A 428,726-nucleotide genomic window follows, 5' to 3' on the forward strand; every position below is an offset into this window, starting at 1 on the left:
GCTTGGCGTCGGCGCTATCGGTCATGGCGTGCACGGTGATGGCACCGGCTTCGACAGAAATCTTCGAACGTGGCAGCTTCCGCAGTGCCTTGATCGCATAATCGACGCTGTCGACCCAACTTTCAGGGGTGTCGTAATCGGCGGTCTGCAACAGGTCCGAAACCGGGGCGCTTCCGGCAATCGACTTGACATTGGCAACCAGCTTTTCGCGGTCCATTTCCGTCGGGACCAGGCCGATCAGGGAAATGCCGCTGTCATTGCGCAGGATTTCGATGGAAAACCGTGGCGGTTTGATCGAGGCGCTGTCGACCACTTTCATTGCGTCGATCACACGCGCTGCGTCGACTACACCGCCGGCGGTGGAAAGCGCTTTGAACCGCTGCGCTTCGGACGGGGCCATACCGGAAAGGAACACTTGCAGCCCATTGGCGTGAACTTCGGCCCAAACCAGCCCGTGATCATCCAAACTATTGCGTATGGAAAGCTCGGAACTGTCTTCGATCACGTCGGCCACGCTTTGGGCGACCACCAGTCCTAGAACTGCGGCAATTGCAAACGGCGCGGTGGTAAGAAAAAGCGAAGACAGTCGCATAGGGCCCCGGCAGGTATGTTAAGCTTGTCCAGTTGTTTAGGCGTGCTGGATACATTGTGCAATCACACGAAGGCGGCACCGGCGAAAAACAGCAAGGGGATCAATCCGGCATCACGGTTGGCCCGAAAAAGTTTCAGACAAATCGCGTGATCTTCGGTGTTCAGTTGACGCAATTGCCATACCATATGCGCCCCAAACGCCCAAGGCCCCAGCAGCGCCAACAGCACCGCAAAAGGCGACCCGCTCCGCCCCGCCATCGCCAGCAGAACGGCCACCGTCATAAGGACGACGGCTAGCACCAGAAAGCGTTTCAACCATTGCGGCGTTTGGTCTGCAAATAGCCGCGCGGTCGATTTCACCCCGATCAGCGCATCGTCTTCCTTGTCCTGATGGGCATAGATGGTGTCGTAAAACAACGTCCAGGCGATTCCGCAAAGATACAGCACCACGGCGGCCGGGTGCAGTGATCCGGTATGCGCCACCCAAGCCAGCAAAGCCCCCCAGTTGAACGCAAGGCCCAGAAATACCTGCGGCCACCAAGTGAACCGTTTGGCGAAAGGATAAATCGCCACCGGAATCAGCGCGATGATGCCCATCACGATGGCGGCGCGGTTGAAGGTCAGCAGAATCGCAAAGGCGATCAGGGCTTGCAGCGCCATATAGGCGGCAGCCTGTTTCACGCTGACCTGACCGGACGGGATCGGGCGCGACCGTGTGCGTTCGACGCTGCCGTCGATGTTGCGGTCGGTGATATCGTTCCAAGTGCAGCCCGCGCCGCGCATCAACCAAGCGCCGAAACCGCAGCCGACGAAGATCCACAGATCCACCAGCCGGGGTTGACCGTCATGCAAGATTGCCAGCCCCAGCCCCCACCAGCAGGGTAGCAGCAACAGCCATGTTCCGATCGGCCGGTCGGCCCGCGACAGCCGCAGATAGGGACGCGACCAGGCCGGGGCAAGGTGATCCACCCAATTCCCGCGTACAGCGTCGGAAACCTGGCCTGCGGGCTCTGGCATCTGGGGATTCTGCGGCATATGAATAGGTCCATGACAATGAAGATCCGCCTCTATGTAGATCATCCGCTGGGGCAGGGGCAAACCATTCCCCTGGACCGCGATCAGGCGCACTACCTGTTCGGGGTAATGCGGCAGCAGATCGGCGCACAAATTGCTCTGTTCAACGGGCGCGACGGCGAATGGCGCGCCGAGGTGACGGAGGCGGGCAAGCGCGGCGGGGCGCTGGCATGTCTTGAGCAGACCAAGCCGTTGCAGATGCCGCCCGACCTGTGGCTGATCTTTGCGCCGATCAAGAAGGCACGCACCGATTTCATCGTTGAAAAAGCTGCCGAAATGGGCGCCGCCAGGATCATTCCGGTACAGACCGATTTCACCAATTCCGAACGCATCCGGCAGGACCGGTTACAGGCCCATGCGGTCGAAGCGGCGGAACAATGCGGCGGCACTTTCGTGCCCGAAGTGACCGACTTGCAGAAGCTCGACCGGCTGCTGACCGACTGGCCGCAAGACCGCCAGTTGATGTTCTGCGACGAGGCCGAGGTTGGTGCGGGCAAGGTGTTGGGTGAAGCTGACAGCGGTCCCTGGGCCATTCTGATCGGTCCCGAAGGCGGGTTTTCCGAAGCTGAACGCAAGCGGCTGCACGATCTGCCCTTCGCCCATGTGGTCAGCCTCGGCCCGCGCATCCTGCGCGCCGACACCGCCGCGGTGGCAGCGATGACCGTGTGGCAACAGGCCTTGGGGGATTGGTGATGGCACAAGAAGCGCAGGTTCGGTTGCATATCTATGATGCCGCCGAGGCGCCGGTTTCGGTCATCCTTCGCCAAGGACCCTCAAAGCACACCCGTATGATCTTTTGGGATCGGCGTGACGACAGTTTCATTGATGGCCAGTGGACCAAACACAAGGTCTACTTGGATCGATGTGACCTATCACCAGATGGGCGGTATTTCATTTATTTTCAGCTCAACAACCGGTGGAAGGACGCCTCTGCGGGTAGCTATACCGCAATTAGCCGACCGCCGTATTTTACCGCGCTCGCGCTCTATCCGCAGGGCGACACTTGGGGCGGCGGGGGGTATTTCGTTTCGAACACGGATTATGTGATCAGGACGAGCGATGATAACCGGGACATTATCGGGCGCGCGCCGGAGCTTCGCCGGATTGCCTCGGACACGGTCGACCCTCGTTCGTTGTGCGCCAGTTTCTATTCACCCCGGCGCTTCGCTGCGAAAGGCGGGCGGCTCTACGAACTGACTGAAGATGCCAATGAGGGACGATTGATCCGCGACTTCACCAACATGCAGTTCGAAAGAATTCGCGCGCCCTACGATTGGCGCAACAATGAAAAAAAAGGTCTCGCATGAGCTTCCTGCGCCCCGAAGCCGCAACCCAGTTGAACCGCTGGCGCGAGGCGCTGGTCGCGTTGGCGCTGAGTCTGCTGGGGCTTTACTGGGCGCTGACCTCTTTCGGGCTTCTGCAATGGCTGGGATATTTCATCGCGGCTCTTGGTGCGTTCTGGGTGTTTTTGGCAGTTCGGCGGGCGCGGTTCCGCGTCGGTATGGGGGGGGCCGGCATCGTCGAGGTGGACGAAGGTCGGATCAGCTATTTCGGACCGATGGTCGGCGGCTCGCTGGCGGTACCGGGGTTGGTTGCGGTGCGGTTGATCCGGCGCGATGATGGCGGGTTGGCGTGGTTTTTGCTGGCGCAGGATACCACGCCGCTTAACATTCCCGTGAACGCCGAGGGGGCAGAGGCGCTTTACGATGTCTTTGCCACCCTGCCGGGCCTGAATATGCAGGCGCTGCTGAAAGCGCTGAAGCATCCGCCTTCGGAAGATGTGCTGGTCTGGCATTCCGAGATGCGCCGGTTGCATTGACTTTGCCAGGAATTGCCCTCAATTCTGCCGGACCTAAGGCAAGAAAGAGCGGAGCCAGACATGTCTATTCCCCAATCCGGCGGCGGGCCGATCGAACATCGCGACCAGCTGGCTGAATATCTTGCCGCAGGTTGCAAACCCGATACCGAAGATTGGCGTATCGGGACCGAGCACGAAAAATTTGGATATTGCAAAGACTCGCTGCAACCGATCCCCTACGAAGGCAAACGATCGGTTCTGGCCGTGCTTGAAGGGTTGCGTGACAGCCACGGCTGGGCTCCGGTGGAAGAAGCTGGCAAATTGATCGGGCTGGAAAAGGACGGCGCGAATGTGTCGCTGGAACCGGGCGGACAGCTTGAACTGTCGGGCGCACCGCTTTGCACCATCCACCAGACCTGCGACGAGGTGAATACCCACCTGCGCGAAGTCAAGGATATCGCCGACAAGATCGGCGTCGGCTTCATCGGGCTGGGGGCCGCGCCGGTCTGGAACCATGAAGACATGCCGGTGATGCCCAAGGGGCGCTACAAGTTGATGACTTCTTATATGGACAAGGTCGGGACCATGGGTAAATCCATGATGTACCGGACCTGCACCGTGCAGGTGAACCTCGATTTCGGCTCCGAGGCCGACATGGTCCAGAAATTCCGGGTGGCTCTGGCGCTGCAGCCGGTGGCGACCGCCCTGTTTGCCAATTCGCCTTTCTTTGAGGGCAAAGAAAACGGTCATAAAAGCTGGCGTTCGCGAGTCTGGCGCGATCTTGACGCAGCACGCACCGGCATGCTGCCCTTTGTGTTCGAAGACGGGTTCGGGTTCGAACGTTACGTCGATTACGCTTTGGACGTGCCGATGTATTTCGTTTACCGCGACGGCAAGTATATCGATGCTCTCGGCCAGTCGTTCCGCGATTTCCTGAAGGGGGAATTGCCCGCGATGCCGGGGGAAACCCCGACATTCAGCGACTGGGCTGATCACCTGACCACGATTTTCCCCGAAGCGCGGATCAAGCAGTATATGGAAATGCGTGGCGCCGATGGCGGTCCGTGGCGCCGGATCTGCGCCTTGCCGGCGTTTTGGGTCGGGTTGATGTATGATCAGGCTTCGCTCGATGCGGCTTGGGATATGGTGAAACATTGGGATGCGGAAACCCGCGAAGCCTGGCGGGTTGAGGCCAGCGTGCGCGGCTTGCAGGCGATTGTTGGCGGCCGCCGGATGATCGATCTGGCCGCCGAGGTTCTGGATATTTCACGCGCCGGGCTGAAAGCGCGGGCGCGCCCCGGTTTGGGGGGCATGGTACAGGATGAACGACACTTCCTGCACGCGCTGGAAGACAGTATCGAAACCGGCAAAACCCCGGCCGACGAATTGCTGGAACACTATCATGGCGATTGGAACGGCGATCTAAGCCGGATCTACAAAGACTACAGCTACTGAACAGGGGGGGGCGTCCAGCACGCATGGCGATCCCTTCTGGGGGCTGTCCTGCTGGTGCACGAAACGGGTTTGTCGGCAAAAAAAGGGGGGCCATTGGCCCCCCTTCATTTATTCTAGGATGATCGATTAACGCTTATAAATCCAGATCGCGTTGTTTTCGTGGTTGCCGGTATCTTCTCCGATCACCACCGACCCGTCGGCGCGCACCAGAACGTTGTCAGGGTTCGAGATCGAATCGATCGGGCAGGCGTTCGGCTTGTTTTCTTTGTTGTAACCGTGCCCTGAAACCGCCGGAATCATCTTGCTGATGTTGAAATTCGCGTCCAGCTTCATTTCGTAGACGACGCCACACTTGTTCTCGGCCAGATCGATATCCCCTTTGCCATCCGACATGGTTTTGTCGATCGACGACATTGCCATGTACATATAGGGCACCGACCCATCGGCTGCGCCGGCATAGTTGATGTTCACGCCTTCCATCTTGCGGAATTCGCCGGTTGCACCTTTGATCACGGCTGCCCGGCGCGATTCAAAAAAAGCCACTCGGTTGTCAGCCGCGTCACCGGCCGCCCAAGCAGCCACGTTCGCGTCGGAGATGTAGTTGGTTTCACCAGCCTTGTAATCGTCCAATCCGATGCCGTCATAGTTACGGACCCAGCCAGCGATTTCAGAGTCCGATCCGTGCGCCAGTTCGATCCAGGAAATTTGTAGCGAAGTGTCGGCGCTTGGTGCGCCGGCTTTGTCCATCTGGGTGGCCTTGGCGGCGTAAAGCGTGCCCGCGCTCAGGTCGCCCGCAGTGTCTGCCACGAACTTGTAGAAGACGGTGCCGGTGCCGTCGTCGGACATGTAGACGGTCTTGTTGTCAGGCATGACAACGGCGTTTTCGTGGCTGAAGCGGCCCATTGCGAAATGCTTGACCGGCTTGGCTTTGCCCGTGGGGTCGGTGATTTCGACGTTGTAGCCGTAGTCATAGGGGTTCGGATAAGTCCCTTCCAGATACGCGGCCAGGACTTTGATATCGTCGATATACTTGTATTCAGGATTGTTCCAATCGGCGGTATCATCGAAATACAGCTCTTCCGAGCTCAGCGGGGTGTTCCAGGGCGACATGGTGCCGAAGCAATTTACCCAAGTGCCGTTGACGGCCGAGAAGTCCAGCATGGTGACCCGGTTCTTATCGGCCGACCAGTTGCCGTCGTTGCCGCGGGTCAGCAGCGCGCGCGACATGCCGCCGGGACGATTTTCCCAGTTGGTGAACAAATAGCCCTGATTGGCGCCGGTGGGCAGGAAGCCGTTGAAGTCGGGATCATTGGACGCCAGCAGGTGCTTGCCGCCCTTCGACTTGATCACGCCCACATCGCCTTCCTGCAGCAGGGCCTGATAGTCGCCCAAGGTAGACAGAACAGTCGATTTGCCGGCTTCATCTGTCGGAACGGCCTGTTCCGTGGCCGCCCAGTTGACGTTCGAGATCACGCCAACAGTTGCGCGGGAGAACTTGTTGCCAAGGTCCTTCTTGGGGTGCTGAACGTTGAAAAACAGGTCGGGGCCGTGTTCGAACAGGCCAGTGATCTCCGCTTCCAGCGGCACGGTGGCGACGCGGGTCAGGTTGTTTGCGGCGGCGGTCGAAGCGATGGCGGTGGTGCCGAGAAGGATGATCGCGGCGGCTACGCTACGGGTATTCATGGAGCATCTCCCAAGTGAAGGAATAAGTCTCGGCTGAATGCCAGGACGAAACGCGCCTTGATAAACGTCAGATCGTAACGGTGTTGTGACAGATATGAAAAAAAGAATACGATTTTTCGATTGAAAATAGAGCATGGTAGAGGGAGGGGCGAGCACCGTTAGGTGCGAGGACACAATAATCACCGTATGTCCGACGACGCTTGATCTGCTACGCCCGATGTAGACAGTCCCGGAAAATTTTCAGCAAGAGGATGTTATTTTTGGCCGATTTTTGGCTCCGTTCCGGCGCGCAGCCGGGTGATATTGGTGCGGTGTGTCCAGAAGATAAGTATCGTCAGCACAGCCCCCAAAAGCATCGCGGTGCCTGCTCCCAGTACCAACATCCAGATCGTGCAGAGTGCGGCAGCCACCAGCGCCGCGAAGGACGAAATTCGAGTGACCCGCGCGGTGACGGCCCATGTGGCACAGGAGGCAAGACCGACCGGCCAAGCCAGAGCCAGCAGCAGGCCAAGGAACGTGGCGACCCCCTTGCCACCTTTGAATTTGAGCCAGACCGGGAAACAATGGCCGATAAAGGCGGCGAGCCCGGCAAGTTGCGCCGCGTCTTCGGTGGCAAAAATGCGTGCCAGCCCCACGGCGGCGGCACCTTTGCCACCATCGAGCAGAAGCGTCAGCGCGGCGGCGGGTTTATTACCGGTGCGCAGCACATTGGTGGCCCCGATATTGCCAGACCCGATCTGGCGCAGATTGCCCAGACCCATCCCCTTGGCCAACAGCAGGCCAAACGGGATCGAACCGAGCCCGTAGCCGATCAGCGCCCAGAGCAGCAGCAGCGATGCGGAGGAGGTCAGATCAGGCATCAGTTTCCCCCAAACACCGCAACGCCGCCAACATAGGTCGCCAACACCTTGCCCTGCATTCGCTGGCCGTCAAACGGTGTGTTCTTGGATTTCGAGTGCAGCGTGAACCGGTCCAGAATGAACGGCGCGTCTGGGTCGAACAACACCAGATCGGCCGGGGCGCCATTGCCGAGCCGACCACCAGGCAGACCAAACCGTTTTGCCGGATTGAGCGCCATGGCGCGGAACAGTTGCGGCAGGGTCAGATCGCCGGAATGATACAGCCGCAACGCAGCGGGTAGCAGGGTTTCCAACCCGACCGCACCGCTGGCGGCTTCCTCATAGGGCAGCCGTTTGCTTTCTTCGTCTTGCGGGGTGTGAAAGGAACTGATGGTATCGATCAACCCGTGGCGCAGCGCCTCGACGATGGCGATCCGATCATCCTCGGAGCGCAGCGGTGGCTTGACCTTGAAGAAGGTGCGGTAATCGGCGACGTCGAATTCATTCAGCGTCAGGTGATGGATCGAGGTTCCGGCGGTGACATCCAGTCCGTTCTTCTTGGCCCGCTCCAGTGCGGGCAGGGCGCGGGCGGTGGTGATCTGGTCGAAATGATATTTCGCCCCGGTCATTTCCAGTAGCGCGATATCGCGGTCGATCCCCATCCGTTCGGCCATCGGCGACACCGCCGGAAGCCCGCGTAGCGAGGCGAATTTGCCGCTGGTGACCGCCGCGCCTTCGGACAGGCCCGGATCCTGCGGATGGCCCATGACCAGGGCATTCAGGCTGCGGGCATAGCTGAGCGCACGCGACAGAACCTTGTTGTCGCTGATGACATGATCGCAATCGGTAAAGGCGACCGCCCCGGCATCGAGCAGGAAGCCGATTTCGGTCATTTCGCGGCCCTGGCGGCCCTTGGTCAGCGCCGCCATCGGCACCACGTTGACCGGTGCGACTTCGTTGGCGCGGCGGGTGACGAATTCCAATGTTTCGGGGCTGTCGATGGCCGGTGCGGTATCGGGGCGGGTGACCATCGTGGTGACGCCGCCAGCCGCCGCCGCCTGACCGGCGGATTTGAAGCTTTCCTTATGGCGTTCGCCCGGTTCGCAGACCTTGACCCCGATATCGACAATGCCGGGGGCAAGATATTTGCCGTGGCCGTCGATCACCTGAGCATCTTCGGGCACCGACAGTTCGGCACCATGACCGGCAATCACGCCATCTTTGACCAAAAGTGCTCCATGGGTCACGGCACCAGCTTCGGGGTCGATCAGGTGGACATCGGTGAAAAGCAACGTCGTCATAGCAGGCTTCCTTGGGCAACAATGCGGCGGGTATAGCCGGAGTTGGGTAGAGAAGGGAGGGGGAGTGTGGTGTTGGCTTCGACCGAGGGACGCATGGGATGCCGCGCATCAAACCTTGGACGCCCCAGCCAGATCACCTCTTTTTCGGGGCCGGAGGGAATCTCCCAGCCGGTCAACTCCAGCCTCCGATCTGGGCGCGTTCAATCCGCGCGATAGTGTCGTCGCGGTTGGCCTGAAATTTCAACATATGCTTGTCGCCTGAATGGGTGATCAATTGTACCGCGCTGCCCAGCGTGCGGATATGTTTGATGTCGGTCAGCCGCAGATTGCGTCCCTGCGGCCCCAGCAGCCGGGTTTCGGTCATGTCCCAGCGGGCGTTCAATTCGTCCGAGGCCAGATAGAAGGCCCGCACCGCGATTGCGGCCAAACCGCCCACCGCGCCAGTCCATTCATGCGGATTGCCGACGGCCCACAGGATGGTCATGCCCAGCGTCATTGCGCCTGCCGCCATCCAGGCGTGATCGCGCCAATAGGCCCCGCGGTCGGGAAGGAAGCTGTGAACGACGGTTTCGGCGGAATTCAGCGGTGTTGTCGGTGTCATCGTTGGGATCATCCGAACGTTCCTTTCAGGCCTGCGATTATGGCAGCAATGGCCAGAGCGACGAACAATATTGCCCCCCAGAACCAGCGCGGCAGCGTCGGGGTCGCGGCCGGATCAACCGTCATTTGGGCGCCCGTGCCAACGGCGGCCCGGCTGCGCAGCGGGGTGAATTCCAATTCGGGTGGTTCCTCGTCCCAAGCCCCGATCAGGCTGACATGCGCGGCTGGGGCCAGCGTGACATGCTGATCGTGAAAGGCGCGTGAAAAGAGAATCATCACTGTGCCCTGAAATGCGTCGATCCGGGCGCGGTCATGGTCCAGTGCGGCTTCGGGCAATCCGTTGGCCTTGACCAGATAGTTGAACAGACCGAACCCCGACAGATCCTCGGTATGAAAGATTTCGATCCGGGTGGCATCCACCGCCTTGACCCCCAACAGGTCGGCCAACCGTCCCGCCGCCAAACCCGGTTCGGCAGCTTGCAGGATCTTCTGCAATCGTTCCCGTTCCGCCCGGTCCACGTCCAAGGAAAAAAGCCGCAACCCCTTGCCTTCATCGGGCCGGACCTGCAGCGGGTCGATCACGCCATCACCTCTTTCCCGGCCCGCGCGTCGCGCAGGTTACGCGCCAGCAGATCCATCGCCGCCATCCGCACCGCCACGCCCATTTCAACCTGTTCCTGGATCACCGACCGGTTGATATCGTCGGCGATGGTGCCATCGATTTCCACGCCACGATTCATCGGCCCGGGGTGCATCACGATCGCGTCGGGCTTCGCCACCGCCAGCTTTTCGGCATCCAGCCCGTAGCGATGGTAATATTCGCGTTCGGACGGGATGAAACCGCCATCCATCCGTTCCTTCTGAAGCCGCAGCATCATCACTACGTCCACGTCTTTCAGCCCTTCTTCCATGTCGTGGTAAACCTCGACCCCGAACTGGTCGATCTGGGCAGGCATCAAGGTGGGCGGGCCGACCAGCCGCACCCGGTTTTCCATCTTGCCCAGCAGGATCAGGTTCGACCGCGCCACGCGCGAATGGGCGATGTCACCGCAGATTGCGATGTTCAACCGGTGCAACCGCCCCTTGGCCCGGCGGATCGTCAGCGCGTCCAGCAACGCCTGGGTGGGGTGTTCGTGCCGCCCGTCGCCCGCGTTCAGCACGGCGCAGTTGACCTTCTGCGCCAGCAGGTCCACCGCGCCAGAATGCGGGTGCCGCACCACCAGCAGATCGGGGTGCATCGCGTTCAGCGTCAGCGCGGTATCGATCAGCGTTTCACCTTTCTTGATCGAACTGGCCTGCATTGCCATGTTCATCACATCCGCGCCCAACCGCATACCGGCCAGTTCGAAACTGGCTTGGGTACGGGTTGAATTTTCGAAAAACATGTTGATCTGGGTCAGTCCGGCCAATGCGTCGGATCGCTTCACCTCGCGTCGGTTCAAAGCGACATATTGATCGGCCAGATCCATCACTGCGGTGATTTCCGACGGGTGCAAGGGTTCGATCCCCAGAAGATGCTTCTGCGTGAATGTCATCGATCCCTCCATGGCGGCATTGCCCCGCTTATAAAAAACCGCCTCTTTCCCCGCAAGCCTTTGCGTTTCATCTTGGTGCAAATACTCTGGGGGTGAATGGGGGGATGAATGCGTACGGCGCACGCAGGGGGGCAGCGCCCCCTTTCCCCCGCCCGCCGCAGGCGATAGCTTGGCGGCCATGGAATCGGCATTGGATTTTTACACCGCCAAAGCGCTGCTGGAATGGCAGGTCGAGCTGGGCGCGGACGAAGCGCTGGGCGAAGCGCCGGTGAATCGCTATGCGCTCGATGCCGAACGGTCAAAACCCAAGGCGCAGGCCAAGTCAGCTTCTGCGGCTGCGCCTAAGCCGGCGGAAATCGATCCGGTTCAATCCGCCCAGACGGCTGCGAACGCGGCGCAGGATCTGGCCGAGCTGCGCGCCGCATTGCAGGATTTCGATCAATGTGACCTCAAGCGAGGGGCGAAACGGTTGGTGTTCAGCGATGGCAATCCGGCGGCGCGGGTGATGATCATCGGTGAAGCACCGGGGCGCGACGAAGATCGCATCGGACAACCCTTTGTCGGTGCTGCGGGGCAGTTGCTGGACCGGATGCTGACCGCGATCGGGCTGGATCGCAAATCGGATCAACCCGAAAGCGCCGTCTACATTACCAATGTGCTACCTTGGCGACCGCCGCAGAATCGCGATCCGAAACCGGATGAAATCGCCATGCTGTTGCCGTTTCTGGCCCGTCATGTGGCGTTGGCTGATCCCGATATCTTGATCCTGATGGGCAATATCAGTTGTCAGGCCGGTTTGGGAAAACGTGGCATCACCCGGCTGCGCGGGGGCTGGGCCGAAGCCTTTGGCAAGCCCGCCTTGCCGATGTTTCATCCCGCCTATCTATTGCGCACCCCGCAGGCCAAGCGCGAAGCCTGGGCCGATCTGCTACAGCTGCGGTCCCGGCTGGACGGTGCCGAGTGATTGTCGACCCGCTGACCCTGCTGGCCTTCGTTCCCGCCGCGTTGGCTTTGAACCTGACGCCGGGGGCGGATATGCTGTTCTGTCTGGGGCAGGGATTGCGGTCTGGACCCAAATCAGCCGTTGCCGCCAGCGCGGGCATTTCCGCCGGGGCGTTCGTTCATACCGGTGCTGCCGGTCTGGGGCTGGGCGCGCTGATCGCGGCGCTGCCTTGGGCGTTCGATGCAATCCGCTGGCTTGGTGTGGCTTATTTGCTTTGGCTGGCGCTGCAGGCACTGCGCGGCGGGGCGCATAGCGAAAATTTGGTTTCCATCCAGCCGGCGCAGGCGTTTCGCGACGGTCTGATGGTGAACCTGACCAACCCCAAGGTGATCCTGTTCGTGCTGGCCTTCGTGCCGCAATTCGTTAGCCCCGAAAAGGGAGACGTTCTGGCGCAGTTTCTGATCTTTGGTGCGGTGCTATCCTTGGGTGGGTTCCTCATCAACGCGGTGGTGGGGGTGTTTGCTGGCGGCGTTGGGCGTCAATTGACCGGCAGCCCGGTCTTTGCCCGTTGGCTGGGACGGGTCAGCGCCGGGATTTTTACCGCTCTGGCGCTGCGTCTAGCGCTGCTGCAAAAAGGATAAGCGCATGTCTCGCATTGATGAAAACAAAGACTTCATCCCGGTTCGGATCGCGGTCTTGACCGTGTCGGACAGCCGCGGCCTGGCCGAGGACCGCTCCGGCGACACACTGGTTGGGCGGATCGAGGGGGCGGGCCATATCGTCGCCGACCGCAAGATCATCCGCGATGAGCGGGTAGAGATCGCCGACCAACTGCGCACATGGATTGCCGACAGGGACGTCGATGTGATCATTTCGACTGGCGGCACCGGCTTGACCGGGCGCGATGTGACGGTCGAGGCGCATCGCGACGTCTATGAAAAGGAAATCGAAGCCTTCAGCACCGTTTTCACCATCGTCTCGATGAAAAAGATCGGCACCAGCGCGGTGCAAAGTCGCGCCACTGGCGGTGTGGCTGGGGGCACCTATTTGTTCGCCCTGCCGGGCAGCACCGGGGCCTGCAAGGATGCTTGGGATGAAATTTTAAGCTATCAGCTGGATTACCGCCATCTGCCCTGCAATTTCGTCGAAATTTTTCCGCGACTGGAAGAACATAAGCGACGGAAATAACAATTCGCGGCGTAAGATGCTTAATGTCTTGGTTTTGCTGCCCGACCGGCTAGGTTGTGCGGCGATAGGTCGATTGGGCCTTTGTGCAAGGAACTGAAGATGCGATTTTTGCGTCAAAGCATGACCGGGTTGTTCTTGTTTGCCATCACGCTGGGCCTGGTGCTTTTTGCCGGATCGATGGTCCGCGATGCGATTGATGAACGGTTGACGCGTGACGCGCGCAAACCGCAGGTGCGCGAACGCGTATTCAGTGTCGCGGTGGTTATTGCAAACCCGCAAACCGTGGCCCCGGTGTTACAGGCGTTCGGCCAGATCGAAAGCCGCCGGTCGCTGCAAATCCGGTCCGCAGTGCCGGGCACCGTGATCGAACTGGCTGAAAATTTCGAAGAAGGCGGCGCAGTGACCGATGGTCAGATCCTTCTCAGGATTGATCCCGCAGATGCCGATGCGGCGCTGCAACGGGCCGGCGCCGATCTGCTGGATGCCGAGGCCGAAATCCGCGATGCCGAACGCGGTCTGCAATTGGCCCAAGACGAATTGACGGCGGCGCGCGAACAGGCCGATCTGCGGCAGCGCGCCTTTGAACGGCAAAAGGGGCTGGCCGAACGTGGTGTTGTCACCGAAACGGCGGTGGAAACTGCCGAACTGGCGGCGTCTTCGGCGCGGCAGGCCGTGGTCACCAGACGGCAGGCGCTGGCGCAGGCCGAAGCCCGGATCGACAAGGCGAAAACGTCGCTGGAACGGGCACGGATTGCCCGGGACGAAGCCCAGCGGCTGCGCAATGATACCGAAGTACGGGCGGAATTTTCCGGTACTCTCAGCGATGTGTCGGCGGTGGCTGGCGGGTTGGTCGGCAGTAACGAAAAACTGGCTGACCTGATCGATGGCAATGCGCTTGAGGTGGTTTTTCGCGTCTCAACCAGCCAATATGCCCGATTGCTGGACCCTCAGGGCGCTTTGCTGCCTGCCCCGGTACGAGTGACGCTGGATGTCAGCGGCATCGATCTGAGCAGCAGTGGCACCCTGAGCCGTGCCAGTGCGGCAGTGGGTGAAGGTCAGACCGGACGTTTGGTCTTTGCCTCGCTGGACACGCCGCGCGGCATGAAACCGGGCGATTTCGTCACCGTCGCGGTCGAAGAACCCCAATTGCAAAATGTGGTGCGGTTGCCGTCCAAGGCATTGGCCGCCGACAGCACCGTTCTGGTTCTGGGCGAAGGCGACCGGTTGGAAACGTTGCCAGTCACGTTGTTGCGGCGACAGGGCGACGATATTCTGATCCGCGCTCAGGGGGTGGCTGGTCGGTCCGTGGTCGCTGAACGCACACCGCTTCTGGGGGCCGGCATCAAGGTGCGGCCGCTGCAACCCGAAGCGACCAACCAAATTGCCGAACCCGAAATGGTCGACTTGAACCCCGAAAAACGTGCCCGGCTGGTGGCCTTTGTCGAAGCCAATAAGTTCATGCCCGACGATGTGAAGACCCGCATCCTGACCGCGCTGCAGGAACCGCAGGTTCCGGCGCAGATGGTGCAGCGGCTCGAATCCCGGATGGGGGGCTAACCGGTGGCGCGCGCAATCCCGCAGGCGGCGGGCGGCATCCTGTCTTATTTCACCCGTCACCGTACCGCGGCCAACCTGTTGCTGGTGGTCTTGTTGGTTTTGGGCATGGCGGCGGTGCCCCGGATGCGGGCGCAGTTCTTTCCTGATGTGGTGGTCGACAATGTCTCGATTTCGGTGGTATGGGACGGCGCCGGGGCGGAAGATGTCGATACCGCCATCGTGCAATTGCTGGAACCGGCGCTGCTGACCATCGAAGGGATCGAAAGCAGCGAAAGTTCCAGCCGCGAAGGCCGCGCCAACATATCGTTGAGTTTCGAACCGGGCTGGGACATGGGCCGGGCAGCCGATGATGTACAAGCGGCGGTGGACGCGATCACCACGCTGCCCGAAGACGCAGAGGACCCCAAGGTTACCCGCGGTGTCTGGCGCGACCGGGTCACAGATGTGGTGATCACCGGCCCGGTGGAGCCGCGCCAATTGGGGCTTTTTGCCGATGAATTCGTTGCCCGGCTGTTCAGCGTCGGGGTGACACGAACCACAGTTCGCGGCGTTGCTGCCTCTGAAACATTGGTGGAAATCCCGTCGGTCAACCTGATCGCACATGACATCACCATTCAACAAATTGCCGCGGCCATCGCCGAAGAAGTGGCTGCCGATCCGGCGGGCGACGTGACCGGGGCCAATGCCCGCGTCCGCACCGGCGTCGAAAAACGCAGCCCGGCTCAGATCGCGGCGATCGTGCTGCGTTCGAACGTAGACGGGTCGACATTGACCGTAGGCGATGTCGCACGGGTCGAAATACTGGGCTCGGATCGCAGTCGCAGCTATTTTGTCGGCGAAAATCCCGGCGTTTCGGTGCGGGTTGACCGCTCCGCCGTTGGCGACGCGATCAAGATCCAGCATCAGGTGGAAAACATCGCCGAAGAAATGCAGGCGACCCTGCCCGAAGGCGTCAGCATCGACCTGATCCGCACCCGCGCCGAAGCGATCAGTGGACGGCTGAATATCCTGCTCGAAAACGGGTTGATGGGGCTCGGTCTGGTGGTGGCGCTGCTGTTCTTGTTCCTCAATGCCAGAACCGCCTTCTGGGTCGCGGCGGGGATTCCGGTGTCGATGCTGACGGCGATTTCGTTGATGTATATGTTCGGCCTGACCTTGAACATGATCAGCCTGTTTGCCCTGATCATCACGCTGGGCATCGTGGTGGATGATGCCATCGTGGTGGGGGAACATGCCGATGCGCGGCTGCGCAAATATGGCGAAGGCCCGTTGGGGGCCGCTGAAAACGCTGCCCGTAAAATGGCGATGCCGGTGTTTTCTGCCACTTTGACCACGATCATCGCGTTTTTCGGGCTGGTTGCGATTGGCGGCCGGTTCGGTGATCTGATCGGGGATATCCCGTTTACCGTGATCGCGGTGCTGCTGGCGTCACTGGTCGAATGTTTCCTGATCCTGCCGAACCACATGTCCCATGCCTTGGCACATCAACACAAGGACCACTGGTATGATTGGCCGTCGCGGATGGTCAATCGTGGGTTTCGCTGGCTGCGCGATCACCTGTTCCGGCGTCTGACCGCGCTGATCGTTCGGGCCCGGTACCCGGTTCTGGCCGGGACATTTTTGATCCTGTCCAGTCAGATTGCGCTGTTTGTCAGCGGCGATGTCACGTGGCGGTTTTTCAACGCTCCTGAACGAAGTTCGGTCACGGGAAATTTTGCCATGTTGCCGGGTGCGTCCCGCGACGACACGCTGGTGATGATGCGAGAAATGCAGCGCGCAGTGAGCGATGTTGGCGCCCAATACGAAGAAAAATACGGCCGCAACCCGGTCGATTATGTCGTCGCCGAAGTCGGCGGTAATTCCGGCCGGCCGCTGCCGGGGGCGGATACCAAGGATGCCGATCTGCTGGGCGGGATCGCGATCGAACTGATCGACGCGGATTTGCGCCCCGAATATTCCAGCTTTGCCTTCGTGGCCGATTTGCAAGACGCGGTGCGCCAGCATCCGCTGGCCGAAGTTGTCAGCTTCCGCGGCTGGCGTTCGGGCCCCGGCGGCGATGCATTGGATGTGCAATTCTACGGGGCCGATGCGGCGGTGCTCAAGCGCGCCAGCGAAGCCTTGCAAACTGCGCTGGTGCGCTACCCGGAAGTGTCGGCGGTCGAAGACAACCTGTCCTACGACAAGGAAGAACTGATCCTCGACTTGACCCCGCAAGGTCAGGCGCTGGGCTTTACCATCGACGCGTTGGGTCGGGTGTTGCGCCACCGTTTGAACGGGCTGGAGGCCGCGACCTATCCCGATGGGCCGCGCAGTGCCACCATTCAGGTCGAATTGCCCGCTGATGAATTGACCGCAGATTTCCTTGACCGGATGCAATTGCGCAGCAGCAGCGGCGTTTATGTGCCATTGTCCGACATCGTGACGGTGGTTTCGCGCAGTGGCTTTTCCACAGTGCGGCGGGAAAACGGTATCCGGTTGATTTCCGTCACAGGTGACATTTCCGAAGACGATCCGGTCCGCGCGGCCGAAATCACAACGTCTCTGGAAAATGATATCCTGCCAGAGATCGCCAGCAACTTGCAGGTGGAATGGCGGCTGTCGGGCCTGTCTGAACAAGAAGACACGTTTTTGCAAGAGGCACAGTCCGGTCTGGTCCTGTGCCTGACCGGAATCTATCTGGTGCTGGCTTGGGTGTTTGCCAGCTGGACCCGGCCCTTGGTGGTGATGGCGATCATCCCCTTCGGGTTGGTCGGGGCGATTTGGGGCCATTACATTTGGGATGTACCGCTGTCGATGTTCTCTGTCGTCGGGCTGTTGGGGATGATCGGCATCATCATCAACGATTCCATCGTTCTGGTCACGACGATCGACGAATACGCCGAAGATCGCGGCCTGATCCCGTCGATCATAGACGGCACTGCAGATCGTCTGCGCCCGGTGATCCTAACCACTATGACAACGGTTTTGGGGCTGGCTCCGCTGCTCTACGAAACGTCGCAGCAGGCACAGTTCCTGCGTCCGACTGTGATCACGCTGGTCTATGGTCTGGGCTTTGGCATGGTGCTGGTGCTGTTGGTGGTACCGGCATTGATGGCGGCGCAAAGCGATGTGCGCCGACAAGTCACCGCGCTGCGTCATGCGGTGCGGGTTGCCGGGCTGCGGCTGCCGGTCATCGCGGCGGCGGCGGGGGTGCTGGCTTGGCTCGGGCTGAGCCTGGCCTGGCCGATCTGGCAGGGCGCTCTGCATCCGGTTCTGATGCGGATAGTTCCGGCGCTAGAAGGCGTGTCCCCGGTCACGGCCGGTCTGGGGCTGTTCCTGGCTGGTGCGGTGCTGCTGGTGCTGATGGTCTACACGGTTTCCGCCTTGGTGCTGGCCCTGCGGCTGCGCCGCGCCCGAAGCTGATCAAGGCGATGGGATCAGGGTGCCGGGCAGCCCTGAATGTCCACCGCTTTATCGCTGCCCAGCACGGTGATGCGAATCCCCGACCGGTCCAGCGCAAAGCCACCGCCTTCGACATGCATCATTTCGGTCTGAACATGCAGCGTATCGCCTCGGCGTTCGGTTTCGGCCTCGGCCACCCAGACTTCGGGATTGGCGGTTTCCACCACTGCATATTCTGTACTACCGGTTGAGGGCAGCACGAAATCGGCGCTCAGCGACAGCCCATCAGGGGTCACCGAGACTGAGCAGGTGATCCGCCCTAGCCCGGCGTCGTGACCGGCAATCGGGCGATCGGCCAGCGCGGCGCTGATCTGCGGATCGCGCTGGCCCGATCCGGGGGGTAGGGCGGCATCAAAGGCCAATTCGGCCGGCACACAGATATCCTTGCAGATTCCGATCTGAATCCGCCCGTGCAGATCGATCGGTGCACCCGGGCTTTCGGGGGTCAGGATCACCGGCAGAATGACACCATCGTGATAGCCAACCGACCGCATTCCATCTTGCGAAAATACATCAGGCGTCGGCCATTGCGGTGCCATCGCTGTCAAATTGCGCGATCCGTCCAGTGCGATCAGGGGTGGGATGCCGGTATCGCCTGGTGCCCGCCAATAGGTTTTCCAGCCCGGCGGCAGCGTGATATGCAACCCGACAACCCGGGTGCCGTCGGCACGGTCCCATCCGGGCAATACCTCCAGCTGCGCCATCGTGGTCAATGAGTCCTCGGCAAGCGCCGGCCGGGCAACCGGCAGGGACAACGCCGCCAGCGCGGCAAGACTGTGTAGAAAATGTCTGATCATTCTTCACACATGGGTCAAAATGCCGGTTTTGCCAACTCACTTTCCGGCGAGTATGGGGTGATCCGTTCTAAGATGCGTTTTTTATCAACGAACTGCTGGACCGCGCCCTGGGCAGTACCTATCTTTAGAGAATAAGCATTCCGGAACATGACATGGATTTGACGGGACAATTATTGATCGCAATGCCCGGCATGGGCGATCCGCGCTTCGACCGTGCCGTGGTCTTGATCTGCGCCTATTCCGAAGAAGGGGCGATGGGGTTGATCGTCAACAAGCCGACCGAGGAAGTCGCATTGAAGGACATGCTGGAGCAGTTGTCGATCGACAGCGGCAGCAGCACCCCGGACATCGGTGTCCATTTCGGCGGGCCGGTCGAAACCGGCCGTGGCTTCGTGCTGCACAGTCTCGACTATGTTTCTTCGCTCAACACACTGCGGGTGGATAACACCTATGGACTGACCGCGACGCTGGATGTGCTGGAGGAACTGGCACAGGGGCGCGGACCGGAAAACGTTCTGCTGGCTCTGGGCTATGCGGGTTGGGGGCCGGGGCAGCTGGAAAGCGAAATCGCGCAGAATGGCTGGCTCACTTGCGCGGCCACCAGCGACTTGATCTTTGGCACTGCGGATCAGGCGAAATGGGACGCGGCCTTGCACAGTCTTGGCGTCGACGCGCTATTGCTTTCGGCCGACGCAGGCCGGGCCTGATTTGATTGCGTGCAAAGGGGCAGGCACAGGTTTGTCCCGTCTTTGACCTCCGTCTCGGATTGCCTGTGACGGGCGTATAGTTTATTGAAGTAATTGTTATATTTCAGCCTGTTACTCGTGTATATCTAGAGTAATCATCCTGATTTTGGTGCATTCTCCATTTCGAGATCTGCGAAGTTTTCATGGTCCATTGGAACGCGCGACCGCGCGGCAAGCGCAGCGCAACGGCTACCCGCCTACGCTAAGCGAAGTGTCCTTTGCCAGTTGCAGGGCTTCAAGCCTATCCAACTCGCTCAGGGCGCTTGAGGGCTCACCGGTGAGGGCCAAGGCACGGTCGTATGCGCGGCGGACAGATCGTGGCCTCCAAGGCAAGGCTGCATGGGCCAGCCAAGCGCGTAGAACGGGCGGCAACTGGTCAAACTCGTGCATGGGATTTTCCTGCCGTCGCCGTTTTGAGAGCCTTGTCCTGCCAAGATTTCTTCCGGTCACGCGGTATCCTCCGCGTCAAAAACCGGGTCGAGAACCAAGACCAAGCGGGTTTCTCCCGTGCCGGCAATAGGCGGTGAACGGTGCAGAAGTCCTGCGGCGGGGGCCTCTGGCCAGAGTGTTCCACGCAGGATCATGGGCGCGCCCGTGGCAACGCGGAACACCCGTTTCGGAGGCGCCCCATCAATCGAGGTGCCATATTGCGTTCCGGCACCGCGGTAGGTGCAGATCAACCGCGCCATTACGGCGTCGATATGGAACTTCGAGCAGGCATTCGTGCTCACCCGGTCCAGGCGCAGGCGCAAATAGGGCGCATGCATCAGGGTTGCAAATCGCGTAGCAAGCCCGGCGATATCGGCCTCAAGCCAAAGGCGTTCTTCGCCCTCCGCCATTCCAGCGATATCACACAGGTGGCGAACGGCCTCTGGAACCGCGTCCGGGCGCAGGACCACGCGCGCGGAGGGCAGATGCGCCGGGTCGAGCGCATCGATCCAAGCCTGAAAGCCGGGCATCGGCTGGCGGTGCCAGATGGCCGCAGCACAAGCCGGTTTGCGGATGATAGTAAAACCGTCGGAGGTGTCCACGATGTCAACGCCGACAGCTGCATTTTTGATCTCGGTTTGCAGTGCGCTCATGCCGCATCCTCTGCGCGTCGCCAGCCCGGGAACGGGTCAGGAAGATCTACCGGCAGTGCGTTCGGACCATCGCCGGCGGCCTCGGGCAGCAAACAAGCATCCAGCCGCGCCTTTAGCTCGGGCCAATCTATGCCTGACCCGATAAACACGATTTCTTGTCGGCGATCCCCCCAAGGTTCCATCCAATGTTGCGAGAGATAGGTGCGAACGCCGTCATGGTCCGGCCAGCGTTCTTCCGGAACCGAGGCCCACCACGTGCCCATCGGTGCCACCGACGACAACGCGCCCGCCAAGGAATACTCCGCAACCCAACTGGGTCGCGTGGCGATCCAGAAATGCCCTTTTGCGCGGATCACACCCGGAAGGTCACCGTTCAAGAGAGTGTGGATGCGTTCTGGCACAAAGGGCCGCCGGGCACGGTAGACATAGCTTGTGACTCCATATTCCTCGGTCTCTGGCACATGGTCTGCGAAGCCATAGAGTTCCTTGGCCCACATTGGATGTTCATGCGCCTTGTCGAAATCGAACATCCCGGTATTCAGGATCGCTTCGGCGGGAACATCGGAGTGATTTGTTTCTATGATCTTGGCATCGGCATTCAGGCTCCGGATGATCTTGCGGGCGGCATCGGTGCGCTCGGGCCCCGCATCTGCGACCTTGTTCAGGATCACCACATCGGCGAACTCGATCTGATCGGTCAGAAGATGCACCAGCGTGCGTTCATCTTCCTCGCCCATGGTTTCGCCGCGGTCGTGCAGGAAGTCATGGCTGGCATAGTCGTGCAGAAGGTTTACCGCATCGACGACTGTCACCATCGTATCGATCCGCGCGACGTCAGACAGGCTTTCGCCAGATTCGTCACGGAAATCGAATGTGGCGGCGACCGGAAGCGGCTCGGAGATGCCCGTGGACTCGATCAGTAGATAATCGAAGCGGCCCTCTTTCGCGAGACGACGCACTTCGATCAAAAGATCGTCACGCAAGGTGCAGCAAATGCAGCCGTTCGACATCTCCACCAGCGTTTCATCGGTTCGGCTGAGCTCGGTTTCGGCGCGCACCAGATCCGCGTCGATATTCACCTCGGACATATCGTTGACGATGACGGCCACACGTCGCCCTTCACGGTTGTTGAGTACCCGGTTCAGAAGCGTCGTTTTGCCAGCGCCGAGAAAGCCTGACAGAACAGTGACGGGAAGTCGGATATCATTCATTATTTTGGTCCTCAAAGTCGTAGGTCTGGGGTGTGGGTTGCCCTGCGCGCAGCACGTCGAAACTGCGCTGTAGCTCGGGTCGGGTCAGATCGCGGCCGATCACCACGATGCGGGAACTGCGATCTTCGCTGCTCCAGGTTCTGATTGGCACGGGCGGGTCGAAAATGTGCTGGACGCCGTGGAACACGAAGGGCGTGTCAAACCCTTCAAGGAAAACGATGCCTTTGACACGTAGGATGTCCGGCCCTTTCAGCGCGATCAATGTATCGAGCCAGAGATCGAACGCGGCGTCCTGCAGTGGGTGATCAAGCACGATGGAAACCGACGAGATCCGCGAATCGTGTGACGTGAAGCCCGGTGTTTCCAAGGGCTTGGGAACGATGCCTGAAAGATTGGCGAATGGATCCGGCGTTGTCCATGCGATGACGTCCTGCGGTGTTGCAGACCTGCGGAGTCCACTCAAACCCCAAAGCCGATCTGCGGCGTCGTTTGCAACGCTCTGCCGAAGAATCGGGGCAGTTTGGTTCAAGCCGCGGAGACGATGGGTGAGGTCTTCGACTGCCGTGCCGTCCACCAGGTCGGTTTTGCTGAGCAGGATGAGATCAGCCATCGCCACTTGTGATACCGATTCGAACTGGGCATCCAGCGTCGTGGGGCCGTTGACGGCATCGACGACTGTCACCACGCCGTCCATCCGGGTGTTTCGGGCCAATAGGCGATCGACCAGGAGCGTTTGCAGGATCGGTCCGGGGTCAGCCATGCCGGTGGTTTCGATGACCACACGGTCGAAGTGCAGCGTTCCGGCTTGACGCTGTGCAAGCAGGTCGGCGAAGGTCTGCGACAAGTCCCCGCGGACCGAGCAGCACAGACAGCCTGACTGCATCAGTACAACCTCATCCTCCACCGTTTCGATCAGGTCATGATCAAGCCCGGCTTCGCCAAATTCGTTCACGATCACAGCGATCCGTCCCGCAGAAAAATCCGCGAGAATCCGGTTCAATAAAGTGGTCTTGCCAGCCCCTAGGAACCCGGTGAGCAGGGTCACAGGGGTGCGCGGGTCCGGGTCATGTGCTGTGGTGAAAGGCGTCGTGGGAACCATGAATAGTTATGTTTTGCAATGTGATATCATATTATATTGGGCAAATGATATGCCAAGCTGTCCAGATATGGCATAGCTCGGACAGAAGACGGCCAGCACACGCGACACAGGCGACGCATACTGACCGGTTCGGATCGGTCAGGCCGTCCCGTCGAGGTGATCGGCCAGCGCCCGGATCGCGTCGAGCAAACCCTTGTGGCGCTCTGATCCCGCTACATGCGCCTCTGCGAACCGGCCGGCACCGTCTTGGCGCCAGCCGGTTCATCGGGGTCGATTACAGGCAATCGGCCAGAGTTGCCGCGATATTGCGGATGAGTTGCGGATAGAGCGCCGATCCGGGTTCAAGATCGATCCCAAGCGGATCGATCACACCGGTTTTCGCCTCGGTACCGTCCAGCACCGTGGCCACCAAGTCAGGGTTGAACTGCGGCTCTGCCAGCACACAATCGATGCCTTCGTCGCGGACCCGCTTCTGGATCTCGGCGATCCGCGCCGGGCTTGGATCCTGCGCATCGCTGAGCGAGATGGCACCCGACGCCGGGAAATCGAAATCCGCCTCGAAATACTGGAAAGCATCATGGAAGACGATAAAGCTTCCACCTCGCACCGGATCCAAGGTCGCGTTCACTTCGGATTTCAGTCCTTTCAACTCTTCGCGCCCGGCTGCTGCGTTGGCGAAATAGGTGCCGGCATTGTCTGGATCGGCGGAGGACAGTTCCGCCGCGATCAGGTTGAGCCAAGTCGCCGCGTTTTCAGAAGATAGCCAAGCATGGGCGTCGTATTTTCCATTGGCGTGATCATGCTCGTCTTCGTGCGCATGTTCGCCCTCGGCATGATCTTCGTGGTCGTGTTCCTCCTCGCCGGGCTCTTCATCGTGCCCATGGGAGTGCTTTTCGAACAGAGCGTTCTGGCGGGAATCGAGCAGTTTGGTTTCGTCCGCCTCCAAAAGCGTGAGGACACCACTATCCTCGGCCAGCGTTTCCACGGCGCCTTCCATCCAAGGGGCGAGACGCGCCCCCGTCCAGACCACAACATCCGCGTCCTGCAACGCCCCTGCCTCGGATGGGCGCAAGCTGTATTCATGGGGGGACGCGCCGGGAGGCAGGATCAAATCAGGCGTGCCGACCCCCTCCATGACGCGGGCCACCAGGGAATGCACCGGCGCGATATCGGCGACCACATTCGGTACTTCGGCCATCGCCGTCCCCCCCATCAGCGCGGCGACGGCAGAGAGTGAAGCGAGTATTCTGGACATTGCACGTTCCTTGTGATTTTATTACATAATGAACCGTATATGGGATATGAAATAACATGCCAAGAGGGGTTATGAAATAACATGCCAAGAGAGTTGCAAGGCATGTCAGCCGGACATGCCCCCCTGATCGGATTCGAAAAGCACGACCATAAGGCCTGCGTCACTCAGGCTCTGGTTGCGGCGGAAGCTCGCTGTGCTGCCGAAGGGCTGCGCTTGACGCCTGTCCGACGAAAGGTCTTGGAACTGTTATTGCAAAAACACCGTGCGCTTGGTGCCTATGCCATTCTCGACCTGTTGCGGGACGCCGGCTTCGGCTCGCAACCGCCAGTTGCCTATCGCGCCCTCGATTTCCTCGCGGAACACCGATTCGTCCACAAGATCGAGCGTTTGAACGCCTTTGTTGCCTGTACCCACCCCGATGAAACCCATTCTCCTGCCTTCATGATTTGTCGCCTTTGCGATGCGGTGGCCGAAACAAAATCATCGCCTGCCAAAGGTGCGCTTGGGGCTGCGGCACGAGCCGCAGGATTTCAAATTGAAAAGACGGTCGTGGAAGCCGAAGGGATCTGTCCATCCTGTGCGGATAAGGCCAACACATGAATCTGATCACAGTCAAGAATTTGAGCATCGCTTATGGCGGTAACACCGTCCTGCGCGACGTGTCTCTGGCTTTGGAGCCAGGAGAGATCGTGACTATTGTCGGACCCAACGGGTCCGGCAAGTCGAGCCTTTTGCGGGCCATCATCGGCGCAATCAAACCTGTCAGCGGAGAGATTTTCCTCAAGCCCGGCCTGAAGATCGGGTATGTGCCGCAGCGGTTGCATGTTGACCCGACGCTTCCGATCACCGTGGAACGGTTCATGCGGTTGACGGATCGCGTCTCGCAGGCGGATTGCCAGTCGGCGCTGGAGGCGGCAGCTGTGCCAGACCTGCTGAAACGACAGATGTCGCAGCTTTCCGGAGGGCAGTTTCAGCGTGTCATGTTGGCCCGGGCCTTGATAAACCAACCCGATGTTCTGCTTCTGGATGAGGCGACACAAGGGCTCGATCAGCCTGGTTCGGCCTCGTTTTATCAGCAAATCGAAGCGGTGCGCCGCGACACCGGCTGTGCCGTCTTGATGATCAGCCACGAACTGCACGTCGTGATGAGCGCGTCCGACCGGGTGATTTGCCTGAATGGTCACGTCTGTTGCGAAGGGGTACCTGCCGTGGTCGCCTCTGCGCCGGAATACCGCGCACTTTTCGGGACGGGCACGGGGGGGGCCTTGGCGCTCTATCGCCATGACCATAATCACGATCACGATCTTGACCATTCGCAAAGCCACAAGGTGGAAGACTAATGCTTGACGATTTTATGACCCGGGCCACGCTTGCCGGGGTCGGTGTGGCCTTTGCTGCGGCCCCGCTAGGATGCTTCGTGGTTTGGCGGCGGATGGCTTTTTTCGGGGACGCCACGGCACATGCGGCCATTCTCGGCGTTGCTCTGTCTCTTGCGCTGAACATTTCGGTGTTTGCGGGTGCGATGGCCGTTGCGCTGATCATGGCGCTGGTGGTGACGTTTCTTGCCGGACGCGGATATGCGATGGATACGCTCTTGGGTGTACTTTCCCATTCCGCCCTTGCCTTCGGGCTGGTTGCGGTCTCGTTCCTATCGGGGATTCGGATCGATCTGATGGCGTATCTTTTCGGCGACATCCTTGCCGTTTCGCGGTCCGATCTGATCGTGATCTGGGGGGGCGCGGCTCTGGTGGTGGCGCTGGTCGTCTGGCGGTGGGCGGCGCTCTTGACCTCGACGTTGAGCGAGGAACTGGCTTATGCGAGCGGCCTTGATCCGAAGCGTGAACAACTGATCCTGACGGTGTCATTGGCCATCACGGTCGCTGTCGCGATCAAGGTGGTTGGCGTGCTTTTGATCGCGGCCATGTTGATCATACCCGCTGCCGCCGCGCGCGGTTTTGCTCGTACACCAGAGGCGATGGCGGTCATCGCTACGGCAATCGGAACCATCTCTGCTGTTGCCGGGTTGCAAGGGGCCTATCTGCTTGACACCCCGGCGGGGCCTTCGATCGTTTGTGTCGCGGCAATACTCTTTGCCGGTCTGAATCTTATCGGCTGGCGGAACCGGAAAGGCACCTAAATTCGCGACGAAGGGATGCCGCTTCAAGCGCTTGGCGGATGTCAGCGGGAACCTGTGGAACATCCGCCTTGTTCGCGCATTAATCCCTCAGTCCCCTTGCGCTGCAACAGGGTGCCGAGCTTTCTGAAAAGTTCTGCGCGGGCGGAACCTGGACGCCAGGCAAGAACCACGCGACGGGGACAGGCGTCTGGCAACGGGGTCAGTTGCACCTGCGCGGTTCCCACCACGCCCGCCGCCACCGCAAGGTTCGGCAACAGGGTGATCCCCAGCCCTTCGGACACCATGGCGATCAAGGTGGTCAGGCTGGTCGCAGCAAAGCTGTCTTCGGCGGTAAAGATGCGTCCCGGATAGGCGTTCAGCGCGTGGCGTTGGAGGCAATGCCCCTTCTCAAGCAGCATGAGCTGCCCGCTTTGCGTCAGAGATTCTGCCCCATGCGGGGTGGGCCAGTCAGAAGGAGAGGCCAGTTGGTAGCCGTCTTCGAACAGCGGCAGGATCTCCAACGGGCCGGTCTCAAATGGCAGTGCGATCAGGATAAGATCAAGACGACCTGCCGTGAGTCCCTCGATCAGGCTCTCGGTCATCTCTTCGCGCAAGTAGACGCGCAACTCTGGAAAGGCGTTTCTGATCGCGGGCAGGGCAGGGGGTAGCAGATAAGGTCCGATCGTCGGGATCGAGCCAAGTTTCAGATCGCCTTCGGCCGGGTTTCGGTGCGCCTGTGCAAGAGTTTCGATCTCGCCCGCGTCCAGCAACAGACGCCGGGCGCGGGTGGTGATCTCTTCGCCCAAGGGGGTCAGCAGGACGCTGCGCCGGGTCCGCTCGATCAACTGGACGCCCAAACGGTCCTCCAGTTCCTTGATCCCGGCGCTGAGCGTTGGTTGCGTGACAAAGCAGGTTTCCGCCGCGCGCGAGAAGTTTAGCGTCTCGGCGACGGCGGTCAGGAAGCGCAATTGGCGAAGGGTTATCATTGATAGATTTTCTCTATAATTTTGAAAGTTATATTCAATTTCACCTATAACTGTCCAGCCGCTATCTCTGTGTCATCGAAACGCTGACAAGAAGGACAGCACACCATGACCGACCAAGTACAAACCCCCGGCGCCCGCTTGAACGAGCCCGCTCCTGCCTTTGATGCCCCCACCACTCACGGCCGCAAAACGCTGGAAGACTACCGCGGCAAGTGGTTGGTCCTGTTCTCGCACCCGGCGGATTTCACCCCGGTTTGCACCACGGAATTCATCGCCTTCGCCAAGAAACAGGATGACTTTGCCGCCCGCAACACCGCGCTGTTGGGCCTGTCCATCGACAGCCATTACAGTCACATCGCGTGGATGCTGAACATCAAGGAAAAGTTCGGCGTTGAGATCGGTTTTCCAATCATCGCGGATCTGAACATGGCGGTGGCCCAGGCCTATGGCATGATCCAGCCGGGCGCCTCGGACACGGCGGCGGTGCGCGCCACCTTCCTCATCGACCCCGAGGGTGTGCTGCGGGCGATGGTCTATTACCCGATGAATGCGGGCCGGTCCGTCGATGAGATATACCGCTTGGTGGTCGCGCTGCAGACCGCTGACGAGAACCAATGTGCGATGCCCGAGAACTGGACCCCCGGCGATCCCGTCATCGTGCCGACACCGGCAACACCCGAAGCCGCGATGGCGCGGGCCGGCGAAGGATACGACACCGTCGATTGGTATTTCTCGACGCGGATGCTGTGACGCTGTTTGGCGGGCCCTGCGCGGCCCGCCGTCTTTCCCATTTATTTCAGGAGATAGATCAATGAAATCCACCCCCCAAGCCAACATCGACGCCCTCAATACTGTGTTGAGCCAGACCTTTCGCCTCTATGTGCAAACCCACGGCTATCACTGGAATGTTGAAGGCCATAATTTCCGCCAACTGCACGAAGTGTTCGAGGCGCAGTACCAGAACCTCTGGGGTGCATTGGACGAGATCGCCGAGCGTCTCCGCATTCAGGGTACTTATGCTCCGGGCACGGTGGCCGACTTGATGAGCAAGGCAGGCCCCGAAGATGCGCCTGCGCAATCCGCCGAAGAGATGGTCGCGAAACTCATCGCCGGGCACGACGCGCTCGCCGATACCTTGCGCGGTGCCATCACAACTGCCGGTGAAGCAGGTGACGAAGTGTCTGTCGGCCTTTTGACCGATCGGCTGGAATGGCACGAAAAGGAACTGTGGATGATGAAGGCTGGCACCCGCTGAGCCATCTTGGCCAAGCGCAGAGGCTTGGCCAACGCAGAGATCAAACGAAACGGAGAAACCGCAATGACCAATCCCATCGTCAAAGGCTTCTGGGATGAACCGACCGGAAGCTGGCAATATGTTTTTCACGACCCGGACACAATGAAAGGGGCGATCGTCGATCCGGTGCTTGATTTCGATCCTCTGGCTGGCGCGACCTCGACCGCGAATGCCGAGCGCCTTTTGGAATATGTGCGCGAAACAGGGGTCGAACTGGTCAGGATTCTCGATACCCATCCCCATGCTGATCACTTCTCTGCCGCGCAGTGGCTCAAGGCGCAGACTGGTGCGCCAACCGCCATCGGGGAAAAAGTGACCGGTGTTCAAAAGCTGTGGCAGGGCATCTACAACCTGCCACACGATTTCCCGACTGACGGGCGCCAATGGGACAATCTATTTGCGGATGGCGACAGTTTTCTGGTGGGTAACGTGCCGGTGGTGGTGATGTTTTCGCCGGGGCATACGCTGGCCTCGATCACCTATGTTGCGGGTGATGCGGCCTTTGTGCATGACACCTTGATGATGCCAGACAGCGGCAGCTCGCGGGCCGATTTCCCCGGGGGCGATTCTGCGGCTCTTTACGACAGCATTTCGTCAATCCTCAGCCTGCCGGAGGAGACGCGGATCTTTGTGGGGCACGATTATGCCCCGAACCGCGCGGCGCAATGCGAGGCCACGGTGGCCGAACACCGCGCGGCGAACATCCATTGGAAGAATGCTCCGTCTTCGGCCGAGTACCGTGCCCTGCGCGATGCCCGCGATGCGACCCTTCCGCTGCCCAAGCTGATGCTGGCCGCCTTGCAGGTCAACATCCGTGGCGGCCGTCTGCCGGACGTGGAAAATAACGGCCGGTCCTATTTGAAGCTGCCGCTAAACTATTTCGACAGCCGATGATCCTTGGCGGTGAAAATGCTAGCGCTGGTGCCGCCATTCAGTGGGTGTCATCCCGCTTTGGCGGCGAAAGGCCGCGACAAAAGCCGAGGTGCTCGAATACCCCAGAAACGCGGCTAGGTCCGTGCTCTTACGGCCCATCTGAAGCCCTTCCAGTGCCAACACGAAACGCATCCGGTCGCGCCAACTGCGCCAGTTCATCCCTGTTTCGTTCTGAAAAAGACGGCTGAGAGTCCGTTCACTGGAACCCGCACGCACGGCCAGCTGGGGGAGGCTGTTTGCGTCTCGGGGGTGCGCAAGAAGGTGGGACATGACATTGGCGAGTCGAGGATCACCGCTGCCGGGCAGATGCAGGTCGGGTCGATCAAGACGAGCGATTTCATCCAGCGCCACCCAACCTAGGCGGCGTCGCTCTGCGGTTGAGATCGACTCGGAGGGCCTCAGGCGGCGCGCGATGCCGCGCATCAATGGTGTTGCCCGCAGCACGGTAGGCTGGTCGGGCAAGGCAAGTCGGGCAGAGAAACGTGGGTGCAGCAGGAAGGTCTGGAATTCAATCCCATGGGCCACCTCGACTTGAGGGGCCGTCCCTGAGGGGATCCAGATGCCGAAACGATCCGGTATAAACCAACGGTCTTCGCCGACTTCCACCCGCATCAGACCTTCATAGCAGAACATCACTTGGGCCCGATCCCCGCCTTGGGCGGCCAGCTTGGCTCCTTTTTCAAGAGCGCCGGACCAAGTCGCCACGGGCAACCCCCCGTTTGGCGGAAAATCGATATGATCTGTCATATAGTTGTTATTTCACATTTCGGTCCAGCAGGATAGGTCGCAGGGAACAGAAGCGGAAGGATTGTCATGCGTCGTCTTAAAGAAATCATTGTTGTCGGAGCATTGATGCTCGCCGCATGGAGCGCCTTCAGTCTGCCCGCAGGAATGACATCCGATCAGGCGCTGACCTTTGGCATCATGCTGATCACCCTGTCACTTTGGGGAACAGGGCTGGTGCCGGGCTACGTGGCATCAACCTTTTTGTTCACGGCGCTGATCCTTGCCGGGCTGGCGGCACCACAAGAGGTCTTTTCCAGTTTCTCGTCCTCCGCGATCTGGTTGGTGGTCACGGGCTTTGTTATCGGTGCAGCGATCACTCATTCGGGGCTGGGGGGCAGGCTGGGCGCGATGGCTCGGCCACACTTGTCGAAAAGCTACGCGACGCTGATCGCCGGATTGATGCTGATTGGAATGGTGCTTGGTTTTGTGATGCCCTCGTCTCTTGGCCGGGCGGCGGTGCTGGTGCCGGTGGGTATGGCGCTGGCCGATGTGCTGGGGCTGGGAAAGGGATCGACGGGGCGGACCGGCGTGGCGGTGATCATCGCGATCGGGACCAACATGCCCAGTTTCGCAATTCTGCCGTCAAACATTCCCAATGTCATCCTGTCGGGCGTGGCAGAGCAATCCTTTGATGCGCATTTCAGCTACGCTGAATACCTGCTGCTGCATTACCCGGTTCTCGGGCTGTTGAAATCTGCGATCATCGTCGCCCTTGTACTGGGATTCTTTCCCGCACGCGTTGCGACGGGAAACGCGATACCGACGCAGACGACCGGCTCAGGCCGCCGTCAAATGGCTCTGCTGGCAATTCTTCTGGTCACGCTGGGTTTCTGGTCCACGGACCAGATCCACGGGATCAATGCTGCCTGGATCGGTTTGGGGACCTCTTTGGTGCTTATGGTGCCGCAACTTGGTTTCGTGCCGCCGCCGATGTTCAAGTCCTCGGTGGATTTCTCGATGTTGCTTTTCGTGGCCGGGGCGCTGACCCTTGGAACTGTGGTCAATACCAGCGGGCTGGGCGAAATCATCGCGGGGAAGGTCTTGTCCGCGCTCCCGTTCCAGCCGGGGAATGACTTCTTGAACTTCATCTCGCTGTCGCTTTTGGGAACAGGCACTTCGATCTTTACCACGATGGCGGGGGTGCCCGCTGTGCTGACACCGCTTGCGCCGAACCTCGCCGAGACGACTGGCTTTTCCCTGAACGCCGTGCTGATGATGCAGGTCATCGGGTTTTCAACCGTTATCTTTCCCTATCAGGTAGGACCACTGATTGTGGCAATGGGACTCGCCGGGGAAAGCACGCGACCGTTGCTGAAGGTCACGCTTGCGCTTTTCGTGATCACCTTTCTCGTTCTTCTGCCTCTGGATTTTCTATGGTGGAAGCTACTGGGTGTAATTTGAACTTCCGCAGTGAAATGGCATTCAATATTCCCTTGCGATGTGATCCCCGAAAACGGAACAGCAATAGCCTAAAGTTTTCCGCAACGAACCCCGGCAGGAACGGGTTTGGAATTGCGCTGGGCTTGGTGATACGACGAACTTAGCCTCTGGCCGGAGTATTTTGGGAACAATGAAATCCCGTCCACTGTTCCTGAAATACTCCTAGGGGTTGGGGCTGGCCCTCAATCGCGCGTCAGTGCCAGGTATCCTTGCAGATCAGCGCGGCGCGGCGGCGCGGCGCAATCGGTCATTGATGGCCCGACCCAGCCCGGTATCGGGGATCGGCGATATCGCGATGCCGTCGGGATCAAGCGCATCGAGCGCATGCAGGTGGCCGAACAGATTTGCCGCCGCTTCGGTCAGATCACCGGTTGCCGAAAGATTCAGGGCACAATCAACCGCGCCGAAGCCAAGTAGGATCTCGCCATCTCTTGGCGCGGTCACGTTCAGACGGACCTTTGCACCCGGCGCGTAATGCGAATTCAGCTGACCTGGGGCGCTGATCGGTGCGCCTTGTGCCGGGGACGCCAGTGGCTGACCCAGCACTGCTTCAATCTGTTCGCCCGCGACTCCGCCGGGGCGCAGCAATGTCGGCTCCGCGGTAAGCCCGACGATGGTCGATTCCACCCCGACCGGACAGGCCCCGCCATTGAGCACCGCTTCGATCTTGCCCGACAGCCCGTCCAGCACATGACGCGCTTTTGTCGGGCTGATCCGGCCCGAAGGATTGGCCGAAGGGGCTGCGACCGGGCCGCCGAATCGTTGCAACAGGCTTCGCGCCAGCGGATGGGCGGGCACCCGCACTGCCAGGCTTGGCAGGCCGGCGGTCACCAGCGGCGAAAGCCCGGCGTCTGGTTTCAGTGGCAGCACCAGGGTCAGCGGGCCGGGCCAGAATGCATCTGCCAGTTTTTGGGCCATGTCCGACCAGACAACGTAACGTTGCGCAGTTTCGGCATCTGCTAGATGTACGATCAGCGGGTTGAAGCGCGGTCGCCCCTTGGCGGCGAAGATTCGCGCCACGGCCATGTCATTGCGCGCATCCGCCGCCAAGCCGTAAACCGTTTCGGTGGGCATCGCGACAAGCCCTCCTGCGGAAAGGATTTCTGCTGCGCGGGACAATCCGGCAAGGTCATCGCCAAGCAGTTCGGTTCGGACAGTATTCATGGCCAATGACGCGGCGTTCCAATTGAGGTGAGCGTGCGGTTCACTACTTTGCACGGGCAAGATTAATTGAATACAGGCACCGCGACCGGAAGCCAAGCCGCATGCCAGGAGGAGACAATAATGACCTATCGTGCCCAAGTTGAGGATATCCGTTTCATCTTTGACAATGTTGCCGCCCTGGATCAGCTGCGCGGCACTGAAAAATTTGCCGAAGCCAGCGCGGATCTGACCGATGCGGTTCTCGAAGGGATGGGCAAGCTTTGCGAAGAAGTGATCTATCCGACGCTGCGCAATGGCGACCTGACCCCGGCGGTTCTGGAGAATGGCGTGGTACGAACCTCGCCCGGATTCAAGGCGGCCTTCGAGGCGATCGCCGAGGGTGGTTGGGTCGCGGTGTCGGGACCCGAGGCTTATGGTGGAATGGGGCTGCCGCTGTCACTGACCACGGCCTTCAACGAAATGATGTCATCAGCGAACATGGCGCTGGGCCTGTGCCCGTTGCTGACGCAAGGCCAGTGCGAAGCGCTGGAACATCACGGCAGCGAAGAGATCAAAGCACTGTATCTGCCCAAGCTGATCAGTGGTGAATGGACCGGCACGATGAACCTGACCGAGCCGGGGGCCGGGTCGGATGTGGGCGCATTGAAATCCAAGGCCGAACCGAATGGCGACGGTACCTATGCGATCAGCGGACAGAAGATATTCATCACCTGGGGCGACCATGATTTCGGTGGCAACGTCTGCCATCTGGTGCTGGCGCGTCTGCCCGATGGTGTCGCGGGCACCAAGGGGATCAGCCTGTTCATGGTGCCGAAATACATCCCCGACGCCGACGGCAACCCCGGCGTGGCAAATGATCTCAAAGTGGTCAGCCTGGAACACAAGATGGGCATCCATGGCAGCCCGACCGCTGTGATGCAGTTCGATGGCGCCAAGGGCTGGCTGGTCGGAGAACCGCATAACGGCATGGCAGCGATGTTCACCATGATGAACAACGCCCGTCTGGGCGTCGGTTCACAAGGCGTCGGCATCGCCGAGGCCGCCTACCAGCAGGCGCTCGACTACGCCAAGGAACGTCAGCAATTCGGGCCCATCGTCAATCATGCCGATGTGCGGCGGATGCTGTTATCGATGAAGGCAGACACATTCGCGGCGCGCTCCATCGTGATGTCTTGCGCGATTGCCCTGGACATGGCTGCGGCCACCGGGACAGCCGAGTGGCGGGCGCGGGCGGCATTCCTGACCCCGATTGCCAAGGCCTTTGCCACCGATACCGGCATCGATGTCGCCGAACAGGGCGTTCAGGTGCATGGCGGCATGGGATTCATCGAAGAAACCGGTGCGGCACAATTCAGCCGCGATGTGCGGATCACCGCTATCTATGAGGGCACCAACGGCATTCAGGCGATGGACTTGGTCGGTCGCAAGATGATGGACGGGGGCGAGGCAGCCAATGTTCTGATCGACGAAATCGAAGCCCATGCGGAAACAGCCCGCTGCACCATGCCGGAACTGGCCGAACCGGTCTGGCAGGCTTGCGAAAGCCTGCGTGAAGCGGTCGAATGGCTGGTGACACAGTCCGACATGAACACCCGGTTCGCCGGGTCGGTGCCCTTCACTCGCGCCTTTGCCCGGGTTCTGGGCGGTCATTATCATCTGAAAGCGGCGATGGCCGAAGGCGGCGAAGGGGCGCGGTCAAAATTGGCGCGCTACTATATCCGCCGGTTGCTGCCAGAGCATGAATCGCTGCTGACATATGCGATGGCCGGGGCGGATGATCTTTACGCCTTTAGTCTGGACGAGTTGGAGGCATGAGCCGCGATACCGTCGGTATACGGTATCCTTGGGCAGAGGCCCCCGAAAATGGCACGGCGATAGAAGTGGCAGAGGGCATCCTGTGGATCAGGATGCCTTTGCCGATGACGCTGAACCATGTGAATATCTATGCGCTGGACGAGGGCGATAGCTGGACCCTGATCGATTGCGGTGTGTATTCGAAAACATCATTGGCGCTTTGGGAACCCTTGCTGGCCGGGGCAATGGGCGGCAAACCGGTCGGGCGGGTTATCCTGACCCATCATCATCCCGACCATGTCGGTATGGCGGGGTGGTTCAAGGCCCGCTATGGCGCGGAAATCGCCGCTACCCGAACGGCGTTCTTGATGACCCGGATGCTGATCCTTGACGAACAGACCGAAGCCACGCCGGAATCCGTCGCATTCTGGAAAAGTGCCGGGATGGATCCTGACGTACTGGAAAAGCGGCGGCAGGAACGGCCGTTCAATTTTTCTGACATCTGTCATCCGCTGCCGGTCGGCTATAGCCGGATTCAGCAAGGTGATGTGGTCCGCGCCGGTGGCCGCGATTGGGATATTCATATCGGCCATGGCCACGCGCCAGAACATCTGACGATGTGGAGTCGCGATGACGACCTGGTGCTGTCGGGCGATCAGATTCTGCCATCGATCAGCCCTAATATCGGGGTACATCCGACCGAACCCGACGCCGATCCTTTGGGCGAATGGATGGAAAGCTGCGAACGATTGCAGCTTCTGGTGAATCAAGATCAATTGGTGCTTGGCGGTCACAAGCTGCCCTTTACCGGCGCACCGACGCGGATGCGTCAATTGCTGGACAATCATCATGGTGCCTTGCGGCGGTTGCGCGATCATTTGCAGGACCCGCGCACTGCGGCCGAATGTTTCCCGCCGCTGTTCAAGCGGCGAATTGACGGTGGCACCTATGGCCTGGCACTGGTCGAAGCGGTTGCGCATCTCAATCATCTGCATCAGACAGGAGAAGTCGCGCGTGAACGGCGCGAAGACGATGCTTGGCTGTGGCGGATGAAAGATTGAGCAATGGAAACTAAGATTTCGACGACGGCAGAGGCCCAGGAAATGTCCGCTTTGCCGCGACGACATGAAGTCCACGCCGATCCCGAAGCGCCTTGCAACACCGCCGTGCCTGTCGAAGTCACCGACACCCCGCTGGAAGAAAAAAGCCCAGCACAATGGGCCTATGAGCGGTTGATCCTCTATATCCAGAATTTCGAAGAAACATTGGATAACGAACATGAAATAGCCATGGGGTTCGCTGGTGGCGACGCCGGGGTGCTGCGGATCGAAGGTTTAGGCTTTTTCGACCCCGATATCGTCACGTTTTATGGTAGCGATGAATACGGTCTGAAAACTCAGCTGATTCAGCATGTCAGTCAGCTTAGCGTGATTCTGCAGGCGCTGCCGAAAGAACCCGAACAGGTCGAGCCAAAGCGGATCGGCTTCCGCTTGGCTGCCGATCTGGCAAAAAAGGGATAATCCGGCCCCTCCGATTGTTTTGCCGTGGTGACAGGGATGGAAAAATCCGTTAATCAAGCCGAAAACAGATACTGTGAAGGAATGTGAAAATGGCTGAACACAAGCATGGTGAAATGGACGCTCACGTTCAGGAAGAAACCTTTGCGGGTTTCGTGACTTTCGTCAAATGGTCGGTCGTTGCCATCATTGCCATTCTGATCTTCATGGCGCTGGTCAACAGCTAATACCCGGTTCCTGGAACCGGGTGCGATGATCAGGGGGTCATAATGCGTGGATTTATCCTGGCGCTTTGCGCCGTGACCGCTACGGCGGGTTGTGTCGTAAAGAAAGATCCTCCGATTGCCGACGACGTGTTGGCCAAATCGATCTATCGCCACGACGGCCCACCGGCATTGACCCTTTATACGATGGTCAACAACAGCAATGGTTCGGGTGCGCATTCATCGCTGATGATCAACGGTAGCCAGCGGGTGATCTTCGATCCCGCCGGTTCGTTTCGCAAGCACGGCATCGTGGCTCGCAATGACGTGGTTTATAATGTCACGCCCCAATTGCAGGATGTCTATGCACGGTTCCATGCCCGCAAGACATTTCATGTTGTTGTGCAGCGGATGGAGGTTTCGCCCGAAACTGCGGAGAAGGCGTTGCAGTTGGCGATGAGCTATGGCGAAGTTCCCGATGCGATGTGTTCACAAAGCACCTCGACGATCCTGTCGCAGTTGCCAGAACTGAACATCAAGCCGACATATTATCCCAATAACCTGTCCGAACAATTCAGTCAGGTTCCCACGGTCAGCACGCAGCAGCTTTACGAATATGACGACGAAGACCGGTTCAAGGCGTTTGAAACCTATGATCCCGAACGCGTTAAACAGCAGAACAATTCGTAACCGCTATCCCAGCAGATAGAGCAGGGTATAAAGACTGGCCGCGCCGGAACCGATGGCGGCCAGCACATTTTTAGTGACATATCCGACACCCAGCGTCACCAGCGCGGCAACCAGCCGGGGCAGGTCGAAATCGCCACCCGTGCCGGTCGGCCAGATCACCAAAGGCGCGACCAGCCCGGGCAACACCGCCACAGCCGTGTATCGCAAGTGCCGCAGCAGCCATTCCGGCATTACCCGGTCGCCGATCAGGCCGGTGAAGACAAAACGCAATCCAAAACTGCCAAGCCCGAGAAGGATGATCACCGTCCAAAGCGTGGTCCTGTCGATCCCTTCCATCATGCGTCTCCGTTCCGACGATCCTGCCACAGTTCGACCTGTGCCCCGATCATCATCGCGCCAAGACCGGCAACCAGAACCCCAAGGTTATAAGGAAAGAAGCTGAACGCCAGTGACAGCACGACCGAAGCCAGCGCGGCCGCCCGGTGGGCCGGGGTCCGCAACGCTGGGGCGATGATGGCAAGGAAGGTGATCGGGATGGCGAAATCCAGCGCCAGTCCCGATGGCATCGACGAACCGATCAGCGATCCCAACAGGGTGAACCCATACCACATCGGGCAAATTGGCGTGACGGTCCCCATGAAATAGGCGGTCTTATCGGCCACGCTCCAGCTTGGGTTTTCTTCATAGGCCACGATCGAACAGGCATAGCTTTGATCGACGGTAAAATAGGCGATCACCGCCCGTTTCCATAGCGGGGCCGCCCCGATATGTGGCGTTAACGAAGCCGAATACATCGCCATGCGCAGATTGACCGCAAGCGCCGAAGCCAGAACGATCGCTGTCGGTGCGTGTTCCGACATCAGTTGCAGGGCGGTGAACTGGGCCGCCCCAGCGATCACCACAACGGAAAAGGTCAGCGTTTCGAACACGCTCAACCCGGCTTCGGTGGCGACAACACCAAACAGCAGACCGAAGGGAGCGATGACAAGCAAGAAGGGCAGGCCATCGCGGAAACCTTGCCAATACGGCGAACGGGACTGAGAAGACGTCATGGATATAACACTTAATATGTAAAGAACGTCAGTCCTATCGGCGACTGGTCTAGGATGCAAACGGCAGAGCGCATTTTTTGACGCTCAGTCTAAAATCAGTCAAAAATTCCGGCAACCCGGCCCAGCAACATAAAAGCACGGGCGGTGCGGGTTTCGGACATTTCGGATATTTCAGTATCCGATGCGGCCTGTTCGAAATCTTGGAACATCTTGTCAAAGCGGCGCAGAAAATGATGCGCTGCGTCGCGGAAGATCGGATCTTGTTTCATCCGTCCCGCCGTCAGGGCCAGTGAACTGCGGTCGTGGATGCCGCCGATCTTGGCAATGGTGCGGCCGCGTTCTCCCGCCGCGAACCGGCGCCAGATTTCGGGCCGGGCCAGATCGGCGCGCATATCGTCCATATAGATGCCGTCTTGGCTGAGCAGGGTCAGAACATCCTGGCTGGCTTGGATCAACTGCGCCGCCTGACGATCCTTCAAGGCCTTGCGCAGCGCGGCGAAGCCTTCTTCATCCTCGGCGGTTTCAGGGAAATTCATCGCCCGTAGGAAATCCGCCCGCGACAGCGGCGGGCCGATTTCTTCGGCGGGGGTGCCCAATGGCAGCGGGGCCTGGTTGTCGGTGCCTTCGGGTACCGTCGGCTGCACCGTCGGGCGGATCGTCCCCGAGGCACGATCGCGGCTGCTGGTGAAGGTCGCCAAGGCGGTTTCGGTTTTCCGCTGTGCATCGGCAATTTCGTCCAGTTTGCGGGTGACGGCGGGTTCGTTGGCCAGATCGCGGCCCTGCGACTGTGCCACATATGCCTGTCGAATGGCATCAATCGCGGCTTGCAGCCGGGCGCTTTCTTCGCGCATCACTCGGCTGGACCTTGCCGCCGTCGCGCCGACCCAGATCATCGCCACCGGTAAAAAGATCACCAGAAGCGTCATCAGGAACCGTAAGCCGTCAGGCCCTTCGACTTCCACCGGGGTTTCGAGCGTCATGAAGAACCAGCCCGATACAACCATCCAGACACCGCTGAGCAGGATCGCGACAAGTTCGATTGTCGTGACCTTTGCCCGGCTGGGCTTGTCATATAGACCCAACGGCGTGATCGGGCGGCCGTTTTGCTTGTCAGCCATGTCTGGCACTCGCTACCCCTGAAATCAGGATCAAATGAATTCTATCTTCAAAACTTCGTAGGAACGTTCCCCACCGGGGGTGCGCACTTCGACGCTGTCGCCTTCTTCCTTGCCTATCAGGGCGCGCGCAATGGGCGATTTGATGTTCAGCAGACCTTTTTCGATATTGGCTTCGTATTCGCCAACGATCTGCCAGACCTTTTCTTCGTCGGTGTCTTCATCAACCAAGGTGACGGTCGCGCCGAATTTGATCGCACCTTTAAGCGATTTGGGGTCGATCACCTCGGCCAGCGAAATCACGCCCTCCAATTCCTTGATCCGACCTTCGATAAAGCTCTGCTTTTCGCGGGCGGAATGATATTCGGCATTTTCCGACAGATCGCCCAGTTCTCGCGCTTCGGCGATTGCCTGAATGATGGCCGGTCGTTCGACCGATTTCAGGTGCTTCAATTCCACCTCGAGCGCAGCAAAACCCGCGCGGGTCATCGGTAACTTTTCCATGGGGCCCTTTCCATGACGGAGCGGCGGGCGCGGAACGCCCACCGTTGATGTTTTTTAGTTCGTGTCGAATTACCTGAACCAATGCATGGGCATAATGCAAGGGGGTGGCGAAGGTAGCGGTGCGAAATATCGCCAAATATTCCGGTGGGGCAGATCGTTACGCATAGCTGACCACCTCGAATTCGATCCCGTCGCCATCGACAAAATAGAACCGTCGCCCCGGTTCGTAATCGGCATGGTTGATCGGGGTGAACCCGGCCGCCTTTACCCGCGCCTCGGTCGCGTCGAGGTCATCGACCACCACGCCGAGGTGATTCATCCCGCCGATCGTGCGGTACCGCGACCTGGTCGCCTTTTGCGGTGCGACCGGTGGGGCATAGACCGCGACATAGCTGTCATCCGATCCGACATGGATGGCATAGCCATCATCTATTGCGCCACCCTGCCATCGGATGTGCCAGCCGAAGACATCGCACAGCCATTTTGCCGTGGCTTCGGGATTGGTGACGGTGAAATTGGCATGTTCAAGATGCGTAGTCATTGGGAAACCTTAGCTGTTGATTTTCAAGATGGATTCAAGCTAATGTCTAAACCTAACTTTAGGTCAAGGAGTTAGAATTGACTAAAAACAACAGCTTGCGTCCAAAGATCGGATTGCCCATCGGGGCATTGGCGGAGCGAACTGGGTTGGCAGTGTCGGCAATTCGCTACTACGAATCGCAGGGGTTGATTTCCGCCTGGCGCAATGCGGGCGGTCAGCGCCGGTTCGAGCGTGCCGATATTCGGCGGCTGTCTTTTGTCATGATTGCGCAGAAATTTGATTTCTCCATCGCCGAAATCCGCGATGTGCTGAAGGGGCTGCCCGACGGGCGCGCCCCCACGCCTGCCGATTGGAGGCGCATTTCAAAACAGTTCCGGCAGGCGCTGGATCAGCGCATCGCGACGCTGGAAAAACTGCGCGACAATCTTGATGGCTGCATCGGGTGTGGCTGCCTGTCTTTACCCAAATGCGCTTTGTACAACGATCATGATCGCGCCCGAAGCAAAGGGCAGGGGCCGCGTTATTTGCTGGGCGACAGCCCTGAAGTCGTCGATAATGACCGTGATCGCGCGGATTTAACGCCTCGTCGCGATTGACGGACAATGCTGCAGCGCGGTAATCACGTCTGAAATTTAATTACGCGCCGGATCCAGAGGAGGGCCACCCATGTCGGAAACCGAACGGGAAGCGATGGAATATGACGTAGTGATCGTCGGCGCAGGCCCGGCGGGCCTGTCAGCAGCGATCCGGTTGAAGCAGTTGGATGCCGATTTGAACGTCGTCGTTCTGGAAAAAGGCTCTGAAGTCGGGGCGCATATCCTGTCCGGTGCGGTTCTGGACCCTTGCGGTCTTGATGCGCTGATCCCCGACTGGAAAGAAAAGGGCGCACCGCTGAACGTGCCGGTGAAAGAAGACAACTTTTACATGCTGGGCGAAGCTGGCGGGGTGCGAGTACCGAATTTCCCGATGCCACCGTTGATGAACAATCACGGGAATTACATCGTGTCGATGGCGAATGTTTGCCGCTGGATGGCTGAACAAGCCGAAGAACTGGGCGTGGAAATCTTCCCGGGCATGGCCTGTTCAGAACTGGTTTATGGCGACAAGGGGACGATCAAGGGCGTCGTTGCCGGAGAATTCGGTAAAAACCCCGATGGCACCCAAGGACCGGGATACGAACCGGGGATGGAACTGCATGGTAAATACGTGTTCCTGTCCGAAGGTGTGCGCGGCAGTTTGGCCAAGGAAGTGATCGAGCGCTACGGGCTGTCCGATGGCAAGGAACCACAGAAATTCGGCCTCGGGATGAAGGAAATCTGGGAAATCGACCCGGCCAAGCACCGGGAAGGCACCGTGACCCACACCATGGGCTGGCCGCTGGGCAGCAATGCCGGGGGCGGATCGTTCATCTATCATCTAGAAAACAATCAGGTCTATGTCGGTTTCGTGGTGCATCTGAATTACAAAAACCCGCACCTGTACCCCTACATGGAATTCCAGCGCTTCAAGCATCACCCGATGGTGGCCGAACTGCTGAAGGGCGGCAAGCGCGTCGCCTATGGTGCGCGGGCGCTTTCTGAAGGCGGATACCAGTCGATGCCGCAGATGGTGGCCCCCGGCGTGGCGCTGCTGGGCTGTTCGGTCGGCATGGTCAACGTGCCGCGGATTAAGGGCAACCACAACGCCATGCTGTCGGGCAAGGTCGCTGCCGAAGCCGCCTATAGGGCGATCCAGACCGGCCGATCGGGCGACGAGCTGCATGATTATGAAGAAGAGGTCCGCAAGGGCGCGATCGGCAAGGATCTGAAAAAGGTCCGTAACGTCAAACCTCTGTGGTCGAAATTCGGCCTGACGGCTTCCTTGGCGCTTGGCGGGTTCGACATGTGGACCAACACGCTGGGATTCTCGCTGCTTGGCACGCTTAAACACGGCAAAACCGATGCGGCGGCGACCGAACCGGCTTCGGTGCACAAACCGATCGATTATCCCAAACCGGATGGCACGCTGAGCTTCGATCGGCTGACCAATGTCAGTTTTTCCTTCACCAACCACGAGGAAAGCCAGCCCTGCCATTTGCAGCTAAAAGACCCGATGGTGCCGATTTCCAACAATCTGCCGATGTATGACGAACCGGCGCAGCGCTATTGCCCGGCAGGGGTTTATGAAGTGGTCGAAAAGGACGGCAAGCAGGAATTCGTGATCAATTTCCAAAACTGCGTCCACTGCAAGACCTGCGATATCAAGGATCCGGCCCAGAACATCAACTGGACCACGCCGCAGGGCGGTGACGGGCCGAATTACCCGAATATGTGATCCTTATCGAAAAGACCGAAAAAGGGCGCCGCTGGGCGCCCTTTTTGTTTGATGGCAGTTCTGCCCATGCAGAGAGATAAGTGCCGTTGACTGATGTCGGGCCGAATTGCCAAACGTGTGCGCGACCCGGGTGAAGAAACGTACACGCGGCCGGTCGGCACAACTTACGACCTTCTGGCCTGACATTTCGGTGATTCCCCGCCGGGGCGCGGGGTTTCCTGCCCATCTTGATTGCCTTTGCCGCTCGGCGCGTTAGTCTGTTTTTGAACGGATCAATAATCGCGGACCAAGGGTATGATGAAAAACTGGGTGACAAGTGCTGTTCTGACGATTGCCATCGGGGTCAGCGGGGTGTCACCGGTGCAGGCGCAGGGGCTTGCCGGGTCCTATCTGGCGGCTCGACAGGCCGGGATGACTGCCGATTACAAAACTGCGGCGGAATATTACGCCCGCGCTTTGGCCCGCGATCCGTCGAATCCGGCGCTTCTGGAATCGGCGGCGCAGGCGCAATTGTCGCTGGGGCGGCTGGACCGCGCCATCCCGATGGCCCGTCAGTTGGAAGAATTCGGACCAGACAGTCAGATCGCGCAGATGATCCTGATGGCCGACGATGCAGAACATGAACGGTTCGACAAGCTGGATGCCCGCAGCAATCAGGAACGCAGCGTTGGTCCCTTGGTCGACGGCTTGGTTCAGGCTTGGGCGAAGATGGGCCAAGGCCAGGTTTCGGCGGCGCTGAAAATCTATGATGACGTTGCAGAAAAACGCGGCTTGCAGGGATTTGCCCTTTATCATAAAGCGCTGGCGTTGGCCTCGGTTGGTGATTTCGAATCCGCCGAAGCGATTTTTTCAGAAAATGTCGGCACGACAATGCAAGTGACCCGGCGCGGTGCCATCGCGCATGTAGAAATGCTTAGCCAACTGGATCGCGGCGCAGATGCGGCGCAGATGATTGTCGGTCTGTTCGGCCCTGATCTGGACCCGGTGCTACGCGACATGCATGCCGTGTTGGACAAGGGCGAAAGCCTGCCCTTTACCATGGTCAGATCGCCCAAAGAAGGTGTGGCCGAAGTGTTCTATTCGGTCGCCGCAGCGCTGAGTACTGAAGCCGGGCAGGATTATACGCTGCTTTATTCCCGTGTTGCGGAATATCTGCGTCCCGATCATACCGATGCGATCCTGCTGAGCGCGGGGCTGCTGGAAGATCTGCAACGCTATGATCTGGCTGTGGACGCCTATAAGAAAGTCAGCCGTGACAACCCCGCCTTTCATGCCGCCGAACTGGGCCGCGCCGAGGCGCTGCGCAAATCCGGCCGTGTCGACGCCGCGGTCGAAGTTTTGGAACAACTGGCCAAAAGTCACGGCGATCAGGCCATCGTGAATGTCACGCTGGGCGATCTGATGCGGCAGCTTGATCGTTTCGAAGACGCGGTTGCGGCCTATGATGCCGCACTTGCGCTGCATGAAGGCACCGATCCAAGCCAGTGGTTTATCTATTATGCCCGCGCGATCTGCTATGAGCGGCTGAACGAATGGGATCGTGCGGAAAAGGATTTTCGCACCGCGCTGGACCTGAACCCCGAACATCCGCAGGTGCTGAATTACCTCGGCTATTCGATGGTCGAACAGCAGGTCAAACTGGACGAGGCGCTCGACATGATCGAACGCGCCGTCGCGGCGCGGCCCGACAGCGGCTATATCGTTGATTCGCTGGGCTGGGTGCTGTTCCGGCTGGGTCGCTATGACGAAGCAGTGCCGCATATGGAACGTGCCGCCGAACTGATGCCGGTCGATCCGGTGGTGAACGATCATCTGGGCGATGTTCTTTGGGCGGTCGGGCGCAAGCGCGAGGCGGAATTTCAATGGCGCCGGGCGCTGTCTTTCGTCGATTATGAAGATGCCGCGGGTGAAGTCGATCCCGACCGTATCCGCCAGAAGCTCGAAATCGGTCTGGACGCGGTGTTGATCGCTGAAGGGGCGCCGCCGCTGAAGGTGGCCAATGGCGAGCACTGAGACCTTTGCCTCGGCAAAGGTAAACCTGACCTTGCATGTCACCGGCCAACGGGCAGATGGCTATCATTTGCTCGATTCGCTGGTGATGTTCGCCGATTGTGGTGACCGGATTACCCTGCGCCTGTCGGAAACTGCGACGCTGACCGTGTCTGGCCCCAAAGCGTCGGGGGTGCCAACCGGCCCGGAAAACCTTGTCTTGCGGGCGGCAGGGTTGATGCGCGTCGGTGCGGAAATCGGGTTGGAAAAACACTTGCCCGCAGCGGCGGGGATCGGTGGCGGGTCATCAGATGCGGCTGCCGTTTTGTTGGCAATCCGTGATCTGACCGGGCGCATCATACCCGAACAGGGGCTGTCGTTGGGGGCTGATATTCCGGTTTGCCTGATTGGTCAGGCGGCGATTATGCGCGGGATCGGTGAAGACGTGACGGTCTTGGAAAACATGCCTACTCTGCATGCCGTGTTGATCAATCCCGGCGTGCCAGTGCCAACCGGGGCGGTTTTCCAAGGATTGTCGCGTAAGGACAATCCACCGATGGAACCGCTGCCACCAGCGCTGAATTTCGAAACGCTGATCGGTTGGCTGGGGCAACAGCGCAATGATCTGCAAGGCCCGGCCATCGTGGCGCAGCCCGCCATTGGCGATGTGCTGCGGTCGATTGCCGCCACCGCAGGGTGCAGATTGGCGCGGATGTCGGGGTCAGGGGCGACCTGTTTTGGTCTCTACGAAACCGCTGACGCCGCGACAAAAGCAGCGACCGTATTGCAACGCCCCGATTGGTGGGTGCAGCCTGTGCGGCTCAATTGATCCGCGCGACCACGTAATCGGCCAGATCGATCAGCAATTGACGTAAACTGTGATCGGGCAATTGTGACATTGATTGCTTAGCCTTGTCGGCCCAGAACAGCGCGTCCTGACGGGTGTCTTGCAACGCGTCATGCTTATTCAGCAGCACCAGGGCATGTTCCAGATCGCCGTCTTCCTGACGACCCTTTTCAATGGTTCGGGTCCAGAACGCGCGTTCCTCGGTATCTGCCTTGGCCACCGCCTTGATTACCGGCAGGGTCAGTTTCCGTTCGCGGAAATCATCGCCGACATTCTTGCCGGTGGCTTTGCTGTCGCCCTGATAATCCAGCAGGTCATCAACGATCTGGAACGCAATGCCCAAGGCATCGCCATAATCGTACAGCGCGCTGATCTCGGATTCGTGCGCTTCGGCAATCACACCACCAACCTGCGTGGCGGCCGAAAACAGCGCCGCCGTCTTGCCGCGCACGACCTGAAGGTAAATCGCTTCGTCCGTGCGCAGATCCTGCGCCGCCGTCAGTTGCAGAACCTCACCTTCGGCAATCGTAGCCGAAGCATTTGACAGAATGTCGAGAACCCGCAGATTGCCCGGTTCCACCATCAACTGAAATGCGCGGGCAAATAAATAATCGCCGACCAGAACGCTGGATTTATTGTCCCACAGCAGATTGGCGGTGGGACGGCCACGGCGTTGCCCGCTTTCGTCCACCACATCGTCATGCAGCAGGGTGGCGGTATGGATGAATTCCACCGTCGCGGCCAGATGCACGTCGAACGGTCCTTGATACCCGCATAGCTCAGCCGCAGCCAAGGTCAGCATCGGGCGCAGACGTTTGCCACCGGCATCGACCAGATGCGCCGTCACTTCTGGAATGCGCGGGGCGTGTTTAGATGCCATCCGGTCATGTATCAGGGTGTTCACAGCCTGCATTTTGGCTTCAAGATGCGTGGCCAGAAGCTCATGCGGTTTGCTGGATGCTTGATGTAAGTTCATCACAACCTCATACATGGCTCGACAAATCTGCCGCTATGCCCATATTCCCCATTATGAAACAGCTTCTGCGCACCACCGATCCGACGTCGATCGCTTTCGCCAAGGCTCTGCTTCAGGGCGAGGGTATAGACTGGTTTGAAATGGACGTAAACATGAGCGTTCTCGAAGGTAGTATTGGCATTTTGCCGCGCCGGTTGATGGTGCGGGACGAAGATCTGACAACCGGTCAGCGTATTTTACGCGACAATGGGATCGCTTTGGATGGATGATCTGACCCAGTCCCAATTTTTGGGGGGACGGGTCACGGCGTGGCAGCCCGCACGGGGATACCGCGCCGGGGTCGATCCGGTGCTGTTGGCCGCAGCGGTTCCGGGCACACCGGGGCAAACTGCGCTGGAACTGGGCTGTGGGGTTGGGGTGGCGTCGTTGTGCCTGTTGGCGCGAGTGCCGGACATGCGGATCACAGGGCTGGAAATCCAACCTTCATATGCTGCGCTCGCACGTCGCAATGCGGCCGAGTCTGGGGCCGCGTTGGAGGTGGTCGAGGCCGATCTGGCCCAATTGCCCGCCCATTTGCGCGACCGACAATTTGACCATGTGTTTGCCAACCCGCCCTATTTTTTGCGCGACGCCTCGGTGTCGGCGGCGGACCCTGGGCGCGACATCGCTTTGGGCGGTGAAACGCCGCTGGCCGATTGGGTCGAAACCGCCGCCAGACGGGTCAGGCCCAAGGGCTATGTCAGCTTTATTCAGCGGGTCGAACGGTTGCCGGAACTTCTGAGGGCGATGCAGGCGCGGCTGGGCAGTTTGCAAGTTTTACCATTGATGCCGCGCCGGGGCCGCGAATCGCAATTGTTCCTGATCCGGGGTCGAAAGGGGGGGCGGGCCGCCTTTCGTTTGCATGCGGGCATCCGAATGCATGAAGGGGATACCCATACCCGCGATCAGGAAAGCTATACTTCTGATATTCGCGCTGTGCTGCGAGATGGGGCAGCTTTGCCATTTCCCAAGTGATTTGGCCGCGTCGGGTGGCATATTTCCGCTTCTCGCTGCGCTGCGGCGTGACAGGGCGAAAAAGTTGTGGTGGACTTGTCATATTACTTTCACAGAGAGGAGACTGCCCATGCCCTTGAGTTCGCATATCGAAGAGCTGAAGAAGAAACACCTCACCCTCTCGCAACAGGTCGAAGACGCGCAGCGTGCGCCGGGAATGCCTGATGCGGAAATCTCTGCGATGAAGAAACAGAAACTGCGACTTAAGGAAGAAATCGAACGGCTGACCTCGGAATTGGTCTGATCAATTCGACAGGCTGGCGCGCGCAGCCAAGGCTGCGCCGCCGGTGATAAGCAAAGCCGCCAGTCCCAGAGACCAACTCGGGACGGCGACGCCAAAGGCCACTAGCACTAGGGTCGACAACAAAGGTGCCGCATAAGACGAAACGCCCAGCAACTGAATGTCGCCGCGTTTCACCCCGATATCCCAGACATAAAACGCCAAACCGACCGGCCCCAGTCCCAAGGCCAGCGCCGCCCCCCAGCCGATTGCACCGCTGGGCCAGACGGTGGTTTCCAGTGCCAAGTGCAATCCCGCCGACAGGATTGCGGTTGCGATGCAGAACACCGCAACGGATTCGGTGGGGGCAGTACCGACGCGGCGCGACAAGACCGAATAGCCCGACCAGGTCAATGCGCAGCCCAAAGCCAGCAGATAGCCGGGCAGCGCGGCAGAATCGAAACCTGCCTCTCCGCCGCCGATGATCAGCGCTGCCCCCAGAAATCCTAATACCCCACCCAGAAAATGTCCCGTCTTCAGCTTTTCGCCGGGCAGAAGCCCGGAAAACAGCACGATCAGCAGTGGCCAAAGATAGGCAATCAGCCCAGCCTGTGCCGGTGGGGCCAGACGCAACGCGCTGAAATACAGCGCGTGATAGCCAAACAGCCCCAGCGTGCCAAAAACGTAAACTTTGAGCGGAACCGTTTTCAGCCGGTGCAGGCTGCCGTTGGCAATCGTCCAGATCAGCCCCAGCGTCCCCCCGACGGTAAAACAGATTGCATTCAGCAATAGCGGCGGGGTCGGCGCGGTGCCGACGGTAAACAGTGCCAGCAATGCCCAAAGCAGCACGGCAATGAACCCGATGGCGGTGGCTCGTTTGCTTGTCATGCTTGGGGGATATCCTCGACCGGAATGATTTCGAACTGGTCGGATATATGTGCGGTTTTTTCGATCTCGGCAAGAAACCAGTCACGGAAGGCGGCGATCTGCGGCCGGGTTTCAGCCCCGGGTAGGCAAACAAAACGAAACCGAGCACGGGTTTCGATCGCCACCTTGAACGGAGCGACCAGACGGCCCTCCAACAGGTCCTTGATGATCATCGGGCGGCGCCCCAGTGCAACACCGGCCCCCGTCGCCGCCGCGTCGACGGCGTGATCGGCATTGGAAAAATGGGCGCCGCGGCTGGGGCTGTGATCGATGCCAACCGCCCGGAACCAGGTCGGCCAATCGCAGGGCGGGGACAGGAACGCGATCGAATCGTCGAAAATGAGAGGCGCCTGTTTCAGGCTTTCCGGTGTGGGATATTTTTGCGCCAGTTCCGGCGTCATCACCGGGGTCATCCATTCCTTGCGCACCGGCACCGAATAGAGCCCGTCATCCGCGCCATAGCCAAAGCGGATGGCGACATCGACCGCGTCCCGTTCCAGATCGACCATGCGCAGCGACGCGGCCAACCGCAATTCGATGTCCGGATGGGCACGGGCGAAATCATAAAGCCGCGGCGCCAGCCATTTCGCCGTCATTGCCGGGCCAGCAGTGACCGTCAGGGCCGTATGATCCTGTAACCGCTTGGTGGCGCGCCAGGCGGCGGTCAGGGCCTGAAATCCGTCAGATGCACCGGGGGCAAGCGTCTTTCCCGCTTCGGTCAGCGCCACCGCCCGGTTCAAGCGGAGGAACAGCGGCGCACCAAGATGCTGTTCCAGCGATTTGATCTGAAATGACAGTGCCGCAGGAGTCACATGCAATTCCTCGGCCGCCTTGGCAAAGGACATGTGCCGCGCGGCAGAATCAAACGCACGCAAAGCGGTCAAAGGGGGGAGGCGATCCGGCATATCAGTTAAGTACAGCTTAACTGTAGGTGTGAAAAGTCTCGTTTGTCAGCTTTGTTCATAAGGTGCAGGTTAAAGGCACATCAAAAACTCTTATCCAAAGAGGCCGCCATGATTGAAATCGCTCAAAACACCCGTATCGAAACCGCTTTTGCCGCTGCCCATGCCGAACGCGCCAAGGCGTTTGGCGCTGTGTTCGGCTGGCTGTTCGCCCGTCCTCCGGTTCCGCTGGCCGCAAATGGCCTTACGGAACCGTGCCGCTGATCCCTGTCGATCTTACGGCACGAAAAGGGCCGGTCCTTTGACCGGCCCTTGGTTTTTATAAGTTTGGCGCGTGTCAGACGAAGAACTGTCCGCCATTGGCCGAAATGGTCGATCCGTTGATGAAGCCAGCATCATCCGAGGCCAGGAAAACCACGCAACGTGCGATTTCTTCGGGTTCGCCAAGACGGCCGGTCGGGATCTGAGCGATGATCGAATCGCGCACTTTTTCCGGTACTGCCATCACCATTTCTGTGGCGATATAGCCGGGGCAGATCGCGTTGGCGGTGATGCCCGCGCGGGCACCTTCCTGCGCCAGCGATTTCACGATGCCCAGATCGCCGGCCTTGGTGGCGGCATAGTTGGCCTGTGCGAATTGACCCTTCTGGCCGTTAATCGAGGAAATCACGATCACGCGGCCGAATTTGCGTTCCCGCATGCCGGGCCAGATCGGGTGTACGGTGTTGAATACGCCGGTCAGGTTGGTGTCGATCACCTCGGACCACTGTTGCGGGGTCATCTTGTGGAACGGCGCGTCGCGGGTAATCCCAGCATTGGCGACGACCACGTCGATCGGGCCCAGATCGGCTTCAACCTTGGCAATGCCCGCCGTCGATTCGTCGTAATCGGCCACGTTCCACTTATAGGTCTTGATGCCGGTTTCTGCGGTAAATGCGGCGGCGGCCTCATCGTTGCCGGCGTAAGTTGCGGCAACGTCATATCCTTCGGCTTTCAGCGCTTTGGAAATAGCTGCGCCGATGCCGCGTGATCCGCCGGTGACGAGTGCGATTCTAGCCATGGGTGTCCTCCAGTCTGGCAATGCGTGTTGGTAACACTGTTACTTTGAAGTTGATGTTTTCGCAATAATATTACGTCATGAAATCTGATCTTTCGGAAGTTTTTTTGCAGTTGCGGCATTGTGCTCACGAAAAAGGGGCACCGGATGGTGCCCCTTGATATGTCGTTCTGTCTGGCATCGTCCTCTTATGGACGTTCCAAGCACATGGCCACGCCCATGCCGCCGCCGATACAAAGCGTCGCCAAGCCCTTTTTCGCCTCGCGCCGCTTCATTTCGAACAGCAGCGTGTTGAGGATCCGACAGCCCGAAGCGCCGATCGGGTGGCCGATGGCGATGGCGCCACCGTTCACGTTGACGATCGACGGATCCCATCCCATGTCCTTATTCACGGCCAATGCCTGTGCGGCGAAGGCTTCGTTGGCTTCGACCAGATCCAGATCGCCCGCGGACCAACCGGCCTTGTCCAGCGCTTTGCGCGAGGCAAAGATCGGACCGACGCCCATGATCGACGGGTCGACCCCGGCGGTGGCATAGGATGCAATCCGCGCCAGCGGTTCCAGACCGCGCTTTTCGGCTTCGTCTGCGCTCATCAACAGAACGGCGGCGGCACCGTCATTCAGGCCAGATGCGTTCGCGGCGGTGACCGACCCGTCCTTGGTGAAGGCGGGGCGCAGTTTTTGCATCGCTTCGATGGTGGCACCGTGGCGGATGTATTCATCCTTATTGACCACGATCTCGCCCTTGCGAGTCTTGATGGTGAAGGTGATCACTTCGTCGTCGAACTTGCCCGCATTCTGGGCCGCTTCGGCCTTGTTTTGCGATGCAACGGCGAATTCGTCCTGCATGTCGCGGCTGATCTGCCATTGTTCGGCGACGTTTTCCGCCGTCTGGCCCATGTGATACCCGTTGAAAGCATCCCACAATCCGTCGCGGATCATCGAATCGATGTATTTCATATCGCCCATTTTCACCCCGGCGCGCAGATGCGCGACATGCGGGCTCAGCGACATGCTTTCCTGGCCACCTGCGGCGACGATGCTGGCATCACCCAACTGGACGTGCTGTGCGCCCAAGGCGACGGCGCGCAGGCCCGAACCGCAGACCTGATTGATGCCCCAAGCTGCGCTTTCAATCGGCAGACCGGCATTGATATGGGCTTGGCGGGCGGGGTTCTGACCCTGACCCGCGGTCAGGACCTGACCAAGGATCGTTTCGGACACGTCCGATTTGTCGATGCCCGCACGGGCGACAATGGCTTCCAAAACAGCAGAGCCCAGATCATGGGCGGGTGTATTTGCAAAAGAGCCTGTGAACGAACCGACAGCCGTCCGAGCTGCGGAAACGATTACAACATTGGTCATAGTATCCTCCACCAATTTCAGGATCGAGGAGCCTCGGGGCCGAGCGGTTGTCGCGGGCCCATGACTCCTCGCCTTCTGCATCGTCATAGTTTATTCGCCGCGTTGCGGCAACCGCGCGAAAGCACCCATGGTAGGAATTGGCGCTCATCCCGCCTTTATTTGATCCTGACGCCAGTTCATATTGATCCGCGGGACGCCGAACAGATGACCCTGTAGGCAATCGATTCCGTGATCAGACAGCCACGCCGCTTCGTCGCGGGTTTCGATGCCGCAGGCCACGGTCAGCATGTCGAAATGCTGCGCGATCATTTGCAGCGCCGCGATTAGAACCTGATTGTCGGGGTCGCGATGGATCGCGCGGCAGAAATCGCCGTTGATTTTCAGGATGTCGAATCCGAATTCGCGCAGATAGCTGAGCGAGGTGATCCCGGCCCCGAAATCATCCAGCGCAAAGGCGACATTCTTGCGCCGGACATGATCCATGAACGGGGTTACCAATTCCGGAACCATCATTGCCGAGGCTTCGCTGATTTCCAGGATCAACCGTTCCCCGACCGTTGGGTCACGGGTCAGCCCGCGGTCCAGAGTTTCCATCCAGCGCGGATATCCGGCCGAACGGAGCGACATGTTGACCGACAGGCGGATATGCGGGTGATCGGCCAGAATATGCAGACCCTGTTCCAGCGCGACGCAATCGATCATCCGACCGACTTCGGTGTCTTCGACATGATCCATGAAATCGCGGGCCGGAATGACCCTTTCGGTGTCGTCGAATATCCGCATCAACCCTTCGTAGAAGGCGACCCGACTGGGATCGCCCGCTTCGACCACCGGCTGAAACGCCAGCGCCGCTTCGTTATGGTGCAAAGCATTCCTGACCATTTCCAAAACGTTCCGATCCCGCTGAAACACGGCATAGGACAGGGCGCTGTCCTGTCCGTCAGGAATATCAGCCATTTTCCCGAATTTTCTGTCCGCCATAGTCACCCCCTTTGATGTTCGGCAGGGGCAGGGTGTGGCAAAGGTTCTAATGGTGCCTTAAAATTAAAATTTGAACGTTTTTCAGGTTTAAGTTTCGTTTGATTGTGCCCGGCGTTGCCATCCGGTACGGATCGCAACGCCGGGATGGTCACCTATCGCTCGCGATCAGCGCTTCGATCAGCGCTCGTGCCTCGGCACCGTTCCAATCCGCATCCCCCATCAAGCGACCGATTTCGCGCCCCTCAGGATCAAGCAACACCGAAACCGGCAGCCCCATTACGGCCATGCTGCGCGCCAGCATCTGTTTGGGGTCGCGGTGCAATGGCAGGTTTTCAACCCCGGCATCGGCAAAGAATTTTTTCATGGCTGGCGGCGGATTGTGACCGGTGGCGATGGTGACGACGTCGAAACGATCGCCGCCATAGCTGGCCTGCAGCGCGTCCAGCATCGGCATTTCGGCCCGGCAGGGTGCGCACCATGTCGCCCAGAAATTCACCAGCACATATTTGCCACCAAAGTCCTGCAACCGCGCCTCTTCGCCGGTTTCAGACAAAAAAACTACATCCGGCAATGGTTTTGGCGCGCTGTGGAAATTCATCTTCTTCATATCGCCCTGACGCAGTGCGGCCAGCGCGGCAGCATCCGCCGCCAGTGCGCCATTTGCACCAAGCAGAAAGGCCGTATAAAGGATCAGTGAAACAAATTTGCGCATATAACCTCCCAAGGGGCAGACATGAGTGACACTTCCTCGAACCAGATGTGGGGCGGCCGCTTTGCCGCCGGTCCAGACGCGATCATGGAGGCGATCAACGCCTCCATCGGGTACGACCAGCGCATGGCAGCGCAGGATATCGCGGGTTCAAGGGCCCATGCCGCCATGCTGGCTGCGACGGGCATCATAACTGATAGCGATGCCGACACCATTCGGGAAGGGCTGCTCACGGTCTTGTCAGAGATCGAGACCGGCAGATTCGAATTTTCCACCGCGCTGGAAGACATTCACATGAATGTCGAAGCCCGGCTGAAACAGATCATTGGCGAACCGGCCGGCCGGTTGCACACCGCGCGGTCGCGCAACGATCAGGTCGCGACCGATTTCAAACTTTGGGTGCGCGATCAGATCGACGCCGCCATTGACGGGATCAAGGCGCTGATCACCGCGCTGATCGGTCAGGCCGAAATTGGCAGCGACTGGGTGATGCCTGGTTTCACCCATTTGCAGACCGCGCAGCCGGTGACCTGGGGCCATCACATGATGGCCTATGTGGAAATGCTGGGCCGTGACCTGTCGCGGTTTCAGGACGCCCGCAAACGAATGAACGAATGCCCGCTGGGCGCAGCAGCGCTGGCCGGAACGTCGTTTCCAATCGACCGCCATATGACCGCCGCCGCCTTGGGGTTCGACCGGCCCAGTGCCAATTCGCTGGACGCGGTGGCGGATCGCGATTTCGCGTTGGATTTCCTGTCCTGCGCCTCGATCTGCGCCATGCACCTGTCGCGCTTCGCCGAAGAATTGGTGATCTGGTCCTCGGCTCAGTTCCGCTTCGTCACCATGTCGGACAAATGGTCGACCGGGTCCTCGATCATGCCGCAGAAACGAAACCCCGACGCGGCCGAGCTGCTGCGCGCCAAGATCGGCCGGATCTTTGGCGCCAACGTGGCGCTGATGACGGTGATGAAAGGGCTGCCCTTGGCTTATTCCAAGGACATGCAGGAAGACAAGGAACAGGTGTTTGACGCCGCCGACAGCCTGATGCTGGCGCTGGCCGCGATGACCGGCATGGTTAGTGACATGACCGGCAACCGCGACGCGCTGGCCGCCGCCGCCGGATCGGGTTTTTCCACCGCCACCGACCTTGCCGATTGGCTGGTCCGCGAATTGAATATGCCGTTCCGCGATGCCCATCACGTCACCGGGTCTCTTGTGGCTTTGGCCGAATCCAAAGGATGTGATTTGCCGGACCTGACGCTTGCCGATATGAAATCGGTACATGGCCCGATCACCGAGGCCGTTTTCGATGTGCTGGGGGTGGATAAATCCGTCGCGTCGCGCATGTCCTATGGCGGCACCGCGCCGGCTCAGGTTGTGACGCAGATCGAACGCTGGAAAAAGGTGCTGGAATGAAACCTGTCCTGATCGTGCTTGCGCTTTTGGCGCTGACCGGTTGCGGGGCCGATGGTGAACCCACCGCGCCCGCGCCGAAATCGTCCCAATCTGGTATCACGATCAGCGGCGAAGCCACGATTGGCGTCGTGTTCTGATGTCGCTGCTACGGGTGGCCTATCTGGCTCTGGCGGTCTGGGGGGCGGTACATCCGCTGGCGCTGCGGCTGCCTTGGTTGCAGCAAAACGGATTTGATTTGACCGCAATGATCGCCGCCTGGCAGGCCAATGGTGCGGTGGCGGGGTTGTTTTGGGATCTGACCATCACGGCCATCGCCTTGACCCTGTGGATCCTGGCCGAGGTCGCGATGCGCCGCAACTGGTTGGCGCTGCTGGCGATCCCCGCGACCTTTCTGATCGGGGTCGGCTGCGGTTTGCCGCTTTACCTGTTCCTACGCACCCGCCCGGTGTGAAAAGCCGGTTGGGGGCCAGCCCCCAAACCCCCGGAGTATTGCAGGAACAGTGATAGGGCTTTCATCGTTCTTCAAATACTCCCGTGCGGAGCGCAAATCCCGAGCCGGAGGCCCTTGGCGGGAGAGGAGATAGGCATGTGCGCGCCGCAGGCGTGCCCGTTTTGATCAATTGAAATGCCGCGCGGCTCTGGCTATGAGGCATGGAACGCAAGCGAAGGGCGCAAGACATGGATCATTTCCTGTATAAAGACGGGGCGCTCTGCGCCGAAAATGTGCCGGTGGCCGAGATTGCCGCCCAGGTCGGCACGCCGTTTTATTGTTATTCCACCGCCACGCTGCTGCGTCATTTCCGGCTGTTCGACGAAGCGCTGGCAGGGATCGACCATGTGGTTTGCTATGCGATGAAGGCGGCCAGCAATCAGGCGATTCTGACCACTTTGGCGCAGGCGGGCGCGGGGATGGACGTGGTTTCGGGCGGCGAATATGCCCGCGCAATCGCCGCCGGCGTGCCGGGTGAAAAAATCGTGTTTTCCGGCGTTGGCAAGACCCGCGAGGAAATGCGTGCCGCACTGGCGGGGGGGATTCGCCAGTTCAATCTGGAATCCGAACCCGAAATGGAAGTTCTTAACGAGGTCGCCACCGCGATGGGTGTGGTTGCGCCGGTGACGGTGCGGGTCAATCCGGATGTCGATGCCAAGACTCATGCCAAGATCGCTACCGGCAAGAGCGAAAACAAATTCGGCATTCCTATCGCGCGGGCGCGCGCGGTCTATGCCCATGCCGCACGTCTGCCGGGGCTGAAAGTGGTCGGTATCGATGTTCATATTGGCAGCCAATTGACCGATCTTGAACCGTTTCGGCAAGCCTATCGCAAAGTGGCCGACCTGACCCGGGCCTTGCGCACCGATGGCCATGTCATTGACCGGCTTGATCTGGGCGGCGGTTTGGGCATTCCTTACACCCGTTCGAACGAAGCACCGCCGCTGCCCGCCGAATACGGCGCGATGATCCGCGAAGAACTGGGCGATCTGGGCTGCGAGATCGAGATCGAACCGGGGCGGTTGATCGCGGGTAATGCCGGGATCATGGTGTCAAAGGTGATCTACATGAAATCCGGCGAAGGCCGCGATTTCCTGATCTTGGATGGGGCGATGAACGATCTGGTGCGCCCAGCGATGTACGAAGCACATCACGATATCATTCCAGTGATTGAACCGGATGCCGGGGTCGAACAACGCCCCTATGACATCGTCGGCCCGGTCTGCGAATCCGGTGATACTTTCGCCAAACAGCGAATGATGCCGCCGCTGGTGGCGGGCGATCTGGTCGCTTTCCGGTCGGCCGGGGCCTATGGCGCGGTGATGGCCAGCGAATACAATACCCGGCCATTGGTCCCCGAAGTTCTGGTGCATGAAGATCAATTTGCGGTTATTCGTGCACGTCCGACCTTTGACGAAATGATAAATCGGGATACCATTCCGGCATGGCTGTAGCGCGATCCCCGTGCATGGCCGTTGGGATAAGGTATGACGACACCCGAACGCGCGTTTGAAACCACGATCCGCTGGCCGCTGCGACTGACCTGGGCAGGGTTGATCGCCGAACGTGCGACCCATGCCTTCTGGCCATTGTGGAGCGTCGCGATGGTCTGTCTGGCCCTGCCGATGCTGGGGCTGCATCAGTCGATGGCGGTGGAACTGGTCTGGACGGCAGTGATCGTGACTGCGGTGGCACTGATCCTGACCGGCGGATACGGGCTGCGGGCCTTCCACTGGCCACGGCGCGCCGAGGCGATGGCGCGGCTGGATGCCACCCTGGCCGGCCGACCGTTGCAAGCGGTTCACGATGCGCAGGCCATCGGCAACGATGACCCCGCGTCTCGGGCGCTGTGGCAGGCCCACCAAGCGCGGATGGCGGCGCGGTTGAGCGAAGCTCGCGCGGTGCCGCCCGATCTCAAAGTGTCACGGAGAGATCCTTTTGCCCTGCGCTATGTCGCCCTGATGGGGATTGCGGTCGGGATATTCTTCGGATCGCTGGACCGGATGGGGGGCGTGCCTGTGCTTGGCCCAGACGGTGCGGCGCTGGCGGCGGGACCGTCCTGGGAAGGCTGGATAGAACCACCGGGCTATACCGGGTTGCCGGTGCTTTATCTGCCGGATCAAACCGATGATGAGCTGGGCATTCCGCAGGGTAGCCGCATCATCTTGCGGTTTTACGGCGAAATTGGTCGTTTGACCCTTGCCGAAACCGTATCCGGACGCAGCAGCGAAGTGCCGCCTGCATCGGACCCGGAACAGCAATTCACCGTCGCTCAGGAGGGGCGGCTGGAAATCAACGGTGCTGGCGGTCGATCTTGGGATGTCGCGCTGGTGCCAGATGCCGCGCCCAGCGTCGCCCTGACCGGTCCGTCCGAGACATCATTCGACGGGCGGATGAGCCTGCCCTACCGGGCCGAGGACGATTATGGGGTGGTTTCCGGTCAAGCGCATATCGATCTGGACATTGCCGCGCTCGACCGTCGTTTTGGGTTGGCTCTCGACCCCGAACCGCGCGCTTTGATCGAACGGGATCTGACGCTGCCGATCACCGGCAGCCGGGCGGATTTCACCGAAAACCTGATCGACGATTTTTCCCAACATCCATGGGCCAACCTGCCGGTAAGCATCCGTCTGCAAGTGACCGATGCCGCCGGGCAGACCGGTTTGGCACCGCCGGTCACGATGGCTTTGCCGGGGCGGCGGTTTTTCGATCCGCTGGCTGCGGCCGTCATCGAACAGCGCCGCGATCTCATGTGGAACCGTGACAATGCCACACGGGTGGCGCAGGTGCTGCGCGCGGTGTCGTGGAAACCCGAAGACCGGTTGTTCCGCTCCGAAGCGACCTATCTGCAATTCCGGGTGATCCTGCGGCGGCTGGAAGGTTTTGCTAATGCCGGGATCAGCGCCCAGCAGCGCGATGAGATCGCGCAGGCGTTGTGGGATTTGGCGGTGCAACTGGAAGACGGTGATATCGACGATGCGCGCGAACGCATGCAGCAGGCTCAGGAACGGTTGAACGAAGCGATGAAACGCGGCGCTAGCGAAAGCGAAATCGCCGAACTGATGCAGGAATTGCGCGACGCGACACAAGATTACATGCGGCAATTGTCGCGTCAGGCACAGCAGCAACAGAGCGAAGACTTTGACAGCGCCGAGAACCAACAATCGATGCAGATGGATATGAATGATCTGCAACGGATGATGGACCGGATTCAAGAATTGATGGAACAGGGCCGGATGGCCGAAGCTCAGCAGGCGCTGGAAGAACTGCAGCAACTGATGGAAAACATGCGGGTGACCCAGGGTGGCGAAGGGCAACCTTCCCCCGGGCAGCAGGCGATGGACAATCTGGCTGAAACCCTGCGCGATCAGCAGGGCCTGTCGGATCAGGCTTTCCGTGATCTGCAAGAACAGTTCAATCCCGGTGTCAATCAGGGCCAGTCGCAGAATAATCAGGGCCGCAGCGGCGGCGAAGGTCAGGGGCAATCCCATGACGGTCAGGGTGGAGAAGGCAATGGTCAGCAAGGCGAAACCGGTCAGCCTGGCGAACAGAGTCTGGCCGAGCGGCAGAATAATTTGCGCAACGAACTGAATCGCCAGCGCGGCAATCTGCCAGGCGAAGACACGCAGGCGGGGCAAGCCGCGCGTGATGCTTTGGAACAGGCCGACCGCGCCATGCGCGGGGCCGAAGAGGCGCTGCGTCAGGACGATCTGGCCGGCGCGATCGACCAACAGGCCGAAGCGATGAACGCCCTGCGCGAAGGGATCCGCAATCTGGGCGAAGCTATGGCCGAAGCCGAACAGGAACGTCAGGGCGGACAAGGCCAGGCACAGGGCAATGCCCGGTCGGCAGAACGCGATCCACTGGGGCGCAGCCCGGGATCGGGCGGGGCGCTGGGCGGCGATCAGAACCTGCTTCAGGGTGAAGATGTTTATCGCCGGGCCCGCGAATTGCTGGATGAAATCCGCCGCCGGTCGGGCGAAGGGGTCAGATCGCGCGAAGAACTGGACTATCTCAAGCGGCTGCTGGAGAGATTCTGAGCTGTTCGGCGATCGGCAGATCAATCCAAAGCTCGCAACCGGGGATGTGTGGCCTGCCAATGCCGATTCGGCCCCCCATCGCCTTTACATAGGCACCTGCAATTGCCATCCCCATCCGACTGTCCGACCCAGTGTTGAAGTTAAGATCAAGCGGTTCGTCGAAAAGGAACAAGCTTTCGCGTTGGCCAAGCGGTACGGTCGGACCGTCATCGGTGACAGAAATGCGCATGATTTTGTTGCCCGGTGCCAGTTCAATCTTGATCTGGCCACCTTTTGTCGTGTTGCCAATGGCGCGGTCGACCAGATGGAACAGGGTTTCGGTCAACATGGCGGGATCAGCATGGATGCGGAAGCCCTCGGCTTCGATGATCTTCAGCTTGAGATCTTTCAGCGCAATGTCGTCTTGTAATCTTTCAATGGCCTGCCCGACATGGTGGATCGGATTGACGACCTGCGGCACGGCGTGCACCGATCCGGACAACAAGCGGGTAAAGGCCGTGGTGCGTTCGGTTTGTGACAGGATGTCCAATCCGGCGCTGCAGATTGCTTCGGCGATGCGCCGGATTTCGGGGGGCGCATCGGGGTGGCTCTGCAACAGGTCCGAAGCCCCGATAACCGCATTCAGCGGTGTGCGGATTTCGTGACTCATCGAAGATAAAAAGGCGGTTTTTGCACGGCCCGCTTTCTTCTCGGCGCGCAAGGCCTTGCGTAGCGCCAGATCGTAACTTTGTGCGATCCAGTTGTAGAGGGCGAAATCCACAACCACGAAAATCACCGTGTAGGCGGCATAAACATAGCGATACGCGACCGCCTGATCCTGATCGATCTCGATATAGGCCAGATTTCCAAAATTGGTTAACTGCAAAACCATCCAGCAGATCATTGGCAGTGTGGTAAAGATCAGCACTAAAATCCGGTTGTCGCGCCAGGACAAGATCAGGAAAGGTAAGCCGACATACAAATAGAGATGATACCAGTAATTGCTGTCGGGATGGATGGTGAAACTGCCCAGAAAGGTGCCGATATTAAGCATGCTGAGCACGATCACCCGCGCGCTCAGGTGCCGTGCGCGGCGATGTAGAAAAACTCCGGTCACAGCACCGGCGAAAACAAGGAGGCTGCCAATCGCCGTCGTATAGGCACCGGAAATGAGTAGAATCAGCGCTTCTATAAAGGAAATGACTGCAACAGTGACTGCAATGTTGAACGCCGCCCGAATTTGGCGCCGGTTCTTGGATGGCTGCGGATAGAACCGACCCATCCCGCTGTCCCAACGCTTGAACATTTCTTGTCTTCTGTCTGTCTTCGTCAGCATCGCGTTACATCGAACTCTGGCATCGTGGGGTGTGGTTGGTTGACTTTGTACAGCCAACGAACGTCACATTGGTGTTCTTTTTCAAGAAACTGTCGGTATCAGGCGCAACCAAAGCGGTGGCTGCTTCATTCCCTTGCGAAACAAGCATCACCTGTCGGCCAGCGGCAGTTCCACCCACACATGGGTGCCGCCATCGGTGCAACTGCTGATGCCGATATCGCCCGACATCGCAGTGATATAGGCTTTGGCGATGGTCAGGCCGACCCCGCTCCCCGATTCCGTTCCCAGCGACTGTTCCAGACGTTCGAAGGGTAAAAACACCTGTTGGCGCTTGTTCTTGGGGATGCCAGAGCCGTTATCCTTGATCGAAATGCGCAGCATGTGATCAAGGCCTTGGGTCACAACGATCCGAATCTTACCCTTTTCCGGCGAATATTTCGCCGCGTTGTCAATCAGATGTGTCAGAGCTTCTGACAACATCCGCACATCAGTCAAAACCAGATCGGAACATGTCCGCGTGATTTCAACGTCAATATTTTTCGACTGTATCAAGGGGTTGATCTGGTCGAGAATCGAAGTGATCAGTTCCATAGGATCTTCGGGTCGAAGCGTGGCATTGACCGGCCCACTGGTGACGCGTGTATAGGACATGCTTTTTTCCATCAGGGACAGAATGTCCTGTCCTGCATGGCCTACATAATCCGCTAGCCTGAGGATGTCCGCAGAGGCTTGGGGATGTTTGCGTAACAGTTCGGCACCACCAACAATGGCGTTCAACGGGGTTTGCAATTCGTGATTCATGGACGACAGAAATGCGGTCTTGGCACGACCAGATTTCTTCTCTGCACTAAGAGATTGGCGCAATGCTGTGGAATAGCTGTGCGTCACGAAATCGAAATACCAGAATTCCAATGCAATGAAGAAAAACACCAGAAAGGAATGCCAATAAGAAAAGCTCTTGGATATTTCTACATCGATTTCAACATAGGCACCGTTGCCAAAATTCGTAAAGATCAGGATGTTCCAAAGGATCAGCGGCAGGATCGACAGGGCCATCACGATTATCGGGTTTTCGCGCCAGGAAAAGACGATGAAAGGAAGTCCGACGAAAGCCAGCATTATCAGTGAAGCATTGCCGACGGGATCTTCGAAATAGCACGACACAAACAGCAACAGGTTGGAATTCAGCAGCATCAGTATCCGTGCGCTGTTATGGTGACCGATACGGTGCAACAGCGCCGATACGGCAAGCCCTGTAAAGCCACCCGCCGATAGTGCGGTCGAAACCGGTGCGTTCAAAATCGCGTTGCTGACAACCGAATAAATGGAGAGGAAGATCAGGATCACCAGGACAGAATAAGACATCCTGACCTGCCGCTCGAATCGAGTCGGAGCAGGAAAGAAGCCGTATCCGCCGAAGTTGAATCGCTGGAACACCGCTTTTCACCCCTGGTCACAAGTACCCAAAAGCCTGTCACACTATCCCCGGAGCCTGGTGAAGGGGCCGGAAAGGCGTCCAAGCCTACACAAATTCATGGCCGTGATATCATGGCCCGACGCAAGGAAATGCTAATACATACCAAAGGGTTATAAAACAAGCCCCGGGAGAACCCGGGGCCGCCTTATGGATACGTCGTTATTGGATCAATGGACGTCTTTGTAGTTGATTTCCTTGCGGTCACCACCAGGGGATGTCTTTTCACGGCGGACAATCAATCTGTTCAAAGCATGTATATAGGCCTTCACGCTTGCGACAACCGTGTCCGTATCGGCTGATTGGCCGGTCGCGATTCGACCATCTTCTTCGATTCGAACCGAAACAGTGGCTTGCGCATCAGTGCCCTCGGTGACCGCATGGACTTGATACAGCTGCAGTTTCGCCTTGTGGGGATACAGCATCTTGACCGCGTTGAAGGCGGCATCGACCGGGCCATCGCCGGTGGCGTCGATAGTCTTTTCTTCGCCGTTGACGGTCATCGTCAGTTCGGCTTCCTGCGGGCCTTCGGTGCCGCAAACGACGCGCAGCCGTTTCAGTTGCAACGCGTCCGCGCCACCTTGCACGACTTCGTCCTGCACCAATGCGATCAGGTCATCGTCAAAGACTTCTTTCTTTCGATCAGCCAGTTCCTTGAAGCGCACGAAGATGTCGTTCAACTGATTGGCGGCCAGATCGAAGCCAAGCTCGTTCATCTTGGCGCGCAGCGCCGCGCGGCCGGAATGTTTGCCCAGCGGCAGCGACGTGCCCGCGATGCCGACATCTTCGGGACGCATGATTTCGAACGTTTCCGAATTCTTCAGCATACCGTCCTGATGGATGCCGGATTCGTGGGCAAAGGCGTTTTTGCCGACGATCGCCTTGTTGAACTGTACCGGGAACCCCGACACGGTCGCGACCCGGCGCGAAATGTGCATGATCTTGGTGGTATCGATCCGAGTCTGGTAGGGCATGATGTCGTTGCGCACCTTCAGTGCCATCACCACTTCTTCCAAGGCGGTATTACCGGCCCGTTCGCCAAGCCCATTGACAGTGCATTCGATCTGCCGCGCACCCGCTTCGACTGCGGCCAGCGCGTTGGCCGTCGCCATGCCAAGGTCATTATGGCAATGGGTGGCGAAAATCACGTCTTCGGCACCGGGCACTTTTTCGATCAGCATCCGGATCAAGTCGGCGCTTTCGCGCGGGGCAGTATAGCCCACCGTGTCAGGAATGTTGATCGTGGTGGCCCCGGCCTTGATCGCGATTTCGATCACCCGGCACAGGTAATCGTGTTCGGTGCGTGTTGCGTCCATCGGGGACCATTGCACGTCGCCGCACAGGTTGCGCGCATGGGTGACCGTGTCGTGGATTTTCTCGGCCATTTCATCCATCGACAGATCGGGAATGGCCCGGTGCAGTGGCGAGGTACCGATGAAGGTGTGAATGCGTGGCTTGGCGGCGTGTTTCACGGCTTCCCAGCAGCGGTCGATATCCTTGAAATTGGCACGTGCCAGCCCGCAGATCGTGGAATTCTTTGACCGCTCGGAAATCTGTTTTACCGCTTCGAAATCGCCTTCGGACGCGATCGGGAAACCGGCTTCGATAATATCGACGCCCATTTCATCCAGCAGTTCGGCGATTTCCAGCTTTTCATCATGGGTCATGGTCGCGCCGGGGCTTTGTTCGCCATCGCGCAGGGTCGTGTCAAAGATCAAGACGTGGTCTTGCTTGGTCATATCGGTCATGTCGGGTCTCTTTATCTAATCTTGCTAAAGCCTGGGCGCGAATGGGCACATCCTCTGAGCGGTCGCGCCGGGATCGGCACGCTCAGAGGCGGCTTAGCAATAGCAGGGCAGCAATCGACAACGCGCCGTCAATGCGGCGTGGTGTGGTCGAATTATGGCCCTTGATCATCATGGGTTTGATTTATACCCGCTGGGTGGTGAAAGAAAACCCTCAATCGATAGATTTTGTATTCCGCCATAATCAAACGGATCGATCAGGGGCTTAGGTGTCTTTCCGTTGGCTTGATTAAAAACCGCCCCGTTAGGGGCGGTTCATCGTCCGAACCGCTGCGGCAGAGGGTTCAAAGCAGGCTCAGGTCCACCGCGCTTTCGCGACCGTCGCGGCCCGATTGCAGGTCGTAGCTGACTTTCTGATCGTCGGCCAAGCCGGTCAGGCCGGACCGTTCGACGGCGGAAATATGGACAAAAATGTCTTTGCCGCCATCATCGGGGGCGATGAAGCCATAGCCTTTGGTGGTGTTGAACCATTTAACGGTGCCAGTGGGCATGCGGTGTCTCCTTTGATATTGCTGCCCGCGGAAGTGCGGCAGCCCGGCTCGTCAGTCCAAGATCGATAAACTGAGCCGTCAAAGGGCCGTGGTCGATAGAGAGTAACGTCGCACAGAAAATATGGGCGCAGGATTGAGTCATGGCAAGAGTGATCTTGAGGCGTGGTCTTGTCGTTTCACTTGCGGCTCATTACATTCAATAATTAATATATGATTAAAGGAGGCCGTGATGGCACCGAAGAAAATCACCTGTCTCGATTGCGGTCAGGTCAACCGCGTTCCCGAAGACAAGCTGACCGCAGCGCCGAAATGCGGCACCTGCGGTGCCAAGCTGATGTCCAACAAGGCGGTCGAGATCGATTTTGACACCCTACAAAAGGCTGCGCGCAACGATGATCTGCCCTTGGTGGTCGATTTCTGGGCCCCTTGGTGCGGTCCTTGCCGGATGATGGCGCCGGAATTTTCCAAAGCGGCCGGGGAATTGAACGGTCAGGCGCGGCTGGTCAAGCTGAACACCGAAGATCACCCCAAGGCCGGAGCAGTCTATAATATTCGCGGTATCCCGACCATGGCGGCCTTTGCCAACGGTCGTGAAAAGGCGCGACAATCCGGGGCAATCCCGGCCCCGGCCATCGTCGATTGGGTCAAAGCGGCGGTTTGATTTGAACGGTTTGCCTTTCGGCTTCGTCAATTGAAACTGTAGGCAACCTCATACATGACCGGCTCGAAGCTTTTACACAGTTCGGCAATCTTGCGATTTCGGCTGCGCATCTCCTTGGTGCGCAGCATCGCCTGAAAATCCTCGCGCTTGCGCCATTGCGAATAGCTGGCGATCCGGGTCTGTGCATCATTCACATGCAGACCCGCAGCGATGAACCCCGGTTGCTTCGAGATGAAGCTGTCATAGGCATCGGTCAAGGCTTCAAGCAAATCCTGACAGGTGCCCGGCGTCATTTCAAAGGTGGTGAGAACCGTCTGAAAATCATTGTTTTGCGAAATCTTGGGCATGTTTCTTCCTCCCGCTGATGGTTCAGCCTAGCACCGGGGCGGGAAAATCCAAAAGCGTGAAATCGTTAATTCGCTCTTTACCAAAATCCGTCAGGATTTTGCGGGGAGAAGAACGATGCGTAAAATCCTCTTGGCAATCTGTATTTGGCTTGTCCCGGCCACCGCTCCGGCGGGAGCATGGCTGCGCGACAAGGGGACGGGGTTCTTTTCAACCAGCGCTTATCTGATCGATCCCAATTCAGGCGGCAATCATTATGCCGGGATCTATATGGAATATGGGGTGGCGGCGCGCCTGACTTTGGGGCTTGATCTGGGACGGGGGGTGTCGGGCAACGGCAAAACCATTGGTTTTCTGAAATTACCCATCGGATCATTGATGGGACCGCATCATATCGTATTGGATCTGGGGTTCGGGGAAATTGCCGGAAATCCGACCTTCCGCCCCGGATTATCCTATGGCCGCGGCTTTTCCGGCCGCTTGGGCGACGGGTGGGTTTCGCTTGAAACCGCGATCGAATTGAACCTGCGCGATAAAACCTCCGATTACAAAGCGGACCTGACCATCGGATTGAACCGGGATGACCGCCATAAATTGATGCTGCAATTCCAAAGCGGCAAAGCGGTGGGAGATCCCCCATTTTTGCGAATGGTCCCCTCGGTGACACGCTCCATCGGCAAGGACTGGCTGTTGGAGCTGGGCGTCACCCAAGAAGTGATCGGTGGCAATGCAAGTGGGCTGAAAATTAGTTTATGGCGGTATTTCTAGGTTTTGGCAGGGCAGGGACGCTGCGGCCAAAGCGTGCGGGGCCGTCCCTTGCGGCCCTTGCCCTTCAATCGTCATCGCCCTAGCGTTCCACCATGCCTGATCTGATCCGCCCAACCGATAACGAAGCCCGCCAACTGGCACGCGGCCTGCTGGATAGAGCCCGATATGGTGCGCTCGGCGTGATAGATCCCGGAAGCGATCACCCACTGGTCAGTCGCGTCGCGGTGGGGACTTCGCCGCAGGGACGACCGATTAGTCTGATTTCGGATTTGGCGCATCACACCCGTGCGCTGCAACACAATCCCGCCTGTTCGCTTTTGGTGGGCGAACCGGGGGATAAAGGCGACCCGCTGACCCATCCGCGTCTGACAATACAGGCACAGGCGCGTTTCTTGCGCCACGGTGCCCCCGGACATGCGGAAATGGCCACGCATTATTTGCGCGACCATCCCAAGGCAAAGCTCTATATTGGCTTTGCCGATTTTTCATTTGTCTTGTTCGATGTGTCCGGGGCATTTCTCAATGGCGGATTCGGAAGGGCCTTTACCCTGACGCCCGACGATTTGCGCCTTTAAGCTCAATCATTGTCCATGCGAACGGTGACTGCGACACTGCCTTGAACTGGTTGCGACCAAAACAGTTGTATCTGGTCCCGATCAGCCCCCTGTTCCACAGCAATATAAGGCATGTCAAAGATGGCGACATTCGCGGTGTTCTTGATCTTGGACCGCGCCACCAGACTTTCAACATTCTGGGCGTAACCGCCAAAAGGGAGCGGGCCACCGCAATCTACGGTCCAGATGCTGGCCCCGGTATTCTGTTCGAATTGCAAAACCACGGGATTGGAGCTGCCTTGACTGATGGCGTTGAACATATTGCCCTGCATGGTGATGTTGCGCATGCGGCTGTAATCCAGATCGGAATAGGTGGTATCGACATATTCAACCCGGTCCAACGTGCCATGGATTGCGCGGAAAATATTGCCGGTGATGTTCAATCCGCTGATGAAATGGCCGTTCCCATGCGGTTTGACCACGATGAAGCGGAACCACGGTGCTGATCCGATGGATTGGAAGATATTGTTCGTGATGTTCAGCGCGCTGAAGGAAAATTCATTGCTGAATTCCGGTTCATGGTCATGTTCATTGGTCCATTCGATCGAACAATTGTCGACATAATTGCCGTTGATCGTGGCGCGGTTATGCGGGCTGGTCAGGACCAGCCCAGCCGTGCGTACGCCTTCGTCCTCATCGTCCCCCTGAAACCAGTGATTGCCGGTGATGATCGAACTGGTCCCGCCAAGAACCGCGAAATGGCGGAACTGGGTGATCCGGTTGTTGCGCAGCTTGACGTCATTGGCATTGGCATTCAACGCGATCGACACCCGGTCCTGAACCCGCATCCCGGTTTCGTTCGACAGGAACTGACAGCGGTCGATCAGCATCCCCTGACAGCCTTCACCGATCGAGCTGATGCCCCGGTTCCTGGGCGCGGTAAAGAAGCAGTCCCTGACTTGGAAAATCAATCCGACAGGGGCCAACAAGATGCCGCTGGCCCGCCCGTTGCACAGGAATTCGATATCCGACATCGAAAACTTGGAAAGCTTCTGAAAACCACTGAAATCCAGCAGGTATTTGTAGCGGGTGAAGGTATAGGTCTGGGTCCCCACCGCATCGAAGATCGGCATCGACAGGATGATTTGCTGCGTCGCGACGTTCTTGTCGCGGACATAAACTTCGCGCCCGACCCCATTGCCGGTAATCAGCGCACCGATGGGAATATTGGCGACATTGGCGACATTGCTCAACCGCAAGGGGTCGGAGGTTGAATAACTGGCGGTCGAGGTGAAGACCTCGGTGTCCCAATCGCTGGCGTCCTCGCAATAGAACTGTCCGTTGCGGATGTGGCGCCGCTGGGCGAATTCGGTGCGGTTGGGCACCGCTGCCTGCATGTCGATCGGCCCGGTGACGCTGATCCTGAGCCCGCCCATATCCAGCGATTCATGATCGGAATTGTTCAGCAGCGATTGAAACGCCTTGCGGAAGGCCTGCATTTCGTCGCCGAACGCATCCACATAGGTGGGCAGGTCGAATGCTTTGGTCAGCGACAGGATCGCTGTGTCGGGCATCAGCAACCTGCCTTCGAACTGTACCGGGGCGGACAGCGTCACGCTGGATCCCAGATAATAGGTGCCCGACGACACCAGAATCCGACGACCGTTGGCGGCCTCATTGGCAGCCTCAAAGGCGGCACTGTCATCGGTGGCACCATCACCCACCGCGCCGTAATCGCGGACATCGACCCAGTTCATCAGGTCACGGTGAAACACATCGGTGATATCTTCGATCTCGATATCATCGATCCTGACCACGCCGCCATTTGCCCCGGTCAAGTCCAACCCGAAATGACCAAAGATCGGCACGTTGCCCCAAACCATATCGACCCCACCGCGATTGCCAGATCCGACAATCGCGCTGACCTCGACGACCTGACCGTAATCGGTCAGCGTCACGCTGGGTCCGACCTCGGTCAATCCGGCGACATGGGTTTCGCTGCCATCCCCGGCCCAACCGGCAATCCGCACCGAAGGCAGGCTGCCGCTGATCGCCTTTACCTTTGCGCGTATCCGCAAATAGCACCCCGGATAAAGCGGCGTTTGCCCCATATAGCGAAGCTTCTGTACCGAAACGGTTTTCTGCACTTCCAGGCAACCGGCGAAATCGGCATCGGAGGGCACATATGCAGCATTTACCGCGCCATCATATGTATCCGACCCCGGTGTGCCGTCGCCGCTGGACCAGACATCCAGCCCGAATTCAAAGGCGGTGGGCATGAACACCACCCCGTCGGTAATCGCCTTGTTCATCCTCTATCCTTTCCTCAGGCCCTCACGCGGTCGGGCGTTTTGCTGGGCATCCTTGCGTAATCCGGGTCAATCCCGGTCTGGAAAGGGGATAGCAAATGAAGCGTTAACGACTGCTGAGACCACCGTGACACCTATGTGATCTTGAATCGCAGGCCGGAACCAATAGATGATGAAAAATGCCCGGAAAATCGATGCAAATACGATGACTTATCGTCTGACCCGCAAAGACAAGACGTTGCAATCCTCGCTTCGCCGGATCGCGCTGGAACAGATTGATGCGGGATTGCTGGACATGGGCGACCCGGCATTAGATCGCAAACAACTGGTTCACAACCTGCGCAAACGCTGCAAGAAACTGCGCGGATTGATCTGGCTTGTGCATCATGGGTTCGCAGCCGCCCGCGACGAAGATTGCGCGATCCGTGATCTGGCGCGCCTGTTGGCCGATAGCCGTGATCGCTCGGTCCTGTTGGACACCCATAGCAGCCTCGGTGGTGATGCGGTGTCATCGCAAGAATTACCACTGCCCGAAGGCGTGGAGGACGGTTTCCGGGCGCTGCGCGACCGGGCTGCCGGTTGGACGCTCAAGGGCAAGGACGCCGCTATTCTGACCATTGGCCTGACCGAAGTGGCGGAGCGGATGAATGCCGCTTTTGAACAGGCGATGAACAAAAACAGCGCGGAAAATCTGCATCACTGGCGCACATGGGCGAAATACCACTGGTATCATGCCCGGCTGATGCAATCGGCTTGGCCCGGTCCGATCCGGGCCCGCCGCTTTGAGGCGCAGGTGCTGGCCGAAGCGCTGGGTGATCATCATGATCTGGCTGTTTACCGCGATAGGCTGGCGCAGGGCCCGAATGGTGCGCCTGACAAACTTGAAGCCAAAGCGCGCAAAAGACAGCGTGCGCTGGAACGGCAAGCCTACGATTTGGGCCGCCGTTTCAAGGCCGACAAACCCGGTGATCTGGCCAAGCGTTGGGTCAAATGGTGGAAGATCAGTCGCGCAGGCTAGGGCGAAGCGCGGTTGTTCCGTTCGAATGCCGGACCGACGTGACGGTCCGGCACTTTGGTCAGCCCTGCGCGCCTGCCAGCGCCCTGTCGATCAGCGCGATGGTTTCGTCGATGCCATAAAGCGCGATGAACCCGCCGAAACGCGGGCCTTGGCTGGCCCCCAGCAGGACTTCATACAACGCCTTGAACCAATCGCGCATCGGGTCGAACCGTTCGCGACCCACGCTGAAGACCAGCCCCTGTAATTCCTCGGCATCCAGCCCGCCGTCCCAGACGGCCAGCTTGTCGCGCAGTTCTGTCAGCGCTTCGCGTTCAAGATCGGTCGGTGCGCGGAACACCTTGGTCGGTTTGACAAAGTCGTTGTAATAGCGCACCGCGAAACCGGCCGCCTGATCCATGTCGGCATTGGTTTCGGGCGACGCTTCGGGCGCGTAGCGGCGAATGAACCCCCACATGGTTTCGGTGTCCTCGGCCCCGGACACCGATGCAAGGTTCAGCAGCATCGAGAACGGCACCACCATGGTCGAAACGGGCGGAGTACCGCCATGAATGTGCCAAACTGGGTTATTCACCTTCTGCGCGGCATCCTGATCGGGATAGGCGCGCAATTGCTGGTGATATTCGTCTACTGCCTTGGGGATAACGTCAAAATGCATCCGCTTGGCCGTTTTCGGCTTCTGGTACATGAAATAGGACAGGCTCTCGGTCGAGGCATAGGTCAGCCATTCGTCGATGGTCAACCCGTTGCCTTTCGACTTGGAAATCTTTTCGCCATTCTCGTCCAGGAACAGTTCATAGGTGAAATGTTCCGGCTTTTTGCCGCCAAGAATTTCACAAATCCGGTCATAGATCGGGGTGTTGGTCGAATGGTCCTTGCCATACATTTCGAAATCCACGTCCAGCGCCGCCCAGCGGGCACCGAAATCGGGCTTCCATTGCAGCTTTACCTGGCCGCCGGTCACCGGCAGGGTCCATTCCTTACCATCTTCGTCGTCAAACGTGATGGTGTAGTCGGTGGCGTTCACCTCTTTCATCGGCACGTAAAGCACCCGACCGGTTTCGGGGTGGATCGGCAGGAAGATCGAATAGGTTTGCTTGCGTTCTTCGCGCAAGCTTTTCAGCATCACCTTCATCACGTCGTCATAGCGATCCACGGCGCGTTTCAGCACCTCGTCGAATTGGCCGGACTTGTAAAAATCGGTGGCCGAAAAGAATTCGTATTCAAACCCGAACGTATCCAGAAACCGGCGCAGCATCGCATTGTTATGATCGCCGAAGCTATCATATTCACCGAACGGGTCGGGCACCGCGGTCAGCGGTTTTTGGATGTTGGCGTGCAGCATGTCCTGTTCCGGCACATTGTCGGGAACCTTGCGCATCCCATCCATGTCGTCGGAAAAACAGATCAGCCGGGTCGGGATGTCGCTGATCAGCTCAAACGCGCGTCGGATCATCGTGGTGCGTGCGACTTCGCCAAAGGTGCCGATATGCGGCAAACCGCTGGGTCCGTAACCGGTTTCAAACAGGACATGGCCCTTTTCCGGTGCCTGTTTTTCGTAACGCTTCACCAGCTTGCGGGCTTCTTCGAACGGCCAGGCTTTCGATTTCAGGGCGGCGTCACGCAATTCGGACATCGGGTCTCTCCAACAGGTCAAGGTCCGCCCGCGCCCCATGCGCGGCAGACCGCCGTTTCCTATGTCGCAACGGAACGCCAGTCAACATGGCCGCAGCGCAACAGATGAACGGGGGGGTAATGAACGCGCAACAAACAGCTGTACCGGAAAGATAAAACCCACGCCTTAACGTCGTGATGCCTTGTCGGCAGAGGGCCTAAGGCTTATCTACTGAATCGACCCGCGCGGAACGATGGCCGGGCGAAAACGGAAGGAAAGCCGGTGTCCGAACAGATTTCTCATCCCCTGAGCCCGCAAGATTGCCTTGTCGCGGTGATGATTGCCGTGTCGGCGTCGGATGAAAATATGCGCACCGCCGAATTGCTCAAGATTCAAAACGCGGTGAATCACCTGCCGGTTTTCGCCTCCTACGACATTGACCGGATGACCGAGATGTCGCAGACGGTGTTCGATCTGTTTTCCGAAGAAGATGGGTTGGATGCGCTGTTCGGACTGATCCGCGACAACCTGCCGGAACATCTGTTCGAAACTGCCTATGCGCTGGCCTGCGATGTGGCCGCTGCGGATGGTCATATTCTGGAACCGGAATTGCGCCTGCTGGAAGAAATCCGCTACGAGTTGAACATTGACCGGTTGCACGCTGCAGCGATCGAACGCGGTGCTCGGGCTAGGCATATGAGCGGCTGATTTAGCCTTCTGTCAGTATGCGTTATCGGCAGAGTTGCACCCGTCACGCACTGTAAAGCGTCCCCCAGCGTTCCAGCAGAGTCTGCTGCAGTCCCTTTGATTTCCTGATCCAGCTGCGGCTGCCCTTGGGCCGTTCCCTGTCGTCCTTACCCAACTTGCTGCGTTTCGACTGATCGGCGGTGAAGATCGCAAAGGCCAGTTCCGACCCGTCCGTCGCTGTCACATACCCGGCTAGGGTACTGGCGAAGTTCAGCGTGCCGGTCTTTGCCACGACTTTCAGCGGATGGTTGGTATTGGGTTTGCCATTGGCATGGCGCAGGATGACAGGTTTCAGCAGCGGTTTCAGTTGCTGTCTGGCTACCACTGTATCAAGCGCCCCGACCATGTCGGCAGCGGTTACCCGCGACGCATCTCCCAACCCGGAATGATCGACGAAACGCGCCTGTCCCATGTCCAGCTTGTCGCGGGCCCATCGTGTCATCGCCTGACCCGAAGCTAACAAAGACGTTGCTTTGCTGCCGTCCGCCTGAGTCGCGGCCAATCCGATCATTTCGGCGCTCAGGTTGGTCGAATATTTCAGTGTCAGCCGCAGAATGTCGCGCAGGACCGCGCTTTGCTGCGTCACCACCGTGCTGCCCGCTGGCAGCGTGTTTGCGATGGTTTCTTTGGGCAAGGAGATCCCGTGGGCGCGGGCCAGGGTGCGGAACACATCACCGGCATATTTGTCCGGTCTGCGCACCGGCAACCAACGTGACCCCCCATTGCCCAATGCACCACTGGCCACCGTCCAGTGATCGGTGCCGCCCCGGCTTTCATAGGTATAGACCGGCAACTGCCGGGTCTGGACCGCCATTTTCGCGATCGCCACTTCCGGGCGATATTTAGCACTGCGCGCATCCATGCTGACACCCCAGCCCTGACCACTGCGACGCCATTCGAAATGGACCCGGTTGAAATTCAGTGCCAGTCCGGAAATGGACGGGTTATAACCGACATGATCAGGCTGGTTGTTATCGATCTTTCCGATATAAGGTAGCGCCCCGGCCCAGACTTGGAACTGGCCGCGAACCTCTCTTACGCCCGCAGCCTTGAGCTTGCGGGCCATGTCGGCCAAAGCATCGGTGTCCAGAGTCGGATCGCCGCCACCGGCCAACACCAAATCCCCCTTCAGGATACCGTTTTCCACCGGTCCGGTGGTGATCAGCCGGGTGCGAAACCGATGCGATGGTCCCAGCTTTTCCAGCGCGTAAAGCGCGGTGATCGATTTTGTCACGCTGGCGGGAGGCAATCCCTGTGCCCCACCATGGCTTTCCAAAACGCGTCCCGTTGCGGTGTCGGCCACGGCAAATCCGATTTGCCCGCTCAGCCCGGCTTTGTGGATCAGCGCCTCGGCTGCTGGAATCGCCTGCTTGTGCAAACCTGACGGGCGCGTATGGGGGCGCAGGGAAATTTCCGGCGGTGCGGCCCAGGCCGGCACTGCCGAGGCGGCAGCAAGAACGGTCAGAAAACCGCGTCGGGAATAGTCTTGAACCATAGCGGAATGTTAACCTCAGCCGCCCGTACAGAACAAGCGCTGCAAGCGCCATGCCGTGACGAATTTATCCCCAATCGCCCCGTTCACGGATCATTGTTGAAGATACCGCAACCATCGGCACGTTTACGAAGCACCAACACGGGGCCGGGCAGTGGCCCAGCAGGTGGCTGGCCTGCGCCGGTAGCCGCGCGGCACGGAATACCCGCGCGGTTTTCGACGCCCGCGCTGAGATTCGCTGCCGTGGCCGTGCCAGCACCCCGATCGGCACCCGCGCCACGATGTCCCGCCAATCTTGCCATTGGTCGAACTGCACCAGATTATCCGCCCCCATCAGCCAGACGAAATTTACATCCGGGCGCTGTTGCTGCAAAGCGGCGATGGTTTCAGCGGTAAACCGGGTTCCGATCCGGGCTTCGAAATCGCTGATCTTGACGCGGGGATGGTCGATCATTCGGCGCGCCATTTCCATCCGCCGTTGCAGGTCTGCGGGACCCTTTTCCTTCAACGGGTTGCCGGGGCTGACCAGCCACCAAACCTGATCCAAACCGAACCGTTTCAGCGCTTCGCGGGTGATATGGGCATGGCCGTCATGGGCCGGATCAAAGGACCCGCCCAGCAACCCGATCACCTGACCGGCACGCGCATATGGCAATTGGTAACGCATTGCATTTTCTTGGCCTTTCGCGGCTCACACTGTCAACCGCAAAGCCCGGCTTGACGGTTGTAAAAGCTTGTCCTAGGTAAATAAAAATAGTTTACAAAGGTAAACGACCATGCCGCATGACCCCGTCGCTCGTATCCGCCGCTTCAACCGCGCCGTCACCCGTGAAACCGGTGCGTTGGATCAATCCTTCCTTGGTCGTGGTCGGCCGCTTGGTCCGGCCCGCGTTCTGCATGCGATCGGGCCGGACGGCACCGATTTGGAAACCATCCGCGCCTATCTTGATCTGGAAAAGGCGCTGCTCAGCCGGTTCCTCAAAACTCTTCAGGATGACGGGCTGATCACGTTGGACAAAGACCCCGAAGATGGCCGCCGCCGCGTCGCGCGGCTGAGCCAACAGGGCAGGGCGGAACGTGATGCCTATAACGAATTGTCCAATAGCCGCGCTCGCGCCCTGCTGGACCGCCACCCGAAACCCGAAGCATTGCTGGCGGCGATGGACCTTGTCGCCTCGGCGCTGGGCCGCGACCGGGTGGATCTGACCGAGGCCGACCCGCGCAGCACCGACGCCGTCTATTGCCTCTCCGAATATTACGCCGAGCTTGGCCGCCGTTTTGACACCGGCTTCGACGTCAATCTCAGTCGCGATCCCGAAGCCACCGACATGATGCCCCCGCGCGGCAGCTTCCTGATCGCCCGCTCCGACGGTCTACCGCTGGGCTGCGTCGGGCTGAAGGGCACCGACAAGGGCTACGGCGAAATCAAGAGGCTCTGGGTTTCCCCCGCCGCCCGTGGCCTTGGCCTTGCTCGTCGCCTGATGGACGCCGCCGAGGATGCGGCCCGCGCCCTCGGCATCCCGCTTCTGCGGCTCGACACCAATTCGGCGCTGCCCGAGGCGGTGGCGCTTTACCGCAATTCCGGCTGGACCGAGATCGACCGCTTCAACGATGATCCCTACCCGGATCATTTCTTCGAAAAAGTTCTAGGATAAGGTGCCGGGCGCGGCATTGCCTTCAACGATTGCCCCCACCCGCTCCCTCCGCTATCACACCGTCCAACGTGAAATTCCTGTAACGGAGCGACCCCGATGGCCTCTTACCAGTATGTCTACCACATGTCCGGCGTCTCCAAGACCTATCCGGGCGGCAAGAAATGCTTTGAAAACATTCACCTGAACTTCCTGCCCGGGGTCAAGATCGGCGTCGTCGGCGTGAACGGTTCCGGTAAATCGACCCTGATGCGGATCATGGCCGGGATGGACAAGGAATATTCAGGAGAAGCCTGGGCCGCCGAAGGCGCCAAGGTCGGTTATCTGCCGCAGGAACCCGATCTCGACCCGACCCTTGATGTGCGCGGCAATGTGATGCTGGGTGTGGCCGAAAAACAGGCCATTCTGGATCGCTACAACGAATTGGCGATGAATTATTCGGATGAAACCGCTGATGAAATGGCCCGGTTGCAGGATGAAATCGACAGCCAGAACCTGTGGGATCTCGACAGTCAGGTCGATATTTCGATGGAGGCACTGCGCTGCCCCCCCGACGATGCCGATGTGACGTCGCTTTCGGGCGGTGAAAAGCGCCGGGTCGCGCTGTGCAAACTGCTGCTCGAAGCACCCGACATGCTGCTTTTGGATGAGCCGACCAACCACCTTGATGCCGAAACCATCGCCTGGCTGCAACAGCACCTGATCGGCTACAAGGGCACCATCCTGATCGTCACCCACGACCGCTATTTCCTCGACGATATCACCAGCTGGATTCTGGAACTCGATCGCGGTCGCGGTATTCCCTACGAAGGCAACTATTCCAACTGGTTGGAACAGAAAGCCAAGCGGCTGTCACACGAAGCCAAGGAAGACAAGGCGCGGCAGAAAACGCTGGAACGCGAACTCGACTGGATGCGGCAGGGCGCCAAGGCGCGGCAGGCCAAATCCAAGGCCCGGATTCAGTCCTATAACGATCTGGCCAACCAGTCGGAGCGTGAAAAGATCACCCGCGCCCAGATCGTCATCCCCAACGGCCCGCGGCTCGGCTCCAAGGTGATCGAGGTCGCCGGGCTGAAAAAACACATGGGCGATAAGCTGTTGATCGAAAATCTGTCGTTCGATCTGCCGCCGGGCGGTATCGTCGGTGTGATCGGTCCCAACGGTGCCGGTAAAACCACCCTGTTCCGCATGCTGACCGGGCAGGAACAGCCTGACGAAGGTACGGTGGAATATGGCGACACGGTGAAACTGTCCTATGTCGATCAGTCGCGCGACGATCTAAACGACGACGATACCGTGTGGGAAGCGATTTCCGGAGGTGCTGAACTGATCGAACTGGGCGACGCGCAGGTCAATTCGCGCGCCTATTGTTCTAGCTTCAACTTCAAGGGCGGCGACCAGCAGAAGAAACTGAACCTGCTGTCGGGCGGGGAACGCAACCGGGTTCACATGGCGCGGCTGCTGAAAGAAGGTGGCAACGTGCTGCTGCTCGATGAACCGACCAACGATCTGGACGTCGAAACCCTGCGCGCTTTGGAAGACGCGCTGGTTGATTTCGCCGGTTGCGCCGTGGTCATTTCGCACGACCGTTTCTTCCTTGACCGGATCTGTACCCATATCCTCGCCTTCGAAGGCGACGCCCATGTCGAATGGTTCGAAGGCAATTTCGGCGATTACGAAGAAGACAAGAAACGCCGGCTGGGGCCGGATGCGTTGGAACCGAAACGGCTGAAGTACAAGAAGTTCACGCGGTGATCAGAAGGCGGCCTTCGGGCCGCCTTTCTTTTGGTGTCAAGCCTTGCCACCCGTCGCATCCACACCGTAGGCCGGGCTTCAGCCCGGCACCCCCCGGCGCAGCAGAACACACCTCAGGTTCGGAGAGGTGGGTTCGAAACCGGTTCAGAATCGACTGAACAACCCCTTTAGCCAATCGTCTCCGTTGGAGCAGCGCGCGACCAATGTCATCTTCGCAGCGGCCGGATAAGAGGGCATCGATAATTTCGTTTGGGCATATTGCGGTGCAAATTCTACCCGGACCCGGTTGCGTTGCTCCGTATGCAGAACCGCGACACCGGTGCGGAACGCCGCATAATCACCGGTTTCAAGATCCCGCACCACGAACCTTTGGTCCTGTATTTCGCAACGGTTATCAAGCCGGATTTCAGCCCGAATACGATGCGGAGTCGGGACCAACAAATCCCCGATATCGTGACGCAGGACTATGACGGCAATTAAAACGGATAGGCCAACACCCCAACCGATCCATGTTCGGGACGAAATCATCAGAACCCTTTCTGGGAAAACGGATTCAATCGTTTAAGTTGAAGAATCCCATGCTGTTAAAAACCAAGACGACCCGAAGGCGTTGTTGTTTAGGAGATTTTCCAAAACGCGGACAACCTGACCTGCATCAAAGTTTACCGAAACAACCTGTGGCACCGTGCCTGCGGATAAAAGGAGGAACCGCGATGTATGAAAATGTTCTCGTCCCTGTGTCGTTCGAAGAAAACCGTGACTCAATCGGGGCGTTGGAAATTGCCGGGGCGATCCGTTCTGACACTGGAAAAATCACGCTTTTGCACGTGATGGAAGAAGTACCGGGCTATGCGCTGACCTATATACCGGCCGATTTCCACGATAGCGCACAGTTATCGATTGCCGAGGAACTGACGAAAATTGCTGGGGATATCGAAAACATCAACGTCCGCGTCGTCGACGGCCATTCCGGGCGTACGATTGTTGATTATGCCGAAGAAAACGGCATCGATTGCATCGTGATCGCGTCACACCGTCCGGGAATGCAAAACCTGCTGCTGGGCAGCACGGCCACTCAGGTTGTGCGTCACGCCAAATGCGCGGTTCACGTTCTGCGCTGAACGCCGCCTTTGCAAGATATGACAAGACCCGCCCTTTGTGGCGGGTCTTGTCGTGTTCAGGGCAAGGGGGTGTCCCAATCTTGACGTTGCGCTTTGGGTATTGGCGGGCCGCTTGCGTCGCATCGCGAAACAAACGGCCAACCGAAAAAGCGTCACAAGATCTTACATCTTCGCCACGCGATAAATCGCCGGGATCACCAGCACGGTCAGAGCGGTCGAGGTCAGCAGGCCGAACAGAAGCGAAATCGCCAGACCCTGAAAGATCGGGTCCATCAAGATCACCGCCGCGCCGATCATCGCTGCCAGCGCGGTCAGCAGGATCGGTTTGAACCGCGTGGCCCCCGCAGCGATCAGGATGTCGATACTGACATTGCCATCGTCGTCGGCGTTGCGGATGAAATCCACCAACAAGATCGAATTGCGCACGATGATCCCGGCCAGCGCGATGAAACCGATCATCGACGGGGCCGAAAACGGCGCGTTGAACAGCCAGTGACCGAACATGATCCCAAGGAAGGTCAGCGGCACCGGCGTCAGGATCACCAATGGCAGACGGAAGCTGCCGAACTGCGCCACCACCAGGATGTAGATCCCCAGCAATGCCACCCCAAAAGCCGCCCCCATGTCGCGGAAGGTAACCCAGGTGACTTCCCATTCCCCATCCCACAGTAGCGTCGGATGGGTGGTTTCGGATGGCTGGCCGTTCATCGAAATTTCCGGCTTTACCCCTTCGGGCCATTCCATTGCGTCCAGAATATCCCCGACGGCAAGCATCCCGTAAAGCGGTGCTTCGAACTGGCCGGCCATTTCACCCATCACCATGATGGTGTCGATACCGTTGTGGCGGAAGATCGGGAAGGATGTCTTTTCCTCGGTCACTCGCACAACGTCGCCCAATTCGACCACCCCGCGTCCCCCTGGCAGCGCATCGGCCGGAACCGGCGTTGACAAGGCCGTCGCGTCCAACACCCGTTCGGACCGGTCGCGCGACAGCACGATCGGAATCGGTCGCCGTCCGTCGTCCCGGTGCGAATAGCCCACCTTTCCGGAGCCATAAAGAAGCGACAAAGTGGTCAGCGCATCGGCTTCCTGTACCCGGTAGAAGTCCAGATCCGACGGGTCCAGCACGACCCGCACCCGGCGTGCCTGTTCGCCATAATTGTCATCGACGTCGACCACGTAAGGGATCTCCTCGAAGGCTGACCGCACCCGTTCGGCAACCATGCGGCGGGTTTCGGCATCGGGGCCGTATATTTCCGCCATCAGGGTTGAAATTACCGGTGGTCCGGGCGGCGGTTCGACGGTTTTCAGAACGGTGCCCTTGGGCACTTTCAGTTCATTCAGGCGGGACCGCAAATCCAGCGCGATATCGTGGCTGCTGCGTTCCCGTTCGCCCTTCGGTGCCAGGTTGATCTGCACATCGCCCATTTCGGGGTTCGCCCGCAGGTAATAATGCCGAACCAACCCATTGAAATTGAACGGCGATGCGGTGCCCGCATGGGTTTGAGCCGATATCACCTCGGGCAGCGCCAGCGCGACCCGCGCCACTTCCTGCGCGACAGCGTCGGTTGCCTCGACGGAACTACCCTCTTGCAGGTCGATCATCACCGACAATTCGGACTTGTTGTCGAATGGCAGCAACTTAACCGTCACATCGCGGGTATAAAGCGCGGCAAGCGACCCGAAGGACAGAACTGCCACGATAACCAAGAACAGCACAGAGGTCGATTTGCGCTTTAACAACGGTCGCGCGATTGCGGCATAGACACGGCCCAGTCCGCCTCCGGGCACTCCATCCTTGTCTTCTGTATGATGCAAGGGTGCGCGGCCGGCGATTTTCATCATCAGCCAAGGGGTGATGATCACGGCCACGAAGAAGGAAAAAATCATCGCCGCCGAGGCATTGGCCGGGATCGGGCTCATGTAGGGCCCCATCAGCCCGGACACGAACAGCATCGGCAGCAGCGCCACCACCACGGTCAGCGTTGCCACGATAGTGGGGTTGCCGACTTCGGCCACCGCAGCCACCGTTGCCCCGAACCGTCCTTGATCGGCCCCTTTTTTCGACCAGTGCCGGGCGATGTTTTCGATCACCACGATCGCATCATCCACCAGGATGCCGATTGAAAAGATCAGCGCGAACAACGACACCCGGTTCAGCGTGTAGCCCATGATCCAGGCCGCAAAAAGGGTCAACAAAATCGTGACCGGGATCACGATCGCCACCACCATCGCTTCGCGCCAACCGATCGCCAACAGCACCAGCACCACGATAGAAAGCGTGGCAAGCCCAAGATGGAACAGCAGCTCATTGGCCTTCTCGTCGGCGGTTTCGCCATAATCGCGGGTCACTTCGACCTCGACCGAGGACGGAATGACGTCTCCCTCCATGGCGTGAACCCGGTGCAGGATTTCCTCGGCCACTACGACTGCATTGGCCCCGGCACGCTTGGCGACGGCCAGCGTCACCGCCGGTCGGCGCTCAACCGTGTCGTCGTGACGGCTTAGGGTCGACACGTAATGGCCTCCCACATCCGTTTTCAACGATATTTCTGCCACGTCGCGCACGTAAATGGTGCGTCCGTCGCGTGCTGTCAGTTCCAGATTGCCGATATCCGTAGGTGTCGTCAGCGTTTCGCCGACCACCAGCCCGACCTGTTCGCCCTGTTCGCGCAGCATTCCCACCGGAATCGAGGTATTGGCGCCTTCGATCTTGCCCCATAGTTGTTGCAGCGTGACCCCGTACAGTGCCAACTTCGACGGGTCCGGGTTTACGCGCAATTGCGTTTCGGTGCCGCCAATGATGTAGGTCAGGCCGACATCATCGATGGCGGCAAGTCGCGTCTCAACCTCTTTCACGGTTTGTGTCAGATCGGCGGATGTCACCGCGTCCTGCCCTGCCACCGGGGCAAAGGTCAGTGCGACGATCGCCACGTCATTAATGCCACGCCCGACGACTAAGGGTTCGGGAATGCCGACCGGAATCCGGTCAAGATTGGCAAGGATCTTGTCGCGCACCCGCAAGATCGCGGTGTCTGCCGACACCCCGACCATGAACCGCGCTGTCACCATCGCACTGTCGTCTCGAGTATCGGAATAGACATGTTCGACGTCGTCGATGCCCTTGACGATGGTTTCCAACGGTTCGGTCACAAGCTTGACCGCGTCTTCAGCCTTCAGCCCCACCGCCTGAATGTGAATATCGACCAGAGGCACCGAAATCTGCGGTTCCTCTTCGCGTGGCAGCGCGGCAAGTGCAATCAACCCAACTGCCAGCGACGCCAGCAGGAACAGCGGTGTCAGCGGCGAAATAAGGAACGCGCGGGTCAGGTGACCGGCCAGTCCAAGGGCCCCGCTGGGGCCGGAACCTTGGTTACTCATTGCTGATCACCACGCGGTCGCCTGCTTCCAGACCGGTCAGGACTTCGCGCCAAACGGTACCGTCCCGCGTGATCCCGATGCCCGGGATGACCACGCGACCAACCTGGCCTTCCGGCGTATCGACTGTCACAAAATCAAGCCCGCCACTGCGGCTCAAAGCGTGTTCCGGAACAAGGATCACTTGCCGTTCCCCGACTGGCAACCGCACCGGCAACCGCAGGCCGAGGTAACGATCATCGAGGTCTGTAACCTCGACATCCGCCTGTACCCGACCGCCTTGGATTTGCGGATAGAGCTTGGCGATTGTTCCGGTGCCTTGTCCCGCGCCGCCCTCAATTGCGATCTCGTCGCCTTCTTGAAATGCCCCGGCAAAGCGTTCCGGGATCGACAGCCGCAGGAAGACGCCACCGCTGCCGATCTGCGCCACCGCTTCGCCCATCCCAAGAACCGATCCCTGCGAAACCGGAACTGCAAGTACGATCCCGGCTTCGGGGGCCAGAACGTCGCCTTCTTCGACTTGACGGCGGATCACCTGCCGCTGCGCTTCGGTTGCGGTGATCTGACCGACCAGCACATCCACCGCCGTTTGCAGCGCGTCCAGTCGCTGCTCGGTTATCGTGCCACGCTCCAGCAATTGCTTGCCGCGCGTCAGTTCAGCTTCGGCGTTTGCCTGCTGGGCTTTCAGCGAATCCAGATTGGCGCTCATGGCGTCGATCTGCACGCCCAGTTTGTCGTCTTCAATCGTTGCAATGACCTGACCGGTTTCGACTCGATCCCCTTCGGTTACTGCCAGCGTCACCAAGGTGCCGGAAATACGGGTCCGCGCCGGAAGCAAATTGCGCGCCTCGATTTCGCCGTAGACGGGTTTCCATTCGGTGACAGGTTCAAGTTTAACTTCGAGGGTTTCAGCCGACAGGGCCGACCCAAGGAAGAGCAATAGCATAGAAACAAAGGTAAATTTCATAGGAACCCCAGCGACGAATCAAGTTATATTCATTATTTAGCATGTTTGGGCGGGCTTTAAATGCCAGTTCTGAAAAAATGCCAATAACGACGGCCTTGTAGCGGCCGCATCTTCTGTCGTTTCACGAGATTTCGCGATTCCCGACAATCAATGCATGCGACACCCAGAGAGGCGGTAGCATCGCGCTCCTCTGACTGTGCCCATCCTGTACATTGGGATGGGTGCCGTCAACATCTGGAATGCGCTGCAAATTCACCTGATCGGCGGGTTCCGATTCCACGCTCGCCATTAACTTCGGGTTGCAAGACCCGCCGCGCAAAAACGGATCAGGTGCTGAATCTGACGGTCTTCGGTCGTTGCCACGCCACCCAATGCACCGATCCGTCCCTGCGACGTCAGCAGCGCCAGCATCGCCGAGACACAGAAAACAAACCCTTCGGCGGCTTCGTGACGGGAAATACCGGGAACAAGCTTGATGATTTCCGACAGGAAAACCTCGGCCGTGGGGTCGAAGCATTCCTGCGAAATCGTCTGCCAACGGTCGTCTGCAGAGGCAAAGGCGACAAGCCGGGCATAGTCGCGCCAACTTGAATCTTCGCCGGACAGATCGAAAAAAGGCCGTATGAAAGCAGATAGCAGCGTTTCAACCGTCAAGGTGCGGTCATCGCGCAACCGTTGCAGCGCCTTAAGACGTGTCCGTGAAAGCGGTGCGGCCCGGCGTGCCACAGTGCGGTGAAACAGCGCCTCCTTGCCGCCGCCATGATGATGGACCGATCCGACCGGTTCGCCGGCTTCGGTCGCGATGTCGCGAATGGTTGCGCCGTCGAATCCCCGGTCTGCGAACACCTTCTCGGCAGCATCAAAAACCCGTTTCCGGGTCGCCAAGGATCGCTTAGATGGTGCCCTTTTTCGTTTGCTGTCAGTGGGTTCTGCTATGGTCATGAAAACATCTTGCCTTATTTTGAACAACTGTTCAAGTTAAGAGTATCCAAGGGAGGATACCATGATTGAAACGCGCGACCGGCTCGCCCTGATAGGGGCGGGGCCGATGGGTTTGGCTGCTGCGCAGCTGTTGGCCGCACTGAAGATCGATTTTCAGGGATTCGAATTGCATTCCGATGTGGGGGGGCTGTGGGATATCGATGCGCCACGCTCTACGATGTATGATTCCGCACATCTGATTTCGTCCAAGAAGATGACGGAGTTTGCCAATTTTCCAATGCGAGACGAGGTCGCGGAATACCCGTCGCATCGCGAATTGAAGCAGTATTTTCAGGATTACGCCCGCCATTTCGACTTGTACCGGCATTACATGTTCGGGGCTGAGGTGCTGTCGTGCAAACCTCTGGGCGGGTCTGGCAACGGCTGGGAAGTCACCTGGCGCGACGCCGAAGGTGAACATACTCAGATATTCGCAGGTGTGCTGATCGCCAACGGCACGCTTAGCACACCGAACATGCCCGATTTCAAGGGCAGTTTCAGCGGCGAATTGATCCATTCTTCTGCCTATCGCAGCGCTAGCCAGTTCGATGGCAAGCGCGTTCTGGTGGTCGGGGCGGGCAATTCTGGCTGTGATATCGCCGTCGACGCGATCCATCATGGTACGGTCTGCGACCTGTCGATGCGGCGCGGCTATTACTTCGTGCCCAAATACGTGTTCGGCAAACCGGCCGATACGCTGGGTGGCGCGGTCAAACTGCCAATGGCGCTGAAACGGGTCGTCGATGGGTTGATCCTGAAATGGTTCGTCGGCAATCCGCAGAAATACGGCTTTCCCAAGCCCAATTACAAACTCTACGAAAGCCACCCGGTGGTGAATTCGCTGGTGCTTTATCATGCGGGCCATGGCGATATCAAAATCCAACCGGATATCGACCGGTTCGATGGCAACACGGTGCATTTCAAGGATGGAACCCAGGCGGATTACGACATGGTCCTTGCCGCTACTGGCTACAAGCTCGACTATCCGTTCATCGATAACGCGCTGCTCAACTGGCAGGGCGATGCGCCGCATCTTTACCTCAACTGCATGCATCCTGACCGTGACGACCTTTTCGTGCTCGGAATGGTCGAAGCATCAGGCCTTGGCTGGCAGGGGCGGTATGAACAGGCCGAAATGGTTGTTCGCTATATCAAGGGACTGCGCGATGACAACGCGGCGGCCCGGACATTGCAAAAGACCAAACATGACGGTTTCACCCGTGCCACGGGAGGAATGAGCTATATCGACCTGCCGCGCATGGCCTATTACGTCGACAAGGCAACCTACCGCAAATCGGTCTGTCAGTGGATCAGCAAGCTGCAAGGGGCCTCGGCATGATAGATGAAGCCGTTTTGAATTTCGCACCTGGCTCGCTGATGCTGCTGAACGCGATCCTCGCCGTGGTGATGTTTTCCATCGCCATCGATCTGCGGACAAGCGATTTCAGGCTGCTGGTGCAGGTGCCCAAGCCGCTGCTTGTCGGGTTGTTGTCACAATTTGTGGTGCTGCCGTTGCTGACCTTCCTGATGATCCTCGCGGTGCAGCCGCAGGCATCGGTGGCGCTGGGCTTGACGTTGGTAGCGGCTTGTCCGGGGGGCAATATTTCCAACTTCATCACCCACCGCGCCGGTGGCAACACCGCACTTTCGGTGTCGATGACGGCGCTGGCGACCGTGGGGGCCATCCTGCTGACCCCGTTCAACATCGCGTTCTGGGGCGGTCTTTACGAACCTTCGGCGGCAATCCTGCGCGCGACTGAAATCGATCCGGTGCAGATCGCGATCACGGTTGGGTTGATGCTAATCCTGCCGCTTGTGCTGGGCGTGACGCTGAATGCCAAACGGCCTGGACTGACGGCGCGACTGCGACGCCCGCTGCAATGGCTGTCGATGGGGATTTTTCTGGCCTTCATCGTGCTTGCTCTGGCCGCCAACTGGGCACAGTTCCTGGCCTATGCGGGCGCAATTGCGGGGCTTGTGGTGTTGCATAATGCGCTGGCCTTTGGCGGCGGCTATGTCACCGCCACGCTGGCACGGTTGTCACCCTTCAACCGCCGGGCCGTCACAATCGAAACCGGCATCCAGAATTCGGGCCTTGGTCTGGTGCTGATTTTCAGCTTCTTCGGGGGCTTGGGCGGTATGGCCGTGGTGGCCGCGTTCTGGGGCATCTGGCACGCCATTTCGGGCATCGCGCTGGCCGCCATCATGAACCGGACGGAGGCGCGCCGATGACCAAGATCCTGATCACCGGTGGGGCCGGAATGGTGGGCCGGGCCTTGGCCGACGAATTGCCATATGCCGATATCGTCGCCACCGATCTGGCGCGGGGCAGCTTGCCGGACGCGGTGCGGTTTCGCACGATGGATGTCACCGGCACCGACCCCGCGAGGATCATCGCGGAAGAAAAACCTGATGTCGTGGTGCATCTGGCGTCGATCGTCACCCCGCCGCCGGGAATGACCCGGCGAGACGCCTATGCCGTCGACGTGACCGGAACGCGCAACGTGCTCGACGCTTGCGTGAAACAGGGGGTGAAACGGTTGGTGGTGACCAGTTCGGGCGCCGCCTATGGCTATTACGCTGACAACCCGGTGCCGCTGCGCGAAACCGATCCCTGCCGGGGCAACACCGAATTCGCCTATTCCGACCACAAACGGCAGGTCGAGGAAATGCTGGCCGAGGCGCGCAAGATGCATCCCGAACTGGAACAGGTGGTGCTGCGGGTCGGCACCGTGCTGGGGGCAGGGGTCGAAAACCAGATCACCGCGCTGTTCCATCGTCCGCGAATTCTGGCGATCCGGGGTAGTGACAGCCCCTTCGTCTTCATCTGGACCCGCGATCTGGCCCGGATCGTCAAACGGGCGGCGACGGACGGCCCGCCGGGCATCTTCAACGTGGCCGGTGACGGTTGGCTCGGCGTTGACGATCTGGCCCGTGCTCTGGGAAAACCGGTGCTGCGGTTGCCCGCCTGGGCATTGAAAGCGGCGCTTGGTGTCGCGCATCCGCTGCGGCTTTCGCGCTATGGGCCTGAACAGGTGCGGTTCCTGCAATACCGCCCGGTGCTGGCCAATGACCGGCTCAAGCAAGTGTTCGGCTATGAACCGGAACTAAGCTCTGCCGCAGTGTTCCGAATGTGGAAACAGGGGGTAGGGTTATGAAAACAGCGGTGATTTCGGGCGGCAATGGCGGGCTGGGGCGTGCATTGGCGGCCGGGCTGGAAGCCAAAGGATGGCATTGTGTCTTGCTTGATCTGAATATCGATGGGCTGGAACCGGGTGAAACCCGGACGCCGATACAGGTGGATCTGACCGACGCGGCGGCCTTGCGGCGGGCAGCGGTGAAATTGATCGCGGCGCGTCCGTCGATCGATATGGTGATTTATAATGCCGGCGTGTCGCAGATCGGTTCGTTCGCCGAGGCCGATGAAACCAGCCACCGGCGGGTGTTCGAGATCAACTATTTCGCCGCAGTGGGCATGGCCCGCGCCTTCCTGTCTGCCTTGCGTCAAAGCGGCGGCATCCATCTGGCGATTTCATCGGTCGCTGGCTTCGCGCCGTTGCACAACCGCACCGCCTATGCCGCGTCAAAACATGCGCTGGAAGGCTTCTTTGGGTCGTTGCGATCCGAAGAAACCCCTTACGGCGTGCGCACGCTGATTGCGGCTCCCAGCTTCGTGGCGACCAATATCGGCAATGCGGACCGTTCCGAAGATGGGATCATGCGGCCCGGCGCAGCGTCCGACGGGGTTGATTACATGTCGCCTGAAGACGCGGCGGCGGTGATCCTGCGCGGTGTTGAAAAAGGCCGGGAATTCATTCCGGTGGGTCGGGTGGCGACGCTGGCCTCCTTGATGATGCGCGCCTCGCCACGGCTGTATCAATGGGCAATGCGGCGCAACATCAGCGGTCAGAATTAAGCGCGCATGCGGGGTCGAGCGGTCTTGCACGGTCCCGCTTCGGGTGTCGGGGCTTGACACTGCGCGGTACTCCCGGTCCTCTCGCGACGAAAGGCAGGTGACCACATGAACAACACATTCGACCAGGAACTCGAAGACCGTCTCGTCCGCTACGCTGCAATCGACAGTCAGAGCGATGAAGATTCGCCCGCGTCCCCCAGCACGGATATTCAGTTCGATCTGCTGCGTTTGCTGCAAACCGAACTGACCGAGATCGGGGCGCAGGATGTCCAGTTGACCGATTACGGCGTCGTTTTGGCAACCATCCCCGGCTCCGTTGCAGGGCCGACCATCGGTCTGTTGGCCCATGTCGATACCGCGCCGCAATTCAATGCTACCGGCGTCAAACCCCGGGTCATCCGGGGCTATAATGGCGGCGATATCAGCTTCCCCGATGATGCCTCTCTCGTGCTGTCGCCCGACGCGTCACCGTATCTGGCCGGAAAACAGGGGCATGACATCATCACTGCGTCGGGCACCACGCTGCTGGGCGCCGATGACAAGGCGGGCGTGTCCATCATCATGACCGCCGCCCGGCACCTGCTGGCCCATCCCGAAATCGCGCATGGGCCGGTGCGCATCGCCTTCACCCCAGACGAAGAAATCGGTCGCGGAGTGTCCCAAGCGCTGCCCAAGGATCTGGCTGCTGATTTTGCCTATACCTTCGATGGAGGCAAAGTCGGTGAAATCGAATTTGAAACTTTTTCCGCCGACGGGGCGGAAATTACCATTACCGGGGTGTCGATCCATCCGGGGTTCGCCAAGGACAAGATGGTGAATGCCATCCACCTTGCGTCGAAGATCATCCAGACCCTGCCACAGGCGACCATGACGCCCGAAGTCACCGACGGCGCCGAGGGCTTTATCCATGCGACCGAAATGACCGGCGGGTCGTCGGAGATGAAAATCAAGCTGATCCTGCGCGATTTCGAACGCGAAGGATTGGCCGAAAAGGGCGATCTTCTGCGTCAGGTCTGCGCCGCAGTGCAGGCCACCGAACCGCGCGCCAAGATCACCTGCAACATCCGCCCGCAATACCGCAACATGCGCTATTGGCTGGAAAACGACATGACACCGGTCGACCTTGCCCGCGATGCCTGCCGAAAACTGGGGATGGACCCGGTATCGGTTCCGATCCGAGGCGGCACCGATGGGTCGCGGCTGACCGAAATGGGCGTGCCGACACCGAACTTGTTTACCGGGATGCAGAATATCCACGGGCCGCTTGAATGGATTTCGGTGCAGGATATGGCCGTCGCAACCACGTTTTGCCTGACGCTTCTGGGTCTGGCCGCGACAGGCAACGATCAATAACAGCCGGGCAAGTCTGGTCGAAAATGGGCACCCGATATTCGGGTGCCCTTGGTGTTTAGATCCACGCCGGATCAGGTCTTGTGCGCGGGTAACAGGAAGCCGTCGAAGAATTCCGACACTTCGCCATAGGCATCCAAAGGCAACACATGGGCGATGTATTGATCGGGGCGGACCACGATCATGCAGCCTTGTTCACGGTCAATGCCGCGCATGTCGAAAATGTCACCCGCTCCTTTGTGATCAACACAGAATATTTTCGAATGATCCTGCAAACCCAACTTGCCCGTTCTGGGTTTGAGCAGGGACGGCATGGTTTCATGAGTAAGTTGATCGAAGGTCTGCTGGAACACCGCGCGCAGATCGATGACGGCGTCGATATCTTCATCCGGGCGGGTGACTTTCACCACCGGGGAGGCCGGATCGTTTTCAAGCCAGCCGGCAAGTTTATGAATCTTCGACCCGGCATCCGAACTGTCGTTTTTACCGGCAAAGGCGTAGATTCGCCAACGGCCGTCGGCTTCGGCGGCATGGCCAAGCTGCATCTGCTTGGCATCCGACAGCCGCACCACCGGGGCCGAATGGAACCGGCGGCCGATCTCTTCGCCGGTGGCCAGCGACTGATGGGCAGGTGCCCCGATCAGCGTTGATTGGTGATATTGCACCGCCAACCCGCCGGTGAATTCCAAATTTTCGATGAACTGTTTCTGAAATCGCGGCATTTCGGAGCCGTCCAATTCGGATTCACCGGGCGGGGCCGACATGATCCGGGCCCATTCGTGATCGGTATCAACCAGCCGCTTGGCTTCGGCCCAGCGTTCCGTAGAATAGCTGTGCAGAAGGCTCAGGTCGGACCGGCCTTGAAACACATGCGCCAGCTTCCAGCCCAGATTGAACGTGTCCTGCATCGAAACATTCATTCCCTGCCCCGCCTTGGGGCTGTGGGTGTGACAGGCATCCCCGGCAGTAAAGACGCGGGGGAAACGGGTGTCGGCTTGCCCGTCGGGCACGTCGTCGAACTTGTCGGTCATCCGGTGCCCGATTTCGTAAATCGACCACCAGACCACTTCTTTCACATCGATCGTATAGGGCTGCATGATCCGGTTGGCCGCTGCGATCATGTGGTCGGCAGTGAATTTGCGGCTGCTGACGCGTTCGTTTTCACTCAGCTTGTCCAATTCCACATACATCCGAAACAGATACCCGCCTTCGCGCGGCAGGATCAGAATGTTGCCTTCCTGCGCCGAGGCGATCAGGCATTTCTGCCGCACGTCGGGGAAATCGGTATTGGCAAGGATATCCATCACGCCCCAGGCCTGATGCGCCGCATCGCCATGCAGGGTGCCGCCGATCGCCTTGCGCACATTCGACCGTGCCCCATCGCAGCCGACCACATAATTGGCCCGCAGGGTTTTCGTCGCGCCCGCGTTTACCCCGGTGTTTTCCAAAATCACTGTCACCGGGTGGTCGTCGGTCATGGTGTCGATGCTTAAATCCCGAACCGCCCAACCATAATCGGGTTCCAGCCGCGATGCCGAATTTTTCATCACCCCCAGAAACAGCTCATGCACCCGCGCCTGGTTGATCAGGGTATGCGGCATTTCGGATGAATCGTCGGCCACATCCTGCACCCGGCCGATCCGCTTGATTTGTGTAGGGGTCTCCGGGTCAGGAGCCCAGAAAGCCGTCTGGTTCACCCAGTAGCTTTCGCGCTTGACCGTCTCGGCAAAGCCGAACGCCTGAAACATTTCCATCGTGCGCGTGTTGATGCCATCAGCCTGACCCTTTTCGATCTGACCGGGTTTGCTTTCGACGATCATCGTGTCGATTTCAGGAAATTTCGACAGCTGCGCTGCAAGGCACAGACCCGCCGGGCCGCAGCCCGCAATCAACACGTCGACCTTTTCAGGCAGCGGTGCAAAAGGTCCGCGATCACGGCGGCATGGCGCGGCGGTCTTGATGTCGGGGTCGCCCCCTCGAAATCCGTCCAAATAGAATTGCATTTCGGTTCCTCCTCGGCCCGCGGGCGGCGCAATGGGTCTGAATACGACAATTAGTAACTGTACTACCTATTATAAGTCAACCATTAATAAGCATACGAATTACTTTGGTGGGGTGTTAACCTCCGGAGGGGGCAATGTGTCAATTTGCGACTTTGTACCGTCGACACCGAAATAACGACGATGTTGTTGCCCGTCGTCGGGGATTGGCGGCAATCCCTACCGACGATGGTCGCTTCGAACTGATACAGCACAGGCCGAACGCGGCAGGTGTCTGGAAAATACAGTCAATTCAACGTGGTGCAGATCAATAGATCGGAGATATTCAAAACCTTGAAGAAAGCCCAATTCCCTTGAAATCCAGTCTTTCCAAAAACGCGTTTTCATTGTAACCAATGGCCACTTTGGTGCGGGCGGTTTGCCGTCCGATTAAAAGGGAACGTGGTTCGGCCATATAGCCAAGTCCACGACTGCCCCCGCAACTGTAGGCGGAGAGCGAAGCCGGTATAACCACTGTCACGAAACGTGTGATGGGAAGGTCCGGCCAAGCATTGACCCGCAAGTCAGGAAACCTGCCGAAGTGTTCACCCTGTCCGGGCGCGAGGGGCGTCGGGGCTGCGGAACTTCCGCTTGTGGTGTTTTCACCGTCTGCGGGGGGCAATCCCTCGAATGACATATCAAACCTATCGACCTCTGCTGGTCGATTTCGAGGGAATAACATGCTCCGCTCTTCTCTTCTGGCTTCTGTTGCCATCGCGCCGTTTTTCGTTGCTTCTGCGATGGCGCAAGACGCTTTCGCGCTTGATGAAATCATTGTCACCGGGGGGCTGTCGCCGATCGAGGCCCAAGCGCTGGGCCGCGCGTCGAGCGTGGTTACGGCCCGCCAGATCGAAGAGCGCGGCATCACTACCGTTCAAGATGCCTTGCGCGCATTGCCGGGCGTGTCCGTCAACGGAGCAAGCAACACTTTCACGCAGGTTCGCATTCGCGGCGGCGAGGTGAACCACACGCTGATCTTGATCGACGGGATCGAAGCCGCAGGCGGCGATGGCGAATACATCCTTAGCGGGCTGGAAACGGCAAATATCGAACGCATCGAAGTGCTACGCGGGCCGCAATCTGTCTATTACGGATCGAACGCTTCGGCTGGGGTGATCAACATCATCACCCGCAAGGGCGAGACTGGCGGCACGTATTCGACCACGTTGGAGGTCGGCGCAGCGACCACTGCAACCGCTTTTGTGGCGCGCCGGGGCGAACGGGGCGGGCTGTCCTTGTCGTTTTCCCACACCGATGACCAAGGTTATGACCAATCCGGCGATGGTGGCGAAAAGGACGGTTCGGAACGCACGACGATGATCCTGTCCGGCGATTATCTGATCACTGATGATCTCAAGCTTGGGTTTACCTTGCGCCGGGCCGAAGAGGACTATGAGTTCGACGCGACCAGTTTCTTCGCTACGGATGCGGACAGCTATATTGTGGATGATCCGACCCAATCCAGCACCCGAGACGAAACGACAGCGGGTGTTTTTGCCGAATACGAAATGATGGGCGGGCGTTTGACCCATCGCCTGGCTTTCGAAAAGACCGAAGACGAATCCACGTTTAACGGCGGCGCACCGACCACGACGCAAACGCAGGCGCTGAAATACAGGTTGAGCTTCGGTCTGGACGGGGCTGCCGTGGCGCAGGCCGATCATCTGCTGAACTTGCTTGTCGAAAATAAAAAGGACAGCAGCAGCTCGAACGCGCTTTACGAGCGGGAATCGAATTCGATCGCGTTGGAATATCGCGGCAGCTTTGCAGGCGGTCTGGACGTTCAGGCCGGTGCAAGGTTCGACAATAACGACGTGTTCGAGGACGCAACCACATGGAATGTCGGGCTATCCTACCAAATGCCCGGGGGCAACGTCCGGCTGCACGCGTCGGCAGGCACCGGAATCGTCAATCCGTCGTATTTCGAACTATACGCTAGCGCTTTCGGTTATGCCGGCAATTCCAGCCTGACCCCGGAACGCAACAAAAGCTTCGATATCGGGGCAGAGTTCGCGCTGATGGGCGGGCGTAGCAGTCTCGATGTGACCTATTTTAACGAAACGTTGACGGATGAAATCACGGCGGTCAGCATCGGTCCCGGCACTTATAGTTTTATCAATCAGACAGGCGACAGTGATCGCCATGGGGTCGAAGTCTCTGGCTCCATGCAAGCGACCGATGCTGTCACATTGCGGTTGGCCTATACCTATATCGACGCGCAAAACCCGGATGGCAGCGTGGAAATCCGCCGTCCCAAGCACGAACTGACCCTTGGGGCCACTGTGGAAACCTTCGGTGGCCGCGGGACGGTTTCGGCGGACATCCGGCATGTGTCGGGCAATTACGACACCCAGTTCTGGGGCGCGTACAGTACCGTTGAATTGCCTGCTTACACGACGGTCGATATTTCGGCGCGATATGAGTTGACGAAAACACTCACGCTCAATGGTCGGATAACCAACCTGTTCGATGACGATGCCGTTGATGTGTGGGGCTATGCGTCGCGCGGTCGCGCGGCCTATGTGGGTGTCAGTGCAAGTTTCTGAGCTGATAAAGGCCTTGGGCCTGGTGGGCGCGCTGATCAGCGCGCCCATGTCTGCGTTTGCTGATACGGCACCCCAACCGGGCGCACCCGCCAGGATCGTGTCAATGAATCTGTGTACCGATCAATTGGCGATGATGGTGGCCGGGGAAGGGCAGCTTTTATCAGTGTCAAATATGGCCTCTGACCCGCGCAGTTCGGCCATGGTCAGTAGGGCTGCGGCCTATCTGACCAATCACGGGTTGGCGGAAGAAATATATCTGATGCAGCCCGATCTGGTCCTCGCTGGAAACTTCAGCGCCCAAGCGACCGTGGATATGCTTCGCCGGCTTGGTATTCCGGTGGCGGTTTTCAATCAGGCCTATACGCTGGAAGACGTGCGCGACCGGCTGACACAGATGGGGGATGTCCTTAAACAACAAGACCAAGCTGCGATGCTGGTGGCGCAATACGACGCACAACTGGCGACCTATCGGGAAGACGTTACCCTTCGCCCACGCGCGGCGCTTTATTACGCGAACGGATACACAGCGGGGGATAAGACGCTGGCGGGGCAGATTTTGACCACCGCCGGTCTGTTCAACATCGCGACAGAGGCAGGGTTCAATGCTGACGGCATCATCCCAATGGAGATTCTGGTGATGGCGCAACCCGATACAGTCATTACCAGCCGCCCATACCCTGGGGCCTCCAGGTCCGAAGAGGTCAATGCTCATCCGGCGATTGAGGCGTTACGCCGGACCCGCCCGGATGCGGCGCTGACCAGCAGCGACTGGGTCTGTGGCACGCCTTTCGTGCTGCAAGCGATCAGCGATATGGTGGACCTGCGTCGCGCCTTGCAGGCAAATACACCATGACACGGTTGGGTCTTTTCTTGTCCGCTTTCGTGGCGGTTCTGTTCATGACTGCTTTGGTGATTGGTCCCGCCAATATTGGCGTCGCGCAAAGCCTGAAGGCGCTTGTGGCGGGCGGGGAAGGGCCGATGACGCTGGTCATGCGTGAAATCCGTCTACCACGTGCGCTGCTGGCGATGATGATTGGGGCGGCATTGGGGCTGGCCGGGGCGGCGATGCAGGGCTATCTGCGCAACCCGCTGGCCGATCCCGGTCTGATCGGCGTGTCTGGGTCCGCCGCTTTAGGGGCTGTTCTGGCAATCCAGACCGGGTTGGCAGCGGCCTTCGCCTTCGGGTTACCACTCGCGGCACTTGCCGGAGCGGTGATCGGCGTGTTCTTGGTGATGGCGCTGGCGGGGCCGCGCGGATCGTCGCTGACCCTGATCTTGGCTGGGATCGCCATATCTGCGCTCGCGGCGGCGTTTACTTCGCTGGTTCTGAACCTGTCCCCCAATCCATTTGCCGCGAACGAGATCGTGTTCTGGATGATGGGATCGCTTGCCGATCGGTCGATGACGCATGTCTGGATCGCGCTGCCGTTGATCGTGTTGGGGTCGATCATGCTGCTGAGCCTGTCGCGCGGTCTGGATGCGCTGACATTGGGCGAAGACGCGGCGGCTGCGATGGGCATCGGTCTTGGCCGCATGCGCCTGACGCTGATATTCGGAACCGCAGCGGTGATTGGTGCCTCCACTGCCGTTGCCGGTGCAATCGGTTTTGTCGGGCTGGTAGTGCCGCATTTGCTGCGCCCGTTGGTCGGCGCGCGACCTGGGCGGCTGTTGTGGGCCTCTGCCTTTGGCGGGGCCGCGATGGTGCTGGCCGCAGATATCGCCGTGCGGGTGATCCTGCCTACACGCGATCTGAAACTGGGCGTCGTGACCGCGCTGGTCGGCGCACCGCTGTTTCTGCACTTGATTTACCGAACCCGAAGGGATGCGGTATGAGCCTGCTGAGCCTCCAGGACTTCGGTGTTACCCGTCGCAAGCGCGACATCCTGCGCGGTATCACGCTGGCCGTGGGGCAGGGAGAACTTGTTGGTATCATCGGCCCCAACGGCGCCGGCAAAACAACCCTGATGCGGGCCGCGTTGGGGCTGATTGATGCGACCGGACACAGTTCTCTGGCCACCCTTTCTGCCCATGAACGCGGCCGCGCCGTCGCTTGGTTGCCGCAATCGCGCGAAATCGCCTGGCCGGTGGACGTGCAATCGCTTGTCATGCTGGGACGCATACCGCACTTGGATTCGGGACAAATCCCGTCGGACCGGGACCGCGCCGCAGTGGACCGCGCCCTGCAGCGCATGGACTTGAGTGCGTTTCGCGACCGCACGGTCACCCGGTTGTCAGGCGGCGAACAGGCGCGCGTCCTGATCGCGCGTGCACTGGCGCAGGAAACACCGTTATTGATGGCGGATGAACCGATTGCCGGTCTTGACCCGGCGCACCAGATTGCCACGATGCGCAGCTTTACAGAACTCGCTTCAGACGGTCATTCGGTCGTCGTCTCGCTGCACGATCTGGGGCTTGCCGCGCGCCATTGCACGCGGTTGATCGTGATCGACAAGGGGGGTGTCGTGGCCGATGGGGCCCCCAAAGAAGTGCTGACGCCGGATCTGGTGCGCGACACTTTTGCGATCAGCGCTTTTCTTCAGGATACACCGGATGGGATCGTGTTCCAGCCGCTTGAGGTGAAAAGATGAGCGCAGTGAATCTTATCAGCCCGTGGCTTTCATTCGATCTAGGGCGCGACATGCAGGTGCTCAGCTGGGCGATCAATCGTCCGGGGTTTGTCACCGCGCGGCGCATTGTCTGGCGTGAAGTCCGCAATGCCGACCTGCCGCGTGACATGGATGTGGCGGATTGGTTCGGTCGGGAACTGGCAACGTATGGATTTGAAGACAGCGTTGCGTTCCTGACGTCGCGTGATGTGACGTCTTATGCCGACATCACCACCAGGGTTGGTGACACGACCGTGCAGTGCATCGCGACCGTGGGCCTGTCCAACGCCGAACGGGTAGGGGCCCGGGTTGATCGCCGGGCGCAGGATTGGGGCACGATCAATCTTGCCGTGCGTGTCGATTGCGGGCTTACCCAAACCGGCCTGATCGAGACGCTGAGCATCGCCACGCAGGCACGCACGGCGGCGGTCATGGACGCGGACGTGCCGCTACCATCAGGCAGGGCCACGGGAACGGGCACGGATTGCATTGCTATTGCGGCGCCTTCGGGATCGTTGGATTACGCCGGGCTGCATACCGAATTGGGCGAAGCCGTCGGGGCCGCAGTCTATGGCGCGACGCTATCCGGTGCGTTGCAATGGAAAACGGATATCGCGGCGGTTCAAAAAAGGATAAATGGAAATGTTTGAACCTGCCATTTACACAGGCCGCACGGGATCGAGGTTCTGGCGACGTCGGCATGGGGATATTGCTTTGCTGAAACAGCGGAAGGCGGTTTCTGCTGTACGCAGCGCTTCGGAAAAGACCGACGACGATCATCGGGGGCATTGAGAATGGCATTCGACACCCAAGACGCGCAACAGTTCCTTGAAACCGGCGGTCCCGCGCTTGTCGCGATTGCGGTCCTGTCGGTTTTGACGCTGGCGATCATCCTGTGGAAACTCTGGCGGTTAGGCTTGTCCGGTGCGTGGTCTTCGGGGCAGGCAACCACCATGGTCGAGACTGCGATTGCAGGGCATGTTGCGCCCAAAACAGTCCCCACGCGCAACATACGGGCACGATTTGTGGCAGGGGCGCTCAAGGCACGCGGGCTACCCGATGCGCTGGCCCGCGAAGAAGTCGCACGGCTTGCCGGACTTGAACTCGCCGCGCTGCGTGGGGGGCTTCGCCCGCTTGAACTGATCGTCACCATTGCCCCTCTCATCGGTCTGCTGGGGACGGTCTTGGGTATGATCGAAGCCTTTCAGGCACTTGAAACAAGTGCCGGGCAGGCCGACCCGGCCGTGCTGGCGGGCGGAATTTGGGAGGCCCTCTTGACGACCGCTGCAGGCATGGCGGTGGCGATCCCTGCCGCTGTGGCCCTCAGCTGGTTCGAAGGGATATGCGACAGGGTGCAGGCAGATATGGAAGACATGGCGACGCGGCTCTTTACGCAGATGCCGGGGTCACAGGCGCGGACAGGCTGATGTTCAGTTTCGCATCCCCCCGGCGCACCCGCAGGCCCAGCCTGACGCCGATGATCGACGTGGTGTTCCTGCTGTTGGTTTTTTTCATGCTTGCGTCGCAATTCGGGCGAGATTCTGCGCTGCCGATGGCCGCCGCAGGCCGGGGGCAGGCTTATTCTGGTCCGCCAAGGATGGTCGATGTCGGGGCGGATAATCTGCGTCTGAATGGCGTCGTCATGTCGGCAGAGGCGTTGGTGGACCTGCTTCGATCTATGGCGGGCGACGACGACATGATCATTCTGCGTGGAGATGAAGACACCACAGTGCAACGCTTGGTCGATGTGTCTGTTGTCTTGCAACAGTCCGGTTTTATGCGGCTGGCGCTGGTGGAGTAGCGCCGATGCAGTTCAAACGCCCGTCCCGCCGCCGCACAACGGAATCCGTGGTCCCGATGATCAATGTCGTTTTCCTGCTGTTGATCTTCTTCATGATGTCGGCCCGGATCGCACCCGCCCCGCCGTTCGATCTGACGTTGCCGACAGCGGTACAAAACGCGGCGCTGGAAGAAGATAGGGCACTCTATCTGTCTGCCGACGGGGCGGTCGGTTTTCAGGGGCTGTTGGGGGCAAAGGCATGGGCGGCTCTTGGCGTGCTCGATAAAACGCAGGAACTGACCGTTCGGGCCGATGCGGACCTGCCTGCGCCAATGCTGGCCGCCGTGTTGGCGAAGCTGGCGGCGATGGGGATTTCATCGGCAAGCCTCGCATTGCGTGCGCCATGAAACAGGTCGTCGAATTTGGAGTCTTTGTTATGCTTGCCGGCGCGCTGCATATGGCGGTGTTTCAGGGTATGCCGGGGGGCGGGGTGCCTGCTGCGGGGGATGGGGGTGGTGACACTGTAACTCTGGTCGCCAGCTCTGCCAGCCTATCGGCCATGGTCGCCGAATGGGATCGGCCGGTTGAGGTGCTCCAACAAATCACAAGTCCCGAACTGTCCGTGACTACCGCGTCACAGGATCAACCCCCGGTTTCGGCGCTGCACTCCGAACCGATGCAGCGTCCCGCCTTGTCCACCATCACCACCCCTGCTTTGGACGGTGGTGACCTACCGGCTATCGATGAAACCGTTCCTCCACCGTCAAATGTCGCCGTCACTGCGTCGCTCCGCCCGCAAGAACGTCCCAACCCGCCTAGAACCACCCGGTCCCGGCCTGCCAATCTCGCGCAACCGTCCTCCCGGCAAACCGCAGCAGGGTCTGGCCAGAACCATGCCGCTGGTACGGACGGTGCTGCCACCACCCCAACAACCCGACAAGCGCTCAGGACAGACCTTATGGCCCAATGGGGCAACAGCATTCGGGCGGCTGTGGAGCGGCGCAAAAGATATCCGTCCGGTACGCGGGCCCGTGGTACCGTGATCTTGTCGATTGCAGTGTCCTCAACCGGTGCGCTCGCGTCAGTGAAAGTGCGGAAATCTTCTGGCGATGCGGCGCTTGATCAAGCGGCCTTGATGGCCGTCAGACGCGCACGTTTCGCGACTGCTCCTAAAGGTTTGGCCGTCGGCGTTCATCATTTTTCCTTGCCAATATCGTTCGCTTTGTAATCGCCCTGTCCAGGGCCGCATTGGCTGTCCCCATGATCCTGCGCGCGTCCGACGCGTTGGCTTCGTCAGGTTCGGTCAAAGTGCTTGCCTGGCAGGATTATATCCAGCCCAACATTGCCGAAGCATTCGAAGCCGAGACCGGAATCGCATTGGAACTGACTACTTTTGGCTCGAACGACGAAGCCGAAAGCACGATCCGGGCCAATTCGTCCGGGATGAGACAAGGCGAAGCCGCGATCTTGTTTGTACGGCCCGAACGCGTGGCTTTTGACGCGGATCTTGGCAACAGCTTTAACGCCCAGATCACCCGCCGCGACATGGAAGGTTCGTTCCTGAATTACGAATTCACCACCGAAAACGGGGCCAAACTGACGATGCACACCCCAAATATCGGCCTGCTAATGTCTGTTGGCAATATCATCCTCTTCATCGCCGGCTAAGGCGTTCCAGCCGGCTTTGGCCGCAGAATAATTGCCGCACCGTATCGCAACCCGGCCCAGATTACGGCACGCGTCCAGATCATTCGGGGACAACAACCACGCGTTGATGCGACGCAGTTCCAATAGAACCTTGCCATAATTGTAAAGCAACGAAGGATGCGCGTTCTTTTCTGCCGCCACCGGGGCCAGAATGCTTTCCGCCAACGCCCAATCGCCCGTCGCCAAGGCGTTCTGCAATGCCGTTACATCCATGATTTTTCCCTTCTGGGGATGCAATATCATGCGAATGCAACGGTTCTGTCACAGAAGTATTAGCAACGGTGGCTAACCCGAAATAACAACAACCAAAGGCGCTGCACCGATGTCTCTTTCTGCGTTTTCTGCACCCGGCAAATTTTGGCGTGGCAATCTGCACACGCATTCCAACCTTTCTGATGGCTGTCTAAGCCCTGAAGAGGTTTGCCGTCGCTACATGGCCGAAGGTTATGATTTCATCTCGCTGACGGATCACCTGATTGGGCAATACAATTACCCAATTGCGGATACGGTACCGTTCAGGGATACAGACTTTACTACCATCCTTGGTGCCGAATGTCATTCTGGGGCCATGGAAAACGGTGAATTGTGGCATATTCTTGCGGTTGGTTTGCCGGCGGATTTTACCCCGCCCAACGCACCGGGTTTTCACCCGATTGCAGATCAGGAAAGCGGTCCGCAACTTGCTGCGCGCGCGCGCGAGGCCGGGGCCTTTGTTGCCGTCGCGCACCCGCAATGGTCGGGCATGACGCTGCACGATGCCCGGTCGATCGAAGCCGCCCACGCGATTGAAATCTATAACCACGGCTGCGCTATGGGATGCGACCGCCCGGATGGTTCATTTTATGCGGATCTTTTGCTGTCCGAAGGGCGCGACCTGACGCTTGTCGCAACAGATGACGCCCATTTCACTGAACCTGATCACTTTGGTGGTTGGGTTATGGTGAAGGCGACGGAAAACGATCCGAAGCTCTTGCTTGACGCACTTAAGCGCGGCGATTTCTATTCCAGCCAAGGACCGGAAATTCGGAGCATTGATCTGTCTGACGAAGCAATCAAGGTCACATGTTCGTCCGCGACTGCCGTGATCGTTCAAGGACACGGGTCTGCGGCCCAAGCGGTACACGGTCAATCCATGACCCAAGCTGTTATCCCAATCTCGCGTTTCAAAATGTCACCCTGGATACGTATTACCATCGTTGATCGCGCCGGAAAGCGCGCTTGGTCAAACCCAATCTCTCTGTAATGCTGTGATCGTCACTCGAACGGTTCAAGGCTTTGAATGCTGTTGATATCTGCGGTTTATGCGGCATTCATTCCTGTCATCGAGCGGGTTTTGTCTTTGCCAGAAACAAGAGAATGAACGCGGGTCGCTTCTGTACCTCTTGATCAGGCGGTAATATTCATCTGAAACCGCTATCGGGCACCGCTTTATCAAGCGGTGCCCGACGTCGTTCATCCTCAATTGCTTGGGGAGGGCACTGCCTTACTTCCACCATATGGAAAATATTCGTGAAATTGGCGAAATTACTTTACCAATTAGCGCCCGGTAGTAACATAAAATGACTGTCGTGCGCCTGGACCCCTGAGGTTTCGGACGCATTTCAGCAAATGGGAGGAGAACCATATGACCAGCAAACCAATTTCCCGCCGGGCCGCGCTGAGCGGTTTGGCGACTGCGGGTGCTGCCAGCTTGGCGGCCCCGTCGCTTGCGACCGCTGCGGGCGAAACGACGACCTGGAAAGTCCAGACGTCTTGGCCGGGTGGCATCGGGCTGCAGATATTCAAGGACTGGGCGGATTCGATCGCCGAGAAAACTGGCGGCGAACTGGCCTTCAAGCCCTTCGGTGCCAATGATGTCGTTGGCGATTTTCAGCTTTACGATGCTGTCAAGAACGGTGTTCTGGACGCGGTGAACCCGTTCACCATCTACGCCCAGGGCATTATCCCTGCGGCCATGTTCCTGACCAGCTACCCGCTGGGTCTGCGTAACCCGCATGAATTCGACGTCTACTACTACGGTCTGGGCGGTCTGGAACATGCGCGCGAACTGTATGCCAAGCAGAACATGTACTTTGTTGGGCCGATCCATCACGGCCCGAACATCATCCACTCCAAAGTGCCGATCCGTTCGGTCGATGACTTCGCTGGCCGCAAGATGCGCGCGCCCGGTGGCATGGTGGCCGAACTGTTCTCGGCGCTCGGTGCCAAGACCACGCTGCTGCCGGGCTCGGATATCTTCCCGGCGCTGGAAAAGGGCACCATTGACGTGGCCGATTATGTCGGTCCGGCGGTGAACTACGCGCTCGGCTTCAGCCAGGTGACCGACTATATCTCGATGGGCCCTCCGGGCTTCATGTCGGTGTACCAACCGGTCGACATCATGGACCTGACCGTGGGCATGGATTCTTGGAACGCGCTGAGCCCGCAGATGCAGCAATTCGTCGAAATGGAAACTCACAGCTATTCCGACGTGCATCACGCGGCGATTCAAAAAGCCGACCAGGAAGCTTGGAAGAAGTTCGAAGCCGACGGCACCGAAGTCACCCGCCTCAGCCAGACCGACGTCGAAATCATGACCGAAGTGGCCGTGCCGATCTGGTTCAAATACGCAAACCGCGACAAGGATGCCGCGCGGGTCTTCAAGACTCAGCTCGACTACATGATGTCCGGTTCTCTGGGTTACGTGACGCCCGAAATGGTCGCGGGGCAAACTCTGGACCTGTAATCCAGATCACAACCTGAAACCCGTGCGCCCCCGGACCAATTTCGGGGGTGCATTTCATCCGACAGACCGAACGGAACCACCCATGCCTAGCATAAGCTTCATCCTGCCCCACTGGGTCTATTGGGGTACGCTGATTGTTTTTCCGATCGTCGCCATGATCATGGCCCGGCGGACACAGACCAGCGGATATTCAAACCCAATCGCCTATATGATTTTGATTTCCGGGGGAATTCTCGGACTTCATCGTCTTTACCTTCGCAACCTTTGGGGGCTTCTTTACTTACCGATCTTCTTTGCCATCCTGTTCGCGAACGCGCAGGGGAAAGTCGCACGAGAAGCCGAATCCCAAGCTGCGAACGAAGTGAACAGCGCTCAGCGTGTCATTGAACGTCTGGAACCGAAACTCGCCGCTGCCGATGGCAAGATCGCTAAGCTGCGCGCCAATCTGGGCGAAGCCGAAAAAGGCAGTTTCGCCGAAAAACGCGCAACACTGACGTTGGAAAAAGCCGAACAGTCGGTGATCGACGACACCGCGCGGATCGAAAAGGCCCGCGTCGGCAAGAAAGCCGCCGAGCCAGCATTGGCAGAGGCCAAGGACGCGCGCGCCAACTGGGCGGACCGGTCTTTCTATGCCTTCTTGATTATTTGCGCCTTCATGCTGGTCGATGCGATCCTGCTGCCGGGCTTGGTCAAGCGGGCTGAGGCGCGCAGCGTCAAAGAAGACGAGGCCGCGTCGGGCAGTCTGGCTGCGATCGAACACGAAGCCGAGGCACGGCTGGAACAGATCGAAGCCGAAGAGACCAAGCAGGACGAAGATCACATCAGCACCGGCTGGACCGGTGTGATTGACCGGTTTTCCTACTATTCGGGGGAATTCGTCAGCTACTGGATGGTGATCGCGGTGATCGCATATTACTACGAAGTGGTGGCGCGCTATGTCTTCAACTCGCCCACGATCTGGGTCCATGAAGGCATGTACCTGATGTTCGGCATGCAATATTTGATCGCAGGGTCCTATGCCGCGCTGACCGAGGCGCATGTCAAGGTTGATGTATTCTATGCGGAATGGTCGCCCCTGCGTAAAGCGGTGGTGGACCTTCTTACCTCGATCTTCTTCTTCATCTTCGCGGGCACGCTGCTTGCCACCGGATGGATCTTCGCGATGGATGCCACGGTCGTTGATGAGGTTTCGTTCTCGGAATGGCAAATCGCATACTGGCCGTTCAAATGGGCCATCGTCGTCGGGGCGGTGCTTCTGATCCTTCAGGGGATTTCCAAGCTTGCTTCCGATCTTAATTCCGTCCGCAACAGCCTTCAGGGAGCGTAATCCATGGGAATTGAAATGGAAATTGGCTGGCTGACGGCCCTTATGTTCGGCAGCCTCATGGCCCTCCTTATGGCGGGCCTGCCTTTGGCCTTTGTCACCGGTGGTCTGGCTTGCGTGTTCCTGTTCATTCTGGGCGATGCGCAGACCCTGAACATCGTGCCGTCGCGGATCTTCCCGTTGATGACGAACTATCAGCTTTCGGCAATCCCGCTATTCATCTTTTTGGCCGCGATGCTGGAAAGGGCGGGGATCATCAACGAAATGTTCGATGTGATCTACAAGCTGATGGGCGGGGTCAAAGGCGGCCTTGCGGCGGCGACGATCATCGCCTCGACCATTCTGGCCGCCATGGTCGGGGTGATCGGTGCGGCAGTGGTGACGATGGGGATCATCGCGCTGCCGGCAATGTTGCAGCGCAATTATGATCCGAAGATCGCGATGGGATCGATCATGGCCGGCGGTACGCTGGGTATCTTGATCCCGCCCTCGATCTTGGCGATCATCTATGCCGTTGTGGCCGAACAATCGGTGGGTGAATTGTTCATCGGCGCGGTCCTGCCCGGGCTGATGCTGTCCGGTATGTATATCCTTTACGTCATCCTGATGTGCTATGTTGATCCGAAGAAAGGCCCGCCGATCCCGGTCGAAGAACGGATCGATACCGCCGAAAAACTGCGTCTGCTGGGGAACATGGCCGCCCCGATTACGCTGATCGTCGTGGTGCTTGGCGTGATCTTCACCGGCGTTGCCACCCCAGTAGAAGCTGCGGGCATCGGCACCTTCGGCGCGTTCATCGTCGCGGCGATCCACCGCAAGCTGAGCTGGCAAACCATCCGCGAAGCCTGCATGACCACGCTGAAAGCCAGCGCCATGGTGATCTGGATCATGTTTGGCGCGACCATCTTCGTTGGACTCTACGTTCTCGAAGGCGGGCAGGAATTCGTCGAACAGACGATGACCGGTCTGGGTCTTGGGCCCTGGGGCATCCTGATTCTGATGCAGATCGTCCTAATCATTCTGGGTATGTTCCTTGATTGGGTCGGTATTTTGCTGTTGGCGGTCCCGATCTTCGTGCCGATCATCCGGGCGCTTGGCCCGGCTGCCTTCGGGCTGGGAAGCGAAGGGGATTTGGTGCTGTGGTTCGGGGTTCTATATCTGGTGAACATGCAGATGAGCTTCTTGTCGCCGCCCTTCGGCTATGCGTTGTTTTACCTGCGCGGTGTCGCACCGGCGGAAATCCCGATGAGCGACATCTTCAAATCGGCGCTGCCTTTCCTTGCGTTGCAAATCGTCGGGCTGGTGCTGTGTATGGTGTTCCCACAAATTATCACGTGGCTGCCGCAGCTCGTTTATGGCGGGTAAACGCAGTAACCACTGATCACAATGCTATTTGAAAGGAGCCCGGGTGTATTCCGGGCTCCTTTTTCGTATCTGAGCCTGTTTCGCCCAAGCAATTGGCCGGGTTTGTCCTGTTGTTGGCTGGACCATTACCACAACGGTGCAAATAGATCGGGAAATGCCCCGCCGGGAAACGTCACCCCAGTGTCGGGGAAATGGCAGGAAACACCTTAAGACTCAGATCACGGATACGCGCGGCACAGGTTTTGACGCGCTGCGTGTTTGCGTGGCCCTCAAACAGATCTTCGGGGTGATCTAAAGGAGGATTATTCCGTGGTGTTTTTCAGGCTTGCCATCAGATCGTGGAATCTATCGCCTTGAACCGCCACATGGCCACGCAGGGTATTGGCAGCTTTTTCCGTGTCATCCAGGATCAGGGCTTCGACGATCGCTTCGTGTTCGGCCATCGATTGTTCCATCCGCCCGCGCAAACGCAGCTGTTGTCGCCTGAACGGTTTCAAGCGTTTATGGAGCTTGGATGCCTCTTGCTCCAGAAAACTATTCCCAGATTGTTTATAGATGATTTTGTGGAATTTTTCGTTTTCGGCGTAATAGGTATCAACGTCATTTGTATCGACGGCGATCCGGCATTTGGTGTTTGCCTCGCGCAGGTTTTCCAGCGCCTGTGCCGAAATCCGTCTTGCCGCCAAGCGTCCGCAGACCGCTTCGAGTTCGGCCATCACTTCAAACATTTCCACAAGCTCGACCGGTCCTGGTTGGCGGACAAAGGCGCCGCGGCGGGGGATCAATTCCAACAGACCCGACAGGGCGAGCCTGTGGAAGGCTTCTCGAATTGGGGTTCGTGATACGCCGAACTGTTCCGAAAGGCTGATTTCATCCAGCCGGTCACCATTCGAATAGGTGCCGTTGAAAATCAGCTCTTCCAGTTCTTCGGCGATGTTTTCAGCGCGGGGTCGTGTCATGATTTCGGTTCTACCCTCTGTCACGTATAATTCAATATCACAATTCTTGTATACAGAAAGCTTGACTTAAAAAACAACCATCGCCTACGCTCCGCAAGTCGCCGGTCATCCCGGAATGACATAGGGAGGAAATTATGAAATTTACGCTGAAAACAGCAGCAACTGCGCTGGCGCTCGTCTGTGCCGCAAGCTTGGCTAATGCGACCGAATTGCGCTTGTCGCATCAGTGGTCGAACAAGGATGTCCGTCATATGGTCGCGCAGATCATGGCCGACGAAGTCGCAGCGGCGGATGTCGACCTGACGATTAAAATCTTTGGATCTAAATCGCTGTTCAAACCCCGCGAACAATACAAGCCACTCAGCCGCGGCCAGTTGGACATGACGGTCCTGCCGTTGAGCTATGCAGGCGGTCAACAGCCCGCCTATAACCTCACCCTCATGCCCGGTCTGGTGAAAAACCACGATCACGCCACCCGCTTGAGCGCTTCGCCCTTCATGAAGGCGCTGGAAGAAAAGATGGCGCAGGACGACGTGATGGTTCTGGTTCACGGTTATCTGGCTGGTGGTTTCGCCGGCAAGGACAAGTGCATCACCAAACCCGAGGATGCAGCGGGTCTGCAAACCCGAGCCGCGGGCAAGGCTTTCGAACAGATGCTGGCCGGCGCGGGTGCATCGATTGCTTCGATGGCATCGTCTGAAATCTACAACGCGATGCAGACCGATGTTCTTCAGGCCGCGAACACCTCGTCGTCTTCCTTCGTGTCCTATCGGATTTACGAACAGGTCAAGTGCTACACCCCCGCAGGTGACTATGCGCTTTGGTTCATGTATCAGCCCCTGCTGATGAACAAGAGCACCTTTGACGGCTTGACTGAAGCTCAGCAGAATGCCCTGCGCACCGCCGCCGCCAAGGCGCAGGCCTACTATCTGGAAGAAGCCAAGAAAGAGGATGCCGCGTCTGAACAGGTCTTCCGCGATGCAGGTGTTGAAATTGCCCAGATGAGCGAAGCCGATTTCGAGGCATGGCGCGCACTGGCCAAAGAAACCTCTTACAAGGCATTCGTCGCAGAGGTGTCCGATGGGCAGGCTCTGCTTGATATGGCGCTTGCCGTAGAATGACCTTGCAGTGCGGGCGGCGATAGCCGCCCGCCTTATCCAGAATTCCCACATTTACAGGAGGCGACCTTGGCGGGACACAGCAACGCCGCGATAGCGCATTCCAGCAGCAACCCTTTCCTGAAATCCGTTTCCGCATTGTCCACCTTGGCGGGCTGGTGTTCGGCTGCGATGATCGTCGCTGCCGTTGCGATCACGGTGCAGATGATCATCATTCGTTTCGTTCTGAACGGATCGACCGTCTGGCAGACCGAAGCGGTCATCTATCTTGTCGTTTCGGCCACTCTTGTCGGGTTGCCCTATGTCCAGCGGTTGCGCGGGCATGTGAACGTCGATCTGATCCCACTGATGCTACCGCGCCGCGCCCGTTTCATTCTGGCGTTGATCACTTCCGTCGTGTCGGTCGGAATCGCCGGGTTGATGCTGTGGTATGCCTACGAATTCTGGCATTTCGCATTCCAACGCGGATGGCGATCCGACACGGTCTGGAGCGTCCGACTGTGGATTCCCTATCTGTCGCTGCCGGTCGGATTTGCCCTGCTGACGTTGCAACTGGCGGCCGATCTCTTCGCGCTCGTTCTGGGCATCGAAAAACCTTTCGGATTGGAAAGCTGATAATGGACCCGCTCGTTCTTGGAGGGCTGGTTGCCCTCGTCACCATTCTGGTACTGTTTTCGGGCGTGTCGGTGGCCATGGGGCTTCTGATCGTTTCCGCAGGCTTTCTGCTCACTTTCGACGGAATGCGGTCGCTGGAATTGATGCCCGAGATCCTGTTTGGCAAACTCGACAATTTTGCCCTTCTGTCGATCCCGATGTTCATCATCATGGGATCGGCCATTTCATCGACACGCGCGGGGGCCGATCTGTACGAGGCGCTTGAACGCTGGCTGACCCGCATTCCCGGAGGTCTTGTCGTTTCGAACCTTGGCGCCTGCGCCCTGTTCGCCGCGATGTCGGGATCGTCGCCCGCCACCTGCGCGGCAATCGGAAAGATGGGCATCCCGGAAATGCGCAAGCGCGGCTATCCCGACGGCGTTGCCGCCGGGTCCATCGCTGCCGGCGGCACCTTGGGTATCCTGATTCCGCCGTCGGTGACGATGATCGTCTACGGCATCGCGACAGAAACATCGATTGGCCGACTGTTCCTGGCCGGGGTCATCCCAGGGCTGATGCTGGTGGCACTGTTCATGGCGTGGTCGCTTTATTCCACTTGGCGCTCTGGCGACGCAGAAAGGCTTGGGGCAGGTCGCTATAGCTGGGCCGAACGGTTCGAAATCCTGCCCCGCGTCCTGCCCTTCCTTTTGATCATTCTGGGGGTACTTTATGCCATGTATGGCGGCGTTGCCACGCCGTCCGAAACTGCCGCTGTCGGCGCTCTGCTGTGCCTCGTGATAGCAATGGTCATCTACAAGATGTGGTCGCCCCGTGCGATCTGGGTCATCTTGCGTGACAGCACCAAGGAAAGCGTGATGATCTTGTTCATCATCGCCGCTGCAGGCGTGTTTTCCTACATGCTAAGTTCGCTGTTCATCACCCAGTCGATCGCGGAATGGATCGGCACGCTGGAGGTGAACCGTTGGGTGCTGATGCTGGTCGTCAATGCCTTCCTGCTGGTCGCGGGCTTCTTCCTGCCGCCGGTCGCCGTTATCCTGATGGCCGCCCCAATTCTACTGCCCATCATCACTTCGGTAGGGTTTGATCCGATCTGGTTCGCGGTGGTGCTGACGATCAACATGGAAATCGGCCTGATTTCACCGCCCGTCGGCCTGAACCTTTACGTGATCAACGGCATCGCGCCCGATATATCGCTGAAGACCATTCTGGTCGGTTCGTTGCCTTACGTTGCTTGCATGATCATCGCGATCATCCTGCTGTGCCTGTTTCCCGGATTGGCAACATGGTTGCCGGAAATGGTGATGGGGGCGTCGTTATGACTTTGCTTGCCGATCTGTTGTCCACGGTCTTCGAGCGGCGATATCGGCGCCCACCGGGCAAACCGGATACGCGCCCGATTACGGAACTGGCGGATGCTCTGATCGTATCAGAGGATGAAACCACCGGCCTGAAACTGGCAGGGAACATTCTTGCCGCTTTCGAAGATCTCGATGACGAAGGGAAACTGGGGTTCTTTCGCCATGTCGCGCAGGCGATGAACATCGATCCCGAGACGCTGCGCACGACACTCGATGCTTATGAACGCGCGCCTTCCAAGGCCAGCTACCGCATGTTCATGGCGGCAGCAGAACCACCCCGGCAGGAACTGATCCGCCGTCTGAACCGCGTCCCCGGCGCGACCCGCATGTTGGTGGGGATGCGGGCCGATCTGCTTCGATTGGGGGGCACGGAACCGGAACTGGCCGCGCTGGATCTGGATTTTCGCCATCTCTTTGTATCTTGGTTCAATCTCGGCTTCCTGGTGCTGCGCCCGATCACTTGGGAAAGCCCTGCGAATATCCTTGACAGGATCATCGCTTACGAGGCCGTTCACGCGATCGACAGCTGGGACGACTTGCGCCGCCGCTTAAAACCGGCGGACCGCCGCTGCTTTGCCTTCTTTCACCCCGCGATGCCGGACGAACCCCTGATTTTCGTCGAGGTTGCGTTGACACAAGGACTCCCGTCGTCGATCCAGTCGCTTCTGGCCGAAGATCGCGCGCCCTTTTTGGCGGAAGATGCGGACACGGCGGTTTTCTACTCGATTTCCAACTGTCAGGCGGGGTTGGCCAGCATTTCTTTCGGCAATTCACTGATCAAGCAAGTGGTTTCGGAACTGTCGAAAGAGCTGGATGGGTTGAAAACATTTGTCACCCTTTCTCCAATACCGGGATTGGTGAAATGGCTGGGCGAAACCGGACAGGACTGGGACGCATCGGATACCGCCCAGATGCGGGAACTGGCCGCTAATTACCTTGTCCACGCCAAGGCAGGCAGCGATCTACCCTATGACCCGGTGGCCCGGTTTCATTTGGGCAATGGCGCGATCATCCACGCGGTCCATGCGCAGGCCGACATCTCGGACAAGGGCCTCTCCCAATCCGGCGGCACAATGGTCAACTACCTTTATGATCTGTCGAACATCGCCCAGAACCACGCAGAATTTACCAATACCAAGAAAGTTCCGGCATCGAGCGAGGTTCTCGCACTGGCTGGTACAGAAGCGCTGGCGCTGCCCAAGGAAAGATAACTCCATGACAAACCCTTTGTATGATGGCCTGTTTGGAATTCATGCCGCAAAGCAGACACCCTTTCTCAGACTGGCCGACGGATCGGTCCTGACTCATCAGGCCTTTTTGGAACAAGCTGCGCAGTTCGCTCATGTCGCTGGGCAATTGGGTCTGAAACCCGGCGACCGGATGGCGGTTCAGGTGGAAAAATCGCCTCAGTCGTTGGCGCTTTATGCGGCCTGTGCGCAGGCGGGGCTGATCTTCCTGCCGCTGAATACCGCCTACACGGTCGATGAGCTGACCTATTTCATCGAAAACAGCGGTGCCTCCCTGATCGTTTGCGACAGCGCCAAACAGGCCGCGCTTGCCCCGATTGCCACGGGTCTTGGGGCCAAGCTGGAAACGCTGGACGCCGACGGTAGCGGGTCGCTGACGCAAAAGGCCGAAGGCCTGCTGAAAACCTACGAAACGGTCGCCCGGTCCGGCGATGATCTAGCCGCGTTCCTTTATACTTCGGGCACCACGGGGCGTTCGAAAGGGGCGATGCTGACGCAAGACAACCTGTTGTCGAACGCCCGCACGCTTGTGGATTTCTGGCGTTTCTCTGAACAAGACGTGTTGCTTCACGCGCTGCCGATCTTCCACACCCACGGCCTGTTTGTGGCGACCAACGTGACACTGGCTGCTGGTGGCAGCTTGATTTTCCTGCCCAAATTTGATCTGGACAAGGTGATTGAGGAATTGCCCAATGCGACCACGATGATGGGTGTTCCCACCTTCTATACCCGTATTCTGGGGGATGGACGGTTCAGCCGTGACCGGGTTCAACACATGCGGTTGTTCATTTCGGGATCGGCCCCGCTGCTGTCTGAAACGCATGTCCAGTTCGAAGACCGCACCGGCCACCGCATCCTTGAACGATACGGCATGACCGAAACCAACATGAACACTTCAAACCCCTACGAGGGGGAACGTCGCGCGGGTACCGTCGGCTTTCCTTTGCCCGGGATTGACCTGAAGATTACCGATCCGGACACGGGCAATACCCTGCCCGACGGGGAAATCGGCCAGATCGAGGTGCGAGGCCCCAACGTGTTCAAAGGCTACTGGCAGATGCCGGATAAAACCGCTGCCGAATTGAGGCAGGACGGGTTCTTCATCACCGGTGACTTGGGTAAGATCGATGAAGACGGCTATGTTCACATCGTTGGCCGCAACAAGGATCTGATCATTTCCGGTGGATACAACATCTATCCCAAGGAAATCGAACTTGTGTTGGATGAACAGCTTGGCGTTCTGGAAAGTGCGGTCATCGGCGTGCCCCATCCCGATTTCGGTGAAACCGTCTTGGGTGTCATCGTCCCCGAACCCGGACAGAAACCGGACCTTGAAGCCATAATGGGGGCGATCAAGCCGTCGCTTGCCCGGTTCAAGCATCCCCGCAAGCTGGTCATCCTGGATGATCTGCCGCGCAACACCATGGGCAAAGTTCAGAAAAACCAGTTGCGGGACCGCTTCAAGGACATGTTTGCAGCGACCTGAAAGGGCTGCCCCTAGGTGATCTGACTTTTGGACAAGTGTCGTAGGTGACGCCCGCGCGGGGAGCTAGAGACGGCAGGGGACGAATGCCCCTTGTCACCCCAGAGGTCTCATCCTACTGCTAGGCTTTGAAAACTTTTCTTTGATGTCCAAGGTTTGGCTCCGCGTAAATGACCACCAGTTCCCCTTCTCAAGTCACCGGCTATGCCGCTGCTTGGAGTATCGTTTTCGTCTGGTCCTTCTGGCTGATCGTGAGTCGGGTCGCCAATGAAAGCGGACTCACGATCTATGATCTGACCGCGATGCGCTATGGTCTGGCCTCGCTGGTCGCAGTGCCGCTCTGTCTTTACTACAAGCCTTGGCGGGGGCTGAAATTGATTCAGATTGCAGTGATCTCATTCATATTGGGTCCGGTCTATATTCTCTGTGTCTTTTCCGGCTTTCGTTATGCGCCTGCCGCCCATGGGGGAATTTTCATGAACGGGGTGCTGCCGATCATCAGCATTCTTTTCGGTATTGTTCTCTTTCGCGTGCTTCCCGGCGTTCGGCAGGTTCTGGGCGCGGCGCTGATCCTTGTTTCGGCTATTGTGCTGGCATGGGATGGGGCTGCCACCAGCGGGCATAATGCATGGATTGGCGATCTGCTCTTCGTGATTGGCGCGTTCTTTTTCGCGTCTTACGTTCTTCTGTCCGAGCGTTGGAAACTTGGCGCGATGCAGGTGATCTTCTGCGGGACGGTGGTCAATGCGGTGCTCTATCTACCCATCTGGGTGCTTTGGCTGCCTTCGGGGCTCGCACAGGCTCCATTGCAGCCGTTATTGTTACAGGCCGTTTATCAAGGTTTCGTGCCGAACCTGATCGGGTTGATCTTCATTGCCCATGCGGCGCGCCGGATTGGGAATTCCAACACGTCTTCCATCCTTGCTGCGGTCCCAGGGGTTGGGGGGCTTTTGGGGGCGTTGATCCTCGGCGAAAACCTGAGCCTGCTCAGCACTTTGGCGATTGGGCTTTTGACGATTGGGTTGTTGACAAGCGTGCGCAGGAAAAAGCCGTCGTCGGCCTGACTTGAAGCGGCGCGAACCGCTTACGATCTGGTCCGATCCTGCGATGAACCGTGGCCCATTTCCATTCGGCAAATGAGGGCGCGATAGCGCGGTTTCATCGCCAGCAGTCGCCGCTCTCCGAAAAACTTGTCCTGATTGTCAAGGTGGCAGGCAAGCGTGTCTTCGACCACCTGCGGACCGGATAATATGTTGCCGGTGACGGAAACACCCTCGGCGCTGCAATGACCGATCCACAACCTGTTGGCCGATGCGAGGCGTTTCCATCGCGCCGACCCGTTCCGTAGCACGTGCAAACAGGTGAACCTGATTATAGGCGAGTTTGGACCAGATGCTGGTTACCGCCGCAGCCTCTAACCGCGCCTTGTAGGCATCGACGAAAGCGCGATTTATGCGGTCTCAGGAGTTTGAAAGTAGCTTGCCGCATGTCATCTTGGCCGGGGCCTGACAAGGCGTATTTCGCGCGATGCCGCTCATCATGTCATCGTTTTGGGCAGCGGGACGATTTCATGACCGGCGTCCCGCAGCGCAGTTGCAACGGCGCGGGCGACATCGACCGAAGTCGGTTCGTCACCATGCACGCAAATGCTATGAAACGGGGTTGGGATGAAAGCGCCCTCGCGGGTGACAATCCCGCCGCGATCGATCATCTGCAGCACGTGATCCTGCGCTGCTTTGGCATCGCGCAGCACCGAACCGGGTTCGGACCGTTTGGTCAGTTGCCCGTCCGTCTGATAGGTGCGGTCGGCGAAGACTTCCAGTGCAACCGGTAACCCCGCAGAGGTTCCGGCCATCGCCAGTTCAGACAGCACCGGCGCAAGCAGGATCAGCGTCGGGTCGAAAGCGCGCACCGCCTCGGCGACGATTGCCGCGACTGCCGGGTCGGAGCAGGCTTGATTGTTCAACGCGCCATGCGGTTTGACATGGGTGATCGGATGGCCACCGGCGCTGGCAATTCCGGTGATCGCCCCCAGTTGATAGAGTATCAGCGCCTTGAGTTCTTCGCGCGGCAACACGACCGGACGGCGGCCAAATCCATGCAGGTCGGCATAACCGGGATGGGCGCCGATGCTGACCCCGGTCTTACGCGCCTTTGCCACCGTCTGCATCATCACCAGCGGATCGCCACCATGCAGGCCACAGGCGACATTGGCGCTGCCAACGATTTCCAGCAAAGCGTCATCGTTGCCTATGGTGTAGGGGCCATAACTTTCGCCGAGATCGGCGTTCAGGTTGATTTTCACGACGGGATCCTCAGTCTCTGTCGGCCAAGTGGCCGGGAAAATGATCGGCGCTGCGCATGTCCACGACGCCGCTGATCAGGTTGACACTGTGTAGGGCGGTTTGGTCGATACCGCCGGGATTGGCCGCTCCGATACTGCCGGCGATCTGTTTCAGCAAAGCATGGCGGCTACGAGCTGCGGCTTCGGCCTGCGCGACGCTAACCACGGTGAACCGAAGGGTATCGCCGGGGATACGGGCCGCCAACCGGGGCAAATCGGCACCAATCACGGTGGCGATCTTGGTATACCCGCCGGTGGTTTGGGCATCGGCCAGCAGGATGATCGGCTGCCCGTTGCCCGGCACCTGAATCGCCCCAGGCGCGGCACCGTCCGATATTATGTCGGGGCCCTGCGTGGGATCATGTTCCAGAACTGGCCCCTGCAAGCGCATCCCCATCCGGTCACTTTGGGGGGTTATTTCGAACTGGGCCGTCGTGAAAGTCTGCCAAGCTGCTGCGGTAAAACGGTCATCCTGCGGGCCGGGCACGACCCGCAGCGGTCCAGCATCGGCAGGCGGTGCCATGTGGAAGGTGAGGTCGGGTACGTCGGTCACGCAGGGGCGGCGCGGGTATAACCGATCCCCTTCGGCTAGCCCCCGGCCGCCAACCCCGCCAAGGGCCGCGCGGGTGAGGGTCGCACGGCTTCCCATGATCTCGGCCAAGTCCAGCCCTCCGCCGATCCCCAGAAGGGCCGAAGCACCGCGTTCGGGTGCATCAAGACGCAGTCTTTCACCGGGGTTCAGGGTCGTCGCGGTCCAGGCCGGCACCACGCGTTCCGCCCCGTCGGGGGACAGAATGCTTCCGCGCAACCCGCCACTTGTGGCAATCCTCACCGACCCGTACTCGGCCTGCAATATCGGTGAAGTCATCGCCAATTCCAGCGCCTCGGTTCCCGCCGGGTTGCCCAGCAAAGCATTGACCAGAAACAGGCTATCCCGATCCAGCACGCCTGCAGCGGGTACACCTTGGGCACGGGCCTGCCGGAAGCCCAGATCCTGAACCAAGCTGCGGGCGCCCGGAGATATCACGCGCAGATGACAGGTCATGCGGTGGGTTCCTGTTCCAGCAGGATTTCCGCGCTCAGAGAACCGTCTTCATAACCGGTGCGCAGGCGGGCATATTCGTCGGTGGAAACGTCTGCAAAGCGCACCCGGTCTCCGGCCTGCAACAGCGCCGGATGCGGGCGGGCCGGATCGAACAACGGCACCGGACAGCGGCCTAGGATGTGCCAGCCACCGGGGCTGTCCCAAGGATATATCACGCACAGACCACCTGCGATGGCCACCGAACCGGCCGGCACTGTCGGGCGAGGTGAACTGCGACGGGGCAAGGACAGTCCGGGTGGGAGATCACCCATGAATGGCAGACCGGGCAGGAAGCCGATGGCATAGACGCCAAATTCCGTGGCGGCGTGCTGTGCGATGATCTCGGCCCCGGACAAGTTCAGGTGTTGCGACAGCGTGTCGAGGTCGAGGGCGAATTCGGCGGCGTAGCAGCAGGGAAAGCGCCATAGTCGACCCGGTGACACCGCGTCCGCCTCGATCCCCGACAATAAGGTTTCGGCCTGATGTAAGAGGTCGGCCTGACTGGCTTCGAGCGGATCGTAATGCACCGTCACCGTGGTGAAGGACCGGGTGATTTCCTGAACGCCGGGCAGCGCAGCATCCGCCAACGCCACGCCAAGGGCATCGCCCGCAGCACGTACGCGCGCCGCCGCGCGCTGCCCGATCGCGGTATCGAGTTCCAGAGTAAAGGCCCTGTCGGCCAAAGGGTCCGCAGAGAGAATTCGCATCGTGTTCTCCAATCGCGGCGGTTCGGGTGGTTTCGTTTATGGGAAAGTCTATGATTTACTGGCATATAACCGGTGATTGTTGCAACTTTTTCGTTATAATTCACGCTAAGTTCCGGCAGCGCTCATAAAATTACTGGACGCATCCAGCCCGTCTGTGTGATTAAAGTGCGGAAAATCTGGCCCTGACTGGGGACACTTTCGGTAGCACATCACAAACTCAAGGACTCTCATTATGAACGAGGGACCAATGGGGGGCAGGTCACAGGCCTGCGATCTGCGGCGTGGCATCAGCAAAAAAGATACCCCAATGATACCCAAGAGTTTTCCAAGCCCTGCGGTGCAGTTGGATTTCCGATCTAAATCATTGTTTTTACTTTATTTAAATGGTGCCCGGGGGCGGAATCGAACCACCGACACGAGGATTTTCAATCCACTGCTCTACCCCTGAGCTACCCGGGCACGGGTTGAACGTCTTGCGTTCGGGTGGACGCGTTCTAGGCGAGGCATGAAGGGGTGTCCAGAGGGATTTTGCAAAAAATCCATTGCTGCGGACAGTTTTCAGCCTCCCGTGCCGGAACCGGGCCTGTCAGTGGAAATCGCGGCTGGGGAATAACCGTTTGGCCTGTTCACGCGGGTGCCGTGCGGTATTGCGGCTTTGGAGGGGGCGTGAGGTGGGACGGGGGGCATCGTCGGCCTGCGGATGGGTTGTGCCGATTTCAGCGGCCAACGGATGACCCAATGCAGTCAGCCGGTGGGATTCGTCGCTGATATGGCGGGCGATCAGGTGGGTGACGATGCCTTCGCGCTGCAGCTGGCCGGTGACTTTCAGCAGCCGCCCGCCCATCACGATGCTGCGGTAGCATTCATAGACCTTGGGCCAGACGATCACATTGCTGACCCCGGTTTCATCTTCCAGCGTCAGGAAAATCACCCCCGAGGCAGTGCCGGGTCGCTGCCGCGTGATCACCAGCCCGCAGACGCTGCACCCTTGCAACGGTGCGCTGGTCAGGTCGCAATGCAGCACCAGACCGGGCAGGTCGGGGCGGATCAGCTCCATCGGGTGGGCCTTCAGGCTCAGCCTTGTGGCGACGTAATCTTCGACCACCTCTTCGCCCAGATGCATCTGCGGCAGATCTACCTGTGGTTCCCGAACGCTTTCACCGTCGATCGGATCGCTGAACAGCGGCAGCGGCGCGGGGGCGCGGATGGTCTTGACCTGCCACAACGCGTCGCGCCGGGTCAGCCCCATCGCGGCAAAGGCGTCGGCCTCGGCCAACCGTTCCAGCACCGCAGGACGGAGACCGGCCCGCAGCCACAGGCTTTCGGGATCGGGATAGCCATTGCCGCGCGCCGCCACGATCCAACCCGCATCTTCTTCACGGAACCCCTTGATCTGCCGGAACCCCAGCCGCAGCGCCAACTGCCCGTCCGGGCACCGTTCCAGGCTGTTGTCCCAGCCGCTGCTATTGACGCAGATCGGGCGGATATCGACCTGATGTTCTCGCGCATCGCGCACAATCTGGGCCGGGGCATAGAACCCCATTGGCTGCGAATTCAGCAGCGCGCAGGCAAAAATCGCCGGGTGGTGGCATTTCAGCCAGGCCGAGACATAGGCCAGCATGGCAAAGGCCGCTGCGTGGCTTTCGGGAAAGCCGTATTCGCCGAAGCCTTCGATCTGGCCGAAACATTTTGCGGCGAATTCCGGAGTATAGCCGCGCGCCAGCATGCCGTTGACGAACCGGTCGCGGAAGCTGCTGATCGTGCCCATGCGGCGGAAGGTGGCCAGCGACCGGCGCAGCTGGTCGGCTTCTTCGGGGGAAAACCCGGCGGCCACCACGGCGATCTGCATCGCCTGTTCCTGAAACAGCGGCACACCGAGCGTCTTGCCCAGCACATTTTTCAGTTCGGGCGAAGGGAAGCTGACCTGTTCCCGGCCCTGGCGTCGGTTGATATAGGGATGCACCATATCACCCTGGATCGGGCCGGGGCGGATGATGGCGACCTCGATCACCAGATCATAGAAGGTCCGTGGCCGCATCCGTGGCAGGAAATTCATCTGCGCCCGGCTTTCCACCTGAAACACGCCCACCGCGTCCGCTCTGCCAAGCATGTCATAGGTGGCGGCATCCTCTTGCGGGACGGCGTCGATCGACAGGCTCTGACCCTCATGGTGTCGCAGCAGGTCGAAACAGCGGCGCAGGCAACTGAGCATGCCCAGACTCAGCACATCGACCTTGAGAATGCCTAAAGCGTCGATATCGTCCTTGTCCCATTCGATGACGGTACGGTCCTCCATCGCGGCGTTTTCGATCGGGCACAGTTCGTCCAGTCGCCCTTCGGTGATGATGAAGCCACCAACATGCTGCGACAGGTGGCGCGGGAAACCGATGATGTCCCGGATCAACTGCACGGTCTGGGTCAGTCGGCGGTCGCCCAGATCCAGCCCCAATTCACGCATCCGCCCCGAATCGGGGGGCTTGCCGGATTGGCCCCAGATTTGCCCCGATAGGCCCGCTGTCACGTCTTGGGACAGCCCCATAACCTTGCCGACTTCGCGGATCGCGGCGCGGGATCGGAAATGGATCACCGTGGCACAAAGCCCGGCGCGGTGGCGACCGTATTTTTCATAGATATGCTGGATCACTTCTTCGCGCCGTTCGTGTTCGAAATCGACGTCGATATCGGGCGGTTCGCCACGGTATTTCGACACGAAGCGTTCGAAAACCATGGCGATCTGTTCGGGGCTGACATCGGTGATGCCAAGCGCCCAGCACAGGATCGAATTGGCGGCCGATCCGCGGCCCTGGCACAGGATGCCAATGCTGCGGGCATAGGTCATGATGTCATGCACGGTCAGGAAATAGGCGGCAAAGCCCAGGTCCTCGATCATCGCCAGTTCCTTGCGCGCCATGGCGTCATAGCGGTCGGGTACGCCGTCCGGGCAGCGCTGTTTCAATCCATCAAAGGCCAGCCGGGTCAAGCGCACCTGCGGGGCTTCTGTTCCGGCGGTTTCATCGGGGTAGTCATAGCTCAGTTCGCTGAGGCAGAAGCTGCATTTGCCAGCGATTTCCACCGTGCGGCGCAAAGCGGCCGGGTGATTGCGGTAAAGCCGGGCCATGTCGGCGGGGGGTTTCAACCGACGTTCGGCATTGGGCAGCGCGCGGGTGCCGATCCGATCGATGGTGATGTTGTGGCGCATGCAGGTCAGCACATCGGCCAGCCGGCGGCGGTTGCCGTGATGCATCAACACATCGCCCACCGCCACCATGGGGGTCGACAGCCGCAGCGCCGCCCGGGCGCAAGCGGTGAACCAGTCCTGATCGCTGCCATCATAGCGCGGCGCCGCCCCCAGGAACACCTGACCGGGATACCGTCGCCGCAGGCTGGCGATATGGTGCGGCGCCGGGCCGGTCAGCCCCTGCTGGGGTAGGGCGATCAGGATCAGGCCCTCACCGCCTTGTTGCAGGTCGCGCAGATCGATATGGCACCCGCCCTTTTCGGCGCGGCGCTTGCCCCGCGTCAGCAGTCGTGACAGCCGCTGATAGGCGGCGCGGTCGCGGGGCAGGGCGATCCAGTCCACCGGACTGTCACGCAGCACCAGCCGGCAGCCGACGATCAGCCGTGGCAGGACGGAAAGCGGTGGGCAGGGGCCGCGATCGGTGGTGTCGACGTTGCGGCCCAGCTCTTTCAGGGCCGAATAGGCCCGCACCACCCCGGCCAGACTGTTGCGGTCGGTGATCGCAACCGCGCTCAGTCCCAGTTCGGCGGCGCGGGTGATCAGTTCTTCGGGATGCGAAGCCCCGGTGAGAAAGGTGAAATTCGACGTGACGCAGAGTTCGGCATAGCGGGACGCGGGGGAGGAGAGCCGATGCGGATACCGCCCCGGCAAATGTGCATTGTCCGGACCCGTCATGCGAATTCCCCCTGCACATACCAGCCGGGCTGCTGTGGGGTGTGGAACATCCACAGCCGCCGGCCCTGCGCGGTTTCCACCCGCCAGTAATCGCGCAGCCCGCGGCGCCAGTTTTCGTCCTCCAGCCACCATTCCGGGGCCAACCGTTCCGGGCCGCTTTGCGCCGCGACCCGCAGGGCCATGCGCCGCCAGCGGAACCGGACGGGCGGCACCGGCCCGGCCCCGGCCACGGGTTCGGGCGGGAATAACCGTAGCGGTCGTGCCCGCCGCGGTGGCCAATTCGGCGCGGCTTCGCTGAACGCCGCCGCTGCCAGAATGAAACTACGTTCGGGGATATGACTGTCGGCGGGCAACATGCGCTGTACGTTTTCCAACCCGATCCTTGTGCCAATTCTGGTGATCAGGGCGGCCACGTCCTCGGTCTGGCTTTGTCGGATCGCGCTTGCGATCTGGGTCGGGGCCAGGTCTTCGACCCGGGTCGCGCTCAGGCGCAGTTGATCAATGCCGTATCCGGCTTCGACCCCGCTCAACCCACGTTCGAACAAGGGCAGGATCGAAACCGGGTCGTTCATCGGGCGGGCCAGGCGCAATTCGACCTGCTGGCTGCCCTGATCGACGCGGCGCAGGGTCAGTTGCAACACCCGCGCGCCTTGATTGCGTGTCTTCAACTTGTCACATAGCTGCGCCAGCAGCCGCGCCGTGCCTGCCGTGACATCCTCCAGCAATCCGATCGGGTCGGGCAGGGTCAGCCGCACGCCATACTGTGGCGGATCGGCCAGCGGGACCACCGGTTCGGGTTGTGTGCCCAAGGCCTGATCCAGTCGCAGCAACAGCCCGTTGCCGAAGCGCCGCGCCAGCGGTGCGCGCGGTGTGGCGGTCAGATCGGCGATGCTGCGCAGCCCCAGCCGTTCCAGCCCGATCCCCAGTTTCGGGTCGAGCCGCAACGCTGCCACCGGCAGTTCGGCCAGAGCCTGCAAGGGCTGCTGCGGTGGTGCAACACCTTCGCCGAAATGCGCCAGTGCCCAGGCTGCACCGCGGCTGTCGCCCAGCCCGATCCGGGTTTCCAACCCGGCCCGCATCAAGCGCACCCGCATATCCGCGATCAGACCGGTTTCGCCGCCAAACAGATGGGTCGATCCGGTCACGTCCAGCACCAGCCCGTCCGCATCTTCCAGCCCGACCCAAGGGCAATACCGCCCGGCCCAGCGGGCCAGCACCCGCAGGAAACCGGCATCGCCGGGGGTATCGGCGGGGCGGGTGATCAGATCGGGCCGCAACGCACGCGCATCTGACAGCGTCATGCCGCGGCTCAGCCCGGCCCGTTCGGCCCGCGTGTTCAGGCACTGTATCCGGTCGGTATTGCTTTCCTTTGCGGTCAGCGCAAAAGGCGCGTCAACCGGCCGTGCGCGCAACGCGCGGTCGCTCGCCAGTCTTGGAAACCACAATGATACGACGCGCCGCTGCATCCCAACGAGTCACCCAATCCGTAAATGTTCCTGATTTGTTCTTTATAAGTTCCCAGCATTGCAGAGTCGAGTCCCCCCCGGCAGCAAGCGGCGTACAGCGCCAGCGGGTTTCGGTCGCATTGCTGCCCATGCCTTCGGGCATCAGGATCAACCCAGTCGTCCGTCCGGCTTCGGCGGCCAGTTGCAACCGTCGACCGTGGGTCAGGCTGAGCGGTTCGAAAATTTCTGTCACCACCAGCCCCACCGTACCGGATCGCAGCGCCTCTTCGCTGACCGCCAGAAGGTCGATTTGCGACGCTGCCCGGGCCAACAGCAGCCGCGCCGGATCGCAATAAGCGGCGAACCCTTCGGGATTCAACATCTCCTGTTGCCAAGACGGACAGACCCAGAGCACCGGTTTGTCGCTGAAATTGCAGCAGGTGGCGGCGAAATAGGTGGCCCCCGGGCCGCAGACCTCATGGGCGCGACCACGTTTCAACGGATAGCAGGTGGCGAAATCGGCAGACATTTGTACCCTCTTTGTTCCTTTTTAGAATGGCAAGGTTCACGGGGATTTCAAGATGGTTTCAGGCAATGTGCCGGGTGGAGTGGTCGTGCTGAGGGCCGTCGTGGGATCAACTGTCGTCAACGGAATGGCGAAATGGTGGAAGGGCGGAAAACGACATTCCCAGCCCCTCAGTAATCCTTTTCGAAAAAGATTCCGATGCCGCTATCGCCATCGGAACTGAGCGTTCCGCGTGCGGTCAACGCCGGGTTGATCTGAAGGTTCAGATTGATCTCGCTGTTGCCTGCGCTGTCGGCGGTGACTTCGGAATAGATGTTTTCGCTGATATACTTGCCCGCCCGCGCTTCGGTGGTGCCGTCATCGCTGGTGGTCAAATCCAGATCGTCCAGCGCCAGCCCGCGGCGCAGATTGCCGGTCAACCCGTCGCCGCCACGGCCGCTGAGCGTGTTGATGGCGGCGGCCAAACGCACCGCCTGGAGCGGTGAAATCGACGTCACGCCATGGCCGAACAACAGGTATGCCAGAACTTCGTCCTGCGGCAACTCCGGGCTGGAACTGAAACTCAGGTCGGGGCTGCTGGCGGGGCCATCAATGGTGATCGCGACATCGGTGCCGCTGGCGTCGGTATCGGCGACAAAGCGGATATAGGGATCGAAAGCGCCCTGTAGCTGGATCAACCCTTCGCTCAGCGACAACCGCTTGCCCAAGATGTCCAGCCGCCCGCGGATCAGCTCGAAGCGGCCCTGCGGGATGACATTGGCGGTGGTGCCGATCAGACGCAATCTGCCCCCCAGTTCGGCATCCAACCCGCGACCGCGAACAAATATCCGCGCCGGGGCGAGGATCGACAGGTCCAGACCATAGGCCGGTCCGGTGCTGCCGCCGTTGCCGGTTTCGATCAATCCGGCCCAACTGCGCACCCTGCGCACCTCTGCGGGTTCATTACGATGGACCAGACCGGGTAAATTGGCATAGCGCGGACCGGATGTGCTGGGCACCCGCAATTCGGTTTCCCCCAGCGTCACCGTGCCGGTGACCTGCGCGCCGCCGCTCAACGGGCCCTTCAGCACGACAGTGCCATCCACGCTGGTTTCATACAAGGTTGGGTCGGTGATCCGCAGATCGGTCAGCCGGGCGCTCAGATCGGCGGAATATCCGGGGGTTAGGGACACCGGGCCGGTCAGGGTCAGCGATCCGCCCGATGACAGGTTGGCCGCGAAATCGATCGACGCGTTCGCCCCGCTAAGCCGGATCGCGCCCTGTATCGCTTCCAGCGCCAGCCGCTGATCGGGCAGCGCGAGCCGCGCGTCGTTGATGGTGATCGCCCCCGAAAGCGCGGCCAGAGACGGTGCGCCGTCAACGCGCAGATCAATCCCGGCCTGTCCGGACAATTGCCGCGGGCGGATTTGCCGATTGGCCAACGCCAGCGGCGCGTTGCCGGTCACATCCAATGTCATGCGGGCCGCATCCTGTGCCACGCTGCCCTGGGCCGAAAGTTGGGTTCCCCCCGGTCCATTGGCGTCGGCCTCGATCTGCCAGTCGCCGCTTTGCCGAGTCGCCCGAAGGGTCGCACTGCCCGTGCCGCTGATGCCGTCGACAACCCGCGCAAGATCGGTGATCCGGGCGGTCATATCCACTGCCCCGGCATCGCTTTTCAGTGTTGCCGATCCGGTGATTTCGGCATGATCCGTGACAATCTTCAGCGCCTCAACCGCGCTGCCGTTTTCGTCGCGCCGGGCGCGGAGCGACAGTTTGCCATCACCGCTCAAGAGCGGATCAATCCGGTCTTCCGCTACGGCAAGATCTTGGGTTTCGCCAAAGATCTCAACATCGACACTGCCCGCCAGTGGCTGGATGTCCCCTTTGAGCGCAAGCATGGCGCTGCCACCCAATTTGCGACCCGCCAAACCGGTGAATCGCGACAGGTTCGCGGCTTCAATCTGCAGGTCCGGGGTCAACACGATATTCAGCCCCTGCGTCAGGCCCGACAGCCGCAGATCGCCTTTGGCGCGATAGTCCGCGCCGCTCAGGTCGATCCCGCTCAGTTGCAGCGGCGCGTCTTCCGACCAATCAAAGCCCAAACCGCCCCGCAAATCCGATCCGACAGCCTGAGCCAATGCCGGATCGCTCAATTCGATCCCTTCGGCGCTGATATCGAACCGACCGGTCACTTGCCCGATGCTGGTGCCATCGCCGCGCAGCAATCGGCCATTCCCTGTTAACCGGGCGCTGTTCAGTTGCATGTCGTCGCTGTTCAGCCCGGCAACCCGGCTGGTCAGGCGCCAGCTGTCATCGCGCTCGGCATCGAAATTCAGCGTGAAACGCGCGTCATCTATGTAGGTTTCCGGCCCAGAGAGTGGCAGCAAAACAGGCCCGCCCTGAGGCGCTGCGATCTGACCGTCAAACTGCAACAGGTCCGGCCAGCCTTCGGGCGACAGCCGCGCCTGACCCTGAAACGCGATTGCATTTGCCTGTAGCGACAGCTGATCCAATTGCACTGCGCCATCTGCCCGTCGCAAACCGTTGGCGTTCAAGCGAATGTCAGAGCCGAAAAAGCTGCGATATTCAGGGGCGAAAATCGGGGCCAGATCGCCGCCGATTTCAGCCCGAAAGGCCAGGTCGGTCGGGGCGTCAGCGCCATCGGTGGTCTCGGCCGTCGTTTCTTGTGCCACGGCCTTCACGCTTGCCGTACCGGTCAGCCGCGGCTGGCCATCGGTGGCCAGCGTCAGATCAGCGGCGAAATCTTCGATCGGTCCGGCACCGGCGACTTTCATATCGACCGCGGGGGCACCGGGCAGGGTCAGCAGATTGGCGACGATCCCATCCTTGGGCTCGCTTAGCGTCAGATCAATCGACAGGAACCGGCTGGCATTCGCAAAGCTCGCCTGCAATTCCAGCGCACTGTCCGCAACGTCCAGCCGTTCAACCGACAGTTCCGCCGATCCTTCGCCCGCTGCCAGTTGTGCCGATCCGTTCAGCGAAAGCGTCAATTCCTGCCCGATGATTGCTTGGCCCAGCACCGCTTTTTCGATCGCCAGCTTGCCCAGATTGATTGAAACCGGCAATTCCGGCAGCGCAAATCCCGGTGCTTCGGCGCTGGGGATCTGGGTTTCTGCCGGTAACGGCAGGCGGTCAAAGCGGATTTCACCTGCGGTCAGCTCGTCCACCTCAAGCGCCCCGCGCAGCAGCGCGGTGCGGCTCCAGATCAGCGACACATCCTCAAGCGTGATCCAGATGCCATCCACATCGGCGATGCTGATCCGGTCGATGGTGGCATTCGAACTCAGCGCCCCGCGAAAGCCGGTGATATCGACTTCGGCCTCCGGGCTTGACAGGTTGTCTTCCAGCAAGGCTTCGAGATAACCGCGATCGTCTGCTGCGTCCTGCGCAAGAGCGGGCAGCGGTGCAAGCAACAGCAAGGAAAAGATATATCCGCGCATCAGAAAGCCTGCCCAATCCCAATATAGATCTGCACCCCATCGCCGGTGTCGCCGCTTACAGGGGCCGCCACATCAAGCCGCAGCGGCCCGACCGTGGTGTCATAACGCAGCCCGATCCCGGCCCCGGAATGCCAGTTGCCTGATCCGTCGTAAAAGCTTTCTGCGCCGACATAACCGGTATCGCCAAAACCAACCACACTGATTTTTTCGGTCAGCTTCGCCCGTATTTCTGCTGACAGCCCGACAAAGCTGCGCCCGCCGATGCTGCCGCCGCCGACATCGACACCCAGCGATTGATAAGGCTGACCGCGCACGGTGCCGCCGCCGCCGGAATAGAACAGATAGTTTGGCGATGCTTCGGACAGGGCAGGGCCAACGACCGATCCCAGTTGCAGCCGCCCGGCCACAACCAGACGCCCCGCCGGGTCCAGACGGCGATAGATCCGGCCGTCGAATGTCGCCTGTGCCCCCGAGGCTTCACCATTCAGTCCGACAAAGGGCGTCACCCCGGCATCAAGGTAATGACCCGTTTTGGGGTTGAGCGTATCGTCGCGCCGGTCCCATTCCAACGACATCGGCAGCGCCGCAAGGGTAAAATCGCGCTGTCCGTACACATCGTCGGTTTCGCTATAGGACAGCTCGATTTCGATGCTGCCTTGCAGATGGTCGGAAAAAATCCGGGTTGCGCCAATGGCCGCACTGACCTCATCGGATTGGTAATCTGGTTCATCAAGACTTTCCAGATCGAAGCGGATATAACCCTTGGTATCCGCGCCATAGACCGCCGGTCGTTCGATCCGCGCCCCCAGCGTATAGTCGATACCGCTGTTTTGCCCTTCTATCCCGGCGATTTCCGCATCAATCCGAAGGCGTTCTGCCCCGCCCAACAGGTTGCGGTGCATCCAGAACCCCGACAGCGTCAGCCCCTCGTAAGTCGACAACTCGACCCCGGCCCCGAAACGGCGCGGCTTGTCATCGACAACAGCCACCCCGATATCCATCCGGTTGCCCGGTTTCAGCCGTTCGTCTTCGGTTACAGCCACCGATCGGAATGCGCCGGAGCGGCGCAGACGGGTGGCGACCTTCTTGAGTTCCGCTGGGGAATAGATGGTGTCGGACGGCAACCCGGCAATGCGCCGTATCCGTTCGGCCCGCACCTTGCTGTCGCCGGACAGAACCAGATCACCGAACCGGACCTGCGGCCCCGGCGCGATGGCGATCTCGGCGGCAAGTGTCTGGGCCGCGTGATCCGCCACCAAACGCTGCGCGGCGATTTTTGCCTTGGCATGCCCGATATCGCGCCAGCCATCCACCGCGTTGCGGGCTGCATCGATCACCACCTCTGCGCGGGCGCGTTCGCCACGTCGGAACCCTTCGGGCAATTGCGTGCCCGCGGCCAGAGGTGCGATTTCGGTGGTTTCGAACCGGAACGGCTTGCCCGGATCGATAAGGATTTCGATGTCGTTGATTTGTTTCGGTGGGTTCAAGGCCGGGATCAGCGCCGCTTCGCGCCCGTCGATGCGGATGCTGACGGTGCCGGAATAATATCCCAGCGCATACAGCGTTTCGACCATCCGTTGGTAATCGGCCAAAGCGGTGGAAAACAGATCCTGCGGATCGCTGACCTCTTCGCGCTGGGCTGTGCGCAACAAGGACGCCCCGCGCAACCGTTTAAGCAGCGTGTCGTTTTCCACCTCGCCGCCAAGGGTGAACGTGACATCATTCAGCGCCAACGCCGGGGCGGGGGCGGCCAAAACGGCGCAAAACAGAAGGGGGGAAATATGTCGCAACAGATTCGCAATCGCTTGGGGCAGCCAGTTGCGAACCAGAATAGGCGTTCAGCGTTGAAACCGCCATCCGTTGCCGGTGCGAAAAGTTGCGGACCGGAGAAAAAAGCGGAAAATTGCTACCCAGACTGTGAATATTGGCCCCACCGGTCGAAGGGCCCGCCCATTTGCTCGCTTTTGCCTGTTACGCATTCAGGCGGTCCATCATTGCACCTACCAGGGCCTTCAGCAACGCCCCCGTCCAACAGTCGCTTTGCCGGATTGCGGGGCTGAAATCATCAGACTCTAATAAGCGGCGCGCTGGGCCACCCTTTGGCCATCTTCCAACCCAGAAGGCGGATAAAGCACGATCGTGTCGCCGGCAGAAACCCCATTTGAAATCGCAGCCTGCAACCCGTTATTGGCCTCTATTTGTACTGTTTGAGCCTGAGCCGTGCCGCCGTCGACGGTGAACACCGCCCAATCCGTGCCCTGTCGGAATAATGCGCCCGCAGGCACGATCACGGCGTGATCCGAAGCCCAGGTGACGACTTGCGCTTCGACCCGGAAACCGTGCCCCAAGCCGGTACGCGTTTCTGGTGGGTCGGTGAAGCGGATGGTCACGCGGACCCGCTGTTCCTCGACCCCAAGCGCGGACACCTTGGTGAAGCCACGCGGCTCAATCCGCGCCACCACGCCATTCAGCGGTGCTTCGCCGCCCCATTGGTCGATGATCACCTCGTCGCCGGGTGCAATCTGTACCGCATCGGTGGACAACATTTCCGACACGACTTCGAGATCGTTTCTGATATCGCCGATTTCCACAATCGGGGTGCCAGCGGGCAGGGTGGTTTCGGATCGTTGCAGCACCTGAAGGATGCGTCCGGAAATCGGCGCGAGCAGCGAAAAGAGTTCATCTTGCTGCGTGTTGGATGCACCATTCTGGCTCAGACCATCGAAATTTTGCAGCGCGGCTTCGGCGTTATTCAGTTCCGCCACCCGCATGGATATTGCTGCCCGCGCGGTGTCCAAAGCGGCATTGGCCGCCCGTGCCGTGCGGGCGTCATTTTCCAATGCGGCTTGGCTGGCGATATCGCTGTCGAACAATTTCTGTGTCCGTGCCAGATTGGCCTCGGCCAGATCGCGGTCAGCGCGGGCCTTGTTGACTTCTGCCTGGGCCACCCGCAGCGCGGCCTCGGCGGCGGTGACGCTGCCACGGGCCTGTTCGCGTGATCGGGCATCCAACGCAGTCGGCGTGGTCGGCAACATCCGCGCCACCACGGTTTTCTGGGCTGTCACCTCGTCACCCGGTTCGACAGCCAGCCGCAACAACCGCCCGGTGATCGGGGTCGACACCGTATAGGGGTCGTGGACCTGGGTTCGGGCTTCTTCCGCGATGGTGACCCGCATCGGGCCGGTGACAACGCTGCCCAGATCGACCAGGGTCGGGCGCGGCCAGAACGCATAGGCCAGCGCCCCGACCACCAAGACCATGGCGGTCAGGCTGATAAATCGGCGCGCATATGTCTTGCCTGCCATCGGTTCACTCCCGCGTTTTCAAAGCTGCGACCAGATCGATCCGGTCCAGATCACGTTTCACCAGCCATCCCGACACCGCCGCCGACATCAGCACCGCGATCATCCCCCAGCCATAGCTTTGCGGGCTGTAAATCGCCGGTATCTGGTAAATATCGGTGCTGAACCCTTTGACCATGAGATAGGTCAAACCATATCCGGCCAAGGCCCCCAGAGGGATGGCAGCCAACGTCACCACCGCCAATTCGCCCAACAGCACAAAGCTGGTTTCGCTGCGGGTGAACCCCATTACCCGCAGGCTGGCCAGATCGCGGGCGCGTTCGGCAAAGGCGATCCTTGCCGAATTGTAAACGATGCCGAAGGTGATCACCGCCGCCACCGCCAGCATGACGAAACGCACCGATCCGGGGCCGGTATTCATGATTTCGACCAGCGCATTGCGCACATCCTGTTTCAACGATGCCCCGGCGATCCAGGGCATGCCCTTGATCTGCTCGAAAATCTGCTCGGTATAGTCTTCGTCGATGGTCAGATAGGCGCCTGACACCTGCTGCGGTTCGTTCAGCGCCCGGGTCAGGGCACCGATTTCCATGAAGGCCGGCGCCCCGGTCAGGGTCTGCGCGGTTCCGATCACCGGCAGCCGCAGAACCGGTCGGTGGCCCTGTCGGATATCGGCTTCGATCCAATCTCCGGGACCGACATGCAACACATCGGCCAGAGACTGCGAGATGATCAAGCCTTCGCGGCGCATCGCGATCTGTTCAAAATCTTTCCCAATGACCCGGTTCAGGATCGGTATTTCGGGGCGCCCTTCCAACGCGCCGCGATAGCTGTAGGTTCCGTTGCGCAACACCGCCGGGGCGACGTGGATCGGTTCGACATGATCCACCCCGGGCATCCGGCCCAGTTCCAGCAGTGCTTTGGGCGGCTGATTGGAAACGAAAAACACCGTCATGTCCGATTGGTCCATCACGGTAAAACTCAGGTCTATGGTTTCGCCGAACCCTGCCATCACGGTCAGCGTTGCAACCGACAGCGCCAACCCGGCGGCGATGCCAATCACCCCGCCCAGCATTCGCCCGGGATACCGGCTCAACCGTCGCAGTACCATGCGGCTGGGTTGATCCAGCCAGCGCTTCATCGCCCCGGCGGGATCAAAAGCGCGGGAATAATCTGGCGGGGCAGGCGGGCGCATCGCCACAGCCGGTGTCAGCCTGAAAACCCCGCGCAACACGAACAAGCTGCCAATCGAAGCGGTAAGGATAGACGTGGCAAAGCCGGTCACGAAGCTGCGCGGATCGACGGCAAAGACCAAAAAGGGAAATTTGTAATAAGCTTGATACAGCACAGCCAGGGAATTGCCCGCCGCGACGCCGGCGACAGAACCGACAATCGCCCCCAGAACCGCGATCACCAGCACCAGTTTGAGATAATGAAAGCTGACCTCCCAAGACGAATAACCGAACGCCTTGAGCAGCCCGATCTGTTCTCGTTCGGCCTGCACCATCCTTGAAATCACGATATAAAGCAGGAACGCCGCCACCCCGAGAAAAATCGGCGGAATGCTTCGCGCGGTCACCTGAAGCCCGCGGATTTCTTCGCTGACGAAACGATTTGATTGCAGGTCGATCAGCCCATAGGCCCCGGCAGCGCCGTAAGGGGCCAACAGTTGATCGGCGGCGTTGATCACCGATTGCGGATTGGTGCCACGGGTCAGCGCGATCAGCGTTTCGGAAAAGGCGCCTTGCATGTCATAGGCCGCACCCAGCGCGGCGCGGCGCATCCAGAACACCGCAAACCGCGAATCGTCGGGCACGATTTCCCCCGGCGCGGTGCTATAAAGGAATTCGGGCGATTGCGCGAAGCCGGTGATGCGGAATTGCCGTTTGGCCCCGTTCATCGTGGCGGTGATTTTGTAACCTGGTACCAGCCCCCGCGCTTTGGCGAAGCCCTCCAACAGTACGATTTCGTCGCTGTGGCCTGATTCCGGCAGACGCCCGGCTGTCAAATAGATGTCGTTCAGCCGTGGCGTGCCGAAATCAGGCAGCGACAGCGCGCGCGCGCGCACCGGCAATTCGCCCTTGGCCATGTCGATCAGCGCCGCCCCGGCAACCCGGCTTTCCACTGCGGCGACGCCGGGCAGGGCGGCCAGCCGATCCACCATCCGTTCCGGCGCCCGGGTCACCGGCGTGAACACGTCGGCCAACCGATAGCGGTCGTAATAGGTGCGGCGGGTTTCATCCAGCGTATTGACCAGCCCGGTCATCATCACCAACATCATCACGCCAAGCGCGATGACCAGCCCGATCGCCGCCGCCTGGCCTTTGATCCGCGCCAGATCGCGGATCAGCTTGCGGTTCAGCGGGCTTACCATTCGATGTCTTCCGCCCTGAGCTTGGTGTCGTTCAGCACCACCTCGCGAATGGCTCCATCGGCGAAATGGATCACCCGGTCGGCCAGTTGCGCGGTGGCAGCGGCGTGGGTGACGATGATGACGGTGGTGCCCAGCTGTTCATTCACATCTGTCAGCACTTTCAACACGGCACGCCCGGTGGTGCTGTCCAGCGCCCCGGTCGGTTCGTCGCAAAACAGCACCGTCGGCCGTTTCGCCACCGCCCGGGCAATCGCAACCCGTTGCTGCTCGCCCCCCGACATTTCCGACGGAAAATGCGTTTCGCGCCGATCCAGCCCGACCAGCGCCAGCGCGTCGGAAGCCTTCATCGGGTCGCGGGCAATTTCGGTGACCAGTTCCACGTTTTCCCGCGCATTCAGGCTTGGCATCAGATTGTAGAACTGGAACACGAACCCGACATGGTCGCGCCGGTACCGGGTCAGATCGGCATCGTTCATTGCAGACAGATCGCGGTCGCGGAAATGCGCGCTGCCCGCGCTGGGCCGGTCAAGCCCGCCAAGGATATTGAGAAGGGTGGATTTGCCACTGCCAGAGGGGCCCAGCAACACCACGAATTCGCCGGTCGGAATGGTCAGATCCACCCCGCGCAGCGCATGTACCGCAGCGGTTCCTTCGCCATAGACCTTGGTCAGGCCTTTGGCAGTGAAGGCTGGGGGTATTTTCAGAGCTTGCTCGGTCAAGGCACTACTTGGGTTAAGGTTGCCTCAGGTTAGCCGAAAAGATGCGCGGTGCCAGCTAAAATCCTGAAACGGCTGAAACGCGTGAAGCCGCTTCACGGCAGGATTTGCAGCCAGATCCAGACGGTCAGGATGCAAAGCCCGGTCGCAAGCAATACCGAAGACGCCGCAACCCTGCGCCCGACGCCGTAGGTGTTGGCGAACAGATAGGAATTGACCCCGGGTGCCATCGCCGCAGTCAGCACCGCGGAACGCAGGTCGCTGACCGACAGATCGAACGCCCGCCCCAGCACATAGACGATGCCGGGATGCAACAGCAGGCTGACCGCGATGATATAGGCGATCACCTTGCCATCACCTTCGGGTTTGTAGCGCACCAGCAGCCCGCCCAATCCGAACAAGGCGGTGGGCAGCGCGGTGCGCTTTATCAAGTCCACCGCTGCGATGACCGGTTCGGGCAGGGCGATACCACCCAGATTGACGATGAACCCCAAAACGATTCCCACCACTAGCGCATTGCGGAACATTGCAATGCCCACGGTATGCGCCACCCGCAGGGGCGACTGGCCACGGGATCGGACGATTTCCATCACCGTGATCCCGACCATATAACAGAACGGCGCGTGGATCGACACGATGGCGAAATTGCCATTCAGCGCCTCGGGCCCATAGGCGCGTTCGGTGATCGCCAGCCCCAGCAGAAGCGAATTGGAAAACAGCCCGACGAAGCCGATGGCGACGCTGTCCTCCCATGGTCGTCGGAACAGGAACCGCGCGCCCAGCATCCCCGCAGCGAAGCCAGACCCCGCGCCGATATAGAAAGACAGCATCAGCGCCGGATGGAAGTCGCGTTGCAGATCAAGCGTGGAAATGGCGGAAAAAAGCAGGAAAGGAAGGCCGAAATTCTGAGTGAATTTCATCAGCCCGTCGATATGGGAATGGGACAGAAATCCACGCCATGTGGCGAAATAACCAACCCCGATCACCAGAAAAACCGGAAGGACGATGTTGAAAAGGTCTTGCATCAATCGGGTCTTTCGCACGGACGGATGGGGCAGGACGCTCCGGCGGGAGTATCGTCAACCGGGAAAGTCCTTTTTCTTCAATTTGATAGAGAATTCTTCGGAGGGGCGATCCACTAAATGATCAACATTTGGGATGTTCCTTCTGTGTTTCTGATTTAAAGCACCGCTTCGGTGTATCGATAGGTTTACGAAAGATAAAGCATCCCGCCAAGAACTTGAATCGCAGGACTTCCCTTGTGTCTGATTTCGTGATTCATCCTGATTGGGAGGATGTATCATGTCAGCACCTTTTCCATCAGCGCTTCGGACGCGGTTTCACCGATATCTTGCGCAATGCAGGATTCTGGTTCCTATTCTAGCCGCCCTACAGTCCCGACCTCAATCCCGTAGAAATGGCATTCTCCTAGCTCAAAGCACACCTGCGCCGGATCGGCGCGGGAACCTTCACAGGCATGTTCAACGCAATCGCCGAAATCTGCTGCCTCTATTCACCCGACGAGTGCTGGAACTACTGCAATGCTGCCGGATATGTCTCAGGTTAAAGATGGGGTGCTTTAGGTTGACCGAACCGGCCCCGATACTGAAGTCCAGACCCCAATTTAAAACTTTAGATAATTTGACTGCAAGAAAATTGCAGCTTAGGGTTTGTAATTAGTTCGGAAAATCGAGCAATTTGTATGGTGTTTTGATGATTTATGCCCATTCCGTTCTTGGGGTCACCGACACCCAACATTGGGAACCGCTCTTCGATCACCTGAAGGCCGTCGCAATAACAACCCGAGAAAACGCGCGTTGCTTCGGAGCTGGATCTGTGGCCGAAACAGTCGGATGGCTGCACGATCTAGGCAAAGTGAAACTGGGATTTCAGGACAAACTTCGCGGTCATCCGAACGATATCCCTCATAGTGGCGAGGGGGCAGTCTACGCCGAGGACAATCTTGGCGGTATCGGCAAACTAATGTCCTTTTGCATTGCAGGCCATCATTCCGGTCTTCCGAATGGGTTGAATCGGTCACATGGTCGCCCGTCAAGGTCGCTACGCGAGCGGCTATTGCAAAGCGAAACAGTTCCTTTGCCTGATGGCGTTTCCTTGCCAAAATTAGAGGTGCCATCCTGTCTTGACGGGCTTTCACCCAAGTCCCGTTTCGAAATGCAATTTTTCACTCGCATGTTGTTCTCGGCGCTTGTTGACGCGGATTTTATCGAGACCGAGCGGTTTTATTCACCCAGCGTTACACGCAAGTCGGCAGCTGACCTATGATCCCGGCTCACCATTTTTTGCCTCGCGTCCCGAGCAACTGATGCGAGGCTTCGGCCAAAAAATCCCGCTCCACCACCAACTGGCCGATCTTGGAATGCAGCTTGTCGACGTCGGCGGCACTCACCTGCTCAGGGGCGGAGCCACGGCGCGTAAAGGCTGTCGACATGTTCTCTATCGCGGCGCGCTTCCACGTGCCGATCTGGGTCGGGTGCACGCCATACTTCTTGGACAATTCCGCCAGCGTCAGCTCCTCGCGGATCGCCTCAAGCGCAACCTTGGCCTTAAACTCCGGCGAATGGTTCTTTCGTTTCTTCATTACGGATCACTTCTTTCATCATGTGATCCACCTTAACGACTGGCCTGAATTCCCGCGACCACCTCTGTCTGATCAGGAAGATTCGTTGAAGCTAATGGACGATTTGTGGCTTCAGATTTGCAGGGGGGTCCTAATAGATACTGCGCTCTTGCAAGCAGCACGAGACAGTCAGGATGCGCTCTACATACGCCGGGCCAGCGGGACATTGATTTTTCCCGGAATTTACAAACTAAAGAGATCCGCGCTTGAAGGCAGGGCCGCCCGAAAAGCTTCAACTTTCCGCGCGGAATTTGAAAATCACCGTCCAATGACCTCACACTGACGGCTTGGCTTTTCCCAAATGTTGCGGTTGCAGCGAACGGCCGGTTCGACGGGCCGCAATGCAGCATCGACGACCAAGATAGACGGCGGCTTTGGGGCTGATTTTGTTGAAAAACTCTTCCTTGATTGAGACCTGAACTGCTGATTCAATTCGTCCCGTGATTCGTCCCGTGAGCGGGAGGAGTGGCGGATGTTGGGACCGAGACAGGAAGCGCAAGCGGCGCTGTTTTACGAGTTTTCTCTGGAAGACCACGTTCCTCAAGATCATCTTCTGCGTTCGATTGATCGGTTCGTCGATCTGAGCAGCATTCGGACACATTTGGCGGATTCCTACAGCCATACGGGGCGGCCATCCGTCGATCCTGAACTGCTGATCCGGATGCTATTGGTGGGCTATTGCTTTGGCATCCGGTCCGAGCGGCGGCTCTGTGAAGAGGTTCATCTGAACCTCGCGTATCGTTGGTTCTGCCGCCTCGACCTTAGCGATCGCGTTCCCGATCATTCAACGTTTTCCAAGAACCGGCATGGGCGTTTTCGCGACAGCGAACTTCTGCGACACCTGTTCGAGACGACCGTCGCCCGCTGTATCGAGGAAGGTCTCGCCAGCGGTCAGCGCATGGCAGTCGATGCCAGTCTGATCGAAGCGGATACGAACAAGCAAAACTCAACACCGAAGGAAGAATGGGATGCGTCGACCATCGATGCCGTAGATGCACCCCGCGCAGTCCGAGAGTATCTCGACACGCTCGACGAGGCAGCCTTCGGCGCGGCGAGCGATGTCCAACCCAAGTTCACCTCGCATTCCGATCCCGCCAGTCAGTGGACAGCAGCCCGCAAAGGCCCTGCATTCTTTAGCTATTCCGACAATTACCTGATCGACACGGATCACGGTGTCATCTTGGATGTGGAACCCACACGCTCCATCCGGCAAGCCGAGGTTGGATCGACAAAAAACCATGCTGACGCGGGTAAAAGACAAGTTCGGCTTGGTCCCTGACTGGATGATCGCCGACACTGCCTATGGCTCAGGCCCAATGCTTGGCTGGCTCGTAGATCGCAAGATCGATCCTTACATCCCGGTGATCGACAAGTCCGGACGCCCTGATGGCACCTGGACACGCACAGATTTCGACTGGGATGCAGAGAATAATCAATACATCTGCCCTGAGGGTCACGCGCTCAAGCAGTTCCGCCGGAATTATTCCGATCCGAACCGGGGCCCGACCGGCAAGGGCCGCGCGAAGTACCGTGCTCTGAAACTGACCTGCCAGGTTTGCCCATCCAAGCCGAAATGCTGCCCCAACGCTGACGCCAGGTCTATCACCCGTGAAGAACACGAAGATGCCCGCCAAGTTGCCAGGGATTTGGCCAAAACTGATGAATACGTTATTGCGATGAAGCTCCGAAAGAAGGTCGAAATGCTCTTCGCCCATTTGAAACGCATTCTCGGCCTCGGTCGGCTGCGATTACGTGGCCCGTGCGGTGCAAATGACGAATTTCTCCTCGCAGCAACTGCCCAAAACCTCCGCAAACTGGCCAAGATCATTCCCGCACCGCAGCAAATTCGCAAAGCCTGACAAGAAAGGCGCTTACGCCGAATTCAGAACGGATATTTCTGCGCGCGCAAACATTAGTTTTTCAACAGAATCGGCCCATGTTACCCGATGCCGCGGCGCGTCTAAATGACCGCTTTGCGTCTATGCCTATTGCGGATATTTGATCCCAGTCGCTTTTTCGGCCCAATCCCATAAGCGTTCCGCGACACCATCTTTGAGAGCGGCGGCGTCAACAATCGCAAGCCCGGGTGTTCCTGAGCGTTCTTCTGGCCCGTCAGGCCCCCAGTATTGCCCGCCCTCGACGTGCGTGTCTGTTGCCGCGACAAGTGCTGGCGCGGCTCCGTCGGCGGGCGACATCATTTTGATGCCTGCTGGAATGTCACCAAGGTTTCGGGTCAGGTCGGTCTGGCTCACGCCCGGGTGGGCGGCAAGGGAGCGAACAGAGCTGTCTTTAGCGCGCAATCTACGATCAAGCTCTAACGCGAAGACAAGATCGGCGAGTTTGCTTTGGCCATATTCGCGCCAAGGATCGTAAGGTTTTTCCAGTTGGAAATTGTCAAAGTCCAAAACTGCGCCTCGGTGTCCGATGCTGGACAGGGTCACGACGCGTGCAGCAGGCGCCGCGTTCAGCAGTTGGATAAGGTGGCCGGTGAGTGCAAAATGCGCGACAAAATTGACACCAAACTGGGTTTCAAAGCCGTCCTGCGTTGTTCCGGCGGGCGGCACCATGACGCCCGCATTGTTGATCAGGATATCCAAACGGGTGTGTGTATTGGCAATCCTGGTGGCAAAATCTTTTACAGAAGCTAGAGCGTTCAGATCGACAAGCCCGACTTCAAGCCGCGCGTCCGGTGCCTCGTCCTTTATGCGGTCTATCGCGGTCTGCACTTTAGCCTCGTTCCGGCCTGCAACGATCACTTGCGCCCCGCGCGTTGCCAATGCGCGCGCTATCTCGAAGCCAAGGCCCGTGTTGGCCCCGGTGATCAATGCCGTCTTGCCGTTCATATCCATTTTGCTTTCCGTCATCACAGGCCGAACGTCACTTTTGCATGATGTGTGTCCATATACTCCTTCATCCGTTTGATCCGTCCATCCGCAATCTCAAAGAGGAAATGATACATGTTGTTGTATTCCGAACCCGTTGCGGTCGTCGCAGTCATATGAGCCTCTGCCGCGACCTTATTCCCCTCTGCCACCATACCGGTCACAGCGAAATCGGCACCATTCGGGAACATCTCGCCGCCGCTGCCAAAAAAGCCCAGAAAAAACGCTCGGTCATGTTCACCAGCTGTTTGCAGATAAGCCTGCTTGCCTGCTATCCACCAACTGAAATCCTCTGTGATCATAGAGCTAAGCGTTTCAACATCGGACCGACGCATGGCTTCCACGAAGGCGGTAACAGTATCCTTGTTCGACATTTGGGTTCTCCTGATATTTCCTTTAGAGAAGGTGTCGATGATGGTAACAATATGCAAGAAGAGACACTTTTGGTTCCTAGGAACACAAAGGTAACTATTGCGGAAAGTAAGGGTGATCGATGGCTCAAAAATCTTTCGAAGACTACATGGAATGCCCGTTTCACCTCGCAATGAGTGTGTTGGAAGGGCGGTGGAAGTTTGCCATTCTCTACGTGTTGTCCGCGCGTGGGACGCTCCGTTTCAAGGAACTGGAACGGTCCGTGCCAGGGATTTCGACACGAATGCTTACCAAGGAACTCAAGCATCTCGAAAGCCACGGCATCGTGCGCCGCGTCCCTTACGCGACAGTCCCGCCAAAAGTCGAATATTCGCTGACAGACATCGGCATAAGCGTCTCGCCCGTGATTGACGAAATCAGTAAGTGGGGAGAGCAGTACCTAGCTTCGGTTGACCCCAGCACGTCTTGAGAAGGTGCGAGAGCAGCCTTTCGATGTATTCAGGCTAATGGCAGAAAAGTCCCGCAGTCCCGCCCTCTGTCCAACTAAATGCTGCACAACGTGTCGAATGGCTGGTTTGGTGAAGCTGCAACGCAGAATCTGGCCAGTCGCCCAAAGGCAGGTCAGGGCCGTTCGCGCCTTCGACACGAGGGGCGGGAAGCATGCGTAATTGGGGAGATGGATAAAGTGCTCGCGCACGCGGTTCTTCCTTTACTTGATGCCCGTACGGTCCTCTTTCAAAACTATCTGGAACTGGATCGACGCGTGAAGCGCGCGGCATCGCAAGACGCGGTGTGCATACGGATGATGACAGTGCCAGGTGTGGCGCCTATTGCAGCTTTGACATTCAAAGCCGCAATCGATGACCCCAATCGATTCAAAAAATCCCGCACTGTTGTCGCGCATTTTGGTCTCACGCCGCGAAGATATCAGTCAGGTGAACACGACAACCCCGGTCGAATATCGAAGGCAGGAGACCGAGACGTTCGTGCAACGCTGTATGCCGCGGCCAACGCAATGTTGATGCGAACCATGGCAGGGTCACATAGAAGAAGGAAAACGAGCTTGACCCAGACACCCAATTAGGCTCAGGACCCATTGATTTTAGCCGCGCAGCATGATTCATCGTTCGAAAAATGAGCGGTGACATGTCTGATCTCTTCTGGCTGAGCGACGCACAGATGGCGCGTCTGGAGCCCTATTTCCCGAAGTCCCACGGCAAGCCGCGTGTCCGCTGCCCGGCAGGCGATTGCGAAGCAATCTGCCGAGAGGGACGACCGGCGCGTTCTGAGTGGGATTATCTTCATAAACCGCAACGGCTTACGCTGGCGTGATGCGCCGAAAGAGTATGGTCCACATAAGACGCTATACAACCGTTGGAAGCGGTGGAGCGATAAGGGCATCTTTGCGCAGATGATGACTGGCCTGGCGGCTCAGCACGGCGAGAAGAAGACAGTGATGATCCCCTCTCATTGATTGCGACGCAATCAACTGCCGGGCAGTGGATGCGACCTGTCTGAAAGCCCATCGCACCGCGTCCAGCCTGGGCGCGAAAAAGGGGGGGGCGTGGCCGCCTGATCGGTCGCACCAAGGGCGGCATGAATACGAAGCTGCATGCCATCTGTGACAGTCAGGGGCGCCCGATCAACGTCTTCGTCTCTGCCGGACAAGTCAGCGATTACATCGGGGCGAAGGCGCTGCTCAGCAGCCTGCCGAACGTCGATTGGTTGCTCGGAGATCGCGGCTATGACGCCGATTGGTTCAGGGAAGCGTTGCAAGACAAAGGGATACGCCCCTGCATCCCCGGTCGAAAACAACGCAAGATCCCCGTCAAATATGACAAGCGCCGCTACAAACGCCGCAACCGCCCCTCTCGTGACATTACTGCGCAATGCACTGCCGGGCAGTGATCGAGATCATGTTCGGCAGGCTCAAGGACTGGCGCCGTGTCGCAACCAGATATGATAGGTGCCCCAGGGTCTTCTGCTCAGCCATAGCTCTCGCCGCAATCGTCATGTTCTGGCTATGAAACGAGAACGTGTCCTGACCCTAGGCCTGAAGAAGCAGACCAACTGCGGAGGCTGCAACAGGCGTTCGATTTGCCATATGCTTGGGTCTTCACCAGTGGCGGCGGGCCCAACAGCACCGCGCGCACCGCGATGGGGGTCGGAAACCGCAATGGCGTGGTGTCTATCATGGCGGAACTGGGCGGCGGCGGCGCGGTGTCACCCGACATTCTGGCGATGACCGAACGTGGCTTGCAGCGGATTTTGCATACGCTCGGGATGTTGCCCGACTACAAACCTGACGCAGTCCGGGGCACGCGGGAATTTCATGCGCAGGGGTCGGTCTATGCTTATCAATCAGGGCTGTTCGAACCGCTGAAAGACATCGGCGATACGGTTGTATCGGGCGAAACCGTCGGGTTGATCCACCATCCTGATACGCCCCTACAGGCTGCCGACCAAATCGTTTCCCCCTACGAAGGGTTTGTGCTGTGCAAACGGGCGCTGGCGCAAATCGAACGCGGCGATGCGGCATTCCAAATCGCCCGTGACGCGGAGCAGCGGTGATGGCGTATCCGATAGACGTGGCAGATGTGCGTGCTGCGGCCAAAGGGTTGGACGGTATCGTCATCCGCACGCCGGTTCTGGAAAAACCCGATGTCAACGGAATGCTGGGCGGGCGGCTTCTGCTCAAGGCCGAGACCCTGCAACGGACCGGCGCCTTCAAGATCCGTGGTGCCTATTGGCGGATGCTTCACATGAGCGCCGCGGAACGCGCGCGGGGCGTCGTGACCTATTCCTCGGGTAATCACGCCCTTGGGGTCGCGCGCGCCGCGCAGATCCTCGGATCGACGGCGGTTATCGTCATGCCTGCCGATGCGCCAGAGGCCAAGAAGGCCGCGACCCGTGCGCTTGGTGCCGAGATCGTGACTTTCGACCGCGACTCCGAAAGCAGCGATGCGGTGGTCGAACATATCGAGAGCGAAACCGGCCGACTGGTCGTCGGACCCAGCACGCACCCTTTGGTGCTGGCAGGGGCGGGGACGGCTGCGCTGGAACTGCTGGAGCAGGCACAAGAATTGCGAGCCGATCTCGATACCGTTCTGGTGCCCTGCGGCGGGGGTGGGCTGACTGCGGCGACGGCCGTGGTGATGGCGGATACCTCGCCCGGGACGCAGGTGTTCGCGGCCGAACCTGATCTGTTCGACGACACCCGCCGGTCGCTGATCGCAGACAAGCGCGTCGGCAATCCTGCGGGGCGCGGCACGATCTGTGACGCGATCATGACCCCGATCCCCAATGCCGTGACCTTTCCGATCAACCATGCATTACTGGCGGGTGGGGTGACAGCCACCGATGCCGAGGTCCGCGCCGCAATGCGTTTCGCCTTTGAGCATTTCAAGCTGGTAACAGAACCGGGCGCAGTGGTCGGTCTGGCCGCAATCCTGAGCGGCCGGGTGCCGATCAAGGGCCGTGCGGTGGCCACTGTTATTACCGGGGGCAACATCGACCCGGCCCGCTTTTCCGATCTCCTTGGCGCAGCCGCCTTGACCCACGAAGGGACCATTCAGAAATGACCGAAACCACCAAGACAAACAGCGGCGTCATGGGCGCTTTTGAACGCTACCTGACCCTCTGGGTCGCGCTTGCCATGATCGCCGGGATCGGGATCGGCACTGTCGCGCCGGGGCTGGTCGGCGCCATCGCCAGCGCCGAGGTCGCCTCGATCAACCTCGTCGTCGCGGTTCTGATCTGGGCGATGGTCTACCCAATGATGGTCAGCGTCGATTTCGGCGCCGTCAAGGGCGTGGCGCGGCAACCTAAGGGCCTGCTTGTCACGCTAGCGGTGAACTGGCTGATCAAGCCGTTCACCATGGCGTTTCTCGCGGTGCTGTTTTTCGAACATGTCTTTGCCCGCTTCATCGACCCCCAGGATGCCGGCCAGTACATCGCTGGGCTGATCCTTTTGGGGGCTGCGCCCTGCACCGCGATGGTGTTCGTCTGGTCGCAGCTGACGCGGGGCGACGCGACCTACACGCTGGTTCAAGTGTCGGTGAACGATCTGATCATGGTGGTTGCCTTTGCACCCATCGTGGCATTTCTTCTGGGCGTCACCGACATTGTAGTACCGTGGGAAACGCTGGTGCTGGCGACTGTTCTTTACGTTGTGCTGCCGCTTGCGGCTGGGCTGGCGACGCGTCGCGCATTGCGCAGCCCGGAACGGATCGCAGCGTTCACCGCGCGGATCAAGCCGTGGTCGGTTGTCGGGTTGATCGTGACGGTGGCGATCCTGTTCGGCCTTCAGGGCGAGGTGATCTTGCAAAGACCCTTCCTGATCGCGCTGATCGCGGTGCCCATCGTGATCCAGTCTTACGGCATTTTCGCGCTGGCCTATGGTGCGGCCTATGTCCTGCGGGTGCCGCACCGCATTGCCGCTCCCTGCGCCATGATCGGTACATCGAATTTCTTCGAACTGGCCGTGGCCGTCGCCATCAGCCTGTTCGGTCTGAACTCCGGCGCGGCATTGGCAACCGTCGTCGGCGTTCTGGTCGAGGTGCCCGTCATGTTGTCTCTGGTCGCGTTTGCAAACCGGACCCGCGCAAGCTTCCCGAAGCCTTCGGCATGACAGTGTTCGACTTCGATACCGGGATCGCCCGGCGCCCGCACTCAAGGTGCATCCAATGGTTTTGGGGCAGGACGGTGCAGAGATTTTTGCCGCTGGCGTGGCCGACATGGATTTCTGTCCGCCGCCGGCCGTGTTGCAAGCGATGGCAGACAGGGTGGCGCACGGCGTTTTCGGATACGAGGCTGTGCCCGATGGCTTGCTGCCTGCACTGACGGATTGGCTGAAGGGCCGACAGGGTTGGCACGTCAACCCGACCCACATCCTGCGCGCGCCCAACGTGCTCAATATCCTCGCCATGGCCGCGTGCCTCTTCACTCAAAAGGGTGACGGTATCATCGTTCAGCCGCCTGATGATCGAAGAAGCCGCCCGGGTGTTGACCGGTTTGGCGCGGAAACCCGCAGCTTAAACCCTTCGCGCCTGCCGCTGCCGGATGATACCGAGGCAAGCCATCCCAAGGTGCAAGAATTGCGCGACCTCGTCACCTGGTGTGATGGCATGGTCTGGTGTTCGCCCGAACGGCACGGCACCATGACCGCTATCATGAAGGCGCAGATCGACTGGATTCCGCTGTCGCTGGACGCGAAAAAGAATCATTTAAATAACCGGAAATATGGTTATATTAATCCCCATGACAACGACCAGCCCCCATGCCCGCGCCCTTGCCGCCCTCGGCCACGATGCCCGCCTGTCGATCTTTCGCCTTCTGGTGAAGGCCGGTGACGGCGGGTTGCGGGTGGGCGAAATCGGTCAGCATTTGGGGCTGGCGCCTTCGACGCTGGCGCATCATCTTTCGACGCTGGTCGATGCCGGCCTCGTGCTGCAGGCAAAACAGGGGCGCGAGGTGTTCAACAAGGTCGACTTCCCGGCCATGCATCGCCTTCAGACTTTCCTGTCCGAAGAGTGCTGCATAGGTGTGACGACCCAATCCGAGGAGGATGCGGCATGACTCGCAAGCCTCCTTTTTTAGGGCCTGAAATAACTAATATACCGGAGATACGGTGATGAGAGATACGGCATTTTCAACCAACGGGCCGCGGGCCGTATTAAGGCATCTTTGGCAGGATCAGCGTGTCTGGCTGGCCTCGGCGCTGATCATCGGCGTTCTGATGGTGGTCGATCCGCGCCAAGCGGTGGACAGCACCGGCTTCGCGGCCGCGGCCTTGCTGCACACCGCGCCCTACCTGATCCTGTCCATCGCCATCGCTGCCTGGGCGGGGGCGACTGGCGCCGATAACCTGATCGCCAAGGCATTTACCGGCGCGCCGCTGCTGATGATCGGCCTTGGGGCGCTGGCGGGGGGGCTTTCGCCGTTCTGCTCTTGCGGGGTGATCCCGCTGATCGCGGCCCTGTTGGCGATGGGGGTACCGTTGTCGGCGGTGATGGCCTTCTGGCTGGCTTCGCCGATCATGGATCCGTCGATGTTCGTGCTGACCGCTGGTGTCCTTGGGGCGGAATTTGCGGTGGCGAAAACCTTCGCTGCCATTGGTCTTGGTCTGTTCGGCGGTCTTGTCGTTTACCTGCTGATGCGGGGCGGAGCCTTTGCCGATCCACTACGCGAAGGCATTGGCAATGGCGGCTGCGGCGGTTCGAAAGTCCGCGCCCCCCAACCTGTGGTCTGGCGCTTCTGGACCGAACCCGACCGCCGCGCGAAATTCGGCAAGACGGCGCTGACCACGACGCTGTTCCTGGCCAAATGGCTGACGCTGGCTTTTCTGCTCGAGAGCCTGATGCTGGCATGGATCCCGGCTGAAACCGTGACTGCGGCTCTTGGTGGCACCGGTCTGATGCCCATCGTCTCGGCGACCCTGGTGGGTGTCCCGGCCTACCTCAACGGCTATGCCGCGCTGCCGCTGGTTGGCGGGCTGATCGAACAGGGAATGGCGCCGGGGGCCGGCATGGCCTTTCTCGTCGCGGGTGGGGTCACGTCAATTCCCGCAGCAATGGCGGTCTGGGCACTGGCCCGACCGCAGGTGTTCGCGCTCTATATCGGGCTGTCGCTGACGGGTGCTTTTGCATCGGGACTGCTGTTTCAACTCTGGGTGTCGATGGCCTGAACACATGCGGCGAGGCACGTGGCCTCGCCGCCCCCACTTCAGGCAGAACAGAGCCATGATTCCAAGACTCATTTCGCGACAGCGCAACGTGATCGTCGCCGCCCTCGGCACATCTCTCACTGTCAGCTGGGCGTCCAGCTACTATATTCCTGCTGTTCTGGCGGTTCCAATGGCCGCAGAGTTCGGCCTTTCGCCGGTCTGGGTCTTCGGTGCCTTTTCCATGGCGATGGTCGTTTCCGCAATTGTTGGTCCTTGGGCCGGTGCGAGGATCGACAGTGTCGGTGGGCGTGGCGTCCTGATGCTGTCGATCCTGGTCTTCGCAAGCGGTCTCGGCATTCTGGCTGTTGCCCCTTCTCCGGTCATCCTGTTCGCGGGGTGGGGGGTGATCGGTCTCGGCATGGGGATCGGTCTCTACGAGGCGGGTTTCGCCACGCTGGCAGGGATCTATGGCAAGGACGCGCGCGGGCCGATTACGGGCATCACACTGATTGCAGGATTTGCCAGCACGGTCGGTTGGCCCTTATCGGGGGTGATGCTCGCGACCTGGGGTTGGCGCGAAGCCTGTCTCGGCTGGGTGTTGATCCACCTATTCCTGGCTCTGCCGCTCAACGCCTGGCTACCGAAAGGAACGAATTCAATCGTCAAGGCGAACGCCCCGGAAGAAATCGGAGAGCAACCATCGCGGATGGCGCTCGCGCTCCTTGCCTTTGTCTTTGCGGCAACCTGGTTCAACGCAACCGCCATGGCGGCGCATCTGCCTGGGCTGCTACAGACCGCAGGGGCCAGCACCGCTGTCGCCATCGCTGCTGGTGCCCTTATCGGCCCGGCGCAAGTCGCGGCGCGCGTACTGGAATTCAGTCTGTTGCGCCGCTACCATCCGCTTGTGTCAACCCGGCTTGCAGCAGCAGCCCATCCGCTCGCCGCTGCGGCGCTGGTGACATTCGGTGGGCCTGCAGCCTTCATCTTCGCGATCTTACACGGAGCGGGCAATGGCATCCTGACCATCGCGAAGGGTACGCTGCCGCTCGCCTTGTTCGGAGCGATAGGCTACGGGCAGCGCATCGGCTGGCTGAGCGCCCCGGCGCGCATCCTACAAGCGGCAGCACCGCTGCTCTTCGGGGCCGCCCTCTCGACATGGGGCTTGTCGGCCATCTATCTGACAGCTGGAATTGGAATGGCGTCGATGGCTGCGCTGATCATACTGAGACGAACTTGAGCGTCACAACCGGCACAACGCGATCCTCACCGTAAGAGGATCGTCTGGTTGCAGGCATGGCAGGGTTTCCGCATGTGCCCGCATGGCGGGTCGGGCCGAAATTTTGCCGCGATTGTGCGCCGCCGTTTTCTATGCAGGTTTCAGTTTGCGGTAGAAGCGCATCAGTTGCACACCGATGCGCACGGCCCAACCGGGAACTTTGGGCATCCAGACGCCGACTGCGGCCTGATAGGACGGGCGCTCTTGCTGGTGTTTCGCCCAGACAAGAATGCCCGGATAGGGGCGGAAATCAAAGCCGAGCATGTTGAGCAACACATATTGCGGCAACCACGCGACATCCGCGAGGCTTTGCGCATCGCCCACAAGGTACGCGTGATCTTGCAGGCGGTTTTCCATTCGGGCGAATACATCGGCAAGCATCTTGCGCGCGACCTCGATTTCCGCGTCGCTGAACCCGTCCAGCGAATGCTGATGAAATGCGATCAGCGATTTATCCGGCTGGATATCGGCGTAATGCGCCATGTCAGACCGGTTTTTCGATGCGCCGCCGGTGCTGCCATAGACCCAGGTCTTGATCGCTTTCATATGCAGGGACGCGGCCAGATCGACCCACTCTTTGGCTTCTGCGGCGAGGGTGGGATCGGCCGACAAAAGGGACGGTTCGGGAAACTTGTCTTCGAGATAGTACAGGATGTCGGCGGATTCCGTCACCACAACGCCATCATCTACGATCGCGGGCACCAAGCCCTTGGGGTTGATCGCCAGATACCAGTCTTTCAGGTTTTCCTGATGGCCAAGGTCGATTTCATGCGAGATCCATTTCAACCGCTTTTCTTCCAGCGCGATGCGCACCCGCATAGAGCAGTTGGACAGACCCGCGTGATACATATGGATGCCTTTGAGCGCGGTGATGTCGGGATTGTCAGTGGGAAGAATCGGCGTGGGGGGACCTTATCGAAGGGCCTGTTCTGCCGATGATGAACCAGCGGAACAGGCGGAAGGGCTGCTGACGGGCGGTTGCCCGCTAGCGCATGTTGAATAGCTCCTGATGGAAATCACTCGCAGCCAAGCCATTGGCCGCCAAGTCGGCGCGCAGCGCCTGCCCGAAACCGGCGGGGCCGCAGAACCACACGCTGGCAGCTTTCCAATCCGGCACCATTGCGCGAATCCGCTCGCCACTCAGGAACCCATCGCGGTCATCGACCAGAACGTGCAGCGTGATACCAGCGGCGTCCGCGTCGGCCTGCAGCCGCTTGAGCGCATCAGCGGAATGCTCCTTGGTGGTGTGGATCAGGTCGATGGTCTTGGTGCCCGGCGTCGTCGCTAACTGCTTCATCTTGGCGATGAAGGGCGTGATGCCGATACCGCCGCCGATCCAGATTTGGCGCGTGTTCGCATCTTCGAACGTGAAGCGCCCATAAGGTCCCTCAACGGTGGCCATCCCGCCGACTTTCAGGGTGTCGGGCAAGAGGTCGGTGTAATCGCCAAGGCTCTTGCTGATGAAGGTGATCTGGCCCGTTGCGACGTCCCACGCCGAGGCGATGGTGAACGGATGCTTACCTTCCTTGGGATCAAACGTGACGAACGCGAATTGCCCCGCATCGTGTCCTTTCCAACCGCCTTCCAGCGCGATGTTTACCTCGGTCGCGCGCAACTCGGGGTAGGTTTGAATACTTCCGACCTTGCCGGAAACCTTGTGTCCCCGGCCAATCTGGCGGGTCAATGTTAGGATCGCAGAATACGTACCGCCAAGCATCAACAGGGCCATAACGATGCCGAGGGGCGTGGCCCAGTGGTCAAAGGTGAGCATCGTCACCGCGTGAGCCGCTCCCGCCAGATAGGCAATCGCGATGAACTTGTGGGTGGAGAAGAAGGTTTTGTAGCGAATGCGTTTGATCAGGGCGACCGCAATCAGAATGACGGCAAGATAGAAGGCTTTTTCGCCCACAAATTCCATGACGCCGCGATATTCCCGGAAAAAGCCCTCGATGCCGGTCAATTCCGGCGCACCGGCCCCCGGGGTGCCGCGCTGAGGCGCTTCCATCATCCCCCAATCGACCAGCCATTTCGGCAGGCCCGACGCGATCCAGTGGGCAAACACCGTCACAAGCACACCGATCCCAAGCCACTTGTGCAGCCGATAGGATTTGTCGAGCCCGTTCAACCAAGGCTCGATCCAATTGGCCCGCGTGGCAAGGATCATGATGACGCTCATCGCGCCAATCGTCAGAACGCCCGTATATTGCACCAGCAAGTTGCGGATGGCGATAAAGCTTAAAGTGTCAGGAAAAGGTAAAGTCGCCGCGAGCCAAAACACGGTCAGCAAGGCGGGGATGCCCCACAGGGCGATTTTGATATTCTTCATGATCCGGGTCTTTCAATGCGATGGGGCGCTATCGGGGGTTGGCCAAGCGCTAAAATTAACGATCCGGTCGTAATACGTGGTCTGTCCGGTATTCCGTCGCGGGTTTGGTGGTTTTGCGACATTCATGGGGTTCGGGTGCAGAGATCGTTTTGCAGCATTTTCGCTATCCTTGCAGGGCGGTGAAATAGTCATCCCAATCTTGGTGTGGGCGACCTGCTGCGGTTTTGAAATCGCTCGGATTGTCGAGGGCGCCATCGCGGATGCCCTGATAAATCCCGGATATGACGGTGCCAATGAAATCGCCCAATTCTGCGATGCGGTCGGCCTTGTAGTCCTCTACAGAAACTGCGCGATAGACCAGCTTGGTCGCAAAAGCGCTGTTCAGGTAAGCGGCCAATTCCGCTTGGGTCAAACAGTCACCATGAAGGTTGTAGGTCTGGCCGTTATGTTCGGTCCCGGTCAGCATGCGGGCATAGGCATAAGCCAGCTCGGGACGGGTGGTGTAGCCACACCGGCCATCGCCTGCGCAGTTGGTGATCTCACCCGCCTTGCGGTAGCTTTCGATGTATTCCACATCCGGTTCGATATAAATTCCGTTGCGCCCGATGACCCAGTCAAGGCCACTGTCCTTCACGTCTGACTCGGTCTGGCGGTTGCTCTGGATCACGGGGGAAAAGCTCGTGCCTTCATCGGCGCCCTGAACGCTTGTGTAAACGATCTTGCTGACGCCCGCGGCCTTGGCCGCGTTGATCACGTTGCGGTGCTGCACGATACGCGTATCCGGGGCATCCATGCCGGACACCAGAAGCAGCGTATCGACCCCTTCGAGCGAAGGTTCAAGCTGTGCGGGGGCGTTATAATCGCCGGGGCGCACCTCGATGCCCAACCCCTTGGCCTTTTCGGGTGTACGGGCAAGCCCGATAATGGTTTCGCCGGTGTTCATGGCGATGAGCGCCCTGGCGATTGAGGCGCCAAGCTGGCCTGTGACGGCAGTAACTGCGATTGTCATTGGGTCTTCTCCTGAGTTGGCCGCTTTGATGGCGAACAGATAGGGGGGCCACGCGAATTGGCTCAACTTGCGCAGCGACGGTGACGCTGGTCAGTACGGGCAAGTCGCCTGCCGCAAAGGCTGGTGGGGTATTCCGCGTTGGTGAAATCAACCTGTTATGACAGTGGGCGCGCGGATGTCCTTGGTGCCCGGAATCGTGCCGCCAAATCCGTCACGTAGTCGGCGGGCCAGATCGAAAAAAGTCGCCGCGTCGCTGCCAAGTACAGACTGGATCGCAGCGTCGACATCCGACCAGGCGTCGACGATCCCGGCCAGCAGGGCATGCCCTTTTCCCGTCAATTCAAGGACGTGTCGGCGACGCGATGCAGGGTCGATCGCGCGCGTGATGTATCCAGCCGCCAGCAGGCGGTCTGTCATTGTGCTCATGCTGGCAGAGGTGACGCCGAACTGAGACGCAAGATCTGACTGGGAAACCGCGCCCATCCGGCCCATCGCATCAAGGACGCGGGCCTGACGTGGCTGGATGTTGAGCGGCGCAAGCTTTCGGCGCAATTCCGCCTCGATAAGGTCCGCACTGTGAAGAAGGCCGTGGAAATCATGTTGGTCAGTTTGCATATTAATAGTTAATATGCTAATATTAATTCAGATGCAAGATGCGACCTGTCATGCAAATCGATTATTGGAGCCAAGATGATTAAACTATCCCGCATATGTTCGCATTTCCCTTTGCTCGCTGCGGCCCACTTTCTGGGCGGCTCCGCCGCTGCGCATTCGAGCGAGAAAGATATCGCCAGCTTTTTCGCAACAGCAGATATCGTGGCAGGCCCCGAACGGGTGGACTGCACGCTTTCGGGCGGTACCGAAACGACCTGCTTTTCCATCACTGTTCGGCCGAGTCCGCGCAGCTACGCGCCGGGTCCTTGGTGTCCTACAAACATTTCTGATGGGGCCGAAGCTGGTGGGATCTGGTTTCTCAACGGTGAAACGGTCGATGTCGATGGTGCCTTCATCGCCAACCTCGCGGAGGTCTACGAGGATACCAACTGGCAGCTCTTTGATCCCGACACTGGCGCGGTGCGGTTCACCGGCACGCTGGAAGCCTGTGAGGCCGCAGCAAGGCCCGATGTCGATCCCGCTTATCAGAATTATTGCGTCCAGTGCCTGCCGGAATACCTGCCCGAAGACGCGACGCTTACCTATGTAATCCCGTTGGAAACGGTTCCCACCGATCAGCCGACACTCACGAACCGGACCGGGGCAGGGGTGGCCTTGAACGGCGTGCGTCTGGATGGGCCAGCCCCGGTCGATGCGATCCTCGGGGCTTATACCATCGCCCCCTTTGACGATTGCGGCGGCCATGTGAACCCGCATGTGGGATATCACTATCATGCTGTGACGGAATGCCTGTCCGATGCGTCGACACTGTCGGGGACCGCCGAAGACGCGGTGGCGGCGCATGGCGGCCAGATTGGCATCGCGATGGACGGGTATGCGATCTTTGCGCATCTGCTTGCCGATGGTCAGGCTCCCGAAGGGCTGGACAGCTGCTATGGGCATGAAGCCGAGGGGCTATCTTACCACTATCACGCCGGTTCGGCGGGTTCGAACAAAATCCTTGGCTGCCTTGCGGCGGAAACTGGTTGCACGCTCGTTGAAGGGCAGACGGTCTGCGATGCCAGCCGTCCTCCTCCCCGGCCCTGATCGGTCGGGTCAATAAATCCAGATCGGAGACGATACGAATGAACCTGAACCTGTTTCGCCTGGCCCCGATGGCCATGGTTGCACTGATCACCCTGCCTGTACCCGTGATGGCAGAAAATGCCGCCGTGTTTGCCCCGATCGAATTGGCCCAATCCAATGCCCCGCAAGGTGACCGTCAGGGCGGACGCCCCCCGCGTGAGGCGTTTGTGGCCTGCGAATCGAAGTCCAAAAACGACCGTTGCGAAATTGTCCTGAAGGACGGTGCGACGCTGAACGGCACCTGTCGGCAACCGCCTGCAGGACGGGATGATGCAATGCTCTGTGTCCCTGCCGGGGCCGCCCCCAAAGGCTGAAACCCAGAGCGGTCCTGAGGCCGTAACGGAGCGAATTTGCATGTTATTTTCACCTGTCCAGACCGAAGCGCCGGAAACCGGCGACCAAGATACCACGGCGCCTGGACAGGTGATCCGTGCGGTCTTGATCGTCGCCGTGCTTTGGTTGGTTTCAAGTCAGACCTATTACGCGCTGGTCGCGGCGCTCGACCTGGAACGAGGGTATGATGGTGCGCCGGTGCTGTTCACGGCCTACTACCTTGCTTGGGCCGCCATTTCCCTTTGGCTGTTTCGTTCCCTGATCGTCGGGAAACTGAACCGCAGCACGGTTGCGCGTGAAGGGCTGGTGATGCTTCCCATCCTGGTCTGCTTCGCGTTGTTCGTCGTTTATGTCTTGCCGCTGTTGCCGAAGGTTTCGGAATTGCGCGCGCCGTCCGAACCGCCTGAATTCATGTTCGCATCCGCATGGTACTATTTGCCAAAATCGGCCGATATCCTGTTTCAGCAAGTCCTGGCAGCGGCGCTCATTCTGACTGCGGCGCGAGCGGGATATGGCATCATTCCTATCGCGATCGGAATGGCGGCGGCTTTCGGCGGCTTCCATCTGCTTTTGGTGTTCGACGGCTTCACCCCGGTCTATGTTACCCGATTTACCCTGTCCGCAACGGTGTTTGGTGCGTTGCTTCCCTATCTCTACCTGCGTGTGCGCAGCGGGTTTCGCTGGGCCTATAGCTTGCACTGGGGGTTCTACGCTTTCGACGCGACCGTGACGCATTTCATTCTTGCAGCCCCCCCTTGGGTATGACCCACCCACCTGTCCCTTTTCTGAAAGGCCCGAAATCATGATCGGAATATCCCCATGACCATCAAAAGTATCAATGGCTGCATCGGGTGCGAAGAATGCGTCAAATCCTGCCCCTGCGATGTCATCCGAATGGAACGCGGCAAAGCGGTGATCACTTATCCCGCTGATTGCCAGATTTGCCATCTGTGCCGAATGTATTGCCCCGTCGACGCCATCGAGATGGCACCGGAAAAATCCATTCCCGTCATTACGCCTTGGGGATAGCCATGAATTTCTCTGGAAAAACCTATACATTCATTGCCGCTTTGGCCGTTTTCATCGGTCTGCCACTGCTGTTTTACGCGCTTGGGGAAGCCCCGCGCCGGTCGATCCTGAAAGAGTCGTTTTCGCTTATCACGCTGCTTGCGGTGTCGTTGATGGTCGGCCAGTTCTTCTTGGCGCGCAGCAACGCCACGTTGCTGAACCTGTTCAAACCGCCGCAAATCCAGAAGGTTCACAAATACATCGCCTATTCCGCAGTTGGCGTGATTTTCCTGCATCCGGTCCTGATCGTGCTGCCGCGCTATTTCGAAGGCGGGGTGAAGCCTTGGGATGCCTTCCTCACCATGATCACCACCTTTGATAGCCTCGGGATTCTGCTTGGCCTATTCGCTTGGGGTGCGATGCTGGTGCTGGGTGTGACCGCGTATTTTCGCAAAAAACTGATCCCGCATTTCAGCGCGCGCTATCGCGGTTGGCGGTATTTTCATGGCGGGCTGGCGGTCGCCTTTATCATCGCTGCACTTTGGCACGCGATCGAATTGGGCCGCCATACCGATATCGCGATGTCCGCTTTTTTCGTCATACTGACGCTGATCGGCTTCGCGTTGCTGGCCAAGCTTTACTGGGGCGCGATGCCGAAAAAGCCCCATACCCCGCCGATTTCCGAAGGAGCCACGACATGACCGGGCCGATTGATACAAATGCGCATGAAGCCACCGCGACGACGCGTCGTGAATTCCTTACGCTTTCAGGGGCTACCGCTGGAATGGCTTCTTTCGGGATGACCGCTTGGGCCGACAACCCTGTCGAAATCGAAGTGAGCGCCATTACAAATACCGACTATGACACCGACGTTCTGGTGATTGGTGGTGGTATGGCCGGGCTTTTCGCTGCCGTGAAGGCGCATGACGCCGGGGCGGCCACCATGATCGTTTCCAAGGGGCGGCTGGGGTCTTCGGGCCTGACGCCTTTCGGCAAGGGATTCTTCGTTTTTGACCCGGAAACGGAAACCGGCACCATCGATGATTTCGTCGACACCGTGTCGCGTTCGGCGCTTGGCACAAACAACCCGGTTTACACCCGCCAGTTGGCGGAACATTCACTCGATCGCGCACGCGAATTGGCCGACTGGGGCTTTTTTGATCAGACGCTGGCCAATCGGCCTTTCATGAAGCCCATCGAAGAACGTGATATTCCATTGCTGGAACGGGTGGTCATCACCCATCTCTTCAAAGAAGACGGGTGGATCGCGGGGGCTGCGGGATTCCGTCTTGATGCCGAAGAAACCGTCACCATCCGCGCCAAATCGGTGATCCTGTGTACCGGGGCCGGGGGGTTCAAACCGAACGGTTTTCCACTTGGTGATCTGACCCATGACGGGACGGTGATGGCGTACCGGATCGGTGCCAAGGTGACGGGCAAGGAATGGAATGACGGTCACACGACACGCAGCGACAACCCGGCGGCCACCTTCGATGGCTGGGGCGATATGTTCGAACGCGTTCCATCGACCAACGGGGTTGAAGTGCATCACGACCTGGGCATGGATATCAATTACCGCGCCTATGTGACCGGAAATCCCGTCGCAGGTGGGCCAGGTGCTGCACAACCGACGGACGAGGTCGCGGGCGGGCCCTATGTCCCTGAAGAGTTCCAGCGCGACTTTGATGCCCCCGGTAGCGGCGAAGGGGGCGCGCCTTCTGGTCCGCCTCCGGGTGATGGCAAGGGCGGTGCCCCCGGTGGCCCGCCACCCGGATTTGCCCCCAGTGCGAATGTCGGCGGTGCTTCTGCGGGCATGGCGATCCACAAATCCGAAGGGCTGGTTCCGTATAACGACAGGTGTGTTTCGAATATCACCGGGCTCTATGCGGCCGGCGATGCCCTCGGCAGTCATATGGCGGGCGGCATCTATACCCAGATCGGTTCGTCTCTGGCTGGCTCCGCCGTTCAGGGGGCCATCGCGGGCGAAGCGGCCGCAGACTACGCGGCATCGGTCAAAGCCCCGATCATTGCCGACGCGCGGATAGCCGAGGTCGTGAACGAAATTCTAGCTCCGCTGCGACGCGAGGCGGGCTATGGCCCGGCTTGGGTCACACAGACGTTGCAAGGGATCATGATCCCCAACTTCGTGCTCTACATCAAGAAGGCTTCTATGATGCAGGCGGCGCTGGCCTATATCGAAGAATTGCGCGATCACCATGCACCGATGTTGCGGGCCGCCAATATGCACGAACTGCGGCTCGCCCATGAAACCCGCAATATGATCCTGAGCGCCGAAATGAAACTGCGCGCTTCGCTGATGCGCACCGAAAGCCGGGGGAGCCATTACCGATTGGACTATCCGGATGTCGACGATGTGAACTGGCGCGCTTGGATCAACATCTATCAGGGATCGGACGGGTCGATGCAGCTTGAAAAACAACCCTTCGATACTTGGCCAACTTAGATTTGCGGCGGCTGTACCAAGGAAAAACCTTATGCACATCTATAAGATAGCAGCCGTGGCCCTTGCGCTTTGCCTACCATGCGCCGGGCATGCCGCACCGAACATCTTGCTGATCATCGCCGATGATATGGGGCTCGACACTTCGCGCTGCTACGCCGTGGGGGATCAGCAGGCGAACATGCCGATCCTCGAACAGCTTTGTGCCGAAGGTCTTGTCTTTGATCAGGCCTATTCGGCACCTGTTTGTTCGCCCACCCGAGCGACCATCATGACCGGTAAGTATGGATTTCGAACCGGCGTCGGGGGGGCAATTCCCCCGCGCGGGGGCAGTGGGCTATCCCCGGATGAATTCAGTCTTTTCGACGCCTTGAACGAGACGGAGTATGCCAGTGCTGTGGTCGGTAAATGGCATCTGGCCAGCTCACCTGATGATCTTGATCATCCCGCTGAAATGGGCGTAACCGACTATTTCGGCATGATCTCCGGCGGCGTCAGAAGTTACTACAATTGGCAGGGTGTGGAAAACGGAACGCGGAATGATGTCGATGGCTACACCACAACCGTGTTAACCGACCGGGCCATCAATTGGATCGGCGAACGGCAAACCCCTTGGTTTCTATGGTTGGCCTATAACGCACCGCACACCCCGTTCCACGTGCCACCGCGCACGCTTTACACCGGCGAAAATCTTAAGGACGACGAAACCGCTATCCGTGAAAATCCGCTGCCATATTATAACGCGATGCTTGAAGCACTGGATACCGAAGTCGGTCGGTTGTTCGACAGCATGTCAGATGAAACGCGCGAAAACACCATTGTCATCTTTATCGGTGACAATGGCACGCCGGGACAAGTGTCCCGACAGCTATATGGCGCAAGACGATCCAAAGGCAGCATCTACCAAGGCGGCACCGCAGTGCCGATGATTGTTTCAGGTCCCGGCGTCGAAGGTGGACGAACAGAGGCCTTGGTCAACACAACCGATTTGAACGCCACGATCTTGGCATTGGCGGGCGCAGACCCTGACGGTGCCGTATCTGATGGCATTGATCTTAATACGATTCTGAAAGGGGAAACCGGATCGCGTGAATTCGCCTATGTCGAACATTTCGGAGACGGAGGGATGCCTGTCGATGTCATGGGCTGGGCGATCCGGGATGCGCAGTACATGTTGGTCGCGCCGGATGGTGACGCGGAACAAATGTTCGATATCGCCAATGATCCGCTCTCGCAGTTCGATCTGTTGTCCGCGACGCTTACACCTGAATTGAACCAGCGGGTCTTGGCGTTGCGCGCAGCCTATCAGGATCTGCGCGGCGACTAGATCGCACCACACCGGCAATCGCCACACCACGCCCAATTGGACAGTGCGGTCCCGAGCCGTACAGCGAAACACAAAGGGCAATCGAAATCACGATGACCCGCACTTGCCGAGAACCAAAGGAGATTTGAGATGATACGCATTATTTCTATGACCGCTCTACTGTTGAGCACCGCAGCGGCTGTGGCCCAGACGCCCTTTCCCGTCGTCGATACGGCTCAAAACATCTGCTATGATAACAGCGAAGCGATCACATGCCCGGCTGAAGGCGCGGCGTTCTACGGGCAGGACGCCCAGTATCGCGGCACACCCGCCAATTATACCGACAACGGCGATGGCACCGTCACCGACAACGTGACTGGCCTGATGTGGGCGAAGACGCCCGACCTGAACGGCGACGGCGAAATTCTGGCGAATGACAAACTAAGCTATGACGCCGCGTTGGCGGGGGCAGAAAACTTCGATCTGGCGGGCTATAACGATTGGCGTCTTCCGACGATCAAGGAAATGTATTCGCTGATGGATTTTCGCGGCGTCGATCCTTCGGGCTATGAAGGGGAAGATGTTTCCGGTCTGGTCCCCTTCATTGATCGCAGCTATTTCGACTTCGCCTATGGCGATACCGACGCGGGCGAGCGGATCATCGACAGTCAGATGGCATCGTCCAATCTCTATGTCTCCGGCACCAACGCGACGAATGACGCCACGCTTTTCGGCGTGAACTTTGCCGATGGACGGATCAAGGGCTATGGCCTTAAATTGCGGGGCCGCGACAAGACCTTCTTCGTCATGTATGTGCGCGGCGACGCTGGCTATGGCGTGAATGATTTTGCCGATCACGGCGATGGCACCGTGATCGACGCCTCGACGGGTCTGATGTGGAGCAAGACCGACAGCGGCATCGCAATGAGCTGGCAAGACGCGCTGGCATTTGCGCAAACCGCAAACACCGACGCCTATCTGGGCCATGATGACTGGCGGTTGCCGAACATCAAGGAATTGCAGGGCATCGTCGATTATACTCGTTCTCCTGACACGACCGACAGCCCGGCCATCGACCCGGTTTTCGACAGCACCGAGATCACCAACGAAGCGGATCAACTCGACTACGGGGCTGTCTGGTCTTCGACCACCCATTCCAACTGGACCAAGCGGCCCGGCAACGCCGGAGCCTATGTGAACTTCGGTCGCGCCATGGGGTACATGAACGGGTGGACCGATGTACACGGCGCCGGGGCACAACGTTCCGACCCCAAGACCGGCGACCCGGCGGATTACCCCGAAGGCCACGGTCCGCAAGGTGACGCGATCCGCATCGACAATTTCGTGCGGCTGGTGCGCGACGCGGGTTAAGACTTACCGCGAGTGTCACGCGATCCGAAACGCGTCTCGCCAATCTGATCGGCCGCCCAAACGGTCGATCAGAAAATCCATGAATAGCCGTGTCTTCGGCGTCAGCACGTTCGATCGTGGATAGACAAGCCAAAGCACCGCATGGTCGTTCGACCGCCAACCGGGAAGGACGCGGACCAATCGGCCAGAGTCGAGGTCGTGCGCGACGCTCCAAAGCGAATTGATCGACAGCCCCGCCCCCGCAATGGTGGCTTCGCGTAGCGCATCGCCGTCATCCACAACGGCCCGGCAGACCATGGCGGTTGGGTCGAGAATGGCGGTTTCTCCAGCCGGGTTGATCAGTTCACGCGGCGCAAGGTTGCGCCATGCGATATAACCATGGCCGTTCAGGTCCGACGGTGCCTGCGGTGTTCCGTGCGCCTCCAGATATCCGGGCGCGGCGCACAGGATGCGGGAATCGTCGGACAGTTTGCGACCCTTAAGGCTGCTATCGGCCAATGGGGCGCTGCGCAGCGCCAGGTCGAAACTGCCTTCGATCGCGTCAAAGCGGGTGTCCGACAGCCGCAAATCCAGTGTCATGTCGGGATACTGCCCGTGAAAATCGGGCAAAAGCGGCATGATATGCAACTGGGCAAAGCTGCTGGGGGCGGCAAAGCGGAGGGTGCCTGAGACACCTATTTTTCCATGTCCCAATGCCGCCTGCGCAGCTTCGGCCTGTGCCAGAATTTCGCGGGCATAGGGCAAGAAATCCGCCCCTTCGAGCGAAAGCGACACTTTCCGCGTCGTGCGATGCAAAAGCTCCGCACCCAGTTCCTGTTCCAGCTTGGCAAGCCGTGCACTGCCGACGGCGGGCGCCAGTCCCAGTTCGCGCCCCGCAGCGCTGATGTTCAGACGTTCGGCGGCCATGACGAAAAGGCGTAGGGCGTCTGTGTCCATGCGATTATATCCAAAAACCGAAAACTGAACTCCTGAATGCGCTGTTTTATCAGTTTCAACAATAGATATGTTGCGATCAACGCGAAATACCGAGGATGGAGACTGAACATGAAAGCAATTGGATACGATGCGATTGGCCCGGTGGATGCACCCGATGCCCTCAGGGTTTTTGATGCGGCGATACCTCATATCGGGCCGCGCGATCTGCTGATCGCGGTCAAAGGCATCTCGCTCAACCCGGTGGATGTGAAGCTGCGCCAAAATCGCGCGCCCGAAAATGGCCCGGATATTCTTGGCTTCGACGCTGCGGGTGTCGTTGTCGAAACCGGCGCTGCGGTGACGGGCTACAAGGTTGGCGATGAAGTGTTCTATGCCGGCGACGTGACGCGCCCCGGCTCGAACGCCGAATTTCAGGCGGTGGACGAACGGATCGTGGGCCGCAAGCCGGCCTCGCTTGATTTCGTGCAAGCTGCCGGAATGCCGCTGACCGCGATTACCGCGTGGGAGATGCTGTTTGATGCCTTCCGCCTGACTGAAGGCGACGGCACCGGAAAATCCCTTCTGGTCATCGGCGGGGCAGGCGGCGTTGGTTCGATCCTGATCCAGCTTGCCAAAAAGCTGACCGGACTGTCCGTCATCGCCACCGCCTCGCGCTCTGAAACCCAAGACTGGGTGCGCAAGATGGGAGCCGATCATGTGGTGGATCACCGGGGCGACGTGGCCCAGCAGGTCAAGGATCTGGGGCTGGCTCCCGAATACGTGGCGGCGCTGACCGCGACGGATCAGCACTATCCGGCGATCATCGAACTGATCGCGCCGCGCGGCCATATCGCGCTGATCGACGATCCGCAGGGACTCGATATCGGCCCGGCCAAACCCAAGGCCCTGACGATCAGTTGGGAATTCATGTTTACCCGGTCGATGTTCGGCACTGCCGATATCGAGGTGCAGCGCGATCTGCTGAACCGGGTATCGGATATGCTGGACGCGGGCACGCTGCAATCGACCGTGACTGAAAATGCCGGCCAGATGAGCGTCGAAACGCTGCTTGCCGCCCATGCCCGCCAGGAAAGCGGGCGCGTGATCGGCAAACAGGTGCTGAGCGGCTTTTGACCCATGCCGCCATCCGGGTGTTCCGGGCGGCGCCCCTTACCGGAGCCATACCATGCGCGACATAGCCGATACCGCGTTTGCGTCGCTGAACCGCGGCTATAACGCAACCTTCCGCCCAAACCGGCTGAGCCTTGGTTTGGTCGTGCCGATCGCGCAGTATCCAAACGGCCCGGTGCCGGATATGGCGGGGCATCTGGAGCGGGCGCAACTGGCAGAACGGCTTGGCTTTGCGGCGGTCTGGCTGCGCGACGTGCCTTTCAATGTGCCATCCTTTGGCGATGCGGGGCAGCTTTTTGACCCGTTCACCTATCTTGGCTTCCTCGCGGGTCAGACTTCGCACATCGCCCTTGGCGTCGCCAGCATCGTGCTGCCATTGCGCCACCCGGCCCATGTCGCCAAAGCCGCCGCCAGCGCCGACGTCTTGTCCGCGGGGAGGCTGATCCTTGGCGTCGCTTCTGGGGATCGGCCCGAAGAATACCCCGCGATGAACCTGACATCCGAAGATCGCGGAGTGCGGTTCAGGGAAAGCTTCGACTATATCCGGGCGATGTCACAGGACTGGCCCAGTCTCACCAATGGTGCCGGGCAGCTTGCGGGGGATATGGACATGTTGCCAAAGCCTCTGTCGGGGCGGCTGCCCATGCTGATTACCGGGTCCAGTCGGCAGGATTCAGACTGGATCGCCCGCAATGGCGATGGCTGGATGACATATCCGCGCCCGGTGGACGCGCAGGCCAGCGTGATCGCACAATGGCAGGCCCGCGCCTTAGCCGAAAGCGGCGCACCCAAACCCGTGCTGCAACCGCTCTATATCGACCTTTCAGAAGACCCGGACGAAGCACCAAGGCCGATCCATCTGGGGTTCAGGTCCGGTGTGCGCCCGCTTGCGACCTATCTGCGTCAGATCGAAAAGATCGGCGTGAACCATGTCGCCTTGAACCTTCGGTTCAATCAGGCCGGGATTGAAGCGACGCTTGAAAAACTGGCGGCGGACCTGTTGCCGCACTTTACCGAATAAGGATTTTGCAATGCCCAAGACCATTCTGATCACTGGCGCGACCGACGGCATCGGGCTGGAAACCGCGCAGCGCCTGTCGGCGCTGGGCCATCACCTTTTGATCCATGGCCGCAATGCGGACAAGCTGTCCGCGACTGCCGGCAAGCTGCGCGCCTTGCCCGGTTCGGGGGTGGTCGAGACATTTCTGGCCGACCTGTCCGATCTGACCGAAGTTGCCCGTCTTGGCCGCACCCTACGCGATGGCCATGACCGGATTGACGTGCTGATCAATAACGCAGGTGTCTTCAAGGTGGATAATCCCACGATGGCTGACGGGCAGGATGTCCGGTTTGTGGTGAACACGCTGGCCCCGGCCTTGCTGACGCGGTTGGTGCTGCCGGTGATGCCCACAGATGGGCGCATCGTGCATTTGTCTTCGGCTGCGCAAGCCCCGGTTGATCTTGCCGCGCTGGACGGACAACGAAAGTTGGACGCGATGGACGCCTATGCCCAAAGCAAACTGGCGCTGACAATGTGGAGCAAAGCACTGTCTGCGGACCTCGGACAAGACGGTCCCGTCACGGTCGCGGTCAATCCGGGCTCGCTGTTGGCGACCAAGATGGTGCGCAAAGGCTTTGGCGTGGCAGGAAACGATATCGGCATCGGCGCGGACATCCTGATCCGCGCGGCGCTGTCGGATGAATTTTCCGACGCTTCGGGTCTGTATTTCGATAATGATTCCGGTCGGTTCGCCACCCCGCATGCCGACGGTGCTAACCCGGCCAAGATCGCCCCTGTGGCAAAAGCCATCGAGGCCAGGATCACCCCGAGCTATCGATAGATCATCTATGGCTGCATCAAGAGCGGTATCTATCCCTTCCGGGCGCCGCTCAACCGTGGCAGCCTACGCTACGTAGCGTGTCCGGTGCGCTTGCCCAAAACGATCCGAATGATTATCACGATCAGACGGCAGCCTCTCGTTATGAACGAGGGACCAATAAGGGGCAGGTCAACAAGGGTGCGCCAAGGGTCATCCTGCGTCCCCACGACAACCCTTCATCAAAATTATTGAAATCTGGAGATCGACATGGCGACCACAGGCAAGCAACTTTTCACGACGCTGGAAGCGGACGGGACGCTCACCGTAGCGATCGAGGACGTGGCCTTTCCCGATCCGACCGGCAACCAGGTCCTTGTGAAGATGGAGGCTGCGCCGATAAACCCGTCGGACCTCGCCATCTTGGTTGGTGCGGCGGATATGGAAACCGCCAGCTATTCGGCGGGCAAGTTCATCGCGAAGATGCCCGAACCTTTTAATTCAGGCTCGAAGGCGCGTCACGGCCTTAAGCTTCCTGCTGGGAACGAAGGTGCGGGCACGGTGGTCGCAACTGGCGACAATGACGCCGCCAAGGCGCTGATGGGACAGCGCGTTTCCTGTGTGCCGGGCAATGCCTTCAGCCAATATTGTATCGCCGACGCCACCATGTGTCTGCCGCTGGGCGATCATACGGCCGAGGATGGCGCCAGCGCCTTTGTCAACCCGATGACGGCTCTGGGATTCGCCGAGAATGCAAAGATGGACGGGCAGGATGCGATCCTTCACACGGTCGGGGCGTCCAACCTTGGCCAGATGCTGACCCGCATCTGCCAAGAGGATGGTATCGGTCTGGTAAATATCGTTCGCAAGGACAGCCAGGTTGATCTGCTCAATAAACTGGGGTCCACGCATGTCGTCAACTCATCGCAAGACGACTTCTCGGATCAGCTCCGCGCCGCGATCGACGACACCGGCGCCTTTTACGGCTTCGACCCGATCGGTGGTGGCCGGTCGGTCGACAAAGTCTTCAAGGCGATGGAGCAGGTCGCGGTAAGCCAGATGACCGAATATTCGCGCTATGGGTCGAACCAGCCGAAGCGCATGTTCATCTACGGACGGTTGGACACCGGCGCGACGATCCTATCGCCGAGTTACGGCTTTGGCTGGACGCTTTCGGGATGGCTGCTGTTTCCCTTCCTGCAATCGGCCGGAAACGATACCGTCAGCCGCATGCGCCAACGTGTGCGCGAAAATCTCACGACTACCTTCGCCAGCCACTATAAGAAGCGCGTCAATCTCGACGAGATGCTGACCAAGGAAGCCGTGACCGATTACCGTGCGATGAAGACGGGGGAGAAATACCTCGTGACCCCCTGGTCGTAATAGCACGTCGCCGGAGCAGCCTCGCTCGGATCAGGGTTGCTTCTGCTTCGGATAAACCGGCAGATGCGGCCGCAGCACGTGGTCCGGTTGACCGCACGGGGCGGGGCTGTTTGCGTACCAAGTCTGAAAACGACGACCGTTGGATCGGGGGATTCGTAAACTGAACTGGCGCTTTGGCGGGTTCGAGAGGTAGATATTCTACCCGGCCTGGCTGGCCGGGTGGGCGAAAAAACATCCTAACAAAGGACAAATGAATGATCGGTTACATGACTGTCGGCGTCTCCAACATGGAGCGCGCGAAGAAATTCTACACGGAGCTTTTCGCGGATCAGGGCGCGAAAGTTGTCATCGATTCCGGGCGCATCGCCTTCATCGGGACCGAGCGCGGGAAACCGATGCTGGCGGTTTGCGAACCCTATGACAAGGAAGCCCCAACCCCCGGTAATGGTGTGATGGTGGCTTTCCCGACCAGCACCAAGGACGAAGCAGAAGCGCTCTATCATAGGGCGATATCGCTGGGTGCGACCGACGAGGGGCAGCCGGGTCAACGTATTCCGGACCGGTTCTATGGCGCCTATGTACGTGACCCCGATGGCAACAAGCTTTGCTTTTTCGTCTTCGGCTGAGGTGAACGCCGCGCGCGTTCCGGGCCGATCCCGGCATGCGCGCGGCTTCATGCGCCATTGCCGCAGGAAAGCAAATGCAGCAGCACCTTGAAAAGCGGTGCTGCGCGCATTGGACACCAGTCTTTTGAAGACCGAGCTCGTCCACCACCGTAGCTTCGACGCCGTGGATAGGCCAGACGGAACGCAAGCGCGGCAGGTCGCTATGCAAAACAAATCCAAAAGTGATAGATGTTGACATCAGGTTTGCTTATGGATCGTCATGGATATCTCACTCATCAAGACCTTCATCGAAGTTGCCAGAACAGGGTCGTTCGTCGCGGCCAGCAGCCGGTTGTTCGTCACTCAATCCGCTGTCAGCTTGCGCATCCAGCGATTGGAGGACAGTCTGGGCCATCCCCTGTTCATCCGGTCCAAGGCAGGAGCAGTGTTGACCCCGGAGGGAACGCAGTTCGAGCGCTATGCGCTGAGCCTGCTGAAGATCTGGGAAGAGGCGCGGCAGCAGATTTCGATTCCCGAAGGCTATACCCGCGCCTTCTATGTCGGGGCCGAATATTCGCTGTGGCCGCTTTTGGGTTTCGCTGGCTGGACGCCGTACAGGGGGCCATGCCCGAACTGAGCATTCACGCCGAAGTCGGCATGACGGATCGGATCACACGGTTCCTGATCGAAGGGGTTGTGCATGCAGCCCTGCTTTATACGCCTCAACTTCGCCCCGGCCTGACCGTAGAGCCTGCGCTCGATGACGAATTGGTTCTGGTGGCATCCTACCCCGGAGCTTCGGTCGCAGATAAAAAGGAATACGTGTCCGTGGATTGGGGGCCGGAATTCACCCATGCGCTTGCGGTTGCGGTTCCGCATCTGACCGATTCCGGGCGTTCGATGGCACTTGGATCTCTTGTTGTGCAGTATATCGCGACCCGCAGGGCCACCGCCTATGTGCCGGCCCGCTCTGTTCAGCACTACCTGGGTCGTGGAAAGCTTGAAATCGTGTCCGATGCGCCACGGTTTCCCTATCCGTCCTGGGTGGTCTGGCGCGACGACCTTGATAACGACTTGGCGACGCTGGCCCGCAATTGCCTGAAGAACATTGTGCAAACGGCTGAGTCAGAGCAGAAAAATATCGTCAAAAACCTTCTGCATATCGACGACTATGCCCCTTTCCTTTTCAATACCATGAGGCGTAAATAATACTCACGTCAAGCACGAATATATAAAATTTAGCTCATGTCATTCTGATCTTTATGGTCTCCCTCAGCAGAGATGCTTTCGCTCCATCTGCCGGAGCGGATCACTTGTTAAGGGAAGGAATGACCCATGACTGCATTCTTCAAATTTGCCGGCGCTTCCGCCTTGGCGCTGATGGTCGCTGCACCCGTTCACGCTCAGAGCACCGTGACCGGAATCACCGATCTGAACGACCGGATTGATGACATCGCGACCGAAGCCGACCGCGACCAGCGTCGGGGCCGTGATGCCGACCGCTTTGGCCCCAATGGCGTGCCGCAGGGCTGGCGCGGGTCCGTGGCACTGACCGCGTCGGGATCTTCGGGCAACACGGATACCGGCGAATTGTCCGGCGCAGGTCGCTTGACCTATGGTGTCGGCAACTGGAGCCACCTGATCGGCCTTGCGGTCGAATATGGTAAATCCAATGGCGTGACCAACGAAGAAAAATTCTTTGGCACCTACGAAGCCAGCCGCTATTTCACGCCGGAATTTTATATGTTCGGATTGGGTCGCTACCAATATGATGGCCTGCTGACCGACAGCACCGGCGCGACCTTGCCCGGCTCGGAAACCGATGCCTTCCTCGGCTTTGGTCCCGGCTACCGGTTTGTGAACCAACCGAACCAGACCTGGCGCGTGCAAGCGGGCCCAGGCGCACGGTATTTCAAGGATATCACGGGCACCTCTGACACCGAAGTCGGGTTCATTGTTTCGTCGCGCTATTACTACGCGTTTACCGACACTGTGTCCTTCACCATGGATACCGACGTTCTTGGCTCTAAGCAGAATACGGTACTGTCAAACGATGCTGGTGTGAACTTCAAGATGACCGATGCATTGTCGACACGTCTCAGCTACCGGACCGACTTCAACACCGACCCGGCGGCAGGTCTCAAGAAGACGGACAACACCATCGGCCTGTCCCTCGTCATGGGATTTTGAGGCCAAGCGTGACCGGTTCACTCTGGTCATACAGTTTGAACGAAACCGACGGGGGATGGGGCAACCCATCCTCCTTTTTCGATTGGGCGCACTTGCTTTGGTCGAGGGAAATAAGCGCCACATACGCGTTGTCTCTGACGCGGTGGCGCAATCTGGTGAATCAAGGGTCCAGATCTGATACGCTTCCGAAACGCTTCGATGGCGTCGAATTTTCCACCGGAATGGAAACCGTCGCTTCGAACCCTGAAGTGGAGCCCGGACGAGGCGATTTCAAGACCAGAGGGTGTCCGATCCGATTGGCAATCGCCGCGACGATCGCAAGCCCGAGGCCGCTGCCATCTGCAACCGCCCCAGCGCGTTCAAAGCGGTCCGTCAGAAGCGCGAGTTTATCGGCGGCCACAACGGCCCCTTCGTTTGATACCGTCAACGTGCCATCCGCGGTCAGCAAAACCTTGACGCCGTCGGTGTCTGAACCGTAGCGCAGTGCATTGTCGACAAGGTTCCGACACAAAATCCCGAATGCGTCAGGATCGAGGTCTGACATTACCGGATCATCGGAAAGCGTCAGCGCAATCCGGTCCGCCGGCACCGTGCGCGCAATATCTTCTATTACAATGCGTGCAACATTTCGCAGATCCATCGCCTTGTCCAGCCTCAGGCGTCCACCTTCGGCGCGGGCCAGCTGCATCAGGCGTTCGGACAGGCGGGTCAGCCGCTTCAGCGTTGCCTCGATCTCGACCGCGCGCGCCTTAGCCGCCGGGTCTTGGGTTTCTGACTGTAGGCGCTGCGCCTGTGCGATGGCCCCGGCCAAAGGCGTTCGCAGTTCATGGGCGGCGTTGGCGGCAAAGCTGCGTTCCGCATCAAACGCCCCCTTAAGCCGGTCCAGCAGGCCGTTCAGCGTGGTCGCGATGGGGACGATTTCCGAAGGAATATCGTCGGCTGGAATGGGCGTCAGGTCTTGAGCATTGCGCGCCGCAAGCCTGCCCTGAAAACGGCGCACGGGACCAAGGCTTGCCTGTACCGCAACAACGATTGCCAGCAACGCTATCGGGATCACGATCAGCAGCGGAAGGCCAAGACCCATCTGGATTTCACGCGCCACCTGCGTACGATGTTCCAGCGGTTCGGCCATCGTCATCCGTACGCTGCCGCGCAAAGCATCCTCGTTATAAATCCTGTGGGTCGCGGTCTGGCGAAAGCCCGGCCCGTCATAGGCCGGAAAAATTGCCGGATCGGCCGCATGGGATTGCAGCAAGATACGTCCCTGCTTGTCGCGGACGACATAGGTGAAAAGCTCGGCGTGATCGCGGATTGCGCCCAGGCGCTGAGTGATGCCATCATCTTCCCGGCCGATGATGTCCACAACAGCAAGCGGCAGCAATCGCTGCGCAGTTTCCTGCAAAGCAGAATCGAACACCTCGTCCATCTCTTGCCGGAGGGTCACGGCTGTCAGCGACGCGGTGGCCACCCAAAGAAGTGTCAGTACCCCCCCGAGCGATAGGCCCAACCGGCCCCTAAGGCTGCGCGGCGGCTTCATGGCGCACCCAGACGGTAGCCCATGCCGCGCTCTGTTTCGATGATGCCGGTCCCCAGTTTCTTGCGCAACCGGCTGACATGGACTTCGATCGTGTTGCTTTCGATTTCGGCCCCGAAAGCATAAAGCTTGTCTTCAAGCTGGGCCTTGGACAGAAGCTGACCTGGGCGGGCGAGAAAGGCTTCGAACAACGCCCATTCACGTGCGGTCAGCGACACCGGCTTGCCATCGCGGGTAATCCTGCGGGCGGCAAGGTCGATGTCCAGCGTCCCATGGGTGATGATCGGGTTGGGGTTGCCGGTATAGCGCCGCGCGACCGACCCGATCCGCGCCGACAGCTCTGCCAGATCGAAAGGTTTCACAAGATAATCGTCGGCACCGGCATTCAGCCCTTCAATCCGATCCGAAATCTGATCCAGCGCGGTCAGGATGATCACCGGCGTTACATCGCCGCGCGTGCGCAGGGCCTTCAGGAAGGCGATGCCACGACCATCCGGCAGCATCAGATCAAGCAACACCAGATCGTAAGCGGCCCCAGCCATGGCGTCATGCGCACTGTCCAACCGCTGCACCCAATCCACGGACTGGCCATCCCCGGCGATCTGGTCGCGCACTGCGGCCCCCAGAACGGCATCATCTTCGATCAGCAGGATACGCATGGTGGTCGGGTTTCCTTTTCCAGTCGAGAGACGTCTTGCCAGCTGGGGCTGACGGCAAGCTGACGGTTGTATGGTCCGGTCTTCAGGGTCCCGTCAGGTTAAAGGGTGAAAGTCGGGTCAAGACGACCACAAGTTGGAGTTTGCCCGATGAAGAAGACATTGACAATTCTCGCCTTTCTTTCGGTGCTTCCCGCCGGGGTCGCGTTGGCCGACGACGATTGTTTCGTGCCGATGGTCGATTGGCAGCCGCGCGAGGCTGTTGCGCAGTTGGCCGTTGAAAACGGCTGGACCGTCCGGCGCATCAAGATCGATGACGGTTGCTACGAAATCAATGGTCGCGACGCGGACGGGCGTCAGATCGAAGTGACGGTACACCCCTCCACCCTGCAAATTATCGAAATCGAATATGAGGATAAAGACGATGACTGATCCGGTCACGCAGGATGCCGGACCCGCTGCGCAAGGATCGCTTGCGAAGGTGCGGGTCTGGGATCCCTTGATCCGCGTTTTTCACTGGGGTCTGGTAGCCGCTTTCGCAGTTGCCTATCTGAGCGCAGAAGAGCTTTCCACGCTGCATGAGCTGGCGGGCTATGTCGTGGCCGGGCTGGTGGCCTTCCGCCTGATCTGGGGCCTTGTCGGCAGCCGGTATGCGCGCTTTGCGCAGTTCCTCAAGGGACCGGCGGCCAGCTTTGCATATCTCGGTGACATGGCAAGGGGCCGTGAACGCCGCTACCTTGGCCATAACCCGGCGGGGGCGGCGATGACGCTTGCGCTGCTGATCACTCTGTCGGGCACGGCCTTCACCGGGTGGTTGCTGGAAGAACCGACCCGTATCGCGTTGCTGCCCGACCTGCCGCAGATCGTGGCCCCGGCCTTTGCCGACGATGACGGCGAAGAGCGTGAACATGGGCTCGGCCGCGAAGCCGGTGAAAGCGCCGTCGAAGAAGCCCATGAAGTGCTTGCCAATCTGATGCTTTTCCTGATCGCGGTTCATGTGGGTGGTGTCGTGCTTGCTTCCTTCCGCCACCGCGAAAATCTGGCGCGTGCCATGGTCACTGGTGACAAACGCGCCCCCGGACCGGGGGATATCGCCTAGGCCTTTCCCGTGGGGTGTCCCGTCCCTTCGCCCCACACTGGCCCCGTCGTAATTGGCGGGGCCTTTTTCACTTCCTGACGGCAAGCTGAAGCAAGAATCGCAGCGCCGTCAGGAACACATCAGGCAGCGGCCCCAAATTGATCTCAGCAGATAAAAGGAGACCCTGCGATGAAAAAGACCTTTGCCCTTCTGATCGCGTCAACAGCTCTGACCGCAGCCATTGGCGTTCCGGCCTGGAGCGCCATCCACAAGCCAGGCGATACCTTTGGCCAGACTATCGCGGCGGTGTTCGATGATGCCCAAGACGCGCTTCCGCTCGTTTTTGTCAGCGATGACGACGATGATGAACGCAAATACCGGAGTGGCTCGCGCTACGACGACGATGAAGACGACGATGAAGACGACGATGATGACTGCGATGACGACGATAATTGCAAAGGCAACGCCCGAAACCCGGCCCCTGCTGGCACCGTGGCTCCGCCGCAAAACGGGCTGTTCGGCACCGGCGCAGCGCCACAGGTTCAGGTGAACTGAAGCCTCCGACCCATTCCTAAGACAGAAGGATCCACCGAATGAAATCGCTTCTCGCAACGCTCGCGCTTACGACGGCGCTCACGCTTCCCGGATATGCCATGGCGCGTCCGGTCACTCTGACCACGCAACTGAACAATTACAGGGGGGATGGGGCCTATCTTGCGCTCTACGTCAGCGACAGCTCGGGTGCCTATGTGGGCAGCCTCTGGATGGCTGGCGGCAAGTCGAAATACTATGAACATCTGACAGACTGGTACCGCGCCACTGGCGGCGATCCGGCCCAGGTCAACGGCATCACCGGTGCCAGCGTCGGCGCTGGCCGGTCGCTCGAGATCACGCTCGATCTTGCCGATGCGTTGTTCGATGCGGGCTACACGCTGCATATCGACGCTGCGGTCGAAGACATGCGCGACAGCCCCAATGAAGTCGCGGTGCCGTTGACGACGGACGGCGCGGGCACGCCAGTAAGCGGGCGTCGCTACATCGCCAGTTTCACCTACGACATGTAAGGAGACAAGGCCATGATCCGCGTTCTTCATCGCTGGCCGGGTCTGTTGGCCCTCGTTCTCGTCACGGTGCTCGCGCTCAGCGGCGCGGCGCTGTCGATATTCCCCGCCGCCGAGCGCCTGTCGGCACCACAGGCCGAGGCGGGTTTGCGCGTGGCCGAACTCGCCACGCGCATTCAGGTCGCCTATCCGGGGGTCGAACAGATAAGGCGCGCGCCATCGGGGCGGATCACCGCCTATTGGTTCGATCAGGGCACACCGGGCGCTGCCGTGATCGATCCCGCCACCGGGCAGGGCGTGGCATCTGCCGACCCCAATCAAACGGTTCGTTGGCTCACCAACCTGCACCGGTCGCTTTTCCTCGGTGACGGGGGGCGTATCGCCATGGCGCTGGGGGCTGCTGCGATGCTGGTGCTTTCGGTGTCCGGCGTGGCGCTGGTTGCGCGACGGGTCGGGGGCTGGCGCCACTGGTTTGCGCCTTTGCGCGGGCCGCTCGCCGGTCGGCTGCATGTCGAAATCGCCCGCATTGCGGTGCTTGGCCTGATGCTTTCGTCCACCACAGCCTTGTGGATGACGGCCTCCACTTTCGATCTCTTGCCCGATGGCGGCGCGGTGCCGACTTTCCCGAACGAAGTCAGCGGAGAAATGGGCGCGACGATTTCAGACTTGGCGACGCTCGCCACGACACCGGTCGCGGATTTGCGCGAACTCAGCTTTCCCTATCCCGACGATCCGACCGACGTGTTCACCCTGAAAACCGATCACGGCACTGGGTATCTCGATCAGGGCAACGGCGCGCTGCTGGTCTGGGCTGACCTGACCGGGTGGGACCGTGTGTCGGAAACGATCTACATGCTGCATACCGGCCAAGGCGCTGCAATGCTGGGGCTGGTGCTTGGGCTGATGGCGCTTGGCTTGCCCGCAATGGGGGCCACGGGTGTTCTGATCTGGCTGACCGGGCGGCGCGGGCGACCGCGTATTCGCGGCAATCAGTCGGCGGCGCGGGCTGAAACGATCCTGCTTGTCGGCAGCGAAGGTGGCAGTACCTGGGGCTTTGCGGCAACGCTGCACGCTGCCTTGACCGATGCCGGGCAGAGCGTTCACACTGCCCCGATGTCGACCTTTGCGCCAGACCGCTATGCCCGCGCAGACCGGATCATCGTGCTGGCGTCGACCTATGGCGACGGCGCTTCTCCGGCTTCGGCCAACGGGTTCCTTGATCGTTTGGCGGCGCTGGATCACGCGCCTAAGGCGCCTCTCGCGGTGCTTGGGTTTGGGGATCGTAACTTCCCGGCCTATTGCGCCTTTGCCAAGGCCGTGTCGGCGGCGGCAGAAGCGAAGGGCTGGTCAGAACTCATACCGTTCGACACCGTGGACCGCCAGTCGCCGCAGGATTTCGTACGCTGGGGCCGTGCGCTGGGGCAGGCGATGGGACTGGACCTTGAATTGGTCCACCAACCGGCGGTGCCCGCGACCGAGACGCTCACCCTGATTTCGCGCCGTGACTACGGCGCCGAGGTGCAGGTTCCGACGGCGATCCTGCGCTTTGCCCTGCCGCGCGCGACCTTGTGGAAGCGGCTGTCCGGGGCCGGATTCGCGCGCTTCAACGCCGGCGACCTGATCGGTATTCTGCCAGAAGGATCGCCGGTGCCGCGGCTCTATTCGCTAGCTTCCGCGCGCCGCGACGGGTTTGTCGAAATCGTGGTCAGGAAACATCCCGGCGGGCTTGGTTCCAGTCAGCTTACCGCGTTGGAGCCTGGCGAAAGGGTCGCCGCTTTCCTGCGCCGCAATCCCGGATTTCAGCCGGGGCGGGGCAGCGCACCGCTGATCCTGATCGGTGCGGGCACCGGTATCGGCCCATTGGCGGGGTTCGTGCGCGGCAACGCGCGGCGGCGGCCGATCCATCTGTTCTTTGGGATGCGCCACCCCGACAGCGACTTTTTCTATGGTGAAGAAATGCGCGCCTGGCAGCAAGAGGGGCGACTGTCCCGGTTGGTCACTGCGGTGTCGCGCGGGGGGCGTCCGCGCTATGTTCAAGACGCAGTGCGGGACGATGCCGCCGAAGTCGCGCGGCTTGTCCGAAACGGGGCCCGCGTGTTGGTCTGCGGTGGGCGCGATATGGCGGCAGGCGTTTCCGATGCACTGGTCGAAATCCTTGCGCCTGTCGGGTTGACGCCTGCCGTGTTGAAAGCGGAGGGACGGTATGTCGAAGATGTCTACTGAAATTTTGCGCCACGCGCTGAACGGCGCCACCATGGGAACACGCTGGCAGGCTACGTTCTTTGCGCCGCAAGACTTCGACCCGGCACCGGTCCGCGCGGCGCTGCAATCTGCCGTCGATGAGGTCGACGCGCAGATGTCCACTTGGACCCCCGACAGCGACTTGATGCGCCTGAACGCGGCCCCCGTGGGGGCATGGGGGCCGGTGCCCGACCGGCTGAGGCAGGTTTTGCAGCTTGGACTGGAAATCGGGCGCGCCTCGGACGGGGCCTTTGATATCGGTATGGGCGATGCGGTGACGGCTTGGGGCTTTGGACCGGACGCTGCAGCACCTGATCGCATCCGCCGCGCGATGGGAACCGACCGGGGGCCCGCCCAATATGCAATCGAGATCGACAATGCGACGGGTCGTGTCCGCAAGACCGCGCCCATCACGCTTGATCTGAACGGCATCGCCAAGGGTTATGGCGTGGATCGGTTGGCTGAAACTCTAAGCCGTCAGGGCATCGAAGCCGGTCTCGTCGGTATCGACGGCGAAATGCGGGCACTTGGCCTGCGACCAGACGGGAAACCATGGACCATCGCGGTGGAAACACCCGATCCGGCGCGCCGCACGCCGCATTCCATCCTGACGCTTGAAGATGCTGCGGTGGCGACTTCTGGCGATTACCGCCACTGGGTCGAGGTGCAGGGCCGCCGGCTGTCGCACACCATGGACCCCGGTCGTGGGGCGCCGATGCTGTCTTCACCGGCATCGGTCACGGTCGTGGCGCGAAGCTGCGCCGAAGCCGATGCCTGGGCGACCGCGCTGATGGTGCTTGGACCCGATCGAGGGGCCACGCTTGCGCGTAAAAGTGGACTCGACGCCCTGTTTCTGCTGCGCGAAGATGACGGCAGCATAAGAGGCGCAGGAGTCGGTCGACTTTTTACCGAATAACCAGCGACGTCCGTCTTGGCCGTAGGAAGTTGAAGCGTATGGACCATTCAAAAAACGACCGCCTGAAGACGGCTATTCTGCTCGTCGCCATGGCGGGGTTGGTATCGGGACTTGCCTTCTACGTCATCGGCAGGGCCGACTTGGCCGGTGCCGCTTGGTTGATTGGTGTCCTGCCCGCCCTTGCTGCGCTTCTGATCGAAATCCTGCGCAGCATCGGACGGGGCGAAGTCGGTCTCGACATCGTGGCTGCCCTGTCGATGACGGCGGCGCTGGTGTTCGGCGAAACACTGGCGGCAGCCGTCGTTGCGGTGATGTATTCCGGTGGAACCTTTCTCGAAAGTTTTGCTGAAGGTCGGGCGCGGCGCGAAATGCATGACCTGTTGTCCCGCGTGCCCCGGACAGCCACGCGCTATCTGAACGGCGGGCTTGAAGATGTTCCGCTCGACCGGATCGAAGCTGGCGACCGTTTGCTGATCCGGCAGGGCGATGTGGTGCCCGTGGATGGCAAGGTGACCTCCGACGCAGCCTTCGTGGATACCTCCGCACTGACCGGTGAATCGCTGCCTTTGCGGTTGTCCCGCGGGGCCGAAGCGATGAGCGGTTCGACCAACGCGGGCGACGCGTTCGACCTGACGGCGACGCGGCGCGCGGCGGAAAGCACCTATGCCGGGATCGTGCGGTTGGTCGAGGAAGCCCAGCAATCCAAGGCACCGATGTCGCGGCTGGCGGACCGCTGGTCGCTGGGGTTCCTGGTGGTCACGGTTGTCATCGCCTTTGCCGCATGGAGGTTTACAGGCGACCCGATCCGCGCCGTAGCGGTGCTGGTCGTGGCCACGCCCTGTCCGCTGATCCTTGCCGTGCCGGTGGCGCTGGTCGCCGGGCTTTCGCGGGCCGCGCATTTTGGCGTGCTGATCAAGGGGGCCGGGCCGTTGGAAACGATGGCACGTATCCGCACGCTGATTCTCGACAAGACCGGCACCCTGACCGACGGGCGACCGCAGATTGTCTCGATCGACAGTCATGACGGCATGTCCGCGGACGATATCCTGCGCCTTGCGGCAGCGCTCGATCAGGCATCGAAACATCCCGTCGCGCAGGCCATCGTTGCCGCCGCGAAGGCGCGGGGTCTGGTGCTGCCGGTACCGTCGGAAGTTGCAGAAATTCCCGGCGAAGGTGTCGTCGGAAGCGTCGAGGGTCACAAGGTCATCGTTGGCGGCGACGGTTTCGTCGCCAACCGGGTTGGTCGGCCCGCCGGCGATCATCCCGGGCTTGCGGTTGGATCGGTTCTCGTCGCCGTTGCCGTTGATGGGCACATGGCGGGGCATTTGGTCATGTCCGACCCGTTGCGAAAGGGTACAAGGGCCATGCTGAGCGGCCTGCGCCGGGAAGGTATCGGGCGCATCCTGATGGCGACGGGCGATCGGGCCGAGGTGGCAGAGCGCGTGACCGAAGGGCTTGGTCTCGACGGGGTGCGGGCAAACCTGACGCCCGATCAGAAAGTCCTGCTTGTCCTGACCGAACGCAAGAACGGCCCGGTGATGATGGTGGGGGACGGGGTGAATGACGCGCCCGCACTTGCGGCCGCCGATGTTGGCGTTGCGATGGGGGCAAGGGGGGCTGCCGCCTCGGCCGAAGCTGCCGATGTAGTGCTGTTGGTAGACCGGGTCGACCGGCTGGGGCCGGGGATCGAAATCGCGCGGGCTGCTCGGAGGATCGCGGTCGAAAGCGTGGTTGCCGGAATCGGGCTGTCGGTCGCCGGGATGATCGCGGCGGCCTTTGGCTATCTGACACCGGTTCAGGGGGCGCTTTTACAAGAAGTGATCGACGTGGCCGTCATCCTGAACGCATTGCGCGCACTGCGCATCAGACCACATGATCCGGCAGATTTCGAAGTCGCAAGCGGCCCGGAACCGGACACAATTGAATTGAAAGAAAGTGTATCATGAACAAGCGTACCCATTCCGAAAACCACATGGTTCATCGCATCGGTTGGCTTCGGGCGGCTGTTCTTGGCGCGAATGACGGGCTTGTTTCAACCGCAAGCCTTGTGGTCGGCGTGGCCGCCGCAGGATCGGGACGCCCCGAAATCCTGATTGCCGGTCTTGCCGGGATGGTGGCCGGTGCGATGTCGATGGCGGCGGGGGAATATGTATCGGTCAGTTCCCAAACCGATGCAGAACAAGCGGATATCGCCCGCGAAACCAAGGAACTGCATGAAGCCCCCGAGGCCGAACTGGACGAATTGACGGGCATTTATGTTGCGCGCGGGCTGGAAGAAGATCTGGCACGACAAGTTGCGGTGCAACTCACCGCAAACGACGCGCTTGGGGCGCATGTCCGGGATGAACTTGGAATTTCGGAAACCGTTACGGCACATCCGATTCAGGCCGCGCTGGTGTCTGCCGTGACTTTTGCCATCGGGGCCGTTGTTCCGCTGATCGTCGCTTCGCTGGTGCCAACCGCCCAAATCACGCTTGTCGTCGCGTTTACGACCCTTGCCGCGCTTGCAGTGCTTGGTGGTCTTGGAGCATCGGCGGGCGGCGCGGCTGTCGTAAAGGGGGCCGTTCGCGTGACCTTTTGGGGGGCGCTTGCAATGGTTGCGACAGCCATCGTCGGAATGGTTTTCGGGGTGACGACCGGGTAGCCCTCACGACTGCGGATGAAAAGACGGCTTGAAGGGGCGGCGTTTTTTTCGCCACGCGACGCTGGTAAACCGACGCGTTGTTTCAGGGCCGAACCTGTGCCTGGACTGAAGAGAAATCAACGACGACTGTCGGATCACACCCAAGCAGTTTTCTTTCTGCGCGGTGCATCTACGTCAATGGCGGGTTTCACACTTCACGCGCCTTGAAAACGACAGCGGCGCCCCAAAAAAGGCGCCGCTTCTGGTTCTCAAAGGTGGTGCAGATCAGCTCGCCAGCAGCTCCGTGAGCTTTTCGTCGATGAATTTCACATCCTCGGGGTTGGTGCCCGGGCCGCCCGCGAAATGGCCCCAGATCGAAGGCACCGGGACATAGTCGGCATTGGGCATGTTCGCGACTTCGTTCTGGCTGTCTTCGACCGGGAAATAAAGATCGGTCTGACCGGGCATCACATAGGCTTTGGCCTTGATCGCGCCGAGTGCTGCCTTGTAATCGCCGTTGTAGAGTTCGTTATCGCTGATATCGCCATGCTGCCAGGTCCAGGCCATCGTCAGCAGGTTGTTGGCATCCTTGGGCAGGAAGAAACCTTCCCAGAAACCGATCAGGAAATCTTCCAGTGACGCATATCCGAGCGTTTTGAGATCGAGTTCTTCACGGTAGAAAGTCTGCGACAGGCCCCAACCGGCATAGACCCGACCCACTGCGCGCAGGCCCTTTTCAGGCTTGGTCGTATAGCGCCCGTTTTCCCAGGCGGAATCGGCGCGCAGCGCGGCCTTGACGCCTTCGAGGAAGACATAGTTGTGGCGGGAACATTTGGCCGAGCCGCAGAACGGCGCGATCCGTTCGACCATATCGGGGAACAGGGCGCCCCAATGGAAGGTCTGAAGCGCCCCCATCGACCAGCCGGTCACCATGCGGATCTTCTCGATGCCAAATTTCTCGGTGATCAGCCGGTGTTGCGCCATCACGTTGTCATAGGGCGTGACATCGGGGAAGCGGTCGGCATTATACGGCTCGGGCGTGTTCGACGGCGAAGACGAAAGACCGTTGCCGAACATGTTCGGGATGATGATAAAGTACTTTTCGGGGTCAAGCGCCATGCCCGCACCGATCAGCCATTCGTTGTCATAATGCTGACCTGAATACCAGGTCGGGTAGACGATCACATTGTCCTTGGCGGCGTTGAGAGTGCCGAAGGTCTTGTAGGCCAGTTTGCAATCAGGGACAGCAAGCCCGCATTGGAATTTGTAGGTGCCAAGGTCGAAGATTTCGTAGTCGATAGTCATGGTAGGATCCTTTGGTTGAAATGTGTGCTGCGGTCCGCACCGCAGCACACTCGGATTTGGTGCGATAAGATCAGGCGCGCGCGTTGTTCCCGGTAAGGGCGCTCAGAACATAGTAGGCGGCACCGCCCACCAGTCCAGCAGAGACCGCCGTGGACAGATGCGGCAAATACCACTCGACGACGAAGGCCACTGCCGAACCACAGGCCCAGGCCAGGAAAGCCGTCCCGCGCCAGTCGGCTTCAATCTCGGACCCTTTGCGGACCAAGTACTGATCAACCAGGATGATTGCCCCGATCGGCGGCACCAAGATGCCCAGCAGTGACAGCCACTGAATGAAAAAGGCCCAGACGTTGGTCGCGGCGATGACGATGCCGATCGCGCCAAGAATGATCGCGAAAAGCCGCATGTGACTGCCCAGGATGCGCGACCAGCCGGTGGCGGCGTTATACAGGCAGTGGGCACAGACCGACCCGAGATTCACGTAGAGGAACAGGAAGGCCAACGCGCTGAGCCAAGTCAGTTGCTGGGCATTCAAATAGCCGAACATGTTGTCGGTGCCAAAGGGGTTGGCATCGGGCACGGCCAGCGCAGCGGTCATCACACCGCCGACCATCATGGCGACGAGGTTGGCAAAGGGGAAGGCGCTGAAGGTGGCGACCCACGAGCTTTTTTCGTCAGCAGCCCATCGGTTGAAGTCGGCAGTCACGGTGCCGGCGTCGATAAACAACGCAATGACGACCGTCAGGCCGACCCCCATGGTCATGGTGGCGGCGCCGTTGTTACCCGGATATGCCATGATCGCGTCCCAGCCCGAAGTGGCAGCGGCGTCTCCGGCAACCCACAGGCCAAGAACGACAAACAGCGGGACCGAAATCGTGCCGATGATGTGCAGCCCTCTGACGCCGACAAAGGTAATGCCAATGTAAAGCGCACCAGCGATCACCGTCATGACAACGTAATTCAGCCCATAGGTCGAACTGACCAGCGCGCCGGTAATTCCGGTTTGCACCGCATACCAGCCCAGCAAAAGCGTCGACAGCAGGCCAGAAGCGAAAACATAGCCCTTGCGGCCGAAAACGATGCTGGCAAGCAGGGCGAAGTTCAGCCCTTTGCGGGCCCCAAGCTGGCCCAGCAGGCCGACATAGAACAGCATGATCAAGTTGCCGATGACCATCGCCTTGAGCGCAGCGGTGAAACCCATGCCGAGCACGAGGATCGAACCGGTCATTGCCCCGGTGATGATCATCGGGAAACCCATCCAGACCATGGTGATGGAGAACATGCTGTGCCGCGCCTTGGCGGGCACCGGTTCGTGTTCGTATTCTTCACCTAAGGCGTGGTCGACATTTTCTTCTATTCTTTCGAGCTCATCAGGCTCGAAGTGCTTGTTTGATTCTGACATTGCATTACCTCTCTGTCGTTGTAGGCGTGGTTATTTTTTTTAAGGAAGCGGGTTTTCAAGGCATGCAGAGGCCAGTGCCCGGCGGTGATACCGACGGGCGCCCAAACGGACGGAAGTGCTGATCGGGCTTTTCTGATCCGCCACGCCGACAAAACATACCGCACAGGCGCAGTGTGTCTGGATGGGGCGTTGCCAGGTCGGACGTCTGTGCCTTGCGGTGTTTCCTCCCAGCCGGATGGGTTGATGGGAACAACAAAAACGAAAAAAGCCCCGACTGGTCGAAACTCTATCGACCACGTTCGGGGCTTAACTGCCTATACCATGTTCAGGCACGCCTTTGGACCCGAACACCTAAAGCCTAGACATGATTCGTTAATAAATGCAAATTTTTGATTGCGTACCGGGGGGCGAAACGGTCTTGCTACGCATTTTTCCGACTTTTGAGGTGGATATTTAAGCATTTTTGTTAAAGCGCCTAATAATTAATCGATTTTTACCATAAAAACCGGCTGAATTTGGGAGCTTGGGCGGCTCAAAGAAGCTCTGTATCGATGGCTTCACTGTATTTGCCCGATCAAGTCGCGGTAACCCTTCTGCCGTTTTCCTTGCGTAGGCTTGCACGTCAAAAGCAGATATCATCGGGCAGATCAGCAGTGATCGCGCAAAGTTTTCAGGCTGAATTCCGGGTGGTTGATCGGCGCGATTTTCTTGACGAATCGCTTTGACGTCAGGGATCTTTCTGTCCCTGATTGCGCAGTTTTGTTTGAAGCAAAAACTTAGATATGCGACAAGCTGCTGAAAATAATAAGTTAAATATATCTTGCAAAATTGACGTCTATGTTCAACGATTAAGACAGGTTCAAATGCGAACCTAACAAAATGACGAGCAAATAGGCTCTCCGTTCGTGGTGAATGCACCGCGCCGGAGGGCCTTTTTTATTGCCAAATCTAATGGTTGCTCGCATCCAACAGAGGAGAAGTCTGAATGAAACGTCGCGATTTTCTAGGGAGCCTCGGAGCTGTCGGGACAACTGGTATGTTGTCGACACCGGCATTGCTATCCTCGGCCAGTCGGGCCTTTGCACAAGGCAATGACATTCCCGTCGGCCTGCTGTTTTCGCTGACCGGTGCGGTGGCCGTTGTGGAAAGCACGTTGCACGATGCCGCGCTTATGGCGATTGAAGAAATCAATGCTGCGGGCGGCGTTCATGGCCGTCAACTGAGGCCGATCATCGAAGATCCCGCTTCTGATCCGGCAACCTATGCCGACCGCGCGCGGCGTCTCATGATCCGTGATAAATGCGTCAGCGTCTTTGGATCGTACACCTCGGCCAGCCGACAAGCCGTCCTTCCGGTCACCGAACAGCGCAAGAACCTCTATTGGTATCCGACGCTCTATGAAGGTCGCGAATGTTCGCGCAACGTCATGTATGGCGGTGCCGTTCCCAACCAGCAGCAGGACGATCTGATCCCTTGGGCGATCGAAAATTTCGGTCCGCGCTTCTACATGATCGGCAACAACTACGTCTATCCCAAAGAAGAAAACAACTACTGCAAGACACTGCTTGAACAATACGGCGGCGAAGTCGTGAACGAAGAATATGTGCCGCTTGGCCATTCGGATTTCAGTTCCGTCATCAACCGGATCCGGGCCGAAAAGCCGGACGTCATTTTCGCCACCGTCGTCGGCGATTCCGACGTGGCTTTCGCCCGCCAATATCACGCTGCTGAACTGGACCCGTCGAAAATGCCGGTGGTCAGCCTGACCCGCTCCGAGGTCGAGGTCAAAGCGATCGGCGGCGAAGCCGCGGCCGGCCATTTTTCGTCGGCACCGTATTTCATGGGCCACGCCACCCCGGAAAACGAAAAGTTCGTCGAAGCCTACAAGTCGCGCTATGGCGGCGATCAGGTGACCCATTTCGTAAGCGAAGCCGCCTATTTCCAAGTCTACCAGTTCAAGGCAGCGCTTGAGAAACTCGATCCTGCGAACATCACGCCGGAAACCATTCGTGACGCGGCGGTTGGCCTGAGGCTCAACGCTCCGCAGGGCGAAATCCTGGTCGATGAAAATCTGCACACGCATCTTTGGCCGAAAATTGGCCAGTGGCAGGCCAATGGTCAGGCCGAGGTTCTTGTCGAATCTAAGGAACGGATCGCGCCAAAGCCGTACGCGGCTTACGAAGGCCAAACCTGCACCGGCCAAGGGCTGGTCAAGGCCTGAACCAACCCTTCAACCAAGAAAAATAGCGTCCGACTCTGAAATACGAGTCGGACCAACGGGAAAGGCGTTCCTATGGACGTGATTGCAAACCAACTTTTCGCCGGCCTGAGCATGGCTTCGATCCTGCTCATGATCGCGCTCGGATTGGCGATCATCTATGGCGCGATGGGTGTTATCAATCTGGCGCATGGCGAATTCGTGATGCTCGGCGCCTATGCCGCCTGGGCATTGCAGACCTATGTCGGGATCGGCATCTTGCTGGCGTTGCCCTTCGTGTTCATTTCCGTGGCCGTCGTGGGATGGATCGTTGAAAAGGTTGTCGTTCAGAACCTCTATCACCGGCCACTCGACACCATCTTGGCGACATGGGGCATCGGGATCATCCTGCAACAGACCGTGCGTCTTGGTGTGGGGGCTGAATCGCGTTTCGTGAAAGGCCCGGACATCCTGACCGGCAATACAGAAATTGGTCCTCTTATCATGTCGAATTACAGGTTGTTCGTGATCGTTTTCTCGATAGCGGTCCTTGCGGCGACCTGGATGCTGATGACGCGTACAGAGTTCGGGATGAAGCTTCGGGCGGTAATCCAGAACCGGGGTATTTCCGAATGCTACGGGATCGAGGCAAAGCGCATCTATTCGATCACCTTCGCTTATGGTGCGGGCCTTGCTGGCATTGCCGGGGCGCTTATCACGCCGCTGTTCAGCACCATTCCCACCATGGGAACCGGCCTTGTCGTCGATGCCTTTCTGGTCGTGATCGTCGGCGGTCTTGGCAGCCTGATCGGCTCTGCTGCGGCCTCTGTTCTAATTGGCGAGGCGACGGCGATCTTTTCCATCGTGATCAATGACACGCTTGGCCGCATCGCAGTTCTGGCGGGCATCATTCTTCTGATCCGGTTCCGCCCTCGCGGGCTCTTCCCGACCGAAACACGTCGCTAAGGAAACAGGTATGCTATCTAAATTCCAATACGACCTCGTGGCTCTGGTGATTTTTGCGCTCGTGGTTGCCTTCGGGGTCCCGGCCGTCATGAATTATGACGGTTTCGAACTCAACACCTTCGCGCGGTATCTCGCGCTGGCGATCGTGTCCATGGCATTGGCCCTCTCTTGGGGCACTGCCGGGCTTCTTAATCTTGGCCAGGCCGCGACGTTCGGCATGGGGTCTTATGCGATGGCGATGCATCTCAAATTGCGCGCCAGCGACGGACTGCCCGATTTCATGGGATGGAACAATGTCGAAACACTTCCCTGGATGTGGGTTCCGTTCGAATCTCTGGCTTTCACATTGCTGGCCGGTTTGTTGGTGCCCGCGTTCATCGGTGGCCTGATCGCGATCTTCATGTTCCGCGCACGCGTCGCCGGGGTCTTTGTTGCCATCATCACGCTTGCGTTTCTGGTCGCTTTCCAGCTTCTTTTCATCAACCAACAGGGGCTTACCGGGGGGCAGAACGGGCTGACCGGGCTTGCCCAGATGTCCTTGTTCGGGTGGTCGGTCGATACCTACAGTATGGGCTTTTACTATCTCGTTGCCGGGTGCCTTGTCGTGGCGATGGCGATCGGGGTGTACCTGACGCACTGCAAATTCGGACTTATCCTGCGGGCCATTCGCGAAGATGCCGATCGGGCCCGGTTCTTTGGCTATAACGTCGCCAGCTATCAAACGCTGATATTCTGCATTTCCGCGGCGTTGGCGGGGTGGGCTGGAATGCTCTACACGATGGTGCTGGAATTCGCATCACCGACCTATATGGGCGTGTCCTTCAGTCTTGCAATCGTGATCTGGTGCGCTGTCGGCGGGCGCGAATCCGTTATTGCCGCGGCATTCGGTGCCATCGTGGTCAATATGCTTGAAGGGCGTCTTTCCGATGTCTTCGTCGAAGGGTGGCACCTGATACTGGGTGTGATCTTCGTGCTGGTGGTCATGTTCATGCCGCGTGGCATTTACGGCTTGCTCTCTGATGGGGTTCAGAAACTCCGCGGGCCGGGTCGGTCGCAAGATCAGCGCGACGGCGAAACCCTTCCAAACCTTTAACTTCGGACACGGCAGGAACAGACATCATGGAACAACTGCAAGTTACCGATCTGCAAGTGGAATTCGGCGGTCTTCGTGCTGTGGACGGGCTCAGTTTCTCGGTAAAAGAAGGTGAAATTCTCTGCTTGCTTGGCCCAAATGGCGCGGGGAAGTCGACGACGCTGGACCTGATTTGTGGAAAGACACACCCAACCGGCGGGTCCATTCAATTGAATGGTGTCGAAATTTCTCAGATGCTTGAATTTCGCCGGGCCCGACTGGGTATTGGCCGCAAGTTTCAGGTGCCCTCGGTTTACAAGAATCTGACGGTTGATGAAAACCTGTCTGTCGCCCGGTCCAGACGACCCGGCATGTGGAGCGCGCTTAGCCGGTTTGCCCTATCAGATGCCCGCGAAACAGCGGGAATTCTGGACCGGATTCAACTCGGCGCAAAACGGAACGAATTGGCCGGAAACCTGTCCCACGGCGAAACGCAGTGGCTCGAGATCGCCATGCTGATCGCCCAGGACAGCAAGCTGATCCTGATGGATGAGCCAACGGCGGGCATGACGATCCAGGAAACGGAACGCACCGCCGAAATTTTTCGATCTCTCAGCAATAACCACACGCTGATCGTCGTCGAACACGACATGTCCTTTGTCCGAACAGTGGCCGACCGGATCATCGTGATGAACCGTGGGGCGATGCTGGCTGAAGGCTCGATCGAAGAAATCGAGGCCAATGAAGATGTGAAGACAGCGTATTTGGGGCATTGAACATGGAAACCATGAAAGCAAGAGAGCTGTATTCCTATTACGGCAAAAGCCCAGTCCTTCAGGGTGTGTCATTCGATCTCAACAAGGGCGAATTTCTTGCCGTTATGGGACGCAATGGCGTTGGCAAGACGACGCTTTTGAAATCGATCATGGGTTTGACGGACCGGTGCGAAGGCGGTCTTGCCTTCGGCGACCGGGAAATCCTGGGCCTTACGACGCCGCAGCGTTCGCGGCTGGGGATCGGGTATATCCCGCAGGGACGCGAAATCATTCCTCAATTCACCGTGCGTGAAAACATCTTGATGGGCACATTCGCGCGGCCCGACGGCAAGCGGGACATCCCCGACTACCTGTTTGAAATGTTTCCGATCCTGAAGGAATTCATTTCCCGCCGCGGTGGCGATTTGTCCGGCGGTCAGCAACAACAATTGGCCATTGCACGCGCGCTTGCGATGGACCCCAAGATTCTCATCCTCGATGAACCGACAGAAGGCATCCAGCCAAATATCGTGAAGCAGATCGAGGATGCGATTGTCTGGCTCAATCGGGAACGCGGGCTGGGCATTATTCTGGTCGAACAAAACGTGCCGTTCGCAAGATCGGCGTCGGACCGTTTCCTCTTGCTCGACAAGGGGCGGGTCGTTCTAGCCGGAAAATCGGACGAACTGACTGATGATCTCGTCGACAAACATCTGACCTTCTGACCGATACGAACACTTCAACAATCAACCCAATGGGAAAGGAAAAGACATGAGACATGGCGATATTTCAAGCAGCGACAGCACGGTTGGCGTTGCGGTCGTAAACTACAAGATGCCCCGGTTGCATACCAAGGCCGAAGTCATGGAAAACGCCGAAAAGATCGCGGATATGATCATCGGCATGAAGCAGGGGCTTCCGGGTATGGATCTGGTTGTCTTCCCGGAATACAGCACGCAGGGGATCATGTACGATCCCGACGAAATGATGGAAACGGCCGCGAATATTCCGGGCGACGAAACCGAAGTCTTCGCGCGGGCATGCCGCAAGGCAAACACTTGGGGGGTGTTTTCCCTCACCGGTGAACGCCACGAAGATCACCCGAAGAAAACCCCGTACAACAGCCTTATCCTCATGAACAACAAGGGTGAAATCGTTCAGAGGTATCGCAAGATCCTGCCTTGGAACCCGATCGAAGGCTGGTATCCCGGCGACCAAACCTATGTCGTCGAAGGGCCCAAGGGGCTCAAGGTCAGCCTGATTATCTGCGATGATGGCAACTATCCCGAAATCTGGCGCGACTGTGCGATGAAGGGCGCAGAACTCATCGTGCGGTGCCAGGGTTACATGTATCCCGCCAAGGAACAGCAGGTTCTCATGGCCAAGGCGATGGCTTGGGCAAACAACACCTATGTTGCAGTCGCCAACGCGGCCGGGTTCGACGGTGTTTACAGCTATTTTGGCCATTCTGCGATCATCGGGTTTGATGGGCGCACGCTGGGCGAATGCGGTGAAGAAGAAATGGGTATTCAGTATGCCCAGCTTTCGATCCCTGAAATCCGCGATGCACGTGCAAACGACCAATCACAGAACCACCTCTTCAAGCTGCTGCACCGTGGGTACACGGGCATCCATGCTTCTGGCGATGGCGACAAGGGCGTGGCGGAATGCCCGTTCGAATTCTATCGCAACTGGGTCAACGATGCCGAAAAGACCCGCGATCAGGTGGAATCATTCACCCGCACGACCGTCGGCGTCGCGAGTTGTCCGGTCGGGAACCTTCCAACCGGTGCCAAAGAAAAAGAAGCCGATTGATCTGATGCACTGAACCGGGGTGGTCACGCGCGACCGCCCCGGTCGACTATACATTCCAGGAGTTCATATGCCTTTCTTGACGGATCAGATGAATGACAGACAGCGTCAGGACAAGCTTGCCGCCGCACTTTCAGATGAAAATTCAGGGACCACGGCGCCGATTGGCGACCGGTCCAGCCCCGTCCCGGCGCTCGCTTCGCGCTTTTCCTTCGACCTTCAAAGAATAGAAGATGAATTGCGCACCTCCATCATCGGGCAGGATGAGGCGATCGAACAGGTGCTGGAAATTCTCAAGGTTGTCCGGGTCGATATCGGCGACCCGCGCAAACCGCTTGCGTCGGTGCTGTTCTGCGGGCCGACCGGTGTCGGCAAGACGGAAACTGTCCGCACGATCGCGCGGGCCATGTATGGCGATGCGGATGCATTTTGCCGGGTCGACATGAACACGCTGTCACAAGAACATTACGCCGCCGCCATCACCGGCGCGCCGCCGGGCTATGTCGGGTCCAAGGAAGGCACCACCATCCTGGATCAGGAAAAGATCGAGGGGACGCGAAACCTTCCGGGTCTGGTGCTTTTCGATGAGTTGGAAAAGGCCAGTAACGAAGTGGTCCTTGCGCTTATGAACGTGTTCGACAACGGGTTGCTCACCGTCGCTTCGGGGGAACGCACCTATTCATTCAGGAATAGCCTGATTTTCATGTCGTCCAATCTTGGCGCCCGCGACCTGATGATGCTGGACGAAAAGGCCACGGGATTTCGGGCGCTGTTGTCCCAGATGTCACAAGGGCGGAAAAAACGAAGCGAACGCGCCCACGATATCGTCATGAGCGCGCTGCTCGAACGGTTTCCGCCGGAACTGGTCAATCGGATTGATCACATCGATACTTTCAACTGGATCGACAGCAGCAAGATGCCCGATCTCGTCGATGTGGAACTGCAACGGCTGAACCGGCGGTTGAAAAAACATGGTCTCTGGCTTGATATATCTTCAGAGGTCAGGGACTTCATCGCGTTGAAAGGGTATGATAAACGGTTCGGGGCGCGTGGGTTGCGCCGATCAATGCGACGCTATCTCGAGTTTCCTCTCGCCGGCTACCTTTTGGGCGATCAGGGTGACTTTGCCCCTCCAGAAGGAAATGAAATTGTGAAACTCTTCGCCCAATACCGGAATGATGCCGTTTCATTTCAGCAGATGTCGGAAAAGGAATAAATCGTTGACGAGTTGGAAAATCGGCCTGCTTTTCTCGGAAACCGGGGTGACGTCGATCATCGAACGATCACAGTTGAACGGGGCGCTGCTGGCCATTGACCAGATCAACGCAAAAGGCGGCGTACGCGGTCTTCCGATCGAACCGGTGCATTACGATCCGGCATCGGTAACGCGCAAATACGGTGAACTTGCGGAAAGAATGATCGTCGAAGACAAGATCGGCGTGATTTTCGGGTGCTACATGTCTTCGTCCCGCAAAGAGGTTCTTCCGGTGGTTGAACGCCGCAACGCCTTGTTCTTTTATCCGACCCTTTATGAAGGTTTCGAATATTCGCCGAATGTCATTTACGGCGGTGCCTGCCCGAACCAAAACAGTGTGCCGCTGGCAAACTATCTAATGAATGCCTATGGAAACCGGTTCTACTTCGTTGGTTCTGACTACATTTATCCCAGAGAATCCAACCGCGTGATGCGCAACGTGCTGCGCCAAGGAGGGGGTGAAGTGCTGGGCGAGGTCTATTTCGATCTTGCAGCCAAGCAAGCGGATTTTTCGGGCGTGATCGATGACATCATGGATAAAAAACCGGACGTGATCTTTTCGACGGTTGTCGGACAGGGGTGTATCGAGTTTTATAAGTCATATCATGCGGCAGGGGGCGACAGCCGGAAATGTCCGATCGCCAGCCTTACGATGAATGAAGGGGAGATAGACGCCATCGGGTGCGAAGCTTCAGCAAGCAACATTACCGCCGCGCCCTATTTCCGGTCGATCAGTTCGCCCGCGAATCGTAGCTTTCTGAAGGCATACGAAAAAAAGTTTGGCTCGACCGTTGATGTGACCAGCGGGTGCGAAGCTGCTTACAGTCAGGTTCACATGTTTGCCGCTGCACTTGAAGAAACCGGAGAGATTGATACCGAAAGTTTGCGCGAAGTCTTGCTGGGGGCCAGTTTCGAAGCGCCGCAAGGGCAGATCAAGATCGACCCGGACAATAACCACACTTATCTTCGGTCTTGCATCGCCAAGGTGAACGATGCGGGCGAATTCGTTATTCAGGCCAAGGTACGACGCGCCATCAAGCCCGATCCCTATCTGGTCTTCCCCACCATTCACGATTGGAGCTTCCGCACACTGAGAGTCGCGGGGGGTGGGCGAAAGAATGAGTGATCCGATTCAGGATCTTCGAGACCTCCACGCGTTGGTAGTCCATCAGCGCGACAGAAGCGCTGACGAACTGTTGCAACAAGTGAACCGGATCGGCTGCAATTTCGACCACATGTGGCCGTTACCCAAAACCTTGCCTGAAAAATTCGATCTGGTTTTCGTGGATGTCACAGACCAAAATGTGCAACGGTTGACCTCCTTCATCAACAGCAGCGGAAAATCTCCGACGATCATCGCGATCATTGGCTATGAAAACCCGTCTGTTCTGGACGTCATTTTCGAAATCGGTGCCCACGCGGTGCTTACCAAACCGGTTCGCGCTGCGGGGGTGCTCAGCAGCATGCTGATGGCCCGCCGTTACCATCAAGAACAACTTTCGTTCAAAAAAGAACTCAAGAAAGTACGCGATAAGCTCGACAATGTGCAAAAGGTGAACGACGCGAAATTCATCCTGATGCGGCATCGTGGCATTACCGAACGTGACGCCTACGACTTGATCCGAAAACAGGCGATGACCAAAAGAACGACAACCACAGAAATCGCCCAGTCGATCATCAATGCCGAAAGCATTCTAAGCAAAATGGGCGATACCTAGGCTTCGGTCTTGCGGCCTGGCAATCGGGCGCGCAGGCAACCGCTCGCATTCTCAGGAAGCGTACCAAGGCATCAAAATGCCGCTTCGGGTGGCCCGGTCAGGTCTGTGCCTGCTTTGCAAGTGCCGCGAAATGGTTTTCAAGACGCCGGGTGCCATGCGATTCACCGACCATATCCATCCCTAGCGCCGTCAGGAAAAACTGCGCAGGCCCATGAATTCGACGCGGCGTCAGCTTCGGCAGCAGCACCAGCGCGGTACGGCGCAGCCAATCGGGAAGCCGGGTAATCTTTGCCGGTTTTCCCACGGCATCGAAGGCGGCAAGTGCAAGCTCGGACTGGCAGAATGTGTCTGGTCCGCCGACATCCAACCAATCCCGGCCCTCGGCGATGGCATCCGCCGTGGCGGCGGCCAGATCGGCCCCGTGGATCGGATTGATCCGCTGTGTCCCCGACCCGAACAGCCAGACCCGACCGGACCGCGCCATCGCCAGAAAATCGCCCATGTCCGAAAAATATCCCGACGGGGCGATCACGGTCGAAGCGATATCGGCCTTCTGCAAGGCGCACACGAACGCCGCTTTCACCGCCACCAACGGGACATGGGACATCCGGTGGGCATTCAGGACATGGATATAGGCAAAGCGCGCAACACCGGCCCTTTCGGCTTCGTGCAGCAGGTTCAGGTTGGCTTGGTAATCGACATCCTGATATCCCAAACCATCGGTTTGCCGGGTGATCCCCAAAGCCGAAACAACCAGATCGGCCCCGTCCATGATCCCGACAAGGGTATCGGGCCGGGTGGCTTCCGCTTCGATAAGAGTGTCGGCCTCAAGATCATGCGCATGTTTCGCATTGCGGACCAGAGCGGTGACATACCACCCCCGCCGCCCGAATTCCGCACATAGGTATCGGCCAAGATATCCGGTTGCACCGGCGATAAAAACGGTTCTCATAAACTGTCCTTTCGATTTCTCGTGCGCTTGGTCACAAAACCACCGCTCAGGTGGTTTTCCCCCGTGTTTCGCGGCTGGATGGCTGGCACATTTGGCCGGTCAGCAGGGCATAGAGCGCGTCGAACCGATGCCGACGCTGTTTGAGGATAATATACATGTCGCAATTTCCTTTCTGGGCGGCCATCAGCCGACCACGCGGTGGCCGCGGCCACGCAAACATTGAATGACGATGGCTTCGCGCCGTTCGTTCACGTCGACGGCGCTGGCTGCGCCGCCAGCGACCGCACCGGCGAAAGCCCCACCCAAGGCATCGCCATCGCTGTCGATTTCGCCCAGCACCGCACCGACGCCAGCACCGAGAACCGCCGCGGCTATCGTTTCCATGTCAAATTGGCGCTGGTTGTGCGCCAGCGTCTGACAGTCCCCCAGATCGTTCTGGAAAGCCACCGTCGGGGTTCCATCCAGGATCGGTGTGTAATTGGCGCCGCTGTCGGCACATGCGGCAAGCAGCCCGGTTACGGTCAACAGCCCAAAGATTTGCGTGTTCATTTTGATGTCCTCTTTTACATTCTTTGTTGACGAGGACTTATGGCTTTGGTCATCGCAATTGCATGACCGCAGGTTTCATAGGTTTGACACTTCGTACCAAAGACGGGTCATGGGTGATCAGGCTTGATCATCCCGATAGGCGGTCGGGCTTTTCCCGGTCCAGCGCCGGAACGCCCGCACAAAGGACGACGCTTCGGAAAATCCCAATAGATATGCGGTTTCGCTCACTGAAACTTTTCGGGTGGTGAGGTAGTCCAGCGCCATCCGGTGGCGCAACCCGTCATGCACCTCGGCGAAGGTCACGGCTTCGTCCTTCAGTCTGCGATAAAGCGTTTGCCGACTCATACCCAGATCGCGGGCCACATTGTCCATCGACAGCGACCCTTCGTGAAGATCAGGCAGGATCCGCCCCTCGACTTTCGCCCGGATCGTTTCGGAGCGGCTGATTTCTGTCAGCAGGTCATCGGCATGGCGGGTGAAAATCCCGAAGGCATACCGATTGCCGGGTTCGAATTCGGACTGCGCTTCGATCCAGGCGCGCTCAATCCGCAAGGCATTGCGCGACGTGTTGAAACGCACCGGAATCCGAAACAGGTCGGGGTAGACGTCCACATGGGGCGGCGGTGAAAAGCTCACCTCCATCTCAAGCGCAAAGGGATGCGACGGGAAGGCGTGCCGGAATTCGCTGATGAACCGCGCAAAGGAGGCTTCCATTCCGATATATTCGGAATTCGCCACGGGCATATGGTCCACGATCCAAACCTGTCCACCACTGTCGAGCAATTCGAACCTGTCGCGTCCTTCAAGGCTATCCACCTCGGCCATCAGCCGCAGATACCGGTTGAGTTGATCGATCGAATGCCCGAGAGACGCAGAGCGGTGTACGATCTGGCCCACCACCGAAATCGTTTCCAGCTTCGACTCGAAGGTGTGGCGCAGCAAAAGCGCGGTGTCGCCCGTGGCCTGTATCGCGGACCCGATCAGGGTTTGATAGGCTGACACCGGAATGCGGGTGTCTTGATCCTTCAGAACGTCCTCCGACAAGGTCGATGCACATAAAAGGGCGGCACGATCCGCCCCTTTTTCTACTGCATAGTCTAGAAACGCCGCCGCAAATCCGGCGGCCATGGTCGGTGACGTCATGATCTTCCATCGAGAGGCCAATTTTAACCAACTCTAAAACAGGACGACTTGGATCGAGAACCCTAAATTTGCCGCTAAAGCACTAAAGTGGTTCCGGTATTCCAAAATACGGCATCATTTTTCAAAAGGCTGCCAATGGGGTCCGAACACCCGCCCGATTAGGCGCAGATCGTCACGTGGGCATTCCTTCAAACGAATTGAAGATAGGATGGAAAATCTTCTGGCGGGTCGATGATCGCGGTGATTTTAAGTTGCGCAATGGTGCGATCGCGCGCCTTTTCCAGATGCATAGACAACATGCTTGCCGCTGCGCTGATCGATCCGGACAGGGAAAGTTCGATCACCTGACCAAGTTCAAGAATGGATTGCGTGTCTGGCGGCAGCCCAAGCGAAAACAGGGCCGATTGGCAGGCTTCCAGCGCCAGCCGGTTGCTGGAGGCGTAATTCGCAAGGTCTTCATTCGGGGTGGTGAGGATCACCATTTCGAAAAACCGTTGCTCCAGCGAAAACCATTGTGTCGGGGTCAGTACCAAATTGGCGGACTGCGCTTTGATTTCGTCGGCAAGCTGACGCAGATCCTGAACGGGAAGTTTCGCAGACCGAAGCGCCGCCACTTCGAGGATCGACCGCAGTTCGTATTTGTCTTTGATCTTCTGCGAAGTCAGCGGTTCCACCACCCAGCGCGATGTCCGACTTTTCTGAATCAGGCCGCGTTCTTGCAGGCGGCCCAGAACGTCGCGGATGATCGTGCGCGAAACGCTGTATTCATCGGCCATCAACACTTCGATGATGCGGTACCGACCAAAGACCGGACAACGGGTGACATGATATGCAACGTCATCGTAAATCCGCAGCCAATTGGGCTTGCCCACACTTTCGTCAAGCCCCGTCAGGTCCAATTCGATCTGACGCAGGTCTTCGCGCTTCGGAGTACTGCCGTTCCCGGCGACAAGAAACCCACGCCCCGAAAACCGGCAAATGTGGCCTTCGGCCTCGATCATTTCCAGCGCCCGTTTGACCGTCGCTCGGGACATGTTCATGCGTTCAGACAGCGCACTTTCCTGTAAAACAAGTCCCGGCTGAAGTTTTCCAAGCGCAATATTGTGCCGCAGCAGGTCAGCCGCCACTTCAAAAAGTGGCGCACGTTTGTCCTGATCTTCTGCGTCGCGCCCGTGAGCTATGGGATAAATCATCCGAGTCTCGCCTCAATACTTTTCCAGAGCATAGGACGGTGGCCGGTCCGTTGGAAACATTTTTTGTTTGCGTTCAAAAATCGTTTGTCCCTGCGGCGAAGTTCTTTTTCGCGCAAAAAATGAGCAAAAAATAGTCAATATACGCATAAATTGGGCAGATATGGTTCGTCTCGGCATTCCCCCTCTTTCTTAAATCGGTTTTTTTGATGCAAAAATCATTTTTCTTTTGCGTCCAACAGAGAATCGATGTTTGTATGAGAAAATCGATTAACAGGGGGCAACCAGTGCTGACGCTAAGCCGAGTAAGCCGAAGATATGGCGAAACCACTGCTCTGGACGGGCTGGATTTCGTGGTTCCGGAAAATACCTACATGTCCCTTCTTGGGGCCTCTGGTTCAGGCAAGACGACGCTATTGCGTCTGATTGCAGGCTTCGAAGAACCGGATCAGGGTGAAATTTCAATCCATGGCGAACGCATTGACGGTCAACCGCCGCATCTGCGCGATATTGGTTTCGTGTTTCAGAATTTCGCGCTGTTTCCGCATCTGACGGTTGCTCAGAACGTGGCCTATGGCCTGCGGCACCGCGCGATTGCACCTGTCACCAACGAAAAAGAAATCACGGAACGGACCGAAGAGTCGCTTGCGTTGGTTGGGCTTTCGGGCTTCGGGCATCGCGCAATCAGTGCGATTTCCGGTGGTCAGCGCCAGCGTGTCGCGCTTGCCCGCACGATGATCTGTGAGCCGCGCGTTATTTTGCTCGACGAACCGCTCGGCGCGCTTGATGCGAACCTTCGCGCCCGGATGTGCGACGAATTGAAGGCCATCCGCGAACGGCTCAAGGTCAGCTTCCTGCACGTGACCGGTTCCGAAACCGAAGCGCTTACCATGGGGGATAAAGTGGCCGTGCTGTCGGGCGGGAAGATTGTCCAGTCGGATGCGCCCGACACATTGTTTTCAAGCCCCAGCAACGTCGACGCTGCGCGCCATCTCAACGCGTGGAACATTTTCGAAGCGGGACTTTGTGGTGCCGCGATGGGGCAGGGGACGATCGCCGTCCGCTTCGACCAGATCGATGTCAGTCCCAAGGGCAAAGCCCCGGATGGGCATCCTTGGCTGTCGGCGAAATACCTCACCGGAGAATTCAACGGTCCGACCGCGCTGTCGTTTTTCCGCGCCGATGACGGCACGCTTTTGCAAGTCATCGATCACCTGAGCCAGCCGCGCCTTCCCGACATGGTCGAAGGCCAAAGCTATGATCTTCACTTCGCGCCGGATGCCGCGCGTCAGTTCCACGGAGCCGCCTGATGACCGCCCTGTCGACGGACACCCCGACCCAATCCACCCATTCGCCCGCAGAATTGCGCGAAAAAAAGGATCGCCGCCGCGCCATCACCCTTTTGACGCCCGGTCTTCTGTGGATGTCCCTTTTCATGGTTCTGCCGATGTGCATGGTTATCTACGTGTCCTTCTGGACCCAGACCACCTTTGCCGTGGAATCAACGCTCACCACGGCAAGCTGGGAACGCTTCCTAAGCTCCTCGACCTATCTTTCCGCGATCGGTACCACGCTTCGGGTCTGGGCGATCGTGCTGGCCGCAACCGTGGTTGTCGGCTACCCTGTCGCGTTGTTCATCGGGCTGTTCGTCCGCAATAAAACGCTTCAGACCGCTTTGCTGGTTGCCTGTGTGATCCCGTTCTGGACGTCGTTCCTGATCCGCGTGATTGCATGGCGTCCGATGCTTGGCACCGAAGGGGCGATCAATGTGATCCTGATGAAGCTCGGGATCATATCGGAACCGCTGACCTTTCTTCTGTTTTCCGAATTTTCCGTCCTCGTCGGGATGACCCAGATCTACTGTGTCTTCATGGTCGGACCGATCACCTTTATGCTGGGGCGGATCGATCCCTCCGTGATCGAAGCCGCGCGCGATCTTGGGGCGTCTTTCGGCACGATTTTCCGCCGCATCATCCTGCCGCTGTCGCTTCCGGGCGTTATGGTCGGGTCGATCTTCGTTTCCGTCATGGTTCTGGGCGAATTGGCGACCGCCGCGTCGCTGTCGGGCCGCAAGGTCAACCTTCTGGGCAATATCATCGTCAGTCAGGTCGGGTCTCTGAAATGGGCCTTCGCCGCTGTCGCCGGTGTGGTGCTCACCATCATCATCACCGCCGTCATTGCGCTCGCCCTGCGTATCGTCGACCTGCGAAAGGAAATGTGAGCCATGGAATCCCGTATTCTGCGCCCGACCCTCGCCATCTACACCGCAGCCTTCCTGTTGTTTCTCTACGGACCGATGATCGTGCTTGCGATCCTGTCTTTCCAAAGTTCGGAAGGTGGGCCGCAATTCCCGATCCGCGACTGGTCGGTCTACTGGTATCAGCACCTTCTGGGATTGACCGAAACATCCCGCGTTTCGCAACTTCCGGTCGGGGATAGTCTGGTGCGCTCGATCGTGCTGGCTTTCATGACCACGGTGGTTTCCACGATCCTCGGGGTGATGAGCGCGGAAGCCTTCCGCACCAAGTTCAAAGGCTCCGGTCCCGCCTTCTATCTGATCATCCTCGGCATGATGGTGCCCGGTGTTCTGGTCGGTCTGGGGATGGCGCTGTTGTCCAATACCCTTGGTATCGGTCGCGTTTGGTGGGGCACATCCTTCGTGCTGCACGTTGTCTATACCTATCCCTTCGCCTTTCTTGTGATGCTTGCCATTTTCAACCGGTTCGACCGGTCGGTCGAAGAAGCCTCGCTGTCGCTTGGCGTCAGCCCGGCGCAGACGTTCCGCCGCGTGACCTTCCCGATCATCTTCCCGGGGGTGCTTTCGGCCATGCTGTTTTCCTTCACGCTCAGCTATGACGAATTCTCGCGCACGCTGTTCACCATCGGGTCGCAACTCACGCTGCCGTTGGCGATCTACGGCACGTTCTCGGTCGAAATTTATCCCAACATTTTCGCCTTCGGTGTGCTCACAACCCTCTTCAGCTTCACGCTTCTGGTCATCTACGGCCTGCTGATGAAGCGTTTCACCGCCAAGGCGTCCCGCTTCAAAGGCCAGGAGGAAAACTGATGATCGCTCTCGTCACCGGCGCGGGTTCCGGCATCGGAGCCGCCATCGCCGACCGTCTGGCTGCAGATGGCCACACGGTCGCCGTCAACGACCTCTCCATTGAGGCAGCCAAGACCACCGTCGCCAGAATCGCCGCAGCGGGCGGAACCGCCGGCGCCTATGCCGCCGATGTCAGCGACGAAGCCGCCGTGAACGCCATGATCGAAACGATCCTGGAAGATTTCGGTGCCCCCGAAATCCTCGTCAACAATGCGGGGTTCGGGCATCAGGCCCCGTTCGTGGATATTAGCCCGGACCAATTCGACCGGATGTTCGCGGTGCATGTGCGGGGCAACTATATCTGCACCCGCGCCACCCTGCCTGCCATGCTGGAAAAAGGCGAAGGCTACATCGTCAACGTCGCCTCTCAACTGGGTCAGGTCGGGGGGGTGGAACTTGTCCACTATTCCGGTGCCAAGGCCGCAATCATCGGGATGACGAAAGCGCTGGCGCGCGAAGTGTCGGACAAGGGTGTACGCGTCAACGCCGTCGCACCAGGTCCGATCAACACGCCGCTGGTCGAGGCCCTGTCGGAAGACTGGAAATCGGCCAAGCGCGCTGAACTTCCGCTCGGTCGATTTGGCAGCCCCGCAGAAGTGGCCGGTACGGTTTCGTTCCTGTGTTCTTCCGACGCCGCTCTTTTTGTCGGTCAGACGCTTGGGCCGAATTCCGGCGATGTCATGCTGTGACCCCTCAATTCCTTTCAGAAACGGAACCGCATCAAATGGACAAACGAACTGTTCTCATCACCGGCGCAGCCATCGGAATCGGTCGCGCAGCCGCGCTTTGCTTCGCCGCAAACGGCGATCATGTGATCGTGACCGATGTTCTTGAAGACAAGGGCCAGGCCGTTGTCGCCGAAATTGAAGCCGCCGGTGGCAGCGCCGAATTTCATGCGCTTGATGTGCGTTCGACCGAAGCCGCAGATGCTTTGGTTGCCGATCTGAATGACCGCTTCGGCGGCATCGACGTCATCGTCGCCAATGCGGGGATCGCGCTGCGTGTCCCGATGGCAGAAATGACCGATGAAAAATGGCACCAGACAATCGACGTGGACCTGTACGGGATGCTGCGCGTTATCCGCCCGGCACTGCCCGCGATGAAGCAAGGCGCGTCGATCATCTGCCTGTCGTCAATCATGGGCACTGCCTATGGCTGGGACGAACATGTGCATTACTCGACGGCGAAATCCGGCGTTGTCGGGCTGGTGCGGGGTCTGGCGGTCGAATATGCCGACAAAGGCATCCGCGTGAACGGCGTCGCACCCGGCTATATCCGCACCGCGCAATTGTTAAACCCGGGTCACAGCCTGGGGCCGGACGCGGCCGATATCGCGTCCCCCTATATCCCGATGCGCCGTCTCGGCGAACCCGGGGAAATCGCCAATGTCATCAAGTTTCTTGCATCCTCCGACGCTTCCTACCTCACCGGGCAGGTTGTGACGGTGGATGGGGGTCTGACCCCCGGCCGCTACTGAGGTCGCCAATCACAAGGGGCGACGAACGCCCCGAACTCTTCGATCACTGTCAACACGTCATCAATAGGGAAAGATATCATGACTTTGAAATCAAACCGCCGATCCTTTCTGAAATACGGTGCCGCCGCAGGGGCTGCTGCCGTTGGAGCTGGCCTGCATCCGTGGTCGCGCATGGCATATGCCGCCAATCTCGGTGATCAGGCGCTGCGCACCACCGGCCTGTCGACCACCGTTCAGGATCGTATCCTTGAAATGTTCATGGCTCAGTCCGGCGTTGGTTCCGTTTCCGGTACGCCTTCGACCTATCCGGATGCGCAGACCAAGATCCTGTCCGGGTCTGCCGATTACGACGTTTGGGAAATCATCGCCGAACGCCTGCCGGCATTGATTGCAACCAACAACGTGGAAACCATTCCGGCCTCGGCAATCCAGAACTGGGCGTCGATCCGTGACACCTTCACCAAGGTCGATCCCAAATGGGAACCGCGCGAACAAATCTCCGGTCAAATCTGGGCGGATGAAGCCCAAACCGAACTCTACATGGTGCCGGCCGTCTACAACTATGACTCCATCGGGTATAACCCCGAAGTCCTGTCGGCCGAGGAAGCCAATACTTGGACCGCGCTGTTCGATTCTAAATGGAAAGGCAAGTCGGGCCTCAATGTCGATCCGCTGATCGCCATTGGTCAGGCCATTCTGGCGATGAATTCGCTTGGCCTGATCGAAGCTAAGAACCCCGGCAACCCGACGATGGACGAAATCGACGAAGCCGCCAAGTTCCTGATCTCGAAGAAAAAAGAAGGTCAGTTCCGCGCGCTTTGGGGTGACTTCGGTGAATTGGTGAACCTGATGGCTTCGGGCGAAATGGTCGTCTGCGACGCATGGCAGCCTGCCGTTATGGCGGTGAAGGCACAGGGCAAACCTTCCAAATACGCAACGCCGAAAGAAGGTTATCGTGGCTGGGCGATCGGGCCGTCGATGCTCAAGGGTACGCCGAACCGCGAAGCGGTTATCGCCTATGCCGATTTCTGGCTGTCGGGCCAACCGGGTATCACCGTGACAGAACAGGGGTACTATTCGCCGTCCAAGAACATCAAAGACGTGATGGACCCCGACAAGTACGCCTTCTGGTACGAAGGTCAGCCGTGGAAAGGCGAAGCCGAACGCGGCATCAACCCCGGCGACTTGCGTGATGGCGGTTCGCTCGAGGAACGTGCCTCCAACGTGGCGTACTGGCACCAGTGGCCGGACGAATATGATCATCTGATCATGCGTTGGGATGAATTCCTGAACGCGTAATTTCCCCGTGAACGGGCGGCGTACGCCTCCCAGCGTCGCCCGTTCCATTTTCACCGATCTAACACGAGGGCTGCCCGCCATGCTCCATGATCTCGAGCTGATTTCCGTCGGCAAAACCTATCCAGATGGCACTGTCGCCGTCTCCGATTTCGATCTGCAAGTGGAGAAGGGCGAATTCGTGGCCTTTCTCGGTCCGTCCGGCTGCGGCAAATCCACCACCCTGCGGATGATCGCAGGGTTCGAGGACATCACCAATGGCGAAGTCTTGATGATGGGGCACAACATGACCCAGGTCCCGCCGGAAAAGCGGCCGACCTCGATGATTTTCCAGAATTACGCCCTGTTCCCACATATGAATGTGCGCGAAAACGTGGCCTTCGGGCTTGATGTCAAGGGTATGCCGAAAGCGGAACGCGATCGCAAGGTGGACCGCATCCTTGATATGTTTGACCTTGATCCTGTTGCCGACCGGAAGGCAGACAAGCTTTCGGGCGGGCAACGCCAACGGATCGCGTTGGCACGCGGACTCGTGGTTGAACCGGAAATCCTTCTGCTCGACGAACCCTTGGGGGCGCTTGATGCCAACCTGCGCCGGATCATCCAGAACGAATTGAAGCTGTTGCAGCGCGAACTGGGCATCACCTTCATCTTTGTGACCCATGCGCAATCCGAAGCTCTTGGCCTGTCCGACCGTGTCGTCGTGATGTCGAACGGCGTTGTCGAACAGATATCCCCGCCGCAGCAATTATACCGCCGCCCGGAAACCCCGTTCGTTGCTGATTTCATTGGGTCGAACACGTTGATCGAAGGTAAATCGGCCGGGGCCGGTGCGCCCGGTTTCGGGCGTCTCGACAGTCCGGTCGGTATGATCGAAGGGATTGGCCAAGGCAACGAAACGCTTGCCGTCATTCCCGCCGAAGCCTTCCGCATCGTACCGCAGAACACGGATGGGGAAATCATCCTCTCCGGTACGCTCACCGACCGTAAACTTGTCGGTGCCGTGGGCCATCTCAACGTGCGTCTTGCCGATAATCGCGAGATCGCCGTCGAAGTGAGTGCGGATCGTCCCGAAGTACAGGCGCTTACCTTCGGTGCGCCAGTCACGCTCGGCGTTGATCCAAGCTCCGTAACTCTCATTCACGCTTAACTATACAACAGGAGAACCCTCTCATGGCTAAAGAAATTCTCGTTGGTTTCGGTATCGATGTGGACGCTGTCGCTGGCTGGCTCGGCTCTTATGGCGGCGAAGACAGCCCGGACGACATTTCGCGCGGGATGTTCGCGGGCGAAGTCGGTTCGATGCGTCTTCTCGATCTGTTCGACAAGCTCGGGATCACCACCACTTGGTTCATTCCCGGCCATTCGGCCGAAACCTTTCCCGAACAGATGAAAGAGGTCGCCAAGCGGGGCCACGAAATCGGCATTCACGGCTACAGCCACGAGAACCCGATCGCGATGACCGCGGAACAGGAAGAAGCGGTGCTCGACAAGTGCATCGGTCTCATCTCCGAACTGTCTGGCAAACGCCCGACCGGCTATGTGGCACCGTGGTGGGAATTTTCCAACGTAACCAACGAAATGCTGCTGAAAAAGGGCATCAAGTACGACCATTCGCTGATGCATAACGACTTTTCGCCCTACCGTGTGCGCGTCGGCGATACTTGGACCAAGATCGACTATGCAGGCAAGCCCGAAGACTGGATGAAACCGCTCGAGCGGGGCGAAGAAACCGATCTGATCGAAATCCCCGCCAACTGGTATCTCGATGACCTGCCGCCGATGATGTTCATCAAGAAATCTCCGAATTCGCACGGGTTCGTCAATCCGCGCGACATTGAACAGATGTGGAAGGATCAATTCGACTGGGTCTATGAAAACATGGATTACGCGGTGTTCCCGATCACCATCCACCCCGATGTTTCGGGCCGTCCGCAGGTGCTTTTGATGCTTGAACGGCTGTTCAACCACATCAAGTCGCATGAAGGCGTAAAATTCGTCACCATGGACGAAATGGCTGACAACTACGACAAGAAGTTCCCGCGCGGCTGATCGCTGCGGGGTCTTATGCGGCCGGGGACTTCGCGTTCCCGTCCGCCCTTTGCTATGATGTGGAAAGGACCGAAGACATGTGTTCACTATGTGGAATCCTGGGATGCGATGACCATTGGACGAACGCCGTCGACCGTCCGGGGGTCTATACCCGCAACCGTGACAGCCAGTCGCGGCGCTCTGAAACGTTGCGCCGCCTGAATGCGGCGAATTCGGTTCTTTCCTATCGCCGGCTCAAGCTCGATCTCTGGCAGGGCCGGTCCTATGTCTTGTCCTCGCCCACCGGGGCGTCCAGCGTATTCGAAGCGCTGTCTCATCTTTGGCCCGAAGCCGAAACGCTTGCCGGGCGCGATTTCGACCCGCTTGACGAAAACCTTATCTCATGGATGGAGGAACACCGCTCATGACGCCTGTCATCTTGCTGACCGGGTTTCTCGGTTCGGGCAAAACAACTCTTCTGCAACGGCTCCTGACCGATCCGTCGATGCAAGGTGCGGCGGTGCTTATCAACGAATTCGGTGAAGTGGGGCTGGACCATCACTTGCTTGACCGGATCGACGACAACGTGGTGTTGCTAAAATCCGGCTGCATCTGCTGCACCGTTCGCGGCGAAGTCGCCGATGCACTGTCCAATCTCGACAGTATGCGCACACGCGGAGAGATCGATTTCGATCGTGTGGTGATCGAAACGACCGGGCTTGCCGACCCCTATCCCGTTTTGCAGACGCTCACCGCGCACCCGGTATTGCGGTCCCATTTCGTCAATGGTGGCGTGCTGACCACGGTGGACGCGGTTAATGCGGGCTTCCAGGTTGAACATCGTGCCGAAGCCGCGCGCCAGATCGCGGCGGCCGACCGCATCGTGCTTACGAAAACCGATCTGGCCGATCAGGCCGATGTCGCGCAACTCAAGCGACGCCTGTCGAAAATCAATCCGGGCGCAAAGATATTTACAACCCATGATCCGGTCGGAAGTCTTGTCGCAGGGTTCGGCGCGGGGGATCATGTCGTGCCCCCGGCGGCCGCACCGCAGCAGCACGATCACGTTTGCGATGCGCATTGCGAACACGATCATCACCACGTCCACCATCACCACGATGACCAGCTTGGAGTCATAAGTTTTTCCTTGATCATCGATACCGAGATCGATTGGACTATGTTCGGAACCTGGCTTACACTCCTGCTAAATCGATATGGGGACAGGATTTTCAGAGTGAAAGGCATTTTGGCGCTCAAGGGTGAAGACAGGCCCATTGCGATACACGGTGTTCAACATCTCGTGCATGCGCCGACTCATATGGAAAACTGGCCCGAGGGGCCGCGACAGTCGCGGCTCGTGTTCATTCTCGAAGGATTGTCCCCCGATCTTATCAAGCGTTCGTTTGCAGCCTTTACCGGGTTGGAAAAGGTGAGGACCGCGGCGTGAGTGAACCACTTCGAATTCTGACGACCGAAATTCAACCATGGCGGTTACTTAAGGCACAAGCCGAATCCGATCTGGGTTTCGAATTGGAATTCATCGAAAAGGACTTCATCAGCGCACAGCGCACCGCAGCCGTCGATCCGGGAAGCTATGATGTCTATGATCAGTGTTTCCACAATCTCGATATTGTTTGGTACTGGCGCGCCATTCAGGCCATCGATACGCGCCGGATCACCCATTGGGACGATCTTGACGATCTGACCCGCACCGCCGGCGCGTCCGCGCAGCGCGGGCTTGGCGACGTGCCCGCATCGCGGCTTTTCGTTCAGCACGACGCGACGCTGTCGGACAGCCCGACCGGTTCGATTTCCATGCTGCCGACTTTTTACAACTTTGACAGTTTCGCCGTCGAAGCCTCGCAGATCGACGTCGACAAGGAAATCACCAGCTGGGCCGAGCTTCTCAATCCGAAATGGGCGGGGCAGGTGGCGCTGGTGGATGAACCCGCAATCGGTCTTTTCGATCTGGCGATGGCGCTTTCGGCTGCGGGGCAAATGGAATTCGAAAACATGGGCAACATGTCTGTCCGGGAAATCGACACTCTGGTTGATCATGCACAACGGTTGATTCATTCGGGACATCTAAGCCCATTCTGGCTTCGGGCCGACGAACCGGTGGAACGGTTCCTGAATGGCGAATTGAAACTCGCCTCGATCTGGTCCCCCACCATCGTTGAAATGAAACGCCAAGGCATGAGTATACGACAGGCGCGGCCGGTAGAAGGCTATCGCGCTTGGCACGGCGGTATGTGCCTGTCGCGCAATCTCGACGGTAGAATGCTCGATAAATCCTATGAATGGCTGAACTGGTATCTCGACGGGCACGCGGGCGCGGTCGTTGCCCGTCAGGGCTATTACATGTCGGTCCCCGACAGGGTGAAAGCGCGTCTGCCCAAGGCGGATTGGGATTACTGGTACGAAGGATTGCCCGCATCACAAAACCTGTGTGACGCGGCGGGCCGACCGACGATCCAGACCGGAGAGATCCGTTCAGGAGGATCGCGTCAGGACCGGGCGCGCCATATCGCGATCTGGAATTCGACGATGGATGAACACAACTACGTCGTGCGGCGTTGGAACGAACTGGTCGCCCTGGCGGCGTCCAAAAGCCGCCCCCAACGACGCGTGAGCTAAGGGAAATACCTGAAATGAAGAATGTGACCTTGATTGCCACAGGCGGCACAATTGCGTCTTCCGAAGACAAAGACGGCCGGGCGGTCAACGCAGGGCTGACGGGTGAAACGCTGCTGAACAGTCTGCATTCGCCGCTCGACGGGATCGCCGTGACCGTTGAAAATTTCGAAGCAGCGGGCAGTTATGCGCTGGATCTGGAAACGATCCATCGGCTGTGCCGCCGGATCGACAACGTGTTGGCCGATGATACCGTCGACGGGGTGGTCATCACCCACGGGACCGACACGATGGAAGAAAGCGCCTTTCTTGCTTGGTTGTTGGTACAATCGGACAAGCCCGTCGTTTTTACCGGCGCCCAGCGTCACGCGGGTCAACCGGATACGGACGGCCCGCGCAATATCCATGATTCAATCTGTGCCGCTGCAAGCCCGGACCTGACCGGCGTCGGCGCGGTCATCCTGTTTGAAGGCGATATCCACGGCGCGCGCTATGTGACCAAGGCGCATACTGCGCGTGTCGACACGTTCCGTTCGGTTGGACAAGGCAAGCTGGGCGAAGTGGATCATGGTACGGTACATCTTTATACCCACCCGGCGCCGCAGCGGGTGGCATTGGACACACCCGCGCTTGATCCAGATGTAGAACTGATCGCCCTGGGATTGGGCACCACGCCGCGCCTTATGACGCTGGCGGCAGAGGCGGGGGCCTCGGGGATCGTCTTGTCTGCCTTCGGGCGGGGCAATGCCCCCAAAGGCTTTGCCGATGCAACTGCGCGACTGGTTGCGCGCGGCGTGCCGGTCATCGTCGCCTCCCGCTGCCAAGAGGGACGTACCCGCGCCGTTTATGGCAAGGATAGCGGCGGGGTGACGCTGGTGGAAAACGGCGCATTGCTGGCGGGCGACCTGTCTGCGGTGAAGGCGCGGCTGCTTCTGTGCGCGCTTGTTGGCAACAAACTGTCGCAGGACGATCTTGCCAAGGCTTTTGCGCAGTATTCATAAGGTTCCAGATACCGGCAGGCATCTGCAAGGATTGGATGGCGGCGCTGCTCGCTTTGCCCCAATCAAACATGGGCCGTTCGACCGGGCCTGGATCGCCACGTGATATTTTACCGTGCGGCCCTTCGGACTGCATCCCTCTTTTTCGGGTGAAAATGGCTTGAACCCGTGGCGCATCATTGGCAGCGTGTGCCGGTTGGCGTTCTGCTTGGGGAATGTCGGACATAGCGAGGACCCGAATGCCCGTATTATTCGTCTTTCTGGATGGTCAGCAATGACCGCCGGTCCGGCCCGTCCGTGGCTGGTGTTGGCCGGATTGGCACTTGGCGTGACCGTGACAAACGGGTTTGCGCGGTTTGCCTATGGCCTGATGTTGCCGGCGATGAAATCTGAAATGGGGTGGAATTTTGCGCAGGCCGGGTGGCTGAACACCGCCAACGCGCTTGGCTATATCGCCGGGGCGGTCCTGACCATGCTGCTGATCCGGCGTATTTCGCCCTCCCGCCTGTTTGCCTTTGGCCTGATCACCACCACCTTGGCGCTGCTGGCGACCGGGCTGAACGCCGCGCTGTGGTGGCAAACGCTTTGGCGCATTCTGGCGGGCATCTTCGGCGCGATGTCCTTTTCCACCGCCGGGGCGCTGACTGCCGGGTTGTTTCGTGACGATCCGCGCCGCAACGCATTGGCAATCGCGATCCTGTTCGGGTCCGGCGGCGGTCTGGGGATCGTGCTGTCCGGGGCCGGGTTGCCGTTGATGCTGGACGCCTACGGCCCCGGCGCATGGCCGATGGGGTGGATCGCCATCGGGATCGTCAGCCTGTCTTTCCTGCCTTTGGGGCTTTGGGCCGCGCTGCAATTGCGCCCTCCGGCGCAATCCCAAGCGGCGGCAACGCCGTTGCCGCTGCGCCGGATGCTGCCGGAAATTGCGGGCTATGCCGGGTTCGGGCTGGGCTATATCGTTTACCTGACTTTCCTGTCGGCATGGATGACCGAACAGGCGGCCGGGGCCGGGTTCATTGCGCTGGTCTGGGTCATTCTGGGGCTGTGCATCTGCCTTTCCCCACTGGTCTGGCGGCCGGTTCTGGCACGCTATGCGTCAGGTGTACCACTGGCGCTGATCCTGACCGGCATCGCCATCGGCTCGGCCTTGCCGGTGGTGTTGCCTAATGGGGCTGCGCTGTTGCTTTCGGCGGTGGTGTTCGGGCTTTCGGTGTTCATGGCACCGGGGGCCGTGACCAACTTTGCCCGTCAAAACCTTCCTCCCGAAAGCTGGGCACGCGCGATCAGCCTGTTCACGGTGGTGTTTGCCGTGGCGCAGACGCTCGGGCCCTATGGGGCCGGGTTGGTTGGGGATCGGTTTGACAATATCGGCGTCAGCCTCGTGGCCGCCGCCGGTTTGTTGCTGGTCGGCGCGGTCATTGCGGTGCTGCAAAAACCGCTGTGACGGCAAGCGCGGATCAGTCGGCGGCAGACAGCACGATAGGCGTGCCATGCGGCGTCGCCCGCGCCGCGGCCTGCCAGCGCTCAGTGAGGGCCTGAACCTCTTCGGGGCTGGCAATCCCGCCCGTTTCCAGAATGTCGATCAGGGCTTCGGACCAGACTTGCCAATAGGACTCTGCTCCCACCTGTTGAACCCGGGGGCCAAACACCGATGCCCATTGCGCCCAAGTGAAATGACCCGCCTCGTTCAGCGCGACGGTGAAGGCGAACACTTGCGCTTGCCACGGTTCTTCGAAAGGGGCGTCAGGCGTGTTCAAGATACGGCTCCCAGGCTTCTATGGTCACGGTAAGTGTCGGGTCCGCGTCTGCGCCGAACAGGTCCACGGCGTCAAAGCGTATGGTGTAAAGCGGACAGGGATGTTCCCCCGCGAAATGCGCATTGCTGTCAGGGAAGACATGACACCCATGGCTGGCCGTGATCGTCCCGCACTGGCCGCGCGCATAGCCGGGCAGGCGGGTGTGACCTGCGGGTTGATGGTTTCGGGTCCGAACCCGGTCACCGATGGCAAAGACCGGGGCGGGGCCGGGGCGTTCGGCGGGGCCACCCTTGGCAAGAATATCTGCAACAGATGCCGCCGGCATGCGGCGGTCGGCGCGCTGCCCCGGGGTTTGCGCATGGCCTGTGCTCAACTCGTCCCGGCTGATTTCGCCCGCCTCTTCCAGCAGGTTTTCAAGCGACCGGAGCCAGATTTCATAGTAGCTGGCATTGTAATAGATCGCCGGGGCAAGGCTTTCGCGCGCATGGCGGGACGCATCGATATTCCAGTATCCCAGCGCCGCACTGGCCAGCGTGATCCCGAGAACCCGCTTTTCCCATTCCGCATGGAACAGGATGCGTTCATCCTCCGGGTGGACCGGGCCAAAGCCGTGCCGCCCGCCGATATCCTGCGGGCCGTTCATGGCGTTTCCGGGCGGCTGGGCTGTCCGCAACCGATCATGCTGTCACGGGTCACCAGCGCGGCAAGCGCATCGGCGTCCATCCCGTCGGTGCCTTGCGGGCGCTCGGGGATGACGAGATAGCGAATTTCAGCCGTCGAATCCCAAACGTGAATGCGGGTCGTCTGCGGCAGGTCCACCCCGAATTCCGCAAGCACGGCGCGCGGTTCTCGAACGGCTCGAGATCGGTAAGCCGGGGTCTTGTACCACGTAGGGGGCAGGCCCAGAACAGGCCATGGATAGCAAGAACACAGTGTGCAGACGACCATGTTATGCTGATCCGGCGTATTGAAAACGGCCTTCATATGTTCGCCTTGCCGACCGACGAACCCCATCGAAGCGATGGCTTCGGTCGCGTCCTGCCGCAGCCATTGTGCGAAGTCCGGGTCGCTCCACGCGCGGGCGACGACGGCGGCCCCGTTGCGGGGACCGACCTTGTGTTCATAGGTTTCGATGATGGCATCGACGGCGGCAGGGTCCACCAGCCCCTTCTCGACAAGGATCGTTTCAAGCGCACGCACCCTGGCCGTCATTTCGTCCAGTTCATTGTCGTGGTGCGGGGCGTCATGCATCTGCAATATCCTGATCAACAACATTGGGCGTCGGTTTCCCAAGACCGACGCGAAGTTCTTGACTTCAATATGTCAACACAACCCAATCGGCGCAACGCAATAAGCGGTGCCTTGGGGCTGTGCCTGTTACAGCAGCTTGCCGATTTCCGAAGCGGTCAGCACCTTGCCGGCCGAAACCAGCTTTTCATCGATCACCAAACCCGGCGTCGACATCACACCGTAACCGGCGATCTGGGTGAAATCCGTCACCTTGACGATTTCGGCCTGTTTGCCAGCGGCTTCGGCAGCGGCCTTGGCGTTCTCGCCCAAGGCAACGCATTTCTTGCAGCCCGATCCGAGTATCTTGATGATCATGGTCGTGTTCCTTTCAGATGAACCAGTCAGTGATGGCGTTGAACAAAACGCCGATGCCCAGAATGCCGCCGGTGACGACGGTCAGGAAAAGCACCAGAAGCGGCATGTTGACCACGCGTTTGAGCATGATGATCGACGGCAACGACAGCGCGGTAACCGCCATCATGAAGGCCAGAACCGTGCCAAGCCCCACCCCTTTACCAACCAGCGCCTCGGCGATGGGCAGGGTTCCAAAGATATCGGCATACATCGGAATGCCCACCAGGGTTGCCACCGGAACAGACCACCATTTGTCCTGTCCCAGAAGTGCCGTGATGATGTTGGCAGGCACCCAGTTGTGGATCAGGGCACCAATACCGACCCCGATCAGGACATAGGGCCAAACCCGGTGGACGATTTCGGCCACCTGATCACGGGCAAAGCCAAGTCGCTCTGCCCGCGTCATGGCGTGGTCCGTGTCTTGCACCGGGGCGCTGTGCACGAAATCGGCAACCTGATCTTCCATTCCGGCGCGCCCGATCAACGTGCCGCCGACGACCGCCACCACCAACCCGACCACCACATAGGCCAGCGCGATCGGCCAGTTGAAGATCGACGCCAGCAGGATCACCGAAGCCAGATCCACCAGCGGCGATGAAATCAGGAAGGAAAAGGTGATCGCAAGCGGTAGCCCCGCCGCCGTGAAACCGATGAAGATCGGGATGGATGAGCAGGAACAAAACGGCGTGATGGTGCCCAGAAGGGCCGCCAGCGTGTTCGCCCATATCCCCGAACGTCCCCCCAGGATGCGGCGGGTCCGTTCAGGCGGAAAGAAACTTTGAACATAGGAAACGGCAAAGATCAGCACCGACAACAGAATGAAAATCTTGATCACGTCATAGACGAAGAACTGAACCGATCCGCCAATTCGTGACGTCGGATCAAGCCCGGTGGCCGAAATCCCGGCCGTCACCAAATCCGATAGCCATTGCATTCTGAGCAGCTGATCGTTCAGCCAGCCAAAAATATTCATGCCGTGATCTCCGCAGGCAGACAGGGTGGGAAAGCGCATAGGCCTTCCAATTCACACCTTTCTGCACTCCGGCAATAGATCCTGCCGTTGATCTGGATCAGCAAGGTGCGTGTTTTTTCGCGCCAGTCCCCGATCCTGCCGCAACACTGTGGCGGCGGACGGCGAGGGGGGCGCGAATGCACGGCGTCCCGGATCGGTAAAGGGCAGGTTGAGCTATATCAAGGATTAACGTTTTAAAATGTAGGCTATTGTTAAAGATGCGTTTGGAAGTCCCCGTTTAACCTCAATGTTTCAGTGAAAGGCAGGCGTATGACGATGATTTCGATCTTGCGAGGAATATCATTGACCGGAAAGAAGGGGGTTTCTGCCACGCTTTTGTGGGTGACGACCGCAATTTTTATCGGGAGCGCCCCAGTGCCGGTCAGCGCCGCGCCTTCTCAGGCCGTGGTGCAGGCTGACAAAACCCTGTGGACCGATACCGCGACCGAAACCGATCTGGAACAGGCGCGGCAGGCATTGGAAACCGCCGCTGCTCAAGGCGATGTCGACGCCCAGCAGGTTCTGGGTGTGCATCTTCTGAATGGCTGGGTTCTTGAAAAGGATGTTCCACAGGCGATTGCATTGCTGGATCAGGCGGCGCAATCCGGCGTTGCCACGGCGCAGCTGGAACTGGGGCAGGCTTATCTTTGGGGCACCGAAATTCCGGCTGATGCCGCAAAGGCGCAGGACTTGCTGAACGCCGCCGCAGCCCAAAACAATCCCGATGCAATGCGTGTTCTGGGCGAACAGCTGATCGGCGGCTGGGCCTTGCCCCGCGACGTGGGGCGTGGTCGCCCCCTGCTGGAAGCCGCGATTGCTGGGGGGGATGACAAGGCAATGGTCGCGCTGGGCAAGCTGCTGCTTTACGGGCAAGGGGTGGCACAGGATCACGCCGAGGCAATGAACCTGTTCGAAGCCGCCGCCGCAAAGGGTAATGGCAGCGGGTTAGCGGCCTATGGCGACATGCTGATGTGGGGCCAGCGCAGCCCCAAAACCGCCGAAGCAGTGCTGAACCGCGCCGGAGAACTGGGGGTCGGCGAAGCATGGGTCACATTGGCCCATGGCGCGATGTATGGCTATCTTGGTGGTGGCCGTGTTTCGCGGGCAAAATTTGACGGCTACGCCGAAAAGGCGCGTCAGGCCGGGGAAGAAGATATCGTCGTGTTGGAAGCCACCCGCAACATGTGGGGCATCAATATGCGCGCCAGCGGCCCCGAAACGATTGCCCGTCTCAGGACTGCTGCCGATGCTGAAAATGCCGCTGCTGCCAAATTTCTGATCGAACTTCTGCGCGACGGTAACGGGTTGAACCTGCTCCGCCGCCGTGCCGATGCGCGGGCTGCGTTAGAAACCTATGCCGATCTGCTGACCCTGAATGAACGGGCTCAATTCGCGTTGACCATCGATGCCGCCACCGCTGTCGGGCCCGCGGCCTTTGCGGCGGTGGCCGATGCCTATTTCGCCCGGCCCGAACTGAAGTCGCGCTGGTTTGGGACGCAGATCCTGAAGGCCAACGAAAACGTCGCATATTTCATTTTGCAAAAACAGCTCAAGGACGATGGGCTATATGGCGGACGTGTGAACGGATATGCGACGCGGCTGACCCTGCGGGCCGCTTATCGCGCCTGTCTCGAACTGGACAGACCAGAACGTTGCCGTGACAACGTGATGCGTCCCGACGTGATCGGCGATTTGCTGGCGCGGTAACCAAGGTGGAACGGATGAACAACACAGAACGGGGCACCCCCGCGCGACCCGCCAATCAATCGCAAGCGCATTTCATCCTTTGGACCGGCGCGATTTTGGGTGTTTTTCTGGCCGTTGTGCGCGGTATCGCGCTCAGCGACGCCCTGACCGGGGGCACCATTGCCCGGTCCGCGCTGCTGCTGATGCGCGGTCTTGGGCAGGATTGGTTGATTGTGCTGGTACTGACGCTGGTCTTTACCGCCCTTGTGCGCACTGCGAACGGTGGCGTCTTGGGCCGGGTGTTGACCATCCTGTTCGGTGTCTCGGCCACGCTGGTTCTGTTGACCGGGCTGGCCAATCTGGTAGCGCTGCGGATGCTGGGCGCACCTCTGACGATGGATTGGGTGGCCTATTCCGACCTGACCCATACCGACGTGGCGCTGGATTACATGCGCCGGGTCGTTTCGGCCAAGGTTGTTGTTGTTGGGGTCGGCAGTATCGTTGTCCTGCTGGGCGCGGCGGCGGTTCTTGCCCGCACACATTCCGGGGCCGTGCCAAAGTTGATGATGGGCCTGATGGCCTTTGCGGTCATTTCGGGCTTTGCGCAGCGCAGCAGCTCTTCGGGTGTTTCCGTGGCCCGGCTGCAAAACCCGATCGTCGCCTTTGCCACTTCGGTCGGGCGCGACAGCGGCATCAAGGGGCTGGACGGTCCGGCCACCGATCAGGCCGGTCTTGCGATGCCATTTGCCCCGGCCGATCCGTTGCCGCATCCGGGCAAACCGGCGAAACCGATCCGCAATGCGATCATCTTCGCCTATGAATCGACCCCTGCCAACCAAACCAAAGGCTGGACCGGCCCGCATGACGTCACCCCCAACCTGACCGCGATCCTCGACCGGGCGCTGGCGTTTGACCGGGCTTATGCGCATGTGCCGGCGTCGAACTATTTCCTTGTCTCGGCCTTTGCCGCGCTCATCCCCGAATTGTCGCCGATTTCGATGCTGTCCAACTGGCCGGACCTCGATGCGATTTTCGTCCCCGAAGTGATGCGCGCCAACGGCTTGCGCACCGCCTTTTTCAATTCCTCCGATAACCGGTTTCAGGATACCGAAGGGTTGGTCACGGCGGCCGGTTTCGAACAAGTCGGCGATTACCGCGACTGGGACTGCGAAACCGGTGTCTACGAATATGCCAGCGTGACCGACAAGTATCTCAACACTTCCAGCGATCTGTGTACCGTGTCCGAGATCGTCAAATGGATCGAACAACGCCCCGATGACCCGTTCTTCGTGTCGTTTCGCACCGGCATGACCCATTATCCGTATTTTTCCGGCGAAAACCCGCAAGAATACGTGGCCGACAAAACCTATAACGATTATCTCAACGCGCTGCGGGTCGGCGACGAAGCCTTTGGTAAGCTGATGGCCTATCTCGATCAAAGCGGGCTGGCCGATGAAACCCTTGTCGTGGTGCTGGGCGATCACGGCGAAGCCTTCGGTCAGCACGGCACCTATGTGCATGCCGCCGGGATCAACGAAGAAAATGTCCATATCCCGATGGCGCTGATCAATCCGCAACTGTTCAACGGGACACGCAGCGATCTGATCGTGGGGGTTGCCGATATCGGGCCGACGATCACCGACCTGCTGGAATTCCCGACCCCGTCCTCATGGCAGGGACGATCGGTTTTCGACGCGGACCGTAAAAACGGCATCCTGTTCTTTTCGCCATGGAACGGTTTCCTTGTCGGGTTCCGCGAAGACGACGAAAAATTCATCTATAACGGCAATACCGGCGAAATGGCGCTGTATGATCTGGCGACCGATCCGGGCGAATTGAACAACCTTGCCGCCACAAAACCGGAACAGGCCGCAGCCGCCCGCGACAAGCTGGGGACCGCCGTGGCTGTGCATAATCAGTATATCGATTGGTTGCTGACCCGCAGCGGCGCGGCGAAACTGGAACAGACCGACGCCAATGAAATCGAAATCGTCGCCACCGGGATGCGCTTCAAATCTGCGCCCGAAGGCTGGGTGATGATGGATGGCGAACATGTTGGCGGCTTCAAGCTGACCTCGGCGCCATCCAATGCCGACCGCGCGGTGACACAGGCCGAAATCGATGCCGCGCTCACCACCTTCCATATGCCTGTCACCACCGGACCCTGTCCACGCAATATCGAACTGTTCTTTTTGAACGACGAATGGGCGGGCGAAGGTCAAACCGGCGATACCGACCTGTTCATCCGGTCCGTGAAATTCGCCGGCACGACATATTACTTTAATCGCTTCACTGCGCTCAATGAAAGGACCGGGGGGGCGTCGGGGGAATATTACCGGTTCTGGCGCAATGGCGGCATACGTATCGATCTGGATCTCGACCAGACCTGTCTTAGCAACGATTTGGCGCAGCAGTGATCCGGCGAAGTTGCGATAATGCCGCGAGAATCGCAAAATATTTGTTTTTATAGGGAATACGCCCCGTGTCGTTGAGGATTTGCGCTAACATTTGTGTGGAGGCAAAGAGTGTGGTTTCTTGAATACATAGATTCCATGCCGTTTTAATGACAAATCAATTGGGTGCCAATTATAGGAAAGACGGCCAGTCAAAACGGGGGCTAAGGGCCGGTAGTGGTGTTAAATGAGCGGATCGAAAGATTTCCGACCGGGCTTTCTGTCCGCGCGACCGTACAGGTCCGGGCGAACGGTGGTGATTGCCGGGGGCGCTGGATTTATCGGATCGAACCTCAGTCAAAGGCTGTTCTCCGAAGGGGATCGGGTGATCTGTGTCGACAATCTTGAAACCGGGCGTAAGGAAAATATTGCCGCGCTTCTCGAACATCCCGGTTTCGCGTTTTTCCTGCATGACATCATTGAACCTTTCGGCATCGAAGGGCCTGTCGACCGGATTTACAATCTGGCCTGCCCGGGATCGCCACCAAAATATCAACGCGATCCGCTGCACACTTTCAAGACTTCGATCATTGGCGGTATCAACCTGCTGGAACTGGCCGAAGAAAAGGACGCGCGTATCCTGCAAAGCTCGACCTCGGAAGTGTATGGCGACCCCGACATTTCTCCGCAGCCCGAAACCTATCGCGGGCTGGTCAATACCGTCGGACCGCGCGCCTGTTACGACGAAGGCAAACGCGGAGTGGAAACCCTGTTTCACGAAATGCACGAACGCGAAGGGGTCGACACCCGTATCGCCCGGATATTCAATACGTATGGCCCGAATATGGACCCCGAAGATGGCCGGGTCGTTTCCAACTTCATCGTGCAGGCCTTTACCGGTCAGGACCTGACCATTTATGGTGATGGCCATCAGACCCGCTCATTCTGCTATATCGACGATATGCTTGATGGGCTGACTTCGCTGATGGAAACCGAAGTCAGCAGCGGCAAAATCGACGACCCGGTCAATCTGGGCAATCCGGGGGAATTCACGGTGGTCGAACTGGCCGAAATCGTGCTTGAAATGACGGGGTCGGAATCCGGCATCAGCCATAAAGATCTGCCGCAGGACGATCCGCGCCACCGCCGCCCCGACATTTCCCGTGCCGGCAGCATGCTGGGCTGGGCCCCAAGGATTTCGTTGCGCGAAGGGCTGACACCCACGATCGAATATTTCCGTCAGGAACTGCATCGCCAGAAACGTCTGAAAGGACAAGTGGCGTGACAGGCTCGGGGGCGCGCAATATCCTGGTCACCGGCGGGGCCGGTTATATCGGCAGCCACGCCTGCAAGGCACTGGCCCGCGCCGGGCTGAATCCCGTGGTGATCGACAACCTGTCGCGCGGCCATGCCGATGCGGTGAAATGGGGACCGCTGATCGCCGCCGATCTGCGCAACACCGACCGGGTGCGCGACACCCTGCGCCACCACCGGATCGCAGCGGTGATCCACTTCGCCGCCTTTGCTTATGTCGGCGAAAGCACCGCGCAACCCGAACTCTATTACGACAACAATCTCGGCGGTATGACGTCACTGCTGACGGCGATGCGGGCCGAAGCGGTCGATCAGATCGTGCTGTCGTCCAGTTGCGCCACCTATGGCATTCCCGAAACCCTGCCGATCACCGAAATCGCGCCACAGCGCCCGATCAATCCCTATGGGCGCAGCAAGCTGATTTGTGAATGGATGTTGCAAGACGCGGCGACGGCTTGGGGCCTGCGTTTTGCTGCGCTGCGTTATTTCAACGCCGCCGGGGCCGATCCCGAAGGCGAAATCGGCGAACGTCACGATCCCGAAACCCATCTGATCCCGCTGGCCCTGATGGCGGCGGCGGGGCAGGGGCAATTGCATGTCTTCGGTGACGATTACGACACCCCCGACGGCACCTGCATCCGCGATTACATCCATGTGTCCGATCTGGCCCGGGCGCATGTTTTGGCGCTGAACCATCTGGGTGCGGGCGGCGACAGCCTTGCGGTCAATCTGGGCACCGGACGCGGCCATTCGGTGCGCGAAGTGATTGATGCGGTTGCCCGGGTGACCGGCCGCGCCGTGCCGGTGGTTACCGCGCCGCGCCGCGCCGGCGACCCCGACAGCCTGACCGCCGATCCGACCCGGGCGGACAACCGTCTTGGCTTTCGGGCCGACTATACCGCGCTTGATCAGATCGTCGCAGACGCAGCCCCCTGGTTCGGTCATCCGGGGATCGAATGACCGGCCGACGCCATCCCGCGCTTGAACCGCGTCCCAATCTGGAGCCGCTGCTAACCGGTGGGCGAGCGTTGAAATACTTTGTCATCGCCGGGATGTGGTTCCTTGCCGCCGGATGGTTCTGGGCGTGGTGGTTGCAGCCGCAAAACATGATCGCGCCGCTGCGGTACTGGATCGTCACGGTTGCGATGCTGTGGATCTGGGGGATGCAGCTCTATTTCGTGCTGGTTTTCCTCAGCGCCCGCAAATCCGTCGCCCCCGATCCCCAACCGGGGCAATACCGGGTGGCGATGATCACCACCAAGACCCCCGCGGAACCGTTCGAAGTGGTGCGCGAAACACTTCAGGCAATGTTGGCGCAGGATTATCCGCACGACACCTGGCTGGCCGATGAAAACCCGGATACGCAAACCAAGCATTGGTGCATCGCCCACGGCGTGAAAATCTCGACCCGGTATGGCATCGCGGAATATCACCGCGCCGAATGGCCGCGTCGAACCCGCTGCAAAGAAGGCAATCTGGCTTATTTCTACGATCACTGGGGATACCGCGATTACGATATCGTCAGTCAACTTGACGCCGATCACTTGCCGCAGCCGGGCTATCTGCGTGAAATGCTCAGACCGTTTTCGGATGATGCCGTCGGTTATGTTTCGGCCCCGTCGATCTGCGCCGCCAATGCCGATACAAGCTGGGCCGCGCGCACAAGGCTATATTCCGAAGCCGCCTTTCACGGCGTGTTTCAGGCGGGATACACTGCGGTTCTGACCCCGATGTGTATCGGGTCGCATTACGCGGTCAGGACCAAGGCGCTGAAAGGCGCGGGCGGGTTGGGCCCGGAACTGGCCGAGGATCATTCGACCACGATGCTGATTTCCTCGGCCGGGTGGCGCGGGGTCCATGCGATCGATGCGATCGCGGTGGGGCAAGGGCCCGATACCCTTGCCGATCTGGTGACGCAGGAATTCCAATGGTCGCGGTCGCTTCTGTCGCTGTTGCTGCGCTATACGCCGCGCTATCTGAAACCCATGCCGATGCGGCTGAAACTGCTCTTTCTGCTGTGCCAGACCTGGTATGTGTTTTTCGCGCTGTCGATGTCGATGATGTATCTGGTGCCGATCATTGCTGTCAGTTTCGACATCCGCTTTGCCGATGTGACCTATCCCGCCTTTCTGGGCCATTCTCTGCCTGCTGTCGGGGTAATGATCCTGTTTGCCTATGCGATGAAACGCGATGGCTTTTTCCGACCCCGCCGGGCCAAGGTGCTGGCTTGGGAAAAGGCGTTGTTCGTGATGTTGCAATGGCCTTGGGTGCTGTGGGGCTGCGTGATGGCGGTGCGCGACAGGATCACCGGAAAATTCGTGGATTTCCGCATCACCCCCAAGGGGGCGCAGGCCGAAAACCTGCTGCCGGGAAAAATCATCGCCGTCTATGCGGCGCTGGCCCTGGGGGCCCTGATCCCGGTTTTATTGGTCACGGACGTGACCGAGGCGCGTGGTTTTTACCTGCTATCACTGGTCAACGCGGTGCTGTATTGCATCCTGCTTTCGGTGGCGCTGGTTGCGCAGTTGAAACGGGCAGGCCGCAACAAACCGCTGAAGCGAAAGATACTCCGCCGTGATTTTTCCGCTTTGAGCTTGATCATGGTACTTCTTGGTGGAGCGGTTACACTCAGGGGGCAGGAAAGTCTTCATGCTCTGGCTGTAGGGTTGCAGCCGATGAAGGTGGTAAAGGTGGAATATATTGTATCAGGTGCTGGCATGGGGAACGCAGAACATAGCGTTCGGCTCACCTATTTGCCAGGCTGGGCCGAGGCACTTGTCAATTACGGCAAGTAAAAAAGGAAGAGGATGAAACCGAGAATGTCTAGGTATCTAAACGCATTCGCTGCGGGACTTGCCGCGCTCGCCCTCAATGTCATGCCCGCCCAAGCGGCGCCTCCGGGGGAATTGCCGTTCGGGGTCTATGATCCCGACGGGGATTTTTCGACCGATGGCGAAGTCGTTATCGAACATCTTTTCCTGCCGTGGGAAGATGTCTATTTGCAATCGCTCTACGACGCCGACGAATACGCGCTGGAACGCAAACGCGCTCTGCTGGTCACGGTGGAACCTTGGACATGGTCGCGCAGCGAACGAAACACCGCGCGCTATCTGCGCCGGGGAATTGAAAACGGGACCTATGATCCCAACATGAAGGCGATCTGCGATATTCTGGGCACGCTCAAAAGCCCGGTAACGCTCAGGTTTGCCCACGAAATGGATGATAAAAGCGGTCAGTTTATCTGGTCCGACTGGGATCCTGATACCTATATTTCGGCCTATCGCCGCATGATCGATCTGTGCCGCGACTCGGCGCCCAATATCACCGTGATGTGGTCGCCGCTCGGCGATGAAAACATGGCGCGCTATTTCCCCGGCGAAGATTATGCCGATCTGGTTGGGCTGACCGTGTTCGGATTGCAGGCGTGGGATCAGGCGAAATATGGTCATGACCGCACGTTCGACGAAATCTTCGCACCGCGCTACGAACGGGCGGTCCAGTTTGGTCTGCCGGTTGTTGTCGCGGAACTGGGCTATGTCGGCCGCGAACCTTATGTGGAAACATGGAAGAATTCGGTGCGTCAGGTCAAAGCGGAATATCCCAGCCTCGTCGGCGTGGTCTATTTCAACTACCCCGAAGTCTATCCGTGGCCCGAAGGATTCGGTCGGCCGGACTGGCGGGTCAAGAACCAGATCCTGAAATAGCACTCTTCCCCTGATTGAGCGGGATTTTGCCGCTGCAAGACTGCGGGCTAGTGACTTGAAAGCGCTCGGGAGTATGTCCTGGGCGTTTTTGTGTGTTGCCATATTGGTTCACGGAAAACTCCGCGCAAAAAACATAATTGACCTGTAGTAAACTTTTTAACAACTATGCCGTTAACTCCTGAGAACCGTTTTTCCAGCATTGTCTGCAGCGTCAGCCATGCTTTTCAGACGGGGTACAGCGAGAGCACATGAGGTAAAATCGAATGGTTAAGACTGCTTTCTTGCGCAAATTTTCCGTGATCGCTGTCGCAGCGGCTGGTGTGATCATTCTGGCTGAGGCGGCTCAGGCAGACGGGACGGTCGTCCCTAAACAGCCGACCCTGAAACATGCGAAGTCCGAAGCTGGTGCTGGCAAAACGCATTTCGATTGGCTCGCCAAAAGTGGGGCGAATGACGCCAATGCATCGCGTAAAACGGTCCGACAAGCTTCGCTCGGACGTGGCAGTTGGATTTGTTCGGCCGCGGGCTTTGGCAAGAAATCCCGCTGCTATCACCGCTAATTCCCCAAGAAAACGGATCAAGGATTTTCATTAACCCCTTGCCGAACGTCAATCCGTTGTGGCCGACCGATCGCAGCGCCACGTCGTGTGCTTAACCGTTCATCTGCGCCACCTCGTCAACCAGACTGCTGTCCCTTGCTCAAGGTTGCGGCAAGTTAGCCGATGATAATCGGCTATTCATTGCACTCAAACCCTTTGCGTTTGATCTGTCGCAACGCCCGGCCCATTCTTTCGATGGATATTGCCACAAAACAGGCAAGGCGTCGGAGGCCATATGCAGATCGAAAAATCGCCTGATCCGGCCACCGGCCTGACCAGTGCCGAAGCCGCGCAGCGGCTTCAAATTCACGGCCGAAATATCGTCGGCGAAACACGCGTGACGCCGGCGTGGAAAATCTTCCTGCGTCAATTCACCGGTTTGCTGGTCTTGTTGCTGATCGGGGCCGCGTTGGTGGCTCTTGCAGTGGGCGAATGGGTTGATGCTGCGGCAATCGGCATGGTGGTGGTGCTGAATGGCGTGCTGGGCTTCGTGCAGGAATGGCGGGCGGAAACCGCGCTGACAGCGCTGCGTGAAATGCTGGTGGGCCGGGCGCGGGTGATCCGCGACGGGCACCCGGTGGATATCGACAGCCGCGATATCGTGCCCGGCGATCTGGTGCTGCTGGACGCGGGCGATCAGGTGCCAGCCGATGCCAAACTGCAATCGGCGCTGGAACTCAGGATCGACGAAAGCGTGTTGACCGGGGAATCGATCTCGGTGGCAAAATCTGATCACGACCCGTCCTGCGACACGGTGATGATGGGGACTTTGGCGGTGGCGGGCCGGGCCGAAGCGGTGGTCACCGCCACCGGTGCCAGCACCGCCTTTGGCAAAATCGCCACGCTGACCGGGTCGGTGGGCGAAAAAGAAACCAACCTGTCGCGGCAACTGGGGCGGTTGGGGGCGCAGTTGGGTATTGCCGCGCTGGTTCTGGGCGCGGCGATTGCCGTGACCGGCATTCTGGCCGGGCGCGATGCGCTCGACATGTTGATGACCGGCCTTTCCATGGCGGTTGCGGTGGTGCCCGAAGGATTGCCGGCAGTGGTCACGATCAGCCTGGCGCTCGGGGCGGCAGCGATGGTGCGGCAAAAGGCGCTGGCGCGACGGTTGCAGGCGATGGAAACGCTGGGATCGGCTTCGGTGATCTGCACCGATAAAACGGGCACCTTGACCGAAAACATGATGACCGGCGAAACGCTGTGGATCGCCGGGCGGCGCTATGCTGCACTGGGCACCGGCTATGATCCGGCCGGGCGTATCTTGCTGGAGGGACGGCCCCTGCGTCATGGCGACGATACCGATCTCAGCGATGCGTTAGAGGTGATGGTGGGTTGCAGTCACGCCAGCCTGTACCATGAAGACGGGAAATGGCACATGGTGGGCGACCCGACCGAAGGGGCGCTGCTGACCTTTGCCTACAAGGGCTGGACACCGGTGCCAACGGCTGCGGCTTTGTCTGAAATCCCGTTTTCGTCCGAACGCAAACGGATGAGCATGGTGCGCTGGCAACAGGACCGGTTGGTCCAACTGGCCAAGGGCGCCCCGGAACAATTGCTTGACGTTTGCAGCCATTGGCGCGGCCCGAACGGTCCCGAACCATTGACCGAGGCGGCGCATAAAACCATCGCCGCCGCTTACGGCGCGATGGCGGATCGTGGGTTGCGGGTAATCGCGCTGGCCCGCAGCGAAGTCAGCGACGCCGATGCACCCGAAGCCGATATGGAATTCGTCGGGCTGGTCGGCATGATCGACCCGCCGCGCCCCGAAGTGGGGCAGGCGATCCGCGCCTGCCGCTCTGCCGGGATTCGGGTCATCATGATCACCGGCGACAGCCCGCGCACCGCCCGTGCCATCGCCGATGCGCTGGGCCTGCCGGTCGATCGCGCGGTCACCGGGACCGAACTGGAAACGATGGATGACGACAGCCTGCGCACGTTGCTGTCGCAACAGGTGTTGTTCGCCCGCACCGCGCCGGAACACAAAATGCGGCTGGTCAAGCTGCTGCAATCCGAAGGCCGTATTGTGGCGATGACCGGCGACGGGGTGAATGATGCCCCGGCCTTGAAACAGGCCGATGTCGGCGTTGCGATGGGCATCCGTGGTACCGATGTATCCAAGGATGCCGCCGATCTGGTGCTGCTGGACGACAATTTCGCCACGCTGGAACGCGCCATCCGCGAAGGCCGCCGACAGTTTGCCAATATTCGTCGCTTCGTGCGTTACCTGTTGGCATCGAACGCGGGCGAGGTGATCGCGATTCTGATCAACCTGGCGCTGGGCGGGCCGCTGATTTACCTGCCGACACAGATCCTGTGGATGAACCTTGTCACCGATGGCGTGACCGCGCTGGCGCTCGGGCTGGAACCGGCCACGCCAGACCAGATGACAGAACCGCCGCGCCCGGCGAAACAGGGGATCATGGACTGGACCGCCGTGGGGCTGATCCTGACCTTCGGTGCCTATACCGGATCGGCCAGCCTTTATCTGTTCTATGCCTTCGCCGCCGAAGGCGATGCAGTGGCCCGCACCGCCGCCTTCACCGGCATGGTGATGTTCGAAAAAGTCAGCGTGTTTGCCTTCCGGTCCTTCACCCAACCCTGTTGGCGGCTGGGCTGGTTTTCCAACCCCAAACTGATCCTCGCGCTGTTCTTGATGATCGGGGCCCAGATCGCGGCGGTTTACTGGACCCCGTTGCAGACGGTGCTGCGCACCGCGCCATTGGGGTGGGATCATTGGCAGATGATCGCGCTCCTGTGTGTGCCGTTGTTGGTGGTGCCCGAAGCGATCAAGTCGCTGCGGTTGCTTGGGGCGCGCCGCCGCCGGGTCAAGGATGAAGCAGACGTCACCTTGACTTGAATCATGGTCGCACGGCTCAAAGCGGTCCTACCCTAACTGCGGGAGGATTGCCGGATGACGTGGGATACCATTGCAAAGACCAGGGCCGAACGCGGCTTCGCGGCGCTGTCAGATCCAGATGAAGCACGGCAAGCGTTCCATTGGGATCAGGCGGCAGAAATGCTTGACGGTCTACCCGGCGGAGGTCTCAACATTGCTTACGAAGCGCTGGACCGGCATGTGCTGCATGGCGATGGCGACCGGTTGGCGCTGCGCTGGTTCGGCAAGGATGGCTCCAGCCTTGATTACAGCTATGCCGACCTGACCCGCGCCACCGCGCGCTTTGCCAATGTGCTGCGCGATCACGGGCTGGAACGCGGCGACCGGCTTTATTCGCTGATGGGACGCAAGCCCGAACTTTATATCGCAGCACTTGGCACGTTGAAGGCGGGGTTGGTGTTTTCACCGCTGTTTTCCGCCTTCGGCCCCGAACCGATCCGCACCCGGATGGAAATCGGCGAAGCCAACGCCGTCGTCACCACGGAATCGATCTATCGCCGCAAGATCGCCCAATGGCGCGACGCCATCCCGTCGCTGAAGCTGGTGTTCCTGACCGATACCGATAACGCCCCCGAGGGCTGCATCGCCTTGGGTCCGGCGCTGGCCGCCGCGTCGGAAGATTTCGAAGTTGCGCCGACAGCACCCGAAGACATGGCGTTGATCCACTTCACTTCGGGCACGACGGGCCGACCCAAGGGCGCGGTACATGTGCATCAGGCGGTTTATGCCCATGCCGCCACCGGGCGTTTCGCGCTCAACCTGAGGCCCGGTGCGATTTATTGGTGTACCGCCGATCCCGGTTGGGTCACCGGCACGTCCTATGGCATCATTTCGCCGCTGGTAAACGGTGTCACCCTGCTGGTGGACGAGGCCGAATTCGATCTCGACCGCTGGTACGGCCTGTTGCAGCGCGAAAAGGTGGAAATCTGGTACACCGCCCCCACCGCCATCCGCATGATGATGCGGGCGGGTAAAGACGCGGCGAAGCCTTACGATTTTTCCCAGCTGCGTTTTCTGGCCAGCGTGGGTGAACCGCTCAACCCCGAAGCCGTGGTCTGGGGCAAACAGGTGTTCGGCCACCCGTTCCACGACAATTGGTGGCAAACCGAAACCGGCGGCATCATGATCGCCAACCTGGCCGCGATGGATATCAAACCGGGATCAATGGGCAAACCGTTGCCGGGGATCATCGCGGCGGTGCTCGATACCGATGCGACACCGATCCGCGAATGCCGCCCCGGTCAGGTCGGCGAATTGGCGCTGCGTCCCGGTTGGCCGTCGATGATGCGGACCTATCTGCACGAACAGGCACGCTATAACAAAACCTTCCGCGATGGCTGGTACCTGTCGGGCGATCTGGCGATGCAGGATGCAGATGGCTATTTCTGGTTCGTTGGCCGCGCCGATGACCTGATCAAATCGTCCGGCCACCTGATCGGCCCGTTCGAGGTCGAAAGCGCGTTGATCGAACACCCGGCAGTGGCCGAAGCCGGGGTGATCGGCCTGCCGGACGAAACCGCCGGTGAAGTGGTCAAGGCCTATGTGTCGCTCAATCCCGGCTATGAACCGTCCGAAGAACTGGAACGCGACATTCGCGGCCACGCCCGCAAAAAACTCGGCCCCGCCGTGGCCCCGCGCGAAGTGGTGTTTCGCAACACCCTGCCGAAAACCCGATCGGGCAAGATCATGCGCCGGTTGCTGAAAGCCCGCGAACTGGGCTTGCCCGAAGGCGATATTTCCACATTGGAGACGGATGAATCATGACCCCTGCCAAAATCCGCCTGTCGCGCGATCATGTGCTGAACCTGCTCGGCGCGATGATGCGCGTCCGCAAATTCGAAGACAAATGTGCCGAATTATATACGCAGGAAAAAATCCGTGGCTTCCTGCATCTTTATGACGGTGAAGAAGCGATCGCCGCCGGCATCATCCCGCTGCTTGCGCCCGATGACCGGATCGTCGCCACTTACCGCGAACACGGGCACGCGCTGATCCGGGGGGTGCCGATGACGTCGGTGATGGCCGAAATGTACGGCAAGGTGACCGGGTGTTCCGGCGGCCGCGGCGGCTCGATGCATATCTTTGACAAGGACCGCAATTTCTATGGCGGCAATGCCATTGTCGGTGGCGGTCTGCCCTTGGCGGGCGGGCTGGCGCTGGGCGACCGGATGCAAGACAGCGGCAACGTGACCACCTGTTTCTTCGGCGAAGGCGCCGTGGCCGAAGGCGAATTTCACGAAACCATGAATCTGGCCCAACTGTGGCAAGTGCCCGCGCTTTTCATCTGTGAAAACAACGGTTACGCGATGGGCACTGCGCTGGGCCGTTCGGAATCCCAGACCGATATCCACCAGAAGGCCGCCAGCTACGGCATCCCGTCCGAAGTGGTCGATGGCAATGACGTGGTCGCGGTCGAAGCGGCGGCGCGCCGGGCCTTGGCGGCGATCCGCGAAACCGCACATCCCTATTTTCTGGAATGCCGCACCTACCGGTTCCGGGCGCATTCGATGTTCGACGCGCAATTGTACCGCGACAAGGCGGAAGTCGAGGAGTGGCGCAAACGCGGCCCGATCCTGCGGTTTCGAACCTGGGCGCTGGCCGCCGGTCTGATCCACGATGCCGATATCGCCGATCTGGAAACCCGGATCGACGCCGAAATCGCCGACGCGGTGGAGTTTGCTGAAAAATCAGACTGGGAACCGGTCGCGAATCTTGCCCGCCACGTCGTGGCCGAAGATCAGCCTGCGAAACCCGATCCGGCCGTGCCGTCGGGCGAAACGGTTGAAATGACCTATCGCGAAGCGGTGAAACAGGGCATCCGCGACGCGATGATCCGCGACGACGGCGTGTTCTTGATGGGCGAAGATGTCGGCGCTTACGGCGGCTGCTATGCGGTATCGAAGGGCTTGATGGATGAATTCGGCCCCGACCGCATCCGCGATACACCGCTGTCGGAATCCGGCTTCACCGGGTTCGGAATCGGTGCGGCTGCGGTGGGCATGCGCCCCATCGTCGAACTGATGACGGTCAATTTCAGCCTGCTGGCGCTGGATCAGATCATGAATACCGCCGCCACCATCCGGCATATGTCGGACGGTCAATTCGGCGTGCCGGTGGTGATCCGCATGGCCACCGGTGCAGGCAAGCAGTTGGCGGCGCAGCATTCGCATTCGCTGGAAGGCTGGTACGCGCATATTCCGGGGTTGCGGGTGCTGACACCGGCCACGCTGGAAGACGCGCGCGGCATGCTGTGGACCGCGCTGATGGACCCCGACCCGGTGCTGATATTCGAAAATGTCATGCTCTATAACCGATCAGACCAGATCGACAGCAATGCCGGACCGGTCGATATCGACACCGCAGCAATCCGCCGCCCGGGCCGCGATATCAGCCTGATCACCTATGGCGGGTCGCTCTACAAGACATTGGAAGCCGCCGAAGAATTGGCCCGCGACGGGATAGAGGCCGAAGTGATCGACCTGCGCGTATTGCGCCCCCTTGACGACGCGACCATCATTGCCTCGGTCGCGCGCACCCGCCGCGCGGTGATCGTCGACGAAGGTTGGCGGTCGGGATCACTGTCGGCGGAAATCGCCGCCCGCATCCATGAACAGGCGTTCTGGCGGATGGACGCGCCAGTGGGCCGGGTCTGTGCCGCCGAGGTGCCGATCCCCTATCCCAAACATCTTGAAGACGCGTCGATCCCGCAGGTGTCCACCATCGTTGCGGCGGCCAAGTCCGCGCTTGGGAAGGGTTGACCCATGGGCGTGTTCAAGATGCCGTCGCTGGGGGCCGATATGGACGATGGCAAGCTGATCGAATGGCTGGTGGCGCCGGGCGATACGGTCACGCGCGGCGATGTGGTGGCGGTGGTCGAAACCCAGAAAGGCGCGATCGAAATCGAAATTTTCGAAGATGGCGTGGTGGAACGGATCGACGCTGCGCTGGGGGGCACCTTTCCGGTCGGCGCGCCCTTGGCGGTGATCCGGGGGGCAGGCGCGCCCCAGGACGTCGCGGCGTCGCCGCAACCGGCTCCCGCGCCAAAGGTAAAACCGGCCCCGCCCATTCCCGCACCACCATCTGTGGCGGCCAAATCCGGGGATTTCCGCGCCTCTCCCGCCGCAAGGGCGCGGGCGGCAGAGCTTGGGATCGACCTGTCGAATGTATCGGGTACAGGCCCCGAAGCTGCCATCGTGCTGGCCGATGTGGATCGCGCCGCGCCGGGCAGCCGCAAACCGGCCAAGCAGGGGCTTGATCTGGACGCGATGCGCACCGCCATCGCGGCGGCCATGACCCGGTCCAAGCACGAAATCCCGCATTATTACCTCGAACACGAAATCGATCTGCAAACCGCCGACGATTGGCTGCGCGCCCGCAACGCCGATCGCCCGCCAGAGGGGCGCATCCTGATGGGCACATTGTTCGTCAAGGCGATGGCGCTGGCCGCTGCCAAAGTGACGGGGATGAACGGGCAATACGTGGACGGCGTTTTTCAGTCCTCGCAAACCGTCAATGCCGGTGTCGCGGTGGCGCTGCGCGGTGGCGGGCTGATCGCCCCGGCGCTGATGGATGCCGCGGCACTGCCGCTGGATCAGGTGATGGCGGCAATGCGCGACCTGGTCAAACGCGCCCGTACCGGGCGGTTGAAAGGATCGGAAATGACCGACGGCACCATCACCCTGTCCAGCCTTGGCGAAACCGGCGTCGACGGCATGACTGCGGTGATCTATCCGCCGCAGGTGGCGATCGTCGCCTTTGGCACGCCGCGCCCGGTGCCGCGGGTGGTGGACGGCGCGGTGCTGGCCCGCCTGTGCGCCCATGTCACCCTTGCCGCCGACCACCGGGTCAGTGACGGGCGGCGCGGCGCGAAATTTCTCAAAGAAATCGACACCCTGCTGCAAAGCCCGGAGGATTTATGACCCAAGACGAACTGCGAACCGCCTTTCTCGAAGAATTGACCTCGGTCGCGCCCGATATTGCCGCCGAAGATGTCGGCGGCAACGATCACCTTCAGGACGATCTGGAACTCGATTCCATGGATGTGCTCAATCTGGTCACGGCGCTGCATGAACGGCTGGGGGTGGACATTCCCGAAGCCGATTACACAAGGATCGAAACGCTGGACAAGGCGGTGGCCTATCTGGCCGAACGGCTGGGTTGAACAGGCCGTGAAAAGCCGCAAAGCGGTTCAATCCGACTGAACCCGGCCATCCAAGAGCAAACCTATGGCTTCCCTTGTCGCTGAAGTTGTGCTCCGCTGGGTGTCACGTTGACCGATAGCCGGAACCGAAGGGGATCCGACCATGGAACCAGCAACAACGCGTCACTTACGCCCCGACGAAATCGCGCAGATTGGCGCGATCTGCGACGCGGTGGGCAACGATCCCCACCGTATGCTGGATATCCTGCTTTCGGTGCAGGATGAATGCCGATGGATTGCGCCAGACGCGATGCAATTGATCGCCGACCGCACCGGGCTGAGCCGGATCGCGGTCGAAGGCGTGGCCAGCTTTTATGCCTTCTTGTCGCAAACCCCCAAAGGCCGGGTTACGATCCGGCTTTGCGATGACATCATCGACCGTTTCGCCGGAATGCCGCAAGTCGTGGCGGCGTTCGAAACGGCGCTGGGCATCAAGGTTGGCGAAACCACCCCTGACGGGGCTATTTCGCTGGATTACACCGCCTGTATCGGGATGTGCGATCAGGCCCCGGCGGCGATGGTCAACGATGTGGTGCTGACCAAGCTGACACCGGACCGGGGGGCCGAAATTGTCGCGGCGTTGCAGGCGGGACAGCGGCCCGAAGACTTGATTTCCGATCACTTCGCCAATCTGACCCCGCATGACCGCGCCACCCGACAGGTGGAAAACAATATCCGTCATGCCGGGGCGGTGCTGCTGGGGCCGGGGTCGGACAGGGCCGGGTTGGAAAACGCGCTGACTATGACGCCGGACCAGATCATCGGTCAGATCGAAGCCAGCGGTTTGCGCGGTTGCGGCGGGGCGGGGTTTCCGACCGGACGCAAATGGCGCATAGCCGCCAATGCCGAAGCCGACCGCCGCATCATCATCTGCAACGCCGACGAAGGCGAACCGGGCACGTTCAAGGACCGGGTGCTGCTGACCGAACGACCGCATCTGTTGATCGAAGGCATGACCATCGCCGCCCGTGCCGTGGGCGCGCGTGAAGGCATTCTTTATCTGCGCGGCGAATATGTCTACCTGCGCGCATTGATCGAAGAAACTCTGGAAGATCGCCGCAACCGCGGGCTTCTGGGGCAGGGCATTCAGGGCCAAGACGGGTTCGATTTCGACATCCGGCTGCAAATGGGGGCCGGGGCCTATATCTGCGGCGAAGAAGGCGCGTTGATTTCATCCTGCGAAGGCTTGCCGGGGGAACCGAAAACCCGGCCACCGTTCCCGGCAGTGCAAGGCTATCTTGGCCTGCCGACCGTGGTCAATAATGTCGAAACCTTCTGCAATGCGGCCCGCGTTCTTGATCAGGGGGCGCAGTGGTTTTTCGACATGGGAACCGAGCAAAGCCACGGTACCAAACTGTTCAGCGTGTCGGGCGATTGCCTCAATCCCGGCATCTACGAATTGCCTTACGGGCTCAGCGTGCGGGACTTGCTGGTGATGGCGGGGGCCGAAGACGCCGCAGCGGTGGCGGTCGGCGGGGCTTCGGGTACGATGATCGCGCGGGATCAGTTCGACCGCCGTTTCGGCTTTGACGATCTGTCAACGGGCGGCGCGGTGGTGGTGTTCAACGGGCAACGCAACATTCTGGAAATCGTCGAATATTACATGTCGTTCTTCGTACATGAAAGTTGCGGCTACTGCACCCCGTGCCGGGTCGGAAACGTGTTCTTGCAAAAAGCCATCGGCAAATTCCGTCAGGGATTGGCCAATCCTGAAGACATCGATTACCTCAAGGATCTGTCCGGCACCATCATCGAAACCAGCCGCTGCGGGCTGGGAACGACGTCGCCCAACCCGATCCTGTCCACGCTGGAAAATTTCCCGCTGGTCTATGCGGCGATGGTCAAACCGTCCCAAGATCGCATCCGCGCCAGTTTCGACATCCAATCCGCCATCGATAGCGCCCGCCATCTGGCAAAACGCCGGTCGACGATTTTCGACGAGGATTTCAGCAAATGACAGGATTCAGTTTCACCATCGACGGGGTCGCGGTCACAGCCGAAGACGGCGAGACCATCATGGAAGCCGCCGATGCCGCCGGCATCTATATTCCACGACTGTGCGATCACGAAGGGCTGCGCCATCAGGGGTCTTGCCGGGTCTGTACCGTCAAGGCGGGTGGCCGCAGCGTGTCGGCTTGCACCCAACCGGCGCAGGCCGGGCAGGTGGTGGAAAACGAAACCCCGCATATCACCAAACTGCGCCGCGATCTGGTTGAAATGCTGTTTCACGAAGGCAATCACCTATGCCCGATCTGCGAAGCCTCGGGCAATTGCGAATTGCAGGCGATGGCGTATCGGCTCGACATGACGGCCCCGACGAAATTTCCCTATCTCGAACCCTGCCGGCCGCTGGATGCCAGCCACCCCGATATCGCGCTCGATACCAATCGCTGCATCACCTGCGGTCGCTGCATCCGCGCCAGTCAGGAAATCGACGGCAAGGGTGTGTTCGGCTATGTCGGGCGCGGCATCCATCGCCGCGTCGCGGTGAATGGTGCCGATCTGGCCGATACCGATGCGGCGATCACTGATTTCGCCATCTCGAAAGACGTCTGCCCGGTCGGCTGCATCATCCGCAAGGGGATCGGCTTTGCCACCCCGATCGGCGAGCGCGAATTCGACAGCGGCCTGATCGGCCACAAGATCGAGGAGAAGAAGCGTGACTGAGCAACGCAAGGCCCGGATCGCCACCGCCTCGCTTGCGGGCTGTTTCGGCTGTCACATGGCGATCCTCGATATCGATGAACGGCTGATCGAATTGATGAAGCTGGTCGACGTTGATCGGTCGCCGCTGACCGATATCAAGCGGTTCACCCGGCGTTGCGATATCGGCATCATCGAAGGCGGCTGTTGCAACGAAGAAAACGTCCATGTGCTGCGCGATTTCCGGCGCAATTGCGACGTTTTGATCGCCCTCGGCCAATGCGCGATCATGGGCGGGCTGCCGGCGATGCGCAACGCCATCATGCATTCCGACGCACCGTTGCGCGAATGCCTCGACGAGGCCTATATCACCGGCCGCTACATCCGCAACACCACCCACAACATCCCCAATGACCCGGCTTTGCCGCTGCTCTTGGACGAAGTCTATCCCTGTTCGGAAGTGGTCGAAATCGATTACAATATCCCCGGCTGTGCGCCGTCGGGGGATGTGATTTACGAAACCCTTGCCGGGCTGCTGAGTGGCAAATTCCGCGGCTTCGAGCGCGACAAGATCAGGTTTGATTGAGGCATGACAACATGACGGAACCAAGACTGATCGAAATATCCCCCGTCACCCGGGTCGAAGGCCACGGCAAGGTCACCATCCATCTGGATGTCGACGGCAATGTTGACGAAGCACGGCTGCATATCGTCGAATTCCGCGGTTTTGAACGGTTCATCCGTGGCCGCTTGCTGTGGGAAGTCCCGGTCATCGTGCAGCGGCTCTGTGGCATCTGCCCGGTCAGCCATCACCTGGCGGCGGCCAAGGCGATGGACATGATCTGTGGCGTCGATCAATTGCCGCCCACCGCCGAAAAGATGCGCCGCCTGATGCATTACGGTCAGGTGATGCAAAGCCATGTTTTGCATTTCTTCCACCTTGCCGCGCCGGACCTTTTGTTCGGTTTTGGCGCTCCGGCGGAAAAGCGCAATATCTTCGAGGTGTTGAAGGATCAGCCCGAACTGGGCCGCCGCGCCATCCTGATGCGCAAATTCGGCCAGGACATCATCGAAGCCACGGCGGGCAAGAAAATCCACGGCACCGGCGCCATTCCCGGTGGCATCAACAAAAACCTGCCGATTGAAACCCGCGATGCATTGCTGGCACAGATCGGCGATATGCGCCTGTGGGCGCAGGATGCGCTGGCGCTGGCGCGGGGATACACGCTCGACAATGCCGAAATGGTGCGCAATTTTGCGTCCTTCCCGTCGCATTACATGTCGATGGTGCGCGCTGGCGATGGCGCGCTGGATCTTTACGACGGCAATTTGCGCGCGCTGTCCTCGGACGGGGATACGATCTTCGACCATCTCGATACCCGTAGCTATCACGACGCACTGATCGAAGATGTGCGGTCATGGTCCTACATGAAATTCCCCTTCATCAAGGCGCTTGGCCCCGACGATGGCTGGTATCGCGTCGGCCCTCTGGCGCGGATGAACACCGCCAGTTTCATCGACACCCCGCTGGCCGATGCCGCCCGCACCGAACTGATGGCAACCAATCACGGCTTGCCGCAACATGCGGTGCTGGCCAATCATTGGGCCCGGATGATCGAAGTGCTGCATTGCGTCGAAAAGATCGACGCCTTGCTGCACGATCCCGACCTGCAAGGCACTGATCTGCGCGCCACCGGCGACCGGCGGCAAGAAGGCATCGGCGTACTGGAAGCCCCGCGCGGCAACCTGATCCACCATTATCAGGTCGATGAAAACGATCAGGTCACCTATTGCAACCTGATCGTGTCGACCACCCATAATAACGAAGGTATGAACCGCGCGGTCAAGGATGTGGCGGTGAAATACCTGTCCGGCCAACCGCAGATCACCGAAGGCATGTTGAACCATGTCGAAGTGGCGATCCGCGCCTATGATCCCTGCCTGTCCTGCGCCACCCATGCGCTGGGACAGATGCCGTTGCAGGTCGAATTGTTCGATGCGGACGGTGTGCTGCTGGACCGCCGGGCGACCTGATGCTGCTGATCGGCTACGGCAATCCCGGGCGCGGCGATGACGGGTTGGGCCCGGCCTTTGCGGATCTTATCGAACAGGCCGCATTGCCGGGGATCACGGTGATGATCGACTATCAACTGACCGTGGATCATGCGCTGGCGGTGGCCGACACCGACCTGGTGGTGTTCGCCGATGCACAGATCGCGGGCGAGGGCGCGTTCGGGCTCACGGCGGCGGCCCCGGTCCGCTCCGCCGAAATTACCAGCCACGCCCTGACCCCCGAGGCGGTTCTGACCTTGGCCCGCACTCTGTACGCGGCCACGCCCGACGCTTTCATCCTTGGCATCACAGGTCAGGACTTCGGCGAGGTCAAAGAAGGGCTGAGCCCACAGGCGCAGCAAAACCTTGACGCCGCCGTTATGTTTTTTCGCGATTGGGCGACGGGCTAGACACTCCTGTCTGATCTCCAGAAGATGACGTTGTCGCTTTTTGGCAACGCATGTCGTTTTCAAACCTTTTCTTTCGGCGCAGTATCGTGAACACTAGGGCCATTCGGGCAACCGTGATCCACGCATCGGGTGAGTGTGGTCTGCGACATTTTGAACGCTGCGTATGTATGACTGACACAGGGGGACGAACAAAAAGACGCTACGACGCTGGTCGCGGGGACTGTGCTTCTGCCTTGGAAAAGAAGCCGGAATGCAGCAAGATTTCCGTGGGGGAAAGAAAAATACTTTATACAACAATACCCTTGAACCCCCGAACCAAATGCTATTCCCTTAAGACATAGTGCGAGACAGCGACAAAATAGCGTTCTCCCTAGTCTGGCGGCTGAAATGGCCGATATGCCCGGACAAGGCGGGTGTGGATCGAAGGAGCGCCGCTCAGTCGGTCAATCCACGCCACAGACCTGATCCATTCCGATCCATCTGACTGCGCTCATACCCCGCCGATGACCGGGCTGGGGATACCGCACGAAATTAACATAATTCTATCCATCGAGGAGATAACCTTATGTCGAAGAAAATGCTTAAAAACGGTGCCGCAGCAGCGGCCATTGCCTTGTCTGCCGGGGCTGCGTATGCCGAATGCGGCGAAATCACCATGACCGAAATGAACTGGGCCTCAAGCCAGGTCGTGTCGGGCGTGGCCAAGTTCATTCTGGAACAGGGCTATGGCTGCACCGTCGAAATGATCCCGTCCTCGACCGTTCCGGCGCTGGCTTCGGTTGCCGAAACCGGCGAACCCGACATCGTGACCGAACTGTGGATCAACGGCGCGCCGTCCTATGAAAAGCTGGAAGCAGAAGGCAAAATTACCACCCTGACCGATGTTCTGTCCGATGGTGGCGTCGAAGGCTGGTGGGTGCCCAAATTCGTCGTTGACGAATACCCCGAAGCGGGCACGCTGGAAGGCATCCTTGCCAATCCCGAACTGATCGGCAACCGGTTCCACCAGTGCCCCGAAGGCTGGGGGTGTCAGCGCGCCAACGATTCCAAGACCCAGGCATTCGGTGTCGTCGATGCCGGTATCGAAGTGTTCCAGCACGGATCGGGCGAAACCCTGGCTTCGGCCATCGCGGCGGCGTTCGAAAACAAGGAACCGTGGTTCGGCTATTACTGGGGTCCGACCGCGATCTTGGGAAAATACCCGATGGTGAAAATCGACCTTGGTGAATACAACGCCGAAGTCCACACCTGCGACTCCGATCCCGAATGCCCCAATCGCGGCGTTGGCAAATCGGAATACCCGGTCAGCCCGGTCAAGACCGTCGTGACCACGGCCTTCCTCGAAGACCACCCCGAGGAGGCCGCGTTCATGAAGAACCTGTCTTTCACCAACGCGCAGATGAACAGCCTTCTGGCCTGGAAAGAAGCCAACACCGCTTCGACCGAAGAAACTGCGGTGAATTTCCTGACCTCCCAGCCGGATGTCTGGGGCGCATGGCTGAACGATGCGGCCAAGGAAAAGCTTGCAGGCCTGCTGCAATAATAGGGTTTTATGTAAGGGCGCCCAAACGGGCGCCCTTCGCTCTTGCCGGATCTGGGTCCGGCCAAAAATAACAACAAGGGGATAGACATGGCCACTTATGATTGGCTGTTCAGCGCATTGGGGCTGCAAGACTGGTGCTCGGAAAACAAGACCGACGCACCGATGACCATGGCGCAATTGCTGGCCAGGTCTGGTCAGAAAGGGGCCGAATCCGGGGCCGAGGCTCCGGCGGTGTCCTTCTGGGATACGCCGTTTCCGTCGCTGGACGAATTGAACCGGTCTTGTGACGCGGTGGCGCGTACCCGCGACATGACAAGCTGGGTCGAACAATTGTTCCTGGCGGTCAAGAACCCGCTGAAAGTGGTTCTCGATCCGATCACTCAACCGCTGAGCTGGGCATTGGACGGATCGCTGTGGCTGTTCCAAACGGTGCCATGGTTCGTCGTCATCCCGCTGCTGCTGATCGGGGTCTGGTTCGCGACGCGGTCGATTGGACTGATCGTTTTCGTCGCCGTTTCCTTCATGTTCATGGCCTTTATCGATCATTATGTGCCCGCGATTCAAACCCTGTCGATCATCTTTGTCTGTACCGGGTTCAGCGTGTTTCTGGGCGTGCCCATAGGGATCTTGATGTCGCGCAGTAATGCGCTGCAAAGATTTGCCTTGCCGGTGCTCGACATGCTGCAAACCCTGCCGACCTTTGTCTATCTGATCCCGCTGATCTTCCTGTTCTCGGTGACGGAATCGAAACTCTACGGCATCGCCATCATCCTTTATGCGGTGGTGCCGGTGATCCGGCTGACCGATCTTGGTATCCGGCTGGTCGATCAGGACGTGATCGAAGCCGCCGATGCCTACGGCATGACCGATCGGCAGAAATTGTGGGGGGTACAGATTCCACTGGCGATGCCGAACATCATGGCCGGGGTCAACCAAACCATCATGATGAGCCTTGCCATGGTCGTGATCGCGTCGCTGGTCTCGGCCCCCGGTCTGGGTGTGCTGGTTCTGCGCGGCATTCGCAATCTGGAACTGGGTGTCGGTCTGGTCTCGGGGTTTGGCATCGTGCTGCTGGCGATCCTGCTGGACCGGGTGACCAAGGCGTCTCTCGGACGCATCAATGTAACCCATAAGCGGTAAGGAGAGGGACATGACCAACGATCCCAAAATTTCGATCCGCAAGCTGTACAAGATTTTCGGGGCCGATCCGAAATCGATGTTGCCGCATGTTCATGCCGGCATGGGCAAGCCCGAACTGCTGGACAGCTATAACCACGTGCTTGGCCTGCAAGACATCAATGTCGATATGCAAGCCGGCGAAATCACCGTGATCATGGGGCTGTCGGGATCGGGGAAATCGACCCTGATCCGACACCTCAACCGGTTGATCGAACCAACCAGCGGCGAAGTCATCGTAGATGGCGAAAACGTACTGGACTATACCGAAGACCAACTGCGCCGCCTGCGCCGTGAAAAAATGTCGATGGTGTTCCAGAAATTCGCGTTGTTGCCGCACCGCACCGTGCTGCAAAACGCCGGAATGCCGCGACGGGTCCGGGGCGAAGACGAAGGATCGGCGGAAACCAATGGCCGGACCTGGCTGTCTCGGGTCGGGCTGGACGGCTATGAGGATCATTATCCGCACCAACTGTCGGGCGGCATGCAACAACGTGTCGGCATCGCCCGGGCGCTGGCGGCGGCCAGTGACATCATGCTGATGGACGAAGCGTTTTCGGCGCTCGATCCGCTGATCCGTACCGATATGCAGGACCTGTTGCTGGAACTGCAAAAGGAACTGCACAAAACCATCGTCTTCATTACCCACGATCTGGACGAGGCGCTCAAACTGGCCGATCACCTTGTGATCCTGAAGGATGGCTTTGTGGTGCAGCAGGGTGAACCGCAGGATATTCTGCTCAATCCCAACGATCCGTATATCGAAGACTTCGTCAGCGACATCAACCGCGCCCGGGTGCTGCGGGTGCGCTCGGTGATGTCGCCGTTGAACGGGGAAACCGAATTCGCAGGCGTGGTGGATGTGAATGACAATCTGGAAAAGCTGATCCAGATGTCGGGCGGCGATACCACGCATAATTTCAAGGTGCAGCAGGACGGGACCGATGTCGGCATCCTGCACATGAAGGCGCTGGTGCGGGCGCTGGTGCCGGCACAGTCCTCTGATCGCGGTTCGATACGCTAGGCCGGACTTGTCTTGGCGCGATCCGTGAAATCGGGTCGCGCCAGTCATCCGCTTGCCAGTCATCCGCTTGCAGATCTCGACCGGCACAACGGGCGCAGCGTTCTATCCCGTCACAAGGCAATAGCGCTGCGGCACCCGCCCGTCGGGTGCCGGACCATCCAACGCCTGTGCGCCGACAAATTCATGCCCGGCCTGATGACAGAAATGCGGGATGTCGATCACCGCGACCGGATCATCGGCCAGCAATTCAATTCGCGATCCCGCAGGCAGACCCGCGATCCGCTTGCGCAGGCGCAAGACGGGCAATGGGCAGAGCAGCCCCAAAGCATCGATTTCCAACGGCTCGGACATGGCGCGACCATATTCGGGGGCTTCACGACTGTCCATGCGGGGCGTTGCCATCCGTGAGCCGACCTGCTTGTTTGCCAATCACGGTGTGAACGGTAGTCAGGGGGCAGGACAATGACAGGGCGTATTCCCGGGGTGATCCTCGCAGGCGGTTCGGCGCGGCGCATGGGTGGCGGCGACAAATGCCTGTTGGCTTTGGGCGGTCGCCCGCTGTTGGCGCAGGTGATCGACAGGTTCCGGCCACAGGTCGGGGCGATGATGTTGAACGCAAATGGCGATCCGGCCCGCTTTGCCGATTGCGGCCTGCCGGTTGTGGCCGATGATTTCGCCGATGCTGGTCCGCTGGCCGGGGTTCTGGCGGCGCTGGACTGGGCTGCGGGGCAGGGGGCGACACAGGTCGCCACCGTCGCCGCCGACACGCCGTTCCTGCCGCCCGATCTGGTGTTGCGGCTGCAACAGGGGCGCGGGCAGGCCCCGATCGCGCTGGCCACCACCCCTGATCCCGAAAATCGGTCGCGGTTGCATCCGACCTTTGGTCTGTGGTCGGTCGATCTGCGCCCCGGTCTGCGCGCGGCATTGCAGCAGGGCAGCCGGAAAATGGGCCACTGGGCCGAAGCCCAAGGCGCGGCCCGGGTGATCTTTGACAGCCCTCAGGCGCAGCAGTGGTTTTTCAACGTCAACACGCCCGATGATCTGGTCCGGGCCGAAACCATTCTGCACAGCGGGCAGGTCTGAGCCTCAGATCGATATCCAAGGCGCGTTTGGTTGGCGACAGCGGTCAGGCCGGGGTCGCTTCGAACCCGGCCAACTTGATCGCGCTCAGCAAAACATCACCGTCATCGGCGCTGTCGATTTCGACCTGACGGCTGGTCAGATCAAAGCTCAGCAACGCGGTGGGATCGGTCTGCTGAACCGATTGTGCGATCTTTGCGGTGCAATGGCCGCAATTCATCTCGGGCACGTTGAAAGTGATCACCGGCACATCTCCTTGCTATTTTGGCCCAAATGGGGGCTTCCCACGCAGGAAGGTCAAGGGCCCGTCCCGATTTTCGCAAAAATGTCGCGCCTGTCTTGACCTTCCAGTAGATGGAAGCACTATCTACCCTGTCAGGATCAGCCAAAGGTGCCCCGTGACGATGCAATTCAAACCCGATGAAACCCTCAGGCTTCCGGTCGAAGGCATGACTTGTGCCGCCTGTGTCGGCCGGGTCGAACAGGCTTTGACAGCCGTGGACGGGGTTGAAACCGCTGCGGTCAACCTGGCCAGTGAAACCGCGCAAATCCACTTTCACGCCCCCGCCAATGCACAAGGGCTGATTGCGGCGCTGGACAAGGCGGGCTATCCGGCCCGCCAAACCGACCGCAGGCTCAGCGTCACCGGCATGACCTGCGCGTCTTGTGTCGGCCATGTCGAACGGGCGCTGGCCTCGGTGCCCGGTGTCATTGCGGCGCAGGTCAATCTGGCCAGTGAAACCGCGCAAATCACGGTGATCGAAGGCGGGTTCGATCCGGCAGCGGCATTGGGCGCGGTCAAACAGGCGGGCTACGAGGCGACCTTCACCGATGCTGCCCCGGTCCCGGCGGAAAACCGCAAAGAAGCCGAGGCGCAGGCGCTCAAACGCAAATTCTTCCTGGCGGCGGTTCTGGCCTTGCCGGTCTTCATCCTCGAAATGGGTGGCCATCTGTTCGCGCCCTTCCATCACTGGATCTACGCCACCATCGGACAGCAAAACAGCTGGCTGGTTCAGTTCGTGCTGACCACGCTGGTGCTGATCGGTCCGGGCCGGGTGTTTTACCAAAAGGGCCTTCCGGCGCTGCTGCGCGGGGCGCCCGACATGAACGCGCTGGTCGCTGTCGGCACCGCTGCCGCCTATGGTTTTTCGCTGGTGGCGACCTTCCTGCCGTCGCTGCTGCCCGTCGCCAGCCGCGCGGTCTATTACGAATCCGCCGCCGTCATCGTGGTGCTGATCCTGATGGGACGCACCCTCGAAGCGCGCGCCAAGGGCCGCACCGGGGCCGCGATCCGCAAACTGGTCGGGTTGCAGCCGAAAACCGCCAGCGTCGAACGCGATGGCACCACGACCGACATCGCGCTGGAGGACGTCGCACAGGGCGACATCGTTCTGGTCCGTCCCGGTGAACGGGTGGCGGTCGATGGCACCGTGCTGTCGGGGCAAAGCTATGTCGATGAAAGCATGATCACCGGCGAACCGATCCCGGTGACCAAGCAGGCGGGGGCAACGGTCGTCGGCGGCACCGTCAACGGCACCGGCGCGTTGCGGGTCAGGGCCGATAAGGTCGGCACCGACACCATGCTGGCCCAGATCATCCGCATGGTCGAAGACGCGCAGGGGGCCAAGCTGCCGATTCAGGCACAGGTCGACCGGATCACCCTGTGGTTTGTCCCGGCGGTGATGGCGGCGGCGGCGCTGACCGTTCTGGCCTGGTTGGTCTTCGGCCCGGCCCCGGCGCTGACCCATGCGCTGGTGGCCGGGGTTGCGGTGCTGATCATCGCCTGTCCTTGCGCGATGGGACTGGCGACGCCGACCTCGATCATGGTGGGCACCGGACGCGGCGCTGAACTGGGCGTATTGTTCCGCAAAGGCGACGCGCTGCAAACGCTGCAAGGGATCAAAACCGTCGCCCTTGATAAAACCGGGACCCTGACCGAAGGCCGCCCGGTGCTGACCGATCTGGTGCTGGCCGAAGGGTCCGACCGCGACGACGTGCTGCGCAAGATCGCAGCGGTCGAGGCGCAGTCCGAACATCCCATTGCCGCCGCGATTGTCGCCGCAGCGGGGGCGGATCTGCCGGAGATGGAAAATTTCGGATCGGTCACCGGCTACGGCGTGCTTGGCACCGTTGACGGCCAACGGGTGATGGTTGGCGCGGCGCGGCTGATGATCCGGCGCAAGGTCGATATCGCGGCGCTGGAACCGGCGGCGCGCGCGATGGCGGAGCAGGGCAAAACCCCGCTTTATGCCGCGATTGACGGCCACCTCGTTGCCGCTCTGGCGGTGTCCGACCCGATCAAGCCGACCAGCGCCGCCGCCATCGCGGCACTGCACCGGATGGGGCTCAAGGTGGCGATGCTGACCGGCGACAATCAGGCCACCGCGCAGGCCATCGCCAAGGATCTGGGCATCGATCACGTCGCGGCCGACCTGCTGCCCAAGGGCAAGGTTGACGCGCTTGACGGGCTGCGCAGCGCCGGCCCGCTGGCTTTTGTCGGGGATGGCATCAACGATGCCCCGGCGCTGGCGGCAGCCGATATTGGCATCGCCATCGGCACCGGCACCGACGTCGCCATCGAAAGCGCCGATGTGGTGCTGATGTCGGGCGATCTGACCGGGGTGGTGTCGGCCTTCGATCTGTCGGCCCGGGTGATGCGCAATATCCGCCAGAACCTGTTCTGGGCCTTCGGTTATAATACCGTCCTGATCCCGGTTGCCGCCGGGCTGTTCTATCCCGCGCTGGGCTGGCAACTGTCGCCGATGTTGGCGGCGGGCGCGATGGCGATGTCCAGCATCTTCGTGCTGACCAACGCGTTGCGGCTGCGCTTCGTCCAACCCGTCTTACCCGGAAAGGAAACCGCATGAATATCGGCGATGTCGCCCGGCTCTCGGGTCTGCCTGCCAAAACCATCCGCTATTACGAAGATATCGGACTGGTCAAACCGCAACGCAGCGCCAATGGCTATCGCAGCTTTCAACCCGGTGACCTGCACAAGCTGGCCTTTCTGGGCCGCGCCCGTGCGCTGGGCTTCAGCATCGACGACTGCCGCCAGTTGATGACGCTTTACGAAGACCAAAGCCGGGCTAGCGCGGATGTGAAACACATCGCGCGTGATCACCTGAAACGGATCGATGCCAAGCTGGAAGAACTGCAACAGATGCGCGCCACGCTGGCCGCGCTGGTGTCATCCTGCGCTGGCGACAACCGCCCCGATTGCCCGATCCTCGCCGATCTGGCCGCCACGCCAAAACCCGGATGATTTCACCCTGACCAGTGCCTCTCGGAAAAGCGTGCGCAGAATTGGGGTGCCGGGGGGCAGCGCCCCCCGAGCGTTCTCAATGTCAGCGATAGCGCCCGACCTGGGTGCTCAGCCGGTCGAAGGCCGCAAAATATTCGCTGGCGATCCGGTCGATCAATTGCGCCGCCGGAACCACGTCCTTGATCGCACCGATGCCCTGACCCGATCCCCAGATTTCTTTCCAGCTTTTGGGTTTTTCCCGCTCCGAGCCGAAATCCATCTTCGACGGGTCCGACCGTTCCAGATTGTCCGGGTCCATCCCCGCCGCCGCGATGGACGGTTTCAGGTAATTACCCCAGACCCCGGTGAACAGGTCGGAATAGACGATGTCGGACGCCCCGGAATCGACGATCATCTGCTTGTAGCGGGCATCCGCATTGGCCTCGACGGTGGCGATGAAGGCCGATCCGGCATAGCCGCCATCGGCACCCATCGCCTGTGCCGCCAGCAACGCGTCACCGGTGGCAATCGATCCCGACAGGAATAACGGCCCCTCGAACCAGGCCCGGATTTCGCGCACCAAGGCCAGCGGTGACAACGCCCCGGCATGGCCACCCGCCCCGGCGGAAACCGCGATCAGGCCGTCGGCGCCCTTTTCGATTGCCTTATGGGCAAAACGATCATTGATCACGTCATGCAGGGTGATACCGCCGACCGAATGGGCGGCCTCGTTGACTTCGGTCCGTGCGCCCAAAGACGTGATCCAGACCGGCACCTTGTGCTTGACGCAAATCTCGATATCGCGCTCCAGCCGTTCGTTCGACCGATGCACGATCTGGTTGACCGCATAGGGCGCGGCGGGGGTGTCGGGATTGGCCTGATTGTAACGGTCCAGTTCTTCGGTGATCCGGGTCAGCCATTCATCCAGCGACTGACCGTCCTTTTCGCGCGCGTTGAGGGCGGGAAACGACCCGACGATCCCGGCCTTGCACTGGGCAATCACCAGATCGGGGTTGGAAATGATGAAAAGCGGGCTGCCGATCAACGGGATCCGCAAATTCTGCAATTGGGTGGGCAGGGACATCTTTAAATCCTTATTTACCTTTGAATTCCGGGGCGCGTTTCTCGATGAAGGCCTGCACACCTTCGCGGAAATCGTCCGATTGGGTCAGCGCCTGCTGTTCGCGTGCTTCGGCGCTGAATGCGTCGCCAAAGGACCCTTCGCCGATGCTGCGCAAAATCCGTTTCGCTGCCTGCGCCGCCAGTGGCGCTGCATTGGCGATGCGTCCGGCCAGCGCACGGGTTTCCGCTTCAAGCTGGCCCTCGGGCACGATCTGATTGATCAACCCGTATTGCAGACATTCCGCTGCCGGAATCTTCTGCCCTTCAAGGATCGCCTGCAACGCCCGGTGATACCCCATGCCCTTCAACAGCAACCAGGTATTGCCGCCATCGGGCACCAGCGAAATCGCGGCAAAGGCCATGTAAAGCGACGCATTGTCGGCCATCACCACCATGTCGCAATTCATCGCATAGGCGGCGCCGATCCCGGCGGCCGATCCATGCACTTGGGCAATCCAGATCTTCGATGAATTGGCAATCCCATCCAGCGACGGGCGGTATTGGGTTTCCAGCATGTTGTCGACCTTGGGGTCCAACCCGCCTTTCAGGTCCGCCCCAGCGCAGAAGCCACGGCCTTCGCCTTTCAGGATCACCACCCGGATGGCATCGTCTGCTTCGATCTCGGCCACCGCGTCAATCAGGGCGGTGCGCAGATCGGCGTTGATGGCGTTAAACGCCTCGGGCCGGTTCAGGGTGACGGTGGCAATCGCCCCGTCCTTGTCGATACGGATCACGTCGGTCATTTCTACTCCTCCTCAGCTCAGAACCCCGCGATTACGGAGGCTGGCAATCATGTCCGCGTCATAGCCCAGCTCGGCCAGAACGCTATCGGTGTCACCGCCCGGGGTGGGCGGTTGGCCCACCGGCCCCGGCGGGGTGCGGTCGAAACGCGGGGCAGGGGTCACTTGTGTCACCCCGTTCACGTCGGTGAACACGCCGCGCGCCTTCATATGCGGATGCTCGGGCGCTTCGCTCCAGCTCAGCACAGGGCCGATACAGGCATCGCTGCCGTCGAAAATCTCGGTCCATTCCGCGCGGGTCTTCGTTGCAAAGACTTTGGCATAGCTTTCGCGCCGCTGCGCCCATGACGTTTCGTCATATTGGTTCTGTTTTTCATCCTGCGGCAGCCCGGCCAGATCGACCAACTGGGCAAAGAACTGCGGTTCCAGCGCCCCGACCGAAACATATTTACCATCGGCGCATTCATAGGTTCGGTAAAACGGTGCCCCACCGTCCAGCCAGTTGCTTTCGCGGTCCTCGCTCCAGCGGCCCTGTGCGATCATGCTGTGGATCAGCGCCAACAGCGCCGGTGCAGCGTCGACCATCGCCGCGTCCACCACCTGACCGCGCCCCGATGCCTGCCGTTCGAACAGTGCCGACAGGATACCCAGCAGCAAAAACATGGTGCCCCCGGCATAATCGGCACCGATATTCAGCGGTGGAATGGGCGGTTCATCCTTTTTGCCGATGGCGTGCAACACCCCGGTCAGGCCCAGATAATTGATGTCATGCCCGGCGGTTTGCGCCAGCGGTCCATCCTGCCCCCAACCGGTCATCCGGGCAAAGATCAGCGCCGGGTTGCGGGCCTGACAGGTTTCAGGCCCCAATCCGATCCGTTCCATCACGCCGGGGCGAAACCCTTCGATCACCACATCGGCGCGGTCGATCAGCCGCAGCGCCGCTTCGACCCCGTCAGGGTCTTTCAGGTTCAGCGCCACCGACCGTTTGCCGCGATTGTTGATATCGGTCGGATCGGCCCGGCCCGATTTGCGCGCGATCAACGTGACCTCGGCGCCCAGATCGGACAGGAACTGCCCGGCCAAAGGCGCCGGGCCCAGCCCCTGCATTTCGACCACTTTCAGGCCCGACAGAGGTCCGCTCATGCCGCAACGACCACCTTTTCGCGCAGGATGTCGAAATCCGACGCGGCCAAGGCAAAGCGTTCGCCATAAGCGTCTGCCAATTCAGCGGCGCGAGCCGCGAACCTGTCGATGCCGATGCCGCGAATGAACTGGATCGCGCCGCCGGTATGGGCCGGAAACCCAATGGCGAAGATGCCGCCCAGATTGGCCTCGACCTCGGTCCTGAGCACACCTTCATTCAAGCAGCGCAGGGTCTCGATCGCCTGCCGGTACAGCAGTCGGTCGATCGCATCCTGTATGTCGATCTTGGCATTGCCTTGCGCGAACTGATCCAGCCCCGACCACAGTGATTTCGACCCGTCGGCGGCGTAATCATAGAACCCGCCACCGTAATGTCGCCCGCCGCGATCCTGTGCGATCATCGCATCACAGACCGCTTTCGATGCGGTGTTGTGCTTGCCGAAACCGCTGTCGACGCCCAACCGGTCATCCAGCGCCTTATGGGTATTGGCGACCTTCTGGCTCAGCACCAGCGACACCTCGTCATGTACCGCCAACGGCCCCACCGGCATCCCGGCCATCCATCCGGCGCGTTCCACCGCGACCGGGTTCATGCCGTCGACCATCAGCGAAATGCCTTCGTCCAGATAGGTGCCGAAAACGCGGGAGGTAAAGAAACCGCGGCTGTCATTGACCACGATCGGCATATAACCGATCTGCTGCACGTAATCGTAGGCCTTGCGCAGCGTGTCCTCGCTGGTCTTTTCGCCCAGAATGATTTCAACCACCTTCATCTTGTCGACCGGGCTGAAAAAATGCAGCCCGATGAAACGGCTGGGATCGGGGCAGGCTTCGGCCAGAATGGAAATCGGCAGGGTCGATGTGTTAGACCCGTAAATCCCGTCTTCGCCCAGCATGGCAAAGCTTGCGGGGATGACCTTTTCCTTCAGCGCGATATCTTCGAACACCGCCTCGACGATCAGGTCGGTGCCTTCAAACGCGCTATCTTCGGTCGCCGGAACGATCATCGACAGCAATTGGTCCTTCTTGGCGGCGTCCATCCGGCCCCGCTTGATCCGCTTGTCGGCCAACGTGGCGGTATTGGATTTGCCCTTCTCGGCCTTGTCCATTTCCATGTCTTTCAGCACCGATGGCAGGCCCGCATTGGCATGGGCCCATGCGATGCCGCTGCCCATCATGCCTGCGCCCAGAATGGCGGCGGATTTGGCGCGCCAATGATCGCCCTCCGGGCGCACCTTGCCGCCCTTGATCGCCTGCATGCCAAAGAAGAACGTGGTGATCGAGGCCTTGCATTCCGGTGTCACCGCCAGCGCGCAAATGCCCCGGCTTTCCACCAACAAGGCCGCGTCGTAATCCATCCGCATAGAATTGACCGCGATATCCAGAATCTTGGCCGGTGCGGGCAGCAATCCGCGGGTTTTCTGATACAGCACCGCCGGGGCGGCCATGATCAGTTGACGCACCTTGGGATGCAGCGCATCGCCGCCGGGGTAACGGAATCCCTTTTGGTCCCACGGTTGCGCATGGGCGTCGGGATTGGCCTTGATCCATGCCTTGGCGGCGGGGACCAACGCGTCAACACTGTCCACGACCGCATCGACCATGCCGATTTTCAGCGCCGCCTGCGGTTTCACCGGCTTGCCTTCGGTCAGGTGCGGCAATGCCTGTTCCAGCCCCAACAGCTTGGTCAGACGCACCACGCCCCCGGCCCCCGGCAACAGACCCAAAGTCACTTCGGGTAGGCCGACAACAGCGCCCTTCACATCTGCGATGATCCGGTGATTGCAGGCCAAGCATAACTCGTAACCGCCACCCAAAGCGGCGCCATTGATGGCCGCGACAACCGGCACCGGCAGCTTTTCCAGCTCGCGGAAGGGGCGCTTGTTTTCCTCGATATAATGCAGCGTTTCGGCATCGGATTTTTCGATCGCAAGGATCAGCCGCAAATCACCCCCGGCGAAAAAGGTTTTCTTGGCCGACGCAAAAACCACGCCGGTTAGATCGGGTTCGGCCCGCAGTTTTGCCAGCACTTCGTCCATGCCTGGCACATAGCCTTCGTTCATCGTGTTGGCCGACTGGCCCTGCATGTCGATGGTGACGATCACGATGCCGTCGGCATCTTTTTCGTAAATGAAATCAGTCATATCCGTCCCCCTCAGACTCGTTCGATGATGCTGGCAATGCCCATGCCGCCGCCGACGCACATGCAGATCAAGGCGCGTTTCAGACCGCGCCGTTCCAATTCATCCAGCATGGTCGAAACCAGACAGCCGCCGGTCGCGCCCAAAGGATGCCCCATTGCGATGGCCCCGCCGACCACGTTCAGTTTTTCGTCCGGCACGTCCAGATCGCGCTGCAACCGCAATGCGACGCTGGCGAAGGCTTCGTTGATTTCGACCAGATCGATATCGTCGATGGTCAGCCCGGCCTTGGCCAGCGCCTTTTGCGATGCCGGACCCGGCCCGGTCAGCATGATCGTCGGATCGGTCGCAGTCAGCGCAACCGACACCACCCGCCCGCGCGGGGTCAGGCCCAGATCCTTGCCGACCTGTTCATTGCCCAGCAGCACCAAAGAGGCCCCGTCGACGATGCCCGACGAATTGCCGGGGGTGTGAACGTGGTTGATGCGTTCGACATCGGTGTATTTCGCCAATGCCACCGCGTCGAACCCCAACTGGCCATGCATCGCGAAGCTGGGTTTCAGCGCGGCCAGTTTCTGCATGTCGGTGCCGGGTTTGATGAAATCGTCCCGTTCCAGAATGGCGATGCCGTTTTCATCGCGCACCGGCACGACAGAGCGGTCGAACCAACCGCTGTCGCGGGCATGGGTGGCGCGTTTTTGCGATTCCACCGCGAAAGCGTCGACATCGTCGCGGCTCCAGCCTTCGATCGTGGCGATCAGGTCGGCCCCGATGCCCTGCGGCACGAACCCGGTCTTGATCGATGTTTCGGGATCTTCGGCAAACGGCCCGCCATCTGCGGCCATCGGCACCCGGGACATGCTTTCATACCCGCCCGCACAGACCATATCTTCCCAGCCGCTGGCGATCTTGGCGGCGGCGGTGTTGAACGTGTCCAACCCGCTGGCGCAGAATCGGTTGACCTGCGCACCGGCGACGTTTTCCGCCCATCCGGCCTTTTGCAGCGCCACTTTGGGCAGCACCGCGCCCTGTTCCATTACCGGCGTCACGCAGCCCAGCATCACGTCATCGACCCGCGAAGTGTCGAGATCGTGGCGCTGCTGCATTTCGGTCAGCAACGTGGTCACAAGATTGATCGGCTTCACCTCGTGCAGGGTACCGCCAGCCTTGCCCTTGGACCTGGGTGTTCTGATCGCGTCGTAAATATAAGCTGTTTTCACCATCGGGTTCTCCTCCCTAAACCTAGTGCGATCCGGCCTTTTCTTCCGGTCGCGTCAATCCTTGTGCCACGGCGGAAAAATCCAGCTGCGGCATCGGATCGAATTCCACGAATGCCAGCCGGTGCGCTTCGCTCCGACCGATTCCCATTGCTCGCAGATATAGTTCTGCGATTTCCGAACTGGACTTGCGCCAAGTCACTGCGCCGCTCAATACCTGCGATGCCGACCCCATCAACGCACCACCGCCCAGCGTGGTGACGGACGGGATTTGATCGGCAGGAACATCGAACCGTCCGCTGGCCACACCCTCGCGGATGATATCGGCCGGTTCCCCGGCCCAGATCGCCCCCAGTTGCGGTTCGGTTATTGCAAACAAGGCGATAAACCGACCCCAATCGGGTTCGTCATGTACCCGACGGATCAGTTGCCGGATCAGGATCGAAATGTTCAGCGCCGGGTCGTCATCGGGTTTCAACCCGCTGCGCATACAGCTGCGCAATTCCTGGTACAGCATCCCACAGGTGATGTGGAACAGCGCTTCGGGGTTGTCCACGTTGTTATAGATCGTACCGCGCGACAAACCGGCGGCTTTTGCCAGATCGCTAACGGCGATCTGCATGGCGCCTTGTTCGGCGAACAGCCGCATAGCTGCGTGAATGATGCGAGATTTTACGTTTTTCATGAAAGCTGATCATCAGTGTTGACAGAAATTGAACACGCGTGTTTAGCTGAGTCAACAGCGTTCATTCAGCTTTGGGAGGAGACCGTATGAATGCGCATGACAAGGGTCCTGTCTCAGGACTCGCCCCCCGTACGGGGGCGGTTTTGCCATATGCTTTCACACAGACAGCCCCAAAAGATATTTTAAAAGGAGCCTCTGTGTGGAATTGATTCAGCTGATCATCGGCGGCATTGCCTCGGGATGTGTCTACGGACTCGTCGCGCTGGGTTTTGTGCTGATCTACAAAGCGACCGAAGGGGTGAATTTCGCCCAAGGCGACATGATGATGCTGGGGGCCTTCGTGGCGCTGGGCTTGGTGAATTCGGAATATTGGGCGCTGCCTTTTATTCCGGGCGTGATCCTCGCCGCGGCGATCATGGGCGGGGTCGGCTACGGCGTCGACCGGTTCGTGGTGCGACAGATCTTCGGCCAGCCGCAATTCGCGCTGGTGATCCTGACCATTGCCATGGGGTTTGTGTTCCGCTTTGCGGCGGGGGCGATCTGGGGCTTCACGCCGCTGGTGCTGGAAACCCCGTTCGCCGGGCGCAGCCTGCAATTCGCCGGCATCATCATCGGCTTCGAAGACCTTGTCACCATCATCGTCACGGCCTTTCTGACCCTCGGGCTGTGGGTGTTTTTCCAATATACTCGGATCGGTCTGGCGGCGCAGGCCGCGTCGCAAAATCAGATGGCCGCCTATATCGTCGGGGTGCCGGTCCGTCGGATCAATTCCACGATCTGGGCCCTGTCGGGTGTGGTTTCGACCATCGCAGGCGTGCTTTACGCCTCCAAGGGCGCGATCGATCCCAATATCGGCCTGCTGGGGATCAAGGCCTTCGCCGCCGCCGTCATCGGTGGCTTCGGCAGCCTGCCCGGCGCCTTGCTGGGCGGCATCCTGATCGGCGTGGTCGAACCCGTTGCGGCGCGTTACCTGCCCAGCGGTTTCAGTCAGATGAGCCCTTACATCATCATGCTTGCGGTGCTGGTCACCCGTCCCAACGGGCTTTTCGCTCAAATCTACGCCAAGAAGGTCTGAGCCGATGAAAGTGATTTTCAAGACAAGCTACGACAACGATATCGACCTGCACGAAGACTGGTGGGCGCGCGGCAAGCTGATCGCGCTGGTCGCGGTGATGGCGGTGCTGCCCTTCGTGGTGGGCGAATATTATCTGGCCGAGGCCACCAACACCCTGATCTGGTCGCTGGCCGGGATGGGGCTGATGCTGCTGGTCGGCCATACCGGGCAGGCCAGTCTGGGCCATGCCGCCTTCATGGCGATCGGGGCCTATACCGACGCGGCGCTGATGAATATCGGGGTGCCGTGGATGGTGGCGTTTCCGCTGGCGGCGCTGGCGGCGGGGCTGTTCGGTGCCTTGGTGGCGATCCCGGCGGTGCGGATGTCGGGCATCTATCTGGCCATCGCGACGCTGGCGCTTTTTGTCATCGTGGAAGAAATGATCATCATCATGGAACCGATCACCGGCGGGGTGGGGGGCATCTTTGCACCGTCGATCACCATCGCCGGGGTGGATTTCGACCGCTATACCAGCCTGAACAATTTCTACTGGCTGTGTCTGGGCGTCGTGGTTCTGGTCACATGGCTTTACGCCAACCTGCTGCGCAGCCCGACCGGGCGCAGTTTTCTTGCGGTGCGCGATAGCGAAGTGTCGGCCCGTGCGCTGGGTATCAACGTGACTCGCACCCGGTCGCTGGCCTTCGGGCTAAGCTGCGCGATGACCGGGCTGGCCGGGGCGCTGATGGGCCATTACATCAGCTTCTTCAATTACGAACTGTTTTCGGTCTTCATCTCGATCAACCTGCTTCTGGTGGTGACGATCGGCGGCTTGGGCTTCATTCAGGGGGCGTTTTTCGGGGCCATCCTGATCACCGCCGTGCCGCAGCTCATTTCGATCCTGCGCGACGGGCTGAACAGCACCACAGGCATCGATCTGGGATCGGTTCCGGGGCTTGATACGCTGATCTTCTCGTGCATCCTGATCGGCTTCATCATCTATGAACCGGCCGGGCTTTATGGTCGCTGGCTGAAAATGCGCGCCTGGGTGCAGCTGTTCCCGCTGGCCCGGCGCGACATGTTCCGCCGTCAGAAAACCTATATCAAGACGGAGCGGATGCGATGACCCTGTTGCAAGTCGAAGACCTCGCGGTTCATTTCGGCGGGGTAAAGGCGGTCGATGGCGTGTCCTTCAACGTCGAAGCCGGCGAAGTCTTTTCGATCATCGGCCCGAACGGGGCCGGGAAATCGACCATCTTCAACCTGATTTCGCGCTTTTACAAACCGACGCGCGGCACCATCCGGTTCGACGGTCAGGACATCACCGCGATGCAGGCGCATCAGATCGGCCAGTTGGGCATCGCCCGCACCTTTCAGAATATCGAACTGTTTGATCATTCCACCGTGCTTGATAACCTGTTGATGGGGCGTCACACCCACCGGTCGACCAACTGGGTGCAGGATATGATGTACCTGCCCAAGGTCCGCCGATCCGAACGCGGCCACCGTCGACAGGTCGAGGAAGTGATCGAATTTCTCGAACTCGAAGCTTACCGCGACAAGCTGATCGCGGGGTTGCCCTACGGCGTGCGCAAGGTGGTGGAAATCGGCCGTGCGCTGGCGATGGGGCCGAAAATGATCCTGCTGGACGAACCCGCGTCGGGCCTGTCGGTCGAAGAAAGCCAGGAAGTCGCGTTCTGGGTCGAAGACATGCGCCGCGACATGGGGCTGACCGTGCTGATGGTCGAACATGACATGTCCTTGGTCAATCAGGTCAGCGACCGGGTTCTGGCCGTGGCCAATGGCGAAGCCTTGGCAATGGGCACCCCGGCTGAAGTACAAGCCAACCCGCAGGTGAAAGCCGCATATCTCGGCACGGAGGTGGATTGATGACCGTTCTCGATATCCGCAATGTCGAAACCTTCTACGGCGCGATCATGGCGCTGCGCGGGGTGTCGCTGAGCGTTGAAAAAGGTGAAATCGTCACCATTCTGGGGGCCAATGGCGCCGGCAAGACGACGCTGATGAAAACCATTTCCGGTCTGATGGACCCGGAAAAGGGCAGCATCGAATTCAACGGCACCCGCATCGACGGGATGGACCCCGATAAAATCGTCGCCATGGGGCTGGCTCATGTGCCCGAAGGCCGCGAAGTCTTCCCCTATCTGACGATCGAAGAAAACCTGCGCATGGGGGCCTATACCCGCCGCGGGGCCGATATCCGCAACGATATCGATCTGGTCTACAGTTATTTCCCGATCCTCAAGGAACGCCGCGCCCAATCGGCAGGGTTCCTGTCGGGCGGGCAACAACAGATGCTGGCGATCGGGCGCGGACTTATGGCGCGGCCCAAGCTGATGCTGCTGGACGAACCCTCGCTTGGCTTGTCGCCACTGCTGACGCAGGAAATCTTTGCGATCATCAAGCGGCTCAACGCCGAACAGGGTGTGACCATGCTGTTGGTCGAACAGAATGCCAACGTGGCGCTGCACACCGCGCATAAAGGGTATGTGCTGGAAATGGGCCGGATCGTGATGGCGGGCAGTTGCGAAGAATTGCGCGCCAGCGACGACATTCAGGATTTCTATCTCGGTCGGCAAGAAGAAACCCAACGCGGTCAAAAACGTTGGAAACGGCGTAAGACCTGGAGGTGAACATGACACAAATGCCAATGGATATGGTCATTCCCGACGACGCGCCGATCACCATGGATGGCTGCGACACGGTTGTGAAACTCTGGTCCAAGCGCTGCCATGAACTGGCAGCCAAGACCGCGCATCGGGAAAAGGAACTGGGGGTCTGGCAGGCCTATTCCTGGACCGATTATTATCAGGGCGGCAAATGGGCCGCTTTGGGGCTGCTGGCGATGGGGCTGCAAAAGGGCCAGCCGGTACAGATCCTGTCCGAAGACCGCCGCGAATGGCTGTATGTCGATCTGGGCGTGGCGGCGGTGGGGGGTATCCCGTCCGGCGTCTACACCACTGACAGCGCGGAACAGCTGGCCTATCTGGTCAACGATTCCGGCGCGCCGTTCCTGTTCGTGGAAAACGACGAACAGTTGGATAAATTCCTCGAAGTGCGCGACCAGATGCCGGGGCTGCAAAAGGTCATCGTCTTTGACCGTGACGGGCTGGCCGGATTCAATGACCCGCTGGTGATGTTCTGGGACGACTTGATAAAACTGGGCCGCGCCGAAGCCGATGCCAATCCGAAAAAATTCGAAACGGCGCTGGACGCGGTGAAACCCGAAGACCCGCGCATGTTGATCTATACCTCTGGCACCACCGGCCCGCCCAAGGGCGCGATGATCACCCACCGAAACATGATTTATCAGGGCTTTGCTGGCGAACAGACGCTGGAATTCTTCGATACCGACGAATTGCTGTGTTTCTTGCCGCTATGTCACGTGCTGGAACGGCTGATTTCCGTGGATTTCCCGATCCTCGCCGGTTGCAAGGTGAATTTCGCCGAAAGCACCGAAACCGTGTTCGACAACCTGCGCGAAGTCAGCCCGCATTCCTTTACCGGCGTGCCAAGGATCTGGGAAAAGATCTACAGCCGCATCACCATCATGCGGTCCGAATCCGGTTGGCTTGGCCAAAAAGCGTTTGACTGGGCCGTGGCGGCCGGGATGAAGAAAGCCCAAGCCAAGGAAGATGGCAAACGTCTTGGGCCGCTGGGGCAACTCAATCTGGCGCTGGCCGATTTGCTGGTGCTGCGCAATCTGCGCAACCTGATCGGGCTGCAACGTACCCGCCGCTGCACCACCGGGGCGGCACCGATTTCGCCCGACCTGCTGCGCTGGTTCGAAGCGATCGGCGTGCACCTGCTCGAAGGCTACGGCATGACCGAAACCGCGGGCGTCGCCACCGTCAACACGATTGCCAACAACTTCGTCGGTACCGTCGGCGAAGCCTTGCCGGGCACCCAGGTCCGCATCGCGCCGGATGGGGAAATCCAACTCAAGGGCCCCGGCATTTTCCATGGCTATTGGAACAAGCCGGAAAAGACCGCCGAAACCTTCACCGAAGACGGTTGGTTGAAAACCGGTGATGTCGGCATGTTGGACAATCACGGCGCCATGACCATCACCGGGCGGTTGAAGGACATCATCATCACCGCCGGGGGCAAAAACATCACCCCCGCCGAAATCGAAAGCAAACTGAAGTTTTCGCCCTATATTTCGGATGCGGTGGTGATCGGGGATCGGCGCAAATACCTGACCTGCCTGATCATGATCGATCAGGAAAATGTCGAACGGTTCGCGCAGGACAGGCAAATCCCCTATGCCGATTTCGCTTCGCTGACCCGCGCCAAGGACGTGGTCGATTTGATCGGGGACGTGGTCAAAGAGGTCAATCAATCCTTCGCCCAGGTCGAACAGATCAAGAATTTTCGCTTGATCGACGTTCTGCTTACGGCCGAAGATGAAGAACTGACGCCGACGATGAAACTCAAGCGGAACTACGTGAACACGCGTCACGCCGCTTTGATCGAAAGCATGTATTGATCCGACCACGGGAGGGGCCGGGCCAGTCGCTACAAAATTCAAAAATGGGAGGAAGTTCAATGAAACCTTGGAAGGCAATTACAGCCGCTGCGGCCCTGACTTTGGGGCTGGCAGCACCGGCGGTTCAGGCCGAAATGGGCGTGACCGACGATGAAATCAAAATCGGCGGGGCACATGACCTGTCGGGTATCTTCGCACCGTTCTCGGTGCCTGCCGTCAAGGCCGCGCAGCTTTACTTCGACGAAATCAATGCCGCCGGGGGCGTCAATGGTCGCAAGATCAACTATATCGTCGAAGATCACGGCTATCAGGTGCCAAAAGCGGTGCAGGCCGCGAACAAGCTGATCAACCGCGATGACGTCTTCGCCATGCTGCTCAGTCTTGGCACCCCGCATAATATCGCGATGTTCAAACTGATGGGCCCCAAAGGCATTCCCAATGTCAGCCCGCTGACCGCCGCGCGGCAGATGGTCGATCCGCCTGAATCGTGGAAATTTGCCGGCACCGCGTCCTATTATGCCGCGGTCAAGGAAACCACCGAATACTTGGCCAACGAACAGGGATCGAAAACCTTCTGCCTGATGTATCTGCCGACCGATTTCGGGGTGGAAATTCAGCAAGGTCTGATCGATGGGGCCGCCGCATCGGGGACGTCTTACGGGATCGAAACCAAGCACAAACCGGACGAAACCGATTTTTCCGGTGCTTTGGGCAAGATCAAGCAAGGCGGCTGCGACACGGTCGGTTTGGCCCTTGGGGTCAGCCAGCTTATCAACGTGATCGCCACCGCGCATAAACTGGGCATGGAAGATCTGAAATTCGTGATGTCTTCGGCCGGGTTCCACACCGTCGTGGCCAAGGGTCTGGCGGCTCAGGGCGTCATGGGCGGCGTCTATGCCGGTGCCGGATGGCAGGATCTGGAAGCCCGCATCGGCAATCCTGAAGTTGCGGCATGGGTGAAATCCTATACCGAAGCCACCGGGGAAAAATTCCCTGGCACTGGCGCGCTTCTGGGCCGGTCGGCGGCGGAACTGATGGTCAAAGGTCTCGAAGCGGCAGGCCCCGATCTGACCCGCGAAGGCTTCATCAAGGCGATGGAAGGCCTGAAATACGATGACGCGGTCGCCGGAAATTCGGTTGATATGAGCGCCGACAACCACGTCGCGGCCACGTCGATTTATGTTTCGGCGGTTGAAAACGGATCGTGGAAACTGATCAAGACCATCGAATGATGATCTGGCCGGCGGGGCGGCTTTGGCGGCCCCGCCTTTTCTGTCAAAGCCCCTGATCAGGCAGGAGGAACCGCCGGTGCTGAAACGGACCCTTTACGACGAAGAACACGAAATTTTCCGCAATTCGGTGCGCAAATGGGCCGAAGCCGAAATATTCCCGCATATCGAAGACTGGCGCGATGCCGGATGCGTCAGCCGTGAAATCTGGCGCAAGGCGGGCGCACAGGGGTTCCTGTGCATGTATGCGGATGAAAAATACGGCGGGCTGGCGCTGGATGATTTCCGCTATGACATGATCTTGTGCGAAGAAATCAATCCGCGCGAACCGGGGTTTTTCATCGGGTTGCACAACCGGATTGTCGGCCCTTACCTGCACAAGCTGGGCACCGAAGAACAGCGCGACCGCTTCATGCCGGGCATCGTGTCGGGCGAAACCATTCTGGCCATTGCGATGACCGAACCGGGCACCGGGTCGGATCTGGGCGGGGTGAAAACCCGCGCGGTGGACATGGGCGATCACTGGCTGTTGAATGGGTCGAAAACCTATATTTCGAACGGTTTGCTGGCCGGGCTGATCGTGGTCGCCGCGCGCACCGGCGACGGCCATGAAATCGGCTTGTTTCTGGTCGAAGACGGCATGGACGGGTTCGAACGCGGTCGCAACCTCAAGAAAATGGGCCTGAAATCCCAAGACACCGCCGAATTGTTTTTTGACAACGTCAAGGTGCCAAAAGAAAACGTGCTGGGTGATCCTCGGCGCGGGTTCAAGACGATGATGATGAATCTGGCCGAAGAACGCATCATGGGGGCCTTGGGGTTCATGGCGCGGGCCGAATATGCTTTCGGGATCACGCTGGATTACGTGATGGACCGCCGCGCCTTTGGCCAACCCATCGGCACCTTTCAGAATTCGCGGTTCAAAATGGCCTCGATGCGCACCGAAATGGATGCGGCCTGGGCACTGACCGATCATTGCGCCCGCGAACATCTCAGTGGTCAGCTCAGCGTGGAAATGGCCGCCGAAGCCAAGCTGTTCACCTCCGAAGTCGAAGCCCGGGTGGTGGATGAATGTCTGCAACTGCATGGCGGCGCGGGCTTTATGGATGAATACGAAATCTCGCGGCTCTACAGCGATGCGCGGATCAGCCGGATTTACGCAGGCACGTCGGAAATCATGCGTGAAATCATTGGCCGGGGTCTCGGTCTGGACAGCCGCAGCCGCAATTGAAGCGGGGCGAATCGCTCTGCCAACAGGGTGAAAATGCTGCAACTGCAAGATGCATAATCCTGGTTTTTCCGGATTTTCAGGTGTTTTTTCTCGAGTTTTAGCGAAAAACCTAACGAAAATGTAAAAAAATGTTGAGTACTTCGCGGTTGCAGCATTAGCCTGATCTCCCATGAGATCGCGGGATCAGACCGGGGGACAGGCATGATGCGAAGGGTCTACATCACGGGCGCATCCGGGGCAGGGGTCAGCACCCTGGGCAAAGCCTTGGCGGCGACGCTGAACGTACCGCAGGCCGATATCGACGATTATTATTGGCTGCCAACCGAAATTCCCTTCAGCACAAGGCGCCGCGTCACTGACCGGATCAGCCTGCTGGAAACCGCGCTCGGGCCCAAAGGTTGGGTGCTCAGCGGGTCGTTCGAAAGCTGGGCCGATCCGTTGCTGGGCGGGCTTGATCTGGTCGTGTTCGTCACCGCGCCGACCGCTGTGCGGCTGGCCCGTCTGCGCGCCCGCGAAAAGGCCCGTTTCGGGGACCGGATCGAACCGGGCGGCGACATGGCCGGCATTCACGCTGGTTTCATGGCTTGGGCGTCGCGCTATGACGAACCGGGGTTTTCGGGCCGCAACCGCACCCAGCACGAAGACTGGCTTGACGCCAACCCTTATCCCGTCCTGCGTCTAAACGGCACGCAGCCGACGGCGGAACAGGTCAAGGCCGTGATCGATCATCCGGCCTTGGCGAAAACCTACGCCTGATCGATCACCCCATTCGTTCAGAGGCGTAAGACCCGGGCGACGCCGGGAACACCACCGTCTTGTTGCCGTTCAGGAACACCCGGTGATGGATATGGGCATGGATCGCACGGGCCAGAACTTGGCTTTCCACGTCGCGGCCCAGAGACACGTAATCGGACGGGCTTTGGGCATGGGTGACCCGCGCGGTATCCTGTTCGATGATCGGTCCCTCATCCAGATCCGCAGTCACGTAATGTGACGTCGCCCCGATCAGCTTCACCCCGCGTTCGAACGCCTGTTTATAGGGGTTTGCCCCCTTGAAGGACGGTAGGAACGAATGGTGGATATTGATGATCCGGCCCGACATTTTCTTGCACATCTGATCCGACAGAACCTGCATATAGCGCGCCAGCACGATCAGTTCTGCACCGCTGTCTTCGACAATCGCCATCTGCTGCGCTTCGGCCTGCGCCTTGTTTTCCTTGGTCACCTTGATGCAATGGAACGGAATGTCATGGTTCACCACCACTTTCTGATACTCCATGTGATTGGAAATCACCGCCACGATGTCGATCGGCAGCGCTCCGATGCGCCAGCGATACAGCAGATCGTTCAGACAATGCCCGAACCGCGACACCATGATGACCACCTTCATCTTGTGGCTTTCGTCATGAAAGGCGTATTGCATCTCCAATGTGGTCGCGACATCGGCAAAGGCGTCTTCCAATTCGGGCAACAATTTACCCTGTTCGCTGCGAAAACTGACCCGCATGAAAAAATTCCCAGTCTCGGAATCATCGAATTGCGAACTGTCGGTCATGTTGCAACCGTTGTCGGACAGGAAATTGGCAATCGCGGCGACGATGCCGCGGGTGGATTTGCATTTCACGGTCAGGGCGAAAGTGGTCATTGGCGTCCTATCAGGTTCCGGCGCTGGGGCCGCTGTTTGGGGTCAACCTTCGTGGTAAAAGGCACGGTCTGGCGCGGCAATCGCAGAAATGACCTTGTTCAGGCTGAAATGCCGTTATTGCCCGAATAACGGGGTTCTGGACTTTCCGATCGGATACATCCGGCATTTTAAGGGGAATTTCCGTCACAAACGCGGCTTGCTCGGCAGGTGGCGGTCCCAAATCAGGGAACCGCTTGGATTTCACCGCAAAATCAGACTGAAAAGCAGTGGATGACGCGTATGACACCGGGGCGGTTTCCCGACGACCGGTCCCCCGCTAAGGAGAGATCAAGAAGCGAGACCGGCCGCAAGTCCCAGAACCGTCCGGGGTCACACGCGTAACATCCGTTGCTGCAGGTGAATTTTTGCAAATCACGTGCCAACCCCAAGCCACGGTGCGGGAATAATTTTCCACCATTTCGCAGCGGCGCTTTCCCGATTACTGTCGGCCCGGAATCGGAAAGGCTTTGAAATGGCGCAACACTCCAAACGGGTGATCATTGTCGGGGCGGGCATCATCGGTGTCGCCGCGGCGGTCTGGCTGCAACGTGAAGGCCATCAGGTCGTGCTGGTCGATCGCGCCGGCCCGGCCGAAGGCGCTTCTTTCGGCAATGGCGGCGTGTTGGCCTCTTGTGCCATTGTCCCCGTCACCACGCCGGGCCTGTGGACAGAAGCACCGGGCATGGTGCTGAACCCGCAAAGCCCGCTGTTCCTGCGTTGGTCCTACCTGCCGCGAATGATGCCTTGGCTGCTGCGCTATCTTGGCCATGCCACCGATCGCGGCGTGCAACGCACCGCCAAGGCGCTGTATCCGATCATCGGTGACAGCCTGTCCGATCATCAAACCCTTGCCGCCGGGACCGGGGCGGAAAAATGGATCATCGGGTCGGATTATGTCTATCTCTACCCGTCCCGGCGCGCGTATCTGGCCGATCACTATGGCTGGAAAATCAAGCGCCAATTCGGGTTCGACCCGGTGGAATACGAAGGCGAAGCGCTGCGCGCCTATGATCCGTCTTTCGGGCAGGGCATCGGGTTCGGCGCGGCGCTGCCGGGGCATGGCCGGATCACCGATCCGGGCCAATATGTCAAAGACCTTGCCGCCCATGTGGTCGCACAGGGCGGGGAATTGCGCCGCGCCGATGTGTCCGGCCTGATCCGCGACGGCGACCGGGTGACCGGGGTGCAAACCGATGCCGGACCGCTGCACGGTGATGCGGTGCTGATCGCCACCGGTGCGTGGTCGGGGCCATTGGCGCGCGAACTGGGGCTGAATATACCGCTGGAAACCGAACGCGGCTATCATATTGAACTTTGGAACCCCTCGATCATGCCGAAAGCGCCGGTAATGATGACTTCGGGGTCTTTCGTGATCACCCCGATGGAAGGCCGGTTGCGGCTGGCTGGCATCGTGGAATTCGGCGGGTTGCAGGCGGGACCGTCGCGGGCCCCGTTCAATCTGTTGAGAAAACATCTGAAAACGGCGATGCCCGACCTGCGCTGGGACCAAGCCACCGAATGGATGGGCCACCGTCCGACGCTGACAGATTCAGTGCCGGTGATCGGCGCGGTGCCGGGCTGGTCCGGTGCCTATCTGGGCTTTGGCCATCATCATGTCGGGCTGACCGGCGGGGCGAAGACCGGGCAATTGCTGGCGCAGATGATCACCGGAAAACACCCCAATATCGATATGGCCCCTTATGATCCGGGCCGGTTTGCGGGCTGATCCGCGAACGGGTCGTCCGGATAACCGACCCCGGCCAGATACAGCCCCTGCGGCGGACAGACCGGCCCGCAGGCGGCGCGGGTGCGCGCCGCCAAGGCGTCGCGCACATCCTCGGGGGTCCAGGACCCGGTGCCGACCCGTTCCAGCGTGCCGACAAAACTACGCACCTGATTGTGCAGGAAGGACCGGGCGCGCAGGAAAAACCGCAATTCGGGGCCGGACCAGCCTTCGACTTCGGTGATGCTCAACTCGTCCAGCGTTTTGACCGGGCTTGCAGCCTGACAGATGGTGGACCGGAACGTGGTGAAATCATGCTTGCCGATCAGGTATTGCGCTGCCTGCCGCATCGGTTCGGGGTCTAACTGCTGCGGCACCTGCCAGACCAGCCCGGCATCATGGGTGGCCGGGGCCCGCCGCATCAGCAACCGGAACACATAGCGCCGTTCGCGCGCCGAAAACCGTGCATGCCAATCGTCCCCGACCCGCGCCGCGGCCCGGATCGCCACCGGCTGCGGTTTGAGATGGTAATTCAGCGCCTGCGACAGCCGGAACGGGTCCCAATCCTTTTCCAGATCGCAATGCGCCACTTGCGCAATCGCATGCACCCCGGCATCGGTCCGTCCGGCCGCTGCGATATTGTGCGGCCCCGGTTCCAGCCGCGCCAGCGCGGCCTCGATCGCGCCTTGAACCGAAGGCTGATCGGTTTGGCGCTGCCAGCCGACGAAAGGGGCACCGTGATATTCGATATGAAGGGCAAATCTGGGCATGGCGCGCCCATAAAGCAAATTTGCGCATTTGGGAAGCGGCGGGAATTTTCGAGTATTTTTGCCAAGAAGAAACACAAGTGGTTTTACCCGGCCCGGCCTGTGCTTATGTTGGGCACGAGGCGCGACATGAAAGGCGGACCCTTGGTCATCAGCACATTGGCAGACGGTCTGACCCGGCAGATCGAGGCGGTCAGCGACACCCTGTCTGAAACCCTGTTCGAACCGGTGATCCGGCTCGGCGTGACCGGCTTGGCGCGGTCGGGCAAGACGGTGTTCATCACGTCGCTGATTGCCAACCTGATGGATCGCGGCCGGATGCCGCAACTGGTCGCCGCCGCCGATGGCCGGATCGAAGCGGCCTTTTTGCAGCCGCAGCCCGACGACACCGTGCCCCGGTTCGAATTTGAAACCCATCTGGCGGCGCTGACCGGGCCGGACCCGCATTGGCCCGAAAGTACCCGCACGATTTCCGAATTGCGGTTGTCGCTGCGGGTGCGGCCCAAGGGGTTGCTGTCGGGATTGCAGGGGCCGCGCACGGTGCATCTCGATATCGTTGATTATCCCGGCGAATGGCTGCTTGATCTTGGGCTGCTGGACAAAAGTTACGCGGAGTGGTCCGACAGCATGCTGGCGCGGATCGCCGGGCGCGCTTCGGCGCAGGACTATCTTGGCGCGCTGGGCGGGGTCGATGGCGCCGCCAGCCATGACGAGGGCCAAGCACAGCGCTTGGCCCAAAGCTATACCGACTATCTGCAAAAGGCCCGGATCGAAGGCTTTTCCGACTGCACCCCGGGGCGGTTCCTGTTGCCCGGCGATCTGGCCGGGTCGCCGGTTTTGACCTTTGCACCGCTGCCGGCGCTGGCAGCGGCACCGCGCGGATCGCTATACCGCGAAATGCAGCGCCGGTTCGACGCCTATAAATCGCAGGTGGTCAAACCGTTCTTTCGGGATCATTTCGCCCGGATCGACCGTCAGGTGGTTCTGGTCGATGCGTTGGGCGCGATCCATTCCGGCCCCCGCGCGGTCGAGGATTTGCGCCTTGCCATGGCCGACATCCTGTCGGCGTTCCGGCCCGGACGGACGGCGTTTCTGGCCCGGCTGCTGGGGGCCAAGCGGGTGGAAAAGATCCTGTTTGCCGCCACCAAATCCGACCATCTGCATCATTCGCAACATGCCCGCCTGACCGCGATCATGGACGCGCTGCTGCGCGATGCGCGCACACGTGCCGATTTCGCCGGGGCGGATACCCAGGCCTTGGCGCTGGCATCGCTGCGCGCCACTACCGAAGACACCCTGACCCATGACGGCCGTCAGATCGATTGCGTGCGCGGCCGGTTGCTCGATACCGGCAAACGCGCCGCGTTTTATCCCGGCGATCTGCCGACGGACCCGGCGCAATTGCTGTCGCCTGCGCGCAAAGGCGCGGCAAGCTGGCTTGAAGCCGATTACGAGGTGATGAATTTCGCCCCTGCCGCATTGATCCTGAAACCGGGCGAAGGCCCGCCGCATATCCGGCTTGACCGGGCGGCGCAGTTCCTGATCGGGGACCGGTTATGACCGTGGCGCTGCGCGCTGCCGGGCCGCTGGATGCAGGGCAGGTAGGGGCGATCCTGCACCGGGTCAACAGCCTCACCGATTGGCTGCCCGATCTGTATTCGGGGGCCGAAACCATCGGGTATTGCGGCACGATGATCGACCGCGGCTGGGTCACGGTGGCCGAACGCGCCGGGCGCGTCATCGGCTTTCTGGCCCGTGACGGGGCGGAGATCTGCGCGCTTTACCTGCATCCCGATCACAGCGGGCAAGGCATCGGCAAGATGCTGCTGGACCGGGCCAAGAGCCAAAGCGACCGGCTGTGGCTTTGGGTGTTTCAGGCCAATACCGGCGCCCGGCGATTTTATGCCCGTGAAGGTTTCGTTGAAACCGACCGCAGCGATGGTGCGCGCAACGATGAAACCCTGCCCGATCTGCAAATGACCTGGCGCAAGGAGACCGCGCAATGACCAAGGGACCAATCCTGATCGATCTGGAACATGCCCCCGACGCGCCGGGGCCTGACACCGCCCCGCCGGTGACCGACGCGGGCCTGCCGCAAACGGCGGCGATGCAATCGGCAATCGCGGTGGCGGGGCGGCGGCCGTCCCGGCTGGGCCGCTGGATCTGGGGGCTGGCATTGGCGTTCATCGGCGCTGTGGTGTCGGTGGCGGCGTGGGATTTCGTGACCGGGCTGGTCGCGCGGTCGCCGCTGCTGGGCATGGCGGTGGCGATTTTGGGGATTGCGCTGCTGTTGGCGGTTGGAATCGCGGTGATCCGTGAATTGGCGGCGTTTTCGCGGCTGTCACGGATCGACGGGCTGCACAAGCGCGCCAGCGAGGCGCTGGCAGAAGAGGATCTGGCCAAGGCGCGGCAGGTCAGCGACGGTGTGTTGCGGCTGTATCGGGATCGTCCCGAACTGGGCTGGGCGCGCGACCGGTTCGCCCAGCGGCAGGGGGAACAATTCGACGCCTCGGCGCTGCTGGACCTGACCGAAGCGGAAGTGCTGGCACCGCTGGACAAGGCCGCGCAGGCCGAGGTGCAGGCGGCGGCGCGGCAGGTGGCGACGGTGACCGCACTGGTGCCGCTGGCCCTGGCCGATGTGGCGGCGGCGCTGACCTCTAATCTGCGAATGATCCGCCGGGTGGCCGAAATCTATGGCGGCCGGTCGGGCACTTTGGGCAGTTGGCGGCTGATGCGGGCGGTGATGGCGCATCTGGTGGCCACCGGCGCGGTGGCGATGGGCGACGACATGCTGGGATCGCTGGCCGGGGGCGGGATATTGTCGAAACTGTCGCGCCGGTTCGGCGAAGGCGTGGTCAACGGCGCGCTGACCGCCCGGGTTGGGGTCGCCGCGATGGAAGTGTGCCGACCGTTGCCGTTTTCACGGCAGAAACGGCCCAGCGTGTCAGCGATCGTGTCGGGGGCTTTGTCGGGGTTGTTTGCCAAATAGGGGGCGCTGCCCCCATCGTTGAAAATCTTCTATTTTCAACGATTCCCCCGGGATATTTTTGAACAGAAGAAGCGGTCTTGCGGCGTTAAGCACGGGGGGGGGGGGGCAGCCGCGGTTCGGGCGGGGTTAGCGCAGGATCGGCACCCCGCCGGGGCCTTGCATCTTTTCCACCACGGCGGCGCGCAGGCTGCGCCCGATCTTGTGGGCCATTGCCGACCAGGACGCGGCCTGATCTGGGCGCAGTTCGGTCCGCAGGGTCAGGTCGAACAGGGCCAGCCAGATTTCGAACATGCCGGGGCGGACATTGCCCGCGTCGCGGTGAACCTGCACCGGATTGCCGTCATAGCCGCGTTCATGCAGGATGGCATTGGCCCAGAACCGCACGATTTTATCCTCATGGTCGGGCCAGTCGGTCACATGGGCGGCAAAGACCGGGCCCAGACCGGGATGCTGGCGCACCAGCGCGTAGAAGCTTGTCACCACCCGTTCGATGTCATCGCGGGTTACGTCAAAACGCGGGGGAAGGGCTGTCATCGTCAATACTCCTGACTTCGGGCCGAGTTTAGCGCGAAGCTGCGGGGCTGCGAAAGGGGCCAAAGCGCCGCGTTTGCCGCCACTGGACGCTGCCCGCGCAGCGGCCTATAAAGCCGGTCATGAGGCAGAATATGGCCATTATCATTCGAATTATTTGCCCGGCGCTCTGATCTGAGACGAGCCGCCGGGACAAGGCGTATGGCATCCCGCGCCGCCCCTGAACCCTGACAGACGACTATATCCTGAAGGACGCCCGCAATGTGCGCCGATACCCCCGAGACCCTCGATTACAAATCCACCCTGAACCTGCCGCAGACCGATTTTCCGATGCGCGCGGGCCTGCCCAAGCGCGAACCCGGCTGGCTTGACCGCTGGGCGGAAATGGGCATCTATGACCGCCTGCGCGACAAGGCCAAGGATGGCAGCCGCCAGCCCTTCACCCTGCATGACGGCCCGCCCTATGCCAACGGTCACCTGCATATCGGTCACGCGCTGAACAAGACCATCAAGGACATGATCGTGCGCAGCCATCAGATGATGGGCTTTGATGCGCGTTACGTGCCGGGCTGGGATTGTCACGGGTTGCCGATCGAATGGAAGATCGAAGAACAGTACCGCGCCAAGGGCAAGGACAAGGATGCCGTTGACGTGGTGGAATTCCGCCGCGAATGCCGCGCCTTTGCCGCCGAATGGGTCGATATCCAGCGCGATGAATTCAAGCGTCTGGGCATCACCGGGAACTGGGCCGATCCCTATCTGACGATGGATTACCACGCCGAAGCGGTGATCGCCGAAGAATTCATGAAATTCCTGATGAACGGCACGCTTTATCAAGGCTCGAAACCGGTGATGTGGTCGCCGGTGGAAAAAACCGCGCTGGCCGAGGCCGAAATCGAATATCACGATCACAAGAGCCACACGATCTGGGTGCCTTTCGCCGCACAGAACGGCACCGGCGATCTGGAAGGTGTCAAGGCGGTGATCTGGACGACGACCCCTTGGACGATCCCGTCCAACAAGGCCGTCGCCTATAACCCGAAAATCGCTTACGGGCTTTATGAAATCACCGGCACGCCGGACGAATGCTGGTGCAAAGTGGGCGACAAATACCTGTTGGCCGATGCTTTGGCCGAAGACGTGCTGGTCAAGGCGCGGCTTGAGGACGGCATGTGGAAACGCCTGCGCGATGTTGCGCCCGAGGAACTGGACACGCTGACCCTGTCGCATCCTTTTGCCGGGATCGACGGTGCGAACGGGTTTTGGGATTACGACGTGCCGATGATCGATGGCGATCACGTCACCGACGATGCCGGTACCGGTTTCGTGCATACCGCGCCCAGCCACGGCGCCGACGACTATGAATGTTTCGTCAAGCGGGGCTGGCTGGACCGGATGACCCACAATGTCGGTGAAGAAAGCGAATTCCTGCCGCATGTGCCGTTCTTTGCCGGGCTCAAGGTGTTCAACCACAAGGGCAAGGAAGACAAGGCCAACGCTGCCGTGATCGACAAGCTGGTCGAAGCGGGCGGGTTGATCGCGCGGGGCCGCGTCACCCACAGCTATCCGCATAGCTGGCGGTCCAAGGCCCCGATCGTGTTCCGCAACACGCCGCAATGGTTCGCCGCCATCGACCGCAAGATCGACGACGGTCAGGGCAGCTATGGCGATACCATCCGGGAACGGGCGCTGACCTCGATTGATCAACTGGTGAAATTCACCCCGCAGACCGGGCGCAACCGGTTGTATTCGATGATCGAATCCCGCCCCGACTGGGTACTGAGCCGGCAACGCGCCTGGGGTGTGCCGCTGACCTGCTTTACCAAGAAGGGCGTGCTGCCGACCGATCCCGATTTCCTGCTGCGAAATGACGCCGTGAATACCCGCATTTCCGAAGCCTTCGAAGCCGATGGCGCCGATGTCTGGTATGGTGACGGCGCCAAGGATCGTTTCCTTGGCGGCATCGTCGATCCGGACGCCTATGATCAGGTATTTGACGTGCTCGACGTGTGGTTCGATTCCGGCTCGACCCATGCCTTCGTGTTGCGCGACCGTCCCGATGGCACCGCCGACGGCATCGCCGATGTTTATATGGAAGGCACCGATCAACATCGCGGCTGGTTCCATTCTTCCCTGTTACAGGCTTGTGGCACCAAGGGCCGTGCGCCTTACCGCAACGTGGTGACACATGGGTTCACGCTGGACGAGAAGGGCAATAAAATGTCCAAATCGCTGGGCAATACCATCGTGCCGGAAAAGGTCGTGCAGCAATACGGTGCCGATATCTTGCGGCTTTGGGTGGCCCAGACCGATTACACCGCCGATCAGCGGATCGGCCCGGAAATCCTCAAGGGCGTAGCGGACAGCTATCGCCGGTTGCGCAACACGCTGCGCTTCATGCTGGGGGCGCTGAATGAATTTTCTGACGCCGACCGGGTCGATCCCGCCGACATGCCGGAACTGGAACAATGGGTGCTGCACCGCTTGGCGGAACTCGATCACAAGGTGCGCAACGGCTATCAATCCTATGATTTCCAAGGCGTGTTTTCGGCCGTGTTCAACTTTGCCACGGTGGACCTGTCGGCGTTCTATTTCGACATCCGCAAGGACGCGCTGTATTGCGACGGCGACACGGCCCGACGCCGGGCCGCGCGCAGCGTGCTGGACATCCTGTTCCACCGCCTGACCACCTGGTTGGCCCCGATCCTGGTGTTCACGATGGAAGAAGTGTGGCTTGAACGCTTCCCCGGCGCGGACAGCTCGATCCATCTGGTCGATATCCCCGAAACCCCGGCCAATTGGCTCAATGAACCGTTGGCGGCGAAATGGGCGCAGGTCCGTCAGGCCCGCCGCGTCGTCACCGCCGCGCTGGAATTGCAACGCACCGACAAGGTGATCGGGGCGTCCTTGGAAGCGGCCCCGGTGGTTCATGTGCGCGACGCCGAAACCTTGGCGGCGCTGAAAACCGTCAGTTTCGACGATATCTGCATCACTTCCGATATCGTGCTGACCGGCGATCCGGTGCCGTCCGAAGCCTTCCGCTTGCCGGAAATCGAAGGCATTGGTGTGGTGTTCGAAAAAGCCGAGGGTGAAAAGTGTCAAAGGTGCTGGAAAATCCTGCCCGATGTCGGCACCCACGCCCATCCGGGCACGTGCAAACGCTGCGATGAGGCGCTGAACTGAACCACAGAAATGGCCCCAAACCCGGTTTGGGGCCATTTTTACAAGGAATGTCCTAATGTTACGGCTGACTGTTGAAACGCCAACCGGCGCTGTCACCCTGACCGAAGACACTGGTGCCATCACCCGCGCAGATTGGTGCGGCAGCCATTCCGACCGGTCGCCATTGCTGGATAAGGCGGCGCACCAACTGACCGAATATTTCAACGGCGACCGGACCGCATTCGACCTGCCATTGCGGGTGGACGGATCGGATTTTCAACGTCGGGTCTGCGCCGCGATCACTGCTATTCCATTCGGAGAAACAAGAACCTACGGCGACTTGGCAAAGAATTTGCAAGTCCCGGCACAGGCGGTCGGGCAGGGCTGTGGCGGCAATCCGATCCCGATCCTGATCCCCTGTCACCGGGTGTTGGGCAGCAAGGGATTGGGCGGGTTTTCCGGTCGTGGCGGGGTGGAAACCAAGGTCTGGTTGCTGAAACACGAAGGCGCTGCAGGGCTGCTGATTTGACCTGAGACCCGGTAAAACTGGACAAATGCGACGGTGATTGAAGTCTATCCACAGAAAACACGGGTAAACTTGTCTTGATGCAGCAATTTGTGGATAACTTGCCGGGGTTTAGCCACATGTATTGCAACATCCGCTGCCCGGTCACGACCCGGTCCCGGTGGAAAGACCGCGCTATGAACCTGTCACATAAGAGTCATATTATTGGATATATCCACATAAAATGGGATATAGCTTATCCATTTCGAACATTTTGTGGATAACTCAGGCGGCCCGCTTTTCCGGCACGACCTGCTGCACGATCCCGACCAGCAACAGGTAGACCGAGGTCGCCACCAACCCCCAATGCGCCCAGCTGTCGGGGTGAAAATCGACCCAGGCGGCCCAACCGGCAAAGAAGGTCCAAGCCAGCGCCACCGGCAGGGACAGCCCGCGCCACCGTTCAGTCCGCACCGGATGGATGAATTTCAACGGCATGAACATCGCGGCGGCCAACACCGTGACCAGCGTCAGGATGACCCAGAAATTCGGCGTCAGCGCGAACAGCACGATCACCAGCATGTTCCAGCATCCGGGAAACCCCGAAAAGGAATTGTCCTTGGTCTTCATCCTCGTGTCGGCGAAATACATCGCGCTGGCAAAGGTGATGATGATGATCGAAAACCAACCGGTCCAGCCCGGCAACAGCCCGGACTTGAACAGCGCAAAAGCCGGAATGAACACGTAAGTCAGGTAATCAATGATCAGGTCCAACAGCACGCCGTCGAACTGCGCCGCGTAATGTTTGACGTGATAGCGCCGCGCCAACGGCCCGTCGATCCCATCCACGGCAAAGGCCACGACCAGCCACAGAAACATCAGGCTCCACTTTCCGTCCACCGCTGCCAGCATCGCCAGCATGGCAAATACCGCCCCGGTGGCGGTCAGCAGGTGAACCGATAACGCTTTGAATTCGTTTGTAATAACCATTCCAGATCCCTGTTGCGCGGCTTAGCCTGCTTTCGGATGGGTTCTGTCATATACCTCCAAGATGCGGGTCAAGTCCACCGCGGTATAGGCTTGGGTGGTCGACAAGGATGCGTGGCCCAGAAGTTCCTGAATCGCCCGCAAATCACCGCCCGCATTCAACAGATGGGTGGCGAAACTGTGCCGCATCGCGTGCGGCGTGGCTGTGGCGGGCAGGCCCAGCTGCATTCGCGCCTGTTCCATCCCCTTCTGGATGATACGCGGGCTCAACGCGCCCCCGCGCACGCCGCGAAACAGCGCGGTATCGGGGTCCATCGGGAACGGGCACAACCGGACATAGCGTGCAACCGCCGCCTTTGCTGCCGGTAAAACCGGCACCATGCGTTCCTTGTTGCCCTTGCCAAGAATGCGCAGGCTATCGGCCAGCGGCACATCGCGCCCGGTCAATCCCAGCGCCTCGGATATCCGCAATCCGCAGCCATAAAGCAGGGTCACAACCGCCACGTCGCGGGCCGCGACCCAATCTTCGCCCGCCTGCATTTCGACCGTGTCGATCATGTCGCGCGCGGCATCCTCGTCCAAGGGGCGGGGCAGTTTTGCGGTGAATTTCGGCATCCGTGTGGACAGAACGGCGGTGGGTTCGAACCCTTCGCGTTCTGCCAGCCAGCGATAAAAACTCTTTACCGCCGACAGTTTGCGCGCCAGGGACCGCGATCCGACCTTGCCCGACCGGGTAAAAGCCATCCAGGCGCGCATATCCGAAACGGTGATCTGCGACAGCGGCGTCAACCCTTGGGTCTGGCCCTTATGTTCAGTCATGAAAGTCAGAAAATCGCCCACATCGCGGGAATAGGCCGCGATGGTGTGATCCGACGCGTCGTTCAGCGCTTTTTGTCCCTCCAGCCACCGTTGCAGGGCATCCCGCGCCGCCGGAGAGATCAGGCTCATGACAGCCAGCGGCGCATCGAACGTTCGAACACGGCGGCGAAAAACGCCAACAGGTCGGTGCCCTGTTGCGGGCTGAACTGATGCGGGTCTTCGGCGCCCATCACCAACATGCCGGGCAACCGGCCCGCGCCGAAATCCAGTTTCAGGCAGGCTTCGGACCGCATCCAATCGGCCTTGTCGCCATAGATTTCCGGCGCGCCGTCCTGAATCTGCCGCAAAGTGACCTGACGCAGCGGGATATTGCGGCCTTGGGTCAGGTAATCGGCGATGAAGCCCGGTTCGGCCACCGACAACACATCGCCCAGCCGCTGCACTGCCGGTTCTTCGTCATTTTGCACCGATTCCAGCACCAGCTTGACGCAATCGACCCGCAGAATATCGGCCACCGGTCCGGCCAGATCGCGCAGGAACACTTCGAATTCCATCGGGTCCAGCATGCGCAGAATGGCACGATTGACCTGATTGGTGCCGGCCAGATTTTCATAGGCGGCGGCGATCACGCTGCGATGGGTGTCTTCCAGCCGGTCCAGCCGGGATTCGAGCCGTTCCATCGCGATACCGCGCAGATCGACGATATTGCCGCCCATCGCCCGTTCATTCGCTGCGATCAGCGCATGCATAAGGTCTTGATCGTCAAGGATAACATCGGGCTGCGAAATGATCTGTTCGCGCAACTGGTCGTTGATCTTGGGCTTGCTCATCGGTCCATCATTCATCTTTTGCCTAACCGTAACAGATGGTTCGCGGGATTTCTTCATGTTTTTCACTGAAAAACTCAAAAATTGGCCCCGATTGCCTGCCCTTTCCCAAACGCTTTGTGGAAAACTTTGCGAAACGACACGAAACCAATGTGTTACTTTGACAGGTGCCTGTGAATAACGCCGTGCGGGTTTCTGCCGGTCACAACCGCCAGCCATAAAAAAGGCGCGCCAACCGGCGCGCCCGTGTCTTCGCGATCCGGGACGGTTTACAGGATCTTGATACCGGCCGCGTCGATATCGGCCAGGAAGGTCGCCAATCCCTTGTCGGTCAGCGGGTGGTTGACCAGCGATTTGATCACCGCGGGCGGTGCGGTCATCACGTCGGCCCCGATCCGGGCACAATCGAGCACATGGTTCACCGACCGGATCGACGCTGCCAGGATCTGGGTTTCGAACCCGTAATTGTCGTAAACCGTGCGGATATCTTCGATCAGCTCCATCCCGTCCAGCCCGATATCGTCGATCCGGCCGATGAAGGGGCTGATGAAGGTTGCGCCCGCCTTGGCCGCCAACAGCGCCTGATTGGCGCTGAAACACAGCGTCACGTTGACCATGTGGCCGTCATCGCTCAGCACCTTGCAGGCTTTCAACCCGTCCCAGGTCAGCGGCACCTTGACGGCGATGTTTTCGGCGATCCCGGCCAGCTTGCGGCCTTCGCTGATCATCGTGTCGGCATCGGTTGCGGTCACTTCGGCGGACACCGGACCATCGACCAGATCGCAGATCTGCTTGGTCACGTCTAATATGTCGCGGCCGGACTTCTTGATCAGCGACGGGTTGGTGGTCACACCATCGACCATGCCCAACTCGTGCAGCTCGGCGATGGCATCGAATTCGGCAGTATCTACAAAGAATTTCATCTCGGGGCCTCGAATGGGTTGGACTTTGCTCGGCTTGGCTTTACCCCATAGAGACTATACCCGAAACCCAAAAAAGGCGACCCGTGACCGAGCAGGATTTCTTTGATCAGGGCGATCTAATCGGCGTGCTGACGACCCAGCCGCTGGATCGTGTTCTGGATTACAAAGCGCCCGAAGGCGGCTGCTGGCGCGGTGCCTTCGTCGAGGTGCCGCTGGGCCCGCGCAAGGTGCTGGGCGTGGTCTGGGGCGCCGGCAAGGGCGATTATGACCGCTCGAAAATCCGCTCGGTGATCCGGGTGCTGGATGTCGCTCCGATGCGCGAAGAAATGCGCGCCTTCCTGACCCGCGCTGCCGATTATACCCTGACCCCGATGGCCGCGATGCTGCGGCTGGCCACCCGCGCGCCGGGGCTGGGCGATCCACCTTCGATGCAGAAAATCTACCGTCTCGGCAGTGGCGAACCGGACCGAAAAACCGATGCCCGAACACGGGTGGTCGAGGTGCTGCGCGATTATGGCGGGCTGGCCTTCACGTTGAAGGAACTGGCCGAAATGGCCGGGGTTTCGACCAGCGTGGTCAAAGGTTTGGTCAAACAGGGCGTGGTGTTGGAACAGGACCGGCCACGCGATCTGCCGTTCCCGGTGATGGACCCCGATCATGGCGGCAAGGCGCTGACCGAGGATCAGGCAAATTCTGCCGCCGCGCTGCGTGCCGCACAGCAAACCGGCCGCTATGGCACCACGCTTTTGCGCGGTGTCACCGGGTCGGGCAAGACCGAAGTCTATCTCGAAGCGGTGGCCGAATGTCTGCGGCAAGGCCGTCAGGCGCTGGTGCTGCTGCCGGAAATCGCGCTGACGGCGGAATTCCTGACCCGGGTCGAAGCCCGCTTTGGCACCAAACCGGCAGAATGGCATTCCGGCGTCACCATGACCGAACGCCGAAGAATCTGGAAAATGGTCGGGCAGGGCGGGGTGCAGATGGTGATCGGGGCGCGGTCTGCGCTGTTCCTGCCGTTTCAAAACCTTGGTCTGATCGTGGTCGATGAAGAACATGACAATTCCTACAAACAGGAAGACGGCGTTTTGTATAATGCCCGTGACATGGCGGTTCTGCGCGCCAGCCTGTGCGACGCGCGGGTGATTCTGGCCTCGGCCACGCCAAGCCTTGAAAGCTGGACCAATGCCGAAGCGGGCAAATATGACAAACTGACCCTGACCAGCCGCTTCGGCGCTTCGGTGATGCCAGACATGAAAGCGATCGACATGCGCGGCGAACAATTGCCGTCCGATCGCTGGATTTCGGGCACCCTGCAACGGGCGGTGCAGGCGCGGATCGACAAGGGCGAACAGGCGTTGTTGTTCATCAACCGGCGCGGCTATGCGCCGGTGACGATTTGCCGGGCCTGCGGCCATCAGATCGCCTGCGACCATTGCGATGCGCGGATGGTGGAACACCGGTTCCTGAAACGGCTGGTCTGCCATCAATGCGGCGAAACCAAACCGATGCCGGAAAAATGCCCCCATTGCGACGCCGAAGGCCGTCTGGCCCCGGTCGGACCGGGGGTGGAACGGCTGTCCGAAGAAGCGGTGAAACTGTTCCCCGATGCAAAGGTCGTCACGCTCAGTTCCGACATGTTCGGCACCGCGCGGGAACTAAAGGCCCAGATCGCCGAAATCGCCGAAGGGGCCGCCGATATCATCATCGGCACCCAACTGGTCGCCAAGGGGCATAATTTTCCGCTGCTGACGCTGGTCGGGGTGATCGATGCCGACCTTGGCTTGCAAGGCTCGGACCTGCGCGCCGCCGAACGCACCTTTCAACTGATGCGGCAGGTCGCGGGCCGCGCCGGTCGGGCCGAACGCAAAGGCACCGCTCTGTTGCAGACCTATCAACCCGAACACCCGGTGATCCGCGCCATTCTGGCCGGTGACGAAGAAGGGTTCTGGCGCGCCGAAGCCGAAGAACGCCGCCATGCCGGGGTGCCGCCCTTTGGCCGCATGGCCGGGATCATCCTCAGCTCGCCCGATCCGCAGGCGGTGTTCGACCTTGGCACCGACATGGCCCGGCGCAACGCCCCGTTACGACAGGTCGGGGCACAGGTTTTCGGCCCGGCCCCGGCCCCGATTGCCCGTATTCGCGGGCGCCACCGGGTGCGGCTGCTGGTCAAGGCCGACAAATCCGCGCCGTTGCAGGCGGCGCTGTCACGCTGGATCGCGCAGTTCAAACTGCCCAACCAGATGCGCCTGACCGTCGATATCGACCCGCAAAGCTTTTACTGACCGATTGCCTCTCGCGCCGCAGATCGCGGCCGAAGTCGCCGCTTATCTGGTCGCCGCGCGCAGCGCGGGCTGATTCAGGAAAATATCGGTGGCCATCGCGCCGACCCACATGAAGAACAGCGCACACCAAGCGGTGCCGGCAAAGATCGACCCGCCGGTGACACCCGCGCCGATGGCACAGCCACCCGCCAACATGCCGCCAAACCCCATCAGCGCCGCGCCGATCATCGCTTGACGCATGGTCGCGGGACCGTCGAAACCCTGTAGCTTGAATTCTTTCATCAGGAACGACGCCAAGAACGATCCGATGAACACACCCGGCACCAGCCCGACATCAAATTCCAGCACTGCGTCGCGTTCAAGGAAAAACATCAATGTATGCGCCGACGGGCCGGTAAAGGTGGCGCTTTCGATCTGCACCGGGTCGAACGCGACCTGGCTCAACCCAAAGGTCAGAACCCATCCCAGGGCGACGGAAAACCCGACGCCTGACGCAAAAAACAACCGCGAAACCCCGATCCGGTTGCGCCGCGACAATTCCAGCGCCAACAGCGCAATCGCAATGCCCAGCACCAGACCGGCCCATTTCGGCAGGCCAAAAACGGCCAGCAAGTCCATGTTGCGCCCGCCGTCGGTGATCCACAGCGCCGCCAGCTTGTCGCGCCATCCCGACAGGATGCCTTGCAGGCTCATCTGCGCCACCACCGCGAAAATCAGCCCCGACACCACCGACCGCAGGTTGCCGGTCGCCGCCAGCACCAACAACCGTCCCGAACAGCCCTTGGCCAGAACCATGCCGACGCCAAACAACAGCCCGCCAATGATCGCGCCGGACCAACTGCCCGGCACCGCCATCATCCTTGCGTCTTCGGCCCGCATCAGCCCCAAAAGCTGCGCCGCCTGAACCCAGACCACGGCGGTGGAAAAGGTCAGCAGCCAAACCGCCACCTTGTCATTCATCTGACCACGGGCAAATTCCACCGTCGCCGCACGCAGACAAAACCGCGATCGCTGCGCCGCAACCCCGAACACCACACCGGTGGCCAGCCCCATCAAGGCGGCTGTCGGCGCTTCTCCAATCCGTTCAACGATATCGAGCAATTCCATGGCCACGACTCCCTGTCTCGCGTCGCGGCTATTTCATCACAAACATATTCACTTTTCATTGATTCAGATCAGGCAGGGCAGGGCCCGCCCGTCATTCCCGCGCCCTGAGCGTTTCCACCGGTCGCAGATTCAACGCGTGCCAGGCAAAGCCGATCCCGGCCAGAACCGTCGCCGCCACGCCGCCCAGAACGATCCCCAGCGCCGAGGGCCAGATCACCTCGAACCCGGTTTCCATCACGAAATGCATTACCGCCCAGCCACCTGAAATCCCCGCGATCAACGCCACCAAGGCCGCCGCCGCCCCCAGCAGCGCCGATCGCAATGCGAAACTGCGCAGGATCTTCCACCGCGTCGCGCCCAGCGTTTTCAAAACCGCCGCTTCGTAACTGCGCGCCGGGGCACCCGCCGCCGCCGCCCCGATCAGCACCAGAAACCCGGTCACCAAGGTCGCCGCCGCGCCCCAGGATGTCGCCGCCGCGATCCCGTCCAGCATCGCTGAAACCCGGTCGATCGCATCGCGCACCCGGATTGCGGTGATATTGGGATAAGCCCCGGTCAGATCGCGCAAAATCGCTGGTTCCGCCGCCTCGTCGGCATAAACGGTGGCGATGAAACTATGCGGCGCAGCGGCCAACGCGGTTTCGTTCATCGCCAGGATGAACCCCATCCCGGCGGTGGAAAAATCCACTTCGCGGAAACTGGCAATGGTGCCGGTGATGTCGCGGCCCAGAATATTCAGGGTCATCGCGTCGCCCAAGCGCAGGCCCATTTCCTCGGCCTCGTCGGCGGCGAAACTGATCAGCGGTGCCCCGCTGTAGTCACGCGGCCACCATTCGCCCGCAGTCAGCTTGGTATTTTCGGGCCGGTCAGCGGCATAGGTGATGCCGCGATCACCGCGCAATACCCAATGATCACCGGCCACGTCGCGGGCAGGGCGGTCATTGATCCGGGTAATCACCCCGCGCAGCATCGGCGCATGTTCAACCCGGCTAACGGCCTTGTCTTGGTCCAACCGGGCCAGAAAACCGTCGATCTGATCTTTCTGAATATCGACAAAGAAAAACGACGGTGCCTTGTCCGGCAGGTCCTGCGCAATCGCGTTGCGCAGATTGCCATCGATCTGTCCCACCGCTGCCAGCACCGTCAGGCCAAGCCCCAATGACAACACCACCGGGGTGGCTTCGTCCCGCGCGCCACCAATCGCGGCCAGCGCCCAACGCAGCGCCGCGCGGCCCCGTGCCAGCGGCGCGGAGGCATGGGCCAGCTTGCGGATCGCCCGCGCCGACAGCGCCAGCGCCGCCAGCGACAGCAAAATCCCCCCCGTGGTCCACAGCGTCAGCCGCCAGGTGCCGGAAAACCCGATTGCTGCCCCGATCAGCATCCCGGTCAGCGCCAGCGTGATCACGACATAGCGTATCGGCGGCAACGCCCGCGCCCCGGCCATGGCATCGCGAAACAGCGTCGCGGCCCGCACCTCGCCGGTGCGCGCCAGCGGCCACAGGGTGAAAATCAGCGCGGTCAGCATGCCATAGATCGCCGCCTCGATCAGTGGCGCGGGATAAACGGTAAATTCTGACGGCACCGGCAATTGCGCCGCCAACAGCGGCCCGATCACCACAGGCACCCCGGCCCCCAGTAGTAGCCCCAGCGTGATCCCCAGCAGCGAAAGCGCCCCAATTTGCAGGAAATAGATCTGGAATATCGTGCGCTGATCCGCGCCAAGACTGCGTAAAGTGGCGATCACTTCGGTTTTCCCGGCCAGATAGGCCCGCACCGCCGCCGACACGCCAACCCCGCCCACCGCCAGCCCGGACAGGCCGACAAGGATCAAGAACGCCCCGATCCGGTCGACAAAGGCCTTGATCCCCGGTGCGCCATTGCGGGCATCGCGCCAGCGCAACCCGCTGTCTTCAAACGCCTGCATCGCCTGTTGCTTCAACGGGTTCAATTCGGTGCCGGGCGGCAACAGCAGCCGGTATTTGCTGCTATAAAGCGTCCCCGGTGCCAACAGGCCGGACGCTTCCAGATCGGCGGTTCGCACCATCGTGCGCGGCCCCAACGCGAACCCGTCCGCGGCGCTATCTGGTTCGCGCTCCAACGCGGCGCTCAACACGAAATCCTGCGTGCCTAACCGGAACCTGTCGCCCACCGCGATTTCCATCTGGGTGATCAACAATGGGTCCATCACCGCGCCGGGCAGACCGTCCCGCCCCGCCAGCGCCGCGCTCAATTCCATGTCGGGCTGCAACTCGACCGCGCCGACCAGCGGATAAGCGTCATCGACCGATTTCACCTGTGTCAGCATCCGGGTGTCGCCGCGCGTGGCCATCGACCGGAAATCGCTGACCTCGGACACCGCAACCGCCCGCGCCGCCATCCAAGCGCGTTCGTCTGCGCTGGCAAAGCGGTAGGTGAATTCCATTTCGGCATCACCGCCCAGCAAGGCCGCCCCTTCGCGCGACAATCCGGCTTCGATTCCGGCGCGCACGCTGCCCACTGCGGCAATCGCCGCCACCCCCAGTGTCAGGCAGGCCAGAAAGATGCGAAACCCCTTCAGCCCGCCACGCAATTCACGCCGGGCCAGCCGCGCGGCAATTTTCAAACTCATGCCACGGCCTCGGCGCTGGTTTCTTCGATCCGGCCATCGCGCAGATGCACCACCCGGTCGCAGCGGTCGGCCAACTCTGGCGCATGGGTGACCAGAACCAAGGTTGCGCCATGCCGGTCGCGAAGCCCGAACAGCAGATCGATGATTGCCGCGCCATTGGCACCGTCCAGATTTCCGGTCGGTTCATCGGCCAGCAAAATCTTCGGGCGTGGGGCGCTGGCCCGCGCCAGCGCCACCCGCTGTTGTTCCCCGCCCGACATTTGCGACGGATAATGATCGCCCCGGTCTTCCAACCCGACCGCCCGCAATTCTTCGCGGGCGCGATCAAACGCGTCGTCATGCCCGGCCAATTCCAGCGGCGTGGCGACGTTTTCCAGCGCGGTCATGGTCGGGATCAGGTGAAAAGACTGGAACACGATGCCCATATTGCCGCGCCGGAACCGGGCCAGCTGATCTTCGTTCATCGTGGTCAGGTCCTGTCCCAGCGCCCGCACATGCCCCGAACTGGCCCGTTCCAGCCCGCCCATCAGCATCAACAGCGAAGATTTGCCAGACCCGGACGGTCCCACCAGCCCAAGGCTTTCACCGCTCTGGACATCCAGCGAAATGCCGTGAAGTATTTTCACGCGCCCGGCATTGCCATCCAGCGAAAGGGTTGCATCTGTCAGGGAAAGAACGGGATCAGACATGCGGTTTTACCAATTTTTTCAAGCTTTCGTGTCATATGGGGCCTGCGCCCTGCGCGGCAAGGCCCTTGCGGCGGTGATCCTGCTTCTGCCAGCTCCGGTTTTGGCCGCACCGGTCTCTCTGGTGGCCTTTGGCGACAGCCTGACCCAAGGCTATGGGCTGATCGAACAGGACGGGTTCGTGCCGCAATTGCGCGGCTGGCTGGCCGATCATGGCGCCACTGCGCGGGTGATCAATGCCGGCGTGTCGGGCGATACCACGTCGGGCGGGTTGGCAAGGATCGACTGGACGCTGACCGATGATGTGCAGGGGATGATTCTGGCGCTGGGCGGCAATGACGTGCTGCGCGGCACCGATCCCGGCCTGATCCGCGCCAATATCACCGGCATCTTGCAGGTGGCGCAGGCCAAAGGCGTCGATGTCCTGTTGGTCGGGATGCAGGCACCGGGCAATTTCGGCCCCGATTACAGCCGCGAATTCAACGCGATCTGGCCCGATCTGGCGGCGGAATTCGGCGCGATTTATGTTCGCAGCTTTTTCGAAGGTCTGGGCACTGACGACCCGGCGCAACTGCGCGATCTGTTCCAACCCGACGGCATCCATCCAAATGCCGACGGCGTGGCGCTGATCGTCCAATCTCTGGGGCCGCATGTGATTGAACTGATCGACCGGGCACAGTAACCGGCAGTGATTGTCATCCCTCACCGTCCGGGCATAGGGTGGCGCCAAAGGGAGGAACACCATGACCGATCGAACCATCGATCCGGGCCGCGATGGCGCCAAGATGAATTTCCGCGACGCGATGTCTTACGGCGATTACCTGTGCCTCGATGCGCTGCTGGATCAGCAACACCCGCAAAGCGACGCACCGGACGAATTGCTGTTCATCATTCAGCACCAGACCAGCGAATTGTGGATGAAACTGGCGATCCATGAACTGTCCGGCGCCCGCAACGCGCTGAACGCGGGCGACATGGCCCCGATGTTCAAGATGCTGGCCCGGGTCAGCCGGATCTTCGAACAGCTCAACAATGCCTGGGACGTGCTGCGCACCATGACGCCCGCCGATTACACCCGCTTTCGCGAAGCGTTGGGGCCGTCTTCGGGGTTTCAGTCTTATCAATACCGGATGATCGAATACGTGCTGGGCAACCGCAATCCCAACATGCTGAAACCGCATGAACACCGGCCCGAAATTCATCAGATGCTGTCGGATGAACTGACCCGGCCCAGCTTCTATGACGATGTGATCCGGCATCTGTTCATCACTCTCGACGGGCCGGGTGCGAAAATTCCCGCGCCGCAGCTCACGACCCCGCATGCCGCAATTCCCGAAGTGCAGGCGAAATGGAAGCTGGTCTATGAAGACGTGCAAACCCATTGGGCCCTTTATGAACTGGCCGAAAAACTGGTCGATCTCGAAGACTATTTCCGCCGCTGGCGCTTCAACCATGTCACCACGGTGGAACGCGTGATCGGGTTCAAACGCGGCACCGGCGGCACGTCCGGGGTCGATTACCTGAAAAAGATGCTCAGCGTCGAACTTTTCCCTGAACTCTGGCAACTGCGAGGAGAACTCTAATCATGGCATCGCAACTTCCCCGCAAGGACCAGTTCGATCTGCCCGAAGGCGTGATCTATCTCGACGGCAATTCACTGGGGCCGCTGCCCAAAGGCGCGGTTGACCGCGCCGCGACGGTACTCCGCGCCGAATGGGGCCAAGACCTGATCAAGGCATGGAATACCGCCGGTTGGATGGCCCTGCCCAAACAGGTCGGCGACCGCATCGGCGCATTGATCGGCGCACCCGAAGGATCGGTGGCCACCGGCGACACCTTGTCGATCAAGGTCTATCAGGCGCTGGCGGCGGCGCTGAAAATGCGCCCCGACCGGCGGGTGATCCTGTCGGATCAGGGCAATTTTCCCACCGATCTCTATATGGCGCAGGGGCTGATCGACACCATCGATAAGGGTTATACGCTTAAAACCCCGGCCCCCGAAGACGTGATGGGCGCGATCACCGAAGATGTCGCGGTGGTGATGCTGACGCAGGTCGATTACCGGTCTGGCCGGATGCATGACATGGCAGCGATCACCCGCAAGGCGCATGATATGGGCGCGGTGATGATCTGGGATCTGGCCCATTCCGCCGGCGCGGTGCCGGTCGATCTGACCGGGTGCAATGCCGAATTCGCGGTTGGGTGCAGCTATAAATACCTCAATGGCGGGCCCGGCGCGCCTGCCTTCATCTATGTCCGCCCCGATCTGGCGACCACGGTGCAACCGGCGCTGGCGGGGTGGCTTGGCCATGATGCCCCTTTCGCGATGGAACTGTCCTACCGTCCGGCAATGTCGACCGAACGGATGCGCGTCGGCACCCCGCCGATCGTGCAGCTGTCGCTGCTCGATCATGCTCTGGACGTCTGGGATGGGGTCGATATGGCCGATCTGCGTGCCGCTTCGATCACATTGTCCGAACGCTTCATTGCCGAAGTCGAAGCCCGTTGCCCGCAACTGACCCTGGCGTCGCCGCGTGACCCCGCACAGCGCGGTTCACAAGTGTCCTTCGCCTTCGAACATGGCTATGCCGCGATGCAGGCCTGTATCGATCACGGCGTGATCGGTGATTTCCGCGCCCCCAATATCATGCGTTTCGGCTTCACCCCGCTCTATCTCGACGAAGCGGATGTGATCGCCGCCGCCAAGGTGATCGAAACGGTGATCGCGAATGACCTGTGGCGCGATCCGAAATACCAAACCATGTCGAAAGTGACCTGAACGATCCCATCCGGGCCGCGCCGCCCTGCCACCGGCGCGGCCTTCTGGACAAGGGATTATGTCAATCTATTCCGCTTCGACCATGAAACCGGGCGAAACCCATGCAGCCCATCACGAGCCCCATTGACCAATCGTCATTTCCACAGCATATCCCGATCCATGACCGATCTCGCACATATCCGCAATTTCTCCATCGTGGCCCATATCGACCACGGTAAATCCACATTGGCCGACCGGCTGATTCAGTCCACCAATACGGTGGCTGAACGGGATATGAAGGAACAGTTGCTCGACAGCATGGATATCGAGCGCGAGCGCGGTATCACCATCAAGGCCAACACGGTGCGCATCGATTACCTGGCACAGGATGGCGAAACCTATGTTCTGAACCTGATCGACACCCCCGGCCATGTCGATTTCGCTTACGAAGTCTCCCGCTCGATGCGCGCGGTCGAAGGCTCGCTGCTGGTCGTCGACAGCACCCAAGGGGTCGAAGCGCAGACACTGGCCAATGTCTATCAGGCGATCGACGCCGATCACGAAATCGTGCCGGTGCTGAACAAGATCGACCTGCCGGCTTCCGATTGCGACCGCGTCGCCGAACAGATCGAGGATGTCATCGGCATTGATGCGTCCGATGCGATCCGGGTGTCGGCCAAATCCGGCATCGGCATCGAAGACACGCTCGAAGCGATCGTCAAACGTCTGCCCGCGCCCAAGGGCGACCGTGACGCGCCATTGAAGGCGATGCTGGTCGATAGCTGGTATGACGCTTATCTCGGCGTCGTCGTGCTGGTGCGGATCATGGACGGCGTTTTGAAAAAGGGTCAGCGCATCAAGATGATGCAGACAAACGCCGTTTATCCGGTCGACCGGGTCGGTGTGTTCCGTCCCGCGATGACCGCCATCGACGAACTCGGCCCCGGTGAAATCGGTTTCATCACCGCCTCGATCAAGCAGGTGCGCGATACCAAGGTCGGCGATACCATCACCACCGATAAAAAGGGCGTCGAAACCCCGCTGCCGGGCTTCAAACCCAGTCAGCCGGTGGTGTTCTGCGGCTTGTTCCCGGTCGATTCAGCCGAATTCGAAGACCTGCGCGACGCGATCGAGAAGCTGGCACTGAACGACGCGTCCTTCAGCTACGAAATGGAAACCTCCGCCGCGCTCGGCTTCGGGTTCCGCTGTGGTTTCCTCGGGCTGTTGCATCTCGAAGTGATCCGTGACCGGATCGAACGCGAATATGACATCGACCTGATCACCACCGCGCCGAGCGTGATTTATCACATTTTCATGCGCGACGGCGAAAAGATCGACCTGCACAACCCCGCCGACATGCCCGATCCCTCCACCGTTGACCATATCGAGGAACCGCGCATCAAGGCCACCATCATGGTGCCTGACGAATATCTCGGTGACGTGCTGAAACTCTGCCAAGACCGCCGGGGGATTCAAGAGGACCTGACCTATGCCGGTTCCCGCGCCATGGTGGTCTATGACCTGCCGCTGAACGAGGTGGTGTTCGATTTCTACGACCGGCTGAAATCGGTGACCAAGGGCTATGCGTCCTTCGATTACCAGATGAAGGGCTACCGCACCGACAACCTGGTCAAGATGCAGGTGTTGGTGAATGACGAACCGGTCGACGCCTTGTCGACCATGGTCCACCGCGACCGCGCCGAAACCCGGGGCCGCGCCATGTGCGAAAAGCTCAAGGACCTGATCCCGCGCCACATGTTCAAGATCCCGATCCAGGCCGCCATCGGCGGCAAGGTGATCGCCCGCGAAACCCTGTCGGCGCTGCGCAAGGACGTGACCGCGAAATGCTACGGCGGCGATGCCACGCGGAAGAAGAAGCTTCTGGAAAAGCAGAAGGCGGGCAAGAAGAAGATGCGCCAGTTCGGCAAGGTCGACATCCCGCAGGAAGCGTTCATTTCGGCGCTGAAGATGGATGATTGAACAAAAGCCCGTCGGATAGCGGGCTTTTCGTTTTTAGGAACGTATCATTGCACACCCTAGCCAAATCGAAGATTTGGCGAGCGCCCGACCCGACCCATGGGGCGGGCGCTTGGGGGTGGTCCCCCCTCGCACCAGACTGTCACCGATGCAGCGACGTGCGCCAGTGCGTGACCGCGCGGGCAAGGCTGTCCGAGCTGGTCTTGTAAACCTGCCCGTCCAGAGCGGCGAGCGCCCCGTCGATCTGACCTGCGGCGATCTGTTCGGCCACGTTGCCCGCGACACTATGAAATTTGGCGTGCAAGTCCTGAACGGTCTGCGCCTCGGTGGAATTGCGGGTCTCGGCGGGCAGCGCTTGCAGCCATTTGCCGAACTTGCAGCAATCGTCGCGCTTGATCATGTCCACCGGCAAATCGGTTTCCTTGGATATCGCGGCTTCCCGCAGACGGATTTTCCATGCGGCATGGCGGCCAAGCGCATCATTCAATTCCGCGCGCATATCTTGAGTATTCATACTGTTAGTGCCCTGTTGAAATTTGAGTACTTGAGGACTTCAAAAAGCCTACGAATGCCCTAACGTCCCGAAATCATGAGGTTTTAATTTTGCTGAAAAAATAGGCGCCAGCATTCGGAAAATGCTCCGCCATTCGGCGGACTGGGCGGTGAATGAATAATATCATCCTGATCCGGCGCGCGCGTTATTCAGAAAAAACTTAGGGTGGGGGCATCGCGCCACGCCCCACAAGCGGATTTCGCGCGGGAAATGGGCGCTTTCGAATTATCTGCGACCTGCCGCCGGCTTGGGAATGCGACGTTACGGCGTTCGAGTGCCGCTAAACATCCAACTCCTCCACGAACCGCGCATTTTCTTGAATATACTGATAGCGCAGCTCGGGCTTTTTCCCCATCAACCGCTCGACCAGGTCGCCGGTTTCGCCCGGTTCATCCTCGTCGATCGTCACCCGGATCAATTTCCGGCTGCCGGGGTCCATGGTGGTTTCCTTCAGGTCCTTGGCATCCATTTCGCCCAGACCCTTGAAGCGCGACACGTCGATCTTGCCCTTGCCGCCCAGACCCTTTTCCAAAATCGCGTCCTTTTCCGCCTCATCGGTGCAATAGACGCGCTTCGCCCCCTGCGTCAGCCGGAACAGCGGCGGGCAGGCCAGGTACAAATGCCCGGTATCGATCATCGGCCGCATCTGGGTGAAAAAGAACGTCATCAGCAGCGACGCGATATGCGCCCCGTCGACATCGGCATCGGTCATGATGATGATCTTGTCATAGCGCAGGTCATCGACATTGAACCGGCTGCCCAACCCCACCCCCAACGCTTGCGTCAGGTCGCTGATTTCCTGGTTGGTGCCCAATTTCGAACTGGCCGCGCCCAGCACGTTCAGGATCTTGCCGCGCAACGGCAGCAGCGCCTGATTTTTCCGGTTCCGCGCCATCTTGGCCGATCCGCCTGCAGAATCGCCCTCGACGATGAACAATTCGGTGCCTTCGCGGTTGGTGGCCGAACAATCGACCAATTTGCCCGGCAGCCGCAGCCGCTTGGTCGCGGTTTTGCGCTGGGTTTCCTTTTCCTGCCGCCGGCGCAGCCGTTCCTCGGCCCGCAGCACCAGGAAATCCAAAATCGCCCCGGCCGATTTGGTGTCCGCCGCCAGCCAGTTGTCGAAATGGTCGCGCACCGAATTTTCCACCAACCGCTGCGCCTCGACCGTGGCCAAACGGTCCTTGGTCTGGCCGACGAATTCCGGTTCGCTGATGAAGCACGACACCAGGGCACAGCCGCCGGTGATCAGGTCGTCGCGGGTGATCTGCGCCGCCTTCTTGTTGTTGACCAATTCACCATAGGCCTTGATCCCCTTCAGGATCGCAGCCCAGAACCCGGCAACATGGGTGCCGCCTTCGGGGGTGGGCACGGTGTTACAGTAGCTTTGGATGAACCCGTCGCGCGACGGGGTCCAGTTGATCGCCCATTCGACCTTGCCCGGGGTGTTGAATTTTTCCTTGAAATCCACCGTCCCGGCAAAGGGCTGATCGGCATAGGTGGACGATCCGTTCATCGTCTCTTTCAGGTAATCGGACAACCCGCCGGGGAAATGGAAGACCGCCTCAAGCGGGGTTTCACCGTCATCAATCGCGGTTTTCCAGCGGATTTCGACGCCCGAAAACAGATATGCCTTGGACCGGATCGATTTGAACAACCGCGCCGGTTTGAACCGGTGCTGGCCGAAAATGTCGGCATCGGCATGAAACGTCACCGTGGTGCCGCGCCGGTTCGGGGCGGCCCCGATCTTTTCCACCGGTCCTTGCGGAATCCCGCGCGAAAACCGCTGCTCATACAGTTCCTTGTTGCGCGCGACCTGCACCACCATCAGATCCGACAAGGCATTGACCACCGACGCGCCAACGCCATGCAGGCCCCCGGAGGTCTGATAGGCTTTGCCGCTGAATTTCCCGCCCGCATGCAAGGTGCATAAAATCACCTCCAGCGCCGATTTGTCGGGGAATTTCGGATGCGGATCGATCGGAATGCCACGGCCATTGTCGCGCACGGTGATCGAATAATCGGCGTTCAGCTCGACCTCGATCCGGTTGGCAAAGCCCGCCACCGCTTCGTCCATCGAATTGTCCAGAACTTCGGCCACCAGATGGTGCAGCGCCCGTTCATCGGTGCCGCCGATATACATGCCGGGGCGTTTGCGCACCGGTTCCAGCCCTTCCAACACCTCGATGGAAGACGCATTGTAATCGTCATTCTGGGATCCGGTCAGAAGATCATCGGCCATGCTGCTGCTCTTTTTTACTTGGTTGGGGGGCATTATGGCAGCAAGGCCGCAAAGGGAAAAGCCGCAAATGCGGGGGCAGGGGGGCGCGTCCGTGGAAATGACCGGCAGAACTGCGTCTCGGCCTGCCGGGCCGGGCGCTGTGTTTAAGGCGCGGGGCTTACCCGTCGACCGTTTCTTGCAACAGCACGCTCAACCGCGCCACATCAAGAGGTTTGGCCAACACCGCCGTCGCGCCCGCTTCTTCAAAGCGTTGAATGTCGTCTCCCACCACCGCAGCGGTCAGCCCGATCATCGGGATATTGATGTTTTCCTCGCGCAGTCGCTGAACCAATTCATCCCCCGGCATTTCGGGCATGAACAGATCGGTGATCAGAACATCGGGGGGATTTTTCAGAATTATTTCCAGCGCCTCGCGGCCGTTTTCGGCCCATTCAATCTCGCCAAAGACGCGGCTCAGCTGTTTTGACGTCACCTGCGCCACCAAAGCGTTGTCTTCGGCCAGCACGATGCGCAACTCGCTGAGGTCCTTCATCTCCACCGGGGGCAGCGGAACGTCCGCGATCTGTTCCTTGGCCGAAGCAGGCACGTCGGGCAGGCAAATCCAATAGCCGGCCCCGCCTTCGGGGGCGGGAAAATAGCGGATACTGCCGCCCAGCAGATCAACGGCCTGCTTGGCGATGAACAATCCCAACCCGCTGCCATCGGCCTGGTTGCGGGCATCGGCCGAGCCGCGCTCGAACGGTTGGAACAGTCGGTCGACTTCGGCCAGCGGAATACCGATGCCGTTATCGGTGACCGACCAGCAGGTGCCTTTCGGCATCAACAACGATCCGTCGTCCTGTGGCCGGTAGGAAATACGGATTTCCGACCCTTGGCTGTGGATGATCGCATTGCGCACCAGGTTGCCCAGGATCTGTTTCAACCGGTTGCTGTCGCCCATCATCACGGCTGACGCCCCCGGACCCAGTTTCAGGCTGATACGGACATCCTGACCCTTGGCCAGCATCTGATAGGTGTTGCGCACCCGTTCGGCGACATCGGCGGGGGTATAGGGCACCATCGCTACCGGTTGATTTTTTTCCGGGTTCACCGCTTGGCGCATATCGTCCAGAACGCTCAGCAACTGGGTCGAAGCTTCGCGCATCTGCGCCGGCAACTGTGGTGAATTCTGGCCGGTTTCCAGATCTTCGATCAACATCGACAGGACCGATGCCGGGGTGCGGATTTCATGCGACACGATGGAAAACAGCTGTTTTTGCCGGTCCTGACGCAGCGACAATTCATTCAACGCATCGGTCAGCGCCTGTTCTTGCAGGTATTCTTCGGTCACTTCGACCATCAACCCGTAAACCACCTTTTCGCCGCGCGGCGTCGGTTCGGCCCAAAGATGCAACCGCAACACCCGGGCATCCCCCGAAGACAGGGTTTCGGCCAGCCGCAGCAGCAAGGTGATGCTGGCATGGCTTTCGGATTCGAAGGCATGGCGCAGCAGATATTGTTCGTCCGGGCGGAACCGCGATAACAGATCGTCGGTACAGACTTCACCGGGCAACCCGACAAGCTGCTGCCCCGCCGGGTCCAGCCGCAGCGCCTGGCGCGGCACGTTGAGCGTGAACAGCCCGACACCGGCAAAGCCGCGTACCGTGCTCAGGCGTCGGATGCTGGAAAGATGCTGATCGCGCTCATAGCGTTCCCGCCCGCGCAGCGCCATGACGAGGACGATCAGAACCAGAACAACAATCGAATAGATGTCCAGCATCCCCGATTCAGAATTCATCGGCGGCGCGGCGTGCAGGAATTCCCCGGTCATCCCAACATAGAGCGACATGCCCGCGATCACGACGATTGGCGTGACCGCCATTGGCAACGCCAACGTAATCAGGATCGACATCAACCCGATATCCAACATCGGGAAACCGCCAAACCCATAGCCATGCAGCAGCGCCACCGCCGGATAAGCAAGGAAGGCAGGAACCGCAACGCGGATTTGCCGCGCCGTCGGAAGCTGCAATGCTGCCATCAGAAAGGCGGCGTCGACAACGCTGCCGCGGATCGTGCGCTCGATGCCGTAGGTGATGAAATTATCATTGAACCCCAAGGCGATCGCCTGCACCGGATCAAGCCGCAAAGACATCCAATCCGCGACAAAGACCGCAGGCAGGCAAGCGATCAGGAAAATGCCGATCAGCGACAAAATCACCGTCATATCTGCCTTGCGGGGCGCAAAGCGGGCAACTGACATGCTGAACAGCCCGCGTGCCAACAACCCGGCCAGCCCCCCGGCGATCAGGTTCGAACCGAAAAAGAACAGGGTGATATTGGTGGTCACCTCCGGCGCAAAGGCCCATTGCGGCTTGCCGGTAAAGGGAATCATGAACGGCAGGAAAAACAGGAGGCTGAAAACGACAACCGGTATCCACAGCATCCGCACCGGATAGATCAGCATCCCCACGATAATCGCATGGATCGCCAGATTCGGACTGAGGTTGATCGCAACTTCGTTCGCGGTGAAGAACGTCGCGCCGTAAGACAACGACGCCACCCAGAATGTCAGGAAAAATGAAAAGATCAGCGTGCTGACAACGGGTCGGTTGCGGATGATATCGGAAATGCTCCGAATGCGCGATATTTCGAAATCCCGAAAGACATATCCCTTGTCCTTCGAAACCGTCGAAACGGATTGCGTGCCGCCCTCGAAAATGAGGTGTTCCAGATTATGCTCGGGTTGCTTTGTCACATTCTAACCAAGCTGCGCCAATCCAGCTGCCGCGCGGATGCCCGGCGGTGCAAATTTCGACGAAACCTATCTCTTGATCCCCAATGATCCCTGTATGACCCATATCCTGACCGAATGGGAAGCCCAAGGAGAGGCCAACTAACCTTAAGTATGTATCCTTTAACCGAAAGAGACGCCTGCAATTTCCCAGAAGAGAAAGTAAGGGGCGCATGTACTACTATACGCTGTGACGGATGACGGCGGGGCAGGCGGGCCGCAGTCAGTCCCGCCGCAGCCAGGACCGGACTTCGGCGGCCACCCGCGTTGGGGCCTGATGCAGGATCCAGTGGTCCGCGCCTTCGATTTCGACCCGGGTCAGGTCGTCGCAATAGGCGTCCAACCCGGCCGTGGCTTCGGGCAGCAGCGCGCTGTCGTTGCTGCCCCAGAGCAACAGATGCGGCATTCGGACCCGCAGCGTTTCGACCGGCATCGCCGGCAGGTCGGTGATCACGTCGCCCGGCAGACCCAGCTTCAAGGGCGACGCACGATACCAGTTGACCATGCCGCGCATCCGGCCGGGCCTTGCCCATTCGGTGACATAGGCGGCGCGGCGCTCCGGGGTCATCCACGTCATGTCCATCCCGGCATTGAACAGGCTCAGCAGTTTGTTGAAATGATCCTCGGCCAAGTGGGTTTCCGACCCGTCCCGGCGCAGGGTGTGGATATATTGCGATGCCGCCGTCTGCGCCCCGCCCGCCGCCAATGCGCGCTGAAACGGACCCGGATGCACGCCGTTGGCGATGATCAGACGGCTGACCAGATCGGGCCGGGTGATCGCCAGCGCATAGGCCACCGCAGCGCCCCAGTCATGGCCGAACACGATCACCGGACGGTCCCCTAGGTATTCGATCAGCGCCACCATGTCGGCCACCAGCTTGCCAGCCTTGTAATCGCTCGCCTCCGCCGGGGCCCAGCTTTGACCATAGCCGCGCTGATCGGGGGCGACGCAATGATACTCGTCGGCCAATTCCGCCGCGACCTCGGCCCAGGCACCGGAATATTCCGGGAACCCGTGCAGCATCAGGATCACCGGATCGGCCCGGTTGCCCCAGCCTAGGTAATGAAACGGGTGGTCGTTCAGGTGAATATGATGGCTCAGCATGTCGAAATCTAACCCGTTGGCCGGGCCACAACAAGCCGTGTTGCGCTTGACCCCGATCAAGGCGCGATCCGTGTGTATGCGCTATAATTTAAGAGAATATTTAAGGAGAAATGAATGACCGTGCCGAAATCCGCCGCGCCGAAAAATTCCGTTAACGATTCCACACCGACCGCTGCCGCCCCGGATGCCGATGCCGTGATCGCGACAATCGCGATCCCCGAAGCCCCGACCGCGACAGATGGCAAAGCAGCGGCAGACCCTGCCGCCACGACGCCCCAGACGTCAAGCGGGCATCGCCATGCGCCAACCCCCGACGAGGTGCGCCGCGCATTTGAGACCGGGGAATATCCCTATAAAACCAAGATGAAGCGGCTGATCTACGAAAGGCAGAAGGCCAAGTTGCAGGCCGAATTACTGAAAGCGCAGCTTTGGGCGCAGGAAACCGGGCAGAAATTCGTGTTGCTGTTCGAAGGCCGCGATGCGGCGGGCAAGGGCGGCACCATCAAGCGTTTCAACGAACATCTCAATCCGCGCACCGCGCGGGTGGTGGCGCTGAACAAACCGACCGACGAAGAACGCGGCCAATGGTATTACCAGCGCTATATCGAACATCTGCCGACGGCGGGGGAAATGGTGTTTTACGACCGCAGTTGGTACAACCGCGCCGGGGTCGAACGGGTCATGGGGTTCTGTGAACCCAATGAATATCTCGAATTCATGCGCCAGACGCCGGAATTCGAACGGATGCTGGTCCGCTCCGGTGTCCGGCTGCACAAATACTGGTTCTCGGTCACCCGCGAAGAACAGATCCGCCGCTTCAAATCGCGCGAAACCGATCCGCTGAAACAGTGGAAACTCAGCCCGATCGACAAGGCGTCCTTGGGGAGATGGGATGATTACACCGAAGCGAAAGAAGCGATGTTCTTCTATACTGACACCGCCGATGCGCCTTGGACCGTTATCAAGTCGGATGACAAGAAACGCGCCCGGCTGAATTGTATGCTGCATTTCCTGTCGACGCTGGATTACCCCGGCAAGGATCTGCGTGTGGCCCATGCCCCCGACCCGCTGATCGTCGGCGGCGCGGCGCATGTGATCCACAAGGCCGATCACATCCTTGGGTCGGCGCTGCATCCCGACCTGCGCAAACCGCGCGACGAAGCGGTCTGAGGCCCTTGGCGCGGCGGCCGTCCGCCCGCCGCGCTAGCGCAGCGCCATCAGCCAATCCTGCGCCGGCTTCACTTCGGCAAAGCCAAGGCGCAGCGCCTTGGCCGGATTACCGCTGTCATCGCTCAGCGCCTTCCAGAAAGTGAAGGATTTCCGCCGCAGCAGATCACCGCGCGGATGATCGGCCGGGTAGGGCTGCGGCACCCGTTTCAGCTCGGGGTCCGAAAACCGGATGCCGTGGGCCTGCATTTCGGTCATCAGCCGCATCAGATCGGCCCCTTTCGGCCCTTCGGCGCGTTTGCGGAACGCCGCCAACCGGTCCTTGTCAAATCCCATCGCGCCGCCGCCCAGTAGCGTCCGGTCGGGTTCGATACCAAAGAAAAATGCGGTCTTGCCCAGCCCGTCACCGACCGTCCACATCATGTGCAGATGGGTCTTGTAGGGCGTCTTGTCCTTGGAAAACCGGATATCGCGCTGCGGTCGGAACAGCTTGGTTTCCACCGGCTTGCCGGTCTGGCGCTGCAAATCGGCCGCCACCACATCCAGAAGCGCCAAAGACGGCGCTTTCAAGTCGCGGTCATAGCGATCCTTGTGGGCGGTAAACCAGTCGCGGCTGTTATTGGCCTTCAGTTCGCCCAGAAAGGCGCGGGCATCGGAAACGAGGGTCGCAAAGGGCATCAGTGTCACCGCCGGTCAGGGTTGATGGCCTCAGCTTAAGCTCAACATCCGCGTCTGAGAACGAAAAAGACCACGGTGCCGGGCGCGAACCCGCGCCCGGTTCTACCACGGGTCGCATATTTTTCTGTCTTGCCGCCCCGGCATTCCAACGCTACGCCTTCTTGATGACCGCGCCCGTGATCTCTCCCATGACCCATTCCCAGCATGTCAGGAATATCCTGAAACTGGGGCTTCCGTTGATCGGAAGCCACGTGGCGCATTTCGCCATCACCCTGACGGATTCGGTGATGCTGGGCTGGTATGATGTCGAAGTCCTGGCCGCTCAGGTGATCGGCGCGACCCTGTTTTTCGTGCTTTTCATCATGGGCGAAGGCTTTGCCATGGCCTTGATGCCAATGGTGGCCGAAGCCGAAGAAGCGGGCGATGAAACCCAGGCCCGCCGCCTGACCCGGATGGCGATCTGGGCGTCGGTGCTGTTTGGCCTTGCCGTGCTGCCGATCCTGATCTGGTCCGGGCCGGTTCTGCGCGGACTGGGCCAGCAGCCGGGCTTGTCCCAAGGCGCACAGGACTATCTGCGCATCGCGGGCTGGTCGCTGTTCCCGGCGCTGCTGACGATGGTGCTGCGGTCGTTCCTGTCTGCGCTGGAACGCACCCAGATCGTGCTGTGGGTGACGCTGGCGGCGGTAGGGCTGAACGTGGTGGTGAATTACGCGCTGATCTTTGGTCATTGGGGAATGCCCGAAATGGGCATTCGCGGCGCGGCGGTGGCGACGCTGGTGGTGAACATGGCGTCGTTTATCCTGTTGGCGCTCTACGCGGCGATTGCGACCTCCGAACACGAATTGTTCGTCCGGTTCTGGCGGCCCGACTGGGATGCGTTCGGGCGGCTGTTCCGACTTGGTTGGCCAATCGGGATGGGCATGCTGGCCGAAGTCGGGCTGTTTGCTGCCGCCTCGATGATGATGGGCTGGTTGGGCACCAAGGAACTGGCGGCGCATGGCATTGCGTTGCAGATCGCGTCGGTGACCTTCATGGTGCATCTGGGATTAAGCAATGCTGCCACGGTGCGGGCTGGTCGCGCGATGGGGCGCAGATCGGTGGCCGATCTGCGGCGCGGCGGACAGATCGTGGTGCTGATATCGCTTTGCATTGCCGGGCTGGCGCTGATTACCTTCCTGACGATCCCCGCCCCCCTGTTGGGCCTGTTCCTGTCGCCCGATGATCCGCAACGCGATGCGGTAATCGCAATCGGTGTCGGGTTGCTGGCGGCGGCGGGCTTGTTTCAACTGGCCGATGCGGCGCAGGTGATCGTGATCGGGTTGCTGCGCGGGGCGCAGGATACCAAAGTGCCGATGCTGATCGCGGCGGTGTCCTATTGGCTGATCGGCATGCCGATTAGTTACAGTCTGGGCTTTGTCGCCGGTTGGGGCGGGGTCGGGATCTGGATCGGTCTGGCGATGGGGCTTGCCGTCGCTGCGATCCTGCTGAACCTGCGGTTCTGGGGGCCGGTGCTGCACCGGATCGAGGCAGAATTCGAATAGGCGGGATTTTCGCGTCGCTCGGGCAAATGGCCGCGCTGCTGCACAAACCTGCTTCGCCCGACTTGCTATGCTTTTGGGGCATATTTAACCCGAGAAACACACGTATAGGGAAGGTGCATCGTGCAAAAAATCAACACATCCAATCCGGATTTCGTAATCCAGCATGCCTCTCCGGATGATGCAGAACTTGTCGTTCAATACATGAAAAAACTTGGTGCCTATCAAAAGATGGCAGACAAGATCACCGCAACAGCGCCGCAAATCAAACGGCTTCTGGATGAAAAACTGGGTGAGGCGCTGTTTGGATACTACAAGGGTGAGATCGCAGGTTTTGCCTACTTTTGCCAGAAATCGTCTGCATTTACCGGTCGTTCAGGTCTCTACATCGATGGGTTTCTTGTGGATTCTGAAGTGCGTCATCAGGGTCTTGGAAAGATCATTATGGGCTATCTGTGCACGCTCGCTTTGGAACGAAACTGCCAGATGATGGAATGGGGTGTTCTGGACTGGAATACACCCGCAATTGAATTCTACCAGTCCCTTGGGGCCTATAGTATCGACGAGATGACGATTTTCAGATTTACACCGGACGATCTCAAATCAAATTCTGTTTTGTTCAAGGGCGGTGCATAGATCTCTTGATAAACGGATCGCACTTTTAACTGCCGTTTGGGCGCGTCGGCTAGTCGTCATCCTTGCGGGCGGCTTTCATCAACCTGTCGGCCTTCTTGCGCACCAGAACGGTGCGCAGGTCGTGCATCGCCAACAACAACGCGTCGGTGATGCCTTCCAACTGGTCATCGGTGGCGCGGCTGTTGGCCCAATGGGTGGTCAGGTTCATGTGATCGATGGCGCGGTGGATATCGTCGATATCGCGCTCGGCCAGCAATGCCGTGCGGTCGGCCATCCAGTCGCGGATGGCAATCTGGTCTTCATCGCTCAGCTTGCGGTCGCCATGCGGCTTGATTTCGCCGTTCTTGATGTTGACGTTGGCGATCTGTTCCAGCTCGATCCGGCGCTGGCGGTTTTCGGTATCGACACGAAACACGAACGCACCGTTTTCGCGGACGCGAAAATAATAATCGGGCAAGTCGACCGACATGCGTTTCCCCTCTTGCTCAGCTCAGCTCGGAACAGAATTTGGCGATCCGGTCGCAGGCTTCTTCCAGCGCGGCATCCGAGGTAGCGTAGCTGATGCGGAAATTGGGCGAAAGCCCGAACGCCGCGCCGAACACCGCCGCCACGCCGGTGTCGTTCAACAGTTCCGTCACGAATACCTCGTCGGTCGTGATCTCGACCCCCTTGGGCGTCGTCTTGCCGATCAACCCGGAAATCGACGGATAGACGTAAAACGCGCCTTCCGGGGTGGGGCAGGTGATGCCGTCAATGGCATTCAGCTTGGCCAGCACCAGATCGCGGCGGCGTTTGAAGATCTCGTTATGCGGGGCCAGAAAATCCTGCGGCCCGTTCAACGCCTCGACCGCCGCCCACTGGCTGATCGAACAGGGGTTCGAAGTCGATTGCGACTGAACCTTGCGGATCGCCGCGATCAGAGGCTCGGGGCCGGCGGCATAGCCGATCCGCCAGCCGGTCATCGCATAGGCCTTGGACACGCCGTTGACCGTCAGGGTGCGGTCATACAGTTTCGGTTCCACCTGCGCCGGGGTGCAGAATTCGAACCCGTCATAGGCCAGATGTTCATACATGTCATCCGACAGCACCCAGACATGCGGATGCTTCAGCAAAACGTCGGTCAGCGCCTTCAATTCGGCACGGCTATAGCCCGCGCCGGTCGGGTTGGACGGCGAATTGAACAACACCCATTTGGTGTTGCGGGTGATCGCCGCATCCAACTGTTCCGGCGTGATCTTGAAATCATTCTCCAGCCCGGCTTCGATGAACACCGGCACGCCTCCGGCCAGCAGCACCATATCGGGATAGCTGACCCAATAGGGGGCCGGGATCACCACCTCGTCCTCATGGTTCAGTGTCGCCATCAGCGCGTTATAAAGCACCTGCTTGCCGCCGGTTCCGACCGTGACCTGTTTGGGCGTGTATTCCAGCCCGTTATCGCGCTTGAACTTGGCGCAAATCGCCTGTTTCAACTCGGCAATGCCGTCAACGGCGGTATAGCGGGTCTTGCCGTCTTCGATGGCGCGAATGGCGGCGGCGCGGATGTTTTCCGGGGTGTCGAAATCCGGCTCGCCCGCCGACAATCCGATGATGTCGCGGCCCTGCGCCTTCAATTCGCCGACCAGACCGGTAATTGCCATCGTGGGTGACGGTTTCACACGCGCAAGCGTCTCGGATAGAAAAGACATTGGTGGCCTCGACTGGTTTGTGTTCCCTGACGTCCTGTCATAAGTTCACCAGCAAGACCGATCAAGCGGGATCGGCGGGGAAAGACATAAGATGCACCAAACCGGCACAGAAAGCACAGGCGATTGGTACGGCCCGGAATCGGCCACGTTCGGCGACCGCGTCGCAGCGGCCCGCGAACAGGCGGGCATGGATCAGAAAAAACTGGCCAAGCGGCTGGGGGTCAAACTGAAGACCTTGCAGGATTGGGAATACGACCTGTCCGAACCGCGCGCCAACAAACTCAGCATGATGGCGGGGCTGCTCAATGTCTCGATCCCATGGTTGCTGATGGGGCAGGGCGACGGCGTCGAAGATCCCGGCGATCCGGCCACGCTGGCCCCCGATATCGCCGATTTGCTGACCGAATTGCGCGATCTGAAAGTACAGATTTCGGGTGCCGCCGACCGGCTGGGAAAAATGGAAAAACAACTGCGGCTGAAACTGAAGGGCGACTGACACGATGGGCGAATTGCGTGAACACAGGTTGAAACGGCTCGCCATGCGCTCGATGCGGCGCGGCATCAAGGAAATGGATATCATCCTGACGCGCTATGCCGACGCCAGGCTTGACGGCATGACCGATGCCCAGCTCGACGCCTATGACCTGTTACTGGAAGAAAACGATCAGGATCTGTATCAATGGGTTTCGGGCCAAACCGCGGCCCCGGCGCATGTATCCGACCTGATCGCCGATATCAGAACGGCAATGGACTCGGTGAATTAGATCGCATTTTAGCGATATGCCAATTGGATTTAACACATTATTGGGCTTTTCCCCCGAACCTCCTGTCTGAGCAATTTCGGACGGAGATCGGTATGACCATTTACAACGCGATGCAAAACGGTGACCGCACCGGCTTCATGACCAGCTACCTTGACGCGCTGGCGTTGGTGGAACGGTTGCACCGGCTGTTGCTGGATGTGATCAAGGATGAATTCGAACGCACCGGCGTGTTGGACATCAACGCGGTGCAGGCGCTTTTGTTGTTCAATATCGGCGATAACGAAGTGACGGCGGGCGAACTGAAATCGCGCGGCTATTACCAAGGCAGCAATGTCAGCTATAACCTGAAAAAACTGGTCGAAATGGGCTATATGCACCATCAGCGCTGCGAAATCGATCGCCGCTCGGTGCGGGTGCGGCTGACCCCGAAAGGGCGGCGCATCCGCGATATGGTGGCCGAACTGTTCGCCCGCCATGCCGAAGGCATGCAAGACAAGGGCGTGCTGGGCCCGGACGGTGTCACCGAAATTTCCAGTTCGCTGCGCCGGGTCGAACGCTACTGGACCGATCAAATCCGCTATATCTACTGATGCAGCCTCGCCGGGCGCTGCTGCGTCCCGCCCGGCAGATCGGCACGGGTCAGAACCAGCCCCTGCAATTCGCGGATCAGCTTGCGCGCCATCGCGTCTTCGTAATCGTCGAACCCCGCCGCAGCTTCGGTAAAGGCTCCGGGGCCACGGATCACGTAAGCTTGAAAATAACCCTCCAGCGCGGCCTGACCGGCCGCGCCGCGCGTCGCTTCTACTGGCCCTTCGGGGGCAATCACCAACCCGTTCACCGTCACATCCGACAATTCGGCGCTGTCGCGGATCACATGCGGCAATGGCCCGGTATTCGAGGGCCCGTCACCGGACAGGTCCAGCACCTTGCGGGTGCAATGGCCGCGCGTTTTCAATTCGGCCGCGCCCGCCCGCATCGCCGACCCCAGGGCGGTCGACGGATCGCCGGACCCGCGCAGGGTGGCGCGCAACTGTCCGGCAATGGCGGCAATCGCCGCCGCGTCCGCCACCGGTTGCCACGGCTGCACCACCCGCTGATCGTTTGGCCCGCTCCATTCGAACACCATCAATTCGACCGGGTCGCCGGGCAGCGCCAACAGCGCCGCCTGCACCTCGGGCCGCAACAACGCGGCGGCCAACCCGTCCATCTGCAACCGGTATTCGCTGCCATCGACCGATCCCGACACGTCCAGCCCCAACGCCAACGCGACCCGGCACGCCGCCGCCGCCCCCGGCAATCCGCTTAGCGCCAGCATCACAACAGCCATCACCGCCTTCATTGCGCCGGCTCCAGCATCCCGGTTATCATCGGTGCCAATTCCCGTTCCAGCTTGCGCCGCAGCGCGGTTTCGTAATCTTCATACCCGGCGGCAATTTGCAAAAACGCCCCCGGCCCGTGCAACACATGATCGCGGAAATAGGGCACAATCGGGGTGTCATGGCTTTCGCCCGGCACCTCGATCACCAGACCATTCACCACCACCCCGGCAAAGGGAAAGGCACTATAGGCCTGTTGCGGGCCAAAGCCTTCGTTGTTTTCACCGTCGCCGCTGATGTCGAGCGTGCGAAACAGACACTCCGGCCCGCGCTGCAACAACGTCGCCCCATATCCCAGCGCATGCCCCAACGCGGTGGGAAAATCCCGCGTGCTGCGGTTCGATCGGCCCAGCCGTTCAGCGACAGCAAACAGATCGGCAGGGGTCGAAATCAACACCCAGTCCAGCAGCAGTTTCTGATTGCTTCGACCGCTCCATTCATAAACGGCCAGCGCCACCGGCGCGGGGGCGGCGAAAAACGCCGTCTCCACCTCGGGCGCCAGCAGCGCTGCAGCCATGCCGCGCCGCTGCAACCCGTCCTCGGCTTTGGACACCGACGATGACACATCCAAAGCCAGCACCAGCGCAAGGCGACAGTCCGCAGCGCGGGCTGGCGGCGCGATCATTCCCGCCGTCAGAACCGCCAGAACGACCGCCGCCCGCCGCATCACCAGTGTCCGGTATTTTCCATACTGGCCCAAGGCTCCGCCGGGGCCAGCGCATCACCGATCTGCAGCAATTCAACCGAAATATTGTCGGGCGACCGGACAAAGGCCATATTGCCATCACGCGGCGGCCGGTTGATCACCACGCCGTTATCCATCAGGTGCTGGCACATGTCATAGATGTTTTCGACGCCATAGGCCAAATGTCCGAAATGGCGGCTGTCTGACGGCAATCCGTCATCGCCGTCCCAGTTATAAGTCAGCTCGACCGGGCATTCTTCCTGCCCTTCGGCGGCCAGGTAAACCAGGCTGAAGCGGCCTGCCTCGCTGTCATAGCGCTTGATTTCCTTCAGCCCCAGCAATTCATAAAAAGCCATGCTTTTTTCCAGGTCCTTCACCCGGACCATGGTGTGCAGATACTTGATTTTCATGATTTTCCTTTTCCCGATCCTTCAGAAACTGGATTTGATCCCAAAGGAAACCGACATTTCATTGGTTTCGAACCGGCTGACATTGCTGCGCGTCTTCCGGGCTTGCACCTTTAAAGTCGGGACAAATCCGGCATAGTCAAGCTTGCGGAAGCTGAAATCGACCGCCCCGAACAGCATTTCATCTTCGCGCCCGCCCGGCACCACCAATAACCCCAACGCGTAATCGGGATAGCGCCGCAGGCTGGCACCAAGGCTGGCCGATACCGTCACCGGCCCCAGCGGCTTGGCAAAGCGATACCCGATATATCCGGTCGCCTGCTGTTGCCGCGAATTGCGCGTTGCGCTTTGCGCATCGGACAGGGTCAGCCCCAGATTGATCCGGTCGCCGCTGACCAGGGTCGTTCCGTATTCCGCCCGTAAATCCACCTCATCGACCGGGCGCAGCGATGCTCGGTCGGGCAGACGGCGCAGCAGCCGCGCTGACAATCGCAACCCGCTGCCTTCGGTCAGTTTGAAATCCTTGGCGATCCCGGCCTGCATCACCCACTGATACGGCGCGCCCCCATACCAGCTACGCCCGACGCCACCATCCAGCGTCACCAACCCTGTGCCTGCCTTGGTGCGATGTTCCAGCCCCAGTTCCAGATGGTCATAGGCATAATCGCCGTTTTCTGCCGCCGGGGCCAGGGCCCGCGCGTCTTGCGACAACCGCACCCGCTGGGCGTAATAGCTGGCGATCAACCGTGTTTCGTGGCGTTTCGATCCCGACAACCGGCGCGAATAGCGCAGGTAAGCGGTGCAGCGCAGCCCTGACAAGGCCTGCGCATCGTCGCTCAGAACCCCCACGACCGGCAACCCGTCGATGAAATTATAGGGGCTATCAGTGCCGTTGTTCAGGTTGTTGCTGGGGGCCAGCGAAAACTGTGCCGAAACCGTCCACGGGGTGATTTGGCGCAGGATCTTGTAATCCTCGATCACCCGCGGGCGCAGGTCTTCAGCGGGCAGATGCAGCAGCGACCGGCGCAGCCACAGCTGGGCCAACCCGTTCTGTTTGCCGTCCAGCGACAGCTTCGCCGCCAACTGCGATGCCTGAAACTTTTCCTGCCTTGTGCGCGCATGGCGGTAAGCCAGCGCGGCAGCGCGGCGGCCATCGCGGGGCTGTTTCAACTGCATCAGCGCGCGGGCGATGATGAAATGGGCCTGTGCGTCATGCGGATCACGCCGCAACAGCCCGCTGGCCAGTTGCAGCGCCAAATTCGGCTGACCGGATTGCAACGCGCCCAATGCGATATCGCGGGCTTTGGGAATGGACAGCCGGACGGTGTCTTGCGGATCGGCCCATCCCGGCGCCGCAGCCAGCAGGCTCAGTGCCAGCAAAAAGACCCGGACCCCGGCCTTAAAGATTGTCGCAGACCGGGTCATCATTGGCCGCGCCGCAGCGGGTCAAGACGAAGACCCCGTATTCTTCTTCGCCTTCAAGCGGCCCATCTTCGTCGAATTCGGTCAGATACACAACGCCACCAACCGCCGTGGCCCCGGCACCGCCGAAAATCCCGGCGTAATCGCCGATCGTGTTGCCGACATCGCCCTGATATTCCGCCGAACCGGCAAATTCACCATTATCGTCGATCGCGGTCGCCACCAGCATGATATCGGGCAATGATCCCAACCCGGGCAGATCGTCGACCAGAACGCGGTTGGAAATCTCCGCATCGACCTGACCATTGGCGAAATCGGCATTCAGCAGGATGATCCCGGTGATCCGGTCGGCCTGTCCCGGTGGCGTCAGGTTGGTCGGAATGCCTGAATCGTCCAGCAATTGCGCTCCTGCGCCGTCGACATTGGTCACGGCGGCATAAGTGCCGAAATATTGCGCTTCGCCCTCGCTGACCGGATGGTCATAGGGCGAATAGATGCCCGCGCCTTGCCGGGCATAGAATCCGCCGCCGAAATAACGGTTGTTGTTGCCGCCATCGGCCACCACACCGGCGACCACTTCATTGCCGTTGCTTTCCTGAAACAGCGCCGTGTAATGCCGGTCGGCCGGGGTCTGCTGCATCATGTAGCCCTGATACCCGGCGGTATCGAGCGCCGGAACCCGCGTATAGGTCGCATTGCGCGTGCCGCCATGGATCGCATTGACCCGCAGGATCAATTCGCCGCTATCGGCGTCGTAATCCACCGCTTCCAGGCTGCCGGCGACGGCTTCTGCCGCCGGATTGGCGGCCATGCTGACATCGGTATTGACCCCGCCCGGATCGGCGGTGCAAGCGGCAAGCAGCACCGGGGCTGCCAGTAATTTGGCGAAATGGGTCATTTGCCTCAATCCCTACGATCGACTGCTCTGGGGCAGTTTTTATTATCGGCTCGTGCAAACCATCCCTGTGGTGGTGGTAAAAGTCAATGTTTCAAGCCCCGGATGCGGAAAAAACCGCCCCGCTGTTGCATCCGAAAACCTGTGCTCATATTGTCATTTTCCCGCGACCTATAGCTAGATATAGTGGCGCTACCGCGTGATTCACCGAATAAGGAAGCCCGACATGCCCGTCACCCCCGAACAGCAGGCCGAAATCGACGCGTTGCGCGCCAACCCCCGCCCGACCTTGCGGGCGGTGTCCGACGGGATGGAGGCGCATCTTTACACCATCAACCCGGTGCTCGATCATGGGTTCGTCCGGGTCATCGATTACATGGGGGACGATGCCGCGATCTGTCAGGCCGCCCGGGTCAGCTATGGCAAGGGCACCAAATCGGTGCAGAACGACGAGGGCCTGATCCGCTACCTGATGCGGCACTGGCATTCGACCCCGTTCGAAATGTGCGAATTGAAATTGCACGTCAAATTGCCGGTCTTCGTGGCGCGGCAATGGATTCGTCACCGCACCGCCAACGTCAACGAATACTCCGCCCGCTATTCGATCCTTGACCGCGAATTCTATATCCCCTCGGCCGATCAGCTGGCCGCCCAGTCCAGCATCAACAATCAGGGCCGGGGCGAAGCCCTGACCGGGGCCGAGGCCGAAAGGGTGCTCGACATCCTCAAATCCGACGCCGCGCGCTGCTATGACCATTATCAGGACATGATTTCCGACGACGGTCAGCAGGGTCTGGCCCGCGAACTGGCCCGGATGAACCTGCCCGCCAATATCTATACCCAATGGTATTGGAAGGTCGACCTGCACAACCTGCTGCATTTCCTGCGCCTGCGCGCCGACGCCCATGCCCAATACGAAATCCGCGTCTATGCCGACGAGATTTGCAAACTGGTCGCCGACTGGGTGCCGTTTGCCTATAAGGCGTTCGAAGATTATCGCATGGGTGGTGAAACGCTTAGCGCTGCCGCCCTTGATTGTGTCCGCCGGATGTTGAAAGGTGAGGAGGTCACCCAGGAGACTTCCGGCATGTCCGCGCGGGAGTGGCGGGAGTTGCAAGAGGTTTTGGGGTGAAGCATTTGAAAAAGGCCGTAGTACACGCGAAAAATTTTAGAGGCTTTAGTGAGCTTTCAATTGATTTGACAGCTATAAATTTTGTTGTTGGAGATAATAGTTCTGGAAAAACCTCTATTCTGCACCTAATCAATGCGGTTCTTACATCCGAGCTGTCGGGTGTCCCGAAATTAGATACCGATCTTTCAGTCGGCCGTTTTGACTATTTTTCGCCATATTTTTCTAATGATGATGTGACACTCGGATTTGAAATTGAAGATGATTCAGGCAAGTATATAAAAATTATTACACTGAGGCAAAAAAGCGTGGGAGAAGTGCCTCAGGTGGAAAAGTGTACATATGCGACTGAAAAACTGCAGATATCACTGAGAAGATTCGGAAAAAAATTAAAGGCAAAAAAGGTTTACAAAGATAATTCTTGTGATTGGGCTGATGTCTGTTCTCTTCATGAATCTACGACGGGATTCAGTTTGCTGAAGGATGAGGAAAATGTACCCCCCCCAAATCATCTTTTTGCGGTAACTCAAGTTCTTGAAAGAAGAAAGGAAGCTCCCGATGCTGATCTGATTAAGCGTCTCATGTTTGAGGATTTATACGGTGTGAGGCACATCGCGCCGGTGCGCGGAATGCCGGAAAAGTTTTATAACTTTGATAGAAAATACAACGCAAGTGGTAAGCACTTCGCGACGATGTGGCACGATATTAAAAAGAATTATGAAAAAGATCTGAGAAAAATATTTCGAAGCTTTGGCCGCTCTGCTTCATTGTTCGATGATCTGGAAATATCTAGGGTGGCCAAGGGATTGCCAGATTCACCTTTGATTGTTCGGGTTAGTAAAAATGGACAGGAGTTTTTTCTGAACCAAGTTGGTGTCGGCGTTTCACAAGTTGTTCCAATCTTGGTGGAAATGGTCTTCGAAGCACACGAAGAGGATGGTAACTACCTTTTGTTTCAGCAGCCAGAGTTGCATTTGCATCCCGTCGCACAGGCGGCTCTAGGTGATCTGTTTTTTGAAATGTCAAGTAAGCTGCGCGGTATGACCATAGAGACGCATAGCAACTTTTTTATTGATAGGTTTAGGCTAGCGATAAGAAATTCGGAAAATGGTGAGGCGCGAAGGGCTAACATACTTTATTGCTCAAACTCGGAGAGTGGAAATAAATGTGAGGTAATTGAAATAAGTAATGATGGTCGGTTGGTTGATCCACCTTATGAGTATTTTAAATTCTTTCTGTCGGAGCTGGAGGCTACGACCTTCTGATGGCAAGGGTTTTCTTAGATGTAAACTTATTTGGCCAAGAATGGTTCGGGCCAATAAAGGTCGAACTTCAAGAATGTAGTAGTGTTCGTTTTTCATATTCTAGAGTTCAAAAATTGCTTGATGAGCATCAGAAAAATGTGAAGGCGAAAACATTCTATCAAATTATGTCGCAGCTTAACCGTGTTGATGTTGCTGATTCTAATGCTGTCCAAAAAAGAATGGACAAGTTGCAGGAAAACAAAAAATGGAAAAATGAAAAGGATTGTGATGATCCTCATATTTTTGCGATTGTTTATGAAATGCCAACGCCATATGTCTTTTCCTCAGATACAGATATGGCAAATTGCCGAAGATGTATTCAAAATTCTGTGGATTCTAAATTTTGCCAATTTATCGTTATTGCTAGCGATGCTATTTATAGAAAGCACAGGCAAAAAGTTTTGAAATAGCAAGCCGTAGGGTGCGTACTCGCACGCACCATTGATCCCGCCGCCCTACATGTTGTGTGACCTTACACCCCTCCATCCACAGCAAGCCGTAGGGTGCGTGCTCGCACGCACCACTCTTCCCGCTGTCCGATCTCCTGCGTGACATCACGCCCTCACCATCCAAACTCCCCCTTTCCGACCAAACGCGAAGGGTAACCCCCGGCCGCGGGTGGGGGTGAAGTCCCCGCCGTCGTGCTGCAAGCGCGCCTCCGGCGTGACGGGGGCGGTCGGGGGCTGCCCGGCCTTCAGCCGGGCGGGTGCTCTGATTTGAGCGTGGCGCTTCTGGCGCCGTTTTGGGATGGCCGTAGGCCGGGCTTCAGCCCGGCAAATCCCCGATCTCCGAAATCCCGCACGGGCTTATGGCCGCGATTGGCGGGCTGAAGCCCGCCCTACATCGCTGATCCCGGGCGGCCCGCAATGCCGGTCCGATTTCGATCCCGGCGCAAATCCGGCCGCGCCGCGCGGGTTAACAACCCGTTACCGGCATCTGTAGCGTTTGGCGCTGCAAATTGTACAAATCGCATCAAAAAACATTGCGCCAGATCAATCCGGACCTAGCTGATTAAGCGTAGCCTGAAGAAAACCAAGAAGGAGGCACCGGATGCAAATCCAGATCAATACCGACCATAATATTCAGGGCGACGACCGGGTGGCCGAAGTCTGCGAACAGATCGTCACCGACGCTTTGGCCCCCATATCTAGCCGTCTGACCCGGGTCGAGGTCCATATCAAGGATATTCGCGGTCCCAAGGGCGGTGAAGATATCCGCGCCACGGTCGAAGCCCGCCCCGAGGGTCTGCGCCCCTATGCCGCCCATCACGATGCGACCGACATCAAGGTGGCGCTGCGGCAGGCCGCGAAGAAGCTCAAGCAGCGCCTTGATGCCGAATTCGGCAAGCTGGCAAGTCACTGATTCTAGTTATAAAAATCGGCCCGTTTTCGAGCGGGCCGGTATTGTTTCCATTTAGGAAACGCTGCATTTCCCAATATTCGCCTTTGACATGTGCAACCGGTCATTTACCCTGTCCGCACTGCTATTTAACGCCTTTCCATTGTTCCGAAGGGGGTCCCATGACCACATTTCACAAACTTGCCCTGCTCAGCCTCGCCGCGCTCCTGCCCGCCGCCGCGCAGGCCGAACCTAGGATTTATGCTTATGACTCCCCTGCCAACTACTGCCCGCAGGGATTGCAGCCGATTCAGATCAATGGCGTGATCTGCTGCGGCACCCCGAACCAACCGGTCAGCTATCAATCGATGATGCGGGAAAATTCAACGCGCAGAAGCACTTATCGCGCATCTCGCGCGATCTGCCCAGAAGGGCAAAAGGGCTGCTACATGCAGTAAGCCCGCTGTATTCGGGTGACGGGGGCCGTCACCCGGTCAGTTCTGTCTCAAAGCAGTTTGAGGTCGCCTGCCATCTGACGGCCATCTCGGCCATCAGCCAGGTCGTATTCGACCTTCTGATCATCGGCCAGCCCGGTCAATCCTGACCGTTCGACTGCCGAGATGTGAACAAATACATCCTTGCCACCGTCATCGGGGGCGATGAAACCATAACCTTTGGTGGTATTGAACCATTTCACGGTGCCCGTCGGCATTTCCGTGTCTCCTTCTTGTCGTCTTCCCCCTGTGAATGCGGGGCCCATGTTCCACCGGCCTGACAATGCTGTTGAAAATAAAACAACTTAAACGAACCCTGCTTTCGCCAATGTCACGATTCGAGCATTGCAGCGGGAATGTAAAAATCAAGCAAAACAGGGGTGATTGCCGCAGATATGCACGCTATTGATGCAAAAACGACGGTTTGAAGGTGAGATATGAAAATTTACGGGCTGAAAAATTGCGATACCTGCCGCAAGGCGGCCAAGGCGCTGCCAGCGGCCGAACTGGTCGATATCCGGGCCACGCCATTGGAACCGGCGCTACGCCAAGCGGCCCATGCGCGTTTCGGTGCCGCGCTGCTGAACACCCGGTCGACCACTTGGCGCGGTCTGGACGACGCGGAACGGTCACGCCCGGCGCTGGATCTTCTGGCCGACCACCCGGCCCTGATGAAACGGCCGCTGATCGTGGATGATCAGGGCGCGCTGCATCTGGGCTGGGGCAAGGACGTACAGGCGGCATTGCTTGGCAAATAGGCCGAACATGCTTATCTGCCGTAACGGACCAATGGAGGGTCGAAAATGCGCAACGCGGCTTTGATGCTGGGGGTGATCGGCGGGATCATCGGGATGATCGTCGGCTTTTTCAGCTTCGGCTATACCGAAGTGATCGACCGTTACGGCGAAGTCGAAGGGATGTTCGAACAGGTGTCGAATGTTCAACTGATCCGGGTTTCCAGCTTCGCCGCCCCTTTGCTGGCGATTGCTGGCGGCGCGATGGCGCGGGCGCGGGCGTTGTGGGGCGGTGTCCTGATGCTGCTATCGGCGGCGGGGATGATGTATGCCTTTGGCTTCAACGCTTTCACCATGTTCCCGATCGGCTTTGTCGGGGTTGGTGGTTTGCTGGCTATCGCGGCTGGGAAACCGGATGAACCAAAGCCGCATTTCTAAGCAATAGCCGGTCCAGCGACAGCGGTCCGGCCCCCTTCACCACCAGCACCACCAGCGCCAGTATCCAGAAACCACGCTGATCCAGGATCACCCCGTCGGGCATCCGGTCGAACCAGGCCCCAAGCGTTTCAATATGCTTGATGCCGCCATGGCCGAACAAATCGGTCAGCGATTGGACCGCGATGAATCCGATCATGCCCAGCGACGCCAGACGGGTGAACAGCCCCAAAACGATCAGCACGGGCAGCAGGAATTCGGCCCAGGTTCCGGCCACCACCACCGCCCAATGAAGCAGGCTCAGCTGGCCGCTGTCATAGCCGACCGCTTCGAAAGCCTTGGGGAAAATCTGCGCATAGGCTCCGGTCGAAGGGCTGAGAAAACCGAATATCCCATCACCCAGCTTGGTCGCCGCCGAGGCCCAGAAATAGCCCGTCAAAACAGCGGCGAACAGGAACCGCGCCAGCGTAGGCAGGACCCATTCGGCCCGGTTCAACCGACCTGCGAAAGAATGATAAATCTGGATCAGGGCGGTCATGTCGCGTCCTCCACGTCGATATCAGTCAGCGCGGATTGCGCCAAAAGCAGTCCTATCACCTGTCCCAGATCGGCGTCGGGCGCGCGGGTCATCGCTTCGGCAAGCATCGCTCCAGAAAGCAAAGAAGCGATTAACCTTGCGTCCGCTTGGGTCAGTGGGTGCAATTCGGGATCGTAATGCGGCCTTGTGACCAGCACCGGCTGTGCGGTGCCGGGTGGGGCCAGGGCATCTGCGTTCAACGCCTTTTCGCGGATCGACCAGATCGGCCAATCGGATCGGATCAAGCGCACCGCAGGCGCAAACATCAACCGGGCACGGTTCAGCGCATCGGGCGCAGTCTCTGCCAATTGCGCCGGGTCAATCGTGGTCACGTCGGCGGCGTGATAGGATTGCCGCATTGCATATTCCAACCGCGCCACATCGGGTAAATATCCCAATGATTCCAATGATGAAATGGCGGCGATATAATCGGCAAAGCTGTCCCCGTAGAGCATCATCACCGGCGATTTTGGCGGCTGGGCACGCAGATATCCCTGCGCCACCGTTTCAAAATTACGCGTACCCAACAGCCGGGCGGTGGCCGGAAATCCGGTTTCCAGCGCCTCTTTCAGCGATACCGCGACATTGTTGCGATAAACGGAAAACCGTTTGCCTGCCGGACGGCCCGCACTGTCGGTTAACCCGTTTGGAACGGGCTGTGACGGGTCCAGCAGGGCGGTGCGAAATTCTGTCTGGGTCATGCTGGCACCCGGGTCAGCGCAGCAGCGGCGCGGGACGCTTCGGCGGCCAGCGTGGCCCAGTCGGGCACATCGGTGTCCCATTCGATCAGGGTCGGACGCGGCCCGGCGCGGTCCAGCACATGATCCAGCAGGGTCCAGACCGGATCGGCCACTTCGCGCCCGTGACTGTCGATCAGCAACGGCGCCCCGTGGTCGTCCTGATCCTCGTCATGGCCGCCCAGATGGATTTCCCCAACCTGATCAAGCGCGAAAGCATCGACATAAGCGCAGGGATCATAATTCAGGTTTGTGGCCGAAACGAAGATGTTGTTGACGTCCAGCAGCAGCCCGCAATCGGTCCGTTTCGCCACTTCGGCCAAAAACGCCGGTTCGTCATAGCTCGACGCCGCAAAGGCCAGATAAGAAGACGGGTTTTCCAGCAGCATGCGCCGCCCGATCACATCCTGCACTTGGTCGATATGGTCGCAGACACGCTGCAACGTCGTCTGCGTATAGGGCAGCGGCAACAGATCGTTCAGAAACGCGCTGTCATGGGTCGACCAGGCCAGATGTTCGGAAAAACTGGCCGGATTCAGCCAGTCGCACAGATGCTTCAACCGGGTCAGATGGTCGGTGTCCAGCGCCGTTTCGCCGCCGATTGACAATCCGACACCATGCACCGAAATCGGGAAACGGTCGGCCAGATGACGCAACTGCGCAATCGGGCGACCACCGTCGCCCATGTAATTTTCGGCGTGGATTTCCAACCAACTGACCGATCCCGGATCGGTGAGAATATCGCTATAGTGCTGTGGCTTGTATCCGACGCCCGGCGCGGCGGGCAGGGTTGTTTTGGCATGGTCGAACATGGTGGCCGATCCTCCCGGTATTGCAAAAGGGGCGGGGATCATCCCCGCCCCAAATGGTCTTAGCCGTCCATCGGCAGGTCACGGTCCAGCGCTTCCAGCGAACCGTGACGCATGCCGCCATCGGCCATGGCGGGCAGTTCGATATCCATGCAGGTGCCAGCATCGACCAGAGACCAGGCATTGCCTTGATAATCGACCTTCGAGGTGCCGGCACAGGTGGTTCCGGGGCCGGCGGCGCAATCATTTTGCCCTGCCATCGACACACCAAAGCATTTTTCCTTGGCACCTTCGGCAGAGGCGGTAGTGGTATGGGCGGACAGTGCGGCAGCGACGGCACCTACAACGGCGAGGGTTTTTATGGTGTTGGACATTTCTCTTCCCTTTCGGTTTTAATTCAGATCGCTTCGAAGCGATGACTAAAAGGTAGGGAATAGAAGGTGTCACAGGCCACTCACGTGCCTGTGTATCACGCGCGCGTGTCACGGCGTGATTGGCAGATACCCAATTGGGGCGATTTAACCCAAAAATATTACGGCCCGCGGCGGGATTTCCGTCGCGGGCCGTGAATTATTTTCGATTTTGTTACAGAAGATCGGGCGGCGTCGCTTCGATCTTCAAGGAACTCACGATCTCGTCCAGCGATGTAACAGAGGTTTGCTTTTCGCCCAGACGGCGCACTGACACGGTGCCTTCTTCGACTTCCTTCAGGCCGCAGGCCAAGATGACCGGCACCTTGCCCAAGCTGTGTTCGCGGACCTTGTAGTTGATCTTTTCGTTGCGCAAATCGGCTTCAGCGCGGATACCTTCGGCTTGCAGGGCGGCCACGACTTCGCGGCAATACGCGTCGGCATCCGACACGATCGAAGCGACCACCACCTGACGCGGCGCAAGCCAGAACGGCAATTTGCCAGCATGTTCTTCGATCAGGATACCAATGAAGCGCTCGAAACTGCCCAGCGTCGCACGGTGCAGCATCACCGGACGGTGTTTTTCCCCGTCCGACCCGATGTAATTGGCATCCAACCGTTCCGGCAGCACGAAATCCACCTGCAAGGTGCCGCATTGCCAATCACGACCGATCGCGTCGGTCAGCACGAATTCAAGCTTGGGACCGTAAAACGCGCCTTCGCCGGGGTTCAATTCGATATCGTTGGTCACTTTGCGGGTGGCAGACAACAGCGCCTGTTCGGCGCGATCCCAAACCGCATCGGACCCGGCCCGCGTGTCGGGGCGGTCGGAAAACTTGATCTTGTAGCTGGGAAATCCAAGATCGCTGTAAATCTCGCTCAGAAAGCCGATGAATTTTTCGGTCTCTGCCGCGATCTGGCCTTCTTCGCAGAAAATATGCGCATCGTCCTGAGTGAACCCGCGCACCCGCATGATGCCATGCAATGCGCCCGATGGTTCATAGCGGTTGCACGACCCGAATTCGGCCATCCGCAGCGGCAGATCGCGGTAGGATTTCAAACCCTGATTGAAGATCTGCACGTGACACGGGCAGTTCATCGGCTTCAGCGCGTTGATCGCCTTTTCGCGGGCATGTTCTTCGTCCACTTCGACGATGAACATGTTTTCCTGGTATTTTTCCCAATGGCCGCTGGCTTCCCACAGTTTGCGGTCGACCACCTGCGGCGTGTTGACCTCGACATAGCCGCCCTTTTGCTGCTGGCGGCGCATGTAATCTTGCAACGTGGTATAGATGAGCCATCCGTTCGGGTGCCAGAAGATCTGACCGGGGGCTTCTTCCTGCATGTGGAACAGGTTCATTTCGCGGCCCAGCTTGCGGTGGTCGCGCTTGGCGGCTTCCTCCAGCATGGTCATATGCGCTTTCAGCGCCTTGCGGTCCTTGAAAGCAACGCCGTAAATCCGCTGCAGCATCGGCCGGGTATTGTCGCCCAGCCAATAGGCCCCGGCCACATGGGTCAGCTTGAACCCATCGGCAGGCAATTGCCCGGTGCTTTGCAAATGCGGGCCGCGGCACAGGTCCATCCATTCGCCATGCCAATACATCCGCAGGTCTTCACCTTCAGGAATGCGGTCGATCAGTTCGATCTTATAAGGTTCGTGGCTGCCGCGATAATGCTCAATCGCGCGGGCCCGGTCCCAGACTTCAGTCTTCACGTCGTCGCGGGCGTTGATAATGTCTTTCATCCGCGCTTCGATCCGGCCCAGATCTTCGGGGGTAAACGGTTCTTCGCGGTCGAAATCGTAAAACCAGCCGTAATCGCGGACCGGGCCGATGGTGACTTTGACATCGGGCCAGATATCCTGCACCGCGCGGGCCATGACGTGGGCCAGATCGTGCCGGATCAGTTCCAGCGCCGGGGCATCATCCTGCATCGTGTTGATTGCAATGCTGGCGTCTTCTTTGATCGGCCATTGCAAATCCCAATGCTGCCCGTTCACGGACGCGCTGATCGCTTTTTTCGACAGGGATTTGGAAATGTCGGCAGCGATTTCGGCGGCGGTGATCCCGGCCTCGAATTTGCGTGCATTGCCATCGGGGAAAGTAAGAGTGACTTCAGCCATTGCTTGGCCTCCTCGTCAGTTTGGCGCCCACGGAACGCCCGGTTGCGGGTATGTATGTTCGCGCCCTTATTGCTTGGACGGCACCGGCAAGTCAAGCAAGCCAGAAGATCACCGCCGAATGGATGGAATGCGTTGCGCGAAGGACTCAGCGATCGGGCGCGATCACCGTCAGTTCCGCCAGCCGTTTCATCTGTGCGATATAAGCCTCTTGCGACCAGCCGCAGCCCAGCCGCAACTGTTCCCAGTTGCGCACCGACAGCAGGGTCCAGATCAGGTCAGAGGCGGTTTTGCGGTCCAGACCCGGTGCCAGCAACCCGTCGGCTTCGATCCTGTCGACCGCTGCTTCGCAGCCTTCGCGCACCGCGTGCATCCGGTCGGCCCAGGCATTGCGCGCTTCTTCGTCGCTGTCCTGCATTGCCATCAGCGCCCGTGCCACACCGTGAATTTCGGGGATGTAATTGCCCCAGACTTCAACGAACAAGGACAGCTTTTCCCGGCCAGACCTCGCCGCGCGGTTGGCGGTCAGCCGTTCATCGACGTGCTTGACTTCATCCAGATACCGGGTGGTGGCAATCAGCAGCTCCGCCCTTGACGGGAAATGCAGATACAGCGCCTGACGGCTGATCCCGGCCTGTTTGGCGATGTCGGACATCCGAACGGTGCCGTCGGTTTCAAGAAGATGCCAGGCGGCAGTCAGGATGCGGGTGCGGGTTTGTGTATTTTTTCTTGACATGGTGTCAACTAAACTCTACCTGGCGCAAAGTCAACTTGACACGGCGTCAAGTTTTTCGTTTTCAAACCACCCGAAAGGAAAGACAGATGAAAGTGATTATCTTCGGGGCGACCGGCACCGTCGGACGCTTGGCGGTCAAACAGATGCTGGCGGACGGGCACGAGGTAACGGCCTTCGCCCGCTGGCCGGAAAAAATGGGCATCCGGGCGGATGCACTGACGTTGCGGGCGGGCGACGCGCTGGACCCACCGGCGGTGTCGAAGGCGGTTCAGGGCCATGATGCGGTGGTGGTGACGCTGGGGGCTGGGACGTCGCGCAAAAGCGTGATCCGATCGCGCGGCACGATGAACGTGATCCATGCCATGCATGAACACGGGGTGCGGCGTCTGATCTGTCAATCGACACTGGGGGCACATGAAAGCTGGGGCAATCTGAATTTCTTCTGGAAACGGATCATGTTCGGAATGCTGTTAAAACCGGTTTTTCAGGATCACGAATTGCAAGAAACGCTTGTGCGGGCCAGCGGGCTGGACTGGACCATCGTGCGCCCCAGCGCCTTTATCGATGGTCCGGCTTCGGGCGTTTTCAAAGAAGGTTTCCCACCGACCGAGCGGCGTCTGTCGCTGAAAATTTCACGCAAGGAGGTCGCGGCATTCCTCAGCCGCCAACTGTCCGACAGGCAGTACTGCCAGCGGGCAGTCGGCATTTCGACCTGAATAGAGTCACGGGCAGGCGCAACACCTGCCCGTGACCGTGAAACCTGTCCGGGGTGTTTGGCAGTTCAGGCGGCGCTGTAGCTTTGCACCGGGCTATGGGCGAAATCCCAATACAGCGCCCGCGCCCGCAGCGATATCGGACCGATGCCCAATTCACGTTCGTCCAGCCGCGATACCGGCATCACCTTGGCGATATTGCCGGTGGCGAAAATTTCGTCGGCGGCGCGGAAATCTTCGACCGTCAGCGCGGTTTCGATCACCTCGATCCCGTCTTCGCGCAACAACCCGATTACCCGCTGGCGGGTCAGACCGTTCAGGAAACAACCGGTCGGGGCAGGGGTGAACACAACCCCATCGCGGACCAGAAACACGTTGGTCGATGCGGTTTCGGCCACATTGCCGTCGATATCCAGCGACAGCGCGTTGGAAAACCCGTGCTGGCGGGCATAGACCATGATGCGGCCGTTATTTGCATACAGCGATCCCGCCTTGGCTTCTGTCAGTGCCATGTCCTGCCGCGGACGGCGATAGGGCGCGACGGTCAACGAAAAACCTTCGATGGAAGGCATCGCCATTTCCTCGATGCAGATCGCAAAGGCGGTACTGTCGGGGTCAAGTTCGATCAGGCCGGGGCCACTATCGCGCGACCACATCATCGGTCGGATATAAAGTTCCGACCCCTTGGGGAATTTCTTGACCCTTTCGCGGACCAGCGCGGCGATTTCTTCACCGCTGATGGTGGGGATCATGCCAAGTGCCTGCGCCGATCGGAGCAGCCGGGCGCAATGCAAATCGAGATCGGGCATCACGCCTTCGAAACTGCGCGCCCCGTCGAAAACCTGACTTCCGAGCCAGGCAACGTGATCGGCGGCCCCGATTATCGGCGTGTTGCCGTCCTGCCATTTGCCTTCAAACCAGGTTGTGATCTTACCCTTGCCAATCGCCATGTGGTCCTCCCGTCGATGCTGTGGTGGGTTTGTTCCTGAAATAAGTTTCATAGAAATGCGGGAAAATTTGCTGTGTTACTGGCAAGTTTATGCTCTTTTATCAAAATGAAATTTTGCCTATCTTTGATATATCGAATGAAAGTTTTGTGGTGATGTGATGGCCCTGTCCGATTCCGATCTGCGTATTTTGCGCGAACTGGCCCGCGACGGGCGTCAGACCAATGCAGAACTTGCCGACAAGGTGGGGCTGTCGGCCAGCCAGTGCTGGCAGCGACTGCGGCGGCTGGAAAATTCCGGTGTGATCAAGGGGTATGGTGCCCGCATCGATCACGATGCCCTTGGCGTGCCCGAAACGGTGCTGTTGGAATTGGCGATGGAACGCAATGAGGGGATCGAAGTTGAAGCGGTCTGTGAAACGCTGGCGCGGTTGCCCGAAGTGTTGGAAGTGCGGATGACCACCGGCGATTTCGACATCTTCGCCAAGCTCGCGGTCAGCGGCACCCGCGGTTATGAACGGTTCCTGCGCGAACGGCTCTACAAAATCAAAGGTATCCGTCAGTCCCGGTCCAGCTTTTCTCTGCGCTGCTACAAGGATGAAATATCGGTGGTACCATGAACAGATCGCTTTCGGTGGGTGGATCTATGGGAAATTCGCGGTGACGTCGCCTTAAAGACCGGCCAGGATTTCCTTACCATTCGCTGCCATGCAAACCGCGACGGTCTGCGCGTGGGGGCTTTCCCCTGCGGAGCCATTGCGGCACAGTCGCGGCAAATCAGGAGGGACCAGATGAGCGACGCAAGCTATATCACCACGGCGCAGGGCCGCCGGATTGCCTATGAAAAAACCGACGGGCAGGGGCCTGTCGTGATTTTCTGTTCGGGGCTGAAATCCGACATGGAAGGCACCAAGGCGGTGCATCTGGAAGCCTGGGCCAAGGCGCGTGGTCAGGCTTATATCCGCTTCGATTATTCCGGTCATGGCCACAGTTCAGGCGAATTTGCCGAAGGCTGTATCGGTGACTGGCACGAAGACACCCTCGCGGTGGTCGATCAGTTGACCGAAGGCCCCATCGTGGTGGTGGGCAGTTCGATGGGCGGCTGGCAGGCGCTGCTGCTGGCCCGCGCGATCCCCGACCGGATCGTCGGTATGGTCACCATCGCCGCCGCCCCCGATTTCACCGAAGACGGCTATTGGGCCAGTTTCACCGAAGCCCAGAAAGCTGAATTGCAGGCACAGGGCTTTGTCCGAATGCCATCCGATTATGACGATGACTACATCATCTCGAAGCGGTTGATCGAAGAAGGCCGCGGTCGCTTGGTGCTGCGCACCCCGTTGCGGATGGATTTCCCGGTGCGGTTCCTGCAGGGCACCGAAGATACGGCAGTGCCGACCGAAACGGCGGTGCGGTTGCTTGATCATGCCGAGGGCGATGATATTCGCCTGACCCTGGTCAAGGGGGCCGATCACAGGTTTTCAGATCCCGATTGCCTGACCTTGATCGAAAAGTCGGTGGAAAAGGTTCTGGCGCGGGCCAAGGCCTGATAAATTTTTGAGTGTGAGCGTGCATGTTTCAGCCTGAACAGGAGCCCTGCCATGGATCAACGCATTTCTCTGATCACCCTTGCGGTCGAAGACCCGGACCGGTCCGCCTCATTCTACGATGCGTTGGGCTGGCACCGGCAGGACACGCCCGAAGGCATCATCGTCTATGATTTGCTGGGGCAATCGCTGGGGCTTTACCCTAAGGCCGATCTGGCACGCGATATGGGGCTTGCTCCCGAAGATCTGGGCACCGGAGCGATGACGCTGGCCTGCAACCAGCGCGACAGGGCCGGGGTCGACGCGGTCGTCGCGGCCGCCCGCGCCGCCGGGGCACGCATCCTCAAAGATCCGCACGAGGTGTTTTGGGGTGGCTATATCGCCTATTTCGCTGACCCCGACGGCCATATCTGGGAAATCGCCCATAATCCATTTGCGCCATTGCGCGACGATGGCGCATTCCGTTGGCAGGGCTATGACGGGAAGTGATTGACAGACGCGTCTGCGCACCGGATTCTAATCAAAAGACATGGATCGGAGCAGGCAAATGTCAGAGCCTTTGGTATTCCTTCCCGGGATGATGTGCGATGCGCGGCTTTTCGCGCCACAACTGGCCGAACTCAGCCGCGAAATGGTGGTTTCCGTGGCCCCGATCACCCAAGGCGAAACGATCGAGGAAATCGCCTCGGGTTTGCTTGATGCCTTGCCAGCGAAATTCGCTTTGGCTGGGCTGTCCATGGGCGGTATCGTGGCAATGGAAATCCTGCGCCGTGCGCCCGACCGGATCACCCGGATCGCCTTGATGGATACCAATGCACTGGCCGAAACACCGCAATCGTCGACCGCGTATGAACCGTTCATCACCAAGGCACGGTCGGGACAGTTGCCGCAAGCGCTGCGCGATTTCATGAAACCCGATTTTCTGGCCGCCGGGCCGGGGCGGATTGCGGTGTTGAACGCGTTTTTCGAAATGGCCGGCGATTTTGGCCCCGATCTGTTCGTGCAGCAAATCCGGGCATTGCAACGCCGCCGCGACCAGCAGCCGACCTTGCGCAAATGCAAATGCCCGGCCATGGTTCTGTGCGGCGAAGAAGACGGGCTGACCCCGGTCAAACGGCATCGTTTCATGGCCGACCTGATCCCATATGCGGAACTGAACATCATCACCGGGGCCGGGCATCTGCCAACCTTGGAACAGCCTCGGGCGGTCACCGCCGCGCTGCGTGCCTGGATGGCGCAGCCGGTTGTTCTGCGGGCATGAGCAGCGACAAATCTCTGAAACTCAAACGCCGTCTGGCGCAGGTGCGAAACTGGACCCGCCGCCATATCCCGCCGGGGCTGCGGCTGCTGGTCGGGCTGGTGTTGATGGTGGCCGGGGTGTTCGGCTTCCTGCCGGTCATCGGGTTCTGGATGTTTCCGCTTGGCGTTGCCATCGCGGCAATGGATGTCATGCCGGGCTGGCGGGCCCTGCGCCGTAGGGTGCGAGGAAAGAACAAGAAATGATCCGGGCGTTGTCCTGCACCAAGGGCAATAAAAAACGGCGGGAGGGTGGGCCTCCCGCCGTTCAATTGCCGACTGACCTATTGGTTCAGCGGGCAGCTGCGTTTTTGTTCGCAGGTTTCGTTTCGGCTGCGCCGCTATTGGCGTCGATGAAATCCAGGACCAAAGGCCGGATATTGTTGCGCCAGCTTTTGCCAGCAAAGATGCCGTAGTGACCCGCGCCGGGTTCGACATGGCTGGCTTTCTTGGCATCGGGCAGGCCGGTGCACAGGTCCAGCGCAGCAATACACTGGCCGGGGGCGGAGATGTCGTCATTCGCACCTTCGACCGTCTTCACCGCGACGGTGGTGATCTTGCCGATATCGACATGTTTGCCGTTGATGGTGAATTCGTTCTTGGCGATTTCACCGTTCTTGAAAATCCGTTCCACCGTCGACAAGTAGAATTCGGCGGTCATGTCCATCACTGCCAAATACTCATCGTAAAACCGGTTATGGGCATCGTGATCGTCGGCTTCACCCTTCATCGTGCGCTGGATTTGATCGGTAAAGGCCTGACTGTGGCGATCGGAATTCATCGACATGAACGACGCCAGTTGCAACAGGCCGGGATAAACCAGGCGGCCAACGCCTTTGTGTTTGAAACCGACCCGCTGGATCATCACTTCTTCCAGTTGGCCCATGGTGACGCGATTTCCGAAATCGGTCACATCGGTGGGGGTTGCGTCGGGGTCGATCGGGCCACCGATCAGGGTCATGGACCGCGGCTGTGCGGCGGGTTCTTCGTTCGCCAGATATGCGGTTGCTGCCAGCGCCAGCGGTGCGGGTTGGCATACGGCGATCACGTGGGTGTCGGGGCCCATATGTTTCATGAAATCGACCAGATAGAGCGCGTAATCTTCGACGTCGAATTTGCCAGCGGACACCGGAATGTCACGGGCATTATGCCAATCGGTCACGTAAAGTTCGCAATCCGGCAGCAGGCTGACCGCAGTGGAGCGCAGGAGAGTCGCGTAATGACCGGACATCGGGGCCACCAGCAGAACCTTGCGCGGCTTCGGGTCTCGACCCAGAACCTTGAAATGCAGCAGGTCGCCGAAATCGCCTTCGACCACCACTTCTTTTTCGACCAAATGGTCCCGGCCGTCGGCACAGGTGATCGACCGGATGCCCCAGCTTGGTTTCACCACCATGCGCTGGAATGTCCGTTCGGTCACTTCACCCCAAGCGGCCATCCACTGCAATGCAGGGTTTGGCACCATCGAAAAAACCGGATAAGATGCAAGCGATAGGGCGGAGGCACCCAACCATTGGTTCGTATTACGGAATGTTTCCATAAAATCGTACGTCGCCATGTAGCGCATGCGTGTTTCCTTTTTGCTCCGGCGTTATGTCCGGTCAGTGTTGCCGTGAAGTCCCGCAGCTTTGGCGACAACGAGGTACCGAATACAAATTGCTGCACAGCAGCAATGATAGGGGGGATTTATTAATATGACAACTAAAGAGGACGCCGCCGGAGAAAATCTGGATAAGCTCAATGCCAATCTAGCAAAGGTCGAAGAGCTTTCTAAGCGCTTTATCAACGCAGTGTCCCAAAGGAACCCGGCAAATCCAACGCTGAACGCGCCCGATCAGGATGTGTTTTTGAACGCGGCCACGTCCTATTGGACCGAAATGATACAGAACCCAGCCAAGCTATTCGAGAATCAGTTGGAATATTGGGGCAAGTCCGTCAAACACTATATTGAGGCACAGCAGGCGCTGGCCAAGGGTACCTTGCAAGCCCCGCCGGATGAAACCGGCGACGACCGGCGTTTTTCCAATCCCCTGTGGAAAACTCATCCCTATTTCAATTTCGTCAAACAACAATACCTGCGCAACGCCGAAGCGGTGCGCAACGCGGTCAGCGATTTGCCGGATCTCGACGAAACTGAACGCAAGCGGCTGAATTATTTCGCCCAGCAGATCACCGACATGATGGCACCGACCAATTTCCTGGGCACCAACCCGGATGCGTTGGAACGGGCGGTCGAAACCGAAGGTGAAAGCCTGGTGCAAGGGCTGGAAAACTTGGTTGCTGACCTGGAGGCGAACAAAGGCGAAATGCTGGTTCGGCTGGCCGATGACACGGCCTTCGAACTGGGGCGTAACATCGCTACCTCACCGGGACAGGTGGTTTTCCGCAACCGGATGATGGAACTGATTCAATACGCCCCGGCCACCGAAAAGGTTCATGCAACGCCGATCGTGATCTTCCCGCCGTGGATCAACAAATTCTATATCCTTGACCTGAAGGCGCAAAACAGCTTGATCAAATGGATCACCGAACAGGGCTATACCTTGTTCGTGGTCAGTTGGGTCAATCCCGATACCAGCTACCGCGATGTCGGGATGGAACACTATATAGAAGAAGGCTTTCTCGAAGCGATCCGCGTCGCCAAGGAAATTACCGGCGAAAACAAGGTCAACGCGGTTGGCTACTGTATTGCCGGCACCACCTTGCATATGGTGCTATCGCTGCTGAAGAAGCGTGGTGATAAATCGATCAAGTCTGCCACCTTCTTCACCGCGTTGGCCGATTTCAGCGATCAGGGCGAATTTACCCCCTTCCTGCAAGATGATTTCATCGATGGAATCGAGGTTGAAGTGGAACGCCAGGGCATTCTGCGCGGTTTCATCATGGGGCGAACGATGAGTTTCCTGCGCTCCAACGATCTGATCTACAGCCCGGCGATCCGCAGTTACATGCTGGGCGAAGCGCCACCCGCCTTCGACCTGCTGTATTGGAATGGCGATGCGTCCAACCTGCCGGGCAAGATGGCCGTGCAATATCTGCGTGGATTGTGCCAACGTAATGAATTCGTCACCGACGGGTTCGCCGCCTTGGGGGAAACGCTGCATGTGCGCGATGTTGACGTGCCGATCATGTCGATCACCTGTCAGAACGACCATATTGCGCGCTGGAAAGATTGTTATCGCGGATTTCAGCAGACCGGCTCGAAGCACCGGACTTTCATTGTTTCGGAATCGGGCCATGTCGCGGGGATCGTGAATCCGCCGTCAAAGAACAAATACGGCCATTACACCAATGAAGACCTCAGTCTGGATGCCGAAGGCTGGATGGCCGGGGCCACCCGGCATGACGGTAGCTGGTGGCCGCGCTGGGAAACTTGGCTAAGCAAGCGGTCGGGCAAGATGGTGCCTGCGCGGGAACCGGGTGATTCGGCTTATCCGTCGCTTGCCCCGGCCCCGGGAACCTATGTTGCCGTTAAGGCAAGTCACTGAAATTTCAGTACAACCTAAAATTCTTTCTGCAGTGCAGCAAATCACTTGATTTTCTGCACTGCAGCATGCATATTGTTTGCAGATGCAGAAACGCCGGGGTGGGCCCGGATGCACAAAAAGGAATTTAGACCAATGGCAAATGCACAAGATTTCACCGCCGTCATGAAAGACATGATGGGCGCATTCCCCGTCGACACCAAATCGGTTGAAGACGCTTTTAAAACCCAAGCGGCGCTGAACGAAAAGCTGAGCACTGCTGCTCTGTCGGCTGCTGAAAAATCGTCGGAACTGTCTGGCAAATGGGCCAAAGACACCCTGGCCAAACTGGGCGATTTCACCAAGGTCAAAGAAGAACCTGCCGATTACGCCAAAGCGCTGAGCGATTTCGCTTCTGCCTCGGCCGAAACCGCTGCCGAAAATATGGCCGCCTTCGCCGAGATCGCCAAAAAGCTGCAAACCGAAACCGTTGAACTGCTGATGGCGGCTGGCAAAGACATGACCGAAGAAGCATCTTCGGCTGTTCAGAAAGCTGCCAAAGACGCCACCACTGCCGCCAAGAAAGCTGCAGCGAAGTAATCGACACGAATTCGCCACATCATCTCCTCCCAATTAGATGTGTAGCGTTGGGCGGGCTTGCAAAAGCCCGCCCTTTCTTTTTTTTCTGCGCTAGCATAAGCTTTTTCGGTAATGCTGCATTTTGGGAGGACCACCCGTGGCTGACGACAAAAAACCGTTGTTGATAAAGCGTTATGCAAGCCGTCGTTTGTACAACACTGAAACCAGCGACTATGTCACGCTGGAAGATATCGCCGGGTTTATTCGCGATGGCCGCGAGGTTCAGATTATCGATCTGAAATCGGGTGACGACCTGACCCGACAATATCTGCTGCAGATCATCGCGGAACACGAAAGCCGTGGCGAAAATGTTCTGCCTGTCAACGTGCTGTCCGATCTGGTGCGCACCTATACCAATCAAACCGGGTCGATGGTGCCGCAATTCCTGCAAATGTCTTTTGACATGCTGCGCGATGGTCAGTCCAAGATGGTGGAAAACATGGCCAAGGCCAACCCGATCCCCACCATGCCTGGTTTCGAGGCATTGCAGGCACAGCAAGAAGCCTTCCTCAAGGCAATGACCGGCGGGCTTGCCGGGGCTTGGACCGGCGCCGAGCGCGGAGACACTAAGGCGCCCGCGGCAGCGACGGAAGAAGACGAAGATCTCGACGTCATCAAGAAGCAGTTGAGCGAACTGCAGGACAAGCTGACCAAAATGAGCAAGTAACCCGATGGTGGACAGCCCCGGTCGGATCACGCTTTGGGGCGTCGAAGTGTTCGTTGCCACGGCGGAAGAAGGCAGCATTTCTGCGGCCGCGCGCCGCTTGGGGGCCAGCGCTTCGGCGGTCAGCCAGCAACTGACCAATCTCGAAGCGGCGATCGGCGCCACCTTGCTCAATCGCAACACCCGTCCCGTTGCCCTGACCCCGGCGGGTGAAATATTCCGCCGCAGGGCTGGCAACATCCTGAACGAAGCGGCCTTGGCGCGGGCGGAATTGGCAATGGCCGATATGTCGGCGCTGACCCGGTTCCGGCTTGGCATGATCGAAGATTTCGAAACCGAAATTACACCGCGTCTGCTGACCCGGCTGGCCGGGGATATGAAGGGCTGTCAGTTCCTGCTGGAAACCGGGGCCAGCCATTCGCTCTATGATCAGCTTGACGCGCGTGCGCTTGACGTGATTGTCGCCGCCGATATGGGCGGTGAAGCCGAATGGATGGAAGTCCATCCGCTGTTGTCCGAAGGGTTTGTGGTTGCCGCACAGAAAGGCGCGGTCGACCCGGCACAGCCGCTCTTGCCGCAGTTGCAGGCGCTGCCGCTGGTGCATTACACCACCCGTCACCATATGGGCCGGTTGTTGTCGTCGCATCTGGCGCGGCAGAACCTGACCTTGGCGCATCGCTTCGAACTGGACAGCTACCACGCCATTCTGGCGCTGGTCGGGCAGGGGGCGGGCTGGACCATCCTGACACCGCTGGCGTTGATGCGGGCACGGCGCTTCGCCGATCAGCTCGACGTGTTCGAGTTGCCGTTCGAACCGCTGTCGCGGCGAATTTCGCTGGTTGCACGCAAAGGGATATTGCAGGACATGCCCAAACGCGTCGCCAAAGAACTGAAACCGGTTCTAACCCGCCATGTGATCGATCCGGCGGTCGCCGCCTATCCGTTCATGGCCGGGGTTCTGGAAATTCTCTAGCCCCGGTGCCCGTGGCGCAGAGGGATTTGAGTATTTTCAGCAAGATGAATAACAGAATTTTCCGCTTTCATCTTGCCAGAAAGAGTCCCGCCGGGTCAGTTGCCGAACGCGCGGCGATTGCCCATTACGTCCTGCGCCGCCTTGATCAGCGCCTCGGCGATCACGTCCAGTTCCGGCAGCGTCAGCCGCGCCGGCAGCCGTGCATCGCAGGCTTTCATCAGCATTGCCTTGGTCTGTGGCAGTGACGGCGCTTTGCCAAGGAATTCCCAATTCCAGAATGCGCGTGCATTATCGGTGCTCAGCCCGAAAACCTGCACTTTCACGCCGCGCGCGGCCGAAGCGTCCTGAAACGCCCTCACCTCGTTTTCTTCCATACCGACCAGATTGAACTGGATCGAATCCGGCGCACGTTCTTCCGGGCCCAGCTTTTCGGGCACATCAATCCAGGGCGACAGGTTCAGCTTTTCAGCAACATAATCGTGGTTGCGACGACCATCGGTCACCCGGCGCGGCACTTCGGCAAGCTGTGATCGCACGATGGCGGCAGACAGGTTGCCCAGTCTCAGATTGTAAAGCGGCAACTTGTTCTGCCAGCGGCCAAAGGCTGCCTGCAGTTCGGCGGCATCTTCGTCGCTGCGCGCCAGATGCTTTTTCCAATTATGTTCATAGGCCCCCGACATGATCGTCGCCTGGGCCAGAACATCGGCATCGTCGGTGATCAGAATGCCGCCTTCGCCCGCATTCAGCAATTTGTAGCTTTGGAAGGAAAAGCAGCCGATCTTGCCGATGGTGCCGATATTGCGTCCATGCCATTTGGTGCCCAGCGAATGCGCGGCATCTTCGATCAGCGGTACACCTCGGTCTTCGCAAAGCGTCACGATCGCATCCATATCCGAGGTATGACCGCGCATATGGCTGATCATCACGGCGCTGATCGTATCGTCCAGCTTGGCTTCGAAATCAGCGATGTTGAGCCGGTAATTTTCCCCCACCTCGGCCAAAACCGGTACGCAATCGGCATGCACGATCGATGACGGTACCGCGGCAAAGGTAAAGGCCGGGATCAGAACCCGCGCACCGCGCGGCAGGCCAAGCGATTTCAGCGACAAGAACAAAGCCGCAGAACAGGACGACACCGCCAGCGCGTATTTGCACCCCAAGGCATCGGCGAAATCGCGTTCCAGCAGGGACACCGGTGCGTTTTCCGGCGCGGTATAGCGGAACAGATCGCCCGATTGCAGCAGGCGTTCGATTTCGGCGCGGGCCGAGGCCGGGATCGGTTCTGCATCATAAACGTTTGGCGGCAAATTCATTCTCTTCGGCTTTCCTGAAATTCACTTTCGGGAATTATTAAACAAGCGGACAGCAAAAGAAAATGAATTTGCGATGACATTGGGGCATGTCTGGAAGTTTCGGCAAGATGTTGCAGCCGGGGCGCGCAATCCGGGCGGAAATTACAGCCCCAACCGGTCGCGCAACGCGAACCAACTCATCGCCAGCACCAACAGCGGCGACCGGAACGCGGGCCCACCGGGGAATCCCGGCGCCGGCAGCGCCGACATGGTGTCGAAGCCTTCCGCATCGCCCTGTATCGCCTTTGCCATCACCATGCCGCAATGGGTGGCGGTGCCCAAACCATGTCCGGAATAGCCCGACGCATTCAGGATATTGGGCGCCACCCGCGCCACGAAGGGCAGTCGCTTCATGGTGATCGCCAGGGTGCCGCCCCAAGCGTAATCTATCCGCACATCTTTCAGATGCGGATAGATTTCGGTCATCGGCTTGTGCAATAGCGCTGTGATATCGCGCGGAAAGCGGTAGCCATAGCTTTCCCCGCCCCCGAACAACAGCCGCCCATCGGCCGACATCCGGTAATAATTCACCACGAATTTGCTGTCGCAGACCGCAATGTCGCGGGTCAGCACCTTGGCGCCTTCGGCCCCCAATGGTTCCGTCGCCGCCACGAAATTGTTGATCGGCATCACCCGCTTGGCCACGTCCCGATTCAACCCGCCCAAATAGCCGTTGCAGGCCAGAATCACATGATTGCAAGTCACTTTGCCATGTTCGGTCGTCAGTACCGGTTTGGTGCCTTGTTCAACATGTTGTACGGGGGTCTGTTCGTAGATCCGAACTCCGGCATTGATTGCTGCCCGCGCCAGCCCCAACGCGAAATTCAGCGGGTGCAAATGCCCCGCCCCCATATCCAGCATCGCGCCGTCATATGCGGGCGAGGGACAAATTTCGGACCATTCTTGCGGCGACAGCGCCGATACCTGATCGTAACCGTAATCGCGCTGCAGCTTTTCGGCATAGTGATGCAGATGGGTCGTGTCGCGCTTGCCGAACCCGGTCCAGGCGACGCCGGGTTTCAGATCGCAATCGATCCCGTGTTTTGCCACCAGATCGCGCACCAATTGCTTGGCTTCCTCGCCCAGATCCCACAAGCGATGCGCGGCATCCTGTCCCAGCATCGCTTCCAGTTCTTCCTGATCGCGGCGCTGACCGCTGCCCAATTGACCGCCATTGCGCCCCGATGCGCCGAAACCGACCCGTTGCGCCTCTAACAACACCACATCGAACCCAGCCTCGGCCAAGTGCAACGCTGCAGACAGTCCGGTAAACCCACCGCCAACGACGCAGACATCGGCCCGGGTTTCGCCCTTGAGCGCGGCAAGGGGATCCAGCGGCTTGGAGGTCGCGGCGTACCAGCTTTCGGGGTATTGTCCCATCTTGTCGTTCGAATAGAGCAGGTTCATGGTTTTTCTCTTCTTTTGTTCGCAAATATCCCGAGAGAATCGTTGAAAATCTTTTTGATTTTCAACGATGAGGGCAGCGCCCCTTGGCCGTGCCATTCAGCGCGGCCCTATTTTACAGCGGGTCAGACGTTCAACAGCAGATGTTCGCGTTCCCACGGGCTGATCACCTGCAGGAATTCTTCGTATTCCGTCCGCTTGATGATCGAATAGACCCGGGCGAAATCGGGATGCATCACCTGATGCAGCGCCTCGGCTCCTTCGAACAGGTCCAGCGCGTCTCCCATGACCCGTGGCAGTTCGGTTTCGTCCTCATAGGCATCGCCCTTGAAACTCGGGCCTGCCCGTTTTTCCTCCATCAGCCCGAGATAGCCGCAGGCCAACGACGCCGCGATCCCCAGATAGGGGTTGCAATCCATCCCCGCCAGACGGTTTTCGACACGCCGTGCCTCGGGGTCTGAAATCGGGATGCGGATGCCGGTGGTACGGTTGTCGCGGCCCCAGGCCAGGTTGATCGGGGCGGCGTGATCGCGCACGTAGCGGCGATAGGAATTCACATAAGGGGCCAGCACGGCTATGGCCGACGGCAAATGCGTTTGCAGCCCGCCGATGAAATGGAAAAACGCGTCCGTTTCGCCGCCATGCGGTCCCGAAAACAGATTCTCGCCGGTTTCCATGTCGATCACCGAATGGTGGATATGCATGGCGCTGCCCGGTTCATCGGCGATCGGTTTCGCCATGAAGGTGGCGAAACAATCGTGGCGCAGCGCGGCTTCGCGGATCAGCCGTTTGAAAAAGAACACTTCGTCGGCCAGTTTCACCGGGTCGCCATGGCGCAGGTTGATTTCCAATTGCCCGGCACCGCCTTCTTGGGTGATGCCGTCGATTTCGAACCCTTGGGCTTCGGCGAAATCATAGATATCGTCGATCACCGGGCCGAATTCGTCGACGGCGGTCATCGAATAGGCCTGCCGCGCCGCTGCGGGGCGGCCCGACCGGCCCATCATTGGTTCGATCTTCTTGGCCGGATCGGTGTTCTTGGCGACCAGGAAAAATTCCATTTCCGGGGCAACCACCGGTTCCCAGCCTTGCTTGTGATACAGATCCACCACCCGTTTCAACACGTTGCGCGGCGCAAAGGGAATCGGGGCGCCCTTGCGGTCAAAAGCGTCATGGATCACCTGCAGCGTCCAGTCGCCGGTCCAGGGGGCGGCGGATGCGGTGGACATGTCCGGTCTCAGGATCATGTCGCGTTCGAGAAACCCTTCTTCGCCCGCCGCCTCACCCCAATCGCCGGTGATGGTCTGATAAAAAATCGAATCGGGCAGGTGAAAATAGTCCTGCTTGGCGAATTTCGAAGCGGGAACCGCCTTGCCGCGGGCAATCCCGGGCAGATCGGAAACAATGCATTCGACCTCATCCAGGCGGCGGCCTTCAAGATAGGTCTGGGCGGCCTCGGGCAGGGTTTTGATAAAGTCACTCATTTGCGTTTCCTTTGAAAAAGGCGGCCATTTTATGCGCGAACCCGTGGTCGTTCTGCGGCTGGCCTAATTGGTCTGTAATCTGCTGGATCATCGTTTCAGGCAAAACGCCCGGTGCCCGGTGCTGCAGCAGACCCTCCATCATGCGGGTGGTGAATTCTGGATGTGGCTGCACCGTCAGGATGGTGTCGCCATAAAGCAGGGCGGCATTGGCGCAGCTGTCATTCGACGCCAAGACCTTTGCCCCTTCCGGTGGGGTGATGACCTGATCCTGATGCCAGGCGTTCAGCACCACCTCATCACCGCCGAAGCGATAGCTTTGCGGCCCGGCGATCCAGCCGCCGTCGAATTTTTCGACCTGACCGCCAAGCGCCTGGGCGATGATCTGATGACCGAAACAGACGCCGATCATCGGTTTGCCCGAAGCTTTTACATCGCGGATGAAGCTTTCCAACGGTGCGATCCAGTCATGGTCTTCGTAAACTCCGTGTTTTGATCCGGTGATCAGCCAGCCATCGGCGGCGTCCACCGAGGTGGGGAATTCATTGTCCACCACGTTGAAGGTTTCATAGTCAAAACCATGTCCCTGAAGAAGCCGGGCGAACATGGTGGCATAATCGCCCAGTTCACCTTTCACTTCGTCGGGGGCATGGCCGGTTTGCAGGATGCCGATTTTCATGGGTCACCAGATTGTTCGATGTCTGCGTAGATATGTGCGGGGCGGGGCAGGGCGGCAAGGGGCGCATGCGCCCCGTCACACCGTGTCGAGGTATATCTCCACCCGCTCTGTCGGGGTCAGTTCCGCCATGTAATGCAGTTCCTGCCGTTTGGTCAGGATGAAATTGCGGATCAATTCTTCTGAATATATCCGCTTGATGATCTCGCTTTGTTCAAAAGCGTCGATCGCCGCCCCCCAGGTGTTGGGCACTTGTGGCAGGTCCAACGCATAGGCATTGCCGGTGATCGGGTCTGGCGGTTCAATCCCGTCTTCGATCCCGGTCAGCGCCGCGCCCAGAATCGCGGCCAGCATCAGATAGGGGTTCACATCGCCCCCCGCCAGCCGGTGTTCGATCCGTCGCGCTTTGTGGTTGCCGGATGGAATTCGGATCGCTGCGGTCCGGTTTTCATAGGCCCAGCTGATTCCGGTCGGCGCATGCGCCCCCGGCACCATGCGGTCATAGCTGTTCCAATGCGGCGCAAACACCAATGTGCTGTCGGCCATCGCATTCAAGCAGCCGGCCACCGCATGGCGCAACGTGTCGGTACCTTTCGGACCGCCATCGTCAAAGATGTTGTTACCGTCCTGATCCAGCACCGAAAAATGGGTGTGCAGCCCGGACCCGGCGTAATCTTCGTACGGCTTGGCCATGAAGCTGGCGGCAAAACCGTGGCTACGGGCCAACCCCTTGACCAGCATCTTGAACAGCCAGGCATCATCTGCGGCGCGTAGCGCGTCATCGCAATGCATCAGGTTAATTTCGAACTGGCCCAGCCCCGCTTCGGAAATCGCGGTATCGGCAGGAATGTCCATTTCTTCACAGGCGTCATAGAGATCGGTAAAGAAACTGTCGAAACTGTCCAGCGCCCGGATCGACAGGGTTTCCGCCGCCTTGCGCCGCTTGCCCGATCGCGGGCTGATCGGGATTTGAAGGTTGCGACCCGAATCGTCGATCAGGAAGAATTCCAGTTCCACAGCAACAACCGGGGTCAATCCGCGCGCCTTGTAGCGGTCCAATACCGCGCGGAGGGCTTGGCGCGGGTCGGCTTCGTAGGGACGACCGTCTTCGCGGAACATCCAGATCGGCAACAGCGCGGTTGCTGACGATAACCAAGGCATTGGGGTGAAGCCGCGTTCGGTCGGTTTCAAAACCCCGTCCCGGTCGCCGCTTTCGAAGACCAGCGGGCTGTCTTCGATATCTTCGCCCCAGATATCGAGGTTCAGCACCGACATCGGAAAGCGGGTCCCGTCTTCGACCACCTTGTCGGCAAAGCGGGTCGGGATACGCTTGCCGCGCGGCTGACCGTTCAGGTCGGCAGCGGCCACACGAATGGTGCGCACTTCGGGATGCTTTCTCAGCCAGTTTTTCATATTCATCGTCATACGCCTGATGAGGCCGTGCCCGTACGGGAAACGCAAGCCCGGTAAACCGGGGCGTTCGTGCGTCAGGTCCATGCCCTTGGTCCTAGTTATTTGATCAAAAAATCTGTGACGGGTTGTAGCGATCCAGTTTAACGGAGTTTTTCCGCAAACAGCCTCCCAATAATTTGATCAAATATTGTCTACTACCGGATCAGGTTCGGACGCAAGCGAATTTTTTGCCGCAATCCATGTGGCAAATGCCGGTTCAGGTGGCGGTTCATCAGGCCAAACAGCGTCACCACGACCAAGGTCAACAGGATAAAATAGCTCGCGAGAATCGGGTAGGGGATGAACGGATTGAAGGTCTTGTCGGCGAAATAGTTGGCGTAATACAGCGCGTCGCCTTTTTGCCGCCAGGCCGGGAAGCCGGAAAAATACACCAGAGTGGTGGCGTGAAACAGGAAAATCGCCTCATTGGTATAAGCCGGCCAAGCCAGCCTGAGCATGGTCGGCCAGGTGATCTTGCGGAATTTCTTCCAGCCCGAAAAGCCATAAGCGTCGGCGGCTTCCAGATCGCCTTTGGGCACCGAACGCAGGGCGCCATAGAAAATTTCGCCGGTATAGGCGGCGGTGTTGAAAAACAGCGTCACCAAGGCCCCCAGCCAAGCCGCGGTGAAGGGCGCGAAGACGGGGGCGACCTGTTTCAGGCTGAGAAACAGGAAATAGGCAAAGAAGAACTGAATGAACAAAGGCGAGCCGCGGAAGATGAAAATGAACCATTCCGACGGTTTGCGCAGCCACCGGTTTTCGGCGTTTTTGCCAAGCGCCAGCGCGGTGGCCAGAAAAAAACCTGCCAACAGTGCCAACGCGCCGAAATAGATATTCCAGATCATCCCCGACCCGATCAGGGTGAATTGCTGGCATAGGGTGAAATCTTCTTTCGGCAGCAGCCGCGCACCCACGCCGATGGATCGCAGCGCGTAATCCTGAATGGTGATCCAGCAGCTCATGCGTTGGCCTTTCTCTGCTTTTCACCGCTCAGCGTCGCTTGCCCGTTGCTCAGCCTGACCATCAGCCGTTCCAGCACGACCTCGGACAGTTTGGTAAAGGCCAGATAGAAAACCAGCAGCGCCAGGAAATACCACATGCGCCAATCACCATGCGGGTAGCTGGTGAATTTCGCGGTCTTCGCACCGCCCAGTTCGCGCGCCCAGTAGACGATGTCTTCGACGCCCAGCAGGAACAAAAGCGGCGTCGCCTTGATCAGCACCATCCACAGGTTGGACAGGCCGGGCAGGGCAAAGACCCACATCTGTGGCACCATGATGCGCCAGAACGCCTGCCGGCGGTTCATGCCGTACGCTTCGGCGGTTTCCATCTGTGCATGCGGCACCGCCCGCATCGCACCATAAAGTACGTTGGCGGCAAAGGCCCCGAACACGATGGCAAAGGTGATCACCGCCAAGGTGAAGCCATAGACTTCGTGGACCCATTGCGCCGCGCTTGACAGCGGCATTTTCGCCGCGTCGCAGACCACGAAATCGTTGCCCTGCCGGATCGGATCGGTCCAGTCGCGACACAGCGTTTTATGTCTGGTCCATTCGATCGCCTGATCGAAGGCGATCACGAAGAACAGGAAGAAAGCAATGTCGGGGACGCCCCGGACAATCGCGATATAGGCTTTGCCGATCCAGGCGACCGGCCGCACCCGCGACCGTGCCAGCATCGCACCGACGAATCCGAACCCCAGCGACACCGGCGCGGTAATCGCCAGCAACAGCAGAACCGTGCCAAAGGACACATAGAAAGCCATGTGTTTGCCGGTGGTCAGGTAGCAAGACAGCCAGCTCAGGCCGGACAGCGTGTCGGGATCTGCGCAATAGGAAAAAATGGTGGGCCTCGCTTAGGCGGAGAGGGCGGATTTTAAGTATTTAAGGAACAGTGAAAGGGGGAAGACTGTGCTTCCCCCTGACAGCGGACGCCTAGAAGGTGGCGCCGATTTCCCATTTTTCGATCAGCGCGTTCAGGCTGCCGTCGTCTTTCATCGACTGAATGGCAGCATCGAACTTGGCTTTGAGTTCGCCATCGCTTTCGCGCACGCCCATACCGACGCCGCCACCGATCATTTCTTCCTTGCTCAGCAGCATCAGGTCGGCGTTTTCTTCGGCAATCGGTGCCAGGTAGGATTTGTCGGCCAGAACCGCATCGGCTTCACCGTTGCGCACGGCGGCGATGGTTTCATCGGGGGAAGCGAATTCCACCAGAGTCGCACCAGACGCTGCCACGAACGCGGCCTGAATGGTGCCGGTTTGCGCCGCGATTACGCCGGACAGGTCGACATCGTCCGACATCGCCAGATAGGCGGACGGATCGGGCTGCGAATAGTTCTGGGTGAAATCGATCACCTCTTCGCGTTCGTCGGTGATCGACATGCCGGCGATGATGGTGTCGTAATTGCCCGAAACCAGATTGGGGATGATCGAATCCCATTCGTTGGTGACCCATTCGCAGGTCAGTTCGGCGCGTTTGCACAGCTCGTCGCCCAATTCGCGTTCGAACCCGTCAACTTCACCATTGTCGTTGATGAAGTTCCACGGGGGGTAAGCGCCTTCGGTGCCCATGCGGACGGTGTCGGCCATGGCCAAACCGGCGGTCAGCGCCAGAATGGCCGTGCTGAGGATCAGCTTTTTCATTCATGTTCTCCCAAATGATGAACTTCGGTTTATTCAGCCGGTCCGGTGCTTTTAGGCGTGCACCGTGGCCGACAGAAACTGTTTGAGCCGCTCGCTGTCCGGCGTGCCGAACAACGTATCCGGCGGGCCTTCTTCTTCGACCAGACCCTGATGCAGGAACACAACATGGCTGGAAATATCCGATGCCATTTTCATGTCATGGGTCACGATCAGCATGGTGCGGCCTTCGGCGGCCAGATCCCGGATCACCTTGATCACTTCCTGTTCCAGTTCCGGGTCCAGCGCCGAGGTTGGTTCGTCGAACAAAAGCGCTTCGGGTTCCATGCACAGCGCCCGCGCGATCGCCGCACGCTGCTGTTGGCCGCCCGATAATTGCGCCGGAAACACATCGCATTTGTCGCCGATGCCAACCTTGTCAAGATAGCCGCGCGCCGCCTGTTCCACCTCGGCCCGGTCGCGGCCCAGCACGGTGACCGGGGCCTCCATCACGTTTTGCAGGATGGTCATATGCCCCCACAGGTTGAACTGCTGGAACACCATGCTCAGATTGGTGCGGATGCGCAGCACCTGTTTTGCATCCGCCGGTTGCCGCGCCAGACCTTCTCCATGCCATTTCACCGGTTCGCCCTTGAACAGGATTTCACCCTGTTGGCTGTCTTCCAGCAGGTTGGCGCAGCGCAGAATGGTGGATTTACCCGACCCGGACGATCCGATCAGTGAAACCACATCCCCCTTGCGCGCGACGATATCGACACCCTTGATCACCTCAAGACTGCCATAGGCCTTGTGCAGACCACGGATTTCAATGACTGGATCCTGCTCGGACAAAGCCGCCCCTGTTCTTGTTAGCCCCGTTTGAAGCAAAGAATAGGGACGAAAAAAACGATCAGTGCAACTTTCAAAATGAAAAAAACGACGGAGAAACCGCCAAATTGACCTCGGGTCATCCACAAACTGTCAGAAATGCGTCAAAAATTATCGCTGTGGTCGGGGTGCTTTCAGCCGGCTTTTTCCACCCGCTGCCGGGCCAGGGCGCTGTCGCGGTCATTGATGCCCAGCAAATTAGACACCATCCGCAACAATGCATCTTCGTGTTGATCGCGCACCCCGTCGGCCAGAACCACCGACCATAGCGCCTCGATCACACCGATGCGGTCGTCATAGGCGACAGCATCCTTGATTGCGCGGGTGAACCGCACGGTATCGGGTGCTTCGGCTTCCAACTGTTCGGCGCGGCCTCGAAGATCCTGCACCCCGGCCGAATCCAACCCGTATCGGGTGGCGGCAATCCGGTCGATCCGGGCGATTTCATCGGGGTCATAGCGGCCATCGGAACGGGCGACACGGACCAAAAGCGCGGTCAGCGCCAGCCGGGCGTCCGGGCCAGTCATCGGGGCGGGGGCCGGTTGCGCCAGCCGTTTCAGGAATTCTGCAAACATACAGGCCATATAGACCCGGCACAGCCACAATCCAAGCCGGTATCAGGGGCTTTCTTGTGCCCGGGTGCGGGCGGTCAGGTTGTCGGCCTCGCTCAATCCCAATGCGAGCTGCACCCGGGTGACGATCTCGATTTCCTCGCTCACCTGTATTCCGTCCGAAAGCGCCACCTGCCACAAGGCTTCCAATGCCATCAGCCGGTCTTCGAAATCGACGCCTTCGCGGATCAGTTCGGCAAAGATTTCGGTCGGCGGCGCACGTTTTTCCAACTTTTCGCAGGTGGCCCGCATCTTGGCGGCCCCGACGATTGACAACCCGTTGATATGCGCCAACAGCCGGTCGATGCGGCGAATTTCCTCGACCTGATAGCTGTGGTCGGATTTCGCCACTCTGACCAAAAGCGCCCCCAATGCCAGTGCCGCATCCGGTTCTGGCAGGTCTTCGTGGACTTTGTGCCCGGTCAGGGCCTTGAGGATATTTGTGAACATGCCCACAAGATAGCGCATTTATGCCACGCGTACGAAACCGAAAATCGCCCGGATCGCATCGGGCCGGAAAAATATGTCAGATTGGTAACAGCATTGTCCGACCAAGGCCGGTTTCAGCCGTCATAGCCTGCGACGATTACCATATCACCGGTGGAAATCGGATCGCGCAGCGCTTTGGCCCGTTGATAGCCGTCCGATTCGTAACAGGCTAATGCGGCTTCATAGCTGGGAAATTCGATCACCACGGTGCGGGCGCGTGTCGCGCCTTCCTTGGTTACACCGGGACCGCCCCGGACCAGAAATTTTGCACCGTATTCGGCAAAAGGCGCAGCATTCGCCCGTTTGTAGTCTTCGTAGCGCGCGGGATCGTCGACATCGACATGCGCCACCCAGTAACCTTTGCTCATTTTTGGTCCTCCTGTTGGCCGGGAAGGTGGAGCGTTTTTCTGGAAAAAGAAAGTGCGAAATAAAATTGATTAGCTTTCGACAGAGAAGTCACGAGTTTGCCTTTTTCAGACCCAAGTTTTTCCCCGGCGGTGCCTGCAAGTGGTGGTTGAATAGACGAACGGCCAACACGCAAACCGGCAGGAAAACGCCATGATACGCATTCGATACCAGACCGAAAACAAGCCGTCAGAAAGCGGTCGATCAATTGAAGCCCATGAGGACGGTCTTGATCCGATCCGGGTCGAAGCTTTGGCCTTCGACTGGGACGGCGGCGATCTGCGCCATCTGGGCTGTCTCATGGCCAAGCTGGGGCTGGACCTTGCCACTGCCATCCGCGTGTTTCTGAACGGTCAGCCCGAAAGGTTCAATTATCTGGACTGCTATGAGGTGCCGCTGGAACATACCGCGCGGGTTGCCTTGTTGGATTGTCTGCACAAAAAAATCAGCTGCGGCTTCTATTTACCCGACCCCAATATCGGTTTGGGGCCGGTCCGGGAAGAAGCGGGGTATTGGCTGGCCCGTCAGTCCGAAGATCGCAAACAGGGCCAGCAGGGCCGGTGGGTGTTCGATGAAACCCGGCTGGAAACAATTTCGGACGTCGCCCCGCGGCCCATCCTGATAGCCCCCAAGGCGCGACCGAAATCAAGCCTGCTGCGGACTCTGTTCGAACCGATCTGGCTGCACAGCTGAACCGTGCACCTTAGACCAAACGCGATGTCGCCACCGCCGCACGTACAAAATCGGCGAATAGCGGATGCGGATCGAACGGTTTCGATTTCAGTTCGGGATGGAACTGAACCCCGATGAACCACGGGTGATCGGTCCATTCCACGATTTCGGGCAACCGGCCATCGGGGGACATACCGGAAAAACTCAGCCCGCAGGCTTCAAGCTTGTCGCGGTACTTGATGTCGACCTCGTAACGATGGCGATGGCGTTCGTCGATTTCGGTTCCTTGATAAACCTGTGCCACTTTCGACCCGGCTGACAGATGGGCGTGGTAGGCACCAAGTCGCATCGTGCCGCCCTTGTCGTCATCGGCCTTGCGCCGCACCTTGGCATTGCCCTGCACCCATTCTTTCAAGTGATACACAACCGGTTCAAAACGTTTCTTGCCAGCTTCCTGATCGAATTCCTCGGACCCGGCTGTTTCGATCCCGGCAACATTGCGCGCCGCTTCGATCACTGCCAACTGCATGCCCAGACAAATGCCCAGATAGGGCACTTTGCGTTCGCGGGCGAATTGCGCCGCCTTGATTTTACCTTCGGTGCCGCGTTCGCCGAAACCGCCGGGCACCAGGATCGCGTGGAACCCTTCCAGATAGGGGGCGGGGTCTTCGGTGTCGAAAATTTCGGCATCGACCCATTCTACATTCACCTTGACCCGGTTGGCCATGCCGCCATGGGTCAGCGCCTCTTTGATCGATTTGTAAGCGTCTTCAAGCTGCACGTATTTTCCGACGATGGCGATATTGACTTCGCCATCGGCATTGTGAATCCGGTCGACCACGTCATCCCATTTGGTCATGTCGGGACGCGGGGCAGGGGCGATATCGAACGCATCCAGAACGGCCTGATCCAACCCTTCGCGGTGATAGGCCAGCGGTGCTTCGTAGATCGATTTCAGGTCATAGGCGGCGACCACGGCTTCTTTGCGCACGTTGCAAAACAGCGCGATCTTTTCGCGCTCTTTTTCCGGAATCGGATGTTCGGACCGGCAGACAAGGATATCCGGAGCGATGCCGATCGATTGCAGTTCCTTGACGCTGTGCTGGGTCGGTTTGGTCTTCAATTCGCCGCTGGCGGCCAGATAGGGCAACAGCGTCAGATGCATGAATATGCACTGCCCGCGCGGTTTGTCATGGCTGAACTGGCGGATCGCTTCGAAAAACGGCAGACCCTCGATATCGCCCACGGTGCCGCCGATTTCGCACAGCATGAAATCGACTTCGTCTTCACCGATGGCCAGGAAATCTTTGATTTCGTTGGTCACGTGCGGCACCACCTGGATCGTTTTGCCCAGATAATCGCCACGCCGTTCGCGTTCCAGAACATTTGAATAAATCCGCCCCGAAGACACCGAGTCGGTCATCCGTGCTGGCACCCCGGTAAAGCGTTCGTAATGGCCCAGATCCAGATCGGTTTCGGCACCGTCATCGGTGACAAACACTTCGCCATGCTCGAACGGGCTCATCGTGCCGGGATCGACATTCAGATACGGGTCCAGCTTGCGCAGGCGCACCGAATAGCCACGGGCTTGCAGCAATGCGCCCAAGGCAGCCGAGGCAAGCCCCTTGCCAAGCGATGAAACAACACCACCGGTAATGAAGATGAAACGAGCCATATTGAAGGCATCCCCCGTGAATTTCGATTGGCGTCAGAGCACCAAAAACCAAGCCCCTACGGTTCCGAAAAACCGTAGCACCACGGGACTCGAGCCATACCAGATTCGTGAATATTTAGCAAGGAGACCGCAAGATGCTGTTGCGGTCTCCTTTCATGTCTCAATTGGTTGTGGTCAGTCGGCGCGCGGCACCAAAGGTGCATCGTCACTCGACGACGGCGGCAACAATCCGCTGCCCACGGCAGGGGCGGTCGGTTCCGCATCGCTGCCGGTTTCTTGCGTCGTTGCGGCATCGGTGCCGACGCGGTCCAGAACCGAACTTCCGGCCGATTTTTCCGCCGCGATGACGGTCAGAGCGATCGAGGTGCAGATAAAGCCGATGGCCAGAACCCAAGTCACTTTGCCAAGTGCGGTTGCTGCTGCGCGACCGGTCACGGCCCCACCGCCGCCGCCCATGCCCAGACCGCCACCTTCAGAGCGTTGCATCAGCACGACACCGATCAGCGACAGCGCCAGAAGAAGGTGGATGATGAGAACGACGTTTTCCATGGAGCAGCCTTCGGATTTGTTCGATGCGGCTACTTAAGGTCTATGGCCCGATGGCGCAACCCCGAAGCGCCGGGACAGACGCAATTCTGCAAGCTGGACTTGTTCCTGTGTGCGCAAGATATCACAAAGGCACCATGAACACAGAATACCAGATTCGCCCGGCCATTTTCGACGACGCCTCCGGCATCGCGCAGGTTCAGGTCGCCAGTTGGAAAACCACCTATCGCGGCATCCTGCCCGACGCGCTGATCGACCGGATCGGGGTCGAGGATCGCACCAAATCATGGCAGAAAATCCTGACTACGTTTGACGAAACCGGGCAAGGTGGTGCGATGGTGGTTGAAACCGCTGGCAGGATCGTCGGGTTCGGGTCTTACGGTCAGCAACGGGATGCCGAACTTGCCGCCGCAGGATTCGGCGGCGAATTCACCACGATCTATCTGGAACACGCGCATCAACGCGCCGGTCTGGGCCGTGCACTGATGGCCGCGATGGCGGCGGAACTGGTCAAATCCGGCGAAACCGCTGCTGCACTTTGGGTGATTTCGGCCAATACAAACGCGGTGGCGTTTTACCGGGCGCTGGCAGGGGAAACCGTGGCAGAACGGGCCGATCCGCAAGGCGGCGATATGGATGAATGCGCCTATGGCTGGCGCGATCTGTCCGGTCTGATCGGGTAAGACGCGCCTGTTTCGGGGCGTCGACCTGCCTCAGTGATCTGCGTGATCACTCGTCCACATCGTCGATATCATACTGGCCCGACAGCATCCTTCGGATATGGCTCCAACTCAGTCCGATGCCCAGAACGATCGACAGGGCGAACAACCCGATCCAAGTGTTCACCGTCGGATTGTTCAAATCCAGCATTTTGTAATCATACAGAACCCAGATCAGCGCCGCGATCACCGCCAGAATCAAAAACATCCCGAATCCACCGATCGACCGCAATGTTGCACGCAGATAGACGATATAGCCGATGGTCAACAGCAGCCCCAACAGCACCGCCATCGGCAATTGTTCATTGTAATTCTTCATCGCCCAGGCGGTATAATTCCATTCCGTCGGGTTGAATGTGGCTGTCAATAATATGAAGACTACAACCCAGCGTAGCAATAATCCCATCTCGTCCCTCATGCACGGCCCGGCGCGTCTGTCATGAATCGCGCAAACAGCCGCCCCTGTCCAGTGCTGCGGCGAATTTACGGTTTCCCTGTGGTATCGTGGGATATATACGGACGCGGGTTTGATCCAGAAAAGGAACCAGTAATGGCAAACGTCGTCGTGGTCGGCGCCCAGTGGGGCGATGAAGGCAAAGGCAAGATCGTGGATTGGCTGTCGGAACGCGCCGATGTGATCGCACGCTTTCAAGGCGGCCATAATGCCGGCCATACCTTGGTGATCGATGGCAAGGTCTACAAGCTGAACGCGCTGCCCTCGGGCGTGGTGCGCGGTGGCAAGCTCAGCGTGATCGGCAACGGCGTGGTGCTGGACCCTTGGCATCTGGTGTCCGAAATCGAAAAGATCCGCGAACAGGGTGTCGAAATCACCCCCGAAACCCTGATGGTCGCCGAAAACACGCCGCTGATCCTGCCGTTTCACGGCGAATTGGACCGCGCGCGCGAATCGCAGAATTCAGTTGCCAAGATCGGCACCACCGGGCGTGGCATCGGGCCGTGCTATGAAGACAAGGTCGGCCGCCGGGCGATCCGTGTCGCCGATCTGGCCGACAAGGCGACGCTTGAACTGCGCGTCGACCGCGCTTTGGTGCATCACAACGCGCTGCGCGCGGGCTTGGGGCTTGAAGCGATCGACCGCGACGCGCTCATTGCCAAGCTGAACGAAATCGCGCCGGAAATCCTGCAATATGCTGCCCCGGTCTGGAAGGTGCTGACCGAAAAGCGCAAGGCGGGCAAACGAATCCTGTTCGAAGGGGCCCAAGGGGCGCTGCTGGACATCGATTTCGGCACTTATCCTTTTGTCACCTCTTCGAACGTGATCGCCGGGCAGGCCGCCACCGGCACCGGTATCGGGCCGGGATCGATCGATTATGTGCTTGGCATCGTCAAGGCCTATACCACCCGCGTCGGCGAAGGACCGTTCCCGACCGAACTGGACGATGACGACGGCCAGCGGCTGGGCGAACGGGGCCATGAATTCGGCACCGTGACCGGGCGCAAACGCCGCTGCGGTTGGTTCGATGCGGCGCTGGTGCGTCAAACTTGCGCCACCAGCGGGGTCAACGGCATTTCGCTGACCAAGCTCGACGTGCTGGACGGGTTCGAGACGCTGAAGATCTGCGTCGGCTATGAACTTGATGGTGAACGGCTGGATTATCTGCCCACCGCATCCGATCAGCAGGCGCGGTGCAAACCGATCTACGAAGAAATGCCCGGCTGGTCGGAATCGACCGAAGGGGCACGGTCGTGGAACGATCTGCCCGCCAACGCGATTAAATACGTGCGTCATATCGAAGAACTGATTGATTGCCCGGTCGCGCTCCTGTCGACATCGCCCGAACGCGATGACACCATCCTCGTCACCGACCCGTTCGCAGACTGATGGCGCTTAGCTACAAAGCCCGTCGTCGCTGGTCCTTGGTGATCCTGCTGATCGGTCTGCCCGCCTATATCGTGGTGGCGGTCAGCGTCGTGAACATGATCGACCGTCCGCCGATCTGGCTGGAATTGCTGATCTATATCGGGCTTGGCATTGTCTGGGTGCTGCCGTTCAAAGCTGTGTTCAAAGGGGTCGGTCAAGCCGACCCCGACGCCCCGCACGACGATCAGAACTGATCCGGCGCCCGTTCAAGTTCTGGTGAGCTTGCGTTTCTATCCGTTGACCTTCCCGCGCTGGAAACTGGTTCAACCGGGTCTGGAACGTACTCAACAGGGCAAGGCAAAGGTCTTATGAACAAGAAAAATCTTGCGACAGTCACCATCGTGGCCGCCGCTGTCGCGGCATATTTTTTTAGAGAAAATGCACCGGGCGACCATCCCGGTTCAGCACAGGCAGACCCGCCGCGCGGGGCCGCAATCGTACAAGTGGCCATGCCTGCAACCTTGTCAGAAACCGCCCGGATGGGGCAGCGCGCCTTCGACGCGAAATGCGCCAGCTGTCACGGTGCCGATGCGGCAGGTCAGAAAGGGGTCGCGCCGCCCCTGATTCACAAGATTTATGAACCGGGCCACCATGCGGACATGTCTTTCCTGATGGCGGCACAGCGCGGGGTAAGGTCACATCACTGGCCATTTGGCGATATGCCACCGGTCGAAGGTGTCACCGACGCGGATGTGAAAATGATCGTGCGCTATATCCGCGAAGTCCAACAGGTAAACGGGATTTTCTGACTGACGGTCAGGCGGCAAATACCATTTTAAACAAAATGGTATCCCGTAGGGGAATCGAACCCCTCTTTCCAGGTTGAAAACCTGGCGTCCTAACCGATAGACGAACGGGACACGCTGTGGTGTGGAGCGCTTTCTAAGCAAAAGGCATTTTCAGCGCAAGTGCCAAAATGCGTCGTTTCGCGCAATTTTTTCACCTACGGCGCGGAGGGGAACACCGCCGCGAAACCGCCCCGGTCCGGGGCGATCCCGTCGGCGGACCCGGTTAAAGTGCCTTGCCGGCGAAATCCGCCGCCGAATGGCGTTCGGGGACTTGTTCGTTTTCGTCACCGCGCAGACGGTTGACCATCCCCCCGCGCTTGACCGCCGGACGCGCCGCGATTTTTTCGGCCCAAGCTTGAAGATGGCTGTAAATGCCAACATCCAGGAATTCCGCCCCACCGGGATAGGACTTGTCGCGGGCCAACTGTCCATACCACGGCCAGATGGCGATATCGGCGATGGTGTATTCATCGCCCGCGATATAAGGCCGTTCGGCCAATTGCCGTTCCAGAACGTCAAGTTGGCGTTTGACTTCCATCGCGTAGCGATTGATCGGATATTCGAATTTTTCCGGGGCATAGGCAAAGAAATGGCCAAAACCACCGCCCAGAAACGGCGCGCTGCCCATCTGCCAGAATAACCAGTTCAGCGCCTCGGTCCGGCCCGGTCCTTGGGCGGGCAGGAAGGCCCCGAATTTGTCGGCCAGATGCAACAGCATCGCGCCGCTTTCGAACAGACGCAGCGGTTCGTCGCCGGTCAGGTCCAGCAATGCCGGGATCTTGGAATTGGGATTCACCTCGACGAATCCGGATCCGAATTGATCGCCGTCTCCGATCCGGATCGGCCATGCATCATATTCCGCGCCCGAATGCCCTGCTTCCAGCAGTTCCTCGAACATCACCGTGACCTTGACCCCGTTGGGTGTGGCCAGCGAATAAAGCTGAAAATCGTGGTCGCCACGCGGCAGCACGGCGTTATGGGTCGCCCCGGCGATGGGGCGGTTGATGCTGGCGAATTCGCCACCGTTTTCGTCGTCCCAGGTCCAGACCTTGGGCGGAACGTATTGCGTCGTCATGTAATCACCTTGAAGCGGGGTCAGAAACAGGGCCACAAGGCCCGACCTCAAGTTATAGCGGCGTTGTCACCGCTGTCATGACCCAAGACGAGCATGGTCTGTGTGCATAAATGCATGTTGACGCGCGATCCAGCGGCCAAACGAGACAAATATAGATGGGATGGGGGGAGGGAAACTGTGCGTTTCTGCTACGAATGGTATCCCGTAGGGGAATCGAACCCCTCTTTCCAGGTTGAAAACCTGGCGTCCTAACCGATAGACGAACGGGACATGCCTGTCGTGTGCGCGGTATGTAGGCAAAGCCCGCCCCCGCCGCAAGCGGAAAATGTCGCCATGTTGCGGGAAATCCGGGGCTCAGCCCGGCGTGGCTTCGGCGGCGTCTTCCAGCCGCAGCTGAACCGATTGCCGCCCACCCCAGCTGTTGATTTCCAATCGCCCGGCCAGGTGGAACCGCGCACCGCTGCGATCCGACAACCGTGGCCCCAGCGGCCCGTCGAAAGCCCCAAAGCAAATCGCGTCGATCCGCGCGCCCAGCCCATCGCCGAAACTCAGCTTGAGATGCGATTCGCCAACCCGTTTGGCAAAACTGATCTGAACATCGGGAAACACATAGCGCGGGGCAGGGGCACTGGCCCCGAATGGCCCGGCCTTTTCGATCTGTTCGACCAAGTCGACCTGCGCCGCACCCGGCATCAAAATCCCGTCGAGCTTCAGGTCGGCCGGCCCGGCATCGCCTGCACCCTGCCGCGCCAGCAAATCCGACAGCCGCGCCATCGCTGTGTCGACCTTGTCGCGCGCCACGGTCAGACCCGCGGCCATCTTGTGACCGCCGCCCTTGATCAATAGCCCCTCTGCGGCCAGCCTTTGAATGCTGGCTCCCAGATCGACACCGCTGATCGACCGGCCCGAACCCTTGCCTTCGTCGCCGTCAAGCCCGATCACGATGGCTGGACGGTTGGTCATTTCCTTCAACCGGCTGGCCACGATCCCGACCACGCCGGGATGCCACCCTTCGCCCGCCGCCCAGACCAGCGGCGCGTCCAGCCCCCGGTTCTCGGCCTGTTCGATCGCTGCCGCGCGCACCGCGTTTTCGATCTCGCGCCGCTCGCTGTTCAATTCGTCCAGACGCTCCGCCATCGCCCGTGCCTCGACCGGGTTTTGGGTCGACAGCAGCCGTGCGCCCAGATCAGCGGCCCCGATCCGCCCGCCTGCATTGACCCGCGGGCCCAGCACGAAGCCCAGATGATACGATGTCGGGGCTTGATCGATCCGGCCTACGTCCGACAGAGCCACCAACCCGGGCCGCGATCGCCGCGCCATGATTTTTAACCCTTGCCGCACCAGCGCCCGGTTGACCCCGATCAAGGGCGCCACATCGGCCACCGTGGCCAGCGCGACCAGATCCAGCATCGCCATCAGGTCGGGGCCTTGCGCACCTTGTCCGCGCATCTGTCGGTTCGCCTCGACCAGCATCAAGAACACCACCGCCGCAGCGCAAAGATGCGCCAGATCGCCGGTTTCGTCCTGCCGATTGGGGTTCACCACAGCCAGACAATCGGGCAGGGTTTCGCCACCCAGATGGTGATCCAGAACCACCACATCGGCCCCTTTGGCCGCCGCGATCGGCGCGTGGCTCAGGGTGCCGCAATCGACACAGATGATCAGATCGTGATCGTGCGCCAAGGCGGCCATCGCAGGTTCATTGGGGCCGTAGCCTTCGTCGATCCGGTCGGGCACATACAGCGTCGCTTGCCGCCCCATCTGCCGCAACCAATCGATCAGCAGCGCTGCGGACGATCCGCCATCAACGTCGTAATCGGCGAAAATGGCAATCCTTTCGCGCGCCTTCACCGCCCGCAGGAAACGCGCGGCGGCCTTTTCCATATCCTTCAGAATCCTAGGATTGGGCAACAGGTCGCGCAATTGCGGTTCCAGAAACCCGGCCACCGCATCAGGGGCCACACCGCGCCGCGCCAAGGTCTGACACAGCGCAGCGGGCAAGTCGGTCTGCTGGTGCATCGCTTCGGCCATCCGCTCGACCTCGGACCCCGGCCCGATCCAGCGCCGCCCGCTCAACGACGCCTCAACCCCTAAATATGCTCGTTCATCCGTTTTCAAAAACCCGTCCCGGCCTTTTCATCGTTCCAAAAATGCTCCCGCCGGAGGCTAACTTCTCCGTATCAGCAGTTCCAGCGAATTCCCACGACTTTTAAAGCTGCTTTAATCCCAGTGGGTTAGGGGGTGCACGGCTGCCCACAAGGTTTCGGGAAACCCTGAAACTGTTTGTGGAAACGGAGGTAGATAAGTTTTGAGAGTCTCAAAGAGATTGACCGCAGCCGAAGTTAAGAGCCTGGACGCTGGAAAATACGCAACTTGCGCTGGATCTCTCGTTTGTTCTTGTCCATGAACATCTCCTTCTTCCCAGCTTCCCAGAACTGGGAGGTTAAAGGAAATGTCTCGCGAGTAACGGCATTACCGCCCGGCCACAAAGAAGTCATCCGCTCCCCCCATATTTGGTGAGGAGCGGTGGCCATGTCCGGACCAGCAGGGGCAACGGCGCTTTGGGCGTTGCCATCAAGGCCGGGATCAGCAGCCTTGCGGGACAAACCCGTGCCGGGCGTGGAACCGGGTCAGGGCGCGGTCCGAAGGAAGCTGGCCGGTGAATGTTTTCACATAGTCGGGGATACGGGCCATACGGGTGCCGATATCTTCACGGACCTGCATCGAGATATATCCGATCTGCACCAGATAAACCGTCCGCGCACGCACATCCGCTTCACCCGGATCATAATCGAACCGTCCGAACATCCGCCGGATCGCATCCAGGCGGGTTTCGTCTGCAAGATGTACTCGGGTCGCAACCGGTTCGGAGCGATGCGCCCATCCGCGCACCGCGAGATCGAAGCGCGGTTCGAACGGTCCATCCTCGAGGAAAACGCCGATCAGGTTCAGCACCGCTTCGGTGATGGTTTCGGCATAGGCGTCGGTCGCGGCGACGAGGCTGCCGGTATTGGCCGTTTCCCAGTCATCCAGCAACGCGTCCAACAGCGCGTCACGGTCCTTGAAGAACCAGTAAAAACTGGTGCGCGACAGGCCTAACCTATTGGCCAGTGGTTGAATTTTCACCGCGTCCAAGCCGGCATCGACAAAGGCGTCGCGCGCCGCATCCAGCCAAAGCTGGCGCGATCCGCGCCATCCGGTCGTTTTGCCGGAGATATCGTTCTGATCCGCTACAGTCATGGTCGGACCCTAGCCCGGTTCGGGGTCCGTGACAATGAAATCGACAGGAGTGAACCTTTTCTTGACAGGGGTGAACATTCTGTCAATCCTTTGGCTACAAATGGAGAGCCGTCATGTCCACAGATCCCCTTCTTCAACCCTATCAGCTTAAGCATCTGACGCTTCGCAACCGGATCATGACGACCAGTCACGAACCGGCCTATCCCGAGGACGGGATGCCCAAGGAACGCTATGCTGCCTATCACGCGGAACGGGCCAAAGCGGGGGTGGCGCTGGCGATGACGGCCGGGTCCGCTGCGGTTTCCAAGGACAGCCCGCCGGTGTTCAACAACATCCTGGCCTACAAGGACGAGGTGGTGCCGTGGATCCGAAACCTGACGGATGCGTGCCATGACCATGGCTGCGCGGTGATGATCCAGCTGACCCATCTTGGCCGCCGCACCGGCTGGGCCAAGGGCGATTGGCTGCCGTCAGTGTCGTCGTCGAAACATCGTGAACCGGCACACCGTATGTTTCCCAAACTGGCCGAAGATTGGGACATCGAGCGGATCATCAGCGATTTTGCCGATGCCACCGAACGGATGCGGGCGGGTGGAATGGATGGGGTGGAATTGCAGGTTTATGGCCACCTTCTCGATCAGTTCTGGTCGCCGCTGACCAACGATCTGGACGGCCCGTATGGCGGTCAGACGCTTGCAAGCCGGATGCAGCTGCTGAACGACGTGTTGGCGGGCATTCGCAACCGCGTTGGCGACGATTTCATCATCGGCCTGCGCTATACAGCAGACGAAGATCAAGTCGGCGGCATTACCCCGCAGGACGGCATCGAGATGTCCAAGCTTCTGGCCGAAAGCGGCAAGGTCGATTTTCTCAACGTGGTACGCGGGCGGATCCATACCGATCCGGCAATGACCGATCTCATTCCGGTGCAGGGTATGAAAAACGCGCCGCACTTGGATTTCGCGGGCGCGGTGAAGAAAGCCACCGGCATGCCGACCTTCCACGCCGCGAAAATCCCCGATGTGGCCACCGCCCGGCACGCCGTCGCCGCCGGGTTGCTGGATATGGTGGGGATGACCCGGGCCCATATGGCCGACCCGCATATCGTCAGGAAAATCATCGAAGGGCGCGAAGGTGACATCCGCCCCTGCGTCGGGGCCACGTTCTGTCTGGACCGGATTTATGCGGCGGGCGATGCCTTGTGCATTCACAACGCCGCAACCGGGCGTGAATTGTCGATGCCGCATGACATCGCCGCCGCCGAGACCCGTAATAAAGTGGTGATCGTCGGGGCCGGCCCTGCCGGTCTGGAAGCGGCCCGCGTTGCCGCTGAGCGTGGTCATGCTGTCACCGTGTTCGAAGCCCAGCCCGATCCGGGCGGTCAGATCCGCTTGACGGCCAGAAACGACCGCCGCCGCGACATGATTTCGATCATCGACTGGCGGATGGCGCAATGCGCCGCCCGCGATGTGGAATTCCGTTTCAACAGCTGGGCCGAGGCTGCGGATGTTACCGCGCTCGACCCGGATGTCGTGATCGTGGCCACCGGCGGTTTACCCAATACCGAACTGTACGAATCCGGCAAGCAACAGGACCTGGTTGTCACCGCGTGGGATCTCATCGCGGGGGATGTAAAACCGGGACAAAACGTTCTGATCTATGACGAAAGCGGCGATCACCCCGGCCTGATGGCCGCCGAAGTTGCGGCCAAGGCAGGCGCCAGCGTCGAGGTGATGACCCCCGACCGGATGTTCGCCCCCGACATCATGGCGATGAACCTTGTGCCCTATATGCGTGAATTGCAGGACCGGGACGTGACCTTTACGGTCGCGCGCCGACTTTTGGACGTGACCCGAGACGGCAATCAGCTCAGAGCAAAAATCGGCACGGATTACAGCGCTTTCACCAGTGAAAAGACCTTTGATCAGGTGGTCGTGAATTATGGCACCATGCCGCTGGACGATCTGTATTTCGATCTCAAGCCGGACTCTTCCAACGGTGGCGCGGTCGATTACGATGCGTTGATCGCAGGTGAACGCCAACAGATCCTGCGCAACGCAGAAGGCCGGTTTCAACTGTTCCGCATTGGCGATGCGGTCAGCGCCCGAAATACCCATGCCGCGATTTATGACGCGTTGCGATTGATGAAAGACATCTAGGGCGGCCACGATTTCCCGATGCCGGTCTGCGCCCCCCGCAACGCGACGGCGGAGGGCCGTTGTTCTTCAGCGGTGCAGTGATCGACGTCCACGAGCGAAAAATGAAGTTTGTCAGCGCGCCCGACACCTGTTGACAAAGCCTGAAGGTCCAGAACGCGGCTGTCCGAAACCAATTGACAGCCAAGTTTACCGCCTCTTAGGCTCATTCAATGGCACGAAACGACAATACCTATCCAAGTCTTGTTCTGTCGGCTTTGAGTATCAACCTTGCCGTCCTCGTCGCTTTTGTTTTTCTTACAGTCCTGCAATTTGACCAATTGCGATCCGGGTTGGAGCAGGAACGTTTGAGAGTCGTGGCGGACCGTGCCGCGGAGCCTTTGGCATCAGCCGCGATGATTGGTTTGAACTTATCATCCGTGCGCAATCTTGATGCCGTGCTGGAACGTGCGCGGCAGGCAGATCAAGCGATCAATTCCCTGTATGTCATCGATCAGAACGGCACTATCGTTGTCAGCACGGCCGGCGATCACCCCGGCACCGTCGGCCCTGAGACCCTGCGCCGCCTTGGTGACGGCGCGGCGACTGCCAGCTACAAGGAGAATGGCGATTATCGCTACCTCGTAACCTTCAAGCGCCTCAGCGGCGATGTCGCGGGCGGTTTGTTGATGGAATATTCCGGTGCGGCGGCAAACACATCCGTCTGGGCCATGACCGGGCGGCTTGCCACGGCAGCCTTGATTTTCTGCTTGATCAGCGGCGCATTCTTAGCCGTGTTGATCCAAAGGGTTTTGCGCGGCGAGAGCCGGATCGACCAAGTGTTTTTGTCCGGATATGCAACCGGGTTGCGCGGGCTTTGGCGAGGCGAAGACGGAATGCCTGTTGACCCGGATGGGGACGACATCGCACGCGCCATGCGCGAAGCCGACGAAAGGTATATGGTTGCGAAGGGTGTGGAATCTTGACGACACCCGGCATGCCCACCGCGAATGGTCTTCGTCTGCGCGTGACGATGGCCTTGGTGGTGATCATTGCCGTGACCGTGGCGGCGTTTTCGGTGGTGACGTTCCGCACCTTCGACGAGGCGATCGTGCCGGAGCTTCGGCAGCGAACAAAGATACTCGGGACGATGCTTCGGGACGATTTGCAGCGCACGCTCGAACTGGGAATTCCAATCGAAGCGGTTGCCGGTTTCGGTGAAAAGGCCGCTGAAATCGTCGATGATTTCCCAGAGGTGCAGCGGGTTCGGATCGTGTCGTCTACTGGTGCGGTCCTTGTCGATATAAATCACGAAGAGGCAAATGCGCCTTTGAAAACCGATCCGGGCTTGCAGGTATGGAGCCATGATTTCCCGGTGCTTGTCGGCAATAAGATCGCAGCAGAAATCGAACTGACCGGCAACCCGCGCCTGATCGAAACACGCCTGCTGCGGGCCTTGATGGATATTGCCGTGATCGCATTTGCGATCATTCTGCTTGGGGTCGAAATGATCCTTGCTCTCGCGGCGCGCACTATCTGGCTGCCGCGTGAAACGGTCACCCGATTGCTGGAGGATCAGCGCCATGGCCGTTTTGACCGCGTGATCGAGGTGCCGCCCAACGGTCCATTGGCGCAGATGGCAGAGCGATTGAACGACCGCGCGATACATCTTGCGCAAAACGGCACCGCGCCGACGCGACTTCAGGTATCGTTGCCGGTGAGCGCGCGCCTGCCGGTGTTCCTGCTTGCGCTTGGCACCGAGACGACGGCTTCGTTTTTGCCGATCCTGGCCGGAAGCGTCGAACGCCCGGAGGCAATCACCGCACCCGTTGCCGCTGCGTTGCCCCTGGTCTTCTATCTTCTGAGCGCAGCGATTTTGGGACCGATTGCAGGACGTTTGGGGCGCAGGATCGGTCCGAAGCGAGCGTTTTCCTGGTCGGTCCTTCCGATCCTGGTGGGGCTTGTGGTGATGGCCTTTTCCGCGAACCTGCTGGGGATTGCGCTTGGCCGGATGGCCGTTGGTGGCGGCTACACCCTGGCTGTTTCTGCCTGTTCAGCCTTCATGCTACGCGCCGGAGGGCGCACGATTGCGACCCAGATGCAGGCGTCTCTCAACACGGCGCTGTTCGGCGGGGTTCTGGCCGGGTCGGTTATCGGGGGCATCGCCGCCTTTGAAGCGGGGTACGTGGTCGCGATCCTGCTTGGGGCCGGGGCGGTTCTGGCGGCTTATCCGGTGGCGCGCTGGGGCCTGTCCGGTCCGGCCGGACAGGTGCGCAAGCTTCAGCCTGTCGCGATAGACGATACCGCAAACCGCCGGGCGTTCGTGATGTTCGTCGCGTTTCTGGCAGTACCGGCAAGCGCAAGCACCGCGATGGTGATCTGGTATCTCGTGCCGCTGGTCCTGACGGCAGAGGGGTTCGACGCGGCCATGATCGCCCGGATCGTGATGCTGTATTATCTCGCTGCAATATTGATTGCTCCGCTTGCCAGCCATGTCTGCGCGGCGGCAAGGATCAGTGACCGGCTTGCCGCGATGGGCGGCGCGGGAGTGGCCGCGGGCACCCTGATCGGTGCCGGTGCCGACACACTGTCTCCGATCGCTATGGTCGCTTTGCTGGGCGTGGGACACGCGGTGCTGCGGGCACCGCTTTACGCTCTGGTGGTGCGGGCCATCGGACAGCACACGGAATGGATCGACCATTTTCGCGTGGCTGAAAGACTTGGCGCGGTCGCGGCCTTCGCCACGGCAACGCTGTTTTTGGGGCGGGACAATCCTGCGGCCATCTATGCCGTTCTGGGAACACTATCATTGGCAGGGCTTGTCCTTATCGTCATACTTACCCCTACCACGACCAAACAAAGGGTATCACGAACATGAGAACCCCGAGATTGCTTCCCCTGATCCTGCCCCTTTTCATGGCGGTGTCCTGTCCTGCCCAAGCAAGTGAACAGACCGTTTTCTTCGCCACATGGCGCGGCTGCGAAGAAGCCTGTCAGGGGGCTAAAGACGCCCTTGCCAGCGCCGCGCCAGATGTCGAAATCCTGCAATTTGATGCCGGGGGCGACCGGAGCCGCTTGCAGGGGGTGGTCGAGGAAGCCCGGTCAAGGGATGTGGACCTGATTATTTCATGGGGCACCAGCGTCACCCTTGCAACCGCAGGAACGCTTGCCGATCTGGCAGACCCGTCCTTCAATCACGATATCCCGCAGGTTTTCATGATCGTTGCCGATCCGGTCGGGTCCGGGATTATTGAAAGCCTTGATGCGACGGGACGCGACAACCTTACCGGCACATATAACCGTGTGCCGGAACGCGTGACCGTTGAAACGCTCAGGCGGGTTTTGCCGAAAATGGACACATTGGGGCTGCTTTATAATCCGAACGAAAAGAATTCGGCGCTCAAACGGGATGAACTGGCAGACCTGCTGCCCCGGTTGGGGGTGACTTTGATCGACCGCGCCTTCGCGCTGACCGACGACGGGACGCCGACCGTCGAGGATATCGGCGATCAGATCAGACGGATCAAAGAGGCGGGTGCCGACGCGATATATGTCGGCAGTTCGTCTTTTCTTCGATCCAATGCCGCAATTTTCGGGGCGGCAGCCAAGAGCGCGAAGCTTCCGGTGATCAGCCCATATGAGGAGATGGTGCAAAACGGCCATGCGCTTATTTCGGTCGCCGCGCGGTATTACGATGTAGGGCAGCTCGCCGGGCAACGGGCCGCGGCCATTCTGGTCGACGGTGCCCGCCCGGGATCGCTACCGGTTGCGAAAATGGAAAATTTTGCGCTGACAATCAATCTGAGTTTCGCGCGCGAAATCGACGTTTGGCCCCCAGTTGACCTGCTCGACTTTGCCGATGTGGTCAAATGAAAATGGCCGTTTGCAAGCACGCAGGTCGCCTTGACAAAATAACCTGATTTTTTCGGTATGGACGGTTTTGGGAAATATTGCAGCGGCTTGAAACCCTGCAAATCCGGGCTTGGTTGAATGCCGTATAGATCGACAATTTGCCGTTATTTTTTTACCGAATGAACACGAAGGGCGCGCGTTACCGAGGGGAATTTTCGGTATCTGACGAAGCGCATTCAGACGAACCAGACAGAAGCCGTGATCCAGCAATTTGGCCCGCCCAGACCAAATCGAACGCCTTGGCAAGTGGAACGCTTTCGTCATTTTCCCAAAGATGAATCGCCCGTGACATACAGCCGACCGCGTTGTCGGCAAGCGCCCCGGTGATGTGCGGGTCGTTCGCACGGTCGCACAGGCAAGCTACCAGTTCATCGCGTTCCGCGATAAGGATGCGATCAAGCACACCGCTTGCTTTGTCATTCGAGTGAACGACCTTGCGCACCATGCGAAGGGTTGCTTCATCTTCGGCCAGTACCGCCATATGTCTGTCAAGAAACCGCTTCAGATCGACAGCGAGCGATGAAGTCCCCTCGCGCAGCGCCGCCTTGTCTGCTTCTTGGAACCCGGGCGGCACCCCGATGGCGGCCGCTTCCTTGTTGGGAAAATAGTTGAAAAAGGTGCGTGTGCTGATCCCTGCCGCCGCTGCGATCGCTTCGGTCGTTGTGTTTTCTAATCCCTGGGCGAGCGCCAAATTCAAAGTGGTTTTTTGGATATCGCGCGCAGTTTGCTGTCGCCGTCGCGTTCGTAACGGAAGTGTCATCGAATAAACTTTGCATACTGTGCAGTGTTTGCGTATTGAGCAGAATATAGGTGGGATAGTCAAGGGGCTTGAAGGCGATGAAATCCGGCGTTTGGACGATTATTGGTGCCGTTGCTGCGTTTGCTGCATTCGCGTGTTCAGCGAACGCCCAAGGCGCACCTACGGGGCCGATTGAAGTAGGTGTCATTGAAACCATGATGCAGGATGTGCCGCGGGTCGTGACCTTGCCGGGGCGTGCCGTCGCGTTTCAAGAAGTGGAAGTACGGCCCCGCGTGGGGGGCGTGATCGAAGAGATCCTTTACACCCCGGGCCAGTCGCTTGCCGTTGGTGACCCGTTGTTCCGGATCGACGATTCGTCCTACCTCGCGGCTGTCGCTTCGGCGCGGGCGAATATGGCGACCGCGCAAGCCAATCTGCCGGTGGCGCAATCAGCGTCTGATCGTGCCGAAGAACTGTCTGGCCGTGGCTATACCGAAGCCGAAGTGGAATCCGCGCGGGCCAGTCTGGCTGAGGCCAAGGCGACAGTGGAATCCGTGAAGGCCGCGTTAGAATATGCGCAGACCGAACTGTCCTGGACGACAGTGACAAGCCCGATTTCGGGGCGCGCCGATGTTGCGACGGTTTCGGTCGGCGATCTGGTAACTGCCGGGCAGAGTGATGAGTTGACCACCATCGTTCGGGCGGACCCGATCTATGTCGACATGATGGAAACCAGCGCCCGAATTCTGTCCAACCGCAAGGGTATCGACGAAGGCACCCTGACCCGGAACGACAACATTCAGGCGACCTTGCTTTTGGAAAACGGAGATGTGTATCGCGGCACCGGGCAGCTGGTGACGCCGGGGACCAGCGTATCGACAACCACCGGAACTGTGACTGTCCGGTTCCAGTTCGACAATCCCAATCACATCGTCATTCCCGGCATGTTCCTGCGCGGCGAGATCATGATCGGCACCATGCGGGCCTATCTTGTACCGCAACGCGCTGCCACGCGCGGAAATTCCGGTCAGCTTACCGCATTCGTCGTTGGCGAAGACGGCACCGCGCAATCGGTGACCCTGACGGATGATGGCAGCTATCAGAATTCCTGGATCGTGCGGGAAGGGCTGAATGACGGCGACAAGCTGATCATCGACGGGCTGTCGTCCCTCAGGGCCGGGCAAGCGGTTATCCCGGTGGCCGCGACGATCGACGAAAACGGTATCGCTCGCGACGCCACCACCAGCAGCGCAGAGAACTGAGCCATGGCATCGTTCTTCATTCACCGCCCCGTTTTCGCTTGGGTTCTTGCTATTGCTGTCATGCTGACCGGCGCGTTCAGCGTGATGAACCTTCCTATTTCACAGTATCCGGACATTGCACCGACAACGGTTCGGATCAGCGCGTCCTATACCGGGGCGTCTGCCGAAACCGTCGAAAATTCAGTCACTGCGGTCATTGAGGATGGTCTGACCGGGTTGGACGGGATGACCTATATGACGTCATCCTCAACGGAAGGCGCCGCCAGCGTATCGCTGATTTTCGATGACACGATTGACCCCGATATGGCGCAGGTCCAGGTGCAGAACAAGCTTCAGCTTGTGGAATCGCAGCTTCCCGACAGTGTCACCACTGCCGGTGTATCTGTCACCCGCTCGACCACCTCCATTCTGATGGTCGGAGCCTTGGTCAGCGAAGACGGCAGCTATTCTTCTTTGCAGCTCGGCGACATTTTGAGCAGCACCATTCTGGATCCGGTGCAGCGCACGGATGGTGTTGGATCGGTCAACATCTTTGGCACGGAATATGCGATGCGCATCTGGCTGAACCCGGAGCGCCTGTTCCAGTATCAGTTGACCCCGAACGACGTGACCTCGGCGGTGACCCAGCAGAATACCAATGTCACGGTTGGCAGTCTGGGCGATCAACCCGTCACCAAGGGGCAGCAGTTTACCGTTTCCTTGTCCGCGCAGTCCCAGCTTGAGTCGGTTGTGGATTTCCAGAACATCCTGCTGAAAACGAACACCGATGGGTCGGCGGTTTATCTTGCCGACGTGGCGACGGTCGAACTGGCAGAAGAAGACTATGGCAGCTTCAGCCGCTTTAATAGTCATCCGGCAGCGGGTTTTGGCGTCAATCTGTCCACTGGGGCCAACGCGGTGGACACTGCCGAAGCGGTGCGCGAGGTGATCAGCGACCTGTCGTCGGCCCTGCCCGCTGGCGTGGCGGTCGAATACCCCTATGACACATCGCCCTTCGTCGAAGAGTCGATCGAGCAGGTCTATCACACGCTGATCGAAGCCGTGGTTTTGGTGTTTCTGGTCATTCTGCTGTTCCTGCAAAGCTGGCGGGCGACGATCATTCCAACCATTGCCGTGCCGGTGGTCTTGCTGGGGACGTTTGGGGTGCTGTCAGCCTTTGGGATGTCGATCAACACCCTGTCGATGTTTGCGCTGGTGCTGGCCATTGGTCTGCTGGTGGATGACGCCATCGTGGTGGTCGAGAATGTCGAGCGCGTGATGGAAGAAGAAGGGCTTGATGCGGTGGCCGCGACCGAAAAAAGCATGGGGGAGATATCTACCGCGCTGATCGGGATCGTCATGGTCCTGTCGGCAGTGTTTCTGCCCATGGCGTTCATGTCCGGGTCGACCGGGGTGATTTACAAACAATTTTCGGTCACGATCATTTCGGCCATGGTACTGTCGCTGTTCGTGGCGCTGATCCTGACCCCGGCCATGTGTGCGCAGCTTCTCAAGCAGACCCACGACAAGCAACCCATCGCACCGCTGCGGTGGTTCAATACCGGGCTGGACCGTTTGACCGCAGGCTATGGCGGCATGATCGGACGGCTGGCCCTGCGCCCCTTGCGTATGGTGCTGGTGTTGGGTCTTGTCGGTGCCGGGGCCTGGTGGGTCTATGACCGTTTGCCGACATCGTTCCTGCCGACCGAAGATCAGGGCATGTTGATGGCGATCGTCGAATTGCCGCAAGGATCGACCGTGCAGCAGACCGAACATATGGTGTCGGTGATCGAGGATCATTTCCTGACCAACGAAGCCGATATGGTCGAGACCGTCTTTGCCACCGTCGGGTTCAGTTTTGGCGGAACCGGCCAGAACAACGCGATGATGTTCATCCGGTTGAAAGATTACGATGATCGACCCGGCCAGGATACCGCCGATTTGATGAACCGGGTAAACCGCACGTTCTTTCAGTCCCGACTGGGCAGCGTGTTCGTTCTGCAACCGCCTGCGATCCCGGGGTTGGGGACGTCATCGGGCTTTACGATGTATCTTGTCGATCAGTCCGGGGCGGGACAGGAAGCGTTGAGCGCCGCGGCCGATCAGTTGGTGGCGCGCGGCAATGAGGATGGTCGGGTGACAAACCTGCGTGGCAATGACGATGCCACCGAACCGGCGTTGAAATTGCAGATCGATCAGCAGAAAGCCGAAGCCCTTGGGGTATCCGTTTCGGATGTGAATTCGATGCTTTCCACTGTTTTTTCAGGATCGTATGTCAACGATTTTCCGCTTGGCAATGATCTGCGCGGGGTGATCGTGCAAGGCGGCGCGACGTGGCGGATGCAGCCAGAGGACGTTGATCAATGGTATGCACGCAATTCCGGTTCAGAAATGGTCCCGCTGTCAGCCTTTATCACACGGGAATGGGAAACGATTACGCCTAAGCTCGCCCGATATGGCGGAACCCGTGCGCTGGAGATTTCCGGCGCAGCCGCAGCGGGCCTGAGTTCCGGGGACGCAATGACAGCGATGGAGGAACTGACAGCCGGTCTTGACGGGTCCTTTGCGCCCGCCTGGACCGGGTTGAGTTATCAAGAAAGGCTGTCGGGCAATCAGGAAAGCATTCTTTACACCTTGTCGGCGCTGGTGGTCTTTCTCTGTCTAGCTGCCTTGTACGAAAGCTGGACCGTTCCCTTCGCGGTGATGCTGTCGGTTCCGGTCGGTATCCTGGGGGCGCTGACGGCGACCTGGTATTTCGGCCAGTCTAATGACGTGTATTTCAAGGTCGGATTGTTGACCACGATCGGTCTGGCCGCAAGAAACGCGATCTTGATCGTCGAATTCGCTGAATCCCAGCGTTCGGGTGGCATGGCCCTGTTGCAGGCGACGGTGTCGGCGGCGCAGCAACGGCTGCGTCCGATCCTGATGACCTCGCTGGCCTTTGGCTTCGGCGTCTTGCCGTTGGCCTTGGCCTCCGGAGCGGGTGCGAATGCACAAAAATCCATCGGCACCGGGATGTTGGGCGGGATCATCTTTTCTGCGGTGATCGGGATCGTTATGGTCCCGGTGTTCTATGTCGCCGTCATCAAAGCCACGGGATTTTTCCGTGCCCGTGTGGAGACTACCCAGTGAAACCCCAATTCCTTTTGATCGGCCTGCTTGTCGCCGGTTGTGCCGTCGGCCCTGACTACCAGCGTCCCGAAATCGCGATGCAGACCCGCTTTGTCGGCGGCAATGCAGAGGCCGTTGGAGCCCTCGCTTCTGAAACCTGGTGGCAGAGCTATAACGATAGGATGCTCAGTCAGTTGGTAACGCGCGGGCTGGCGCAGAACCTTGATGTGATGTCGGCCACCGAAGCGATCCGGCAGGCGCAGGCCGAATTGCGGGCAACCGGCGTCAACGCGGCGCTGGACGGGGGCCTGTCGGGTTCGGTCAACCGATCCGGCGGAGACGGGTTAAGCCCCACCACGACCCATTCCGCCGAATTGGGGGCGTCTTTTGTCGTCGATCTGTTCGGTGGTATCCGACGGGCGCGCGAAGGGGCCGCAGCGTCGCTGACTGCGGCGCGTGCCGATGCCGAAACCACCCGGCTTGCCTGGTTGGCGGAACTGCTCTCATCTTATGCCGATGCGCGCTATTATCAGGAAGTGTTGGCGCTGACGCGTGACACCATCAATGCGCGGAAAGAAACCGTCGAAATTACCCGCAGCCAGTATGAAGCCGGCGCGGCGACGGAATACGAAGTCGCCGAGGCGCAGGCTTTGCTGTCCACGGCGCGCGCCGCTTTGCCCCAATATGCGGCGCTGTTTGACGCGAATGTTTATGCCATCGCAACATTGCTGAACGAACCGGCCGGCCCGATCATGACCCAGATGCAAAAAGGCGCGGCGCAGTTGCCCACGCCGCGCGGGCCAAAAAGCGGCGTTCCGGCGGATCTGTTGCGCAATCGCCCCGATCTGCGCAGCGCAGAAGCCGACCTGGCGGCTGCCGTGGCCAATGTTGGTGTTGCCGAAGCCGCGCTTTACCCGTCGCTGTCGCTGTCCGGCACGGTTGGGCGCACCGATGGTGTGGACGCCTGGAGCTTCGGACCGCAACTGTCGTTCCCGGTGTTCAACCAAGCGCAACTCAGAGCGAGCCGTGACGCCCAAGTGTCGGTTGCGAAACAGTCCGAAATCGCTTGGCGGGCCTCCGTCCTGGGGGCCGTGGAGGATGTGCAGGTGGCGCAGTCCAACCTGGCACGGTATCGTCAGCGCGCGGCACTGTTGCGAACTGCGGCGAACGATTATGAACATGCGTTGACCCTCGCCCAGGAAAATTATCGAAATGGCGCGATCACGCTGCTGGCGCTGCTTGAAACCGACAGGAACGCAGCCTCGGCACGGATCGCAGCGGCCTCTGCTGTCAATGATGCGGCACAAGCCTGGGCCACATTGAAGATCGCCACGGGCGCCGGAGCGGCGGTGACACGATAATAAAATTCAGACCAAGAAAGGGCCCTTCTTACTGGAATTTTCGGGTCTGCGCGACCTCACAAAACGGCCCGCAGACTATCTGAAAATCAGGGAAAGTCATAGGTGTCAGAAAACGGTTGGGGTTCCCCCACATTCCGCTTCTGGCGGCGAACCACTTACTGGGATCGATTGGGAAAGACATGCCCCCCGATCAGCAGGAACAAAGAGGCGCCTAGATTACGCCAGATCCTGTTCAGAAGTTGGGGAGGAACTCAATCCGTCTCGTCCCGGTTCGTCTAAATCGCTGGAAAACAATGCGATCTTGTTCCCTTGCCCTGAAGTGGTCATTCATCGAGAGTGCCATATGCGGCTGGCTGGAACGTCAGTCAACGGCTGAATGCCATCATTATTTCATCTCAAATAACGACTGATCCCAACCCGAAACTTAAGTCGCAGATCGCAGGCGGAGAGCAAGAGCCTACAAGGGAAGGGATAATTGGATTGGTTTGAACCGCAGTTCCTTTTTCGTCGTCAACCCCGACGATGCGGCCTGCGCTTTTAGCACGACCATCGCTGCAGCGCGGGCGTCTTCGCCTGCGTCGTGATGGTGGAAGTCGAGGTTCAACACCTGTTTCAAGTTGGCCAAACCATGGCCGCCGTTGCCCTTTAGCTCAGGCCACGCCGCCCGCGCGATTGTCACGCTGTCGTGCCACGTCAGGCGTGGACGTTGCAGACCATGCGCTTTGCATGCAGCGTTGATTGCGTGTTCATCAAACCTGCTGTGCTGCACCATCGGATGACGGGTCAACAACGGCAGCATGTCGGGCCAAACCTGCGCAAAGTTCCCCGCGTTGCGCACGGTATCAGGACCGATCCCGTGCAGATCGATATTGAACGGCGCAAAGGGCATCTGCGGATCAACATATGTAGACCATGTGTGAATGCTATTGTCATACCCGACACAGGCGATCCCGATTTGGCAGATGCTTGCACTGTCACCACATGCGGTTTCGACATCCAGCGCGATGAACTGGAATTCCCCATCTGGCAGGGGCGACCTCATCGTGGCGCACCACGCAACTGGGATTTCAAAACCCTGATGAGCATGTCAGACGCCGCGCGTAATTCAGCGACATCCTCGGTCAGTCGTGAATAGGACCAGATGCCCTGCACCGAAATCATGGTGTAGCGCGCAAGTTCGCCAATCTCGGCCGGTGTCAGCAGCCCGTGATCATCGCTTTCATGGGTCAGCACCTTGTGAAAGCCGGCTGTCAGACGATCGCAATGGGCGCGCAGCTTTTGGCGGGTTTCCACGGCATCTTCGGGAATTTGAGTAAGCGTGTTCCCGACAAGGCACCCCACGCCAAAACCACCCGATTTCTCAAACCGTGTCAGAAGGTTGTTCAGGTAGGTCTCGATGCTGTCGATATCTGCCCCCTCGGCCTCCACCGGCGCAAAGGCAGGAGTCACCACGGTCTCTTGATATCTGTCGAGACAGGCATGGAACAGATCTTCTTTGCCGTTGAAGTCGCTATAGATTCCTGCACGGCTGACACCAGTCTCGCGCACCAGATCCCCCATGGAAACAACATGATAGCCGATCTTCCAAAAGGCTTTCAGGGCACTGTCCAACAGGTTCTCACGGGAGTGGGATTTTGGTCGGGGCATTTTCTGGCCTTGTTTTAGAATGATCGTTCTTTTACATCTACCCCGACTCAACTACAAGCCCAAGGTGCCTGACATGACTACGTCCTTCCGCGATAAAAAGAAATTTGCCACCGTTCACGGCAAGCAGATGGCCTATATCGAGGAAGGCACCGGCGATCCGATTGTCTTCCTGCACGGCAACCCCACTTCCTCTTTCCTGTGGCGCAACGTGATGCCGCATCTGGCGGGCAAAGGTCGGCTGATCGCGCCTGACCTGATCGGTATGGGCGACAGTGACAAGCTCGATAACCCGGGGCCTGACAGCTATACCCCCGGGGCCTGACAGCTATACCTATGTGGAACAGCGCAGGTATCTGTTCGCACTGCTTGAACAGCTGGGTGTGACGGAAAACGTAACGCTGGTGATCCACGACTGGGGCTCCGGCCTTGGCTTCCACTGGGCGCATACGCACGCCGACGCCGTCAAAGGCATTGCGTTTATGGAGGCCATCATCGCCCCCGTTCCCAGCATGGACAGCTTTCCCGAAAAAAGCCGCGCGGTTTTTGAAGGACTTCGTTCGCCTGCGGGTGACGAGATGGTTTTGCAGAACAACATGTTTGTGGAAAACATCCTGCCCGCCTCGATCCTGCGCGATCTGAGCGAAGAAGAAATGAACGAATACCGCCGCCCCTTTGCCAATGCCGGTGAGGATCGTCGTCCGACCCTGACATGGCCGCGCCAGATCCCGATTGGCGGGGAGCCGGCAGATGTGGTTGAAATCGTCGGGGCTTATTCGCAATGGCTGACGCAGACACCCATCCCCAAGCTGTTCGTCAATGCTGACCCCGGTGTGATGGTTGCAGGTGCCGTGCGGGACTACGTCCGCAGCTGGCCCAATCTAACCGAGGTGACTGTGCCGGGCCTGCACTTCATGCAAGAAGACTCGCCCGATGAAATCGGCACGGCGGTGCATGACTGGCACGCAGGTCTGTAATCAGAGAGGGCACACCCATGGCCACCAAAATCTCGGCATTCGAGCCGGTTCCAAACATGCCGGGGCTGTTCACGGCCACCAAGAATAACCTGCGCTGCACGGCCATCGTCTTGCCGCGCGGGGAAGTCTGCCTGTTCAGCCCGGTTTCCGGTTTGAGCGAGGCCGCCAAAGCCAGCCTCGCCGAAATTGGCAAGGTTGCCTTCCTCTTTGCACCGAATGGCTATCACAACGGAGGCTTGGTTGAGTATGCGGCGGCATACCCCGATGCCGCCTTGGTCGCGCCGCCGGTCATACACGAACGGCTTCAGGGCCGTACCGGACTGACATTTGAGGGGCTGGAAGCGCTGCGGGCTGAACTGCCTGAGGGGATCGTCTGAAGTCTCCAGCAGGGCTGAAAAACGGAGAGACATGGCTGCTCGCGAAAACCGCCACGTGCTGCCTTTGGCATGTTGTCGACGCTTTTGGTGCACAGAAAAATAGTGAGGGGAAGGTTGGGAACAAGATTCGCGCAAACAAGGTCTTTCCCAGCTTTGGAATCAAAGACCGGGCAGAATATCTTGCCGACCTGAAAATGCTGGTCGCGTCTGACCCGCCAGACATGTTGCTACCCTGTCACGGAGCCATCACCTTCGCGTCTGATTTGCCAAATCAAATGCGGGAAATTTACTCCGAGCTGAAATACACATAGGATTTGGATACGTGCTTGATAACCGCGCAAAGCCCTAAGGCAGAACTAAGAACTCAGAACGCCCTCCTACTGCGTGCATTTACGAGGATTGTAGCGTCTGGCCGTTATCCGGTTTTCACCCAAGCGCGCGTGATCGCGCCGCGGCCGCATTCACCGCGTTCTCCACGGCTATCTGCAGGGCGTCGTTTTCGGCAAAGGTATCCAATGCGGCTGCTGTAGTACCCCCTTTTGAGCTCACGCTTTCTCGCAGTACAGATGGAGTTCTGTTTTCTTTCAGCAACTCTGCCGCCCGATCAGCGTGTCAATCGCCAGATCAAGAGAGAATTGACCGCCCAAGCCACCTTTTCGCCAGCGCCTCGACAAATGCAAAGAAATAGGCGGGGTCATTGCCTGAAACGGCTGTGGTTAGGTGTATCTCCTCCTCGGCGTCGATCCACCGAACCGGACCTGATCCTGAAAACAGCATCTCAAAATCACCCTTGCGGGCCGGGTTGGTGTCGAAGGCAACGTTGACAGATCGGCCCACAGCAGCTGCCTGTAAGATGCGGCTCCTTGTGAGACTTCCCGTCTGTTTTCTCTGAGGGATTCATAAGGTGTCTTTCCATTGTGCGCGCCATGCGAACTATGGAAGTTGTAAAAGCGCTCCCAATCGTCCAGTTTCGCTTTGATATCGAGATCACCTTTGTCGCTAAACAGCAGGAAGCCTAGAAGCTGCCCGACGGGGCCAGCTTTGACGCCCTGCACAAACGGCGGCATGAAGCGGGCAATGGCGAACGCATCGACAATGCCCTGCATGTCATCGAAGAGGCCAATGGCGACAAGCTGCGTGACGTGTTTCAGGACATCAGCTTCAACTCCAACAAGCTCGGCAACGAAGAACTTACCTCCGACATCCTGCGGCGCCTGTCGGAGGTAAGTTCTTCGTATCAGCAGTTCCAGCGAATTCCCACGCCTTTTAAATACGATTCAATTTCAATTGGTTAGGGTGTACATGAGGCCCCATAAGGTCCCCAGATACTCTAAAACTGTTTGTGGATACGGAGGGTGATAAAATTCGAGACTTTCAAACAGGCTGACAGCGGCAGAGATGAAGATCCTACCTTCAGGGAAGGACGTTCCGACCCTACATTCAGCCAAATTGGGCAATGTGCCCGTTGATGAGATCGACCAGCATGATCGTGATCTTCTTTGCCGTTGAATACTGCTTGCGCGTGGCACAAGGGATGTCTTTGACAACCTTCTCGCCATGGCTCCGCTCGGCCCCGGATCAGTCAAGCGCCTTGAGCAGCGCTGCCACCAGCTTTTGCGGCCGATAGTTCAGGTCTGACGGTGTCAGCCCCATCCGCACCACCACCAGATCGGCCGAAGGGATCACCGCAACGGTTTGCCCGTCATGGCCTTCCAGCCAATAGGTATCGGCAGGCAGCCCATAGGCCTGATCGTCACCGGCCTTTTGATCGGGGGCCGGTCCGGCCAACCATGTCATCCCCTGTCCGTAAACCGCATCGGCTTGCGAGGGCGCGTGCATCATGGCCGCGAACCCTTCGGGCAGGATCTGGCGCCCGTTCCATGTGCCATCCTGCAACAGGAATTGCCCGAAACGCGCCCAGTCGCGTGCGGTCGCGTAAAGGTAAGAGCCGCCCACGAAGGTGCCTGCCGCATCGGTTTCAAAAACCGCGCTGCCCATCCCCAGGGGCGCGAACAGCGCCTTGCGCGGCCAGTCAAGCGCGGCCTGGCGATCGCCAATCGCGTTTTGCCAGATCCGCGACAGGATCATCGCCGTGCCGGTGGAATAGTTGAAGATCGTGCCCGGCTGATGATCGAGCGTTTGCGAGGCTGCGAACCCTGCCATGTCGGATTGCAGATAGAGCATCCGCGTCACATCCGAGACATCGCCGTAATCCTCGTTGAAATGCAGCCCGCTTGACATCGACAACAGCTGCGCCACGGTGATCGCGGCGCGCCCGTCATTGTCCCATTGCGTCAGCAGCCGGTCTTGATCCAGGCGCAGCTTGCCCGCCTTGATCACGGTCCCCGCAAGAGCGGCTGTCACCGTCTTGCTCATCGACCAGCCCAGCAGCGGCATCTGCGGGTCGAACCCCGCGCCATAGCTTTCCGCCACGATCCGGCCGTGATGGACAACGACGGTCGCGCGCATTCCCGGTCCGGCCAGAGCCGGGTCCGCGATGATCTGCGCCAGATCGCCATGTTGTCTCAGGTCCACCGCCGTGCCCTCGGGCCAAAGGGCTTGCGAGGTCCCCGGACCGGGCGCGGCAGGCGCTGCCTGATCACCGGCCTGTGCCAGATCGCCATCGGGCAACGCCGCGCAGCCAAGTCCCGGCCTGTGTTCGGAGGTCATCGGCGCGATCACCCAAAGAAAGGCCGACCGCACCCGTCCGGTCGCGCTGTCGTTGTTCACCTTGAAGGCGCGCAGCACCGGATTGCCCGGGGCCTGCACATCGGTTTCGAGAACCTCATTCGGGTCGCGACCCTGCAAATAGGTCGCGGAACAGACGATCTTGGAACTGTATCCGGCCCCCACCCGCAGCAAGGTGGGCGGCACCAGATAGAGGTAGAGCACTGCCCCAAATATCCCTGTGATGACTAGGGCCAGCAGCCCAACCAATATTTTGCGCAAGTTCCACATGCTCGACCTCCCCAGCTTTTGCGTCAGTCTTGTCAAAGCGGACAGCACGCGCAAAGACATTCTTGCCCAATTAACGTCAGGTCATCGGCGCGACGAAACGCGCCGGATCATGTCTGAGGGCATTGTTGCGCAAACCCTCTCTAGGGGAATTCTGCCCATCATCGGGTTTATGTAACAAAGCATGTTCACACATGTGCAGAGTGTGCGCTGTCCCGTTTGCATTTACCCCTTTGGGGGTAGATCGCACCCCCTTCTCTGGGGGTATTCCCAAGACGGTGTTCCCGGCCTTACTTTGAAACCCGACACCGCCAACAGAGAATGCCGGGACAAACCATGATTGACGTCAGACATGTGACTAAAAAATTCGGCGAAGGTGCCACTGCGGTGATGGCGCTGGAGGATGTTTCGCTGATCATTCCGGAAGGAAGCTTTTTCACCCTGCTGGGGCCGTCGGGATGCGGCAAGACGACTTTGCTCAGACTGATCGCCGGGTTCGAACTGCCCAGTGAGGGTGAAATTCGGCTGGACGGGGATTCGATCGGTCATTTGCCGCCGCATAAACGGCCGGTGAACACGGTGTTTCAGAACTACGCCCTGTTTCCGCATATGAGCGTGGCGCGCAACATTGGCTTCGGGCTGGAAATGCTAAAGCGGCCAAAGACGGAAATCGCCGCTACGATCGAAGAAATGCTTGATCTGGTCCAACTGGGGGCCTTTGCCGCGCGCCGGGTGGATCAGCTTTCGGGCGGGCAGCAGCAGCGCGTGGCCTTGGCCCGTGCCTTGGCGCCACGGCCAAAGGTGTTGTTGCTGGATGAACCGCTATCGGCGCTGGATCTGAAGCTGCGCAAGGGCATGCAAAGTGAACTCAAGCGGTTGCAGGCCGAAACCGGTATCACCTTCGTTTTCGTGACCCATGACCAAAGCGAAGCCTTGGCGATGTCCGACCAGATCGCGGTGATGTCGGCAGGCGCGGTGCAGCAGGTTGGCACCCCCGAAGACATCTATACCGCACCGCAAAGCCGGTTCGTCGCCGATTTCATCGGTGATACCAATATCGTGACCGGTGAATTGCTGGGATATGATGGCCCGATGGCCCAGATCCGATTTGGTGAGGGGCGCTCACTGAGCGTCAAAACCGCCAGCGCCACGCTGGTGCCGGGCCCCGTCCATGTCGCGCTGCGGCCCGAAACCATCACGATTTGCGATGCTGCGTCAGACGCTGCGCTGCTGATAGGGACCGTGCGCGACGCCACCTATTTCGGGGCCGGGTCGCAGATGTCGATCCGCCTCGAAGACGGGACCGAAATTCAGGCGCAGGTCGACCGGCCAAGCCCTGCGGGCACCTTGGTCGGGCTGAATTGCGATAGCGCGATGTTGCAGGTTCTGGCAGACTGATGGCGGATATTGTGCAACAGCCCGCGACAGGATCGCAAAACCTGCAACAGGCGGTGCAGGCCCGCGCTAAGGCCAAGCGCCGCGTCCGGCTGTTTTTGCTGCTTCCGGCTCTGGGGATCATCGGGATATTCGGGCTGGCCCCATTGTCGATTGCCTTGATCTATTCGTTTTTGGAACCGGGCACTTATGGCGGTGTTGAATGGTCCTTTTCGACCGATGCTTATGTCCAGTTCCTGTTCGAACGGGATATCTTCGACGATACGCTGGGGTTCAACAGCGCCTATTTGCAGATTTTCGGGCGATCCTTCGGGTTGGCAATCCTGACGATGTGCGGCACCTTGATGTTGGGATTTCCGGTGGCCTATTTCATTGCCGCCCGCCCGCCCGAACAGCGCAACGCTTGGCTTTTCGCGATCACGTTGCCGTTCTGGACCAACCTGCTGATCCGCACCTATTCGATGCTTCTGATCGTGCGCGACGAAGGCTTTATCAACCTCGCCCTGATGAAACTCGGCGTGATCGGCGCACCGATGCAGATGCTCTATACCGACGGTGCCGTTCTGGCCGGGCTGGTCTATAGCTATCTGCCCTTCATGATCCTGCCGATCTATGCATCGCTGGAAAAATTCGACTTTGCTCTGCTTGAGGCCGGGCACGATCTTTATGCTTCGCGGATACAGGTGTTCCGCCACATCATCATCCCGATCAGCCGCCCGGGTATCGTGGCCGGCTGTGCTTTGGTGCTGATCCCCGCGCTGGGCGCTTATATCACGCCCGAACTTCTGGGCGGCGGTAAGAAACTGATGATCGGAAACCTGATTGCGATGCAGTTCGGGTCGGGGCGTAACTGGCCGTTTGGGTCCGCTGCGGCGCTGATCCTGATGGCGGTGGTGCTGATCGCGCTGCTGCTGTCGCTGCGTGCCGGTGCTGAAAAGGAAAATCGTCATGGCTGAGCCCCTCCGCCACAAACCGACATTCCTGCGCCGTGCCACAGGCACCCGGGAATTGCGCCGCCAACCCTTGTTCACGGGCCTGTCATGGGTCGTTTTGCTGCTGCTTTACGCGCCGATCGTGATCCTGATCGTGTTTTCGTTCAACGATAACCGTTCGGTGGTGCGCTGGACCGAATTCAGCCTGCGCTGGTACGCTGCGGCGCTCGATAACGGGGATATCCGGCACGCGGCGGTGATCTCGATCCAAGTGGCGGCGACCGCGACGGTGATTTCGACGATGATCGCAACCATGGCCGCACTGGCGACGACGCGCGGTGGCGGGTTTTTCGGCCGGTCGGCCGCGATTGCCCTGATCAATCAACCGCTGATGATCCCCGAAATCGTTACCGCGATCGCCACGCTGGCGTTCTTTTCAATGTTGCGGCAGTTGACCGGACTGTCCGGGCTGGGCTGGTTGATCCTGGCGCATACGGTGTTTTGCATTCCGTTTGCCTTCATGCCGGTCCGTGCCCGTCTTGCCGACATGTCCGAAACCTTCGAAACTGCTGCCGCCGATCTCTATGCGACGCCCTGGCAGGCATTCCGACATGTGACGCTTCCCTTGCTGATGCCGGGGATTCTGGCCGGGGCGATGCTGGCTTTCGTGGTGTCGCTGGACGACGTGATCATCACGCTGCTGGTCGCAGGGCCGGGCGAGACGACTTTGCCGATTTACATTCTCGGCCAGATCCGGCGCGGCGTCACACCAGAGGTCAACGCGGTCTCGACCGTCCTGATCGTGCTGACGGTCGCAATGGTGGCGATGACCTTCCTGCTTCAACGCAACCGCAAATAACCAGAAGCCCGTGCGACACGGGCCAATCCCAACCAACGAGAGGACCTGAAATGAACTCGAAACTATTCAAGGCGGCGGTCACATCCGTCATCGCCCTAACCGCTGTGCAGGCGCAGGCCGAAGGCAAGTTGAACATCTATAACTGGGGCAACTACACCAACCCCGAGATGATCAAGAAATTCGAAGCGCAATACGACATAGACGTCACGCTGGATGGCTATGACAGCAATGAAACCATGCTGGCCAAGGTCAAGGAAGGCGGCACCGGTTACGACATCGTGGTGCCCGGCGATTACATGGTCGCCATCATGGTGGAAGAGGGGCTTCTGGCCGAAATCAACGCTTCGGAAATGGACAATTTCAAAAACCTCGACCCGAACTGGATCGATGTCTATTGGGATCCGGGCCGCAAATATTCGGTGCCGTATCAGTGGGGAACCACCAGCTTCACCGTGGATGCGGACGTTTATGGCGGCGACATCAACACGCTTGAAATCGTGTTCAACCCGCCGGCCGAACTGAAAGGCCGCATCAACATGCTCAACGACATGAACGATGTGATCAATGCTGGTCTGCGCTATCTGGATTATCCGCGCTGCAATTCGAACCCGGAACAGATGAAGCAACTTCTCGACCTGTTGCTGAAGGCCAAGGACGACTGGCGCACGATGGATTATGCGGTGATCGAAAAACTGACCTCGAAAGATGTCGATCTGTCGCAAAGCTGGAACGGTGCCGCGATGCGCGCGCGCAATGATCGCCCGACCCTGAAATACGCCTATCCCAAAGAAGGTTTCACCGGCTGGATGGACAATGTAGCGGTGCTGGCCGATGCGCCCAACATGGAAAACGCGAAACTGTTCGTGAACTTCATGATGGACCCGGAAAACGCGGCCCTGACGTCCAATTTTGCGCGCTATGCCAACGGTGTTCTGGGATCGGACAAATTCATGGATGCCGAAATGCTGGATGCCCCGGAAATCGTGATGCCTGCGGATGCACCGGCCCCCGATTTTGTCAAACCCTGCGATCAGGACGTGGTTGAGCTTTACAACAAGGTTTGGACCCGCCTGAAGCAATAATCCAGCCCGACAATGACGTGGTGGCCCCTGCGGCCACCACTGCAACGATTTTTGACTGTGGTCCACCCCCGGTGGACCACCACGGGGGAGCCTGCCCAATGCAGCGGACATCAAACAGCCTGAAGCCCAAAACGGCGCGGGAAATCGGCATCATGCAGGGCTTTCCGCCGCCGCCGGAAAAACGGCCGACGCTGGAAAACTGGGATCTGGCCCCGTTCAATCGCTGGTCCTTCCAAAACATGCGCAGCCTGTTTCCGACCGTGGATGTGCGGGCCGGGGGTGGCCCCGTTCGGGGATTTGAACAGGTTTCTCAGGATCTGTCTGGAATTCGGTTCACCACCTATGACGGGCGGTCCCTGCCGATCAGCGACTGGATCTGGGAAAGTTACACCGACGGTTTGCTCGTTCTCAAAGGTGACGCGATCGTCACAGAATTTTATGGCAACGATTTTCACCCCGAAGCCGCACATCTGGGGCAATCGGTTTCAAAATCGGTTATCGGGGCCTTGGCTGGTATCCTGCATGGCGAGGGCCTGTTGGATCTGGCCGCCCCGTTAGAACACATCATTCCCGAACTGACCGGCACCGGTTATGCGACATGCACGGTAGATCAGGCGCTGGACATGCTGTCGGGCGCACGTTTCAGCGAAGATTACGGGCTGGCAGGCAGCGACATGACCCGGGTCGACGTGGCCTCTGGCTGGCGCCCGGTCCGCGACGGGGAAATCAAACCTACGATCCGCGACGTGATCCTGACCTTGCCGCAGGAACGTGCGCACGGGCTCAGCTTTTCTTATCGGTCGATCGAAACGGATGTGATTGCCTGGGCTTTGGAACGCGTGGGCGGTGCCGATCTTGCCACTTTGCTGTCCGACAGGATCTGGCGGCATATCGGATGCGAACATGACGGTTTTTTTACGGTGGATGATGCCGGCACCGCTTTGGCCGATGGCGGTTTCAATGCGACGCTGCGCGATTACGCCCGGTTTGCAAAGATGATGCTGGACGGCGGCCGGGTGGGCGATCGGCAGATCGTGCCCGGCGCTTGGATCGACGGGATTTGCGGTGGTGCCGACGCGTCGAAATTCGGCACCCCTTACGACCTGCTATCCCCCGAAGGCGCCTATCGGCGGTTCTGGTGGGTTCATAACCCGAAACGAGGCGTCTTCATGGCGCGCGGCGTGTTCGGGCAGATGATTTTCATCGACCGCAGCGCCGACACCGTGATCGTCAAACTGTCAAGCTGGCCCGACTACCTGATCCCTTCATTCGGTCAGGATGCGGTCCGCGCCTGCGAAGCCATTGTCGAATGCCTGTAGCCCGGCCGGTTTCAGGCCGGGCAATGGATCACTGGTAGCGCAGTGCCTCGATTGGGTCCAGGCGGGCGGCGCGGCGGGCTGGGAAATAGCCGAACACAACCCCCACCGTCGCTGAAAACAGAAAGGCAATCAGCACGATCATGGGGTTTGGGCTGAAAGGGATGACCATGATGTTCGAAGCCACCGCCGCCAACCCGAGACCCAACAGGATACCCACGATCCCGCCAATCGTGGACAACACGATGGCTTCTACCAAAAACTGCAACAGAACCTGATTGGCCGTGGCCCCAACTGCCAACCTGATGCCGATTTCGCGGGTGCGTTCGGTCACGGAAACGAGCATGATATTCATGATGCCGATCCCGCCAACCAACAGGCTAACCGCTGCAACCGCAGACAAAAGCCCGGTCAGCACATTGGTGATGCCTGTCAACATCGACGCCAATTGTTTCATGTCGCGGACATTGAAATCGTCTTCTTCGCCGTCGCCGATCCGGCGGCGTTCGCGCATCAGCATTTCGATATCCACCACGGCGCGGTCAGTGGATACGCCATCCATCGCCGCGACATAGATGATCGAAACGTCGCTCGACCCAACGATCCGGCGCTGAAACGCCTTGATCGGCATCATGACGATATCGTCCTGATCGGTGCCAAAACTTGACGCTCCTTTCGCTTCAAGCAAACCGATCACATCGCAGGATACGTTTTTCAACCGTATGGTTTCCCCGATCGGGTCGGTATTGCCGAACAAGTCCTGACGTACGGTTTCGCCGATGATGCAAACGGCCTTGCCCGAATTTTCCTCGGCTGGTAGGAACCCGCGCCCCAGCACCACCGGCCAGTCGACGACATCAAGGTATCGCGCATCCGTGCCCGCGACCGATGTACGTGTATCCTCGGCCCCATAGACCGCGTTCAGGCTGGTCTGGTTATAGGGCGCGGCGGTCCGCACGCTGGAAAGTTGATTAATCAACGCGTCGACATCCTGCAATTCAAGTGCGGCGGAAATCGAATTGTTGCCCGGTCCCATTTGCCCAGCCCCGGGCAGGACCATCAAGACATTCGTCCCCAGTTTTTCGACATCTGCGGTGACCTGATCGGAACTGCCTTGCCCCACCGTGACCATGGCAATCACGGCTGCCACGCCGATGACGATGCCCAACACGGTCAGGATGGATCGCAAAGCGTTGCGAAAGATGGCTTGGATCGCCAGACGGACGGTTTGCCAGATCATGCGCTATGCCTTCCTTGTGCGAACACCTCTTCGGGCGTGCCGGTGCGTTCGACCTGACCGTCAACCATCCAGATCACCCGGTGGGCATAGGCGGCCATGTCTTCTTCATGTGTGACCATGACAATGGTTATGTGGTCACGCACGTTCAAATCGTTCAGCAAATCCATGATTTCCAATGACCGTTTGGTATCCAGATTGCCGGTGGGTTCATCCGCCAGAATGACCTGTGGATGGGCGACCAGCGCCCGAGCGATGGCGACACGCTGCTGCTGACCGCCGGACAGTTCCGAAGGATCGTGATGTTCGCGCCCTTTCAGTCCGACCTTTGCCAACGCATCCAACGCCTGTTCTCGGCGTTGGGCCGGGGGTAGGCCCTTGTAGATCAGGGGAAGTTCCACGTTGTCCAAAGCCGTTGTTCGGGCCAGCAGGTTGAAGCCCTGAAACACGAAACCCAAGTAGTTTCGGCGCAACAGCGCACGCTGGTTCTGGGTAAGGGACCCGACCTGCACCCCGTTGAACAGATAGTCGCCGCTGGTGGGGGTGTCGAGACAACCGATCATGTTCATCGCTGTCGACTTTCCCGACCCCGATGGTCCCATCAGGGCCACGAATTCCCCGGGCGCTATGGTCAGATTGAAATCATTCAAGGCGCGCACTTCGGCGGCACCGTGGCCATATGTTTTGTCGACGTGGCGCAGTTCGATCACGGGCGGGTCGGATTGTGTGCCTCCGGCCATATTACCGGCCCTCGATCATATCGGTGATGACCTGATCCCCATCGACAAGATCGCCCCCGGCAACGATGGTTTGCAGACCGTCGCTGTCGCCCTTTTCAACCTCGATTTCGACAGGGATATCATTCCGAAGCACCCAAAGAGTACTGTCGGATCCCGCCCGGGTGGAATCCGCAGGACGGGAAGGCATGATAAGACCCAGCAAGCCGCCGCCACCGCTGTTCTTGTCTGACGCTTCAACTTCGACCACCTGCGGCGGCGCGAACCGCAAGGCCGCGTTGGGCACCAGCAACACGTCGTTATATTGCGCCACCGAAATATCCGCCGTGGCCGTCATGCCGGGGCGCAGCAACAGGTTGTCATTCTCGACCGACAAGATCGCCTTGTAGGTGACCAACCCATCCGTGCTGTCAGGGGCATAGCGCACCATGGATATTTGCGCTGGAAAAGGGTGATCATCATAGGCGTCTACGGTGAAGATCGCTTTGTCATCTACGTTGATGCGGCCAATATCGGCCTCGGCAACATCGACCTGCAATTCCATCTGCGCCAGATCCTCGGCGATGGTGAACAGCTTGGGGGCAGACAGGCTGGCGGCCACGATCTGACCCGCATCCACCGTGCGGTCCAATACGATACCATTGATCGGCGAAATGATCGTGGCCTTGCTCAGGACCGCTATTTGCGCCTCCAATTGTGCCTGTGCCAGATCCACATTGGCCTGAGCACTGGCCACATTGGCAAGCGCACGCCCCAATGCCGCTTCGGATACGGTCAGATTGGTGCGCGACGTCACCCCACGTTCGTCCAACTGCCGCGCAATGTCGTAATTTGCTTCGGCTTCGACCAAGCTCGCGCGGGCATTGGCCAATTGTGCATCGGCGGCCGCATGATTGGCCTCTTGAACCGCCAACTGGGCGTCCAATTGGACCGTATCCATTCTGGCAAGGACCTGACCCGCCGTGACCGTGTCGTTGTAATCCACCAATACTTCGGCAATCGTTCCAGACAGCTCCGATGAAATCTCAACCTGATTGGTCGGTTCGATCGCGCCGGTTGCCGTGACGGTCACGGTCAGATCCCCTTGGCTTACCTTTTCGGTGATATAGGTCACCTTGGCGCGTTCTTCGGCGTCTTGCATCCACCACCAGCCGATTGCGCCCAAAACAACCGCCACGCCGATCCAAAGCAGCCATGTCTTCAGATGATGTTTCGTATCGCCGACACCAAGAGACGCTTCGATCTCGCTTTGAATTTCGCTCATGTTGTGGCTCCGGACCGGATTGGATTTTCGCGTACTCTCCTGCAATTCACCGCAAAGAGCATTGATTCAAATCATCTACGGTCTGGAAAGATTTTTCCGTCGTATTTCTTGGTTCAGCACCGGGCGGGGCAGGGTAAACGATTTTGCCCCGCGCGGTTCATTCCTTCACATAGGGTTTGCCGTCAGCAGCGGGCGGGCGCGCCCGGCCAATCAACCCGGCAACGACGATCATCGTCGCGATATAAGGCGCCATCGACAGGAATTCCGAAGGGATCGGCGTGTTTAGCAGCGCAAGCTTTTGCTGAAGCGAGTCGGCAAAGCCGAAAACCAGCGCCGCCATCAGAGCGCCAACCGGGTGCCAGCGGCCAAAAATCATCGCCGCCAACCCGATATAGCCGCGCCCGCCGGTCATGTTTTCATCGAAGCGCCCGACCGACCCCAGCGTGAACCAAGCCCCCCCGAACCCGGCGACCATGCCGCCAAGCGTGACATGGATGTAGCGGGTGCGATACACGTTGATCCCCAGCGTATCGGCCGCACGGGGGTGTTCGCCCACCGCTCTTGCACGCAATCCGCTGCGGGTGTGAAACAGGTAATAGGTCGCAACCGCCACAAGGATCAGTGCGCCATAGACAAAGATGTTCTGGTTGAACAGCATTGGCCCGATCACCGGCAAGTCACCCAGAAACGGGATTTTCACCGCCCGGAAAACCGGCGCGTTGTTCAGTTGGCGCATTTCGGAAAAGACCTGCGAACTGACATAACTGGTCACGCCCAGAACGAAAAGGTTGATCACCACACCGGCCACGATCTGATCCATCCGGTAGGTCACCACGAGCGCCGCAAGGATAAGCCCGAAAGCCCCGCCGACCAGCACGGCTGCGACCAACCCGACCCAGCCGCCGAGCAGCGACCCGATCAGCGCCCCGGTGAACGCCCCGGCAAGCAGCATACCCTCGATGGCAATATTGACCACGGCCACGCGTTCACACAGCACCCCGGCAAGCCCGCCAAGCGCGATCGGCATGGCGCGCACGACCGTGGCCTGCAACATGCCGGTCAGCGAAAACGATTTGCCGGTGGTTGCCCAGACGAGAAAGGCAAACACCAGAATTGCCAATCCAATACCCAGTGACATCGAAGTCCAGCGGGTTCCGCCGCGGATAAGTTCGCGGGCACCCAGAAAGGCAAGCAGTGCCGCGGCAACATAGGTGAACGGTGCGGACGGAACGACGAGATTGGGCAGCGCAAACGGATCTGTCGGGCGCGACAAGCGGAATGTCGCGTCCCCCGAAAGCCCCCAGCCAAAGACAACCACGACAAAAATCGCCAGCAGGATCAGAAGGCCGCCAATGATCCGCGATTGGCGCTGCTTTCCGGTTTCGATATGTTGAGTAGCAATAGACACCTCGGTCACGTTGGTCATTGCGAACCTCCAGACGCATTGTCGGATTTCCTGAAACCCCATGGAAAAATCGCGCGTACCAGCAGCGGTGCTGCGATGAACACGATGATCAGGGCCTGAATGATGGCGATCAGGTCGATCGACACGCCCGCATCCACCTGCATCTGTCGCCCGCCCGCTTCCAATCCGCCGAACAGCAGGCCGGCAAACAGGATGCCGACCGGATGCGACCGCCCCAGCAGGGCAAGCGCGATGGCGTCAAACCCGATTCCGGCTGAAAATCCGGGGCTTGCCCGGTCCAGAACGCCCAGAACCTGTGCTGCACCGGCAAGCCCTGCCAGTGCTCCGGCGGTGCCCATCGCGGCGACAATCACAAGGCCCGACTTGATCCCGGCATAGCGGGCCGCATCCGGGTTTTCACCGCTGGCACGGAACGCGAAACCGATCTTTGATCGGAACAAAAGCCACCAGACCAACGCGACAGCGCCAAGCATCAGGAACAACCCGGCATGCACCCTAAGATTGGGATCGATCCAGTCCAGCAAGCGCGGCAATTGGCCCGCGTCGGGCACCGATTTCGAAATCGGATCGGACCGGCCTTCTTTCTGGATGAACGGTTGTCGCAGCAGGTAATTCAGCAACTGGAACGAAATCAGGTTCAGCATGATCGTCGAAATTACCTCATGGGCCCCGGTGGTTGCTTTCAAAATCCCAGCAATCGAGGCGTAAAGCCCGCCCACCACCGCCCCCGCAAGAAGCGAAAGCGGCATCAGCAGCGCGAAGGGCAGACCGTCAAAGGTGAATGAAAACACCACCGCCGCCGTGCCGCCCAGCAAAAGCTGACCCTCGGCCCCGATATTGAACAGCCCGGCCCGGAACCCAAGCCCAAGCCCAAGCCCGGCCAATACCAGAGGTATCGCAGCCGTCAACGTTTCCGAAACGGCGCTGAGAGACCCCACCGATCCCTTGGCCAAGGCCACGAAACTTTTGCCGATCGTCGGCAAATCGACACCTGTGGCAAACATGATCAAGGCCCCAAGGATCAGGGCCACGATCACCGCAAAAACCGGCACGACAACCAGATCTTCAAAATCCTGCCGTCCCCGCGTCGAGCGATTGAGCAGCGCACGACCAGCGTCGTCCAATTCGCGTTTTCCGATGGATGTGGTCATGCCGCCGCACCTTCCGTGGCTCCGGCCATGGCCAGACCGATCGCGTTGCGATCCGCCTTGCCGCCGGTATTGTCAAACTGGGCCACGATCCGGCCCTTGTACATCACCACAATGCGGTCAGACAGCGCCATGATTTCATCCAGCTCGGACGACACGATGAGAACCCCATCGCCTTCGTCGCGGCTGCCGATCAGGCGCTTGTGGATGTATTCGATTGATCCCACGTCCAATCCCCGCGTCGGCTGCGCCGCGATGACAAGCTTGGTTTCGCGCTCAAGTTCCCGCGCCACGACCATCTTTTGCTGATTGCCACCCGACAGGTTGCCCGCCTGTAGAAATACACTTGGCGTGCGGATGTCGAAATCGACGCAAAACGCCGCGGCGGTTTCGGACACATGGGGCCAATCGATCGCGGCGCCGCGGGCATATTCATCATCATAATAGGAATTCAGCACCATGTTTTCGGCGATGGTGAAATTCGCGATCATGCCGGATTTGTGGCGATCCTCGGGGATATGCGCCATACCACGGCGGTGGCGTTCGCGGACCGACATGCGGGTAATGTCGTCGCCATCAAATACAATGGCCCCCGAAGACGTGTGCGTCAGCCCGGTTATGGCTTCGACCAAAGCGGTTTGACCATTGCCTTGTACACCGGCGATGCCGACAACCTCGCCGGAATTGACCGTCAGACTCAGATGATTGACCGCGATTTCATCGTTGTCGCGCATGACCACAAGATCTTTGATATCCAGCATCGGCTGACCCGGCGTGGCCGGGGTCTTGTCCACGGTGAAGCTGACGGGCCGCCCCACCATCATTTCGGCAAGCTGTTCTTCGGTCAATTGGCGGGGGTCGCCTTCGCCGGTAATCCGCCCGGCGCGCAGCACGCTGATGCGGTCCGAGATCTCAAGAATTTCGTGCAGCTTGTGGGTAATGAAGACGATCGCCTTGCCGGCGTCGCGCAGCGATTTCACGATTTCAAAGAAATCGTCAACTTCCTGCGGGGTCAGCACGGCGGTGGGTTCGTCAAGGATCAGCACATCGGCTGACCGAAACAGGACTTTCAGGATTTCAACCCGCTGCTGGATGCCGACGGGCAAATCTTCAATCAGCGCGTCAGGATTGACCTCAAGACCGTATTTATCATTGATTTCACGGACTTGCGCGCGTGCGGTTTCAAGGTCGAGGCGGTCGAACCGCCCGGTGGGTTCGACGCCCAGCACAACATTTTCGGCGACAGTGAACACCGGAACCAACATGAAATGCTGGTGGACCATGCCGATCCCGGCGGCAATTGATGCGCCCGGCCCATCGAACTTCACCGGTTTGCCGTCGATCAGGATTTCACCTTCGTCCTGATGGTACAGGCCGCAAAGCACGTTCATCAGCGTCGACTTGCCCGCGCCGTTTTCGCCCAGCAGGCCCAGAACTTCACCGCCCTTTATTTCCAGATTCACACCGGCATTGGCCACCACAGGGCCGAAACGCTTGGTTATTCCTCTTAACTCGACGTCCATTTAGGTCGCTCCCTGTCCGAAAGGGGCCGGCGCGCCGATGTCAAAACGGGCGCGCCGGATTGTCTTGGCCTTAGCCTCCGACTTTGATGGAACCGTCGATGATGCCTTGCTTGATTGCCTCGACTTCGGCTTTCAGGTCGGCGGGGATCATGTCTTCCATGTCATGATACGGGGCAAGACCGACACCTTCGTTTTCCAGTGTGCCGACGATCAAGCCGCCCTCGAATTCACCTTTCATGGTCGTTTCCGTCACTTGGTAGACGGTCGAATCCATGCGCTTCATGATCGAAGTGAGGTAGACATGCTTCTTCGCCGGATCGGTCAGGTAAAGGTCTGCATCCACGCCGACGATTTTGAGCGCCTCTGTGCCCAGCTCATCCGCCAGTGCCGCAGATCCAAGGCCAACAGGTCCTGCCACCGGCAGCACAATATCTGCACCTTCATCATACAGGTTTTGCGCAAAAGCGCGCCCGTCATCCAGCGAATCGAAGTTGTTGGTGAACAGCCCTTCGCGGCTTTCCGCATTCCAGCCGAGCACCTGCACCGTGGTGCCTTTCTGCTCGTTGTAATAGTCAACCCCGGCAGAAAAACCGTCCATGAAGATGGTCACCGGCGGGATGTTGATGCCGCCGAAGGTGCCGACGATTCCGGTCTTGCTCATCCCGGCCGACAGGTAACCGGCAAGGAACGCGGCCTGGTCGGTTGCGTAAACCTGGCCCAGCACGTTCGGGATGGTCGGATCATAGGCAAAGTCGACGATGGAAAATTTCTGATCGGGATTCGCCTTGGCCGCGTTCGCGGTCGCGTCACCCAGCAGGAACCCAATGGTAAAGATGACATCGCACTGACCACCCAGCAGCGAATTGACGTTCGCTTCGTAATCGGATTCGGCTTGCGATTCGAGGTAACGGCCCTCGACCCCCAGCTTTTCCTGTGCGTCCAGCACGCCCTTCCATGCTGTTTGGTTGAAACTGTTGTCGTCGATCCCGCCGGTGTCAGTGACTTGGCAAGCTGTAAAGGCCGAAGCTGCGGTCACAGTCGTGAGCATCAACGCCGAGGCGGCGATGCCGCGCAGGAAATGTCGTGTGAAAGAGGTCATTTTTTCTCTCCCTGTTGGAAACGGGCAGAACCTGTGTTCTGCAATTTCATGTGTCGGGATTTCTCCCTTTGAATTAGTATCATGGCCGCAATTTATTGTTCTTTGACCAAACAGTAAGTTAACTTAACGCGGTTGTTTTGTTGTGAGTCAATAGCCCTCTCGCGTGCAGACGCCGCCTTTGACAAAACCGAAACCGGCATCAAATCAACAATATCTGCGGGTTCGAAAAAGAAAACCCGCTGCAACAAATCTGGCTGCCCTGACGGAACCTTGGATCATCTATGTGCACCACCAATGTCTGGCGGTTTCGGTCTGTTCCACTCTCCGAGAGTTTTGGGCCCGTTGGCTGCGATGTTTGACTGACGGACGCAATCGTGCTGCGCCGGGGGGCTGCGCCAATTCCGGCATCCTGATCGTGGCGTTTTGATATCTATTTGGTTTGGCGAAAAGCGTCCTGCGCATCTTGAAGGTCATGTGGCGAAAAGCAACATTGGAACGCGACGGAACGCGTATATACGAACGAACAGGCTAGGGAATGACAGAAACCGGGAAACCACCCAGATGTCTGCCCCGGTCCGGCCATGGAAAGATGAGGCAATGGAAACCGACAAAACCGCCCCCGAAGGTACCGAAAAACCGCGCCGGGTCATGCTGGCAAATGCCCGCGAAAATCTGCGCAACGCCTGTGATCAGCTCAACATCCATCCCGATGTTTTCGAAGAACTGAAATGGCCGCGCGAAACATTGGCCATCAGCCTGCTGATCCGGATGGATGACGGCAGCCGCCGCGCGTTCAAGGCCTGGCGGTGCCGATATAACGACCGGCGCGGCCCGACCAAGGGCGGCGTGCGTTTTCACCCCAATGTGTCACTCGATGAAATCGAAACCCTTTCATTCTGGATGACCTTCAAATGCGCAGTGGCCAACCTGCCATTCGGCGGCGGCAAGGGGGGCGTCTGCGTTGACACCAAACAGCTTTCGGCGAACGAACTCGAACGCCTCAGCCGCGCCTATATCGAAGCCTTCGCCCCGTTCATCGGTCCTGACCGCGATATTCTGGCACCAGACATGTACACCAACGGGATCGTCATCGCCTGGATGTCGGACGAATACAGTTCGATCACCGGGCAGGCCTCCCCTACGGCCATCACCGGCAAACCGCTGGCTTTCGGCGGAACCGTCGGCCGCATCGATGCCACCGCGCGCGGTGGCTATATCGCGCTACGCCATCTGGAAGGCTCGCTCGGCCTTGAACCGGACAAATCCAGCGTCGTCATTCAAGGCTTCGGCAATGTCGGTTATCATTGCGCCAAGCTGTTGCATGCCGACGGTTACAAAATCGTCGGTATCAGCGATTCCAGCAGCGGAATTTACGACGCCAGCGGTCTCGATCCGTTGGCGGTGATGCAGCACAAGCACGAAACTGGCAGCGTCAAAGGTGCCAAAGGCCACGGCAAGACAAAGAACATTTCCAATGCCGATCTGTTGGAACTTGAGTGCGATGTTCTGGTGCCAGCCGCGCTTGAACGGCAGATCACCGCAGAAAACTGTGATCGGATCAAGGCCCGCATCATTCTGGAAATGGCCAATGGGCCGCTGTCGCCAGAAGCCGACAAGGCCTTGACCGAAGCCGGTCATATCATCATCCCTGACATTCTTGCCAATGCCGGGGGCGTCACGGTTTCGCATCTGGAATGGGTGCAGAACCGGTCCGGGTTCTACTGGGATGAATCGCGGGTCCGCGATCACCTCAAGACCACGATGGAAACCGAAACCCAAGCGGTTTGGGCGCTGCATAATGAAATGAACCTGTCGATGCGCGAAGCCGCTTATGTTCACGGCCTGCGCCGCATCGCCGAATCCGTAGAAGCCCGCGGCACTCAGGCCTATTTCGAAGACACCTGACCGCGCGGTTCAGCCGTTATGGGATACGGCCAGCGATTGGCTGGAGGCGCAGACCATCGCGCCCCCAGCCAATCCCGATATCAATCGTGGTTTTCCAGGATGATATGCCCCACCGCCGTATTGGACGCCGGGACGTGATAGTGGCGGTGGACTTCGGTCACCTTGTCGTCCAGCGCCCCACGCATCACCAGCCACATCACCATTTCGATCCCTTCGGACCCGGTTTCACGCAGGAATTCCAGATGGCTGATCTGCCGCGCCTTGTCGGGATCGTTGGCGATCATGTCGAGAAAACGGCCATCCCATTCGGCATTGATCAGCCCGGCGCGTTCGGCCTGAAGCTGGTGGCTCATCCCGCCCGTGCCATAGATATGGACATTCAGATCCTCGGGATAGCTGTCGATGGCGCGGCGGATCGCCTTGCCAAGATTGTAACAGCGGTTCGCGGTCGGGGCAGGGTATTGCACCACGTTCACCGCCAGCGGAATAACCGGGCAGGGCCATGCACCGTCCTGCGGGATTTCGCCGAACATCACCGACAACGGCACCGTCAACCCGTGGTCGACTTCCATTTCGTTCATGATGGTCAGATCGAATTCATCCAGGATCACCGATTGCGCAATATGGCTGGCAAGTTTCTGATGCCCCTTGACCACCGGCACCGGGCGCGGCCCCCAACCTTCGTCGGCGGGGGTGAATTCGGCAGCGCAGCCAAGCGCGAATGTCGGGATGCAGGACGCGTCGAACGCCGTGCAATGGTCGTTATAGACCAGGAAGATCACATCGGGCTTGTTGTCCTTGCACCATTTGCGGCTGAATTCGAACCCTTTGAAAACCGGTTGCCAATAAGGTTGTTCGGTGATGCCTGTATCCATCGCCACGCCGATGGCGGGGACATGGGAACACCCAATGCCTGCGGTGATTTTCGCCATTATTTCTTCTCCCATTCGGATTTCGATCGGTTGCCTTCGACGCTGCGCCCGCCATGCAGCATCATGTCGCGATAGTCTTCGCGCGCCATGCCGGTCATTTTGGCAGCAAGATCCTGAAAGGTGATGCCGTCGAACGAGGCCAGTTTCGAGGTGTAGTAAATGTTGCCGCCCAGTTCCAACAGGTGGTTCCAAGCGCGATCGCGCACCGCCTGTTTCTGTTCGTCCGTCATCGCATAACGTGTCATGTACTCTTCTGGATCGTCGCGGAACGCCTCACGGTTCTTTGCAAGCCGAAGCGAGATGCAAAACTGGTTCAGCCAATAGCCTTCGCGCGATCTGTCCGCGTCGAAGACAAAGGTTCCGGGGATATCATCATAGTCTTTTTCAGCCATATCCTGTTCTCCTGTTTGCGCGTGGTCGGGTGCTTCCATGGGGCGGGTCTAACAGCCTGTTGGCCCGGCTTCCACGGCCCATTATAGCATGACGTCGAAAAGGATCGTGAATGCCGGACCCGCAAAGACATACAGGGCCCGCCAGTCGAACACCGCGCGGCAGGTGGCAAATCGATCAGCCAAACCGCTTCCCCTGCGGGCCCCAAGGCCCGCAGGGGAAATTGGGTCGAACATGTCAACCGGTACGGATTGCCTAAGCGTCCGCTATGCGCCCGGTCTCGGCAATGCCATCCTGTGGCGCCGTTTCCTCTGTCTGGTTTTCGCGGCGGACCAACCCGAGGTCATAAAGGATCGCAAGAACCGCAGGTGTCACGAACAGCGCCAACAGCGTGGCCCCGGTCAAACCGAATGCCAGACTTGCCACGATGGGGCGCAGGAACTGGGCTTGGGTGCTTTGTTCCAGCAGCAACGGCCCAAGCCCCACAACCGTGGTCAGCGAGGTCAGGAAGATCGACCGGAACCGGTCGCGAACGGCTTCCTGTCCGGCGGCCAGCATGTCTTCACCTTGGGCAAAACGATCCTTCATGAACGCGGCCAGCAGGATTGAATCGTTCACCACGACACCGGCCAGCGTCGCCAGCCCGACAAGGCTGGGCAAGGAAATCTGAAGCCCCAGCGCCATATGCCCCCACATCACCCCGATCAAGCTGAGCGGGATCGCCGCGATCACCACCACCGGCTGAATGAAGCTGCGGAACTGGAACGACAGGATCAGGTAAACCCCGATCAACCCGATGATCATATTGCGGGCCAGCGATGACCCGGTGGTCGCGGTATCCTCGGCTTCACCCAGAATGCTGACGGACACGCCGGGGCGCTTTTCGGCCAGTCCGGGCAGGTAATCGGCCTGCAACGCTTCCATCAATTCGCGCGAATTGGCCACGGCGGCATTGATCGCGCCCTGAACCGCGACGGTCCGCTGACCGTCTACGCGGTTGATCACGGCAAATCCGCGCCCCTGTTTGACGTCGGCAACCGCCGTCAACGGAACCAATGCACCACCGGCGCCGGGAATGCGCAGATCAAGGATGTCATCCATGCTCATCCGGTTCTCGGCCGCAAGCCGGGCCACCACATCCAGCGGTCCAAGCCCGTCGCGCACCTCCAGTGGGGTATCGCCGCGGAACCCTGCGCGCAACTGTGTCGCCACATCCTGCGCCGACACCCCAAGCGCCGACGCCGCCACCGGACGCATCGTGATGATGTATTCGGATTTACCCGGCTGCAAATCGAAGGTCACGTCGCGCACGCCTTCGAAGTCGCGGAAAAATTTGCGCATTTCTTTTGCCGTGTCGCGCAACTGGTCCAGATCATCGCCCTGCAAACGGATATCGATCGGTTTGCCGCCAGCTCCGCGTTCCTTGTCCGTGATGCGAAACGCCGCCATGTCGGGCATCGGGCCGACCAGTTTCTTCCATTGATCGACGATCTGTCCGACATCCGTGCTGCGGGTGCCCGCAGGCAGCAGCTTGGCGCTGACCGTGGCCATATGGGCCCCGGTTTCCGGGGTGTCGGCATTGGCGCTGTACGTGACGGTATAGCTTTGGATCAGCGGCTGTCCCTCGGGCTGATCGGGGGTCAGTTGCGCATTCATCTTGTCCAAGGCCGCGACGACTTTGGCAACGCGCTGCTCGGTCCGGTCCAGCGGCGATCCCTGCACCAGCAAAAGCCGCGCTTCGACCGTGTCGCTTTCAAGCGTAGGGAAGCTTTGATACTTGATGAAACCGCCGGTGTAAGGCGCCAGCGACAGCAGGATCAAAAACCCCGCCAGCCCCAGAGTGGCATAGCGATAGCGCAGGCTGAACCCCGACAGCGGCACCACCACGCGGTCGCGCAGCCCGTCAAAGATGCCATTGACTGCGCGCGACACCCGGTTAGGACGCAGATCGCCTTTAAGGGAATGGCGCATGTGATGGGGCAGGATCAGGAACGCTTCGAACAGGCTGACGATTAAGGTGATCACCAGAACGATGGGAATGTATTTAAGCACCTCCCCGATCCGCCCATCCATGAAACTAAGCGGCCCCACGATCATCACCGTGGTCAGAAACGACGCCACCACACCGGGGGCCACTTGCCGGGCACCGTTCACTGCCGCGTCGATCGCGCGTTCCCCCGCCTGACGGCGGCGCACGATGTTTTCGGAAATCACGATGGAATCGTCCATCAACAACCCGATCGCCACCAACAGCGCGACCATCGTCATCATGTTGATGGTGTAGCCCAGAAGTTGCATCGCGAAAATTGTCCCGAGGAACGACACCGGCAGCCCCATCGCCACCCAGAAGGAAAAGCGAAAGCCAAAAAACAACCACATCACGACCAGCACCAGCACCAGACCCTGAATGCCGTTCACTCCGATGATCCGCAGACGGTCGCGGGTGTTCAGCGTGGAATCCTGTGAAATCGCCAGCGCGATATTGCCCGGCGCGGTGGCCTGGGCCTCGGTCATGACCTTGTCCAGCGCTGCCTTGACCCGCAGCGAATCCTGCGTCGCGGTTTTGTTCACCTGCACGATCGCCGCGCGGTCGCCATTGTAATACGCGGCCTGGGCGAGATCGGAAAATTCTTCGCGGATCGTTGCCACTTCGCCCAGCCGAATCTCGGCACCGGTGGTTGATCCGGTCAGCAGGATGGCATCGAATTCACCGACGCTGCGCTTTTCACCCAGAAAACGGATCGATGCTTCGCCCTGGCGCCCCACAAGCGTGCCCGCAGGCACGTCAAGACTGTCGCGGGTCAGGATCGGAACAATATCGGCGATGCTCAGCCCGTGGCGTTGCAGCAGGGCGGCATCAAATTCGATGGCGATTTCGCGGTCCGAAAACCCATCGATGCTGACCTGTGAAATCTGCGGGTCGGCCTTCAATCGTTCCGCCAGCATATCGGCATAGGATAGCAGCGCCTTCGGGTCTTCCGGTCCGGTGACGGCAATCGATGCGACCGATGCCACCCGTTCCACGATCCGGGTTACCGGATCATCGGCGCGGTCGGGAAATTGGCCGATCCCGTCCACTGCGGCTTTCAGGTCGTTGTGAAACCGGGTCATGTCCGCCCCTTCGACGATCATGGCGACAATCACGGCCATGTTGTCGCGCGACAGGCAGGACAGTTCATCAAGGTTGTCGACGGCGCGCAACGGATCTTCAGCCACCTGACAGATGCCGGATTCCACCTCGGCGGGCGACGCACCGGGATAGGCAATGCGGATTTCCACTTCGGACGGCGGCGTCACCGGGAAGGTGTCGCGTTGCAACGTCGGCAGCGCCGCGATGCCCAACACCAGCAGCGCCAGCATCAGGATATTGGCAGCAGTAGGATGAACGGCAAACAGACGGATCATTGCTTGGAACCCTTACTCTGGCCACCTGCGGCCGCCACGATCTGGGCCAACAGCTTGCTGTCTTCCATCGGCTTGACGGCCATGCCCGGTACGGCGATGGCAGGATCGGTCACGACCAGCTTGTCACCCTCCGCCAACCCGGCGCTGATGACCGCGATATCGCCGATGGTATAGCCAATCGTGACCTCACGTTTTTCAAGTGTGCTTTCGGGTGACACGATCAATGCCTTGCCACCCCGGACCGCATCCAGCGGCGCGATCAGCGCGGGACGTTTCGGGGCCGTCAGGATGACTTCGACAAAGGTGTTGCGCCGCAGCGGCGGGCGGGCACCGGCTTCGGCCTGGGCATAGGGGTCTTCGACACGAACGACGATGGCGGTGCTTTGGGTCCGCGGATCGATCTCTTCACCGATGCGGTCAATCGTTGCATCCCACATCACCGAATGACCCGGCGCGGCCAGACGGACCTTGGCCTTCAGATCAAGAACGGTGGCCCCGTCGCCCGCTGCCCGCAACAGCGGCCCTATCCTGCCCATCGAAAATTGTGCTGCGATTTCCGCCGCTTCCAATCCTTCGGCGGTCAAAAGCACCTGTCCCCGATTCACCACTTGGCCCAGCTCGGCGGATACTTCACCGATACGGATGTCATAGGGGGCAGTGATTTCGGTGAATTCCAGCGACCGCGCAACGGCGGCCTGCTGCGCCTTCAATACGTCGCGTTCGGCGGCGTTCAACGACAGCTGATTTTCGACTTCGACAACCTTGCTGCGTGCCGACAGTTCGGCCCGCAGCGCGGTGTCTACCCTGGCTTGTGTCGCGACGCCTTCTTGTGCCAGTGATTTCTGGCGGGCCAAGTCGCCACGGCTCAACTCCAGATCGGCGCTGGCCAGATCGAGACTGGCCGCGAGCGTTTGATCCTTGACCGCCAGCGCTGCCAACTGGGCATCGATCTGCGCCAGTGAAAGTTTCAGATCGGTATCGTCAAGCCGCAGCAGGAATGCGCCCGCGTCCACGGTTTTGCCATTGGCCAGATCAGGCGCGGTTTCGACGACTTCGGCTTCGACCCGTGCGATTGCCCGCCATTCGCGCGCGGGTTCCACCGTGCCGTACCCGCTGACACGCGGCACCATGTCGATCGGGGCCATTGTAACGACCCGTACTGCGGTCGGTGAGCGCAGGCTTTCTTTCGCGGCTGGGGGCTGAGCCAGATTATCCGAATAGGCGACGGTCAATGCCCCAAGCGTTATGGGCAAGCTGACGGCAAGCAGGCGAGAGATCAGTCGGATCGCTTTTGACATCTAGCGTTCACTTTCAATTCAAAGGACGGGCGTAAAAAAATGCTTAGCATTCATTCCGGCGAATATGAACACAACTCGCCCCGGATCGCAAAGCAGAGTTTTCAAATTACGGTAGAAAGCTCTCCGGTCGGGCTTGTCTGAAATAGTTGTCTTTTCGCAACCCGGGGCCGATCAATCAGGGCTGCGTCCCCGCCTTTTTCAGCGATAGGTTCGGTCTTGCAGGTCCACGCTTGCGATTGCGTCTTCGCATATCGTCAGGAACGTCGCTTCGGCATCGGACAACCGACGGGCCGGGTTGGTCAACAGGTATATATTCACCAGTGGCAGGTCGTCATAGGGCGGCAGTTGGCGCAGACGCCCGCGTTCGACATCCCGCGCGGCGACATGCAGGGGCAGGGCACCGATACCGATATCGGACACAATCATCCGCCGCAATTCGTGCAGGTTCGATGACACGCCGCGCCACCCGGTCGCGATATTTGCCCGCGCCCTGAGCCGGGCGACAGGTTCCAGCGGACCATTTTCCACTTCGGTTTGAAACGATACCGATGGTTCGCCGGCAAGATCGGACAGCGCGATGTTTTCACGGTCAAACAGCCGGTGCCGCGGACCGCAAAACAGACCGAAATATTCCCGGTACAATACCGACGCCTTCAGGTTCGGGGGAATATGCTGCAACAGGCAAATCCCCAGGCTTGTTCGGTTCTGACTGATCCTTGATGCGACTTCTTCGCTTTCGGCGACGGTGAAGGAAAACGTCACCTTTGGGTGGCGCTTGGCGAAATCATGCAGCACATCGTCGAAGTGATCCGATTTGACATGGCTGGCGATTGCCACCGAAATATGGCCGCGCAATTCCTCTGCGGTGACTTCCAACAACGCAGGCAGTTGCGACACCGATCCAAAGATGGAAGAACATTCCGAATACAGGATCTGCCCCGCCCGCGTCACCTTGAATTCATTGGGTTTTCTGATGATCAGGCGCTGCCCCATTGCCTGCTCTAACCGCTTCAGGGCCGACGAAATCGTCGGTTGTTTCAACCCCAGAAAATCGGCCGCGCGGGAAATGCCGCGCTGTTCCACGACGACCATGAAGGTGCGCAAAAGATTCCAGTCAAGTTGCCAAGGGAACCGTTGTTCATAGGGCTTCATTATAGATTTCAACGATAATTAGAATTTGTATTATTTATTTGCATGATGATGTGGTGCCATGCAAGCCTTTTCAACAAGGCGTAAAAACCGCCACTTCGCGTCTGGGCAAGGCCCGGACCGAACGACTGATAAACAGACCAACGGGAGAGAAAAATGACCAAGCGTAGAATCTTTTTGAAAACCGCAATTGCCGCGGGCAGCCTTGCCCTGAGTTCAATCGCGATCACCGCCCCGGCGATGGCCGACGAACTGGCCACGCTCAAGGATAAAGGCGTGATGCGGATTGCCATGTCGGGGGCCTATCCTCCGTTCAACTTCGTTAATGACAAAAACGAAGTGGTGGGTTTTGACCCGGCCATCGGCACCGAAATTGCCAAGCGCATGGGCCTTGAGGCCGAAATCGTCACCACCGCTTGGGATGGCATCATCGGCGGCTTGCTGGCCAACAAATACGACGCCATTGTCGGCTCGATGACGATCACCGAAGAGCGCGACGAAGTGGTCGATTTCGTCGGCCCCTATTATACCACCAAGCGCGCCATTTTCACCAATCCCGGCAGCGAGTTCACCTCGATTGACCAGCTTGGCGAGGCCGAAATCGGCGTGACGCTTGGCGAAACGCACGAGGAATGGGCGCGTGAGCGGGGCTGGAAAATACGCACCTACAAGGGCCTGCCTGAGCTGCTTCTGGAGCTTCAGAACGGCCGCGTTGACGCGATCGTCAACGATTCCATCGCCGCGATCCTCGCGATGGGCGAAAAGGATCAGGACTATGCCACGATCGACTTCGAGACCGCGGAATTCGGTGCCGGCATCGCCATCCGCGAAGGCAACCCCGAGCTTGGTGCCGCGATGCAGGCCGCGCTCGACTCGATGATGGAAGACGGCACCTATACGGACATCGCCATGGAATGGATCGGCGCCGACATTCGCTAAACATTTAAGGGTCCGCCGCAGATCCGTGGCGGGCCCACTATACGGGCAAGCATCACATGACAACCGACTACGGAAAACTGACCTGGGAAGAGGTGCGCGATGCCGACAAGGATCGCGTGGTGATCCTGAACGTTTCGGCCACCGAAGACCACGGCCCCCATATGCCGCTCGACACCGACACGGTGCTTGGCATGGCGGTTGCCAATGGCGTGGCTGCCGCGGCCCCCGACGAGGTCTTGGTGATGCCGCCGATCGCCTATGGTTTTAACGAGCATCACAAGGATTTTCCGGGGGTAATCTGGATTCAGCCGGAAACCCTGATCGCCTTTGTCACCGATGTCACCAAGTCATTGGCACATCACGGCTTCCGGCGGATACTGCTGCTCAATTCGCATGGCTCGAACCATCCGATCCTCGACCTTTCGGCGCGCAAGACGGTGATCGAAACCGGGATCATCTGCGTCTCGGCCTCCTATTGGAACCTCTGCGCCGACCGGATCAACGAACACCGCAAGTCCGACATTGGCGGCATCGCCCATGCCGGAGAATTCGAGGCGGCGATGTACGCCCATTTGCAGCCCGAACATGTGCATATCGAAAAGTCGGCCGCCCAGAATCTGCACGATCCGCAGACCAACTTCTTCAACCTCGATCTGGCGATGGGCGGCGGCAAGGCGATGCTGATGCGCTGGTGGTCCGAGGTATCGCCCGACGGCACGATGGGGGACCCGACCGTGGCCGACCCGGAAACCGGTAAGCTGTTTCTCACTGCCGCGATCGAGGAAACCACGGCCCTGGTGCGCGAAATCCGCGCCCTGCCGATCCTCGCGCGCAAAGACCACCATTAGGGAGCGCACCGCATGGATGTCGATCTGATGCTGCGGGTCTACCCGTATTTCCTGCAAGCGGCCTGGGTAACGATAGAATTGTCGGTGCTGACGACAATTCTGGGGCTGACCTGCGGCACGCTTGGGGCGGCTGCGCGGTTGTCGCGGTTTCGCGTTTTGCGGATCATCGGCGCCACATATGTCAGCCTCATTCGCGGTACGCCCGCGCTGATCCAGTTGTTCATCCTGTATTTTGGCGGCCCACAGATCGGCATCCAACTCGATGCCTTCGAGGCCGGGGTGATCGGCCTTGGCGTCAATATCGGGGCTTATATGACCGAAACCATTCGCGGTTCGATCATAGCCATTGACAAAGGCCAGAGCGAAGCGGCCCGTACCGTCGGCCTGAGCAAGATGCAAGCGATGCGCCATGTGATCCTGCCTCAGGCAATGCGGTTGATGATCCGCCCGCTTGGGGTGAACATCAACGCGCTGATCAAGGGGACCGCGCTGGTGGCTGCGATTTCGGTGGTGGAACTGACTTATACCGCACAGCGCTATATCGGGTCGACCTACCGGCCGTTCGAAATGTTTTTGCTCTCCGGCGTCCTGTACATGGTCATTATTTATGTGACCGGTCGCGGGGTTGCCTGGCTTGACCGCAAGGCGCGGATCGTATGAGCGCGCATCAGATCATTGGAGGCCGCAATGGGTCTTGATTTTTCCGTCGTCCCGCAGTTTTACGACATCATTCTGATCGGCGTGCTGTGGACCGTTGCGATCACAGTCGCCTCGGCGCTTCTCAGTTTTTTCGGCGGCATCGTCTTTGCCGTGGTTGCACTTTATGGGCATTGGTCGATCCGGCTGCCGTTTCGGGGGTTTGCCTGGCTGTTCATGGGGACACCACTGCTCTTGCAGTTGTTCCTGATCTATTTCGGGCTGGTGCAGATCGGGGTCGATCTGCCGGCCTTCGTGGCTGGGGTGATCGGGCTGGGGCTGCACTTTGCGGTCTACAATTCGGAACTGATCCAGACCGCGATCATTGCCGTCGACAAGGGGCAGATGGAAGCGGCCCGCACGTTGGGCCTGTCGAACGGCCAGGCGCTGCGCAAGGTCGTGATACCGCAAGCGGTGCGCGACGTGCTGCCGCCGATCGGCAACAACATGATCGCGCTTTTGAAAGATTCCGCGCTGGTTTCGGTGATCGGGGTGTCCGAACTGACACTTTCGGCCCAGCGGGCCATCGGACGCACCTACCGGCCGTTTGAATTCTATGTGGTTGCCGCGGCCTGTTACTACATCATCAATCTGGGGATGGAAGCCGTGCTGCGCCGGATCGAACGCCGCACCGCGCTCTCTCGCTGAACCCACAAGGAACAGATATGACCGATACCCAGCATTTCGTCGAAATCCGTCACGCCCAGAAGGCATATGGCGATCTCGAAGTTCTCAAGGACATCAGCCTCAACGTCGAACGCGGTCAGATCGTGGCCATCATCGGCCCGTCCGGCTCGGGCAAATCGACCTTGTTGCGGGCGATCAACGATCTCGATGCGCTGACCAGCGGGGAAATCTGGCTTGACGGGGTGCAGGTCAACAAGACGCTGCCGCACCGACAATATGAAAAACACATCAACCAGATGCGCCAACAGATCGGCATGGTGTTTCAGCATTTTAACTTGTTTCCGCATCTAAACGTGCGCGACAACGTGACGATGGCCCCGAAGCTGCTCAAAGGCATTTCCAAGGCTGAAGCGGATACGCTGGCCGAAGAACAACTGGCCCATGTTGGCATGCTGGAACGGATCGATTTTTATCCGTCGCAGCTTTCGGGCGGGCAGAAACAACGCGTCGCCATCGCACGGGCGCTGGCGATGAAGCCCAAGCTGATGCTGTTTGACGAAGCCACCTCGGCGCTGGATCCGGAACTGGTCGAAGAGGTCAATCTGGTGATGAAAAAGCTCGCCGAAGAAGACATGACGATGATCATCGTCACCCATGAAATGGATTTCGCGGCGTCGGTCTGCGACCGGGTGCTGTTCATGGATCAGGGGGTCGTGGTCGAAGAAGGCCCGCCCGAAAAGATCTTCCGCAACCCCGATAAGGACAGAACCCGCGAATTCCTGCGCAAACATCTTGAAGGTGCAAAGTGACCGACCAGCCATCCCATCTTTTTTACCAATCCCGCAACCCTCGTCCGTTCCTGGACCGGGGCGAAGGTATCTATCTGTTCGACCAGTCGGGCAAGCGCTACATTGATGGGTCTTCGGGCGCAATGGTGTCCAATATTGGCCATTCCAACCCGCGCGTTCTGGCCAAGATGAAGGCGCAGATGGACAAGGCGACCTTTGGCTACCGGTTGCATTTCCGCACCGAAGCGTCGGAAAATCTGGCCGCCAAGACCGCGCAGATGATGCCCGAAGGATTGGACCGCGTGTTTTTTGTTTCGGGTGGGTCCGAAGCGGTGGAAAGCGCGGTCAAACTGGCGCGCCAGTACAAGATCACCCAAGGCGAGGACAGCCGCTGGAAAGTGATTTCCCGCTTTCCATCCTACCACGGCTGCACGCTTGGGGCGCTTGACCTGACCGGCTATGACCCGCTGACGCAACCCTTCGCCCCGATGATGCGCGGCATGCCCAAGATCCCGGCCCCAGCCACCTATCTCGACCGCGATAACCTGACAGAACATGAACGCGGGCTGAAATATGCCGAAATGCTGCGCGACAAGATCGTTGCCGAAGGCCCCGATACGGTGCTGGCCTTCATCATGGAACCGGTTGGCGGTGCTTCGACCGGCGCGTTGGTTGCGCCTGACAGCTATTACGGCCGCATCCGCGAAATCTGCGACGAATTCGGCGTGCTGCTGATCTATGACGAAGTGATGACGGGCGTGGGCCGCACCGGACGGTTCCTTGCCGCCGAACATTGGGGGATCATCCCCGATATCGTCGCGATGTCCAAAGGCTTCGGTTCGGGCTATGCGCCGCTCGGGGCGACCGTGGCCGGAAGCCGGATCGTCGAACCGATCCTTGATGCGGGTGGGTTCCAGCATGGGTTTACCTATGCCGGCAACCCGATGGCCTGTTCGGCAGGTTTGGCCGTACTGGAAGAAATCGAATCCGAGGGATTGGTGGCCAATGCCGCCGCGATGGGCGACGTGCTGATCGCCCGCATGCAGGGGCTGATGGCGCGGTATCCGTTCATCGGTGACGTGCGCGGCAAAGGGTTGCTGACCGCTTTTGAATTCGTTTCCGACCGCGATACGATGGAACCGCTGCCGGTCGGGCTGAACGCGTTTTCGCAGCTTGTAGAACGCGCTTATGAACGCGGGCTGATCATCTATTCGCGCCGCACTCGTGGTGGCGCGGCAGGCGATCATTTCCTGCTTGCCCCGCCGCTGATCATCACCGAAGCCCAGATCGACGAAATGATGTCCATCCTGACCGACAGTCTGGATGCGTTCGCCGCCGATGCCGGGCTCGAGGTGGAGCCTTCGGCATGACACTTCGTCTCGCTTCTCCTGCTGACGCTCCGGCAATCGCGGCATTGCTTGCCCGGTTGGCGGATGAAACCGGCGATGGCGCGCGCTTTGCCTCCACGCCCGACACGATCCGCGCCCATGGCTTTGGCCCGACGGCGCTGTTTGCAACGATGATTGCGGAACATGACAGCCGCGCCACCGGCATCGCGCTGTTTTTCCGTCATTATTCAAGCACAAGGGGGCAACCCGGTGTTTACGTCCAAGACCTGTGGACCGCGCCCGAACTGCGCGGGCAGGGGCTTGGCGCGCGGTTGCTGGCCGCCGTTGCGGATCACGCGCGGCGTGGTTGGGGGGCGTGTTACATGGCATTGACCACGCATGGCCATAACGACGCGGCCCGGGCTTTCTACACCCGGCTGGGATTCACCGCGCAGCCCGACGATATTCCGATGGCGCTTGACGGGGCCGCCTTTTCGGATTTCGGCCCCGATGCGGGAGCCTCCGCATGAGACTGCCTGACAAAACCACTACGATCGAAGACGCGCTGGCCGGTATTGCCGACGGCGCAACCGTGATGATCGGCGGGTTCGGGGTGCCCGGCACGCCGTTCACCCTGATCCACGAACTGGTGCGGCAAGGGGCGCAAAACCTGACGGTGATCAAGAATGACGCGAATGAAACCGATATGGGCGTCGATCATTTGCTGGCTTCGGGACAGGTCGCGCGGCTGATCACCACCCATATCGGTCTCAATCCGCGCGCCATGGCGTTGATGAACGAAGGCCGCCTTGAGGTGGAATTCAACGCGCAGGGCATCTTGGCCGAACGTGTGCGCGCCGGTGGGGCCGGGTTGGGCGGCATCCTTACCGATATCGCCGAAGATACCGAACTGGCCGAGGGCAAACAGACGCTGGCCATAGATGGCAAAAGCTACATCGTCGAAACCGCGCTGCGCGCCGATGTGGCGCTGATCCATGCCAACCGCGCCGATGCGTTCGGAAACCTTGATTACGTCGCCACCGCGCGCAATTTCAACCCGCTGATGGCGATGGCCGCATCTCGGGTGATTGCCGAGGCCGAACAGGTGCTGCCGATGGGCGGCTTGTCCCCCGATGACGTTCATACTCCGGGGCCTTTCGTCGACCACGTCGTCGAACTTACCCAGATCAGCGAGGAATACGCCATTGTCCGACGCTAGAAACCGCATGGTCGCCCGGGCCGCGCGTGAAATCGCACCGGGCATGGTGGTCAATCTGGGGATCGGTCTGCCGACTCAGGTGGTGAACCATTTGCCTGCCGATTTCCCGGTCTGTCTGCATACCGAAAACGGGCTTGCCGGCATCGGCCCGACCTTGCCGCCGGACCGGGCCGACCGGAATCTGATCGACGCGGGCGGGGCCTATGTTTCGACCGTACCGGGGTCGGCTTTCTTTGACAGCGCGGTCAGCTTCGCGCTGGTCCGGTCAGGGCGGCTCGACCTGACCATGCTGGGTGCTTTCGAAGTCAGTCAGGCCGGGGATCTTGCCAATTGGAAAGTGCCCGGCAAATTTTCCCCGGGGCCGGGCGGCGGCATCGAATTGGCCCAGAAGGCGCGGCGCGTGATCGTGCTTTCAACCCATACCGACCGCGCTGGCAATCCCAAGCTGAAAACCGAATGCAGCCTGCCGCTGACCGCGCAGGGCTGCGTGGCGCGCGTGTTCACCGACATGGCGGTGATCGACATCACACCGGGCGGATTCGCACTTGTCGAACATGCGCAAGGGGTAAGCATTGCCGAGCTCACCGAAGCGACCGGCGCGCCCCTTTCCCTCCCGACCGGTGACATTCCCACATTCTGAGGCAGATCATGGACCAAGACACCAAAACCCGCATTCTCGGTGCTGTTGACGCCGGATTTGATGACCAGATCGGATTTCTGTCCGAACTGACCGCGCATCCCTCCACCCGTGGCAACGAACAAAGCGCCCAGACATTCATGGTCGAACAACTGGTTGCGCGGGACTACACGGTTGACCGCTGGCAGATCGACGTCAATGAAATCAGTGCATTGCCCGGTTTTTCACCCGTTCTTGGCCCCTATGAAGACGCGGTGAACGTGGTCGGGGCCCATACGTCACGCACGCAAAAGGGGCGGTCGCTGATCCTCAACGGTCATATCGATGTGGTGCCCGAAGGGCCGCTCGATATGTGGGACAGCCCGCCTTATGATCCGCGTGTCGATGACGGTTGGATGTATGGGCGCGGTGCCGGCGACATGAAGGCGGGGCTGGCGTCGAACCTGTTCGCGTTGGATGCGCTTGGGCGGCTTGGTCTGGCCCCTGCGGCGGATGTGTTTTATCAATCGGTAGTCGAAGAAGAATGCACCGGCAATGGGGCGCTGGCCTGTTTGGCCCGGGGCTACAAGGCCGACGCCGCGCTGATCCCGGAACCTTTTGCCGAAAAACTGGTCACCGCGCAGATCGGGGTGATCTGGTTTCAGGTTCATCTCAAGGGGCTGCCGACCCATGTCGCCTATGCGGGCAGTGGCGCCAACGCGATCGAAGCGTCGATCCCGCTGATTGCCGCGCTGCACGACATGGAATCGCGCTGGAACGCCCCGGAAAACCGGCCTGCCGACTATGCGCATATGGATCACACGCTCAACCTCAATATCGGCAAGATCGAGGGTGGCGACTGGACCAGTTCGGTCCCCGCATGGTGCGTTTTCGACGTCCGCATGGCGATTTTCCCGGGGCAAAGCATCGAAGCCGCCAAGGCAGACATCGAAGCGGTGCTGATGGAAGCGGCGCGGCAGAACGATTTCCTGAAAAACTCGCTGCCCGAAATCGTTTATCACGGTTTCCAGGCCGAAGGCTATGCGCTGTCTCAGGACGGGTCTGTTAATGCCAAGGCGGCGATTGGTGCGCTTGAATCGGCGCATGGCACGGTGAATGGGGATGCGCTTGACAAAGCGGCGATCACCGCGACCACCGATGCGCGCTTCTTTGGCTTGTATGCCGACACCCCGGCGCTGGTCTATGGCCCGCGCGCCGAGGCAATCCATGGCTTCAACGAACGCGTCGACCTTGAAAGCATGCGCCGCGTTACCCAAGCCACGGCGCTGTTCATCGCCGATTGGTGCGGTCTCGAAGACATCTGATCTTCGCCATCTCCGAAAGCTGGCCCGGTCAATCCAACGTCCGGCGAAAACGGGCCAGCGCGATCAGCGCAAAGATGATCACGAACACGATCAGGGCCGTCATCTGGGGATGTATGTTGGCTGGCCCGGCGCCTTTCAGCATCACCGCGCGGATCATCCGCAGGAAATGGGTCAGCGGCATCAATTCGCCGATCCATTGCGCCCAGACCGGCATGCCCCGAAACGGGAACATGAAACCCGACAACATGATTGAAGGCAAAAAGAAAAAGAACGTCAGCTGCATCGCCTGCATCTGCGACCGCGAAACCGTCGAAATCGAATATCCCAGCAGGACCAGCGACAAAACGAACACCAGCACCCCCAGCAAAAGCAGCCCCAGATCGCCCACGAAGGGCACGTTGAACAGCAATTTTGCCGCTCCCAGAACGACGATCACCTGCACCGCGCCAACGCCGAGATACGGTAAAACCTTGCCCAGCATGATTTCCGCGGCGGTGACCGGCATCGCCAGCAGGTTTTCCATCGTACCGCGTTCGGTTTCGCGGGTCAGCGCCATCGATGTCATCATCACCATGGTCATCTGCAAAATCACGCCCAGCAAACCGGGCACGATGTTGTATTGGGTGATGCCTTCGGGATTGTAGCGGCGGTGGACGATGACATTCAGATGGCTGCGCGCGGTTTCTGCGGCCTGCGATGCGATGCCCATTTCATGCAGCAACGCATCCGACGCCACCGTGCCCAGCGTCGAAATCGCGCCCGAAGCCACGGCGGGATCGGTGGCGTCGGCTTCGATCAACAGGGTCGGGCGGTCGCCCCGGTCCACCCGCAGACCGAAATCCGACGGGATCGTCACCACGAAGGCCACGGTGCCACGTTCGATCAAGGCTTCGGCTTCTGTGGCGCTGACCGCGACGTGATCGAAACGGTAATAGCCGGTCAGTTCCAGCGCGCTGACGATTGCGCGGGTATAGTGATCCTGTGTCGGCGCGACCAAGGCTGCCGGCAGGTTCTTGGGATCGTTGTTGATCGCAAACCCGAACAGGATCAACTGCATCAGCGGCACACCCAGCATCATCGCAAATGTCACCCGGTCGCGGCGCATCTGGATGAATTCCTTTTTCCAAAGCGCGGTCAGGCGACGGATGGAAAAATACCGGCTCATTGCATGTTGTCCTGACCGTCAGCCATGAACCGGATAAAGGCATCTTCCAGCGTGGTGTCGGCTGGCTGGCCCTGCACCCCGGTTGCCTGTACCGCATCCGCGACACTGCGTTTCAACGCGGCGGCGTCACGTCCCACCACGTGCAGCGTGGTGCCGAAATGGGTGACTTCATCCACACCCGGTTTTCCCGCCAACAGCTTCGCGGCGTCCGGAGTGTTCGGTCCTTCCAGCACCCAAGTGGTCAGCCCCGCCTTGGCAAGAACGTCGGCCACGGTGCCCGAAGCGACAAGCCTGCCGTAAGAAATATAGTTGATCCGGTGACAGCGCTCGGCTTCGTCCATGTAATGGGTCGACACCAAAACGGTCAGCCCGTTTTCCGCCCGCAGATGAATTTCGTCCCAGAATTCGCGCCGCGCCTTCGGGTCGACCCCCGCAGTCGGTTCGTCCAGCAGCAAAAGCCGCGGATTGTGCATCACGCAGGCGGCCAGCGCCAGACGCTGTTTCCAGCCCCCCGACAACGTCCCGGCCAATTGATCGCGTCGGGCCGTCAAACCCAGATCGGCCAAGGTGTCACGAACGAAGCTTTGAACGGGGTTCAATCCGTAAAGCCCGGCAACAAAAGCCAGATTTTCGGCGATGGTCAAATCTTCATACAGCGAAAATCGCTGGGTCATATAGCCGATTTCGCGCTTGATCAGATGCCGTTTGCGCAGATCGTGGCCCAGAACCCGACCGTGGCCTTCATCCGCAGTCAGCAACCCGCACATGACCCGGATCGTTGTCGTTTTACCCGATCCGTTCGGCCCCAGAAAACCGGCAATTTCGCCCTGTTCGACCCGCATCGAAACATGATCAACCACGGTTCGGCCATCGAACCGTTTGACCAGCCCGGACACATCGATGGCCGGTTCGGTCATTGTGCGGGCTCCGGCAGAATCGCATCGACGATCTGGCCGGGCTTCAGCCGTTTGTCGCTTTTGTCCGGGCGCGCTTCGACCATGAAGACCAGCTTTTGCCGGTTTTCGATTGAATAGATCACCGGCGGGGTGAATTCGGGTTCTTCCGCGATATAGCTGACCGTGGCCTCGGCACCTTCGCCGCAGCCGTCGCAATTGATCCGTAAACGGGTTCCGATGTTGATCGCCGCAATCGCCGTTTCTGGAACGTAGAGCCGGATAAACACCGTCCCGTCTGGCAGCAACGACAGGACCGGGGCCTGCGGTCCGGCGATTTCGCCTTCGTTGCGCAGGATTTCCGTCACCCGTCCATCGGCGGGGGCATAAAGCGTGCGTCGGCTCAATTGCCATTCGGCGGCGGCGACCCGGGCCTCGGCCTGTGCGACATCGGCTTGGGCTGCGGCGATTTCATAGCTGCGCGCCGGCAGCCGCGCCACGGCAAGGTTGGCTTCAACTTCGATCACATGCGAATTGGCCACGTCCAGCCGGCTTTGTGCTTCGTCCAGCTGCGCTTGTGGGGCAACGCCGCGTTCTACCAGGCTGGAAACACGCGCCGTTTCGCGGGCGATTTCTTGTGCTTGGGCGCGGGCAGAGGCCAGATTGGCCTCGATCACACTGATTTCTTCCGCGCGGCGCCCTTCGCCCAGATTGGCCTGGCGGGCTTCGGCAGCGCGTAGGGCGGCTTCGGCTTCAGCCAGCGCGATGGTTGCGTCACCGCGTTCCAGTCGTACAAGAATGTCGCCTTTGGCGATCGCATCGCCACGGCTCAAGGTCATTTCCTCGATCCGCGCGGTTGCGACCGGGGCGATCAGCACATGTTCGGCTTCGACATAGCCGGTGGCAAGCGGCAGAACCGGAGCGCATTGCGCGAAAAGCGTGGAAAGTAGCGGGATAGCGCAAACGAAACTCATAACTGCCTCCGGCCTGTGTCATCCCGATGATGCGGGTGAACCGCGCACGGCCCAACGTCCCATTCAGACCGATTCCCGTTCGGCCTGTGTACAGGTTTTACCTGCAACCGGCCGGAAGACAAAGAAAGCTTCACGCAGGACTTGGGGCGCGGTGTCTGCTGAATGAAGGCGGGGATGACCTGATCGGCGAATTTAACTTAGGTGCAAACTGGCCATTTTCCGTCTGATCCGGCCACTCGCCGCAGTCGTTCGGTCAGCTCGGATGCCGGTTGTGGGTGGCCGAAATAGTAGCCCTGAAACAGATGGCACCCCCTTTGCTGCAAGAATTCAAGCTGCGCTTTGGTTTCCACCCCCTCGGCGATGACGTCATGGCCCAGCTCGGTCCCAAGGCTGATGATGGCCCGGACGATAGAAGCATCGCTGCTGTCGCTCATCATGTCGCGAATGAATTCCTGGGCGATTTTGATTTTGCTGACCGGCAGGCGTTTCAGATACTGCAATGATGAATACCCGGTGCCAAAATCGTCGATCGAAAACCGGATGCCCTTTGCCGACAGCCGCTGCATGACTGCGGCCACCTCGTCGGGGCGTTCGGCAAGGGATCGTTCGGTGATTTCCAGTTCAAGATAACGCGGGGCCAGCCCGGTCCGGCCCAGCGCCGCGAGGACATTACTTTCAAAATCGGAGGTCTTGAATTGCAGGGTCGACAGGTTGACGCTGATCGTTGCCTGACGCATCACCCCCTGATCATGCCAGGCGCGCATCTGACGGCAAGCGTCCTGCAACACCCACCCATCGATATCCAGCAGCAACCCGCTGTCTTCGGCGACATCAATGAAATCGCCGGGACCGCGAATGCCTTTTTCGGGGTGGTTCCAGCGCAACAACCCTTCCACCCCGACCAATTGGCAGCTGTGGGTGTCGATCTGCGGCTGTAGGTAAAGAACGAATTGCTGCTTCGTGATGGCTTCGTGCAATTCTTCGATCAGGGTTACGCGCTGATGCAGATCGGCTTCGACATCGGCATCATGGAACCGGAACCCGTGGCGGCCGCCCTCTTTGACGCTGTAAAGCGCGGTGTCGGCCTGACTGAGAAGATGGGTCGGGTCGCTTTTGCCCGGCAGATACAGCGTGATGCCGATACTGGCATCGGTGTGAATCCGGTGGTTTTCAATTTCGAACGGGCGCGACAACTGGTCGATCAACCGCTGGGCAAGGACGGCCGCGTCTTTTGCGTCCTGCAAATTCAGGTGCAGGACCGCGAATTCATCACCGCCCAGCCGCGCCACCACATCGCTTTCACGCACCGCCGCTTCCAACCGTTTGCCAACGGCTACCAGCAGCGCATCCCCAACCGGATGGCCAAGCGTGTCATTCACATCCTTGAAATGGTCCAGGTCCAGCAGCAGCAATGCGAAGTTTTCGTCATAGCGTTTTGCCCGATAGGCGGCATGTTGCAGCCGGTCGTTGAACATCTTCCGGTTCGGCAGCCCGGTCAACGTGTCGCAATTGGCCAAATGTTCGGTGCGCTGTTCCGATTTTCGGCGGGCTTCATCGTTTTGATGGGCTGCGATAATTTCGGCGATGGCCGATTTGAACGGGTTCAGCCGCCTGACCAACCCGTCATCATAGCCGCCCTTCCGATTGGCCAATCCGATTGCGCCGATGGTTTTTTGCCCCCGCAACAGCGGAATACCAAGGAAAGCATCCAGATGCGGATGTCCTTTAGGGGTCCCTTTGCTGCTTGGATGGTGGGCGGGATCGTTGGCGATCACGGGGCCACCGGTGACGATGGCGGCAGCGTTCAGGCTGTCGAAATCGTAAAACCTGGCCTCCCCTGACGGGTGATCCTGCCAATAGGGGCGGTTTTGCGCGGATCCGTCCCGATCCGAAATGGTCAGCGCTCGCATATATGGTTTACCCGCCTCATCGGTGCAAAGATCGATCAAGAAACCATATTCGCTGTCGGTCAGATCGAGCAATTCAACCATGACGGTGTCGAATGCCTTCTGGACATCCACGCCGCCAATGAAGCTCGATAACGTGCGGTCCACGATCTTGAGATCCTCACGTTCTTCTTGGATGGACTGTTCCATTTCTTTGCGCTCGGTGATGTCGCGGGCAATGCAGATCACGTTCCATTCCCCGCTCACAAACGCCGCAGCGATCGACAATTCAATCGGTATATCGCCGTGATCCTTGCTTTGTATCAGCGTTTCGTGGATGTCGCCGACGACCGGCCCTTCGCCGGTTTCGCGAAAATGCACCCAGCCGGTTTTGTAAAATTCCCGCAACCCAGACGCGCCAAGAAAAATATCGACGTCCTGGCCCAATATATCGGCCTGTGCATATCCGAAAATTCTTTCGGCGGCGGGATTCCAAAGCGTTATCGCGCCGTCGCTGTTGATCATGACCACAGCGTCAAGCGCGGTATCAGTGACCGCTCTGAATTTCAGTTCGTTTTCTTCCAGCGATCGCAGCGCCTGTTCCCGTTCCTGTACCGAACTGGTCAATTCTTCCGCCAGCATGTTCAGACCCACCGCCAGCGCGTCAATCGTGCTGCCGGTGCCGGACGGTTCCAACCGGCTATCAAATCCCCCCGATGCCAATTGCAGGATCATGTTGAGGATCTGATCCATGCTTTCCCGGGCCAGTTCCGGGGTTTCGATGCTCACGTCTGGTACCCTTTCAGCCATGCCACCGCATCCGGTTCCGACGTGAACAACTGCACCGGATGCCGGGGTTTGTTCAGACCCAGAAAGAAACTGCACAAAACCTTGCTGAGCGGCGATCCGACAAGCATCGCGCAGGCAGACATTTGTTTGGTGGCCTGTTCGCTGCTGTAATAACGCCGGGCGTCCTGGGTTGCGCCAATCGTTCCGGCCATGTCCACGATGACAGGGCATTTTTTGCCGCCACAAAGTTTGCCAAGCGCATCAATAGCGGCTTTGGCGGATGCTAGGTCTTCAGAGCTGCCGGGATGCATGATGACCCGAATGATGCCGTCTTCGCCCAGCACCGTGTTCGTGGTTTCGGTCTTTATCGTTTTGACCACCGCCGGTGCGCCCGGCTGTTTTTCTGCCGGTTGCGTTCCAATAAATGGTTTGCCATCCACGTTACCGTCTCCTTCTTTCTGCAAGATGGGTTCTGGGAAAGAACCGCAATCGCGCGGATGGAGTGTCACGGGGTTCTGTCAATAATCTGTAAAAAATGGCTTTTGATTCAAAGTGTTCAGTTAGTGGGTTTCTTGGGTAAACCCACTGGAAAACCAAAACGGCGGGCCGTTGCAAACCCGCCGTGTCGCAATTTACCGTGCAATCGTGTGAACGATCAGTCGACGCCTTCGCATTCCAGCAGCATCGTACCGGCCCCGGTGTTCGAAATCGGGATATGATAGTTCTTGTGCAATGCCTTGACGTTGTCGCCAAGCGCACCGCGCATCATCATCCACATCAGGAATTCGGTACCCTGCGCGCCGGCCTTTTCGACCAATTCCATCCGGGTGATCTTGGTCAGCTCTTCCGGATCGTCGATGATCTTTTCCATGCAATAGGTGTCGAATTCCCTGTTGATGAACCCTGCGCGTTCCCCGTCCAGCTGATGGCTCAACCCACCGGTGCCCAGGATCACCACCTTGATGTCCTCGGGGTAGGATTCGATCGACTTGCGCAGCGCCTTGCCGAAATCCAGCGCTCGTTTCAGCGTTGGGATCGGGTGCTGCACCGTGTTGGCGCTGATCGGAATCGCGCGCGGCATGTCCGGGTTGGCATGGGCGCCGCGCCAAAACAATTGCATCGGAACGGTGAAGCCGTGATCAACCGGCAGTTCCTGACAGGACGTGATGTCGAATTCGCGCGCCACCATACCTTCGATGATGTGCCAGCTCAGCTTGGCATCGCCGGGGAAGGGCGGTAATTGCGGGATTCCCCAACCTTCGTCTTCGTTGACATATTCATGCGCCGCCCCGATCGCAAAGGTTGGCATCTTGTCGAGAAAGAAACCCAGCCCGTGATCGTTGTAGATGTTGATCGCAACGTCCGGTTTATGCTTGTCCAGCCACTCCCACACCGGCGGGTAGCCGTCGAAGAACGGTTTCCAATACGGATCGTCGTACATTTCGTTGGCAATCGCGTTGCCGACGGCGGGAATGTGGCTGGTGGTCAGCCCTCCGATAATCTTGGCCATGGATCAGTCCCCCTGCCGCAGCAGTTTTTCCTTGAATTCTTCGGTGGTCATGCCGGTCTGCTGGGCGCCGACATCCTGCACGCTCAGCTTGAAAATGCCGGCGAACTTGGCGAGGTAATAGATGTTCCCCCCGGCGGCGATCATCGCCAACACGTTCTTGTCGCGGCAGGCTTGTTTCTGGTCCTCGTTCAATCCGAATTTTTCCATATAGGCTTCGGGATCGGCAAGGTAAGCGTCGCGCGCGACAGCCTTGTTGAAGGAAAAGCACATCTTGTTGAGCGCATATCCCTTCATTGCCATTTCGCCATCGAAAATCGTGGTGCCTTCGATGTGAACGTGATGGTCCAGGTCTTGCAGTTCCATGACGTCTCCTCCTTATGATTTTGTTTCTTCGGGCCAGTACAGCCGCATCGGGTTGTCGATCAGCAGCTTGCGCCGGGCGTCCTCGGTGGTGGCGATCCGCGGGATCACGTCCACCAACTGGCCATCGTCAGGCATGTGCGATTTCATGTTCGGGTGCGGCCAATCGGTGCCCCACAGAACCCGGTCGGGGAAAGCTTCGACTAGGCGGCGCGAAAACGGCACCACGTCGTCATAGGGCGGACCGGCCACGGTCAACCGTTCCGGGCAGCTGACCTTGACCCAGATATTGTCATTCTCGGCCATCAGGGCGATGAAGCGGTCGAAATCGGGGTGATCAGCACCTTTCGAAACATCGGGGCGGCCCATGTGATCGACCACGATGATACCAGGCAGGCTGGTCAGGAACGGCGCCAGGTCTTCCAGGTCGGGGGCTTCGAAATAGACCACGATATGCCAGCCCAGCTTGGTGATCCGTTCGGCGATACCGGTGAACACTTCGCGTGGGGTGTCATCGACCAGCCGCTTGACGAAATTGAACCGCACGGCACGCACACCGGCCTTGTCCATCGCGTCCAGTTCCGCGTCGGTCACGTCGGGTGATACCACCGCCACCCCGCGCGCCAACGGTCCGGCGGTTTCCAACGCATCGACCAGCGCGGCATTGTCGGTGCCGTGGCACGACGCTTGAACGATTACATTGCGGGAAAACCCCAGATGATCGCGCAGCGCGAACAACTTTTCCTTGGGCGCATCGCAGGGGGTGTATTTCCGTTTCGCCGAATAAGGAAACGTATCGGCGGGGCCGAACACATGGCAATGCGCATCCACTGCCCCTGCGGGCGGTGTGAAATCCGGCACCTTGGGGGCAGGATGGAAAGGCAGATAATCCGCGTCCATTGGCTATAGTCCTTGTCTTGGGTCGTTTGATGTCGCCGGGACCAAGCCCCGGTATTGTGCTGAACATAGGGCTGCGGACCGGAAAACCCCAGTTCATTCCTTGTGGGTATCAATTTGAAAATGTTATAGAGAATGTGAAAATGGGGGAATGAGATGCAGGTGACACTGCCCAATGTCCGACATTTGCAGGCGGTGCATGAAGTTGCGATGTGCCACCGCATCAACGAAGCCGCCAAGCGGGTACACCTGTCGCAACCCGCTGTCACGCAGGCCGTGGCGAAACTGGAACGCGCGGTGAACGAACCGCTGTTCGACCGGCGGCCCGAAGGCATGTTCACTACCGAGGCGGGCAAGCTGTTCCTGTACCGGGTCGACCGGGCGCTGGATTTGCTGAAGGAAGGCGAACGCCAGGCCCGGCGCAAGGCACCGCAACCGGGGCGGCGAGATTTCCACCGTTTGACCACCTCGACCCAGCTCAGGGCGCTGACCGCAGTGGCACAGACAGAAAATTTCAGCCACGCGGCGCGGCAGCTCGGGGTGTCGCAACCGGCTGTTCACCGGGCGGCAAAGGATCTGGAACGATTGTCGGGGATGACGTTTTTCGAACCGGTGCGGCGCGGCGTGCAATTGACGCCATCGGCGGAATCCTTTGCCTATTACGTGCGTCTGGCGGCGGCGGAAATGCGGCAGGGGGAATATGAAATCAGTGCCTTTCAAGGCCGCGATTCAACCCGGATCGTGGTCGGCTCGCTGCCGCTGTCGCGGCCTACGATCCTGCCTGCGGCGATGGATCGCCTGCTCCGGGCGACAGAAGGCAGGGTGCAGTTGCATTGCGTCGATGCGCCTTATGAAACGCTGTTGCGCGATTTGCGCTTCGGCGACGTCGATTTCATCCTCGGTGCGCTGCGCGATCCGTTGCCCGCCGAGGACGTGGTGCAGGAACCGTTGTTTCAGGATCGGCTATACGTGGTCGCGGGCAAGGATCACCCGTTGACCAAACGTTCCGATCTGCAACTGGAAGATACCCTTGCCTTTCCTTGGATCGCACCGCCGAAACCGACGCCCAGCGGCAGCTACCTGTTTGAAAGCCTGAAAATACCGCAATTGCCCAACACCCCGGTGCGCATCGTGGCCAGTTCGCTGGCGCTGGTGCGCGGGCTGATGCTGCGCGGCGATTACCTGACCGTCATGTCGCGCCGCCAGCTCGAGGTGGAAATGGAAATCGGCATGATGGTGACTTTGCCGATCGACCTGAAGGACAGCACCCGGTCCATCGGGTTGACCTATCGCGCCGGATGGGAACCGACACCGACCCAGACCCGCTTCATGGATCTGATCCGGCAAGAGGGTCGCCAGATGGGACCGATTAGCGATCTATAACAAAATTGAATGGCACGGGCAGCTGTTTCAAATTCCACCCCCGCAGGGCACTATGATAGCTGCAGGGATAACCGAAGCTGCGGCATGGGCCGCACCGATGAGGGAGAGTTTGGCATGAGAATTTGCGTTGCAGGTGCCTATGGCGCCTTTGGCATGAAACACTTGGACGCGCTGGATGCGATCGATGGCGTGACGGTGACTTCGGTGATGGGACCGACCGCCGAAAAGATCGAAGCGCTGGCCAAGAAACGCGGCATCGGGCATTGGGCGACCACGTTGGAAGACTGCCTTGCGCGCGATGATGTCGATGCGGTGATCTTGGCGACCCCGACACAGATGCACGCCGATCAGGCGATCATGACGATGCGGGCGGGCAAGCCGGTCTTCATCGAAATCCCGATGTCGGATTCGCTCGACGATGCGCGCCGCATTGCCGAAGTGCAAAAAGAAACCGGATTGACCTGCATGGCCGGTCAGGTGCGCCGCTTCAATCCCAGCCATCAATGGATCAAGAACAAGATCGACGCCGGCGAACTGAAGATCCAGCAGATGGATGTACAGACCTATTTCTTCCGCCGCACCAATATGAACGCCAAGGGCGAACCGCGCAGCTGGACCGATCACCTGCTGTGGCACCATGCTTGCCACACCGTCGATCTGTTCCAGTATCAGACCGGCGAAGTCGCGTCCGAAGCCTTCGGCTTGCAGGGGCCGAAACATCCCGATCTGGGCATTGCGATGGATATGTCGATCGGGATGAAAACGCCTTCGGGCGCGATCTGCACTTTGTCTCTGTCGTTCAACAACGACGGGCCGCTGGGCACGTTCTTCCGCTATATCTGTGATAACGGCACCTATCTCGCGCGCTATGACGATCTGTATGACGGCTATGAAAAACAGATCGACCTGTCGGATGTGGCGGTGTCCAATAACGGGATCGAATTGATCGATCGCGAATTCATTGCGGCGATTGAAGAAGGCCGCAAACCCAACGGCGATTGCCACGATGTGCTGGCGGCGATGGAAACGCTGGACCGGATCGAACAAAGCATGAGCTGATCTGAACATTATCAGTGAAAAAGGCCGGGGCATGCCCCGGCCTTTTTCATGCAGACAGCGATTTATGCCTGATATTTTGCCGCCATGGCGCGCGCGATCGCTTCGGCCAAAACCTTGCGGCGGACCGGTTTCATCAGGCGAATATCCGTTACCCCAAGCTCCGATCCACCGACTTCGGCATCGCGGGCATAACCGGACAGGAAAATCACCGGCAGGCCCGGATCAATCTGCCGGACCTCGTGCGCCAAATCCGTTCCCTGCAATTTCCCCGGCATGACGATATCGGTGATCAGCAGATCAAAACCGGTGTCGTTACGGAACGCCTCAAGCGCGGCATCGCCGCTGGGCTGGGCCTGCACCCGATGTCCCAACCGGCCAAGCGTGGCTTCCAGGATGGCGCGGACTCCATCATCGTCTTCTGCGACCAGGATCCGCAGCGAAGCGGGTTGGGTGTCAAGACCGGGATCTTGTGCCGACGGCAGGTCGGAAACGTTACCATCCAGAGCCTTGAAATAAAGCTTGATCGTGGTTCCTTGACCCGGGGTCGACGTGACGCGGATTGTGCCGCCTGATTGTTTGATAAATCCTTCCACCATCGACAGACCCAACCCCGATCCTTTGCCGGGATGCTTGGTGGAAAAGAACGGTTCGAAAATCCGGTCAATGATGGTCTGCGGAATACCTTCGCCGGTATCGCTGATGCTCAGCACCACATAAGATCCCGGCGTCAGGTCCCCGTCCGACCCAAGTTCCCCGGCTTTCAGGTTTTCCAGCGCGGTCTGGATCACCAATGTGCCGCCACCGGTCATCGCGTCGCGGGCATTCACGATCAAGTTCAGCAAAGCCGAAGCGGTCGAACTGCGATCGACCCGGATGCGGGGCAGCGAAGTTTGCAGATCGATCTGAACATCGATCGTGGCGGGCAGGGTGCGCCCGGCCCAGGCTTCGGTTTCGCGCACAACATCGTTCAGGTCGATGATTTCCGGGATAAGCCGCGCCCGACGGGCGAAGCTTAGCATGCTCTTGGTCAGGTCGGCCCCGCGATCACTGGCTTGAATTGCGGTGGCAATGATGTTCAGCCGGTCGTCGTCTTCGATATTTTCATCCGCGATATCGTCACGCAGCAGTTCCAGACTGCCGCGCACAACCGCCAGAAGGTTGTTGAAATCATGCGCAACGCCGCCGGTCAGCAACCCGATGCTTTCCTGTTTCTGGGTCTGGCGTACGATTTCGGCCTGACGCGTGAATTCTTCGTCGCGTTCTTTCTTTTCGGTGATGTCGGCGATGAAACTGTCGCGCCGGACAATGCCATCAGACATTGCCGTCATCTGCCCGTGGCCTTCCAGCCATTTGCGTTCGCCTTTGGTCGTCGTGACCGGCCAAATGAAATGCCACGGCGTCAGCGTATTGCGGGCACGTTCGATTTCCTCTTTCAATTCCTGCCGGAAGTCCGGATCGATCCTGTCCCAGATAAGCTGACTGTTCGCCAGCGCCTCTTCCTTTTCGATGCCCCAGATATCCTTGCTGCCATCGGTGAGAAAATCGAGCCGTTCGCGGCCATCGTCGAACATGCAATAAGACGTATAAACCCCCGGAACGTTCTTCATCACGCTTTTCATCCGGGAATCGGTGATTTCCATTTCGCGGATGGTTTTTTGCCGCGATACCGCCAGAATATTCGCCGTCACCATTGGGAACAGGATCAGCGCTGCCACAAAAACCATCAGCAATCGGTTGTAAAACAATGGGCTCTCTGCGGCTTTCCAGCCCTCGGCAGGGCGGGTGTAGATCGACCAACTGCCACCCGGGACCAAAATTTGCGCCGTGACCGGATCGTCCCCGAGCAGATCGCGCGGGCCGAAGAAAACGGTGTCGAGCCCCATATCGTCGGTGTCGATTCTCATCGTTGTCGCGATGTCGCTATCGGTGACACCGGTTGTATTCAGAAAAGCATCCATATCGAAGACAAGCGACAACATGCCCTTGAACAACACGGAGTCTTCGCCAGGGGCGTAGACCGGGACACGGAAAATGAACCCTTGGCCGCCTTGGACAAGATCAACCGGCCCGACCAGAACGACCTGCCCGGTGTCGCGTGCCTTCACCACGGAATCGATCTGCGCAGGTACATTGCGATAATCCAGGCCAATGGTTTTCTCATTACCCTTGATCGGATGCACGTGGATCACCACCAGGTCAGGGGCCCAGGCGACGTTAATGACTTCGGGCAGGTCGGAAAAAATTTCCGAAACGAACTGGCTGAATTCAGTCTGCGAAAGCTCTTCGCTGCGGCTCAGATACGATGCCAATCCCTGTCCCAGATGCAAGCCACCAACGATTTGACTTTGCAGCCGGGCGCGCAACACTTCAGTTTCACTGGCAACATCGGCGCGGGTGGCCTGCCTGGCAAATTCCCTGGATTGCACATCGAACACAAAGGCCAGTAGTCCGACAGCAATAACCGCAATTATTGAAGGTAGATAGTTCAGAGGGAAATGTTTACTCATCAATCGGTCTTATCGAACCTGCGGTTTGTTTTGGTCGGGCTTTCTGGTCAGCTTAGACAGCGGAGTTTTGCATTAAAAGGGATTCTTTTTCGCTGCATCTATTAATTCCACTACCGTGATGGTTGTGTCTATGGCGTTGCTAATTTTAACGGCGGTAGATGCGCTTTTCATACAACGATGGGCGGTTTTTTCCAGATTAGGTCGGTCTCTGTTCAATGGGGCTGCTTCGTGTCGTGACTTTCACCGATGCCTGACCTAAACCTTGCGCGACCGAGAAGGAGTGCGATCATGGACGGAACCTTTGCTGTTCTTTTTTTGCTGGCTGGCCTGGCCGATATGAAGATGAATCATTGCGCGGATGGGTGTCTGGCGCAAAATCAGCTGCCGGCACGGATCGCGGTGTCGGGCGGCGATGTGCAGTTCCAAGATGCCAGCATCGGGCAGGAAATCTATGTCCGCTACGATCTGAACCACGGCTACGGCCCGTTTCAACCCGCCTTCGGGGCCTCGATCACCGATGACGGCGACGCTTGGATCGGGTTCGGCGCGGTCTGGACCGGACATTTCGCGCAGGACCGTGCCTATGTGCAGCTGCATTTGATGCCGGGTCTTTATGCGCAGGGTGGTGGCCCTGATCTTGGCTTTCCGGTCGAATTCCGGTCCGGGGCCGAAATCGGCTACGAAACCCGTAACGGTTTGCGGATCGGCGTCAGTTACGATCACCGTTCGAATGCAGATATTAAAGCCACCAATCCGGGGCTGGAAACCGTGCAATTGCGGGTCAGCGTCCCGCTGCGCTAGGGGCAGCACCGGGGCGTGATCCGAACCACGTGTCCGAAACGGTTCTGCTGGCCACCGTCAATTCAGCATTGACCCGCGCCAAACAGAAAGCCCCGCACATTGGCGGGGCTTTCCTCATTTACAAGGCTAATCCGCTTATTGCGGAATCGTGCCTTCGATCCCTTCGACATAAAAATTCATGCCCGCCAAGGTGCCGTCATCGGCCACTTCGCCTTCGGCCAGCCAAGGCGTGCCGTCCTGCTTGTTCAGCGGGCCGGTGAAGGGATGATAGTCGCCGCTGGCAATCGACTCTTTCAGCGCCAGCGCATCGGCCTTCACTTCGGCCGGGACCGCATCGGAAATCTCGCCGATGCCGACCATGCCTTTGCCGATCCCGTTCCAGGTGTTCACGGATTCCCAAGTCCCGTCGATCACCGCTTGGGTGCGTTCGATGTAATAGGGGGCCCAGTTGTCGATGATCGAACTGACGCGCGGCTTCGGGGCATATTCGGCCATATCCGATGCCTGACCGAAGGTGATCACATCGCCGGCGGCCTGCGCGGCCGCCTGCGGGGCGGTGGAATCGGTATGCTGCAGAATAACATCGGCACCCTGTTCGATCAGAACCTTGGCAGCGTCGGCTTCTTTCGCCGGATCGAACCAAGTATAGGCCCAGACGATCTTGAACTGAACATCCGGGTTCACCTTCTTGGCGTGGATATAGGCCGAATTGATGCCACGGATCACTTCGGGGATCGGGTAGGACCCGATATATCCGACGACATTGGATTTGGTCATTTCCCCGGCAATGGTGCCCTGCACCGCGCGGCCTTCATAAAAGCGGGCGGAATAGACCGAAACATTGGGTGCGGTTTTGTATCCGGTGGCGTGTTCGAATTTCACATTGGGAAATTTCTTGGCCACGTTGATGGTCTGATCCATGTACCCGAAAGAGGTGGTAAAGACCAGGTCAGCCCCTTCCAGAACCATCTGGGTCATCACCCGTTCCGCATCCGGGCCTTCGGGCACCGATTCAACGAACACGGTTTCGACCTTGTCGCCGAACTTTTCTTCGACGGCCAAACGGGCTTGGTTGTGTTCATAGGTCCAGCCACCATCGCCGACCGGGCCGACATAGATGAAGCCGACCTTGGTTTTATCTTCCGCGATACCGGCCGTGGCCAGGCCCAAAGCCATGGCTGCGCTTGCAAGCAGGGTTCTTCTTTTCATTTTGGACTCTCCTTTTGAATTTCGGTTTTCAGGTGTTTCAATCGTTGCTTTTCGAGCGGCGCAAGCGGTCCCGATATGCTTTTTCTTCCGCGCTGCTTTCGATCTTTTCCAGACTTTCCTCGATATCCTCGATTTCATGCCCGACCAACGCCGATGTAATCACACCGGCGGGCACGGCAAAAACGCCCATGCCCATGAAAAGGATCAGCGACGTGAACAGCTTGCCCCCCAAAGTGACCGGAATGGCGTCGCCATAGCCGACCGTGGTCAGGGTGACGATCGCCCACCACAGGCTGGCCGGAACCGAAGTAAAGATCTCGGGTTGGACTTCGTGTTCGAAGAAATAGATGCCGACCGCGCTGATATAGATCAGGAACAGGGCGATGATATAGAACAACGCCAGTTCGGCATGGACGCTGACAAAGGCCCGGCTCAGCCGCTGCAACGCGCGGCTGTAGCGGATGACCTTTAGAATGCGCACCATCTGCATCAGCCGCAGCAGCCGCAGCGCCACGGTGCCGCCTGCCGTCATGAACAGGCTGGGCATCCAGGCCAGAAGGTCGATGATCCCCCAGAACGATACGATATAGTGCATCGGATGCTTGGCGGCGAATATTCTCAGAAAATATTCGAACATGAAAATGGCGACTGCGATCCGTTCGAACCATGTCAGAATGATCCGGGCATGCTCAGGCAATTCCGGTACGGTCGATACGGCAAAGGCGATGGCGGTCAGCAGGATCAGCCCGTGCAGCGCCAGCGCCACCCAGTATCCAAGGCTCTTGTCACGGCCATCCAGAATGTCTCGAATCCGTTCCTGACTGGCAGAATCCCTCGCCTTAAGTCCCAGCATGGAACCCTTTCCCCAAAGACGCCGGTGCCCGCGACCGGTCTGCCGACATGATCACCAGAACGAGGATCGTGATCAAGTAGGGTGACATCGCCAGATATTCGACCGGAATCGCCACACCTGCCGCCTGCAGGTTCAACTGCAACACGCTCACTCCGCCGAACAGGCCCGCGCCCAACATCACCCGCCAGGGTTTCCAGCTGGCAAACACCACCAGAGCCAGCGCTATCCAGCCAACACCAGAAGTCATGCCTTCGGTCCATTGCGGCACCCGGATCAGGCTGATGTAAGCCCCGCCCAGACCCGCGCAGGCGCCACCGAACATGATCGCCAGCACCCGGATGCGCACAACCTTGTAGCCAAGAGCATGGGCGGCATCATGGTTTTCCCCCACCGCGCGCAGGATCAGCCCGGCACGAGAGTATTTCAACATCGCCCAAACACCCAGCGTCAGGAAGAAGGCCAGATAGACCACGAAATCATGGCTGAAAACGATCGGCCCCAGAACCGGGATATCGGACAAAAGCGGGATCTCGGGTTTGGGAAATGCCGGTGGTTTGACCCCCTGATACCCCTGACCGATCAGCGAAGACAGCCCCAGCCCGAACAGTGTCAGCGCCAAGCCCGACGCCACCTGATTGGCCAGCGCGAACTGGGTCAGGATTGCAAACAGCAAAGACAGAACCGCGCCGCCGATGGCCGCCGCAAGCAGCCCCAGCACCGGCGACCCGGTATTGACCGCGATGGCAAAGCCGCAGATTGCGCCGGTGATCATCATCCCCTCAACGCCAAGGTTCAGCACCCCGGCGCGTTCGGTGACCAATTCGCCGATTGCCGCCAGCAACAGCGGTGTCGCGGCGACGATCAAGGACGCCAGAAGCAGGATCGGGTTGATCGAAGATAAATCCATTACGCGACCTCTCTCTGGCTCAGGCGGATGCGGTAGTTGGTCAAGACGTCGACCGTCAGCAGGAAAAACAACAACATGCCCTGGAACAGCTGGATCGCCGCCGATGGCAGGCCCATGTTGGACTGGGCAATATCGCCGCCGATATAGGTCAGCGCCATCAACGCCCCGGCCAGCAGGATACCCACCGGGTGCAACCGGCCCAGAAAGGCCACGATGATCGCGGTAAAGCCGTATCCGGCATTGAAATCGATGCTGACCTGCCCTGACGGACCGGCGACCTCGAACAACCCGGCCAGCCCGGCGAGCGCCCCCGCAGCGCCCAGACAGATCAGGATCAGCCGGGTTGGGTTGACCCCGGCAAACCGTGCCGCTCGCGGCGCTTCGCCGGTCAGCCGGATATGGAACCCCAGCATATGCCGGTTGAGCAGGATATAGGCGAAAATGACCGCGATGAAGCCCGCGACGACGCCCCAATGCAGTCCGACGGACTGATCGATCCAGCTGTTGGCGCTGGCATAATCATTCAGGTTGCGGCTGCCGGGAAACCCGAACCCTTGCGGATTTTTCAGCAATCCCAGCGACATCGACGCCAGCAATTGTTCAGCCACATAGACCAGCATCAAGGACACAAGGATTTCATTGGTGCCAAACCGCACTTTCAGGATCGCCGGGATCATCGCCCAAGCCCAACCGCCCAACGCCCCCGCGATCACCATCAGCGGGAAAATGTACCACGCTTCGATCGGGTAGAACGCCAATCCGACCCCGGCACCGCAAAGCGCGCCGATGATATACTGGCCCTCGGCTCCGATATTCCAGATCCCGGCCCGGAACCCCAGCGACAGCCCGATCGCAATCAGCACCAGCGGCGCCCCTTTGACCAAAAGCTGCGGCCGGTAATAGAAGGCGAACTCCGAAAACAGCGGGTCCCAGAAAATCGTCTTGATCGCCTGCACCGGGTCTTTGCCCAGAAAGGCAAACAGGATGCCGCCCGCGATCATGGTCAGGATCACTGCCAGAAGCGGTGTCAGATAAGTCCAAGCTTGCGACGGCTGGGGTCGCTTTTCAAGCTTCAGCACGCCGCGCCCTCCCTTTCACTGTTCCAAAAATACTCTAATTTCAGACGCTTACACATGGGCCACCTCCATGCCATGGGCACCGCCCATCATCAGGCCGATTTCATCGACCGTCAGCCCCTTGGCCGTGCGGATATCCGACAGCCGGCCTTCGTTCAGCGCCCCGAACCGGTCCGAAATTTCCATCAATTCGTCCAGATCCTGGCTGATGACGACCACAGCCGCACCGCCCGCCGCCAGATCCAACAACGCCTGCCGGATCGAAGCTGCAGCGGCCGCATCGACGCCCCAGGTCGGTTGGTTCACCACCAACACTTCAGGCCGTTGCAACACTTCGCGCCCGATGACGAATTTTTGCAGATTGCCGCCCGACAACGCCCGTGCCGCATTGCCGGGACCCGGCGTGCGCACGTCGAAACGGGCGATGATTTCTTCAGCAAATTCCTTGGCCCGGCCCCATTTCAGGAACCCGCGATTTTCCAGGTCCTGCCGTTCCGCACCGGTCAGCAGCGCATTTTCTGTCAGGCTCATATCGGGGGCGGCGGCATGGCCCAGCCGTTCTTCGGGCGCCGTCAGCAATCCCAGCTTGCGCCGTGCCACCGGGCCCATGTTCCCGATCGGCTGACCGTCCAGAACCACCGCGCCCGCCGCAGTAAGGGTTTCGCCCGACAGCACGGCCAGCAATTCATCCTGGCCATTGCCGGCAACCCCGCCCAGCCCCAGAACTTCGCCGGTATGCACCTCCAGCGAGATGTTTTTCAAAGTGGTGCCAAATTCGGATGACGACGCGGCTGACAGGTTGTTCAACTGCAACCGTACCGGCCCGATATCGCCGCTGCTGCGTTCCGGCACATGCAGGCTTGACCCGACCATCATTTCGGCCATTTCTCGCGCCGTGCTGTCACGCGGGATGCAGGTGCCAACCACTTGGCCCAGCCGCAGGATGGTGGCGTTGTCGCAAAGGGTGCGAATTTCTTCCAGCTTGTGGCTGATATACAGGATCGCGGTGCCTTCCGCCGACAGTTTTCGCAGTGTTTCAAACAGGATATCGACCTCTTGCGGGGTCAAAACGCTGGTCGGTTCATCCATGATGAGCAGTTTGGGGTCCTGCAACAGGCAGCGGATGATCTCGACCCGCTGGCGTTCCCCGGCCGACAGGTCGCCGACGATCCGGTCGGGATCGAGCGGCAGCCCATAAAGGTCGGAAACCGCTCGGATACGGGCGGCCAGATCGCCCATTTTCGGCGGATTTTCCATGCCAAGAGCGATGTTTTCGGCCACGTTCAGCGCCTCGAACAAGGAAAAATGCTGAAACACCATCGCCACGCCCGCCGCCCGCGCCGCGCTGGGCTCGGCAGGGGCAAAGGGCAGGTGATGCAGTTCCATCTCGCCGCTATCGGGCTTGACCAGCCCATAGATCATTTTGACCAGCGTCGATTTGCCGGCACCGTTTTCACCGAGCAGCGCATGAACCTCGCCAACACCGATATCGAATGAGACGTCGTTATTGGCAACGACCCCCGGATAGGCCTTGGTCAGGCCGCGGATTGAAAGAAGCGTCCCCGTCACGCGCTCATATCCCCCTGTTGGGCGGTGTGTCCCGCCTTGGTTGTTAGTAACGTGGCGGCGACACCCACGGCAATGGCCTGTGGATGTTTCCCAAGCGTCGGGTCGCCAATCGGGCAGTCGATCCTGCCTATGGATTGGGCAGAATGCCCCAATTCGGTCAATCGTTTGCGAAACCGCCCCCATTTGGTGGCCGACCCGATCAGCCCGGCGCGGTCAAAGCCCCGGTTCAGCGCCGCATGACACAGCGCCAGATCCAGCGTGTGCGAATAGGTCAGGATCAAATGATGGGCATCGCGCGGCGCATGGGCCATCAGGGTTTCGGGCTGCGCGGCTGGGATTGCCGTCACACCGTCCGGCACCGGATCGGGAAACCGATCGGCCCCGGTATCGACCCAGGTCAGCGCGATGTCGGGCAGCGGGGCCAGCACCGAAACCAGCGCCCGGCCAACATGGCCCGCGCCCCAGATCCAGACTGCCCGCGTCGGGCGATGCACCGGTTCGATCATCCAGCCTTGGATCAGTTGCGGATCGGGCGCGATCCCTGTGCCGCGTGCTTGTGCCAACAACCGGGACACCGCCAGCGGCCGTTCGGATCCGTCGGTAGACCGGGCGATCACTTCTTGTCCACGCAGCCCGGCCACCCGGTCTGCATCGTAAACTTCGCGCCACAAAGTGACCCGCCCACCGCAGCATTGGCCCAGATCAGGGCCAAGCGCATGCTGGCTTAGCCGATCATATCCCGACGCCAGCGCGTCGCGCGCCGCTGCCGCCGCCTGATATTCCAAAGCACCGCCGCCAATCGTGCCCATTTGGCCGCTGTCCCAGACCAGCATCGCCGCACCAACTTCGCGCGGCGACGACCCTTTGATACCGGCAATCACCACCCGGGCCACCCGGCCATGCGCGGCAACTGCGCGGTGCAAGTCGCCCAGATCAAACCCCATCGCGCAGCCTCTGCACGGCTTTCAGCAACCGTTCCGGCGTCGCCGGGGCGTCCAGCGCCGGATATGCCGACCCGCAGGCCGCCACCGCGTCCGACAGCGCCAGAAATGCCGAAATGCCCAGCATGAAGGGCGGTTCCCCCACCGCCTTGGACCGGTAAATCGTATCTTCGCGATTCTGCCCGTCCCACAGCGCGACATTGAACAGGTCCGGCTGATCGGAAAAAGCCGGGATCTTGTAGGTCGACGGCGCGTGGGTCAACAACCGCCCCTTGTCGTTCCAGACCAGTTCTTCGCAACTCAGCCAACCGGCACCCTGCACATAACCGCCCTCGACCTGGCCCTTGTCCAAAGCCGGGTTCAGCGATGCGCCGGCATCGTGCAGGATATCGGCGCGCAGGATGCGGTTTTCGCCGGTCAGCGTGTCCAGTGCCACCTCGGTCACCGCCGCGCCATAGGCGAAATAGAAAAACGGTCGCCCTTCGCCCTTGATCCGGTCCCAGGCCAGTTTCGGGGTCTTGTAAAACCCGGTCGCCGACAGGCTGACGCGGTTCTCATAGGCCAGTTTTGCGGCCTCTGCGAAAGGCATCTCGGTATCACCGATCTGGACGCAGCCGTTTTCGAACAGGACTTCGTCGGGCGGGGCCTGATGCAGCTGCGCCAGAAACGCCGCCATACGGCCCCGGATGGTGTCGCAGGCGGCTTTCACCGCCATGCCGTTCAGATCGGTACCGGAGGATGCGGCGGTGGCCGATGTGTTGGGCACCTTGGCGGTATCGGTGGCGGTGATCTTGACCGCATCGACCCCAACGCCGAAACGGCTGGCAGCCACCTGTGCCACTTTCTGAAACAGGCCTTGCCCCATTTCAGTGCCACCATGGTTCAGGTGGATCGACCCGTCTTGATAGACATGCACCAATGCCCCGGCCTGATTGAGATGGGTCAGGGTAAAGGAAATCCCGAATTTTACCGGGCTGAAGGCCAGCCCTTTCTTGATCACCGGGTTGGTTGCATTCCACTCTGCCACCGCTTGCTTGCGCGCGGCATAATCCGACGAAGCCAGCAGCGCCTCGGTCATTCCGCACAGTTCGAAATCCTCGACCAACTGACCATAAGGCGTGTAATTGTCCTTCTTCTGTTCGGAAATATCCCGGGGGGAGTGGGGGGCAGAGCCCCCCGCCGCTGCCGTTTCAGGCGCGTCATAGTAATTCCGCTTTCGCACCTCCACCGGGTCGCGTTTCAGCGCATGCGCGACGTGATCCATCACCCGTTCGATTCCGACCACCCCCTGCGGGCCGCCAAAGCCGCGATAGGCGGTGGCGCTTTGGGTGTTGGTTTTCAACCGGTGGCTTTCGATCCTGATATTGGGCAGCCAGTAGGCATTATCGGCGTGCAGCATGGCGCGGTCGGCGACCGGCAAAGACAGGTCCTGGGCCCAGCCACAGCGGGTCAGTTGCACGAATTCGACACCCAGAACGGTGCCGTCATCGTCGAACCCGGCGCGGTAGGTGATGCGGAAATCGTGCCGCTTGCCGGTGATCATCATGTCGTCGTCGCGGTCATAGCGCATCTTGCACGGACGCCCGGTCAACCGCGCCGCCACCGCGCAGGACACCGCCAACGCGTTGCCCTGGCTTTCCTTGCCACCGAACCCCCCGCCCATGCGGCGGGTTTCGACCCGAACCCCGTGCATGGGAACGCCGATCGCTTCGGCCACCTTGTGCTGGATTTCGGTCGGGTGCTGGGTGGAACTGTGCACCAGCATGTCGCCGGCTTCCTGCGGCAGCGCCAAAGCGGCCTGACCTTCGAGATAGAAATGTTCCTGCCCGCCCAGTTCCAGGGTGCCTTCGATATGGCGCGGGGCTGCGGCAATGGCGGTGGCGGCATCGCCGCGGCCATAGATGCGCGGGCCTTCTTCGAACCGGCTGTCAGCGGCCAGCGCGTCCTCGATACTCAGGATCGGGGTTTGTTCCTCATAGGAAATTTCGCCGCGTCTGGCAGCACGTCTCGCCGCGTGATGGCTGTCGGCTATCACCAGAAAGATCGGCTGACCAAGGTAATGTAAACTGCCATCGCTCAGCATCGGTTCATCATGGGCCGAGGGCGACACGTCATTGGCAAAGGGCAGATCATCGGCGGTCAGCACCGCGATGACACCGGGCGCGGCGCGCACCGCGTCCAGATCCATCGACAGGATTTGACCCCGTGCGACCGAACTCAGCCCGAAGGCCAGATGTAAGGTGCCTGCAGGTGTTGGGATGTCATCGACATACCGCGCCTGCCCGGTCACATGCAGTCGGGCCGCGTCATGGGGCAGGGGGGAGGAAACGCTCATGCCTGCACCTCCTTTACCGAAACTCCGGTGCCTTCTGTTTCCAGATAATAGCGCATCAACAGGTTGCGCGCGGTATCAAGCCGGTACGTGGCCGAGGCCCGCATATCCGACAGCGGGGTGAAATCTTCGGCCCAGGCCGGGTTTGCCGCCGCGATGGTTGCCTCGGTCCACGGTTGTCCGATCAGCGCCGTTTCGACTTGGGCGGCGCGTTTGGGGATGCCCGCCATGCCGCCAAAGGCAATCCGGGCCGCCGCGACGCTGCCGTTTTCGACTGTGATATTGAAACAGCCGCACAGCGCCGAGATGTCCTGATCGAACCGTTTCGACAGCTTGTAGCAACGCAACCGGTCCGGCTCTTTGGTGAAACTGACGGCTTCGACGAATTCGCCCGCGCTGCGGTCCTGCTTGCCATAGTCGAGGAAGAAACTTTCCAGCGGGATGTTACGGCGGGTGTCCCCCTTGCGCAGATGCAGCACTGCGCCAAGAGCGATCAAAGCCGGTGGGCCGTCGCCGATCGGCGAGCCGTTGGCAATATTGCCGCCAATGGTGGCCGCCGCCCGCACCTGGGTCGACCCATAGCGGCGCAGCATCGCGGCCAAAGACGGGGACAGCCGGTCAAACAGCGGGATCAGCCGGGCGATGGTGACACCCGCGCCGAGGGTGACGCCGGTTTCGGTTTCTTCGATCTGCTGCAAATCGCGGCACCGGTTCAGAAAAGCCACCGGGCCCAGTTCGCGGCCCTGCTTGGTGACCCAAAGCCCGACATCGGTCGCGCCCGCGATCAACGTGGCATCGGGATGGGCGGCGTACCATTGCGCCAGATCATCGGCGGTTTCGGGCTGGACCGTGGCACCGGTGGGGGGCTTGCCGCCCGCCATACCCCCCGCGAGTATTTCGGGAACAGTGAAAGCGGAAAGCCAGTCCGGGACCGGTTCTGCGCTGGCCGCTTTTGCTGCCCGCAGGATCGGGGCATAGCCGGTGCAGCGGCACAGGTTGCCCGCCAGCGCGGTGGCATGATCGCCGTCGCCATTGAGATGGGCTGTGGCCATCGAGGTGATGAAACCGGGCGTGCAAAAGCCGCATTGCGATCCGTGATGGTCGATCATCGCCTGCTGCACCGGGTGCAATTGGCCGTCCGGGCTGGCGATGCCTTCGACGGTGCGGACAGATTTTCCGTTGAGCTGCGGCAGGAACAGGATGCAGGCGTTCAGCGCTCTGGCGCCGTCTTCGTCCTGCACCATCACGGTGCAGGCCCCGCAATCGCCTTCGTTGCAGCCTTCCTTGGTGCCGGTCAGACCGCGCGCATCGCGCAACCAGTCGAGCAGCGTCGCGGTGGTGGACACGTCGCGCAGCTCCACGCTCTCTCCATTCAGAAGAAAGGTGACATTCATGTGAATAAACCCGCCGCCTTACCCGTTAAATTCACCCATTTTGCGCGTCTTCGATGCGGCGTAGAAAACGTGCGGGCCCCCTGTTATGATCTCAGGAAAGCCGTTTTTTGTGCTTTTGGCAAGAAAAAGCCGAACGGCCTGCGTGGTTCTGCGGCAACTGCCTCAAAAAACATCAACCCCGGTCTAGCCCTTGAGCGAGTTCGCCAAGCTGGGTGATCGCCCGCCCCCAGCCATTGTAAAAGCCCATATCTTCGTGTTTCTTTTTCTGCTCCGGCGTGGTGTGCAGCGCCCGGGCAATATAGCGGGTGCCGACCGCATCCGCGCTAAGCATGATGACGGTGGTCAGGAAACCGGACCGGCGCGGGTGAAAGCCGGGGCCGAGCCGGTCGGAATAGACCAGAAGCCGCCCCGGGCTTGCCGCCAGAACGCAGCCAGAGGTTTCCACAGTAACGCCGCGCGGGCTGCGCAGGCGGGTATAGAATTCGCCGCCCGGGGTCGGGTTGATCCGCGCCTCTTCAGCGAATGCCGGTTTGGGGTAGAACCATTTTTGCAGCAGATCGGGTTCGCTCCAGCACCGCCAGACGGCCATCGGAGAAACGTTCAACACCCGGTCGATTTCCAGGTCGGTCTCTTTGGAAAAGGAAAAATACAAAACGGCCTCCGTTCCCGATAGATACCTACAGACTTGCCGATGGAGAAAGCGACGGCAAGCAATATCGCGGCTTTCCGGCTGCGATGCTGTGGCATAGGATAGCCCCATGAGCACCCCGGCCCGATTCATTCATCTTCGCACCCATACCGAATATTCCCTGCTGGAAGGCGCGATGCGCCTGAAAAAACTGCCCGGCCTATGCGCCGAGGCGGGGATGCCGGCAGTGGCGGTCACCGATACAAACGCGCTTTTCGCGGCGTTGGAATTTTCCGTATCGGCACAGGCGGCAGGCATTCAGCCGATCGTCGGCTGTCAGGTCGATGTGACCTTTGATCAGGCCGCGCCGGGGGAACGCCCGAAAGACCCCGCACCGGTGGTTCTGTTGGCACAGACCGAGGAAGGCTATGAAAACCTGATGCGGCTTTCGTCGTGCCTTTATGTCGATAAGGGTGGACAGTTGCCGCAGGTCACGATCGACCAGTTGGAAGAGTTCTCCGCCGGTCTGATTTGCCTCTCTGGCGGGCCGGACGGGCCGGTGGGCCGGGTGTTGCAGGCAGGCAACCGCGACGCGGCGCAAGGATTGATGCGAAAGTTGGCGGCGCTTTATCCGCAGCGGCTTTATGTCGAACTGCAACGCCATCCGGGCGAAGATGGCCTGCCGCAAAAGGAAAAACTGACCGAGCGCGGTTTCGTCGAAATGGCTTATGATCTGGGGCTGCCCTTGGTCGCCACCAACGATGTCTATTTCCCCAAGGCGGATATGTATGAAGCGCATGATGCGCTGATCTGTATTGCCGAAGGCGCTTATGTCGATCAGTCCGAACCGCGCCGGCGGCTGACGCCACAGCATTATTTCAAATCCCAGGAAGAAATGATCGCGCTGTTCGCCGATCTGCCGGAAGCCATCGAAAACACGGTGGAAATTGCGCGGCGCTGCGCCTTTGCCACCTATCGCCGTGATCCGATCTTGCCGAAATTCGCCGATGACGAAGTGGTCGAACTACGCCGTCAGGCCAATGAGGGGCTGCAAAAACGGCTGGCGGTGATCCCGCATGCGGACACGCCTGAAAAATATCAAGAACGGCTCGATTTCGAACTGGGCATCATCGAATCGATGGGCTTTCCGGGCTATTTCCTGATCGTGGCCGACTTCATCAAATGGTCAAAGGATAACGGCATTCCGATCGGCCCCGGCCGGGGGTCGGGCGCGGGGTCGCTGGTGGCCTATGCGCTGACCATCACCGACCTTGACCCGCTGCGCTACAGCCTGCTGTTCGAACGGTTCCTGAACCCCGAACGGGTGTCGATGCCCGATTTCGACATCGATTTCTGCATGGACCGGCGCGAAGAAACGATCCGCTACGTGCAGCAGAAATATGGCCGCGACAAGGTGGGACAGATCATCACCTTCGGTGCGCTTTTGTCCAAGGCGGCGGTGCGCGATATCGGCCGGGTGCTGCAGATGCCCTATGGTCAGGTGGACCGACTGTCGAAACTGATCCCGGTCGAAGGGGTCAAGCCGCTGTCGATCGCCGAGGCGCTGAAGCAGGAAGAACGGCTGCGCGAAGAAGCCCGCAACGAAGAAGTGGTGGACCGGCTGCTGAATTACGGCATGCAGGTCGAAGGGCTGCTCAGGAACGCTTCGACCCACGCGGCGGGGGTGGTGATCGGGGATCGGCCGCTGGACCGGTTGGTGCCTTTGTACCAAGATCCGCGCTCGGACATGCCCGCGACCCAGTTCAACATGAAATGGGTGGAACAGGCCGGGTTGGTGAAATTCGACTTTCTGGGCCTGAAAACCCTGACCGTGATTCAAAATGCCGTCGACTTGATCAAGAAGAACGGGCGGCATTTGCATATCGGCCCGGATGGCAGTCAGCTATATGAACCGCCCGAAGGCGCGGTCGACGATATCGGCCATATCCCGTTGGACGACGAAGCCACCTATAAACTTTACGCCAGCGCCAAGACCGTCGCGGTGTTCCAGGTGGAAAGTTCGGGCATGATGGACGCGCTGCGTCAGATGAAGCCCAACTGCATCGAAGATATCGTGGCGCTGGTGGCGCTGTATCGGCCCGGCCCGATGGAAAACATTCCCACCTATTGTCAGGTGAAAAACGGGGTCAAGGACCTCGAATCCGTTCATCCGCTGATCGACCATATTCTGGAAGAAACCCAGGGCATCATCGTTTATCAGGAACAGGTGATGCAGATCGCGCAGGAAATGGCGGGCTACTCGCTTGGCGGTGCCGACCTGCTGCGCCGCGCGATGGGTAAAAAGATCAAGGAAGCGATGGATGCCGAACGCCCCAAATTCGAAGCCGGGGCGGCGGCAAACGGGGTCGACAAGAAAAAGGCGAGCGAAGTCTTCGACCTGCTGGAAAAATTCGCCAATTACGGTTTCAACAAATCACACGCGGCGGCCTATGCGGTGGTCAGCTACCAAACCGGGTGGCTGAAGGCGAACCACCCGGCCGAATTCATGGCCGGGGTGATGAATTGCGATCTCCACCTGACCGACAAGCTGTCGATCTATGCCGAAGAAGTGCGCCGGGGCCTCGATATCGAAATCGTGCCGCCCTGCGTCAACCGGTCATTGCCGACTTTCGACGTGGTCGACGGGGCGTTGATCTATGGCTTGGGGGCGCTGAAAAACGTCGGCATCGAAGCGGTGCGGCTGATTTCCGATGCACGCGGCGACAAGCCCTTTGTCACCCTGTTCGATTTTGCACGCCGGGTCGATTTGAAACGCGTCGGCAAGCGGCCGCTGGAAATGCTGGCCCGCGCTGGGGCCTTCGATCAGCTCGATCCCAACCGCCGCCGGGTGTTCGAAGCCTTGGATCCACTGGTCGGCTATTCGGCGGCGATCCATGAACAGCGGGCCTCGTCGCAGGTGTCGTTGTTCGGCGAAGCGGGCGATGATTTGCCCGAACCGCGCATCCAGAAGACCGAAGATTGGCTGCCCGCCGAACGTCTGGCCGAAGAACACAAGGCGGTCGGGTTCTACCTGACCGGCCATCCGCTCGACGATTATCTGCCCGCGCTGAAACGCAAGAAGCTTCTGACCTTGGATCAACTGCGGCTGAAGGCCGAAGAAAACGGCGCCGCGATCGAACGGGTCGGGGTGTTGGTGTCGGGACTACAGGAACGCAAATCCGGGCGTGGCACCCGGTTTTTCCGCATGAATATTTCCGACCCCACCGGTCAGGTCAGCGGCATGGTGATGTTTCCCGAAGATTTCGATCGGGTGCGCGCCGTCTTCGATCAGACCAATCAGGTGGTGATGACGCTGGAGGCGCGGTTCAACGAAGGCCAGTTCGACCCGATGGGTCGGTCGGTCGCGCCGATGGATACGATCGTGGCCGATGCGGGATCGGCGGGATTGCGGATTTTCGTCGAGGATGAGGCCGCCATTTCCAGCGTCGCTTCGGTACTGGGCGGGGCGGCGCAATCGGCCCCCGGAGCCGGGCGCGGTCCGATCTATTTCTGCCTGATGAATCAGGGCCTGCCCGGAGAAGTCGAAATCGATCTGGGCCAGGAATTCCCGCTCAACCCGCAGATCAAAGGCGCCTTGAAAAGCCTTGAAGGGGTGATGGAAGTCGAAGAGGTCTGAACCTTCTGACGCAAGGAACTTCCCGTCCCCCTTTGTTCAAAGGTGGTTTTGCAGGACCGGCGTCTGTCAGGGTCAATAATGCGGCGGCTGTTCCTGACCGGTGAAAATATGCGATCCGCCATCGGCCTCGCGTTCCGCTTCGCGCTGCATCAGCATCGCCACCCGCCGGGTCAGCACGTCGATTTCGCCCTGCTGCCGGGCAACGATGTCGGACAGATCGTCAACGGTGCGGATCAGGTGAGCCATTTTTTCTTCGATCTGTTCCATGCCGGGCCTCTGTTGGTGGGATTTGACCCTAGCACGGAGAACCGGCGCAGAAAATCCCCCGTCTTGGGGGGCTTTGCCCCCTCTTGGCCATGGGCCAATTCACCCCCAGAGTATTTTTGCCAAGATGAAACCGGATTTGTCAGCCGGTTCGACCAGTGCTTGCTTGCTCCTCAGCCCTGCATCCGCTAGAGCCGTGCGCGAGTTTAAGGCAAGGACCAAACCGATGGCCAAGCAGAAAAAAGCCCCCCGTCCCAAGGCAGAAACGCCCAAGGGTTTCCGCGATTATTTCGCTGCCGAGGTGACCGAGCGCGCCGAGATGCTGCAAAAGATCGCCGGGGTCTATCATCGTTACGGGTTCGATGCGCTGGAAAGCAGCGCGGTGGAAACGGTCGAAGCGCTGGGCAAGTTCCTGCCCGATGTGGATCGCCCGAACGAAGGCGTGTTCGCCTGGCAGGAAGACGATGACGACGGACGCGGCGACTGGTTGGCGCTGCGCTATGACCTGACGGCCCCCCTTGCGCGGGTTTACGCCCAGCATCGCAACGATTTGCCGACGCCCTACCGCCGTTATGCGATGGGGCCGGTTTGGCGCAACGAAAAGCCGGGGCCGGGGCGGTACCGCCAGTTCTACCAATGCGATGCCGACACGGTCGGCGCGGCCAGCGTGGCCGCCGATGCCGAGATCTGTTCGATGCTGTCTGATACGCTGGAAGAGGTCGGCATCCCGCGCGGCGACTACATCGTCCGGGTCAACAACCGCAAGGTTCTGAACGGCGTGCTGGAGACGATAGGGCTCGAGGATGACGAGTTGCGTGCATCCGTTTTGCGGACCATCGACAAGTTCGACAAGGTTGGGGAAACTGGGGTTCGAGAGCTGTTGGGGAAAGGTAGGTTAGATGCTTCAGGTGCGTACATTGATGGTGTTGGTTTAAGTGACGCACAAATCCAACCGGTACTAGAATTTGTCAACGCGTTTGCAGCAGTTCAAGGCAAACTGGCGCTGGAAGCTTCCCGCGCTCTCGAAGAAGGTGCAACTGATCGAGCTCAGCAACTAGATCGCGCACGGTACGCGGTTTCACCTGAGTTCCGTGATACCCCAGAAATCGCCAATGACGAAGAGGCCAAGAAAATTTGGACCACTCGGGTTCTTGATCACCTTCAAGATTTGATTGGCAATTCGACAGTCGGATTTGAAGGCGTAAAAGAGCTGCGTCAAATTAGCGAACTTCTTCTGGCGCAAGGGTATGGGCCAAATAGGATCATGATCGACCCGTCGGTGGTGCGCGGGTTGGGCTATTACACCGGCCCGGTGTTCGAGGCCGAGCTGACCTTCGAGATCTTCGACGAAAAGGGCCGCAAGCGGCAATTCGGATCGGTCGCGGGCGGCGGGCGTTACGACGACCTGGTGAAACGCTTCACCGGGCAGGAAGTGCCCGCGACCGGGGTTTCCATCGGGGTCGACCGCCTGCTGGCGGCGCTGCGTGAAAAGGGACGTATCCAGAGCCACGCCACCGGGCCGGTGGTCGTGACGGTGATGGATCGCGACCGGATGGTCGATTACCAGGCGATGGTGGCCGAGCTGCGCAATGCCGGTATCCGCGCCGAGGTCTATCTGGGCAATCCGAAGAATTTCGGCAACCAGCTGAAATACGCCGACAAGCGCCAATCGCCCGTCGCGGTGATCGAAGGCGGCGATGAGAAGGCAAACGGCGTGGTGCAGATCAAGGACCTGGTGCTGGGCGCCAGGATCGCCAAGAACGCCACGCTCGAAGAATGGAAGGAACGGCCAAGCCAATTCGAAGTGCCGCGATCCGATCTGATCGCCAAGGTGCGCGAAATCCTGGAAGGGCAGGCCGATGCCTGACAAAGCCAGGATCCGGGCCGAAGCCGCGCGGTTGCGTACCGCGTTCGAGGCCGAGGGGGCGCAAGCGTTCGAAACCACCATTTTGCAGCCCGCCGAGGTTCTGCTTGACCTTTATGGAGAAGAAATCCGGGCGCGCGCCTATGTGACATCGGACGCGTTGCGCGGCGAACAGATGCTGCGGCCCGATTTCACCGTGCCAGTGGTGCAGGCGCATATGACTTACGGCGCGGAACCGGCGCGTTATACCTATGCTGGCGAAGTGTTTCGGCGTCAGGAAGACGATCTTGATCGCGCCAATGAATATGTGCAGGTCGGCTACGAAGTGTTCGACCGCGACAATCCCATCGATTCCGATGCCGAAGTGTTTTCGGTGATCAAATCCGCTTTGGGCGGCGCGGGATTGCGGGCCGCGACCGGCGATATCGGTATCTTGATGGCTGCCGTCGAAGGGCTGCAGACCACCGCAGCGCGCAAGGCAGCGCTCCGGCGTCACATCTGGCATCCACGCCGGTTTCGCGCCCTGCTGGATCGCTATGCGGGCCGCACCCCCGTCCCTGCGACGCGTCGGGCGCTGCTGGCTGCGGCGGACCCCTTTGCCAAAGGGGCGCCCGAAATCGGGCTGCGGTCGCGCGCCGAAATCGCGGCGCGGATTACCGCGCTGAAAGCGGATGCCGAAGCGGCACCGATTTCAAAGCGCGAAGTGGGGCTGCTCGATGCGATCCTGCAAGTTCGTGAAACCTTGCCCAATGCTTTGGAACGGCTGCGCGACATCGCGGTGGATATGCCCGCCGTCAGCCCGGCGGTGGATCGGTTGGCGCGGCGCATGCAGGCGCTCGACCGGCGCGGCGTGGATGTTGCGGCGCTGGATTTCGAAGCCAGCTATGGCCGCACATCGATGGAATATTACGACGGTTTCGTGTTCGGATTCTATGCTGAAAACCGTCCCGACCTGCCCGCGGTGGCGACCGGCGGGCGCTATGACGCGCTGACCCGGGTGCTGGGGCAGGGGGCCGAAATCCCGGCAGTGGGCGGCGTGGTGCGCCCGGGCCTGTTGCTGGAACTGGAGGCGGGACAATGAGCGTGAAGCTGGGGGTGCCCTCCAAGGGCCGGTTGATGGAAAAGACCTTTGAATGGTTTGGCGACCGCAACGTGCGGCTCAGCCGGACCGGGTCTGACCGTGAATATGCCGGCCGGGTCGACGGGGTCGAGGGGATGGAACTGGTGCTGCTGTCAGCGGGGGAAATCCCGCGCGAACTGGCCGCCGGGCGGATCCATCTTGGCGTCACAGGCACCGACCTGATCCGCGAAAAGCTGGGCCAATGGGACCAAAAGGTGGACCCGCTGGCCGAACTGGGCTTCGGTCATGCCGATCTGATCATCGCGGTGCCGGGATGCTGGGTCGATGTCGACACGCTGGACGATCTCGATGCGGCGGCGGCGGCATTTCGGGCCAAGCACGGGTTCCGGCTGCGGGTGGCAACCAAATATCACCGCTTGGTGCGCGAATTCCTGCGCGATCACGGCGTGGCCGATTATCAACTGGTCGACAGCCAGGGCGCGACCGAAGGCACGGTCAAGAACGAAACCGCCGAAGCGGTGGCCGATATCACCTCGACCGGCGATACGCTGCGGGCCAATCACCTGAAAATCCTCAGCGACGGGCTGGTGCTGAAATCGCAAGCAACGCTGTTCCGGTCACGGGTGGCGCCGGTGTCGGTCGCTGAACGGCAGACGATCAAAGACCTCTGCCGAATGCTGGCGGTCGATTGATCCGGCAGTTCGCCTAACCCCCCGCGCAGCGCACCGATGGGGCAGAACCCCTAACCGATCAAGGGCTCAAAGCACCCCGATTTCGGCAAGCGCCGCCGACAATTCGCTTGGCAGCGCTTCTTCCTGTTGCCGCTGCGCTGAGATATCGGGCGGGCTGTCTTCGGCGGGCAGATAGCGCCAGCCCTGAAACGGCCGTCGCGGGGCCTGGGTCGTGCGGTGCAATTGGGGATCAAGCACGATGGCGCAGCGGCGAATGCCGTCTTCGCCGATCATCTCGTCGAGCCGCAAAATCCGTTGGCGGCATTGCACTAGCCCCTTGATCACCCAATAGATCGATCCGCCATTCAGCAGCTCGGATTCGCGTTTCGGCCACATCCGGGTGACGTGGCGCGGCAAACCGTCAGCCGTCTGGGCGCGGTGCAGCGCCTGCCATTCGGTCAGATTTTCGACGTCGTCGGTGCCGACGCTCAACTTGATCAGATTGATGTGCTTATCCACAGCTTACCCACAGAGTCGTCCAGAGCTTCAACCTGATATTGTAGTCTTCCGGTGACTATGGACAAGGTGTTGTGGTAGCATGGGCACAAATTTCCCGATTGTGGAAGTTTTGACGTTGAGAGTTCCGGGTTGCCTGTAGTATCGAAGCCGCCTCGCCTATGCCGATCCGATTCACCGAACTTGAAGGACCATCCCATGACCCGTTTCGCCGCGCCCATTTCCGAACAGATCTGGGATATGAAATACCGCCTCAAAGACGCTGACGGAACCCCGGTGGACCGGACGGTCGAAGACAGCTGGCGGCGAATCGCGCGGGCGCTGGCGGAAACTGAAAAAGAACCCGAACTTTGGGAACAGCGGTTCTATGAGGCGCTGGAAGATTTCAAATACCTGCCCGCCGGGCGGATCACCGCCGGGGCTGGCACCGGGCGTAGCGTGACCCTGTTCAACTGCTTTGTCATGGGCACCATCCCCGACAGCATGGCGGGCATTTTCGACATGCTGAAGGAAGCGGCGCTGACCATGCAGCAGGGTGGCGGCATCGGCTATGATTTTTCCACCATCCGGCCACGCGGCGCGGATGTTCTGGGCGTGGCGGCGGATGCGTCGGGGCCGCTTTCGTTCATGGATGTCTGGGATGCGATGTGCCGCACCATCATGTCTGCCGGGTCGCGCCGCGGTGCGATGATGGCGACGATGCGCTGCGATCACCCCGATATCGAAGATTTCATCACCGCCAAATCCGATTCCGCCCGGTTGCGCATGTTTAACCTGTCGGTGCTGATCACCGATGATTTCATGGACGCGGTCAAGGCGGATGGTCCGTGGGAACTGAAATTCGGCGACAAGGTCTATCACACACTGCAGGCACGCGACCTGTGGAACAAGATCATGCAGTCGACCTATGATTTCGCCGAACCCGGCGTGATCTTCATCGACCGGATCAACAAGGCCAATAACCTCAGCTATTGCGAAACCATTGCCGCTACCAACCCGTGCGGCGAACAACCCTTGCCGCCCTATGGCGCTTGCCTGTTGGGGTCGGTCAATCTGGCGCGACTGGTGGCCGATCCGTTCGGCGACGATGCCAAGCTGGATCAGGATCAACTGGACGATCTGGTGCGCATCGCGGTGCGGATGATGGACAACGTGGTGGACACGTCGCAATTCCCACTGCACGAACAGGCACAAGAGGCGCAGAACAAGCGTCGGATCGGGCTGGGCGTCACCGGCTTGGCCGATGCTTTGCTGATGGTCGGGCTGCGCTACGGCAGCGACGAAGCCGCGCATCAGGCCGAAGACTGGCTGCGCCAGATCGCCCGCTCGGCCTATCTGGCGTCGGTTGATCTGGCCCGCGAAAAAGGCGCGTTCCCGCTGTTTGACGCGGATAAATTCCTTGCCTCCGGCACCATGCTGCAAATGGATCACGATGTCCGCGCCGCGATTGCCGAACACGGTATCCGCAACGCCTTGCTGACCTCGATCGCGCCCACCGGCACGATTTCGCTTTATGCCGGCAACGTCAGTTCCGGCATCGAACCGGTCTTCGCCTATGCCTATACCCGCAAGGTGTTGCAAAAGGACGGCAGCCGGACCGAAGAAGAAGTGGTCGATTACGCGGTGCAGATGTGGCGCGACAAATTCGGCGACAAGGACCTGCCCGATTATTTCGTAAACGCCCAGACTCTGGCACCGCTGGATCACGTCAAGATGCAGGCGGCGGCGCAGAAATGGGTCGATTCCAGCATTTCGAAAACCATCAACTGCCCCGAAGATATCAGCTTCGAAGACTTCAAGGATGTCTATATCGAAGCCTATGAAACCGGCTGCAAAGGCTGCACCACCTACCGGCCGAATGATGTGACGGGGTCGGTTTTGAGCGTCAGCGAAGTCAGCGAAAAGGCCCCCGAAGCCGATACCGGCGCCGACGTGATCTATATGGCCGAACCGCTGGACCGGCCGCAGGCGCTGGATGGCCATACCTACAAGCTGAAGTGGCCCGACAGCGAACACGCGATCTATCTGACCATCAACGATATCCTGATCGGCGGTCATCGCCGCCCGTTCGAGGTGTTCATCAATTCCAAGAATATGGAACATTATGCCTGGACGCTGGCGCTGACCCGGATGATTTCGGCGGTGTTCCGGCGCGGCGGCGATGTGTCCTTCGTGGTCGAGGAACTGAAAGCGGTATTCGATCCGCGCGGTGGCGCATGGATGCAGGGCAAATACATTCCTTCGATCCTTGCTGCGATCGGCGGGGTGATCGAACAGCACCTGATCCGCATCGGTTTCATCGAAGGCGAAGGCATGGGGCTGAAATCCGATCCCAAGTCCGAAGTCGTGGCAATCGGCGAAGCCCCGCGCGGCAAACCCTGTCCCAGCTGTGGCCAATTCGATTTGCGCATGGTCGAAGGCTGCATGACCTGCATGAGCTGCGGCCATTCAAAATGCGGCTGAGCCGGGTAGGTCAGCAGGTGTGACGATGTATCGACGGGCAATTGAGGGACATTCTGGCCCCAATAACGACCATTGGGTGGGTCTAAAATGACCACAGACATCTAAGTCATTGAAATTGTTTAATCTGGGAAATGCCGGTCCGGAAGGATCGGCATTTTCGTTTAAGGGCCGAGTTCTCCGCGTGCAGGTTGACCGACTCTGTAAAATGTTCTCATTACGTTCTTAAGGGTCCGGATCCTCTTACTGTAACTTTTGCAGCTTCGCGCTGCTGAATGCTGGTCGCATATCGAAAGGTGTGCCGGCTCAGAGAGGATATCCAATGCCCCGCATACCATTTGCTGATGTCAGGTTCCTTCCCGAAGACCTGCCGACTGAATTCGAGCTCAACACGCGCTTGAAACGTTTCCTGTGGCGTTACAGGGAGAACATGGAGAATCCTCCAGATGAGTTGAGATTGTCGGACGAGGATCGTGCAAAGATAGAGCGCCGAACACAGAAATACCTCCGCGCGGTCGCGAACCAATCCGGGTTGGCGCATCTCGACAGGAAAGACCGTGCGCGGCTCGAGGTCTTCCGCAATGGCGCAGAGATACAGCCTGTAGAGACAGAGCACCGCGCCGACGAGATCGCCAGCGCCATTCATACCGCCATGCCTTGGATGGCGCCGGCTACTGACCGCCTCTGGCGGGATATGCGGGCTTCGGCCCGCAACGGCGATCCTGCCCCCCTTGTTCGGCCAATGCTCCTCGTCGGTCCGCCAGGGATCGGGAAGAGCCACTTTGCCCGCCTGCTTGGGGATCTGCTCTCCGTGCCAACGACAATCATCGAAGCCACAGGGGAGCCCGCGTCATTTTCTGTTACGGGGTCACAGCGAGGCTGGGGATCCGCAAGCCCGGGAAAGATTCTGGAAGGGATCATGGCGTCTCAAATAGCCAATCCTGTGATCGTGATCGACGAGATCGAGAAAGCTGGAGGTGTCCAGTCGACTGGCGGTCAGCGCTATTCTCTGGATGAGGGGCTGCTACCGCTCTTGGAGAGGACTACTGCGCGCCACTGGTCATGTCCGTATTTCCGCATCGGCTTCGATATGTCCTGGATTACCTGGGTCCTAACAGCCAATAGCCTACGTGGTCTGTCGGAGCCTTTCTTAAGTCGATGCCCTCCAACGAAACTGGCCGCCCTGACGCAGGAACACCTGATTGGCTTTGCGGAAAGGGAAGGGGCGCGTCGCGATCTTCCCCAGGATGCCGTTGATGCGGTCAAGGAGGTCGTCGAGGCCATCCGGACTCCGCACCACGTCAGCCTGAGATCAGTCATTCGGATGCTGGATGCTGTCGAGCAGGCGATGAACCGTCCAGTGTTGCACTGAACAAGGTCGGCGGGGCCGAGGTGCGTCTCGTCCGAATGACCTTAATGTCCGTCCCTCAATCACACTATCAAATTCATAATGGAGTTCGCCATGAACAATAGAGACTTTTGGGCTCAGAAAATACGTACCGCCATCACCGCTGCCGATGGTGGCCCTTCCGAACATGACCTCGCCAGTGCCCCCGCGCTGAGCTACTGGCGTCCGCATATCACTCATCGTGGCGCCCCAATTTTGTGGGGGATGGCTTCGGGGCATCCGACACTGGCTGAAGGCTGGATCACGACCTCACAGCTTGTCGCGATTGACGTCGACCGAGCTTGGGCACGTACGGCGTCACGGTGGTATGTTTTGACTCAACCCTTCTCTGGACCTGTCACGGTTTCGTGCCGCCCCAAGTGCTCGTTTAAGCCACCTTCCGCTCAAAAGCGACGGGGCTTTTCCAGCCCAGTGCTGAATGGCGTCGGCGCGGATTATAGAAGCCATTGATGTATTCGAAGATAGCCATCTCAGTTTGCCGCCTGGTTGCCCATGACCGCCGCCAGATCAGCTCGGCCTTGATGGTTTTGAAGAATGTCTCGACGGCCGCATTGTCATAACAATTACCTTTGCC

404 protein-coding genes, 3 tRNA genes, 4 pseudogenes and 1 riboswitch (1 of these 412 cut by a window edge) are annotated in these 428,726 nt (G+C 59.4%); of the genes and pseudogenes, 234 read left to right on the forward strand and 177 right to left on the reverse strand.

Features of this window, described 5'->3' with window-relative positions:
• On the reverse strand, nucleotides 1-592 hold the 5' portion of the coding sequence (locus TG4357_RS14175; RefSeq protein WP_058263563.1) for an OmpA family protein. Its footprint begins 1,388 nt before the window's first position; the window shows 592 of its 1,980 coding nt (coding positions 1-592); the start codon lies at nucleotides 590-592; the stop codon falls past the left edge of the window.
• Between the two features lie 62 nt (nucleotides 593-654).
• Nucleotides 655-1,626 (reverse strand): 4-hydroxybenzoate octaprenyltransferase, encoded by a 972-nt coding sequence (ubiA, locus tag TG4357_RS14180; protein ID WP_058263564.1) that lies wholly within the window; start codon nucleotides 1,624-1,626, stop codon nucleotides 655-657.
• A 12-nt stretch (nucleotides 1,627-1,638) separates the two neighbouring features.
• On the opposite strand from ubiA, the gene TG4357_RS14185 reads away from it, so the two are divergent.
• The 4 genes from TG4357_RS14185 to TG4357_RS14200 are packed head-to-tail and all read left to right on the forward strand — an operon-like array spanning nucleotide 1,639 to nucleotide 4,918.
• Nucleotides 1,639-2,358, forward strand: coding sequence for a 16S rRNA (uracil(1498)-N(3))-methyltransferase (locus tag TG4357_RS14185; RefSeq protein WP_058263565.1), 720 nt, complete (start codon nucleotides 1,639-1,641; stop codon nucleotides 2,356-2,358).
• Nucleotides 2,358-2,972 carry a hypothetical protein gene (locus TG4357_RS14190; protein WP_058263566.1) on the forward strand — a complete coding sequence of 205 codons (615 nt, stop codon included), beginning with the start codon at nucleotides 2,358-2,360 and terminating at the stop codon, nucleotides 2,970-2,972. Before TG4357_RS14185 ends, TG4357_RS14190 begins: the two co-directional genes overlap by 1 nt.
• A complete protein-coding gene (locus TG4357_RS14195) occupies nucleotides 2,969-3,484 on the forward strand; it encodes a hypothetical protein (protein ID WP_058263567.1) in 516 nt (171 codons plus the stop codon). Before TG4357_RS14190 ends, TG4357_RS14195 begins: the two co-directional genes overlap by 4 nt.
• Nucleotides 3,485-3,544: 60 nt before the next feature.
• Nucleotides 3,545-4,918 carry a glutamate--cysteine ligase gene (locus TG4357_RS14200; RefSeq protein WP_058263568.1) on the forward strand — a complete coding sequence of 458 codons (1,374 nt, stop codon included), beginning with the start codon at nucleotides 3,545-3,547 and terminating at the stop codon, nucleotides 4,916-4,918.
• A gap of 126 nt (nucleotides 4,919-5,044) precedes the next feature.
• On the opposite strand, the gene TG4357_RS14205 is transcribed toward TG4357_RS14200, so the two are convergent.
• The 6 genes from TG4357_RS14205 to TG4357_RS14230 form a co-directional block, all read right to left on the reverse strand.
• Complete coding sequence (locus tag TG4357_RS14205; protein ID WP_058263569.1) at nucleotides 5,045-6,601, reverse strand: PhoX family protein; 1,557 nt, start codon at nucleotides 6,599-6,601, stop codon at nucleotides 5,045-5,047.
• A gap of 254 nt (nucleotides 6,602-6,855) precedes the next feature.
• Complete coding sequence (gene plsY / locus TG4357_RS14210) at nucleotides 6,856-7,461, reverse strand: glycerol-3-phosphate 1-O-acyltransferase PlsY (RefSeq protein ID WP_058263570.1); 606 nt, start codon at nucleotides 7,459-7,461, stop codon at nucleotides 6,856-6,858.
• Nucleotides 7,461-8,741: a dihydroorotase gene (pyrC, locus tag TG4357_RS14215; RefSeq protein ID WP_058263571.1), complete on the reverse strand. Its 1,281-nt coding sequence runs from the start codon at nucleotides 8,739-8,741 to the stop codon at nucleotides 7,461-7,463. Before pyrC ends, plsY begins: the two co-directional genes overlap by 1 nt.
• Nucleotides 8,742-8,913: 172 nt before the next feature.
• Entirely contained in the window at nucleotides 8,914-9,342 is a 429-nt protein-coding gene (locus TG4357_RS14220; protein ID WP_058263929.1) for a hypothetical protein, read from the reverse strand.
• Nucleotides 9,343-9,350: 8 nt separating this feature from the next.
• A complete protein-coding gene (locus TG4357_RS14225; RefSeq protein WP_058263572.1) occupies nucleotides 9,351-9,923 on the reverse strand; it encodes a hypothetical protein in 573 nt (190 codons plus the stop codon).
• Nucleotides 9,920-10,876, reverse strand: a complete 957-nt coding sequence (locus TG4357_RS14230; RefSeq protein WP_058263573.1) for an aspartate carbamoyltransferase catalytic subunit — start codon at nucleotides 10,874-10,876, stop codon at nucleotides 9,920-9,922. Before TG4357_RS14230 ends, TG4357_RS14225 begins: the two co-directional genes overlap by 4 nt.
• Before the next feature lie 178 nt (nucleotides 10,877-11,054).
• Here TG4357_RS14230 and TG4357_RS14235 point away from each other — a divergent pair, with 178 nt between their 5' ends.
• The 5 genes from TG4357_RS14235 to TG4357_RS14255 all read left to right on the forward strand — a co-directional run bounded on the left by TG4357_RS14235 (nucleotide 11,055) and on the right by TG4357_RS14255 (nucleotide 17,966).
• A complete protein-coding gene (locus TG4357_RS14235) occupies nucleotides 11,055-11,840 on the forward strand; it encodes a uracil-DNA glycosylase (protein WP_058263574.1) in 786 nt (261 codons plus the stop codon).
• Nucleotides 11,840-12,460 carry a LysE family translocator gene (locus TG4357_RS14240; RefSeq protein WP_058263930.1) on the forward strand — a complete coding sequence of 207 codons (621 nt, stop codon included), beginning with the start codon at nucleotides 11,840-11,842 and terminating at the stop codon, nucleotides 12,458-12,460. The genes TG4357_RS14235 and TG4357_RS14240 overlap by 1 nt, the downstream gene beginning before the upstream one ends.
• A gap of 4 nt (nucleotides 12,461-12,464) precedes the next feature.
• The gene (gene moaB / locus TG4357_RS14245) at nucleotides 12,465-13,007 is read left to right on the forward strand and encodes a molybdenum cofactor biosynthesis protein B (protein ID WP_058263575.1); all 543 of its coding nucleotides are present in this window, start codon (nucleotides 12,465-12,467) and stop codon (nucleotides 13,005-13,007) included.
• 99 nt (nucleotides 13,008-13,106) lie between these two features.
• On the forward strand, nucleotides 13,107-14,564 hold the full coding sequence (locus TG4357_RS14250; RefSeq protein ID WP_058263576.1) for an efflux RND transporter periplasmic adaptor subunit: 1,458 nt from the start codon (nucleotides 13,107-13,109) through the stop codon (nucleotides 14,562-14,564).
• Between the two features lie 3 nt (nucleotides 14,565-14,567).
• Complete coding sequence (locus TG4357_RS14255) at nucleotides 14,568-17,966, forward strand: efflux RND transporter permease subunit (RefSeq protein WP_058263577.1); 3,399 nt, start codon at nucleotides 14,568-14,570, stop codon at nucleotides 17,964-17,966.
• 14 nt (nucleotides 17,967-17,980) lie between these two features.
• On the opposite strand, the gene TG4357_RS14260 is transcribed toward TG4357_RS14255, so the two are convergent.
• Nucleotides 17,981-18,802: a protein-disulfide reductase DsbD domain-containing protein gene (locus tag TG4357_RS14260; protein WP_058263578.1), complete on the reverse strand. Its 822-nt coding sequence runs from the start codon at nucleotides 18,800-18,802 to the stop codon at nucleotides 17,981-17,983.
• A gap of 152 nt (nucleotides 18,803-18,954) precedes the next feature.
• Between TG4357_RS14260 and TG4357_RS14265 the strand changes: the two genes are divergently transcribed.
• Nucleotides 18,955-19,509, forward strand: coding sequence for a YqgE/AlgH family protein (locus TG4357_RS14265; RefSeq protein WP_058263579.1), 555 nt, complete (start codon nucleotides 18,955-18,957; stop codon nucleotides 19,507-19,509).
• Between the two features lie 228 nt (nucleotides 19,510-19,737).
• Here TG4357_RS14265 and TG4357_RS19820 read toward each other — a convergent pair whose 3' ends face one another.
• From TG4357_RS19820 to TG4357_RS14290, 5 genes are all read right to left on the reverse strand, one after another.
• Nucleotides 19,738-19,998: a DUF6525 family protein gene (locus tag TG4357_RS19820; protein ID WP_058263580.1), complete on the reverse strand. Its 261-nt coding sequence runs from the start codon at nucleotides 19,996-19,998 to the stop codon at nucleotides 19,738-19,740.
• Nucleotides 19,995-20,630, reverse strand: a complete 636-nt coding sequence (locus tag TG4357_RS14275; protein ID WP_058263581.1) for a DUF1826 domain-containing protein — start codon at nucleotides 20,628-20,630, stop codon at nucleotides 19,995-19,997. The genes TG4357_RS19820 and TG4357_RS14275 overlap by 4 nt, the downstream gene beginning before the upstream one ends.
• Nucleotides 20,627-21,841, reverse strand: a complete 1,215-nt coding sequence (locus TG4357_RS14280) for a GTP-binding protein (protein WP_058263582.1) — start codon at nucleotides 21,839-21,841, stop codon at nucleotides 20,627-20,629. The genes TG4357_RS14275 and TG4357_RS14280 overlap by 4 nt, the downstream gene beginning before the upstream one ends.
• Nucleotides 21,834-22,886 (reverse strand): CobW family GTP-binding protein, encoded by a 1,053-nt coding sequence (locus TG4357_RS14285; RefSeq protein WP_233487510.1) that lies wholly within the window; start codon nucleotides 22,884-22,886, stop codon nucleotides 21,834-21,836. The genes TG4357_RS14280 and TG4357_RS14285 overlap by 8 nt, the downstream gene beginning before the upstream one ends.
• A gap of 328 nt (nucleotides 22,887-23,214) precedes the next feature.
• The gene (locus TG4357_RS14290) at nucleotides 23,215-24,195 is read right to left on the reverse strand and encodes a zinc ABC transporter substrate-binding protein (RefSeq protein ID WP_058263584.1); all 981 of its coding nucleotides are present in this window, start codon (nucleotides 24,193-24,195) and stop codon (nucleotides 23,215-23,217) included.
• 102 nt (nucleotides 24,196-24,297) lie between these two features.
• Here TG4357_RS14290 and TG4357_RS14295 point away from each other — a divergent pair, with 102 nt between their 5' ends.
• From TG4357_RS14295 to TG4357_RS14305, 3 genes are read left to right on the forward strand one after another with little or no spacing between them, the layout of a single operon-like run.
• The gene (locus tag TG4357_RS14295) at nucleotides 24,298-24,795 is read left to right on the forward strand and encodes a transcriptional repressor (RefSeq protein ID WP_058263585.1); all 498 of its coding nucleotides are present in this window, start codon (nucleotides 24,298-24,300) and stop codon (nucleotides 24,793-24,795) included.
• On the forward strand, nucleotides 24,792-25,535 hold the full coding sequence (locus TG4357_RS14300) for an ATP-binding cassette domain-containing protein (RefSeq protein WP_058263586.1): 744 nt from the start codon (nucleotides 24,792-24,794) through the stop codon (nucleotides 25,533-25,535). The genes TG4357_RS14295 and TG4357_RS14300 overlap by 4 nt, the downstream gene beginning before the upstream one ends.
• Nucleotides 25,535-26,332 (forward strand): metal ABC transporter permease, encoded by a 798-nt coding sequence (locus TG4357_RS14305; RefSeq protein WP_058263587.1) that lies wholly within the window; start codon nucleotides 25,535-25,537, stop codon nucleotides 26,330-26,332. The genes TG4357_RS14300 and TG4357_RS14305 overlap by 1 nt, the downstream gene beginning before the upstream one ends.
• A 41-nt stretch (nucleotides 26,333-26,373) precedes the next feature.
• Here TG4357_RS14305 and TG4357_RS14310 read toward each other — a convergent pair whose 3' ends face one another.
• A complete protein-coding gene (locus TG4357_RS14310) occupies nucleotides 26,374-27,297 on the reverse strand; it encodes a LysR substrate-binding domain-containing protein (protein ID WP_058263588.1) in 924 nt (307 codons plus the stop codon).
• Between the two features lie 105 nt (nucleotides 27,298-27,402).
• Here TG4357_RS14310 and TG4357_RS14315 point away from each other — a divergent pair, with 105 nt between their 5' ends.
• From TG4357_RS14315 to TG4357_RS14325, 3 genes are all read left to right on the forward strand, one after another.
• On the forward strand, nucleotides 27,403-28,047 hold the full coding sequence (locus TG4357_RS14315) for a peroxiredoxin (RefSeq protein ID WP_058263589.1): 645 nt from the start codon (nucleotides 27,403-27,405) through the stop codon (nucleotides 28,045-28,047).
• A gap of 61 nt (nucleotides 28,048-28,108) precedes the next feature.
• Complete coding sequence (locus tag TG4357_RS14320; RefSeq protein WP_058263590.1) at nucleotides 28,109-28,552, forward strand: Dps family protein; 444 nt, start codon at nucleotides 28,109-28,111, stop codon at nucleotides 28,550-28,552.
• A 63-nt stretch (nucleotides 28,553-28,615) separates the two neighbouring features.
• Entirely contained in the window at nucleotides 28,616-29,485 is an 870-nt protein-coding gene (locus TG4357_RS14325) for an MBL fold metallo-hydrolase (RefSeq protein ID WP_058263591.1), read from the forward strand.
• Between the two features lie 18 nt (nucleotides 29,486-29,503).
• On the opposite strand, the gene TG4357_RS14330 is transcribed toward TG4357_RS14325, so the two are convergent.
• Nucleotides 29,504-30,229, reverse strand: a complete 726-nt coding sequence (locus TG4357_RS14330; protein ID WP_158509083.1) for a helix-turn-helix domain-containing protein — start codon at nucleotides 30,227-30,229, stop codon at nucleotides 29,504-29,506.
• A 108-nt stretch (nucleotides 30,230-30,337) separates the two neighbouring features.
• Here TG4357_RS14330 and TG4357_RS14335 point away from each other — a divergent pair, with 108 nt between their 5' ends.
• Nucleotides 30,338-31,711, forward strand: a complete 1,374-nt coding sequence (locus tag TG4357_RS14335) for an SLC13 family permease (protein WP_058263593.1) — start codon at nucleotides 30,338-30,340, stop codon at nucleotides 31,709-31,711.
• Nucleotides 31,712-31,966: 255 nt separating this feature from the next.
• On the opposite strand, the gene TG4357_RS14340 is transcribed toward TG4357_RS14335, so the two are convergent.
• A complete protein-coding gene (locus TG4357_RS14340; RefSeq protein ID WP_058263594.1) occupies nucleotides 31,967-32,914 on the reverse strand; it encodes an L-threonylcarbamoyladenylate synthase in 948 nt (315 codons plus the stop codon).
• 120 nt (nucleotides 32,915-33,034) lie between these two features.
• On the opposite strand from TG4357_RS14340, the gene TG4357_RS14345 reads away from it, so the two are divergent.
• The 5 genes from TG4357_RS14345 (at nucleotide 33,035) to TG4357_RS14365 (ending at nucleotide 37,118) form a co-directional block, all read left to right on the forward strand.
• Nucleotides 33,035-34,729: an acyl-CoA dehydrogenase gene (locus TG4357_RS14345; protein WP_058263595.1), complete on the forward strand. Its 1,695-nt coding sequence runs from the start codon at nucleotides 33,035-33,037 to the stop codon at nucleotides 34,727-34,729.
• On the forward strand, nucleotides 34,726-35,769 hold the full coding sequence (locus tag TG4357_RS14350; RefSeq protein ID WP_058263596.1) for an MBL fold metallo-hydrolase: 1,044 nt from the start codon (nucleotides 34,726-34,728) through the stop codon (nucleotides 35,767-35,769). The genes TG4357_RS14345 and TG4357_RS14350 overlap by 4 nt, the downstream gene beginning before the upstream one ends.
• A 3-nt stretch (nucleotides 35,770-35,772) precedes the next feature.
• On the forward strand, nucleotides 35,773-36,228 hold the full coding sequence (locus TG4357_RS14355) for a DUF6173 family protein (RefSeq protein WP_058263597.1): 456 nt from the start codon (nucleotides 35,773-35,775) through the stop codon (nucleotides 36,226-36,228).
• An 89-nt stretch (nucleotides 36,229-36,317) separates the two neighbouring features.
• The gene (locus TG4357_RS14360) at nucleotides 36,318-36,452 is read left to right on the forward strand and encodes an aa3-type cytochrome c oxidase subunit IV (protein WP_058263598.1); all 135 of its coding nucleotides are present in this window, start codon (nucleotides 36,318-36,320) and stop codon (nucleotides 36,450-36,452) included.
• A gap of 42 nt (nucleotides 36,453-36,494) precedes the next feature.
• Nucleotides 36,495-37,118: a hypothetical protein gene (locus TG4357_RS14365; protein ID WP_058263599.1), complete on the forward strand. Its 624-nt coding sequence runs from the start codon at nucleotides 36,495-36,497 to the stop codon at nucleotides 37,116-37,118.
• A gap of 3 nt (nucleotides 37,119-37,121) precedes the next feature.
• Here TG4357_RS14365 and TG4357_RS14370 read toward each other — a convergent pair whose 3' ends face one another.
• From TG4357_RS14370 to TG4357_RS14390, 5 genes are all read right to left on the reverse strand, one after another.
• The gene (locus tag TG4357_RS14370) at nucleotides 37,122-37,454 is read right to left on the reverse strand and encodes an AzlD domain-containing protein (RefSeq protein WP_058263600.1); all 333 of its coding nucleotides are present in this window, start codon (nucleotides 37,452-37,454) and stop codon (nucleotides 37,122-37,124) included.
• Entirely contained in the window at nucleotides 37,454-38,170 is a 717-nt protein-coding gene (locus TG4357_RS14375; protein ID WP_058263601.1) for an AzlC family ABC transporter permease, read from the reverse strand. The genes TG4357_RS14370 and TG4357_RS14375 overlap by 1 nt, the downstream gene beginning before the upstream one ends.
• Before the next feature lie 95 nt (nucleotides 38,171-38,265).
• Nucleotides 38,266-39,288, reverse strand: coding sequence for a hypothetical protein (locus TG4357_RS14380; protein WP_058263602.1), 1,023 nt, complete (start codon nucleotides 39,286-39,288; stop codon nucleotides 38,266-38,268).
• Nucleotides 39,289-39,318: 30 nt separating this feature from the next.
• The gene (gene greA, locus TG4357_RS14385; RefSeq protein WP_058263603.1) at nucleotides 39,319-39,789 is read right to left on the reverse strand and encodes a transcription elongation factor GreA; all 471 of its coding nucleotides are present in this window, start codon (nucleotides 39,787-39,789) and stop codon (nucleotides 39,319-39,321) included.
• A gap of 157 nt (nucleotides 39,790-39,946) precedes the next feature.
• Nucleotides 39,947-40,330, reverse strand: coding sequence for a VOC family protein (locus TG4357_RS14390; RefSeq protein WP_058263604.1), 384 nt, complete (start codon nucleotides 40,328-40,330; stop codon nucleotides 39,947-39,949).
• A gap of 77 nt (nucleotides 40,331-40,407) precedes the next feature.
• On the opposite strand from TG4357_RS14390, the gene soxR reads away from it, so the two are divergent.
• The 4 genes from soxR to TG4357_RS14410 all read left to right on the forward strand — a co-directional run bounded on the left by soxR (nucleotide 40,408) and on the right by TG4357_RS14410 (nucleotide 45,461).
• On the forward strand, nucleotides 40,408-40,926 hold the full coding sequence (gene soxR / locus TG4357_RS14395) for a redox-sensitive transcriptional activator SoxR (RefSeq protein WP_233487512.1): 519 nt from the start codon (nucleotides 40,408-40,410) through the stop codon (nucleotides 40,924-40,926).
• 70 nt (nucleotides 40,927-40,996) lie between these two features.
• Nucleotides 40,997-42,643 (forward strand): electron transfer flavoprotein-ubiquinone oxidoreductase, encoded by a 1,647-nt coding sequence (locus tag TG4357_RS14400; protein WP_058263605.1) that lies wholly within the window; start codon nucleotides 40,997-40,999, stop codon nucleotides 42,641-42,643.
• Between the two features lie 297 nt (nucleotides 42,644-42,940).
• Entirely contained in the window at nucleotides 42,941-44,656 is a 1,716-nt protein-coding gene (locus tag TG4357_RS14405; protein ID WP_058263932.1) for a tetratricopeptide repeat protein, read from the forward strand.
• Nucleotides 44,643-45,461, forward strand: a complete 819-nt coding sequence (locus tag TG4357_RS14410) for a 4-(cytidine 5'-diphospho)-2-C-methyl-D-erythritol kinase (RefSeq protein WP_058263606.1) — start codon at nucleotides 44,643-44,645, stop codon at nucleotides 45,459-45,461. The genes TG4357_RS14405 and TG4357_RS14410 overlap by 14 nt, the downstream gene beginning before the upstream one ends.
• Here the strand turns inward: TG4357_RS14410 and TG4357_RS14415 are convergent.
• Complete coding sequence (locus tag TG4357_RS14415) at nucleotides 45,454-46,455, reverse strand: polyprenyl synthetase family protein (RefSeq protein WP_058263933.1); 1,002 nt, start codon at nucleotides 46,453-46,455, stop codon at nucleotides 45,454-45,456. The genes TG4357_RS14410 and TG4357_RS14415 overlap by 8 nt on opposite strands.
• 53 nt (nucleotides 46,456-46,508) lie before the next feature.
• Between TG4357_RS14415 and TG4357_RS14420 the strand changes: the two genes are divergently transcribed.
• The 3 genes from TG4357_RS14420 (at nucleotide 46,509) to TG4357_RS19140 (ending at nucleotide 47,752) form a co-directional block, all read left to right on the forward strand.
• Nucleotides 46,509-46,724, forward strand: coding sequence for a putative signal transducing protein (locus tag TG4357_RS14420; RefSeq protein WP_058263607.1), 216 nt, complete (start codon nucleotides 46,509-46,511; stop codon nucleotides 46,722-46,724).
• Nucleotides 46,717-47,469, forward strand: coding sequence for a tRNA1(Val) (adenine(37)-N6)-methyltransferase (locus tag TG4357_RS14425; protein ID WP_233487514.1), 753 nt, complete (start codon nucleotides 46,717-46,719; stop codon nucleotides 47,467-47,469). The genes TG4357_RS14420 and TG4357_RS14425 overlap by 8 nt, the downstream gene beginning before the upstream one ends.
• A 109-nt stretch (nucleotides 47,470-47,578) precedes the next feature.
• Nucleotides 47,579-47,752, forward strand: a complete 174-nt coding sequence (locus tag TG4357_RS19140) for a YdcH family protein (RefSeq protein WP_074646725.1) — start codon at nucleotides 47,579-47,581, stop codon at nucleotides 47,750-47,752.
• Here the strand turns inward: TG4357_RS19140 and yddG are convergent, their stop codons facing one another.
• Nucleotides 47,753-48,616 carry an aromatic amino acid exporter YddG gene (gene yddG, locus TG4357_RS14430; RefSeq protein WP_058263609.1) on the reverse strand — a complete coding sequence of 288 codons (864 nt, stop codon included), beginning with the start codon at nucleotides 48,614-48,616 and terminating at the stop codon, nucleotides 47,753-47,755.
• Nucleotides 48,613-49,560, reverse strand: coding sequence for a transcriptional regulator GcvA (locus tag TG4357_RS14435; protein ID WP_058263610.1), 948 nt, complete (start codon nucleotides 49,558-49,560; stop codon nucleotides 48,613-48,615). The genes yddG and TG4357_RS14435 overlap by 4 nt, the downstream gene beginning before the upstream one ends.
• 108 nt (nucleotides 49,561-49,668) lie before the next feature.
• On the opposite strand from TG4357_RS14435, the gene TG4357_RS19555 reads away from it, so the two are divergent.
• Nucleotides 49,669-49,821 (forward strand): hypothetical protein, encoded by a 153-nt coding sequence (locus TG4357_RS19555; RefSeq protein ID WP_158509084.1) that lies wholly within the window; start codon nucleotides 49,669-49,671, stop codon nucleotides 49,819-49,821.
• A 73-nt stretch (nucleotides 49,822-49,894) separates the two neighbouring features.
• Here TG4357_RS19555 and phbB read toward each other — a convergent pair whose 3' ends face one another.
• The 4 genes from phbB to TG4357_RS14455 form a co-directional block, all read right to left on the reverse strand.
• Nucleotides 49,895-50,617, reverse strand: a complete 723-nt coding sequence (gene phbB / locus TG4357_RS14440; protein WP_058263611.1) for an acetoacetyl-CoA reductase — start codon at nucleotides 50,615-50,617, stop codon at nucleotides 49,895-49,897.
• Between the two features lie 185 nt (nucleotides 50,618-50,802).
• Nucleotides 50,803-51,978 carry an acetyl-CoA C-acetyltransferase gene (locus tag TG4357_RS14445; RefSeq protein ID WP_058263612.1) on the reverse strand — a complete coding sequence of 392 codons (1,176 nt, stop codon included), beginning with the start codon at nucleotides 51,976-51,978 and terminating at the stop codon, nucleotides 50,803-50,805.
• 144 nt (nucleotides 51,979-52,122) lie between these two features.
• Nucleotides 52,123-52,959 carry an EAL domain-containing protein gene (locus TG4357_RS14450; RefSeq protein WP_058263613.1) on the reverse strand — a complete coding sequence of 279 codons (837 nt, stop codon included), beginning with the start codon at nucleotides 52,957-52,959 and terminating at the stop codon, nucleotides 52,123-52,125.
• Between the two features lie 148 nt (nucleotides 52,960-53,107).
• Nucleotides 53,108-53,671: a TlpA family protein disulfide reductase gene (locus TG4357_RS14455; protein ID WP_058263614.1), complete on the reverse strand. Its 564-nt coding sequence runs from the start codon at nucleotides 53,669-53,671 to the stop codon at nucleotides 53,108-53,110.
• A gap of 21 nt (nucleotides 53,672-53,692) precedes the next feature.
• Here TG4357_RS14455 and argH point away from each other — a divergent pair, with 21 nt between their 5' ends.
• The 5 genes from argH to TG4357_RS14475 all read left to right on the forward strand — a co-directional run bounded on the left by argH (nucleotide 53,693) and on the right by TG4357_RS14475 (nucleotide 59,614).
• On the forward strand, nucleotides 53,693-55,084 hold the full coding sequence (argH, locus tag TG4357_RS14460; RefSeq protein WP_175473914.1) for an argininosuccinate lyase: 1,392 nt from the start codon (nucleotides 53,693-53,695) through the stop codon (nucleotides 55,082-55,084).
• Nucleotides 55,081-55,221 (forward strand): argininosuccinate lyase, encoded by a 141-nt coding sequence (locus TG4357_RS19355; protein WP_139193564.1) that lies wholly within the window; start codon nucleotides 55,081-55,083, stop codon nucleotides 55,219-55,221. The genes argH and TG4357_RS19355 overlap by 4 nt, the downstream gene beginning before the upstream one ends.
• Nucleotides 55,221-55,535 (forward strand): DUF2834 domain-containing protein, encoded by a 315-nt coding sequence (locus tag TG4357_RS14465; protein WP_058263616.1) that lies wholly within the window; start codon nucleotides 55,221-55,223, stop codon nucleotides 55,533-55,535. The genes TG4357_RS19355 and TG4357_RS14465 overlap by 1 nt, the downstream gene beginning before the upstream one ends.
• A 227-nt stretch (nucleotides 55,536-55,762) precedes the next feature.
• A complete protein-coding gene (gene lysA / locus TG4357_RS14470; protein ID WP_058263934.1) occupies nucleotides 55,763-57,028 on the forward strand; it encodes a diaminopimelate decarboxylase in 1,266 nt (421 codons plus the stop codon).
• A gap of 33 nt (nucleotides 57,029-57,061) precedes the next feature.
• On the forward strand, nucleotides 57,062-59,614 hold the full coding sequence (locus TG4357_RS14475; protein ID WP_058263617.1) for a TIGR02302 family protein: 2,553 nt from the start codon (nucleotides 57,062-57,064) through the stop codon (nucleotides 59,612-59,614).
• Here TG4357_RS14475 and TG4357_RS14480 read toward each other — a convergent pair.
• The 4 genes from TG4357_RS14480 to TG4357_RS14495 form a co-directional block, all read right to left on the reverse strand.
• A complete protein-coding gene (locus TG4357_RS14480) occupies nucleotides 59,589-60,899 on the reverse strand; it encodes a sensor histidine kinase (protein ID WP_058263618.1) in 1,311 nt (436 codons plus the stop codon). The two genes, TG4357_RS14475 and TG4357_RS14480, sit on opposite strands and share 26 nt — an antisense overlap.
• Nucleotides 60,900-61,076: 177 nt before the next feature.
• On the reverse strand, nucleotides 61,077-62,294 hold the full coding sequence (locus TG4357_RS14485; protein WP_058263619.1) for a sensor histidine kinase: 1,218 nt from the start codon (nucleotides 62,292-62,294) through the stop codon (nucleotides 61,077-61,079).
• Between the two features lie 279 nt (nucleotides 62,295-62,573).
• Nucleotides 62,574-64,151 carry a 2-isopropylmalate synthase gene (locus TG4357_RS14490; RefSeq protein ID WP_074646724.1) on the reverse strand — a complete coding sequence of 526 codons (1,578 nt, stop codon included), beginning with the start codon at nucleotides 64,149-64,151 and terminating at the stop codon, nucleotides 62,574-62,576.
• Between the two features lie 341 nt (nucleotides 64,152-64,492).
• Nucleotides 64,493-64,699, reverse strand: coding sequence for a cold-shock protein (locus tag TG4357_RS14495; RefSeq protein ID WP_058263620.1), 207 nt, complete (start codon nucleotides 64,697-64,699; stop codon nucleotides 64,493-64,495).
• Between the two features lie 229 nt (nucleotides 64,700-64,928).
• Here TG4357_RS14495 and trxC point away from each other — a divergent pair, with 229 nt between their 5' ends.
• Nucleotides 64,929-65,360 carry a thioredoxin TrxC gene (trxC, locus tag TG4357_RS14500; RefSeq protein ID WP_058263621.1) on the forward strand — a complete coding sequence of 144 codons (432 nt, stop codon included), beginning with the start codon at nucleotides 64,929-64,931 and terminating at the stop codon, nucleotides 65,358-65,360.
• Between the two features lie 26 nt (nucleotides 65,361-65,386).
• Here the strand turns inward: trxC and TG4357_RS14505 are convergent, their stop codons facing one another.
• Nucleotides 65,387-65,707 (reverse strand): antibiotic biosynthesis monooxygenase family protein, encoded by a 321-nt coding sequence (locus TG4357_RS14505; RefSeq protein ID WP_058263622.1) that lies wholly within the window; start codon nucleotides 65,705-65,707, stop codon nucleotides 65,387-65,389.
• 115 nt (nucleotides 65,708-65,822) lie between these two features.
• On the opposite strand from TG4357_RS14505, the gene TG4357_RS14510 reads away from it, so the two are divergent.
• Both TG4357_RS14510 and TG4357_RS14515 read left to right on the forward strand, forming a co-directional pair.
• Nucleotides 65,823-66,473 (forward strand): hypothetical protein, encoded by a 651-nt coding sequence (locus tag TG4357_RS14510; protein WP_058263623.1) that lies wholly within the window; start codon nucleotides 65,823-65,825, stop codon nucleotides 66,471-66,473.
• A gap of 92 nt (nucleotides 66,474-66,565) precedes the next feature.
• A complete protein-coding gene (locus TG4357_RS14515; RefSeq protein ID WP_058263624.1) occupies nucleotides 66,566-67,048 on the forward strand; it encodes a HugZ family pyridoxamine 5'-phosphate oxidase in 483 nt (160 codons plus the stop codon).
• 2 nt (nucleotides 67,049-67,050) lie between these two features.
• Here the strand turns inward: TG4357_RS14515 and TG4357_RS14520 are convergent, their stop codons facing one another.
• Nucleotides 67,051-69,339 (reverse strand): glycosyl hydrolase family 28-related protein, encoded by a 2,289-nt coding sequence (locus tag TG4357_RS14520; protein ID WP_058263625.1) that lies wholly within the window; start codon nucleotides 69,337-69,339, stop codon nucleotides 67,051-67,053.
• Between the two features lie 166 nt (nucleotides 69,340-69,505).
• On the opposite strand from TG4357_RS14520, the gene TG4357_RS14525 reads away from it, so the two are divergent.
• Nucleotides 69,506-70,354 carry a CHAD domain-containing protein gene (locus tag TG4357_RS14525; RefSeq protein ID WP_058263626.1) on the forward strand — a complete coding sequence of 283 codons (849 nt, stop codon included), beginning with the start codon at nucleotides 69,506-69,508 and terminating at the stop codon, nucleotides 70,352-70,354.
• Between the two features lie 58 nt (nucleotides 70,355-70,412).
• On the opposite strand, the gene TG4357_RS14530 is transcribed toward TG4357_RS14525, so the two are convergent.
• Nucleotides 70,413-71,987, reverse strand: coding sequence for a lysine--tRNA ligase (locus tag TG4357_RS14530; RefSeq protein ID WP_058263627.1), 1,575 nt, complete (start codon nucleotides 71,985-71,987; stop codon nucleotides 70,413-70,415).
• A 261-nt stretch (nucleotides 71,988-72,248) separates the two neighbouring features.
• On the opposite strand from TG4357_RS14530, the gene TG4357_RS14535 reads away from it, so the two are divergent.
• A complete protein-coding gene (locus tag TG4357_RS14535; protein ID WP_058263628.1) occupies nucleotides 72,249-72,674 on the forward strand; it encodes a tellurite resistance TerB family protein in 426 nt (141 codons plus the stop codon).
• A gap of 43 nt (nucleotides 72,675-72,717) precedes the next feature.
• Here the strand turns inward: TG4357_RS14535 and dacB are convergent, their stop codons facing one another.
• Complete coding sequence (gene dacB / locus TG4357_RS14540; protein ID WP_058263629.1) at nucleotides 72,718-74,208, reverse strand: D-alanyl-D-alanine carboxypeptidase/D-alanyl-D-alanine endopeptidase; 1,491 nt, start codon at nucleotides 74,206-74,208, stop codon at nucleotides 72,718-72,720.
• A 64-nt stretch (nucleotides 74,209-74,272) separates the two neighbouring features.
• A complete protein-coding gene (locus TG4357_RS14545) occupies nucleotides 74,273-74,872 on the reverse strand; it encodes a nicotinate-nucleotide adenylyltransferase (protein WP_058263630.1) in 600 nt (199 codons plus the stop codon).
• Between the two features lie 109 nt (nucleotides 74,873-74,981).
• Between TG4357_RS14545 and TG4357_RS14550 the strand changes: the two genes are divergently transcribed.
• From TG4357_RS14550 to TG4357_RS14565, 4 genes are all read left to right on the forward strand, one after another.
• The gene (locus TG4357_RS14550) at nucleotides 74,982-75,860 is read left to right on the forward strand and encodes a bifunctional helix-turn-helix transcriptional regulator/GNAT family N-acetyltransferase (RefSeq protein ID WP_058263631.1); all 879 of its coding nucleotides are present in this window, start codon (nucleotides 74,982-74,984) and stop codon (nucleotides 75,858-75,860) included.
• Nucleotides 75,861-75,956: 96 nt separating this feature from the next.
• Nucleotides 75,957-77,612 carry an energy-dependent translational throttle protein EttA gene (gene ettA / locus TG4357_RS14555; RefSeq protein WP_058263632.1) on the forward strand — a complete coding sequence of 552 codons (1,656 nt, stop codon included), beginning with the start codon at nucleotides 75,957-75,959 and terminating at the stop codon, nucleotides 77,610-77,612.
• A 291-nt stretch (nucleotides 77,613-77,903) separates the two neighbouring features.
• A complete protein-coding gene (locus TG4357_RS14560; RefSeq protein ID WP_139193563.1) occupies nucleotides 77,904-78,092 on the forward strand; it encodes a hypothetical protein in 189 nt (62 codons plus the stop codon).
• A 233-nt stretch (nucleotides 78,093-78,325) separates the two neighbouring features.
• Entirely contained in the window at nucleotides 78,326-78,733 is a 408-nt protein-coding gene (locus TG4357_RS14565; protein WP_058263634.1) for a universal stress protein, read from the forward strand.
• Between the two features lie 162 nt (nucleotides 78,734-78,895).
• Here the strand turns inward: TG4357_RS14565 and TG4357_RS14570 are convergent, their stop codons facing one another.
• The 3 genes from TG4357_RS14570 to TG4357_RS14580 form a co-directional block, all read right to left on the reverse strand.
• Complete coding sequence (locus tag TG4357_RS14570; RefSeq protein WP_058263635.1) at nucleotides 78,896-82,114, reverse strand: efflux RND transporter permease subunit; 3,219 nt, start codon at nucleotides 82,112-82,114, stop codon at nucleotides 78,896-78,898.
• A complete protein-coding gene (locus TG4357_RS14575; RefSeq protein ID WP_139193562.1) occupies nucleotides 82,107-83,078 on the reverse strand; it encodes an efflux RND transporter periplasmic adaptor subunit in 972 nt (323 codons plus the stop codon). The genes TG4357_RS14570 and TG4357_RS14575 overlap by 8 nt, the downstream gene beginning before the upstream one ends.
• A gap of 288 nt (nucleotides 83,079-83,366) precedes the next feature.
• Nucleotides 83,367-84,020, reverse strand: a complete 654-nt coding sequence (locus TG4357_RS14580) for a TetR/AcrR family transcriptional regulator (protein ID WP_058263637.1) — start codon at nucleotides 84,018-84,020, stop codon at nucleotides 83,367-83,369.
• Between the two features lie 61 nt (nucleotides 84,021-84,081).
• Between TG4357_RS14580 and TG4357_RS14585 the strand changes: the two genes are divergently transcribed.
• From TG4357_RS14585 to pepT, 5 genes are all read left to right on the forward strand, one after another.
• Nucleotides 84,082-85,398, forward strand: a complete 1,317-nt coding sequence (locus TG4357_RS14585) for a flavin-containing monooxygenase (RefSeq protein WP_058263638.1) — start codon at nucleotides 84,082-84,084, stop codon at nucleotides 85,396-85,398.
• Complete coding sequence (locus tag TG4357_RS14590; RefSeq protein WP_058263639.1) at nucleotides 85,395-86,291, forward strand: bile acid:sodium symporter family protein; 897 nt, start codon at nucleotides 85,395-85,397, stop codon at nucleotides 86,289-86,291. Before TG4357_RS14585 ends, TG4357_RS14590 begins: the two co-directional genes overlap by 4 nt.
• Nucleotides 86,288-87,217, forward strand: coding sequence for an SDR family oxidoreductase (locus TG4357_RS14595; RefSeq protein WP_058263640.1), 930 nt, complete (start codon nucleotides 86,288-86,290; stop codon nucleotides 87,215-87,217). Before TG4357_RS14590 ends, TG4357_RS14595 begins: the two co-directional genes overlap by 4 nt.
• The gene (locus TG4357_RS14600; protein WP_058263641.1) at nucleotides 87,214-87,975 is read left to right on the forward strand and encodes an SDR family NAD(P)-dependent oxidoreductase; all 762 of its coding nucleotides are present in this window, start codon (nucleotides 87,214-87,216) and stop codon (nucleotides 87,973-87,975) included. The genes TG4357_RS14595 and TG4357_RS14600 overlap by 4 nt, the downstream gene beginning before the upstream one ends.
• Nucleotides 87,976-88,080: 105 nt before the next feature.
• Nucleotides 88,081-89,328, forward strand: coding sequence for a peptidase T (gene pepT, locus TG4357_RS14605; protein ID WP_058263642.1), 1,248 nt, complete (start codon nucleotides 88,081-88,083; stop codon nucleotides 89,326-89,328).
• A gap of 71 nt (nucleotides 89,329-89,399) precedes the next feature.
• Here pepT and TG4357_RS14610 read toward each other — a convergent pair whose 3' ends face one another.
• The gene (locus TG4357_RS14610; protein ID WP_058263643.1) at nucleotides 89,400-91,328 is read right to left on the reverse strand and encodes an FAD-binding monooxygenase; all 1,929 of its coding nucleotides are present in this window, start codon (nucleotides 91,326-91,328) and stop codon (nucleotides 89,400-89,402) included.
• Between the two features lie 385 nt (nucleotides 91,329-91,713).
• A riboswitch (cobalamin riboswitch) is annotated at nucleotides 91,714-91,919 on the forward strand.
• 125 nt (nucleotides 91,920-92,044) lie between these two features.
• Between TG4357_RS14610 and TG4357_RS14615 the strand changes: the two genes are divergently transcribed.
• From TG4357_RS14615 to TG4357_RS14660, 10 genes are all read left to right on the forward strand, one after another.
• Nucleotides 92,045-93,910 (forward strand): TonB-dependent receptor plug domain-containing protein, encoded by a 1,866-nt coding sequence (locus TG4357_RS14615; RefSeq protein ID WP_058263644.1) that lies wholly within the window; start codon nucleotides 92,045-92,047, stop codon nucleotides 93,908-93,910.
• Nucleotides 93,911-94,013: 103 nt separating this feature from the next.
• A complete protein-coding gene (locus tag TG4357_RS14620; RefSeq protein WP_233487516.1) occupies nucleotides 94,014-94,763 on the forward strand; it encodes an ABC transporter substrate-binding protein in 750 nt (249 codons plus the stop codon).
• The gene (locus TG4357_RS14625) at nucleotides 94,760-95,743 is read left to right on the forward strand and encodes a FecCD family ABC transporter permease (protein WP_058263646.1); all 984 of its coding nucleotides are present in this window, start codon (nucleotides 94,760-94,762) and stop codon (nucleotides 95,741-95,743) included. The genes TG4357_RS14620 and TG4357_RS14625 overlap by 4 nt, the downstream gene beginning before the upstream one ends.
• Nucleotides 95,740-96,498 carry an ABC transporter ATP-binding protein gene (locus TG4357_RS14630; protein WP_058263647.1) on the forward strand — a complete coding sequence of 253 codons (759 nt, stop codon included), beginning with the start codon at nucleotides 95,740-95,742 and terminating at the stop codon, nucleotides 96,496-96,498. Before TG4357_RS14625 ends, TG4357_RS14630 begins: the two co-directional genes overlap by 4 nt.
• Nucleotides 96,495-97,166, forward strand: a complete 672-nt coding sequence (locus TG4357_RS14635) for an adenosylcobinamide amidohydrolase (protein ID WP_058263648.1) — start codon at nucleotides 96,495-96,497, stop codon at nucleotides 97,164-97,166. The genes TG4357_RS14630 and TG4357_RS14635 overlap by 4 nt, the downstream gene beginning before the upstream one ends.
• Nucleotides 97,167-97,310: 144 nt before the next feature.
• On the forward strand, nucleotides 97,311-97,943 hold the full coding sequence (locus TG4357_RS14640) for a MotA/TolQ/ExbB proton channel family protein (protein WP_058263649.1): 633 nt from the start codon (nucleotides 97,311-97,313) through the stop codon (nucleotides 97,941-97,943).
• Nucleotides 97,943-98,317 (forward strand): ExbD/TolR family protein, encoded by a 375-nt coding sequence (locus TG4357_RS14645; RefSeq protein WP_175473913.1) that lies wholly within the window; start codon nucleotides 97,943-97,945, stop codon nucleotides 98,315-98,317. Before TG4357_RS14640 ends, TG4357_RS14645 begins: the two co-directional genes overlap by 1 nt.
• 5 nt (nucleotides 98,318-98,322) lie before the next feature.
• The gene (locus TG4357_RS14650; RefSeq protein WP_058263650.1) at nucleotides 98,323-98,703 is read left to right on the forward strand and encodes an ExbD/TolR family protein; all 381 of its coding nucleotides are present in this window, start codon (nucleotides 98,323-98,325) and stop codon (nucleotides 98,701-98,703) included.
• A 29-nt stretch (nucleotides 98,704-98,732) separates the two neighbouring features.
• The gene (locus TG4357_RS14655; RefSeq protein ID WP_158509085.1) at nucleotides 98,733-99,524 is read left to right on the forward strand and encodes an energy transducer TonB; all 792 of its coding nucleotides are present in this window, start codon (nucleotides 98,733-98,735) and stop codon (nucleotides 99,522-99,524) included.
• A gap of 32 nt (nucleotides 99,525-99,556) precedes the next feature.
• Nucleotides 99,557-99,964, forward strand: a complete 408-nt coding sequence (locus TG4357_RS14660) for a TOBE domain-containing protein (RefSeq protein WP_058263652.1) — start codon at nucleotides 99,557-99,559, stop codon at nucleotides 99,962-99,964.
• Here the strand turns inward: TG4357_RS14660 and TG4357_RS14665 are convergent.
• Complete coding sequence (locus TG4357_RS14665) at nucleotides 99,923-100,216, reverse strand: hypothetical protein (protein WP_058263653.1); 294 nt, start codon at nucleotides 100,214-100,216, stop codon at nucleotides 99,923-99,925. The genes TG4357_RS14660 and TG4357_RS14665 overlap by 42 nt on opposite strands.
• 109 nt (nucleotides 100,217-100,325) lie before the next feature.
• On the opposite strand from TG4357_RS14665, the gene TG4357_RS14670 reads away from it, so the two are divergent.
• The 4 genes from TG4357_RS14670 (at nucleotide 100,326) to TG4357_RS14685 (ending at nucleotide 105,417) form a co-directional block, all read left to right on the forward strand.
• Nucleotides 100,326-101,246 carry a PHP domain-containing protein gene (locus TG4357_RS14670; RefSeq protein ID WP_058263654.1) on the forward strand — a complete coding sequence of 307 codons (921 nt, stop codon included), beginning with the start codon at nucleotides 100,326-100,328 and terminating at the stop codon, nucleotides 101,244-101,246.
• 381 nt (nucleotides 101,247-101,627) lie between these two features.
• On the forward strand, nucleotides 101,628-102,728 hold the full coding sequence (dctP, locus tag TG4357_RS14675) for a TRAP transporter substrate-binding protein DctP (RefSeq protein WP_058263655.1): 1,101 nt from the start codon (nucleotides 101,628-101,630) through the stop codon (nucleotides 102,726-102,728).
• Between the two features lie 82 nt (nucleotides 102,729-102,810).
• Nucleotides 102,811-104,055, forward strand: a complete 1,245-nt coding sequence (locus tag TG4357_RS14680; protein ID WP_058263656.1) for a TRAP transporter small permease subunit — start codon at nucleotides 102,811-102,813, stop codon at nucleotides 104,053-104,055.
• A 3-nt stretch (nucleotides 104,056-104,058) separates the two neighbouring features.
• On the forward strand, nucleotides 104,059-105,417 hold the full coding sequence (locus TG4357_RS14685; protein ID WP_058263657.1) for a TRAP transporter large permease: 1,359 nt from the start codon (nucleotides 104,059-104,061) through the stop codon (nucleotides 105,415-105,417).
• Between the two features lie 302 nt (nucleotides 105,418-105,719).
• Here the strand turns inward: TG4357_RS14685 and TG4357_RS14690 are convergent, their stop codons facing one another.
• On the reverse strand, nucleotides 105,720-106,376 hold the full coding sequence (locus TG4357_RS14690) for a GntR family transcriptional regulator (RefSeq protein WP_058263658.1): 657 nt from the start codon (nucleotides 106,374-106,376) through the stop codon (nucleotides 105,720-105,722).
• A gap of 134 nt (nucleotides 106,377-106,510) precedes the next feature.
• On the opposite strand from TG4357_RS14690, the gene dctP (TG4357_RS14695) reads away from it, so the two are divergent.
• From dctP (TG4357_RS14695) to TG4357_RS14720, 6 genes are all read left to right on the forward strand, one after another.
• On the forward strand, nucleotides 106,511-107,497 hold the full coding sequence (gene dctP / locus TG4357_RS14695) for a TRAP transporter substrate-binding protein DctP (protein ID WP_058263659.1): 987 nt from the start codon (nucleotides 106,511-106,513) through the stop codon (nucleotides 107,495-107,497).
• Nucleotides 107,498-107,563: 66 nt separating this feature from the next.
• A complete protein-coding gene (locus TG4357_RS14700; RefSeq protein WP_058263660.1) occupies nucleotides 107,564-108,109 on the forward strand; it encodes a TRAP transporter small permease in 546 nt (181 codons plus the stop codon).
• A 2-nt stretch (nucleotides 108,110-108,111) separates the two neighbouring features.
• Nucleotides 108,112-109,428, forward strand: a complete 1,317-nt coding sequence (locus TG4357_RS14705) for a TRAP transporter large permease (protein WP_058263661.1) — start codon at nucleotides 108,112-108,114, stop codon at nucleotides 109,426-109,428.
• The gene (locus tag TG4357_RS14710; protein WP_058263662.1) at nucleotides 109,425-110,678 is read left to right on the forward strand and encodes a malonyl-CoA decarboxylase; all 1,254 of its coding nucleotides are present in this window, start codon (nucleotides 109,425-109,427) and stop codon (nucleotides 110,676-110,678) included. Before TG4357_RS14705 ends, TG4357_RS14710 begins: the two co-directional genes overlap by 4 nt.
• 4 nt (nucleotides 110,679-110,682) lie before the next feature.
• A complete protein-coding gene (locus TG4357_RS14715; protein ID WP_058263663.1) occupies nucleotides 110,683-112,200 on the forward strand; it encodes a malonate--CoA ligase in 1,518 nt (505 codons plus the stop codon).
• A gap of 167 nt (nucleotides 112,201-112,367) precedes the next feature.
• Nucleotides 112,368-113,261, forward strand: a complete 894-nt coding sequence (locus tag TG4357_RS14720; protein ID WP_058263664.1) for a DMT family transporter — start codon at nucleotides 112,368-112,370, stop codon at nucleotides 113,259-113,261.
• A gap of 138 nt (nucleotides 113,262-113,399) precedes the next feature.
• Here TG4357_RS14720 and TG4357_RS20080 read toward each other — a convergent pair whose 3' ends face one another.
• The 14 genes from TG4357_RS20080 to TG4357_RS14790 form a co-directional block, all read right to left on the reverse strand.
• Nucleotides 113,400-113,651 (reverse strand): transporter substrate-binding protein, encoded by a 252-nt coding sequence (locus TG4357_RS20080; protein ID WP_139193568.1) that lies wholly within the window; start codon nucleotides 113,649-113,651, stop codon nucleotides 113,400-113,402.
• A gap of 83 nt (nucleotides 113,652-113,734) precedes the next feature.
• A complete protein-coding gene (locus TG4357_RS14730) occupies nucleotides 113,735-114,502 on the reverse strand; it encodes a LamB/YcsF family protein (protein ID WP_058263666.1) in 768 nt (255 codons plus the stop codon).
• 10 nt (nucleotides 114,503-114,512) lie between these two features.
• A complete protein-coding gene (locus TG4357_RS14735; RefSeq protein WP_058263667.1) occupies nucleotides 114,513-115,586 on the reverse strand; it encodes a 5-oxoprolinase subunit C family protein in 1,074 nt (357 codons plus the stop codon).
• Entirely contained in the window at nucleotides 115,583-116,332 is a 750-nt protein-coding gene (pxpB, locus tag TG4357_RS14740) for a 5-oxoprolinase subunit PxpB (RefSeq protein ID WP_058263668.1), read from the reverse strand. Before pxpB ends, TG4357_RS14735 begins: the two co-directional genes overlap by 4 nt.
• Before the next feature lie 384 nt (nucleotides 116,333-116,716).
• Nucleotides 116,717-116,791, reverse strand: a tRNA-Phe gene (locus TG4357_RS14745).
• 127 nt (nucleotides 116,792-116,918) lie between these two features.
• Entirely contained in the window at nucleotides 116,919-120,245 is a 3,327-nt protein-coding gene (locus TG4357_RS14750) for an error-prone DNA polymerase (RefSeq protein ID WP_058263669.1), read from the reverse strand.
• On the reverse strand, nucleotides 120,242-121,711 hold the full coding sequence (locus TG4357_RS14755) for a Y-family DNA polymerase (RefSeq protein WP_058263670.1): 1,470 nt from the start codon (nucleotides 121,709-121,711) through the stop codon (nucleotides 120,242-120,244). Before TG4357_RS14755 ends, TG4357_RS14750 begins: the two co-directional genes overlap by 4 nt.
• A complete protein-coding gene (locus TG4357_RS14760) occupies nucleotides 121,638-122,219 on the reverse strand; it encodes an ImuA family protein (RefSeq protein ID WP_058263671.1) in 582 nt (193 codons plus the stop codon). The genes TG4357_RS14755 and TG4357_RS14760 overlap by 74 nt, the downstream gene beginning before the upstream one ends.
• 167 nt (nucleotides 122,220-122,386) lie before the next feature.
• Nucleotides 122,387-125,656 carry a translocation/assembly module TamB domain-containing protein gene (locus TG4357_RS14765; RefSeq protein WP_058263672.1) on the reverse strand — a complete coding sequence of 1,090 codons (3,270 nt, stop codon included), beginning with the start codon at nucleotides 125,654-125,656 and terminating at the stop codon, nucleotides 122,387-122,389.
• A complete protein-coding gene (locus tag TG4357_RS14770) occupies nucleotides 125,656-127,446 on the reverse strand; it encodes an autotransporter assembly complex protein TamA (protein WP_058263673.1) in 1,791 nt (596 codons plus the stop codon). Before TG4357_RS14770 ends, TG4357_RS14765 begins: the two co-directional genes overlap by 1 nt.
• Before the next feature lie 282 nt (nucleotides 127,447-127,728).
• A complete protein-coding gene (locus TG4357_RS14775) occupies nucleotides 127,729-128,961 on the reverse strand; it encodes an efflux RND transporter periplasmic adaptor subunit (protein ID WP_058263674.1) in 1,233 nt (410 codons plus the stop codon).
• Between the two features lie 4 nt (nucleotides 128,962-128,965).
• Nucleotides 128,966-131,332 (reverse strand): ABC transporter permease, encoded by a 2,367-nt coding sequence (locus TG4357_RS14780; protein ID WP_058263675.1) that lies wholly within the window; start codon nucleotides 131,330-131,332, stop codon nucleotides 128,966-128,968.
• Nucleotides 131,326-132,051, reverse strand: a complete 726-nt coding sequence (locus tag TG4357_RS14785; protein WP_058263676.1) for an ABC transporter ATP-binding protein — start codon at nucleotides 132,049-132,051, stop codon at nucleotides 131,326-131,328. Before TG4357_RS14785 ends, TG4357_RS14780 begins: the two co-directional genes overlap by 7 nt.
• 92 nt (nucleotides 132,052-132,143) lie before the next feature.
• Nucleotides 132,144-133,073, reverse strand: coding sequence for an AEC family transporter (locus tag TG4357_RS14790; RefSeq protein WP_058263677.1), 930 nt, complete (start codon nucleotides 133,071-133,073; stop codon nucleotides 132,144-132,146).
• A 688-nt stretch (nucleotides 133,074-133,761) separates the two neighbouring features.
• On the opposite strand from TG4357_RS14790, the gene TG4357_RS14795 reads away from it, so the two are divergent.
• A complete protein-coding gene (locus TG4357_RS14795; RefSeq protein WP_139193561.1) occupies nucleotides 133,762-134,334 on the forward strand; it encodes a CRISPR-associated endonuclease Cas3'' in 573 nt (190 codons plus the stop codon).
• A gap of 7 nt (nucleotides 134,335-134,341) precedes the next feature.
• On the opposite strand, the gene TG4357_RS19830 is transcribed toward TG4357_RS14795, so the two are convergent.
• Entirely contained in the window at nucleotides 134,342-134,650 is a 309-nt protein-coding gene (locus TG4357_RS19830; protein ID WP_058263679.1) for an IS3 family transposase, read from the reverse strand.
• A 22-nt stretch (nucleotides 134,651-134,672) separates the two neighbouring features.
• On the opposite strand from TG4357_RS19830, the gene TG4357_RS20165 reads away from it, so the two are divergent.
• A complete protein-coding gene (locus tag TG4357_RS20165; RefSeq protein ID WP_437438296.1) occupies nucleotides 134,673-134,972 on the forward strand; it encodes an S-4TM family putative pore-forming effector in 300 nt (99 codons plus the stop codon).
• A gap of 189 nt (nucleotides 134,973-135,161) precedes the next feature.
• Nucleotides 135,162-136,548: pseudogene (locus TG4357_RS14810) on the forward strand (transposase).
• A 126-nt stretch (nucleotides 136,549-136,674) separates the two neighbouring features.
• Here the strand turns inward: TG4357_RS14810 and TG4357_RS14815 are convergent.
• Both TG4357_RS14815 and TG4357_RS14820 read right to left on the reverse strand, forming a co-directional pair.
• Complete coding sequence (locus TG4357_RS14815) at nucleotides 136,675-137,538, reverse strand: oxidoreductase (RefSeq protein ID WP_210436492.1); 864 nt, start codon at nucleotides 137,536-137,538, stop codon at nucleotides 136,675-136,677.
• Between the two features lie 14 nt (nucleotides 137,539-137,552).
• On the reverse strand, nucleotides 137,553-137,945 hold the full coding sequence (locus TG4357_RS14820; RefSeq protein ID WP_058263682.1) for a nuclear transport factor 2 family protein: 393 nt from the start codon (nucleotides 137,943-137,945) through the stop codon (nucleotides 137,553-137,555).
• Nucleotides 137,946-138,064: 119 nt separating this feature from the next.
• Here TG4357_RS14820 and TG4357_RS14825 point away from each other — a divergent pair, with 119 nt between their 5' ends.
• The 10 genes and pseudogenes from TG4357_RS14825 (at nucleotide 138,065) to TG4357_RS14870 (ending at nucleotide 145,844) form a co-directional block, all read left to right on the forward strand.
• Complete coding sequence (locus TG4357_RS14825; protein ID WP_058263683.1) at nucleotides 138,065-138,412, forward strand: winged helix-turn-helix transcriptional regulator; 348 nt, start codon at nucleotides 138,065-138,067, stop codon at nucleotides 138,410-138,412.
• 336 nt (nucleotides 138,413-138,748) lie between these two features.
• Entirely contained in the window at nucleotides 138,749-139,027 is a 279-nt protein-coding gene (locus TG4357_RS19835; RefSeq protein ID WP_425329311.1) for a transposase, read from the forward strand.
• 62 nt (nucleotides 139,028-139,089) lie between these two features.
• Nucleotides 139,090-139,970: pseudogene (locus TG4357_RS19150) on the forward strand (IS5 family transposase).
• A gap of 70 nt (nucleotides 139,971-140,040) precedes the next feature.
• Nucleotides 140,041-140,514, forward strand: coding sequence for a succinylglutamate desuccinylase/aspartoacylase family protein (locus TG4357_RS14840; RefSeq protein WP_058263684.1), 474 nt, complete (start codon nucleotides 140,041-140,043; stop codon nucleotides 140,512-140,514).
• Nucleotides 140,514-141,524: a threonine ammonia-lyase gene (locus TG4357_RS14845; RefSeq protein WP_058263685.1), complete on the forward strand. Its 1,011-nt coding sequence runs from the start codon at nucleotides 140,514-140,516 to the stop codon at nucleotides 141,522-141,524. The genes TG4357_RS14840 and TG4357_RS14845 overlap by 1 nt, the downstream gene beginning before the upstream one ends.
• Nucleotides 141,525-141,553: 29 nt before the next feature.
• Entirely contained in the window at nucleotides 141,554-142,573 is a 1,020-nt protein-coding gene (gene arsB / locus TG4357_RS14850; RefSeq protein ID WP_168370979.1) for an ACR3 family arsenite efflux transporter, read from the forward strand.
• A gap of 335 nt (nucleotides 142,574-142,908) precedes the next feature.
• Nucleotides 142,909-143,150: pseudogene (locus TG4357_RS19840) on the forward strand (NAD(P)H-dependent oxidoreductase); the annotation flags it as partial.
• A 52-nt stretch (nucleotides 143,151-143,202) separates the two neighbouring features.
• Entirely contained in the window at nucleotides 143,203-143,520 is a 318-nt protein-coding gene (locus tag TG4357_RS14860; RefSeq protein WP_058263688.1) for an ArsR/SmtB family transcription factor, read from the forward strand.
• Between the two features lie 55 nt (nucleotides 143,521-143,575).
• Nucleotides 143,576-144,628, forward strand: coding sequence for a permease (locus tag TG4357_RS14865; RefSeq protein ID WP_058263689.1), 1,053 nt, complete (start codon nucleotides 143,576-143,578; stop codon nucleotides 144,626-144,628).
• 55 nt (nucleotides 144,629-144,683) lie between these two features.
• Nucleotides 144,684-145,844, forward strand: coding sequence for an MFS transporter (locus TG4357_RS14870; RefSeq protein ID WP_058263690.1), 1,161 nt, complete (start codon nucleotides 144,684-144,686; stop codon nucleotides 145,842-145,844).
• 129 nt (nucleotides 145,845-145,973) lie between these two features.
• Here the strand turns inward: TG4357_RS14870 and TG4357_RS14875 are convergent, their stop codons facing one another.
• The 4 genes from TG4357_RS14875 to TG4357_RS14890 form a co-directional block, all read right to left on the reverse strand.
• A complete protein-coding gene (locus tag TG4357_RS14875; protein WP_074646715.1) occupies nucleotides 145,974-146,732 on the reverse strand; it encodes a glutathione S-transferase family protein in 759 nt (252 codons plus the stop codon).
• Nucleotides 146,733-146,868: 136 nt separating this feature from the next.
• Nucleotides 146,869-148,161 carry a ferredoxin reductase family protein gene (locus tag TG4357_RS14880; RefSeq protein WP_233487533.1) on the reverse strand — a complete coding sequence of 431 codons (1,293 nt, stop codon included), beginning with the start codon at nucleotides 148,159-148,161 and terminating at the stop codon, nucleotides 146,869-146,871.
• 211 nt (nucleotides 148,162-148,372) lie between these two features.
• Complete coding sequence (locus tag TG4357_RS14885; protein WP_058263693.1) at nucleotides 148,373-149,218, reverse strand: SDR family oxidoreductase; 846 nt, start codon at nucleotides 149,216-149,218, stop codon at nucleotides 148,373-148,375.
• Between the two features lie 147 nt (nucleotides 149,219-149,365).
• On the reverse strand, nucleotides 149,366-149,833 hold the full coding sequence (locus tag TG4357_RS14890) for a MarR family winged helix-turn-helix transcriptional regulator (protein ID WP_058263694.1): 468 nt from the start codon (nucleotides 149,831-149,833) through the stop codon (nucleotides 149,366-149,368).
• 75 nt (nucleotides 149,834-149,908) lie between these two features.
• Between TG4357_RS14890 and TG4357_RS14895 the strand changes: the two genes are divergently transcribed.
• The 8 genes from TG4357_RS14895 (at nucleotide 149,909) to TG4357_RS14930 (ending at nucleotide 157,437) form a co-directional block, all read left to right on the forward strand.
• Nucleotides 149,909-150,919, forward strand: a complete 1,011-nt coding sequence (locus TG4357_RS14895) for a YHYH protein (protein ID WP_058263695.1) — start codon at nucleotides 149,909-149,911, stop codon at nucleotides 150,917-150,919.
• Nucleotides 150,920-150,957: 38 nt separating this feature from the next.
• Nucleotides 150,958-151,272 (forward strand): hypothetical protein, encoded by a 315-nt coding sequence (locus TG4357_RS14900; RefSeq protein WP_058263696.1) that lies wholly within the window; start codon nucleotides 150,958-150,960, stop codon nucleotides 151,270-151,272.
• 40 nt (nucleotides 151,273-151,312) lie between these two features.
• Nucleotides 151,313-152,056, forward strand: a complete 744-nt coding sequence (locus tag TG4357_RS14905; protein ID WP_058263697.1) for a hypothetical protein — start codon at nucleotides 151,313-151,315, stop codon at nucleotides 152,054-152,056.
• A gap of 54 nt (nucleotides 152,057-152,110) precedes the next feature.
• A complete protein-coding gene (locus tag TG4357_RS14910; protein WP_058263698.1) occupies nucleotides 152,111-152,320 on the forward strand; it encodes a 4Fe-4S dicluster domain-containing protein in 210 nt (69 codons plus the stop codon).
• A 2-nt stretch (nucleotides 152,321-152,322) separates the two neighbouring features.
• Entirely contained in the window at nucleotides 152,323-153,000 is a 678-nt protein-coding gene (locus tag TG4357_RS14915) for a ferric reductase-like transmembrane domain-containing protein (protein ID WP_058263699.1), read from the forward strand.
• Nucleotides 152,997-154,763, forward strand: a complete 1,767-nt coding sequence (locus tag TG4357_RS14920; protein ID WP_058263700.1) for an FAD-dependent oxidoreductase — start codon at nucleotides 152,997-152,999, stop codon at nucleotides 154,761-154,763. Before TG4357_RS14915 ends, TG4357_RS14920 begins: the two co-directional genes overlap by 4 nt.
• A 31-nt stretch (nucleotides 154,764-154,794) precedes the next feature.
• On the forward strand, nucleotides 154,795-156,087 hold the full coding sequence (locus TG4357_RS14925) for a sulfatase-like hydrolase/transferase (protein WP_058263701.1): 1,293 nt from the start codon (nucleotides 154,795-154,797) through the stop codon (nucleotides 156,085-156,087).
• 129 nt (nucleotides 156,088-156,216) lie between these two features.
• Complete coding sequence (locus TG4357_RS14930) at nucleotides 156,217-157,437, forward strand: Lcl C-terminal domain-containing protein (RefSeq protein WP_082644158.1); 1,221 nt, start codon at nucleotides 156,217-156,219, stop codon at nucleotides 157,435-157,437.
• A gap of 15 nt (nucleotides 157,438-157,452) precedes the next feature.
• On the opposite strand, the gene TG4357_RS14935 is transcribed toward TG4357_RS14930, so the two are convergent.
• The gene (locus TG4357_RS14935; RefSeq protein WP_058263703.1) at nucleotides 157,453-158,373 is read right to left on the reverse strand and encodes a LysR family transcriptional regulator; all 921 of its coding nucleotides are present in this window, start codon (nucleotides 158,371-158,373) and stop codon (nucleotides 157,453-157,455) included.
• Nucleotides 158,374-158,481: 108 nt separating this feature from the next.
• Here TG4357_RS14935 and TG4357_RS14940 point away from each other — a divergent pair, with 108 nt between their 5' ends.
• The 8 genes from TG4357_RS14940 to TG4357_RS14970 all read left to right on the forward strand — a co-directional run bounded on the left by TG4357_RS14940 (nucleotide 158,482) and on the right by TG4357_RS14970 (nucleotide 165,478).
• Nucleotides 158,482-159,486 (forward strand): zinc-binding alcohol dehydrogenase family protein, encoded by a 1,005-nt coding sequence (locus tag TG4357_RS14940; RefSeq protein ID WP_058263704.1) that lies wholly within the window; start codon nucleotides 158,482-158,484, stop codon nucleotides 159,484-159,486.
• Between the two features lie 52 nt (nucleotides 159,487-159,538).
• Nucleotides 159,539-160,504: an LLM class oxidoreductase gene (locus TG4357_RS14945; protein WP_058263705.1), complete on the forward strand. Its 966-nt coding sequence runs from the start codon at nucleotides 159,539-159,541 to the stop codon at nucleotides 160,502-160,504.
• Between the two features lie 10 nt (nucleotides 160,505-160,514).
• On the forward strand, nucleotides 160,515-161,324 hold the full coding sequence (locus tag TG4357_RS14950) for an SDR family NAD(P)-dependent oxidoreductase (protein ID WP_058263706.1): 810 nt from the start codon (nucleotides 160,515-160,517) through the stop codon (nucleotides 161,322-161,324).
• Nucleotides 161,325-161,570: 246 nt separating this feature from the next.
• On the forward strand, nucleotides 161,571-162,683 hold the full coding sequence (locus tag TG4357_RS14955) for a zinc-binding dehydrogenase (protein ID WP_058263707.1): 1,113 nt from the start codon (nucleotides 161,571-161,573) through the stop codon (nucleotides 162,681-162,683).
• A 254-nt stretch (nucleotides 162,684-162,937) separates the two neighbouring features.
• Nucleotides 162,938-163,309, forward strand: coding sequence for a VOC family protein (locus TG4357_RS14960; RefSeq protein WP_058263708.1), 372 nt, complete (start codon nucleotides 162,938-162,940; stop codon nucleotides 163,307-163,309).
• A gap of 259 nt (nucleotides 163,310-163,568) precedes the next feature.
• Nucleotides 163,569-163,925: a LysR family transcriptional regulator gene (locus TG4357_RS19845; RefSeq protein ID WP_233487519.1), complete on the forward strand. Its 357-nt coding sequence runs from the start codon at nucleotides 163,569-163,571 to the stop codon at nucleotides 163,923-163,925.
• Nucleotides 163,913-164,497 (forward strand): LysR substrate-binding domain-containing protein, encoded by a 585-nt coding sequence (locus tag TG4357_RS19850; RefSeq protein WP_233487520.1) that lies wholly within the window; start codon nucleotides 163,913-163,915, stop codon nucleotides 164,495-164,497. Before TG4357_RS19845 ends, TG4357_RS19850 begins: the two co-directional genes overlap by 13 nt.
• Before the next feature lie 126 nt (nucleotides 164,498-164,623).
• Nucleotides 164,624-165,478 carry a DUF481 domain-containing protein gene (locus TG4357_RS14970; RefSeq protein WP_058263709.1) on the forward strand — a complete coding sequence of 285 codons (855 nt, stop codon included), beginning with the start codon at nucleotides 164,624-164,626 and terminating at the stop codon, nucleotides 165,476-165,478.
• Between the two features lie 160 nt (nucleotides 165,479-165,638).
• Here TG4357_RS14970 and TG4357_RS14975 read toward each other — a convergent pair whose 3' ends face one another.
• On the reverse strand, nucleotides 165,639-167,015 hold the full coding sequence (locus TG4357_RS14975; RefSeq protein ID WP_058263710.1) for an ATP-binding protein: 1,377 nt from the start codon (nucleotides 167,013-167,015) through the stop codon (nucleotides 165,639-165,641).
• Nucleotides 167,012-167,671: a response regulator transcription factor gene (locus TG4357_RS14980; protein WP_058263711.1), complete on the reverse strand. Its 660-nt coding sequence runs from the start codon at nucleotides 167,669-167,671 to the stop codon at nucleotides 167,012-167,014. The genes TG4357_RS14975 and TG4357_RS14980 overlap by 4 nt, the downstream gene beginning before the upstream one ends.
• Before the next feature lie 147 nt (nucleotides 167,672-167,818).
• Here TG4357_RS14980 and TG4357_RS14985 point away from each other — a divergent pair, with 147 nt between their 5' ends.
• The 8 genes from TG4357_RS14985 (at nucleotide 167,819) to TG4357_RS15020 (ending at nucleotide 175,608) form a co-directional block, all read left to right on the forward strand.
• A complete protein-coding gene (locus TG4357_RS14985) occupies nucleotides 167,819-168,100 on the forward strand; it encodes a PepSY domain-containing protein (RefSeq protein ID WP_058263712.1) in 282 nt (93 codons plus the stop codon).
• Nucleotides 168,093-168,767 (forward strand): cytochrome b/b6 domain-containing protein, encoded by a 675-nt coding sequence (locus TG4357_RS14990; RefSeq protein WP_058263713.1) that lies wholly within the window; start codon nucleotides 168,093-168,095, stop codon nucleotides 168,765-168,767. The genes TG4357_RS14985 and TG4357_RS14990 overlap by 8 nt, the downstream gene beginning before the upstream one ends.
• A gap of 168 nt (nucleotides 168,768-168,935) precedes the next feature.
• The gene (locus TG4357_RS14995; protein ID WP_058263714.1) at nucleotides 168,936-169,301 is read left to right on the forward strand and encodes a hypothetical protein; all 366 of its coding nucleotides are present in this window, start codon (nucleotides 168,936-168,938) and stop codon (nucleotides 169,299-169,301) included.
• A gap of 38 nt (nucleotides 169,302-169,339) precedes the next feature.
• A complete protein-coding gene (locus TG4357_RS15000) occupies nucleotides 169,340-169,810 on the forward strand; it encodes a DUF2271 domain-containing protein (protein ID WP_058263715.1) in 471 nt (156 codons plus the stop codon).
• A gap of 12 nt (nucleotides 169,811-169,822) precedes the next feature.
• Entirely contained in the window at nucleotides 169,823-172,030 is a 2,208-nt protein-coding gene (locus TG4357_RS15005) for a PepSY domain-containing protein (protein ID WP_058263716.1), read from the forward strand.
• Nucleotides 172,011-172,964, forward strand: a complete 954-nt coding sequence (locus TG4357_RS15010) for an FAD:protein FMN transferase (protein ID WP_058263717.1) — start codon at nucleotides 172,011-172,013, stop codon at nucleotides 172,962-172,964. The genes TG4357_RS15005 and TG4357_RS15010 overlap by 20 nt, the downstream gene beginning before the upstream one ends.
• Nucleotides 172,965-173,002: 38 nt before the next feature.
• Entirely contained in the window at nucleotides 173,003-174,910 is a 1,908-nt protein-coding gene (locus tag TG4357_RS15015) for a heavy metal translocating P-type ATPase (RefSeq protein WP_058263718.1), read from the forward strand.
• Nucleotides 174,907-175,608, forward strand: a complete 702-nt coding sequence (locus TG4357_RS15020; RefSeq protein ID WP_058263719.1) for a VIT1/CCC1 transporter family protein — start codon at nucleotides 174,907-174,909, stop codon at nucleotides 175,606-175,608. Before TG4357_RS15015 ends, TG4357_RS15020 begins: the two co-directional genes overlap by 4 nt.
• Nucleotides 175,609-175,872: 264 nt before the next feature.
• On the opposite strand, the gene TG4357_RS15025 is transcribed toward TG4357_RS15020, so the two are convergent.
• Both TG4357_RS15025 and TG4357_RS15030 read right to left on the reverse strand, forming a co-directional pair.
• Entirely contained in the window at nucleotides 175,873-176,892 is a 1,020-nt protein-coding gene (locus TG4357_RS15025; RefSeq protein ID WP_058263720.1) for an alpha/beta fold hydrolase, read from the reverse strand.
• A gap of 70 nt (nucleotides 176,893-176,962) precedes the next feature.
• The gene (locus tag TG4357_RS15030; protein ID WP_058263721.1) at nucleotides 176,963-178,294 is read right to left on the reverse strand and encodes a purine-cytosine permease family protein; all 1,332 of its coding nucleotides are present in this window, start codon (nucleotides 178,292-178,294) and stop codon (nucleotides 176,963-176,965) included.
• 1,036 nt (nucleotides 178,295-179,330) lie between these two features.
• Between TG4357_RS15030 and TG4357_RS15035 the strand changes: the two genes are divergently transcribed.
• From TG4357_RS15035 to TG4357_RS15075, 9 genes are all read left to right on the forward strand, one after another.
• The gene (locus TG4357_RS15035) at nucleotides 179,331-180,515 is read left to right on the forward strand and encodes a transporter substrate-binding domain-containing protein (protein WP_058263722.1); all 1,185 of its coding nucleotides are present in this window, start codon (nucleotides 179,331-179,333) and stop codon (nucleotides 180,513-180,515) included.
• 72 nt (nucleotides 180,516-180,587) lie between these two features.
• Entirely contained in the window at nucleotides 180,588-181,457 is an 870-nt protein-coding gene (gene urtB, locus TG4357_RS15040) for an urea ABC transporter permease subunit UrtB (RefSeq protein ID WP_058263723.1), read from the forward strand.
• 10 nt (nucleotides 181,458-181,467) lie between these two features.
• Entirely contained in the window at nucleotides 181,468-182,550 is a 1,083-nt protein-coding gene (gene urtC / locus TG4357_RS15045) for an urea ABC transporter permease subunit UrtC (protein WP_058263724.1), read from the forward strand.
• 26 nt (nucleotides 182,551-182,576) lie between these two features.
• Complete coding sequence (gene urtD / locus TG4357_RS15050) at nucleotides 182,577-183,305, forward strand: urea ABC transporter ATP-binding protein UrtD (protein WP_058263725.1); 729 nt, start codon at nucleotides 182,577-182,579, stop codon at nucleotides 183,303-183,305.
• A 2-nt stretch (nucleotides 183,306-183,307) separates the two neighbouring features.
• Nucleotides 183,308-184,009, forward strand: coding sequence for an urea ABC transporter ATP-binding subunit UrtE (gene urtE, locus TG4357_RS15055; protein WP_082644159.1), 702 nt, complete (start codon nucleotides 183,308-183,310; stop codon nucleotides 184,007-184,009).
• A gap of 46 nt (nucleotides 184,010-184,055) precedes the next feature.
• A complete protein-coding gene (locus tag TG4357_RS15060; RefSeq protein WP_058263726.1) occupies nucleotides 184,056-185,099 on the forward strand; it encodes an aliphatic amidase in 1,044 nt (347 codons plus the stop codon).
• A 67-nt stretch (nucleotides 185,100-185,166) separates the two neighbouring features.
• The gene (locus TG4357_RS15065) at nucleotides 185,167-186,312 is read left to right on the forward strand and encodes an AAA family ATPase (protein WP_058263727.1); all 1,146 of its coding nucleotides are present in this window, start codon (nucleotides 185,167-185,169) and stop codon (nucleotides 186,310-186,312) included.
• Nucleotides 186,313-186,316: 4 nt separating this feature from the next.
• Entirely contained in the window at nucleotides 186,317-187,477 is a 1,161-nt protein-coding gene (locus TG4357_RS15070) for a transporter substrate-binding domain-containing protein (RefSeq protein ID WP_233487521.1), read from the forward strand.
• Nucleotides 187,470-188,069, forward strand: a complete 600-nt coding sequence (locus TG4357_RS15075; RefSeq protein WP_058263728.1) for an ANTAR domain-containing response regulator — start codon at nucleotides 187,470-187,472, stop codon at nucleotides 188,067-188,069. Before TG4357_RS15070 ends, TG4357_RS15075 begins: the two co-directional genes overlap by 8 nt.
• 97 nt (nucleotides 188,070-188,166) lie before the next feature.
• Here the strand turns inward: TG4357_RS15075 and TG4357_RS15080 are convergent, their stop codons facing one another.
• The 4 genes from TG4357_RS15080 to TG4357_RS15095 all read right to left on the reverse strand — a co-directional run bounded on the left by TG4357_RS15080 (nucleotide 188,167) and on the right by TG4357_RS15095 (nucleotide 191,906).
• On the reverse strand, nucleotides 188,167-189,021 hold the full coding sequence (locus tag TG4357_RS15080; protein ID WP_058263729.1) for an SDR family oxidoreductase: 855 nt from the start codon (nucleotides 189,019-189,021) through the stop codon (nucleotides 188,167-188,169).
• Nucleotides 189,022-189,204: 183 nt separating this feature from the next.
• The gene (locus TG4357_RS15085; protein ID WP_058263730.1) at nucleotides 189,205-189,570 is read right to left on the reverse strand and encodes a hypothetical protein; all 366 of its coding nucleotides are present in this window, start codon (nucleotides 189,568-189,570) and stop codon (nucleotides 189,205-189,207) included.
• Nucleotides 189,571-189,687: 117 nt separating this feature from the next.
• Nucleotides 189,688-190,713, reverse strand: a complete 1,026-nt coding sequence (locus tag TG4357_RS15090) for an AraC family transcriptional regulator (RefSeq protein WP_058263731.1) — start codon at nucleotides 190,711-190,713, stop codon at nucleotides 189,688-189,690.
• Nucleotides 190,714-190,901: 188 nt separating this feature from the next.
• Entirely contained in the window at nucleotides 190,902-191,906 is a 1,005-nt protein-coding gene (locus TG4357_RS15095; RefSeq protein ID WP_058263732.1) for a GntR family transcriptional regulator, read from the reverse strand.
• Between the two features lie 284 nt (nucleotides 191,907-192,190).
• On the opposite strand from TG4357_RS15095, the gene TG4357_RS15100 reads away from it, so the two are divergent.
• From TG4357_RS15100 to TG4357_RS15160, 13 genes are all read left to right on the forward strand, one after another.
• Complete coding sequence (locus TG4357_RS15100; protein ID WP_074646713.1) at nucleotides 192,191-193,213, forward strand: ABC transporter ATP-binding protein; 1,023 nt, start codon at nucleotides 192,191-192,193, stop codon at nucleotides 193,211-193,213.
• Nucleotides 193,213-194,124, forward strand: a complete 912-nt coding sequence (locus TG4357_RS15105) for an ABC transporter permease (protein WP_058263734.1) — start codon at nucleotides 193,213-193,215, stop codon at nucleotides 194,122-194,124. The genes TG4357_RS15100 and TG4357_RS15105 overlap by 1 nt, the downstream gene beginning before the upstream one ends.
• 3 nt (nucleotides 194,125-194,127) lie before the next feature.
• Nucleotides 194,128-194,970 (forward strand): ABC transporter permease, encoded by an 843-nt coding sequence (locus tag TG4357_RS15110; protein WP_058263735.1) that lies wholly within the window; start codon nucleotides 194,128-194,130, stop codon nucleotides 194,968-194,970.
• A complete protein-coding gene (locus TG4357_RS15115; protein WP_058263736.1) occupies nucleotides 194,970-195,698 on the forward strand; it encodes an SDR family NAD(P)-dependent oxidoreductase in 729 nt (242 codons plus the stop codon). Before TG4357_RS15110 ends, TG4357_RS15115 begins: the two co-directional genes overlap by 1 nt.
• A 35-nt stretch (nucleotides 195,699-195,733) precedes the next feature.
• Nucleotides 195,734-196,486, forward strand: coding sequence for an SDR family NAD(P)-dependent oxidoreductase (locus tag TG4357_RS15120; RefSeq protein ID WP_058263737.1), 753 nt, complete (start codon nucleotides 195,734-195,736; stop codon nucleotides 196,484-196,486).
• Between the two features lie 78 nt (nucleotides 196,487-196,564).
• Nucleotides 196,565-197,785: an ABC transporter substrate-binding protein gene (locus TG4357_RS15125; protein WP_058263738.1), complete on the forward strand. Its 1,221-nt coding sequence runs from the start codon at nucleotides 196,565-196,567 to the stop codon at nucleotides 197,783-197,785.
• Nucleotides 197,786-197,864: 79 nt separating this feature from the next.
• The gene (locus TG4357_RS15130; protein ID WP_058263739.1) at nucleotides 197,865-198,932 is read left to right on the forward strand and encodes an ABC transporter ATP-binding protein; all 1,068 of its coding nucleotides are present in this window, start codon (nucleotides 197,865-197,867) and stop codon (nucleotides 198,930-198,932) included.
• 23 nt (nucleotides 198,933-198,955) lie between these two features.
• On the forward strand, nucleotides 198,956-199,834 hold the full coding sequence (locus tag TG4357_RS15135; protein ID WP_058263740.1) for a polysaccharide deacetylase family protein: 879 nt from the start codon (nucleotides 198,956-198,958) through the stop codon (nucleotides 199,832-199,834).
• Between the two features lie 77 nt (nucleotides 199,835-199,911).
• Nucleotides 199,912-200,241 carry a hypothetical protein gene (locus TG4357_RS15140; protein WP_058263741.1) on the forward strand — a complete coding sequence of 110 codons (330 nt, stop codon included), beginning with the start codon at nucleotides 199,912-199,914 and terminating at the stop codon, nucleotides 200,239-200,241.
• On the forward strand, nucleotides 200,238-201,260 hold the full coding sequence (locus tag TG4357_RS15145) for a CobW family GTP-binding protein (RefSeq protein WP_139193559.1): 1,023 nt from the start codon (nucleotides 200,238-200,240) through the stop codon (nucleotides 201,258-201,260). Before TG4357_RS15140 ends, TG4357_RS15145 begins: the two co-directional genes overlap by 4 nt.
• Nucleotides 201,257-202,450: an ABC transporter substrate-binding protein gene (locus TG4357_RS15150; RefSeq protein WP_058263743.1), complete on the forward strand. Its 1,194-nt coding sequence runs from the start codon at nucleotides 201,257-201,259 to the stop codon at nucleotides 202,448-202,450. Before TG4357_RS15145 ends, TG4357_RS15150 begins: the two co-directional genes overlap by 4 nt.
• Before the next feature lie 14 nt (nucleotides 202,451-202,464).
• Nucleotides 202,465-203,448, forward strand: coding sequence for an asparaginase (locus TG4357_RS15155; protein ID WP_058263744.1), 984 nt, complete (start codon nucleotides 202,465-202,467; stop codon nucleotides 203,446-203,448).
• Nucleotides 203,449-203,719: 271 nt separating this feature from the next.
• On the forward strand, nucleotides 203,720-204,889 hold the full coding sequence (locus TG4357_RS15160; RefSeq protein WP_074646711.1) for a YbfB/YjiJ family MFS transporter: 1,170 nt from the start codon (nucleotides 203,720-203,722) through the stop codon (nucleotides 204,887-204,889).
• Between the two features lie 13 nt (nucleotides 204,890-204,902).
• On the opposite strand, the gene TG4357_RS15165 is transcribed toward TG4357_RS15160, so the two are convergent.
• From TG4357_RS15165 to TG4357_RS15185, 5 genes are all read right to left on the reverse strand, one after another.
• Nucleotides 204,903-205,202 (reverse strand): nitrile hydratase accessory protein, encoded by a 300-nt coding sequence (locus TG4357_RS15165; protein WP_199484664.1) that lies wholly within the window; start codon nucleotides 205,200-205,202, stop codon nucleotides 204,903-204,905.
• Nucleotides 205,189-205,845 (reverse strand): nitrile hydratase subunit beta, encoded by a 657-nt coding sequence (gene nthB / locus TG4357_RS15170; RefSeq protein ID WP_058263746.1) that lies wholly within the window; start codon nucleotides 205,843-205,845, stop codon nucleotides 205,189-205,191. Before nthB ends, TG4357_RS15165 begins: the two co-directional genes overlap by 14 nt.
• Nucleotides 205,842-206,453, reverse strand: a complete 612-nt coding sequence (nthA, locus tag TG4357_RS15175; protein WP_058263940.1) for a nitrile hydratase subunit alpha — start codon at nucleotides 206,451-206,453, stop codon at nucleotides 205,842-205,844. Before nthA ends, nthB begins: the two co-directional genes overlap by 4 nt.
• Nucleotides 206,454-206,579: 126 nt before the next feature.
• Nucleotides 206,580-206,807, reverse strand: coding sequence for a thioredoxin family protein (locus TG4357_RS15180; RefSeq protein WP_058263747.1), 228 nt, complete (start codon nucleotides 206,805-206,807; stop codon nucleotides 206,580-206,582).
• 13 nt (nucleotides 206,808-206,820) lie between these two features.
• On the reverse strand, nucleotides 206,821-207,819 hold the full coding sequence (locus tag TG4357_RS15185; protein ID WP_058263748.1) for a permease: 999 nt from the start codon (nucleotides 207,817-207,819) through the stop codon (nucleotides 206,821-206,823).
• Between the two features lie 342 nt (nucleotides 207,820-208,161).
• On the opposite strand from TG4357_RS15185, the gene TG4357_RS15190 reads away from it, so the two are divergent.
• The 20 genes from TG4357_RS15190 (at nucleotide 208,162) to TG4357_RS15285 (ending at nucleotide 234,498) form a co-directional block, all read left to right on the forward strand.
• On the forward strand, nucleotides 208,162-209,565 hold the full coding sequence (locus tag TG4357_RS15190) for a tetratricopeptide repeat protein (protein WP_158509086.1): 1,404 nt from the start codon (nucleotides 208,162-208,164) through the stop codon (nucleotides 209,563-209,565).
• 14 nt (nucleotides 209,566-209,579) lie between these two features.
• The gene (locus TG4357_RS15195; RefSeq protein ID WP_058263750.1) at nucleotides 209,580-211,961 is read left to right on the forward strand and encodes a sulfatase family protein; all 2,382 of its coding nucleotides are present in this window, start codon (nucleotides 209,580-209,582) and stop codon (nucleotides 211,959-211,961) included.
• A 223-nt stretch (nucleotides 211,962-212,184) separates the two neighbouring features.
• Nucleotides 212,185-213,222 (forward strand): UDP-glucuronic acid decarboxylase family protein, encoded by a 1,038-nt coding sequence (locus TG4357_RS15200; protein WP_058263751.1) that lies wholly within the window; start codon nucleotides 212,185-212,187, stop codon nucleotides 213,220-213,222.
• The gene (gene galE, locus TG4357_RS15205; RefSeq protein ID WP_058263752.1) at nucleotides 213,219-214,211 is read left to right on the forward strand and encodes a UDP-glucose 4-epimerase GalE; all 993 of its coding nucleotides are present in this window, start codon (nucleotides 213,219-213,221) and stop codon (nucleotides 214,209-214,211) included. The genes TG4357_RS15200 and galE overlap by 4 nt, the downstream gene beginning before the upstream one ends.
• Nucleotides 214,208-216,046 (forward strand): glycosyltransferase family 2 protein, encoded by a 1,839-nt coding sequence (locus TG4357_RS15210; RefSeq protein WP_058263753.1) that lies wholly within the window; start codon nucleotides 214,208-214,210, stop codon nucleotides 216,044-216,046. Before galE ends, TG4357_RS15210 begins: the two co-directional genes overlap by 4 nt.
• 24 nt (nucleotides 216,047-216,070) lie before the next feature.
• Complete coding sequence (locus tag TG4357_RS15215) at nucleotides 216,071-216,955, forward strand: glycosyl hydrolase (RefSeq protein ID WP_425329298.1); 885 nt, start codon at nucleotides 216,071-216,073, stop codon at nucleotides 216,953-216,955.
• Nucleotides 216,956-217,218: 263 nt separating this feature from the next.
• Nucleotides 217,219-217,515 (forward strand): hypothetical protein, encoded by a 297-nt coding sequence (locus TG4357_RS15220; protein ID WP_058263755.1) that lies wholly within the window; start codon nucleotides 217,219-217,221, stop codon nucleotides 217,513-217,515.
• A 274-nt stretch (nucleotides 217,516-217,789) separates the two neighbouring features.
• Nucleotides 217,790-220,411, forward strand: a complete 2,622-nt coding sequence (locus TG4357_RS15225; RefSeq protein WP_058263756.1) for a cation-translocating P-type ATPase — start codon at nucleotides 217,790-217,792, stop codon at nucleotides 220,409-220,411.
• A 54-nt stretch (nucleotides 220,412-220,465) separates the two neighbouring features.
• Nucleotides 220,466-222,214: an acetate--CoA ligase gene (acsA, locus tag TG4357_RS15230; RefSeq protein WP_058263757.1), complete on the forward strand. Its 1,749-nt coding sequence runs from the start codon at nucleotides 220,466-220,468 to the stop codon at nucleotides 222,212-222,214.
• Nucleotides 222,211-224,208: a pyruvate dehydrogenase (acetyl-transferring) E1 component subunit alpha gene (gene pdhA, locus TG4357_RS19165; RefSeq protein WP_074646709.1), complete on the forward strand. Its 1,998-nt coding sequence runs from the start codon at nucleotides 222,211-222,213 to the stop codon at nucleotides 224,206-224,208. The genes acsA and pdhA overlap by 4 nt, the downstream gene beginning before the upstream one ends.
• 3 nt (nucleotides 224,209-224,211) lie before the next feature.
• The gene (locus TG4357_RS15240) at nucleotides 224,212-225,369 is read left to right on the forward strand and encodes a dihydrolipoamide acetyltransferase family protein (protein WP_058263758.1); all 1,158 of its coding nucleotides are present in this window, start codon (nucleotides 224,212-224,214) and stop codon (nucleotides 225,367-225,369) included.
• Nucleotides 225,366-225,611 carry an acyl carrier protein gene (locus TG4357_RS15245; protein ID WP_058263759.1) on the forward strand — a complete coding sequence of 82 codons (246 nt, stop codon included), beginning with the start codon at nucleotides 225,366-225,368 and terminating at the stop codon, nucleotides 225,609-225,611. The genes TG4357_RS15240 and TG4357_RS15245 overlap by 4 nt, the downstream gene beginning before the upstream one ends.
• Before the next feature lie 142 nt (nucleotides 225,612-225,753).
• Nucleotides 225,754-227,607, forward strand: a complete 1,854-nt coding sequence (locus TG4357_RS15250; RefSeq protein WP_074646707.1) for an NAD(P)H-dependent oxidoreductase subunit E — start codon at nucleotides 225,754-225,756, stop codon at nucleotides 227,605-227,607.
• Nucleotides 227,604-228,317, forward strand: coding sequence for a 2Fe-2S iron-sulfur cluster-binding protein (locus TG4357_RS15255; protein WP_058263760.1), 714 nt, complete (start codon nucleotides 227,604-227,606; stop codon nucleotides 228,315-228,317). Before TG4357_RS15250 ends, TG4357_RS15255 begins: the two co-directional genes overlap by 4 nt.
• The gene (locus tag TG4357_RS15260; protein ID WP_233487522.1) at nucleotides 228,310-228,879 is read left to right on the forward strand and encodes an NADH-quinone oxidoreductase subunit B family protein; all 570 of its coding nucleotides are present in this window, start codon (nucleotides 228,310-228,312) and stop codon (nucleotides 228,877-228,879) included. Before TG4357_RS15255 ends, TG4357_RS15260 begins: the two co-directional genes overlap by 8 nt.
• A gap of 11 nt (nucleotides 228,880-228,890) precedes the next feature.
• On the forward strand, nucleotides 228,891-230,327 hold the full coding sequence (locus TG4357_RS15265) for a Ni/Fe hydrogenase subunit alpha (protein WP_058263761.1): 1,437 nt from the start codon (nucleotides 228,891-228,893) through the stop codon (nucleotides 230,325-230,327).
• On the forward strand, nucleotides 230,327-230,755 hold the full coding sequence (locus TG4357_RS15270) for a hydrogenase maturation protease (RefSeq protein ID WP_058263762.1): 429 nt from the start codon (nucleotides 230,327-230,329) through the stop codon (nucleotides 230,753-230,755). The genes TG4357_RS15265 and TG4357_RS15270 overlap by 1 nt, the downstream gene beginning before the upstream one ends.
• A gap of 565 nt (nucleotides 230,756-231,320) precedes the next feature.
• Nucleotides 231,321-232,298, forward strand: coding sequence for an ABC transporter substrate-binding protein (locus TG4357_RS15275; RefSeq protein WP_058263763.1), 978 nt, complete (start codon nucleotides 231,321-231,323; stop codon nucleotides 232,296-232,298).
• Nucleotides 232,299-232,385: 87 nt separating this feature from the next.
• The gene (locus TG4357_RS15280) at nucleotides 232,386-233,438 is read left to right on the forward strand and encodes an ABC transporter permease (RefSeq protein ID WP_058263764.1); all 1,053 of its coding nucleotides are present in this window, start codon (nucleotides 232,386-232,388) and stop codon (nucleotides 233,436-233,438) included.
• Between the two features lie 10 nt (nucleotides 233,439-233,448).
• Nucleotides 233,449-234,498 carry a quaternary amine ABC transporter ATP-binding protein gene (locus TG4357_RS15285; protein WP_058263765.1) on the forward strand — a complete coding sequence of 350 codons (1,050 nt, stop codon included), beginning with the start codon at nucleotides 233,449-233,451 and terminating at the stop codon, nucleotides 234,496-234,498.
• Between the two features lie 102 nt (nucleotides 234,499-234,600).
• Here TG4357_RS15285 and TG4357_RS15290 read toward each other — a convergent pair whose 3' ends face one another.
• Entirely contained in the window at nucleotides 234,601-234,849 is a 249-nt protein-coding gene (locus tag TG4357_RS15290; protein WP_058263944.1) for a sulfurtransferase TusA family protein, read from the reverse strand.
• 111 nt (nucleotides 234,850-234,960) lie between these two features.
• On the opposite strand from TG4357_RS15290, the gene mobA reads away from it, so the two are divergent.
• Nucleotides 234,961-235,581: a molybdenum cofactor guanylyltransferase MobA gene (mobA, locus tag TG4357_RS15295; RefSeq protein WP_058263766.1), complete on the forward strand. Its 621-nt coding sequence runs from the start codon at nucleotides 234,961-234,963 to the stop codon at nucleotides 235,579-235,581.
• A 43-nt stretch (nucleotides 235,582-235,624) separates the two neighbouring features.
• Here the strand turns inward: mobA and TG4357_RS15300 are convergent, their stop codons facing one another.
• Nucleotides 235,625-235,822: a heavy-metal-associated domain-containing protein gene (locus TG4357_RS15300; RefSeq protein ID WP_058263945.1), complete on the reverse strand. Its 198-nt coding sequence runs from the start codon at nucleotides 235,820-235,822 to the stop codon at nucleotides 235,625-235,627.
• 160 nt (nucleotides 235,823-235,982) lie between these two features.
• Here TG4357_RS15300 and TG4357_RS15305 point away from each other — a divergent pair, with 160 nt between their 5' ends.
• Entirely contained in the window at nucleotides 235,983-238,445 is a 2,463-nt protein-coding gene (locus TG4357_RS15305; RefSeq protein ID WP_058263767.1) for a heavy metal translocating P-type ATPase, read from the forward strand.
• Nucleotides 238,442-238,840: a Cu(I)-responsive transcriptional regulator gene (gene cueR, locus TG4357_RS15310; RefSeq protein ID WP_058263768.1), complete on the forward strand. Its 399-nt coding sequence runs from the start codon at nucleotides 238,442-238,444 to the stop codon at nucleotides 238,838-238,840. The genes TG4357_RS15305 and cueR overlap by 4 nt, the downstream gene beginning before the upstream one ends.
• Before the next feature lie 82 nt (nucleotides 238,841-238,922).
• Here the strand turns inward: cueR and TG4357_RS15315 are convergent, their stop codons facing one another.
• The 6 genes from TG4357_RS15315 to TG4357_RS15340 are packed head-to-tail and all read right to left on the reverse strand — an operon-like array spanning nucleotide 238,923 to nucleotide 245,867.
• Nucleotides 238,923-239,903, reverse strand: a complete 981-nt coding sequence (locus tag TG4357_RS15315) for an NAD(P)H-dependent flavin oxidoreductase (protein WP_058263769.1) — start codon at nucleotides 239,901-239,903, stop codon at nucleotides 238,923-238,925.
• 10 nt (nucleotides 239,904-239,913) lie between these two features.
• Nucleotides 239,914-240,684, reverse strand: a complete 771-nt coding sequence (locus tag TG4357_RS15320) for an enoyl-CoA hydratase/isomerase family protein (protein ID WP_058263770.1) — start codon at nucleotides 240,682-240,684, stop codon at nucleotides 239,914-239,916.
• 12 nt (nucleotides 240,685-240,696) lie between these two features.
• Complete coding sequence (locus TG4357_RS15325) at nucleotides 240,697-241,824, reverse strand: CaiB/BaiF CoA transferase family protein (protein ID WP_058263771.1); 1,128 nt, start codon at nucleotides 241,822-241,824, stop codon at nucleotides 240,697-240,699.
• On the reverse strand, nucleotides 241,821-243,968 hold the full coding sequence (locus TG4357_RS15330; RefSeq protein WP_058263772.1) for a 3-hydroxyacyl-CoA dehydrogenase NAD-binding domain-containing protein: 2,148 nt from the start codon (nucleotides 243,966-243,968) through the stop codon (nucleotides 241,821-241,823). The genes TG4357_RS15325 and TG4357_RS15330 overlap by 4 nt, the downstream gene beginning before the upstream one ends.
• Before the next feature lie 11 nt (nucleotides 243,969-243,979).
• Nucleotides 243,980-245,185, reverse strand: a complete 1,206-nt coding sequence (locus TG4357_RS15335) for an acetyl-CoA C-acetyltransferase (RefSeq protein WP_217621234.1) — start codon at nucleotides 245,183-245,185, stop codon at nucleotides 243,980-243,982.
• Between the two features lie 22 nt (nucleotides 245,186-245,207).
• On the reverse strand, nucleotides 245,208-245,867 hold the full coding sequence (locus tag TG4357_RS15340) for a TetR/AcrR family transcriptional regulator (protein WP_074646705.1): 660 nt from the start codon (nucleotides 245,865-245,867) through the stop codon (nucleotides 245,208-245,210).
• Nucleotides 245,868-246,066: 199 nt separating this feature from the next.
• Here TG4357_RS15340 and TG4357_RS15345 point away from each other — a divergent pair, with 199 nt between their 5' ends.
• From TG4357_RS15345 to TG4357_RS15380, 8 genes are all read left to right on the forward strand, one after another.
• A complete protein-coding gene (locus tag TG4357_RS15345; protein WP_058263775.1) occupies nucleotides 246,067-246,942 on the forward strand; it encodes a branched-chain amino acid ABC transporter permease in 876 nt (291 codons plus the stop codon).
• Nucleotides 246,943-246,946: 4 nt separating this feature from the next.
• A complete protein-coding gene (locus tag TG4357_RS15350) occupies nucleotides 246,947-248,044 on the forward strand; it encodes a branched-chain amino acid ABC transporter permease (protein ID WP_058263776.1) in 1,098 nt (365 codons plus the stop codon).
• Entirely contained in the window at nucleotides 248,041-248,808 is a 768-nt protein-coding gene (locus TG4357_RS15355; RefSeq protein WP_058263777.1) for an ABC transporter ATP-binding protein, read from the forward strand. The genes TG4357_RS15350 and TG4357_RS15355 overlap by 4 nt, the downstream gene beginning before the upstream one ends.
• Nucleotides 248,808-249,572: an ABC transporter ATP-binding protein gene (locus TG4357_RS15360; protein ID WP_058263778.1), complete on the forward strand. Its 765-nt coding sequence runs from the start codon at nucleotides 248,808-248,810 to the stop codon at nucleotides 249,570-249,572. Before TG4357_RS15355 ends, TG4357_RS15360 begins: the two co-directional genes overlap by 1 nt.
• 2 nt (nucleotides 249,573-249,574) lie before the next feature.
• Nucleotides 249,575-251,428: an AMP-dependent synthetase/ligase gene (locus TG4357_RS15365; RefSeq protein WP_233487524.1), complete on the forward strand. Its 1,854-nt coding sequence runs from the start codon at nucleotides 249,575-249,577 to the stop codon at nucleotides 251,426-251,428.
• A gap of 59 nt (nucleotides 251,429-251,487) precedes the next feature.
• The gene (locus TG4357_RS15370; protein WP_058263779.1) at nucleotides 251,488-252,660 is read left to right on the forward strand and encodes an ABC transporter substrate-binding protein; all 1,173 of its coding nucleotides are present in this window, start codon (nucleotides 251,488-251,490) and stop codon (nucleotides 252,658-252,660) included.
• A 76-nt stretch (nucleotides 252,661-252,736) separates the two neighbouring features.
• Complete coding sequence (locus TG4357_RS15375) at nucleotides 252,737-253,888, forward strand: acyl-CoA dehydrogenase family protein (RefSeq protein ID WP_217621232.1); 1,152 nt, start codon at nucleotides 252,737-252,739, stop codon at nucleotides 253,886-253,888.
• A gap of 201 nt (nucleotides 253,889-254,089) precedes the next feature.
• Complete coding sequence (locus TG4357_RS15380) at nucleotides 254,090-254,644, forward strand: P-loop NTPase family protein (protein WP_199484665.1); 555 nt, start codon at nucleotides 254,090-254,092, stop codon at nucleotides 254,642-254,644.
• A 4-nt stretch (nucleotides 254,645-254,648) separates the two neighbouring features.
• Here the strand turns inward: TG4357_RS15380 and purU are convergent, their stop codons facing one another.
• Entirely contained in the window at nucleotides 254,649-255,533 is an 885-nt protein-coding gene (purU, locus tag TG4357_RS15385; protein ID WP_058263780.1) for a formyltetrahydrofolate deformylase, read from the reverse strand.
• Nucleotides 255,534-256,044: 511 nt separating this feature from the next.
• Between purU and TG4357_RS15390 the strand changes: the two genes are divergently transcribed.
• Complete coding sequence (locus TG4357_RS15390; protein WP_058263781.1) at nucleotides 256,045-257,298, forward strand: NAD(P)/FAD-dependent oxidoreductase; 1,254 nt, start codon at nucleotides 256,045-256,047, stop codon at nucleotides 257,296-257,298.
• On the opposite strand, the gene truA is transcribed toward TG4357_RS15390, so the two are convergent.
• Nucleotides 257,271-258,065 carry a tRNA pseudouridine(38-40) synthase TruA gene (gene truA / locus TG4357_RS15395; protein ID WP_058263782.1) on the reverse strand — a complete coding sequence of 265 codons (795 nt, stop codon included), beginning with the start codon at nucleotides 258,063-258,065 and terminating at the stop codon, nucleotides 257,271-257,273. The two genes, TG4357_RS15390 and truA, sit on opposite strands and share 28 nt — an antisense overlap.
• A 141-nt stretch (nucleotides 258,066-258,206) precedes the next feature.
• Between truA and TG4357_RS15400 the strand changes: the two genes are divergently transcribed.
• The 3 genes from TG4357_RS15400 to TG4357_RS15410 are packed head-to-tail and all read left to right on the forward strand — an operon-like array spanning nucleotide 258,207 to nucleotide 261,051.
• Nucleotides 258,207-259,622: a YcjX family GTP-binding protein gene (locus TG4357_RS15400; RefSeq protein WP_168370980.1), complete on the forward strand. Its 1,416-nt coding sequence runs from the start codon at nucleotides 258,207-258,209 to the stop codon at nucleotides 259,620-259,622.
• Nucleotides 259,619-260,068: a GNAT family N-acetyltransferase gene (locus tag TG4357_RS15405; RefSeq protein WP_058263783.1), complete on the forward strand. Its 450-nt coding sequence runs from the start codon at nucleotides 259,619-259,621 to the stop codon at nucleotides 260,066-260,068. The genes TG4357_RS15400 and TG4357_RS15405 overlap by 4 nt, the downstream gene beginning before the upstream one ends.
• Nucleotides 260,065-261,051 (forward strand): YcjF family protein, encoded by a 987-nt coding sequence (locus TG4357_RS15410; protein ID WP_058263784.1) that lies wholly within the window; start codon nucleotides 260,065-260,067, stop codon nucleotides 261,049-261,051. Before TG4357_RS15405 ends, TG4357_RS15410 begins: the two co-directional genes overlap by 4 nt.
• Nucleotides 261,052-261,177: 126 nt before the next feature.
• On the opposite strand, the gene TG4357_RS15415 is transcribed toward TG4357_RS15410, so the two are convergent.
• Nucleotides 261,178-261,585, reverse strand: a complete 408-nt coding sequence (locus TG4357_RS15415; RefSeq protein ID WP_058263785.1) for a group III truncated hemoglobin — start codon at nucleotides 261,583-261,585, stop codon at nucleotides 261,178-261,180.
• A gap of 258 nt (nucleotides 261,586-261,843) precedes the next feature.
• Here TG4357_RS15415 and ileS point away from each other — a divergent pair, with 258 nt between their 5' ends.
• Nucleotides 261,844-264,765: an isoleucine--tRNA ligase gene (ileS, locus tag TG4357_RS15420; RefSeq protein ID WP_058263786.1), complete on the forward strand. Its 2,922-nt coding sequence runs from the start codon at nucleotides 261,844-261,846 to the stop codon at nucleotides 264,763-264,765.
• Nucleotides 264,766-264,820: 55 nt separating this feature from the next.
• On the forward strand, nucleotides 264,821-265,273 hold the full coding sequence (locus TG4357_RS15425) for a methylated-DNA--[protein]-cysteine S-methyltransferase (RefSeq protein WP_058263787.1): 453 nt from the start codon (nucleotides 264,821-264,823) through the stop codon (nucleotides 265,271-265,273).
• A gap of 261 nt (nucleotides 265,274-265,534) precedes the next feature.
• Here TG4357_RS15425 and TG4357_RS15430 read toward each other — a convergent pair whose 3' ends face one another.
• The 4 genes from TG4357_RS15430 to fsa all read right to left on the reverse strand — a co-directional run bounded on the left by TG4357_RS15430 (nucleotide 265,535) and on the right by fsa (nucleotide 268,805).
• Nucleotides 265,535-266,239, reverse strand: coding sequence for a CDP-alcohol phosphatidyltransferase family protein (locus tag TG4357_RS15430; protein ID WP_425329299.1), 705 nt, complete (start codon nucleotides 266,237-266,239; stop codon nucleotides 265,535-265,537).
• A 21-nt stretch (nucleotides 266,240-266,260) separates the two neighbouring features.
• Nucleotides 266,261-267,184 (reverse strand): tyrosine recombinase XerC, encoded by a 924-nt coding sequence (locus tag TG4357_RS15435; RefSeq protein ID WP_058263788.1) that lies wholly within the window; start codon nucleotides 267,182-267,184, stop codon nucleotides 266,261-266,263.
• Nucleotides 267,181-267,885 carry a DUF484 family protein gene (locus TG4357_RS15440; protein WP_058263951.1) on the reverse strand — a complete coding sequence of 235 codons (705 nt, stop codon included), beginning with the start codon at nucleotides 267,883-267,885 and terminating at the stop codon, nucleotides 267,181-267,183. The genes TG4357_RS15435 and TG4357_RS15440 overlap by 4 nt, the downstream gene beginning before the upstream one ends.
• Nucleotides 267,886-268,151: 266 nt before the next feature.
• Nucleotides 268,152-268,805, reverse strand: coding sequence for a fructose-6-phosphate aldolase (gene fsa / locus TG4357_RS15445; protein WP_058263789.1), 654 nt, complete (start codon nucleotides 268,803-268,805; stop codon nucleotides 268,152-268,154).
• An 83-nt stretch (nucleotides 268,806-268,888) separates the two neighbouring features.
• Between fsa and TG4357_RS15450 the strand changes: the two genes are divergently transcribed.
• Nucleotides 268,889-271,084 carry a primosomal protein N' gene (locus TG4357_RS15450; RefSeq protein WP_058263790.1) on the forward strand — a complete coding sequence of 732 codons (2,196 nt, stop codon included), beginning with the start codon at nucleotides 268,889-268,891 and terminating at the stop codon, nucleotides 271,082-271,084.
• A gap of 42 nt (nucleotides 271,085-271,126) precedes the next feature.
• Here TG4357_RS15450 and TG4357_RS15455 read toward each other — a convergent pair whose 3' ends face one another.
• The 3 genes from TG4357_RS15455 to TG4357_RS15465 form a co-directional block, all read right to left on the reverse strand.
• Nucleotides 271,127-272,191: a YeeE/YedE family protein gene (locus TG4357_RS15455; protein ID WP_058263791.1), complete on the reverse strand. Its 1,065-nt coding sequence runs from the start codon at nucleotides 272,189-272,191 to the stop codon at nucleotides 271,127-271,129.
• 91 nt (nucleotides 272,192-272,282) lie between these two features.
• A complete protein-coding gene (locus tag TG4357_RS15460) occupies nucleotides 272,283-274,799 on the reverse strand; it encodes an ABC transporter permease (RefSeq protein ID WP_058263792.1) in 2,517 nt (838 codons plus the stop codon).
• The gene (locus tag TG4357_RS15465; protein WP_058263793.1) at nucleotides 274,796-275,488 is read right to left on the reverse strand and encodes an ABC transporter ATP-binding protein; all 693 of its coding nucleotides are present in this window, start codon (nucleotides 275,486-275,488) and stop codon (nucleotides 274,796-274,798) included. Before TG4357_RS15465 ends, TG4357_RS15460 begins: the two co-directional genes overlap by 4 nt.
• On the opposite strand from TG4357_RS15465, the gene TG4357_RS15470 reads away from it, so the two are divergent.
• From TG4357_RS15470 to lepA, 4 genes are all read left to right on the forward strand, one after another.
• Nucleotides 275,487-276,167 carry an arylesterase gene (locus TG4357_RS15470; protein WP_058263794.1) on the forward strand — a complete coding sequence of 227 codons (681 nt, stop codon included), beginning with the start codon at nucleotides 275,487-275,489 and terminating at the stop codon, nucleotides 276,165-276,167. The genes TG4357_RS15465 and TG4357_RS15470 overlap by 2 nt on opposite strands.
• Before the next feature lie 61 nt (nucleotides 276,168-276,228).
• Complete coding sequence (locus TG4357_RS15475) at nucleotides 276,229-277,068, forward strand: tryptophan 2,3-dioxygenase (RefSeq protein WP_058263795.1); 840 nt, start codon at nucleotides 276,229-276,231, stop codon at nucleotides 277,066-277,068.
• A gap of 2 nt (nucleotides 277,069-277,070) precedes the next feature.
• Nucleotides 277,071-278,264: a kynureninase gene (gene kynU / locus TG4357_RS15480; protein ID WP_058263796.1), complete on the forward strand. Its 1,194-nt coding sequence runs from the start codon at nucleotides 277,071-277,073 to the stop codon at nucleotides 278,262-278,264.
• 159 nt (nucleotides 278,265-278,423) lie between these two features.
• Nucleotides 278,424-280,223, forward strand: a complete 1,800-nt coding sequence (lepA, locus tag TG4357_RS15485; protein WP_058263797.1) for a translation elongation factor 4 — start codon at nucleotides 278,424-278,426, stop codon at nucleotides 280,221-280,223.
• A 139-nt stretch (nucleotides 280,224-280,362) separates the two neighbouring features.
• On the opposite strand, the gene TG4357_RS15490 is transcribed toward lepA, so the two are convergent.
• The 4 genes from TG4357_RS15490 to TG4357_RS15505 all read right to left on the reverse strand — a co-directional run bounded on the left by TG4357_RS15490 (nucleotide 280,363) and on the right by TG4357_RS15505 (nucleotide 286,950).
• On the reverse strand, nucleotides 280,363-280,734 hold the full coding sequence (locus tag TG4357_RS15490; protein ID WP_082644161.1) for a CZB domain-containing protein: 372 nt from the start codon (nucleotides 280,732-280,734) through the stop codon (nucleotides 280,363-280,365).
• A gap of 319 nt (nucleotides 280,735-281,053) precedes the next feature.
• Complete coding sequence (gene parE / locus TG4357_RS15495; protein ID WP_058263799.1) at nucleotides 281,054-283,012, reverse strand: DNA topoisomerase IV subunit B; 1,959 nt, start codon at nucleotides 283,010-283,012, stop codon at nucleotides 281,054-281,056.
• 157 nt (nucleotides 283,013-283,169) lie between these two features.
• Nucleotides 283,170-285,749 carry an ATP-binding response regulator gene (locus TG4357_RS15500; RefSeq protein WP_058263800.1) on the reverse strand — a complete coding sequence of 860 codons (2,580 nt, stop codon included), beginning with the start codon at nucleotides 285,747-285,749 and terminating at the stop codon, nucleotides 283,170-283,172.
• A gap of 259 nt (nucleotides 285,750-286,008) precedes the next feature.
• Nucleotides 286,009-286,950, reverse strand: a complete 942-nt coding sequence (locus tag TG4357_RS15505; protein WP_306345485.1) for an alpha/beta fold hydrolase — start codon at nucleotides 286,948-286,950, stop codon at nucleotides 286,009-286,011.
• 54 nt (nucleotides 286,951-287,004) lie between these two features.
• On the opposite strand from TG4357_RS15505, the gene ppk2 reads away from it, so the two are divergent.
• A complete protein-coding gene (gene ppk2, locus TG4357_RS15510) occupies nucleotides 287,005-288,060 on the forward strand; it encodes a polyphosphate kinase 2 (RefSeq protein WP_074646704.1) in 1,056 nt (351 codons plus the stop codon).
• 33 nt (nucleotides 288,061-288,093) lie between these two features.
• On the opposite strand, the gene TG4357_RS15515 is transcribed toward ppk2, so the two are convergent.
• On the reverse strand, nucleotides 288,094-288,735 hold the full coding sequence (locus tag TG4357_RS15515; protein ID WP_058263801.1) for a DUF2461 domain-containing protein: 642 nt from the start codon (nucleotides 288,733-288,735) through the stop codon (nucleotides 288,094-288,096).
• 188 nt (nucleotides 288,736-288,923) lie between these two features.
• Here TG4357_RS15515 and TG4357_RS15520 point away from each other — a divergent pair, with 188 nt between their 5' ends.
• Both TG4357_RS15520 and TG4357_RS15525 read left to right on the forward strand, forming a co-directional pair.
• Entirely contained in the window at nucleotides 288,924-290,276 is a 1,353-nt protein-coding gene (locus TG4357_RS15520) for an MATE family efflux transporter (RefSeq protein ID WP_175473909.1), read from the forward strand.
• Between the two features lie 120 nt (nucleotides 290,277-290,396).
• The gene (locus TG4357_RS15525; RefSeq protein ID WP_058263802.1) at nucleotides 290,397-290,909 is read left to right on the forward strand and encodes a GNAT family N-acetyltransferase; all 513 of its coding nucleotides are present in this window, start codon (nucleotides 290,397-290,399) and stop codon (nucleotides 290,907-290,909) included.
• A gap of 49 nt (nucleotides 290,910-290,958) precedes the next feature.
• On the opposite strand, the gene TG4357_RS15530 is transcribed toward TG4357_RS15525, so the two are convergent.
• A complete protein-coding gene (locus tag TG4357_RS15530; protein WP_058263803.1) occupies nucleotides 290,959-291,378 on the reverse strand; it encodes a hypothetical protein in 420 nt (139 codons plus the stop codon).
• Nucleotides 291,379-291,394: 16 nt separating this feature from the next.
• On the reverse strand, nucleotides 291,395-292,597 hold the full coding sequence (locus TG4357_RS15535; RefSeq protein WP_058263804.1) for a pyridoxal phosphate-dependent aminotransferase: 1,203 nt from the start codon (nucleotides 292,595-292,597) through the stop codon (nucleotides 291,395-291,397).
• A 91-nt stretch (nucleotides 292,598-292,688) separates the two neighbouring features.
• Between TG4357_RS15535 and TG4357_RS15540 the strand changes: the two genes are divergently transcribed.
• From TG4357_RS15540 to TG4357_RS15550, 3 genes are all read left to right on the forward strand, one after another.
• A complete protein-coding gene (locus tag TG4357_RS15540; RefSeq protein WP_058263805.1) occupies nucleotides 292,689-293,093 on the forward strand; it encodes a helix-turn-helix domain-containing protein in 405 nt (134 codons plus the stop codon).
• A gap of 4 nt (nucleotides 293,094-293,097) precedes the next feature.
• Nucleotides 293,098-293,361 carry a succinate dehydrogenase assembly factor 2 gene (locus tag TG4357_RS15545; RefSeq protein ID WP_058263806.1) on the forward strand — a complete coding sequence of 88 codons (264 nt, stop codon included), beginning with the start codon at nucleotides 293,098-293,100 and terminating at the stop codon, nucleotides 293,359-293,361.
• Between the two features lie 92 nt (nucleotides 293,362-293,453).
• Entirely contained in the window at nucleotides 293,454-293,951 is a 498-nt protein-coding gene (locus TG4357_RS15550; protein WP_058263807.1) for a MarR family winged helix-turn-helix transcriptional regulator, read from the forward strand.
• Here the strand turns inward: TG4357_RS15550 and TG4357_RS15555 are convergent.
• The 5 genes from TG4357_RS15555 to TG4357_RS15575 are packed head-to-tail and all read right to left on the reverse strand — an operon-like array spanning nucleotide 293,945 to nucleotide 298,149.
• Entirely contained in the window at nucleotides 293,945-294,688 is a 744-nt protein-coding gene (locus tag TG4357_RS15555; protein ID WP_233487526.1) for a DUF1194 domain-containing protein, read from the reverse strand. The genes TG4357_RS15550 and TG4357_RS15555 overlap by 7 nt on opposite strands.
• An 8-nt stretch (nucleotides 294,689-294,696) precedes the next feature.
• Nucleotides 294,697-295,404, reverse strand: a complete 708-nt coding sequence (locus TG4357_RS15560; RefSeq protein ID WP_058263809.1) for a DUF1194 domain-containing protein — start codon at nucleotides 295,402-295,404, stop codon at nucleotides 294,697-294,699.
• Nucleotides 295,404-295,832: a VOC family protein gene (locus TG4357_RS15565; RefSeq protein WP_058263810.1), complete on the reverse strand. Its 429-nt coding sequence runs from the start codon at nucleotides 295,830-295,832 to the stop codon at nucleotides 295,404-295,406. Before TG4357_RS15565 ends, TG4357_RS15560 begins: the two co-directional genes overlap by 1 nt.
• Nucleotides 295,833-295,853: 21 nt before the next feature.
• A complete protein-coding gene (locus TG4357_RS15570) occupies nucleotides 295,854-297,257 on the reverse strand; it encodes a surface lipoprotein assembly modifier (RefSeq protein ID WP_058263811.1) in 1,404 nt (467 codons plus the stop codon).
• Nucleotides 297,229-298,149, reverse strand: a complete 921-nt coding sequence (locus tag TG4357_RS15575; protein ID WP_058263812.1) for a hypothetical protein — start codon at nucleotides 298,147-298,149, stop codon at nucleotides 297,229-297,231. Before TG4357_RS15575 ends, TG4357_RS15570 begins: the two co-directional genes overlap by 29 nt.
• A gap of 223 nt (nucleotides 298,150-298,372) precedes the next feature.
• Between TG4357_RS15575 and thyX the strand changes: the two genes are divergently transcribed.
• From thyX to TG4357_RS15605, 5 genes are all read left to right on the forward strand, one after another.
• Nucleotides 298,373-299,278, forward strand: coding sequence for an FAD-dependent thymidylate synthase (gene thyX / locus TG4357_RS15580; RefSeq protein WP_058263813.1), 906 nt, complete (start codon nucleotides 298,373-298,375; stop codon nucleotides 299,276-299,278).
• Nucleotides 299,275-300,540 (forward strand): AAA family ATPase, encoded by a 1,266-nt coding sequence (locus TG4357_RS15585; RefSeq protein WP_058263814.1) that lies wholly within the window; start codon nucleotides 299,275-299,277, stop codon nucleotides 300,538-300,540. Before thyX ends, TG4357_RS15585 begins: the two co-directional genes overlap by 4 nt.
• Nucleotides 300,540-300,989: a hypothetical protein gene (locus TG4357_RS19365; protein WP_139193558.1), complete on the forward strand. Its 450-nt coding sequence runs from the start codon at nucleotides 300,540-300,542 to the stop codon at nucleotides 300,987-300,989. The genes TG4357_RS15585 and TG4357_RS19365 overlap by 1 nt, the downstream gene beginning before the upstream one ends.
• A gap of 640 nt (nucleotides 300,990-301,629) precedes the next feature.
• Entirely contained in the window at nucleotides 301,630-301,941 is a 312-nt protein-coding gene (locus tag TG4357_RS15600) for an HPF/RaiA family ribosome-associated protein (RefSeq protein WP_058263817.1), read from the forward strand.
• Between the two features lie 158 nt (nucleotides 301,942-302,099).
• Nucleotides 302,100-302,375, forward strand: a complete 276-nt coding sequence (locus TG4357_RS15605; RefSeq protein WP_058263818.1) for a hypothetical protein — start codon at nucleotides 302,100-302,102, stop codon at nucleotides 302,373-302,375.
• A gap of 47 nt (nucleotides 302,376-302,422) precedes the next feature.
• On the opposite strand, the gene TG4357_RS15610 is transcribed toward TG4357_RS15605, so the two are convergent.
• Nucleotides 302,423-302,629: a cold-shock protein gene (locus TG4357_RS15610; protein WP_058263819.1), complete on the reverse strand. Its 207-nt coding sequence runs from the start codon at nucleotides 302,627-302,629 to the stop codon at nucleotides 302,423-302,425.
• Between the two features lie 219 nt (nucleotides 302,630-302,848).
• On the opposite strand from TG4357_RS15610, the gene TG4357_RS15615 reads away from it, so the two are divergent.
• Together TG4357_RS15615 and TG4357_RS15620 are read left to right on the forward strand one after the other, a co-directional pair.
• Nucleotides 302,849-303,169, forward strand: coding sequence for an arsenate reductase family protein (locus TG4357_RS15615; protein ID WP_058263820.1), 321 nt, complete (start codon nucleotides 302,849-302,851; stop codon nucleotides 303,167-303,169).
• A gap of 45 nt (nucleotides 303,170-303,214) precedes the next feature.
• On the forward strand, nucleotides 303,215-303,583 hold the full coding sequence (locus TG4357_RS15620) for a hypothetical protein (RefSeq protein WP_058263821.1): 369 nt from the start codon (nucleotides 303,215-303,217) through the stop codon (nucleotides 303,581-303,583).
• Here the strand turns inward: TG4357_RS15620 and TG4357_RS15625 are convergent.
• From TG4357_RS15625 to TG4357_RS15650, 6 genes are all read right to left on the reverse strand, one after another.
• A complete protein-coding gene (locus tag TG4357_RS15625) occupies nucleotides 303,540-304,118 on the reverse strand; it encodes a DoxX family protein (protein WP_058263822.1) in 579 nt (192 codons plus the stop codon). The genes TG4357_RS15620 and TG4357_RS15625 overlap by 44 nt on opposite strands.
• Nucleotides 304,115-304,858, reverse strand: coding sequence for an HvfC/BufC N-terminal domain-containing protein (locus TG4357_RS15630; RefSeq protein ID WP_058263823.1), 744 nt, complete (start codon nucleotides 304,856-304,858; stop codon nucleotides 304,115-304,117). The genes TG4357_RS15625 and TG4357_RS15630 overlap by 4 nt, the downstream gene beginning before the upstream one ends.
• A complete protein-coding gene (gene bufB / locus TG4357_RS15635) occupies nucleotides 304,855-305,706 on the reverse strand; it encodes an MNIO family bufferin maturase (protein WP_058263824.1) in 852 nt (283 codons plus the stop codon). Before bufB ends, TG4357_RS15630 begins: the two co-directional genes overlap by 4 nt.
• 59 nt (nucleotides 305,707-305,765) lie before the next feature.
• Entirely contained in the window at nucleotides 305,766-306,077 is a 312-nt protein-coding gene (locus TG4357_RS15640) for a BufA1 family periplasmic bufferin-type metallophore (protein WP_058263825.1), read from the reverse strand.
• Between the two features lie 211 nt (nucleotides 306,078-306,288).
• Complete coding sequence (thrS, locus tag TG4357_RS15645; protein WP_058263826.1) at nucleotides 306,289-308,235, reverse strand: threonine--tRNA ligase; 1,947 nt, start codon at nucleotides 308,233-308,235, stop codon at nucleotides 306,289-306,291.
• A 145-nt stretch (nucleotides 308,236-308,380) separates the two neighbouring features.
• Nucleotides 308,381-308,968 carry a TetR/AcrR family transcriptional regulator gene (locus TG4357_RS15650; RefSeq protein WP_058263827.1) on the reverse strand — a complete coding sequence of 196 codons (588 nt, stop codon included), beginning with the start codon at nucleotides 308,966-308,968 and terminating at the stop codon, nucleotides 308,381-308,383.
• A gap of 86 nt (nucleotides 308,969-309,054) precedes the next feature.
• Between TG4357_RS15650 and TG4357_RS15655 the strand changes: the two genes are divergently transcribed.
• The gene (locus tag TG4357_RS15655) at nucleotides 309,055-309,684 is read left to right on the forward strand and encodes an NAD(P)-dependent oxidoreductase (protein ID WP_058263828.1); all 630 of its coding nucleotides are present in this window, start codon (nucleotides 309,055-309,057) and stop codon (nucleotides 309,682-309,684) included.
• 65 nt (nucleotides 309,685-309,749) lie between these two features.
• Here the strand turns inward: TG4357_RS15655 and TG4357_RS15660 are convergent, their stop codons facing one another.
• Nucleotides 309,750-310,631 (reverse strand): branched-chain amino acid aminotransferase, encoded by an 882-nt coding sequence (locus TG4357_RS15660; RefSeq protein WP_058263829.1) that lies wholly within the window; start codon nucleotides 310,629-310,631, stop codon nucleotides 309,750-309,752.
• 157 nt (nucleotides 310,632-310,788) lie between these two features.
• Between TG4357_RS15660 and TG4357_RS15665 the strand changes: the two genes are divergently transcribed.
• From TG4357_RS15665 to TG4357_RS15685, 5 genes are all read left to right on the forward strand, one after another.
• The gene (locus TG4357_RS15665) at nucleotides 310,789-311,247 is read left to right on the forward strand and encodes an Lrp/AsnC family transcriptional regulator (RefSeq protein ID WP_058263830.1); all 459 of its coding nucleotides are present in this window, start codon (nucleotides 310,789-310,791) and stop codon (nucleotides 311,245-311,247) included.
• A gap of 171 nt (nucleotides 311,248-311,418) precedes the next feature.
• Nucleotides 311,419-312,174 (forward strand): alpha/beta fold hydrolase, encoded by a 756-nt coding sequence (locus tag TG4357_RS15670; RefSeq protein WP_058263831.1) that lies wholly within the window; start codon nucleotides 311,419-311,421, stop codon nucleotides 312,172-312,174.
• 51 nt (nucleotides 312,175-312,225) lie between these two features.
• Nucleotides 312,226-312,660, forward strand: coding sequence for a VOC family protein (locus TG4357_RS15675; protein ID WP_058263832.1), 435 nt, complete (start codon nucleotides 312,226-312,228; stop codon nucleotides 312,658-312,660).
• Between the two features lie 58 nt (nucleotides 312,661-312,718).
• On the forward strand, nucleotides 312,719-313,432 hold the full coding sequence (locus TG4357_RS15680; RefSeq protein WP_058263833.1) for an alpha/beta fold hydrolase: 714 nt from the start codon (nucleotides 312,719-312,721) through the stop codon (nucleotides 313,430-313,432).
• On the forward strand, nucleotides 313,429-313,674 hold the full coding sequence (locus TG4357_RS15685; protein ID WP_058263834.1) for a hypothetical protein: 246 nt from the start codon (nucleotides 313,429-313,431) through the stop codon (nucleotides 313,672-313,674). The genes TG4357_RS15680 and TG4357_RS15685 overlap by 4 nt, the downstream gene beginning before the upstream one ends.
• An 85-nt stretch (nucleotides 313,675-313,759) precedes the next feature.
• On the opposite strand, the gene phaZ is transcribed toward TG4357_RS15685, so the two are convergent.
• Entirely contained in the window at nucleotides 313,760-315,034 is a 1,275-nt protein-coding gene (gene phaZ / locus TG4357_RS15690; protein ID WP_058263835.1) for a polyhydroxyalkanoate depolymerase, read from the reverse strand.
• Between the two features lie 127 nt (nucleotides 315,035-315,161).
• Here phaZ and TG4357_RS15695 point away from each other — a divergent pair, with 127 nt between their 5' ends.
• From TG4357_RS15695 to TG4357_RS15710, 4 genes are all read left to right on the forward strand, one after another.
• Nucleotides 315,162-316,955 (forward strand): PHA/PHB synthase family protein, encoded by a 1,794-nt coding sequence (locus TG4357_RS15695; protein ID WP_058263836.1) that lies wholly within the window; start codon nucleotides 315,162-315,164, stop codon nucleotides 316,953-316,955.
• Nucleotides 316,956-317,087: 132 nt separating this feature from the next.
• The gene (locus TG4357_RS15700) at nucleotides 317,088-317,531 is read left to right on the forward strand and encodes a phasin family protein (protein ID WP_058263837.1); all 444 of its coding nucleotides are present in this window, start codon (nucleotides 317,088-317,090) and stop codon (nucleotides 317,529-317,531) included.
• Nucleotides 317,532-317,667: 136 nt separating this feature from the next.
• Nucleotides 317,668-318,237: a polyhydroxyalkanoate synthesis repressor PhaR gene (gene phaR, locus TG4357_RS15705; RefSeq protein ID WP_058263838.1), complete on the forward strand. Its 570-nt coding sequence runs from the start codon at nucleotides 317,668-317,670 to the stop codon at nucleotides 318,235-318,237.
• Nucleotides 318,238-318,241: 4 nt separating this feature from the next.
• Nucleotides 318,242-319,207 (forward strand): LysR family transcriptional regulator, encoded by a 966-nt coding sequence (locus TG4357_RS15710; protein WP_058263839.1) that lies wholly within the window; start codon nucleotides 318,242-318,244, stop codon nucleotides 319,205-319,207.
• 95 nt (nucleotides 319,208-319,302) lie between these two features.
• On the opposite strand, the gene TG4357_RS15715 is transcribed toward TG4357_RS15710, so the two are convergent.
• The 12 genes from TG4357_RS15715 to TG4357_RS15770 all read right to left on the reverse strand — a co-directional run bounded on the left by TG4357_RS15715 (nucleotide 319,303) and on the right by TG4357_RS15770 (nucleotide 330,549).
• The gene (locus TG4357_RS15715) at nucleotides 319,303-320,520 is read right to left on the reverse strand and encodes a DegT/DnrJ/EryC1/StrS family aminotransferase (RefSeq protein ID WP_058263840.1); all 1,218 of its coding nucleotides are present in this window, start codon (nucleotides 320,518-320,520) and stop codon (nucleotides 319,303-319,305) included.
• A 141-nt stretch (nucleotides 320,521-320,661) separates the two neighbouring features.
• Nucleotides 320,662-321,966 carry an NAD(P)/FAD-dependent oxidoreductase gene (locus TG4357_RS15720; protein ID WP_058263841.1) on the reverse strand — a complete coding sequence of 435 codons (1,305 nt, stop codon included), beginning with the start codon at nucleotides 321,964-321,966 and terminating at the stop codon, nucleotides 320,662-320,664.
• A gap of 122 nt (nucleotides 321,967-322,088) precedes the next feature.
• Complete coding sequence (locus tag TG4357_RS15725; RefSeq protein ID WP_058263842.1) at nucleotides 322,089-323,447, reverse strand: glutamine synthetase family protein; 1,359 nt, start codon at nucleotides 323,445-323,447, stop codon at nucleotides 322,089-322,091.
• Nucleotides 323,440-324,123, reverse strand: a complete 684-nt coding sequence (locus TG4357_RS15730) for a type 1 glutamine amidotransferase (RefSeq protein WP_058263843.1) — start codon at nucleotides 324,121-324,123, stop codon at nucleotides 323,440-323,442. Before TG4357_RS15730 ends, TG4357_RS15725 begins: the two co-directional genes overlap by 8 nt.
• A gap of 75 nt (nucleotides 324,124-324,198) precedes the next feature.
• Nucleotides 324,199-325,533 (reverse strand): glutamine synthetase family protein, encoded by a 1,335-nt coding sequence (locus tag TG4357_RS15735; RefSeq protein WP_058263955.1) that lies wholly within the window; start codon nucleotides 325,531-325,533, stop codon nucleotides 324,199-324,201.
• Nucleotides 325,534-325,727: 194 nt separating this feature from the next.
• On the reverse strand, nucleotides 325,728-326,534 hold the full coding sequence (locus TG4357_RS15740) for an ABC transporter permease (protein ID WP_058263844.1): 807 nt from the start codon (nucleotides 326,532-326,534) through the stop codon (nucleotides 325,728-325,730).
• Nucleotides 326,531-327,415 carry an ABC transporter permease gene (locus TG4357_RS15745; RefSeq protein ID WP_074646701.1) on the reverse strand — a complete coding sequence of 295 codons (885 nt, stop codon included), beginning with the start codon at nucleotides 327,413-327,415 and terminating at the stop codon, nucleotides 326,531-326,533. Before TG4357_RS15745 ends, TG4357_RS15740 begins: the two co-directional genes overlap by 4 nt.
• A gap of 91 nt (nucleotides 327,416-327,506) precedes the next feature.
• Nucleotides 327,507-328,217, reverse strand: coding sequence for a transporter substrate-binding domain-containing protein (locus TG4357_RS15750; protein WP_058263846.1), 711 nt, complete (start codon nucleotides 328,215-328,217; stop codon nucleotides 327,507-327,509).
• A 51-nt stretch (nucleotides 328,218-328,268) separates the two neighbouring features.
• On the reverse strand, nucleotides 328,269-329,045 hold the full coding sequence (locus TG4357_RS15755; protein ID WP_058263847.1) for an ABC transporter ATP-binding protein: 777 nt from the start codon (nucleotides 329,043-329,045) through the stop codon (nucleotides 328,269-328,271).
• A 170-nt stretch (nucleotides 329,046-329,215) separates the two neighbouring features.
• Nucleotides 329,216-329,656 (reverse strand): tellurite resistance TerB family protein, encoded by a 441-nt coding sequence (locus TG4357_RS15760; protein WP_058263956.1) that lies wholly within the window; start codon nucleotides 329,654-329,656, stop codon nucleotides 329,216-329,218.
• A 42-nt stretch (nucleotides 329,657-329,698) separates the two neighbouring features.
• Nucleotides 329,699-330,160, reverse strand: a complete 462-nt coding sequence (locus TG4357_RS15765; RefSeq protein ID WP_306345486.1) for a tellurite resistance TerB family protein — start codon at nucleotides 330,158-330,160, stop codon at nucleotides 329,699-329,701.
• Nucleotides 330,161-330,255: 95 nt separating this feature from the next.
• Nucleotides 330,256-330,549, reverse strand: a complete 294-nt coding sequence (locus tag TG4357_RS15770) for a DUF1330 domain-containing protein (protein WP_058263848.1) — start codon at nucleotides 330,547-330,549, stop codon at nucleotides 330,256-330,258.
• A 190-nt stretch (nucleotides 330,550-330,739) separates the two neighbouring features.
• Between TG4357_RS15770 and TG4357_RS15775 the strand changes: the two genes are divergently transcribed.
• Entirely contained in the window at nucleotides 330,740-331,279 is a 540-nt protein-coding gene (locus TG4357_RS15775; protein ID WP_058263849.1) for a hypothetical protein, read from the forward strand.
• Nucleotides 331,280-331,289: 10 nt separating this feature from the next.
• Here the strand turns inward: TG4357_RS15775 and pyrG are convergent, their stop codons facing one another.
• Together pyrG and secG are read right to left on the reverse strand one after the other, a co-directional pair.
• Nucleotides 331,290-332,933, reverse strand: coding sequence for a CTP synthase (gene pyrG, locus TG4357_RS15780; RefSeq protein ID WP_058263850.1), 1,644 nt, complete (start codon nucleotides 332,931-332,933; stop codon nucleotides 331,290-331,292).
• Between the two features lie 174 nt (nucleotides 332,934-333,107).
• Nucleotides 333,108-333,482 (reverse strand): preprotein translocase subunit SecG, encoded by a 375-nt coding sequence (gene secG, locus TG4357_RS15785; protein WP_058263851.1) that lies wholly within the window; start codon nucleotides 333,480-333,482, stop codon nucleotides 333,108-333,110.
• Between the two features lie 134 nt (nucleotides 333,483-333,616).
• Between secG and TG4357_RS15790 the strand changes: the two genes are divergently transcribed.
• On the forward strand, nucleotides 333,617-334,162 hold the full coding sequence (locus TG4357_RS15790) for a GNAT family N-acetyltransferase (RefSeq protein WP_074646700.1): 546 nt from the start codon (nucleotides 333,617-333,619) through the stop codon (nucleotides 334,160-334,162).
• Nucleotides 334,163-334,208: 46 nt separating this feature from the next.
• Here the strand turns inward: TG4357_RS15790 and TG4357_RS15795 are convergent, their stop codons facing one another.
• Nucleotides 334,209-334,604 (reverse strand): DUF6524 family protein, encoded by a 396-nt coding sequence (locus tag TG4357_RS15795; protein ID WP_058263852.1) that lies wholly within the window; start codon nucleotides 334,602-334,604, stop codon nucleotides 334,209-334,211.
• Between the two features lie 144 nt (nucleotides 334,605-334,748).
• On the opposite strand from TG4357_RS15795, the gene TG4357_RS15800 reads away from it, so the two are divergent.
• The 3 genes from TG4357_RS15800 to TG4357_RS15810 all read left to right on the forward strand — a co-directional run bounded on the left by TG4357_RS15800 (nucleotide 334,749) and on the right by TG4357_RS15810 (nucleotide 336,829).
• Nucleotides 334,749-336,041, forward strand: coding sequence for an adenylosuccinate synthase (locus tag TG4357_RS15800; RefSeq protein WP_058263853.1), 1,293 nt, complete (start codon nucleotides 334,749-334,751; stop codon nucleotides 336,039-336,041).
• On the forward strand, nucleotides 336,041-336,274 hold the full coding sequence (locus TG4357_RS15805; RefSeq protein ID WP_058263854.1) for a DUF2842 domain-containing protein: 234 nt from the start codon (nucleotides 336,041-336,043) through the stop codon (nucleotides 336,272-336,274). Before TG4357_RS15800 ends, TG4357_RS15805 begins: the two co-directional genes overlap by 1 nt.
• A gap of 114 nt (nucleotides 336,275-336,388) precedes the next feature.
• Nucleotides 336,389-336,829 carry a c-type cytochrome gene (locus TG4357_RS15810; protein ID WP_058263855.1) on the forward strand — a complete coding sequence of 147 codons (441 nt, stop codon included), beginning with the start codon at nucleotides 336,389-336,391 and terminating at the stop codon, nucleotides 336,827-336,829.
• 36 nt (nucleotides 336,830-336,865) lie between these two features.
• Here TG4357_RS15810 and TG4357_RS15815 read toward each other — a convergent pair.
• The 5 genes from TG4357_RS15815 to TG4357_RS15840 all read right to left on the reverse strand — a co-directional run bounded on the left by TG4357_RS15815 (nucleotide 336,866) and on the right by TG4357_RS15840 (nucleotide 341,183).
• Nucleotides 336,866-336,940 (reverse strand) — tRNA-Glu (locus tag TG4357_RS15815).
• Nucleotides 336,941-337,091: 151 nt separating this feature from the next.
• Entirely contained in the window at nucleotides 337,092-337,943 is an 852-nt protein-coding gene (gene yghU, locus TG4357_RS15820) for a glutathione-dependent disulfide-bond oxidoreductase (RefSeq protein WP_058263958.1), read from the reverse strand.
• Between the two features lie 195 nt (nucleotides 337,944-338,138).
• Nucleotides 338,139-338,213 (reverse strand) — tRNA-Glu (locus TG4357_RS15825).
• A gap of 84 nt (nucleotides 338,214-338,297) precedes the next feature.
• A complete protein-coding gene (gene recJ / locus TG4357_RS15830; RefSeq protein WP_254771584.1) occupies nucleotides 338,298-340,019 on the reverse strand; it encodes a single-stranded-DNA-specific exonuclease RecJ in 1,722 nt (573 codons plus the stop codon).
• A gap of 510 nt (nucleotides 340,020-340,529) precedes the next feature.
• Nucleotides 340,530-341,183, reverse strand: a complete 654-nt coding sequence (locus TG4357_RS15840) for a TetR/AcrR family transcriptional regulator (RefSeq protein WP_058263858.1) — start codon at nucleotides 341,181-341,183, stop codon at nucleotides 340,530-340,532.
• A 113-nt stretch (nucleotides 341,184-341,296) separates the two neighbouring features.
• Between TG4357_RS15840 and TG4357_RS15845 the strand changes: the two genes are divergently transcribed.
• From TG4357_RS15845 to TG4357_RS15860, 4 genes are all read left to right on the forward strand, one after another.
• Entirely contained in the window at nucleotides 341,297-343,342 is a 2,046-nt protein-coding gene (locus tag TG4357_RS15845; protein WP_058263859.1) for an NADH:flavin oxidoreductase, read from the forward strand.
• Nucleotides 343,343-343,695: 353 nt separating this feature from the next.
• A complete protein-coding gene (locus TG4357_RS15850) occupies nucleotides 343,696-344,304 on the forward strand; it encodes a hypothetical protein (RefSeq protein ID WP_144433928.1) in 609 nt (202 codons plus the stop codon).
• 11 nt (nucleotides 344,305-344,315) lie between these two features.
• On the forward strand, nucleotides 344,316-346,196 hold the full coding sequence (locus tag TG4357_RS15855) for an MFS transporter (RefSeq protein WP_058263861.1): 1,881 nt from the start codon (nucleotides 344,316-344,318) through the stop codon (nucleotides 346,194-346,196).
• Entirely contained in the window at nucleotides 346,193-347,191 is a 999-nt protein-coding gene (locus tag TG4357_RS15860; protein ID WP_074646699.1) for an ABC transporter substrate-binding protein, read from the forward strand. Before TG4357_RS15855 ends, TG4357_RS15860 begins: the two co-directional genes overlap by 4 nt.
• 178 nt (nucleotides 347,192-347,369) lie before the next feature.
• On the opposite strand, the gene TG4357_RS15865 is transcribed toward TG4357_RS15860, so the two are convergent.
• Nucleotides 347,370-347,927, reverse strand: a complete 558-nt coding sequence (locus TG4357_RS15865) for a TetR family transcriptional regulator (RefSeq protein WP_158509087.1) — start codon at nucleotides 347,925-347,927, stop codon at nucleotides 347,370-347,372.
• A gap of 257 nt (nucleotides 347,928-348,184) precedes the next feature.
• Here TG4357_RS15865 and TG4357_RS15870 point away from each other — a divergent pair, with 257 nt between their 5' ends.
• From TG4357_RS15870 to TG4357_RS15880, 3 genes are read left to right on the forward strand one after another with little or no spacing between them, the layout of a single operon-like run.
• Nucleotides 348,185-349,231: an efflux RND transporter periplasmic adaptor subunit gene (locus TG4357_RS15870; RefSeq protein WP_233487527.1), complete on the forward strand. Its 1,047-nt coding sequence runs from the start codon at nucleotides 348,185-348,187 to the stop codon at nucleotides 349,229-349,231.
• A gap of 3 nt (nucleotides 349,232-349,234) precedes the next feature.
• Complete coding sequence (locus tag TG4357_RS15875; RefSeq protein ID WP_058263865.1) at nucleotides 349,235-352,342, forward strand: efflux RND transporter permease subunit; 3,108 nt, start codon at nucleotides 349,235-349,237, stop codon at nucleotides 352,340-352,342.
• A complete protein-coding gene (locus tag TG4357_RS15880) occupies nucleotides 352,339-353,682 on the forward strand; it encodes an efflux transporter outer membrane subunit (protein ID WP_058263866.1) in 1,344 nt (447 codons plus the stop codon). Before TG4357_RS15875 ends, TG4357_RS15880 begins: the two co-directional genes overlap by 4 nt.
• 457 nt (nucleotides 353,683-354,139) lie before the next feature.
• Here the strand turns inward: TG4357_RS15880 and TG4357_RS15885 are convergent, their stop codons facing one another.
• Nucleotides 354,140-354,724 carry a 3'-5' exonuclease gene (locus TG4357_RS15885; protein ID WP_058263867.1) on the reverse strand — a complete coding sequence of 195 codons (585 nt, stop codon included), beginning with the start codon at nucleotides 354,722-354,724 and terminating at the stop codon, nucleotides 354,140-354,142.
• Nucleotides 354,721-355,293 (reverse strand): TetR/AcrR family transcriptional regulator, encoded by a 573-nt coding sequence (locus tag TG4357_RS15890; RefSeq protein ID WP_233487529.1) that lies wholly within the window; start codon nucleotides 355,291-355,293, stop codon nucleotides 354,721-354,723. The genes TG4357_RS15885 and TG4357_RS15890 overlap by 4 nt, the downstream gene beginning before the upstream one ends.
• A gap of 109 nt (nucleotides 355,294-355,402) precedes the next feature.
• Between TG4357_RS15890 and TG4357_RS19935 the strand changes: the two genes are divergently transcribed.
• Genes TG4357_RS19935 through TG4357_RS15900 form a run of 3 tightly spaced genes read left to right on the forward strand, consistent with a single transcriptional unit; the run spans nucleotide 355,403 to nucleotide 356,680 of the window.
• The gene (locus TG4357_RS19935; RefSeq protein WP_254771583.1) at nucleotides 355,403-355,651 is read left to right on the forward strand and encodes an alpha/beta fold hydrolase; all 249 of its coding nucleotides are present in this window, start codon (nucleotides 355,403-355,405) and stop codon (nucleotides 355,649-355,651) included.
• Nucleotides 355,652-355,664: 13 nt separating this feature from the next.
• Nucleotides 355,665-356,303, forward strand: coding sequence for a haloalkane dehalogenase (locus TG4357_RS15895; protein WP_254771582.1), 639 nt, complete (start codon nucleotides 355,665-355,667; stop codon nucleotides 356,301-356,303).
• Between the two features lie 17 nt (nucleotides 356,304-356,320).
• Complete coding sequence (locus TG4357_RS15900; protein WP_058263869.1) at nucleotides 356,321-356,680, forward strand: hypothetical protein; 360 nt, start codon at nucleotides 356,321-356,323, stop codon at nucleotides 356,678-356,680.
• Between the two features lie 426 nt (nucleotides 356,681-357,106).
• On the opposite strand, the gene TG4357_RS20085 is transcribed toward TG4357_RS15900, so the two are convergent.
• The 3 genes and pseudogenes from TG4357_RS20085 to TG4357_RS15910 form a co-directional block, all read right to left on the reverse strand.
• Entirely contained in the window at nucleotides 357,107-357,271 is a 165-nt protein-coding gene (locus TG4357_RS20085; RefSeq protein ID WP_082644163.1) for a pyrroline-5-carboxylate reductase dimerization domain-containing protein, read from the reverse strand.
• 293 nt (nucleotides 357,272-357,564) lie between these two features.
• Nucleotides 357,565-357,693 (reverse strand): annotated as a pseudogene (locus TG4357_RS20170) (IS481 family transposase); the annotation flags it as partial.
• A 565-nt stretch (nucleotides 357,694-358,258) separates the two neighbouring features.
• Nucleotides 358,259-359,638 (reverse strand): serine hydrolase domain-containing protein, encoded by a 1,380-nt coding sequence (locus TG4357_RS15910; protein WP_058263871.1) that lies wholly within the window; start codon nucleotides 359,636-359,638, stop codon nucleotides 358,259-358,261.
• Between the two features lie 318 nt (nucleotides 359,639-359,956).
• Between TG4357_RS15910 and TG4357_RS15915 the strand changes: the two genes are divergently transcribed.
• The 5 genes from TG4357_RS15915 to TG4357_RS15935 all read left to right on the forward strand — a co-directional run bounded on the left by TG4357_RS15915 (nucleotide 359,957) and on the right by TG4357_RS15935 (nucleotide 365,222).
• A complete protein-coding gene (locus TG4357_RS15915) occupies nucleotides 359,957-361,033 on the forward strand; it encodes an ABC transporter ATP-binding protein (protein ID WP_425329300.1) in 1,077 nt (358 codons plus the stop codon).
• On the forward strand, nucleotides 361,033-361,986 hold the full coding sequence (locus TG4357_RS15920; RefSeq protein WP_082644164.1) for an ABC transporter permease: 954 nt from the start codon (nucleotides 361,033-361,035) through the stop codon (nucleotides 361,984-361,986). Before TG4357_RS15915 ends, TG4357_RS15920 begins: the two co-directional genes overlap by 1 nt.
• Complete coding sequence (locus tag TG4357_RS15925) at nucleotides 361,979-362,821, forward strand: ABC transporter permease (RefSeq protein ID WP_058263872.1); 843 nt, start codon at nucleotides 361,979-361,981, stop codon at nucleotides 362,819-362,821. Before TG4357_RS15920 ends, TG4357_RS15925 begins: the two co-directional genes overlap by 8 nt.
• Before the next feature lie 50 nt (nucleotides 362,822-362,871).
• On the forward strand, nucleotides 362,872-363,903 hold the full coding sequence (locus TG4357_RS15930) for an extracellular solute-binding protein (RefSeq protein WP_058263873.1): 1,032 nt from the start codon (nucleotides 362,872-362,874) through the stop codon (nucleotides 363,901-363,903).
• 98 nt (nucleotides 363,904-364,001) lie between these two features.
• Nucleotides 364,002-365,222, forward strand: coding sequence for a serine hydrolase domain-containing protein (locus TG4357_RS15935; protein ID WP_058263874.1), 1,221 nt, complete (start codon nucleotides 364,002-364,004; stop codon nucleotides 365,220-365,222).
• A gap of 28 nt (nucleotides 365,223-365,250) precedes the next feature.
• Here the strand turns inward: TG4357_RS15935 and TG4357_RS15940 are convergent, their stop codons facing one another.
• The 7 genes from TG4357_RS15940 to TG4357_RS15970 form a co-directional block, all read right to left on the reverse strand.
• A complete protein-coding gene (locus TG4357_RS15940) occupies nucleotides 365,251-366,459 on the reverse strand; it encodes an ABC transporter permease (protein WP_058263875.1) in 1,209 nt (402 codons plus the stop codon).
• Complete coding sequence (locus TG4357_RS15945; protein ID WP_058263876.1) at nucleotides 366,456-367,196, reverse strand: ABC transporter ATP-binding protein; 741 nt, start codon at nucleotides 367,194-367,196, stop codon at nucleotides 366,456-366,458. Before TG4357_RS15945 ends, TG4357_RS15940 begins: the two co-directional genes overlap by 4 nt.
• A gap of 1 nt (nucleotide 367,197) precedes the next feature.
• Entirely contained in the window at nucleotides 367,198-368,457 is a 1,260-nt protein-coding gene (locus TG4357_RS15950) for an efflux RND transporter periplasmic adaptor subunit (RefSeq protein WP_058263877.1), read from the reverse strand.
• A gap of 157 nt (nucleotides 368,458-368,614) precedes the next feature.
• A complete protein-coding gene (locus TG4357_RS15955; RefSeq protein WP_058263878.1) occupies nucleotides 368,615-369,883 on the reverse strand; it encodes an ABC transporter permease in 1,269 nt (422 codons plus the stop codon).
• Nucleotides 369,880-371,034, reverse strand: coding sequence for an ABC transporter permease (locus tag TG4357_RS15960; RefSeq protein ID WP_058263879.1), 1,155 nt, complete (start codon nucleotides 371,032-371,034; stop codon nucleotides 369,880-369,882). Before TG4357_RS15960 ends, TG4357_RS15955 begins: the two co-directional genes overlap by 4 nt.
• Nucleotides 371,031-372,554, reverse strand: a complete 1,524-nt coding sequence (locus tag TG4357_RS15965) for an ABC transporter ATP-binding protein (RefSeq protein WP_058263880.1) — start codon at nucleotides 372,552-372,554, stop codon at nucleotides 371,031-371,033. The genes TG4357_RS15960 and TG4357_RS15965 overlap by 4 nt, the downstream gene beginning before the upstream one ends.
• Before the next feature lie 70 nt (nucleotides 372,555-372,624).
• Nucleotides 372,625-373,653: a BMP family lipoprotein gene (locus TG4357_RS15970; protein ID WP_058263881.1), complete on the reverse strand. Its 1,029-nt coding sequence runs from the start codon at nucleotides 373,651-373,653 to the stop codon at nucleotides 372,625-372,627.
• A gap of 597 nt (nucleotides 373,654-374,250) precedes the next feature.
• On the opposite strand from TG4357_RS15970, the gene TG4357_RS15975 reads away from it, so the two are divergent.
• Complete coding sequence (locus TG4357_RS15975) at nucleotides 374,251-375,558, forward strand: Glu/Leu/Phe/Val family dehydrogenase (protein ID WP_199484667.1); 1,308 nt, start codon at nucleotides 374,251-374,253, stop codon at nucleotides 375,556-375,558.
• 80 nt (nucleotides 375,559-375,638) lie between these two features.
• On the opposite strand, the gene TG4357_RS15980 is transcribed toward TG4357_RS15975, so the two are convergent.
• The 5 genes from TG4357_RS15980 to TG4357_RS16000 form a co-directional block, all read right to left on the reverse strand.
• The gene (locus TG4357_RS15980; protein WP_058263882.1) at nucleotides 375,639-376,490 is read right to left on the reverse strand and encodes a class III extradiol dioxygenase subunit beta; all 852 of its coding nucleotides are present in this window, start codon (nucleotides 376,488-376,490) and stop codon (nucleotides 375,639-375,641) included.
• The gene (ligA, locus tag TG4357_RS15985) at nucleotides 376,490-376,882 is read right to left on the reverse strand and encodes a protocatechuate 4,5-dioxygenase subunit alpha (RefSeq protein ID WP_058263962.1); all 393 of its coding nucleotides are present in this window, start codon (nucleotides 376,880-376,882) and stop codon (nucleotides 376,490-376,492) included. The genes TG4357_RS15980 and ligA overlap by 1 nt, the downstream gene beginning before the upstream one ends.
• Before the next feature lie 253 nt (nucleotides 376,883-377,135).
• Nucleotides 377,136-380,285 carry an efflux RND transporter permease subunit gene (locus TG4357_RS15990; protein WP_058263883.1) on the reverse strand — a complete coding sequence of 1,050 codons (3,150 nt, stop codon included), beginning with the start codon at nucleotides 380,283-380,285 and terminating at the stop codon, nucleotides 377,136-377,138.
• A complete protein-coding gene (locus TG4357_RS15995) occupies nucleotides 380,282-381,583 on the reverse strand; it encodes an efflux RND transporter periplasmic adaptor subunit (protein ID WP_058263884.1) in 1,302 nt (433 codons plus the stop codon). The genes TG4357_RS15990 and TG4357_RS15995 overlap by 4 nt, the downstream gene beginning before the upstream one ends.
• Nucleotides 381,584-381,781: 198 nt before the next feature.
• On the reverse strand, nucleotides 381,782-382,735 hold the full coding sequence (locus tag TG4357_RS16000) for a LysR family transcriptional regulator (RefSeq protein WP_058263885.1): 954 nt from the start codon (nucleotides 382,733-382,735) through the stop codon (nucleotides 381,782-381,784).
• Between the two features lie 153 nt (nucleotides 382,736-382,888).
• Between TG4357_RS16000 and TG4357_RS16005 the strand changes: the two genes are divergently transcribed.
• From TG4357_RS16005 to TG4357_RS16050, 10 genes are read left to right on the forward strand one after another with little or no spacing between them, the layout of a single operon-like run.
• A complete protein-coding gene (locus TG4357_RS16005) occupies nucleotides 382,889-383,671 on the forward strand; it encodes a transporter substrate-binding domain-containing protein (RefSeq protein ID WP_058263886.1) in 783 nt (260 codons plus the stop codon).
• A gap of 56 nt (nucleotides 383,672-383,727) precedes the next feature.
• Nucleotides 383,728-384,519 (forward strand): creatininase family protein, encoded by a 792-nt coding sequence (locus TG4357_RS16010; RefSeq protein ID WP_058263887.1) that lies wholly within the window; start codon nucleotides 383,728-383,730, stop codon nucleotides 384,517-384,519.
• A gap of 12 nt (nucleotides 384,520-384,531) precedes the next feature.
• The gene (locus TG4357_RS16015) at nucleotides 384,532-385,179 is read left to right on the forward strand and encodes an amino acid ABC transporter permease (RefSeq protein WP_058263888.1); all 648 of its coding nucleotides are present in this window, start codon (nucleotides 384,532-384,534) and stop codon (nucleotides 385,177-385,179) included.
• Nucleotides 385,180-385,206: 27 nt separating this feature from the next.
• Entirely contained in the window at nucleotides 385,207-385,863 is a 657-nt protein-coding gene (locus tag TG4357_RS16020) for an amino acid ABC transporter permease (RefSeq protein WP_058263889.1), read from the forward strand.
• A gap of 17 nt (nucleotides 385,864-385,880) precedes the next feature.
• Complete coding sequence (locus TG4357_RS16025; RefSeq protein ID WP_058263890.1) at nucleotides 385,881-386,651, forward strand: amino acid ABC transporter ATP-binding protein; 771 nt, start codon at nucleotides 385,881-385,883, stop codon at nucleotides 386,649-386,651.
• On the forward strand, nucleotides 386,648-388,000 hold the full coding sequence (locus TG4357_RS16030) for an aminotransferase family protein (protein WP_058263891.1): 1,353 nt from the start codon (nucleotides 386,648-386,650) through the stop codon (nucleotides 387,998-388,000). Before TG4357_RS16025 ends, TG4357_RS16030 begins: the two co-directional genes overlap by 4 nt.
• Nucleotides 387,997-388,488 (forward strand): GNAT family N-acetyltransferase, encoded by a 492-nt coding sequence (locus TG4357_RS16035; RefSeq protein ID WP_058263892.1) that lies wholly within the window; start codon nucleotides 387,997-387,999, stop codon nucleotides 388,486-388,488. The genes TG4357_RS16030 and TG4357_RS16035 overlap by 4 nt, the downstream gene beginning before the upstream one ends.
• Complete coding sequence (locus tag TG4357_RS16040) at nucleotides 388,485-389,177, forward strand: CoA transferase subunit A (protein WP_058263893.1); 693 nt, start codon at nucleotides 388,485-388,487, stop codon at nucleotides 389,175-389,177. Before TG4357_RS16035 ends, TG4357_RS16040 begins: the two co-directional genes overlap by 4 nt.
• Nucleotides 389,164-389,817 carry a 3-oxoacid CoA-transferase subunit B gene (locus TG4357_RS16045; protein ID WP_233487531.1) on the forward strand — a complete coding sequence of 218 codons (654 nt, stop codon included), beginning with the start codon at nucleotides 389,164-389,166 and terminating at the stop codon, nucleotides 389,815-389,817. The genes TG4357_RS16040 and TG4357_RS16045 overlap by 14 nt, the downstream gene beginning before the upstream one ends.
• 8 nt (nucleotides 389,818-389,825) lie before the next feature.
• Nucleotides 389,826-391,118 (forward strand): ArgE/DapE family deacylase, encoded by a 1,293-nt coding sequence (locus tag TG4357_RS16050; RefSeq protein ID WP_058263895.1) that lies wholly within the window; start codon nucleotides 389,826-389,828, stop codon nucleotides 391,116-391,118.
• Between the two features lie 28 nt (nucleotides 391,119-391,146).
• On the opposite strand, the gene TG4357_RS16055 is transcribed toward TG4357_RS16050, so the two are convergent.
• The 8 genes from TG4357_RS16055 to TG4357_RS16090 form a co-directional block, all read right to left on the reverse strand.
• Nucleotides 391,147-392,283, reverse strand: coding sequence for an ABC transporter permease (locus TG4357_RS16055; protein WP_058263896.1), 1,137 nt, complete (start codon nucleotides 392,281-392,283; stop codon nucleotides 391,147-391,149).
• On the reverse strand, nucleotides 392,280-393,200 hold the full coding sequence (locus tag TG4357_RS16060) for an ABC transporter ATP-binding protein (protein WP_058263897.1): 921 nt from the start codon (nucleotides 393,198-393,200) through the stop codon (nucleotides 392,280-392,282). The genes TG4357_RS16055 and TG4357_RS16060 overlap by 4 nt, the downstream gene beginning before the upstream one ends.
• Nucleotides 393,197-394,150, reverse strand: coding sequence for an HlyD family secretion protein (locus TG4357_RS16065; protein ID WP_058263898.1), 954 nt, complete (start codon nucleotides 394,148-394,150; stop codon nucleotides 393,197-393,199). The genes TG4357_RS16060 and TG4357_RS16065 overlap by 4 nt, the downstream gene beginning before the upstream one ends.
• Nucleotides 394,151-394,347: 197 nt before the next feature.
• Complete coding sequence (locus TG4357_RS16070; RefSeq protein WP_058263899.1) at nucleotides 394,348-396,825, reverse strand: sensor domain-containing protein; 2,478 nt, start codon at nucleotides 396,823-396,825, stop codon at nucleotides 394,348-394,350.
• Nucleotides 396,822-397,265 carry a DUF7793 family protein gene (locus tag TG4357_RS19560; RefSeq protein ID WP_058263900.1) on the reverse strand — a complete coding sequence of 148 codons (444 nt, stop codon included), beginning with the start codon at nucleotides 397,263-397,265 and terminating at the stop codon, nucleotides 396,822-396,824. Before TG4357_RS19560 ends, TG4357_RS16070 begins: the two co-directional genes overlap by 4 nt.
• Before the next feature lie 215 nt (nucleotides 397,266-397,480).
• Nucleotides 397,481-398,335, reverse strand: coding sequence for a class III extradiol dioxygenase family protein (locus TG4357_RS16080; RefSeq protein ID WP_058263901.1), 855 nt, complete (start codon nucleotides 398,333-398,335; stop codon nucleotides 397,481-397,483).
• Nucleotides 398,336-398,338: 3 nt separating this feature from the next.
• Nucleotides 398,339-398,698, reverse strand: coding sequence for a protocatechuate 4,5-dioxygenase subunit alpha (locus TG4357_RS16085; RefSeq protein WP_058263902.1), 360 nt, complete (start codon nucleotides 398,696-398,698; stop codon nucleotides 398,339-398,341).
• Nucleotides 398,699-398,710: 12 nt separating this feature from the next.
• Nucleotides 398,711-399,595, reverse strand: coding sequence for an amidohydrolase family protein (locus TG4357_RS16090; RefSeq protein WP_058263903.1), 885 nt, complete (start codon nucleotides 399,593-399,595; stop codon nucleotides 398,711-398,713).
• A gap of 153 nt (nucleotides 399,596-399,748) precedes the next feature.
• Between TG4357_RS16090 and TG4357_RS16095 the strand changes: the two genes are divergently transcribed.
• Nucleotides 399,749-400,975 (forward strand): LysR family transcriptional regulator, encoded by a 1,227-nt coding sequence (locus tag TG4357_RS16095; protein WP_058263904.1) that lies wholly within the window; start codon nucleotides 399,749-399,751, stop codon nucleotides 400,973-400,975.
• A gap of 114 nt (nucleotides 400,976-401,089) precedes the next feature.
• Entirely contained in the window at nucleotides 401,090-402,034 is a 945-nt protein-coding gene (locus tag TG4357_RS16100) for a Gfo/Idh/MocA family oxidoreductase (RefSeq protein WP_058263905.1), read from the forward strand.
• Between the two features lie 62 nt (nucleotides 402,035-402,096).
• On the opposite strand, the gene TG4357_RS16105 is transcribed toward TG4357_RS16100, so the two are convergent.
• Nucleotides 402,097-404,541 carry an ATP-binding protein gene (locus TG4357_RS16105; RefSeq protein WP_074646696.1) on the reverse strand — a complete coding sequence of 815 codons (2,445 nt, stop codon included), beginning with the start codon at nucleotides 404,539-404,541 and terminating at the stop codon, nucleotides 402,097-402,099.
• Between the two features lie 288 nt (nucleotides 404,542-404,829).
• Between TG4357_RS16105 and TG4357_RS16110 the strand changes: the two genes are divergently transcribed.
• The gene (locus TG4357_RS16110) at nucleotides 404,830-405,342 is read left to right on the forward strand and encodes an acyloxyacyl hydrolase (RefSeq protein WP_058263907.1); all 513 of its coding nucleotides are present in this window, start codon (nucleotides 404,830-404,832) and stop codon (nucleotides 405,340-405,342) included.
• Between the two features lie 135 nt (nucleotides 405,343-405,477).
• Here TG4357_RS16110 and TG4357_RS16115 read toward each other — a convergent pair whose 3' ends face one another.
• The 9 genes from TG4357_RS16115 to TG4357_RS16155 all read right to left on the reverse strand — a co-directional run bounded on the left by TG4357_RS16115 (nucleotide 405,478) and on the right by TG4357_RS16155 (nucleotide 416,275).
• Entirely contained in the window at nucleotides 405,478-406,551 is a 1,074-nt protein-coding gene (locus tag TG4357_RS16115) for a BMP family ABC transporter substrate-binding protein (protein ID WP_058263908.1), read from the reverse strand.
• Between the two features lie 37 nt (nucleotides 406,552-406,588).
• Nucleotides 406,589-407,404: an ion transporter gene (locus TG4357_RS16120; RefSeq protein WP_058263909.1), complete on the reverse strand. Its 816-nt coding sequence runs from the start codon at nucleotides 407,402-407,404 to the stop codon at nucleotides 406,589-406,591.
• Nucleotides 407,391-408,311 (reverse strand): ABC transporter permease, encoded by a 921-nt coding sequence (locus TG4357_RS16125; protein WP_058263910.1) that lies wholly within the window; start codon nucleotides 408,309-408,311, stop codon nucleotides 407,391-407,393. The genes TG4357_RS16120 and TG4357_RS16125 overlap by 14 nt, the downstream gene beginning before the upstream one ends.
• Nucleotides 408,311-409,390, reverse strand: a complete 1,080-nt coding sequence (locus tag TG4357_RS16130; RefSeq protein ID WP_058263911.1) for an ABC transporter permease — start codon at nucleotides 409,388-409,390, stop codon at nucleotides 408,311-408,313. Before TG4357_RS16130 ends, TG4357_RS16125 begins: the two co-directional genes overlap by 1 nt.
• 48 nt (nucleotides 409,391-409,438) lie before the next feature.
• Nucleotides 409,439-410,956, reverse strand: a complete 1,518-nt coding sequence (locus TG4357_RS16135) for an ABC transporter ATP-binding protein (RefSeq protein WP_058263912.1) — start codon at nucleotides 410,954-410,956, stop codon at nucleotides 409,439-409,441.
• A complete protein-coding gene (gene xdhC / locus TG4357_RS16140; protein ID WP_058263913.1) occupies nucleotides 410,953-411,900 on the reverse strand; it encodes a xanthine dehydrogenase accessory protein XdhC in 948 nt (315 codons plus the stop codon). Before xdhC ends, TG4357_RS16135 begins: the two co-directional genes overlap by 4 nt.
• Nucleotides 411,890-414,232: a xanthine dehydrogenase molybdopterin binding subunit gene (xdhB, locus tag TG4357_RS16145; protein ID WP_058263914.1), complete on the reverse strand. Its 2,343-nt coding sequence runs from the start codon at nucleotides 414,230-414,232 to the stop codon at nucleotides 411,890-411,892. The genes xdhC and xdhB overlap by 11 nt, the downstream gene beginning before the upstream one ends.
• Nucleotides 414,229-415,623, reverse strand: coding sequence for a xanthine dehydrogenase small subunit (gene xdhA, locus TG4357_RS16150; protein WP_058263915.1), 1,395 nt, complete (start codon nucleotides 415,621-415,623; stop codon nucleotides 414,229-414,231). Before xdhA ends, xdhB begins: the two co-directional genes overlap by 4 nt.
• Nucleotides 415,624-415,795: 172 nt before the next feature.
• The gene (locus TG4357_RS16155) at nucleotides 415,796-416,275 is read right to left on the reverse strand and encodes an SRPBCC domain-containing protein (RefSeq protein WP_058263916.1); all 480 of its coding nucleotides are present in this window, start codon (nucleotides 416,273-416,275) and stop codon (nucleotides 415,796-415,798) included.
• Between the two features lie 106 nt (nucleotides 416,276-416,381).
• Here TG4357_RS16155 and dnaE point away from each other — a divergent pair, with 106 nt between their 5' ends.
• The gene (dnaE, locus tag TG4357_RS16160) at nucleotides 416,382-419,888 is read left to right on the forward strand and encodes a DNA polymerase III subunit alpha (protein WP_058263917.1); all 3,507 of its coding nucleotides are present in this window, start codon (nucleotides 416,382-416,384) and stop codon (nucleotides 419,886-419,888) included.
• Nucleotides 419,889-419,960: 72 nt separating this feature from the next.
• Here the strand turns inward: dnaE and TG4357_RS16165 are convergent, their stop codons facing one another.
• A complete protein-coding gene (locus tag TG4357_RS16165) occupies nucleotides 419,961-420,155 on the reverse strand; it encodes a SlyX family protein (RefSeq protein ID WP_058263918.1) in 195 nt (64 codons plus the stop codon).
• Nucleotides 420,156-420,378: 223 nt separating this feature from the next.
• Here TG4357_RS16165 and TG4357_RS16170 point away from each other — a divergent pair, with 223 nt between their 5' ends.
• From TG4357_RS16170 to hisG, 3 genes are read left to right on the forward strand one after another with little or no spacing between them, the layout of a single operon-like run.
• Nucleotides 420,379-422,019 (forward strand): histidine--tRNA ligase, encoded by a 1,641-nt coding sequence (locus TG4357_RS16170; protein WP_058263919.1) that lies wholly within the window; start codon nucleotides 420,379-420,381, stop codon nucleotides 422,017-422,019.
• Entirely contained in the window at nucleotides 422,012-423,097 is a 1,086-nt protein-coding gene (locus TG4357_RS16175) for an ATP phosphoribosyltransferase regulatory subunit (protein ID WP_058263920.1), read from the forward strand. The genes TG4357_RS16170 and TG4357_RS16175 overlap by 8 nt, the downstream gene beginning before the upstream one ends.
• Nucleotides 423,094-423,789 (forward strand): ATP phosphoribosyltransferase, encoded by a 696-nt coding sequence (gene hisG / locus TG4357_RS16180; RefSeq protein WP_058263921.1) that lies wholly within the window; start codon nucleotides 423,094-423,096, stop codon nucleotides 423,787-423,789. The genes TG4357_RS16175 and hisG overlap by 4 nt, the downstream gene beginning before the upstream one ends.
• Nucleotides 423,790-423,855: 66 nt before the next feature.
• Here hisG and TG4357_RS16185 read toward each other — a convergent pair whose 3' ends face one another.
• A complete protein-coding gene (locus TG4357_RS16185) occupies nucleotides 423,856-424,287 on the reverse strand; it encodes a DUF1489 family protein (protein WP_058263922.1) in 432 nt (143 codons plus the stop codon).
• A 195-nt stretch (nucleotides 424,288-424,482) separates the two neighbouring features.
• On the opposite strand from TG4357_RS16185, the gene TG4357_RS16190 reads away from it, so the two are divergent.
• The 3 genes from TG4357_RS16190 (at nucleotide 424,483) to TG4357_RS19975 (ending at nucleotide 428,602) form a co-directional block, all read left to right on the forward strand.
• Complete coding sequence (locus tag TG4357_RS16190; protein ID WP_058263923.1) at nucleotides 424,483-426,747, forward strand: adenosylcobalamin-dependent ribonucleoside-diphosphate reductase; 2,265 nt, start codon at nucleotides 424,483-424,485, stop codon at nucleotides 426,745-426,747.
• Between the two features lie 319 nt (nucleotides 426,748-427,066).
• Complete coding sequence (locus TG4357_RS16195; RefSeq protein WP_058263924.1) at nucleotides 427,067-428,116, forward strand: AAA family ATPase; 1,050 nt, start codon at nucleotides 427,067-427,069, stop codon at nucleotides 428,114-428,116.
• Nucleotides 428,117-428,206: 90 nt separating this feature from the next.
• Nucleotides 428,207-428,602 (forward strand): DUF6634 family protein, encoded by a 396-nt coding sequence (locus TG4357_RS19975; RefSeq protein ID WP_306345487.1) that lies wholly within the window; start codon nucleotides 428,207-428,209, stop codon nucleotides 428,600-428,602.
• On the opposite strand, the gene TG4357_RS16200 is transcribed toward TG4357_RS19975, so the two are convergent.
• Nucleotides 428,520-428,726 (reverse strand): IS3 family transposase (locus tag TG4357_RS16200; RefSeq protein WP_144433930.1); only part of this gene is annotated, 207 nt, incomplete at its 5' end. The genes TG4357_RS19975 and TG4357_RS16200 overlap by 83 nt on opposite strands.

The organism is Thalassovita gelatinovora (assembly GCF_001458355.1).
GTDB lineage: Bacteria > Pseudomonadota > Alphaproteobacteria > Rhodobacterales > Rhodobacteraceae > Thalassobius > Thalassobius gelatinovorus.

Bases quoted from the DNA above. Each gene is read 5' to 3' on its own strand.
- ubiA (WP_058263564.1), bottom strand. From the start codon at position 1,626: ATGCCGCAGAATCCCCAGATGCCAGAGCCCGCAGGCCAGGTTTCCGAC.
- TG4357_RS14185 (WP_058263565.1), top strand. From the start codon at position 1,639: ATGACAATGAAGATCCGCCTCTATGTAGATCATCCGCTGGGGCAGGGG.
- TG4357_RS14190 (WP_058263566.1), top strand. From the start codon at position 2,358: ATGGCACAAGAAGCGCAGGTTCGGTTGCATATCTATGATGCCGCCGAG.
- TG4357_RS14195 (WP_058263567.1), top strand. From the start codon at position 2,969: ATGAGCTTCCTGCGCCCCGAAGCCGCAACCCAGTTGAACCGCTGGCGC.
- TG4357_RS14200 (WP_058263568.1), top strand. From the start codon at position 3,545: ATGTCTATTCCCCAATCCGGCGGCGGGCCGATCGAACATCGCGACCAG.
- TG4357_RS14205 (WP_058263569.1), bottom strand. From the start codon at position 6,601: ATGAATACCCGTAGCGTAGCCGCCGCGATCATCCTTCTCGGCACCACC.
- plsY (WP_058263570.1), bottom strand. From the start codon at position 7,461: ATGCCTGATCTGACCTCCTCCGCATCGCTGCTGCTGCTCTGGGCGCTG.
- pyrC (WP_058263571.1), bottom strand. From the start codon at position 8,741: ATGACGACGTTGCTTTTCACCGATGTCCACCTGATCGACCCCGAAGCT.
- TG4357_RS14220 (WP_058263929.1), bottom strand. From the start codon at position 9,342: ATGACACCGACAACACCGCTGAATTCCGCCGAAACCGTCGTTCACAGC.
- TG4357_RS14230 (WP_058263573.1), bottom strand. From the start codon at position 10,876: ATGACATTCACGCAGAAGCATCTTCTGGGGATCGAACCCTTGCACCCG.
- TG4357_RS14235 (WP_058263574.1), top strand. From the start codon at position 11,055: ATGGAATCGGCATTGGATTTTTACACCGCCAAAGCGCTGCTGGAATGG.
- moaB (WP_058263575.1), top strand. From the start codon at position 12,465: ATGTCTCGCATTGATGAAAACAAAGACTTCATCCCGGTTCGGATCGCG.
- TG4357_RS14250 (WP_058263576.1), top strand. From the start codon at position 13,107: ATGCGATTTTTGCGTCAAAGCATGACCGGGTTGTTCTTGTTTGCCATC.
- TG4357_RS14260 (WP_058263578.1), bottom strand. From the start codon at position 18,802: ATGATCAGACATTTTCTACACAGTCTTGCCGCGCTGGCGGCGTTGTCC.
- TG4357_RS14265 (WP_058263579.1), top strand. From the start codon at position 18,955: ATGGATTTGACGGGACAATTATTGATCGCAATGCCCGGCATGGGCGAT.
- TG4357_RS14275 (WP_058263581.1), bottom strand. From the start codon at position 20,630: ATGAGCGCACTGCAAACCGAGATCAAAAATGCAGCTGTCGGCGTTGAC.
- TG4357_RS14280 (WP_058263582.1), bottom strand. From the start codon at position 21,841: ATGAATGATATCCGACTTCCCGTCACTGTTCTGTCAGGCTTTCTCGGC.
- TG4357_RS14290 (WP_058263584.1), bottom strand. From the start codon at position 24,195: ATGTCCAGAATACTCGCTTCACTCTCTGCCGTCGCCGCGCTGATGGGG.
- TG4357_RS14295 (WP_058263585.1), top strand. From the start codon at position 24,298: ATGTCAGCCGGACATGCCCCCCTGATCGGATTCGAAAAGCACGACCAT.
- TG4357_RS14300 (WP_058263586.1), top strand. From the start codon at position 24,792: ATGAATCTGATCACAGTCAAGAATTTGAGCATCGCTTATGGCGGTAAC.
- TG4357_RS14305 (WP_058263587.1), top strand. From the start codon at position 25,535: ATGCTTGACGATTTTATGACCCGGGCCACGCTTGCCGGGGTCGGTGTG.
- TG4357_RS14310 (WP_058263588.1), bottom strand. From the start codon at position 27,297: ATGATAACCCTTCGCCAATTGCGCTTCCTGACCGCCGTCGCCGAGACG.
- TG4357_RS14315 (WP_058263589.1), top strand. From the start codon at position 27,403: ATGACCGACCAAGTACAAACCCCCGGCGCCCGCTTGAACGAGCCCGCT.
- TG4357_RS14320 (WP_058263590.1), top strand. From the start codon at position 28,109: ATGAAATCCACCCCCCAAGCCAACATCGACGCCCTCAATACTGTGTTG.
- TG4357_RS14325 (WP_058263591.1), top strand. From the start codon at position 28,616: ATGACCAATCCCATCGTCAAAGGCTTCTGGGATGAACCGACCGGAAGC.
- TG4357_RS14335 (WP_058263593.1), top strand. From the start codon at position 30,338: ATGCGTCGTCTTAAAGAAATCATTGTTGTCGGAGCATTGATGCTCGCC.
- TG4357_RS14340 (WP_058263594.1), bottom strand. From the start codon at position 32,914: ATGAATACTGTCCGAACCGAACTGCTTGGCGATGACCTTGCCGGATTG.
- TG4357_RS14345 (WP_058263595.1), top strand. From the start codon at position 33,035: ATGACCTATCGTGCCCAAGTTGAGGATATCCGTTTCATCTTTGACAAT.
- TG4357_RS14350 (WP_058263596.1), top strand. From the start codon at position 34,726: ATGAGCCGCGATACCGTCGGTATACGGTATCCTTGGGCAGAGGCCCCC.
- TG4357_RS14355 (WP_058263597.1), top strand. From the start codon at position 35,773: ATGGAAACTAAGATTTCGACGACGGCAGAGGCCCAGGAAATGTCCGCT.
- TG4357_RS14360 (WP_058263598.1), top strand. From the start codon at position 36,318: ATGGCTGAACACAAGCATGGTGAAATGGACGCTCACGTTCAGGAAGAA.
- TG4357_RS14365 (WP_058263599.1), top strand. From the start codon at position 36,495: ATGCGTGGATTTATCCTGGCGCTTTGCGCCGTGACCGCTACGGCGGGT.
- TG4357_RS14370 (WP_058263600.1), bottom strand. From the start codon at position 37,454: ATGGAAGGGATCGACAGGACCACGCTTTGGACGGTGATCATCCTTCTC.
- TG4357_RS14375 (WP_058263601.1), bottom strand. From the start codon at position 38,170: ATGACGTCTTCTCAGTCCCGTTCGCCGTATTGGCAAGGTTTCCGCGAT.
- TG4357_RS14380 (WP_058263602.1), bottom strand. From the start codon at position 39,288: ATGGCTGACAAGCAAAACGGCCGCCCGATCACGCCGTTGGGTCTATAT.
- greA (WP_058263603.1), bottom strand. From the start codon at position 39,789: ATGGAAAAGTTACCGATGACCCGCGCGGGTTTTGCTGCGCTCGAGGTG.
- TG4357_RS14390 (WP_058263604.1), bottom strand. From the start codon at position 40,330: ATGACTACGCATCTTGAACATGCCAATTTCACCGTCACCAATCCCGAA.
- TG4357_RS14400 (WP_058263605.1), top strand. From the start codon at position 40,997: ATGTCGGAAACCGAACGGGAAGCGATGGAATATGACGTAGTGATCGTC.
- TG4357_RS14405 (WP_058263932.1), top strand. From the start codon at position 42,941: ATGAAAAACTGGGTGACAAGTGCTGTTCTGACGATTGCCATCGGGGTC.
- TG4357_RS14410 (WP_058263606.1), top strand. From the start codon at position 44,643: ATGGCGAGCACTGAGACCTTTGCCTCGGCAAAGGTAAACCTGACCTTG.
- TG4357_RS14415 (WP_058263933.1), bottom strand. From the start codon at position 46,455: ATGAACTTACATCAAGCATCCAGCAAACCGCATGAGCTTCTGGCCACG.
- TG4357_RS14420 (WP_058263607.1), top strand. From the start codon at position 46,509: ATGAAACAGCTTCTGCGCACCACCGATCCGACGTCGATCGCTTTCGCC.
- TG4357_RS14425 (WP_233487514.1), top strand. From the start codon at position 46,717: ATGGATGATCTGACCCAGTCCCAATTTTTGGGGGGACGGGTCACGGCG.
- TG4357_RS19140 (WP_074646725.1), top strand. From the start codon at position 47,579: ATGCCCTTGAGTTCGCATATCGAAGAGCTGAAGAAGAAACACCTCACC.
- yddG (WP_058263609.1), bottom strand. From the start codon at position 48,616: ATGACAAGCAAACGAGCCACCGCCATCGGGTTCATTGCCGTGCTGCTT.
- TG4357_RS14435 (WP_058263610.1), bottom strand. From the start codon at position 49,560: ATGCCGGATCGCCTCCCCCCTTTGACCGCTTTGCGTGCGTTTGATTCT.
- TG4357_RS19555 (WP_158509084.1), top strand. From the start codon at position 49,669: ATGATTGAAATCGCTCAAAACACCCGTATCGAAACCGCTTTTGCCGCT.
- phbB (WP_058263611.1), bottom strand. From the start codon at position 50,617: ATGGCTAGAATCGCACTCGTCACCGGCGGATCACGCGGCATCGGCGCA.
- TG4357_RS14445 (WP_058263612.1), bottom strand. From the start codon at position 51,978: ATGACCAATGTTGTAATCGTTTCCGCAGCTCGGACGGCTGTCGGTTCG.
- TG4357_RS14450 (WP_058263613.1), bottom strand. From the start codon at position 52,959: ATGGCGGACAGAAAATTCGGGAAAATGGCTGATATTCCTGACGGACAG.
- TG4357_RS14455 (WP_058263614.1), bottom strand. From the start codon at position 53,671: ATGCGCAAATTTGTTTCACTGATCCTTTATACGGCCTTTCTGCTTGGT.
- argH (WP_175473914.1), top strand. From the start codon at position 53,693: ATGAGTGACACTTCCTCGAACCAGATGTGGGGCGGCCGCTTTGCCGCC.
- TG4357_RS19355 (WP_139193564.1), top strand. From the start codon at position 55,081: ATGAAACCTGTCCTGATCGTGCTTGCGCTTTTGGCGCTGACCGGTTGC.
- TG4357_RS14465 (WP_058263616.1), top strand. From the start codon at position 55,221: ATGTCGCTGCTACGGGTGGCCTATCTGGCTCTGGCGGTCTGGGGGGCG.
- lysA (WP_058263934.1), top strand. From the start codon at position 55,763: ATGGATCATTTCCTGTATAAAGACGGGGCGCTCTGCGCCGAAAATGTG.
- TG4357_RS14475 (WP_058263617.1), top strand. From the start codon at position 57,062: ATGACGACACCCGAACGCGCGTTTGAAACCACGATCCGCTGGCCGCTG.
- TG4357_RS14480 (WP_058263618.1), bottom strand. From the start codon at position 60,899: ATGTTCAAGCGTTGGGACAGCGGGATGGGTCGGTTCTATCCGCAGCCA.
- TG4357_RS14485 (WP_058263619.1), bottom strand. From the start codon at position 62,294: ATGTCTTATTCTGTCCTGGTGATCCTGATCTTCCTCTCCATTTATTCG.
- TG4357_RS14490 (WP_074646724.1), bottom strand. From the start codon at position 64,151: ATGACCGATATGACCAAGCAAGACCACGTCTTGATCTTTGACACGACC.
- TG4357_RS14495 (WP_058263620.1), bottom strand. From the start codon at position 64,699: ATGCCCACTGGCACCGTTAAATGGTTCAACACCACCAAAGGCTATGGC.
- trxC (WP_058263621.1), top strand. From the start codon at position 64,929: ATGGCACCGAAGAAAATCACCTGTCTCGATTGCGGTCAGGTCAACCGC.
- TG4357_RS14505 (WP_058263622.1), bottom strand. From the start codon at position 65,707: ATGCCCAAGATTTCGCAAAACAATGATTTTCAGACGGTTCTCACCACC.
- TG4357_RS14510 (WP_058263623.1), top strand. From the start codon at position 65,823: ATGCGTAAAATCCTCTTGGCAATCTGTATTTGGCTTGTCCCGGCCACC.
- TG4357_RS14515 (WP_058263624.1), top strand. From the start codon at position 66,566: ATGCCTGATCTGATCCGCCCAACCGATAACGAAGCCCGCCAACTGGCA.
- TG4357_RS14520 (WP_058263625.1), bottom strand. From the start codon at position 69,339: ATGAACAAGGCGATTACCGACGGGGTGGTGTTCATGCCCACCGCCTTT.
- TG4357_RS14525 (WP_058263626.1), top strand. From the start codon at position 69,506: ATGATGAAAAATGCCCGGAAAATCGATGCAAATACGATGACTTATCGT.
- TG4357_RS14530 (WP_058263627.1), bottom strand. From the start codon at position 71,987: ATGTCCGAATTGCGTGACGCCGCCCTGAAATCGAAAGCCTGGCCGTTC.
- dacB (WP_058263629.1), bottom strand. From the start codon at position 74,208: ATGGTTCAAGACTATTCCCGACGCGGTTTTCTGACCGTTCTTGCTGCC.
- TG4357_RS14545 (WP_058263630.1), bottom strand. From the start codon at position 74,872: ATGCGTTACCAATTGCCATATGCGCGTGCCGGTCAGGTGATCGGGTTG.
- TG4357_RS14550 (WP_058263631.1), top strand. From the start codon at position 74,982: ATGCCGCATGACCCCGTCGCTCGTATCCGCCGCTTCAACCGCGCCGTC.
- ettA (WP_058263632.1), top strand. From the start codon at position 75,957: ATGGCCTCTTACCAGTATGTCTACCACATGTCCGGCGTCTCCAAGACC.
- TG4357_RS14565 (WP_058263634.1), top strand. From the start codon at position 78,326: ATGTATGAAAATGTTCTCGTCCCTGTGTCGTTCGAAGAAAACCGTGAC.
- TG4357_RS14570 (WP_058263635.1), bottom strand. From the start codon at position 82,114: ATGAGTAACCAAGGTTCCGGCCCCAGCGGGGCCCTTGGACTGGCCGGT.
- TG4357_RS14575 (WP_139193562.1), bottom strand. From the start codon at position 83,078: ATGAAATTTACCTTTGTTTCTATGCTATTGCTCTTCCTTGGGTCGGCC.
- TG4357_RS14580 (WP_058263637.1), bottom strand. From the start codon at position 84,020: ATGACCATAGCAGAACCCACTGACAGCAAACGAAAAAGGGCACCATCT.
- TG4357_RS14585 (WP_058263638.1), top strand. From the start codon at position 84,082: ATGATTGAAACGCGCGACCGGCTCGCCCTGATAGGGGCGGGGCCGATG.
- TG4357_RS14590 (WP_058263639.1), top strand. From the start codon at position 85,395: ATGATAGATGAAGCCGTTTTGAATTTCGCACCTGGCTCGCTGATGCTG.
- TG4357_RS14595 (WP_058263640.1), top strand. From the start codon at position 86,288: ATGACCAAGATCCTGATCACCGGTGGGGCCGGAATGGTGGGCCGGGCC.
- TG4357_RS14600 (WP_058263641.1), top strand. From the start codon at position 87,214: ATGAAAACAGCGGTGATTTCGGGCGGCAATGGCGGGCTGGGGCGTGCA.
- pepT (WP_058263642.1), top strand. From the start codon at position 88,081: ATGAACAACACATTCGACCAGGAACTCGAAGACCGTCTCGTCCGCTAC.
- TG4357_RS14610 (WP_058263643.1), bottom strand. From the start codon at position 91,328: ATGCAATTCTATTTGGACGGATTTCGAGGGGGCGACCCCGACATCAAG.
- TG4357_RS14615 (WP_058263644.1), top strand. From the start codon at position 92,045: ATGCTCCGCTCTTCTCTTCTGGCTTCTGTTGCCATCGCGCCGTTTTTC.
- TG4357_RS14620 (WP_233487516.1), top strand. From the start codon at position 94,014: ATGAATCTGTGTACCGATCAATTGGCGATGATGGTGGCCGGGGAAGGG.
- TG4357_RS14625 (WP_058263646.1), top strand. From the start codon at position 94,760: ATGACACGGTTGGGTCTTTTCTTGTCCGCTTTCGTGGCGGTTCTGTTC.
- TG4357_RS14630 (WP_058263647.1), top strand. From the start codon at position 95,740: ATGAGCCTGCTGAGCCTCCAGGACTTCGGTGTTACCCGTCGCAAGCGC.
- TG4357_RS14635 (WP_058263648.1), top strand. From the start codon at position 96,495: ATGAGCGCAGTGAATCTTATCAGCCCGTGGCTTTCATTCGATCTAGGG.
- TG4357_RS14640 (WP_058263649.1), top strand. From the start codon at position 97,311: ATGGCATTCGACACCCAAGACGCGCAACAGTTCCTTGAAACCGGCGGT.
- TG4357_RS14645 (WP_175473913.1), top strand. From the start codon at position 97,943: ATGTTCAGTTTCGCATCCCCCCGGCGCACCCGCAGGCCCAGCCTGACG.
- TG4357_RS14650 (WP_058263650.1), top strand. From the start codon at position 98,323: ATGCAGTTCAAACGCCCGTCCCGCCGCCGCACAACGGAATCCGTGGTC.
- TG4357_RS14655 (WP_158509085.1), top strand. From the start codon at position 98,733: ATGCTTGCCGGCGCGCTGCATATGGCGGTGTTTCAGGGTATGCCGGGG.
- TG4357_RS14660 (WP_058263652.1), top strand. From the start codon at position 99,557: ATGATCCTGCGCGCGTCCGACGCGTTGGCTTCGTCAGGTTCGGTCAAA.
- TG4357_RS14665 (WP_058263653.1), bottom strand. From the start codon at position 100,216: ATGGATGTAACGGCATTGCAGAACGCCTTGGCGACGGGCGATTGGGCG.
- TG4357_RS14670 (WP_058263654.1), top strand. From the start codon at position 100,326: ATGTCTCTTTCTGCGTTTTCTGCACCCGGCAAATTTTGGCGTGGCAAT.
- dctP (WP_058263655.1), top strand. From the start codon at position 101,628: ATGACCAGCAAACCAATTTCCCGCCGGGCCGCGCTGAGCGGTTTGGCG.
- TG4357_RS14680 (WP_058263656.1), top strand. From the start codon at position 102,811: ATGCCTAGCATAAGCTTCATCCTGCCCCACTGGGTCTATTGGGGTACG.
- TG4357_RS14685 (WP_058263657.1), top strand. From the start codon at position 104,059: ATGGGAATTGAAATGGAAATTGGCTGGCTGACGGCCCTTATGTTCGGC.
- TG4357_RS14690 (WP_058263658.1), bottom strand. From the start codon at position 106,376: ATGACACGACCCCGCGCTGAAAACATCGCCGAAGAACTGGAAGAGCTG.
- dctP (WP_058263659.1), top strand. From the start codon at position 106,511: ATGAAATTTACGCTGAAAACAGCAGCAACTGCGCTGGCGCTCGTCTGT.
- TG4357_RS14705 (WP_058263661.1), top strand. From the start codon at position 108,112: ATGGACCCGCTCGTTCTTGGAGGGCTGGTTGCCCTCGTCACCATTCTG.
- TG4357_RS14710 (WP_058263662.1), top strand. From the start codon at position 109,425: ATGACTTTGCTTGCCGATCTGTTGTCCACGGTCTTCGAGCGGCGATAT.
- TG4357_RS14715 (WP_058263663.1), top strand. From the start codon at position 110,683: ATGACAAACCCTTTGTATGATGGCCTGTTTGGAATTCATGCCGCAAAG.
- TG4357_RS14720 (WP_058263664.1), top strand. From the start codon at position 112,368: ATGACCACCAGTTCCCCTTCTCAAGTCACCGGCTATGCCGCTGCTTGG.
- TG4357_RS14735 (WP_058263667.1), bottom strand. From the start codon at position 115,586: ATGACCTGTCATCTGCGCGTGATATCTCCGGGCGCCCGCAGCTTGGTT.
- pxpB (WP_058263668.1), bottom strand. From the start codon at position 116,332: ATGCGAATTCTCTCTGCGGACCCTTTGGCCGACAGGGCCTTTACTCTG.
- TG4357_RS14750 (WP_058263669.1), bottom strand. From the start codon at position 120,245: ATGACGGGTCCGGACAATGCACATTTGCCGGGGCGGTATCCGCATCGG.
- TG4357_RS14755 (WP_058263670.1), bottom strand. From the start codon at position 121,711: ATGCAGCGGCGCGTCGTATCATTGTGGTTTCCAAGACTGGCGAGCGAC.
- TG4357_RS14760 (WP_058263671.1), bottom strand. From the start codon at position 122,219: ATGTCTGCCGATTTCGCCACCTGCTATCCGTTGAAACGTGGTCGCGCC.
- TG4357_RS14765 (WP_058263672.1), bottom strand. From the start codon at position 125,656: ATGCGCGGATATATCTTTTCCTTGCTGTTGCTTGCACCGCTGCCCGCT.
- TG4357_RS14775 (WP_058263674.1), bottom strand. From the start codon at position 128,961: ATGGCAGGCAAGACATATGCGCGCCGATTTATCAGCCTGACCGCCATG.
- TG4357_RS14780 (WP_058263675.1), bottom strand. From the start codon at position 131,332: ATGGTAAGCCCGCTGAACCGCAAGCTGATCCGCGATCTGGCGCGGATC.
- TG4357_RS14790 (WP_058263677.1), bottom strand. From the start codon at position 133,073: ATGCAAGACCTTTTCAACATCGTCCTTCCGGTTTTTCTGGTGATCGGG.
- TG4357_RS14795 (WP_139193561.1), top strand. From the start codon at position 133,762: ATGATTTATGCCCATTCCGTTCTTGGGGTCACCGACACCCAACATTGG.
- TG4357_RS19830 (WP_058263679.1), bottom strand. From the start codon at position 134,650: ATGAAGAAACGAAAGAACCATTCGCCGGAGTTTAAGGCCAAGGTTGCG.
- TG4357_RS14815 (WP_210436492.1), bottom strand. From the start codon at position 137,538: ATGGATATGAACGGCAAGACGGCATTGATCACCGGGGCCAACACGGGC.
- TG4357_RS14820 (WP_058263682.1), bottom strand. From the start codon at position 137,945: ATGTCGAACAAGGATACTGTTACCGCCTTCGTGGAAGCCATGCGTCGG.
- TG4357_RS14825 (WP_058263683.1), top strand. From the start codon at position 138,065: ATGGCTCAAAAATCTTTCGAAGACTACATGGAATGCCCGTTTCACCTC.
- TG4357_RS19835 (WP_425329311.1), top strand. From the start codon at position 138,749: ATGACAGTGCCAGGTGTGGCGCCTATTGCAGCTTTGACATTCAAAGCC.
- TG4357_RS14845 (WP_058263685.1), top strand. From the start codon at position 140,514: ATGGCGTATCCGATAGACGTGGCAGATGTGCGTGCTGCGGCCAAAGGG.
- arsB (WP_168370979.1), top strand. From the start codon at position 141,554: ATGGGCGCTTTTGAACGCTACCTGACCCTCTGGGTCGCGCTTGCCATG.
- TG4357_RS14860 (WP_058263688.1), top strand. From the start codon at position 143,203: ATGACAACGACCAGCCCCCATGCCCGCGCCCTTGCCGCCCTCGGCCAC.
- TG4357_RS14865 (WP_058263689.1), top strand. From the start codon at position 143,576: ATGAGAGATACGGCATTTTCAACCAACGGGCCGCGGGCCGTATTAAGG.
- TG4357_RS14870 (WP_058263690.1), top strand. From the start codon at position 144,684: ATGATTCCAAGACTCATTTCGCGACAGCGCAACGTGATCGTCGCCGCC.
- TG4357_RS14875 (WP_074646715.1), bottom strand. From the start codon at position 146,732: ATGTATCACGCGGGTCTGTCCAACTGCTCTATGCGGGTGCGCATCGCG.
- TG4357_RS14885 (WP_058263693.1), bottom strand. From the start codon at position 149,218: ATGACAATCGCAGTTACTGCCGTCACAGGCCAGCTTGGCGCCTCAATC.
- TG4357_RS14890 (WP_058263694.1), bottom strand. From the start codon at position 149,833: ATGCAAACTGACCAACATGATTTCCACGGCCTTCTTCACAGTGCGGAC.
- TG4357_RS14895 (WP_058263695.1), top strand. From the start codon at position 149,909: ATGATTAAACTATCCCGCATATGTTCGCATTTCCCTTTGCTCGCTGCG.
- TG4357_RS14900 (WP_058263696.1), top strand. From the start codon at position 150,958: ATGAACCTGAACCTGTTTCGCCTGGCCCCGATGGCCATGGTTGCACTG.
- TG4357_RS14905 (WP_058263697.1), top strand. From the start codon at position 151,313: ATGTTATTTTCACCTGTCCAGACCGAAGCGCCGGAAACCGGCGACCAA.
- TG4357_RS14910 (WP_058263698.1), top strand. From the start codon at position 152,111: ATGACCATCAAAAGTATCAATGGCTGCATCGGGTGCGAAGAATGCGTC.
- TG4357_RS14915 (WP_058263699.1), top strand. From the start codon at position 152,323: ATGAATTTCTCTGGAAAAACCTATACATTCATTGCCGCTTTGGCCGTT.
- TG4357_RS14920 (WP_058263700.1), top strand. From the start codon at position 152,997: ATGACCGGGCCGATTGATACAAATGCGCATGAAGCCACCGCGACGACG.
- TG4357_RS14925 (WP_058263701.1), top strand. From the start codon at position 154,795: ATGCACATCTATAAGATAGCAGCCGTGGCCCTTGCGCTTTGCCTACCA.
- TG4357_RS14930 (WP_082644158.1), top strand. From the start codon at position 156,217: ATGATACGCATTATTTCTATGACCGCTCTACTGTTGAGCACCGCAGCG.
- TG4357_RS14935 (WP_058263703.1), bottom strand. From the start codon at position 158,373: ATGGACACAGACGCCCTACGCCTTTTCGTCATGGCCGCCGAACGTCTG.
- TG4357_RS14940 (WP_058263704.1), top strand. From the start codon at position 158,482: ATGAAAGCAATTGGATACGATGCGATTGGCCCGGTGGATGCACCCGAT.
- TG4357_RS14945 (WP_058263705.1), top strand. From the start codon at position 159,539: ATGCGCGACATAGCCGATACCGCGTTTGCGTCGCTGAACCGCGGCTAT.
- TG4357_RS14950 (WP_058263706.1), top strand. From the start codon at position 160,515: ATGCCCAAGACCATTCTGATCACTGGCGCGACCGACGGCATCGGGCTG.
- TG4357_RS14955 (WP_058263707.1), top strand. From the start codon at position 161,571: ATGGCGACCACAGGCAAGCAACTTTTCACGACGCTGGAAGCGGACGGG.
- TG4357_RS14960 (WP_058263708.1), top strand. From the start codon at position 162,938: ATGATCGGTTACATGACTGTCGGCGTCTCCAACATGGAGCGCGCGAAG.
- TG4357_RS19845 (WP_233487519.1), top strand. From the start codon at position 163,569: ATGGATATCTCACTCATCAAGACCTTCATCGAAGTTGCCAGAACAGGG.
- TG4357_RS19850 (WP_233487520.1), top strand. From the start codon at position 163,913: ATGCCCGAACTGAGCATTCACGCCGAAGTCGGCATGACGGATCGGATC.
- TG4357_RS14970 (WP_058263709.1), top strand. From the start codon at position 164,624: ATGACTGCATTCTTCAAATTTGCCGGCGCTTCCGCCTTGGCGCTGATG.
- TG4357_RS14975 (WP_058263710.1), bottom strand. From the start codon at position 167,015: ATGAAGCCGCCGCGCAGCCTTAGGGGCCGGTTGGGCCTATCGCTCGGG.
- TG4357_RS14980 (WP_058263711.1), bottom strand. From the start codon at position 167,671: ATGCGTATCCTGCTGATCGAAGATGATGCCGTTCTGGGGGCCGCAGTG.
- TG4357_RS14985 (WP_058263712.1), top strand. From the start codon at position 167,819: ATGAAGAAGACATTGACAATTCTCGCCTTTCTTTCGGTGCTTCCCGCC.
- TG4357_RS14990 (WP_058263713.1), top strand. From the start codon at position 168,093: ATGACTGATCCGGTCACGCAGGATGCCGGACCCGCTGCGCAAGGATCG.
- TG4357_RS14995 (WP_058263714.1), top strand. From the start codon at position 168,936: ATGAAAAAGACCTTTGCCCTTCTGATCGCGTCAACAGCTCTGACCGCA.
- TG4357_RS15000 (WP_058263715.1), top strand. From the start codon at position 169,340: ATGAAATCGCTTCTCGCAACGCTCGCGCTTACGACGGCGCTCACGCTT.
- TG4357_RS15005 (WP_058263716.1), top strand. From the start codon at position 169,823: ATGATCCGCGTTCTTCATCGCTGGCCGGGTCTGTTGGCCCTCGTTCTC.
- TG4357_RS15010 (WP_058263717.1), top strand. From the start codon at position 172,011: ATGTCGAAGATGTCTACTGAAATTTTGCGCCACGCGCTGAACGGCGCC.
- TG4357_RS15015 (WP_058263718.1), top strand. From the start codon at position 173,003: ATGGACCATTCAAAAAACGACCGCCTGAAGACGGCTATTCTGCTCGTC.
- TG4357_RS15020 (WP_058263719.1), top strand. From the start codon at position 174,907: ATGAACAAGCGTACCCATTCCGAAAACCACATGGTTCATCGCATCGGT.
- TG4357_RS15025 (WP_058263720.1), bottom strand. From the start codon at position 176,892: ATGACTATCGACTACGAAATCTTCGACCTTGGCACCTACAAATTCCAA.
- TG4357_RS15030 (WP_058263721.1), bottom strand. From the start codon at position 178,294: ATGTCAGAATCAAACAAGCACTTCGAGCCTGATGAGCTCGAAAGAATA.
- TG4357_RS15035 (WP_058263722.1), top strand. From the start codon at position 179,331: ATGTTGTCGACACCGGCATTGCTATCCTCGGCCAGTCGGGCCTTTGCA.
- urtB (WP_058263723.1), top strand. From the start codon at position 180,588: ATGGACGTGATTGCAAACCAACTTTTCGCCGGCCTGAGCATGGCTTCG.
- urtC (WP_058263724.1), top strand. From the start codon at position 181,468: ATGCTATCTAAATTCCAATACGACCTCGTGGCTCTGGTGATTTTTGCG.
- urtD (WP_058263725.1), top strand. From the start codon at position 182,577: ATGGAACAACTGCAAGTTACCGATCTGCAAGTGGAATTCGGCGGTCTT.
- urtE (WP_082644159.1), top strand. From the start codon at position 183,308: ATGGAAACCATGAAAGCAAGAGAGCTGTATTCCTATTACGGCAAAAGC.
- TG4357_RS15060 (WP_058263726.1), top strand. From the start codon at position 184,056: ATGAGACATGGCGATATTTCAAGCAGCGACAGCACGGTTGGCGTTGCG.
- TG4357_RS15065 (WP_058263727.1), top strand. From the start codon at position 185,167: ATGCCTTTCTTGACGGATCAGATGAATGACAGACAGCGTCAGGACAAG.
- TG4357_RS15075 (WP_058263728.1), top strand. From the start codon at position 187,470: ATGAGTGATCCGATTCAGGATCTTCGAGACCTCCACGCGTTGGTAGTC.
- TG4357_RS15080 (WP_058263729.1), bottom strand. From the start codon at position 189,021: ATGAGAACCGTTTTTATCGCCGGTGCAACCGGATATCTTGGCCGATAC.
- TG4357_RS15085 (WP_058263730.1), bottom strand. From the start codon at position 189,570: ATGAACACGCAAATCTTTGGGCTGTTGACCGTAACCGGGCTGCTTGCC.
- TG4357_RS15090 (WP_058263731.1), bottom strand. From the start codon at position 190,713: ATGACGTCACCGACCATGGCCGCCGGATTTGCGGCGGCGTTTCTAGAC.
- TG4357_RS15095 (WP_058263732.1), bottom strand. From the start codon at position 191,906: ATGATTTATCCCATAGCTCACGGGCGCGACGCAGAAGATCAGGACAAA.
- TG4357_RS15105 (WP_058263734.1), top strand. From the start codon at position 193,213: ATGACCGCCCTGTCGACGGACACCCCGACCCAATCCACCCATTCGCCC.
- TG4357_RS15110 (WP_058263735.1), top strand. From the start codon at position 194,128: ATGGAATCCCGTATTCTGCGCCCGACCCTCGCCATCTACACCGCAGCC.
- TG4357_RS15115 (WP_058263736.1), top strand. From the start codon at position 194,970: ATGATCGCTCTCGTCACCGGCGCGGGTTCCGGCATCGGAGCCGCCATC.
- TG4357_RS15120 (WP_058263737.1), top strand. From the start codon at position 195,734: ATGGACAAACGAACTGTTCTCATCACCGGCGCAGCCATCGGAATCGGT.
- TG4357_RS15125 (WP_058263738.1), top strand. From the start codon at position 196,565: ATGACTTTGAAATCAAACCGCCGATCCTTTCTGAAATACGGTGCCGCC.
- TG4357_RS15130 (WP_058263739.1), top strand. From the start codon at position 197,865: ATGCTCCATGATCTCGAGCTGATTTCCGTCGGCAAAACCTATCCAGAT.
- TG4357_RS15135 (WP_058263740.1), top strand. From the start codon at position 198,956: ATGGCTAAAGAAATTCTCGTTGGTTTCGGTATCGATGTGGACGCTGTC.
- TG4357_RS15140 (WP_058263741.1), top strand. From the start codon at position 199,912: ATGTGTTCACTATGTGGAATCCTGGGATGCGATGACCATTGGACGAAC.
- TG4357_RS15145 (WP_139193559.1), top strand. From the start codon at position 200,238: ATGACGCCTGTCATCTTGCTGACCGGGTTTCTCGGTTCGGGCAAAACA.
- TG4357_RS15155 (WP_058263744.1), top strand. From the start codon at position 202,465: ATGAAGAATGTGACCTTGATTGCCACAGGCGGCACAATTGCGTCTTCC.
- TG4357_RS15160 (WP_074646711.1), top strand. From the start codon at position 203,720: ATGACCGCCGGTCCGGCCCGTCCGTGGCTGGTGTTGGCCGGATTGGCA.
- nthB (WP_058263746.1), bottom strand. From the start codon at position 205,845: ATGAACGGCCCGCAGGATATCGGCGGGCGGCACGGCTTTGGCCCGGTC.
- nthA (WP_058263940.1), bottom strand. From the start codon at position 206,453: ATGCATGACGCCCCGCACCACGACAATGAACTGGACGAAATGACGGCC.
- TG4357_RS15180 (WP_058263747.1), bottom strand. From the start codon at position 206,807: ATGATCATCAAGATACTCGGATCGGGCTGCAAGAAATGCGTTGCCTTG.
- TG4357_RS15185 (WP_058263748.1), bottom strand. From the start codon at position 207,819: ATGAATATTTTTGGCTGGCTGAACGATCAGCTGCTCAGAATGCAATGG.
- TG4357_RS15195 (WP_058263750.1), top strand. From the start codon at position 209,580: ATGAACAACACAGAACGGGGCACCCCCGCGCGACCCGCCAATCAATCG.
- TG4357_RS15200 (WP_058263751.1), top strand. From the start codon at position 212,185: ATGAGCGGATCGAAAGATTTCCGACCGGGCTTTCTGTCCGCGCGACCG.
- TG4357_RS15210 (WP_058263753.1), top strand. From the start codon at position 214,208: ATGACCGGCCGACGCCATCCCGCGCTTGAACCGCGTCCCAATCTGGAG.
- TG4357_RS15215 (WP_425329298.1), top strand. From the start codon at position 216,071: ATGTCTAGGTATCTAAACGCATTCGCTGCGGGACTTGCCGCGCTCGCC.
- TG4357_RS15220 (WP_058263755.1), top strand. From the start codon at position 217,219: ATGGTTAAGACTGCTTTCTTGCGCAAATTTTCCGTGATCGCTGTCGCA.
- TG4357_RS15225 (WP_058263756.1), top strand. From the start codon at position 217,790: ATGCAGATCGAAAAATCGCCTGATCCGGCCACCGGCCTGACCAGTGCC.
- acsA (WP_058263757.1), top strand. From the start codon at position 220,466: ATGACGTGGGATACCATTGCAAAGACCAGGGCCGAACGCGGCTTCGCG.
- pdhA (WP_074646709.1), top strand. From the start codon at position 222,211: ATGACCCCTGCCAAAATCCGCCTGTCGCGCGATCATGTGCTGAACCTG.
- TG4357_RS15240 (WP_058263758.1), top strand. From the start codon at position 224,212: ATGGGCGTGTTCAAGATGCCGTCGCTGGGGGCCGATATGGACGATGGC.
- TG4357_RS15245 (WP_058263759.1), top strand. From the start codon at position 225,366: ATGACCCAAGACGAACTGCGAACCGCCTTTCTCGAAGAATTGACCTCG.
- TG4357_RS15250 (WP_074646707.1), top strand. From the start codon at position 225,754: ATGGAACCAGCAACAACGCGTCACTTACGCCCCGACGAAATCGCGCAG.
- TG4357_RS15255 (WP_058263760.1), top strand. From the start codon at position 227,604: ATGACAGGATTCAGTTTCACCATCGACGGGGTCGCGGTCACAGCCGAA.
- TG4357_RS15265 (WP_058263761.1), top strand. From the start codon at position 228,891: ATGACGGAACCAAGACTGATCGAAATATCCCCCGTCACCCGGGTCGAA.
- TG4357_RS15270 (WP_058263762.1), top strand. From the start codon at position 230,327: ATGCTGCTGATCGGCTACGGCAATCCCGGGCGCGGCGATGACGGGTTG.
- TG4357_RS15275 (WP_058263763.1), top strand. From the start codon at position 231,321: ATGTCGAAGAAAATGCTTAAAAACGGTGCCGCAGCAGCGGCCATTGCC.
- TG4357_RS15280 (WP_058263764.1), top strand. From the start codon at position 232,386: ATGGCCACTTATGATTGGCTGTTCAGCGCATTGGGGCTGCAAGACTGG.
- TG4357_RS15285 (WP_058263765.1), top strand. From the start codon at position 233,449: ATGACCAACGATCCCAAAATTTCGATCCGCAAGCTGTACAAGATTTTC.
- TG4357_RS15290 (WP_058263944.1), bottom strand. From the start codon at position 234,849: ATGTCCGAGCCGTTGGAAATCGATGCTTTGGGGCTGCTCTGCCCATTG.
- mobA (WP_058263766.1), top strand. From the start codon at position 234,961: ATGACAGGGCGTATTCCCGGGGTGATCCTCGCAGGCGGTTCGGCGCGG.
- TG4357_RS15305 (WP_058263767.1), top strand. From the start codon at position 235,983: ATGCAATTCAAACCCGATGAAACCCTCAGGCTTCCGGTCGAAGGCATG.
- cueR (WP_058263768.1), top strand. From the start codon at position 238,442: ATGAATATCGGCGATGTCGCCCGGCTCTCGGGTCTGCCTGCCAAAACC.
- TG4357_RS15315 (WP_058263769.1), bottom strand. From the start codon at position 239,903: ATGTCCCTGCCCACCCAATTGCAGAATTTGCGGATCCCGTTGATCGGC.
- TG4357_RS15320 (WP_058263770.1), bottom strand. From the start codon at position 240,684: ATGACCGACGTGATCCGTATCGACAAGGACGGGGCGATTGCCACCGTC.
- TG4357_RS15325 (WP_058263771.1), bottom strand. From the start codon at position 241,824: ATGAGCGGACCTCTGTCGGGCCTGAAAGTGGTCGAAATGCAGGGGCTG.
- TG4357_RS15330 (WP_058263772.1), bottom strand. From the start codon at position 243,968: ATGACTGATTTCATTTACGAAAAAGATGCCGACGGCATCGTGATCGTC.
- TG4357_RS15340 (WP_074646705.1), bottom strand. From the start codon at position 245,867: ATGAAAAACGTAAAATCTCGCATCATTCACGCAGCTATGCGGCTGTTC.
- TG4357_RS15350 (WP_058263776.1), top strand. From the start codon at position 246,947: ATGAAAGTGATTTTCAAGACAAGCTACGACAACGATATCGACCTGCAC.
- TG4357_RS15355 (WP_058263777.1), top strand. From the start codon at position 248,041: ATGACCCTGTTGCAAGTCGAAGACCTCGCGGTTCATTTCGGCGGGGTA.
- TG4357_RS15360 (WP_058263778.1), top strand. From the start codon at position 248,808: ATGACCGTTCTCGATATCCGCAATGTCGAAACCTTCTACGGCGCGATC.
- TG4357_RS15365 (WP_233487524.1), top strand. From the start codon at position 249,575: ATGACACAAATGCCAATGGATATGGTCATTCCCGACGACGCGCCGATC.
- TG4357_RS15370 (WP_058263779.1), top strand. From the start codon at position 251,488: ATGAAACCTTGGAAGGCAATTACAGCCGCTGCGGCCCTGACTTTGGGG.
- TG4357_RS15380 (WP_199484665.1), top strand. From the start codon at position 254,090: ATGATGCGAAGGGTCTACATCACGGGCGCATCCGGGGCAGGGGTCAGC.
- purU (WP_058263780.1), bottom strand. From the start codon at position 255,533: ATGACCACTTTCGCCCTGACCGTGAAATGCAAATCCACCCGCGGCATC.
- TG4357_RS15390 (WP_058263781.1), top strand. From the start codon at position 256,045: ATGGCGCAACACTCCAAACGGGTGATCATTGTCGGGGCGGGCATCATC.
- truA (WP_058263782.1), bottom strand. From the start codon at position 258,065: ATGCCCAGATTTGCCCTTCATATCGAATATCACGGTGCCCCTTTCGTC.
- TG4357_RS15405 (WP_058263783.1), top strand. From the start codon at position 259,619: ATGACCGTGGCGCTGCGCGCTGCCGGGCCGCTGGATGCAGGGCAGGTA.
- TG4357_RS15410 (WP_058263784.1), top strand. From the start codon at position 260,065: ATGACCAAGGGACCAATCCTGATCGATCTGGAACATGCCCCCGACGCG.
- TG4357_RS15415 (WP_058263785.1), bottom strand. From the start codon at position 261,585: ATGACAGCCCTTCCCCCGCGTTTTGACGTAACCCGCGATGACATCGAA.
- ileS (WP_058263786.1), top strand. From the start codon at position 261,844: ATGTGCGCCGATACCCCCGAGACCCTCGATTACAAATCCACCCTGAAC.
- TG4357_RS15425 (WP_058263787.1), top strand. From the start codon at position 264,821: ATGTTACGGCTGACTGTTGAAACGCCAACCGGCGCTGTCACCCTGACC.
- TG4357_RS15430 (WP_425329299.1), bottom strand. From the start codon at position 266,239: ATGGTTATTACAAACGAATTCAAAGCGTTATCGGTTCACCTGCTGACC.
- TG4357_RS15435 (WP_058263788.1), bottom strand. From the start codon at position 267,184: ATGAGCCTGATCTCTCCGGCGGCGCGGGATGCCCTGCAACGGTGGCTG.
- TG4357_RS15440 (WP_058263951.1), bottom strand. From the start codon at position 267,885: ATGAGCAAGCCCAAGATCAACGACCAGTTGCGCGAACAGATCATTTCG.
- fsa (WP_058263789.1), bottom strand. From the start codon at position 268,805: ATGAAATTCTTTGTAGATACTGCCGAATTCGATGCCATCGCCGAGCTG.
- TG4357_RS15455 (WP_058263791.1), bottom strand. From the start codon at position 272,191: ATGGAATTGCTCGATATCGTTGAACGGATTGGAGAAGCGCCGACAGCC.
- TG4357_RS15460 (WP_058263792.1), bottom strand. From the start codon at position 274,799: ATGAGTTTGAAAATTGCCGCGCGGCTGGCCCGGCGTGAATTGCGTGGC.
- TG4357_RS15470 (WP_058263794.1), top strand. From the start codon at position 275,487: ATGCGGTTTTACCAATTTTTTCAAGCTTTCGTGTCATATGGGGCCTGC.
- TG4357_RS15465 (WP_058263793.1), bottom strand. From the start codon at position 275,488: ATGTCTGATCCCGTTCTTTCCCTGACAGATGCAACCCTTTCGCTGGAT.
- TG4357_RS15475 (WP_058263795.1), top strand. From the start codon at position 276,229: ATGACCGATCGAACCATCGATCCGGGCCGCGATGGCGCCAAGATGAAT.
- kynU (WP_058263796.1), top strand. From the start codon at position 277,071: ATGGCATCGCAACTTCCCCGCAAGGACCAGTTCGATCTGCCCGAAGGC.
- lepA (WP_058263797.1), top strand. From the start codon at position 278,424: ATGACCGATCTCGCACATATCCGCAATTTCTCCATCGTGGCCCATATC.
- TG4357_RS15490 (WP_082644161.1), bottom strand. From the start codon at position 280,734: ATGAATACTCAAGATATGCGCGCGGAATTGAATGATGCGCTTGGCCGC.
- parE (WP_058263799.1), bottom strand. From the start codon at position 283,012: ATGGCCGATGATCTTCTGACCGGATCCCAGAATGACGATTACAATGCG.
- ppk2 (WP_074646704.1), top strand. From the start codon at position 287,005: ATGACCGTGCCGAAATCCGCCGCGCCGAAAAATTCCGTTAACGATTCC.
- TG4357_RS15515 (WP_058263801.1), bottom strand. From the start codon at position 288,735: ATGCCCTTTGCGACCCTCGTTTCCGATGCCCGCGCCTTTCTGGGCGAA.
- TG4357_RS15520 (WP_175473909.1), top strand. From the start codon at position 288,924: ATGACCCATTCCCAGCATGTCAGGAATATCCTGAAACTGGGGCTTCCG.
- TG4357_RS15530 (WP_058263803.1), bottom strand. From the start codon at position 291,378: ATGTCGGTCGACTTGCCCGATTATTATTTTCGCGTCCGCGAAAACGGT.
- TG4357_RS15535 (WP_058263804.1), bottom strand. From the start codon at position 292,597: ATGTCTTTTCTATCCGAGACGCTTGCGCGTGTGAAACCGTCACCCACG.
- TG4357_RS15540 (WP_058263805.1), top strand. From the start codon at position 292,689: ATGCACCAAACCGGCACAGAAAGCACAGGCGATTGGTACGGCCCGGAA.
- TG4357_RS15545 (WP_058263806.1), top strand. From the start codon at position 293,098: ATGGGCGAATTGCGTGAACACAGGTTGAAACGGCTCGCCATGCGCTCG.
- TG4357_RS15550 (WP_058263807.1), top strand. From the start codon at position 293,454: ATGACCATTTACAACGCGATGCAAAACGGTGACCGCACCGGCTTCATG.
- TG4357_RS15555 (WP_233487526.1), bottom strand. From the start codon at position 294,688: ATGGCTGTTGTGATGCTGGCGCTAAGCGGATTGCCGGGGGCGGCGGCG.
- TG4357_RS15560 (WP_058263809.1), bottom strand. From the start codon at position 295,404: ATGCGGCGGGCGGCGGTCGTTCTGGCGGTTCTGACGGCGGGAATGATC.
- TG4357_RS15565 (WP_058263810.1), bottom strand. From the start codon at position 295,832: ATGAAAATCAAGTATCTGCACACCATGGTCCGGGTGAAGGACCTGGAA.
- TG4357_RS15570 (WP_058263811.1), bottom strand. From the start codon at position 297,257: ATGATGACCCGGTCTGCGACAATCTTTAAGGCCGGGGTCCGGGTCTTT.
- TG4357_RS15575 (WP_058263812.1), bottom strand. From the start codon at position 298,149: ATGACCCATTTCGCCAAATTACTGGCAGCCCCGGTGCTGCTTGCCGCT.
- thyX (WP_058263813.1), top strand. From the start codon at position 298,373: ATGCCCGTCACCCCCGAACAGCAGGCCGAAATCGACGCGTTGCGCGCC.
- TG4357_RS19365 (WP_139193558.1), top strand. From the start codon at position 300,540: ATGGCAAGGGTTTTCTTAGATGTAAACTTATTTGGCCAAGAATGGTTC.
- TG4357_RS15600 (WP_058263817.1), top strand. From the start codon at position 301,630: ATGCAAATCCAGATCAATACCGACCATAATATTCAGGGCGACGACCGG.
- TG4357_RS15605 (WP_058263818.1), top strand. From the start codon at position 302,100: ATGACCACATTTCACAAACTTGCCCTGCTCAGCCTCGCCGCGCTCCTG.
- TG4357_RS15610 (WP_058263819.1), bottom strand. From the start codon at position 302,629: ATGCCGACGGGCACCGTGAAATGGTTCAATACCACCAAAGGTTATGGT.
- TG4357_RS15615 (WP_058263820.1), top strand. From the start codon at position 302,849: ATGAAAATTTACGGGCTGAAAAATTGCGATACCTGCCGCAAGGCGGCC.
- TG4357_RS15620 (WP_058263821.1), top strand. From the start codon at position 303,215: ATGCGCAACGCGGCTTTGATGCTGGGGGTGATCGGCGGGATCATCGGG.
- TG4357_RS15625 (WP_058263822.1), bottom strand. From the start codon at position 304,118: ATGACCGCCCTGATCCAGATTTATCATTCTTTCGCAGGTCGGTTGAAC.
- TG4357_RS15630 (WP_058263823.1), bottom strand. From the start codon at position 304,858: ATGACCCAGACAGAATTTCGCACCGCCCTGCTGGACCCGTCACAGCCC.
- bufB (WP_058263824.1), bottom strand. From the start codon at position 305,706: ATGTTCGACCATGCCAAAACAACCCTGCCCGCCGCGCCGGGCGTCGGA.
- TG4357_RS15640 (WP_058263825.1), bottom strand. From the start codon at position 306,077: ATGTCCAACACCATAAAAACCCTCGCCGTTGTAGGTGCCGTCGCTGCC.
- thrS (WP_058263826.1), bottom strand. From the start codon at position 308,235: ATGGCTGAAGTCACTCTTACTTTCCCCGATGGCAATGCACGCAAATTC.
- TG4357_RS15650 (WP_058263827.1), bottom strand. From the start codon at position 308,968: ATGTCAAGAAAAAATACACAAACCCGCACCCGCATCCTGACTGCCGCC.
- TG4357_RS15655 (WP_058263828.1), top strand. From the start codon at position 309,055: ATGAAAGTGATTATCTTCGGGGCGACCGGCACCGTCGGACGCTTGGCG.
- TG4357_RS15660 (WP_058263829.1), bottom strand. From the start codon at position 310,631: ATGGCGATTGGCAAGGGTAAGATCACAACCTGGTTTGAAGGCAAATGG.
- TG4357_RS15665 (WP_058263830.1), top strand. From the start codon at position 310,789: ATGGCCCTGTCCGATTCCGATCTGCGTATTTTGCGCGAACTGGCCCGC.
- TG4357_RS15670 (WP_058263831.1), top strand. From the start codon at position 311,419: ATGAGCGACGCAAGCTATATCACCACGGCGCAGGGCCGCCGGATTGCC.
- TG4357_RS15675 (WP_058263832.1), top strand. From the start codon at position 312,226: ATGGATCAACGCATTTCTCTGATCACCCTTGCGGTCGAAGACCCGGAC.
- TG4357_RS15680 (WP_058263833.1), top strand. From the start codon at position 312,719: ATGTCAGAGCCTTTGGTATTCCTTCCCGGGATGATGTGCGATGCGCGG.
- TG4357_RS15685 (WP_058263834.1), top strand. From the start codon at position 313,429: ATGAGCAGCGACAAATCTCTGAAACTCAAACGCCGTCTGGCGCAGGTG.
- phaZ (WP_058263835.1), bottom strand. From the start codon at position 315,034: ATGCGCTACATGGCGACGTACGATTTTATGGAAACATTCCGTAATACG.
- TG4357_RS15695 (WP_058263836.1), top strand. From the start codon at position 315,162: ATGACAACTAAAGAGGACGCCGCCGGAGAAAATCTGGATAAGCTCAAT.
- TG4357_RS15700 (WP_058263837.1), top strand. From the start codon at position 317,088: ATGGCAAATGCACAAGATTTCACCGCCGTCATGAAAGACATGATGGGC.
- TG4357_RS15710 (WP_058263839.1), top strand. From the start codon at position 318,242: ATGGTGGACAGCCCCGGTCGGATCACGCTTTGGGGCGTCGAAGTGTTC.
- TG4357_RS15715 (WP_058263840.1), bottom strand. From the start codon at position 320,520: ATGAATTTGCCGCCAAACGTTTATGATGCAGAACCGATCCCGGCCTCG.
- TG4357_RS15720 (WP_058263841.1), bottom strand. From the start codon at position 321,966: ATGAACCTGCTCTATTCGAACGACAAGATGGGACAATACCCCGAAAGC.
- TG4357_RS15725 (WP_058263842.1), bottom strand. From the start codon at position 323,447: ATGAGTGACTTTATCAAAACCCTGCCCGAGGCCGCCCAGACCTATCTT.
- TG4357_RS15730 (WP_058263843.1), bottom strand. From the start codon at position 324,123: ATGAAAATCGGCATCCTGCAAACCGGCCATGCCCCCGACGAAGTGAAA.
- TG4357_RS15735 (WP_058263955.1), bottom strand. From the start codon at position 325,533: ATGAAAAACTGGCTGAGAAAGCATCCCGAAGTGCGCACCATTCGTGTG.
- TG4357_RS15740 (WP_058263844.1), bottom strand. From the start codon at position 326,534: ATGAGCTGCTGGATCACCATTCAGGATTACGCGCTGCGATCCATCGGC.
- TG4357_RS15750 (WP_058263846.1), bottom strand. From the start codon at position 328,217: ATGAAAAAGCTGATCCTCAGCACGGCCATTCTGGCGCTGACCGCCGGT.
- TG4357_RS15760 (WP_058263956.1), bottom strand. From the start codon at position 329,656: ATGTTTGCAGAATTCCTGAAACGGCTGGCGCAACCGGCCCCCGCCCCG.
- TG4357_RS15765 (WP_306345486.1), bottom strand. From the start codon at position 330,160: ATGCGCTATCTTGTGGGCATGTTCACAAATATCCTCAAGGCCCTGACC.
- TG4357_RS15770 (WP_058263848.1), bottom strand. From the start codon at position 330,549: ATGAGCAAAGGTTACTGGGTGGCGCATGTCGATGTCGACGATCCCGCG.
- TG4357_RS15775 (WP_058263849.1), top strand. From the start codon at position 330,740: ATGATACGCATTCGATACCAGACCGAAAACAAGCCGTCAGAAAGCGGT.
- pyrG (WP_058263850.1), bottom strand. From the start codon at position 332,933: ATGGCTCGTTTCATCTTCATTACCGGTGGTGTTGTTTCATCGCTTGGC.
- secG (WP_058263851.1), bottom strand. From the start codon at position 333,482: ATGGAAAACGTCGTTCTCATCATCCACCTTCTTCTGGCGCTGTCGCTG.
- TG4357_RS15790 (WP_074646700.1), top strand. From the start codon at position 333,617: ATGAACACAGAATACCAGATTCGCCCGGCCATTTTCGACGACGCCTCC.
- TG4357_RS15795 (WP_058263852.1), bottom strand. From the start codon at position 334,604: ATGGGATTATTGCTACGCTGGGTTGTAGTCTTCATATTATTGACAGCC.
- TG4357_RS15800 (WP_058263853.1), top strand. From the start codon at position 334,749: ATGGCAAACGTCGTCGTGGTCGGCGCCCAGTGGGGCGATGAAGGCAAA.
- TG4357_RS15805 (WP_058263854.1), top strand. From the start codon at position 336,041: ATGGCGCTTAGCTACAAAGCCCGTCGTCGCTGGTCCTTGGTGATCCTG.
- TG4357_RS15810 (WP_058263855.1), top strand. From the start codon at position 336,389: ATGAACAAGAAAAATCTTGCGACAGTCACCATCGTGGCCGCCGCTGTC.
- yghU (WP_058263958.1), bottom strand. From the start codon at position 337,943: ATGACGACGCAATACGTTCCGCCCAAGGTCTGGACCTGGGACGACGAA.
- TG4357_RS15840 (WP_058263858.1), bottom strand. From the start codon at position 341,183: ATGACTGTAGCGGATCAGAACGATATCTCCGGCAAAACGACCGGATGG.
- TG4357_RS15845 (WP_058263859.1), top strand. From the start codon at position 341,297: ATGTCCACAGATCCCCTTCTTCAACCCTATCAGCTTAAGCATCTGACG.
- TG4357_RS15855 (WP_058263861.1), top strand. From the start codon at position 344,316: ATGCCCACCGCGAATGGTCTTCGTCTGCGCGTGACGATGGCCTTGGTG.
- TG4357_RS15860 (WP_074646699.1), top strand. From the start codon at position 346,193: ATGAGAACCCCGAGATTGCTTCCCCTGATCCTGCCCCTTTTCATGGCG.
- TG4357_RS15870 (WP_233487527.1), top strand. From the start codon at position 348,185: ATGATGCAGGATGTGCCGCGGGTCGTGACCTTGCCGGGGCGTGCCGTC.
- TG4357_RS15875 (WP_058263865.1), top strand. From the start codon at position 349,235: ATGGCATCGTTCTTCATTCACCGCCCCGTTTTCGCTTGGGTTCTTGCT.
- TG4357_RS15885 (WP_058263867.1), bottom strand. From the start codon at position 354,724: ATGAGGTCGCCCCTGCCAGATGGGGAATTCCAGTTCATCGCGCTGGAT.
- TG4357_RS19935 (WP_254771583.1), top strand. From the start codon at position 355,403: ATGACTACGTCCTTCCGCGATAAAAAGAAATTTGCCACCGTTCACGGC.
- TG4357_RS15900 (WP_058263869.1), top strand. From the start codon at position 356,321: ATGGCCACCAAAATCTCGGCATTCGAGCCGGTTCCAAACATGCCGGGG.
- TG4357_RS15910 (WP_058263871.1), bottom strand. From the start codon at position 359,638: ATGTGGAACTTGCGCAAAATATTGGTTGGGCTGCTGGCCCTAGTCATC.
- TG4357_RS15915 (WP_425329300.1), top strand. From the start codon at position 359,957: ATGCCGGGACAAACCATGATTGACGTCAGACATGTGACTAAAAAATTC.
- TG4357_RS15920 (WP_082644164.1), top strand. From the start codon at position 361,033: ATGGCGGATATTGTGCAACAGCCCGCGACAGGATCGCAAAACCTGCAA.
- TG4357_RS15925 (WP_058263872.1), top strand. From the start codon at position 361,979: ATGGCTGAGCCCCTCCGCCACAAACCGACATTCCTGCGCCGTGCCACA.
- TG4357_RS15930 (WP_058263873.1), top strand. From the start codon at position 362,872: ATGAACTCGAAACTATTCAAGGCGGCGGTCACATCCGTCATCGCCCTA.
- TG4357_RS15935 (WP_058263874.1), top strand. From the start codon at position 364,002: ATGCAGCGGACATCAAACAGCCTGAAGCCCAAAACGGCGCGGGAAATC.
- TG4357_RS15940 (WP_058263875.1), bottom strand. From the start codon at position 366,459: ATGATCTGGCAAACCGTCCGTCTGGCGATCCAAGCCATCTTTCGCAAC.
- TG4357_RS15945 (WP_058263876.1), bottom strand. From the start codon at position 367,196: ATGGCCGGAGGCACACAATCCGACCCGCCCGTGATCGAACTGCGCCAC.
- TG4357_RS15950 (WP_058263877.1), bottom strand. From the start codon at position 368,457: ATGAGCGAAATTCAAAGCGAGATCGAAGCGTCTCTTGGTGTCGGCGAT.
- TG4357_RS15955 (WP_058263878.1), bottom strand. From the start codon at position 369,883: ATGACCAACGTGACCGAGGTGTCTATTGCTACTCAACATATCGAAACC.
- TG4357_RS15960 (WP_058263879.1), bottom strand. From the start codon at position 371,034: ATGACCACATCCATCGGAAAACGCGAATTGGACGACGCTGGTCGTGCG.
- TG4357_RS15965 (WP_058263880.1), bottom strand. From the start codon at position 372,554: ATGGACGTCGAGTTAAGAGGAATAACCAAGCGTTTCGGCCCTGTGGTG.
- TG4357_RS15970 (WP_058263881.1), bottom strand. From the start codon at position 373,653: ATGACCTCTTTCACACGACATTTCCTGCGCGGCATCGCCGCCTCGGCG.
- TG4357_RS15975 (WP_199484667.1), top strand. From the start codon at position 374,251: ATGGAAACCGACAAAACCGCCCCCGAAGGTACCGAAAAACCGCGCCGG.
- TG4357_RS15980 (WP_058263882.1), bottom strand. From the start codon at position 376,490: ATGGCGAAAATCACCGCAGGCATTGGGTGTTCCCATGTCCCCGCCATC.
- ligA (WP_058263962.1), bottom strand. From the start codon at position 376,882: ATGGCTGAAAAAGACTATGATGATATCCCCGGAACCTTTGTCTTCGAC.
- TG4357_RS15990 (WP_058263883.1), bottom strand. From the start codon at position 380,285: ATGATCCGTCTGTTTGCCGTTCATCCTACTGCTGCCAATATCCTGATG.
- TG4357_RS15995 (WP_058263884.1), bottom strand. From the start codon at position 381,583: ATGTCAAAAGCGATCCGACTGATCTCTCGCCTGCTTGCCGTCAGCTTG.
- TG4357_RS16000 (WP_058263885.1), bottom strand. From the start codon at position 382,735: ATGAAGCCCTATGAACAACGGTTCCCTTGGCAACTTGACTGGAATCTT.
- TG4357_RS16005 (WP_058263886.1), top strand. From the start codon at position 382,889: ATGACCAAGCGTAGAATCTTTTTGAAAACCGCAATTGCCGCGGGCAGC.
- TG4357_RS16010 (WP_058263887.1), top strand. From the start codon at position 383,728: ATGACAACCGACTACGGAAAACTGACCTGGGAAGAGGTGCGCGATGCC.
- TG4357_RS16015 (WP_058263888.1), top strand. From the start codon at position 384,532: ATGGATGTCGATCTGATGCTGCGGGTCTACCCGTATTTCCTGCAAGCG.
- TG4357_RS16020 (WP_058263889.1), top strand. From the start codon at position 385,207: ATGGGTCTTGATTTTTCCGTCGTCCCGCAGTTTTACGACATCATTCTG.
- TG4357_RS16025 (WP_058263890.1), top strand. From the start codon at position 385,881: ATGACCGATACCCAGCATTTCGTCGAAATCCGTCACGCCCAGAAGGCA.
- TG4357_RS16035 (WP_058263892.1), top strand. From the start codon at position 387,997: ATGACACTTCGTCTCGCTTCTCCTGCTGACGCTCCGGCAATCGCGGCA.
- TG4357_RS16040 (WP_058263893.1), top strand. From the start codon at position 388,485: ATGAGACTGCCTGACAAAACCACTACGATCGAAGACGCGCTGGCCGGT.
- TG4357_RS16050 (WP_058263895.1), top strand. From the start codon at position 389,826: ATGGACCAAGACACCAAAACCCGCATTCTCGGTGCTGTTGACGCCGGA.
- TG4357_RS16055 (WP_058263896.1), bottom strand. From the start codon at position 392,283: ATGAGCCGGTATTTTTCCATCCGTCGCCTGACCGCGCTTTGGAAAAAG.
- TG4357_RS16060 (WP_058263897.1), bottom strand. From the start codon at position 393,200: ATGACCGAACCGGCCATCGATGTGTCCGGGCTGGTCAAACGGTTCGAT.
- TG4357_RS16065 (WP_058263898.1), bottom strand. From the start codon at position 394,150: ATGAGTTTCGTTTGCGCTATCCCGCTACTTTCCACGCTTTTCGCGCAA.
- TG4357_RS16080 (WP_058263901.1), bottom strand. From the start codon at position 398,335: ATGGCCAAGATTATCGGAGGGCTGACCACCAGCCACATTCCCGCCGTC.
- TG4357_RS16085 (WP_058263902.1), bottom strand. From the start codon at position 398,698: ATGGAACTGCAAGACCTGGACCATCACGTTCACATCGAAGGCACCACG.
- TG4357_RS16090 (WP_058263903.1), bottom strand. From the start codon at position 399,595: ATGGACGCGGATTATCTGCCTTTCCATCCTGCCCCCAAGGTGCCGGAT.
- TG4357_RS16095 (WP_058263904.1), top strand. From the start codon at position 399,749: ATGCAGGTGACACTGCCCAATGTCCGACATTTGCAGGCGGTGCATGAA.
- TG4357_RS16100 (WP_058263905.1), top strand. From the start codon at position 401,090: ATGAGAATTTGCGTTGCAGGTGCCTATGGCGCCTTTGGCATGAAACAC.
- TG4357_RS16105 (WP_074646696.1), bottom strand. From the start codon at position 404,541: ATGAGTAAACATTTCCCTCTGAACTATCTACCTTCAATAATTGCGGTT.
- TG4357_RS16110 (WP_058263907.1), top strand. From the start codon at position 404,830: ATGGACGGAACCTTTGCTGTTCTTTTTTTGCTGGCTGGCCTGGCCGAT.
- TG4357_RS16115 (WP_058263908.1), bottom strand. From the start codon at position 406,551: ATGAAAAGAAGAACCCTGCTTGCAAGCGCAGCCATGGCTTTGGGCCTG.
- TG4357_RS16120 (WP_058263909.1), bottom strand. From the start codon at position 407,404: ATGCTGGGACTTAAGGCGAGGGATTCTGCCAGTCAGGAACGGATTCGA.
- TG4357_RS16125 (WP_058263910.1), bottom strand. From the start codon at position 408,311: ATGGATTTATCTTCGATCAACCCGATCCTGCTTCTGGCGTCCTTGATC.
- xdhC (WP_058263913.1), bottom strand. From the start codon at position 411,900: ATGGGGTTTGATCTGGGCGACTTGCACCGCGCAGTTGCCGCGCATGGC.
- xdhB (WP_058263914.1), bottom strand. From the start codon at position 414,232: ATGAGCGTTTCCTCCCCCCTGCCCCATGACGCGGCCCGACTGCATGTG.
- xdhA (WP_058263915.1), bottom strand. From the start codon at position 415,623: ATGAATGTCACCTTTCTTCTGAATGGAGAGAGCGTGGAGCTGCGCGAC.
- dnaE (WP_058263917.1), top strand. From the start codon at position 416,382: ATGAGCACCCCGGCCCGATTCATTCATCTTCGCACCCATACCGAATAT.
- TG4357_RS16165 (WP_058263918.1), bottom strand. From the start codon at position 420,155: ATGGAACAGATCGAAGAAAAAATGGCTCACCTGATCCGCACCGTTGAC.
- TG4357_RS16170 (WP_058263919.1), top strand. From the start codon at position 420,379: ATGGCCAAGCAGAAAAAAGCCCCCCGTCCCAAGGCAGAAACGCCCAAG.
- TG4357_RS16175 (WP_058263920.1), top strand. From the start codon at position 422,012: ATGCCTGACAAAGCCAGGATCCGGGCCGAAGCCGCGCGGTTGCGTACC.
- hisG (WP_058263921.1), top strand. From the start codon at position 423,094: ATGAGCGTGAAGCTGGGGGTGCCCTCCAAGGGCCGGTTGATGGAAAAG.
- TG4357_RS16190 (WP_058263923.1), top strand. From the start codon at position 424,483: ATGACCCGTTTCGCCGCGCCCATTTCCGAACAGATCTGGGATATGAAA.
- TG4357_RS16195 (WP_058263924.1), top strand. From the start codon at position 427,067: ATGCCCCGCATACCATTTGCTGATGTCAGGTTCCTTCCCGAAGACCTG.
- TG4357_RS19975 (WP_306345487.1), top strand. From the start codon at position 428,207: ATGAACAATAGAGACTTTTGGGCTCAGAAAATACGTACCGCCATCACC.